This window comes from Photobacterium profundum, from assembly GCF_003026285.1.
Taxonomy (GTDB): domain Bacteria; phylum Pseudomonadota; class Gammaproteobacteria; order Enterobacterales; family Vibrionaceae; genus Photobacterium; species Photobacterium profundum.
Map to the genome: position 1 here is coordinate 57,672 of NZ_PYOD01000001.1, position 461,373 is coordinate 519,044.

Annotated in this window: 402 protein-coding genes, 8 tRNA genes and 2 pseudogenes (2 of these 412 running past the window's edge); 176 read left to right on the forward strand and 236 right to left on the reverse strand. The window is 41.2% G+C overall.

All coding sequences use genetic code 11. From position 1 onward, the window contains the following. The 3 genes from C9J48_RS00215 to ygfM all read right to left on the reverse strand — a co-directional run. Window positions 1-852, reverse strand: the 5' portion of a protein-coding gene (locus tag C9J48_RS00215; protein WP_006231720.1) for a solute carrier family 23 protein. It extends 564 nt beyond the left edge of the window; the window shows 852 of its 1,416 coding nt (coding positions 1-852); it begins with the start codon at window positions 850-852; its stop codon lies off the left edge, out of view. Window positions 853-1,113: 261 nt separating this feature from the next. Next, complete coding sequence (locus C9J48_RS00220) at window positions 1,114-3,984, reverse strand: molybdopterin-dependent oxidoreductase Mo/Fe-S-binding subunit (protein WP_006231719.1); 2,871 nt, start codon at window positions 3,982-3,984, stop codon at window positions 1,114-1,116. 2 nt (window positions 3,985-3,986) lie between these two features. After that, window positions 3,987-4,781: a molybdopterin-dependent oxidoreductase FAD-binding subunit gene (ygfM, locus tag C9J48_RS00225; RefSeq protein ID WP_006231718.1), complete on the reverse strand. Its 795-nt coding sequence runs from the start codon at window positions 4,779-4,781 to the stop codon at window positions 3,987-3,989. Window positions 4,782-5,206: 425 nt separating this feature from the next. Here ygfM and C9J48_RS00230 point away from each other — a divergent pair, with 425 nt between their 5' ends. From C9J48_RS00230 to C9J48_RS00240, 3 genes are all read left to right on the forward strand, one after another. Then, on the forward strand, window positions 5,207-5,788 hold the full coding sequence (locus C9J48_RS00230) for a Crp/Fnr family transcriptional regulator (RefSeq protein ID WP_006231717.1): 582 nt from the start codon (window positions 5,207-5,209) through the stop codon (window positions 5,786-5,788). 90 nt (window positions 5,789-5,878) lie between these two features. After that, on the forward strand, window positions 5,879-6,391 hold the full coding sequence (locus C9J48_RS00235; RefSeq protein ID WP_006231716.1) for a YgjV family protein: 513 nt from the start codon (window positions 5,879-5,881) through the stop codon (window positions 6,389-6,391). Between the two features lie 93 nt (window positions 6,392-6,484). Further along, complete coding sequence (locus C9J48_RS00240) at window positions 6,485-6,865, forward strand: ASCH domain-containing protein (RefSeq protein WP_006231715.1); 381 nt, start codon at window positions 6,485-6,487, stop codon at window positions 6,863-6,865. A 142-nt stretch (window positions 6,866-7,007) separates the two neighbouring features. Here C9J48_RS00240 and C9J48_RS00245 read toward each other — a convergent pair whose 3' ends face one another. The 3 genes from C9J48_RS00245 to C9J48_RS00255 form a co-directional block, all read right to left on the reverse strand. After that, window positions 7,008-8,615, reverse strand: a complete 1,608-nt coding sequence (locus C9J48_RS00245; RefSeq protein ID WP_006231714.1) for a BCCT family transporter — start codon at window positions 8,613-8,615, stop codon at window positions 7,008-7,010. A gap of 492 nt (window positions 8,616-9,107) precedes the next feature. After that, the gene (locus C9J48_RS00250) at window positions 9,108-9,818 is read right to left on the reverse strand and encodes an HAD family hydrolase (RefSeq protein WP_006231713.1); all 711 of its coding nucleotides are present in this window, start codon (window positions 9,816-9,818) and stop codon (window positions 9,108-9,110) included. A gap of 117 nt (window positions 9,819-9,935) precedes the next feature. Then, window positions 9,936-11,510: an ATP-binding cassette domain-containing protein gene (locus tag C9J48_RS00255; protein WP_006231712.1), complete on the reverse strand. Its 1,575-nt coding sequence runs from the start codon at window positions 11,508-11,510 to the stop codon at window positions 9,936-9,938. A 349-nt stretch (window positions 11,511-11,859) separates the two neighbouring features. On the opposite strand from C9J48_RS00255, the gene C9J48_RS27755 reads away from it, so the two are divergent. After that, window positions 11,860-12,000 carry a hypothetical protein gene (locus C9J48_RS27755; RefSeq protein ID WP_006231711.1) on the forward strand — a complete coding sequence of 47 codons (141 nt, stop codon included), beginning with the start codon at window positions 11,860-11,862 and terminating at the stop codon, window positions 11,998-12,000. Window positions 12,001-12,048: 48 nt separating this feature from the next. After that, window positions 12,049-12,714 carry an SDR family NAD(P)-dependent oxidoreductase gene (locus C9J48_RS00260; protein WP_006231710.1) on the forward strand — a complete coding sequence of 222 codons (666 nt, stop codon included), beginning with the start codon at window positions 12,049-12,051 and terminating at the stop codon, window positions 12,712-12,714. A 130-nt stretch (window positions 12,715-12,844) separates the two neighbouring features. Here the strand turns inward: C9J48_RS00260 and C9J48_RS00265 are convergent, their stop codons facing one another. The 7 genes from C9J48_RS00265 to C9J48_RS00300 form a co-directional block, all read right to left on the reverse strand. Next, a complete protein-coding gene (locus C9J48_RS00265) occupies window positions 12,845-13,447 on the reverse strand; it encodes a 2OG-Fe(II) oxygenase (protein WP_006231709.1) in 603 nt (200 codons plus the stop codon). 194 nt (window positions 13,448-13,641) lie between these two features. Further along, window positions 13,642-14,541 carry an FAD binding domain-containing protein gene (locus tag C9J48_RS00270; protein ID WP_006231708.1) on the reverse strand — a complete coding sequence of 300 codons (900 nt, stop codon included), beginning with the start codon at window positions 14,539-14,541 and terminating at the stop codon, window positions 13,642-13,644. Beyond that, a complete protein-coding gene (locus C9J48_RS00275; RefSeq protein ID WP_006231707.1) occupies window positions 14,535-15,017 on the reverse strand; it encodes a (2Fe-2S)-binding protein in 483 nt (160 codons plus the stop codon). The genes C9J48_RS00270 and C9J48_RS00275 overlap by 7 nt, the downstream gene beginning before the upstream one ends. A 17-nt stretch (window positions 15,018-15,034) precedes the next feature. Next, on the reverse strand, window positions 15,035-17,221 hold the full coding sequence (locus C9J48_RS00280) for a xanthine dehydrogenase family protein molybdopterin-binding subunit (RefSeq protein ID WP_006231706.1): 2,187 nt from the start codon (window positions 17,219-17,221) through the stop codon (window positions 15,035-15,037). 14 nt (window positions 17,222-17,235) lie between these two features. Further along, on the reverse strand, window positions 17,236-18,564 hold the full coding sequence (gene ssnA / locus C9J48_RS00285; RefSeq protein ID WP_006231705.1) for a putative aminohydrolase SsnA: 1,329 nt from the start codon (window positions 18,562-18,564) through the stop codon (window positions 17,236-17,238). Window positions 18,565-18,579: 15 nt separating this feature from the next. Then, the gene (gene ygfK, locus C9J48_RS00290; RefSeq protein ID WP_006231704.1) at window positions 18,580-21,723 is read right to left on the reverse strand and encodes a putative selenate reductase subunit YgfK; all 3,144 of its coding nucleotides are present in this window, start codon (window positions 21,721-21,723) and stop codon (window positions 18,580-18,582) included. Between the two features lie 534 nt (window positions 21,724-22,257). After that, a complete protein-coding gene (locus C9J48_RS00300; RefSeq protein ID WP_006231703.1) occupies window positions 22,258-22,506 on the reverse strand; it encodes a DUF3297 family protein in 249 nt (82 codons plus the stop codon). Between the two features lie 265 nt (window positions 22,507-22,771). On the opposite strand from C9J48_RS00300, the gene C9J48_RS00305 reads away from it, so the two are divergent. Then, window positions 22,772-23,533, forward strand: a complete 762-nt coding sequence (locus C9J48_RS00305) for a spermidine synthase (RefSeq protein ID WP_006231702.1) — start codon at window positions 22,772-22,774, stop codon at window positions 23,531-23,533. Between the two features lie 184 nt (window positions 23,534-23,717). On the opposite strand, the gene C9J48_RS00310 is transcribed toward C9J48_RS00305, so the two are convergent. From C9J48_RS00310 to C9J48_RS00325, 4 genes are all read right to left on the reverse strand, one after another. Then, window positions 23,718-25,013 (reverse strand): serine hydrolase domain-containing protein, encoded by a 1,296-nt coding sequence (locus C9J48_RS00310; protein WP_006231701.1) that lies wholly within the window; start codon window positions 25,011-25,013, stop codon window positions 23,718-23,720. An 18-nt stretch (window positions 25,014-25,031) separates the two neighbouring features. Beyond that, complete coding sequence (locus tag C9J48_RS00315; protein WP_006231700.1) at window positions 25,032-25,202, reverse strand: phage tail assembly protein; 171 nt, start codon at window positions 25,200-25,202, stop codon at window positions 25,032-25,034. Window positions 25,203-25,632: 430 nt separating this feature from the next. Then, a complete protein-coding gene (locus C9J48_RS00320) occupies window positions 25,633-26,334 on the reverse strand; it encodes a pseudouridine synthase (protein ID WP_107281012.1) in 702 nt (233 codons plus the stop codon). 491 nt (window positions 26,335-26,825) lie between these two features. Continuing rightward, the gene (locus C9J48_RS00325; protein ID WP_006231681.1) at window positions 26,826-27,218 is read right to left on the reverse strand and encodes a YybH family protein; all 393 of its coding nucleotides are present in this window, start codon (window positions 27,216-27,218) and stop codon (window positions 26,826-26,828) included. Window positions 27,219-27,725: 507 nt separating this feature from the next. Between C9J48_RS00325 and C9J48_RS00330 the strand changes: the two genes are divergently transcribed. The 3 genes from C9J48_RS00330 (at window position 27,726) to C9J48_RS00340 (ending at window position 29,953) form a co-directional block, all read left to right on the forward strand. Next, the gene (locus C9J48_RS00330; protein ID WP_006231682.1) at window positions 27,726-28,460 is read left to right on the forward strand and encodes a DNA/RNA non-specific endonuclease; all 735 of its coding nucleotides are present in this window, start codon (window positions 27,726-27,728) and stop codon (window positions 28,458-28,460) included. A 400-nt stretch (window positions 28,461-28,860) separates the two neighbouring features. After that, entirely contained in the window at window positions 28,861-29,520 is a 660-nt protein-coding gene (locus C9J48_RS00335) for a Bax inhibitor-1 family protein (RefSeq protein WP_006231683.1), read from the forward strand. Between the two features lie 121 nt (window positions 29,521-29,641). Further along, window positions 29,642-29,953: a hypothetical protein gene (locus tag C9J48_RS00340; RefSeq protein WP_006231684.1), complete on the forward strand. Its 312-nt coding sequence runs from the start codon at window positions 29,642-29,644 to the stop codon at window positions 29,951-29,953. Between the two features lie 38 nt (window positions 29,954-29,991). Here the strand turns inward: C9J48_RS00340 and C9J48_RS27760 are convergent, their stop codons facing one another. Beyond that, window positions 29,992-30,153, reverse strand: a complete 162-nt coding sequence (locus C9J48_RS27760; RefSeq protein ID WP_006231685.1) for a hypothetical protein — start codon at window positions 30,151-30,153, stop codon at window positions 29,992-29,994. A 521-nt stretch (window positions 30,154-30,674) separates the two neighbouring features. Here C9J48_RS27760 and sbcB point away from each other — a divergent pair. The 7 genes from sbcB to C9J48_RS00375 all read left to right on the forward strand — a co-directional run bounded on the left by sbcB (window position 30,675) and on the right by C9J48_RS00375 (window position 37,506). Then, complete coding sequence (gene sbcB / locus C9J48_RS00345; RefSeq protein ID WP_006231686.1) at window positions 30,675-32,099, forward strand: exodeoxyribonuclease I; 1,425 nt, start codon at window positions 30,675-30,677, stop codon at window positions 32,097-32,099. 299 nt (window positions 32,100-32,398) lie between these two features. Then, window positions 32,399-32,923 carry a winged helix-turn-helix domain-containing protein gene (locus C9J48_RS00350; RefSeq protein WP_006231687.1) on the forward strand — a complete coding sequence of 175 codons (525 nt, stop codon included), beginning with the start codon at window positions 32,399-32,401 and terminating at the stop codon, window positions 32,921-32,923. A gap of 135 nt (window positions 32,924-33,058) precedes the next feature. Next, window positions 33,059-33,397 (forward strand): CidA/LrgA family protein, encoded by a 339-nt coding sequence (locus C9J48_RS00355; RefSeq protein ID WP_036803637.1) that lies wholly within the window; start codon window positions 33,059-33,061, stop codon window positions 33,395-33,397. Between the two features lie 2 nt (window positions 33,398-33,399). Beyond that, window positions 33,400-34,080 (forward strand): CidB/LrgB family autolysis modulator, encoded by a 681-nt coding sequence (locus C9J48_RS00360; RefSeq protein WP_207383108.1) that lies wholly within the window; start codon window positions 33,400-33,402, stop codon window positions 34,078-34,080. 210 nt (window positions 34,081-34,290) lie between these two features. Then, window positions 34,291-35,178 (forward strand): cytidine deaminase, encoded by an 888-nt coding sequence (gene cdd / locus C9J48_RS00365; RefSeq protein ID WP_006231691.1) that lies wholly within the window; start codon window positions 34,291-34,293, stop codon window positions 35,176-35,178. Window positions 35,179-35,347: 169 nt separating this feature from the next. Beyond that, window positions 35,348-36,226: a DMT family transporter gene (locus C9J48_RS00370; protein ID WP_006231692.1), complete on the forward strand. Its 879-nt coding sequence runs from the start codon at window positions 35,348-35,350 to the stop codon at window positions 36,224-36,226. A gap of 308 nt (window positions 36,227-36,534) precedes the next feature. After that, on the forward strand, window positions 36,535-37,506 hold the full coding sequence (locus C9J48_RS00375) for a TAXI family TRAP transporter solute-binding subunit (RefSeq protein ID WP_006231693.1): 972 nt from the start codon (window positions 36,535-36,537) through the stop codon (window positions 37,504-37,506). A 140-nt stretch (window positions 37,507-37,646) separates the two neighbouring features. Here C9J48_RS00375 and C9J48_RS00380 read toward each other — a convergent pair whose 3' ends face one another. Next, complete coding sequence (locus C9J48_RS00380) at window positions 37,647-38,051, reverse strand: hypothetical protein (RefSeq protein ID WP_006231694.1); 405 nt, start codon at window positions 38,049-38,051, stop codon at window positions 37,647-37,649. Window positions 38,052-38,504: 453 nt separating this feature from the next. On the opposite strand from C9J48_RS00380, the gene purT reads away from it, so the two are divergent. Continuing rightward, window positions 38,505-39,680 (forward strand): formate-dependent phosphoribosylglycinamide formyltransferase, encoded by a 1,176-nt coding sequence (purT, locus tag C9J48_RS00385; RefSeq protein ID WP_006231695.1) that lies wholly within the window; start codon window positions 38,505-38,507, stop codon window positions 39,678-39,680. Between the two features lie 174 nt (window positions 39,681-39,854). Here purT and C9J48_RS00390 read toward each other — a convergent pair whose 3' ends face one another. Both C9J48_RS00390 and C9J48_RS00395 read right to left on the reverse strand, forming a co-directional pair. Then, on the reverse strand, window positions 39,855-40,496 hold the full coding sequence (locus tag C9J48_RS00390; protein WP_006231696.1) for a thiopurine S-methyltransferase: 642 nt from the start codon (window positions 40,494-40,496) through the stop codon (window positions 39,855-39,857). Between the two features lie 236 nt (window positions 40,497-40,732). After that, complete coding sequence (locus C9J48_RS00395) at window positions 40,733-41,026, reverse strand: hypothetical protein (protein ID WP_006231697.1); 294 nt, start codon at window positions 41,024-41,026, stop codon at window positions 40,733-40,735. A gap of 261 nt (window positions 41,027-41,287) precedes the next feature. Here C9J48_RS00395 and C9J48_RS00400 point away from each other — a divergent pair, with 261 nt between their 5' ends. Then, entirely contained in the window at window positions 41,288-41,734 is a 447-nt protein-coding gene (locus tag C9J48_RS00400; protein WP_107281013.1) for a nitrous oxide-stimulated promoter family protein, read from the forward strand. A gap of 23 nt (window positions 41,735-41,757) precedes the next feature. On the opposite strand, the gene C9J48_RS00405 is transcribed toward C9J48_RS00400, so the two are convergent. Continuing rightward, complete coding sequence (locus C9J48_RS00405; RefSeq protein WP_107281014.1) at window positions 41,758-42,129, reverse strand: spore gernimation protein; 372 nt, start codon at window positions 42,127-42,129, stop codon at window positions 41,758-41,760. 275 nt (window positions 42,130-42,404) lie between these two features. Between C9J48_RS00405 and C9J48_RS00410 the strand changes: the two genes are divergently transcribed. Beyond that, on the forward strand, window positions 42,405-43,895 hold the full coding sequence (locus tag C9J48_RS00410; RefSeq protein WP_107281015.1) for a multiheme c-type cytochrome: 1,491 nt from the start codon (window positions 42,405-42,407) through the stop codon (window positions 43,893-43,895). Window positions 43,896-43,989: 94 nt separating this feature from the next. Here the strand turns inward: C9J48_RS00410 and C9J48_RS00415 are convergent, their stop codons facing one another. Next, on the reverse strand, window positions 43,990-45,498 hold the full coding sequence (locus C9J48_RS00415; RefSeq protein ID WP_006231678.1) for a peptide MFS transporter: 1,509 nt from the start codon (window positions 45,496-45,498) through the stop codon (window positions 43,990-43,992). Between the two features lie 270 nt (window positions 45,499-45,768). Between C9J48_RS00415 and C9J48_RS00420 the strand changes: the two genes are divergently transcribed. The 6 genes from C9J48_RS00420 (at window position 45,769) to C9J48_RS00445 (ending at window position 51,911) form a co-directional block, all read left to right on the forward strand. Further along, window positions 45,769-46,398 (forward strand): thermostable hemolysin, encoded by a 630-nt coding sequence (locus C9J48_RS00420; protein WP_006231677.1) that lies wholly within the window; start codon window positions 45,769-45,771, stop codon window positions 46,396-46,398. Next, on the forward strand, window positions 46,398-47,993 hold the full coding sequence (locus C9J48_RS00425) for an AMP-binding protein (RefSeq protein WP_006231676.1): 1,596 nt from the start codon (window positions 46,398-46,400) through the stop codon (window positions 47,991-47,993). The genes C9J48_RS00420 and C9J48_RS00425 overlap by 1 nt, the downstream gene beginning before the upstream one ends. 29 nt (window positions 47,994-48,022) lie before the next feature. Beyond that, window positions 48,023-48,727 carry an iron-containing redox enzyme family protein gene (locus tag C9J48_RS00430; protein WP_006231675.1) on the forward strand — a complete coding sequence of 235 codons (705 nt, stop codon included), beginning with the start codon at window positions 48,023-48,025 and terminating at the stop codon, window positions 48,725-48,727. Window positions 48,728-48,781: 54 nt separating this feature from the next. After that, window positions 48,782-49,582 carry an SDR family oxidoreductase gene (locus tag C9J48_RS00435; RefSeq protein WP_006231674.1) on the forward strand — a complete coding sequence of 267 codons (801 nt, stop codon included), beginning with the start codon at window positions 48,782-48,784 and terminating at the stop codon, window positions 49,580-49,582. Window positions 49,583-49,816: 234 nt separating this feature from the next. After that, on the forward strand, window positions 49,817-50,473 hold the full coding sequence (locus C9J48_RS00440; RefSeq protein WP_006231673.1) for a response regulator: 657 nt from the start codon (window positions 49,817-49,819) through the stop codon (window positions 50,471-50,473). Then, window positions 50,463-51,911: an ATP-binding protein gene (locus C9J48_RS00445; protein WP_006231672.1), complete on the forward strand. Its 1,449-nt coding sequence runs from the start codon at window positions 50,463-50,465 to the stop codon at window positions 51,909-51,911. Before C9J48_RS00440 ends, C9J48_RS00445 begins: the two co-directional genes overlap by 11 nt. A gap of 49 nt (window positions 51,912-51,960) precedes the next feature. On the opposite strand, the gene C9J48_RS00450 is transcribed toward C9J48_RS00445, so the two are convergent. Further along, complete coding sequence (locus C9J48_RS00450) at window positions 51,961-52,434, reverse strand: nuclear transport factor 2 family protein (protein ID WP_006231671.1); 474 nt, start codon at window positions 52,432-52,434, stop codon at window positions 51,961-51,963. 249 nt (window positions 52,435-52,683) lie between these two features. Here C9J48_RS00450 and C9J48_RS00455 point away from each other — a divergent pair. The 4 genes from C9J48_RS00455 (at window position 52,684) to C9J48_RS00470 (ending at window position 53,060) form a co-directional block, all read left to right on the forward strand. Then, a tRNA-Ser gene (locus C9J48_RS00455) sits at window positions 52,684-52,774 on the forward strand. A 45-nt stretch (window positions 52,775-52,819) separates the two neighbouring features. Next, window positions 52,820-52,895 (forward strand) — tRNA-Thr (locus C9J48_RS00460). An 8-nt stretch (window positions 52,896-52,903) separates the two neighbouring features. Further along, a tRNA-Gly gene (locus tag C9J48_RS00465) sits at window positions 52,904-52,978 on the forward strand. 6 nt (window positions 52,979-52,984) lie between these two features. Beyond that, a tRNA-Asn gene (locus C9J48_RS00470) sits at window positions 52,985-53,060 on the forward strand. Window positions 53,061-53,166: 106 nt separating this feature from the next. Here C9J48_RS00470 and C9J48_RS00475 read toward each other — a convergent pair. The 3 genes from C9J48_RS00475 to C9J48_RS00485 all read right to left on the reverse strand — a co-directional run bounded on the left by C9J48_RS00475 (window position 53,167) and on the right by C9J48_RS00485 (window position 56,130). Further along, complete coding sequence (locus C9J48_RS00475) at window positions 53,167-54,693, reverse strand: YfcC family protein (protein ID WP_006231670.1); 1,527 nt, start codon at window positions 54,691-54,693, stop codon at window positions 53,167-53,169. 271 nt (window positions 54,694-54,964) lie between these two features. Next, window positions 54,965-55,303 carry a hypothetical protein gene (locus tag C9J48_RS00480; protein ID WP_006231669.1) on the reverse strand — a complete coding sequence of 113 codons (339 nt, stop codon included), beginning with the start codon at window positions 55,301-55,303 and terminating at the stop codon, window positions 54,965-54,967. 83 nt (window positions 55,304-55,386) lie between these two features. After that, window positions 55,387-56,130 carry a metallophosphoesterase family protein gene (locus C9J48_RS00485; protein ID WP_006231668.1) on the reverse strand — a complete coding sequence of 248 codons (744 nt, stop codon included), beginning with the start codon at window positions 56,128-56,130 and terminating at the stop codon, window positions 55,387-55,389. 354 nt (window positions 56,131-56,484) lie between these two features. Between C9J48_RS00485 and C9J48_RS00490 the strand changes: the two genes are divergently transcribed. Next, window positions 56,485-58,065, forward strand: coding sequence for an ABC-F family ATPase (locus tag C9J48_RS00490; protein WP_081450107.1), 1,581 nt, complete (start codon window positions 56,485-56,487; stop codon window positions 58,063-58,065). Between the two features lie 163 nt (window positions 58,066-58,228). Beyond that, window positions 58,229-58,900 (forward strand): glutathione S-transferase, encoded by a 672-nt coding sequence (locus tag C9J48_RS00495; protein ID WP_036803372.1) that lies wholly within the window; start codon window positions 58,229-58,231, stop codon window positions 58,898-58,900. On the opposite strand, the gene C9J48_RS00500 is transcribed toward C9J48_RS00495, so the two are convergent. Beyond that, window positions 58,895-59,317, reverse strand: coding sequence for a GNAT family N-acetyltransferase (locus C9J48_RS00500; protein ID WP_006231665.1), 423 nt, complete (start codon window positions 59,315-59,317; stop codon window positions 58,895-58,897). The genes C9J48_RS00495 and C9J48_RS00500 overlap by 6 nt on opposite strands. A gap of 43 nt (window positions 59,318-59,360) precedes the next feature. Further along, on the reverse strand, window positions 59,361-59,804 hold the full coding sequence (locus C9J48_RS00505) for a CopD family protein (protein ID WP_006231664.1): 444 nt from the start codon (window positions 59,802-59,804) through the stop codon (window positions 59,361-59,363). Window positions 59,805-60,191: 387 nt separating this feature from the next. Between C9J48_RS00505 and C9J48_RS28125 the strand changes: the two genes are divergently transcribed. Continuing rightward, a complete protein-coding gene (locus C9J48_RS28125) occupies window positions 60,192-60,473 on the forward strand; it encodes a hypothetical protein (RefSeq protein ID WP_006231663.1) in 282 nt (93 codons plus the stop codon). Window positions 60,474-60,494: 21 nt separating this feature from the next. Here C9J48_RS28125 and C9J48_RS00515 read toward each other — a convergent pair whose 3' ends face one another. Beyond that, complete coding sequence (locus tag C9J48_RS00515) at window positions 60,495-61,172, reverse strand: hypothetical protein (protein WP_036803627.1); 678 nt, start codon at window positions 61,170-61,172, stop codon at window positions 60,495-60,497. Window positions 61,173-61,286: 114 nt separating this feature from the next. On the opposite strand from C9J48_RS00515, the gene C9J48_RS00520 reads away from it, so the two are divergent. Beyond that, window positions 61,287-62,162: an EamA family transporter gene (locus C9J48_RS00520; protein WP_006231661.1), complete on the forward strand. Its 876-nt coding sequence runs from the start codon at window positions 61,287-61,289 to the stop codon at window positions 62,160-62,162. 106 nt (window positions 62,163-62,268) lie between these two features. Here C9J48_RS00520 and C9J48_RS00525 read toward each other — a convergent pair whose 3' ends face one another. After that, window positions 62,269-62,754, reverse strand: coding sequence for a group I truncated hemoglobin (locus C9J48_RS00525; RefSeq protein ID WP_006231660.1), 486 nt, complete (start codon window positions 62,752-62,754; stop codon window positions 62,269-62,271). A gap of 377 nt (window positions 62,755-63,131) precedes the next feature. Here C9J48_RS00525 and C9J48_RS00530 point away from each other — a divergent pair, with 377 nt between their 5' ends. Beyond that, window positions 63,132-63,314, forward strand: coding sequence for a hypothetical protein (locus C9J48_RS00530; protein WP_006231659.1), 183 nt, complete (start codon window positions 63,132-63,134; stop codon window positions 63,312-63,314). 60 nt (window positions 63,315-63,374) lie between these two features. Here C9J48_RS00530 and C9J48_RS00535 read toward each other — a convergent pair whose 3' ends face one another. The 19 genes from C9J48_RS00535 to C9J48_RS00630 all read right to left on the reverse strand — a co-directional run bounded on the left by C9J48_RS00535 (window position 63,375) and on the right by C9J48_RS00630 (window position 77,913). Then, on the reverse strand, window positions 63,375-63,650 hold the full coding sequence (locus tag C9J48_RS00535; protein ID WP_006231658.1) for a nitrogenase-stabilizing/protective protein NifW: 276 nt from the start codon (window positions 63,648-63,650) through the stop codon (window positions 63,375-63,377). Between the two features lie 143 nt (window positions 63,651-63,793). Continuing rightward, window positions 63,794-64,429: a hypothetical protein gene (locus tag C9J48_RS00540; RefSeq protein WP_006231657.1), complete on the reverse strand. Its 636-nt coding sequence runs from the start codon at window positions 64,427-64,429 to the stop codon at window positions 63,794-63,796. 12 nt (window positions 64,430-64,441) lie between these two features. After that, window positions 64,442-65,773, reverse strand: coding sequence for a transglycosylase SLT domain-containing protein (locus C9J48_RS00545; RefSeq protein WP_006231656.1), 1,332 nt, complete (start codon window positions 65,771-65,773; stop codon window positions 64,442-64,444). Window positions 65,774-65,798: 25 nt separating this feature from the next. Beyond that, the gene (locus tag C9J48_RS00550; RefSeq protein WP_006231655.1) at window positions 65,799-66,557 is read right to left on the reverse strand and encodes a hypothetical protein; all 759 of its coding nucleotides are present in this window, start codon (window positions 66,555-66,557) and stop codon (window positions 65,799-65,801) included. Then, window positions 66,547-67,848 (reverse strand): hypothetical protein, encoded by a 1,302-nt coding sequence (locus C9J48_RS00555; RefSeq protein ID WP_006231654.1) that lies wholly within the window; start codon window positions 67,846-67,848, stop codon window positions 66,547-66,549. Before C9J48_RS00555 ends, C9J48_RS00550 begins: the two co-directional genes overlap by 11 nt. 14 nt (window positions 67,849-67,862) lie before the next feature. Continuing rightward, window positions 67,863-69,260, reverse strand: a complete 1,398-nt coding sequence (locus tag C9J48_RS00560) for a hypothetical protein (RefSeq protein ID WP_006231653.1) — start codon at window positions 69,258-69,260, stop codon at window positions 67,863-67,865. Then, complete coding sequence (locus C9J48_RS00565; RefSeq protein ID WP_006231652.1) at window positions 69,242-70,420, reverse strand: hypothetical protein; 1,179 nt, start codon at window positions 70,418-70,420, stop codon at window positions 69,242-69,244. The genes C9J48_RS00560 and C9J48_RS00565 overlap by 19 nt, the downstream gene beginning before the upstream one ends. Beyond that, on the reverse strand, window positions 70,420-71,136 hold the full coding sequence (locus C9J48_RS00570; RefSeq protein ID WP_006231651.1) for a hypothetical protein: 717 nt from the start codon (window positions 71,134-71,136) through the stop codon (window positions 70,420-70,422). Before C9J48_RS00570 ends, C9J48_RS00565 begins: the two co-directional genes overlap by 1 nt. An 11-nt stretch (window positions 71,137-71,147) precedes the next feature. After that, the gene (locus tag C9J48_RS00575) at window positions 71,148-71,999 is read right to left on the reverse strand and encodes a hypothetical protein (protein ID WP_006231650.1); all 852 of its coding nucleotides are present in this window, start codon (window positions 71,997-71,999) and stop codon (window positions 71,148-71,150) included. 671 nt (window positions 72,000-72,670) lie between these two features. Then, window positions 72,671-73,006 (reverse strand): TehB family protein, encoded by a 336-nt coding sequence (locus tag C9J48_RS00580; protein ID WP_006231649.1) that lies wholly within the window; start codon window positions 73,004-73,006, stop codon window positions 72,671-72,673. 99 nt (window positions 73,007-73,105) lie between these two features. Next, the gene (locus C9J48_RS00585; RefSeq protein WP_006231648.1) at window positions 73,106-73,342 is read right to left on the reverse strand and encodes a hypothetical protein; all 237 of its coding nucleotides are present in this window, start codon (window positions 73,340-73,342) and stop codon (window positions 73,106-73,108) included. A 433-nt stretch (window positions 73,343-73,775) separates the two neighbouring features. After that, window positions 73,776-73,976, reverse strand: a complete 201-nt coding sequence (locus C9J48_RS00590) for a hypothetical protein (RefSeq protein WP_006231647.1) — start codon at window positions 73,974-73,976, stop codon at window positions 73,776-73,778. A gap of 159 nt (window positions 73,977-74,135) precedes the next feature. Continuing rightward, entirely contained in the window at window positions 74,136-74,546 is a 411-nt protein-coding gene (locus tag C9J48_RS00595; RefSeq protein WP_006231646.1) for a nuclear transport factor 2 family protein, read from the reverse strand. 12 nt (window positions 74,547-74,558) lie between these two features. Continuing rightward, entirely contained in the window at window positions 74,559-74,855 is a 297-nt protein-coding gene (locus tag C9J48_RS00600) for a Dabb family protein (RefSeq protein ID WP_006231645.1), read from the reverse strand. Window positions 74,856-75,068: 213 nt separating this feature from the next. Beyond that, on the reverse strand, window positions 75,069-75,614 hold the full coding sequence (locus C9J48_RS00610) for an AAA family ATPase (protein ID WP_036803367.1): 546 nt from the start codon (window positions 75,612-75,614) through the stop codon (window positions 75,069-75,071). A gap of 55 nt (window positions 75,615-75,669) precedes the next feature. Further along, window positions 75,670-76,203: a GNAT family N-acetyltransferase gene (locus C9J48_RS00615; RefSeq protein ID WP_006231643.1), complete on the reverse strand. Its 534-nt coding sequence runs from the start codon at window positions 76,201-76,203 to the stop codon at window positions 75,670-75,672. 132 nt (window positions 76,204-76,335) lie between these two features. Next, window positions 76,336-76,797: an acyltransferase gene (locus C9J48_RS00620; protein ID WP_006231642.1), complete on the reverse strand. Its 462-nt coding sequence runs from the start codon at window positions 76,795-76,797 to the stop codon at window positions 76,336-76,338. A gap of 110 nt (window positions 76,798-76,907) precedes the next feature. Continuing rightward, a complete protein-coding gene (locus C9J48_RS00625; RefSeq protein WP_006231641.1) occupies window positions 76,908-77,360 on the reverse strand; it encodes an NUDIX hydrolase in 453 nt (150 codons plus the stop codon). 166 nt (window positions 77,361-77,526) lie between these two features. Next, window positions 77,527-77,913, reverse strand: a complete 387-nt coding sequence (locus tag C9J48_RS00630) for a DUF1090 domain-containing protein (protein ID WP_006231640.1) — start codon at window positions 77,911-77,913, stop codon at window positions 77,527-77,529. A gap of 517 nt (window positions 77,914-78,430) precedes the next feature. Between C9J48_RS00630 and C9J48_RS00635 the strand changes: the two genes are divergently transcribed. Beyond that, window positions 78,431-79,642, forward strand: a complete 1,212-nt coding sequence (locus C9J48_RS00635) for a DUF3103 domain-containing protein (RefSeq protein ID WP_373456035.1) — start codon at window positions 78,431-78,433, stop codon at window positions 79,640-79,642. Window positions 79,643-79,752: 110 nt separating this feature from the next. Here the strand turns inward: C9J48_RS00635 and C9J48_RS00640 are convergent, their stop codons facing one another. Further along, a complete protein-coding gene (locus C9J48_RS00640) occupies window positions 79,753-81,168 on the reverse strand; it encodes an aminotransferase-like domain-containing protein (RefSeq protein WP_006231638.1) in 1,416 nt (471 codons plus the stop codon). 201 nt (window positions 81,169-81,369) lie between these two features. On the opposite strand from C9J48_RS00640, the gene deoC reads away from it, so the two are divergent. Continuing rightward, a complete protein-coding gene (gene deoC, locus C9J48_RS00645; protein WP_006231637.1) occupies window positions 81,370-82,143 on the forward strand; it encodes a deoxyribose-phosphate aldolase in 774 nt (257 codons plus the stop codon). 51 nt (window positions 82,144-82,194) lie between these two features. Next, window positions 82,195-82,830: an alternative oxidase gene (locus C9J48_RS00650; RefSeq protein ID WP_006231636.1), complete on the forward strand. Its 636-nt coding sequence runs from the start codon at window positions 82,195-82,197 to the stop codon at window positions 82,828-82,830. 83 nt (window positions 82,831-82,913) lie between these two features. Here the strand turns inward: C9J48_RS00650 and C9J48_RS00655 are convergent, their stop codons facing one another. After that, window positions 82,914-83,852: a bile acid:sodium symporter family protein gene (locus C9J48_RS00655; RefSeq protein ID WP_006231635.1), complete on the reverse strand. Its 939-nt coding sequence runs from the start codon at window positions 83,850-83,852 to the stop codon at window positions 82,914-82,916. A gap of 206 nt (window positions 83,853-84,058) precedes the next feature. On the opposite strand from C9J48_RS00655, the gene C9J48_RS00660 reads away from it, so the two are divergent. After that, a complete protein-coding gene (locus tag C9J48_RS00660) occupies window positions 84,059-84,310 on the forward strand; it encodes a Na+/H+ antiporter NhaC family protein (protein ID WP_006231634.1) in 252 nt (83 codons plus the stop codon). Between the two features lie 118 nt (window positions 84,311-84,428). Beyond that, window positions 84,429-85,370, forward strand: coding sequence for an NmrA family NAD(P)-binding protein (locus tag C9J48_RS00665; protein ID WP_006231633.1), 942 nt, complete (start codon window positions 84,429-84,431; stop codon window positions 85,368-85,370). A gap of 158 nt (window positions 85,371-85,528) precedes the next feature. On the opposite strand, the gene C9J48_RS00670 is transcribed toward C9J48_RS00665, so the two are convergent. Together C9J48_RS00670 and C9J48_RS00675 are read right to left on the reverse strand one after the other, a co-directional pair. Then, window positions 85,529-86,575 carry an NAD(P)H-dependent flavin oxidoreductase gene (locus C9J48_RS00670; RefSeq protein WP_006231632.1) on the reverse strand — a complete coding sequence of 349 codons (1,047 nt, stop codon included), beginning with the start codon at window positions 86,573-86,575 and terminating at the stop codon, window positions 85,529-85,531. A gap of 74 nt (window positions 86,576-86,649) precedes the next feature. After that, window positions 86,650-87,114 (reverse strand): GNAT family N-acetyltransferase, encoded by a 465-nt coding sequence (locus C9J48_RS00675; RefSeq protein WP_006231631.1) that lies wholly within the window; start codon window positions 87,112-87,114, stop codon window positions 86,650-86,652. A 422-nt stretch (window positions 87,115-87,536) separates the two neighbouring features. Between C9J48_RS00675 and C9J48_RS00680 the strand changes: the two genes are divergently transcribed. The 4 genes from C9J48_RS00680 (at window position 87,537) to C9J48_RS00695 (ending at window position 90,530) form a co-directional block, all read left to right on the forward strand. Next, window positions 87,537-88,583: an ethylbenzene dehydrogenase-related protein gene (locus C9J48_RS00680; RefSeq protein WP_006231630.1), complete on the forward strand. Its 1,047-nt coding sequence runs from the start codon at window positions 87,537-87,539 to the stop codon at window positions 88,581-88,583. Between the two features lie 98 nt (window positions 88,584-88,681). Further along, window positions 88,682-89,269, forward strand: a complete 588-nt coding sequence (locus C9J48_RS00685; protein ID WP_006231629.1) for a multiheme c-type cytochrome — start codon at window positions 88,682-88,684, stop codon at window positions 89,267-89,269. After that, window positions 89,269-89,946, forward strand: coding sequence for a 4Fe-4S dicluster domain-containing protein (locus C9J48_RS00690; RefSeq protein WP_006231628.1), 678 nt, complete (start codon window positions 89,269-89,271; stop codon window positions 89,944-89,946). Before C9J48_RS00685 ends, C9J48_RS00690 begins: the two co-directional genes overlap by 1 nt. Window positions 89,947-90,086: 140 nt before the next feature. After that, complete coding sequence (locus tag C9J48_RS00695; protein WP_006231627.1) at window positions 90,087-90,530, forward strand: cytochrome c3 family protein; 444 nt, start codon at window positions 90,087-90,089, stop codon at window positions 90,528-90,530. 226 nt (window positions 90,531-90,756) lie between these two features. Here C9J48_RS00695 and C9J48_RS00700 read toward each other — a convergent pair whose 3' ends face one another. Further along, window positions 90,757-91,389, reverse strand: coding sequence for a response regulator (locus C9J48_RS00700; protein ID WP_006231626.1), 633 nt, complete (start codon window positions 91,387-91,389; stop codon window positions 90,757-90,759). Beyond that, window positions 91,389-92,777 (reverse strand): sensor histidine kinase, encoded by a 1,389-nt coding sequence (locus tag C9J48_RS00705; protein ID WP_006231625.1) that lies wholly within the window; start codon window positions 92,775-92,777, stop codon window positions 91,389-91,391. The genes C9J48_RS00700 and C9J48_RS00705 overlap by 1 nt, the downstream gene beginning before the upstream one ends. A 306-nt stretch (window positions 92,778-93,083) precedes the next feature. On the opposite strand from C9J48_RS00705, the gene C9J48_RS00710 reads away from it, so the two are divergent. The 3 genes from C9J48_RS00710 to dnaK all read left to right on the forward strand — a co-directional run bounded on the left by C9J48_RS00710 (window position 93,084) and on the right by dnaK (window position 97,086). Next, window positions 93,084-94,130: a DUF3080 domain-containing protein gene (locus C9J48_RS00710; protein WP_006231624.1), complete on the forward strand. Its 1,047-nt coding sequence runs from the start codon at window positions 93,084-93,086 to the stop codon at window positions 94,128-94,130. 340 nt (window positions 94,131-94,470) lie between these two features. Next, a complete protein-coding gene (locus C9J48_RS00715) occupies window positions 94,471-94,905 on the forward strand; it encodes an Hsp20 family protein (protein WP_006231623.1) in 435 nt (144 codons plus the stop codon). A 255-nt stretch (window positions 94,906-95,160) separates the two neighbouring features. Beyond that, window positions 95,161-97,086, forward strand: coding sequence for a molecular chaperone DnaK (gene dnaK / locus C9J48_RS00720; RefSeq protein WP_107281016.1), 1,926 nt, complete (start codon window positions 95,161-95,163; stop codon window positions 97,084-97,086). A gap of 390 nt (window positions 97,087-97,476) precedes the next feature. On the opposite strand, the gene C9J48_RS00725 is transcribed toward dnaK, so the two are convergent. Beyond that, window positions 97,477-97,893 carry an Lrp/AsnC family transcriptional regulator gene (locus C9J48_RS00725; protein WP_006231619.1) on the reverse strand — a complete coding sequence of 139 codons (417 nt, stop codon included), beginning with the start codon at window positions 97,891-97,893 and terminating at the stop codon, window positions 97,477-97,479. A 165-nt stretch (window positions 97,894-98,058) separates the two neighbouring features. On the opposite strand from C9J48_RS00725, the gene yjeH reads away from it, so the two are divergent. The 4 genes from yjeH to C9J48_RS00745 all read left to right on the forward strand — a co-directional run bounded on the left by yjeH (window position 98,059) and on the right by C9J48_RS00745 (window position 102,938). Next, window positions 98,059-99,351, forward strand: a complete 1,293-nt coding sequence (yjeH, locus tag C9J48_RS00730) for an L-methionine/branched-chain amino acid transporter (RefSeq protein WP_006231618.1) — start codon at window positions 98,059-98,061, stop codon at window positions 99,349-99,351. Between the two features lie 186 nt (window positions 99,352-99,537). After that, window positions 99,538-100,668 carry an S-(hydroxymethyl)glutathione dehydrogenase/class III alcohol dehydrogenase gene (locus C9J48_RS00735; protein WP_006231617.1) on the forward strand — a complete coding sequence of 377 codons (1,131 nt, stop codon included), beginning with the start codon at window positions 99,538-99,540 and terminating at the stop codon, window positions 100,666-100,668. Between the two features lie 177 nt (window positions 100,669-100,845). After that, on the forward strand, window positions 100,846-102,090 hold the full coding sequence (locus tag C9J48_RS00740; protein ID WP_006231616.1) for a dicarboxylate/amino acid:cation symporter: 1,245 nt from the start codon (window positions 100,846-100,848) through the stop codon (window positions 102,088-102,090). 137 nt (window positions 102,091-102,227) lie between these two features. Then, a complete protein-coding gene (locus C9J48_RS00745; protein WP_006231615.1) occupies window positions 102,228-102,938 on the forward strand; it encodes a DUF445 family protein in 711 nt (236 codons plus the stop codon). 383 nt (window positions 102,939-103,321) lie between these two features. Here C9J48_RS00745 and C9J48_RS00750 read toward each other — a convergent pair whose 3' ends face one another. The 3 genes from C9J48_RS00750 to C9J48_RS00760 form a co-directional block, all read right to left on the reverse strand. Continuing rightward, window positions 103,322-104,047 carry an amino acid ABC transporter ATP-binding protein gene (locus tag C9J48_RS00750; RefSeq protein ID WP_006231614.1) on the reverse strand — a complete coding sequence of 242 codons (726 nt, stop codon included), beginning with the start codon at window positions 104,045-104,047 and terminating at the stop codon, window positions 103,322-103,324. 19 nt (window positions 104,048-104,066) lie between these two features. Next, entirely contained in the window at window positions 104,067-105,014 is a 948-nt protein-coding gene (locus tag C9J48_RS00755; protein ID WP_006231613.1) for an amino acid ABC transporter permease, read from the reverse strand. A gap of 79 nt (window positions 105,015-105,093) precedes the next feature. Continuing rightward, window positions 105,094-105,891, reverse strand: a complete 798-nt coding sequence (locus C9J48_RS00760) for a transporter substrate-binding domain-containing protein (protein ID WP_006231612.1) — start codon at window positions 105,889-105,891, stop codon at window positions 105,094-105,096. Between the two features lie 505 nt (window positions 105,892-106,396). Here C9J48_RS00760 and C9J48_RS00765 point away from each other — a divergent pair. The 4 genes from C9J48_RS00765 (at window position 106,397) to C9J48_RS00785 (ending at window position 112,663) form a co-directional block, all read left to right on the forward strand. Beyond that, window positions 106,397-107,158 carry a metal-dependent hydrolase gene (locus tag C9J48_RS00765; protein WP_006231611.1) on the forward strand — a complete coding sequence of 254 codons (762 nt, stop codon included), beginning with the start codon at window positions 106,397-106,399 and terminating at the stop codon, window positions 107,156-107,158. Between the two features lie 130 nt (window positions 107,159-107,288). After that, window positions 107,289-107,999, forward strand: coding sequence for a hypothetical protein (locus tag C9J48_RS00770; RefSeq protein ID WP_006231610.1), 711 nt, complete (start codon window positions 107,289-107,291; stop codon window positions 107,997-107,999). Window positions 108,000-109,429: 1,430 nt separating this feature from the next. Beyond that, complete coding sequence (locus C9J48_RS00780) at window positions 109,430-111,472, forward strand: FUSC family protein (RefSeq protein ID WP_006231609.1); 2,043 nt, start codon at window positions 109,430-109,432, stop codon at window positions 111,470-111,472. A 696-nt stretch (window positions 111,473-112,168) separates the two neighbouring features. Further along, entirely contained in the window at window positions 112,169-112,663 is a 495-nt protein-coding gene (locus C9J48_RS00785) for a YcxB family protein (protein WP_006231607.1), read from the forward strand. Window positions 112,664-113,009: 346 nt separating this feature from the next. Here the strand turns inward: C9J48_RS00785 and C9J48_RS00790 are convergent, their stop codons facing one another. From C9J48_RS00790 to C9J48_RS00800, 3 genes are all read right to left on the reverse strand, one after another. Then, the gene (locus tag C9J48_RS00790; protein WP_006231606.1) at window positions 113,010-113,402 is read right to left on the reverse strand and encodes a thiol-disulfide oxidoreductase DCC family protein; all 393 of its coding nucleotides are present in this window, start codon (window positions 113,400-113,402) and stop codon (window positions 113,010-113,012) included. Window positions 113,403-114,104: 702 nt separating this feature from the next. Beyond that, window positions 114,105-114,797 (reverse strand): type 1 glutamine amidotransferase domain-containing protein, encoded by a 693-nt coding sequence (locus C9J48_RS00795; RefSeq protein ID WP_006231605.1) that lies wholly within the window; start codon window positions 114,795-114,797, stop codon window positions 114,105-114,107. 35 nt (window positions 114,798-114,832) lie between these two features. Beyond that, on the reverse strand, window positions 114,833-115,543 hold the full coding sequence (locus C9J48_RS00800; RefSeq protein ID WP_006231604.1) for a short chain dehydrogenase: 711 nt from the start codon (window positions 115,541-115,543) through the stop codon (window positions 114,833-114,835). A gap of 163 nt (window positions 115,544-115,706) precedes the next feature. Here C9J48_RS00800 and C9J48_RS00805 point away from each other — a divergent pair, with 163 nt between their 5' ends. Continuing rightward, window positions 115,707-116,630, forward strand: a complete 924-nt coding sequence (locus C9J48_RS00805; protein WP_006231603.1) for a LysR family transcriptional regulator — start codon at window positions 115,707-115,709, stop codon at window positions 116,628-116,630. A gap of 670 nt (window positions 116,631-117,300) precedes the next feature. On the opposite strand, the gene C9J48_RS00815 is transcribed toward C9J48_RS00805, so the two are convergent. From C9J48_RS00815 to dsdX, 5 genes are all read right to left on the reverse strand, one after another. Next, window positions 117,301-118,257 carry a carbon-nitrogen hydrolase family protein gene (locus tag C9J48_RS00815; RefSeq protein WP_006231602.1) on the reverse strand — a complete coding sequence of 319 codons (957 nt, stop codon included), beginning with the start codon at window positions 118,255-118,257 and terminating at the stop codon, window positions 117,301-117,303. Between the two features lie 155 nt (window positions 118,258-118,412). Further along, a complete protein-coding gene (locus C9J48_RS00820; protein ID WP_081450106.1) occupies window positions 118,413-118,988 on the reverse strand; it encodes a class GN sortase in 576 nt (191 codons plus the stop codon). Window positions 118,989-119,008: 20 nt separating this feature from the next. Beyond that, window positions 119,009-121,153 (reverse strand): marine proteobacterial sortase target protein, encoded by a 2,145-nt coding sequence (locus C9J48_RS00825; protein WP_006231600.1) that lies wholly within the window; start codon window positions 121,151-121,153, stop codon window positions 119,009-119,011. A 236-nt stretch (window positions 121,154-121,389) separates the two neighbouring features. After that, complete coding sequence (gene dsdA / locus C9J48_RS00830; RefSeq protein ID WP_006231599.1) at window positions 121,390-122,721, reverse strand: D-serine ammonia-lyase; 1,332 nt, start codon at window positions 122,719-122,721, stop codon at window positions 121,390-121,392. A 15-nt stretch (window positions 122,722-122,736) separates the two neighbouring features. Then, window positions 122,737-124,074: a D-serine transporter DsdX gene (gene dsdX / locus C9J48_RS00835; protein WP_006231598.1), complete on the reverse strand. Its 1,338-nt coding sequence runs from the start codon at window positions 124,072-124,074 to the stop codon at window positions 122,737-122,739. A gap of 223 nt (window positions 124,075-124,297) precedes the next feature. On the opposite strand from dsdX, the gene dsdC reads away from it, so the two are divergent. Both dsdC and C9J48_RS00845 read left to right on the forward strand, forming a co-directional pair. Beyond that, the gene (gene dsdC / locus C9J48_RS00840; protein WP_006231597.1) at window positions 124,298-125,233 is read left to right on the forward strand and encodes a DNA-binding transcriptional regulator DsdC; all 936 of its coding nucleotides are present in this window, start codon (window positions 124,298-124,300) and stop codon (window positions 125,231-125,233) included. Window positions 125,234-125,624: 391 nt separating this feature from the next. Continuing rightward, window positions 125,625-127,301, forward strand: coding sequence for an amidohydrolase (locus C9J48_RS00845; RefSeq protein ID WP_207383107.1), 1,677 nt, complete (start codon window positions 125,625-125,627; stop codon window positions 127,299-127,301). A gap of 93 nt (window positions 127,302-127,394) precedes the next feature. On the opposite strand, the gene C9J48_RS00850 is transcribed toward C9J48_RS00845, so the two are convergent. The 4 genes from C9J48_RS00850 to C9J48_RS00865 all read right to left on the reverse strand — a co-directional run bounded on the left by C9J48_RS00850 (window position 127,395) and on the right by C9J48_RS00865 (window position 132,186). Continuing rightward, window positions 127,395-128,291: a LysR family transcriptional regulator gene (locus C9J48_RS00850; RefSeq protein WP_006231595.1), complete on the reverse strand. Its 897-nt coding sequence runs from the start codon at window positions 128,289-128,291 to the stop codon at window positions 127,395-127,397. Window positions 128,292-128,329: 38 nt separating this feature from the next. Next, window positions 128,330-130,717: an ATP-dependent helicase gene (locus C9J48_RS00855; protein ID WP_006231594.1), complete on the reverse strand. Its 2,388-nt coding sequence runs from the start codon at window positions 130,715-130,717 to the stop codon at window positions 128,330-128,332. A 251-nt stretch (window positions 130,718-130,968) separates the two neighbouring features. Further along, window positions 130,969-131,310, reverse strand: a complete 342-nt coding sequence (locus C9J48_RS00860) for a hypothetical protein (protein WP_107281017.1) — start codon at window positions 131,308-131,310, stop codon at window positions 130,969-130,971. A gap of 312 nt (window positions 131,311-131,622) precedes the next feature. Further along, window positions 131,623-132,186, reverse strand: coding sequence for a hypothetical protein (locus C9J48_RS00865; RefSeq protein WP_006231592.1), 564 nt, complete (start codon window positions 132,184-132,186; stop codon window positions 131,623-131,625). 1,143 nt (window positions 132,187-133,329) lie between these two features. Between C9J48_RS00865 and purC the strand changes: the two genes are divergently transcribed. From purC to C9J48_RS00895, 5 genes are all read left to right on the forward strand, one after another. Then, window positions 133,330-134,433: a phosphoribosylaminoimidazolesuccinocarboxamide synthase gene (gene purC, locus C9J48_RS00870; RefSeq protein WP_006231591.1), complete on the forward strand. Its 1,104-nt coding sequence runs from the start codon at window positions 133,330-133,332 to the stop codon at window positions 134,431-134,433. 586 nt (window positions 134,434-135,019) lie between these two features. Then, window positions 135,020-135,196: a trimethylamine N-oxide reductase system protein TorE gene (torE, locus tag C9J48_RS00875; RefSeq protein ID WP_006231590.1), complete on the forward strand. Its 177-nt coding sequence runs from the start codon at window positions 135,020-135,022 to the stop codon at window positions 135,194-135,196. A 47-nt stretch (window positions 135,197-135,243) separates the two neighbouring features. Next, window positions 135,244-136,422, forward strand: coding sequence for a pentaheme c-type cytochrome TorC (torC, locus tag C9J48_RS00880; RefSeq protein WP_006231589.1), 1,179 nt, complete (start codon window positions 135,244-135,246; stop codon window positions 136,420-136,422). A 23-nt stretch (window positions 136,423-136,445) separates the two neighbouring features. Continuing rightward, window positions 136,446-138,908 (forward strand): trimethylamine-N-oxide reductase TorA, encoded by a 2,463-nt coding sequence (gene torA, locus C9J48_RS00885; RefSeq protein WP_006231588.1) that lies wholly within the window; start codon window positions 136,446-136,448, stop codon window positions 138,906-138,908. Between the two features lie 407 nt (window positions 138,909-139,315). Beyond that, window positions 139,316-141,184, forward strand: a complete 1,869-nt coding sequence (locus C9J48_RS00895; RefSeq protein ID WP_006231586.1) for a methyl-accepting chemotaxis protein — start codon at window positions 139,316-139,318, stop codon at window positions 141,182-141,184. A gap of 101 nt (window positions 141,185-141,285) precedes the next feature. On the opposite strand, the gene oleD is transcribed toward C9J48_RS00895, so the two are convergent. From oleD to C9J48_RS00915, 4 genes are all read right to left on the reverse strand, one after another. Then, window positions 141,286-142,383, reverse strand: a complete 1,098-nt coding sequence (gene oleD, locus C9J48_RS00900) for a 2-alkyl-3-oxoalkanoate reductase (RefSeq protein WP_006231585.1) — start codon at window positions 142,381-142,383, stop codon at window positions 141,286-141,288. Continuing rightward, on the reverse strand, window positions 142,380-144,206 hold the full coding sequence (gene oleC, locus C9J48_RS00905) for an olefin beta-lactone synthetase (protein ID WP_006231584.1): 1,827 nt from the start codon (window positions 144,204-144,206) through the stop codon (window positions 142,380-142,382). Before oleC ends, oleD begins: the two co-directional genes overlap by 4 nt. Continuing rightward, window positions 144,206-145,117 (reverse strand): alpha/beta fold hydrolase, encoded by a 912-nt coding sequence (locus C9J48_RS00910; RefSeq protein WP_006231583.1) that lies wholly within the window; start codon window positions 145,115-145,117, stop codon window positions 144,206-144,208. The genes oleC and C9J48_RS00910 overlap by 1 nt, the downstream gene beginning before the upstream one ends. Before the next feature lie 154 nt (window positions 145,118-145,271). Continuing rightward, entirely contained in the window at window positions 145,272-146,321 is a 1,050-nt protein-coding gene (locus tag C9J48_RS00915) for a 3-oxoacyl-ACP synthase III (protein WP_006231582.1), read from the reverse strand. 425 nt (window positions 146,322-146,746) lie between these two features. Here C9J48_RS00915 and C9J48_RS00920 point away from each other — a divergent pair, with 425 nt between their 5' ends. From C9J48_RS00920 to pfaD, 5 genes and pseudogenes are all read left to right on the forward strand, one after another. Then, entirely contained in the window at window positions 146,747-147,148 is a 402-nt protein-coding gene (locus tag C9J48_RS00920) for a thioesterase family protein (protein WP_036803613.1), read from the forward strand. Window positions 147,149-148,235: 1,087 nt separating this feature from the next. Further along, window positions 148,236-155,897: a type I polyketide synthase gene (locus tag C9J48_RS00925; protein ID WP_036803358.1), complete on the forward strand. Its 7,662-nt coding sequence runs from the start codon at window positions 148,236-148,238 to the stop codon at window positions 155,895-155,897. After that, window positions 155,897-157,981: a PfaB family protein gene (locus C9J48_RS00930; protein ID WP_006231579.1), complete on the forward strand. Its 2,085-nt coding sequence runs from the start codon at window positions 155,897-155,899 to the stop codon at window positions 157,979-157,981. Before C9J48_RS00925 ends, C9J48_RS00930 begins: the two co-directional genes overlap by 1 nt. Window positions 157,982-158,007: 26 nt before the next feature. Beyond that, a pseudogene (locus tag C9J48_RS00935) lies at window positions 158,008-163,797 on the forward strand (beta-ketoacyl synthase N-terminal-like domain-containing protein); the annotation flags it as partial. An 18-nt stretch (window positions 163,798-163,815) separates the two neighbouring features. Beyond that, complete coding sequence (gene pfaD, locus C9J48_RS00940) at window positions 163,816-165,450, forward strand: eicosapentaenoate synthase subunit PfaD (protein WP_006231577.1); 1,635 nt, start codon at window positions 163,816-163,818, stop codon at window positions 165,448-165,450. A gap of 804 nt (window positions 165,451-166,254) precedes the next feature. On the opposite strand, the gene C9J48_RS00945 is transcribed toward pfaD, so the two are convergent. Continuing rightward, entirely contained in the window at window positions 166,255-168,240 is a 1,986-nt protein-coding gene (locus tag C9J48_RS00945; RefSeq protein WP_107281018.1) for an alkyl/aryl-sulfatase, read from the reverse strand. Between the two features lie 182 nt (window positions 168,241-168,422). On the opposite strand from C9J48_RS00945, the gene C9J48_RS00950 reads away from it, so the two are divergent. Further along, a complete protein-coding gene (locus C9J48_RS00950; protein ID WP_006231574.1) occupies window positions 168,423-169,331 on the forward strand; it encodes a LysR family transcriptional regulator in 909 nt (302 codons plus the stop codon). Window positions 169,332-169,535: 204 nt separating this feature from the next. Here C9J48_RS00950 and C9J48_RS00955 read toward each other — a convergent pair whose 3' ends face one another. The 9 genes from C9J48_RS00955 to zwf all read right to left on the reverse strand — a co-directional run bounded on the left by C9J48_RS00955 (window position 169,536) and on the right by zwf (window position 181,435). Then, window positions 169,536-171,083: an alanine/glycine:cation symporter family protein gene (locus tag C9J48_RS00955; protein ID WP_006231573.1), complete on the reverse strand. Its 1,548-nt coding sequence runs from the start codon at window positions 171,081-171,083 to the stop codon at window positions 169,536-169,538. A gap of 965 nt (window positions 171,084-172,048) precedes the next feature. After that, on the reverse strand, window positions 172,049-172,588 hold the full coding sequence (locus C9J48_RS00960) for a 4Fe-4S binding protein (protein ID WP_006231571.1): 540 nt from the start codon (window positions 172,586-172,588) through the stop codon (window positions 172,049-172,051). Then, complete coding sequence (locus C9J48_RS00965; protein ID WP_006231570.1) at window positions 172,588-173,178, reverse strand: TorD/DmsD family molecular chaperone; 591 nt, start codon at window positions 173,176-173,178, stop codon at window positions 172,588-172,590. Before C9J48_RS00965 ends, C9J48_RS00960 begins: the two co-directional genes overlap by 1 nt. A gap of 124 nt (window positions 173,179-173,302) precedes the next feature. Beyond that, entirely contained in the window at window positions 173,303-174,079 is a 777-nt protein-coding gene (locus C9J48_RS00970) for a dimethyl sulfoxide reductase anchor subunit family protein (RefSeq protein WP_006231569.1), read from the reverse strand. A 1-nt stretch (window position 174,080) separates the two neighbouring features. Next, complete coding sequence (locus tag C9J48_RS00975; protein ID WP_006231568.1) at window positions 174,081-174,698, reverse strand: DMSO/selenate family reductase complex B subunit; 618 nt, start codon at window positions 174,696-174,698, stop codon at window positions 174,081-174,083. Between the two features lie 13 nt (window positions 174,699-174,711). Then, window positions 174,712-177,153: a DMSO/selenate family reductase complex A subunit gene (locus C9J48_RS00980; RefSeq protein ID WP_006231567.1), complete on the reverse strand. Its 2,442-nt coding sequence runs from the start codon at window positions 177,151-177,153 to the stop codon at window positions 174,712-174,714. Between the two features lie 603 nt (window positions 177,154-177,756). Further along, a complete protein-coding gene (gene gnd / locus C9J48_RS00985) occupies window positions 177,757-179,205 on the reverse strand; it encodes a decarboxylating NADP(+)-dependent phosphogluconate dehydrogenase (protein WP_006231566.1) in 1,449 nt (482 codons plus the stop codon). A gap of 11 nt (window positions 179,206-179,216) precedes the next feature. After that, window positions 179,217-179,933: a 6-phosphogluconolactonase gene (pgl, locus tag C9J48_RS00990; protein WP_006231565.1), complete on the reverse strand. Its 717-nt coding sequence runs from the start codon at window positions 179,931-179,933 to the stop codon at window positions 179,217-179,219. A gap of 2 nt (window positions 179,934-179,935) precedes the next feature. Beyond that, on the reverse strand, window positions 179,936-181,435 hold the full coding sequence (zwf, locus tag C9J48_RS00995) for a glucose-6-phosphate dehydrogenase (protein WP_006231564.1): 1,500 nt from the start codon (window positions 181,433-181,435) through the stop codon (window positions 179,936-179,938). Window positions 181,436-181,973: 538 nt separating this feature from the next. On the opposite strand from zwf, the gene C9J48_RS01000 reads away from it, so the two are divergent. Continuing rightward, a complete protein-coding gene (locus C9J48_RS01000) occupies window positions 181,974-182,306 on the forward strand; it encodes a PBPRA1643 family SWIM/SEC-C metal-binding motif protein (RefSeq protein WP_006231563.1) in 333 nt (110 codons plus the stop codon). A 159-nt stretch (window positions 182,307-182,465) separates the two neighbouring features. Next, window positions 182,466-182,939, forward strand: a complete 474-nt coding sequence (locus C9J48_RS01005; RefSeq protein ID WP_006231562.1) for an RNA methyltransferase — start codon at window positions 182,466-182,468, stop codon at window positions 182,937-182,939. Window positions 182,940-183,275: 336 nt separating this feature from the next. On the opposite strand, the gene C9J48_RS01010 is transcribed toward C9J48_RS01005, so the two are convergent. Next, the gene (locus C9J48_RS01010; RefSeq protein WP_006231561.1) at window positions 183,276-185,378 is read right to left on the reverse strand and encodes a diguanylate cyclase domain-containing protein; all 2,103 of its coding nucleotides are present in this window, start codon (window positions 185,376-185,378) and stop codon (window positions 183,276-183,278) included. After that, entirely contained in the window at window positions 185,375-186,562 is a 1,188-nt protein-coding gene (locus tag C9J48_RS01015) for a sugar ABC transporter substrate-binding protein (protein ID WP_107281019.1), read from the reverse strand. The genes C9J48_RS01010 and C9J48_RS01015 overlap by 4 nt, the downstream gene beginning before the upstream one ends. A gap of 653 nt (window positions 186,563-187,215) precedes the next feature. On the opposite strand from C9J48_RS01015, the gene C9J48_RS28130 reads away from it, so the two are divergent. Both C9J48_RS28130 and C9J48_RS01025 read left to right on the forward strand, forming a co-directional pair. Further along, window positions 187,216-187,416, forward strand: a complete 201-nt coding sequence (locus C9J48_RS28130) for a C40 family peptidase (protein WP_242610859.1) — start codon at window positions 187,216-187,218, stop codon at window positions 187,414-187,416. Between the two features lie 199 nt (window positions 187,417-187,615). Further along, window positions 187,616-188,782 (forward strand): PcfJ domain-containing protein, encoded by a 1,167-nt coding sequence (locus C9J48_RS01025; RefSeq protein ID WP_006231558.1) that lies wholly within the window; start codon window positions 187,616-187,618, stop codon window positions 188,780-188,782. A gap of 62 nt (window positions 188,783-188,844) precedes the next feature. Here C9J48_RS01025 and C9J48_RS01030 read toward each other — a convergent pair whose 3' ends face one another. The 7 genes from C9J48_RS01030 to C9J48_RS01060 all read right to left on the reverse strand — a co-directional run bounded on the left by C9J48_RS01030 (window position 188,845) and on the right by C9J48_RS01060 (window position 197,583). Continuing rightward, window positions 188,845-189,648 (reverse strand): ATP adenylyltransferase family protein, encoded by an 804-nt coding sequence (locus tag C9J48_RS01030; protein WP_006231557.1) that lies wholly within the window; start codon window positions 189,646-189,648, stop codon window positions 188,845-188,847. An 817-nt stretch (window positions 189,649-190,465) separates the two neighbouring features. Beyond that, window positions 190,466-191,644, reverse strand: coding sequence for an amino acid permease (locus tag C9J48_RS01035; protein ID WP_006231556.1), 1,179 nt, complete (start codon window positions 191,642-191,644; stop codon window positions 190,466-190,468). A gap of 540 nt (window positions 191,645-192,184) precedes the next feature. Continuing rightward, window positions 192,185-192,865 carry a Crp/Fnr family transcriptional regulator gene (locus tag C9J48_RS01040; RefSeq protein WP_006231555.1) on the reverse strand — a complete coding sequence of 227 codons (681 nt, stop codon included), beginning with the start codon at window positions 192,863-192,865 and terminating at the stop codon, window positions 192,185-192,187. 240 nt (window positions 192,866-193,105) lie between these two features. Then, a complete protein-coding gene (locus C9J48_RS01045) occupies window positions 193,106-193,861 on the reverse strand; it encodes a nucleoside phosphorylase (RefSeq protein WP_006231554.1) in 756 nt (251 codons plus the stop codon). Beyond that, window positions 193,861-194,607: a nicotinamide riboside transporter PnuC gene (pnuC, locus tag C9J48_RS01050; protein ID WP_006231553.1), complete on the reverse strand. Its 747-nt coding sequence runs from the start codon at window positions 194,605-194,607 to the stop codon at window positions 193,861-193,863. The genes C9J48_RS01045 and pnuC overlap by 1 nt, the downstream gene beginning before the upstream one ends. Window positions 194,608-194,866: 259 nt before the next feature. Continuing rightward, entirely contained in the window at window positions 194,867-195,109 is a 243-nt protein-coding gene (locus C9J48_RS01055) for a hypothetical protein (RefSeq protein ID WP_006231552.1), read from the reverse strand. Window positions 195,110-195,330: 221 nt separating this feature from the next. Next, complete coding sequence (locus C9J48_RS01060; RefSeq protein WP_006231551.1) at window positions 195,331-197,583, reverse strand: alpha/beta fold hydrolase; 2,253 nt, start codon at window positions 197,581-197,583, stop codon at window positions 195,331-195,333. 441 nt (window positions 197,584-198,024) lie between these two features. On the opposite strand from C9J48_RS01060, the gene nirB reads away from it, so the two are divergent. The 5 genes from nirB (at window position 198,025) to C9J48_RS01085 (ending at window position 203,296) form a co-directional block, all read left to right on the forward strand. After that, entirely contained in the window at window positions 198,025-200,574 is a 2,550-nt protein-coding gene (nirB, locus tag C9J48_RS01065) for a nitrite reductase large subunit NirB (RefSeq protein WP_006231550.1), read from the forward strand. Beyond that, on the forward strand, window positions 200,571-200,897 hold the full coding sequence (gene nirD / locus C9J48_RS01070; protein WP_006231549.1) for a nitrite reductase small subunit NirD: 327 nt from the start codon (window positions 200,571-200,573) through the stop codon (window positions 200,895-200,897). The genes nirB and nirD overlap by 4 nt, the downstream gene beginning before the upstream one ends. 130 nt (window positions 200,898-201,027) lie before the next feature. Next, entirely contained in the window at window positions 201,028-201,849 is an 822-nt protein-coding gene (gene nirC, locus C9J48_RS01075) for a nitrite transporter NirC (protein WP_006231548.1), read from the forward strand. A 44-nt stretch (window positions 201,850-201,893) separates the two neighbouring features. Then, entirely contained in the window at window positions 201,894-202,766 is an 873-nt protein-coding gene (gene cobA, locus C9J48_RS01080) for a uroporphyrinogen-III C-methyltransferase (RefSeq protein ID WP_006231547.1), read from the forward strand. A 164-nt stretch (window positions 202,767-202,930) separates the two neighbouring features. After that, window positions 202,931-203,296, forward strand: coding sequence for a SpoIIAA family protein (locus tag C9J48_RS01085; protein WP_006231546.1), 366 nt, complete (start codon window positions 202,931-202,933; stop codon window positions 203,294-203,296). 123 nt (window positions 203,297-203,419) lie between these two features. On the opposite strand, the gene C9J48_RS01090 is transcribed toward C9J48_RS01085, so the two are convergent. Together C9J48_RS01090 and C9J48_RS01095 are read right to left on the reverse strand one after the other, a co-directional pair. Then, window positions 203,420-203,863: a DUF6691 family protein gene (locus C9J48_RS01090; protein ID WP_036803354.1), complete on the reverse strand. Its 444-nt coding sequence runs from the start codon at window positions 203,861-203,863 to the stop codon at window positions 203,420-203,422. Between the two features lie 7 nt (window positions 203,864-203,870). Then, on the reverse strand, window positions 203,871-204,290 hold the full coding sequence (locus C9J48_RS01095; RefSeq protein WP_006231544.1) for a YeeE/YedE family protein: 420 nt from the start codon (window positions 204,288-204,290) through the stop codon (window positions 203,871-203,873). A gap of 199 nt (window positions 204,291-204,489) precedes the next feature. Here C9J48_RS01095 and C9J48_RS01100 point away from each other — a divergent pair, with 199 nt between their 5' ends. After that, entirely contained in the window at window positions 204,490-206,193 is a 1,704-nt protein-coding gene (locus C9J48_RS01100) for an FAD-dependent oxidoreductase (RefSeq protein ID WP_006231543.1), read from the forward strand. Between the two features lie 134 nt (window positions 206,194-206,327). Here the strand turns inward: C9J48_RS01100 and fadA are convergent, their stop codons facing one another. The 3 genes from fadA to C9J48_RS01115 are packed head-to-tail and all read right to left on the reverse strand — an operon-like array spanning window position 206,328 to window position 210,988. Then, the gene (gene fadA / locus C9J48_RS01105) at window positions 206,328-207,497 is read right to left on the reverse strand and encodes an acetyl-CoA C-acyltransferase FadA (protein ID WP_006231542.1); all 1,170 of its coding nucleotides are present in this window, start codon (window positions 207,495-207,497) and stop codon (window positions 206,328-206,330) included. A 15-nt stretch (window positions 207,498-207,512) separates the two neighbouring features. Then, on the reverse strand, window positions 207,513-209,654 hold the full coding sequence (gene fadB / locus C9J48_RS01110) for a fatty acid oxidation complex subunit alpha FadB (protein WP_006231541.1): 2,142 nt from the start codon (window positions 209,652-209,654) through the stop codon (window positions 207,513-207,515). A gap of 26 nt (window positions 209,655-209,680) precedes the next feature. Further along, window positions 209,681-210,988 (reverse strand): acetyl-CoA hydrolase/transferase family protein, encoded by a 1,308-nt coding sequence (locus C9J48_RS01115; protein WP_006231540.1) that lies wholly within the window; start codon window positions 210,986-210,988, stop codon window positions 209,681-209,683. 480 nt (window positions 210,989-211,468) lie between these two features. On the opposite strand from C9J48_RS01115, the gene C9J48_RS01120 reads away from it, so the two are divergent. The 4 genes from C9J48_RS01120 to C9J48_RS01135 all read left to right on the forward strand — a co-directional run bounded on the left by C9J48_RS01120 (window position 211,469) and on the right by C9J48_RS01135 (window position 216,547). Further along, a complete protein-coding gene (locus tag C9J48_RS01120) occupies window positions 211,469-212,491 on the forward strand; it encodes a linear amide C-N hydrolase (protein ID WP_006231539.1) in 1,023 nt (340 codons plus the stop codon). A gap of 213 nt (window positions 212,492-212,704) precedes the next feature. Further along, window positions 212,705-213,748 (forward strand): helix-turn-helix domain-containing protein, encoded by a 1,044-nt coding sequence (locus C9J48_RS01125; protein ID WP_036803604.1) that lies wholly within the window; start codon window positions 212,705-212,707, stop codon window positions 213,746-213,748. Between the two features lie 205 nt (window positions 213,749-213,953). Continuing rightward, window positions 213,954-215,984 carry an oxidoreductase gene (locus tag C9J48_RS01130; RefSeq protein WP_006231537.1) on the forward strand — a complete coding sequence of 677 codons (2,031 nt, stop codon included), beginning with the start codon at window positions 213,954-213,956 and terminating at the stop codon, window positions 215,982-215,984. Window positions 215,985-216,154: 170 nt separating this feature from the next. After that, complete coding sequence (locus tag C9J48_RS01135; protein WP_006231536.1) at window positions 216,155-216,547, forward strand: ribosome recycling factor family protein; 393 nt, start codon at window positions 216,155-216,157, stop codon at window positions 216,545-216,547. Window positions 216,548-216,602: 55 nt separating this feature from the next. Here C9J48_RS01135 and C9J48_RS01140 read toward each other — a convergent pair whose 3' ends face one another. Further along, window positions 216,603-217,478 (reverse strand): SMP-30/gluconolactonase/LRE family protein, encoded by an 876-nt coding sequence (locus tag C9J48_RS01140; protein WP_006231535.1) that lies wholly within the window; start codon window positions 217,476-217,478, stop codon window positions 216,603-216,605. A 239-nt stretch (window positions 217,479-217,717) separates the two neighbouring features. On the opposite strand from C9J48_RS01140, the gene C9J48_RS01145 reads away from it, so the two are divergent. Genes C9J48_RS01145 through C9J48_RS01155 form a run of 3 tightly spaced genes read left to right on the forward strand, consistent with a single transcriptional unit; the run spans window position 217,718 to window position 223,470 of the window. Further along, window positions 217,718-218,887: an efflux RND transporter periplasmic adaptor subunit gene (locus tag C9J48_RS01145; protein WP_006231534.1), complete on the forward strand. Its 1,170-nt coding sequence runs from the start codon at window positions 217,718-217,720 to the stop codon at window positions 218,885-218,887. Window positions 218,888-218,896: 9 nt separating this feature from the next. Then, window positions 218,897-222,034 carry an efflux RND transporter permease subunit gene (locus tag C9J48_RS01150; RefSeq protein ID WP_006231533.1) on the forward strand — a complete coding sequence of 1,046 codons (3,138 nt, stop codon included), beginning with the start codon at window positions 218,897-218,899 and terminating at the stop codon, window positions 222,032-222,034. Continuing rightward, on the forward strand, window positions 222,031-223,470 hold the full coding sequence (locus tag C9J48_RS01155) for an efflux transporter outer membrane subunit (protein ID WP_006231532.1): 1,440 nt from the start codon (window positions 222,031-222,033) through the stop codon (window positions 223,468-223,470). The genes C9J48_RS01150 and C9J48_RS01155 overlap by 4 nt, the downstream gene beginning before the upstream one ends. Before the next feature lie 149 nt (window positions 223,471-223,619). Here the strand turns inward: C9J48_RS01155 and C9J48_RS01160 are convergent, their stop codons facing one another. Next, window positions 223,620-224,009 carry a DUF805 domain-containing protein gene (locus C9J48_RS01160; RefSeq protein WP_006231531.1) on the reverse strand — a complete coding sequence of 130 codons (390 nt, stop codon included), beginning with the start codon at window positions 224,007-224,009 and terminating at the stop codon, window positions 223,620-223,622. Window positions 224,010-224,279: 270 nt separating this feature from the next. Between C9J48_RS01160 and C9J48_RS01165 the strand changes: the two genes are divergently transcribed. After that, complete coding sequence (locus tag C9J48_RS01165; RefSeq protein WP_006231530.1) at window positions 224,280-224,666, forward strand: YcgJ family protein; 387 nt, start codon at window positions 224,280-224,282, stop codon at window positions 224,664-224,666. A gap of 34 nt (window positions 224,667-224,700) precedes the next feature. On the opposite strand, the gene C9J48_RS01170 is transcribed toward C9J48_RS01165, so the two are convergent. Beyond that, on the reverse strand, window positions 224,701-225,603 hold the full coding sequence (locus C9J48_RS01170; RefSeq protein ID WP_006231529.1) for a LysR family transcriptional regulator: 903 nt from the start codon (window positions 225,601-225,603) through the stop codon (window positions 224,701-224,703). Window positions 225,604-225,846: 243 nt separating this feature from the next. Here C9J48_RS01170 and C9J48_RS01175 point away from each other — a divergent pair, with 243 nt between their 5' ends. From C9J48_RS01175 to C9J48_RS01195, 5 genes are all read left to right on the forward strand, one after another. Then, window positions 225,847-227,550, forward strand: a complete 1,704-nt coding sequence (locus C9J48_RS01175; protein WP_006231528.1) for an L-lactate permease — start codon at window positions 225,847-225,849, stop codon at window positions 227,548-227,550. Window positions 227,551-227,741: 191 nt separating this feature from the next. Next, window positions 227,742-228,494 carry a (Fe-S)-binding protein gene (locus C9J48_RS01180; protein WP_006231527.1) on the forward strand — a complete coding sequence of 251 codons (753 nt, stop codon included), beginning with the start codon at window positions 227,742-227,744 and terminating at the stop codon, window positions 228,492-228,494. 1 nt (window position 228,495) lies between these two features. Next, window positions 228,496-229,956, forward strand: coding sequence for a LutB/LldF family L-lactate oxidation iron-sulfur protein (locus tag C9J48_RS01185; RefSeq protein ID WP_006231526.1), 1,461 nt, complete (start codon window positions 228,496-228,498; stop codon window positions 229,954-229,956). Beyond that, entirely contained in the window at window positions 229,953-230,648 is a 696-nt protein-coding gene (locus C9J48_RS01190) for a LutC/YkgG family protein (protein WP_006231525.1), read from the forward strand. The genes C9J48_RS01185 and C9J48_RS01190 overlap by 4 nt, the downstream gene beginning before the upstream one ends. Window positions 230,649-230,652: 4 nt before the next feature. Beyond that, the gene (locus C9J48_RS01195; protein ID WP_006231524.1) at window positions 230,653-233,466 is read left to right on the forward strand and encodes an FAD-binding and (Fe-S)-binding domain-containing protein; all 2,814 of its coding nucleotides are present in this window, start codon (window positions 230,653-230,655) and stop codon (window positions 233,464-233,466) included. Window positions 233,467-233,631: 165 nt separating this feature from the next. Here C9J48_RS01195 and C9J48_RS01200 read toward each other — a convergent pair whose 3' ends face one another. From C9J48_RS01200 to C9J48_RS01295, 20 genes are all read right to left on the reverse strand, one after another. Then, window positions 233,632-235,008 (reverse strand): nucleobase:cation symporter-2 family protein, encoded by a 1,377-nt coding sequence (locus C9J48_RS01200; protein WP_036803351.1) that lies wholly within the window; start codon window positions 235,006-235,008, stop codon window positions 233,632-233,634. 121 nt (window positions 235,009-235,129) lie between these two features. After that, window positions 235,130-235,648, reverse strand: a complete 519-nt coding sequence (locus tag C9J48_RS01205; protein WP_006231522.1) for a (2Fe-2S)-binding protein — start codon at window positions 235,646-235,648, stop codon at window positions 235,130-235,132. Continuing rightward, window positions 235,645-238,923 carry a molybdopterin cofactor-binding domain-containing protein gene (locus C9J48_RS01210; protein ID WP_006231521.1) on the reverse strand — a complete coding sequence of 1,093 codons (3,279 nt, stop codon included), beginning with the start codon at window positions 238,921-238,923 and terminating at the stop codon, window positions 235,645-235,647. The genes C9J48_RS01205 and C9J48_RS01210 overlap by 4 nt, the downstream gene beginning before the upstream one ends. Window positions 238,924-239,631: 708 nt before the next feature. Continuing rightward, entirely contained in the window at window positions 239,632-240,246 is a 615-nt protein-coding gene (locus tag C9J48_RS01215) for a GNAT family N-acetyltransferase (protein WP_006231520.1), read from the reverse strand. Window positions 240,247-240,333: 87 nt separating this feature from the next. Next, window positions 240,334-241,218, reverse strand: coding sequence for a helix-turn-helix domain-containing protein (locus C9J48_RS01220; protein ID WP_006231519.1), 885 nt, complete (start codon window positions 241,216-241,218; stop codon window positions 240,334-240,336). A 155-nt stretch (window positions 241,219-241,373) separates the two neighbouring features. Next, window positions 241,374-242,753 carry a TRAP transporter large permease gene (locus C9J48_RS01225; RefSeq protein ID WP_006231518.1) on the reverse strand — a complete coding sequence of 460 codons (1,380 nt, stop codon included), beginning with the start codon at window positions 242,751-242,753 and terminating at the stop codon, window positions 241,374-241,376. Beyond that, entirely contained in the window at window positions 242,750-243,316 is a 567-nt protein-coding gene (locus tag C9J48_RS01230) for a TRAP transporter small permease subunit (RefSeq protein ID WP_006231517.1), read from the reverse strand. The genes C9J48_RS01225 and C9J48_RS01230 overlap by 4 nt, the downstream gene beginning before the upstream one ends. 66 nt (window positions 243,317-243,382) lie before the next feature. Then, on the reverse strand, window positions 243,383-244,468 hold the full coding sequence (locus C9J48_RS01235; protein ID WP_006231516.1) for a TRAP transporter substrate-binding protein: 1,086 nt from the start codon (window positions 244,466-244,468) through the stop codon (window positions 243,383-243,385). A gap of 376 nt (window positions 244,469-244,844) precedes the next feature. Then, entirely contained in the window at window positions 244,845-246,122 is a 1,278-nt protein-coding gene (locus C9J48_RS01240; protein ID WP_006231515.1) for a glycosyltransferase, read from the reverse strand. Window positions 246,123-246,311: 189 nt separating this feature from the next. After that, entirely contained in the window at window positions 246,312-247,388 is a 1,077-nt protein-coding gene (locus C9J48_RS01245) for a hypothetical protein (RefSeq protein WP_006231514.1), read from the reverse strand. After that, window positions 247,385-248,767: a DUF3131 domain-containing protein gene (locus C9J48_RS01250; RefSeq protein WP_006231513.1), complete on the reverse strand. Its 1,383-nt coding sequence runs from the start codon at window positions 248,765-248,767 to the stop codon at window positions 247,385-247,387. Before C9J48_RS01250 ends, C9J48_RS01245 begins: the two co-directional genes overlap by 4 nt. A 25-nt stretch (window positions 248,768-248,792) precedes the next feature. Continuing rightward, window positions 248,793-250,190 carry a DUF3131 domain-containing protein gene (locus C9J48_RS01255; protein ID WP_006231512.1) on the reverse strand — a complete coding sequence of 466 codons (1,398 nt, stop codon included), beginning with the start codon at window positions 250,188-250,190 and terminating at the stop codon, window positions 248,793-248,795. A gap of 79 nt (window positions 250,191-250,269) precedes the next feature. Next, window positions 250,270-251,589, reverse strand: coding sequence for a DUF3131 domain-containing protein (locus C9J48_RS01260; protein ID WP_006231511.1), 1,320 nt, complete (start codon window positions 251,587-251,589; stop codon window positions 250,270-250,272). Next, window positions 251,579-253,429 (reverse strand): glycosyltransferase family 2 protein, encoded by a 1,851-nt coding sequence (locus C9J48_RS01265; RefSeq protein ID WP_006231510.1) that lies wholly within the window; start codon window positions 253,427-253,429, stop codon window positions 251,579-251,581. Before C9J48_RS01265 ends, C9J48_RS01260 begins: the two co-directional genes overlap by 11 nt. A 6-nt stretch (window positions 253,430-253,435) precedes the next feature. Next, window positions 253,436-255,139 carry a glycoside hydrolase family 9 protein gene (locus C9J48_RS01270; RefSeq protein WP_107281021.1) on the reverse strand — a complete coding sequence of 568 codons (1,704 nt, stop codon included), beginning with the start codon at window positions 255,137-255,139 and terminating at the stop codon, window positions 253,436-253,438. A gap of 22 nt (window positions 255,140-255,161) precedes the next feature. Further along, window positions 255,162-257,339: a glycoside hydrolase family 2 protein gene (locus C9J48_RS01275; RefSeq protein WP_181320791.1), complete on the reverse strand. Its 2,178-nt coding sequence runs from the start codon at window positions 257,337-257,339 to the stop codon at window positions 255,162-255,164. A gap of 38 nt (window positions 257,340-257,377) precedes the next feature. After that, entirely contained in the window at window positions 257,378-257,830 is a 453-nt protein-coding gene (locus tag C9J48_RS01280; protein WP_006231507.1) for an ATP-binding protein, read from the reverse strand. 40 nt (window positions 257,831-257,870) lie between these two features. Then, window positions 257,871-259,019, reverse strand: coding sequence for a nucleotidyltransferase family protein (locus C9J48_RS01285; RefSeq protein ID WP_006231506.1), 1,149 nt, complete (start codon window positions 259,017-259,019; stop codon window positions 257,871-257,873). Between the two features lie 11 nt (window positions 259,020-259,030). After that, a complete protein-coding gene (locus C9J48_RS01290; protein WP_006231505.1) occupies window positions 259,031-259,363 on the reverse strand; it encodes an STAS domain-containing protein in 333 nt (110 codons plus the stop codon). Next, complete coding sequence (locus tag C9J48_RS01295) at window positions 259,315-260,574, reverse strand: PP2C family protein-serine/threonine phosphatase (protein ID WP_006231504.1); 1,260 nt, start codon at window positions 260,572-260,574, stop codon at window positions 259,315-259,317. The genes C9J48_RS01290 and C9J48_RS01295 overlap by 49 nt, the downstream gene beginning before the upstream one ends. A gap of 237 nt (window positions 260,575-260,811) precedes the next feature. Here C9J48_RS01295 and C9J48_RS01300 point away from each other — a divergent pair, with 237 nt between their 5' ends. Further along, the gene (locus C9J48_RS01300; RefSeq protein ID WP_036803349.1) at window positions 260,812-261,804 is read left to right on the forward strand and encodes a hypothetical protein; all 993 of its coding nucleotides are present in this window, start codon (window positions 260,812-260,814) and stop codon (window positions 261,802-261,804) included. Between the two features lie 347 nt (window positions 261,805-262,151). Beyond that, window positions 262,152-266,873 carry a beta strand repeat-containing protein gene (locus C9J48_RS01305; RefSeq protein WP_006231502.1) on the forward strand — a complete coding sequence of 1,574 codons (4,722 nt, stop codon included), beginning with the start codon at window positions 262,152-262,154 and terminating at the stop codon, window positions 266,871-266,873. Between the two features lie 81 nt (window positions 266,874-266,954). On the opposite strand, the gene C9J48_RS01310 is transcribed toward C9J48_RS01305, so the two are convergent. From C9J48_RS01310 to C9J48_RS01325, 4 genes are all read right to left on the reverse strand, one after another. Continuing rightward, window positions 266,955-267,197, reverse strand: coding sequence for a hypothetical protein (locus C9J48_RS01310; protein WP_006231501.1), 243 nt, complete (start codon window positions 267,195-267,197; stop codon window positions 266,955-266,957). Between the two features lie 122 nt (window positions 267,198-267,319). Further along, window positions 267,320-268,618 (reverse strand): HlyD family type I secretion periplasmic adaptor subunit, encoded by a 1,299-nt coding sequence (locus tag C9J48_RS01315; RefSeq protein ID WP_006231500.1) that lies wholly within the window; start codon window positions 268,616-268,618, stop codon window positions 267,320-267,322. Next, window positions 268,611-270,434: a type I secretion system permease/ATPase gene (locus C9J48_RS01320; RefSeq protein ID WP_006231499.1), complete on the reverse strand. Its 1,824-nt coding sequence runs from the start codon at window positions 270,432-270,434 to the stop codon at window positions 268,611-268,613. The genes C9J48_RS01315 and C9J48_RS01320 overlap by 8 nt, the downstream gene beginning before the upstream one ends. Before the next feature lie 61 nt (window positions 270,435-270,495). Beyond that, on the reverse strand, window positions 270,496-271,164 hold the full coding sequence (locus C9J48_RS01325; protein ID WP_131541644.1) for a hypothetical protein: 669 nt from the start codon (window positions 271,162-271,164) through the stop codon (window positions 270,496-270,498). A 358-nt stretch (window positions 271,165-271,522) separates the two neighbouring features. On the opposite strand from C9J48_RS01325, the gene C9J48_RS01330 reads away from it, so the two are divergent. Both C9J48_RS01330 and C9J48_RS01335 read left to right on the forward strand, forming a co-directional pair. Then, a complete protein-coding gene (locus tag C9J48_RS01330) occupies window positions 271,523-272,890 on the forward strand; it encodes a DUF3131 domain-containing protein (protein WP_165481776.1) in 1,368 nt (455 codons plus the stop codon). 123 nt (window positions 272,891-273,013) lie between these two features. After that, complete coding sequence (locus C9J48_RS01335) at window positions 273,014-273,811, forward strand: glycoside hydrolase family 16 protein (RefSeq protein WP_006231496.1); 798 nt, start codon at window positions 273,014-273,016, stop codon at window positions 273,809-273,811. Between the two features lie 48 nt (window positions 273,812-273,859). Here C9J48_RS01335 and C9J48_RS01340 read toward each other — a convergent pair whose 3' ends face one another. Beyond that, complete coding sequence (locus C9J48_RS01340) at window positions 273,860-274,744, reverse strand: LysR substrate-binding domain-containing protein (RefSeq protein WP_107281023.1); 885 nt, start codon at window positions 274,742-274,744, stop codon at window positions 273,860-273,862. A gap of 182 nt (window positions 274,745-274,926) precedes the next feature. Here C9J48_RS01340 and C9J48_RS01345 point away from each other — a divergent pair, with 182 nt between their 5' ends. Together C9J48_RS01345 and C9J48_RS01350 are read left to right on the forward strand one after the other, a co-directional pair. Next, window positions 274,927-275,232 (forward strand): putative quinol monooxygenase, encoded by a 306-nt coding sequence (locus C9J48_RS01345; RefSeq protein WP_006231494.1) that lies wholly within the window; start codon window positions 274,927-274,929, stop codon window positions 275,230-275,232. Continuing rightward, window positions 275,232-276,227, forward strand: a complete 996-nt coding sequence (locus tag C9J48_RS01350) for a Gfo/Idh/MocA family protein (RefSeq protein WP_006231493.1) — start codon at window positions 275,232-275,234, stop codon at window positions 276,225-276,227. Before C9J48_RS01345 ends, C9J48_RS01350 begins: the two co-directional genes overlap by 1 nt. Window positions 276,228-276,298: 71 nt before the next feature. On the opposite strand, the gene C9J48_RS01355 is transcribed toward C9J48_RS01350, so the two are convergent. From C9J48_RS01355 to C9J48_RS01370, 4 genes are all read right to left on the reverse strand, one after another. Continuing rightward, on the reverse strand, window positions 276,299-276,577 hold the full coding sequence (locus C9J48_RS01355; protein ID WP_006231492.1) for a hypothetical protein: 279 nt from the start codon (window positions 276,575-276,577) through the stop codon (window positions 276,299-276,301). 357 nt (window positions 276,578-276,934) lie between these two features. Continuing rightward, window positions 276,935-278,152: a NupC/NupG family nucleoside CNT transporter gene (locus C9J48_RS01360; protein ID WP_036803348.1), complete on the reverse strand. Its 1,218-nt coding sequence runs from the start codon at window positions 278,150-278,152 to the stop codon at window positions 276,935-276,937. Between the two features lie 266 nt (window positions 278,153-278,418). Next, window positions 278,419-279,339 (reverse strand): LysR family transcriptional regulator, encoded by a 921-nt coding sequence (locus C9J48_RS01365; RefSeq protein WP_006231490.1) that lies wholly within the window; start codon window positions 279,337-279,339, stop codon window positions 278,419-278,421. A gap of 185 nt (window positions 279,340-279,524) precedes the next feature. Further along, window positions 279,525-281,153: a methyl-accepting chemotaxis protein gene (locus C9J48_RS01370; protein WP_006231489.1), complete on the reverse strand. Its 1,629-nt coding sequence runs from the start codon at window positions 281,151-281,153 to the stop codon at window positions 279,525-279,527. 389 nt (window positions 281,154-281,542) lie between these two features. Between C9J48_RS01370 and C9J48_RS01375 the strand changes: the two genes are divergently transcribed. The 8 genes from C9J48_RS01375 (at window position 281,543) to C9J48_RS01410 (ending at window position 288,766) form a co-directional block, all read left to right on the forward strand. Beyond that, a complete protein-coding gene (locus C9J48_RS01375; RefSeq protein ID WP_006231488.1) occupies window positions 281,543-282,367 on the forward strand; it encodes a phosphate ABC transporter substrate-binding protein in 825 nt (274 codons plus the stop codon). A 143-nt stretch (window positions 282,368-282,510) separates the two neighbouring features. Beyond that, window positions 282,511-283,422: a phosphate ABC transporter permease subunit PstC gene (gene pstC, locus C9J48_RS01380; protein ID WP_036803347.1), complete on the forward strand. Its 912-nt coding sequence runs from the start codon at window positions 282,511-282,513 to the stop codon at window positions 283,420-283,422. Window positions 283,423-283,427: 5 nt separating this feature from the next. Beyond that, window positions 283,428-284,318, forward strand: a complete 891-nt coding sequence (pstA, locus tag C9J48_RS01385; protein ID WP_006231486.1) for a phosphate ABC transporter permease PstA — start codon at window positions 283,428-283,430, stop codon at window positions 284,316-284,318. Window positions 284,319-284,336: 18 nt separating this feature from the next. Further along, a complete protein-coding gene (gene pstB / locus C9J48_RS01390; RefSeq protein WP_006231485.1) occupies window positions 284,337-285,086 on the forward strand; it encodes a phosphate ABC transporter ATP-binding protein PstB in 750 nt (249 codons plus the stop codon). A 133-nt stretch (window positions 285,087-285,219) separates the two neighbouring features. Further along, window positions 285,220-285,480, forward strand: a complete 261-nt coding sequence (locus C9J48_RS01395) for a hypothetical protein (protein ID WP_006231484.1) — start codon at window positions 285,220-285,222, stop codon at window positions 285,478-285,480. A gap of 221 nt (window positions 285,481-285,701) precedes the next feature. Further along, on the forward strand, window positions 285,702-286,079 hold the full coding sequence (locus C9J48_RS01400; RefSeq protein WP_006231483.1) for a hypothetical protein: 378 nt from the start codon (window positions 285,702-285,704) through the stop codon (window positions 286,077-286,079). 180 nt (window positions 286,080-286,259) lie between these two features. Beyond that, window positions 286,260-287,882 carry a mechanosensitive ion channel family protein gene (locus C9J48_RS01405; protein WP_006231482.1) on the forward strand — a complete coding sequence of 541 codons (1,623 nt, stop codon included), beginning with the start codon at window positions 286,260-286,262 and terminating at the stop codon, window positions 287,880-287,882. Between the two features lie 446 nt (window positions 287,883-288,328). Further along, window positions 288,329-288,766 carry an META domain-containing protein gene (locus C9J48_RS01410; protein ID WP_006231481.1) on the forward strand — a complete coding sequence of 146 codons (438 nt, stop codon included), beginning with the start codon at window positions 288,329-288,331 and terminating at the stop codon, window positions 288,764-288,766. Between the two features lie 151 nt (window positions 288,767-288,917). On the opposite strand, the gene metE is transcribed toward C9J48_RS01410, so the two are convergent. After that, window positions 288,918-291,221 carry a 5-methyltetrahydropteroyltriglutamate--homocysteine S-methyltransferase gene (metE, locus tag C9J48_RS01415; RefSeq protein WP_006231480.1) on the reverse strand — a complete coding sequence of 768 codons (2,304 nt, stop codon included), beginning with the start codon at window positions 291,219-291,221 and terminating at the stop codon, window positions 288,918-288,920. 253 nt (window positions 291,222-291,474) lie between these two features. On the opposite strand from metE, the gene metR reads away from it, so the two are divergent. Then, window positions 291,475-292,386, forward strand: a complete 912-nt coding sequence (metR, locus tag C9J48_RS01420; RefSeq protein WP_006231479.1) for an HTH-type transcriptional regulator MetR — start codon at window positions 291,475-291,477, stop codon at window positions 292,384-292,386. A gap of 112 nt (window positions 292,387-292,498) precedes the next feature. Here metR and C9J48_RS01425 read toward each other — a convergent pair whose 3' ends face one another. Continuing rightward, window positions 292,499-292,687: a DUF4250 domain-containing protein gene (locus C9J48_RS01425; protein ID WP_036803578.1), complete on the reverse strand. Its 189-nt coding sequence runs from the start codon at window positions 292,685-292,687 to the stop codon at window positions 292,499-292,501. 137 nt (window positions 292,688-292,824) lie between these two features. Further along, entirely contained in the window at window positions 292,825-293,502 is a 678-nt protein-coding gene (locus C9J48_RS01430) for an HI_1241 family integral membrane domain (protein WP_242610841.1), read from the reverse strand. A 617-nt stretch (window positions 293,503-294,119) separates the two neighbouring features. Here C9J48_RS01430 and C9J48_RS01435 point away from each other — a divergent pair. The 5 genes from C9J48_RS01435 (at window position 294,120) to C9J48_RS01455 (ending at window position 301,986) form a co-directional block, all read left to right on the forward strand. Further along, window positions 294,120-294,953, forward strand: coding sequence for a GGDEF domain-containing protein (locus C9J48_RS01435; RefSeq protein ID WP_165481775.1), 834 nt, complete (start codon window positions 294,120-294,122; stop codon window positions 294,951-294,953). A 497-nt stretch (window positions 294,954-295,450) separates the two neighbouring features. After that, complete coding sequence (glpA, locus tag C9J48_RS01440) at window positions 295,451-297,151, forward strand: anaerobic glycerol-3-phosphate dehydrogenase subunit A (protein WP_006231475.1); 1,701 nt, start codon at window positions 295,451-295,453, stop codon at window positions 297,149-297,151. Beyond that, the gene (gene glpB, locus C9J48_RS01445) at window positions 297,148-298,476 is read left to right on the forward strand and encodes a glycerol-3-phosphate dehydrogenase subunit GlpB (RefSeq protein ID WP_006231474.1); all 1,329 of its coding nucleotides are present in this window, start codon (window positions 297,148-297,150) and stop codon (window positions 298,474-298,476) included. Before glpA ends, glpB begins: the two co-directional genes overlap by 4 nt. Beyond that, complete coding sequence (gene glpC, locus C9J48_RS01450) at window positions 298,473-299,684, forward strand: anaerobic glycerol-3-phosphate dehydrogenase subunit GlpC (RefSeq protein ID WP_006231472.1); 1,212 nt, start codon at window positions 298,473-298,475, stop codon at window positions 299,682-299,684. Before glpB ends, glpC begins: the two co-directional genes overlap by 4 nt. A 361-nt stretch (window positions 299,685-300,045) precedes the next feature. After that, window positions 300,046-301,986 carry a methyl-accepting chemotaxis protein gene (locus tag C9J48_RS01455; RefSeq protein WP_006231471.1) on the forward strand — a complete coding sequence of 647 codons (1,941 nt, stop codon included), beginning with the start codon at window positions 300,046-300,048 and terminating at the stop codon, window positions 301,984-301,986. Between the two features lie 22 nt (window positions 301,987-302,008). Here the strand turns inward: C9J48_RS01455 and C9J48_RS01460 are convergent, their stop codons facing one another. Next, window positions 302,009-303,232 (reverse strand): MFS transporter, encoded by a 1,224-nt coding sequence (locus tag C9J48_RS01460; RefSeq protein WP_036803572.1) that lies wholly within the window; start codon window positions 303,230-303,232, stop codon window positions 302,009-302,011. A 125-nt stretch (window positions 303,233-303,357) separates the two neighbouring features. On the opposite strand from C9J48_RS01460, the gene C9J48_RS01465 reads away from it, so the two are divergent. Then, window positions 303,358-304,230: a LysR family transcriptional regulator gene (locus C9J48_RS01465; RefSeq protein ID WP_006231469.1), complete on the forward strand. Its 873-nt coding sequence runs from the start codon at window positions 303,358-303,360 to the stop codon at window positions 304,228-304,230. 619 nt (window positions 304,231-304,849) lie between these two features. Then, window positions 304,850-306,217, forward strand: a complete 1,368-nt coding sequence (gene dcuC / locus C9J48_RS01470; RefSeq protein WP_006231468.1) for an anaerobic C4-dicarboxylate transporter DcuC — start codon at window positions 304,850-304,852, stop codon at window positions 306,215-306,217. 98 nt (window positions 306,218-306,315) lie between these two features. On the opposite strand, the gene C9J48_RS01475 is transcribed toward dcuC, so the two are convergent. The 3 genes from C9J48_RS01475 to C9J48_RS01485 all read right to left on the reverse strand — a co-directional run bounded on the left by C9J48_RS01475 (window position 306,316) and on the right by C9J48_RS01485 (window position 307,684). After that, window positions 306,316-306,603: a CDGSH iron-sulfur domain-containing protein gene (locus C9J48_RS01475; RefSeq protein ID WP_006231467.1), complete on the reverse strand. Its 288-nt coding sequence runs from the start codon at window positions 306,601-306,603 to the stop codon at window positions 306,316-306,318. 53 nt (window positions 306,604-306,656) lie between these two features. Beyond that, window positions 306,657-307,136: an aminoacyl-tRNA deacylase gene (locus C9J48_RS01480; protein ID WP_006231466.1), complete on the reverse strand. Its 480-nt coding sequence runs from the start codon at window positions 307,134-307,136 to the stop codon at window positions 306,657-306,659. A gap of 329 nt (window positions 307,137-307,465) precedes the next feature. Next, window positions 307,466-307,684: a hypothetical protein gene (locus C9J48_RS01485; RefSeq protein ID WP_006231465.1), complete on the reverse strand. Its 219-nt coding sequence runs from the start codon at window positions 307,682-307,684 to the stop codon at window positions 307,466-307,468. A gap of 301 nt (window positions 307,685-307,985) precedes the next feature. On the opposite strand from C9J48_RS01485, the gene C9J48_RS01490 reads away from it, so the two are divergent. The 7 genes from C9J48_RS01490 (at window position 307,986) to C9J48_RS01530 (ending at window position 314,398) form a co-directional block, all read left to right on the forward strand. Continuing rightward, window positions 307,986-308,366: a hypothetical protein gene (locus C9J48_RS01490; protein WP_006231464.1), complete on the forward strand. Its 381-nt coding sequence runs from the start codon at window positions 307,986-307,988 to the stop codon at window positions 308,364-308,366. 216 nt (window positions 308,367-308,582) lie between these two features. Further along, the gene (locus C9J48_RS01495) at window positions 308,583-308,768 is read left to right on the forward strand and encodes a hypothetical protein (protein WP_006231463.1); all 186 of its coding nucleotides are present in this window, start codon (window positions 308,583-308,585) and stop codon (window positions 308,766-308,768) included. Between the two features lie 300 nt (window positions 308,769-309,068). Next, the gene (locus tag C9J48_RS01500; protein WP_006231462.1) at window positions 309,069-309,662 is read left to right on the forward strand and encodes a cyclase family protein; all 594 of its coding nucleotides are present in this window, start codon (window positions 309,069-309,071) and stop codon (window positions 309,660-309,662) included. Continuing rightward, window positions 309,652-310,350: an NAD(P)H-flavin reductase gene (locus tag C9J48_RS01505; RefSeq protein ID WP_006231461.1), complete on the forward strand. Its 699-nt coding sequence runs from the start codon at window positions 309,652-309,654 to the stop codon at window positions 310,348-310,350. Before C9J48_RS01500 ends, C9J48_RS01505 begins: the two co-directional genes overlap by 11 nt. Before the next feature lie 1,814 nt (window positions 310,351-312,164). Then, a complete protein-coding gene (locus C9J48_RS01515; RefSeq protein ID WP_006231459.1) occupies window positions 312,165-312,476 on the forward strand; it encodes a helix-turn-helix transcriptional regulator in 312 nt (103 codons plus the stop codon). 779 nt (window positions 312,477-313,255) lie between these two features. Continuing rightward, window positions 313,256-313,756 (forward strand): outer membrane beta-barrel protein, encoded by a 501-nt coding sequence (locus C9J48_RS01525; protein WP_006231458.1) that lies wholly within the window; start codon window positions 313,256-313,258, stop codon window positions 313,754-313,756. Window positions 313,757-314,077: 321 nt separating this feature from the next. After that, window positions 314,078-314,398, forward strand: a complete 321-nt coding sequence (locus C9J48_RS01530; RefSeq protein WP_006231457.1) for a hypothetical protein — start codon at window positions 314,078-314,080, stop codon at window positions 314,396-314,398. A gap of 332 nt (window positions 314,399-314,730) precedes the next feature. On the opposite strand, the pseudogene C9J48_RS28145 reads toward C9J48_RS01530, so the two are convergent. From C9J48_RS28145 to C9J48_RS01550, 3 genes and pseudogenes are all read right to left on the reverse strand, one after another. Further along, window positions 314,731-315,191 (reverse strand): annotated as a pseudogene (locus tag C9J48_RS28145) (DnaB-like helicase C-terminal domain-containing protein). Between the two features lie 113 nt (window positions 315,192-315,304). After that, window positions 315,305-315,478: a hypothetical protein gene (locus C9J48_RS28150; RefSeq protein ID WP_006231455.1), complete on the reverse strand. Its 174-nt coding sequence runs from the start codon at window positions 315,476-315,478 to the stop codon at window positions 315,305-315,307. A 648-nt stretch (window positions 315,479-316,126) separates the two neighbouring features. Continuing rightward, window positions 316,127-316,618 (reverse strand): hypothetical protein, encoded by a 492-nt coding sequence (locus C9J48_RS01550; protein ID WP_006231453.1) that lies wholly within the window; start codon window positions 316,616-316,618, stop codon window positions 316,127-316,129. 376 nt (window positions 316,619-316,994) lie between these two features. Here C9J48_RS01550 and C9J48_RS01555 point away from each other — a divergent pair, with 376 nt between their 5' ends. Then, a complete protein-coding gene (locus C9J48_RS01555; RefSeq protein ID WP_006231452.1) occupies window positions 316,995-317,369 on the forward strand; it encodes a hypothetical protein in 375 nt (124 codons plus the stop codon). Between the two features lie 71 nt (window positions 317,370-317,440). On the opposite strand, the gene C9J48_RS01560 is transcribed toward C9J48_RS01555, so the two are convergent. The 23 genes from C9J48_RS01560 to C9J48_RS01665 all read right to left on the reverse strand — a co-directional run bounded on the left by C9J48_RS01560 (window position 317,441) and on the right by C9J48_RS01665 (window position 337,495). After that, a complete protein-coding gene (locus C9J48_RS01560) occupies window positions 317,441-319,642 on the reverse strand; it encodes a hypothetical protein (RefSeq protein ID WP_006231451.1) in 2,202 nt (733 codons plus the stop codon). Window positions 319,643-319,680: 38 nt separating this feature from the next. After that, window positions 319,681-320,604, reverse strand: coding sequence for a hypothetical protein (locus C9J48_RS01565; RefSeq protein ID WP_006231450.1), 924 nt, complete (start codon window positions 320,602-320,604; stop codon window positions 319,681-319,683). Then, a complete protein-coding gene (locus C9J48_RS01570; RefSeq protein ID WP_006231449.1) occupies window positions 320,601-321,032 on the reverse strand; it encodes a hypothetical protein in 432 nt (143 codons plus the stop codon). The genes C9J48_RS01565 and C9J48_RS01570 overlap by 4 nt, the downstream gene beginning before the upstream one ends. A gap of 1 nt (window position 321,033) precedes the next feature. Then, complete coding sequence (locus C9J48_RS01575) at window positions 321,034-324,912, reverse strand: TipJ family phage tail tip protein (RefSeq protein ID WP_006231448.1); 3,879 nt, start codon at window positions 324,910-324,912, stop codon at window positions 321,034-321,036. Next, a complete protein-coding gene (locus tag C9J48_RS01580) occupies window positions 324,900-325,292 on the reverse strand; it encodes a hypothetical protein (protein WP_006231447.1) in 393 nt (130 codons plus the stop codon). Before C9J48_RS01580 ends, C9J48_RS01575 begins: the two co-directional genes overlap by 13 nt. Further along, window positions 325,292-325,768, reverse strand: a complete 477-nt coding sequence (locus C9J48_RS01585) for a DUF1833 family protein (protein ID WP_006231446.1) — start codon at window positions 325,766-325,768, stop codon at window positions 325,292-325,294. Before C9J48_RS01585 ends, C9J48_RS01580 begins: the two co-directional genes overlap by 1 nt. After that, window positions 325,768-326,127 carry a hypothetical protein gene (locus C9J48_RS01590; protein WP_006231445.1) on the reverse strand — a complete coding sequence of 120 codons (360 nt, stop codon included), beginning with the start codon at window positions 326,125-326,127 and terminating at the stop codon, window positions 325,768-325,770. Before C9J48_RS01590 ends, C9J48_RS01585 begins: the two co-directional genes overlap by 1 nt. Next, window positions 326,127-328,517, reverse strand: a complete 2,391-nt coding sequence (locus tag C9J48_RS01595; protein WP_242610840.1) for a phage tail tape measure protein — start codon at window positions 328,515-328,517, stop codon at window positions 326,127-326,129. The genes C9J48_RS01590 and C9J48_RS01595 overlap by 1 nt, the downstream gene beginning before the upstream one ends. 2 nt (window positions 328,518-328,519) lie before the next feature. Then, window positions 328,520-328,813 carry a DUF1799 domain-containing protein gene (locus C9J48_RS01600; RefSeq protein ID WP_006231443.1) on the reverse strand — a complete coding sequence of 98 codons (294 nt, stop codon included), beginning with the start codon at window positions 328,811-328,813 and terminating at the stop codon, window positions 328,520-328,522. A 17-nt stretch (window positions 328,814-328,830) separates the two neighbouring features. Next, window positions 328,831-329,205, reverse strand: a complete 375-nt coding sequence (locus C9J48_RS01605) for a phage tail assembly chaperone (protein WP_006231442.1) — start codon at window positions 329,203-329,205, stop codon at window positions 328,831-328,833. A 9-nt stretch (window positions 329,206-329,214) separates the two neighbouring features. Then, on the reverse strand, window positions 329,215-329,853 hold the full coding sequence (locus C9J48_RS01610; protein WP_006231441.1) for a phage tail protein: 639 nt from the start codon (window positions 329,851-329,853) through the stop codon (window positions 329,215-329,217). A gap of 9 nt (window positions 329,854-329,862) precedes the next feature. After that, window positions 329,863-330,222 carry a hypothetical protein gene (locus C9J48_RS01615; RefSeq protein ID WP_006231439.1) on the reverse strand — a complete coding sequence of 120 codons (360 nt, stop codon included), beginning with the start codon at window positions 330,220-330,222 and terminating at the stop codon, window positions 329,863-329,865. Further along, a complete protein-coding gene (locus C9J48_RS01620; RefSeq protein ID WP_006231438.1) occupies window positions 330,219-330,716 on the reverse strand; it encodes a hypothetical protein in 498 nt (165 codons plus the stop codon). The genes C9J48_RS01615 and C9J48_RS01620 overlap by 4 nt, the downstream gene beginning before the upstream one ends. After that, window positions 330,713-331,033 carry a phage head closure protein gene (locus tag C9J48_RS01625; RefSeq protein WP_006231437.1) on the reverse strand — a complete coding sequence of 107 codons (321 nt, stop codon included), beginning with the start codon at window positions 331,031-331,033 and terminating at the stop codon, window positions 330,713-330,715. Before C9J48_RS01625 ends, C9J48_RS01620 begins: the two co-directional genes overlap by 4 nt. Then, window positions 331,033-331,350 (reverse strand): head-tail connector protein, encoded by a 318-nt coding sequence (locus C9J48_RS01630; RefSeq protein WP_006231436.1) that lies wholly within the window; start codon window positions 331,348-331,350, stop codon window positions 331,033-331,035. The genes C9J48_RS01625 and C9J48_RS01630 overlap by 1 nt, the downstream gene beginning before the upstream one ends. A 5-nt stretch (window positions 331,351-331,355) precedes the next feature. Continuing rightward, entirely contained in the window at window positions 331,356-331,559 is a 204-nt protein-coding gene (locus tag C9J48_RS01635) for a hypothetical protein (RefSeq protein WP_006231435.1), read from the reverse strand. 18 nt (window positions 331,560-331,577) lie between these two features. Beyond that, window positions 331,578-332,840 (reverse strand): phage major capsid protein, encoded by a 1,263-nt coding sequence (locus tag C9J48_RS01640; RefSeq protein WP_006231434.1) that lies wholly within the window; start codon window positions 332,838-332,840, stop codon window positions 331,578-331,580. A gap of 13 nt (window positions 332,841-332,853) precedes the next feature. Continuing rightward, window positions 332,854-333,639 (reverse strand): head maturation protease, ClpP-related, encoded by a 786-nt coding sequence (locus C9J48_RS01645; RefSeq protein WP_006231433.1) that lies wholly within the window; start codon window positions 333,637-333,639, stop codon window positions 332,854-332,856. After that, on the reverse strand, window positions 333,626-334,774 hold the full coding sequence (locus tag C9J48_RS01650) for a phage portal protein (protein WP_107281051.1): 1,149 nt from the start codon (window positions 334,772-334,774) through the stop codon (window positions 333,626-333,628). The genes C9J48_RS01645 and C9J48_RS01650 overlap by 14 nt, the downstream gene beginning before the upstream one ends. A gap of 117 nt (window positions 334,775-334,891) precedes the next feature. Beyond that, window positions 334,892-336,562, reverse strand: a complete 1,671-nt coding sequence (locus tag C9J48_RS01655; protein ID WP_006231431.1) for a terminase large subunit — start codon at window positions 336,560-336,562, stop codon at window positions 334,892-334,894. Next, window positions 336,562-336,999 (reverse strand): hypothetical protein, encoded by a 438-nt coding sequence (locus tag C9J48_RS01660; RefSeq protein WP_006231430.1) that lies wholly within the window; start codon window positions 336,997-336,999, stop codon window positions 336,562-336,564. The genes C9J48_RS01655 and C9J48_RS01660 overlap by 1 nt, the downstream gene beginning before the upstream one ends. After that, window positions 336,996-337,130 (reverse strand): hypothetical protein, encoded by a 135-nt coding sequence (locus C9J48_RS28155; protein ID WP_258191549.1) that lies wholly within the window; start codon window positions 337,128-337,130, stop codon window positions 336,996-336,998. The genes C9J48_RS01660 and C9J48_RS28155 overlap by 4 nt, the downstream gene beginning before the upstream one ends. Before the next feature lie 44 nt (window positions 337,131-337,174). Then, window positions 337,175-337,495, reverse strand: a complete 321-nt coding sequence (locus C9J48_RS01665; protein ID WP_006231429.1) for an HNH endonuclease — start codon at window positions 337,493-337,495, stop codon at window positions 337,175-337,177. Window positions 337,496-337,886: 391 nt separating this feature from the next. On the opposite strand from C9J48_RS01665, the gene C9J48_RS01670 reads away from it, so the two are divergent. From C9J48_RS01670 to C9J48_RS01705, 7 genes are all read left to right on the forward strand, one after another. Beyond that, window positions 337,887-338,084, forward strand: coding sequence for a hypothetical protein (locus C9J48_RS01670; RefSeq protein ID WP_006231428.1), 198 nt, complete (start codon window positions 337,887-337,889; stop codon window positions 338,082-338,084). Between the two features lie 361 nt (window positions 338,085-338,445). After that, window positions 338,446-338,760, forward strand: a complete 315-nt coding sequence (locus C9J48_RS01680; protein ID WP_006231426.1) for a hypothetical protein — start codon at window positions 338,446-338,448, stop codon at window positions 338,758-338,760. 150 nt (window positions 338,761-338,910) lie between these two features. Beyond that, window positions 338,911-339,312: an MbcA/ParS/Xre antitoxin family protein gene (locus C9J48_RS01685; RefSeq protein ID WP_006231425.1), complete on the forward strand. Its 402-nt coding sequence runs from the start codon at window positions 338,911-338,913 to the stop codon at window positions 339,310-339,312. Then, window positions 339,303-339,974 carry an RES family NAD+ phosphorylase gene (locus C9J48_RS01690; RefSeq protein WP_006231424.1) on the forward strand — a complete coding sequence of 224 codons (672 nt, stop codon included), beginning with the start codon at window positions 339,303-339,305 and terminating at the stop codon, window positions 339,972-339,974. Before C9J48_RS01685 ends, C9J48_RS01690 begins: the two co-directional genes overlap by 10 nt. Window positions 339,975-340,291: 317 nt before the next feature. Further along, complete coding sequence (locus C9J48_RS01695; RefSeq protein WP_006231423.1) at window positions 340,292-340,495, forward strand: hypothetical protein; 204 nt, start codon at window positions 340,292-340,294, stop codon at window positions 340,493-340,495. 348 nt (window positions 340,496-340,843) lie between these two features. After that, on the forward strand, window positions 340,844-341,245 hold the full coding sequence (locus tag C9J48_RS01700) for a response regulator (RefSeq protein WP_006231422.1): 402 nt from the start codon (window positions 340,844-340,846) through the stop codon (window positions 341,243-341,245). Window positions 341,246-341,264: 19 nt separating this feature from the next. After that, window positions 341,265-342,143, forward strand: a complete 879-nt coding sequence (locus C9J48_RS01705) for a DUF4116 domain-containing protein (RefSeq protein ID WP_006231420.1) — start codon at window positions 341,265-341,267, stop codon at window positions 342,141-342,143. 295 nt (window positions 342,144-342,438) lie between these two features. Here C9J48_RS01705 and C9J48_RS01710 read toward each other — a convergent pair whose 3' ends face one another. The 3 genes from C9J48_RS01710 to C9J48_RS01720 form a co-directional block, all read right to left on the reverse strand. Beyond that, window positions 342,439-342,987 carry a hypothetical protein gene (locus C9J48_RS01710; protein ID WP_107281026.1) on the reverse strand — a complete coding sequence of 183 codons (549 nt, stop codon included), beginning with the start codon at window positions 342,985-342,987 and terminating at the stop codon, window positions 342,439-342,441. A 556-nt stretch (window positions 342,988-343,543) separates the two neighbouring features. Next, entirely contained in the window at window positions 343,544-344,092 is a 549-nt protein-coding gene (locus C9J48_RS01715) for a hypothetical protein (protein ID WP_006231417.1), read from the reverse strand. 8 nt (window positions 344,093-344,100) lie between these two features. After that, window positions 344,101-344,526, reverse strand: a complete 426-nt coding sequence (locus C9J48_RS01720) for a MarR family winged helix-turn-helix transcriptional regulator (protein WP_006231416.1) — start codon at window positions 344,524-344,526, stop codon at window positions 344,101-344,103. A 767-nt stretch (window positions 344,527-345,293) separates the two neighbouring features. On the opposite strand from C9J48_RS01720, the gene C9J48_RS01725 reads away from it, so the two are divergent. Continuing rightward, window positions 345,294-345,569: a hypothetical protein gene (locus C9J48_RS01725; RefSeq protein WP_006231415.1), complete on the forward strand. Its 276-nt coding sequence runs from the start codon at window positions 345,294-345,296 to the stop codon at window positions 345,567-345,569. A 51-nt stretch (window positions 345,570-345,620) separates the two neighbouring features. On the opposite strand, the gene C9J48_RS27765 is transcribed toward C9J48_RS01725, so the two are convergent. The 6 genes from C9J48_RS27765 to C9J48_RS01755 all read right to left on the reverse strand — a co-directional run bounded on the left by C9J48_RS27765 (window position 345,621) and on the right by C9J48_RS01755 (window position 348,859). Further along, window positions 345,621-346,097, reverse strand: coding sequence for a hypothetical protein (locus C9J48_RS27765; protein WP_006231413.1), 477 nt, complete (start codon window positions 346,095-346,097; stop codon window positions 345,621-345,623). After that, on the reverse strand, window positions 346,094-346,654 hold the full coding sequence (locus C9J48_RS01735; RefSeq protein WP_006231412.1) for an N-acetylmuramoyl-L-alanine amidase: 561 nt from the start codon (window positions 346,652-346,654) through the stop codon (window positions 346,094-346,096). Before C9J48_RS01735 ends, C9J48_RS27765 begins: the two co-directional genes overlap by 4 nt. 41 nt (window positions 346,655-346,695) lie before the next feature. Further along, entirely contained in the window at window positions 346,696-346,947 is a 252-nt protein-coding gene (locus C9J48_RS01740) for a hypothetical protein (RefSeq protein ID WP_006231411.1), read from the reverse strand. 159 nt (window positions 346,948-347,106) lie between these two features. Then, window positions 347,107-347,301, reverse strand: a complete 195-nt coding sequence (locus C9J48_RS01745) for a hypothetical protein (protein ID WP_006231410.1) — start codon at window positions 347,299-347,301, stop codon at window positions 347,107-347,109. Between the two features lie 298 nt (window positions 347,302-347,599). Further along, window positions 347,600-348,106, reverse strand: coding sequence for a GNAT family N-acetyltransferase (locus C9J48_RS01750; RefSeq protein ID WP_006231409.1), 507 nt, complete (start codon window positions 348,104-348,106; stop codon window positions 347,600-347,602). 33 nt (window positions 348,107-348,139) lie between these two features. Further along, window positions 348,140-348,859: a TetR/AcrR family transcriptional regulator gene (locus tag C9J48_RS01755; protein ID WP_006231408.1), complete on the reverse strand. Its 720-nt coding sequence runs from the start codon at window positions 348,857-348,859 to the stop codon at window positions 348,140-348,142. 412 nt (window positions 348,860-349,271) lie between these two features. Here C9J48_RS01755 and C9J48_RS01760 point away from each other — a divergent pair, with 412 nt between their 5' ends. The 3 genes from C9J48_RS01760 to C9J48_RS01770 all read left to right on the forward strand — a co-directional run bounded on the left by C9J48_RS01760 (window position 349,272) and on the right by C9J48_RS01770 (window position 351,324). After that, on the forward strand, window positions 349,272-349,685 hold the full coding sequence (locus tag C9J48_RS01760) for an RNHCP domain-containing protein (RefSeq protein ID WP_006231406.1): 414 nt from the start codon (window positions 349,272-349,274) through the stop codon (window positions 349,683-349,685). Beyond that, window positions 349,669-350,703 (forward strand): ribosome small subunit-dependent GTPase A, encoded by a 1,035-nt coding sequence (gene rsgA / locus C9J48_RS01765; RefSeq protein WP_006231405.1) that lies wholly within the window; start codon window positions 349,669-349,671, stop codon window positions 350,701-350,703. The genes C9J48_RS01760 and rsgA overlap by 17 nt, the downstream gene beginning before the upstream one ends. Before the next feature lie 114 nt (window positions 350,704-350,817). Next, the gene (locus C9J48_RS01770) at window positions 350,818-351,324 is read left to right on the forward strand and encodes a GNAT family N-acetyltransferase (protein WP_006231404.1); all 507 of its coding nucleotides are present in this window, start codon (window positions 350,818-350,820) and stop codon (window positions 351,322-351,324) included. Window positions 351,325-351,895: 571 nt separating this feature from the next. On the opposite strand, the gene C9J48_RS01780 is transcribed toward C9J48_RS01770, so the two are convergent. The 5 genes from C9J48_RS01780 to C9J48_RS27770 form a co-directional block, all read right to left on the reverse strand. Continuing rightward, complete coding sequence (locus C9J48_RS01780; RefSeq protein ID WP_006231403.1) at window positions 351,896-353,161, reverse strand: zinc metalloprotease; 1,266 nt, start codon at window positions 353,159-353,161, stop codon at window positions 351,896-351,898. Window positions 353,162-353,727: 566 nt separating this feature from the next. Next, window positions 353,728-355,146, reverse strand: a complete 1,419-nt coding sequence (locus C9J48_RS01785) for a replicative DNA helicase (RefSeq protein WP_006231402.1) — start codon at window positions 355,144-355,146, stop codon at window positions 353,728-353,730. Window positions 355,147-355,148: 2 nt separating this feature from the next. Next, window positions 355,149-356,027 carry a hypothetical protein gene (locus C9J48_RS01790; RefSeq protein ID WP_006231401.1) on the reverse strand — a complete coding sequence of 293 codons (879 nt, stop codon included), beginning with the start codon at window positions 356,025-356,027 and terminating at the stop codon, window positions 355,149-355,151. 6 nt (window positions 356,028-356,033) lie between these two features. Continuing rightward, window positions 356,034-356,210, reverse strand: a complete 177-nt coding sequence (locus tag C9J48_RS28160; RefSeq protein WP_006231400.1) for a hypothetical protein — start codon at window positions 356,208-356,210, stop codon at window positions 356,034-356,036. A 10-nt stretch (window positions 356,211-356,220) separates the two neighbouring features. Then, complete coding sequence (locus C9J48_RS27770) at window positions 356,221-356,433, reverse strand: hypothetical protein (protein ID WP_006231399.1); 213 nt, start codon at window positions 356,431-356,433, stop codon at window positions 356,221-356,223. Window positions 356,434-356,569: 136 nt separating this feature from the next. On the opposite strand from C9J48_RS27770, the gene C9J48_RS01800 reads away from it, so the two are divergent. The 9 genes from C9J48_RS01800 (at window position 356,570) to C9J48_RS01835 (ending at window position 363,730) form a co-directional block, all read left to right on the forward strand. Beyond that, window positions 356,570-356,899 (forward strand): hypothetical protein, encoded by a 330-nt coding sequence (locus tag C9J48_RS01800; RefSeq protein ID WP_107281028.1) that lies wholly within the window; start codon window positions 356,570-356,572, stop codon window positions 356,897-356,899. A 124-nt stretch (window positions 356,900-357,023) separates the two neighbouring features. Continuing rightward, window positions 357,024-357,176, forward strand: coding sequence for a hypothetical protein (locus C9J48_RS27775; RefSeq protein WP_006231397.1), 153 nt, complete (start codon window positions 357,024-357,026; stop codon window positions 357,174-357,176). A gap of 83 nt (window positions 357,177-357,259) precedes the next feature. Continuing rightward, complete coding sequence (locus C9J48_RS01805; protein ID WP_006231395.1) at window positions 357,260-358,045, forward strand: hypothetical protein; 786 nt, start codon at window positions 357,260-357,262, stop codon at window positions 358,043-358,045. Window positions 358,046-358,055: 10 nt separating this feature from the next. Beyond that, window positions 358,056-358,247, forward strand: coding sequence for a helix-turn-helix transcriptional regulator (locus C9J48_RS01810; protein WP_006231393.1), 192 nt, complete (start codon window positions 358,056-358,058; stop codon window positions 358,245-358,247). A gap of 1 nt (window position 358,248) precedes the next feature. Then, complete coding sequence (locus C9J48_RS01815; protein ID WP_006231392.1) at window positions 358,249-358,596, forward strand: helix-turn-helix transcriptional regulator; 348 nt, start codon at window positions 358,249-358,251, stop codon at window positions 358,594-358,596. A 43-nt stretch (window positions 358,597-358,639) separates the two neighbouring features. Further along, window positions 358,640-358,897, forward strand: a complete 258-nt coding sequence (gene xisR / locus C9J48_RS01820) for an excisionase family protein (protein ID WP_006231391.1) — start codon at window positions 358,640-358,642, stop codon at window positions 358,895-358,897. A gap of 11 nt (window positions 358,898-358,908) precedes the next feature. Beyond that, window positions 358,909-360,144: a site-specific integrase gene (locus tag C9J48_RS01825; protein ID WP_036803336.1), complete on the forward strand. Its 1,236-nt coding sequence runs from the start codon at window positions 358,909-358,911 to the stop codon at window positions 360,142-360,144. A gap of 4 nt (window positions 360,145-360,148) precedes the next feature. Beyond that, window positions 360,149-362,542: a YgiQ family radical SAM protein gene (locus C9J48_RS01830; protein ID WP_006231388.1), complete on the forward strand. Its 2,394-nt coding sequence runs from the start codon at window positions 360,149-360,151 to the stop codon at window positions 362,540-362,542. A 192-nt stretch (window positions 362,543-362,734) separates the two neighbouring features. After that, window positions 362,735-363,730, forward strand: a complete 996-nt coding sequence (locus tag C9J48_RS01835) for a phospholipase A (RefSeq protein WP_006231387.1) — start codon at window positions 362,735-362,737, stop codon at window positions 363,728-363,730. A gap of 180 nt (window positions 363,731-363,910) precedes the next feature. Here C9J48_RS01835 and C9J48_RS27780 read toward each other — a convergent pair whose 3' ends face one another. Next, a complete protein-coding gene (locus C9J48_RS27780; RefSeq protein WP_006231385.1) occupies window positions 363,911-364,066 on the reverse strand; it encodes a hypothetical protein in 156 nt (51 codons plus the stop codon). Between the two features lie 149 nt (window positions 364,067-364,215). Continuing rightward, window positions 364,216-364,956, reverse strand: coding sequence for a YggN family protein (locus C9J48_RS01840; RefSeq protein ID WP_006231384.1), 741 nt, complete (start codon window positions 364,954-364,956; stop codon window positions 364,216-364,218). A gap of 190 nt (window positions 364,957-365,146) precedes the next feature. On the opposite strand from C9J48_RS01840, the gene C9J48_RS01845 reads away from it, so the two are divergent. Then, window positions 365,147-365,398 carry a hypothetical protein gene (locus tag C9J48_RS01845; protein ID WP_011218039.1) on the forward strand — a complete coding sequence of 84 codons (252 nt, stop codon included), beginning with the start codon at window positions 365,147-365,149 and terminating at the stop codon, window positions 365,396-365,398. 125 nt (window positions 365,399-365,523) lie between these two features. Then, window positions 365,524-366,003, forward strand: coding sequence for a LabA-like NYN domain-containing protein (locus tag C9J48_RS01850; RefSeq protein ID WP_006231382.1), 480 nt, complete (start codon window positions 365,524-365,526; stop codon window positions 366,001-366,003). A gap of 123 nt (window positions 366,004-366,126) precedes the next feature. On the opposite strand, the gene C9J48_RS01855 is transcribed toward C9J48_RS01850, so the two are convergent. Beyond that, window positions 366,127-366,828: a cation efflux transmembrane domain-containing protein gene (locus C9J48_RS01855; protein ID WP_006231381.1), complete on the reverse strand. Its 702-nt coding sequence runs from the start codon at window positions 366,826-366,828 to the stop codon at window positions 366,127-366,129. Window positions 366,829-367,024: 196 nt separating this feature from the next. Between C9J48_RS01855 and C9J48_RS01860 the strand changes: the two genes are divergently transcribed. Together C9J48_RS01860 and aqpZ are read left to right on the forward strand one after the other, a co-directional pair. Beyond that, window positions 367,025-367,909, forward strand: coding sequence for a LysR family transcriptional regulator (locus tag C9J48_RS01860; protein WP_006231380.1), 885 nt, complete (start codon window positions 367,025-367,027; stop codon window positions 367,907-367,909). Between the two features lie 435 nt (window positions 367,910-368,344). Then, window positions 368,345-369,037: an aquaporin Z gene (gene aqpZ, locus C9J48_RS01865; RefSeq protein ID WP_036803536.1), complete on the forward strand. Its 693-nt coding sequence runs from the start codon at window positions 368,345-368,347 to the stop codon at window positions 369,035-369,037. A 123-nt stretch (window positions 369,038-369,160) separates the two neighbouring features. On the opposite strand, the gene ydiJ is transcribed toward aqpZ, so the two are convergent. Both ydiJ and C9J48_RS01875 read right to left on the reverse strand, forming a co-directional pair. Next, window positions 369,161-372,232 (reverse strand): D-2-hydroxyglutarate dehydrogenase YdiJ, encoded by a 3,072-nt coding sequence (ydiJ, locus tag C9J48_RS01870; RefSeq protein WP_006231378.1) that lies wholly within the window; start codon window positions 372,230-372,232, stop codon window positions 369,161-369,163. A 179-nt stretch (window positions 372,233-372,411) separates the two neighbouring features. Next, window positions 372,412-373,971: a bifunctional NUDIX hydrolase/phosphatase PAP2 family protein gene (locus tag C9J48_RS01875; protein ID WP_081450103.1), complete on the reverse strand. Its 1,560-nt coding sequence runs from the start codon at window positions 373,969-373,971 to the stop codon at window positions 372,412-372,414. A gap of 353 nt (window positions 373,972-374,324) precedes the next feature. Between C9J48_RS01875 and C9J48_RS01880 the strand changes: the two genes are divergently transcribed. From C9J48_RS01880 to C9J48_RS01890, 3 genes are all read left to right on the forward strand, one after another. Beyond that, a complete protein-coding gene (locus tag C9J48_RS01880) occupies window positions 374,325-375,749 on the forward strand; it encodes an alpha-amylase family protein (protein WP_006231376.1) in 1,425 nt (474 codons plus the stop codon). 523 nt (window positions 375,750-376,272) lie between these two features. Next, window positions 376,273-377,475 (forward strand): outer membrane protein transport protein, encoded by a 1,203-nt coding sequence (locus tag C9J48_RS01885; protein ID WP_006231375.1) that lies wholly within the window; start codon window positions 376,273-376,275, stop codon window positions 377,473-377,475. A 292-nt stretch (window positions 377,476-377,767) separates the two neighbouring features. Further along, window positions 377,768-378,598 carry a pirin family protein gene (locus tag C9J48_RS01890; protein ID WP_242610838.1) on the forward strand — a complete coding sequence of 277 codons (831 nt, stop codon included), beginning with the start codon at window positions 377,768-377,770 and terminating at the stop codon, window positions 378,596-378,598. 92 nt (window positions 378,599-378,690) lie between these two features. Here the strand turns inward: C9J48_RS01890 and C9J48_RS01895 are convergent, their stop codons facing one another. Together C9J48_RS01895 and C9J48_RS01900 are read right to left on the reverse strand one after the other, a co-directional pair. Next, window positions 378,691-379,164 (reverse strand): DUF2947 domain-containing protein, encoded by a 474-nt coding sequence (locus C9J48_RS01895; protein WP_006231373.1) that lies wholly within the window; start codon window positions 379,162-379,164, stop codon window positions 378,691-378,693. Between the two features lie 189 nt (window positions 379,165-379,353). Continuing rightward, complete coding sequence (locus tag C9J48_RS01900) at window positions 379,354-379,572, reverse strand: hypothetical protein (RefSeq protein ID WP_006231372.1); 219 nt, start codon at window positions 379,570-379,572, stop codon at window positions 379,354-379,356. A gap of 604 nt (window positions 379,573-380,176) precedes the next feature. On the opposite strand from C9J48_RS01900, the gene C9J48_RS01905 reads away from it, so the two are divergent. Next, entirely contained in the window at window positions 380,177-381,724 is a 1,548-nt protein-coding gene (locus tag C9J48_RS01905; protein ID WP_006231371.1) for a long-chain-fatty-acid--CoA ligase, read from the forward strand. 626 nt (window positions 381,725-382,350) lie between these two features. Further along, the gene (locus C9J48_RS01910; RefSeq protein WP_006231370.1) at window positions 382,351-383,115 is read left to right on the forward strand and encodes a DUF3108 domain-containing protein; all 765 of its coding nucleotides are present in this window, start codon (window positions 382,351-382,353) and stop codon (window positions 383,113-383,115) included. 69 nt (window positions 383,116-383,184) lie between these two features. Here the strand turns inward: C9J48_RS01910 and C9J48_RS01915 are convergent, their stop codons facing one another. From C9J48_RS01915 to C9J48_RS01935, 5 genes are read right to left on the reverse strand one after another with little or no spacing between them, the layout of a single operon-like run. Further along, window positions 383,185-383,436 (reverse strand): hypothetical protein, encoded by a 252-nt coding sequence (locus C9J48_RS01915; protein ID WP_006231369.1) that lies wholly within the window; start codon window positions 383,434-383,436, stop codon window positions 383,185-383,187. A gap of 50 nt (window positions 383,437-383,486) precedes the next feature. Further along, window positions 383,487-384,059, reverse strand: coding sequence for a gamma-glutamylcyclotransferase family protein (locus C9J48_RS01920; protein WP_006231368.1), 573 nt, complete (start codon window positions 384,057-384,059; stop codon window positions 383,487-383,489). A 37-nt stretch (window positions 384,060-384,096) separates the two neighbouring features. Beyond that, entirely contained in the window at window positions 384,097-385,038 is a 942-nt protein-coding gene (locus C9J48_RS01925; RefSeq protein WP_006231367.1) for a 5-oxoprolinase subunit C family protein, read from the reverse strand. After that, the gene (gene pxpB, locus C9J48_RS01930) at window positions 385,020-385,751 is read right to left on the reverse strand and encodes a 5-oxoprolinase subunit PxpB (RefSeq protein ID WP_006231366.1); all 732 of its coding nucleotides are present in this window, start codon (window positions 385,749-385,751) and stop codon (window positions 385,020-385,022) included. Before pxpB ends, C9J48_RS01925 begins: the two co-directional genes overlap by 19 nt. Further along, on the reverse strand, window positions 385,748-386,503 hold the full coding sequence (locus tag C9J48_RS01935) for a 5-oxoprolinase subunit PxpA (RefSeq protein WP_006231365.1): 756 nt from the start codon (window positions 386,501-386,503) through the stop codon (window positions 385,748-385,750). Before C9J48_RS01935 ends, pxpB begins: the two co-directional genes overlap by 4 nt. 220 nt (window positions 386,504-386,723) lie before the next feature. Between C9J48_RS01935 and C9J48_RS01940 the strand changes: the two genes are divergently transcribed. Beyond that, window positions 386,724-386,885, forward strand: a complete 162-nt coding sequence (locus tag C9J48_RS01940; protein ID WP_006231364.1) for a DUF3012 domain-containing protein — start codon at window positions 386,724-386,726, stop codon at window positions 386,883-386,885. Between the two features lie 127 nt (window positions 386,886-387,012). On the opposite strand, the gene C9J48_RS01945 is transcribed toward C9J48_RS01940, so the two are convergent. From C9J48_RS01945 to C9J48_RS01965, 5 genes are all read right to left on the reverse strand, one after another. Then, window positions 387,013-387,336 (reverse strand): hypothetical protein, encoded by a 324-nt coding sequence (locus C9J48_RS01945; protein ID WP_258191550.1) that lies wholly within the window; start codon window positions 387,334-387,336, stop codon window positions 387,013-387,015. A gap of 341 nt (window positions 387,337-387,677) precedes the next feature. Then, a tRNA-Gly gene (locus C9J48_RS01950) sits at window positions 387,678-387,753 on the reverse strand. 32 nt (window positions 387,754-387,785) lie between these two features. Next, window positions 387,786-387,872 (reverse strand) — tRNA-Leu (locus C9J48_RS01955). Window positions 387,873-387,978: 106 nt separating this feature from the next. Continuing rightward, window positions 387,979-388,054, reverse strand: a tRNA-Gly gene (locus C9J48_RS01960). Window positions 388,055-388,074: 20 nt separating this feature from the next. Then, window positions 388,075-388,148: transfer RNA gene (locus tag C9J48_RS01965), tRNA-Cys, on the reverse strand. 407 nt (window positions 388,149-388,555) lie between these two features. Between C9J48_RS01965 and C9J48_RS01970 the strand changes: the two genes are divergently transcribed. Then, window positions 388,556-389,380 (forward strand): metallophosphoesterase family protein, encoded by an 825-nt coding sequence (locus C9J48_RS01970; RefSeq protein WP_006231362.1) that lies wholly within the window; start codon window positions 388,556-388,558, stop codon window positions 389,378-389,380. Window positions 389,381-389,490: 110 nt separating this feature from the next. Here C9J48_RS01970 and C9J48_RS01975 read toward each other — a convergent pair whose 3' ends face one another. The 6 genes from C9J48_RS01975 to C9J48_RS02000 all read right to left on the reverse strand — a co-directional run bounded on the left by C9J48_RS01975 (window position 389,491) and on the right by C9J48_RS02000 (window position 395,849). Continuing rightward, the gene (locus C9J48_RS01975) at window positions 389,491-390,123 is read right to left on the reverse strand and encodes a bifunctional 4-hydroxy-2-oxoglutarate aldolase/2-dehydro-3-deoxy-phosphogluconate aldolase (RefSeq protein ID WP_006231361.1); all 633 of its coding nucleotides are present in this window, start codon (window positions 390,121-390,123) and stop codon (window positions 389,491-389,493) included. Window positions 390,124-390,136: 13 nt separating this feature from the next. After that, window positions 390,137-391,030, reverse strand: a complete 894-nt coding sequence (locus tag C9J48_RS01980) for a PfkB family carbohydrate kinase (RefSeq protein WP_181320795.1) — start codon at window positions 391,028-391,030, stop codon at window positions 390,137-390,139. A 127-nt stretch (window positions 391,031-391,157) separates the two neighbouring features. Next, window positions 391,158-392,648 (reverse strand): sodium:solute symporter family protein, encoded by a 1,491-nt coding sequence (locus C9J48_RS01985; RefSeq protein WP_006231358.1) that lies wholly within the window; start codon window positions 392,646-392,648, stop codon window positions 391,158-391,160. A gap of 307 nt (window positions 392,649-392,955) precedes the next feature. Beyond that, window positions 392,956-393,348 (reverse strand): RidA family protein, encoded by a 393-nt coding sequence (locus tag C9J48_RS01990; RefSeq protein WP_006231357.1) that lies wholly within the window; start codon window positions 393,346-393,348, stop codon window positions 392,956-392,958. Between the two features lie 122 nt (window positions 393,349-393,470). Continuing rightward, window positions 393,471-394,910, reverse strand: a complete 1,440-nt coding sequence (locus C9J48_RS01995; protein WP_006231355.1) for an N-acyl-D-amino-acid deacylase family protein — start codon at window positions 394,908-394,910, stop codon at window positions 393,471-393,473. Window positions 394,911-394,985: 75 nt separating this feature from the next. After that, window positions 394,986-395,849, reverse strand: a complete 864-nt coding sequence (locus tag C9J48_RS02000) for a MurR/RpiR family transcriptional regulator (RefSeq protein WP_006231354.1) — start codon at window positions 395,847-395,849, stop codon at window positions 394,986-394,988. 173 nt (window positions 395,850-396,022) lie between these two features. On the opposite strand from C9J48_RS02000, the gene C9J48_RS02005 reads away from it, so the two are divergent. The 4 genes from C9J48_RS02005 (at window position 396,023) to C9J48_RS02020 (ending at window position 401,579) form a co-directional block, all read left to right on the forward strand. Beyond that, window positions 396,023-397,297: an amino acid deaminase gene (locus C9J48_RS02005; protein ID WP_006231353.1), complete on the forward strand. Its 1,275-nt coding sequence runs from the start codon at window positions 396,023-396,025 to the stop codon at window positions 397,295-397,297. Between the two features lie 567 nt (window positions 397,298-397,864). After that, entirely contained in the window at window positions 397,865-400,285 is a 2,421-nt protein-coding gene (locus tag C9J48_RS02010) for a beta-N-acetylhexosaminidase (RefSeq protein WP_036803329.1), read from the forward strand. Window positions 400,286-400,512: 227 nt separating this feature from the next. Beyond that, window positions 400,513-400,713: a hypothetical protein gene (locus tag C9J48_RS02015; protein ID WP_006231351.1), complete on the forward strand. Its 201-nt coding sequence runs from the start codon at window positions 400,513-400,515 to the stop codon at window positions 400,711-400,713. Between the two features lie 155 nt (window positions 400,714-400,868). Beyond that, window positions 400,869-401,579, forward strand: coding sequence for an RT0821/Lpp0805 family surface protein (locus C9J48_RS02020; protein WP_258191551.1), 711 nt, complete (start codon window positions 400,869-400,871; stop codon window positions 401,577-401,579). A gap of 158 nt (window positions 401,580-401,737) precedes the next feature. Here C9J48_RS02020 and C9J48_RS02025 read toward each other — a convergent pair whose 3' ends face one another. From C9J48_RS02025 to nrfB, 9 genes are all read right to left on the reverse strand, one after another. Continuing rightward, window positions 401,738-402,232: a peptidylprolyl isomerase gene (locus C9J48_RS02025; RefSeq protein ID WP_107281030.1), complete on the reverse strand. Its 495-nt coding sequence runs from the start codon at window positions 402,230-402,232 to the stop codon at window positions 401,738-401,740. A 124-nt stretch (window positions 402,233-402,356) separates the two neighbouring features. Continuing rightward, window positions 402,357-402,878, reverse strand: coding sequence for a MerR family transcriptional regulator (locus tag C9J48_RS02030; RefSeq protein WP_006231348.1), 522 nt, complete (start codon window positions 402,876-402,878; stop codon window positions 402,357-402,359). Between the two features lie 73 nt (window positions 402,879-402,951). After that, window positions 402,952-403,872: a DMT family transporter gene (locus tag C9J48_RS02035; RefSeq protein ID WP_006231346.1), complete on the reverse strand. Its 921-nt coding sequence runs from the start codon at window positions 403,870-403,872 to the stop codon at window positions 402,952-402,954. 153 nt (window positions 403,873-404,025) lie between these two features. Continuing rightward, window positions 404,026-404,514 (reverse strand): heme lyase NrfEFG subunit NrfF, encoded by a 489-nt coding sequence (nrfF, locus tag C9J48_RS02040; RefSeq protein WP_006231344.1) that lies wholly within the window; start codon window positions 404,512-404,514, stop codon window positions 404,026-404,028. 2 nt (window positions 404,515-404,516) lie between these two features. After that, window positions 404,517-405,044, reverse strand: coding sequence for a DsbE family thiol:disulfide interchange protein (locus tag C9J48_RS02045; protein WP_006231343.1), 528 nt, complete (start codon window positions 405,042-405,044; stop codon window positions 404,517-404,519). A 10-nt stretch (window positions 405,045-405,054) separates the two neighbouring features. Continuing rightward, complete coding sequence (gene nrfE / locus C9J48_RS02050) at window positions 405,055-407,103, reverse strand: heme lyase NrfEFG subunit NrfE (protein WP_006231342.1); 2,049 nt, start codon at window positions 407,101-407,103, stop codon at window positions 405,055-405,057. A 158-nt stretch (window positions 407,104-407,261) separates the two neighbouring features. Beyond that, on the reverse strand, window positions 407,262-408,218 hold the full coding sequence (nrfD, locus tag C9J48_RS02055) for a cytochrome c nitrite reductase subunit NrfD (RefSeq protein ID WP_036803520.1): 957 nt from the start codon (window positions 408,216-408,218) through the stop codon (window positions 407,262-407,264). After that, window positions 408,218-408,910 (reverse strand): cytochrome c nitrite reductase Fe-S protein, encoded by a 693-nt coding sequence (gene nrfC, locus C9J48_RS02060; protein WP_006231340.1) that lies wholly within the window; start codon window positions 408,908-408,910, stop codon window positions 408,218-408,220. Before nrfC ends, nrfD begins: the two co-directional genes overlap by 1 nt. An 11-nt stretch (window positions 408,911-408,921) precedes the next feature. After that, window positions 408,922-409,524, reverse strand: coding sequence for a cytochrome c nitrite reductase pentaheme subunit (gene nrfB / locus C9J48_RS02065; RefSeq protein WP_006231339.1), 603 nt, complete (start codon window positions 409,522-409,524; stop codon window positions 408,922-408,924). Window positions 409,525-410,146: 622 nt separating this feature from the next. Between nrfB and nrfA the strand changes: the two genes are divergently transcribed. Beyond that, a complete protein-coding gene (gene nrfA / locus C9J48_RS02070) occupies window positions 410,147-411,610 on the forward strand; it encodes an ammonia-forming nitrite reductase cytochrome c552 subunit (protein WP_036803326.1) in 1,464 nt (487 codons plus the stop codon). Window positions 411,611-411,771: 161 nt separating this feature from the next. Here nrfA and C9J48_RS02075 read toward each other — a convergent pair whose 3' ends face one another. The 5 genes from C9J48_RS02075 to amrS all read right to left on the reverse strand — a co-directional run bounded on the left by C9J48_RS02075 (window position 411,772) and on the right by amrS (window position 415,341). Beyond that, window positions 411,772-411,978 (reverse strand): hypothetical protein, encoded by a 207-nt coding sequence (locus tag C9J48_RS02075; protein ID WP_006231336.1) that lies wholly within the window; start codon window positions 411,976-411,978, stop codon window positions 411,772-411,774. Window positions 411,979-412,235: 257 nt separating this feature from the next. Continuing rightward, window positions 412,236-412,916 carry a TPR domain-containing protein gene (locus C9J48_RS02080; protein ID WP_006231335.1) on the reverse strand — a complete coding sequence of 227 codons (681 nt, stop codon included), beginning with the start codon at window positions 412,914-412,916 and terminating at the stop codon, window positions 412,236-412,238. 157 nt (window positions 412,917-413,073) lie between these two features. After that, the gene (locus C9J48_RS02085) at window positions 413,074-413,745 is read right to left on the reverse strand and encodes an MOSC domain-containing protein (protein WP_006231334.1); all 672 of its coding nucleotides are present in this window, start codon (window positions 413,743-413,745) and stop codon (window positions 413,074-413,076) included. A 102-nt stretch (window positions 413,746-413,847) separates the two neighbouring features. Next, complete coding sequence (locus C9J48_RS02090; RefSeq protein WP_006231333.1) at window positions 413,848-414,156, reverse strand: glutaredoxin domain-containing protein; 309 nt, start codon at window positions 414,154-414,156, stop codon at window positions 413,848-413,850. Between the two features lie 105 nt (window positions 414,157-414,261). Next, window positions 414,262-415,341 (reverse strand): AmmeMemoRadiSam system radical SAM enzyme, encoded by a 1,080-nt coding sequence (gene amrS / locus C9J48_RS02095; protein WP_006231332.1) that lies wholly within the window; start codon window positions 415,339-415,341, stop codon window positions 414,262-414,264. An 86-nt stretch (window positions 415,342-415,427) separates the two neighbouring features. Here amrS and amrB point away from each other — a divergent pair, with 86 nt between their 5' ends. The 3 genes from amrB to C9J48_RS02110 all read left to right on the forward strand — a co-directional run bounded on the left by amrB (window position 415,428) and on the right by C9J48_RS02110 (window position 417,523). Further along, window positions 415,428-416,210, forward strand: a complete 783-nt coding sequence (amrB, locus tag C9J48_RS02100; RefSeq protein ID WP_006231331.1) for an AmmeMemoRadiSam system protein B — start codon at window positions 415,428-415,430, stop codon at window positions 416,208-416,210. Then, window positions 416,179-416,787, forward strand: coding sequence for an AmmeMemoRadiSam system protein A (gene amrA, locus C9J48_RS02105; RefSeq protein ID WP_006231330.1), 609 nt, complete (start codon window positions 416,179-416,181; stop codon window positions 416,785-416,787). Before amrB ends, amrA begins: the two co-directional genes overlap by 32 nt. 268 nt (window positions 416,788-417,055) lie before the next feature. Next, window positions 417,056-417,523: a DUF2541 family protein gene (locus C9J48_RS02110; RefSeq protein WP_006231329.1), complete on the forward strand. Its 468-nt coding sequence runs from the start codon at window positions 417,056-417,058 to the stop codon at window positions 417,521-417,523. Window positions 417,524-417,661: 138 nt separating this feature from the next. Here the strand turns inward: C9J48_RS02110 and C9J48_RS02115 are convergent, their stop codons facing one another. The 5 genes from C9J48_RS02115 to C9J48_RS02135 all read right to left on the reverse strand — a co-directional run bounded on the left by C9J48_RS02115 (window position 417,662) and on the right by C9J48_RS02135 (window position 422,919). After that, window positions 417,662-418,801: a DUF3541 domain-containing protein gene (locus C9J48_RS02115; protein ID WP_006231328.1), complete on the reverse strand. Its 1,140-nt coding sequence runs from the start codon at window positions 418,799-418,801 to the stop codon at window positions 417,662-417,664. Between the two features lie 456 nt (window positions 418,802-419,257). Continuing rightward, complete coding sequence (locus C9J48_RS02120; protein WP_006231327.1) at window positions 419,258-419,884, reverse strand: alpha-ketoglutarate-dependent dioxygenase AlkB family protein; 627 nt, start codon at window positions 419,882-419,884, stop codon at window positions 419,258-419,260. A gap of 88 nt (window positions 419,885-419,972) precedes the next feature. Then, complete coding sequence (gene prpC / locus C9J48_RS02125; RefSeq protein WP_006231326.1) at window positions 419,973-421,100, reverse strand: bifunctional 2-methylcitrate synthase/citrate synthase; 1,128 nt, start codon at window positions 421,098-421,100, stop codon at window positions 419,973-419,975. 104 nt (window positions 421,101-421,204) lie between these two features. Beyond that, complete coding sequence (locus C9J48_RS02130; protein ID WP_006231325.1) at window positions 421,205-422,278, reverse strand: endonuclease/exonuclease/phosphatase family protein; 1,074 nt, start codon at window positions 422,276-422,278, stop codon at window positions 421,205-421,207. Between the two features lie 155 nt (window positions 422,279-422,433). Beyond that, window positions 422,434-422,919 (reverse strand): hypothetical protein, encoded by a 486-nt coding sequence (locus C9J48_RS02135; RefSeq protein WP_006231324.1) that lies wholly within the window; start codon window positions 422,917-422,919, stop codon window positions 422,434-422,436. 308 nt (window positions 422,920-423,227) lie between these two features. On the opposite strand from C9J48_RS02135, the gene mobB reads away from it, so the two are divergent. Together mobB and C9J48_RS27785 are read left to right on the forward strand one after the other, a co-directional pair. Then, on the forward strand, window positions 423,228-424,259 hold the full coding sequence (gene mobB, locus C9J48_RS28385; protein WP_006231323.1) for a molybdopterin-guanine dinucleotide biosynthesis protein B: 1,032 nt from the start codon (window positions 423,228-423,230) through the stop codon (window positions 424,257-424,259). Between the two features lie 171 nt (window positions 424,260-424,430). Further along, on the forward strand, window positions 424,431-424,595 hold the full coding sequence (locus tag C9J48_RS27785; protein WP_006231322.1) for a hypothetical protein: 165 nt from the start codon (window positions 424,431-424,433) through the stop codon (window positions 424,593-424,595). A gap of 104 nt (window positions 424,596-424,699) precedes the next feature. On the opposite strand, the gene C9J48_RS02145 is transcribed toward C9J48_RS27785, so the two are convergent. Next, window positions 424,700-426,232 (reverse strand): META domain-containing protein, encoded by a 1,533-nt coding sequence (locus C9J48_RS02145; protein ID WP_006231321.1) that lies wholly within the window; start codon window positions 426,230-426,232, stop codon window positions 424,700-424,702. A 305-nt stretch (window positions 426,233-426,537) separates the two neighbouring features. On the opposite strand from C9J48_RS02145, the gene C9J48_RS02150 reads away from it, so the two are divergent. After that, window positions 426,538-426,759 (forward strand): hypothetical protein, encoded by a 222-nt coding sequence (locus tag C9J48_RS02150; RefSeq protein WP_006231320.1) that lies wholly within the window; start codon window positions 426,538-426,540, stop codon window positions 426,757-426,759. 81 nt (window positions 426,760-426,840) lie between these two features. On the opposite strand, the gene C9J48_RS02155 is transcribed toward C9J48_RS02150, so the two are convergent. Continuing rightward, entirely contained in the window at window positions 426,841-427,227 is a 387-nt protein-coding gene (locus tag C9J48_RS02155) for a nuclear transport factor 2 family protein (RefSeq protein ID WP_006231319.1), read from the reverse strand. Between the two features lie 137 nt (window positions 427,228-427,364). Here C9J48_RS02155 and C9J48_RS02160 point away from each other — a divergent pair, with 137 nt between their 5' ends. Then, window positions 427,365-428,258, forward strand: a complete 894-nt coding sequence (locus tag C9J48_RS02160; protein ID WP_036803323.1) for a LysR family transcriptional regulator — start codon at window positions 427,365-427,367, stop codon at window positions 428,256-428,258. 14 nt (window positions 428,259-428,272) lie between these two features. On the opposite strand, the gene trhO is transcribed toward C9J48_RS02160, so the two are convergent. Further along, a complete protein-coding gene (gene trhO, locus C9J48_RS02165) occupies window positions 428,273-429,256 on the reverse strand; it encodes an oxygen-dependent tRNA uridine(34) hydroxylase TrhO (protein ID WP_006231317.1) in 984 nt (327 codons plus the stop codon). Window positions 429,257-429,558: 302 nt separating this feature from the next. On the opposite strand from trhO, the gene C9J48_RS02170 reads away from it, so the two are divergent. After that, window positions 429,559-430,872: a rhodanese-like domain-containing protein gene (locus tag C9J48_RS02170; RefSeq protein ID WP_107253008.1), complete on the forward strand. Its 1,314-nt coding sequence runs from the start codon at window positions 429,559-429,561 to the stop codon at window positions 430,870-430,872. A gap of 115 nt (window positions 430,873-430,987) precedes the next feature. Here the strand turns inward: C9J48_RS02170 and C9J48_RS02175 are convergent, their stop codons facing one another. Then, window positions 430,988-431,896, reverse strand: coding sequence for an aldo/keto reductase (locus C9J48_RS02175; protein ID WP_006231315.1), 909 nt, complete (start codon window positions 431,894-431,896; stop codon window positions 430,988-430,990). Between the two features lie 94 nt (window positions 431,897-431,990). Between C9J48_RS02175 and C9J48_RS02180 the strand changes: the two genes are divergently transcribed. Both C9J48_RS02180 and C9J48_RS02185 read left to right on the forward strand, forming a co-directional pair. Further along, window positions 431,991-432,395, forward strand: a complete 405-nt coding sequence (locus C9J48_RS02180; protein ID WP_006231314.1) for a helix-turn-helix transcriptional regulator — start codon at window positions 431,991-431,993, stop codon at window positions 432,393-432,395. Between the two features lie 194 nt (window positions 432,396-432,589). Further along, window positions 432,590-432,817, forward strand: a complete 228-nt coding sequence (locus C9J48_RS02185; RefSeq protein ID WP_006231313.1) for a hypothetical protein — start codon at window positions 432,590-432,592, stop codon at window positions 432,815-432,817. A 51-nt stretch (window positions 432,818-432,868) separates the two neighbouring features. Here C9J48_RS02185 and C9J48_RS02190 read toward each other — a convergent pair whose 3' ends face one another. After that, the gene (locus C9J48_RS02190) at window positions 432,869-433,777 is read right to left on the reverse strand and encodes a M15 family metallopeptidase (RefSeq protein WP_006231312.1); all 909 of its coding nucleotides are present in this window, start codon (window positions 433,775-433,777) and stop codon (window positions 432,869-432,871) included. Window positions 433,778-433,827: 50 nt separating this feature from the next. Continuing rightward, a complete protein-coding gene (locus C9J48_RS02195) occupies window positions 433,828-434,277 on the reverse strand; it encodes an RNA-binding S4 domain-containing protein (RefSeq protein WP_006231311.1) in 450 nt (149 codons plus the stop codon). A gap of 126 nt (window positions 434,278-434,403) precedes the next feature. Between C9J48_RS02195 and C9J48_RS02200 the strand changes: the two genes are divergently transcribed. Beyond that, window positions 434,404-435,261: a PA4780 family RIO1-like protein kinase gene (locus C9J48_RS02200; RefSeq protein ID WP_036803511.1), complete on the forward strand. Its 858-nt coding sequence runs from the start codon at window positions 434,404-434,406 to the stop codon at window positions 435,259-435,261. A gap of 473 nt (window positions 435,262-435,734) precedes the next feature. Beyond that, window positions 435,735-437,822 carry an elongation factor G gene (gene fusA, locus C9J48_RS02205; RefSeq protein ID WP_006231309.1) on the forward strand — a complete coding sequence of 696 codons (2,088 nt, stop codon included), beginning with the start codon at window positions 435,735-435,737 and terminating at the stop codon, window positions 437,820-437,822. 76 nt (window positions 437,823-437,898) lie between these two features. Here the strand turns inward: fusA and C9J48_RS02210 are convergent, their stop codons facing one another. After that, window positions 437,899-439,371 (reverse strand): C69 family dipeptidase, encoded by a 1,473-nt coding sequence (locus tag C9J48_RS02210; protein WP_006231308.1) that lies wholly within the window; start codon window positions 439,369-439,371, stop codon window positions 437,899-437,901. A gap of 255 nt (window positions 439,372-439,626) precedes the next feature. After that, a complete protein-coding gene (gene torS, locus C9J48_RS02215; protein ID WP_006231307.1) occupies window positions 439,627-442,581 on the reverse strand; it encodes a TMAO reductase system sensor histidine kinase/response regulator TorS in 2,955 nt (984 codons plus the stop codon). A 93-nt stretch (window positions 442,582-442,674) separates the two neighbouring features. Between torS and torT the strand changes: the two genes are divergently transcribed. From torT to C9J48_RS02230, 3 genes are all read left to right on the forward strand, one after another. Continuing rightward, window positions 442,675-443,757, forward strand: a complete 1,083-nt coding sequence (torT, locus tag C9J48_RS02220; protein ID WP_006231306.1) for a TMAO reductase system periplasmic protein TorT — start codon at window positions 442,675-442,677, stop codon at window positions 443,755-443,757. Window positions 443,758-443,899: 142 nt separating this feature from the next. Then, window positions 443,900-444,358, forward strand: coding sequence for a methylglyoxal synthase (locus tag C9J48_RS02225; protein WP_006231305.1), 459 nt, complete (start codon window positions 443,900-443,902; stop codon window positions 444,356-444,358). A 237-nt stretch (window positions 444,359-444,595) separates the two neighbouring features. Continuing rightward, window positions 444,596-445,582, forward strand: a complete 987-nt coding sequence (locus C9J48_RS02230; protein WP_006231304.1) for a zinc-binding dehydrogenase — start codon at window positions 444,596-444,598, stop codon at window positions 445,580-445,582. A gap of 102 nt (window positions 445,583-445,684) precedes the next feature. On the opposite strand, the gene C9J48_RS02235 is transcribed toward C9J48_RS02230, so the two are convergent. Together C9J48_RS02235 and helD are read right to left on the reverse strand one after the other, a co-directional pair. After that, the gene (locus C9J48_RS02235; RefSeq protein WP_006231303.1) at window positions 445,685-446,212 is read right to left on the reverse strand and encodes a porin family protein; all 528 of its coding nucleotides are present in this window, start codon (window positions 446,210-446,212) and stop codon (window positions 445,685-445,687) included. A 316-nt stretch (window positions 446,213-446,528) separates the two neighbouring features. Next, window positions 446,529-448,613 carry a DNA helicase IV gene (gene helD / locus C9J48_RS02240; RefSeq protein ID WP_006231302.1) on the reverse strand — a complete coding sequence of 695 codons (2,085 nt, stop codon included), beginning with the start codon at window positions 448,611-448,613 and terminating at the stop codon, window positions 446,529-446,531. Window positions 448,614-448,925: 312 nt separating this feature from the next. Between helD and yccS the strand changes: the two genes are divergently transcribed. From yccS to C9J48_RS02255, 3 genes are all read left to right on the forward strand, one after another. After that, window positions 448,926-451,106, forward strand: a complete 2,181-nt coding sequence (gene yccS / locus C9J48_RS02245) for a YccS family putative transporter (protein WP_006231301.1) — start codon at window positions 448,926-448,928, stop codon at window positions 451,104-451,106. Window positions 451,107-451,367: 261 nt separating this feature from the next. Beyond that, window positions 451,368-451,844, forward strand: a complete 477-nt coding sequence (locus tag C9J48_RS02250) for a DUF302 domain-containing protein (protein ID WP_373456031.1) — start codon at window positions 451,368-451,370, stop codon at window positions 451,842-451,844. A 429-nt stretch (window positions 451,845-452,273) separates the two neighbouring features. Continuing rightward, complete coding sequence (locus C9J48_RS02255; RefSeq protein WP_006231299.1) at window positions 452,274-452,921, forward strand: LysE family translocator; 648 nt, start codon at window positions 452,274-452,276, stop codon at window positions 452,919-452,921. A gap of 143 nt (window positions 452,922-453,064) precedes the next feature. Here C9J48_RS02255 and treC read toward each other — a convergent pair whose 3' ends face one another. The 3 genes from treC to treR form a co-directional block, all read right to left on the reverse strand. Further along, entirely contained in the window at window positions 453,065-454,747 is a 1,683-nt protein-coding gene (gene treC / locus C9J48_RS02260; protein WP_006231298.1) for an alpha,alpha-phosphotrehalase, read from the reverse strand. 75 nt (window positions 454,748-454,822) lie between these two features. Beyond that, window positions 454,823-456,265 carry a PTS trehalose transporter subunit IIBC gene (gene treB, locus C9J48_RS02265; protein ID WP_181320792.1) on the reverse strand — a complete coding sequence of 481 codons (1,443 nt, stop codon included), beginning with the start codon at window positions 456,263-456,265 and terminating at the stop codon, window positions 454,823-454,825. A 230-nt stretch (window positions 456,266-456,495) separates the two neighbouring features. Continuing rightward, the gene (gene treR / locus C9J48_RS02270; protein ID WP_006231296.1) at window positions 456,496-457,446 is read right to left on the reverse strand and encodes a trehalose operon repressor TreR; all 951 of its coding nucleotides are present in this window, start codon (window positions 457,444-457,446) and stop codon (window positions 456,496-456,498) included. A gap of 503 nt (window positions 457,447-457,949) precedes the next feature. Between treR and C9J48_RS02280 the strand changes: the two genes are divergently transcribed. Beyond that, window positions 457,950-459,122 (forward strand): Card1-like endonuclease domain-containing protein, encoded by a 1,173-nt coding sequence (locus C9J48_RS02280; RefSeq protein WP_006231294.1) that lies wholly within the window; start codon window positions 457,950-457,952, stop codon window positions 459,120-459,122. Window positions 459,123-459,316: 194 nt separating this feature from the next. On the opposite strand, the gene udp is transcribed toward C9J48_RS02280, so the two are convergent. Both udp and C9J48_RS02290 read right to left on the reverse strand, forming a co-directional pair. Then, window positions 459,317-460,084, reverse strand: coding sequence for a uridine phosphorylase (gene udp, locus C9J48_RS02285; protein ID WP_006231293.1), 768 nt, complete (start codon window positions 460,082-460,084; stop codon window positions 459,317-459,319). Between the two features lie 393 nt (window positions 460,085-460,477). Then, a protein-coding gene (locus tag C9J48_RS02290; RefSeq protein ID WP_006231292.1) for a zinc/cadmium/mercury/lead-transporting ATPase crosses the window boundary here: on the reverse strand, window positions 460,478-461,373 show its 3' portion. It continues 1,591 nt past the right edge of the window; the window shows 896 of its 2,487 coding nt (coding positions 1,592-2,487); its start codon lies beyond the right edge, outside the window; its stop codon occupies window positions 460,478-460,480.

The following is a 461,373-nucleotide window of genomic DNA, read 5'->3' on the forward strand; positions in this document are numbered from 1 at the left end:
GCCCAAACCGTCACATAAAATTCCTCTAGAAAGCTTTTTACCGGTTAATTTTGTATGGGTAGCGTCACTTAAGGCAAGAAAGTCGCCTGTTGATTCCATAATAGTGACTAAATACGCTATCGACATACCGATAATGCCGCTAACCGTAAACGTTAAACCAAATGGTAATAACTTCGGTAATGCAAAGAACTCTGCATTCTTCACCGGTGAGAAATCAACGATTCCCATGAAAATAGCAGTGATGTAGCCGACAGCCATACCTATTACAATTGCTGCCGCAGAGATAATACCTTTACCTAATTGGGATAAAACAATCACCACCACTAAGACTAATAAGCCCAGCAATAAATTGTTTATCTGACCATATTCTTCTTGTCCTACAAAACCGCCAGCAAACCAATCGACTGAAACGGGTAATATGGTTAAACCAATTAAGACCACTACCGTACCAGATACAACGGGTGGAAATAGCTTTCGAATTTGTGGCATAAATCGGCTGCCTACAATCATGACGACCGAGCCAACAAGGGATGCACCAAAAATACCGGCGATGCCTGCATCTAATCCGACAGAAATCGAAATAGCCACAAAAGTAAAACTTGTGCCCATGACGACAGGTAAACGAATACCAACAGGACCAATACCTTTGCACTGAATAATGGTAACGACACCCGATACCATCAATGCAGCATTAACCAAAGTTACCATTTGATCTGTCGGTAAGCCTATGGCACTTCCAACGACAAGTGGTACTGCAATAATTGCTCCCATCGCCGCAAGCATATGTTGTAACGCCAATAAAATTGACGCTCCGACTGGTGGTTTGTCTTCTACGTTATAAAACAGTTTCATCTCAATACCATCCGTTAATGACTTCCCTGAACGAGTATGGAATCGATAACCTAACCTGAATGACACCAAGGGCCTTACACTTAGCGTGACTATCACGATTGCTATTACTAACCGCTAATCACAAGTGTTGCCTTACCCCAATAATTGCGATCAAATAATTTCGTAATCACTTAATCTATTGGCCAAGCTATGACAGCTCACTCGTAAACTAAAAAAGTGGTCATTTCCCCATCCCCAGAAAAATGACCACTTCAATATTACTTAGAGCTTATTCAAACCTTTTAGCACTTTCTCTGGCGTGAAGTGCCAGTCTCTTAACCACACACCACAAGCATCATGTATTGCCGATGCAATGGCTGGTGCTGCACCATTTACCCCAATCTCCGAGATTGATTTCGCACCATAAGGCCCAACAGGATCATCACTAGGTACGAGTACCGCTTTGAACTCTGTTGGAATATCACCAATCATTGGTGCGCCATAGCTTTTTAAGTCACGGGTTAGCGGAATACCGTTATCATCATAGACAAGTTCTTCCGTCATACTGTGCCCGATAGCGCGCATGCTGGCGCCGTAAATTTGTCCCAATGCTAAATCAGGGTTAACGGGCGTACCGCAATCTAATAAAGCATGGAATTTATCAAGCTTAATTTCACCTGTGCGGGTATTAACTGATACTTCAGCAAAGTTTGCACCATAAGGGAAAGCAAATTCAGACGTTGTGAAACAGCCCGTCGCTAATAGTTGTCCCCATCCTGTGCCACTTTCTGCTTTGTGGGCAATGTCGAAGAAGCTGACTTCACCGGTTTTTCCTTTCACAAGACCCGGCTCCACAACATCGACATCTTCCACTGGCTCTGCCAGCATTTCAGCGCCACATTTTAATATTTTTTCTCGCATAGCTTCGGCTGCACGTTTTGCCGCATTACCTGAGAAACATGTACCCGATGAGGCGTATGCACCCTTATCAAACGGGGCATGGTCAGTATCGCCAGAATGAATAGTGATTTCATCCATAGGACAACGCAACACTTCGGCCGTCAGTTTACTGACAACGGTATCAAGACCAGTGCCAATGTCGGCACCACCTGAGTGAACAATAAAGGTCCCATCAGATGCCATCTTAATACTACAGTTAGCTTGGTCGATATCGGGAATACCCGATTTTTGCTGGATAATCGCAGCACCACGGCCGACCTTCCAATCACCTTTCGCTGGTTTAGCAGAATCCCACTCGATCAACTTTCGACCTTCACGTAAGATTTCTTTCAGTGCACAGCTATGTACTGTCGGGGCACACGTTGGCATTTTACCTTCGCCAATCGCCGCCAATATTTTCAGTTCTTGCCCTTCAACTACACGGTTTGTCTCAATCATGTCGAGGTGGTCAATGCCCAGCTCTTCGGCTAACTCGGCCATTGCCATTGTTAAAGCAAAGTTACCTTTTGGCGCACCATAACCTTGATAAGCACCCGTTGGACAAATATTGGAATAGTACGTTGTCACACGGAAATCGACATTATCACAAGGATACAGAGGTAAAGATAACGCAGGGCCATTACTCGGCACGGTTAAAGCGTGGTTACCATAAGGCCCCGTATTTGCACGGAATTCCATATCAATGGCAGTCAGTTTACCGTCTTTCGTTGCGCCTAATTTAACGGTTACTTTGGCAACGTGGCGGGTAGAGTTACAAATAAATTCTTCTTCACGAGTATGATGGAAATACACAGGACGGCCGGTTGTCCAAGTTGCCCATGCACACACATCTTCTAACAAGATGTCTTGCTTAGAGCCATAACCACCACCCACACGCTCTTTCACGATGTGTACTTTATTTTGCTTAATGCCCAATATTTTTGCTACCTGACGACGCACATGCCATGGCACTTGCGTAGAATCATGCATAACGAGGCGTTCGCCATCCATGTAGCTATAACAAATATGGGTTTCTACGGGTAACTGCTGAACCTGTTTTGATTCGTAAGTACGCTCGATGATCACATCAGCTTCTTCAAAGCCTTTGTTCAAATCACCAATATGTCCGCGTACACTGGCTGCAATATTCTTACGAGGAAAACAGCCAATCGGGAAGTTAACGATCAGCTTACCTTCACGAGGATCTGCGTTGGCATTTTGAGCTTCTAAATCATCAGGGGCACCGACACCATACTCGATAGGTTCATTGTGAATAATTGGCGCTTCTTCTGCCCTTGCTTCATCAATGGTCATAACAGGTTTTAGAACATCAAACTCAACATCAATCAGTGTTAATGCATGCTCGGCAATTGCAGGGCTTTCAGCCACAACAGCGGCAACCCTATCACCAACATGACGCATTTTCTGACCAAACATACGACGATCAAGCGGTGACGGCTCAGGCGCACTTTGTCCACCTGGTGTATAAGGAATATCAGGGCAATTTAAATGAGTAATAACCGATACCACACCCGGTAATGCCTCGGCTTTACTGACATCTAAATGAGTGATCCACGCGTGTGGATGCGGGCTACGTAATACTTTAATAACACATGCATTAGCAGGAATTCTGTCTTCGACATAACAAGGTTTAGCTTGCACCATTTTAGCCGAATCAATCTTAGGGCAGTTTTTACCTACGATGGTTAGATCATCACGAAATTCGGGTGCAAAACTCTGTTTATGCTCAGGATCTTTCAAGCGTTTTACTGCTAATTCAACCACTTCGTAAAACTGCTGATAACCTGCATCTCGGCTAAATAAACCAGATAATGCATCGTCTATTTCTGCACGGTTTGGTTGGGTATTCGTTTCAAGCAATTGCGTAAGGATCAATGCCAACGCAGGATCGTTATACCCCGATTGCACTACGCCTACATCAATCATGGCTTGTTGCACTAGGCTTAATTGGTTCCACTGTCCTAGTGATTCTGCTGTTTGTACTTCCTTGCCTTCAAGCTGTGCTGCCACTAATAGCGAAGCATTCTTTAACACCCCATCAAGCAAAATAACGTCTGAGCCAGCAAAACCAAAACCATCATCACTATTACGCACAGAGTGATACCCCATACCATGCAATAGTGTTTGTACGTTTTCACCCAATTTACATTCTAGCGTTTGCGGTCGACCATTTAAGGTAAATGTAATCGTCATGATTAAGCCTCCTGAGCAAGATGCTGACATTCAGCAAGTAAATCGGTAACCACAACGCCGGCGATATAACGTTTGTATTCCACGCCGCCGCAAAGGTTCGCGACCGGATGAACGGCATCTGCCACGGCTTGCTCTAATAACTCACCTTTTAAGTCTTGCGTTTCAACATCACGTAATCGAACAGGAACGGCATAACCATGATGAAATGGCGACACACCGTCTAAGGCGATAATTTTATTTCCTTGCTGATCAACAGAAACAGCGGCAGTCACAACCGCAAGCCCTGCAGCCGAACGTGTAATGTTGTAACCGATACACATCAAATTTACGTTTGGAATAATGACTTCTATGATTAGTTCACGTTGCTCACTATTGATATAATCTTCAATATCCATCTGACTGGCGTTAGCGAGAATAACCGTTGCCTTTAATGCCATTAAACTTGGCACTAACAACGCTTCTGATTGGAATGCCGCAATTTCACCACCAATTGTCGCTTGATTACGAATATGGCGAGAATAGATGAATGCCGCTGCTTGTTTTAATGCCACAGGCGTTAGCTCGTTATCAATCAAACTTTGAATATGACACATTGCGCCGATATGAAGGGCTTCACCCTGTAGTTCGATTTTATCCAGCGCTAGCTTATCAAGAGAAATAGCCACTGTTTTGTCGGTTTTAGTTGGCGTAGCATTGAGTTTTGTACCACCAGCAAACCATGCTGCAACACCAGTATGTTGCTTCATGAGTTCAAGAGCTTGGATGGTCGACTCTGGCTGTAAATAATGTTCAATCATTGTTCTTACCTTTTTTGAATTCTACTTCTATTTGATAGTCATCAGGCATGTCTCTAAGACGAGAGAATGAGTGATTGTTAATATCTATAGATTCAAAAAGGCAACTATTAAGCCAACCTTATTAAAGTGTTAGATAAGCGACTAGATTCGTGAGCACCGTCAGAATTTGGGGTAAAAATGAGAACTGCATCAATAGAAATGCTTTGATTTAGAAAAGAAATAGCGCGCTTAAAATAGCGCTAGATAAGAGCGTTTCTCACTCTACCTTAACTATCTATCAAAATAATAAGTCCCCTATCAATTTGATAGCTGATAGTAATAAATAATGAGAGATCTCAGCTTAAGCTGGCTATATCTGCTATAACGATATTTTTCGTGACGACACTTAAGGTGATTATGCTAGTCTTGGCACGGATAATTTTTAGATGAAGGCTTATTTGAAAGTGGATACGTTTACTAACGTTATTAATTTTTTCTCTGATTTAGGAGTTCCAAATCAAGTCATTGAATCACACATATCCCAATTAAAACCTATAAACCTAAGTACTGGCGAGACATTACTCGCACAAGGTTCAGAACAACGTTATGGGTATTTTATTACGTCAGGTATTTTGAGAGCCTGCCACTTTAATGAAAGAGGTAGCGAACGCTGCAAAGAGTTTTATTTTTCGGGTGAGCTCTGTTTTTTATATTCAAGCTGGTTACAGGGAATATCGGCTCAATACCAAATTGAAGCCATAAATGAGACTAAAGTAATAAGAGTACCCTTACATATTTTATCTTTACCAGAATATTTACCAGCAAAGGTTTCTCTATTACAACAACAGCTTATATTTAAAGAACAAAAAGAGGCCTTACTTTTACTCAATACTCCCGAACAACGTTATCAGCATCTTGTGCAATATTGGCCACACTGGGTTAAGAAGCTTAACAATATTCAAATAGCCAGCTATATCGGCATTAGTCCTGTTAGTCTATCTCGGTTAAAAACAAGAATTAAGGACTGAATTAACTTAAGTTAATTCCTCTCACAGTATTCACCGTCATAATAATCACTCTATTTTCATTGTTAAACAAAACTTAGAGTGAGGACGTTCATGTCAACATTTGTTTGGTCACAACTTTTAATTGCCATTGCTATCGTGTTCGATCTTGCATCATTTCAATTTAAACAAAGGCAAAAAATTGTCTGTTGTTTATGTTTTTCAGGAGTATTAATTAGTGCCCATTTTATCTTACTTGAACAATGGACTGCTGCGGGTTTAATGCTGCTGGCAAGCATACGCTATTTTTCCAGTATTTTTACGACGTCTAAAATGTTGATGTCATTCTTTTTAATTTGCGCTTTAGCCATCACATCTTCGACCTTCACTGGCTTACTTAGCCTTTTAAGTTTTAGCGGCACAGTACTCCAAACGTCAGCTTCATTTTGCCAAAGCGATCAACGCCTACGGCAATTAATGATCGTTGGAACGACAATTTGGCTAGTACACAATTACCTTGCAGGATCGCCAACGGCTGTGATTATGGAACTACTGTTTATCGGCAGTAACATAGTCGGCTATTACCGATATTATGGGATAAACCTAAGGAGACATGCTCAAGGATAATAGTAAATGTACCGGTGAAACAGTTCATACCAGTTACCACTATTTTTGCTATTCTGCATAGAAACATCCTCTAAAATAAGAGTGAATAGCCACATGGAATACAAACTTGAGATCTACCGTAAAGCCATACAAGCGATTTGCTTAGGTAAGAAAAAAGTCGAAATTAGAACCAATAATTCTTACGAATCTATTCAGTATGACCAGCTTAAGATTGGGGATACGATTCATTTTCAGATCATTGCAGGTCCCCCATTCGTTGGGCTTGAGGTTGTTGAACCAGACGCTTTGAAAGTAAGGGTTGTTGCTGTTCGCCATTATCCAGATGCAAGAGCCCTGCTTGAACAAGAAGGTCTCGACGTACTTTCAACATTATGCAATACCATAGAAGATGGCGTTGTCTTGTTGAACAGCTTTCACGAATACCAAGCAATGATCCCAGTGCACGGTATTTATGCTATTGAAATCACCTTCTAATAACCCTTTAATAATAGCCACAGACGTAAAACAATACTTGGAACGTTTAAGCTTTCATCAAATAAAAAATCGGCCTCAAGCATTCGCTTGAGACCGATTAAATTGTTGTCATCATCGTTCAAATAGAACTAAATGAATGACCTTAAGCTGTTTTAGTCAGCTTTTTATGGTTCGTATATAACGCAAGCTCGCTGTTTAAGCCTTTCACTAAGCTAACGCACATTAATAATAACACAAAGGTGAATGGCAAGGCTGTTGCAACCACACCAGACTGTAACGCCTGAAGTGCTTCTTTACCGCCGATCCAAAGCATAACACCAGCGATAGCACCCTCGACTGTCGCCCAGAAAATTCGCTGTGGAACCGGCGCATCTACCTTACCACCAGAAGTAATGCTATCGATAACCAATGAACCTGAATCAGATGACGTAATAAAGAAAATCAATATCAATATAATCGACAGTACTGAAATTGCGGAACCATATGGTAGTGCATCGTAAACATGGAATAAGGTAAGTGAGATATCATTCATACCATTAATACCCAATTCACCGACTTTATTAACCACTTGATCAATCGCTATACCACCAAAAGTAGCCATCCAAATAATCGTTACCAATGTCGGGATAAAGATCACAGCAAGTAAGAACTCACGCACTGTTCGACCTTTAGAGATACGCGCAATAAACATACCTACAAATGGTGACCATGAAATCCACCACGCCCAATAGAACACAGTCCAGCCGTGCATCCATGTTGTGTCTTCACGACCATAAGGATTACTTAAACCAATGATATTTTCTGCATAAGCTATAAATGTATCTGGAATCGACAGCTTCACAACATCAAAACCAACGTAACCAACAAACAGCAACAGAGCAAATGCAAATAGCATATTGATATTACTCAGTACTTTTACGCCACCATCAATACCGCGAATTACCGAGATAACCGCGATCATGGTAACGAATGCAATAACGATAAGCTGCATACCAATGCCGCCATCAGTACCGAAGACATGGTTAATACCGCTAGTCGCTTGCTGCGCACCTAAACCAAGCGATGTCGCCAAACCAAATAAGGTCGCGAGTACCGCCATAATATCGATCACATGCCCTAACCAACCCCACGCTCTATCACCAAAGATTGGATAGAACACTGAGCGAATAGATAATGGCAAGCCCTTATTATAAGCAAAAAATGCCAGTGATAACGCTACTATTGCATAAATAGCCCAACCATGGATGCCCCAATGGAAGATAGTTGACCCCATTGCCAGTGCTTTGGCTTCTGGCGTATACGGTTCTACGTTAAAGGGTGTGCCCCACCAATCCGTAAAGTAAGCAACCGGTTCTGCTACCCCCCAGAATAGAAGACCAATCCCCATGCCGGCAGCAAATAGCATTGCTAACCATGAAGCTGTTGAGTGCTCAGCCTTAGCTTCTTTGCCACCAATACGAATTTTACCGAACGGCGACAACAACAGCACCAAAGAGAAGATCACGAAAAAGTTTGTTGACCACATAAAGAACGTGTCAAAACCATTAATGATACTGTTCTTAAGACCATTTAGCGCTTCTTTCGCTGTATTTGGATCGACGATCATAAGAGTTGTGAGGAATAAGAGGATAAACCCTGCGCTAATACCAAATACAGGGTTATGAATATCAAAACCCCACTTTTGAATGTTATCTTGACCCACCTGATAGTCGGTCGTATCAATACTGTATTTCTTTACTGTACTATCCATAAATGATACTCAAACGTTCTGTCCGTATATTTTTTTGTTCAAAAAGTAGAAACAAAAATGGTCCACAAAAACCAAGATAATTAGACCACTAAATAAAAAATCCGCGAAATATTAACAATATCGATATAAAAGTTCAATAGGGCTCGGTTTTGTTGGGCTTTTATACTACCAAGGTGGTGGTTTTACTCACTCATTTATTATGTACACTAAACATTAGTCATCATACTAATTTACCCTGAAATACCCGAGACATATGGATTTCAAATAGGGTGTTCTAGAAGGGAAGAGTCGACAAAAAAAGGAATTGATACGGAGAAGAAAAAATATACCCAAGCTATCTCAAAATGCAGGGTTCAGCGAACACTTGAGGTAACTTGGGTATAGAAGTTAGAGGCTTTGAGTGGCTAGCTCCTGAGTAGTATAAGAAGACCAACCAACGGGTTATTAGCGATTAATCAGAATGATAGATATCACTCAATTATCACTTTTTAACTATAGATATTGTTCACAAATAATCGCTAATTCAGACGGTTCTCGAATGATGTAATCAGGTTTAACAGACCAGTCTTCTGGCGCAGCCCCACTGTATGCAGCTGCCACAGAAATAACTGTCAATTTTTTACCAAAGGCCGATTGCACATTACGAGCAAACTGTACATCAGCTTCATGATCGCCGATATACATCACTGTTTTATTCTCTGTGCTATCAAATAATTGCTCTAGACAAATTAAACCACCATCAGCGGCAGGTTTCTGTGCATTACCTTGTACATCGTCATAGCCGATAACTGATTTGAAAAAAGAATCAATTTTCGCCTCAGATAAAACATTGCGTATATTCTTTGAAGCATTCTGCGAGCAAATACCATGCGGAATAGAAGACAAGCGTCGCACCACATCATCTATCCCCGTAAACAATTTAACTGGCGTAGTATTACTTAACTGATGTTCAGCCCATAACGTACCCGCTACCTGCATTTCTGATTCCGTCATGCCGTAGTAATTTACATAGAGTTCTTGCCAGTTTTTAGCCGCATGATTTGCGTGATGATATGCCGCTTCACTGAGTAGGTATTTGGGCAGGTTATCGCCAATTAAACGAGGCGCAACAATGGATAAAATACTTTTGGTAATCTCTATATTTTTAGGAACAGAGTTAACAATTGTTCCATCATAATCCCACAAGACAGCATCTAACTTCATTATTCCTCTCATATTCATATATTGCTAACAGCTAAAAATATATCTGATTCATTCAACAGAATCAGATTTAAAACGTCCATACACAGAAACAATGAGTTGATTATTTTGCGGCAGAATTTATCCTATTGTTACCTGCATATTAACCCCAACGTCTCTGACAAAATCTTTATCATGACTCACCAAAATGAACCCTCCTTTAAAGCCTTTTAGTGCGGTTGCTAGCATCTGTTTTGAGTCGATATCTAAATGATTATCTGGTTCATCAAGCAGTAACAAGGGCGCATCATCAACATGGCTCACCATGAGCATCGATAATTTCATTTTTTCGCCACCACTTAAATGTGCCACTTTGCGGTAAACGGAATCTCGCCTAAAACCAATACCTGCTAATAAGATTCTAGCGTCGCTTTCAATGAGCCCTCTGCAATGGTGCATTAAGCTGTCTAGCATCGAATCATCACATTTCAACAAGCCAAAATTTTGATCCAAATACACCATGTTTGTATACCGTTTAATCACCCCAAAATAACTCGAGTGTTGCTGTTGAATTGCTTTTAGTAACGTAGACTTTCCACATCCATTCGCACCATCGAGGTAGCAGCGATCCGTCTGAGATAAAGAAAAAGAGAATAGACTCCCTACACCATAATGTAACTGGCAATTTTGGACGTCTAATAGCTTTCGTTTCTTTACTTGCGCTGCTTGCTGTAAATACAACGCTTGGGGTTTCAATGCCTCTTTATGAACACCTAAGCTATGCAGTTTGTCTTGATTACGGTCTACTTGATTTTGCTGATTAGTTACCTGTGCTGATTGGGTTCGTCCCGCTTTGTCTTTCATCGCGTCCATTAAGATCTTTGGCTGGCTACCCGATTTTCTTAGGCGGTTGCCTTGAGCTTCACGTTGTTGTGCCTTTTCTTTGTTGGCTTGGGTTTGACGCTCTATCTTTTTTTGTTCTGCTTTCAATTGCACTATTTTTCTATCTAATGCTGCTGACTGAGTCGTCACCAGCTCTTGATATACATCGTAATTTCCGCTGAAAAACGTTAGTCCTAAACCTGTTAGCTGATAAATAGCATCGACATGTTTTAGCAAGCTTCTATCATGGCTAACCAAGAGTATTTGCCCTTCGAATTGTTGTAATCGATTAATGAGCCAACGCTTACCGGCAGAATCTAAATGATTAGACGGTTCATCAAGCAGTAATATTTCAGCATTAGATTCGAACAGTTTATACAACTGCAAAAGGGCTAATTGACCACCGCTTAACGTATGGCAATACGTATTCAATTCCAACTCAATGCGCAATGTCTTTAACACTTGCTGTAATCGAATTTCTATATCCCAATCATCGCCAATTACATCAAAATATTCTTGCTTACAGTCTCCCAGCTCAATGGATCGAAGTGCCAGCAATTTATCGGTAACGCCTAAATAATCAGAGATACGGGTATTACCATCCAGTAGTTCAGAAGGTAATTGAGAGTAATAAGCAACCTGGCCTTGGCAAGTTACAGAACCCTGAGTTGGTGAAAGCTTACTCAATAACAATGAGAGAAAAACAGATTTCCCTACCCCATTACGACCCACCAACCCTGTAATACCATTAGGTAGGGTGAAATTTAAGTTGTGAAATAGCCACTCCCCAGTATCGAGTTGGAATGACAATTGATGTGTGATTAATGCAGGCATAAGAATACCTCCCCTTACGAACGAAATGTAAAAGGGGTCTAAGCCGTTACTTAGGTGTGATTGCCGCAAGAAGAAGCAAGATATAACTGTACTGTGACAAAGTAACGCCCACTAACCCCGAGTGTCCAAATAATGAATAGTCATTGGATGTCGGTAAGTTAGTTGTTCATTATGGCGTTAGCTCCGATAGATATGATGCTGGAATTATAATCAAGACGATGGCTATTTTTCAACTACCTTGATCACAATCCCAATAACAGACAAGTCACCATTAAATCAATTATTCATAAGGTATAATTAATGGGTAATTAGTGTATAACAAGTAACATAGGTACACCTAGGAGGGGTTATGAGTGTTGTATTTGGATTCATTATTTTGGCTATCATTGCCGCCTTAATCAAAAAGAAGACAGGCCTAACTTTAACTAAGTTCTTTGAGCAAAAAATTCAAAACTATTACAAAAAGAATGAAGATAAAGAAAATCATTAAACCGTGGCTTTGTCTTTTTAAACAAAACCCCATTAATAAAGGCATTTTATGATTGTAATTACAGGCGCAAGTAGCGGTTTAGGTGCAGCATTAGCACACTTGTACAGCACAGAAGGAAAACCATTACTGATCACAGGGCGAAATGCACAACGCCTTGAAAACGTAGCTGCCAATATGCCAGAAAAAGTACAGGTTAAACAAGCAGACCTCGGTAAAGCCACAGACGTCGAAGCATTATTGGATTCTTTAGAGTGCGCACCAGATACCGTTATTCATTGTGCTGGCAGTGGTTATTTTGGCCCTATCGAACAGCAAGATCCTGAAGCAATCAGCCAGTTAATTCAAAACAACGTGACCTCAACGATTTTCTTATTGCGCGAATTAGTGAAGCGTTACCGTAATCATAAAGTCAATGTCGTCGTTGTGATGTCGACGGCTGCACAAGCAGCTAAAGCTGAAGAATCAACCTATTGCGCTGCAAAATGGGCGGTACGTGGATTAGTAGAATCGGTTCGCCTAGAATTGAAAGGCTGCCCAATGAAACTTATCGCGGTTTACCCTGGTGGAATGGCGACTGACTTCTGGAAAACGAGTGGTAAAGAATTTGATACCTCTTCGTTTATGACAGCAGAAGAAGCCGCACACATGTTGAAGCAAGCGCTTGTGGGTACTGAACACGGCTTTGTTTCAGATATTACGATTAATCGCCATTAAGCTTGTGATCAATTTAATAGGGTCTCTGTTCATTTTAAAATGAACAGAGACCCCATTTATTTCTTACCACAGCCCGTTTCATACCATTCTGAATTTGGTATAAATGGTCAAATATTTGTCTAGGTTGGTATTACCGCGCGATATCGAGAACATTGTCTTTCACACCGTTAATACGGAACCAACCTGCAATACTAAATCGCTGTTTATTGGTGGGTAATACTTCGTGTGGGAACTGTTCAGATAAAAACACAAACAAGCGACCTGATTTAGGTGGAAGTTTAGCGATGACATTATCATCTAAATCATAAACAACCAGCTCGCCACCATCTTCTTCAGTCCAACTGTCATTCATATAAAAAACAGTAGTTAATCGGCGATTTTCATTGCCACGGAAGCAATCAAGGTGCTTCTTATAGAAATCCCCTTTTTCATACTTCGCAAAGTGTGCTTCATACTCAAATAAACCCAGATAGAAATGTTGATTTACCTTGTGGCGAATATCTTCCATTTGGTTAAGAAATGCTTCAACAGGCTCGCCTTGATTGGGTGCTAGCCAATGAATTTTATCACTACGAATTGATTCAATTCGCGTAACGTCCTCGTTACGCCCAATACAAGCTTGTTTCCAATTTTCAGGCAGACATGATTTGAGCTGTTCAACCTGCGTAGCAGACATAAAATCATCCCAGATGTAGTAACCTTTTTCATCTAGTGCATCAATTAGCTTTTGCATCACATTTTCATTATGGATATTTCAATGATGCGCGTTATATGATCATCTGCACTCACCTACAATTCAGATTACTGATGGTTATGATGAACGTTTTTAATCCTAACTTCTGGCTGCCTTTATACACCTCAAAATAAAAGAGGCTATTGCAATAAGCAACAACCTCTTGAAGATAAAACAGACTAGTAATTCACTACTTAGGCAAGTTGAGTTAACCAGCGCTCTAATAAATTCAATGACGCCCTGTGTCGATATTGCGCTGTCGAACGTTGATCATCGATAGGACAAATTACTTTGCTGTAGCCACTCAGTATATTTTCAATAAATAACGGCTCACGTAGCATCTCAACAGGCTGACCAATAATTTTCTGCTCTAAAACAGTACTGCGCACGACAGTTGGACCCACAGCCCCAAACGCGACTCGCCAATCTACCACTTTACCTTGCTCAACTTTTGCTAACCCAGCAACCGACAGTTTAGTTAAAGCATTCGCCGCCCGTGTGCCGACTTTGTGATAAAACGTAACGGGAAGATCTGCCTTAGGAATTATCACATGAGTCAGTACTTCTCCTTGCTGTAAGCTCGTTCTGCCAGGGCCGGTAATAAAGTTGGTTATCGGTATTTCACGTTGACCATGAATCGACGATAGAACAAGCTTCGCATCAAGCAAATACAAAGCAGGTAACGAATCAGCTGCGGGTGAGGCATTACAAATATTACCCGCCATTGTGGCGCGGTTACGCAATGCTGGCGCGGCAATATTAGCGACACTTTGGCGTAGTACATCAGGCACTAGCGGATTAATTTCAATGTCGTGCAAGCTAACACCAGCACCAATACATAGACCAGATTGATACAAACCAGACTGTAAACCAGCCTCTTCACCCAAATCAGGATCTAGTTCAATCGGCGTTATATGTTGTAACTCTTCAATAGCATCCAGAAAAATAACATCGTGTTTAAAATTGGGGGTTATTCCCGGTCGTGCAGTGTGCCTTACCATTAAATCAGTGCCACCTGAAAATAAGGTATGCTCACCCACGGCTAATTTGTCTAATGCCTGTTCTAAAGTATCTGGACGATATACCGTTACCATAATCCTTCCCCTTTAGTGGCCGCAATATTCGCTGCATCGATAATCATTCCGTAACCCGTGCAACGGCAGAGGTTACCTGAAATAGCAGTACGAATTTCTTTTTCGGTTGGGTGCTGTGTCGGATCGCTTCGGCCATTTAATAATGCGTACAACGCCAATACCATTCCTGGCGTACAAAACCCACATTGCACCCCTTTTGCTTCTAACAACGCATCAATCACGCACTGACCTTTAGCGGTTTGCCTTAAGCCTTCGAGCGTCATAATATCTGCGCCTTCCGCTTGTGCGGTGGGCATCATGCAAGCATTTACTAATTGTCCATTAAATAAAACAGAACACGCCCCACACTCACCTTCACCACAACCTTCTTTCGTTGCTGTCTTTTTCAGGTTACCGCGTAATGTATTCAATAATGATTGCATCGGATCTGCATCCACGGAGACACATTCATTATTAAGGAAAAATTCAATTTTCATCTTGTTCTCCTTGATATTCATACTGCGCTCCCTGATTCATTCGCTTTTATAACAACAGCCTTAACAATCGCTTTATTTTCTGCATATAACGCTTCGCATACTTTTTCGGGCGTAACTGGAATAGATGAAAATGGTTTACCAATCGCTAACTCAACGGCAGCGGCAAATGCAGCGGCTCCGCCATTATGAGTTAGTTCACCGCCCCCTTTGGCACCATTAGGACCATATGGGTATGGATTATCCACCAAATCACTTTCAATGGATGGCACATCCAGTGCGGTTGGAATCACATAATCAGCCATGGTTTTCTGAGCAAACACCCCATCGCTAGTCAGTTCCATTTTTTCACAGCTGCCATAGCCAAGAGCTTGCACTAACCCGCCATCAATTTGGCCTTTAAATACCTGAGCATCAATCGCACGCCCAATATCGTATACCGCCCATGCGCCCGTTATTTGTGTTTCACCAGTTGCCATATCGACATCAACTTCCACGACATTCACACCATAGCTAGTCACTTGGTAGGCATTGCCTTGATACGTATTTTGATCCCATACGTGATAGTCAGGCTTTCGATACACTTCTTCTAGCTCTTGATGTTCACCCTCTACCCAGCAAGATTTCAGCTTTTCAGCTGCTTTTTCGAGTAAATAGCCGACAATAACGATCGATCGCGAAGCAACAGTAGGACCAGAATCAGGCACAACACCGGTATCAGGTGTCGCTAAATGCACCGATTCAAGCGATTTGCAGAGACTATCTGCCACAATTTTACAGAAGGTTAAGCTTAACCCCTGACCAATATCAGTGTTCGATGCCAAAATATAAACATTGCCATCAGATTCTTTAACCAAGCGAACTTTAGCGCGTACCAAGGTATCTTCTAAATCCCCCGCAAAGCCACAGCCATGTTGGAAAATAGCCATACCAATCCCTTTACGGGTTGCTGTATTCGGCGCTTGATCCAAATAAGATCGTGTTTTTTGATAATAGTCAGATAAGTCAGTAATACGTGCCATCATTTGATCGAGTACCAGATCACCAAAGATCTTCGCGCCCGTTAATGTAGTCGAATCTGATTGTAAAAAATGACGTTGCTTAAAGGCAGCAGGATCTTGGCCTAATTGCTTTGCAACGTGATTAAGGTGAGTTTCGATGCAGAAACAAGTCTGCGGTGAGCCAAACCCGCGGAATGCACCTGTAGGCACAGTATTGGTTGCCCAAGCATGCCCTTCGACACGTACATTAGGAATATCGTACACATTGGTGACAGTTGTGATCGAACGCTGAAGCACAATGCCAGAAAGGCTAAGGTAAGCACCGGAATTCACATCGAATGTCACGTCCATCGCGACAATGTTTCCATGCTTATCAATACCTGTACGGTAGTGAAATGCGACAGGGTGTCGCTTGGAGGTAAACGCAATATCTTCACTGCGTTCTAATACAATTCGAATCGGTTGCTGCAGCTTTTCTACCGCAACAGCTAACGGACCGGCAAGTACATCAGGGTAATCTTCCTTACCACCAAAGCCGCCCCCCGTTGGGCATTGAATCGCACGCACATGATCATGACCAAGCACAACAGCCATACAGTGATGCACATACCACGGGCATTGCATCGAACCTTCTATAACCACTTTGCCATCTTGTGGGTAACCAACCACACCTTGTGTTTCTAAGTAAATATGTTCTTGATAACCCGTACTGCATGTTTCTTCAATAATGGTAACTGCTTGTGCAAAGCCCTCGTCGATATCACCTTTCGTCAACGCATGGGAATCAAATACATTGTCTGTTGAATGAATGGCGCCATCGATAAGTGCTTTTGATTGTTCAATAGTATAAGCAGGTGTCAGCGGCGAATATTCTACCTTTATTTGTTGCAGTAATTGCTCGATAACATCAGGAACAAGACCAACTAATAAGAAAATCACTTGGCCAACGTAACGTACTTCTTTATCAGCGAATGCTGGCCAATCGATTTCAACAATTGGCAATACATTGTGTCCCGGAACATCTTTGGCACCAAACAAATGGTAGCCTTCAGGTAATTCCGGTACATAAACCGCTTTAATTACGCCTCTAGAACAAGAAGAGCGGAAAAACCGCCCTTCCAATAGTCCTTCGTAATGGCGGTCGGCAATATACTTCGCTTCTCCAGTGGCTTCTGCCAGCTTGAATCTAGTATTAACCGTATCCATAACGGGATCTCACATTAGTCTAATTGATCCATGGTTTTCCATAAACGCTGTGCCACTTTGCTGGCTTCTGCATAAATAGGTGCGATATCAAACGGGAATGCACGATCTTCGTATACGAAGCGCCCTTCCACCATCACGCTGTTCACATTACCCGCATTCATACCAAAAGCGACATGACCTGCAAGGTTATCAGCAACAAATGGCGTTGGGCTGGTGTAATCCAAGATGGTTAAATCAGCCTTATTATCTGCTTCAAGTCGACCGAACTTAGCACCAAAGTTACGGGCTAAAATCTCGTTACCATTCCAGAGGTTCTTCATGAAACTGTCTGGCCATAACGGACCACCAGCATCACGGTGTTTAAAGAACGAGAACTTCAATTCTTCAAGCATATCCGCCCCTATTCCATCTGTGCCTAAAGCGACATTTTTGAAGCGAGTAAGCTTGTTGTTATAGCCCACATTATTGTTCATGTTTGAACGTGCGTTATGCACCAAGAAACCATCTTTCGCATTTAAAATATCGATATCACGATCGGATAAGAACAAGCCGTGTGCTAGCAAGGTCTTCTCATTAATCAGCCCGAAGCTATCTAAACGCTCTACAATATCTTGACCATAATGGTGGTGACTGTGCGTTACATCGTAGCGATCTTCTGCCACATGCACATGAATACCACGCCCTGTCGCTTGCACAGCTTCGGCCATCATGGCTAAGCCGTCGTTAGTTACCGTAAACGGTGCATGAGCACCAATATGGGCTTCGACTAAATACGGTTCAGTGCCTTCTTCTTTTGCACGATCAATCAGCTGAGCAAAAGCGATATTTTCTTCAACACCCGCCATCATCTCTTTCATGCCACCATTGCGATCTGTGGTCTCAAAACAAGTCATGCCGCGAAGACCAGCTTTGATGAAACCTTTACGCATCGTACTGAGTGAACCACCAATGTAATTTGGTGACGCATGATGGTCGATAACCGATGTACAACCACTTTTAATCGCTTCAAGTGAACAAATTAAACCGCTGTAATACACCGCTTCTTCATCTAAGGCGCGATCCATACGCCACCAGAGATTCTTCAGGATCGAGATGAAATCAGGGCTTGGTTGAATATCTGCCATTACACCACGGGCTAACCCTGAGTAGAAATGGTTATGTGAACACACCAAACCTGGCATAACGAGCTTGCCATGCATCTCTTTTACGATGGCATCTGGATATTTCATTGAAAGATTAGCGCCAACTTCTTTAATTGTGCTGCCATCAATCGCAATATCGACGCCTTCTTTAATAAATGCAGGTTCAAATTGCACAGCAGTTGCGTTTTTAAGTAATAACATTCCCTTACTCCTTACCTATACGTCCACTTTGCCAAGTAGGTAGCTATGATGTGCATGCACGTAGCTAATAATGGTTGCTTCATCGGCTAACGACTCTGGCATATCGAGTTCACTTTGCTCATTGATGCTGAAGGTGTAAATTTCCCCTTCAGAACGTACTAGCACTTCAGTTCCTTCGATATAGAAGCCTGCATTTGTGCTATTGGTAAAATCATCACGTAGGTTAAACAGAGTGAACTTATCTTTGTACGGTTTGCTGTCCCATGGGCAGAACTGGGCACAGTTACCACATTCATTACAGTAAGCATCGAGGTGTATTGTTTGGAACTGATCACGGAAGCCCGGAATAGGCAGAGAAATGTTTGCACGGTTAGGACATACGTCGACACACTTGCTACAAACATACGAGCACTCTAAGCAACGCTGAGATTCTTGTTGGATAAACGCTTCATGGTCATCAATTTCAAGCATATTAGCTTCAATCAGCTTGACTTGAATTTCCCCTTTACGGGCATAAACATCGTCCACTTTCACATCTGATTTCACGGCAATTAAGTCATCATTTTGAGCTTCTCGCGCAAGAATCGTTGTTGCAGCTTTACGTCCACCAGAAATGGCAGAAACAATGGATGATGGGCCTGTACTTGCATCGCCCATTAGGAATACATTCTCGACACTGGTTTCACCTGTTTCACTATTCACGACAGGCCAACCATCTTCGCCCATCGGAATACCAATACGGGTAAGTGCATCGCGATTGCTTTGCTCACCAACAGCGGTAATAAGCGCATCGACATGCAGCTCAACCGTTTCATCGGTTGCAACCGGACGACGGCGCCCTTTTTCATCAGGCTCACCCAACTTCATAACTCGGGCAACTACCGTACCGTCAGCATTAAACTCTTCTGGGTTAGTCAAGAACATGAACTTCACACCATCTTCAACGGCTTCGTCATATTCTTCTTTATAAGCAGGCATCTCAGCCAATGTGCGACGGTACAATACAGTGACAGTTTCAACACCATCGACTTGCAATGCCGCTCTTGCACTATCCATTGCTGTATTGCCTGCACCAACAACGGCAACATGCTTACCCAATGTATGCATTGGAGTGTGTTCAGAGCTAGCTGTAAATTCGCCATCATTAAAACTACGTAAGAACTCTAACGACTTGAACACATTGGTGTTATCACCCGTTAGCGACATAGGGTTGCCTTTATCTGCCCCTATACCCAAACATACATATTTAAAGCCACTCGATTTCAGTGTATCCACCGTCATATGCGGATTACAGCCGTATTCGATATTCACACCATGATCTTGCACAAAGTCGATATCATGTTGAATCACTTCGGCAGGAATACGGAATTGAGGAATGATATTTTTAACCACACCACCTGCATTATGTTCTTTCTCAAAAACCGTTACAGGATGACCCGCACGTGCCATAAAGTAGGCCGCAGATAAACCAGAAGGACCCGCACCAATCACAGCAACTGGGTGCTTTTCATTGTCTAAATCCGGTGCATGCCATTTGGCTTTATAGCCTTCCCAACCTTTTGCAAGGGCAACCTTTTTCATTTCACGAATGTTCAATGCACCTTCGTAATCACGACGGGTACAGTTGTACTGGCACTGGTGATCACAAATATGCCCTGTAATTGCAGGTAGCGCATTACGTGAATAAATCACTTCCAGCGCTTCGGTATACTGACTTAAACCCATCAAACGAATATATTCAGGAATGTCTTGGCTGATAGGACATGCAGTTACACAAGGCGCAACGTAACAGTCGGTTAATGGCAACGCTTTTTTCACACTGATTTCTTCTGGTCCACGCCATTCTTTTTGCGTGTATTCCGCCACTAAGGATTTAGCTGCCAAGGCTTCTAGTTTCACTAAATCAACTTTACCCATGCCCCATTCGCTGCTTGTTTCCAGCTCTTTGGCACAATCGGCTAAACGTAAATAACCACCAGGCTTCAGCAGATCGGTTGCCATCGTGATAGGACGAATACCCGTATCAAAAATCTCTTTGATATTGAATTTACTTGCGCCGCCAGAATATGAGATAGGCAAGGTACCATTAAATTCACGCGACAATTCAAGCGCGACGTTAATAGATAATGGAAATAAAGCACGGCCCGACATGTACATTTCTTTGTCTGGCAAGCGGCCTTTTTTGTTCAGCGTGCCTAAGGTATTAGTTAATTTAACACCAAAGCCAATGCCCTTTTCTTTACCTAAATCAACCAAACGGTGAAGCATGGCTTTCGCAGGTTCAATTTGTAAATCGTGACTAAATGATTCTTCACTTAAGGAAATATAATCAAAGCCAGCGTTATCCATAATGCTACGAACACGCGTATAACCAAGTAATGTTGGGTTTAATTTTACGAAGGTATTGATATTTTTATCAGCAATCATGTAACGACAAATTGCTTCGATTTCATTTGGTGGGCAACCGTGCATGGTCGATAACGTAACACCACGTGTTAGTTGAGTCGAAATACTGGCGGGTAAGCTCTCTAAACGTGAAAGACGGTGCTCAAAGCCGTAAGTTTTAATAAATGCAGGATCGCTAATGAAGGTTTTTAACTCTGCAACATACGCATGGAAATTCTCATGTTGGCTAGAATCGACCATATCATCGATATATTTCTGCATTGGAGCAGTTTCAATACCAGCCAAGTCATAACCAACGCTCATATTGAAAACAAATGACTTATCTTCCCCTTCTGTACGAGGGTCAAAGACTTCTTCCAGCAGGTGTAGCGCAATCCATGCTTTTAAGTATTCATCGTATGCTTTAACTAAAGTGAACTCGGTAGACCATTCCGTATTGAAGCACTCATCTTCTGCATCAATACACGGTTTTGCAATTTCTAACTGATCCAATTTTTGGACAGTTTTAAGCTCCATGAAACGTCCGCCCGCTAACCACGAACAAATAATATTTTGTGCCAACTGCGTGTGTGGACCGGCTGCTGGCCCTACGGGTGTTTCACAATGTTCGCCCCAAACGGATAAGCTTTTGGCATTATCTTTACGATAAAACTGCTTCGATGGGATTCCAAAAATGGACTTGCTCTCTTTGTATTCGCTAAACATACGATTGAGAAGCTCGCCAAATGGAACGGGACGCATGATGTCTCCCATGATAAATCTCCTTGATGCTGTTTCTTTTTGTTATTACAGCCAGCACATTTCGTCGTGCAATGCGTAGGGCTCAGAAAGTGAGATAAATGCATTGATTTACCTCGTAATGCATTCAATTGAGCAACTACTGAGCCAAACTTTTAAAACACGATAAATAAGAAGGAAATTCGTGACGAATGTCGAAAGAAAGGTAAAGAGTGTGATTAAGGTCAATAGACTGAATTTTCGGTTAATTAATAACAAAAACAGCCAATTGAGTATGATTCTTACTACGGGTTTAATTCCTATCAATTTAATAAATCGCTATCACTTTGATAATGGGAAAAATGATAGTGGAATGATTTATCATTGAAACAAGCCCTTGAGATAGAGCATAGCAGTAATGTTTGGTTGGATATCAAGAATACATAGGGCCTAAATTTCTTTAGGCCATTTTTTGGTGCTGATCGTAAGTGGTATTGCAAAACTTCGTAACTATTGCGCCAACTCAAAGGGGGATTACCGCTGGCTAAGTTATCGGTTTTTCAATACGTCTTACTTATAAAACGCTTTAACCGTTCCTTTTACCGTAACAATAAGCGGTTGACCGCGACGGTCTAATGCTTTGTGTGATGCGACTTTTACCCAACCTTCACTGATGCAATATTCTTCAACATCGAAACGCTCTTTACCATTAAGCAGAATACCAATTTCATGCTCGAAAACTTCTGCCACATGGTGCGGGCTACGAGGGTTACCCGCAAGGTGATCCGGTAATTCTGGGCGTGAGTTAGTATCGTTCATGTTTGTGACCTGTCGTAAATAAAAAGTGCGCTATTGTAGAGAATATAGGCCTAACGCTCAAGAGCTGCAGTAATAAATCGTATTAATACATTCATATGTATACGCCATCAGTGACTTGATTTCTTTTATAAAATTATATTTTTCAGTCAGAGCATCAAAACGCAACCAACTCGATGCCGTTTGATACAGGCAAGGTCAAAGGTATTATTTTCCGTTATAATGCCCTACTCGTTATATACCCTTCTTTAAGAGGTATTAAAATACCATGGATATCAATGGAACTTGTATCTCAACAACAATAGATGATCACGGCCCAATTTATGTTTACCAAACAAGAACCAGCCGGATCCTCAGCTTTGATGGGAAAATCTATCAAAGCTGCATGAAGCTAAATAATATTAATAGATTACACCTCAGCTACACCCAAGCCATGATGGCAGGTTTATTTTTTATCCCCACAGTAAAAACAGCCACCGTCATGGGGCTAGGCGCAGGCTCAATAACAAAGAACCTACTTAATAGTTTCTCCGAGTTGAACGTACACGCAATTGAATACCGTGAAGCAGTGGCGAAGATTGCCAAAGAGTATTTTTACTTACCCGATACTGATCGTCTCTTCCTTTATATAGACAATGCTGTGAACTACATGAAGAACAGCAATCTAAAAAGCGATATAATCTTTTCAGATCTATACAATTCAGAAGGCATGGAACCAAAACAAGTACAAGCATCCTACTTGCGTGATTGTAAAAATGCACTCAACAATCAAGGTGTTCTCGTGCTCAACATCTGCCATACGGCACTCAAGTTACGAGAAGGGCTAGATAAATTACTCGCAATCGAATTTAAAAACCGACTACTCAGTTTCGAAGTAGAAGGTGGAAATACGATCGTACTTGCCTTCAAAGACGATATCCCCTCGCTCAACAAAGAAGAACTGCTGACTAAAGGTAAATGGTTACAAGAGGAAATGAACATTCCGATGGAACGTTATGCCCAATTACTCGCGGATACACAAGATTTATGAGGGCAGCCACTTTTACTCGATGAAATATATTCCATAAGTGTTGAAACGTTATATAGATATAGAAGAAAGCAGAGACATTGAGCGATTAGACGCACTAACCAAAGTAAATAGAATCTGCGACTCTACGCTTTAGCGGATAAAAAAGCCTGCTACTTGAGCAGGCTTTTACGCCGTTCGGTTTGTACTATTTAGCGGCCTCTGCACTTACGCCTTTCAGGATTGTCGGGATTACCTGCTTAAGAGTGATGCCAAATGCACGAATTCCTTCCATCTCATCTTGGGCTGAGTTCATTGCGATAACAATACCAGTGCTCGGTTCGCCAACAGTAATCTGACCATGAATGCCAAAGAACGCGATAAACTTATGACCTTCAATGTTGAATACTCGGATCTGATCTTTATACCATGCGTCATTAGTGATCACTGTTTCCTTACCTAGAAGCCACGCTGAACGAACATCGTCATCACCTTCTAGCAAGTTATCGATGAACTTCTTCGGAATGATTTGTTCGCCCTTCAGGTTCTTACCTTCGTTAATAAGAACAAACATCATTCGGTTAACATCACGCGTCGTTATGTTAAGGCCACCAGAAGCTATCACCTCTCCGTCATTGTTCGACATCCACTTCGCATCATGTTCAAAGCCAACCTTAGACCAAATGTTTTCTTCAAACACATCTGACATAGTGTCGCCAGTTACTCGCTCAACAACTTTCGCCAGCATCTCTGTATTAGTACATTGGTAATCGTAATACTCACCAGCGCCATGATCATCTCTTTCGCCGACAAGAGAAGCAAAGTCTATAATGCCTTTAAGTTCAGGGTATTTGTTTTCACCATTCCAGTTTTGTACGTTGCTCATTCGGTCATCCCAAAGCAAGCCTTCAGAGAAGTTAATTTTGATTCCTGACCTCATATCAGCAACTTCCTGAACAGTTGCTCGACTAAATCCTTTTGACGCTTTAAGCTCAGGCAAGTAATCAGTGATTGGTTTACTCATATCAATCATCCCCTTAGCAGCAAAAATACTAGCAGTAAGAGACGTAAATGATTTAGTTACGGACATTTGTAGGTGAGTTGAATCTTTGCTAGTGCCATTCCAGTAATATTCGTCAATGAGCTTTCCGTCCTTCGTAATAACGACGGTTTCCATATTCAGTCTATCGCGCATCAAGATATCAAGACTTAGCGGTCCATCAAAGTCATTGCCTTGATAGCTTGCCAAATCGAATCCAACAGGGTTTTCAAGACGGTGAACATCATTTGAACGCGTAGATACCTCAACATGTGGAGTCATGCGGTATGCGTTCTTCATTATAAGCTTGCTGTTCTTGCCGTTGTCCCAGTTCTCTTGGGTGATACCAGCCTCGGCAATTACGCTAATAAAATTTTGGTCTGGTTTATGTACTTCTTTAGCCGCGAACGCAGAGCCAGAAACAATAGTTAATCCAATAAGTGCCGATAGAATTTGCTTTTTCATGTTGATCCTCCAAAAGGTTTAAAAGTAGTAAGAAACACCGCTAGTGGCCATGCAGTCAGTTGATCCTGCCTCACATGTAACGTAGGTATTAACTTGCGTTAAATCTCCTGGGTTTAGCTGCTTAATTTCGTCAGATGAAACAGAAGAAGACAAAGCAATCATAATGACCAGTGCTAGCTTCTCTTTCATTCGAAATCCCATTCAACTCCGCCTGAAAGTGCATTTCTTTCTTGCTCGATTATAGTTCGACATCGAACCATTGCAATGGATAAGATTAAACATCGTTATAAAATTAAGGTCTCATTCAGTATTATCGGTCGTAATTAAGTTTTTCTGGGAAGGATAAAAAAGATTCGTAGTCTTATCTTTTTATTGTAATTGGTGAAATAGTGATAACGGAGGTTTTTATGACGACTCAGGTTAGAAAGATTGGCAATAGTTTGGGAAACATCTATCTGCTGCTTTCATTCGTCAAATGGAATTATAAGAAGGCTCAGAACTGAATGTGTGATCAGAAGGGAACAAGGTAGTTATCGAGCCTGTTAAACTAAAAACTTAAGTTCTTGTCGCCCTTCCTGTCCTTTTACTTACGAACAGTAATCCATCGTAATCTGCATTATTAACATGTCATCAGCTCCTTTTTTGTGAGCAGCCGACTGTGCCCCTCTTCAAGCCCCTCTAGAGAAATGTTCCCCACAGAAGCTCGATGAAGCTCCAATACTTCGTTTTGAAAAAAACCAAACATTCGTTTAACTTGATGATACTTGCCTTCAACCAGTGAGAGCCTAGCTGTATACTCAGAGAGTATCTCTAAACAAGCAGGCTTAGTTGTAATGTCTTCATAACCAAAATAGATACCCTCTCGAAAAACAGCCACATACTCTTCCGTTAATGGCTTAGACAAAGTAACCTCATACACCTTTGCGAGCTTTGTCTCGGGTAAACTTATCTTGCGAGACCATGCCCCATCATTAGTCAATAACACCAATCCCGTTGTATTAAAATCTAAGCGCCCAACAATATGCAGTTCGTTCTTCTGAGGGTGCTGAATAAGGTCTAACACCGTAGAATGTTTTATGTCTTTCGTCGCGCTAACAACCCCCTTGGGTTTATTCAGCATGATATAAAGCGGATTATTATCTTGTAAGCAGTTACCATCTAATTCGACATAAGTGAATTTCGTCACTTTCTGCTGATTTGAATGTGCAACATGCCCATCCAAAAGGATCCGTTTTTGAGCAATTAAAAGGCGTGTATCTGAAATAGAAAAAGGACTATTCTGGCTAATAAAACGATCGAGTCTGTTGGTAGTAGATTTCATGAAATAACTATAATCACTGTTTGATATAAGATTCACCGATAAGGTAAGTCTGTTTTTTGGAAACTAATAAATTCACGCACAACCGTGTATCTATTTCTCTATTTTTAGTGCTGAAACTAAAGGCCCACTCGCTCTCCTGAAACATAACACCGCAACAACATGTGCGAACGCCTTAATTACCAGACCGATTATACTATGCCGGGTGTAATAAACATCGTATTGATTGCTTTGTATGTGTGTTCTTACTTAACCAATGCACTTTTAAGCACGAAATGATCATAGTGTGTGAAATTGAGGATAAATCGTAACTTGGTGAGAAAGCCCATCGAGCACACTGAAAATGTAAAGAAGTACACCGAGTTTAAGTGAAAAGCCGCCTACAGACGGCTTTATAGATAAAACCATATCTAAATCAAGTTACCGACTAAGCGCACCACACTCCATACCAAAAATGCCAAATAAAACGCATCATATGATGGTTTGTTATGTGATTACTCCGGTGCTGGCATACTTGTATTAATCATGTCGCGGTGCAACTTCCATTGGCCAACCTCTTTCTTCCAAATGACGAGGAACTTGCCCTTGTCCAACACTTTACCTCCCTCACCTTCAAGAATGTATCTACCAACTTCTGAGGCTGTATCACCGTACCCCTCCACTTCCAGAGCTTCTAACTTAATCACTTTTATGCCCATATCCATAAAAGCTTGAAATGTTGCCTGAATAGCCTCTCTACCCATAACAAAATCACCGTTAGGAGGAAGAAATTGCCCTTTTTCGGTATAGAGGGCCGCAATACCTTGCGCATCTCCTTGGCTGAACGTACTCATAAATTTTTCGTCTGCGGCCACGATAGCATCATAAACATCAATTGAATCTGTCATATTTATCGCCTTACTTTGCTCTATATCCATACTAATAATAAATAACTTAGAACAATACGAATTGTAGCTTACAGGCAATAATAGACGTCACCTCGTAATCGATACACGTGGTATTTCTAACTCTCTAGTCGTAAGCGCCGAACATAAGTGAGGAACGACTTAGAGCGTCGTTTCTGCCACCAGCTAACGATGTCGTCTGAAGTGACGAAATCTTGTTCATTTTCTGTCATGACTTCGCAATTCATTACTGATTCTATTAACTCTGGCATGATTTTGTTTTTCAGCCTTGCCTAGAGCCTAATAGATTATCACTGAAACGAGCAGCTTGAGGTAACTTGGAGCCCTAAAAAGAGCCTATCTAACTAATATTGTTGAAAAATGGCTCAAAATCCCATAACGGTAACTCATAAAAAACACCCATCACAATCTATGTATATATCAATACCAACACATACCCACAGCCAATACTATCGCCCGTCTTATACATTTATATAATACGGACAAGACATGAAACACCTCTTAATCGCAATATTTAGTATTACCCTATCGCTATCTACTTCAGCTGCAGTCTGTAATCAGCACCTAGATAAAGGTACACCAAATGATAGTGACCAAATTCTATGTCGAGATGGTTATGCCGCTGGGTATAACTACCAGAATAAAGTCTCTAATTGGGTTTCTTACCACATCACTAAAGAGAGTGTGAATGCTTTCTATAAGCGCTCTAACAGCTTTCGTATTGATAAAGACTTACCAGACGCTTTTCGTGCAACAAGCAGTGACTATTCAAAAACAGGTTATGACCGAGGCCACTTAGCGCCGTCTGGAACAATGGACTTCTCCCAAGTATCGATGCAAGAAAGCTTCTTAATGTCGAACATGGCACCACAACTACCAGGCTTTAACCGCGGGGGATGGAAAGGCCTTGAAGAAAAAGTACGTGAATGGGCCAATACTTACAGCGAGCTTTATGTTGTATCCGGTCCTATTTGGGATGGTAATGAAACGTATATTGGTAACGGTGTCTACATCCCCAATCGTTTCTATAAAGTCATTCTCGATCCAAACTACAATGATGCAATTGCATTCATTCTTCCACACCGAAAAATATCTTCTTCTGAATTACCCTCTTTCATTACAACTGTTGATGAAGTTGAAGAAATTACACAACTCGATTTCTTCAGCGACCTACCAGACGGTGTTGAAAATGAAATTGAAGCTCAAGCTTGGGATATGTGGTAATTCCAACTAACAACACTCTTAAGGCGACAATGCTGCTAACAAACCCACAATAATGGTTGCCCAATCTTGCAGTAAGAACGCCCCAAAGAAAGCCAACCCTTCACAACCAATTAATTTTAAATATATTTACTTGGATTTACATTGATAAGGTTGATAAACAGCAAACATTTAATGCCGGGCATTAAGGCATAATAACCCGTAAATTGTCTGTCATATTGGGCTGCGAGGCTGTTACTCAAGGGCGGTAGCATGCTCATAAAAAGATGCAATATGAATCCCCCCTCTATTCCGCTATGTCTAAAGATATAGCGATCACAGAGCGCATACATCCCAATTCAGGATGGATATGTGATCTAGGATGGTTGAATAATATGTTATGTAATTTAGGAGTATTCAAGAAATGATGGAATCAAACGTTTTTGAGCGTAAAGATCCTTTCGCTACACAAATTAGTTCAAGGCTTTATAACTTAACCATAGGTGCAGTTCTATGCTGGGGTTTTGGTATTAACTGGCTAATGGTATCTAGTATTTCAGTTGACTCGATACTATCGGTATCTCCTTGGGTGTTTCTATTGGGTTATTTCGCAAGTTGTTTTTTTGGAGTTTATTTATTTAGTAAATCAGAAAATCCATTAATCAGCTTTATTGGCTACAACTTTGTTGTTGTACCATTCGGACTAATTATTAATATTGTGGTTTCTAGTTATGATCCCGATTTAGTACTAGAAGCTATAAAAGTAACAGGTTTGGTTACGGCTTGCATGATGCTTCTTGGAACGTTATTTCCAAGATTTTTCGCTCGCATTTCGGGGGCGTTAACCATAGCGTTACTTGTTGTCATATTGGTAGAACTGTTCCAAATTTTTGTATTAGGTATCCACCAAGAATGGATAGACTGGGCTGTTGTTTTAATCTTTTGTGGTTACATTGGTTATGACTGGGGACGTGCAAATCAAATCCCTAAAACGTTAGATAATGCAGTAGATAGTGCGGCAGCACTCTATATGGATATCATCAACTTGTTCCTAAGAATCGTACGTATTATGGGGCGTAAGTAATAATTTACATAAAAGAATCAAGATGATTCATTACATTCTGCAGTTTTGGTATAGATCTTAGTAAAGCATTAAGTATCAATCGAGTTATTAATTTACTATGTTTAATAAAATGAGATTTAAAATGAAAATAAGCTTTATTCTACCTTCATTGATGATTCTTTCTGGATGTACGTCATTACCACCTGATACAAATGAAAGGTTGGGACAGTTCACGGCTGCGTCTTCATACAATATTCGAAATTTAGAATATGAGAAATCAGAAGGTACAGCGTCACATGTTGAAGGCAAAGTTTGTTATAAAGTTAATCTATATACTCTAGCTTACATGGAAGGGCCTAAAGATAATCTATTACAAAGGGCAATGGATAATGCCATTAGAAATGGTCAAGATAATGGCTTAGAAGGTGACCTGTTAGCCAGCCTACTAATTTAGCTAACCCTGGTTAACAGGTATAACGCTCTGACGGATTCTTATCCGACAGATATTTCACAAACAACAAATGAAAACCGACAGGTAATTCCTTCCACGATAGCCAATTGCTCCTCGAGGCTTAGTACAGCCTTGCCACCTTGTGATGGTTTGTAATTAATTCCCTTGAGATTAAACTTGGCCAACAAACGTTCAATATTCATACCCTCCCCCTAATATTTCTTGCTCACTGCAATATTATCCTTAGGCATTTTAGCGGTAGCTTTCCCAGTTGAATTCAACCCAGTGCGCTTAGCTTGTTTTAAGCAGATCGATCAACTAACGAAGTCGTCTGAAGTGACGAAATCTTGTTCATTTTCTGTTATGACTTCGCAATTCATTACTGATTCTATTAACTCTGGCATGATTTTGTCTTTCAGCCTTGCCTCTTCAAGGGTTGCTGCGAGATACTGCACATATTGGGTATCGCAATGATTACAAAACGATTAACGACACCGCTACCCATTTGTTATCAATTGAAGGTTTAGGCACGCTCTCTGAATTAAAAGAGCTGCTTAATACTGCTAAGCTGTTTATGTAAGACGTGTATGTTGTAATGTGCATATAAAAGTATGTACATATACACATGAATATAATTAGTGCTTACAAACAGTACATTATTTGTAAGCCATTCGAATCACACTAAATAGACGTTAAGTGATTCTAATGGCGTCAGGGTATTATGATGAAAAAAGACAATACGCCAACACTCTATTGGATTGATTATGAAACCTTCGGGGCAACACCAGCTACCGATCGCGCATGTCAATTTGCAGGTGTTCGTACAGATATGGATTTCAACATTATCGGTGAGCCACTGGTAATTTACTGTAAGCCTCCTGTTGACTACTTACCGTCACCAGAAGCCTGTTTAATAACAGGTATCACGCCACAAGAGGCACAAGAAAAAGGGCTATCTGAACCAGAGTTTATCGCCCAAATTCATGCAGAGTTATCTAAACCTAATACCTGCGTTATTGGTTATAACAATGTGCGCTTTGATGATGAAGTAACACGCTATACCCTTTACCGTAATTTCTATGACCCATACGCATGGGGCTGGCAGAATGGTAACTCGCGTTGGGATTTGCTTGATATTATGCGTACCTGTTATGCCCTTCGCCCTGAAGGTGTAAACTGGCCGAATAATGATGAAGGTTTGCCAAGCTTTAAGCTAGAACACTTGTCTGTTGCGAATGGCATTGAACATGCGAACGCACACGATGCAATGGCCGATGTGTATGCAACCATTGAGTTAGCTAAAATACTAAAAACGAATCAGCCAAAGTTATTTAACTACCTGTTTGATTTACGTCATAAGCGTAAGCTGCAAGAGTTAGTTGATATTGTGAACTTAACGCCTTTAGTGCATGTTTCTGGCATGTTTGGCGTGGGGTGTGGCAATACAAGCTGGATAGTGCCTATGGCATGGCATCCTGATAACAAAAATGCCGTTATTACGGTTAACCTTGCGCAAGATCCTACGCCGTTGATCGAGCTCGATGCCGATCAAATACGTGAGCGTATGTACACCAAGCGCAGTGAGCTGAAACCAGACGAGTTACCAATACCAGTAAAATTGGTTCACTTAAATAAATGCCCTGTTCTTGCCCCAGCGAAAACATTAAAAGCAGAAGATGCCAATCGTATTGGTATTGATCGCGCTCAATGTTTAAAAAATCTGCAAATTCTAAAAGAGCACCCAGAAATACGAGAAAAACTGGTGGCTATTTTTGCGGTTCAGCGTGAATACAAAGAAAATACCGATGTCGATTCGATGTTATATGATGGTTTTTTCTCTAATTCTGATCGCTCTTCTATCGATATTATTCGCGAATCGACACCTGAAGCACTGGCTGAAATTCAGCTTAACGTTGAAGATAAGCGCATTAAGCCGCTATTGTTCCGTTACCGTGCACGTAATTTCCCGCTGACATTGAATTACGAAGAACAGCAAAAATGGAAGCACCACTGCCAAGACTTCTTTCAAGATAATTTACCCGCTTACATGGAAAATTTTGAAGCCGTGGCGACAGAAAACCAATCAAATGAACATAAAATGAAAATACTGAAAGCGCTGTATGACTATATCAACAACAGTGTTAGCTAAATCAGTTATTTTATTTTGTTAAACAAAAAGATTGAGCTTCATATTAGTCACTGAAATATGAACGATTATCTTCTCAAATAGAATAAGCCTATTAGCCTTTACGGTTAATGGGCTTTTTTTTGAGACAATATCTCACTTGCTAAGTTTGAACTTCACTCAAATAGCAACAACACTTAAGCAGAGGAAAAGCGTTTACACCTAGCAGATTTAATCCAAAATCACTCAATAACATCGTTGCGTTCAATCTTGTGGTAGACAACGTTTATCACATTCCATTTTAATTCTAATAAGTGATGACTATGACAACGAAAGCCCTAACCCGCTGTTACCGTTTTCATGATGTTGATTTTGAGCCGGATCTCAATTTATTAGTATGGCATGATGAAACTGAAACTCGTCTCACACTGCATGAATCGCGCTTGTTAGAAGTCTTATGTTATTTCTCTGGTGAGGTCATAACATCTCAAACCTTGTTTGATAAAACATTTGTACAGTTGGGACCTGATACAGAAAATGTACACGATCAATTTGATTTAAACTCACTCTTTATTGCTCTTAATAAAAAGCTAACACACAATAATGCGATGGCAATCCCTATTCAGGTTGTGCCTAAATACGGTTTTCGAGTACCTCTTCCTGAAAAAACGTGTCGGCTATTTCATACATTTAAAGAACCAAAGCAAGACGTTGATCCGACTCCCCACAAAGAAGAAACACCTGTATCTACGACGGAAAATATTGTTAAAAATAACATTGTTCATAAAGTGTCAGTTATTCTAATGGCAGTTGCTGGCATCATGTTATACCTCGCGTCTGAACTATAACTCTTCCTATTTGGCTCACCTGCATAATTACCGCTAAGATCAACGTAATTGAATAGTAAATCATGGCATTAAATGTGGCGCAGATCACAAATTAATTGTATGATGAATCTGTTATTTGGCGTATTTGAAGGGTTTATGAAATACATTCGCTCATTCGCGATCATCTTTGCTTGTCTTTTTCTCGGTAAAGGCATTCAAGCGTTAACCGGAGTTGCTATTCCCGGCAGTATTATCGGCATGCTTATTCTTTTCGCCGTACTTTCTATGGGGCTTATTCCTTCGCACTGGGCAAAAGAGGGCTGCCATCTGCTTATTCGCCACATGGCGCTGTTGTTCGTGCCTGTCGGTGTCGGGCTTATGGATTATCTCGATCTTATCAGTATGAATACCCTTCCCATTTTGCTTAGTACATTAGGCAGTAGTTTGGTTGTATTAATTGTTATTGGTGTCGCTACGCACCATAAGGAAAAATAATGATCTGGCTTCTTATCACTCTGATCGTTTTTTATCTTGCACGTCTTATATCTAAACGATTACAACACCCTATTGTGAACCCACTTCTTATTTGCCTTGTCATTATTATCCCTTTGCTGTTGTGGCTGAATGTGCCCTATACAGAATATATGGCACAAAATAAGTGGCTGAATTATTTACTAGAGCCTGCTGTCGTTGCGTTGGCATTTCCGCTTTACGAACAACTGTCGCAAATACGCCAAAAGTGGAAAATCATTTTATCTGTCTGTTTAGTTGGTAGTCTTCTGTCGATGATTGTGGGCGCCAGTATTGCCCTATCAATGGGGGCTTCACCTGAATTAACAGCCAGCATTTTACCTAAATCAGTTACAACACCGATTGCGATGGCTGTGGCTGATCAAATTGGTGGTGTGCCTGCGATTGCTGCAATTATGGTGATTATTGCGGGGCTATTTGGTGCTGTATTCGGGTATCCATTATTTAAGCTATTTGGCATACAAGCTCCTATTGCAAAGGGGTTAACAATGGGTACGGTTTCTCACGCATTGGGTACAGCGAAAGCAGCAGAAGAAAACCATCAAGAAGGCGCGTTCAGTTCATTAGCTTTGGTTATTTGCGGTGTCTTCACATCGATATTGGCACCAGTTGTCTACCCAATCATTTTAATGATGTTTGGTTATTGAAAAATGATAGGAAAAAGCAGCAAGATGCATGCAATCGCATACATTTATAAGTTATTGATAATTGGTAGTGTGATTTTTAAAACACGTGTGACGCCACTCGCATTAATGTATGGAGTGAAACAAGAATTACCATAACGTGACTCAGATCACGCATAATTTAAAATTGCTCGCCTACAATGTTTCTCCATCAACTAAACGGAGTAACACCTCATGCATGCTAAGATCATGGATGCTTTAGGTTCCTTACCCTCTGATCTAGCATCAGCGGTAAAGCCTATATTTGAAGATGCTAATTTTGATGCAACAATAAGTCCCGAACAATTCACCACACTGCTTTCAACAACCCACATGACAGACAGTGAATTACGTGTTGCCCTTCTTCCTATCGCTGCTGCTTACTCCGTTGCTCCTATTTCTAATTTCTTTGTCGGTGCCATTGTTCGTGGTGAATCTGGTCGTTTGTATTTCGGTGCAAATATGGAATTTGTCGGCGCATCGCTTTCTCAGACTATTCATGCTGAACAGTCTGCTATTAGCCATGCGTGGATAAAAGGCGAAACGGGCATCACTGATATTACAATTAACTACAGCCCATGTGGCCACTGTCGTCAGTTCATGAACGAACTGACAACAGCAAAGACGTTAATTGTTCAATTACCCGAGCGTGAAGAACAAACGTTACAACAGTATTTACCTGAATCGTTTGGCCCTGCAGATCTGAATATTACCGATGCACTGCTAGGTACAATTGACCACGGTATTACGATTAAAGAAACAGACGAATTTGTTGCTATTGCTTGTAAAGCGGCGAATGGTTCACATGCGCCCTACACCAAGAATTACAGCGGTGTTGCATTGAAAGCGACTGACGGTAAAGTGTTCATTGGTAAGTATGCTGAAAACGCAGCCTTCAACCCTAGCCTTCCACCATTGCAAGTTGCCTTGGTTAATATGAATATGGCAGGTTATGCGTTAACTGATATTGCAGAAGCTGCATTAGTTGAAAAAGCAGACAGCACCATTAGCCATCTTTCAGATACGCAAACAACACTTGAAGCATTGAATCCTGATATTCCTCTTACTTATGTAGCGGCATAATATCTCTACCCACCAGCATCTGATGGATAGCGTTCATTTTAAGTACCACAAAGAAGCCGCTTTTTAGTGGCTTTTTCTTTTAGAATCAGTGCCAATCAACTCACTGCTGTACCAATCAGAAGGAGTTCGGAGTATTATCCGACTTCATTATTCTTATTAGTCTCATTCCATGTCTCACAAACACAATCCAATTCAAGGCGCGAGCTGGATGCTAACCGCTGGCTTAGCATTTGCACTTGTAAATAGCTTGGCACAGTACTTGAGCGTTAAACTGAATTTACCCTCAACAACCGTTGGTTTTATCCAATATTTTATTGCTTTGATTGCAATGCTTCCGTGGTTAAAAAGTTTGGGGTTACGACACGCTTTACGTACCGAGCATTTCGGGCAGCATTGCTTTCGGGTTTTCCTGTCGGTTATTGGTATTCAGTTGTGGCTGTGGGCTCTCGCTTATCCTGTGCCTATTTGGCAAGGTATCGCGTTACTGATGACATCACCGTTGTTCGCCACCATTGGATCTGGTTTATTCCTCAAAGAAAAAGTCGGCACAGCGCGTTGGGTGGCAACATTAGCAGGCTTTATTGGCGCGATGATCATTCTAGAACCTTGGGGAGATTCCTTTAACTGGGCGTCGCTATTACCGATAGGTGCCGCTTTCTTTTGGGCAAGCTATTCACTCATGGTTAAGAAATTATCGGTTTATGATTCACCGACTACCATGGTGGTTTATCTTTTAATTTTGATTACCCCGTTTAATCTATTTTTGGCATTGCCAACATTCACCGTTCCCGATCAAAACCTGACTTGGATATTGCTTGCGGCGGCTGGTTTGTTAACAGCATTGGCACAGTGGGCAATCGCGAAGGCTTATGCAGCCGCTGATGCCTCTTTTGTTCAGCCTTTTGATCACGCCAAATTACCATTAAACGTATTCGCTGGTTGGGTTGTATTTGGTTGGGCTCCTCCTGGTCGCCTATGGTTAGGTGCAGCTATTATTGTCGCGTCTGTAGCCTTTATTACGCATTGGGAAAACCGTAAAAAGCGTTAACCTGACACCCGTTACTACTGATAGCATTTAACGCCACTGTCATACTTTTGTATTTGATTATTTAATGCAGAAATTAATAGCAGTGGCGTTATTCGATCTTGTCTTTAGCCATAACCATTCTGCTTTACCAAACTACTTCACTATTCTGATTATTTCTACGTTCTCTCGTCTTTACTGCTATAACGCCTCATCACTGACACATCGAATTAAACAGTACTGTCTATACTGTTCAGAACACATTTTTACATCCACATTCACAATATTACAGTGAAATGCTTTTCCACACATTTTGATTCAAGGAAAAGAGAATGAAACGTATATCTCTTAGCTCAGTTCTAGTTGGTTTGATCTCATTAGTTGTATCGCTTACCGCGCATGCAGAACAGTTCATTACTATTGGTACAGGCGGCGTTACAGGTGTGTATTACCCAACAGGCGGTGCAATCTGTCGCTTGGTGAATAAAGACCGTAAAACCCACGGTATACGCTGCTCTGTCGAAAGTACGGGGGGCTCTATCTATAACATCAATACTATTCGAGCAGGTGAACTTGATTTAGCCATCGCGCAATCAGATTGGCAACATCATGCGTATAACGGCACAAGCCTATTTGAAGAAAAAGGCCCTTTTAAGTCATTACGCTCCGTATTTTCTCTTCATGCTGAACCTTTTACCGTTGTCGCAAGAGCTGACTCTGGCATTAAGACCTTTGATGATTTGAAAGGAAAGCGCGTCAACATTGGTAACCCAGGCTCAGGGCAACGAGGTACGATGGAAGTCTTAATGAAAGCCAAAGGCTGGACAATGAAAGACTTTAAATTAGTGTCTGAATTGAAAGCATCTGAACAATCCAAAGCATTATGTGATAACAAAATCGATGCCATGATTTACACCGTTGGGCACCCTAGCGGCGCCATTAAAGAAGCCACAACATCTTGCAGTAGTGTGATTGTTGAAGTTGCAGGACCTGTCATCGATAAGTTAGTCGATGAAAATGCGTTCTATCGTATTGTTACCATTCCTGGCGGCATGTACATGGGTTCAGAGAATGGTGTAAAAACATTTGGTGTCGGCGCGACTTTCGTAAGTTCAACTCAAGTCGATAACAATGTGATTTATGCAGTTACACAGTCTGTTTTTGATAATTTTAATGAGTTTAAGAGATTACATCCGGCTTTCAGTGGCTTGAAAAAAGAAGAAATGATTAATGATGGATTAACAGCACCGCTGCACGATGGGGCTAAAAAATACTTTATCGAGGTCGGTTTACTCGCGGAATAGTGAGCTAACTAAATGATTGGTAATAAATGTGTGAATACATTTCAGGACGAGACACATTAAACAAAAAGGGCTAGCCACATATTACTGGTTAGCCCTTTTTTATGCATTTTTATATAGCTGCCACTTCGTTTTAAATTGATTTAAAAACGGACACGAAAACCAAGCGCTGCTTCTAATTCAAGGTCTACATCTTCAACAACATACAGAGTTGGACCTAATTCACCGTAGAACTCAAAACTATTCACTGGTAGCTCAAAACCAACACCTGAACGCACACCCACTTTATCGTGTTTGTTATCGACGTATTGTGCACCAACAAAGGTATATAAATTATTTAAATCCGAATTTTTTGACAAAGAGCCAAGGTTGAACGTTTTATCAACTGCCAGCCCGAAGTCATCAATGCCAAGCGAAAAGCGCAAATCATTATGCTTATATTGAATACCAGACATTGGGCTACCTAAAAAGACGCCAATGGCTTGTGCCGCATGGGCTGAAAATGGAACAACAAAGAATAGTGCTAACCCTAAGAAATACTTTTTCATTTTGTACTGCCTACTTTGTGTTTGATAGAACAACTAAAATCGCAACGCTGTTGTTACAATAAGTAAAACATAACAATTTATATTAGTTACATCGTCACTTAATGTGTAGGTGTATACACCCCTACTGGCCTCTACTGGCCTCTACTGGCCTCTACTGGCCTCTACTGGCCTCTAGTGGGCGGAAGTAATCTAACCAAAAAGTTCCCTAAACACGATGCTTTAAACAAGAACTGACACAACGTTGACAGGAAAATGCGCTTATCAATACGTTAAGTACGCTTTTACTTCACCATTCACACTTAATTCAGACTTACCCAATACAACATTGTATTTTTATTACCCATGCGTTCTAACCGTTCAATATATCAACAAAAACAACAAAGCAAACGTTTGCGTCATTATTGAAATCAGTTATCATTTACCCAGTATCAATACTCATCGTAAGGAAATTCAATGTTTGGTTCAGCAACGCGTTCTGATGCAACCCGTGTGTTACTTCTTGGTTCTGGTGAATTAGGTAAAGAAGTGGCGATTGAATGTCAACGTTTAGGCTTAGAGGTTGTCGCCGTTGATCGTTATGATAATGCACCAGCAATGCAAGTTGCTCATCGTAGCCATGTTATCGACATGCTGGATGGCGATGCACTTAGAAAATTGATTGAATTAGAGCAGCCACACTACGTTGTTCCTGAAATTGAAGCCATTGCAACAGACACTCTCGTCTCGCTTGAAGCTGAGGGAGTGAATATTGTTCCTACAGCAAATGCGACTAAGCTAACCATGAATCGTGAAGGCATTCGTCGTTTAGCGGCTGAAGACTTACAGATTCCTACTTCTCCTTTTGAATTCGCCGATCAATATAATGATTTTGTCGCAGCAGTAGAACACGTAGGCACACCGTGTGTTGTTAAACCTATTATGAGTTCTTCAGGTAAAGGCCAGAGTGTGATTAAAACACCTGCCGATATCGAAGCATCGTGGCAGTACGCACAAGAAGGCGGCCGGGCGGGTACTGGCCGCGTTGTAGTTGAAGGCTTTATAAAGTTCGATTACGAAATTACGTTGCTTACAATTCGCGCTGTTGATGGCGTGCATTTCTGTGCCCCGATTGGTCATCGCCAAGAAGATGGTGATTACCGTGAATCATGGCAGCCACAACAGATGTCAGATGAAGCACTAAAAGCCGCGCAAGATGTTGCTGAAAAAGTAGTTAATGCTCTGGGTGGTTATGGGCTGTTCGGCGTAGAACTGTTTGTGCGTGGAAATGAAGTGCTGTTTAATGAAGTATCACCTCGCCCGCATGATACGGGAATGGTTACGTTGATCTCTCAAGATCTGTCTGAATTTGCATTACACGTTCGTGCGTTTTTAGGCTTACCGATTCAACAAATCATTCAGTATGGCCCAGCGGCTTCTGCTGTTATTTTAGGTAATGGTATTTCAAGCAACATTCGCTTCGATAACTTAACCTCAGCACTATCTCGTCCACAGACTCAGGTGCGCCTGTTTGGCAAGCCAGAAATTAACGGGCGTCGTCGCCTTGGTGTTGCGTTAACGCGTCGTGAGGATACCAACCAGGCTGTTTCTGACGCTATTAATGCAGCAGAAGACGTTAAAGTTATTTATTAATCCCATTTTATTCTCTCTACCACTGAATAGACTGGTGGCAACGCCACTTACATATCTACAGTAGAGTACAAATAAACGGATAATAACAACAGAGGCGAAGCTCTATCATAGTGCTTCGCCTCTTTTCATTCTGCTACTTTTAACTCAATAAACGTCGTACTTGAAAAACCAATGTTAAACGACTTCAATCAACCATGCTTCTTCAGCAAAATGGCTCAATCCATTTTTACGTCGTGGGTGTGTTTCATCTTTTTCATCGCGCGCTAACAGCGTGATGTTACAACCATCAAATAAACGGTGTACCTCATCACTCATCACAGAGAACGGAGGACCATTTAATTGCTCTTGTGGGTAATCTAATGTTACCAACAAAATGCGACCGCCTTTTTTCACTAACGACAATAAACGCTCAACATACATTTCACGCATATTCTTTGGCATCGCAATTAATGCGGCACGATCGTAGACCACATCAACAGGATCAATACGCACTGAAAAGTAATCACCACAATGAATGGTGATCTCATCAAATGCATACACACTTTCATGGCCAATCGAAGTTACCATTGGTGTATACAAGTGTTCAGCAAAAAAAGATCTTACTGCGATATCACTCAGTTCAATACCAATTACGTTATTATGTTTTTGGGCTAACCAAACCAGATCAACAGACTTCCCACACATAGGCACAAGCACACGATCGTCGCGTGTTGCTTTAAGCATTGGCCAATATTGCGTTAATACCGGGTTAGTATCGTCAAGGTGAAAGCCAATACGATTTTCTGCCCAGCGGCTATGCCAAAATTCTGCGTCCATTTTTAATCCTGTTCTAAAGCTGACTTAGCCGTAGTTGACCACAAAACATGTGCTGGATCTACTCTATCTAGAGTAAAACAGTGTCTGATTATTTTTTGTAATTTTAGAACGCAAAAAGGGATGCCGAAGCATCCCTTTTTGTCGATTTAGCTTCCTGTCAGTAAAGCTAAATCCATAATCTATTCTTCAATTTCACTTTGGAGTGATTATTGAATCAACGATCGAAACTATACAGATTAAGAAACTCTGAATAGTTTAATCGAATCACGACGAACAGTTACGCCGCGGAAAGTAACAGGCTCTAGCAATGTCATAAGCTGCTTAGAAACAAAAAACTTACCGCTGTAGCTACGATCGCCACCTCGATTTACCCAATCAGCAAATTCATCTGCAAGATTGAACATAGAGTTCCCAACAAGCAATACAAGTACTTTAGCTACTTCACTGTCATTATGTCGATTGAACTCAGCGTCACGAACTTTTTTACGATATTCGTCGACAATTCTTTCAAGGCACTCAAATCTGCTCATTACACACCACCACAAAAAACGAGGAGCGGATACTACTGCTCAAACCCACTGAGATCAACCCATCAAGCAAGGATTCTTGCTACTAATAGCGTTATTTTTGCATGTTGATAACATGTTACTCAAAATGTGACATATATATCACGTTTTAAGATCAAGTTTTGGGCTGAAAAACCATTTGTTGCATTTTAAATATCACTTTGTTCGAGTAAAATATTCGCTTGATCTTGTATCGGTTCTATCGCTAGAACTAAGGGTAACAATATGCATTCAGACTCTAAAAACATCTTAGTGGGCTCTCTCAGAAGCGAATTTAAAACTGTCCAGCTAATGACAAATATTTACTGCACAGCACACCACCAGTACCACAAGATCGCTCAGCACGCAGTATCTAGTCCAAATGCACTTAAGCCAAACGGCAAACTGTGTGAACAATGTGCCGACTTTCTTGAATATGCACTTCTGCGATTAGATCGCTGTCCTTATGGCGAAAACAAACCAACATGTCGTCAATGCCCTATTCACTGCTATAAGCCAGAATACAAAGCAATGTCGCAAAAAATAATGCGCTACGCAGGACCAAGAATGTTATTCACACACCCTATATTTGCTATTAAGCACCTTTTAGCAGAGAGACGCCCAGTTCCAATGAAACCGACGGCGGGTGCCTCTAATCGACATAAACGAAAGCACGCTAGCCGTAACAAATAGCGACTTACAATTAGCACCAGTAATTAACGATAAAAGTCGACAACTTGAATTTTTGATACGTCGTTATCAGCAGCCAAATCCATGCTGAAGCTGTTTTCACCTAATACTTTTACTGTTGAGCCCATTCTACCCGTCACACTCACGCCTTCAATCTTGCTGAAGGTCTTGTCATCGTTGTAATGCATGGTAACAACAACGTTCGTTTCAATATTCGATGACAAGTCAAAAATACAAATTCCTGTCGGGCAATATACATCTAGTGTCGTTTGATCAGAAGCAACCGACATTTTGTCCACATTTTTAATCTGTGCAGCAGTGAGCTGTAACTCATCACCACAGCCAGATAGCATTAATAGTGAAGCGACAACAACACTGCCTAAAAAAAATTGCTTCATATCTATCCTCTTAGATTTGTATTTATAATTACGACGTCTTTATTATCAATAAAGAAACTCATTGATAACGATGACTAAAACACCCTGCGTATTCTACGGGAATATCAAAATAAATAGTCACAATTGTGTAAATTTTTTCGCGTCTCATTAACCACATATAAAGTATGTCAATAATCTTATTTTTGTGAACTCGATTCCATTTATCACACCTAAACTCATTGAGTGACAGCTTAGCTAGGCAGCAATGTATTCATCATTTTTTAATGGGTAAACCTATGGATATTAGAAATGCTCGATACTTTTTAATTAAAAACGAATTCAAACCAATTCAACATCAGGCTTTATGGTTATTTCCCCTATTCAATTTCATCCGATCTTTTTTTATCTTTATAGTATTACTATCACCCTTCCACATTCATGCACAAGACGGCCTGTATAAATGGCAAAAGCCACATAAGCCACTAACAGAAGAACAAATAACAGAGAGTAGTCCTTTTTATCCATCACGTGCCACCACTGATGGTCGCCAGCTAACACCTGATATGTTTGAAAATCCTGAAGTCTGTAAAGGGTGTCACAGTGAAATATATCAGCAGTGGGAAAAGTCAGCCATGGCCTACTCGTGGGACGATCCAATTTATCAAGCGCTATTTCTACGTGCGAGTAAAGCCACTGATGGCCAAGTTGATAATTTTTGTATTGCTTGCCACAGCCCAATAGGCATGACAAGCATGAACGCTTCTGCGGCAATGCTCGAAACGAACACCGATTTGCCAGGGGTTAACTGCGAAGTGTGCCATAACATTACCGGTATAACGGGTAATGACAACGCAGCGTATATTTTATCGCCAAATAGAGATAAACATGTAAAATTGGGGCCGCGTACCGATGCAAGCTCGCCTTACCATAAAACTGAATATTCAGATCTTCATACTCGCTCAGAATTCTGCTCGACTTGCCATAATGTTTCTCACCCTTTCAACAGTACACCGATAGAGCGTACTTACGATGAATGGCAAGAAAGTGCTTATAACGAACAAGGCATACAATGCCAAGATTGCCATATGACACCAGGACCAGGGCAACACGATAATCCAGGTAAATCAGCCATTATGGGAAAAGAGCGTAAACACATTTATTCCCATGAATTCACTGGGGGCAATTCAACGCTACAGCAATACTTTAATAATCCAGACAGTGCCGAACTTTCGCGTGCCATGCTAAGATCGGCGGCAACCATTGAGTTTATTGATTTACCTGACTCATTCATACCAGGTGAGCTTATTACGATAAAAGTCAAAGTGGCCAATGTGGGTGCCGGTCATAAACTGCCTACCGGTTTTCCTGAAGGCCGTGAGGTGTGGGTTGATTTTAATGTTAAGACAGACATTCAACCCTCAATATACCGTTCTGGTGCCGTTGTCGATGGACACACAGAAAAAGGGACACGTAACTTCAAAGTCACGCTAGGTGATGCCAATGGCAATGTGGTTGATCTCAATGTATGGGAAGTTGATCGGATTTTATCTGATACGCGTATTCAACCAAATGGCTATTCAATCGTCGATTACACTTTTCAAATACCAGAAGATATTTCAGGTATTGTTACCTTATATGCTCAGCTCAATTACTGGCCATTCCCTCAAAAAATTGTGGATGAATTACTGGGTAAAGATAAATTAAAAGTCGATATCGTTAATATGACGTCGGCAAGAGCAGTATTGCCAATTGCTAATGCTGAACAGACAATTGCAATGAAGCCATAATCACAATCAGCGTACATATTAAAGAGCACCCTCTGTTATTTATAATAACAAAGGGTGTTTTTCTATTGCTGCATTAATAATGAGTCACTAATAGTTAGTGGCTTGTTGCTAATTCTTTTTCTGCTTCTAATTTTTCTAACTCTTCGCCTTTGCGAATAAGTTTTGCTATCACTTTAGACAGTACCAAAGTGACGAAAACCATCAAGAATGCAAATACTGCTAATGTATAGAAATAGTTAGTATAAACATTCTCTATAATTTCTTGGGTTAGTACTTGATCTTTTGGTAGTGCTATTTTTGTTGATATTACCGCCGCTACAATACCACTTAACGACAATGCTACAGCTCGCAACCCCATCGAGAATGCAGATAGATAGCGAGGCACCATTTCAAAAATAAACCCAGCACCCAATGCGCCAACAATTAACTCAGCAAACGATTGGAAGAAATTCACCCATAAAATCCAGTCTGCAGAAATTTTTCCGTTTTCATTCACAAAACCAGTTGATAAACCCAACAAGGCAAACGCAATCGCGGTAAAGCCAAAGGCTGCTGCAAACTTAGTTGGAATCGTCGGTGAATACCCCTTTTTATCCATCCAACCATAGATATAAATAGCAGGACCACCCAGTACAAAACACCATAATGGATTAAACGCTACATTGGATTCAGGACGAATAGGTATAAACCCTAAAAGCTGATCACCCATTAAGTTAATCGCATAAATGTTCATCGAAGTGAGCATTTGACCGTAATAGAAATAAAACACCATGAAGATGAAAATCATGATTAATACACAACACATCTTATATCTGTACGCGATAGTCGCCTTGGTAATTTCATAAATAAAATACAAAATAACCAGTACACCTAACCCATAAAGCAAATATTTACCTTCATCTAAGTTCGCAAAGATCCAATACACTAAGCGCAGCATTATGGCTGAACCGACAATAAAACCAGCCCACACTTTCATGCTTACAGGGCGTTTATCGAGATCATTACCCGCTTCAACTAACTCTTTACGAAAAGTGAAAAACAGAACTAATGTGAGCATCATCAAGAACGATGAAATAAAGAAGTTACCTTGATAGGCAAGATACGCAACAAGAAATGGAAATAGATATTGCGATAAAAAAGAGCCCAGATTATTGATTGAATAGTTAATTGTTAAGCCTTGCTGGAAAGACTCACGGTTTGTAGCAGAATATGAATTACCGAACAGTACAGTCGGACAAGTTGCAGACAACCCTCTCGAATAACCAATTAACGCAATAGCAAAAATACTCATTGGTATATTAAGCTGTGATGCACCGATTCCAAGTAAGAAGAAACCAATCGTATAAGTGGTATAACCAATATAGACAGCACGGAACGAACCAATATATCGGTCAGCAACAAAACCACCAACAGCCGAGAATACTGGCCCTACGGCACCAAAAGCACCCAGCATCATAATAGTATCAGCTTCACTGTAGTTCAGCTCAAACAAGAAATATTTTGTTAATAATACATATGTACCGTAGAAAGCAGCCCCCCACAAAAACTGCCTAAGGATTAAAATTCTAGCTGTGTGTGGGAATCTAGCATTTGCATCTTGCATATCATACTCCTTTGAAATTATGCATTGCGAAACTTACCACCAATAGCCTTTAATGTTTCGCAATCAAAATCACAATATTCAACAAATAGCGTATGAGAGGAGTATTTTTTTCTTATTATGATGCATGACGCATAATCAAGGAGTTAGCATTATTACAAGGGTATATTCCCAAAAAGAAGCACCATCTTAATATCGATATCTGCTCTCTTAAGCCTTTCTTAAGTTTCACCCCTTAATGTTAATCATAACGGTAATGATTAGGGGAAAGCGATGAACACAAATGACCTCAACACCCATGCCAATTTACTTATTATTGATAAGCAACATGCTTACCGACAAGACGTAGAGCAATACGTTTCCACACGTTATAACGATGCCTTTAATGCAAAGATTGTCGAATTCATGCCAACCTTTATGGCTATTTATGATGATCGGCAAGTGCTGCTTTCTGTTTGTGGATTTCGCGTTGCAAACCAAGAATCCCTCTTTCTTGAGCAATATCTGTCTCAGCCTGCTGATGAATTAATGACTACAGCGTTTGATCAGAAGATCGACCGCAGCAAGCTCATCGAATTTGGGCAACTGGCATCTTTTTCACACGGTATGTCACCCCTGCATTTTATGCTGATGACCCAAAAACTCGTCGATAGTGGCTTTGAATGGTGTATTTTTACGGCGACCGATCCTCTCTACGTCATGATGTGCCGCCTTGGTTTACAGCTGCATGTGTTATCGGATGCAAATCCAGATGTCATACCTGACGCTGAATCAACATGGGGCACGTATTACCACCACCAACCACGAGTTTCTGTCGTGAATTTACCCTTAGGGCTAAAACAATTAACAGCACGATTCTCACGTATGAACGCAATCAAACAATACCGTGAGGAAAGACGCTAATGGGCACTATTCTCGAGCACAATACCCAGCATGAAAGTGTGCTAACCGCCCTACAAAAATGGGCAACACAATGCCCGACAAAACTGGCTGTAATTGGTGAGCAAAACAGCAGTCTAACATTCAGTGAATTATGGCAAGCTGTACAGCACGCAAAGCATGCATTAATGGCATTACAAGCAGAACGCATCGCCTTAAAAGCAAATAACAGCATTAACTGGGCAATTATCGATCTAGCAGCAATAGCGGCAAACATTGTATTAGTACCTGTACCCATGTTCTTTTCCACCAGTCAGGTGACTCACCTACTAGACACCGCCAATGTAGATACGTTAATAGGCAATTGGGAAGAAACTACAGATACGGTTGGCTATATAACAGCGCTACCGGTGTACCACCGAGCAACACATAATAAGCAACCACAGTTACCAGCAGGTACGGCAAAAGTCACTTTTACATCAGGCTCTACCGGTCAGCCTAAAGGTGTCTGCCTGAGTATGACGCATTTAGATAAAGTGGCTCAAACACTGGCTAATGAGTTGATTCTTTCATCATGCCCAGACAAGCACTTAGTGCTACTACCCCTATCCACCTTACTTGAAAATATAGCAGGATTATATGTACCGATAATACTTGGCATTTCAACCACTATCCTTTCTGGACATCACCTAGGATTAACCGGTTCAAGCCAATTTAATCCTTCGCTGTTTATTCAGGCATTACAAAACCACCAGCCACAAAGCCTTGTGTTAACACCGCAATTATTGATGGCATTAACTGACATTGTTCAAACGGCACCTGAAGCCGTTTCTCATACTATTCAGTCATTAAAATTTGTTGCTGTGGGAGGCGCACGTGTCTCACCTCAACTATTAAGTAAAGCGCATGCTGCAGGTATTCCAGCTTATGAAGGTTATGGATTATCTGAATGTGGTTCAGTTGTTAGTTTAAATCGCCCTGACGTTAATGTTCTAACCCATCAAAAGATCAGCAGTAAAGCCCATCCTCAACGTAACAACTTGCAAGGCAGCAGCGGACGTATATTACCTCACTGCCATGTCACATTTTCTGATGATGGCGAAGTATTAGTTTCTGGCTCAACCATGCTTGGCTATATCGGCGCTTCTACGCAACCCACATTGATCGCAACAGGAGATCTAGGTTACTTAGATGAAGACGGTTTCTTGCACATTACTGGGCGTAAGAAAAACGTTCTAATCACCAGCTATGGTCGTAACATTTCACCAGAATGGATTGAATCAGAAGCACACGCTTATACCGGGCTGCAACAAATGGTTGTATTGGGTGATGGGCAAGTATCGCTCACTGCCATTATTGCCATCCAAAACTCAAATCACTCATCTGTACAACAGAATCGAAAGCAAAGCTTAAAACAAATAGAAGAATCGATTACGCAATTAAATACTTTATTACCTGATTACGCACGTATTGGCTCCATTATTGTTTCTCGTCCATTTAATCAATTACCCGCGTTGATAACCAGCAACGGACGCCCACGTCGAGATGCCTTTCTGCACTATTTTCAACCAGAACTTAGCAAGCTAGATAGCACAAAAAGTGACAATGTAACAATGTAACAATCATTTCAATACCTAAGGATCACACCATGACTACAGTAATACCGTTCTTTGAACAGTTACAACAACACACTAAAGGCGCACAACAAACCATGCGAAACGCGCCCGTTTTTACTGCATGCGCTAAGGGTGAAATGAGCCTTGATGCTTATATCTGCTTTCTTACACAGGCTTACCATCATGTGAAACATACCGTTCCACTGCTAATGGCTTGTGGCTCGCGATTACCCGAACACTACGAATGGCTACGCCAAGCAATCGGCGAATATATCGAAGAAGAAAAAGGCCATCACGAATGGATATTAAATGACATTCAAACATGTGGTGGTAATACCAAAGATGTACGTGCGAATACCCATCAAGGTAAAGTCGGTGCCGATATCGAATTGATGGTCGCTTATCTGTATCACCAGATTGATCGTTGTAACCCAATGGCCTTCTTTGGCATGGTATGGGTGCTGGAAGGCACAAGTGTGAGTGAAGGTGGGCAAGTCGCCACGGCAATTCAAACAACGCTGAAGTTACCCGATAGTGCAATGAGCTACTTAAAATCACACAGTGAATTAGATCAAGAACACATCAAAATGTTTGAAGGCCTGATGAATCAGATCACCGACCCCGACGATCAGCAAGCCATTATCGACGGTGCAAACATGGTGTATCAACTATACGGTCAGATGCTGCATAGCTTACCCATTACTCAATCACTTTCAACGTCAACCGCTGCTGCCTGAATCTCACGAAAAACACGTACAGCCTCATTCCAACGAAAAGAAAAGGAGCAACTGATGGATTTAAAACGAAAACGTATTCTACTCACTGGTGCAACAGGTGGTATCGGGTCCGCCTTAGCGATTCGATTAGCCAAGCAGGGAGCATATTTAATTCTTGTTGGAAGAAAACAAACAAAGCTTGATGCACTCAAAAATAGCCTTGAAAGCGCAAGTGAACATCTTTGCATCAGGGCTGACTTGGCAACTGATGGTATAGAAACCATCAACACAGCTTGTTTAAATTGGAAAAATCAGGGCATCTGTATTGATATCGTGATCAACAATGCAGGCACCAATACGTTTGCTTATCTCGCGCAGCAAACTGCGGTCGACATTACACGAGAAACGCAACTAAATATGCTGGCACCTATTTTGTTAAGTCAACATGCCCTTTCTTGGCTTAAACGTCCGAGCATCATATTAAATATAGGGTCAACATTTAGTGCCATTGGCTACCCCGGATACAGTACGTACTGTGCAACAAAAGCCGCCATTCACCGCTTTAGTGAGGCGTTGCAACGCGAGCTTACCGGCACAGGTATTCAGGTGTTGTACCTTGCCCCGCGCGCAACAGATACCAAGCTGAATGATCAACGGGTTACAGAACTCAATACATTACTCGGTAATAAAACAGACAGCCCTGAATATGTTGCCAGTAAAATTATTTCCACATTGAAGGCTGAGACAAAATACCGCTGGCTTGGCTGGCCTGAAAAATTATTTGTTCGTCTAAACCAATTATTACCCAGTGTGGTGTCGTCATCTATTCGTAAACAACATACGCGTATCACCGAGCTTGCCAGTAAATCATTATAAAAGCAGTACCTATTCACCAGAATTTCGACGCTAAGGAGTGCACAATGAAACGAAATAAACAACAATCACTTAGTCAAGTACCTAACCAAAGTGATCAAAAAAGATCCAGAAGTGCTTGATGGTTCAGCATTTACCCGTTTAGGTTCACTATACTACAAGGTACTAAGCTGGCCGATTGGCAGATAAAGGACGACAGCAAGAGATTACAAATAAATTAAAGGAACTGCAGTAAATATGCGTATTTTACTCGTCGAAGATGATGTGATGTTAGGGAAATCCATGGTGACGTCGTTAAGTCGCCATGGCTATACCGTAGACTGGTTACAGCAAGGTAATGGTGTAGAGGTAAACCTAAATACTGAAACTTTTATGGCGATTATTTTAGATCTCACACTACCCGATACTGATGGTTTAGAAGTACTCCGCCGAGTACGAAAAGCGGGACACTCCCTACCCATCTTAATTTTAACGGCACGTGATGAAATCGATGATCGTGTAAAGGGACTTGATGGCGGTGCAGACGATTACCTTGTTAAACCTTTTGCACTTGAAGAGTTATTGGCTAGGCTTCGTGTATTAATCAGACGTGTTTCTGGGCATACCGACACACAGCTAGAAATTGGTGATTTATCTATTTCACTCAAAACCAATGACGTACATTATCAAGGTAACCCGGTAAAACTCACTAAAAATGAATTTAAAATCTTAGCCACCTTAGTAACACAATCAGGACGCGTACTCAGTAAAGAAAGCCTTCAACAAGTACTTCATGGTTGGGATGATCTGGCAAGTGACAATGCCATCGAAGTACATATTCATAATTTAAGGAAAAAGATTGGTGGTCAGCTAATCAAAAATATCCGCGGAGTGGGCTATATTATTGAACGCTAATATTTTAAGTGATAAAAAGTCATCAAACCCAGATCTTTTTTCCATCAAAAGACGACTAACCCTTACAACAATAACGGTTGCGTCTGCATTGGTACTACTGTCGTGGATTTTAACCTTCTACGAAACCCGACATGAAATTGATGAAGTCTATGATGCACGTCTTGGGCAATCTGCGAAAATTCTAGCCTTAAGCATGCCCCATATGCTGCAAGAACCTGCAGATATACGCACAAAAGCCTATTCTGATTGGTATCACGATATTCAAATATACGCCGACGACGATGATACCGTCACAACCTTTGGTCATCCTTACGAACAAAATTTGATGTTTCAATTTTTCACCCCGACAGAAGTCATACTCAAATCACCAGGGGCACCAGCAACATTAATCGGCGACGTAAACCAACCAGGGTTTAGTTTCGTTACTATAAACAATGAAGAATGGCGTCGCTTTCAAATTCAATTACCCCCTCAGCCCAATATCGACCAAGCTGCCTTTTTAGTCACCGCAGAAAGACAAGCGATTCGCTCTGAGTTAATCAATGAAATAGCCATCTCTACCGGATTACCTCAGTTAGTGTTGATCCCTATTCTTGCACTAACAATTATCTTTTTAGTGAACAAGTTTCTTCAGCCTATCGATGACCTTCGTAAAGCTATCGCTCAACGCAACATCAATAAACTCGATAGTATTCACGTACCACAGCCAACAGTTGAGTTAGCACCACTGGTTAATCAGCTTAACTACTTACTCGCTGAATTAGATAAGGCATGGCAACGTGAACGTCGGCTGACTCGCACCGCTGCACATGAATTAAAAACCCCTCTTGCGGTGCTTAGATTAAATGCCGAAAATGCCCTAAAGAGCTCAAATAAAAATGAATTAAGAAACGACTTAACAAATATTTTACATGGCATCGATCGCACAGATCGCCTGATCCAACAACTACTGATACTTTCTAAAGTGGAAGCAGAACAAGCCTTTCATCCTGAGTCCATAGAGGTAATGGCATGTCTACGTGATGTTATCGCCTCACTTGCACCGATTGCTTTAAAGCAGAAGCAAGAATTATCACTCGATGGGCCCGATATCGTTATGACGCAAGGCAACGCCATGCTACTGAGTATCTTGTTTAGCAATATTATCGATAATGCCATCCGTTATTCTGGCACTCATTCATCAATTGAAATTACCGTAACCTGTAAACACAACAGTAAGGTGTTAGCGCCCGACATGATCGAAGTTATTGTTCATGACAATGGCACTGCGATTCAACATGACGTTCGAGACAAGATTTTTGAGAAATTTTTTCGAGGTAACACAGAGCGAGGCGATGGCGCTGGTTTAGGCATGTCTATTGTGGCAGATATTGCCACAATGCATGGCGGTAATGTCATGTTACTGCCCCAACGGATCAGCAAGGCAATGCATTCTTAATATCATTACCTTGTGACCTCAATTAGCCAAGCATAAGACAATAATACGTTTATTCTGGCATTGCAGAAGAATGGTGGCTGGTAATTAACCATTCAGTGCCATCCCAACGATACGTATAAGTATAACGTCCACTAACAGTCGCACCTGTTTTCGCAAAGGTAAACGTATAAAGACCAGCATCTACCGCAGTATTACACCCCAACTCAATGGTACGTAAATCAATACTCCCTGATGGGCGATCTTCAAGAAAGTGATCGAAATAGTCTTCTTTCTCGTTCGCGGTATAACGTGCCCTATTAGACACTGTCGGTAAAAGCACAGAGCGCACAGCATAGTTAGCAACAACATTTTTGGAGTTGCCTGTTCGCAACGAGTTATTCCAACGATCAAATAAGGATTCGATTTCAGCTTCAGACACCACTTTGCAGCTTTCAGTGTACATTTTAGGAGGGCTGGGTTGATCAGAAGAGCAACCAACAAGAGCAGTAGTCACAAACAACACGCTAGGTAATACAATTTTCATAAACGTTCCAACGACTAATAAGTGAGAATACAAACGTCTAGATCAGTATATGAACGATTCTGGCTCTTAGTCGGAATATTTACCCGTCGATTAATGAGACATACCGAGGTTTTACCATTAAAAATATTACTGAAATCCAAATAAACAGCTTTTTATTTGCGATTTCAACTTAAAAAGACCAAATATTAGTCAGTTAGAATTATAGCGCTTTACATCGACATCAGTATTCATTATTATCTTTCGCACTCAGGAGAGATGGCTGAGTGGTCGAAAGCACCGGTCTTGAAAACCGGCAAGGGTTTATAGCCCTTCTAGGGTTCAAATCCCTATCTCTCCGCCATATTGGTATTTAGGCGTAAGCGTGAATACAAACAGAATAAAGTGTGCCGACTTAGCTCAGTAGGTAGAGCAACTGACTTGTAATCAGTAGGTCACCAGTTCGACTCCGGTAGTCGGCACCATTTATTTTGCGTGCATCGTATAATGGCTATTACCTCAGCCTTCCAAGCTGATGATGCGGGTTCGATTCCCGCTGCACGCTCCATACAATTCCCTCTTAGTTCAGTTGGTAGAACGCCGGACTGTTAATCCGTATGTCACTGGTTCAAGTCCAGTAGAGGGAGCCATACAACAAAAAAGCCGCTCAATGAGCGGCTTTTTTGTGTCCGTTAGTTAGGGTACGATTCTCATTTATTTAAACTACACAGCCCCTCCATTCCTGCTTCAATCAAACTAAAGCATCATGACTTGCGCAACCAAAAGAATAGAACCAAATACAAGTAAAAAGCCAACGATGGGAAGTACGAATTTAACCCATTTGTTAAATGGAATATCGAGCATTTGCAGAGTGACTAAAACTAATCCCGTAGGCGCTAAAAATAGCATTGAATATTGCCCCCAGTTATAGGCTGATACTACAATATCACGAGGTATCATCACTGTATCTGCGAGTGGTGCCATGATTGGCATAGCTAAAACAGCAAGCCCAGATGAAGATGGAACAACTAATCCAAGGAAGAAAAAGACAATCATTTGAGAAACAGCAAATACACTACCATGCATACCCGATACAAGATCAGATGCATAGGCTAATATTGTATCTGAAACCATTCCTTGCTCAAGAACAATATTTACACCACGCGCCATTCCAATAATTAATGATACTGCGACTAACTCAGACGCTCCTTTGGTAAAAGCTTCAACAGCTTCTTTTTCTTTTAGCCCTGAAATGAAGATTATTATTATAGCAATAGTTAAGAAAGATGCCGCCATCTGAGGAAACCACCATCCCCCCATAGAAACACCCCAGATCATTAGTGGGAATGCGATTGCAAATAAAGCAAGAATCACTTTACGGCGTGTTGTGAAAGGTACATTACCTGAGAGGTTGTCACTTTTTAAAAATCGAGCTTTAAATGATTCTCGATCTTCATAGGTATAAGAAAATGAAGGATCAGCTTTAATTTTTTGACAGTACCAATACAAATAACCGATAACCACAGTAGTTCCAACGACAAGCCCAAAGGCCCTAACACCCAACCCTTCAGTAAAAGATATGCCAGCCGCATTAGATGCGATAACAACAGAAAATGGGTTGATGGTTGAAAAAGCTGTACCAATGGATGCTGCAAGGAATATTGCGCCTACGCAAACAATAGAGTCAAACCCTAGCGCTAGAAAAATAGGAACAAGAATCGGGTAAAACGCGACAGCTTCTTCTTCCAAACCACAAGTGGTTCCACCCAATGCCATAACGATACAAACTAAAGCAACAAATAGAAATTCTCGTCCTTTCGTTTTTTCAGATAAACTTATTAAACCTGCATCAAATGCCCCTGTTTTATTTATTACTCCGATCATGCCACCCAATATCAAAATAAAAACAATAATATCTGCACCTTCAATTGTGCCTTCAACTATTGAAACAGCAACATCCAACAACCCTTTTGGCGATTGTTCAACTTGTTGATAAGTATCTGGTATTGCTATTGGCTTTCGTATTACACCGTTAACAAATTGTTCAATATCGATATTGATATTAAGCTTTTTTAACTCATCTTGAGTTGCTGCTACTGTTGTTACATTCCCTGATGGGCTAGCTATCTGTAACGTATTATCATTTTCGCTATACGCTAATTTTGAATATGATCCAGCAGGAACAATCCATGTAAGACCAATGGCAACTAACATAATTACAAACAAGATTGTGAATGCGGTTGGGAATTGAAATGTTCTCTTTGACTCTTTAATAATATCCATTTTATAACCACTACGTTATTTACATATAAGAAAACTACCTACTTAATAGCCACAAAGTATTATGTAACCAAATGTAAAAACGCTATACCTATCACAAAAAAACAAATGCAATAAGTTGGATATTAAAAAGTAGAGAAACACTCACTGTAACAAGACAAGCACAGTGAAGAACCCTATGAATAATTAAGCTCTAAATGAGGTTATGGTAAGTAGATGTTTGTACTAAGGAGAATTGAGTACCAATAAGTAAACATCTTTCGGGTATAATTTGTTATGTATTTGCGTGTTGCTTATTAATTTTGAGCCAAAACGATTCTTGGCAATGGTTTATAAATGTCTTTCTTTTAGGCTGCACTAACGTATTCTCTAATTCTGAAATCACTTCGTACGAAATCCAGCACTCTGGGCACGCCTGTTCATTGGCTTCAAAAAGCTCAGATTCAATGCAATGTTTTATAATCACGCCATTTGAAAATCTAAATAACGACTCTGTACAATCAACCTCGATACCTTGATCTTTATAAGATGTATCAACCGACTCATGGCTAACGAGTTCTAATTCAGTGATTTCACCTTTTGTGGCGGCAATATAAGTGTAAAGATCGTTCATACGATGTATCTCTTTTATGACAAAGACTAGACATTAAATGGATACATAATACAACTTAGCACCATTTAAACTATCGACAAATGCTAACGATTAATCGGCATTATGGACTCTTGTACATCAAACGTTTCTCCAACTCTTTCAATGTCATAATACATAATTCCAATCTCTTCATTCCTTTCATAACAAGGGTTGGCGTGATCAAAGCCGTAGCACGTAGCAGGGCAAACAACTTGGTTAACCCCCTCTTTTACCAGCACCTTGAAGAAAGAGTGTGCATGCCCACTAATAACGGAAAGAGTATGATGATGTATCGCTCTTACTACTGCAGCTTTGTTTTCTATTCCTATTTGAGTGAACCACTCTGTACCAACATCAACCACTGGATGATGTACAACAACGATTGAGGGTGTTTTTCGTGACCATTTCTTCAGCAAACTAAGATCTTTGTTTGAAACTCGACCCGATCCAAGCGGCATATTGGTTAAAGGCGTTTGACTTGAATCGACAAAGATCAACCGACAACCATTCGCCAGTTTTACCGTTTTCTTAACCATAATACGACTGCCGCTAAATACAGCTTTCATCATTTGCGAATCATCGTGATTACCAGCAATAGCATATATTTCACTGTTCGAGACATGAGTCTCTATGATTTCTCTGAAATGCTCATAAACATCCACTGAAGGGTTACAAACCAAGTCCCCCGTTAGCAGTAAAATAGCACCATCGCCATTGCCCTCTATATGCTGTAAAGCACAGACTAGGTTGGCGTTAGCCTCTGTATTACCAACTTGAAGGTGACAATCGCTTACTTGATATATTTTCATTTCACTCAATCATCAACGTTATTATATATTTAAGAAATTTGCATGACAAATAACACACAACAAAGTGTAACAGTAAACCAATGATTAAAAAGGGAAATAGCAGCTTAATCATTACTTACTCATCGTTAATCATAATTCGCTAAATACTTGATATCACCATCTCTTACAAATAAAGCACCTTAATGATGTATTACTTGCCTCTACCACTCGACATCTTGAAGGTAAACTCTGTATAATCCGTGACCCTAATCACACTAATACGTCTCTTACTTTCGCAGTACTTATCCTGAGCTCGTTTATTTATAAACAGTAAGTCAGATAATTAACCTGTTAGTAAACAGCTAGGACACTCTTTTGATCTCGACCGCAAATATCACAATGCAATTTGGCCCTGAGCCATTGTTTGAAAACATTTCTGCCAAATTTGGTAACGGCAACCGCTACGGTTTAATCGGCGCTAACGGTTGTGGTAAATCCACATTTATGAAAATTCTCAGCGGTGAATTAGCACCAACTTCTGGCAATGTGTCAATTTCTCCAGGTCAGAAAGTTGGCACACTAAGCCAAGATCAATTTGCGTTCGAAGAATACAGTGTTATCGACACCGTGATTATGGGCGATGCTAAGCTTTGGGAAATAAAGCAAGAACGTGAGCGCATTTATTCGCTGCCAGAAATGAGCGAAGAAGATGGTATGAAAGTGGGTGAGCTTGAAAGTGAATTCGCAGAGATGGACGGCTACAGTGCTGAAAGTCGTGCGGGTGACATTTTGCTAGAAGCAGGTATTGAAGAAGAATTCCACTTCGGTTCAATGCAGCAGGTTGCCCCTGGCCGAAAATTGCGTGTGCTACTTGCACAATCATTATTCTCTAACCCTGATATCTTGTTACTGGATGAACCAACCAACAACTTGGATATCCACACCATTAACTGGTTGGCTGGTGAACTTAACAAGCGTAAGTGCACCATGATCATCATCTCGCACGACAGACACTTCTTAAACACTGTTTGTACGCATATGGCAGATATTGATTACGGCGAACTGCGCATCTACCCTGGTAACTATGAATATTTCATGGAAGCTGCGGCACTAATCCAAGAGCAATTACTTGCAGGTAATGCGAAGAAAAGTGCTGAAATGGTAGAGTTACAAGACTTCGTTAACCGCTTTGGTGCTAATGCATCTAAAGCAAAACAAGCTAGTTCTCGCGCGAAGAAATTAGACAAGATCAAACTTGATGACGTTAAATCATCAAGCCGCATGACACCATCGCTAAAATTCCAAGATGGTAAAAAAATGCATCGCCAAGCATTAATCCTTGAAGATGTTGGTCACGGTTTTGATGGCGAAGTGTTATTTGAAGGTGGCGACCTTATTCTTGAAGCTGGTGCTAAACTTGCGGTTATCGGTGAAAATGGCGTGGGTAAATCAACCTTTTTACGCTGTTTAGTAAATGAGCTACAACAAAATGAAGGTGTAATTAAGTGGTCTGAAAATGCCACTGTTGGTTACTGCCCACAAGATAGCTCTGCATATTTCGATAACGATCTTAGCCTATTTGATTGGATTTCTCAGTACCGTACTGAGAAGCACAATGACCTTATGATTCGCGGTATGTTAGGTCGCCTTCTGTTTACTGAAGATGACGCAAACAAAAAAGCACGCAGCTGTTCAGGTGGTGAAAAGAACCGTTTGTTATTTGGTATGTTAATGCTGATGGAAACTAACGTGTTAATCATGGATGAACCAACTAACCACATGGATATGGAAGCGATTGAAGCATTAAACAACGCATTAAAAGTGTACCAAGGTACGCTTATTTTCGTTAGCCACGACCGTGAATTCGTTTCATCACTGGCTACACGCATTATCGACATTAAAGATAATAAAATGATTAACTTCCAAGGTACGTTCAACGAGTACCTATCAAATTAAAGCATAATCAGACACAAAAAAGTCGCATAGTGTAATAAAAGAAATAAAGCTGATCGCATAATAACTCGTCAGAGTTCACTATGAGATTGGCTTTTTTTGTTTATTTTTAACAAGAAATAGCGATACTATCGCTCATATAATCTATGCATATCTAGGCAATAACATGACGCTTCCAATACTGTATTCTTTACGACGATGCCCTTATGCGATGCGAGCAAGAATAGGAATACTATTGGCAAAGCAGCCTGTTATGTTACGTGATATTGTGATGAAGAATATTCCTGCCGAAATGATTGCAGTATCACCTAAAGCAACAGTCCCGGTTTTAGTGCTTGCCGATTCGACCGTCATTGATGAAAGTCTTGATATAATGCTTTGGGCATTGCAGCAAAGCGATCCGAGTGATCTACTTGTTAAAGAAAGTACTGATGCTCTACCTACCATGCTTAACCTTATTCACCGCAACGACAATGAGTTTGTCGAGTCGTTAGAAAAATATAAAGTCGCAGCGCGTTATCATGATATTGCAGAGGTGTTTTATCGCAACCAATGCGAGATGTTCATTACCGATCTTGAAGAACGCTTAGCGACCGATGAATTCTTGATGGGTGATAAACCGTGTTTAGCTGACTACGCACTTTTACCTTTTGTACGCCAGTTTTCCCGCGTTGATCGAAAGTGGTATCTACACTCCCCCTATACAAACATTCAACGCTGGCTGAATACACATTATCAAAACCCACTATTTTCTAAAGCAATGAAAAAATACCCTCGATGGCTAGATAACCATGAGTCTGTTTTAATTGGTGTCGACGAAACGAAGAAACCTTTATAGACGATTAGTCATTAAGTAGTAATCACAATAATCATCAGAGCCTTGAGTCGCAATAACAAAACCTTTTGACGTATAGAATTTTAGCGCCATGTCATTTTTGCTCATGCATTTCAACGTTAGCGGTTTGTCGCTTAAATTTTTGGCGGTTTCTAACAGTTGTGTACCCACACCGATTCTGCTGGCACGCTCTGACACATAAAGGTGATGGATGAAATTGTCAGGCTCCCACACAGAGATAAACCCTAAAACATCATCCCCCTCGAGTGCTACGTGAATACGTTCTTCTTCTGTATCTTGATCAAAATCTAATAACTGGTATGGACTGGTCTCTAGCCAGGTAAAAGTAGATTTTCTTGATTCAAGATAGATGCTTCGCAAAGCATTTCGGTATTGTTCAGAAAATGTTTTAATTTCCATATAGATCCTTCAACATTTAATACTACTCTGAATAGATAAATGCTTACATTAACCACCCTGTTCGAAACGATACACCGACTAATACAAACAAGATTGAGAGTATAGTCACGGGAATAATATGCAGCGCCATATCAACAAGGTTTTCTTCTGATAATTTAGGGATCACTCGAAATCTCGCATCTAGTGCAAACATTACAGTTAGCGCAAGTAAACTTAATTTTGCGACAATTCCATGAGCTAACGGATTAGAGAAATCAAACCACAACGACACATCAGGCACTAAGTGATACGCGAGCATTAGCCCACTAATTACCTGAATAATAAGCGCAGGCATTCCTATTTTTTCATATGCCTCTTCAAATTTAAGTAACTCTTGAGGCGACCGATTTTTTAAAACGCTCGGTAAAATAACGCAGGATAAAACGATATGTCCGCCAGTCCAAACAGTGGCAGACAAGATATGAACCGCCAATAGAAAACCATACATTGTTGATACTTCCTTTTATGTGCTAACAGCCTTTATTCAACGATCTTTATCCTACATCTATTCACAGCACCGTATCTGAATACACTACTGAGATACACACAATAACAATCGTCTTAAAACTCATGCTGATGTTTGCAGCAATAAACATGTATAATTAATATATCATTTGATTGAGATGTATGACATCTAAAATGTGTAAACACTGTTTTTTATCAAAAGGTAAGAATATTGAACAAATGGATGCTGTAAGGCTAACTAAGAAAGAACAAAATTGACGAGTGTAGCGACAGGTAAAATTGAATATTCAATTACCACTTTTGCAGAGTTGTCACCACTGTAACTCACTTTATAATACTCACTTCAACTTTTAGAGAAGTCACCGTTAGTATGAGTAAGAAACCCGACAGAATTACCGCTATGCAACAAATCATTGATGCCGTCAAAAAGGAGTTTCCATTATATGACTCCGATACTTTTGTGTGTGGTGTAGATAATAGCTGTATCGGATGCCCTAAAAAACTCATGGAACTGGTAGATACAGACCTCACCTACTGGCAACACGCTATAGACCGAGGTATATCCCCTAGTTTTGATGAGCTATATAGCTTTGGAAAACTCTGCAAAAATGTGCGACGTGGTTTAGTTCGAAACAACAGAATCAAGGCTTAGTGATTAACGTTTTACCAATGGTTATGCAGCATCGTATGCTACCGCTGTAATCCAGCTGCTCAAATTCTTACTATAGCGAGTTATAAAATCTATTTGAATTTTAAAGTCATTTATTCTTTCTAAATCATAGCCACCACCAACATAAAGTTGGCTTGTTGATGGTTTTACTTTTGAATGGATAAGGATATCACTCGCATGGCTGTAACTATTGTAGAAGTTTTTAGCGACTTTTAAGAAGGTAGCATCCTCTTCGTTTAAACCTAGCGCTTCTTTGTTTTTTATTACTAAATTTAATGCTTTATCTGCTCGTGCATTGGATGTTTTTTTCTTAAACTCATCATAAAAGTTAAATACATGTTTGCCATTAGCTATCTGAATTTGAACATCAGTCTTTAACAAGGTTGCCATACATAATGATTCATAAGAAATTCGCATTGAATTCCCTGCGGGTGCAATATGTCCGGTAGATAATAGCTGAACGGCTGTAACTGCAGATTCTACAGCTAAATAAAGATACCTTGAAACAAGATTTGTTCGATGTGAATCTTCTTTTACACAGTCTGAATCATTAAGAAGAGAAAATGCTTCTGAAAAGATATTAGATAAATTACCTAACTCAAACCTAAAGTCATCAGTAAACTGATTTCTGGCTTTTGTATCATCTTTCGTTAATAACTCAAATATTTCGGAACTTTTCAACGTCCCCTCCCAGCCACTTAAGTACTTGTAGCCGATATTTTCAAAGACCATATCATTATTAACAACAACACTTTATGATTTACCTTTATAATCTTTAAAGAACAAGAGACTAAGATGAGTTGGATAGTTTTAACCTGTTTTGCCGCTTTTTGTCAGGCGTGGCGAAATGCCTTTCAGAGTAAATTGAGCAAGCAGTTAAATGTTGTCGGTGTTACCCTCTCTCGTTTTCTTTTGGCAAGTCCATTGGCTTTGTTATATCTATATAGCCTTTATCAATGGCAACCTACAGACCTACCCAGCTTCTCTGCTAAATCTTGGGGATTCATTATTAGTGCAGCTGTCATGCAAATTGTAGCAACAGCACTGATGGTTGTTCTATTTAAGCAAAAAAACTTTGCTGTCGGGGCTGGATTAGCAAAATGTGAGGCTCCTGTAGCGGCATTTCTCGGTGTTTTGTTCTTTGGTACAACATTAACCTATTGGGGCTGGCTTGGTGTCGCAGTTGGTGCTATCGCAGTATTAATTTTAAGCTCGCCAGATAAGATTAGAAATATATCCCTCAAAACCCTCGCCATTGGGCTTGCATGCAGTACTGCATTCGCTCTTACATCACTATGGATTAGAGAAGCAAGTCTGAGCTTATCGTTATCTTTCCCTCATAGCGCGGCATGGGTTTTATTCTTAGTTATCTTTATTCAAACACTAATACTGACTAGTTACTTATGCATACGAGATAGAGAAACACTTGGGCTAATGGTAAAACAAAGAAAACTTGTAACGATGACCAGTATTGCCAGTTTCTTCGGTTCATTAGGCTGGTTCAGTGCAATGTCATTGCAAACGGTTCCTTATGTGAAAACGTTAGGTCAGATTGAAATTTTCTTTATGATGGTCATCTCTGCCTTTTGGCTAAAAGAACAGACCCGTCGAAAAGACATATTTGCATTATTGCTTGTTGCAGTTGCTGCTACTTTGGTGATATTTCAGTAAGAATACTGGATAAGTAAATAGTCAGATAATTGCGCAGAGAAAATTGATAATAACAAGGCAGCAGACGATAGCATCGCCCGACTGCCTTTGCTTGTTTACTTGAATTTTACTTACTGCTTGCAACGACAATATCAGCTTTGGTTGAGCCTATAAGTTCAAGTAGTTCTTGAGACTCTGTTGCCGGAACCTTATGCTTTGTAAGCACCTCTTTGAAAAGTACAACCATGCGATCCCACTCAGACTCAGTGATGTTCAAATTCGCATGCGCTTCTTTCATTCCTTTTCCTTGGTACTCGCAAGGGCCACCAGTCACACTACAAACCATAGACGTTACACGATATTTCAAATATACAGCTGGCACATGTGCCCTTGTGGCTTGAACTGCTGGATTTTTATTAAGGAAAGTATCAGGCACTACGACATCTATAAAGTCACTGACAACTACAGATATCGGCGCTAGCCCTCCCAATCGGCTATATAGCGAAGATGGCTCTGATTTAGTATTGCTTTCAGCAGAAACTGTACCAATTGACAAAAATGATGTTAAAACAAAGATAAGCACTGCTTTTAGATTATCCACACTCTTAATCATAACTATTTCCTCGTGACCAAATTTATAACAGAGTCAAAAAGATCATAGTTCACGTTATGGTTTATTTCAGTGCGTTCAATAAAATTAAGACTCAACGTCTAAGAAATATAACATTAAATTAATGATAATAAATACGATTAATATCAGTATATTAAAACAAAATCACTTTTAAACTAATGTCTATTTATAGGTGATAGCTTTTATACATACCAGTCACAATAAGTTGCACCACATTGAACCAATCAAGCGAAAAAAAGCTAATATTCAGGGTAACTCTATAGGGGTAAATTTCAAAACAATTGACTTGAATCATTTTAATAACAAGTGCCCAACGTTATGTTGATAATTGGTTAACGGTTAATCGGAGAGGTATTCGTATGGAATTAATACAAGACACAAGGTGTTACACAGATGTTTGTGTAAATGGGAAATGGTTTCACCACGATCACTGTACTACTACTGCCTACATGCTAAAAGGTGGAGCTTCATCCAATATTGAACTCGCTAAAATGCCAACAACAGAAAGTGAGCTAGTCGCTCTATTAACTAAAATATTATAATGACAATAGAGCCGCAGATTGCGGCCTAGTTTCCCCATATTCATATCAATACTGCCCTATTCAACGACGCTGACACGAAGTACACCCTCGACAAGCTGAACGGGAGTGAGGATCTAGACGGCTTCGTTGTACTTTACAATACGCACTTTTAAGAGCTCGACGGGCTGAAAACCAATCATCTGGCTTTTCAAGTAACAAATACCCGTTAAAGCGTTTCACTAACACTGTACGGTATTCATTAATAAATCGGCTATCAAAGCCTATATCAAAATACTCTAACGCTTGTTCTATTGAAGTAAAACTAGCGATAATTTGTTTAATATCAGTTTGGGCCATAATCTAGAATAATCGGAATATTTCCGTCAGTTTAGGAGAATGCAGATATTCAATCATTGATATAAGACGTATTTCGCTCAATTTAGCCTCCTCTATCTCACTTTATTCAAAACAAAATAGAAGAGACAAAACATAAGCTATGTTTAAGATTCTTTCGCCACAGGTGCAGTTGCATCTGTAACTTCAGACAACGTATTTACTTGGTTTTCCAGTTCTTTTGTTGTCTTCTGACTCATAAATTCTTTGTATAAAGCTGCTTTATCAGTCGGGTCAATCACAGTGTTAGTTTCAACCATGTTATTGAACAACTTCTCACTTTCCATTTTAGGCATGGTTACCAATGCACACACCTGATCAATACCAGAAATTTGCACTACTGCGATCTGCTCTACTTGGCTTTTTTGCAAAGACACGCTTGTGATCTGTTTCGCTATTTGTTCAAACGACGTACCTGTTGTAGATACACCTGCCGCTGAATCCATCTTCTGGTATGTTTTTTCTAATACGTTAGCTTTCAAATCCATATTCTGAGCCAATGTATTACGTGTTAGAGACACGACGTGATTACGGTCAACCGAGAAATTTCCAGATGCTGTAACACAGTTCGAAGCAGCAAAACCATTTGCGGATGATGGATTAAACACCCACGCAGGCATTGCCTGTGAGCTATTTTCTGACGGTATATTGGTCTCTGGCTGTTGAGTAACCTGAGCTGACTCTGTTGCACAACCTGTTAAAAGCACGGCTAGAACCGCAGCTGATAGTATTTTTTTATTCATTATGTGCCCTTATTAAATCATTGTATAAGTTTGATGCTGCTGATAGCTCTGCATTACTTTATTTACTTTTTTCAAATAATTACGTGTTTCTTTATACGGTAGATTTGCAAGTAAATGTTTATAAACCTGCTCTGAACTCATTGTATTTATTTTCTTCACGGCTGCTCTTACACTTCTTTCACCAAATGCTTTCGCAACATTGCCAGAACCCGTGTTATAAGCTGCGATAATGGCATATATCGCACTCTGTGAATTCTCGATACCGCGTAAATAACGACTTTCCAATATTTTCAGATAAGCCGTTCCCGTTTCAATATTAATTTTAGGGTTATAAAGCTCATTCTCTTTCATTGGCTTATCTTTACCACGGTAAAGTTTATTAACATCATGCCCTGCTGTAGTCGGCACAATTTGCATCAAACCATAAGCAGGTACATGTGATTTTGCTTTCGGGTTAAAGTGCGATTCAGTGTGCATAATTGCTAATACTAGCGGAGCAGGTAATTCACGTTTTTCACTTTCTGCATAAATATAAGGCATGTAATTCTGAGCGCGCTTTGAAACAGCGGTACTTGGGATCTTGGTTTTATATTCGACAATTTGCGCAGAAGAACGCTGGAATTTCACTGCAGATTGATTAAAGTTTTGCTCAAGTTTAGCCAATCGTTTCGCTTCATTCGCCTTCATGATCTGCTTTTGATCTTCTAGCAATTCCGCTTTTCGTTTTTCAGCTAACAATTGCTGTGAGTCTTGATTAACAAATATATCAAGCTGACTCATTTGCCGATCTGTCTGCGCTTTTATTTCTTGTTTAACCTTAGCCAGTTCTTTTTGATCTAATTCTATATCTTTAACTTCAACCTCTTGCGGGGTCGCCTTTACAGGTTCGGTAATGCCGACATCTTGCCAAAGTTGATTATTTTTTTCTATTACTTGATTAATGATTACCAATTCAGCAGCTGTTTGCTGTGATGCTTTTGAGGTCGCTGTCTCTGATTTCGGCAGTTTATAATTAATTGTAATTTCGCCGTTTTCGAGATCAATAACCGTGCGCGATGCATTCTTCGTATCGTAAACAACAATCACATCTTGCGAATCGGTTTTGGCATCTCCCCAATCATTTAAAGCGTCTTCCTTTTGCTTATCCCACTCTTGCAAATAAGCCATTTGCCACTGATTAAATTCTTTAATATGGCTGGCATACCACTGAGTAAACTCTTCTGTATGGTCGGCCGTTAATTGCCCTACTTCTTGATCCAATTCAGCAAAAGGATCATTAGCATGAACATTACCCATTAAAAAAACATTGATAGCGACAGCCAATACACCATGTCTAAATTTCATAAATAGGGATTTCCTTATAGAGAGACTAGAAATATGACGATAAATCACCAGCAGAATCTTGTTCTTGCTCTGCTATCATATCTTCAAGTTGTATTAAGAGTTGTTGGCACGCAGAACTTTGGCACTGTTTAGCAATTGATATACTCAGTGATAGGTCAATATCTTTCTGCCATTGCGCTAGCCACAATTTGATGCTGTCATTCTTCACCGCTGCGACATCAACATAATGCTCGAAATATGCTTGTGCTTTCTTTATGTCTTGTTGACTGAGTAGCAACGTCACGAGTCCCGCCCCATCCATCGCGATAGCAGGCTGTTTCATTACGTAAGGTAGCATCTGTTTTAGCGCATCATATTTCTTGATCGTGTAATACGCGACGGCATAACTTAATGCCGTTGTTTTCAAGTTCGTTGCTTTACCATTATCGGTAAGTGTGGCGGAGCAAGTGGCAGAGGTACGGCTTACATCAAAATAGCGAATATCAGCTAATTCGTACTTCAAGTTGCTAAGAGGCCAGCTAGAAAAACGTTCGTTTATCACACCTTTTTCAATCAACTTATCTTCGTATTCTGCTCGTAACGGTAAACTCAACCCCTTTCTGCATAGAGCCTTTATCTGGTTTGTTGATAACTCCGAGGTTCTTACGGCATCTACCGTATAACTCGATGAATGCCCTTGTACCGTATAGGTGGTACCAGCAAACTCCCAAATTACCACCTCATTTGCCATTACTGGCAGGCTAAATGCGCCTGCCAACAATAATGCTCTGTAATTACAGATCATTAACATTACTTACCTGACCTGATGGGCCTTGAGTATTATTACCACTATCAGTCAAGCCACCCGTAGTTCCTACTTTGTGGTCTGTTCCCGCAGTTTTACCTTCACGTACTCGTTGCTTGTTTTCTGCTGCTGCTTCCTTTGCGGCAGATTCAAGTGATGGCGCATAAACCGCAACAGCAAGCATCCAGTCACCGTCACTACTCTTGAACGTTTTAACCGACACACCCGGTGGCACTTTACCTGCCGCAAATGACTTGTAAGACTCGGCATGTTTCATGTTATTCATGAAAGTATGCTTATCTTCAGCCAATGCAGTTGCATCTGCCGGATCGATACTATCTTCTGGGTAAGAGAACTGTTCGTTCTTCTCTAGCTGGTTTTCGCTAAAGCCCCCCTCCCAGTACACTTCTTCACCCTGCATCACAGAGATCAAACCGTTACGTGCTTTTGCCTGCGCCTGAGACTTGGACATCGACACTAACTTACGCTTAACGCTTTTGTTCTTGTTATCACGAATGATAGATGAGCCAAAACCAAGCACAAATGATTCGCCACTATCAGGGTTCGTGATAACTTTAGCCCCAACAGGCGGCATTACACCCGACTGCAAATCTGCAATAATTTGCTTAAAAATAGCATTGGGTTCAGTTGTTTGCGTTAAAGCACCGACTTTACGCTTAGTCTGCTCTCGTGTCTTTGGTGTAGAGATCAAGCTAACACGAACTAATTTCTCAGCAGGATCATCATATACATCAAACGTAACATAACCAGCCAAAGCACCTTTTACTGACTCAGCACAATTATCGCTTGTCATGGCTGTGGTGTTAGCTACGCTGTCTGTAGCGGTATCAATGGCATCCATTGTTTCATTAATAGCGGTTGCGCACATGTTGCTCATGCCTTCCATGTTTTCGACCAATTGCTTTTTCGCAATCTGGAAGGCTTTCATGTATGCGGCACGTTTTGAAAGTAAGGTTGCATTACGGTTTTCGTACGTTTCATAACTACCAGAGCCGGTTGATAAGATTCCGACGCCAGAACTCACCGCAATCATTTTTACGCCATCACCCTCGTCTTCTATTAAGCTTTGATGAGCGACCAAGACTGCCGCTTTCGGATCATCTGCAATAATAAGACCATCTACTTCTTTTACAGCTGTTGTATCAACAGCTTGAGATTCTTCCGCTGAGGCGGTTGCAGGAACTAGATCATTAAGATCAAAATCAACGCCTGCATGAGCAGCACTAAAGGTTGTTGCTAGCACTAATGCCAACAATGTTTTCTTAAACATGGTAAATCCTATTTTTAAAGTACGTTGATCTGATATTCATTCATAACGTTAAGCTTTGAGGTGTATTTAGGCTGATGAATTCGCAGTGTGGGTTCAATGTATTGAGCAAGATCATTAGCATTATTTAACGACCGTAACTGAACCACGACTTTGTCAGATTTTTTCGTCATTTTGATATCTGACACACCATTAATTGCACTGAGCAAGGTAAATAACTGCCCTTGCTGACCTGCAGCACGTTTAGAGAAAATGATTTCTCTAACTGGCCCACCACGCATTGCCATTTTTTGTGCAGAATCATGCAGCTTAAACTTAATCGCTTGCTGGTTACTCTCGACAGCAAGGTGAACAGCTGCCAGTTGATTCAACATTCCAGCTTTATTAGGCAATGTCATGAATGTCGGATCATTTCGCCACGTACCGTATTGGTTACCAGCGCGATCGTGAACAACAGCAATGAGTTCAAGTTGAAGGCCTGACGGTGTCACTTTTTTGGTTTCTTTCACATCAATAATGATGCTTGATTGCGCAGGGGACTGTGATAAGTCAAACCCCATGTTTGCGAGAGCTTCAGTAAACGAGCTTTTCACCGCTGGCAATTGAGCATTGATATATACCAAGGGTTGTCCAAGACTTTTGATCAATTGAGCGACTTTATCTTCCATTTTCTGTCGCTCGACAGTGATATCCAAAGTGACCGCAAACAGTCCGTTATCTAGTTGTTTATTGGATATCTCATTCCAGCTTGAGATCATTCCTTGAGATTGCAACGATAACGATTGGCGAGTAACTTCTTCTAAATTAAAGTCATCACTGTTCGTGCTCGCCGACATATTGGAATAAGCCTGCTGCAAATAACCTGACTTCACCATTACACCGAGGGCTTGGCTAACTGCACGGCGAAAAGCGTCTTGCTCTGCTGCCTGACGCGCACTTAAGCCTGATTTGCTGTCACCTTTCCCTTCACCGATTACAACCAATGAGATAGTGGGTGAATTTGCCCAATCGATACCATCATCACCATTTGATAATTCTGATGTAGGAGGCTGAAGCCGAACCGTAACACAGGTATCATCACCTTGAATTTCTGGCAGATCAAAATCAGCACGAATATTACCTTGTGCAATGCCAGAAATAAGTAAATCACGCGTTTCTTGATTGAACTGCTCATCGAGTAAAAGAGAGTCATCTGTCGTTAATGAAAACGAGACCTCTCCCTGTAAAAATAGCCGAAGGTTATTTAAACCTTCAGCTTTAGCAGCCTCTATTGCTAGTGCCCCGCGTCCATACGCACAGCCTTGTTCTGAAAGAGCCAGCGTCAGCTGGCTCTTATCAAGTTCCAATGCGGAAGACGACAAGCATACAAATAAGGTACTTAGGGCAATGCCTTGAGTTAACCTTTTTGTGCCCATGTGCTTCGTTCCTTCATGAATTCCATTGGAATACCCACGCTAACAGCAAAGATGCGACGTTGGCGATCAGGACGGTAAATACCATCTTCTGCTTCATCTCTAACTTGATCAGCTAACTGGCTATTTTTCCAACGCACAATTTTACCTTGCGCACTCTGCTGGCTAGGGTTTACCGTTGCGACACCAATTGGCTCCACAAAACCAGCACTGTACTCAAATACCACCATCGTTTCATTCGGCAGTACACCGGCATTTTGGCCACGATCTAATGAAATACGATCACCTTTAATACCCATAACTTGTGCGGTGGCTGGCATTTCTTTCAGCAAACGCGTCAGCATAATATCAAAGCCACGGGAAGACATTTCATTCAACACGGCATCAACGTCTTTACCACTGGTGTAATTAAAACCACGGTAATAATCACCGTTAGCAATCACTGTGGTGTAACTTTCTTTATCGCGCACATCGAAATTGGATACACGGATCTTGCCGATATTTGGGTAACTCAGCTTTTCACGCGTGTATGGGTCTATTACACCCGTAGTCATTTCAATTGATGTTTGAAAAAGCGACTGTGTTGAACCAAACAGCATGTCACCCGTTTTTAATACATCCACTTTCATGATGTAATCGGTAGACAACTTACTACGGCTACCTGCTTTCTTAGCAACGTTAACTGCACCTTCATCTGCCAGAATTTCTTCCATTGCAGCATTCACAGACTGCGTATCACGCGTCAAAATTCGGAATCGGTTTACACCTGCAAACTGGTTTTCAAGCGTGTTTTCCAATGCTTTCGCCTGGAACTTACCAATATTAGAATGCATTGCATTAAAGACATCTGCAGATTGGCCTTTAAGCGTTGAGCTAACGTCGGTTTGCACATCACCAAAATAAAGACGGATAGTCTTTTTAGCTAATGGGCAGCGTTGATCTTTCTCATCCGCCTCATAAGAGCAAAACTGTAGCCCCTGCGTATTAAAATACGCTGGAACTTCAATATCTTCGTTCTTAAAATCATGAGCTGATTTGCCAATAATTAACGAAGAGTTACCAGCATTACTCTCTACAGCATAAGTTTGGTTACTCTTGTTACTCTGACACCCAACGAGAGCCACACTCACTGCCACTAAGCCAGCAATTTGAGATAACTTCATTATGATTTCACTTTCTCTTCTAGCACTTTATCTAGGTTCTCTAACTGTTCAATGGTATTTTTATCCATAGAAATTAGAGTGTTAGCATCATAAGCCAGCAAAGAACGTGCTTCTAATTCGTTGTAAGCTTCAACAACAGGCACTGTTTCTTTCTCTTCGCCTTCTTCTTTTGATTCGTTTGATGCAGCAGCAAGTAAGTTTCCTAGGCCAGCCATTCCTGATTCTTGTGCAATAACGACCGCATTTTGCGATGCAATAAAGGCAATTTCAGCTGCTTGCGTAGCAATATCTGTCGCTAACTTAACGTTCTTCTTGAAAATAGCGTCAGAAGCATTTTTGTATGCTTCAACTTGTGGGCGAATTTTCTTGCTTTCAGGTTTGCCTTCGTCGAATTCATTCATTGCAACAAGCAGCTCTTCATCAGACTTATCTGCATTTACTGCCAAGAATCCAGCAACATCGCCATGCTTAGAAGTTAAAGTACGGTAGTCGCCAAATACAGAACACTGACGTTCCTGAATTGAAACCATCATTTTAGATGCTTTATCAACTGCATAAGAAACAGCAGTGTAATCAGAACCTAATTCCGTACAGTTCTGCGTCAATGACTTGCTCATTTCTGCACGATCAACGGTTGCTGATTCCATACCAGGTATTGATGAACAACCAGCCAATACTGATACTACAAAACCGGCCATAACTGTTTTCTTAAGCATTTTTTTGTCCTTTAATCTAACAATGAATAAATAGAATGAGTTTTTAATATTTTTATTATTTTTTGACGTGCCTTTTTTAAAGCACTATCGATACTGTTCGGGGAACTAGCCATTTCCGACAGCTGCTTCTGAGCCACCACAACGCCTAGATTGTTGGCTTCAAAAATTTGTAACACTACAGTTTGCTTGGCAACAAAGTGATTACCCTGCTTCCCTTTCTGCATACTGGCTTTAATATAAACGGTGATATTTCCACTTGAAGATGCTGCTTTTGAAGCAGATAATAACGTTTTCACTTCCGACGAAAATCGATCTGATGCTGAACGAAAGGAAATCTGAAATTGATTCTCGTATTGAGTCGCTCGACGTAATAATCTTGATTGTTTATTTTCCAGCAGAAACAAATCACTCGCACCTAGTGATGACAATATTATTAATGATTGTTCACTATTGAGTAGATTCGATTTTATTGTGTCTAATTGTTTTAAATCCCGCCACTGCTGCCCTGCAATACTTAAATAATCAGACGCAATGTTATGGTATTCAGCCACGTCTCGTTTGAGAGAAGCGAACCATTTATTTGTATCAATTTTAAATTGATACTGACATGTAAAATATTCACAAGTGACATGGCTTATTTCCATATATTGAATTTCAATCGGTAATGTCGTTATCTCCGATTGCAATTCATAGCTAGTGTTAATATCACCATTCACTTTAGATTGGATGTTTTTTTCTTTCACTTCAACTTTACTATAAATACGTAAAGCTAATTGTTGTTTCGCGTCGATTGTTGCTTGTTGCTCTGTTTCACCATAACCATCGATATAGAGATATGGTTCAGCATTAACCACGTTAGACATGCAAAGTAGGCATAACATCTTGAGAAAATGAGAAAATGACGAATGAACTAACTTCACAAACAATTCACCAATACAAAAGAGAAGCTGAATTTACCGAAGATAATTTATTTGTTCAATCAAGCAATTAGCATACTCCAAGTCACAAATATGAATATACATTCACAGTAATGAATAAATAAATGTGATTTCCTTCCAGGAAATAATTATGCAACATGGTTTGACACCTGCTCTGTAAGAGCATTTAACTGCTTCACCACCCGGCCTTTACTTTCCGTCAATATATTGGCGAAATAATTGTATTCAAAATCAAGAATAAAACAACTTTTTGTATGCAATTACCTTATTTATGATTTTGTGACCTAAGGCATATAATAAAAAGTAGGTGTTTATTTTTATGTATAAAAAATACACGTAAAATTAGTTAACAACATTACAATATCAGTTATTATTAAAAATAAAACGCCGAACAATTATAAACCCCTAATGATATATACCTTAAATAAACACGATATGAAAAGTATAAGCAGAAATCACCTATACCCTTAAGGGGCGCTTACACATTATAGAATTATAAACTTTAGTATTGAAATAGGTCTCTACTTAAATTAGCTAATGTAAATATTGTAATACAGCTATTCTGTAGTAAAGAATATCAAACCTTTAGACAAACGCTATTTGTTACGTTCACTTAGATTTTTCTGCACGATATCTGAGTCTTTCTGGGCGTAAAACTCAACACGGAATTCAGTGGTCGGAGTTAAAAATTCCACCTTATGCCAGTATTCCGGTGGTGAAATTGCATCGTCACCAGCATTAATAATCACTTCTTGTTCGACCTTACCTCGTCGCTCTTTAAAGCCATAAAACTTCAATGATCCCGCTATCACGCAGATCTTTCCAAACACCCCTGCCTTAGTGTTGTGCTCAAACAAAAACATCTTAGGAATATTATCAGGCGTAAATACAGGCGTCGTTTTATAATTAACGAAATCATTAGGTATGGTCATGTGGCATCCATCATCCAGTTAAAGAAAGAAGTATAGTGGTTGAAAGTGCATCTCGATTCAAAAGTGAAGAATACAGGGCTATATAAAGCCTCGTAGTACTTACTGGAATTCATCTCCATGATTCTCAAGTTTTCGATGGTGACATGTTTGGCATTCCACATAACGATCGAGCAAATCTAACGATGCCAATACCGGACTTGCAGTACCTGAAAAGAAACCTTCAAGAAATGCTTTAAACTGCTCTTTCTTGCTTTTACCGTACTTCGACGGCTTTTGTTTCATAATTTCCTTATGTTCAGTGTCTTTATTGCACTTCTCACAATATTGTACAGCCATAACCTAACCCTTTTCACTTCTAATTTAGTGTGTAAAGCTGGCATTAACGCATTGCGTTGAAATATCATATTTCATTCAAAACAATTAAACATTGAATACCACTCATTTGCATCGTGAATTTATCTCACAATGCAATCACAAATTCAAATGATTTGGTTTTTTTGTTTATTTAACAGAATGTTGTAGAGGAAATACATGGAAACATGATGGTAGACGTATGAAGAAGTAACCTTTAGTCAATCGATAACAGGTAATCTAGAATTAGATACCTGTCGCTAGCCTGCATAAGAGAACACATGGTTTTTATGTAACTCCTCATCAAGGTCAAAATTCAATTCACCAATAACTTGGAAGCCTAAGTAAAAATAGAAGTCGATCGCTTTCTGATTATTTACCCAAGTCGATAATCAGAAAGGAGCACCATGAAAGCTTTCTACATGCTTTTCGTAAAGTGCTTGCCAATTTTGGAACAAACGAAATGCAACGGCATATATATTGCGACAAACAGCAATACATCAAACACAAACGATAAGTTGCTCAATTCTTCATAGTTACCGACAAGGTAATTCTTGATAAGCACCGCACCAAACACGGTTAAAAATGTCACTAAATAATAGACATGTTTTTCTTTCATATGATCCTCTATCGCCTTTTAAAATGGCTTAATATAGCGTTACATTCGATGTTTTCCGAAATAACCGCCAGACATCAAACGGAATAAGGCTAATAATGCCATAGGCTTAGAGTACGTAGCAACAGTGGATGCCTAGAACTTATTTCAAGGCACACCATCTTAATGTCGATTAAAAAGACAATCCAGACTATTCTTCGTCCATTTTTTTACCCACTTTTCACGCCATTTTGGTGCACCATAGTCATCAGGCCAAAACTCTATCTGTTTACGAATCAAACCGTTTTCAATAGTGTGAAAAGTGATTGCTCGTGATTTTTGCTCGCCATCAGTTATAGATATGTCGGTAACAACCTGATTTTCTTCACATATAACGGAGTTAATATGAAACTCCCAACGCCCGTGAACAGGATAAAATGAGTTAATTTCTGCAAAATTCTTACGGCCAAGAATAAGCTCTGCTGACTGAGGCCAAATACCTTCAAAATCTTCCGACAACCATTCACTTGCTTTGTAAAAATCATTACTCCTCATTGCTTTCCAAAACGAAAGCACTACTTCTTTTGAATTCATTAAATATCCCTTTTAAATCGTAAAATCGAATACAACTATATCTTCAAGTATCGGTCTAAACAGTTTCTTTAATTCGTCGTGTTCAGGGTGTGGTAAGTAGTTGTCTCTACCTGCATTATCAACAAAGTTCATCACCACCGCATGGGTGTAACCCTTGTTTTTCCCCTCAGGGCTATCATTAAGTCCCCACTCAACAGAGTGTACGCCTTCTACTTTTGATGGCATCGATTTGAAACTTGCTTTGAGCATATTAATGTCATTTGTTTCTGCAGTAGATTTAAACTTAATGAGTAGAATATGTCTGATCATCGGTCATTTCCTATTAAATATTGAAGAATCGGTAACTAGTATTCTGTTAAGCGGCTTTATTATGTGTGTTCTAATTAGACCAATGAACTTTTAAGTACAAAATGATCATCGTGCGTTTCTATTACGTACCAATTCAACTTTGAATACAAAGCTGGAGTATGAGCAAAAAACAATCAAAATATAAAGTGAATAAAAAACGTGGTAATATATTTGTTAACCAAGTTTTAAATTAGCCAATATGAAATCAACTCTTTCATTAACAGTTCCACATGGCACTTCAAGTAATTCATAACCACATTGGATATAAGCTGAAATCATTTCTTTATACGTTTTTACCGCTACGATAAAATCTTGTTTCCGCTCACTATCATTGGTATAAATCGATTCCCATGGTGGAAAGATAAAAGCCTTTTGATGATATTGAAAACTCGATACAGCGTTCAGCAATTGATCGCTCAAACAAATGCTTTCAAGGTTTGAATAACCCAAAATATCAACGACACCTCGGTCAAAAAACACCCATTCAACTTCACACTGATTCTGCTGATATGAATCAACTTCAGCCTTAAGCATTAAATCACGAAAAGATTTTTTATTAGCCCAAGGCAAAGCGTCGCCACCTTGTTCAACTTGAGTGTGGATTACTCTACGACCAACCTCTTCAGAACTTAAGTAACCCCGTTTTTTAAGCTCGTTGATAACTGTCGTTTTTCCTGATCCGGGTCCACCAGTAAACACTATAAAATTATCTTGATACAAACTCTGTCCTAAAATTAAACCAAACTGATAATGCCTAATGTGATCTCTAACCTTTCTACTTACTTGCTAGCCACTCACTTCGTAGTACGCCATATTTAACAGAATCGTAGTACACACCTTGATGATATCGGACTTTACGTAACCTAGCTTCTTGCTTTAAACCCAGATTTTTAGCACACGCCATCATTCGAGGATTACCCGACCAAGTAGTTAAACCAACACGTTCAATTTCCAGCGTATCAAACAAGCAATTAATCCAAGGAATTAAAGCATTGCGACCAATGCCATTTGACCAATAATTAGAATCATATATTACGATCCCGATTTCTAGCCAATGCGTCGATTCACATTCCCAGTAGTAACTGACATTACCGACTAGGTTACCGTCTACTTCGATTGCTAACGTTTTATCTCCTTCGCATAATCGCTTAAAAAGGCCACTTTCAAACTCTAGCTTACTGGGTGTGCTATAAGGGAAATAGGGGCCATTGTATTTGGTCCATTTTTCATCTTGAGTAATAAGCGCATATAACAATTCAAATTCACTTTTTTGAACTTTCCTTAATACAATATTCTTGTGGTTCAACATTCCCGCCTTCCATTACTTGTCGATTTCAAATGTTTGGTCGTAAACAATACCAGCTAGAAGGTATCTTCTATATAAAATCAATCACTTAAAACCAAAAATGAAGCCGGCCTATTTTTTTTAACTTTTAACCTATTAGAATCTACGTAAAATTCGTGCTGGGTTACCGGCATAAACACCTTTTTCGGTAATATCTTTGGTTACCACGCTACCTGCACCAATAACAACACCGTCACAAATACTAACGGGTAAAACAGTTGCATTAGAGCCAATAGTTACATTGTCACCAATTTGGGTTCGACCCCAACTATCTGGATTAGCGTTAGGCTTACCGTCTTTGAATAAATCGTTGGCAAACATAACACCATGCCCAACAAAACAATCAGAACCAATTTTTACGAACTCACAAATAAAAGTGTGCGACTGAATTTTAGTTCGAAACCCAATGGATGTGTTCTTTTGAATTTCGACAAAAGGGCCAACGAAAACATCGTCAGCCAGTGAACAACCATACACATTTGAAGGCTCAACAATCGTAACATTATCACCACAATCGACATCTACAATACGTGCTTTTAAAATTCTAGGGCTACCCATATATCCTCCAAAATATAACGTCTGCTAGAAAGAGTGTCACAACAAACTGACCAAACACGCTGAACTTCAGACCAAAGATACTTAATGAAATTAGCATCGTTCGATTGTTATTAATCGATTTCCACTCGCATTAATTCTGATGGTTTATTGTCTACAAAGTAATGCCAGACATGATCATATAATACCTTTTGACCAGGAAATGCAGCTAGTTCCTTCGCTTCATTTAGAGTGCACCATTTATATTCCGTATGCTCGTGATTAATAATTACGGATTGATTCGGTTTACAGTAAATAACGAATACAGGAATAACTTCTATTGTATTGAGGTTGTTTTCGTAGAATTGTTCTAAATATTGCCCATTGTATAAGTCTCCCACATCAATTTGAGTTTCTTCTTTAAACTCTCTGATGATGGTTTGCCAACCTAGCTCATTACTTTCAACCGTTCCAGCAACATGGCACCAGAAACCACCCTTTGTTCTTTTCATCAAAAGGATCTTCGTCTGATCATTCACCTTAGATAAGGCAATACCCGAAACGACAGCACATCTAACAGGGATCATTTATTATTCCTCATTGTTTATTGAGAATCGGCAAACGCTAGCCAAAATGGGAACAGCGACAAACCAGTGTCAGACAAGATCAACACCTCGCGGTACAGAAGTATGTTAAATCTTTTGGTCTACAAAACAACATTCGAACAAGATGATGTATAAATAACGTTTGTATTTAACGTAGAAGTTCGTTTTGGGCTTCTTTGAGTTCATCCATCGCGTCTTGCAGCTTTCTCTCTTTCTTTTCTATTTTGTTGGTGTTTCCTTTTTCTTTTGCTTCATTTAACTCTTGTTCTCTTTTCGCTACTCTCTCCTTTTTTTCAGCTATTCTCTCCTTCTGCTCTTCTCTTAGCGATTCCTCTGTACAGTTTTCATTTACTCTTTGTAATGCCGTTTCTAAACCTGCTAAACGATGTTTATTTCCATATTCCTTTGCATATTTTATTTGCGTTTTTATCTCCTCTTTTTTAGCTTCACAACCTGTTAGCTGAGCCGCATGCGCTGTGGATGACAAAGCGAGAAGAAATGAGAGTGTTACAGCTGTAATAACTTTATTTTTCATATTCATTATCCTATTTTTGAACTATTCTCGAGTTACTAATGGGGGTAAATCAATTTCACCTTGCTTACGCAACCAAATTAAATGCTCATCGTAGTCCTCTTTATTAGCAGCCCCATGCTGACATAATTTTTTATAAATAGAAGCAACAAAAATATCAGCTATTGAAAATCCTTCCCAACATCAAAGTTTGAGGTTTTCATAGTTTAGAAGACAGTTTATCTAAGCATTGTGTAATCCGTGTTAGGCAAGATCCGTAGACACAGTGATGAACATAAATGAGTGTGACATAGCAACAAACCATACAAAGCCAACCATTTATTGTATGCTTTTCAAGGCAAGCTTGCTCTATTTCATTTCATTCCTACAGGGCATATCTGTTTATCATTGAACGCGCTTCTCAAATAAAAATACATCTATTTTTCATATTGTTCATTAGATGGCATAAATACCATGAATGCATTGTGTTGTACTACACATAAGTAGAATAAAACTCAATAGAAGGATTTATGGTATGAATATAGCGCTACCTTTAGCTATTACTGCTGGCATACTCTCTGCAAGTGTAACTGCAGCGCCGGTGTCTAATACACAATTAGCTCCCACTCTAGATAAATCAAGCTCAGCATCACCAACAATGGTATCGGTTACGGAATCAAAACGTGCGCTGGCATTGAGCTTGAGCCAACAATACACACAACTTGCACCTGTACTTCATGAAGAGATCAGCCAGTACCAATTGAATGCGCCACTCAATGAATTAAAACGTAGTAAGCGTGCTGCCCCTTTTGCACGTTCGATGGTGGCGATGGATGAGACGTTACGAGTAGATAAAGGCATCGAAGATTATACCGATACCATTATGGAATTACGTTTGGCTGATAAAACTATGTTGGCACGCTGGCAAGCGGGACAATCTCCACTGTTTGCATGGGAGCCAGAAGGCAACGATAAAAACTGGAGTTATATCGAAGCCTACGATATCGACGGTAACATTCACTTATTGGATGTATATAATGTGCCTGATCGCCCCGTACTCGTTGTTGATACAAACTCGCGAAAAGAGTTGAAAGCTGGCATTAAAGCGATGAACGATGAAATCCAGCGCTTACAAAGTTTAAACAGTGAAAATATCGCACCAAAACCCATGCCACTTCAATCCCGTTCTATGGCTGAGAGTACGTTTAATACACAAGCAAGCACACCAAGTATATCGACTACTGTACTCAAGAAAATTCGTCTCAAAGATGATCATGAACCTTGGATTTCAGGAAAAGCTGAAATATACGCGATTGTGACAGGCGTGAATCCTAGCCGTGACGAGCCAGTATTAGATATTATTGATATGCCATATTTGGACTACAGCGAAACCGATTATTCACCGAATCAAGTAATGATCTATTGGCAACGTTACCGTTGGTCTGCGGCTGATATGCTATTAATGGAGAAAGATGACGGCACCAATTATAAGGATTTAGCACGTACTTTGTTAGAAGTGGCGACAACTGCCTTAAAAGCGATTCCTGATCCTGAAGTGCAAGCGTATGCGATTATTCCACAACTGACAGGAAAAGTTTTAGAAGCAATTCCAGATAGCTGGGCAACAAATGATGATGACTTTGTCGATGTATTTTACACTTTGCGTCAAGGCACTATGTACAACGACTACTCTGCTGCGGGTAATAATGTCACAGCAACTTTTGCACCATTAACGATTGATCCTACTCAGTAACTCACTGACATCGACTAGCTGTTGGTAATCATTAACGATGCTTACTACGAATGAAGGCCTACATTGGTAGGCTTTCACTCACTCGCTGGCTATCACATGTGTAGTTCATTTTATTCATCCATCATGTTTTGGATTAACTCGGCCAGCCGTTTTATCGCTATTTCTTCTGACTCTGAACATTCAAACGACGAATTAAGCCGAAAACAATGATTAAACTGTTTACTCGCAGAGAACATTTTCCCTGGCGCAATACTAATATTGTCTTTCAACGCGCGCTGGTATAACTCTGTCGCATCTAAATGCTCCGGCAATTCAGCCCATAAAAAATACCCACCTTCTGAGTAATTAACACTCACGTTAGGAGGAAAATAAGAACGTAGCAACTGCCACATTGCGAATTTACGCTGTTCCAGTTTTCTTCTCAGCTGACGTAAATGGTTTTCATAGTTGCGAGTAGATAGGTATTTAGCAAGGGCTAGTTGAATGGGAGCACTGGCAGACAATGTACTCATCAATTGAAGTTTTTGAATGGGCAGTGCCATTTTCCCTGCAGCCACCCAACCAATTCGAAAACCTGCAACCAAAGACTTAGAAAAAGATGAGCAATGCATCGTCATACCTTGCTGATCAAATGCTTTTGCTGGCAATGGCTTTTGTCCACCAAAATACAGTTCACTATATACATCATCTTCAATAAGGAAGACGTTGTACTTTGCCAGCAACTCAATCAAACGCTTCTTTTTATCATTCGACAAAGTGCACCCCAAAGGATTTTGGTGATTTGTCATCAACCAACAGGCTTTTACCGAGTGAGATTGTAACGCCTTTTCAAGTGAATCAAGATCTATCCCATCTTGAGGATGGGTTCTAACTGATAGTGCACGTAAATTAAGCCTTTGGAGCGATTGTAATGCGCCATAAAAGGTAGGCGATTCCACCACAACCCAGTCTCCAGCCTGAGTTACTGCTTGAAGACTCAAATTCAACGCTTCAAGCGCACCTGCAGTGATCACTATCTCTTCTGGATGCACACTTATCCCTTGTGCCGCATACCGTTTGGCAATGAGCTGACGTAACTCTTCATTCCCAGGAGGTAGGTTATCTAACGCACTTGATGTTGGCATGGTACGCGCAGCTGCCATAAGCGATTTATTTACTTGATGTCGAGGATATAGTTTCGGGTCGGGATATACAGAGCCGAAATCGACAATATACGGTGTTCTATTCGCTTGTAAAACCTCAAAAATAAAATCATTAATATCAATGTTTTCAGTTGTCTGAACCGTCACATCTAAAGTTTTAGCACTCAAGTATTGAACTTTGGGGGCGACAAAATACCCCGACCGAGCATGAGAAACGATCCATCCTTGGCTTTCTAGTACCTGATAAGCATGCAGCACCGTCATTAGGCTCATACCTGAAACCTCAGTCTGCTTTCGTAACGAAGGAAGCTTATCTCCTACTTTCCAAATTTCATTTTGGATTTGATCACGAATTTGCTCTACAAGATTTTCATATTTAGCCAACGCAACAACACCTTCTATTCCCGAGTCTCGGCACAATAGCACCAAACATCTCATCTGTTATACATAAAACAGCCATTTCTGTATCTATTATAGTTTTCAGTCTGTTCTTATAATCACCCTACTTTCATTTTGAACCGAAGACTATTTCAGGTCTTGGGTAACACATCAATCTGCTAAAAAATAACTGAATAGGAAATATCTATGAGTAACCTAAAAACAGTAGCACTACGCGCACTTAAATTAATGGATCTGACAACTTTAAACGATGATGACACAGATGAAAAAATAATCGAATTGTGTAAAAACGCTAAAACAGCCGCTGGTAATACGGCGGCAATATGTATCTACCCTCGCTTTATTCCTGCAGCCAAGAAACAGTTACGCTTACAAGGTACACCAGACATTCGTATTGTAACTGTCACTAACTTCCCTCACGGGAATGACGATATCGACATTGCTGTTGCTGAAACTAAAGCCGCAATTATGTACGGTGCTGATGATGTAGACGTCGTATTCCCATACCGTGCTCTAATTGCCGGAAATGAAAACGTCGGCTTTGAACTTGTTAAGCAGTGTAAAGCAGTCTGTGGTGAGACTCTTTTGAAAGTCATTATCGAATCTGGTGAGCTAAAAACTAATGCACTGATCAAAAAAGCGTCTGAGATTTCAATCAAAGCAGGCGCTGACATCATCAAAACATCTACAGGTAAAGTACCCGTTAATGCAACTCCAGAAGCTGCCGAAATTATGTTATCGGTAATCAAAGACATGGGCGTTGAAAAAACGGTTGGCTTCAAGGCATCTGGCGGTGTACAAACCACTGAAGAAGCGAAAATATACTTGGATATGGTTGATGACATTTTTGGGGCTGAATGGGCAGACGAAATGCACTACCGTTTTGGAGCGTCTAGCTTACTAACCAACCTACTTTATACGCTGGGAGAAGGTGAAAAAGTACTAGAAAGCAGTTATTAGTCGCATCTTTTTCGGTGGCATTATTGCCACTTAAAAACAGGAGGATCACACATGTCTGATTTTGAATTAAAACACAGAACCGCCTCTAAACTCTCTGAGCACGTTGCGTATAAAATAACGCAATGCCTCAAGTTTCTTTTAAATATATTCTATGGAACAAAATACGCAAAACGTGCTGTAATTTTGGAAACCATTGCCGCTGTACCGGGGATGGTAGCAGGCATGTTTAATCATCTAAAAGCTTTACGCCGAATGAAAGATGATGAAGGATGGATCCGTGAATTATTGGATGAAGCAGAAAATGAGAGAATGCATCTGATGATATTTTTAAATATTGCTAAACCTAGCTGGGTTGAACGTGCATTAGTACTGATTGGCCAAGGTGCTTTCATTGTGGTGTATAGCCTGATTTATCTGCTGTCGTCTAAAATTGCGCATCGTGTAGTTGGGTATTTTGAAGAAGAAGCCTGTAAAAGCTACACTGAATATCTGAGTAAAATCGATGCAGGTGAAGTAGAAAATGTGGCCGCCCCGAAAATTGCCATCGAGTATTACCAGTTGCCGTTAGATGCCATGTTGCGAGATGTAATCGTAAAAATACGCAATGATGAAGCCAAACACCACGACCAAAACCATTTCTTCGCCGATGCGTACGAAAACTACAACCTACCAGAACATCAGAACTAATTGTTCTTTATTGACACCGAAAAATTTCCCCAGCAATTACGCTGGGGAAATTATCGTTAACTGCAACATTAGCTGTTAATACTTTACGGTTTGATTGTTTTAACAGAGTCGTTAACGTCGCCTTTTTTTGCCCAGTAACCTGCCAGCAAAGAGCCTGAAATATTATGCCATACAGAGAAAATAGTGCCTGGCACAGCTGCAACTGGCGTAAAAAACTTCATCGCTAGCGCAGCGGCTAATCCTGAGTTTTGTAAACCTACTTCAAATGCCACGGTACGACTAATCGTTTCGTTAAACCCACACAGGCGACAACAAAAATAACCCGCAAACAGCCCGATACTATTATGTAAAATAACTGCTATCGCAATCATTGGGCCAAGTGTTTTGAGGTTGCCTACATTCAATGCCACCACAATAGAAATAACAATCACAATCGCAGCCATTGAAATAAGAGGTAAAATTGAAGATATTTTTTCAATATGTTTTCGCGCTACAACATTAATCACCACCCCAAGGCCTACAGGTAGTAATACTATTTTAACTAAACTAATTAGCATTGCCCCTACAGGTACATCAACCGATTGCCCAACATATAACTCAACAAGAAATGGGGTTAACACCACCCCAAGTAAAGTTGAGATCGCTGTCATTGAAATCGATAACGCCACATTACCTTTGGCTAAATAAGCCATAACGTTGGATGAAGTTCCGCCAGCAACACTACCTACCAGCACCATACCAACCGTCAATTCGCTATCAAACCCCATAGCAAGGCTTATCAATAAGGCAACAATGGGCATCACCGAAAATTGCAATAAAACACCAACTCCAATCGCGATCTTATGCTTTGCCACATTAACAAAGTCACTTGGTGTTAAACTGACACCCATCGCCAGCATAATAATGGTCAGTAATGGCACTATTTGTGTTTTTAAACCAACAAATAGTGTTGGCTGTACCATCGCTATAACCGAAAAGAGCAGCGCCCATGCCGGAAACAGTTGTGTGATTCTCCCTATCATCTTTCTTCCTTTTTTTATTTTATCTATTATTTAACGTTGTTAATAATATTCCACACAACAGTAATGAATTATACATGCCAACAGCTATTCCCTACTTACGGCTATCTTAATCATTAAAAGTAAGCATCCTGGCTTTCCTGTATGAAACTTTAGAATTAAAACCCTGCAAATAGCAAAAATAACGACGGAAGATCTTAGCCATTGCTATGCATATCGTAATACCGATTGCATTGCCAATGGCTGCACAAATGGGGTTATCGTTACCACTTATTATTGGCGCTGTTATTTCTGGTGCTGTTTTTGGCGATCAAAGTTCGCCTATTTCCGATTCAATCATTATGGCATCTTCAGCTGCAGGTTGTAGCCCCGAGAGTCACTTTAGAACGCAGCTCCCAATCACGCTCAACATTGCAACAATGGCATTTGTCAGCTACCTATTGGTAACTACCGTAATATAGCCCTTAAGACCCTTACAGGTTCAACATTTACCATTTTTAGATTGACCTGAACCATGTGCAAATAGGCAATTACTTTTAAAATTAAGTCATTATTTACAAAACGAAAGAGATTAAACCCATGTCAACTTTCCAAAAACAAACCATTGCAGTCATCGGTGCCACAGGACAAGTCGGCAGCCCAACGGTGCGAACGCTTTTAAAACTAGGTCACAACGTTATTGCGATCACACGAAATCTACAGAGTGACTTATCCGAAAAACTAAAAGAATTTAAAGGTAATGGCGCGTGTATTGCTGAAGTAACAGACATGCGAGATAAAGCTCAAATAATGGCGGCGATAAAAGGTGCCGATACATTAATTTGTTGTGCGCCAGGCGATCAAACCGTTATTACTGAACTAGAACCCATTTGGCTTGAAGCTGCGATAGAGAGTGGCGTAAAGCGCTTTGTTCCCACAGAGTTTGGTTGTCATACTCGAGGGGTAGATTACGGTGATGGCATTTTGTTTGATTACAAAAAAGACTTGCACGAGAAGATTTTTAAATCAGGTATCGGCTGGACGTTTATTTACACTGGTGGCATTTTTGATTACTTTCTGCCTAATCTTCGCTTTTTCAACAAAATTACCACTTTCGGTAATATGGAACTACCGATCTACGCTCACGAGATAAAAGATATTGGTCAGATTGTCGCGATGGCGATCACTGATGAGCGCACCATTAATCATTGTGTACAAATGGATTTCAATGTTCTTACACAAACTGAAATGCTTGATTTGTTGAAAGAGCACCATCCAAATCATGCTTTTGAATATGAACATTTCTCCTCAGAATATATTACTGAGCAACGACTTATCGCGAATGATGAAGTTACTGCGAAAAAAGGAGCTGAGACAGATCGTGAACGTTGGGGCATTAATTACGTGATTTACGTCATTGGTAAGTTAGCTAATTTTACAGATGAAACCATCAAGGCTTCAGAACTATTCCCAGATTATCACGTTAGCAAAACATCTGAACAAGCAATTGCTAGCCCTGAGTTTATTTTCGACGCTAAGTAGTCATCGATTCACCCTCGTTAATTTCAACTTTCCAGACGTTAGTGAGATTAGAACGTATCAGCATACCTCCGCTGATACGTTTTAGGGGGAGTATTCTTTAATGAACTTAACCTACTGAATAAAAGTGTCTATTTGATATCTTTATTTTGATAGCTTTATTAACACCCAGCAGCAAGAAGTAACGTTAGCTCTTTTGCAGAAATCTCTTTACAGCCAGATATATTTTGCCCACTCCATAACGGTGAGAAGTCATCAGAGCCTAGCCTTTCAAAATGACCACGTAATTGCGCCATTTCAATGGCAGCGTAAGGGAAATTTGGTGCGAATGAACTTATATAACCAAGTTCATTCATAGCTCGGTTAACAATACCGCGTGCCGGCCTACCTGAAAAAACATTCGTAATAGCAGTATGCTGAGATTTAAAATTCTTTAAGGCTAAACGGTGTAATTGAGATGTTTTTGCTTCTGTACACAACAAATAACTCGTACCTATTTGAACAGCATCAGCACCGAGTGATAACGCGGCTTGTACACCTTTGCTATCGCCAATACCACCAGCAGCAATTACAGGTACTCTTACTTTATTAACAATTTGAGGGACTAAAGCTGACATACCTACCTGAGTAGAAATGTCATCAGACAGAAACATTCCTCTATGCCCTCCAGCCTCGAAACCCTGGGCAATAATTCCATCAACACCTTTAGATTCTAACCATAGCGCTTCTTCTATTGTTGTTGCAGAAGAAACAAGTTTAGTTCCCCAGCTTTTTACACGGGCAAGCAACTCCCTATTAGGAAGACCAAAGTGACAGCTAATAAATTCAGGGTTAAATGACTCAATGGCATCCGCAATATCATGATTAAAAGGGATTCGATTTGCACTGTTAGGTAAGCTTTCACACTCAACACCCAATTCTGTAAAATACGGGGTTAATTGCGCTTGCCATTTTGATTGCTGTTTTTCATTATAATCAGGCATATCATGGCAGAAAAAATTAAGATTATAAGGTTTATCTGTTGCTTCTTTAATTACCTTAATTTCACTCACAATCTTATCAATATTCAGCATTCCACAAGGTAATGAACCTAAGCCTCCAGCCTTACACACAGCAACAGTCAAAGTGCTATCTTGAACGCCTGCCATTGGTGACTGAATAATAGGAAAATCAGTTTCAAATAAACGTTTAATACTTTCTCTACGCATAAATAATTCCCTTTAAAAGACTAACGCCGAACTTCAAAGAAAAATCATAGAGTAAAACGCATCACCTTGCTGTTTTAATCAGTGTGTTGCTCAACATTGAGCTCCATAAGAACATAACGAATGCCATTAATACTCAACTCTTCCGACGTAGCCTTAAACCCTACTTTTCCATAGAAACCAAGTGCATAAATTGATGCTTTGACGCTTATTAACGTTGCACCACTAATCATCTTCATTTCCTCAATGAGCCGTTTAGCTACACCAAAGCCATGATATTCAGTTTTAACATAAAGATGGCCAAGGTAGTTTCCGTCACGCCAAGCGATATAACCTATTATTACGTTGCCAATGATTGCTTTAACCGCTGTATAAATTTCAGGGTTAGTTACGTTTGCGACATCAGACATAAACGCAATCCGAATGGCTTTCTGCCCGTCTGCACCAAGTAAAGGTATTACGTGCTCTTCATTAACTGATTCACCTAATTTAACGATTGAATCAAGATCTCTGTGGGTCACTTTTTCAAGAGCAAATTCCATTTTACCTCCTAGCATATAACCTCACCACCACCTATTAAAGTCATCCCGTAACTTACCGCGCTGCTAACATTACCCAATGGTTATCAATTTCCATTTCTATTTCTATTTCTATTTCTATTTCTATTTCCAGCGTCATTAAGGGTGAGAAATAAAAGGCAATTTAATTTATGGTTGCGTAATGATGAACATATTAGAAACACCTACCATCTATAGTATTTAAATAACACCAAACTATGATAAATTTATTTATCAATATTATCTATTCGGTATAACTATGCCTAACATGTTTTATCTGCATGTTCACAAAGCCATCTAACCAAACTAACCTGATTTTTATTTAGTGACATTGATCAAATGAAAAAGTTCCTTTCGTTCTTATTATGATTATGAAAATAAAATTAATAGACCATCAGGAGCTTAATATGAGACCTTCGATCCTTACTATTAGTACCACTATTGCTTTAGCGGCAGTACCCGTAAGTTTTGCTCAGGCAAAAAACACTACATTAGAAAGTACTAAGACATCGTCAGAAATTACTATCGATGGTCAAGTCGACGCTGTTTGGAATGATATAAAAGCAGCCAAAATCAAATTAGGCAAACTGCCCTACAAGCCAAACAATGGCTATGAAGGTATAAAGAAAACAACAGTGGAAATTAAGTCACTCTATGATAAAGAATTTATTTATTTCTTAATCAGTTATAAAGATCCAACAAAAAGTATTGACCGCTTCCCTTGGGTAAAACAAGACGATAATAGCTGGAAGCAAATGGTCAACAAAGACAGTACTGGTCACGATAATACCTATTACGAAGATAAATTCGCAGTATTTTGGGATATCAATGCAGACGGTTTTGCTGAAAAAGGCTGTAACGCCGCATGTCACCGCTCTAAAGACGGTAAAATTGCCGGCAGAGATGACAAAAACCCTGCTCGTAAATTCACCAAGGAAGGCCAATACCTTGATATGTGGCACTGGAAAGGTGTCCGTACCGGCGCGCATGGTCAGCTAGATGACCAATACGTAGACAGCAATACCGACCCTAAAGCAAACAAAGGTTGGGGGCGTAAAGGTGATGATAAAACTGGTGGCGGTTATGTTAATAATATTAAAGATGGCCAACCTGCATTCGTTACACCAGAATTAACAGCAGATACGCTTCTTATCCACGAAGCCGAAAAACAGCCATTTACTGCCGACTTCAATGCATCAAACCGTATTCCAGGCTTAACCGGAGCACCATTCACAGGTTCTCGTGGGGATGTAGATGTTGGTGCTATATGGAAAGATGGTGTTTGGACGCTGGAAATGAAACGTAAGCTTGTTACTACTGGTAGCAACGCTAAAACTCAAGACGTTCAGTTTAACGATATGAATAAAGCTTACCCATTTGGTGTTGCGGTATTCGACAACTCTCAAATCAACCACGTCTTCCACCGTGGAGTAATGAATTTAGAGTTCAAATAAATTAAACAATATTTGAGACGTTAATATTTAGGCCAGCACTATGTTGGCCTTATTAAAGCCTGCTAAATGGCAGAATAAAGATAATAACGAGAATTACTATGGCTAAATTACTCCATTTTTCCAGCTTTATTATTTTAAGCCTATTCGTTCTCTGTTCATCTTCTGCTTCCTACGCACAAGAAGCCATAAATAGTAAAACAGCATTAAATAGAGAAGAAGCCGATCAGATCTTCAGCTCACAGATTAATAATGACGATGAAATGGCTATTCTGATCAAAGAAAATAAGCGTTGTATTCGCTGTCATAAAAAACAACGTTTACTAAAAGACATTAAGCCAATAAAAAGTGTTGGCGCCCACTCGAGCAAAAAGTTTTATAACAATTGCACTGCTTGCCACGAAAATAAGGGCGCTCATCCAAAAGACAAAACTAGCATTATTAGCTTTGCAGAGCATTCAAGTATAAGTGCTCAATCTCAGAACGAGCAATGTATGTCTTGCCATTCTCCAAAAGATCTCAGACAAGCGGATTGGACGCACGATGTGCATTTTAAACCGATTAACTGTGCTTCTTGTCATGATCTCCATACTGATGTTGACCCAATTATAGGTATTGAGAAAAAATCTAGAATACAACGATGTGTAGATTGCCACACAGAAGACCAAGCACTAGAAGGAGCTCAATAATGGATCACCCTAGGCGCAAATTGATTATCGGCTTAGGTGCTGGTGTTATGATTGCAACGACAGGTGTTGTAGGCACATCCATTGTTCAAGCAATTGAAATTGATGGTAAACAATATGCCATGATCCACGATGAATCATTATGTATCGGCTGTGAGGCTTGCGTCAAAGCCTGCAAAGAAACCAATAACGTGCCTGATGGTGTTACTCGCCTTGAAATTATTAGAAGTGAACCTATTGGTGAATTTCCCGATATTCGTTATAGCTTCTTCAGGAAATCTTGTCAGCATTGCGAAAACCCGTCATGTGTCAATGTCTGCCCAACAGGCGCTTCATACATTGATAAAGAAACAGGGATTGTAGACGTTAATCCAGAACGATGTGTTGGCTGTCAATACTGCATTGCTGCTTGTCCTTATAAAGTACGCTACGTTGATCCTGTAACAAAATCTGCAGATAAGTGCGATTTCTGCAGAAAATCAAAACTGGCAGATGGTGAACTTCCGAGTTGCGTTCAAGCTTGTCCAAAACAAGCTCTCATTTTTGGTGATCTCAATGATCCACGAAATGACATTAATATCGAGCTGAAAAATAAAACCGTCTACCGCTACAAAAAGTATTTAGGCACTAAACCTAAAATGCTCCGTATTCCCGATAGATTCAACGAGGTCCGATTATGATAGAACTTCGTTGAATTCTGCCAGTATTTACCCTGCTGGGTGTCATGTCACTTCGAATGTTTATTTTATACGCGGGTCAAATGGTGGTGGCTTAATTTTCCAATTAAGCCACACAATAGAATGATTAAGGAAACACGTTTATGAACATCATTAAATATATGCTGTTTGGCTTGCTCGCTTTCAGTTGCTCTATAAGTTGGGCAGAAGAGTTACCTAATCCAGACGAAGAAAACGTAGCTAACTTCCACTTGCTGGATGAGACTTGTGCAGGTCAATGTCACGAAGGTGAAGAGCCATCAGAGGATCTGGAGTTTGAGTATCGGAGCTGTGTTGAGTGTCACGATACATTGGCCAATCTAGACGGTCGCCAGCATAATATCAAACACCAAGATAGTGAGCAGATGGAATGTGTCGAGTGTCATTTTCCTCACGAAGAGTCTGATCCGAAAGAGATCTGTACCGACTGCCATGAAGAGGAAGATGAGGAGTTAGAGGGTTTCTATTCAATGCGATTAGAAAGCTATCTAAACCTCTATTCAGACTCACCAAAGTTTGTGCATTCGCATATCAATGGAGCTAGATAACGACAATAAATAAGTGGGTGTTATACCAATCTAGACAAGTATCTGATCATCCTTGCTGGTTAAAATTGTTTATAACTACGTTAGAAATTTTATAATTAGAGCCACTAGTTACTTCAATTTCAGCCTTGTTATTATCAATTTATCCTGCGCAATTATCTGACCATTTACTTATCCAGAATGGTATTATTACCCACTTCTCTGCTCGATATTCATTTATATTGAGTTGCTACATTAAAATACGTGATTCAATATCGATTCCCACCTTAGTTAAGAAGTAGGTTTTTTCATCATTTTTAGAAACTAAACCACTTTTTATTAACTGGCGTAGATGAAAATTAAACTTGGTATGATCCTTAATACCCACTAAACGACACAAATCCATAAACTTGAGTCTTTGATGGATATTCAATTGATATATAACATTACGTCGAATCGGGTTTGATAATGCACTAAAGACTAAGTCGCTATCTTTATCGACAGGGGGAGACTTCAATGATTTTTCTGCATGTACTTTTTTCAACGTAACAGAGAGCGTTTGTAAGTTAAAAGGCTTAGTTAAAAATTCATCTGCCCCTTTTTTCATCGCGTCTACCGCAGTGTCAATCGTCCCAAAAGCCGTCACGATCACGACCCCAATATTAGGATCGGTTTGTTTTAGTACTGCGATAGCATCAATGCCACTTATCCCGCCCATCACAAAATCCAATAATGCAATATCGTAACTGTGTCGCATAGCACAGCTAATGGCTTGCTCTGCACTCTCACATGCGGTGACGTCAAAGCCATCAAGTATTAAGGCTTCAGTGATAACTTCTCGTAAATCTAAGTCATCTTCAGCCAAGAGTAATTTAAGGCTCATTAGCTCTCCATTGCTAGTTCAATTTCCACACACAATCCACTTTTTGTATTGCTAAGACTTAGCTTACCTTGATTCTGTTCTAAAACTTTTTGACTAAGTGTTAACCCAAGCCCCGTGCCAGTGCTTTTATCTTTCGTAGTAAAGAAAGGTAATAACACTTTATCCTTAATACTTTCATCAATCCCAGTCCCAAAATCGGTAATTGATAACTTAATCCGTAATCCTCTCTGCTCCGCATTAATAAAAATGACTTTCTTATTAATCGAGGCATCAATAGCGTTATTGACAATATTGATCACCACATCTTCTAGTTGTTCTTTGTCCGCGTAAAAATATAAATCTGTCGGAATATCAATCTCTACTTGGAAATCATTTAATCGATGGGCCATCAACTCAAGCGATTCCTTAATCAATTCAGCAACAGAAAGCCTTTGTTTTATAGGCATACGTTTATGCGAAAATTGAAGTAACTCTTGGCTAATATGAGCCGCTTTCAACAGACCTTTACGAATGTGTTCAAGCTGCCTCTGGGCGTTATCCCGATCGTATTCACTTATTATTATTTGTTTTTCAAGTAAATCACACCGCATCAAAGCGCTACTTAACGGCGTTTTTATTTCGTGAGCAATACCCGAGGCCAACTCACCAATACCTCTCAATTTATCATTATGCAGCACCTGATGAAGTGAACGTTCGATTTGCTGCTGTCTTTCAGCATCAAACAGTTCAAGTGTCTTTCTTAGGTAGATCAACATCACCAGAGCTAAAAAAGTACGAATCATAGGACCAACTACTATATGTTCGATATAAAATAGCCCTGCGAACAATCCATAAATTATGATAGAAATGCCTAAGTACCCTACAGCTCCTGCAGCTTTACGCTCTTCCTGCTTCAGCTTCTTGGAATAATTCATAAGAGCGGCGCCAGCTAACATTCCCGCACCAGAACCAAATAGCCATCGTATTTGAAATGTTGTTTCTCTTACAAAGATATAGAGGTCTTGGGAGAAATAACGATAAACGACACCAACAAAAAATAGCGCTGTAACAACTTGGGTAATCAAAGAAAGCTGTGACCGAAAACGCCATTTGGTCATCGCGAGCATTTGTAGAGCAAAATAGCCCAAAGCAATAAAGGAAGTCCAAAGTTTTACCACTTTTAATATCTTTACTGTCTGGTGCATCATCAACTCTTCTTGATACACGTGCAGATACAATTCAGACCACTCATGAAGTCCATGTATAAAACCAAAGATAGCTAACGTTGGAAGCGCAGAGGCAATAGAGAGATGGCTAAATCGCAAATCACGGAAAAAAATAGTAAAACCAATAGCAATAAAAATTAAGCCATAAAGCATATAGAGACTAAATACGAAAAGTTCTTGCATTGAAGTACTCTAATCTCTGGATAGAGTTGAGCAAGATAGCACTTTAAGAAGATCATTTGTTTGAGCTTTGTCTCTGTAATGGACAATAATATATTACCCAAACTACCTCAGTATGCAGATCACCATAATTACGTTCTTAATATAAATTACGATTCTCCGTAAACATTTTGCAGTATAGATTTTACTGAACAATGGTATTGAAAACTCATCAATTTCGGGGGGCATTCGTTAAGCTTGGGTATATTACTCGCTCTCCTCTAATCATTCGTATAATTAAACAATGCGGATAAGGAGCTATGCCTTTGAATGTCTGAATCGATCTTGCAATATCACATACTTGGGCTGTTCTTCTCGATAGCACTGCTTACAGGGTGTGAACGAAACAGTACTGACGTAGCCTTTCAACGCTATCATGACCGATTGGCAAGCGTTCTAGATGTCGACACTATACCTGCCCCTACAACGTCCATGATTCCCTTTCCTGACGTTCGTGATCTCACGCTACCAAATCCAGATATACGCATAAGTTTGCTGAACGCTTATGAGCTCAGAAAGTGTGATTTATTCCACCTAATAGCCGAGCGCAATTCAATATTGGGAAAGGTTCAAGATAAAACCCACCAGCTACAATATGAACTACTGTTAATTAACGGGCTAAATCGCTGTATTGCAACACTTGATAAACAGTCAACACTTCACACTGAATTAGTATTACTGGAAACACAGAAGCAACGGCAATTATCTCACCACCTATGGAATATGGTAATTAGTGGCAAAGAATGGCGTCAGCAATTCTCCCCCGTTTCAACAACCTTTGAATTAAATCACTTCCCAGGCTTTGTCGAAAACCAAGAAGCCTTTCGCAATATTGCAGGCATTACCACCAACATTCTCACTAAAATTCCGACATCAAAACAATCAATAGATGCTTTGCTGTATCACCAAGAACAAATCCACCTATTTCGCTATTACGGACAATTGTTCTACTCAATGACACGTGCTCGTGATTGGTTACTTGCCACAACAGCCTTGCTTGAAGCACAAGAAAACACGATCAGTTGCGGTCCGAACCGAAATCAACAGAAAGCGACCTATTTACGTAATGTCTTCTTCAAATTCTTTGCTGAACCTATTCAGCCTTACCTGGCAGAGTTAGATTCACAATACCAACAGCTTCAACCTGATCTTATCACTGCATTTTCAATTATCTCTCCGCTACTCGATGCTTTCACGCCCTACCATCGCACCTATATCGAAGGGCAATTACATGCATCATTTCGTGCAGCCACTCTAAAACACGTCAAATTTTGGCAACGTACATTCAAACGTTGTGGCATAAAACTCGGAAATTAAATCTGAGCTTTTTATCTAAAACCAAAAACAACTTAAAATCATTATTTATCAGATGCATATGAAATATTCACAAAATAATTAATTTTAATTATTGACTAAACCCTACCGGAAGCATAAATTAATTACAGAAGTTGCCAAATGGAACTTCAAGCCACTTGTCTCGTTCGCCTCGTTAGAGGGAACAAAGAGAAAGTAAACAACTTGAAATATTAGGCATCACGTCCCTGAACCCAAGGTGGTCTGTGGAGTGTATGTTCTGATCCCCTTAGTGCCTAGTTACGTCTGATACCCTCATGCGTATTTATCACTAAGGCTATTGCTTATTTATGAGGATAGTTTTATGAGAAATGTCGATTTTACTCCCCTATACCGTAGTGCTATTGGTTTCGACCGTCTGTTTGACATGATGGAATCGAACAACGCAAAAAATGCGAAAAGTACATCAAACGGTTACCCTCCGTACAATATCGAGCAGAAAGATGAAAACAATTACCGTATTACCATGGCGGTAGCTGGTTTTTCTGACGATCAGATTAATATCACCCAAAAAGAAAATCTACTTATCATCACTGCTGAAAGTAAAAACAACGAAGACGCAGACAAGAATTACATTTATCAAGGCATTGCTGAGCGCGATTTCGAACGTAAGTTCCAACTAGCTGACTACATCAAAGTGCTAAACGCAACCATGAAAAATGGTCTACTTCATATTGATTTAGAGCGTGAAACACCAGACGTCATGCAACCACGTACGATTGCCATCAGCCATAAATAACAGTGTGTAATAAGGTGAGAAACAACCAATAGAACAACACGATGAAACAGAGCAACACGGTGAATAACATCAAGAGCATGATTTTATTAATATTGCCCTTGCTTAAATACCGCTTTTGTCATGTTAGTTCTCATCTATAAACAATTGATAAATTGATATATCCAACGGCTGATTATTTTTGATAAACGACACAAGACCTTCAAGGTTACTGCGTTTTAACCTTCAGCCGCCTACAAAATTCTTGGAGAAAAGATTATGAGTAAGATTATTGGTATTGACCTAGGCACAACGAATTCTTGTATTGCCCTATTGGATGGCGACAAGCCACGTGTAATTGAAAATGCTGAAGGTGAACGCACCACAGCCTCAGTGATTGCATATACCCAAGATGGCGAAATATTAGTGGGGCAACCCGCAAAACGCCAAGCTGTAACCAACCCAAAAAATACATTATTTGCAATCAAGCGTTTACTTGGCCGTCGTTTTGAAGACGAAGAAGTTCAACGCGACATCGAAATTATGCCATTCAATATTGTGAAAGCCGATAATGGCGATGCATGGGTTGAGGCAAAAGGTAAAAAAATGGCAGCACCGCAAGTCTCGGCTGAAGTATTGAAAAAGATGAAGAAAACCGCCGAAGACTATTTAGGTGAAGAAGTAACGGGTGCTGTTATCACCGTACCAGCGTATTTCAACGATGCACAGCGTCAAGCAACCAAAGATGCAGGCCGCATTGCAGGGCTTGATGTAAAACGTATTATCAATGAACCAACTGCCGCTGCATTAGCTTATGGTTTAGATAAACAAGGTGGCGAACGTACCATCGCGGTATACGACTTGGGTGGGGGTACATTTGATATCTCTATCATCGAGATCGACGAAGTAGACGGTGAGAAAACCTTCGAAGTGTTATCGACCAACGGTGATACCCACCTCGGCGGTGAAGACTTTGATAATCGTATGATTAACTACTTAGTCGGCGAATTTAAAAAAGAACAAGGTATTGATCTGAAATCCGATCCATTAGCGATGCAGCGTGTGAAAGAAGCGGCAGAAAAAGCAAAAATTGAGCTTTCTTCCGCACAGCAAACCGATGTGAACTTACCTTATGTCACTGCTGATGCTAGCGGCCCTAAACACATGAACGTAAAAGTAACTCGTGCGAAATTGGAGTCACTGGTTGAAGACTTAGTACAACGTTCATTAGAGCCACTGAAAACAGCGCTAACAGATGCTAATTTATCCATCACCGATATCACTGACGTTATCTTAGTGGGTGGTCAAACCCGTATGCCTATGGTTCAAGCCAAAGTAACAGAGTTCTTTGGTAAAGAGCCGCGTAAAGACGTGAACCCTGATGAAGCAGTTGCTGTTGGTGCAGCTATTCAAGCTGGTGTATTAGCTGGTGAGGTAAAAGATGTCTTGTTATTAGATGTGACTCCACTGTCTCTTGGTATTGAAACCATGGGCGGCGTGATGACCAAGCTGATTGAGAAAAACACCACGATTCCAACCAAAGCGAATCAAGTATTCTCAACTGCAGAAGATAACCAAAGTGCCGTTACGATTCACGTGTTGCAAGGTGAACGTAAGCAGTCGAACTACAACAAATCGTTAGGGCAGTTTAACCTCGAAGGTATTCAAGCTGGAGCACGTGGAACAGCACAAATTGATGTGACCTTTGACTTAGATGCCGATGGTATTTTACATGTTTCTGCTACGGATAAAGCCACAAACAAAGAGCAGAAGATCACCATCCAAGCTTCTAGCGGGCTAAGTAACGACGACATCGAAAAGATGGTACAAGAAGCAGAAGCTAACAAAGAAGCGGATAAAATGTTCGAAGAGTTAGTGACAGCCAGAAACCAAGCCGATCAACTGGTACACAGTACCCGTAAGCAAGTCGAAGAGCTGGGTGATGCACTTCCTACTGATGAAAAAGCAAAGATTGATACAGCAATAGCCGATGTTGATACTGCACTCAAAGGCGAAGACAAAGCTACGATTGATAATGCCACACAAGCATTAATGACAGCATCTCAAGCCTTGGTACAAATGGCGCAACAACAAGCACAAGCGCAACATGCTCAATCAAGCCAGCAGACGAATAACACAACAGATCAATCTTCAACTGACGATGATGTGTTTGAAGCCGAGTTCGAAGAAGTCAAAGACAAATAACAATGTGTCGTCTTTCTTAATGAAAGCACACAGTCAATAAAATAATAAAGCCCAGCATCAATTCTGATGGTGGGCTTTTTGATGAAAGCAAAACTTTATTAGGTTTTAAATCTTTCATCGTGCCCTTGAGTTTTTACTGCTTAAAAAAATACGAGATAAAGTTAAATATTCTCAATGTTTCATGTATTTCAATCAACGGGTGTTTTTCATCATCCTGCTCATTAGATTCTTCAGGTTGTGATGCACACGCTGCTAACATTAGTGTCATGATTATTATTAATTTCTTCATTTTAAATCTAATTCGGACAAAAGCACGTGACGTTATCCATACATGATGTACTAATCAATACCCACACCTCCTTATTTAGAAATAATTAATATTAATGGTTATTACAACCACTCACTCATCACCACATGGGTTTTGATTTTGACAATATCGACGTGTGCATCCAAAGTTTCACGTATTTGATGTAAACGTTGGATTGAATCGGCTTTTACAAACACGAGTAAATCCATATCACCACTAACTCCATGACACGACTGCACTTCAGGTAAGCTTTTAAATACATCGACCACATCGACACACCGAGCACATTGATGACGTATTTCAAAATATGCCGATACGCCCTCTTTCTGTGATTCTGACAGTAAGACTTGATAACCGCGAATCGTACCAGTTTGCTCTAACTTTTTGATGCGCTCTGTAACTGCAGGACGAGACAGATTCACCGTCTCTGCAATTGCAGACACACTTTGGCGGGCATTTTTTCGTAATTCTGCAATGATTGCCTGATCAAATTTGTCCAAAGGCGTCCTCTGCTCTTTTCTGTGCACTACACATTAGCTGCATAATGCCTGCAAATTGTCGTGAAAAGCTGCATATTTCAGGGTTAATCTGACAGATTGTCAGCACTGAGCCCATTATACTCAACCTATCTACTAGAATATCACCACGAATAGACAGGTTTAGCAATGGATGACAGTTCAACAAAAATGGGGCGATGGCAAGGTGCAGGCTTAATGGCCACCACATTATTAGGTACTGGCGTGTTTATTCTACCGCAAATGACCATTGATATTGCTGGCGATGGTGCAATCTATACGTGGTTATTGTTAACACTGGCTATCATACCTGTCACCGTTGTCTTTGGTGCGCTAACAGCCAAATTCCCGCACGCAGCCGGTCCCGCTTATTTTGTCGAACAAGCCTTTGGTCAAGTGGCTGGACGTTCCATCGGTTTGCTTTTTTTGTTTGTGGTGCCAATTGGTGCACCTGCTGCGATTTTACTGACCTTCCATTTTGTTCATGCGCTAATCCCTCTATCTGCACAAGGTTTACTGGCAGCAGAACTGGGATCATTATTATTGCTGTTTGCACTGAATTACAAAGGCATCCAGATATCCGCTAAGTTGCAGTTCTTACTGACGTTAGCGATTATTATTGTCGTTATAGCGCTCTTTTCAATTATACAGTTCGGGCTGACAGCTGATGAATCGGTATCACAGACTTATTCAACGGTATTATCACAGGAAAAGATCCAACCTAATCTAATTATGACAGCCGCAGGATTAGCATTTTGGAGCTTCCTTGGTGTCGAAGCCATGTCTCACTTAGCTAATGATTTTCGTAACCCCAAAAAAGATATGTTACCCGCAATGATGATTGGTACTGTGTTAGTTGGCAGTATCTATTTCTTATGTACATGGGTGTTATTACGTATGCCAATGCCTACCGACATTGTCGCGAGCAACTTACCAAGCAGCAATTTAGCCATGATTAATGCATTTAACTATGGTTTAGGTGATTTTGGAGCACAAGTCATTGGTATTCTGGGTATTTCTGGCGGGTTAGCCACCGTCAATGTGTATACTGCTAGCTTGTCTCGTTTAGCGTGGAGTTTCAGTAAAGACGGTGTATTGCCGCGTTACTTGTCACCCCTTAATCAACACAATGTACCATCACGTGCTTTGGCTGCTGTATTGATCGTGATGGGCTTAGTGATTGTGTTGGCCTATGCCGCCAACCGAGAGCTGGAAGATTTGATCGCATGGGTTAATGGCGTGTTCGTGGTGATCTATTTTGCCTCAATGATGGCTGCCGCTAAGTTGTTACCTAAGCGCTACCAACCTCTCATTTTTCTAGGCTGTTTGTTCTGTGCTCTTCTCGCCTATGGGTTAGGTTTGAAAATGGTGTATGCCTTATTGTTACTCTGCCTAACCCTCCCCTTTCTAAAATGGCAACAAACTCACCTCGCCCGTGAATAATACGCCATCGCTACCTGCGTAGGCTCCTCTCTATCTTTGCTAGTCACACTATTTCCATATGGTAATAATTATTTACCATTTAATGGGATTATCACCATGTGAGAAATGACTACAATAGCAACCATCGAAACGGGGATGCGAACTTCTTCCCCTTTCTCCCGAATTCTAATAGAGAGACACATCAACATGACTGAACAATTCATCAAATCAAAAGCTGCTATTGCATGGGGTCCAAACCAGCCACTTTCTATTGAAGAAGTGGATGTGATGTTACCGAAAGCAGGTGAAGTACTAGTACGCATCGTTGCAACAGGCGTCTGCCATACAGATGCATTTACGATGTCTGGCGATGATCCAGAAGGTATCTTCCCTGTCATTCTTGGTCATGAAGGCGGTGGTATCGTCGAGATGATTGGCGAAGGCGTAACGAGTGTTGAAGTTGGTGACCACGTTATTCCGCTTTACACCCCTGAATGTGGTGAGTGTAAATACTGTAAGTCTGGCAAAACAAACCTTTGCCAGCAAATTCGTGAAACACAAGGTAAAGGCTTAATGCCTGACGGTACAACACGATTCTACAAAGACGGTCAGCCAATCTTCCATTACATGGGGTGCTCGACATTCTCTGAATACACAGTACTACCTGAAATTTCACTGGCAAAAGTAAACAAAGAAGCACCACTTGAAGAAGTCTGCCTGTTAGGCTGTGGCGTAACAACTGGTATGGGTGCCGTACTTAACACAGCCAAAGTACAAGAAGGCGACACTGTTGCAGTCTTTGGTCTAGGCGGTATTGGTCTATCTGCCATTATCGGTGCTCAAATGGCAAAAGCGAGTCGTATTATTGCAATCGACATTAACGAAAGTAAGTTTGATCTTGCTCGTCAATTAGGTGCTACCGACTGCATTAACCCAACTAAATTCGACAAACCAATTCAAGATGTAATTGTTGAATTAACAGATGGCGGCGTTGATTACTCATTTGAATGTATTGGTAATGTAAACGTAATGCGCTCAGCCCTTGAGTGCTGCCATAAAGGTTGGGGCGAATCAGTGATTATCGGTGTTGCTGGAGCAGGTCAAGAGATCTCCACCCGTCCATTCCAGTTGGTAACTGGTCGTGTATGGCGTGGTTCTGCGTTTGGCGGTGTTAAAGGTCGCTCTGAGCTACCTGAAATTGTTGAACGTTACATGGCTGGTGAATTCAAATTGAATGATTTCATTACACACACCATGGGTTTAGATGACATCAATGAGTCTTTTGAACTGATGCACAAAGGTGAAAGCATTCGTACCGTTATTCACTTCGATAAATAAATACGATTGCAGCAGCGGCTATAAAGCGTAGCCGCATAAAGACCTCATCGAGTGTCGATTAAACAGCCTTCATTCGAAGGCTGTTCTTTTATTAAGCCGTGATGATTACTGCATCCAATATATAGGGTTTGTTTCTTGTCGATATACTTGTAATAACGACAAGGCAAAAGCGCAACAATGAGCAAAAAACATTTTACTTCACTACCTGTTCAGCTATTTCTATCTGCCGTTATTGCTTGGCTTCTCGCCACACTGTTACCACTTCCATCGAATATAACGCAAACGGCGGCTTTTCAATTACTGATGCTGACAAAAACAACCTATATTGGGCTGTTAAAAATGGTGGTCGGTGCGGTTGTGATGTTTTCCCTGCTACAAGGGATCACCAGTTTAGGATCCACATTACGACTGAAAACTCTGGGTTATAAAGCAGTATTGTTTTACAGCTTTACCTCATTAATTGCGATTACATTAGGGTTAGGCTCATCCCTTGCCTTACCTGCTTGGCCACAGCTGATCGATACTGCATCGGTTTCAGTTGGTGAACATGTACAACTAATTGATAATACTGCCGCTTCTGGTGGTGCTATTGCAGAAAAGCTATTCAATATGGCATTGGCTAATCCTTTTTCTGCACTTACTAATACAAATTTGCTCGCTATTGTTGTTTTTTCTCTGCTATTTGGTGTGGCGCTACTAACAAGCTTACCGACTAAACATCCTGTGTTTGAGGTTATCTCTGGCGTTAACAGTGCTTTGAACCGTTTTGTCTCGGGTATTATTCGCTTCGCACCCATAGCTGTTTTTGCCATTGTTTTCGAGTTTACAGCCACCAGCGGTAGCGCTATTTTTGGTCAACTTGCCCAATTCGCTTTATTAGTTTTCGTACTCACACTGATTCACGGCGGTGTCGTGTTACCCGTTATCGCCAAGCTAGCAACCGGCATAAAATTCAGTACGTTATTTAAAGCATTGTCAGCGCCTATGGCCATGGCATTCGCAACATCATCGAGTTCTGCAACCTTGCCGTTATCGATGCAAACAGCAGAAAATGAGTTAGGCGTTTCACAGTCAACCAGCAGCATGGTGCTTCCACTAGGGGCTATCATGAATATGGATGGAACAGCGCTATTTGAAGGTGTAGCCGCTATTTTCTTGGCGCAGCTTTACGGCGTAGATTTGGGAACCAGCGGCTTGATCATGATCTTCATTATGGCGATGGTATCGTCAATTGGTGCACCGGGTATGCCTTCCGGTTCAATGTCTGGCATGCAGTTGGTGCTACTTGCTGCTGGCATACCATTAGAAGCGATTGCTATCTTGCTGATCATTGAACGTCCACTTGATACCTTCCGCACAGCTGTCAATGTTGAAGGTGATATTATCGCTGCCTATGTTGTCGACAAATGGCAACGTTCATAGCGAACAAACAAGATAAATAATTAAGTAACTAGCCAGCATTACACTGCTGGCTTATTCCCCGACGATAAACATGACATTAGTCACACTATTTTGCTAGAATCCCGCGGTTTTCTACTTACTTCCACCCTGAGGATTTTATGAGCAATAAAAGTCTAATAACCAATATTATTTCATTGTTGATTTTGCTTATTGGCTATCTCACAAACCAGCAAATAGTTATGTTCTGCGGTTTGTTTGCATTTTCTGGGGCGCTAACAAACTGGTTAGCCATTCATATGTTGTTTGAAAAGGTACCGGGCTTATACGGTTCAGGGGTTATTCCGGCTCGTTTTGAAGACTTTAAATTGGGCATAAAAACCTTAATGATGGAGCAGTTCTTCACCAAACAAAACGTTGACCGTTTCCTCAGCAATGAAATGGCAAGCCCTGCTCAACTTGATATTAAGCCGGTGATCGAGAAAGTCGACCTAAGCCCAACATTCGATTCTCTAATTGAAGTCATTATGAATTCTTCATTCGGAGGCATGCTGGTAATGATGGGTGGTGCAGAGGCATTACAGCCACTGAAAGAACCTTTTATTGAAAAAATGCAAAATGCAATTTCTGATATCAGTCAGCAAGATAGTTTCAAGCAAGCACTGAAAGATCAGATAGAACAACCTGCGATGTTCGATGAAATTCGGAGCACGATCGAAGATATTATCGATCAACGCTTAAACGAATTAACTCCGCAATTAGTGAAAGAAATGATACAAAAGATGATAGCGGCGCATCTGGGTTGGTTGGTAATTTGGGGCGGTGTGTTCGGTGGCATTATCGGTATTATCTCGGCACTGATTACCGCGTAACATTGAATGTTCTGACTGAAGAATCCGGTACGTAAAATAAAATGTCGCTTTATACTTTCACGAAATAATGACTATCACGTAATAATAAGTATAAAGCGGCATGTATATATACCCAAGCTACCTCAAGATGCAGGATTCAGAGTGATCTCAGCGTGTTTAATTCAAGGAAAATGTGTGCAGGAATGGCATTCCCTTTCAAACACATTTGACGCAGAAGTAGATACGCTGAATCACTCCCGAAGGGCGAGTTTTGTTGGGCTCTATGCGGTGTTACTTATTTTCAACGTAGAACGACTAGGTTTATAAATAAGTGCCTTGCCTAGAGCCCAACAAATTCTCGCTGAAACGAGCATCTTGAGGTAACTTGGGTATAACACTTCGAATTACAATATTTTAGATAAGAACTGCTGTAAACGAGGATGTATTGTCGTATCGAATACATTTTCAGGTGTGTCACTTACCAGTAACTCACCATCTTCCATAAACAACACCCGATCAGCCACTTCTCGCGCAAAACCCATTTCATGGGTTACTACCACCATGGTCATTCCATCAGCAGCAAGTGCTTTCATTACATCCAGCACTTCACCGACCATTTCAGGATCGAGCGCCGACGTAGGTTCATCAAATAACATAACATCGGGCTTCATCGCCAATGCACGAGCAATAGCCACACGTTGTTGCTGCCCGCCAGATAAATGGGATGGATATACATTCATTTTTTCGGCTAAACCAACACGGTAAATTAAATCTTCTGCGTGTTGCTCTATTTCTTTGGCATCACGCTTTGTGACTTTCAATGGCGCAAGCATGACGTTTCCCTTCACTGTTTTGTGAGGAAATAAATTAAACGATTGAAACACCATACCCACGTTTTCACGTAATGCATTAATATTGCTACCACGGGCGTACATGTCCATGCCATCAATCATGATATCGCCTGAATTAATCACCTCTAACTGGTTCAAAGTACGTAAGAACGTTGATTTACCAGAACCAGATGGGCCAATAATAACAACCACTTCCCCACGCTTTATGGTTGCACTGACCTTTTTCAGTGCATGGCATCCATTGGGGTAGATTTTATCGACATTCGTAGCAACAATCATATTGTCGCCTTGGTAATTACTAGTCACTAGACGCTAACCTCTTCTCAATACGTTGCACTACCCATGATAGTGAAATAGTCAGTAATAAATACAAACCAGCGACTACAAACCACACTTCAAATGTTGCAAAGCTGCCACTAATTACCTCTCGCCCAGCTTTGGTTAAATCAGTAATAGAAATAACAGATACTAATGAAGAATCTTTAATTAGCGTAATAAGCTGCCCCGCCATTGGCGGTAATGTGCGCTTAAATGCTTGAGGTAGAATGACGTAAGCCATTGCCTTGGGGTAATTCATCCCTAATGAACGCGCCGCTTCCATTTGCCCAGGGGGAATTGATTGAATACCCGATCGAATGATCTCGGCAATATAGGCGCCAGTAAAAACAGAAAGCGCTACCACACCGGCTGTAAATCGTTCTAAATCGAATATTGTGCCTAAGAAAAAATAGACAATAAAGATTTGGACTAACAGCGGCGTACCACGAATAATTTCAACGTATAGAAACGAAAGATTTTTAGTCACAGGGTTATTTGAAATTCGCATCAAACCTGCAACTAAGCCGATAATCACGGCAAAGAATAAGGATATAACCGATATTTTCAGGGTTACCCACAATCCTACAATTAAAGGACCGACAGACCAATTTTCTGACTGGGCAAGAATATCACCCTCGAAAACAATATCGCTATCAGCAACAAACAGTTCGTCGTACTGAGTCACAACCTGTGGTTGATCATCGTAATCGAAATTAACAACCAATGAGCCATCATCGTTAATAACAACACTACCATCGCCACCCGCTCTCACTTCTAGTGGAGAGGTATCAATCAAGAAAGGCGTCACCCTTTCCCACTGCCAGTTATAGTTAATTTGTTTTGAGGATTGGTAAATACCAAAAATAGACAGCGCGACGATAACTACAAAAATGCCGTGCCACAACCAACGATTAGACGTCCTAAGCATAACTACTTCCATTAGGCGTATTGGAGATTAAAACAAGAAGATAAAAAATTGGCCAGGCACTACGCCTAGCCAATAAAAGTTACTGTACTTGTTTTAACCAGCTGTCATTTTTAAACCACTTATCGTAAACACGATCATAAGTGCCATCGCCTTTAATCTGGCGAAGGAAGTTATTCAAAAAGTTCAACATGTCGCTATCGCCTTGTGCAATAGCCCAACCTAATGGCTCATAAGTAAACGGTTGTTCAAGGTGTATAACTTTGCCATCATTTTGTGACGCATAAATCGCATTAAATGGCATATCGTAAATAAACGCATCCGCTTTACCGTTAGCCACTTCAAGTACAGCATCCGATTGCGTTTCGAAAACATTTAGCTTCGCTTTGCTAATCATGCGCTTAATCGCTTGTTCGCCCGTTGTACCCAACTTGGTTGCAATTGTATATTTACTGTCGTTCAAATCTTTATAGCTAGTGATTTCACCCTCAAGTTCAGGGTTTATCAGAATAGATTGACCAATCACAATGTATGGGTCAGCAAAGTTTACGCGCATATTACGCTGCGCATTGATTGTCATACCGGCATTGATCATGTGGCACTTACCTGTCAACAGTGTTGGAATTATGCCATCCCACGCGGTGTTGATTGGTACATATTTAACACCCATTTGGCGAGCCATCTGCTTGCCAATATCAATATCAAAACCAATGAATGAGCCATTCTTACTCTTCATTTCAAACGGCATATAACCCGCATCAAAACAAACACGTAGCTCGCCTGATTTAGCTATATCGTCAAGAATAGGACCCGCAGTAACAGCTGCAGAAGTACTCATTAAAGCTACAGCGGCAACAATGCCACTCAATAATTTACGCATAAACATCCCTGTTATTTGTCGCTGTTTCAGTAATGAATCAAAACAATCAATTTGTTTTTAACAGCATGTATCAAAAAAGATACTACCGTTTTATAACAAATAAACAGCTAGTAACTCAAACATCTACAACACATAAAACAACAAAAACCTTAACATCTAACATAACCAAAACAAACTAACGGTGGCTTTATAGTATAAAGCCAGTGGTAAGTGCTGCATGAAGATAGAAATGCGTGATCACCTGTCACGGGGGAATAGATATGTGAAACTTTAGAAAATATATTTAATTTATGACTTAATCCTATTTAATGCCTTTTTTAAATGATAATTGCCCCACGCGTGAAGCATATCGTTTAAAAAATCATCCCTTGATGTAATACATATGACAAATTCATGATTTTTCATTGATGTCGTCACAATTTGCACCATAATACTGGATATAAATACAGTTAATATCAGTATAGAGGTGAAGCTGTGAATATAACAATACCCCTTAAGAACACCAGTGGCTAATTTCAATACACATTTGAATTATGCGGCTATCGCCAGTAGTTTAGCGGCCACCGCTTTATTATCGGCAGGAAACATACAGCCTATAACTGCACTATGGTTAACCTTTTTAGGCACTATTGGTGGATTACTGCCTGATATCGATTCAGACAATTCAACCTCTATGCGCACCCTGTTTAGTTTATTTGCTTGTGTATGCAGCTTTGTCTTAATTTGCCACCTCTATGCACAAGTCACGATGCTAGAACTTGTTTTGGCCGCCGTAGCTTTTTATATATTTATTCGACATAGCGCAAAGTCATTTTTTGAAAAACTCACCATCCATAGAGGCTGTTGTCATTCATTGGCTTTTATTGCACTACTGAGTATGTGTATTGTGTGTATGACCCACTATATGGGGTATAGCAATGCAACCAGTTGGCTATCTGGATTATTCGTCGCTTTTGGTGGGGTGCTACATCTCGCATTAGATGAATGCTATAGCGTTGATTTAGCAAACCGAAAATTAAAGTCTTCTTTTGGTACTGCTATGAAGGTAATTTCATTTAAAAACCCTTTCATTAGCACGGCGCAATTGGCTGCGGTTGTAGCCTTATTTCTTATTGCCCCCCCCTTCAGTTCAACAATAGATTTACTCTCTGATTGGCATCGTTTTCAGTTTCGACCTGAGTGGCTCAATCTACAAGTCACTTCAAGTTGGTTAAAAGATATTCTTAGTTCAACGGCGGGGATTTTCCGTGGTGAAGTCCCTTCGTAGTTATGTCAAAACAAGAAAAAGAAAGACGTCATTTCTTAACTGCGGAAACAAGCCCAACCATTTCTTGCCAAGTCTAAGGGGCGTGCTAGCTTTAATAGTAATAGTGTAGCTACATGCCGGAGAAAACAACATGAGTGAAACCAAACAGGCATTATGGGAGCTAGAATACCGACTAGAACATCATCCTGACCTTTTTAAGAATATCAACTATGCCCAGTTAATTGTTCTAAGTCAGAAAATAAAGCTAGGTGCCAGTAAAAAAGCAGACGATCCAGAGCTTACTCCATCAGACATAAAAAGAACTCTAGATGCCTTTAAGGTATGTGTAGAGTTAGCCATTATTGTAAAAGAGTCAGAAATTGCCACCGTTCTACTTGATCAATCAACAAATATTAAGAAAATCCTCGATGGCTACTTCATCCCAGAAATTGATGCGCAAATCATTTCAAAAGATGAACTCAAAAAACTCGTGGAATTTGCGGAATCAAACGATTTAACGAAGATGCTACTCGATATAAATAAAGATAGCCTTAATGAGAAGAAGTTAGAATCATATTTAAAAATTAACTACGATTATCCGGATATAGCTTTGGATAAAGATAAGCTAACTCCTGACGAGCGCGAACGAAGACAGACGGCACTTCTAATAATGAATAAAGCGTTATCAGGTGGCCTGCTGACCTGTGGAAATATGGGTTTAGGGGCACTTTCTGGTATTCTTTCAACCATTCCAACGCTGACAAATCCAACGTTCCCACTTATTCCCGGCTTAATTACTTCCACCTATACAGGTATAACCGGAATCCTGTCAGCCCTTGAAGATCTAAACAATTTGCCATAAGAAATGAAAGCTCTCAACACATGGTCATGATAAAAAAGAGCACGTTCTTTGTGCTCTTTAAAGGCCGCCTCATACTCAGTAAAAAATTAATCGCTCATCACTCAGAGTTTATCGCTTCCTTATCAAATAAATCACCAACGAGCCTTTTAAATTTGATCAAATATTTCTAGCAACAAGCACTAGATTGGCAGTGCCAGCTTATTTAGCTAAAATTCCAAATGGTCATCCTCTGATGCTCGGTTCCTCCCATTCGCAAGCTTTACATAAGGCACTAACTAGCTCGTTCCTGCCCATTGTGTGTTAACACAATTACTCATTCACAGGCTGTTAATATTGTTTTGTGAGACTAAATGTCATGTAGGTACTATTGTTACGATTCCAGAATCGAAAAAGACCGCCAATGGCGGCTTTTGATTTAATGCGCTGTTGTAGATCGCTTTACGGGTGTTATATTCAATGATAAGGAATTCCCTTATCATTGATGTACACGCTAGAACAAACAAAACCAAATCTCAGTCAAATAGATCTTTCTATGGCGCAATGGCTTATCACTAGAATAAACAATGGCATTTTCATCGTAAGCCTTCTTACGAGCCGCATGGCTCACGCCGCTGTATTTTCTCGAACCTTTTACTATGTCGGAAAGGTCTCGCGCGCTATTGTGGCGCCCTAACGTTGCCGAGTATAAATTCATGACTAACGATCCTACTGTATTGGGTTGATTCACCAAATTATACGAAAATGAACGCCGCGTTATACGGGCAATCTTGCGATTTTAGATTTCACTACTAACCTTGAACCTTTCCTGTAAATACCGAATGCACACACTCCATTTGTTTATTGTGATTTTCCCTAAGTAATTTTTTTGTTTTCATTATCAACTTTATGTTCAATAGGTCGCTCAGAGACGATTTTATCCCTAGGCCTAAAAGCCTCTGGATGGTAAATTCAATGAACCACTACAGCTCTTAAATGCACTGTTAGTCCACTAGAAGATAGGTGTTGATTATGCTGCTGGCTTTAGTAGATCAATAGCTAATGGAAAGTCTTTAAATTGCAGTGGTATAACGAATTTGTGCACATGAGCAGAAGTTTACGAGACCTTTTCTAATCTGAGTCAAGATAATTTCTAAACTCATTTTTGTCCAGAGGCGAGTTAAGTCAGTTGATCGGCTAGCAAGGTTTTGCCCCTTTATCACACAGATCAAATACTCATTCACATGCTATTAATGTGCGTTTGTCTTATTAAAAGTTATCTGAATTCAGGGGCGCGATAAGCCACACTGTTTAATGATTGGCTGTTTGCTCAGCTTGGAGAAAACTTCAGTTAGAGGTTTGCAGTGCTTCAATTTATCAATCTGTGATTGAAGCCAGCACAATGAAGAGGTTTGGCGTTACACTAAATAAGATATAACAAGTAAAGAGGGTCTATGACGTTTTCTCCTGCCATTTTGCGTAAAATCTGGTACTCCCCTTCCATTAACCTAGGGCTTCGCGCCACCAGTGCCATTGTGCTATTTCTCGGTTTAGGGGTGTTGTCTAATCAAATCAGTATCGCAATGACCGCTCTCATGACTATGCCAGCAGCTTTAATTAGTGGTCTTGACGCAGCAGGTCCAAGGCGGTGGACACGTTTTGCTATTACAGCAACCGCTTGGGGAGTGACTCTGGCCGTCAGTTACGTTCTGCTGATCAGCGGGCTGCCTTTATGGTTGACCTATGGCGCAATTGGCGCCTTGCTTGCCAGCACTGCGGTAAATGGCCCATTTTGGGGACGGCTAGGGATGTCCAGCCTCCTGATTGCTGTCGTCAGCTTATCACTTCATAATTCCAACTCAGCTCTAAGCTTGTACCCTATGCTGGTGCTTGGACCTCTTGCTTTTGCATTATTTAGCTGGCTTTGGTTTGCCTTATGGAGGCACTATGCGTTGCGCGTGTGTCTATCCGCGATTTACGAAACGTTGGCAGACTACATCCAATATCGTCAAGAATTCTTGTTAGGAAACGAAAATGAAGCGCCAAAAAGGCGCATAAAATACCAACTAATCGAGTTGTTCCAACAGGCTCTTCAATCCGAATCTTTTCGCTCTAAACAAGAAGATGCTAACTCGCTCCGACAAGCTTTGTTTCTCGCTATCGATACGTTTGAAGTGGTACTAAGCAGCCATACAAGTAATCCAGATCTATTAAGCCAATTTCAGTCAAGTAAGCAAAAACGAGACTTGTTATTGGTTTGGAGCCAACATTGTCAGCAAAGATTAAGATACAAAGCCAAACAGCTTTTGCATAACACGCATGAAGAGATGGAGCACTTAAGCTCATTAGAGCAAGAAGCAAATGACTTGATTGAAGCGGTGAAGCTCGAAGACCAACCCCGATTTCGTTATTGGGCATACGCAGTGAAGCACATTTCCCGTCGTATTGAGCTTAATGAACCCGCTTATGAACGTTCTTTTGAAGTGCAGCCGTTCGAGTTGTCTTTTCGTCTGCCAAGCCGAGGCAATCCGATTTGGCGTCATGTTACCCGTGTAGGTTTGATGTTCGCGCTTGGCGCTGGGATTACGGAGTACTATGAATTAATTCGCCCTGATTGGGTGTTGATTTCGATGTTGATGGTGATTCAGCCAAGCTTCTTGGCAACACGCAGTAAAACTTGGCAACGCTGTTTAGGTACTGCACTTGGTGTGCTATTCGCGACTTCTTTGATTCACATTGGCATACCGACAACCGCGATGTTTACGCTAATTGTCATACTCTTGCCCGTCGCGATGCTCAATATCATGCGCCATTACTCGCTAGCAATTGGCTGTATTACGGCGCTATTGATTTTGGTTTATCAAACCATGGCACACCAAGGGCTCGACTTTGCAGCGCCACGTCTGATCGATAACGTGGTCGGTGGCGCAATTGTCCTGCTCGGTTATGGCTTGTTATGGCCGCAATGGCGAGGCAAAGAGATCCACACTCAAGCGTTAAAAGCACTTAATAGTTCAAAAAGCTTATTTGTGTATTGCTATGAACAGCTGCAAGTTGACACCGAACAACGTGATCATATGACATTAACCAAGCAACGTGCTGCCATGCTAACCACAGAAAACGACCTTGAGCTGGTTTACAATGAGATGCAGCAAGAGCCAAGACATACTCGCGCCGACCCACATTATTATGAAGATATGCTGAGTCACTATCGATTATTGAGCCATTACCTCTGCTTGCTGATTCCGCTTGTCAGAACAGGCACGCAATACCAAGGCTCACAACAAGTCGAAAGCTTAATTCATAATGCGATGGATGCGTTGATCAATACCCTTCGTGATAATCGCGTCCATGAACTGCCAGCGCTAAGTAATAAAACCGATGCCAATCACCCAACGTCCACAACAGGTCAACGTTCGGTAGAAGAAATCATCTGGTTGGCACTGATGACAGTAAAACAAATGCACGATTTAGTTAGGCGCAACCTAGAAAGCTAAATACACAGCATTATTATAAAGTTCATGTCAGCACTTATTTACCAATACCCACGCACACTGACCAAGATTACTAACAGGAATATCACTCAGACTTCGCTCTGGTTTTTTTAGAGGAAAGCGTTTGGCACACCTTAATGAATGGGCTTGTTGCAAAATGATCTGAGCCATCGAAAGTGGACACTGCGTTAAGTGTCTTTGCCATACCTGTAGTTATTTATTACTTTCTCATTTAACAAAATCGCTGACGCGTTTTTGTCCAACTGCGAGTCAGCTTATTTTCTGCTGACATTGTGATCACCAAGCAATTTTGCCGTATTCTGTATATGGAATACACGTATTAGCAAAGTGGCGAATCAATTCAAGTGTAAGATGCGTACGTATACTCGGCTTCTTGTTGAGGGAGCTAGCTTTTAGCCTTTGATGTTTGCGCACCAGCTGTCCTCAACGACTTATCAGCTTTATATAGCATTACAGAGCGCCTAGGTTTTCAATTGGTTGGTCTTACCTTTATATGCATCATTTAGTACCAATTTGGATAGAAAATTGGCTATGGTGAGAGTAGACCCCGTCGGTGTTCTTGATTTAAAAAAGAGGATCAAAATAGCTAAAGAAAAGCACCGAGAAGCTGTACAATACTCGAGTTGCGAGATCGCAGCATGGGATACTCATTCAAAGAAAACCTTAAAGTAGCCATATATGTCTAAAGATTTTGGTTTCACCACAGAATACACCCTCGACAAGACCTTTTTTGCAGAGTGTTATGATCAAACTAGCCGTCCTGCTAAATTTCCAAAAGCCTATTTAAAAGGAATACTTTTTCTTCTTTTTGGTGTGGTTTTATTAATATTTGAGCTATTACCCAGCGGTTACGTTGGTTGGTTCTTTATCGTTTTGAGTATTATTGAAGCGTTAAGTGTTTATTTTAAGAGAACCTGGTGGTTATGGCGACAAACACTCAGCATGAGCTCTGGCAGCAGAGTGGTATTTCAGGTTGACTCTAATGGTGTGAGTTATAAAAGCGGTAAAAACACCCGTAGCATCGCCTGGAGTGAAATCGACAAACTTAAACAAAGTGATTTAGGGTTTATCCTTCATATGGGTAAACAGCGCCAATATGTCAGTAAATCTTGCTTAAATGATGAAGTGATCGCGTTCATTGTAGATCAGCACGCAGTATCAAAAATGAACTAACGTCAATGCGCGCAAAATAGAGGTAATAAAACGAATACGGTCAGGTCTTTCATTTTGCTTTTGATAAGAGCGGATTAGTTTCTAGCTAGGGGTGAAATGGCTGAGTAAAATTTGCCATGACTTTGTAGGCGATTGAAAGGTTTTTACAGTAGCTGAGATTATCCGAGTTCACTCTGTAATATGAAGCTCGCAACAAGGTTTTGTCTAACTTTGATGTAGCCAACCATGGCTGAATCATTCTTGCCCCAAAGTTTGTTAGAGCTTTAACTCATTCACAATATGCTCATAGCAATTTTCCATACATTTGCTCAATTGCAGATGGAAAATTTTTAGCTGCAAGCGGTTTTTATTTCCGATTTTGACGCTGCGGGTAGCGGCCGCTCTTCTTCAGCCGTTTAGCCACACTATAGTGATAATAGCGGGCCAGAAGTGGACGAATAAACGGCAGGCCGATAAAAAAAGCCAGCGGTTTAAGGCGACTGACTCGGCTCATTAACAGGATATACGCATCAAGTTCGCTCAAAACTTTCCCACTTGCTGTTTTAACATGCAGTTCGGTCAATGCTTTCAGAGGGTCGATACCTAGCTGCTGCAGCAACTTTTCCTGCCCGGTAATATCAACCCAGCATACCGAATCGCCCTTCTCTCCTGCCAAATTTTGATAATTATTACGATCTTTAATACAACGCGGGCAGCTGCCATCGTAATAAACAGTTACTTTTTCGTCGCCATTTTTCATATTTCGCCCTCCTACATATACTCTATACTTAGCCTCCTTTATTGTAGTGATCGCTGAGGCCTTATGATCTCGGTAAATAAAAAAACGATATTTGCAATTGAACAAAGTGAACTAAAATTACAAAAAAGTATGCCTATCAATGGATTTTTTATTGTCTGGGTTTACTGACATTTCTTGGTTCGCAGAATATGACGACACCTCGCTATGTGGGTATATAGTGCCTTAGAGTGTCTGCTTTAATGTTTGATTATTACACCACCAAATCAGCCTTCCCTATCACGTTTTTGCCTCTTTTATTCTTAGTACTATGACTCATTCATAGCCTGTTAATGTGAATTTGAATTAGATTTATTCATATTCGAGTTTTAAGCGGCAAAAACTTGGTAGGAGAAGAATTAGGACGATAGTAATGTACACTTTCCCCCTGTGACAGGATAAGTTATTGCCTAATTGAAACCCATAAATTATACCATTCTAGCGAATTAACTGGTCAAGTTGATCCAGCTTCTAGTGCACATCTTTGTTACTCTTTGCATGTTACATCTTTTTTACTTACAGCCCTTTTGGGTTATTAAAGAGATGCATTAAAGGTCCCTTGGGCTAATTCTGCTATTGCTTTGTTACGGTAGTAAAACTCATTTACGTTTATTTTTTATAACACCAAGCCAGCTGCTACACGAGCAATAACGCTACCTGTACAATTTATTGGTTTTTAACCAGTGATAACGCTGCTTTCGCTGTATTCATCGCAGAATTAGGGTTCTGCCCGGTAATAAGTTGACCATCAACAACGGTATGACCCATCAGAGGCAGAAATGCTTTGCTATAACTCATTCCTCTTTTCTTTAAGCTCTTTTCCAAGTTATATGGCACCAAACGTTTTACACCCGCGATAGCTTCATCAAAATAGGGAAAACCGGTTCCCTTTTTGCCCTTAAGTAAGTACTCTCCGTTACTTAATTTCACATTTTGCAAAGCAGCAACACCGTGACAGACCGCCGATACAATTTTACCTGCCTCGTATATTTCACGAGTCAGAGCATCAAGCTGCTTATTATCAACGAAATCCCACATCGCACCATGCCCACCCGCAAAGTAGAGTAGATCATAGTCATTGTGATCTACTTCTGAGAGTGATTTAGTGTTGTTTAATAAAGACATAAAGCTTGGATCTTGATAACGTTTTTTGGTGTTTTTATCTAAAACAAATCGCCCTAAACTTCTGCTATCGATTGGAGCCTTTCCGCCTTTAGGGCTAACTATATCCATCGCGATACCCGCTTTTTCAAACTGATCATAGAAATGCGTAAGTTCTGATAGCCAAAGACCTGTCGGTTCTGTATCTGAACCTTTAAAGTACGAATGGTTGGTCACGACAATGAGTGCTTTTTTCATTTTTTATTACCCCAAAGCTGTTAATAAAAACAATATTAATTCTGTTTTGGCATACTAGCTAAAATAACGCCAAATGCTTTCAGTGCAATAGCATCATCTTCAGTACTGACCACTAACTTTTTACCGTTTATTTGTCTATCCATGATCACCGTTTGGTATGCTGCTACCACCTCTTTAATATCAACCCCACCCGTGGTATCTAAACCGGGTATCTGCTGCATGGTTTGTTGGAGCATGCCTGGACTGACGCTATTGATACGTTTGCCATCACCAAGTTCCAGCGCAGCGCCTTGCACAAAAGTGTCTATGGCTGCATTTACCATAGCAGCAGCAGTCATGCCTAAAACGGGAATAGAACTTGTTTGACCACTAGTTAAGGTAATACTGCCGCCTGGTGTTAGGTAGCTCTCAGCCAATTTAGCTAAATTTACCTGCCCCATTAGCTTAGATTGAAAGCCAACATTGTAATCCTCGAAGCTCATCGCCTCACTACCAAAGACCTTACCAAGCGCAGCGCCACCCGCAAAGTTAACAATTGCATCAACGCTGCCTAGTCTTTTTAGCACTGTTTCAATACTTGTCATATCTTCTAAGTCGGCAGTGAAATCTAACTGCACCGTACTATCAGGCTTATTACCTCGTCCCACACTAATAACCTGAATGTCACTTGCATTACTCTGTTCTTTTAATGATGCAACTAATGCAGAGCCGATAGTACCTGTTGCGCCAATAACTAAAATTTTCATGTTATTACCTCTTTGCGTATTGCCCGTTATTTTTAAATGAATAAAAGCAAATCATCTGTCTATTAAGGTGCAGCCAATCATTTGCTCTATTTAACATGAGACTAGATTAATGGTTTCCGAAATGTGACACTAGACAGCAAAATACCAACTCGGAGTTGTCATATTGGAAACCAATGTCAATTTGCGTGATTTACGCGCCTTCTGCGCTGTTGTTGATCAAGGCTCAATCACTGCGGCTGCAACGGCTTTGGCAGAGACCAAAGGCTCTGTCAGTCGACGTATCTCTCGCTTAGAAGAAAAACTAGGTACCGCTTTAATACAGCGTAACTCTGGTCGGGCTCAGGCAACGCCAGATGGAATGGCGTACCGCCTGCGGGCGGTAGAAGCATTAGAAATATTGGATATGGCTCAAAATGAGCTGTTGGATCAACATGTGACACCGCAGGGGCATTTGCGCGTAACTGCCGTACAAGGTATTGCCAATATACTGAATCTCGGTGATTGTTTGGGTCGTTTTGCCGAGGTTTACCCAAAAGTCAGCGTCGATATGATCATGACAACGGATATATTATCACTACAGGAAAATCAGATTGATTTTGCTTTCCGTCTAGCCTCTGGTGATTTACCTGACTCCAGCCATCGCGCACTGCTACTTGCCAAAGTAGGCCTTGGTTTTGCAGCAAGCCCTGACTACCTTGAAAAAAATGGCACACCTCAGCATCCAAGTGAGCTTCAAAATCACCGACTGCTGCTACCGCGAACCTTTGGCTCAGGTATCAGCATTAGTATGCAACCCATAACACAGCCTGAAAAGACGGATACATTTTACCTTAAAGGCCATATTACTTGTCAGGACACGCTATTTTTGGCCGATTCGGCATTAGCAGGTGGAGGTATCGCCTTGATGTCTCCCTCGGTGCAAAAGCCCTATATCAACAGTGGCCAATTAGTCCCTGTACTTGATGGCTGGGAATCCTGCCAATCGGGCAATTTATATCTGGTTTTCTCTGGCGGACCTTTATCCCCAAAAGCTAAGGCATTTAAAGAATTTATTAAAGCGGAGTTCAGTCACACGCCATTGATCTAGAGAGGAGTTTAGACTGAGCTTGCTGTGCGTTTATCCAACATCGCACTATTCGGTAAACAATCATCGTCGATTTAATCAGCATAATCACCTGACGGATCAAAAACCAACATATCCAAGGCTAAGCGATCTAACCCAGGTAAATCCCCACAAAAGATATGAATTAATAATGAGATAGGTAAAAAAGTAAGGAACATTCATGCATTTAGTGCGTGCTACAAGATGAAGTAGTGTTCGCTTTAGCACGGTGCAATTGATTGCGGTTGTTGCCTTATTTCTTATTACCCCCCCCCCCCTTCAGTTCAACAATGGATTTGCTCACTGATTGGCATCGCTTTCAGTTTCGACCTGAATGGCTTAATCTACAAGTCACTTCAAATTGGTTAAAAGATATACTTAGTTCAACGACGGGTATTTTCCGTGGTGAAGTCCCTTCCTAATTATGCCGAAACAAATCCAACGTTCCCACTTATTCCCGACTTAATTACTTCTACCTATACAGGTATAACCGGAATACTGTCAGCCCCTGAAGACCTAAACAATTTGCCATGAGAGAGAAAACCTCTCACACCATGATCGTGATAAAAAAGAGCACGTTCTTTGTGCTCTCTAAGACCGTCCCATACTTACTAAACAAATTAATCGCTCAGATAGTTTATTCAATCATCACCATTTAGTCTGAACCATTTGAGTCATCGATAAACTTAATCGGTGGTTGAGTGCGACGATCTACTTCAAAATGGAAAATATCTGGGCGGTTATAATGGCCTGCAACATCCAGAGCTTTACGGGAGTCTCGTGCTGCGCCTAAATCAATGTCGGAATATAAAATCCCTTTTTCCCTATGCAGCGGTCCTGCGATTATCCCTCCAAAAGGTTTAATTACCACCGCATCCCCTGGGTTTATCCATTCTTCAGCTGGAAATAGATTGTCACGCTCAGGAAATGACTCCGGAATATCTTCTCCTTGCAAGGCTGTTGCTGTGCTAAGAACCCAGCAGCCTCCCTCTCGGGCGATGTGATTCATCGACGCTATCCAGCTATCACCACTGTCCCAAGTTGGTGCGATATAGATATCAATATCCTGAGTAAACAAACTATACCGTGCAAGAGGCATGTAGTTTTCCCAACAGATCAGGCAGCCTATTCGGCCAACAGATGTATCTACAACCCTTAGGCCACTACCATCACCAAACCCCCATACCATTCGTTCAGGGTTTGTCGGCATGATTTTTCGGTGACGATTCACAATTTTTCCATTCGCATCAATCACGACAACGGTATTAAATAGCGTACTGCCACTAAACTCTGAGTCAATCTCATTCATTCCTATGACAACAACAAGATTGAGTTTTGCCGCAGCCTCACAGATAGAATCTAGGCCACCACTCGCAATATCTACCGCATTATTTCTTAATTTCGTATGAATCTTATTGCCGAGCGCCATATCACCGCCAGGGCGAAGACGCCATATCCAAGAGGGATAGCCAGGAAGGAAAGCTTCAGGAAACACGACTAGTTGTGCACCCATATCAGAAACTTCATTCATGATCTCTACCGCCTTGTTAAGGCTGCTTTTTAGATCAAGAAGCACTGGTGGTTTCTGCGTTATTGCTACTTTTACGATCATTTCTCATGTACTTTTAGTAAATAAATATCTCTTAAAATTAGTTCATCAAATAGGCATCGTAAATAAATCGTTATTATTTGGAGTCAATGAATTAGCATTCCATGTTTTATTAATGAATATACCAAAACCATAAGAAGTCCCTTCGTAGCTGGTCATCATGCCGGTATAGCGGTCACCACCCATCGCAAAGGACCATTTACGCTAACAGTCGTAAAGGGATAACACGTAATTAAGGTTAACTGCGACCACGGCGTTTGTGCGGCTACCTTTGTCTCTTGTTGATTCACGACCTGTAATCTTGTGACAATGTAACGTACAATTTTCCCATATTCATCTTGTACTTCAATAGCGTCGCCTATTTTAGCCTTTTCTAACGACCTAAAATGCGTATCGTTATGGCCGTAAATCACCACATTGCCTTGCTCATTAGGCTTTGCAGTGAATAACTGTAAAGTAGGCCCGAACGCCAAATTACGCCCACTAACACCCGCCAGTACTGTCTGTCGTTCACCGTTAGGTAAAATCAATTGCGCAATGGGCGAGGTATCTGCCCACGGCCATGGTTTACTTGGTATACCTGTTGCTGTTTGTTGTTGCCAAGATTGAGCAATCAATACTTGTGCAAGCCACGCCTTTGCTTGGATATAGCCCCCTCGCCCCATCATTAACAAGCCAACACTCAATACAACAACCATCGAAGCTGTGCGAACATTAGAAAGCATTAACATCATTTTGCCCTTTATGTTTTGCACTACGATTTTGTGCGGCGTATCGTGATACGATTCTTAGAAGTACACCCTATCAATAAAGCAAACAGTGACAATAATGCGCCGACAAAAATCATGATTTCGCTATTAGTACTCGTTTGAGCCAATTTGTATGGTGCGGGTTGTAAAGACGCCTGCTTCGACTTCCACCCTTTTGGTAAATGCGGTTTCACGTTGGCATCATTAACCACTTCACCTTCTGCACGCGCTGGGGTTTTGTCTACGGCAATCAAACTGGTATACCGCGTTACAATGTGGTGCTTCATTCCTAATAGCTCGATGTGCTTTTTCTTCTCATCCATAGATATTGCAGGGTTCATTTGTATGCTGCTAATTTGGTTACGCGCCCATATAATGTCTAACCCAATACGCGGTTGCGGTTGTTTTTCGTCTATCGCTAGGCCTTGATGTATATCCACATCTTGACGCCATTCATGATCAACTTGTTGGCCGGTAATTATCAAATTAGCGGCATTATCAGGGATCTTAAATGACACTTGCAGTGGCTCTTGTTGATATAAATCTGGTACAGGATTTGGCCAATAATCCACAGATCGACCATCAGACCATGCCAGTTTAATATCACGCATTACGGGTTGGCTGATTTTAGAAAATAGTAACCGCATTTTCGTATTAACCTCTTTCACATCACCAATGTAGGTATACGTACCTTTCCCTTTCATTGCTGCGCGGGTCATAAAATAACTGTTTGGCGCAGAACCAATACCGACTGTAAATAAACGACGATCAACCAATTGTTGTTCAATCAAATCAAACAATGCGCTTTCGTTACCAACGCTGCCATCAGTAATAAACACAATTTGATTGAGCCAACGTGTACTATTCAGTTGATCATGTGTTTTGATTGAAAACGCAGCCTTTAAAGCAGCTGCCATTTCTGTGCCACCATCGGCATCTAACCCATCAACAAAACGTAATGCGCGAGTGATTGTTGACGATGTAACTGGCAGTAATTGCTCAGAATAGAGCATGGCTTCATGATTAAACGTCACGATATTAAATGAATCTTCAGGCTGTAGTTGCTGCAAACCGTATCTCAATGCTTGCTTCGCCTGCTCGATAGATTCGCCGTACATTGAACCTGAAATATCGAGCACGAAAGTGACAGACTGGTGGAACAAGGCACTGCTCGTCGTACTATTAACTTGATGATTCACTTGGGGCGGCATGGTCAATAACAATCCATAACCTTGCCCTTCAACATGCTGAGTAAATAAGGCTGTAGAAGGTAAATCCGTTGCTTTCGGTCGCCATGACAAAACCACATCGCGATCGGCAATATCAGGCTGTATCAAAGACAAGATGTAATGATCTTCAGATAACTTCTGCTGAGTAAAAGCATGAGATGGCGTATTAATAACTGCGATGGGTAACCCTGCATTCAGATCAATATTGAGTGAAAAAGGTAAGGTTGGATCATCTTGTAAATCACGTAGAAAAGGAGTAATTTCGTTCACATCTGGCACTTTATTTAATGGCACAACGGGAATATAACGAGGTGCAACCACTGTGGGGAAACGCAGGCTGAATTCGCCATCACGGTACAACACTGCTTCTTGGTATTCAATTTCAACAGTGACAGATTCATCAGGCGCAATGTTGGCCACCTGAGTCGAAAAAATGTTTGGTCGATGTTGTTCAACTAAGCTGGCTTTCACGCCTGCCTGTTGCGCCGCTTCATATTGCTTTTTCGCAATAGCTTTAGGCTGAATATCCCCTTCTATAAAGCGTTCACCAATCCACAACCGCAAATGGTCGACAGCCGCTTTATCAGGTAAAGGAAATATGTAGCGACCATGAACCCAATCCGTGCTCGTATTCTTGAACGTTTGACGTACGGTGACCCGATTGACCAAGCCATTCACCGTCATTGTTACATCAGTCGACAATAATGGCGCTGTTTGAGTGCCATGTTCATCACGATATACCAAGCCTAAATCATCCGCTTGCACAGCCAATGAATACAGTGCCAATATACCTGTTAGCCCACCCATCGCTAATTTAGACAACCCTTGTTTGGGAAGCCCTTTTTTTAATAGCTTAGACCTATCCCTAAATGCGCACAAATAGGTGGTAATCACCCACGTTTTCAAACTGACACTGATCATGATATCGCCTTCGCTTCACCCATTAATCACAAAGAATTGTTTCTTGCTAATAAGGGCATTAAAGCAAATAAGCATGGCGAGAACAGGCAAGAAAAATGATTAATCATGGATGAAAAGTGACGAAAAAAGGCAGCCAACATAGAACAAAACTGTTATCTAGAAAACTGGCTGCTATACCATTCTGGATAAGTAAATAATCAGATAAGGCATAGCCTAGGCTATGCCTTAAATAAAAATTAAATTCCAGACTTAGCGAGGTACGATGCCATCTCTTCACTTGGAACCATACCACCACCCGTAGCCCAAACTAAGTGGGTCGCATTTTTGAGTTTTTGCTCATCCATTTGGATTCGCTGAAGATATTCTTCATTGTCAGAAACTACAACAGGACCAAGCATTCCGGCTAAAGCTGAAGGTTCTAGCTGAATATCTTCATACTTGCTCAGCTCTCCGAGGTGGTGGTACATTCTTTCATCACTAATGGTATAAAAGCCATCAAGTAATCTTTCCATTGCTCTTCCCACAAATCCAGAAGCACGACCAACAGCTAGGCCGTCAGCAGCTGTTATATTATCGATACCAATATCCTGAACTGAGATTTCATCATGCAGGCCAGTATGAATACCCAATAACATGCAAGGTGAGTGGGTAGGTTCCGCAAAGATACAATGAACATTATCGCCAAATGCCATTTTCAAACCAAACGCCACACCACCAGGCCCTCCCCCCACGCCACATGGCAAATAAACAAACAGTGGATGCAGCTCATCTACTAGAATATTCATGGCTTCAAACTGGCTCTTTAGTCGCTCTCCAGCAACAGAATAGCCTAGAAAAAGTGTTGGTGAATTTTCATCATCAATAAAGAAGCACGTTGGATCTTTTTCTGCTTCTTTTCGTCCCTGTGCAACCGCTACACCGTAGTCTTCTTTATATTCAACAACAATTACACCATGAGATCGAAGTTTGTCTTTTTTCCATTGGCGGGCATCTGCCGACATATGAACCGATACAGAAAAGCCAAGTTTTGCACTCATAATACCTATAGACATGCCTAGATTACCGGTAGAGCCTACAGCGATACTAAACTGCTTAAAGAAAGCTCTAAATTCATCCGTAAACAATTTGCTGTAATCATCAGACTCAGATAACAAACCAGCTTGGATTGCTAATTTTTCAGCATGAGTTAACACTTCATAGATACCACCACGCGCTTTTATTGAACCAGAAATCGGCAGATGACTATCTTTTTTCAGTAGTAAGGTTCCTTGAATTTCTATGTTGTACTGCTGATCAAGAACTGTTTTCATCGCTGGAATAGCAACAACATCAGATTCTATAATGCCATTTGTTTTGGCTGTTTCAGGAAATGCCTTTGCCAAATAAGGAGCAAATCTTTTTAGTCGGTCACTTGCATCTTTTATATCTGTATTATCAAGCCCTACATAAGGCAAGCCTTCAGCCAGAGTTGTAATATTTGGATTAAACCAACTTACATCGTCTAAGGCGATTAGTTTTTCAACCAGAGGAAAATCAGTAACTAATTGTTGAATATTTAATGTGCTCATTTTAATTCCTTAAACCTAGATGATGTACGACAGTAGGAAGGTGCCACCCAAAGCGACAAAAGAAGCAATAAAAGTAGCTGTCGTATAGTATTTGAACGTTTCTGACATTGACGCGCCGCAGTACTGTTTGACTAACCAAAACAATGAGTCAGTAACGATGGTACAGCCAATAGCACCAGAACCAATTGCAAGAGTAATAATTTCAGGGCTGATATCTGGGTATAACGGAAGCAGAGGTGCAACGATTGCAGTTGCTCCCATCATGGCAACTGTTGCCGAACCTACAGCGGCATGCAATATAATTGCGACTAACCAAGCCAGTAGAATTGGGGGCATATCTAAATTGGAAAGTATCTGTGCTAACACATCAGCTAGACCACTACCTTTAAGCACTCCGTTGAACGCACCACCAGCACCGATGATTAATAGAATATTGGCAATAGATGCAAATGCACCTTCCGTTTTTTCTAGTAATATAGACATTCCCATGTTTTGCTTAATACCTAAAATGTAGTAAGCAACAAATGCAGCAATAAACATTGCAGTTATAGGGTTACCAAGAAACTCAAGAATAGAGTAAACCGTAGTACCATGCTCCATATTAAGTTCAGCTGCTGTTTTAGTCAGCATAAGAATAATAGGAAGAAGAACAGTAAATAGAGTAGCTCCAAGTGATGGTAGTTCGTTTTCATTTTTGACTTCTAGAGAAGTAAATTCTTCTGGCACTTTCTTAAATGGCAAGTTAGCACCAACTACTTTTAAGAATAGTGGTCCACCAACAAGAGAAGCAGTTAAACCAATTAAAAGACCATAAAAAATCACAGTACCAATATCAGCACCAAGTGCATTTGTTACATAAAGAGCTGCCGGATGAGGAGGTACAATACAATGTACAGCCATTAAAGCGGTACATAGTGGTATTGCTAAATTTAACAAAGATGTATTTGTTTTTTTAGCGATAGAAAAGGCAAGAGGAATAAGAAGGACAACACCCACTTCCACAAAAAGTGTAATACCGCAAACAAGCCCAATTAAAACCATGATTACTTCAGGTGATAACCAGCGACATTTTTGAAGTGTTAATCCGATACGCTCTGCTGCACCGGAAACCTCCATCATTTTCCCCAGAATGGTGCCAAGCCCAATTATTGCAGCTAAGAAACCTAGAGTTCCGCCAATACCATTTTCAATAGCGTTAACCATTTCGACTGGACCCATTCCCATCGACGTACCAACATAAAAGCTGGCTAAAAGTAGTGCTAAGAATGGGTGTAGCTTAAATTTAACTATCGCAAAAACGATCATTACAATGCTTGATACGAGGGTTGCTATAACCCAGAGTTGCGACTCCATATTTTACACCTTGTTTTTATTGTTTAATTTCGTCGTATTAGACAAAGGATACAAAGTGCTGACAAGCGATCAAAAATCACCAATACATGAGCTAAATTTAAACAACCACGTGATCTAAGTCGACATTCAGAATAATTTCGCTATTAGCGTCACATTTACTCATGTGAAACCAGTATGGTTAATGAGATATGTAATAAGCAAACCTCATTTAAAAGGCGACTTAATGTATACCAAGGATAATATTCTTGCTAAAAATCAGCGGTTAAATAGCTTTCAGCTCTCAAAACTTCATACATTTGAAGTCGCCGCAAGACACAGTTCTTTTTCTTTAGCTGCAGAAGAACTCTCTATGACACCCAGCGCGATATCACATCGAATAAATGGATTAGAAGATGAACTTGGGATTCAGTTATTTAAACGTTCCCATAGAAAAATAAGCCTAACCACTGAGGGGAAGCGAATCTATCTTTCCTTAAAGCAATCCCTAAACACATTAAATCAAGAAATTTTTGAAGTACGAAATGGCGAGGTTTCGGGAACACTTACTATCTATTCACGACCATCTTTTGCACAGTGCTGGTTAGTGCCTCGCATATATAAGTTCAAAGAACTACATCCCGCTATTGAACTTAAGATTCTGACGGGTAACGAAAATATCAACTTCTGTGGTTACGGTATCGATATCGCTATCTATTTTGATGATAAAACACCTAAAAAACTTTGGTATCAAGAGATAATGTCAGAGACTATTGTCCCGGTATGCACTCCAAATTATGCGAAAAAGCACGATTTGGTGGGTAAAGTTCAAAATTTACACAAATGCACATTACTGCATGATAACCAAGCATGGGATTACGAGTCTAACCTAGATGAATGGGAATCTTGGGCAAAGACATATGACATTGAGTCAATAAAACAGATACCAAGTATAAGTTTTGATAGATCCGACTTGGCGGTCATTGCCGCGATAAATAATGCAGGTGTTGCAATGGGCAGACACAGCTTAGTTCAGAAGAAAATAAAGTCCGGAGAATTAATTCAACCATTTTCGGAAAAAACAGTCTCTTGCCAACAAAGGTACTACGTAACCACGCTTCAAAATCAACACTCAAAACAAATTGAGCTATTTCTCGATTGGCTTAAGCGCGAAGCAGAATAATTCACACATTCTAGACCTCCTAGAGATTCGCCAAACTTAATGAAATAAGTAACTATTCCCAGCGAATGTCAGCCGCCACAATTATCTCTTGTGGCGATTAACTCCCCTCCTTAACCTCCATTTCACTATCACACTTTCATGATACTGAGCATTTTTCATTATCTGAAAAGTGTCGCTATGCTTCTCTCACTTAACAATTACACTGCCTGTTTACCAGTAAACATCGTCATGATGTCTCTAATATTGGCATTATGCAGAAAAAACGTACCAGAATAGAAATACACTATAGTATTCATTCAGTTCGCTTGTGGTTATCGTTCGATTGTTAAGTCTCACACTCTTATAAAAGGAATGCTCGATGAAAAGCATCAAACCAACTCTCTTGGGACTTATGATAATGACAGCACAATCTGGCTTAGCGCCTTCAGCAATAGCAGCACAGCAAACTGCTGAGACGATTCTAACCAATGCTGTTTTTTATACTGGTCAGCCCGTCAAAGCTGTAGCGATTGCTGACGGAAAAATAATTGCGATGGGCAAGCAATCTGACATCAATGCTTACCGCTCACCAAACACTGAGGTTATCGATCTTGAAGGCGCTTTTGTATTACCTGGCTTCGTCGATAACCATAATCACGTTTTTGAAGCGGCATCAGAAGCAGGTGGTAATTGCGAACTGAGTATGGATGCATCACTTGAAGAGCAAATCCCGTACTTACTGCAATGTCGTAAAACCAGTCAAAAAAATGTGTCGTCAAAAAATGATTGGCTAATGGGGTACGGCTTTTCTCTCGATATGACGTTGAGCGATGACAACACTCGTACACCGCTTGAAGTACTGGATGAGATTTTCCCCGATCAACCCGTTGTGTTGATGGAACAAACATCGCACTCCATGTGGGTCAACTCCCAGGCTTTAAAATTGGCAGGCATCACGAAAAACAGCCCAGAACCGCAAGGTGGCAAGATACTCACCGACCATGAAACGGGCGAACTTAATGGCATTTTGTTTGATAATGCGGGTGACGTTGTAATGGAAATGGCGTGGAACAGCTTAGCTGATAAATTTAACCAAAGTTACGACGGGCTCATGAACGGATTAGAAGAAGCCGCGGTACACGGTATCACTACCATTGGTGACGGACGCTTGTATTGGAAGCGCGGCTGGTATGACGTATGGAAAGCGGCAGAAAAAGATGATGCGTTAACAGCGCGTGTGTCGTTACGTCCGTGGATTTACCCATCAGATAGCATGGAAGCCCAACTTCCCTATTTACAACGTATTCAATCTCGGGATCCTGAATCACGCTTGATCGTCGATCAGGTCAAAATGTACAGCGATGGTATCTTGATCAACGGCACAGCTAAAACACTGGCACCGTATCTGTCTACTTACATCGAAGATGAACCATACGGCATTAACTACATTGCCCCAACTGCAATGAAATCGTGGTTAAAAGCACTCGATAAAATTGGTTACGGGGCGCATATTCATGCCATCGGAGACGGTGCGATTAATGAATCCCTGAATGCCATTGAGTCTGTCAGACAAACGCATTCTAACCGTGATTATACGCTGACCCATGTCGAGATGGTGCAAGATGCAGACTTACCGCGTTTCAAAGCCCTTAACGTGACGGCTGATTTTCAAGTCGGTTCCGATTACATCGTGGAACATGACCATGAATGGGCTGTTCCTTTTATTGGCGAGAAGCGTGCCAACAACATGATGCAAGTGAACCGTTTATACCAAACAGGCGCGAATGTTAGTCTAAGCAGCGACTGGAACGTGCACGATATCAACCCATTAGTGGGCATCAGCAATAGCCTCTTAATGGGAGCAACAGGCCTACCGGATATCAAAACAGCCATCGATGCTTACACGATTAATGCAGCGGTCAGTTTAGGTTTAGACGATATAACAGGCAGTATTGAAGTCGGAAAATCGGCAGACTTTGTGGTGTTAGATAAAGACATTCGCACCATGAAACCTAAAAATATTCCGAATGCTCTCGTTATGCTCACTATGCTACAAGGTGAAGTCGTGTTCGATAGTGATGACAAGTAACATAATCAAGAATAATGTAATCAAGAGTAACAAATAGCTTACTACTCGACGAGTAAGGCATGTTCTGTTTTTATCAGTGATAATAACAGCTTACTACTCGACGAGTAAGGCATGTTCTGTTTTTATCAGTGATAATAACAGCTTGCCTTGCTCAGTTTGTGACAACCCATGTTGCCATACTGCTTCAACACGACGGCTCATCGCTGCTTGTTCAAAATCGGTCGATAATACCTGTAAGCGTTTATCTGCCTGATTAGCCGCTAGATATGGCGCGATCTGATCATACGGCAACATTGCATAACCCACGCCGTTTTGAAGTACCGCCACTAAAGAAGCCAACTCGGTAAAGGTTGCATACGTTGGGCTATAACCCACTTCTTCATCGTCAGTCATGGCTTCACGAGTCCAGATCAGCTCTCGATAGGCTGACAAATGATCGGCAGTTACTACAGATTCAGACGCTAACGGGTGCGATATCCCTGCCACTAGCACATCTCGGTAACTGCCCAATCGGCAATAATCAAAATCACTATAATGCAGTGTGGTATGTTCGGTGAGTAAGGTAATGTCTAGCGAACCATCATCTAGCCCCACTAATAACGCTTTACGGCTATTGGTCGACACTTCAAGATTAACGTTCAGTTGCTGCAACGCCTTCACCCATACTGCTTGCAAACACGATTGGGGAATATAATTATCAATACCAATCCGTAACAAGGTGGGTTCTTCAAGTGATAACGCAGATGCACATGCTGTCAGCTTGTCTGCTTGGCTCACGGTATGTACCATCATTGGTAGCAGCTCTTCCCCCGCTGCACTTAGGCGAATACTGTTGCCTGTTCGCTCGAGTAAAGTAACCCCAAAGTCGATCTCTAGCTCTGAAATCCACTGGCTAACCTGCGACTGGCGCTTGCCCATAGTGCGGGCAGCCGCTGAAATAGAACCCAACTGGTGAGCAAGTACAAACGCTTTTAAATGTTGAATATTCATGACACTTTATTCCTACTCACAAACAGAACCATTCACACTCAGTAACGTCGACCTTTAGCACGTGCGATAACGATCAAACGATTCACCAACACCTTTTGCTTGGCATCATCTTCATTCTTGATCGCCGATTTCAAATCCCGTAAAACACGAGCCAATTCGGTTTCAAGGTATTTAATGGTTTTCGTTTTAACCATTGAGCGAATAAGTTTTTCGCCATTAGGTGGAATAGGCTGTTCTATTGCCCATTTATAACTGTACCCATCTTTAACTGAAGGAGCGGTTATTACAGGCTCTGGCGGTGCTTCTGCCATATCATCTAAACGGCCCAAATGTTTACAGTAACCCTGTGCGATCGGCGATTTATGATAGGGGATCGGTTGTGCCTCATACAACATAGGGCCCAAAGCTTGCGCCACTTTCATATTCGCTTCTAACACGAATTGGCTGGCATTTTTATCTGGCCTTACGTATGTGCCTTTTTTAACAGGTTCAACGGTATAGTAAATTTTAGCCTGCTCTTTAGCCCGCGTTATACCGACATAAGCTAAACGGCGTTCTTCTTCAGTATCCGCTGAAATACCTGCCGACGAGCGATTCACATACGGGAAAGCATCTTTATCCCAATACGGTAGATATACATGGTTATACTCGCAACCTTTAGCACGGAAAATGGTGGTAAGCTGAACTGGCTGTACGGCTTCATCTACCCCACCGATTACACCTTGTTGCTGCTGTTGTTGACTTGAATTTGAACTTGGATTTTGATACGAATTACTACGGGAGTTTGACGCCGACTTCTGAGAATAATACTCAAAGTATTGCAGTGCTTTACCACAATCTTGATCCATTGAATCTAAAACGGTTTCGATACTGTCTAAGCGCTCAATAGCTTCTTCAATTTCTGATGCGGTCGATTCTGTTTTCCAAATCCATGCATCTAGTTGGCTTTCAGCACGGTACTGACGGTATACACTAACCGCTTTCACACTACCTTTTTGTTGTAATCGAGCCAACAAGTTCACTCGCTCAATAAGCGTATCTAACTTGCCGTCACCTTTCGCTTTTTCCAACTTCTTAGCGTGTAATTCCCATTGCGTCGCAGGCATGTTTGCCAATTCATCACAAATCGGACGTAACTGCGCATTAGGCACATAGCAATGTGGAAAACACAGCAAGTTAAACAATGATGTGGCACGAAAATGAGGTTCGTTTTCATTGAAGCGACCAGTTGCCAAGCTCATAACGTCTAGCAACAGTTTGACCTCTCTGCTGTGGGCTAACACTGAAGGCACTGGCATTTGATAAGGAATTTGCTTAGTCAAAAAAGCCAATTCAAACAGTAACGTTTGTGACCAACGACGCACTAAAATCGCCACTTCAGAAGGTTTTCCACCTTGCGCTAAATACTGCTGAATTGATTGTACGATTTCGCCCACTTGGCGTTCACTACCAATCACTTCCACCAAGGTATCATCAACATTATCGTGAGATACGGTTAAAAAGTCATGGAAACGTTGTTTATTATTTGAAATCAGATGGCTAGCAGACAAGGCTAAGCTGTGACCAAATCGGAAAGTACGCGATAAGGTGTAGGTTGTCGCAGGCGCAAAATCTTCATCAAAATTAAGCATAAACTGTGGTGCACTGCCACGCCATTTGTAGATGCACTGATCCACATCGCCTACCGCCACTAGCTGGGCATTCGGTGCGAGTAAATGTTTTAACAACCAATATTGCGCTGTGTTGATATCTTGGAACTCATCAACCACAATAAATTTAAAACGTTGATGATAAAAATCGCGGATATTGGTATTCGTTTTCAACACATGTACAGATTCAACCAACCAATCATCAAAGAACAACAATTTCTGCTCTTTTCGTATGGTTTCAAACTGCCAATATGCATCAATAATAAACAAGTATTCGCGATTAGTGTCCGACATCTCGAACACTTCTTTAGGCGGTAACATGTAGGCTTTAACTAAACCAATAAAGCTCATTAAAAGCTCAATGGTTTTGGGATCTTTAATCAACTGCTGACGTTGATAACTTTTTTCACCCGCCGCAACAGTGCGTAAGATGGATTTAGCGATAGTTTTGTCGCGATCGCCTTCATTAAAACTGAGCTGAAAACCAGTTTCATTCAAATAGCCTGTTTGCTTAAGCAATTGCATACAAAAACTGTGAAAGGTATGAACAGGAACAGCACTATTAATACCTTTCGCCTGCAACTTGGCTTGGAAATCGATTCGAATGTCACGGTTGAACATCATCACCAACATTTCGTTGGCAGGTACTGTATCGAGTTTATTTGCAATTAAGCCGACCAATGTGGTGGTTTTACCGGTGCCCGCCCCCGCAACACACAAGGCATTACCTGATTGGTGATTAATGAAGGCTGTTTGTTCTGGGGTAAAACTCGTCATTCTAATATCGGCTCTTATCGGACAAAAAACATTCACTGCGTGGCACGCAAAAACATCGCCGTATTGGAACACGTTATCGTAGTGAAAGCAGCAAGCTATCGTGATTTCAGGCCGAATGACTCGTTGACTGTTCGATATCAATACGAACGAATATATTCTGGGGCTATTTTCATTCGTAATATAAGCAGATCTAATGCTTTGCACTGCATCATTGAAGGGACTAGCTAGCGACTACCTTAACTATTTTCGACCTAATCAAGAGTATCTTGCAAATATTCTTTTATATAATAATCAAGCTCATCTTGTGTTCGAATATCAAACCTAAATCTTCGTTTTCCATCTCTTGTTGAAACAGCTAAAAAGTATGATGATAGATATTTATATACAAGAACTATATTAAGGTTTTCTCGTATCATTTCATCAATATCGTTATTTTTTGAAGTGAGAACAGTTGAAAGTTCAGTTTCTCGTAATGTCAATTTTTCACGAAGTAATGACAACATCATGTCTCGACCATTAACTGCAGCTTTATAGTTTTCACTGTTAAACTCCTTGTCAACTTTTCGTTCAAAAATCAAGGTGAAATCGTTCATATCCTTTCGATACAAGATATGCTCGAAACAAATTAGACTCACTGAGCAAGAAAAAATTTTGTTAAGGTTCTCACGATAGGTCCTGACACTATTTTCCATATCAGAAGCTAGAGTCTGCGATGAAAAAAGCATACAAATAGAGAATATATAAACTCTCTTCATAGTATTAGTACTTGCCATCAAACTTGTGTTTCTCATACGAGCGTCTCGCTATACGGTTGCTTTATGTAAACTGTGTCGTTAACTTACCTCTAGAAAAATAACCAAAAACTCAGACCATCATTGGAAAAAGACAAGACTTGACCCCATTTCCTATTCATAGTTACAGTATTGGTCATTCTGCTCTTTTGTTAAACGTCCCAAAATTAACTTGATATTTTCACAGTCATTAATTAATAAATCTACAGGCTTTGCTGCCTTTTGGTCGATCTTTTCAATTTTTTCAGATAGTACAGTTGTTTGATCACCTTTCACCCATTCACTACCAATATATGCCTCACCTTTATAATTCACAGTTAAACCCAAAATAGCATTTTCAACCGAATATAATGATTCATCGATTAACTTCCTCATTATTGGTTCTATATTATAGAATTTCGCAGCCTTCGGGTTAATCAACCCCAATAAAGGGCCCATACTTTTACTAATATATTGTTCAATTGTCATCCCTTTTAGGTTTATATCTTTGACTTCAGCAATAAAATTAAATATGTATATATTATATTCTGGGTATACCTCAGCATTAGAGAAGCACACGGTTTTAGTTGTATCATTACAACTAAAAACCTCTTTTAGCTTATCTTGATTGACATCAATAGACTCTGCGTATGCCAATGGGCAGAAAACAGCCATTACAATTATTAATAATTTTACCATTATGTAATTCTACCTGTATATTATTGACAATAAGGATATCGAATGGCTTAACATCCCGTACATTTACTATCTGAGCGAAAAAATCATATGCTCTTGCAGTAAGTACATACACCTTATGGATACTTTGTTAAATATTGCTCTAATTTTTTAAACACAGGAATGCCAACTATTGCAATAAAAAGATAGAGCCAAATCCCCTCACTACTTGTATACCCATTTTCATAAAGAATGAAAAAACCAATGCTACGCCATCATTTACCTTTCCAAAATTATCAACAGCTATTGTTGCCATAGCTATCGCTCAAATGGATCACCGCTATTCAAGGTAAATTGCATTAACGTCGCTAAATTATCAGCGTCTTGCAAAAGATCTACGAGTAATAAAACTTGAAGTAATATTAACACTCTTCATAACTAATGACATTGGTGTTTTGAGAGGTAACACGCATTATTCATTGTGTTATCAAGATGATGGCACCTTTCTCGTTCTCAGGATCTAGGTCGCCTTCCTGAATTACCTTAAAAAGCCATCTTCTTTTCCAATTACAAAGGACTACGTTTTGGTATGTCTAGTAAGCTGTTACACCTATTCAACTTTCTGCTATTAAATTCACAGCAAGGCAGTCTGGAATGAAATACACATTCGTGCGCTGAAATCATTACAACTTGGCATAAGGTAGATGTGCTAACGAATTGGTGCTGTGATAACAACCCAAACCGGAAACGGCGACGGTATCTAGCCTCACAATATCGATATAACCGTCTTACTGAATCGCCACCTCTGGCACCGTTACATCGATAACCATCCCAATAACCATCACCGTATTATTGACGACCAATGTTTGGTTGTACTTCAACCAACAAAACGATCACTGCAATGAAATATTCACCACAACATAGGCCTTACCCTACAAGCTTGTTAAATACACCCTACTCTTGTGCAAACTTGAGCAGAATTCACGCACTCAACAATATTGCAATCCTATAACTCACCCACAAAAGGCAAACGTTTGCTTTTTTACTGGCGACCGCTGTGAATTCTGGTATTATTCTCATCAGAATTCGGCTAAAGGGCTTATATCTCAGTCATTAGCCGCGAAGTGCTTTTATCATTATATTGATTATTGAAATAGGAATTTCACCATGAGCCTTGCTGATCAAGTTCTTGCTGTAAATGATGACCTACCAATCCGTACCGACAAACCTGTGCACAGTGGCAAAGTACGCTCTGTTTACTGGTTAACAGAAGCGGATAGTCGTCGCCTGATCGAAGAAAAAGGGTATAACGTTGCACCGGATGCACCGCTTGCCATCATGGTAATCAGTGACCGTATTTCAGCTTTTGATTGCATTTGGCATGGTGAAGGCGGAATGAAGGGCGTACCAGGTAAAGGTGCTGCATTAAACGCTATCTCAAATCATTGGTTTAAGCTTTTCCGCGAAAATGATTTAGCAGAAAGCCATATTCTAGATATTCCGCACCCATTCATCTGGATTGTACAAAAAGCTAAACCAGTAATGATTGAAGCAATTTGCCGTCAATACATTACTGGTTCAATGTGGCGTTCATACAGCAAAGGCGAACGTGATTTCTGTGGTATTGAAGTACCAGAAGGTCTAAATAAAGATCAGAAATTACCAGAGCTATTAATTACACCGTCAACGAAAGGTATTCTGGAAGGTATTCCGGGTGTTCCAGCAGTTGATGACGTAAATATTACGCGTGCAAATATTGAAGGAAACTTCAAAGCGTTCAATTTCCGTAATACGGATGATATAAATCATTACGAGAAACTGCTAAAAGAAGGCTTCGATGTTATTAGCTCTGAGCTAGAAAAACTTGATCAAATCTTCGTTGATACCAAATTTGAATTTGGCTACGTGACAGATGCGAGCGGTAAAGAAAAGCTTATTTACATGGATGAAGTCGGTACGCCAGATTCGTCTCGTATTTGGGATGCCGCAGCTTACCGTGATGGTAAAGTTGTAGAAAATTCGAAAGAAGATTTCCGCCAATTACTGCTTAACCACTTCCCTGATCCAGATATTCTTTTGAATAAAGATCGTATGGAAGAGCGTTCAGCTTTAGCGCGCGATAATGCATTGCCTGAAGAAGTTTTGATGCAAGTATCTAAAATTTACACTGACATTGCAGAAAAAATCACAGGTGAAAAAATCGTTCTGAGCAAAAATCCTAAAGCAGAAATTACAGCGATTCTACGTGACCAATATGGCTTAGTTGATTAATCGACGTAGCTAAACTTAGTTACAATTACATCAGAGGGTAGCATTGCGCTACCCTTTTTTGTTCAGCATTCATTCAGGTAGACATGCTATTAATAATGAAGACTTATAAAAAAGTTCAGGCGTCACCAGAACAGCTATTCATTACTTTTCTAAATAGCTCTTAATATCTGTACTTCCGTAGATTGTTACCGTATTTCTAAGATAGAAATGACTATCTTGTTAATCACTGTGTTTCATATTTTATTTAAGCTCCACAATAACCTTTTATTTATTGTGGGTAGCAACATCTCGATACATTCCAGCTACAAATCAAACAAACTGAATACATTCACCCTCAAAAAATCACCCTTCATATATTTTCACATTTGCTCTTAGTTTTTCTTATTTTTATACAAAACAGCACATTAGATCGCATCGTATTAATAACTCTGTACAGCATCAAAAAACTTATTAAATATAAGGTTAACCCCTAAGTATTAATTGAACTATAGGGAGTGACTACTTTATGATCTGCGTATAAATAGTTTGTTACATTTTGAAATGCATTCTATTTAAATAAAAACATAAAAAATAGCAGGTGGTGTTTATGAGTAGTGTAACTAATAACGGTGATGGGGAAACCCGCTCTCGCGAGTGGAAAGCCTTCCTTTTTATCACTGTCTTTTTATTTCCAATTCTTAGTGTGATGTTTGTAGGTGGGTACGGTTTTATTATTTGGATGCTGCAAGTGTTCCTTTTAGGTCCTCCTGGCCATGGCGGCTAAGCAACTTACCAATAAATATAACTGAATTTGTTTAGAAAGAGCACATTATGAAATCATTCTTATTAAAAGCTTGGAAGACGTTTGCTCGTCCAAGTGTACATATCAGCCTAGGTGTCCTAACCCTAGGTGGATTTTTAGCTGGCATTATCTTCTGGGGTGGGTTTAACACGGCACTAGAAGCAACTAACACTGAAGAATTCTGTGTTGGCTGTCATGCTGATAACATCGCACCAGAATACGCTGGCACTATTCACGATAAAAACCGTTCAGGTGTTCGTGCTACTTGTCCTGATTGTCACGTTCCTCACGATTGGACATCAAAGATTTCTCGTAAGATTCAAGCAAGTAAAGAAGTGTTCGCTCACTTTGCTGGCTTTATCGATACACCAGAAAAATTTGAAGAACGTCGAATAACACTTGCCCAGCATGAATGGGATCGCTTTAGCGCTAATAAATCCTTGGAATGCCGTAATTGTCACGATTACGATGGTATGGACTTTACTAAAATGTCCCCTACTGCTCGCATTCAAATGAAGCAAGCGAAAGAACGTGACCAAAGCTGTATTGATTGCCATAAAGGTATTGCACACCACCTTCCTGAAAATATGGATTCAAGTGGCGGCATGATCTCTGAACTAGAGCAATTGGCATCAAACACTAAATATGAAAAAGATGAAAACTACACCAGCGTTCGTCATTTACCTATTTATGAAGATAAAGCATTAACTGTTGAAGCTGGCCTTCTAAACCCTGCGTCTTCAGTAAAAGTTGTTGCGGAATCTGGCGATGTTATGCAAGTTGAAATTGCTGGCTGGCGTAAAGACAAAGGTTACGGTCGCGTAATTCAAGAAGACTTTGGTATGAACATCGCTGTTGCTTCTTTACTAAAAGAGAGTGCACAAAACGATGCAATTGTTGATAAATTCGAAATTAAAGAAGACGACTTAACTGGTCTACCATGGCAGCGTGTAAACGTGAAAGTGTGGATGCAGAAAGATGCAATGCTTGCTGATGTTCAACCTATTTGGGATAAAGCGAAGCAATCTTACCAAACTAACTGTTCTGTTTGTCACACTCAACCAGCTGAAGATCACTTCGATGCCAACACATGGCCAGGTATGTTTAACGGTATGATGGCATTTGTAAACTTCGACACAGACAGTAAAGCGCTGGTATTGAAGTACCTACAAAAACACTCTTCAGATTTTTCTGATAACAAACACTAAGCGATTGATGGAGTAATTTGAATATGTCTGTTAGCAGAAGAAGTTTTCTTAAAGGCTTAGCGACAACAAGTGCAGTATCTGTAATTGGTCCTAGCCTACTAGCATCATCAAAAGCGATGGCAGCTGAAACAACAGGAACATGGAAAACATCCGGTTCTCACTGGGGTGCATTCCGTGCCCACGTTTATGCAGGTAAAGTACAAGAAATTAAACCACTAGAAATGGATAAATACCCTACTGACATGCTGAACGGCATCAAGGGAATTATCTACAGCCCATCACGTGTTCGTTACCCAATGGTGCGTCTAGATTGGTTGAAGAAACACAAATACAGTGGCGAAACTCGTGGTAACAACCGCTTTATCCGTATGACGTGGGATGATGCGCTTGATTTGTTCTACCGCGAACTAGAGCGCGTTCAAAAAGACTACGGTCCATGGGCATTACACGCAGGTCAAACTGGCTGGCGTCAAACAGGTCAGTTCCACAGCTGTACTAGCCACATGCAACGTGCTGTCGGCATGCACGGTAACTTCATCACAAAAGTAGGCGACTACTCGACAGGTGCAGGCCAAACTATTCTGCCTTACGTATTAGGTTCGACAGAAGTTTACGCGCAAGGTACATCTTGGTCTGAAATTCTTGATCACAGTAAGAACATCGTACTGTGGGCAACAGATCCAGTGAAAAACCTGCAAGTTGGCTGGAACTGTGAAACACATGAATCGTTCGCATACCTTGAACAACTGAAAGAGAAAGTTGCAAAAGGCGAGATCAACGTACTGTCTGTTGACCCAGTGAAAAACAAGACACAACGTTTCTTGGGCAACGACCACATGTATATCAACCCGCAAACTGACGTAGCATTCATGCTGGCAGTTGCGCATACCTTGTACACTGAAGATCTTTACGACAAAGAATTCATCAAGATGTACTGCTTAGGTTTCGACGAATTTGTGCCTTACTTCATGGGTAAGAGCAAAGACAACATCGAAAAAACACCTGAGTGGGCAGCGGAAATTTGTGGTTTACCTGCTGATGAAATCCGTGACTTTGCACGTATGTTGGTTTCTGAGCGTACTCAGATTCTATTTGGTTGGTGTATTCAACGCCAAGAGCACGGTGAACAGCCTTACTGGATGGGTGCTGTAATCGCAGCCATGGTAGGTCAAATTGGTTTACCTGGTGGCGGTGTTTCTTACGGTCACCATTACAGTTCAATTGGTGTTCCATCAACAGGTTTCGCGGCACCAGGTGGCTTCCCTCGTAATGTTGACGAAGGTCAGAAGCCTAAATGGGATAACAACGACTTTAACGGTTACAGCCGTACTATTCCTGTAGCTCGTTGGGTTGATTGTTTGCTTGAACCAGGTAAAGAAATCAAATACAACGGTTCTAAAGTTACCTTGCCTGATTACAAAATGATGATAATCAGTGGTAATAACCCGTGGCATCACCACCAAGACCGTAACCGTATGAAGCAAGCTTTCCAGAAGCTTCAAACGGTTGTGACCGTCGATTTCGCTTGGACGGCAACCTGTCGTTTCTCTGACATAGTGCTGCCAGCTTGTACACAATTTGAACGTAACGATATTGATGTTTACGGTTCATACAGTGGTCGTGGTTTGGTTGCGATGCATAAGTTAGTTGACCCGTTATACCAATCGAAAACTGACTTCGACATCTTTACTGAATTGTCTCGTCGTTTTGGTCGTCATAAAGAATATACCCGTGGCATGGATGAGATGGAGTGGGTTCGCTCATTGTACTCTGACTGTCGTGACGCAAACAAAGCCAAGTTCGATATGCCTGAGTTTGACGAATTCTGGTCAAAAGGTGTACTTGATTTTGGTGAAGGTAAACCATGGGTTCGCCATGCTGATTTCCGTGAAGATCCTGAAATCAATGCACTAGGCACGCCATCAGGTTTCATTGAAATTTCAAGCCGTAAGATCGACCGTTTCGGTTACGAACACTGCCAAGGCCACCCTATGTGGTTCGAGAAGAGTGAACGTTCTCACGGTGGCCCTGGTTCGAAGAAACACCCATTCTGGATGCAGTCTTGTCACCCTGATAAGCGTCTGCACTCTCAAATGTGTGAATCTGAAGAAATGCGTGCAACTTACGCGGTGAAAGGCCGTGAGCCTGTATACATCAACCCGAAAGATGCTGCAGAAAAAGGCATCAAAGACGGTGATATCGTACGTGTATTCAATGACCGTGGTCAGCTACTTGCTGGTGCTGTTCTTAGCGATAGCTACTCTCGTGGTGTTATCCGTATCGAAGAAGGTGCATGGTACGGTCCGCTAAACGAAAAAGTAGGTGCTATTGATACCTATGGCGATCCAAATACCCTGACTCAGGATATTCCGTCATCAGAACTTGCTCAGGCAACAAGTGCAAACACCTGCTTGGTTAACTTTGAGAAGTTTAAAGGTGAAGTGCCACCTGTTACTTCATTCGGTGGTCCGATCGAAGTAAGCTAATTAGTATTACTGCGTTGAGCTATATCACTGCATATAGCTAATCAGTCAATAAGGGGTATTCATGGCATTACTTATTCAAGTAAAACATGGGTGCCCTTTTCTTTTTCATACCGGTAACGATTCTCTACCCCCTTTAATTTCATTCTTACCAATCTATAGCCCTTCATTCATTGGCGACCACATTCATCTTGATACATATCGTCATTTGGCGCTTATCATTAAAAAGATCAATTACCCCACAGACCAAGTCTGAAGCGGCATCACACTCCTTGGCACTAAATACAAATTACATATTCTTTTTTCACATATCCCTTACATTTAACCTGCAGAAAATGGGCACATTGCCGATAAAAAGAACATAAAAATAGAAACACACTGTATTTGACATCTGTAAAAGGAATAACCCGATGAAATTCAATCACAAAATTGTGGCGACCTCTTCCGCCATTCTCTTAGTTGCGCTGTCTGCGCTCTCTGCTAATCAATATTTTAATATAAAATCGCAGATCCACTCACTGGTTACTAAAAGTGTGGAAGAGATTGTATCGGGTATAGGGAGTACCGTTAACGCCGAATTAAACAGTCGTAAAGCGCTAGCCACCTATGCCACCAGCATGGCAGAAAAAAATCTAACGCTTGCTGAAATTGAAACTGTGATCAGTCAACCTATCGTAAAGAGTACTTTCTTACTTGCAGGGTTTGGTTTTGAATCAGATGGTAGTTTTGTGGGTAATGATCCAAGTTGGAATCCAGGTGCATCATGGGACCCCCGCTCTCGCCCTTGGTACAAAGACACCAAACAGGCAAATAGCATTGTAATAACTGCACCGTATGCCGATTCAGTCAGTAATGAAATATTAGTATCAATCGCGACACCGGTGATGCAAAACAATCAGTTTAAAGGGGCAATATTCTTTGATGTCAGCTTATCTGGTTTAGCTGAGTTAGCGAACAAGGTTTCTTTGCTTGATGCAGGGTACATCTTCCTCGTTTCGGCTGATGGCACCATCATTTCACATCCAAATGCCAAATTAAATGGCAAACCAATGTCGAGTTTCTTGGGTAACACGTCAATATCTGATCAACCACAGAGCTTTGTAGCTGATGGCAAAGATCTAGAGGTATCATTCGACAAAATTGATGGTCAAGATTGGTACGTAGGTGTTGTACTCGATGAAAGCATCGCCTTCGCTGCCGTTGATGAGCTGAAAAACGATTCTATCATCTATTCGTTGGTCGCATTGTTCGCTGGCATCATCGCCTTATTATTGGTATTTAAAGTTTTAATGCGCCCACTGCGCGAATTGAACGAAGCAATTCAAGACGTCGCATCCGGTCAGGGAGACTTAACCCGTCGTCTCGATACCAACACTGACGAAGAGTTCGCAGAATTAGCAAAAGGCTTTAATGCCTTCACTGAAAAACTACAGCACTTAATTATCGAAAGTAAGTCGCTAGGTGAAGATATTATGGCAGGTACCGAGCAAACGGCAGAAGGTGCAAAGCAATCAGCTAGCGCAATGTCGACCCAGCTGCAAGAATTAGAGCAACTTGCGACAGCAATGAACGAGATGGCATCAACCTCATCTGATGTAGCGGGCAACGCCCAAGGTGCAGCCGCTTCAGCCCAAGAAGCCGATAACGCTGTTATTGAAGGAGCAAGTATTGTCTCTCATACCTCTTCAGCTATTAACGAGCTTTCAGAACAAATTGATCAGGCCGTAAACGTAGTTCGCGAACTGGAACATGCGACAGGCAATATTGAAACCATCTTAAAAGTCATTAATGAAATCGCAGACCAAACCAACTTGCTTGCGTTAAATGCAGCAATTGAAGCCGCGCGTGCTGGTGATTCAGGCCGAGGTTTTGCCGTGGTCGCCGATGAAGTGCGCACACTGGCACAACGTACTCAGCAATCAACGACAGAAATTCGCCAGATGATCGAGCAGTTACAATCTGGATCAAGCTCTGCCGTGACTGTTATGAGTCAAAGTAAAGAAACAGCAACCAATACGGTTATCAAAGCCCAAGAAGCAGATGGTGCGCTAGAGCGTATACGTGTTGCCATTCAGCAAATCAGCGATATGAATATGCAAATTGCCTCTGCAGCAGAAGAGCAAAGCTTAGTGGCAGAAGAAATCAACAGCAATACCATTAAGATAAAAGACTTATCTGAACAGGTTGCAAGCGCGGCGAATGGAGCCAACGACGCGATGGCAATTCAAATTAATACCGTACGTGCCCAAGATGACATCATGAACAAGTTTGTGGTGTAAGTTAGCTTAAAGTAAAAGACCGAACTGCATATACAGTTCGGTCTTTTTTATCTTTTCAATGGACAGTGTTATATACCGTATTGAACCCCTACTCGCACCACCTAGGCGTTCAAAGTATGCTTTAACCGTTTCATACCGTCATCAATACTTACCAGTGGTGTATAGCCCAAATCACGCTTAGCAGCACTAATATCAAAGTAATGACAGGTTGATAGCTGACGTGCAACAAAGCGAGTCATTATCGGTTCTTCTTTCTTATTCAATACGCCATATAGCCATTCTAATAATGCACCTACCTGATATGCTAACCCCGCGGGTACACGCTTTGTCACCTTGGGTAAATCAACACACGATAAGATTTTATTGAGCATAGATGCCATAGTTATGGGTTCATCATTACTCAAAAAGTAAGCCTTTCCTGCACAAGTACTGCTTGGCTCGGTTAAACGTAATGCCGCTAAAATATGGGCATAGGCTGCATTATCGACATAAATGGTATCAACCAATTTATCTTCATGCCCCACAAGCTTTAAACGCCCTACTCTTGCACGTTCAATCACTCTAGGCACAAGGTGTGGATCGTTCGGGCCCCAAATAAGGTGGGGACGCAATGCGACCGTTTTTACTGATTTTCCATTGGCTGCCAGTACCATTTGTTCGGCAATGGCTTTAGATTCTGCATAGAAATTAAGGTAGCTATTGGCATACGGTGCCGATTCATCAATGCCTGTTTCATCACTACCTGCAAAGGTAACACTTGGCGTGCTGGTATAAACCAACTTATCGATACTCAGTTCTTGGCATGCCTCTATAATATTACGCGCACCATCTACATTTGGGCGGTAGTAATCGCTTTTAGAACCCCACACCCCTGCCTTTGATGCGACATGAAACACAAGATCACAACCTTGCATCGCTTGTAATAAATCAGACTTAGTACTGATATCACCTTTCACCATGGTGACACCCATTTGCTCTAAATCAGGGTAACTGCCACGGGCAAAACCCGTGACTTGAATACCCGCAATACGTAGGTATCGACAAATTGCTTTACCGAGAAAACCACCCGCCCCCGTAACAAATACATGTTTTACATTTGATGATAGCGAGAGCAGTGCCGTTTCTTCAGCAGGCAGCAGTTCACAGCAGGGTAACAGTTCACGGTTAAGCGGGCTTTTTAAGTGGGATGAAATACTCATGATGCTTTCCCTTCTTTTTGCGCCCATACAGCCAGTTTTTCTCTGAAGATCTTGGCGTTATGGCGTATATCAACCGGGAAATCGGGATGAATAAGAAAATCGACAATACCTACAGTTTGCTGATGATTAGCGCCAATCGTTTTAAGCTCGGCAAAAAACGTATTGCGGGCAGTATCATCCGTCAAGGTTGTGCCTTTATTAAGCTCAACACACAGCAGTGGCACAGTTTCACCATTACGCTCAATGCCTACCAATGCGGTACGCTTGACTGAAGAATGAGTATTAAATATACGTTCACAAGGAATAGAGAAATACGGCAGCTTGTCTGACGCAACAGCCGCGCGATTGGCTTCAACACGATGAGCTTTACGACCACACATCCACAGTTGCCCGTTTTTGTCTAAGTAGCCCAAATCCCCCATGCGGTGACGTACAGTATCAGCCCCATCGGTAATTTTAGCCTGAACGGTTGCATGATCACGGTGATAATACGCACAGCTCACCATAGGGCCTTTTACAACGATTTCACCAATTTGGTTTACAGGCAAACGTAACGTTTCGTCCCATATAGTAATTGGATCATCGGTGATTGCAATGATCGCAATATCGACACCATCAACCGCTTGGCCAACACAAATACCGCCACCATTATCAGTGATATCCGTGGTTTGCATTAATCGGTCACTACCAATCATAGTAAGAGGTAATGATTCTGTCGCACCATAAGAATTCAGAACTTCGACCCCATCCTTTAGCATTTTACTAAAGCGAGAAATAGACGAAATAGTGGCAGGTGCGCCAGCGGAAATAACACGTTTGATACTGGGTAATGTATGAGGTTTATGACGCTGTGTACCCGCTTGTCCCAAACGCTCTATCAACGCAGGGTTCACAAACATATTGGTACATTGGTATTGTTCAATCGCAGCAAACAAACTGTCGGGATTAGCTGTTATTGGTTTACTGGCATCCATATCAGGCACAATCGATGTCATACCTAAAGCTGGACCAAAAAGAGAGAATAACGGGAATGTAGCAAGATCACGCTCTCCGTGGGCGATACCATAATCATTTTTCAATACACTGATTTGTGCTTCAAACATTGCATGGGTATACACAACACCTTTCGGCGTACCTGTACTGCCACTTGTAAATAGAATGGCAGCCATTTCATCATTTTTGAGCTTGGCAATATCGTAATCAACCGCTTGATGCATTTTACTACGCGGCTTAATAACAGTATTTCGCTTAAGCAATGCTTTTAGTGTTGTGCCACCAAAAATATTGGCAAACACATCATTTCCACCAACGGTGAGTAAACGTCTAACACTCGGTTTACCCCAACCAAATAAACAACGGGCAATATGTGCTTTAGGAATACCAATAAACGCATCGGGCTTAGCTTCATCAAAGCATTGCTTTAGGTTTTTAACCCCCATTCCGGGATCCACCAAAATAGGAACAATACCCGCTTTGAATAACGCAAATGTAAGGGCAAAAAAATCAAGACTAGGCGTTACCATCAGTACCGCTTTCATGCCTCGTTTAATACCGTGATCATTCAGCGCTTGCGCAATCGCATTACTGTCAGTATTTAACTGTTCGAACGTTAACTCTTCGTAGCGTAGTTTGCCGAATAATGATTTTATTTGAACAGCAACAGCGAGTGAATCAGGCGTTTCTTTTGCTGCACGTGTTAAGTGGCGGCAAATATTGGCTTTATTAGCTTTATTAGCTTTATTAGCTTTATTAGCTTTCAAAGATGCTAACGTCGACGCCTCATCTGAATCGAAAGAGGCATCAGTCTCATGCCCTTTATCCATCACAAATCTGCCTCGCTTGGCTTGTTATCAGTTTCTAATGGCGTCTTCATAAAATCTGAAATAAGCGGTACAACCTCATCGCAGGCATCTTCTAATATGTAGTGTCCGCAATCTTCAAACTCATGCACTGTCGCATGTGGCATTTTTTCACGCCATACAGCTAAGAAGTGCTTATCAAATACAAAATCTTTCAAGCCAAAACAAATAAGCGTTGGAACGTGCGAGAACTTCGGCAAACTTGCAGCGATCTCAGAGACAAACTCGTAGTTTCGGTCCCCTTTTCTTAATGGAATATCTTGCACAAAACGTAACGTAGAAATACGATTTGCCCAAGAATTGAAAGGAGAAACATACGCTTTACGCACTTCAGGGCTCATTGGCTTACGCTTAACGCCAATATAAGAAGCAATGGACGAAAATGCATTAAAACCACGTACTAAGCCTGTGCCTAATAACGTATTACGGCAAATCCATAATGCCCACGGAAAAGGTTTAGTATCAGGTAAATGGAAAGCACCTGTATTGAGTATCACTAAACGTTTAATGCGGTCAGGATAACGAGCCGCATAACCCATGCCGATCATTCCCCCCCAGTCATGTACGACAAGGGTAATATTTTCACGTATTTCAAGGTGTTCAAGTAACGCTTCGAGATCATCGATACGGTTCTTTAACGTATAGTCATAACCCGTGTCATCGGGTTTATCCGATAAACCACAACCGATATGGTCAGGTACGATACATTGGTGGTTCTGGCTTAATTCCGTCACCAAATTACGGTAATAGAAAGACCAGCTCGGGTTACCATGAACCATAACGACAGGTTCACCCTGCCCTTCATTTACGTAATGGAGTTTGTGCCCATTGCGGCTAAGAAAATTACGTTTAAAGGGAAACAACGTGTCTAACATGACCAATCCTTGACTATTCTCAGCATGGAATTACCCATCCTGTTTTTGTAACTATTTCGGTATTTGCACTAAGCATTTATCAGTAACCATCTCTGCTGTTTCATTTTCATGCACTTTTAATATGAATTAAAAATGAAACAACGATAAGGTTTGATTACCACTTTAGCCCTAACATCATACAGTTAAGTCCACTACCTATACCTAGAAAACTCACATTATCGCCTGATTTTAAGAAACCATGGTCGTGAGCCATTGCAGCGGTAGCAGGTAAAGAAACACTGCCCATATTGCCCATTAGCTTATAGGTAGGAAATTCTTTATTTACTGGAATATTGAGGGCATTAAGGACTTGTCGACGATTCGAAGCGCCAACTTGGTGACAAATAACTTTATCTACATTTTCAACAACCCAGTCACGCTGTGCTAAGAAATGTGACCATGTATCACGCGCCAGTTGCACACCTTCTTTCAGAAGGGTTACGCCATCTGTTCGCATAAATTCACGGTACAGCTGAGGTCCTACTTCTTGTAAACCCCACTGACACAGATCATGATGCTCTGGTGCTGATAAGTGGCTAGCACCTAAGAGCTGATGCTGGCGCTCATTGTGAAGAGGAAGGCTACCATCTGTTAATATCACAGCAACAGCACCTGAACCACCCGTCAAGGTCGCTAAAGATTGTGCAAAATTCTGCATTGTCGGTTCGGCAAGCATGTGGTCAATAGTAATATCAACAATATGACGGGCAGATTCACATGAAACCACTAATCCAGCTTTGATTTGCCCTAGTTCGATACGATTTGCGATATCAAGAATGCCCGAAAGTACGCCTAAACACGCATTGCTGATGTCATAGATAGCCGTATTTTTTGATACACCTAATTCAGCTGCAATACGGCAAGCTGTTGCGGGTTCATGCTGATCTCGGCATACACCGGTGTACACAACAGCACCTAAATCTCCAACATTGATACCCGTTTCATCGATCGCTTTACGGGCTGCTAATAATGCGCCATCAGATAAAACGTGACCTTTCGGCCACCATCGACGCTCTTCTATTCCAGTAAGTGCTGCCAGTTGGCCCATAGGAATGCGGAATTTTTGATATAAAGGGGCTAAACGGGATTCTAACTCAGAACTCGAAACCACTTGTGGTGCTAGCTCGTAAGCTAGACTATTGATAAACACGCTAGAATATTTCATTAAGCTATATAACTTGCTCACTATCTCGGCGAAAAGTGCCGATCATCGTTATTATGGGTTTATACCAAAACAACCTCAATTCATCATAAGAACTTGGCTGGAGACCCAGTAAAAAGCAAATAAATGGCATTCAACCACCGATTTTAATCTCACAGATCCCTACGACTTGAGGTAACTTGGGTATAGTAACGCGCCATTTGAGCAAGAAAACTCGCATGATTCAATAAAAACTGTCATATAACGAGATGTGGCTAGCTTGTACGACCAGTTTTAAATCATTTGAATTTACAGACTGTAACCATCAAGGTAGGCACGTTCATATTGAGTTACACCACTTGGGTTATTCCGCCTAACAATGGGCACCAATTAGCATAATGATATTATTATGCTTGTACATTCAGACCTTCATGAGAGTTGTTGCAGCAATGAGTAAAATTTATCACCACCCAGTGCAAATCTATTACGAAGATACTGATCATTCTGGTGTGGTTTATCACCCAAATTTTTTAAAGTATTTTGAACGTGCACGCGAACACGTTATTGATAGTGATAAACTCGCCACATTGTGGAACGATCACGGATTAGGCTTTGCCGTATACAAAGCGAATATGATTTTTCAAGATGGTGTGGAATTTGCTGAAATCTGCGATATTCGCACATCGTTCACATTAGATGGCAAGTACAAAACACTGTGGCGTCAAGAAGTCTGGCGACCAGGTGCAAGTCGTGCTGCCGTTATTGGTGATATTGAAATGGTATGTTTAGATAAAGAAAAACGCTTACAACCTGTACCTGCTGATATTCTCGCTTCGATGATGGCTGATTAAATACGTATCGCCCCCTGCACTGTCTGTCATTTTCATGTTTACCTACATGCGAATGACAGTACCATCTTATCACTGGCTTTTAGAGCGTTTTCCCTCTCGAAATTAAAGTTATCAAATTATATAGTCACCGCTGTTATTAGCGATAAATTTCCTACCCCAGTTGTTCGCCTTACTTAACCCGTACAAAAAATGCACAATCCATTTCGTCAACTTTACGATAACAAGTCACTTTAATTAACTCGTTATGGCTCAGCCTTCTCCTGCTTTTTTCTAACAACTCACTTAATTCAGAAGCTTCAACAACACCAATTTTGGTCATATCACCGATACGTTAATGCTGAAGACAGAGCTCTAGCTAAATAGTCCTTGAAGATGACAAAAAAATATCCTTTCGAGTAATCAGGTATATCTTTTATATCCGCTCATATCCTACCAACAAGTTACCTGTTTATGGCGTAAAAATAGTGTAATCATCTACTACATTGCCTAAGAACTTTTTTTTGCAACTAAGCTCACAAACCCGTTGGTATCAGCTGTTACATCACACTTATTTACAAAAGTGCGGTATAGGTCATGTTTTCAATTACATTTGAGTATTTACACTAATTTTATGGAATTATAGGTATACAATCAATAACTTAATAACCTAAACATTACAAATGCTCGGGAATTGTTTTTTAAAACTGGTCTGAAGTGATCCAACCTCTTGCTCCAGTGATTGTAACGAAAAGCGTCCTCGGGTAGTCTGCTCAACCATTAACTGATTAAGCATGCTTTCATTACGGATGGTAAGTACCTCCTTATTTGATAATCGCAGCAGTAGTACAGCAGGATTATGATGGATATTACCGTTACGGATGAAAGCACAACTGTGCATCGTCGAATGTCAAAAAAATGCAGTCATAAATATGCATAATCTTTCTACTCGTACATTCCGAAGCCATGACGCTTCCAATCAATTTTTAGCGCCTGTACTCACACATGCGCTATGTCATTTTTTCACTCTTATTTTTCAACAGTTGCCTAATCGCAACGCCCACACCGAATATATGACACCCAGCTCTTGGGTGTTAAGCGGAGACTCATGATGAGCCAAACCCCGAAAACCACGTCTGAATCGCAGGAAGATACGCGACTCAATAAACGTCTTAAAGACATGCCAATTGCGATTGTTGGTATGGCGAGTATGTTTGCGAATTCCCGTTACTTGAATAAGTTCTGGGATCTTATCAGCGAGAAAATTGATGCTATTACAGATGTGCCTGAAACTCACTGGCGCCCAGAAGATTATTACGATGCAAACAAAAGCACACCGGATAAGTCTTACTGTAAGCGTGGCGGCTTTATGCCGGAAGTTGATTTCAACCCAATGGAATTCGGGCTTCCGCCTAACATTCTTGAACTAACTGACACATCGCAGCTACTTTCACTGATCGTAGCAAAAGAAGTATTGGCTGATGCCAACCTGCCTGAAACATACGACCGCGACAAAATAGGTATTACCCTTGGTGTGGGTGGTGGTCAGAAGATCAGTCAAAGCCTTAACGCTCGTCTTCAATACCCTGTTCTCAAAAAAGTATTTAAAAACAGCGGTATCACTGACGAAGACAGTGAAATGTTGATTAAGAAATTCCAAGATCAATACATTCACTGGGAAGAAAACTCATTCCCAGGTTCTTTGGGTAACGTTATTTCCGGTCGTATTGCTAACCGTTTCGACCTTGGTGGCATGAACTGTGTCGTTGATGCAGCATGTGCGGGCTCTCTTGCTGCATTACGTATGGCATTAAGCGAGCTTGTTGAAGGCCGCAGTGAAATGATGATTACAGGTGGTGTGTGTACCGATAACTCACCAACCATGTACATGAGCTTCTCTAAAACACCTGCATTTACAACCAACGAAACAATTCAACCATTCGATATTGACTCGAAAGGTATGATGATTGGTGAAGGTATCGGCATGATTGCACTTAAGCGTCTTGAAGACGCAGAGCGCGATGGCGACCGTATCTATTCCGTTATTAAAGGTGTTGGTGCATCTTCAGACGGTAAGTTTAAGAGTATTTATGCGCCTCGCCCTGAAGGTCAGGCTAAAGCACTTAAGCGAGCTTACGACGATGCCGGTTTTGCTCCGCACACACTTGGTTTACTTGAAGCCCACGGCACAGGTACAGCAGCAGGTGATGTGGCAGAGTTCAGTGGTCTTAATTCGGTATTCAGTGAAGGTAATGACGAGAAGCAACACATCGCATTAGGTTCAGTGAAATCACAGATTGGCCACACCAAATCAACAGCGGGTACTGCGGGTCTAATCAAAGCGTCTTTAGCACTGCACCATAAAGTACTGCCGCCAACAATCAATGTAACCAGCCCTAACCCTAAACTGAACATTGAGGACTCACCTTTCTACCTCAATACCCAGACGCGTCCATGGATGCAACGTGTAGATGGTACGCCACGTCGTGCTGGTATCAGTTCATTTGGTTTCGGTGGTACAAACTTCCACATTGTATTGGAAGAATACACCCCAGAACATGCACGCGGTGATAAATACCGTCAGCGCCAAGTAGCACAAACGTTATTGTTTAGCGCAGCGTCTCGCGAAGCACTGCTTGCTAGCCTAAAAGAAACGTCAGCAAACCTTGCTAACGATAGCGTGAATCTTGAAACACTGGCTGAAAGCCATGGTTTACGCAGCATCGAAGTATCACATGCACGTTTAGGTCTAGTTGTAAAAACAAGCGAAGAGCTAAACACTCAGCTTGCTCAAGCAATTTCAAACCTAGAAAGCCAAACTAAAACGCATTGGCAGCTCCCTAGTGGTACAAGCTATCGCGAATCAGCGCTTGTAAACGCTAATGATTCAGCAAAAATTGCAGCATTATTTGCGGGTCAAGGTTCACAATACCTGAACATGGGCCGTGAGCTAGCATGTCATTACCCTGAAATGCGTCAGCAGTTAGCGAAAGCCGATCAAGTATTCGGTCAGAATAAGAAAACAGCACTATCACAAGTTCTGTTCCCTATTCCAACGTTCAATAAAGAAAATACACAAGCACAAGAGGCTTTACTGACTAATACCGCCAATGCACAAAGTGCAATCGGTGTAATGTCGATGGGTCAATTTGAACTGCTAACGCAAGCAGGCTTTAAAGCCGACATGGTTGCAGGCCACAGCTTTGGTGAGTTAAGTGCCCTATGCGCTTCTGGTGTTATCTCTCAAGATGATTACTACCAGCTTGCTTTTGCACGCGGTAACGCAATGGCAGCAACACCAGCAGAAGGTGATAGCGGTACAATGTACGCTGTTATTCTTGACGCTGATAAGCTGGCAGATGTTGAAAAATGCATTAGTGCATTTGAAGGCGTAAGCATTGCTAATTACAACGCACCAACACAGCTAGTTATTGCGGGTCCTACAGACAACGCTCAACTTGCTGCCAAAGCACTAACAGAGCAAGGCTTCAAAGCGATTCCTCTTCCGGTTTCTGGTGCTTTCCACACGCCACTCGTTGCTCACGCACAAAAGCCTTTTGCAACAGCTATTGATAAAGCAACGTTCAGCACACCAACATTACCGCTTTATTCTAATGCGACTGGTGAACTGCATAAGAACGATGGCAAGGTCATTAAGAAGGCGTTCAAGCAACATATGTTGCAATCTGTTCGTTTCAGCACACAGCTTGAAGCTATGTATGATGCTGGCGCACGTGTATTTGTCGAGTTCGGACCAAAAAACATTCTACAAAAGCTGGTTGAAAAGACGTTAACGAATAAAACCGATGAGCTTTGCACGATCAGTCTTAACCCGAACCCTAAGGGTGATAGTGATCAGCAATTACGCTTAGCCGCTGTTCAGCTTGCTGTTGTGGGTATCTCGCTAGACAATATCGACCCATATCAAGCAGAGATCGCGCCACCAGCAGCAACATCACCAATGAACATCAAACTAAACGCAACGAATTACATTAGCCCTTCTACCCGCGCGAAAATGGCAAAGTCATTAGCAACCGGCGAAGTAAGCACAAAAACTGAAATCGTTGAAAAAGTCGTTGAGAAGATTGTGGAAAAAGAAGTGATTAAAACGGAAATTCGCGAAGTACCTGTTGCTGCAGCGCCAACGCAGGCTGTAACAGTACAAGCAGCGGCGCCAGCAGTCGCAACAACAGCGCCAGCTCAAATTGTTACACAAGCAACGGCACAACTACCAGTTGGTGATGCGTCACTGCATGCATTCTTCAGTGCACAACAGCAGGCCGCTGAACTTCACCAGCAATTCTTAGCGATTCCTCAGCAATACGGTGACACATTCACAGCATTGATGACAGAACAAGCTAAAATGGCAACGGCTGGTATTGCGGTACCTGAAAGCCTACAGCGTTCGATGGAGCTATTCCATCAGCACCAGGCTGAAACGTTAAAAGCACATGCCCACTACCTTGAGTTACAAGCAAACAGCAATAACTCTGCATTAGGTATGTTGACTTCACAAGCGCCTGCTCATCAGATTCCTGTTTATCAGACGCAAGTTCAGCAAGCATCAGTGGCTCCTGCTGCTCCAGTAGTTGCTACGCCAGTCGCGACACCTGCGCCGGTTAAGGCTGTTGTTCCAACTCAACAATCAGCACCTATCGCTTCAGCGCCAATCGCGGCACCTGTTGCACAAACGGTTAAACCAACACCTGTTGTTCAAGTAGCTGTAGCACCACAAGTTGCTGTTCAAACCGCAAATCCAGAACAAGTTATGCTGGAAGTGGTTGCAGAGAAAACTGGCTACCCTACCGAGATGTTAGATCTCGATATGGATATGGAAGCAGATCTAGGTATCGACTCTATTAAACGTGTTGAGATTCTAGGTACAGTGCAAGACCAAATGCCAAACCTGCCTGAGCTAAGCCCTGAAGATCTTGCTGAGTGCCGTACACTGCGCGAAATCGTGACTTACATGAACAGCAAAATGCCTGCAGCCTCTTCTGCTGCTGCAACGGTTACTTCTGCTCCTGTAGCATCAAACGGCTTAGACGCAACACAAGTTCAAAGCACAATGCTTGAAGTGGTTGCTGAAAAAACTGGCTACCCAACTGAAATGCTTGATCTAGAAATGGATATGGAAGCAGATTTGGGTATCGACTCTATTAAGCGTGTTGAAATTCTAGGTACGGTTCAAGACCAGCTACCAACGCTTCCTGAGTTAAATCCTGAAGACTTAGCTGAATGCCGTACGTTAGGCGAAATCGTAAGCTACATGAACAGCAAGCTTCCTGCAGCTTCTGCTGTAGCAGCGACAGTTGCTTCTGCTCCTGCATCAAATGGCTTAGACGCAACACAAGTTCAAAGCACAATGCTAGACGTTGTTGCAGATAAGACTGGCTACCCAACTGAAATGCTAGACCTTGCAATGGACATGGAAGCAGATTTGGGTATCGACTCTATCAAACGTGTTGAAATTCTAGGTACAGTGCAAGACCAACTACCGGGCTTACCTGAGCTGAACCCTGAAGATTTAGCTGAGTGTCGTACGCTAGGCGAAATCGTTGATTACATGAACAGTAAATTACCTGCTGCTCCTGTACAAAATGTAGCGGTTCAAACAGCAGCTCCTGCATCACACGGTTTAGATGCCGCACAAGTTCAAGGCACAATGCTTGAAGTGGTTGCCGATAAAACTGGCTACCCAGCAGAAATGCTAGACCTTGCAATGGACATGGAAGCTGACCTTGGTATCGACTCTATCAAGCGTGTTGAAATTCTTGGTACTGTGCAAGACCAACTACCGGGTTTGCCTGAACTGAACCCTGAAGATTTAGCTGAGTGCCGTACACTGGGCGAAATCGTTGACTACATGAACAGCAAACTACCAGCCGTCTCTACACAAAATGTAGCAGTACAAACAGCAGCGGTATCAGCACCAGTAGCAGCTCCTGCATCACACGGTTTAGACGCAGCACATGTTCAAAACACGATGATGAATGTGGTTGCCGACAAAACAGGTTACCCAGCAGAAATGCTAGACCTTGCAATGGACATGGAAGCTGACCTTGGTATCGACTCTATCAAACGTGTTGAAATTCTAGGTACAGTGCAAGACCAACTACCGGGCTTGCCTGAACTGAACCCTGAAGATTTAGCTGAGTGTCGTACACTGGGCGAAATCGTTGTTTACATGCAAAGCAAGCTTTCTAACACTTCAGCAGTAGCAGCACCTTCTGCACCCGTTGTAGAAGCGATTGCAGAAACAAGCAATGTAGAGCTTCCTCCTCACAGCGAGGTGGCGCTAAAAAAGTTACCAGCGGTAGATAAATTAGTAGACTGTTTTTCCAAAGAAGCTTGTATCGTGATTACCGATGATGGTCACAATGCTGGTGTTCTAGCAGAAAAGTTAAGTGCAAACGGCCTTCAAGTTGCTGTTGTACGTAGTCCTCTATCTGCCGCGTCACCGTTAAATAGCGAAATCGCGAGCTACACATTAGCAAGCATTGATGACGCTAGTATCAAAACTGTCATTTCAGACATTGAGAGCAAGCAAAAAGCAATTGGTGGATTCATTCACTTACAGCCTCTTGCTGCCGATGTTAAAACAGATAAAACAACAGCTGTAACATTGCATGCTGCGGCAAAAGAAAGTATCTCGATTGCTTTCCTATTCGCTAAATTGCTTAAAACTCAGCTAAACGCAGCAACAAACCGCAGTGCCTTCTTTACGGTAAGTCGTATTGATGGTGGCTTTGGTTACTTGAATGCAGAACAACTTATCAATGCAGAATTAAACCAAGCGGCATTATCTGGTTTAACGAAAACATTGAGCCACGAATGGTCAACAGTATTCTGTCGCGCACTGGATGTTGCGCCAACGCTTGATGCTCGTCATCTTGCAGAAGCAGTAACAGCTGAATTATTCGATATTGATACTCACACTGTTGAAGTGGGCCTTGCTGATGGCAGCCGAGCAACACTGGTTGCGACTGATGCTGGTACTGCTCTAACAAAAAACACCTCAGCAAAACTAGACAAAAACGATAAAGTGCTTGTGACTGGTGGTGCTAAAGGCGTTACGTTTGAATGTGCATTAACACTGGCTAAACAGTGTAAATCACACTTCATTCTTGCAGGTCGTAGTAAGCATATTACGACAACCGAACTGCCAGAATGGGCACAAGGTAAACAAGCAAACGAGCTAAAGCCGGCAGCCATTCGCCATATTCAAACATCTGGCGATAAGCCAACACCAAAGAAAGTAGACGCGTTACTCAAACCTGTATTAAGCAGCCTTGAAATTAACACTGCTCTTTCTGCATTTGCTAACGTGGGTGCGAGTGCTGAATACATAAGTCTTGACGTATCAAACAGTGACTCTGTTGCTAAAACATTGTCTCAGTTCAATGATATTACGGGTCTGATTCACGGCGCAGGCGTGCTAGCTGATAAACATATTCAAGATAAAACGCTTGATGAATTAAACCTTGTTTATGGCACTAAAGTAGGCGGCCTTGAAGCTGTGCTTAACGCATTAAACAGCGACAAGCTAAAACTGGTTGCAATGTTCTCATCAGCAGCTGGCTTCTACGGCAACACTGGTCAAAGCGATTACGCGATGTCCAATGAAATCTTGAATAAAGCAGCATTACAGCTGTCTGCACGTAACCCTGAAGCTAAAGTAATGAGCTTCAACTGGGGACCGTGGGACGGTGGCATGGTAAACGCAGCATTGAAGAAAATGTTTACTGAACGTGGTGTATACGTGATTCCTCTTCAGGCGGGTGCTGAGCTATTTAGCTCTCAGCTGCTAAGTGAAACAGGTATTCAACTGCTTGTGGGTACAAGCATGCAAGGTTCAGACAACAAGGAAGCCGCTGTAAAAAAGCTTGATGCGGAGTCTGTGCTAGTAGCAAAGAGTCCGCTGAATTCAAGCATCACTGTAACACGCGATCTTGACCCGAAGACAATGCCTTTCATCAATGATCACTGCATTGCCGGTAACCCAGTGTTACCGACAGTGTGTGCCATTCAATGGATGCGTGAAGCAGCAGAGCAAGTGTTAGAGGCGAACGTTACTGTTCGCAACTACAAACTGCTTAAAGGCGTGATCTTTGATACTAATGAAGTACAAACACTCACATTGACACTGACGCCAGACGCAAAAGCAACGGATCAAATTAAAGCTTTGATCAGCTGCCAAGGCCGTCCTCAGTATCAAGCGATGTTGGTTGTCGAATCCGTATCAGTTGCACAGGCTAAAACCTTTACCGCGGATTCAAATGAACCCGTGACAACGGCTGAAACCTTATACAGTAATGGTACCTTATTCCATGGTCCACGACTGCAAGGCATCACAACGGTTGAACGTTTTGATGATGCTGGTTTGCTAGCACAGTGTCAGCTACCAACAGTTGCTGATACAGACTGTGGCGTATTTGTACCAACACAACACCTTGGTGGTTGCCAGCCTTTCGCTGAAGACTACTTGCTACAAGCAATGTTGGTGTGGGCACGCTTGAAATACGGTGCTGCTAGCCTACCTTCAGCAATCGGCAAATTTGTTTCTTATGAACCAATGCAAGCCAGTGATAAAGGTTGGTTAGAGCTCGACGTAATTAAAAATACGTCGCGCTCACTACAGGCTAACATCTCGCTTTACCATCAAGATGGTCGTTTAAGTGCTGTTATGAAAGGCGCAAAAGTAACGATCAGCAAAAGCCTGAACGAGGCATTTTTGGTGAAGTCTGAGCCAGAGAAGGAGCTTCTGTCATAGTGGCTGATACTTCTAATAAAGCGATGCCATTGCGCATCGCTCTTTTAGCCCAAGCAGCAGACGCTGCTGGGCTTTCTGCCGATATTTTAGTGTCATTACCAGCAATTCAACATATTGCGGTTGATGGCAATTTCAATGCCGCGCTTCAAACTGCGATTCAAGCTGTAAACCAAGGTCAGTTGGTTCAACTTACCCTTCAATGTAAGCCAAACGAACCACAACACCGTTTAGTAATGCTTAGCGGTTTAGCTGCAGCTAAAAACAAAATCCACCCCCACGCATATCTTGCAGGTTTTGCTGAAGGCTCTGTTAATAGTCTAGAAATAGCCCTCAACCAGTCTCGTCGCCAGAGTGCCGATCTCAGTCATCAACAAACATCTGAAATATTAGCTGCCGATCAGCAGTTTTTGACTTTCTTTAAGATGGTTGATGATATTGCCAGTCGAACAGTAAAAACAGCTGGTAATACAAACCATTACTGGTTCACTGAACCGCATAAAGCACGCGTGGCAAGTTTAACGTTTAATGCCAATTCTGACTCAGAAAGCAGCTTGGTATTAACACAAGCAACAGGCTTACAAAAAGCGCAATCATTACTGAACGCCTCTCGCCTTTTCTTCATCGTGGCAGGGCAAAATGAAATAGACTTATCAGTACAATTAGAGCAGCTAAAGCAACGCTTAATAGGCTTCTCTGATAACTTGACTGCAAATGACAACGCCACGCTTATTGCTTTAATGGTAGAAAACTTAACCCAGTTTCAAACTGACGTTTCGTCTGCCACTTCATCGATATCACTACCGACTATCGTATTGCAAGGTGCTTCTGTTACCGCTGTTTTGCAGGAAATATCTGCAATCAGTAATGCTTTACCAAAAGTAATAGCAGAGAAAAGTCATTACAAAACACCAGCCGGAAGTTGCTTCTCACCAGCCCCCAATAGCAAAGGCGGTGTTACTTTTGTCTATCCAGGCGTTGGTACTGTATACCCTGGCATGTTCCGCGAATTTCATCAGTATTTCCCCGCACTTTTCGCACAACTAGAGCGCGAAGGAAACCTGAAAGAAATGCTGCAAGCCGAAAAAATATACGGTGAAAATCCAGCCGAAATGACACTCGGTGAATTAGCCATCGCTGGTGTGGGTAGCAGCTACTTGTTAACTCAGTTACTCTGCGAAGAATTTGCCGTTAAGCCTGATTTCGCTTTAGGTTACTCTAAAGGTGAAGCCTCAATGTGGGCGAGCTTAGGTGTGTGGAAAAACCCACATGCATTGATCGAGCTAACCCAAACGAGCCCAATTTTCACCACTGCTATTTCCGGTAAGCTAACCGCAGTTCGTGAAGCATGGCAATTAACTGATGCAGACGAAATCACATGGAATAGCTTTGTTGTTCGCTGTGATTCGGCGTCTATTGAAGCATTATTACCTGAATTCCCGCGCGCCTACCTTGCGATTATTCAAGGTGACACTTGTGTATTAGCAGGTTGTGAAGCGACATGTCGTGCCTTACTCAAAAAGCTTGGCAAACGCGGTATTGCAGCGAATCGTGTAACCGCTATGCACACCACACCAGCATTAAGCCAGCATTCACAAGTCTCCGAGTTTTATACTCAGCCATTATGTGATCAGCTGCCGACTGATATTAAATTCATCAGCGCGGCTGGGTTGTTACCTCAAAATCAAAATGTGCCTGTAAATATCGATAGCCAAAGTATTGCCAATTCGATTGCTGATACCTTTTGCACTACGCTCGATTTTACCGCTTTAATTCGTACCGCCCGTGAACAAGGCGCACGTTTGTTTGTTGAAATTGGTGCCGACAGGCAAACCAGTACGCTTATCGATAAAATAAACCGCACAGATAACGTAACAACTGAGAGTTGTACTATCGCAGCAAATGCAAAAGGCGGCGAAGATATTGTTACTTTGCTTAAATGCATTGCCCAGTTAATTACGCATCAAATACCGCTGTCACTTTCCCCCCTGCTTCAAGGGTTAGAAGAACAAGTGAATACACTGGAATTACGCAGTGCATCTTCAGCGAATACCACACCGAACACTACACAAGGAGAGCCAGTGTGAGTTCTCAACACAGTACTGCTTCCCAAAGCAATAAAATTGCCATTGTCGGTTTAGCGAATCAATATCCTGATGCGGATACGCCAAAGGATTTCTGGCAAAATCTACTCGCTAAAAAAGATTCTCGCACCACCTTGAGCCCTGAAAAATTAGGGGCAAACCCTGATGCTTATCAAGGGATACAAGGAGAGTCAGATCGCTTTTATTGTGATAAAGGCGGCTACATTCAAAATTTCTCTTTTGATAGCAACGGATACCGTTTGCCAGCAGAGACATTTGAAGGTTTAGATGAAAGCTTTCTTTGGGCACTCGATACCAGCCGCAAAGCACTGGCTGATGCTGGCATTTCATTAGATAACGCGGTACTTGAACGTACGGGTGTTATTATGGGGGCCCTATCGTTCCCGACTAAGCGTTCAAATGACTTATTCCTACCGATTTATCACTCTGCGGTAGAGAAAGCATTACAAACCAAACTGGGAAATGAACACTTTTCATTAACCCCATCAAACGCAAATATTACTAGCCTTAATCCTGCAAACGGTTCTGCGGCACACAATGCCTCTAAGCTCGTTGCCGATGCTCTGGGTTTAGGTAGCGCACAACTTAGCCTAGATGCGGCCTGTGCAAGTTCAGTCTATTCACTGAAATTAGCCTGTGATTACCTAAGTACAGGTAAAGCAGACATGATGTTAGCAGGCGCAGTATCTGGCGCTGACCCATTCTTCATCAATATGGGTTTCTCTATTTTCCACGCTTACCCTGACCATGGTGTATCGGTTCCATTCGATACCAATAGTAAAGGGCTTTTTGCAGGCGAAGGCGCTGGTGTTTTAGTACTAAAACGCCTAGAAGATGCAGAGCGTGATGGCGATAATATTTATGCCGTTGTTAGTGGTATTGGTTTATCTAATGATGGTCGTGGTCAGTTTGTACTAAGCCCGAACAGCAAAGGACAAATCCAAGCATTCGAACGTGCTTATGAAGCGACAAATTTATCACCAGAAAGTATTGAAGTCATAGAGTGCCATGCAACAGGTACACCTTTGGGTGACAAAGTTGAGATGACGTCAATGGAACGTTTCTTTGCAGACAAACTAAACGGCTCTCAAGCGCCGCTTATTGGTTCTGCAAAATCGAATTTAGGCCACCTATTAACGGCAGCCGGTATGCCTGGGATCATGAAGATGATCTTTGCAATGAAAGAAGGTGTTCTACCACCAAGCATTAACCTTTCAACGCCATTGTCATCACCTGAAGGTTTGTTCGGTTCGCATACGTTACCAACTCAAGTTCAAGCTTGGCCAGACAAAGCTGGCAATACTGAACGATGTGCTGGTGTGTCTGTATTTGGTTTTGGTGGCTGTAATGCCCACCTATTACTTGAAGCACATTCAGCAAATCACCCTACAACAAATCGTCCTGCAAAGTCAGCTGTTTCAGCACCATTGAAAGTAACAGGCCTAGCGTCACATTTCGGTTCGTTAAAAACCATTAATGCGCTACATAACGCCATTACAACAAATACTGATGCTTTTATTGCTTTGCCAAAGAAACGTTGGAAAGGTTTAGATCAACATCCTGAGCTATTAAGCCAGTTCGGATTAGATGCCGTTCCACATGGCGCATACATTGATCAGTTTGAATTAGATTTCTTACGCTTTAAAGTGCCACCGAATGAAGATGATCGCCTAATTTCACAACAACTTCTGTTGATGAAAGTTGCCGATGAAGCCATTCGTGATGCAAAACTTGAGGCGGGTCAAAAAGTCGCGGTACTGGTAGCAATGGAAACGGAACTCGAAATGCATCAGTTCCGTGGCCGTGTAAATTTACATACCCAACTTGCTGACAGCCTACAGAACATGGGCGTTGAGCTTACAGGTAGCGAATACCAAGCGCTTGAAACCATTGCGATGGATAGTGTTCTGGATGCAGCAAAGCTAAACCAGTACACCAGTTTCATTGGGAACATAATGGCGTCGCGTATTGCCTCATTGTGGGACTTTAATGGTCCAGCCTTCACTATTTCAGCCGCGGAACAATCTGTTGCACGTTGTATTGATGTTGCACAAAACCTCATGTCGCAAGAGTCATTAGATGCAGTGGTTATTGCCGCTGTTGATTTAAGTGGCAGTGCTGAACAAATCATCCTTAAAAACAGCGTAACGCCTGTTGCATTACATGCGCAAGACAGTGGCTGGAATGTGGGTGAAGGTGCGGGGGCTATCGTTCTTGTCGATAATGACAATACGCAGACTCAAAACAGCTACGGTGAAATCGCTGCGCTTGATTTTGGCTCTGCCGCTCAGAGCAATATCATTAGCGATCGTCTGTTAACCACTGCGGGAATTACAGCAAACAACGTCAACCTACTGGAGCTAAACCAAGCACCAGAAAACATTGATGTCGTGCAGTTCCCACTGCCATCAGCAATACAAACTCAAGCTAACCAACGCTTAGGGCATTGCTATGCGGCATCTGGTATGGCGAGTATTCTTCATGGCTTGTTAAGCCTGAATACAACACCAAACTTCGACTCAACGGTATCTAAAGCGGCAATCGTGGCTAACGTCAGCGAAAACCAATGCTCTCAACTGCTGTTAACGCAAACCAGTACTGAAACTCAGTCATTAACTGCTCGTCTAAATAGCGAACTGACTAACGACTCGAAACGTCAATTAATTAAGCAAGTTACCCTTGGTGGACGCGATATTTATCAACATATCGTGACAACCGAACTTTCTGACATTCAACAAATTCAGCAGAAAGTCGCGAATACGAAGCCGAAGATTCAGAAGCCTCGCATTCAAGCTATTGCAAAACCCGTTGCTCAACCACAGAGCATCGAACAGCCAGCAGCAGCTCCATCAGTATCCCCGATTCTGACAACACCACGTCAGACGCCGATTACAGGTATTCAAAGCAATATGACCAATGTCCTATCCGCTAAAAACAAGCATGATTTAACTGCATTCCAAAGCTCTGCGTTTGTTGAAAACCAACAACTCGCACAACAAGTGCATCAAGCATTCCTTCAAAACCGTGAACAAGGTTTGAAGATGGCTGACGCTTTATTAAAAGCACAATTGAACGAAGTAACGGCTCAAATGAATGCCGCTACAAGTCCGGTGTTTGACCACCAGCTAGCACCATCTCCAGTACAAACAGAAGCTTCAACATCAGTACCTGTGAATGTGGCTGCTACACCAGCTGTTGTGAATCCTATTCGCAAACCTTGTATCTGGGATTACGAAGATTTAGTGGAATACGCTGAAGGCGATATCGCTAATGTGTTTGGTCCTGACTATGCAGTGATCGATAACTATTCTCGCCGTGTAAGACTGCCAACCACAGATTACCTGTTGGTATCTCGAGTAACAAAGCTTGATGCAACTATGCTTGAGTACAAGCCAAGCACAATGACGACAGAATACGATATTCCTGTTGATGCACCGTATTTGGTTGATGGTCAAATCCCTTGGGCTGTTGCAGTAGAATCAGGTCAGTGTGACTTGATGCTAATAAGCTACTTAGGTATCGATTTTGAAAACAAAGGCGAGCGTGTATACCGTCTATTAGATTGTACGCTGACCTTCCTTGGTGACTTGCCTCGTGGTGGTGATACACTTCGCTACGATATCTCGATTAATAACTTTGCCCGTAATGGCGATACCTTGCTGTTCTTCTTCTCTTACGAATGTTTCGTAGGCGACAAGATGATCCTGAAAATGGATAACGGCTGTGCAGGTTTCTTCACTGATGAAGAGCTGGCAGATGGTAAAGGTGTTATTCGCACTGAAGACGAAATCAAATCAAGAAACCTAGCGGTTAAGCAGCGTTTCAACCCGCTTCTGCATTGCCAGAAAACGCAATTTGATTACCAAACACTGCATAACTTGCTAAACGCCAATATTGCAGGTTGTTTCGGTGAAAGCCATATTTCAGACCGTCATCAACCATCGCTGTGTTTCAGCTCTGATAAGTTCATGATGATTGAACAAGTTAGCCATGTTGATCCACAAGGTGGCACATGGGGACTGGGCCTAATCGAAGGTCATAAACAGCTTGAAGCTGATCACTGGTACTTCCCTTGTCATTTTAAAGATGATTCCGTTATGGCGGGTTCATTAATGGCAGAAGGTTGTGGTCAGTTACTACAGTTCTTCATGATGTACTTAGGCATGCACACGCAAGTGGAAAATGGCCGTTTCCAACCGCTTGAGAATGCACCGCAGCAAGTACGTTGTCGTGGTCAGGTTCTACCTCAATCAGCAGTATTAACTTACCGCATGGAAGTGACTGAGATTGGCTTAAGCCCTCGCCCATATGCAAAAGCAAACATCGATATCTTGCTTGATGGCAAAGTTGTGGTTGATTTCCAAAACTTGGGTGTGATGATCAAAGAAGAGTCAGAATGTACTCGCTACATCGGTTCATCAGACTTTGATTCAGCAAGCTTAGCTTCATCAAGCTATGTAGCAGAAAGTGCACCAGCTCAAGCAAACGTTGTTACGCCAGTTGAAGCACCTATCAGCCAACAAGCATCAGCGAATGCGCCGTTAATGGCCCAAATACCAGATTTGGATACAGCGCCAAACAAAGGTGTTATTCCTCTTCAACACGTTGAAGCACCTATCGTTCCTGATTACCAAAACCGTACACCAGACACAGTACCGTTCACGCCGTACCATATGTTTGAATTCGCAACGGGTGATATTGAAAAATGTTTCGGTCCTGATTTCTCTATCTATCGCGGCATGATCCCACCACGTACTCCTTGTGGCGATCTGCAGCTAACGACTCGTGTTATCGAAGTTAACGGTACACGTGGCGATTTTAAAACGCCGTCATCATGTATTGCTGAATATGAAGTACCAGAAAACGCATGGTACTTTGATGAAAACAGCCACAGCAGCTTGATGCCATATTCGGTACTAATGGAAATCTCATTACAACCTAATGGCTTCATCTCTGGTTACATGGGCACAACATTAGGCTTCCCAGGCTTAGAGCTGTTCTTCCGTAACCTTGATGGTAGCGGTAAGATGCTACGCAATGTTGACCTACGCGGTAAAACTATCGTCAACGATTCGCGTCTACTGTCTACGGTAATGATGGGTACCAACATCGTTCAAAGCTTCAGCTTCGAACTGAGTACCGATGGTGTTCCTTTCTATGAAGGCACAGCAGTCTTTGGTTACTTCAAAGGTGCGGCACTGAAAGATCAGCTGGGGCTAGATAACGGTAAAGTTACCTACCCATGGCATGTTGATAATAACCGTACGCCTGACGTAAGTATTAACTTGCTTGATAAAGAAAGCCGTTACTTCAACGCGCCACTTTCAGCAACAGGTGAAGCACAACCGCACTACCAATTAGCTGGCGGCCGTTTAAACTTCATCGATAAAGTAGATATTACCAGTGATGGCGGTAAAGCAGGCTTAGGTTACTTATATGCCGAGCGTACTATCGACCCAAGTGACTGGTTCTTCCAGTTCCACTTCCACCAAGATCCTGTAATGCCAGGCTCACTAGGTGTAGAGGCCATTATTGAACTTATGCAAACTTATGCCCTAAACAAAGATTTAGGTGCAGGTTTCCGTTCGCCGAAGTTTGGTCAAATTCAATCTGAAGTAAAATGGAAATACCGTGGTCAAATTAACCCACTAAACAAGCAAATGTCATTAGATGTACACATCACCGCGATTAAAGATGAAGACGGTAAACGTATCATCGTGGGTGATGCCAACTTAAGTAAAGACGGTCTGCGTATTTACGAAGTGAAAGACATTGCAATCTGTATTGAAGAAGCCTGAAGTAAGGGTAAATAGAATATGACAACGCAAACAATGAATAATGAAAAGCTGTCGCCATGGCCGTGGCAGGTTGAAGAAAATGCAACTCACTTTGATAACGCTGCAATGGCTAAAATTTTAAAAGATCTGAGCCTAGGTTGTTACGTAGTGAATCACCCTGAAAAAGGGGTTGGCATTAGCCAGCAGGCTGAAATCACATCTAGTGATAGCGCAAGTGCAAGCCATGTACACCCAGTAAGTGCTTTCGCACCAGCATTAGGCACCCAAAGCTTAGGCGACAATGATTTCCGTCGTGTACACGGTGTTAAATATGCTTACTACGCAGGTGCAATGGCTAACGGTATCTCTTCTGAAGAGTTAGTGATTGCATTAGGTCAGGCGGGCATTTTATGTTCGTTTGGTGCCGCAGGTCTTATTCCTTCTCGTGTAGAGCAGGCAATCAACCGTATTCAAGCAGCACTGCCTAATGGCCCTTACGCGTTTAACTTGATCCACAGCCCAAGTGAGCCCGCTCTAGAACGTGGTAGCGTTGAGCTGTTTTTAAAACACAAAGTACGTACCGTTGAAGCGTCGGCATTCTTAGGTCTAACACCACAAATTGTTCAGTACCGTGCGGCAGGCTTAAGTCGTGATGCACAAGGCGAGATCGTTATCGCAAACAAAGTGATTGCGAAAGTAAGCCGTACTGAAGTAGCGGTTAAGTTCATGGAGCCGGCACCTGCGAAGATGCTTCAAGGCTTAGTTGATGAAGGACGTATCACAGCAGAGCAAATGCAATTAGCACTGCTTGTACCAATGGCTGATGATATTACGGCAGAAGCTGATTCTGGTGGTCACACAGATAACCGCCCTCTTGTTACGCTATTGCCTACTATTTTAGCGTTAAAAGAAACGATCCAAGCTAAGCACCAATTCAAAACACCACTACGTGTAGGGTCTGGTGGTGGTATCGGTACCCCTGATGCTGCACTCGCAGCCTTCAACATGGGTGCTGCTTATATTGTGACAGGGTCAATCAACCAAGCTTGTATTGAAGCGGGAGCAAGTGAACATACTCGTAAACTGCTTGCGACTACCGAGATGGCTGATGTCGCAATGGCTCCTGCGGCTGACATGTTCGAAATGGGTGTAAAACTACAAGTTGTGAAACGCGGTACATTGTTCCCAATGCGTGCTAACAAGCTGTACGAAATTTACACACGTTACGATTCAATTGAAGCGATTCCAGCTGACGAACGTCAAAAGCTTGAAACTCAGGTTTTCCGTTCAACGCTAGATGCTATTTGGGAAGGCACCGTTGCTCACTTTAACGAACGTGATCCTAAGCAAATTGAACGTGCGCAAGGCAACCCTAAGCGTAAAATGGCACTGATTTTCCGCTGGTATCTTGGTCTTTCAAGTCGTTGGTCAAACACTGGCGAAGCTGGCCGTGAGATGGATTACCAAATTTGGGCTGGTCCTGCTCTGGGTGCATTCAATGCATGGGCAAAAGGCAGTTACTTAGATAACTACCAAGACCGTCGTGCTGTTGATTTAACTAAGCACCTAATGCACGGTGCAGCTTATCTCGCACGCGTTAACCTGCTTGCAGCTCAAGGTATTCGCTTACCCGCAGAGCTTGCACGTTGGAAGCCTGTTGAGAAAATGATTTAAAGCTAAATACTAGAAACGCTTATGAGCCCCTGTTGTTATGACAGGGGCTTTTTTATTTTAACGTTATTCCTGCTTCAACGACTATACCCTCTCATACCAAGCGGCTTCAGGCTAAGACCACTGGTTGTACACGTCGTATTTGTGACCACTGCGAAAGAACAACTACCGAACATCCAGTACCGTATAAAAAACGATCACACTTTTGACCCTATCGAGCTAACTAACGTTTATACCTAGCGGAAAAGACAGCTGGAAAGAAATTGTACGTGGAAAAGCCGTTGCTTCACCAATGTCTAGTGATCTAATTACTTATCGCTACGACGAAAGCTTTCTAACATCAGATTGGAAATATTTCCATGACGCGCTCAAATCATACAGGTTAGATATCATAAGAGATGTACTTCCCAAGTATGGTATTTGTGTTGCGTAGAAAAGCATAAACCACGGTAATAAGCCAAATCGGGTCAGCACTAATTTTGATGACTCGATAATAGACAAAAGTGTTTTATATGATTTGCTAAATTAGTAATTTATGAATTAACTGAAGTATGGCACAGTCGTTTAGTTAATTAATCTTACAGGTGCAGTATCAGTGTCTAGGGTTTCGGGGGTACCTCTGTACTTCAATTGCGAATATGCTCACAACAAGAAGTACGAGAAAATCCCCTTTAAGGATCTTAAAAAACTGTTGTTTGATTTTATCGATATTTCATTTGACTAACATCAAAAAAGGTCAAGTTTTGACTAAGAATTAAGAAGCTACGACGTATCGTAGCTTCCTTTTATTCCAATCTAGTAGTGACGTTATTTACTAACAGGCATTGGTACTATGTCGAAGTCGGGAGTGAACTTCTCAACAGTTGAAGCTAACTTCATAAACGACTCATTGTCTCCTTTTAGCGAGGCCTTTTGAGTCTCTAAAAGGTTAGCTAATGTGAGTTCCGTCACCAAGATCTGAGACATATCACTCTTGTTGATCGTTAACGTAGCATCAGCTTTTATTGGCTTATCGGTCTGGATTGCCGTTAAGTTGCCATTACTGATCTCTGCATAGTAATACTCACCAAGATCCGGATGGCTAATTGTCAGACTGAAATCTAACCCAAGCTCAATCGCTTTATTTCCATCAATAGATACAGCTAAGAAGTCTAAGAACCCTGATGTCGGCGTATTAGCGATAATATCGACCGACGACATTTTTATAGAGTCCGCAATATGGCCCGTTCGTAATTCGTAAGCCCCTTGAAGGTACGAGTTACGCCATGCCATTGTTTCAGATTGATACCCTTGCTGTTCAAATGAATCCGCTAATAATTGTCGTGCCATATCATTTGATGGGTTACATTGCAGTACATCATTAAGTAATTGGGATGCTTCTTGATATTCCCCTTTTGCGTAATGGGTTTTACCTGCCTTAATCAGTGTTTTTTCACCAGCGGCGTTGACGTATACGCACGATTTATCAATTGTTTGTAATGGGTTTATGTTTACAGGGTTTAAGTCCAAGTAGCCTAAATAGAGGTTTACTATGGCACGTGCGTTATGGCTATATGAGCCGTGATAGCCATTGGTATACCAAGTATCAAGTTGCGCTTGAGGAATGATTTTCTCAATTTCTCGACCAATATCATTTACAGTAACGCCTTGGTTTGCCAAACGCATGGTTTGGTTATGAAGGAAACCATAGTTATCACGTTGAAGCGTCAGGTACTCGGCTATTTCACCATTACCATCATTCCAAACAGGAGCAGAGTGCGCTTGGTGTAGAACCGCAGCTTCAGAAGCAAAGCGTAGCTTTAATTCGTGTAAATATTTAGACCAAATCAGGGCGTCACGCGTCTTAGCGCCTCGGAAAGTATAGATATTGTGTTGACCGTCATACGTAAGCTCTGCGGTGTGAAGCGCTTTGTATTTCGGGATCCAATGAACATGTTCGCTCGGCGCTTCCGCATCTGGCATATTGATAAATAATATCTCTAAACCATCAACGTTCACCCACTCTTCACGTTCATTAATCTCTTTGTTATGTGGTACTAATGTCACATCACCTTGGCTTGGTGCTAACCCTAATGCGTTGTCGACAATGCCCTTTGTGGTGGTTGGAAGTGTCGTACCATACTGATACTGAGATCGTCGGCTCATCGCGTTGCCGCCAACCATTGCCTCTGCAGCTATTGATTCCATAAACTTATCAGGTGCTATGATTAAGCCATCAAAAGACTCGTCAATTACACCACGTGAACCACCAAAGTGATCTTGATGGGAGTGCGAGTAAATCACGCCAGTAATTTTGTGTTCACCATTCACCTTTGGTAAGTGCTTTTTAGCAAACTCCCACGCCGCTCTGCCTGCGCTCTCAGTTAACAGCGGATCATGTATAATATAGCCGTTGTCTGAGCGGTAGATGGTCATATTGGTAATGTCAGCGCCACGAACCTGCCATACTCCTTCTGTCACTTCATACAAACCATTCGCAGCATAGTTGAGCATACCTTGACGATATAAAGACGGATTAACGGAGTTTGGTAGCTCATCCAAATTCATTTCTGAGTAATGAGGAAAACGTGTACGAACGCTAGTTGCATCACCCTCAAGCTCTGCGACGAGCCCACGGTTAGTACGTTCAAAGGCTGTTTTATCCTCCCAAGGAAGGTGTTTTGCAAATGCTTTATTTGCTTCAATAGTATGATCAGTAGCAGGTTTTCCCTGATAGTTATCAATCGAATTATAGTCTGCTAGTGCCATGTGTGGTACTAACCCAATCGCTATTGCCAATACACTTTTATTCATAGCTGCTCCTCAAAGTCTCAAATGGATATTCAAATTGGGTCCCCCATCTGCCGACTAAAGCTAACTTTTTTGCTATCTAGATGAGTGCCGTTGATGAGTGAACTTTAGCAACTTGTTGAGATAATCAACATTGACTAAAATATATTCCGAAGATTAATAATATTTATCTCCAAGGAGGGCTGATGAATTTTTCCAAGTTCGATCTCAATCTATTCAAAGTGTTTGTTAAGGTGATGGAGACAGGCAGCTACGCTGAAGCGAGTGAGGCGTTAAGCGTCTCTCCTCCAGCTGTAAGTTTGGCCATGAGTCGTTTACAAAAATCACTTGGGGCAGAGCTGTTTACCCGAGGCAACAGTAAAATATGTCCAACTTCTGCAGCGTTGGCGCTCTACGATAATGTGCGCGATGAATTACTCGCATTCGAAAGGGTGATCAATTCATTCGATACGTTTAATCCGCTTACATCAACCAAGCAGTTTTTTATTTCAACACCAGAAGAGTTTCACACTCAGCTGTTACGAGAGTTGCCAAGTGAGGCAAATGAAAAGATAACCTATTCACTGCAAGAGCAGATCTATGATGAAGAGCGCGGTATTGCGGAACTTCGAAATCGAAAAATCGATCTCATTGTTGATAGCTATCTTATGAAAGACAAAAGCTTAGCGCATGAATTGTTGTTTGAAGACGATATCGTTATTGTGGTCGCCAATTCACACTCGCATAGTGAGATTGGAATTGGCCTTCACGACTATCAAACCCTACCCCAGTCGGTATTAAGCTTAAGACGGAATAATAAACTTGCTTTAAACTTGTTTTTTGACGAGCCAATAGATATCAAGCGCCGTATAGTTAATGAAGCTAGTTCTATGCTTGCGAATATGCTCATTGTCAGTAGAACTCAGCTCTTTTGCCACACAACAAGAAGCCTTGCCATGCAGTATTATGAAACGCTAGGTTTAACAATCATAGAGCCACCAATCCCCCTCAAGCGTATCCCATTTTATATGCAATGGCACAAACCAAATTCTTCTTCCTCTACTCACCAATGGCTGCGAGAAAGAGTAAGAAACTTGATTAAACAGCGACTATAAAAGAGTCGTGCTCCCCCAACGAAGTTGCATCAGCCTTCATAAATTAGTCCGACACTTTCTAGATCTCTTTTTTCGAGGAGTGACGTATTTTAGCCCCTTGTGAATATAGATTTACTCAATTAGGGCGATAGCTGATTGAATTAAACAGCACAAAAAGGGCTAGCACAATGGCTAGCCCTTTTTCACGTTATAAGTTAACCGTTATTAAGCAACAGGCTTAATTGGCTCGCCATCAGCAACGTCTTCAACTGCCTTTGGTTTACCCTGAGATTTAAGTTTCTTCTCCCAGAAGTCCGCATTTTTAATACCTAACTTGACAGGGTCAAAGGTAAATTTAGTAACACCCGCTTTCTGTTGCGCTTCATAATCTTTAAGAGCCTTAAGCGCAGGTCTACCTAAGAAGAAGACAATCAGAATACCGACAATGTTCAACCATGCCATCAAACCTACACCCACATCGCCCAGAGCCCATGCTAAGTTCGCTGTTTTCACCGTGCCGTAGAAAGTAGCCACAACAAGTACACCTTTCAAGATGAACATCAAGCCTGGTACTTTGAACGTACGACGAATGTATGCAACGTTAGTTTCAGCAATATAGTAGTAAGCAAGAATCGTAGTGAATGCGAAGAAGAACAACGCAAAGGCAATAAATGGCTTACCAATACCCGGCATTGCACTTTCAATTGCCATCTGTGTAAAGACTGGACCATTCGCACCAATATTTGTCGCTAGATTCTGAACAAGGAATACACCTTCTGCACCACCGTGTACGTTATATGCACCAGTGATGATGATCATGAACGCCGTAGCTGAACAAACAAGCAATGTATCAATGTAGATTGAAAATGCTTGAACAAGACCTTGCTGGGCTGGGTGCTCAACATCTGCTGCAGCTGCAGCATGAGGACCGGTACCTTGACCCGCTTCGTTCGAGTAAACACCTCGCTTAACACCCCAACCAATCGCCGCACCAAAGCCAGCCATCGGTGTAAAGGCATCACCCACAATCATTGCAAACACAGTTGGTACTTGACCGATGTTTAGAAGAATGATGATGAAAGCAACAACAATGTATGCCAATGCCATAAATGGCACAACAATCTGTGTGAAGTTAGCAATACGCTTAACGCCACCAAAGATGATGAAAGAAAGAATGATAGAAATTATTGTGCCCGTCACAATCTTAGCAAAGCTGATTGTTCCGATAGCCGTTTCAATCATTTCGCCAGGACCAAATGCAGCTTCTACCGCATTACCGATACTGTTTGATTGAACGCCAGGAAGTAAAATACCACATGCAAAGATAGTTGCGATGGCAAAAACCCATGCGTACCATTTTTGTCCCATTGCTTTTTCAATGTAGTAAGCTGGGCCACCACGGAACTGACCGTCTTCATCTTCTTCTTTATAAATCTGTGCTAACGCTGATTCAGTGTATGCTGTTGCTGCACCAAGAAATGCCACAACCCACATCCAGAATACTGCCCCAGGACCACCAAAACCGATAGCCGCTGCAACACCTGCTATGTTACCTGTACCTACACGCCCCGATAACGAAACTGCTAATGCTTGAAAAGAGGAAATACCCTGATCGGAACTTTTGCCAGAAAGAAGCAGTCTCCACATTTCGCGGAAGTGCCTTAACTGTACAAAGCGTGTTGCGATGGAATAGAACAAACCAGCACCCAAGCACAAATAAATGAGGATTGGGCTCCAAATAATACCGTTTAGAAAATCTACAAACTCCTGCATAAAACTCCCTGTTATATAGTTTGGTAAATAATGTTCAGCAGCATAATAAACAGATTGTAAGCAGATTGTTAAGTTTTTTATTTTGTAACACCAGTTCGTGTGACACCAAGCACAAAAGGGTAGTTTTCGCACAAAGATATATAATCAACTTAATGGCTAAATATAACTATTTATTCATGGCAATCAACTGATATGCAACAGGTATTCAAAGATTGATCTTTCGCGATAGAATAAAAAGACTAGTCGTACCCTATAATTAGTCGTTCCTAGGTGCACCAATTTAATGCAAATGCGCACCATGCCAGTGCGGTATATTCATTTTTTATTCAAATATATAAAGATATACAGACGATAGAAAAATAGCATGCGGAATAAATGACATGTTAAAAACATTTAACATAGTGACAAGTTTCATTTCAAATATTCAGACAAAAACAAGAAAACAAGCCAATGAAGGAAGCGTCTTATACCATTCTGGATAAGTAAATGGTCAGATAATTACGCAGGAAAAATTGATAATAACAAGACAGAAATTGAAGTAACTAGTTATTCTAATTATAAAATTGCTAACGTAGTTATAACCAATTTAAACCAGCAAGAATGATCAGATACTTGTCTAGATTGGTCTTAATACCTAGTGGAATCATTAAGGCCGCTTCATTCGATGTGACAAATAATACCAAATCCATTAATTATCTGATCAGTCAGCGAGAGTTAAAATACTTTTAGGCAAGGAGATAAATTGAGAATCTAGTGGCTCTAAATTAAATTTATTAACGCAGTATAAAAGTATTTTAAACTCACCCAAAGGAAACACCATTGGAAGCCAACTTCTGTGTCTAGCGATTTCAAAAGAGAACCTCTCTTCTATCAAACACTATCCTTAAACTCGACTCCCAGTGGTATTCTGAATGGTCAGATAATTAATGGAATTGATATAACAGGTGTATAGTTGCGATACTACCTTAAGACAGTTCAACCATTGTGATCGCGTTGCTCTGGCATTCAAAAGCACACTCCCCACAGCCATCACACTTATTGATATCTATTACGGGAATTTTCTTATTCTTCCACTCTATTGCCGATCGCTCACAGCTATCAGCACAACTGGCGCAATAAGAAAAAGTATTACCACACCTGACTGCAACCTGAGGACGAGATTGGATATTAAACGCTTTTTGTTCAAGTGCGCCAACTTGGCAGGCCATCACGCAAGCTTCACAGCGGGAACAATAACTCACGATAAAGTCGATCTCAGGTCGTTGACCGTCCATCTTAATAAGCCCTTCAGGGCAGGCTTTTTCGCATTCCCCACACCCTGTACATAAGTTATCAAACAACAAATGATCAACAGCACCGGGTGGGCGCAATTTAAACACCAGCGGCAAGCTTTGTTCGACTGCCTGAGCACTATGACTGACTGCCTTAAACAAACCACGGAATAATCCGCGTCTGCTGATGGTGTTATGTTCTAAATATGCTTGGTAATACTTTTCTGTTTTCATTAGCGATATAGCTGGACTGTTGGAGGTGACAATTCAAGAAGCTGTTGCATATCATTAATATAATGACGTGTGATTTTTGCAATAAGTGGGTAAAAAGATGTATTTAACGATGTTTTCTCAACGAGCTCAAGATAGCGGAATGCCCAAGGTAAAAGATGGATCTCTAGTAATTCAGCTGCCGCTTCATCTTTTTCAGCTTCAAGCAACGCAGCTAAGGCTAATAACATCAAGCCAAATTGATCTTCTGGCTCATTCATCCCTGTATCTATTGCCATTGATTCACGAGCTAAAAATGCACGATATGCCTGCGTCGATTGTCCAATAACGAGATTCTCAGGATCTCGATATACAGCTCCCCACGGTGCTGCTGGCATCTCACCAAGGCCTTCAAATAATACTGTGTAATCGTGACGTAGCCCATCTTTATTACTATATACAACTGTTTGGCAAAGTTCCCTGACCTGTTGAATATCTTGCCAATTTAAATACTCCGGCAACTCAGCAATTGCAGGTAATATATCCGTAGTTGGTTGATGGTCTGGGGTGTAATAAAATAGCGTACCTAAAATTCGAGGAACAACGGCTATCATTCGGTTTCTCACTTACAAATTAATACTCTGACTACGACTATTTTTCGTAAAATTCAATAATCAGGTAATATAAAGGCAGACAAAAATTGCCCAGCCACTTACGTGACTAGGCAAAATAAAGCGGTTACATAGGGATTGCCCACAAGTTGTAGAAAGCAATTCTACCCAGTAACTCACTGACTAATACCACCGCAGCACCACCAATAATAAGCGGTTTCATCGTCTCTTTACGCATTAAGGTAACAAGACAAACGGCAGCAGCAATCACTAACATTACTGCCTGTATTCCCCACAATGTATACTGTTGTACTGCAAGTTCAGGTGCCTGTTGGGTCACAAAGCCGATGTAATCAGGTTTTGTCACTAACGATACCAGTACACCACCAATGATCGCGACTGTTCCCACTTTATGGGCCCCCGTCATCACCGCGAATGCACCGCCAACAAGAACGACAGTCAACCACATTTGTAATGATGTATGTAGGGTATTCCAGCTAGCAACGGTTTCAAGTTGATACACCTGAGTAATAGACCACGCAAACAACAAACCACTCACGACAGCAAATACATTGCATAGCTTGCGCAATGATTCTTTGCTACCGATCAGGCTCAATAGTGCTGTAGCACCTGCAAAAGCCATGAAAATACCACTTAAGATTATTTCATTGCTCATTGGTGAACGACCAAGACCTGCCAACAAATTCAATGCGCGTAACGGTTGCCCCATATGCAGACCACCAATCGCAGACCCTATCGCCAGCAGTGCTGTCGCAATAATGTTCGCCAGCTTCAATTGTTCAGAAGAAATCTGCTTTGCACTAAACGCAAGCAAAGACAGCAGAAAAATACCGACCGCAGCCTGACCAAAAACGGTGAAGAAGACTAATGGTAACTCGTGCATTTTACACTTCCTCCGGATTCTGGATAGCACCGGTAGTATCACCAGTAGATCGTGCATTTGAATGCGGTTTTACAATTAAGTTTGGCTGAGTGAAACCTGGATCTGGCAACGGTGCAATGGCATTCTGTGTGCCATGTCGCTCTCTAAGCACTTGAATATCATCAAAATCTAACGCTCGTTGAGGGCAAGAATCCACACATACTGGCTTTTTACCTTCAGCAACGCGTTCATAACAACCGTCACACTTTGACATCACTTTCTTTTCAGCATCATACTGAGGCGCGCCATACGGACAACGCATTTCACAGTAACGACAACCGACACAAGTTTCCTGATTAACGACTACCAAGCCATCTTCTTTGCGTTTATGCATCGCACCTGTTGGGCAACCTGATACACAAGCTGGCTCGGTGCAGTGGTTACAAGAAATAGATAAGTAGTAATTAAAGACATCTTGTACCCAGGTTTTACCCTGCTTTTGCCAAATCCCTCCACCATATTCGTACACGCGGCGAAATTTAGGCCCAACATTTTGATCTTTCTCGTCTTTACAGCTTACCTGACAGGTTTTACAACCAGTGCACTTTGAAGAGTCTACAAAAAAACCGTACTGCTTCATTTATTTAATCTCCTTAGACACTCTGAATTTCAACCAAATTAGTATGTTGTGGGTTACCTTTCGCTAACGCAGTTGCACGCTGTGTTGTTAGGCGATTAATACAGCCACCAACATCGACACCCTTTTTATTGGTCTTCGCCCATGCGCCTTCAGGAACAGCAGCCGTGCCCGGCATTATGCGAGCTGTCACTTTAGCAGGTAAGTGAATACGACCACGGTCGTTAAAGATCTCAACAATATCGCCATTTTTAATCTGACGGCTTTGTGCATCTAAAGTGTTCATCCAAACAGCATCAGGAGCGACTTCTTTTAGTTGAGCAACTGACGAGTAAGTAGAATGACAGTGGCCTTTCGTGTGAAAGCCTGTTAACTGTAACGGGTATTTCTTAAGCATCTCATGATCTTCACAACCCTCAACAGCAGGCTGGTATTCAGGAATTGCAGTGATTCTATCGCCCGGTAAGATTTCTCTTTCTTTCGCGACTTGAGCCAATGCTTCTGAATAAATTTCAATTTTACCAGACGGTGTTTTCAGCGGGTGAGCCTGAGGATTATCACGGAAATCTTTCAGAGCAATATGTTTGCTACTATCAGCAATACGGCGATCAATGATTCCCATACCATCAGTTTCTGCAAACGTTGGCAGATGGGTTTCTTTCTTACGTACTTCGTTATAAGCGTGCTCGATCCATTCCTGATAAGTACGGCCTTCAGTGAACTTGTCTTTGAAGCCCATTTTCTCAGCAATTTCTGCTAATACATCATAGGTTGCACGGTTTTCCCACATTGGTTCAACCGCTTGCTGTAAACGTACCAGATAGTGGTAAGAACCAGACTGATAAGAGTTATTGATAAGATCATCTGACTCAAGCGTTGATACATCGGGTAGTAACAAATCAGCGTATTTAGCTGATGCTGTCATGTGGTTATCCCATACCAGATTGAATTCACACAATGACTCGTCAGTTAGGATTTCATGGGTACGGTTCAGATCTGAATGCTGATTACCAGAGATATTACTCGCGTAATTCCACAAAAATTTAACGTTAGTACTCAGGCGATCTTTACCCTTGATGTAATCTTTCGCAGCAGTCATTTCAGTACCGCGAACAATCGCATCTGTCCATAAGAAACAAGGAATAGACACTTTAACTGGGTTTGGTAACGCTAATCCAGATAAGGTATAACCAACACTTCCGCCCCATGTTCCAATATTGGTACCTGGACGACCAAACTGACCCGTCATAATTGGTAACATCATGATTGCACGTGCTGCATGTTCACCCGTTTGAGTACGCTGAACACCCCAACCCTGTGAAACCCAAGCTGCTTTTGCATTGGCTATTTCGCGCGCTAACTGCTTGATGCGATCAGCTGGAATTCCTGTTAACTCACTTGCCCATTCAGGTGTCTTAGGTGTTTTATCTTCACCAAGGCCAAGAATGTATGATTTATAAGATGCGTTGCTAGATGCAGTTGCTGGTAGAGTATCGTCACTCCAGCCTACAGTATACTGCTTGAGCATTTCCTCATTGATTAAATCTTCTTTGATCAATACATAACCCATAGCAGCAACAAGTGCAGCATCCGTACCAGGACGGATCGGAAGCCATTCACTATCAAATGCAGTTACGCTATCAGTACGACGTGGATCGATAATGATCACTTTCGCCTTACTTTGCTCTAAAGCATGATATATCTCAGCAATCTGACCACCGCCCGACATACGGGTTTCAGCCAAGTTCTGCCCAAACATAACAACAAGATCTGAATTCTTAATTTCAGAAAATAGTGTTTGCTGTTCAGTACCATAGATATTTCCAGCCTGACCAAAGACATACGGCTGAATACAGTTAAGCTGCGCTTCTGAATAAGTATTGTGCATATCCAAGAAACCACCTGCAATGTTTAGCAGACGCTTACAAGTATTACGACCTTGAAGGTTGGCACCAGTTAGACCTGAACCATATTGGTAGTAGATCGCTTCATTACCATGAGTATCAATCACACGACGTAGCTCTTTTGCTACAATTGTTGTAGCTTCATCCCAGCTGATACGTTTGAATTTACCTTCTCCTCGCTTACCTACGCGTAGCATCGGGTACTTCAAGCGATCTGGATTATAAGTACGCCAGCGGGCAGAACGACCACGCAGACACGGACGAATCTGATGCTGACCAAAAATAGCCTCGTCAACGCCATCTTCCGGTGAAATTTTCACCGCTACGCCTTCTTTCACGTGGACTTTAAATGGGCAGCGACTGCCGCAGTTCACTAAACAGGCACTGTATTTAATGGTTTCTTCTGCCAGATCGACAGTTGGGGAAATCGCCTGAGCTTTAAATGGTAATGCCATTGAGCTCGCAGCGGCTACCGCCCCCGTAACAGCTGCCGAAGTGTGTATAAATTTTCGACGACTTAATAGGTGAGATTTAATTTTATTGCTTATAGTCATGAATATTGCCTCTTGATTGCTGCTAGGCAATATTACCCACAAAGAAGTATATCCATATGATCATGATCAACTGCAAATATATGTTTAAATAAAATTTGTAACTATTGGTAAATAATGAAAACAACTCAATCAAATAGATTGATTTTGAAGCGGATTTTATATATTGACATATCCACCTACATTACTTAAATAATATTAACACCGGTAAGCACATGAATAGTAGATGATTTTTATCAAGAAAATATATAACTAGAATTCGGTTACTACCCGTATAGGTTCGTAATAACACGTCACTCGTAACCCTATTACTTACAACAAAACTACACTGTAATCTGTACAGGTATTAATATAAATCCGTTATGGATATATTATAAATATCAACCCAAGAATATGCAATTTACATAGCATAGTTAACATTAGTGCAGGTTTCATTATTTTATTCATTTTCTAGAGTTTGTTAAGGTCACTAAGTTGGGTTTATTAGCTAATACAGATAACGCTAGCACGAAGTAAGTAATCGCTGTGAATCTGAAAAAAAAATCACCATTCAGATTACTGAACGGTGATTTTGGCATTATAAATTTAAGAATAAATTATACGAGATTACACATCGTACGTGGTAGATGCCGTATCACCACCGGTACCTGTCCAGTTCGTATGGAAGAACTGACCACGAGGTTGATCTAAGCGCTCATACGTGTGCGCACCGAAGTAGTCTCGTTGTGCTTGAATCATGTTGGCAGGTAGACGGCCTGTTGTGTAACCATCAAGGAAAGTTAATGCTGATGTCATTGTTGGCATAGGCAAACCCACTTCCATTGCTTTCGCAGCCACTTTACGCCATGCCGGTAAGCTATCGACCAAGATATCTTTAAAGTATTGATCAGTACCCAAGAACTTAATATCAGGTGTCGCCTCGTATGCATCACGAATGTTGCCCAAGAAAGCACTTCGAATAATACAACCGCCACGCCACATAAGTGCTACGTTACCGTAGTTCAGTGACCAATTATTTTCTTCTGAGGCTTCACGAATCAACATGAAACCTTGTGCGTAAGAAATGATTTTTGATGCAAGCAGTGCCTGACGCAATGCATCAACCCACTCTTTCTTATCGCCATCAATTGGTTGAATGGTTTTACCAAATAACGCTTCAGCTTCAACACGCTGATCTTTAATTGAAGACAGACAACGCGCAAACACAGATTCAGTGATTAGCGTTAACGGTATACCAAGGTCGAGTGCGTTGATACCCGTCCATTTACCAGTACCCTTTTGACCTGCCGTATCAAGAATTTTCTCTAGCAGCGGCTCGCCATCTTCATCACGGTAACCTAAAATATCTGCTGTAATTTCAACTAAGTAACTATTGAGTTCAGTGTCATTCCACTCTTTAAAGATTGCTTGCATCTCATCATAAGATAGCCCTAAGCCTTCTTTCATGAAGTGGTATGCTTCACTGATTAACTGCATATCACCGTATTCGATACCATTGTGTACCATTTTAACAAAGTGACCTGAACCATCTTTGCCGACCCAATCACAACACGCCTCACCTTGATCGGTTTTTGCAGAGATTGCTTGAAAAATAGGCTTAACATGTGGCCAAGCTTCAGGAGAACCGCCTGGCATAATGGAAGGCCCAAATCGAGCACCTTCTTCACCACCCGATACACCCGTACCGACGAAGTAAATACCTTTTGCTTCTAAATCCGCGACGCGACGGTTAGTGTCTGGGTAATTAGAATTACCACCATCAATAATGATGTCGCCTTTATCTAATAAAGGCACCAGACGATCAATGAAATGATCAACCACATCACCAGCACGTACCATCAGCATTACTTTACGGGGTGCTTCTAACTTTGCTACAAGGTCTTCTAACGACGTTGCACCAATAATGTTTGTGTCTTTCGCTGGACCGGCTAAAAATTCATCCACTTTCGCGACGGTTCGATTAAACGCTACGACTTTAAAGCCGTGATCGTTCATGTTTAAAATCAGATTCTGACCCATTACAGCCAAACCGATTACACCAATATCACCTTTCATCATACTCTCCTTTACACTAGCGCTTTGGCTGCGTCTGAATCTAAAAACCATTCTGTTTGACCGTGTACGGCCTTAACTTTTGCTGCAGGATATGGCAATGCTTCTGCTGGTTGATCATTAATTTCTTTGATGACACCAGCTTTACTTGTACCCAATACTAAATACGTAATGCGATCGGCATTTTTAAGCAAACGTGCCGTTTTTGAAATACGCAACTGACCACTTTCAGGATGTGCTGCAATCACTGTCAGTGCTGTGTCATTGAAGTTTGTTTGGTTCGGGAATAATGATGCAGTATGCCCATCGGTTCCCATTCCAAGTAAAATCCAATCAAACGCAGGTAAACCATTTTTATGCGAAATCACAGCATCCATCTCAGCAGCTAAACGTGCCGATTCTTGCTCTGGTTCATCTTCACCACGAATGCGATGAATATTCGCACTTGGCAATGCTATATGTTTAAACAACAGTTCGTTTGCTTCACCAAAGTTACTTTCGGCATCAGTCGGTTCAACACAACGCTCATCACCCCACCAAAAATGCAGGTTATTCCATACAATCTGTTCAGCAAATGGAGATTGCGTTAATGTCTTGAATAATAATTTCGGCGTACTACCACCAGATAGTGAAATATGAACTGGTCGTCCTTCTTGGCTTAATGCCAACATTGTTTTAGCTAACGATTGTACTACCTGAACGGGGGTTTCAAATACGTTATAATTCATCATGGCTATAACTCGCAATAGTCAGTATTAGTCAAGTTTTTGCACGGAAAGCGCCATTGACGTTCGTCACCATCTAATAACTCATCCGCTTCTTTCGGCCCCCACGTACCCGCCGCATAACCGAATAAATGTTCAGGATTTTCTTTATACTCAAGAATAGGTTGAACAAATTTCCAACATGCTTTTACAGCGTCAGTACGAGCAAATAACGTCGCGTCACCCTTCATACAATCAAGTAATAAACGCTCATATGCAGTAAGCATGTTCGTTTCTTCTAAATCACCGTAATGGAAATCCATCGAAACTTCTTCTGCTTCAAAACCAGCTCCTGGTTTTTTCAAACCGAAGCTCATTAGAATACCTTCATCGGGTTGAATGCGAATAATCAGCTTATTCTCTGGCGCATTGGTGCCGAATACTGGATGTGGTGTTTTCTTAAAGTGAATGACCACTTCCGTCACACGAGTGGGTAAACGCTTACCAGTACGAACGTAAAATGGTACGCCATTCCAACGCCAGTTCTGGATAAACATCTTCATACCGACATACGTTTCCGTTCGAGAATCATCAGCTACACCATGCTCTTCTCGGTATCCTGGTAAATGATCGCCTCTTATCGTAGAATCGGTGTATTGCCCTAGCACGAGGTTTTCTTTCAAATCTTTGTCTGACAAAGGCTGAAAGCTTTGCATAACCTTTACAACTTCATCACGAATAGAATCTGCATTGATTGCCGCTGGCGATTCCATTCCAACCATAGCAAGTACTTGAAGTAAATGATTTTGAAACATATCACGTACAGCACCTGCGCCATCGTAATAACCACCTCGCTCTTCTACACCTAAAGATTCAGCTGCCGTGATCTCAACGTATTCAATGAAATTACGGTTCCATAGTGGTTCAAACATCCCGTTAGCAAAACGAAATACAAGAAGGTTTTGTACCGTTTCTTTGCCCAAGTAGTGGTCAATACGGTAAATTTGCTGCTCTTTGAAATGCGCATGAATACGTTCATCAAGCTCGTTGGCTGATGCTAAATCGTAACCAAATGGCTTTTCAACAATAAGGTTTTTCCAACCTTGCGTTTCGTCATTTAAGCCATGTGCGCCCAAACACTCAGGAATAACACCATACAAGCTTGGTGGGGTTGCCAAGTAATAAACAGTGTTACCTTGGGTATGATGCTTATTATTCAAATCACCCAAACGTTGCTTTAGCAGCGCATATTCAGCCACTTCTGATGTATTCAATGCTTGGTAATATAAATGTTCACAAAACGTAGTCAGCGTTTCTTCGCTTACCTTTTCTGTTTCCGTTAATGATTTTTTGAGTTTTTCACGGAATTCTTGGTCACTGTACGCAGTGCGACTTACGCCTAAAATTGCAAAATCTTCTGGTAATAACCCATTAGCATAAAGATGATAAAATGCTGGAATCAATTTTCGGTGAGTCAAATCGCCTGACGCACCAAAAATAACAATCGCGTTATTTTCTGGCTTAACCATATAATTTTCCCATTTAACACAGATCGACGATCTGAGGTAGCAATCAGTTTTGCTGGCTGTTCAAGATGTTAGCATTTATGCTTTTCAGTGATATTCGGTATTACCTATCGTATTAATAGGCAAAACCTTAAACTGTATGAAGCTTAGTCAAAAACGGTTGCAACCACATGTTTTCCAAACCCACCGATTAAAGTCATTTATCAGCGCAGTGCTTTATCTTTTATAAAGTAACGATGGTAACAACAAGCAATTAATTGATCGCAATCTTAAATAGCCTACTTATGATCAATTAATAGTGAGAATATATAGACTCAAAACGTCTGAAAACTTGCTTGAAAGCTGTGATCCCGTTAACATTATCGTCAACTGATGGCGACGAGGCATAAAACTGCTGAATTTTCAGCGTTACTCGTAATATAAACGCCCAATATTTTGAAAAGCCTGCTTGTTAAGCAGGCTTTTTCTATTAACACCTTACTCAAATTTCCCATCTGCTTTTAAGATCAAATGGGCAAATGCGTGTATACAGGAAATCGTAATGTCTAAATTTTTCTTTAAAGGCCGCATTGAAAAAAAACCTAAGCACTCAAGCTGTGGTTACAACACTAAGCGTGAAGCTAAGCCTGGTACAGAAGAGAACCCAATTTCTGTTATCGTACAAACTGCAGCACGTAAACTAGAAGTTGAAGCAATTCTAGAAGAGAACACGTTATTCGCAACAATCGAAGTAAACGCTGACGTTGAAGAAAACATTGTTGATTTAAACGGCTTACTGAATAAGCCTAAAACAACAACCTTCGAAAAAACACCTAACCGTAATGACCCTTGTTCATGCGGCAGTGGTAAAAAATTCAAGAAGTGTTGCGGTTAATATTAGACCTGCAACTTCGCTGTTCAAAGCGTAATAAATACAAATCTATTATGTTTTTTTATCAGTATCCATATTATACGCGCTAGGGATTCACACACTTTGTCAGTTGTAATCCCCTGCGTATAATCCCGCTTCAATTTTTCGGTTAAGATGTACATTATGAGCAAAAAAAGTAAAGGTTACACTTGCATAGGTCTGTTTAATCCAAAGACACCAGAAAATGTTGGCTCTGTTCTACGCGCGTCTGGCTGTTATGGTGTTAACTCTGTTTTTTATACTGGCACACGCTATGACCTTGCTAAGCAATTTTGTACCGATACGAAAAATGTCATCAATAATATTCCACTGATTGGTGTTAAAGAGTTAAAAGACATCATTCCTGTTGGTTGTACGCCAGTTGCTGTTGATCTGATAGAAGGCGCAAAGCCACTACCAGAATATAAGCACCCTGAGCGTGCATTCTATATTTTTGGACCTGAAGACGGTACGTTAAAAAAAGAGATTACAGATTTTTGTCGCGATACGATTTATGTACCCACCAAAGGTTGCATGAATTTAGCTGCTGCAGTAAATGTTATCCTTTATGACCGCATGGCTAAAATTGAAAGAGGTGAAGAGTTTTCTAACCACTAGAAGGCTTTTAAAAACCACCTTGTATCTGAATTGATTATAAATTTCATATACCCAAGCCACCTCAATATGCAGGATTCAGAGTGACATCAGCGTATTTAATTCAAGGTAAATGTGTGTAGGAATGGCATTCCCTTTCAAGCACATTTGACACAGAAGTAGATATGCTGAATCGCTCCCGAAGGGCGAGTTTTGCTGTGCTCTATGCGGTGTTACTTATTTTCAACGTAGAATGACTAGGTCTATAAATAAGTGCCTTGCCTAAAGCTCAGCAAATTCTCGCTGAAACGAGCATCTTGAGGTAACTTGGGTATACAAGGTGGTTTTGTTGTATTAAGGCTAATCACTGCCATTGCTACGATAGGCTTGTTTATCTTTGTACATCGCTTTATCAGCTGCTTGGAACATCTTTTCAGGGAGCATCTCTTCACTGCTCAGCCAGCCTTGCGCAAAATGAATTGGCAATAACTCGCCCGTTTCTATCTGCGTAAAGGAATTTCCTCGAATACTTTCTAGACGAGCTGCCAAGTGACGACAAGCTTGATCACTACCTTCTTCTAACAGAATTGCGAATTCATCACCACCTAAACGGTAGACTCTATCTGTTTGACGACAAGCCCCGATCAATAATTCTGATACTGCTTTTAGTAATTCATCACCCACATAATGACCAAATTCATCATTAACTTGTTTAAGTTTATTTACATCAATAATAAATAAACCAAATTGTCGTTCAGGGTAACGCTTTAATCGATCTGTATAATTATTAAAATCGTTATCAAATGCTTTTCTATTGGGTAACTCAGTTAGTGCGTCGGTTACGGCAATACGTTCAAGTTCAGCGTTCAACATTCGTCCTTCAATTACTGAGGAAAGTTGACGTGCAAACAGTGAAACAATTTCGAAGTCAGTTCTTGCTAACTTCTTATTTTTCATTACAAGGCATCCTAGCAATTGGCCTGAAGAGTCAATTAAATTAAAACAGTGCAATAATTTAATCTCAGGAACAAAAAAGTACTCTGTTTTATTTTGAACTGCATCCACTTTAGCTAACGCAGACTCAATAATACCGTCTGATTGCCACTGGTCATTATCGAGCTTATTCAATTTCAGCGCCCAGTCAGCTTCAGGGTACAGGCTTGAAACCTGAAACAATACAACTGATTTAATATCATCTTGTTGCATCTTGGAGCTAAACGCCAATAAGGATTTCAATATGTCACGGCGTCTTTCTTCTCGCTCAAGCGATAGCGTTAGCTCTTCTGTTTTCTCTTCTACTTTTTTTTCTAATTTGTCATTAAAGTTGATCAGCTGACGATTATATTTTTCTTTCTGGTTATTAGCCTGTTTTAGCTCTGTATTTTTTGAGGCTAAATCTTCAAGCTGCTCTTCAATCGTTGTTGCCATTTCATGAAATAGCTCCCCGACTTGATAGAATTCTGAAAAGCGCAACTTACGCTCACGCTGATCATAATCACCACGAGAGTACGACCTTACCATTACCATCAAAGCAGCCAGTGGGCGCGTTACCCAACGGTAGGTTATCGCTGCACCAAATATGCCAACAATAACCATACAGATACCCACAATAGAAATAATCTGAAGCGAATGGGTAAACTTATCCTCTTCCGGTTTTTTATCCATCGAGATCTTAATCTCGTATTCAAGCGGATTCGAAATTAAATCACTGTCTATTTTAATTTTTTGGTTTAACGTTAGTAGCCCGTTGCTCCCCAAAGACCCATCTGATTTAATATTCAATATTTCTCTTTCATTACGTAAAAACGTAACCTTTTCATCGCCAGTCAAATACATTCTCAACATTTGACTAATATTTTCAGTCGGAATGACTACAATTAAATACCCAACAGGTTTTCTTTTCAGCCCACTAGATAATACTGAAGAGTAAATAGGGTCAACAACAATAAGCCCATCATCAGAGGGGTTCTCTTCATCTAAAACGAGATCTTTATCTACATAAGTAAATAGCCATTGATAGCCGTTTTCTAACAATTTTTTTTCGTACTGATCATCGAGATAGCGCTTTATCTTACTGAAGCTATTTTGACCTGAAATTCCGTTGTAATTCTCAACCTCTTCCCAGTCGCTATCAATCAAATAAGCAGCCTCAACTAACGGCACCTTTCTCACTAACGAATCTAATGTTTCACGTACGTGGCTAGTGAGAAAAAAGTCATCCATCGCTTGAACTAACAAGCGATCTCTAGAGAGTACATCTAAGCTGGTTGATAAAACATAAAAACGATAATTGAATTCCTGCTTTAGTGTATTGCTTAAGCGCTCAAGTTTTTCTCGCTGATAATTGGTTTCAATTTCAGTCTGCTGTTTAAGTAGTAGCCCACCAACAATCACCGCAGGTATCACTGCGATAAGTATCATTAATGATGCAAGAGAATACTTCAGGCGTAATTTCATTTTCATCGTAACCGCTTGCTCTGTTTATTAGCGACCTTCTGCATGTACTGTGCTGATTCTTTCGCTGATAAACCATTTCTAAACCGTTGATAACCTTTTTCCATTGCAGCCCAAACAATAGCCATGTTTGTTTCCGATGACATCGGCTTAGCAAATTGTAATTGCTGTAATAACACTAATTCATCACCCTTTGCTTGAGAAACAACCTGTTGAAATAAAGCTTGATGAACAGGTAATAAATGATAATTTTGGTAGACCCACTTTTGATTATCTTCACGCTGAACAAAAGTTAGGAAAGCTGCAATTCTATTTTCCCTCTCACTGTTTTTTGTCAATTTACCAGGAAGGGTAAAGACAAACGTACTTTTCATTGAATACATAGGTTTGCTGTTAAGTGTTGGTAACAATGCAACACCTAAATCATCACCCATTTCATCTTTTAAGTCTTGATATGCCCAATCACCATTAATTGCATAAGCTTCTTCACCTTTAATCAAGCGTTGCTGGGAGCAATTATAATTGCATTTTTTATCAACAACTTGCTGAACAGATAGCTGTTGATAGTAATCAAGTGCTTCAACCATTTCAGGTGTATCTAAAGTAATCATATCACCATCTAGTGGTTGCCCATTAAAAGCGAATAGAAATGGCATGAAAAAGTACATATCAGTATAATTCCAGCCAATTGGCATAAGATTATCATCTCGATATTGCTGAGATGTTTTTATAAGTTCTTGCCAACTAGCTACGGGTTCTTCGACAAACTTTTTATTATAAAACAACATTAGGTGGTTACCTTGTATAACAGGCACCCCCCAATAAGCATCATCGACTTTAGCCGTTTTTAATGCATCTTCGCTAAGGTCAGTACTCAACCACGGTTTCAAAACTGGCTCTAATCGCATTTGCTGGTAAAGCCCCAAAAAATCAGACGGTACTAAAGCAAGATCCGGCACGCCACCGTATTGAGCCCCTAGCAAAAGTTCTGCTTTAATTTTACTCGGCTTAAACTGGACTAACGACACTTGAATGCCAGTTTCTTGTTCAAAACGCTGCACTAAACCTTCAACAAATCGTGATGACTGATGTGAATACCAAATAGTAATATCTGCCGCAAAAGCGGATTGTGAGGAAAGAGTGCCTAGTATTAAGGCGACTAACATCAATATAAAACGGCGAAAAACGATCAACTCACACGCCTCTAAAAAGGAACCATCGGTCAAATGACCATAAAAACGGCATAAACGCCTATTTATTTAAACACTTAGACTACCATTTTTTATACAGTATCACTCTAAGTTATAGACGAAAAGTACAGAAACACGTGTACCACATAGTTAACATTACCACTATCAAGATTATCCTCTACCATTTTATAAATTATCATGTAGAAGATGAAACTAATCACATAAGGAACAGTCTTTATACCCAAGTCACGATAATGAATTAAGTACGACTCTTTCGTTAAATAGTCTACTTTCAATGCTATTTATGCATTGAACTAATACCACGTTTTTACATTTTTAAATGGATTTAAGAGATACCATTTATTTCACACTTAAATCATGATTTCTATAAAACAAAGAAAGTAATAAAATGAACACCTCACACTATTTTAAGTTTTCATCTTGTATCATCACACTTGTTTTTATAACTGCTTGTCAAAGCCCTAATGCATCTTCAATTTCAGTAGCCAAAAGCTTAACGGTAAATAGCCCTACAAAAAATGATCAGTTATGCGCGTAGTTTTATCAGTACTAAATATGTGTGGGACGGGTCTACCCCAAAAGGCTTTGATTATTAGGGTTTCATTCAATACATATATAATAGTTACAATATTAAAATTCCAAGAACGACGTCAGAGTACCCTCAACTTTTCACAAAATCTGTGACGTTAAAGGATGCACAAGTCGGCGATTTGATTTTATTTACAGGAACAAACCCTAATGTACAGAAACCTGGTTACGCTGGTATTATTTCAAAGATAAATAATGACTCAATAACGCTTGTACGTAGTTCATCGTCGAAAAGCACTTCGGCGTAACGGGAACGAATCATTATAAAAGTAGCTACCCCAAACGTTTTTAACTGTCATTAGAATATAACGATAAAAATAACAATACACTGACAGAAATGCTTATTAAATTTGTAGAAATACGCTTAGTTTTTGTTAGTATCGATAAACGCCCCAGTTATTATTCTTGCTGGGATTTAATTCAGACAAATAACATAATGATAGAACAATGCAATTAGCTGAAGACACGCAAAAAATCAATGATAAAAGCCAAGTTCTGGTTCTCGATTTAACACCGTTTGGTTTTAAATTTAGCCTAAAATTATGGCCGTGGGATCAGCAGTTACTTTTAAAGCGCGAATACACGAATGGCGATATTGAATCCTTAGAAGGAAATATTGGTTTTTCTATCGATCAAATAGCTTTTACACCTGGGGGCGATGAATGGATTGCTTCTATTCCCCCGCGACTTGTAGACCGAGTAAAACCATTCCCTGAAACTTCGATTTATATGTTGAGCTTGGCTGCTTCCAATAGAAATGCTCGTCAGCTTCTTGAATTACGCCCTGCTCTATTGTATTTAATCTGTAATGAATACCCTCTAGATCGCGAAAAATCATTAGAACTTTGCCAATACGGTCAACGTGAGATCTTGCGCATACTCGGTTTTTCACACAGTAAAGCAGCATTGCGCTTTTTAGATCGTCTAGATATTACGTTTGATACGCGTTCAAGCCATACCTTAGTTACACGCCTATTGCATCCAATTGCTGAGCGTTACCGTCTATTTGGTCATTACCCTATTATTACTCATCAGTCATTACAGCTTGATATGGTATTACCGGGATTAACCGGCTCAAACCTTGCGATTAATTTATCTGAAAGCAAACTAAAAAGTAGAATTAAACTGCCAACGTTACTCAATGACACATTAATGATGGGAGTTAATTTAGGTTTAGCTGAACCTATGCGTTATTTACGTAAGTTACGCACCGTAGAAGATATTTCAGCACTACACGATAGTTGGATTCGAGCTCAAAACCGTAAGCACTATGTACCGTGTCCGACCCATAAAAAGCCGTATCAGATCGTTTTTAGTGGTACTGAATATATTCAGCCGTTAACAAGCTATTTTGAATTACGTGATGAAGGGGAAGAGCAACGCCACTGTGTAGGTGCTTACCATGCACGAGTATTAAACGATGAATATCAAGTATTCAAAGTCACTGCGCCAGAGCGTGTCACGATGGGCGTAAGAATGATAAAGCGCCCTGATGGGCGTAAGTATTACGAAATAGATCAAGTGCAAGCAAAGTGTAATCGACGCCCTCTTGAAGAAACACTGCAAACTCTTTATGCATGGCTAGAAGGTGAAAAGCAACGCATGAATTTATAGTCTTTAATAGTCGCTCTAAAGACCACAACCGTATCGGAGTGGTCTTTACTATATATATCAATCTACCCCTGACTACAGTCTTTCAAAAACTGCATCATGCCGTATTCCTTTAGCCAAGTCAGTTGCTCTGGTTCTTTCACTAAAAAACGGCCACTGTAGTTAATGCCATTCGCAAACACATCGTTTACCTGATTCGCAGATCGTGGAATCATTAACATCCAGTGCTTAGTTAGTAGCAAGTTGTATGGCTTACACTCTTGTTCGCTTGCTAAGCTATTGTCATTGGTTAAGCCATTCTTATCCAGTATACCGAGCTCTCTTAACCCCGCTAAATAACACAAATACAATCGCTCACCACTTAGTGAATCAAACTGATACAGGTGGTGTTTAAACGGTAGTTCATGATTAATAATAGCGTGCTCTAAAGGAATAGAGGATTGTACAAGCTGCATGTGTCGGTGGGCCTGGCTCGCGCCTGCAATCGTTCCGCTATTATAAAAACCTAACACATTGTCACTATCGAAACCCATTACCCACGCGCAAAAATCCTGTAGCTCTAAAGGCGATGTTTGAGGAACAAATTCACGAGAACAAATTAACAGGTGGGGAGATATAACCGGGAACTTATTCAGTAAACAAACATGGCTTTCGCCAGCATTATCTACAAACATGTCTTCTTCGTAAGGTAAAAAAGGATTGTCTTGTTTCGTACCTGACTGAAATTTACGTTCCGCGTTTTGCGTAACGACATGCCCAAAGTAATCAATACCAGCTTCGTTGATCACACAAGCTTCGGTTGTTATGGGTAGAAGACTATTATTGACTAGTGCTTGCTCAACAACCTTTTCAGCTTTTTTCCAAAACATGCCCTTATCCTTCTAATTTACCGATAATATATATCCAAGCTACCTCAAGATGCAAGATTCAGAGTGACCTCAGCGTGTTAAATTCAAGGAAAGTGTGTGTAGGAATAGCATTCCCTTTCAAACACATTTGACACAGAAGTAGATACGCTGAGCCACTCCCAAAGGGCGAGTTTCGTTGGGCTCTGCCGTGTTACTTATTTTCAACGTAGAACCACTAGACCTATAAATAGATGCCTTGCCTAGAGCCTAACAAATTCTCGCTGAAACGAGCACCTTGAGATAACTTGGGTATAAAATAAAGCATGTTTGCTCTGCTGTCATGTCGCCAAAACGACAACCTAAGATTCCGTGCTTGATCGGTGCATTCAAACTGAAGTGTATTGTTTAGTTTACACTTACATCAAAAATAGCAATGACAAAACTCAGGCCTTTTGTAGCAGGTTTGGATGAAAATTTGTATGATTCCCGCATCAAGTTAAGTAGTGCTGTTTTCCAACGAACCCGTTTTCGTACTCCATGGAAAAGAGCAATATTTAGCGGTAAACCTTTATTTTTCGGTCACTTAAAGGTTTACCATTAGATAGGGGTATTTTCAGTTCGGTCAAACTGATTACCCCTATTTTCCCTCTCTGCTCCGTAAATCTTCGCGTTACTACATCCATTCTAATTTCTACTTGTTTGCTAAATATCTCTGCCTTCTTCGCATCCCATTTTCCAAATTTACACTTTAAGAGTACAAAAAAAGACGCTTACCTTTCGATAAACGCCTTCTTCATCTAAATCACATTCTATTTCTACAATCAGTAATCAACAGCTCTTATACCAACTGAGCACCAATTAAGAAGCAACCAAATACGAAACTAAGCCCCATAGCAACCGAGCCGCCACCAGCTTGGTAAGCTTCTGCCAGAGCTTCATGCCCTGATGACTTTTGCTTTTCAAAACTACGTAACTTCATTGTCATCGCCATTGGTACAAAGATAGCCAAGAACACAAGAATAAAGCCAGCATAACCCAATACAGATAAGAACTGATCAGCGGCCCAAAGTGCACCAACTAATGGGAAAATAAAGGTAAGTACATAGGTAACGGCTTTATTTTGCTTAAATGTATCCGCATTTTGATCGAACAGTGCCATGGCCACGCCCAAGAATGACGTCAGTAGCGCCAGGCCTGTGAAAGTAGACAGAATTACTTGAATGCCGCTGAAACGCTCGCCCAATGCGGCAATCAATTCAGACACATTTGAAAACTTCACCAATTGTTCTGGGGTTAAGTTACCCACAACGGCATATAACCACAATAAGTAACAAGCTAATGGGATAACAGAGCCTACAATAACCATGTTACGCAAATCACGGTGTGACGCGCCTTTGTTGTAGGTTACAAGTGATGGAATCACGACCATAAAACCAAAGCTAGTAAATAGTACTGAGCTGGTTTTTATTAGCTCAACCTTATCATTGCTTGCCGCATCTAAAAGGTGTTCAAAAGACATAGTCGGCACGAGCGAGAATAGCGTGATACCTAATACGACAACCATTACAGCAAACAACAGGCGGTTAATCTTATCGATGGCAGCAGTACCAGAGGCAACGACGACACCAGCAACCAGTGTAAACAAGACTTGTGTCTGCATCATCGACATTTCAATGCCAACACCGTGCAGCATCTTCTTCACTAAGTCACCGGCTCCAATGATGTAAGCCATCAATAAACATACTAACAACGCGTAAAGCAACCCGTTGGTGACCAGTTGGCCGCCTTTACCCAAGGTTTTACGCGCAATGGTGTTCATGCCTAAGCCACCACCGGCTTTAATACTGGCTTCAAGTAATAACAATGCGGCGTAGGTTGTACCTAACCAAATCACCCCCATCAAAAGAGTGCCCCATAATAGGCCAAACTGCGCCAGTACCATCGGAATGGCTAACATACCTGCGCCCAGCGCGGTACCTGCAATGATTAACGAACTACCCACTAATTTTAAATTCACAATATTTACCTATACCTAATTGTTACTTGTTTACACCCCATTGCTTGCAGAGAAGGTACGCAATACTCGGTCAGTTGTGCGGATTCCGGACATGATAGACTTTGATATAAAAGAGTATTCATCATGTACTACAATCAAATTGAAAAAGGTGTAACGAATAAAGATGTCTTAATCGATTGAAATTTCAGGATTAAAATCGAAAAGCACTAAAACCTGAAAAAGCAAAAAAGCCCATAAATCGGCTTGAGGTATAGGAAAGATAGACGTGGGTGCGTGAAGCAATACGGGTCGACCCCGAACGTATAGCGGCGGATATTGCATGTAGTATGCTTACTGGCATTAACTGCAGCACAGCAGAAATGTGTTTCATTTATCGTACTCCAAAAACGATGTAATCCCTATTTTCCAATGACAGGTCTTCTGCCATCGACACTGCTCCGGTCAGAACAGTAAATCGGTCACTGAGCAAAATAATAAACTTCGCACTAAAGCACAATGATTATTTTACAATAATTTGTTACAAATACGTAAAATTTACTGCTAATCATAATGGTCGATAAAGGTTTTTAATGCTGAAAGACTGACTATTGAAATTTCCGCCCCCTCTTTTTCTATTAATCCTTTCTCTATCAGTTCTTTTACTGCGCGACGATAAACGCGGCTAGAAGTGCCAAACCGTTCAGCTTCCAACGTCACTTTATCGAAGTTGCCAAGCATCACATTCACTTGACTACGATGCCATAAATCGTAAGCGATATTATAAGTAATCGGATGCAATAACCTATGGGTATAGATATCTAACGAGTCTTGGTAATCCGCAGCCAGCGCGCTAGAAAAAAACACTTGAAACTCAGGTCGCTCAATCAGCAATGTCGTCAATGCTTGTAAACAGATAATATCAACATCGAGATCTTCTTCTGCCACCACACTCCATTGGCAAGGGGTGTCACTGAAAAATTCCATTTCACCAAAGATATGATGATCACAGTCGATCTCTCCCAATTGAAAACGACGACCATTCATTGCGGCAATATTCATTGAAACACGCCCAACCGACACCACATACAAGTACTCTAACGTTTGTCCCTGACGTAAAATTTCATCGCCAGCACATAGCAACTGCTGATGCGTTTGGCATTGATAAAACGCAGCTTTAAAAGCGGGATAAAGTGTTTCAAGGTGACGCGTGAAACGTCCTTGCTGATAGGGCTTAATCTGCATAGCGTTGGGCTTCTAACATATTCACGAGCAATTATTAGCTCACATGATATACCTAAATAACAGGATTTTCTAAATACAAGATTTTCTAAATACAGGGTTATTTAAAAATAGGGTTATCTAAAATAGAAAGCCCTGCACATGTTGATAGAAACATATGCTGGGCTCTCAGGTTGTACACTGTATTCATATCAATCAAATACAGCCCTCAATACAGCAGCCATAGTAATGTTACTTGTTCGCTTAATCGTTACATAGGGCATGCAACGCCGCCAAGGCAGCACGCTGTTCACCATTCATCATCACGGCCTCAGCATTCACATAGTAACCAACACCTTCTTGTACATCTTGCTTGAACAACACGACATTATTCAATATCGACGCAACCTGCATCCCCCTCAACTTACCGACGGTCAGCAACGCTGATGTTTCCATATCTGCGCCCAGTACGCCTTTTTCATGCCAATGCTGGCAAAGCTGCGCTTCGTTATCTGTATAAAAACTATCGTGTGAACGTACCACACCGTAATGCACCTGACCGACATATTGCTCAGTATTTGGCATTGTCAGAGAGCGATTCAAATAAGCTTCTATCTTGGCTATCAGATGACGATCTGCATATGCAGGAAAAGTACTCGAAACATACGCTTTCGATCCACCATCATCTCTTACAGCAGCCTCGGCAACAATCAAATCACCCAGAGCAATATTAACTTGCAGTGCACCCGATGATCCCACGCGGATCACTTGCTTCACACCACACAAGTTAAGCTCTTCGAGTGCGATAATAGCTGACGGTGCACCAATGCCAGTACTGCAAATCGTGATGAGTTGATCATTGAATCGTCCATTCATCAAACGGTATTCACGGTTTTCAGCAATGATTTCGACACCATCCAGTAGGGCAGCAATGCGATTAACTCTATCAGGCTCACCACATACAATCACACGCTTGGCAATTTGTTCTGCCGAAACACAAAGGTGAGGTTGCTTACTCATTATGCTTTTACCTCAGCTGCCAGATCGTGTTGCTTACTTTGCTGATTTTGCTTCGCTGTATTCATCCACTGACGTGTACCATTCGCCGCAATAAATAGTAAAATCGCATATTCAATAGAAAGAGCATATACACCTTGTGCTGCATAGATGCACACGCTGATCATGTTAATTACGACCCACAACATCCAGTTTTCAACGTATTTACGCGTCATTAGGATTTGCGCCACAATCGACAAGACTGTCATTACTGAATCCCAGAATGGGAATGCATCTGGCGACAATTCTGGACGTGCTAAATCAGCACCAAAAGTATTCAGTACATCCACGCTGATATTAGCTAAAGCAAAGAAAATAGGATCGATAAACACCGTCATAATAGCGATAGCAGCAACACTGACCGCTGCAGTAAACGCCATTTTTTGTTTATTAAGCCAACGGACTTCCAGCATCTCGCCAGCTTCTGAGGAAGGACGTGTCCACGCATACCAACCATAGATGTTGGCGCAGAAGAAAAACAATTGCAGCATCAAAATGCCGTAGAGTTGGATCTGAAAGAAAATGATCGCGAAAAGGGAAACGTTAATCAGACCAAACACGTAATTAATGGTTTTTTCTTGGCTGGCGTACCAAATACACAGCAAGCCAAAAACGGTACCAACAGCTTCAATCCATGACATGGCATACCCACCACCAATTGGAATATTCACCAAAGTATTATTGATATCAAACCACGCAAGTATATTCATGTTCTATCCCTTCTAATGTTGTTGTATTTATTATTTAGCGGTATTGCTGTTGTGGTTATCAGTGTAATGAATGTACAAAAACAGCAAGAGGACATTTGTCCCCTCGTACTCGACGTATATCAAAGATTGAAACAAGAAAGCCCCGACAACAGTGTTTTAACACCATCATCAGGGCTTCAGAATAAGAATTATCATGTTTATCACTAAGCATATCTGCCATTACACGATACAACTTAGCAAATCAGCTTACACCAAAAGGCTACCCCAGCATACTTTCGTGCTCAACCGATACCAACGTTAACCGATTAAAAGCACCGGGCTTCACTGCAATTAAACTGCCGTCGCCAAATTGGATACCGTCGAAAATACGGCCTCCCCAATTAACTTTTTTGAATCTGGCGTAACGGGCTTTTACATACACCGCTTCTAGCGCGTTCAGTGCCCCTTCCTTTTTTGCTTGGGCTTCAATGGCAGGGCTAAGTAATTTATTGGCAATCGTCATATTGGACACCTGCTTCCTTGAGGTCATACTTTGTTTTACCAAATCGAGACGCAGATGCAAGCCTTAATTTCTCTTTGTAATACTATGAAACCGGTATCTGTCTATTAATTCACCTTTTAGCTGCATGAGCAAACTAACCCACCCTCTATTTTTGTGGTACTGCAACCACGCAAGAGGATGGGTTTATTAATGTAACTAAGAACCGATCATTTTCAGAAGCATCAATTTACAGGTAGTGGCACTTCACCCTCAACATGCACTGGATTAATAATATTCACGTATTCACCATCACTATTAATAAAGGATGCTACTGCTTCTTGTTGCATTGCCATCGACTCATTCAGGTAACCCATGTGACCATTCACTGACCCTGGCACTCCGTCTTCGTTAACAGGACCTTCATAAGGGAAGAGGTAAGTTCCATGACCGCCCGACTTCACTCGAATAACCCCTTTTATGACATCTGTGCTCATTGTTATATCTGCAGTAATAGCATCTAACCCTAAATGCGTAATTAAAGGTTCAGTTCCTGTTAACGGAATACCCTCAACAGAGTTAACAGCCACATTGTCTGATATATACTCAACCCCCACTTCACATTCAGGGGTTAAACCATCACCACAGTTACCTACTGCTTCCAATAACAAAATCGGTTGGGCACTGTTTGCTTGCTCTGTCGTAAAGTTAGCGGGATCGCCACCATCTACAGTTGTTTGCGTTGCCTGCAACAGAGCAGGAGCAACCATGTTGTAAACAATATTTTCAAATTTAACGACCTTTTCCTCATCTTCAAGACGGTACGCATCAATCGCTGCTAACCCTTCCTGCGGAGTATCAGTACTCTCATCATAAAGACCCAACATGCTTGCCACCGCTAATTGCACATCTGTTGAGGCTTTAATTTCACTAACAACCTCACCGCTCAATAATGGCGAGTTCAACATTATATCGGTTAAGCCCATACCCGGAACAGCAAGATTGACAGTGGTAAACTTGAATTCATCACCAGCTTTCGAGCTATCATTTTGTGACATTTCGCTTACCATAGTTGATACAATCCCACCTAGAGAATGACCAATCAAGCTAACTTCTGCGTTATCAGTTCCCACTCTTTTCTCAATAAAACTCGTATTATTAAGCGCTTTACGTAAGGCTAACTGATCAAGCACCGCTTGGCGTTGGTTATCACGTAAAGTTAAGGGGCTTGATAGATTGAGGTAAACAGATTTGTTTTCAAATTCGTCCGTGCTGGTAGCGGTAATGTCTAGGATACCGTCACCATCGAGATCGATACCTCGACCACCGTCTGTTTTACTTGAACCATGAAGCGGCTGATCAATGGCAATAATTAGCCTCTCCGTATCTGTAATACTAGCTGCCATGGTTGCTGCTGATTCCTTCCACCCCGTAATGCCATGCACAAAAATAACTGCCGGTAATGGTGTACCATCCCAATCTTTAGGTGCATAAATTACCACAGGTACAGTTTGGTCTGATTTCTTTGTTAGCTCGGTATTACCACCATGAAGAAACCCTTCTGTACTGTCTTCCCACCAGCTGTAAAGTGAAGGACAGCTACCAATAGGATCAGCTCGAACAGCCAACTGTTCATCTTCGGTCAGTTGAGTGGCAGATAACGTCAACACTTTGCAATCATCCACCGAAGTCGGTGATTCTAGATAATATGGTAGAGTTACCGTCGTACCGTATGTGTCATATTTTGAGAACGTACTACCAACAGCAATTTCCGTTAGGTCTCCAAAACCATCATTTAAAGCTATATTATCAGGAATCAACGCCCGACCCGCTTCCATTACAGGCATGATACTTTGCGTCGTAAAAGCGGCGCTATATACAATCTCGTTCGATACTCCAGCCTGTTTTAATAGACTTTCATTCTGCGTTATCTGAGAAATGGCATTATTGCTATTGGCATCATCAAGCATTTTACCTTGCACGAGCTGCTCATAGTTATAATCTTGCCTTAACGGCACACCATCAATATCTTGTACACCAGCGGTAACCGCTAGAATGTAAGCTGATGATTCCGGTAGTACTTCGGTGGGTAGAATTTCAATTTCATGTTCAGCGGAGATACGGCTTATGTATTTGTCTTCACCCAATAATTTCCCTGCAGCAACATCATAGACAACCACGTTGTCAGCTAAAGTGCTTTCATCAATCTCTGTCTCGACACCTGAAAGCGGTAAACGAATTTTGTACCCCGTAGACCAACCATCAAGTGCCCCATAAACATTTTCATAATTATGATAATCCGTCTTTTCAGTGGCTTCAGACGATAGTTCAATCGTGCCATCACTCCCTGTTAGATAAAGATCATTCGGATAATACAGTGCTTTTAAATCGTATGTAATGTATTGCCGAGTATCTACCTCTAGCTCAGTATCATCGAAACAACCCGATAACAAAGTCGCAAATGGTAGCAAGCAGTAATGCAGTTTTTTTATATTCATTATTATATTTCCCATATAGGTGTATAGACGCATATGCACCCTACAAAGCAACCCACAGAGAAATGTTAGAGGAATGTAAAAACTTTAATAATTGTGAAACCAATTAACCACTTGATTTTAAATACAAAAGATTAGTATATGATTGCATTTAAATGCATGCACATAGTAAATAATTACTCGTAAATAAATACGAAATGATTTTGTATTAATACCATCTTCTTTCAGTAATTTCTTACTCATAATTCATCATAAATCATTCATATTTAATGTAATTAACTTACAAACTGTACATTTTAATTTAAACGATCACACTTAAAGCACTGATAAATAAGGAGTACCACTTTAGGGTTATTTTAAAGTGTGGTTGATTTACATCATATTTATTCACAAGCTGACTTATTATTATGCGAACAGATTTAACGCCTTTGTTAAGAGGATATTATGAGCAAAGTCAGATTGGCAATTATCGGTAACGGTATGGTCGGCCATCGCTATATCGAAGAACTTGTCGATAAAGCAGACATGGAAAATTTTGAAGTTACCGTTTTCTGTGAAGAACCACGCATTGCATATGACAGGGTTCACCTGTCTTCTTACTTCTCGCACCACACCGCAGATGAACTTTCTTTAGTTAAAGAAGGTTTCTATGAGAAACACGGCATCAATGTCCTTATTGGTGAACGTGCTATCACAATCAACCGCGCTCAAAAAGTCATCCACTCAAATACTGGGCGTGAAATTAAATACGACAAATTGATTATGGCGACAGGTTCTTATCCTTGGGTGCCACCGATCAAAGGTAACGAAGGAAAAGACTGTTTCGTTTACCGTACAATCGAAGATTTAAAGACCATTGAAGCAACAGCCAAACGCAGTAAAAGTGGCGTTGTTGTTGGTGGCGGTTTGCTCGGGCTTGAAGCCGCTGGTGCATTGAAAGCACTGGGTGTTGAAACACACGTTATCGAATTTGCACCAGTATTGATGGCTGAACAGCTCGATCGCCAAGGTGGTGAGCAGCTTCGTAACAAGATTGAAAAACTGGGTGTAAAAGTACACACAGGGAAAAATACCAAAGAAATCGTCGCCGAAGGCACTGACGCTCGTAACACCATGAACTTCGCCGATGGCACATCGCTAGAAGTCGATTTCATCGTGTTCTCTACTGGTATTCGTCCTCAAGATAAGCTGGCAATGCAATGTGGCTTGGCAACTGGTCGTCGTGGCGGTGTTGCAATCAATAATAATTGCCTTACATCAGACGAAGATGTTTACGCAATTGGTGAATGTGCATCGTGGAATGAAATGTTCTACGGCTTAGTTGCACCAGGCTACAAAATGGCACAAGTTGCTGTTAGCCATCTTATTGGTGAAGAAAAAACATTCGAAGGCGCAGACATGAGCGCGAAGCTGAAATTGCTTGGCGTAAAAGTAGGCAGTATTGGCGATGCGAATGGTCGTACACCTAACTGTAAGAGCTACGTTTACCTTGATGAAAACGAGGAAGTGTATAAGCGCATCATCGTTTCTGAAGATGGTAAAAAATTATTAGGCGCGGTATTAGTAGGCGATACATCCGATTACGGCAACCTACTGCAACTAAAACTTAATGACATGGATCTTCCTAAGCATCCAGACTCATTGATTTTACCTGCTCACGCTGGTGCAGAAAAGCCATCAATGGGCGCTGACTCATTACCTGAAACAGCCGTTATTTGTTCATGCTTCGATGTAACTAAAGGCAAGATTGCAACAGCTGTTGCAGATGGCCATACAACATTAGGTGAAATCAAAGCTGTAACGGGTGCGGGTACGGGGTGTGGTGGTTGTATTCCACTGATTACACAAGTACTGAACGCAGAGCTAGCAAAAGCCGGTATCGAAGTTAAAAATCACTTATGTGAACACTTCGAATATTCTCGCCAAGAGCTATTCCACCTAATTCGTGTTGAAGAGATCAAATCATTCGACGAATTATTAAAGAAATACGGTAAAGGTTACGGCTGTGAGGTTTGTAAGCCAACCGTCGGTTCTATTCTTGCGTCTAGCTGGAACGATTACGTTCTAACCCAAGACAATACACAACTGCAAGATACTCACGACATCTTCCTTGGCAACATGCAAAAAGATGGTACGTATTCTGTCATTCCCCGTATGGCGGGTGGCGAAGTCACACCAGCAGCATTGCTTGCCGTTGCTCAAGTGGCTAATGAATACAACTTATACACCAAGATTACAGGTGCACAGCGTATTGGCTTATTCGGTGTACACAAAGATGACCTTCCTGCTATTTGGAAAAAGTTAATTGCTGCTGGTTTTGAAACAGGTCAAGCGTATGCAAAAGCCCTTCGCATGGCAAAAACATGCGTGGGTAGCACTTGGTGCCGCTTTGGTGTTCAAGACAGCACAGGTCTAGGTGTTGAGCTAGAAAACCGCTACAAAGGTATTCGTACACCACACAAAATAAAATTCGGTGTATCAGGCTGTACCCGTGAATGTGCTGAAGCGCAGGGTAAAGATCTTGGCATTATTGCAACAGATGCAGGTTGGAATATGTATGTAGGTGGTAACGGGGGCATGAAACCTCGCCATGCTGATTTATTAGCAACCGACCTTGATAAAGACACGCTAATTAAATACATCGACCGCTACATGATGTTCTATATCCGTACTGCCGATAAGGCACAGCGTACATCGGTATGGTTAGAAAACTTAGAAGGCGGTATCGAATACCTGCGCGATGTGATCATCAACGACAAGTTAGGCATCAATGCTCAACTTGAAGCCGATGTTGAGAAACTGATTGCTAGCTTCCAGTGTGAATGGACAACAACACTTGAAGATGACAACCAATTGAAGCGTTTCAATCATTTCATTAACTCTTCAGAGCGTGACAGCAATGTCGCTTTCGTTCCCGAACGTGAACAACATCGCCCTGCAACTGAAAATGAAAAAGCGCCAATCTACACTATTTCATTGGAGGAAAAAGTATGAGCCAGTGGATTTCAGTCTGTGCAATTGACGATTTGATGCCAGGTACTGGGGTATGTGCCCTTGTTGAAGGAGAGCAAGTTGCTATTTTTCGTCCCTACGCATCAGAAGAGCTTTTTGCCATCGACAACATGGACCCATTTGCGCGCTCAAACGTGCTATCTCGCGGTCTAATTTGCGAACACGAAGGCGAGCTATGGGTTGCTAGCCCATTGAAAAAACAACGGTTTGCTTTAAAAGATGGGCGTTGTTTAGAAAACGGCGACGTTTCAGTAAAAAGTTTTCAAATACAAGTAGAAAACGGCGACGTTCAAATCGCTGCATAGAATAGTTAGAAACATCATTCAGGGAATTCAGCATCTCCAGTTGTTTTGAATTCCCTGCTTTTTGGAATGAGTATGGATACTTCTTTTATCTATTCCAAAAAGATTTCGATTTAACTTAAGGAAGAACTACATGTACGCAGATACAATCAAGAAATGTTCAGCTACCGCTGCACGTATCGTCGATTTTGCAGATAAAGAAAGATTTGGATTCTGGCTAAGCTCTGCCATGGCAGGTGCTTATGTTGGTTTAGGCATTATTTTGATATTCACACTGGGGAACATGGTTGATCCATCAATCCGTTCACTGGTAATGGGTAGTACATTTGGTCTTGCTTTAACACTCGTTATTATCGCTGGCTCTGAGCTATACACCGGACACACTATGTTCCTTACTTTTGGTGTAAAAACAGGTCAAATCACTGTTGCAGATACCTTACGCGTGCTCCCTCAAACGTGGATGGGTAATTTAATTGGCTCTGTCGGTGTTGCCCTACTGTTCTTCTATGCTGGCGGCGGTAAATTATTACCTGATAGCAACAGCTTATTAAACAACGTAGCGATGGCAAAAACAGCCGCCCCAGCGTCGGTACTTTTGTTTAAAGGAATTCTATGTAATTGGCTGGTTTGTCTGGCTATTTGGATGTGCCAGCGTGTTGAAGGTTCATCAAAATTCATCGCTATCTGGTGGTGTTTGCTTGCCTTCATCGCATCGGGTTTCGAGCACTCAGTCGCTAACATGACTATTTTTGCTTTATCTTACCTTGGCGAGCATAAAGAAGCCTTCACGCTAGCTGGAATTGGTCACAATCTACTTTGGGTTACTGTGGGGAACACAATTTCAGGCGTTATTTTCATGGGCTTGGGTTACTGGTTTTCTACACCCAAAGCACAGCGACCTTTAGTTGCGTCCGCAGCAGAAGACCGCACTAACAGCGTGACACAAACAGCTTAATACCAGATTAAACATACCGAATAATGACGCGGAGTAAGCATACAATGGCAATCCTCAATACAGTAAGTCAGCTAAGCCAAGCGGTGAATCAGAAACGTGATAACACTCAACTCGGTAAAGTAGTACTTGTTGGTGCTGGACCGGGAGATCCTGATTTGCTAACCATAAAAGCCCTGCGTCTTATTCAACAAGCCGATGTCATCGTGTATGACCGACTTGTCTCTAACGACATTGTGGCACTCGCACCAGCAAGCACTGAATTAGTCTTTGTGGGAAAACGTGCAGGACACCACTGTGTACCGCAAGAGGGTATTAACCAAATATTGGTAGAGCAAGCATTAAAAGGTAAATTGGTGATTCGCCTAAAAGGCGGTGACCCTTTTATATTTGGTCGTGGTGGTGAAGAATTAGAAGCTTTACTGCCATACCAGATTCCATTTGAAGTAGTACCAGGTATTACGGCTGCGGCTGGCTGTGCAGCTTATGCTGGTATTCCTTTGACTCACCGTGATCATGCGCAAAGTGTGCAATTTATTACAGGTCATCTGAAATCAGAAAAAGAGCAGATTGATTGGGCATCATTAGCCAGTTCAAACCATACCTTAGTGTTCTATATGGGGTTAACTCAAAGCGGTGAAATTCGTCGTCGATTAGAAGCTAACGGTATGGCACCTTCTACCCCAGTTGCTATTGTTGAACGTGGTACAAGCAAGCAACAACGTGTACTGCCTTGCTCACTTGAAACATTAGACATAATTGCTGAACATGCACAAAGCCCAGCCTTAATTATTATTGGCAGTGTTACGCAGCTTACTCATAAGTTGTCATGGTTTACACCGGAAAAAAGTGCTCATGACGAATACTCTGAAATGCGAGTAACGCCAATAGCCAAAGTAGCCAAAGTAGCCAGTTTATAAACTCTTTTTTAAATAAAACATAAAAGCGGAGAACCGTATCTTAGATACTTATTTAGATTAGTATTTAAGATACGGTTCTCGGCTTTTTCGTCGTTTATTACCTAATATCTGCAAACGTGCACTAAAATGAGTACAGTTGGTTAAGAACTGTCGTTGAGGTTCGTATGTTTGAAATAACGCAATGTGCTAATAATCGTATTGATATGTCATTTGGTGGCAAAATTGATCGCGAAGAAATGAAAATACTATTAGACGAATTCGTGGATAAAACGAAAGATGTAGAAGATGGTATTATGCTATATACCATCCATGACTTTGATTTCCCGACACTCAGTGCCATCGGTGAAGAACTCACACGCTTACCTGAGCTTTTTCGTCACACGCGTAAATTTAAAAAAGTAGCAGTGCTGGCCGAACAACAATGGTTACGAAAAGTCAGTGAAATAGAAGGTATGTTATTTCCAGGGTTAGACATTAAAGGCTTTTCACCCAATGACACTGAAAATGCTGAAGCATGGCTCGCTCAATAACATAATCAAGCGCTACTAATTACTTATTAAATTACTGATCGAATAGCCTAACATAGTGAAACATCGTAATTAGCAGCGCTCTCTTCGTACAGGCTTAATCTGTCTAAATCTAAGCAAGAAAAGTTATGCCAACACAGAACGTTTTTCATCAATTTTGATACCCAACCACATACCCACCAGCATAAAAGCAATAAATAACAACATCGAACTATTCAACGCAGAAACCGATGTAACGACAGGTCCAGGGCAAATACCTGCTATACCCCACCCTAAACCAAACAATGCCGCGCCACTGATTAAACGTTTATCAACCGTGTTATTTGAACTGATTTGAAACTTACTGCTATACACCGGCTTTTCACGCTTTTTAATCACTAACAAGTAAATTGGCGTAAACACTAACAATGCCCCACCCATCACGAATGCTAAGCTAGAATCCCAATCACCCGCAATATCAAGAAAGCCAATCACTTTATTGGGATCAACCATTCCAGACATCATCATGCCTAACCCAAACAGCAACCCAGCGATCAATGCAATTGCTTTAGATAATAGATTCATATTCATCATGCTCTTATAAAAGGTGCAAACGGGCAAATACCGTCACAAACGCAACTGCCATAAAGACACAAGTCGCTACAATCGAACGTTTAGATAAACGTCCCATTCCGCAAATACCATGCCCACTCGTACAACCGTTACCCAGCTTCGTGCCGATACCTACAAGAAAACCAGCCAACGCAACCCAAAATACAGATGTAACAGGTAGTGATTCCGGTACACTAAAGCCAAGTAAAGGTGCAAGAGCCCCACTAATCACCATGCCTAAAACAAAAAGAAACCGCCACGATACTTCACCTTTAACGGGTTTAAGTAACCCAGAAACAATGCCACTTATGCCTGCGATTCTTCCATTCATGATTAATAACAACGCTGCGGCTAGCCCAAGTAACATACCGCCACGTAATGCATCCCATGGAATTTCAAATACCATATTTTTATTCCTAATCGAACATGACTTTCGTTAATTAGAGATTACTAAATTATGAAAATTAGTCAATATTAATTTAGCTTTAACTAATAAAGCATATATTTTATTAGCTTTTACTAATTGATTGTTTATAGTATCTTACAATACAGATGGAATAGCTTATACCCAAGCTACCTCAAGATGCATTGAAAGGAAGTAATAGATGACTAAAATTCTTATCGTCGGAGGCGTTGCAGGTGGTGCTTCAGCAGCAGCTAGAGCACGTCGTTTGAGTGAAGATGCCGAAATCATCATGTTCGAACGAGGCGAGTTCGTATCGTTTGCTAACTGTGGTTTACCGTATCATATTGGCGGCGACATTCAGGATCGCAGCAAACTATTACTACAGACACCTGAAAGTTTCTTGGCGCGTTTTAATGTTGATGTTCGCGTGATGAACGAAGTCGTGAACATTAACCGTAATGAAAAAACAGTGACCGTTAAGAATCTATTAGACGGAAACGAATACACTGAACGTTACAATTTTTTATTGATAAGCCCTGGTGCTGGCCCTATCGTTCCACCTATTCCTGGCGTGAAAAATCCGTTAACGTATTCTCTGCGTAATATTCCTGATATGGATCGCATCCTTCAGACGATTGAAACCAATAACGTTGAACACGCTACGGTTGTAGGTGGTGGGTTCATCGGTTTAGAAATAATGGAAGCGTTCCACCAGCGTGGTATTAAAACCACATTGTTAGAGCTTGCCGACCAAGTAATGACACCAGTTGATAAAGAAATGGCTGGCTTTGTGCATGCCGAAATCCGTGATCACGGCATTGATCTGCGCCTTGGTATTGCTCTCTCTGGCGTTGAATATGTACCAGAGACGCACATTGCCAGTTTTGAGTCTGGCGAAAGCACCGAGCATCAACACATTAATGGGCATTTGAACTTATCGCTCAGCAACAGTGAATCACTAGAAACTGACCTTCTTATTATGGCGATTGGCGTTCGTCCTGAAACGACACTTGCTTCAGAAGCTGGGCTTAAAATTGGCGAGTTAGGGGGCATTTGGACCACGCCAAGCATGCAGACCAGCGATCCAGCAATCTATGCTGTAGGCGATGCAATTGAAGAAGCCGATTTCGTTACGGGCAACCAAACAATTGTGCCTCTTGCGGGCCCAGCGAATCGACAAGGTAGGATGGCGGCAGACAACATGCTTGGTCGTAATGAAAGCTACCAAGGCACACAAGGCACTGCGATTTGTAAGATTTTCGATTTAGCTATCGCAGCTACAGGCAAGAACGAGAAGCAGCTTAAACGTGATGGCGTTGATTATGAAAAAGTCTACGTACACACCGCGAGCCACGCCAGCTATTACCCTGGAGCAGAAATTGTTTCGTTCAAGATGTTGTTTGACCCTAAATCAGGCAAGATTTTCGGTGCGCAAGCAGCAGGTAAAGATGGTGTCGATAAACGTATTGATATCATGGCCGTTGCGCAGCGTGCAGGTATGACGGTTGAACAACTTCAACACCTCGAACTTACTTACGCTCCACCGTATGGCAGTGCAAAAGATGTCATCAACCAAGCAGCCTTTGTTGCCAATAACATCATCAAGGGTGACGCAACACCTATCCACTTTGATGAGATAGACAACCTAACGGATGACCAACTATTGCTTGATGTGCGTAACCCAGGGGAATTAGAGAACGGTGGCTACATTGAAGGCACGCTCAATATTCCTGTCGATGAACTTCGTCAGCGCATGCACGAACTACCAAAAGATAAAGAAATCGTTATTTACTGCCAGGTTGGGTTACGCGGTAACGTTGCTTATCGTCAATTGGTCAACAATGGCTTTAAAGCACGAAACCTTATCGGTGGGTACCGCACTTATAAATTTGCAAAAATGTAATCAACCTCAACATCCCAGCTAGAACGATTAATGTCTGGCTTATGATGTACCGTTCAAGTTTCAAATAAATAAAGGGGCTCATAGAGCCCCATATAAGAAAAACAAACGATGTATTTACATCTTCACATTATCTATTAAGCATCGATTCGCTCAATAATAGTGGCTATCCCTTGCCCCATACCAATGCACATCGTGGCGAGACCATAACGACCGTCACGCTGTTCCATCACATTAAGTAAAGTGCCAACAATACGTGCACCCGAGCAGCCTAACGGATGACCAAGCGAAATAGCACCACCATGTAGATTTACTTTCTCTTCACGGTTTCCCCACAGACCGAGCTCACGCAAACATGGAATAGCTTGAGCAGCAAACGCTTCATTTACCTCAGCAAAATCAATATCAGCCATTGTTAGGTTGACTTTTGTTAGTGCTTTTTTCGTTGCAGGAACTGGCCCATAACCCATGATTGCAGCAGGTACACCAGCCGTTGTAGCAGCAAGAATACGAGCACGGGGGATCACACCCAGCTCTTTCGCTTTTTCTTCGCTCATCACCAATATGCATGACGCACCATCAGACAACGCTGATGATGTACCCGCCGTCACTGTACCATTGACGGGATCAAATACTGGACGCAGTTTACCCAAAGATTCTACAGTCGTTTCCGAGCGGATCACTTCATCACGTTTAACCAACACAGGACAGCCGTTCTCATCATGCCCCATGATAGGGATTATTTCATTATCGAAGCGGCCTTCATCTGTCGCTTTCTGAGCCAAGCGATGAGAACGCGCACCTAACGCATCTTGATCAGCACGGCTAATCTTATGCATTTTACCAAGAGCTTCAGCGGTTAGCCCCATCATTGCGGATGCCTGAGCCATTTGCTTATCGTTAGCTGGATTAAAATTAAGTCCTGTAGTCATTGGAACATGACCCATATGCTCAACACCGCCCACTAACACAATATCAGCATCATCAGCTTTGATAGCACGAGTGGCAATATGAAGCGCATCCATTGAAGAACCACATAAACGGTTCACTGTGGTTGCTGGCACTTCAACCGGAAGACCAGCGAGCAAAGCGGCGTTACGTGCTAAATTAACGCCTTGTTCTTCAGTTTGTTGAACACACCCCCAAATAACATCATCAACCATTGAAGGCTTTACATTCGGCTGACGTTGGAACATTGCCTTCATCAAATGTGCTGATAGGTCATCCGCACGAGTATGGCGAAATACACCATTTTTTGAACGTCCCATAGGGGTACGGATTGCATCAACAATTACGACATTTTTCATCTTAGTTACCCCTAATTACGCGTAAAACTTCTGGTTATTCTGTACTCGGTCAAGCAAGCCTTTCGGTGCTTCGTAAAGTGTGCCAAGGTGTTTGTATTGCTCTGCAATCTCTAGCAACTTATCAAGGCCAAGTTGATCCATGTAGTAGAACAGGCCACCACGGAATGGCGGGAAGCCTGTGCCATAAATCATTGCAATATCCGCTTCAGCAGGGGAAGCAACCACGCCTTCATCAAGACAACGAATTGCCTCAAACATCATTGGTAGCATCATCCGCATCGTAATGGTGTCATGATCAAAGTCTTTAACCGCTTCACGCTTCGAGGCAATCAATTGAGTTGCATCTGCATTTACTGATGGCTTTAAACGCCCTTTACGATCAGGCTGGTACGCATAGAAGCCCAAACTGTTTTTCTGACCATATTGCTGCAAGTCAACAAATGCTTGAATCACGTTATTTGCAGGCTTACTCATTCGTTCAGGGAAGGCTAAATCCATCACATCGATACAGTGTGCGGCCGTATCAAGGCCAATTACGTCCAGTAAGTATGCGGGACCCATCGGCCAGCCAAAGCCTTTACTCATGACTTTATCGATAGTTGGTATATCACCACCATCAACCACTAGCTGATTAAAAGCGTGGAAGTACGGCGTTAAGCAGCGGTTAACCAAGAAGCCAGCACAGTCGTTCACCACAATCGGTGTTTTACCCAATTGGCTTACATATTTAACAGCTTGCGTAATCGTCTGGTCGCTGGTTTGCTCACCGCGAATCACTTCAACCAATGGCATTTTATGAACTGGGTTGAAAAAGTGGATACCGCAGAAATTCTCAGGCTTTTTCAATGCCTGCGCTAAACCGCTGATCATCAAAGTCGAGGTATTCGACGCAAGAGTCGCATTAGGGGAAACTTGCTCTAGCTCAGCTAATACCGCTTCTTTAATTTTAGGGTTTTCAACAACCGCTTCAATAATAAGATCATTCGATGTGAGGGGTTGGTTATATAACGTAGATTGAATACGGTTGAGTGTTTCGCCCATTGCCAGTGGCTTTTTACGCCCACGTTCAACTTGTGCCGCTAGTAGTTTGTTTGCTTCGGTCAACCCTAATGCTAAGCCCGCTTTATTGATATCTTTCATTACGACATCAGCACCTTTGTCTGCTGTCACATAGGCAATACCGCCCCCCATAATACCAGCCCCAATAACACCAACTTCAGTGACAGGAACGGCCCCTTTTATAATGGATTTCGTTTTGGCTTTTACCGCCATGTCACTTAAAAAAACAGAAACTAAAGCATCTGCGACACCAGTATTAACACACTTCGCAATACCACGACGTTCAATCGCTAACGCCTCGTCTCGGCTTAGCTTCGCGGCCTTTTCAATGGTATCGAGCATAATGGCTGGTGCTGGGTAATGCTTACCTGCAACCTTCGCAACCATGCCACGTGCAACATTAATAGACATTGCAAGCTCATAGTCACTCAGTAGTAACGGTACTTGCTTCTCTTTTTGACGTTGAAGCCAATCAATATCACCATCAATACATGATTGAAGTAGTGCCTCAGCTTGAGCAATCGAGTCTACATCTTTCGCAATAACGCCATCAACTACATGATGCTCTAATGCTTTATCAGCACGGAAGTTTTTTCCTGTTGTTAGCCATTGCAGCGCCGTATCAACCCCTGTTATACGAGGAAGACGAGTCATCCCCCCCCAGCCCGGCATGATACCTAGCTTAACTTCTGGCAGGCTAATTTTTGCATCTATCGTTGCAAGACGATATTCCGCTAACAGCGACAATTCAACACCACCACCAGCTGCAACACCATTAATGATAGCGACTTTAGGCATTGAAAGATCTTCAATACTGTTATAAATGCCGTGTACCCACTCAAGGTATTCGAGGACGGCACTATCACCTTCTTTAAACAGCTTACGGAATGCTTTTACATCAGCACCAGCACTAAACAATGCCTTGCCAGAACGGATGATCAACCCACGCGTTTGGGTGTTTTTAATAAGCTCAATACTTACTTGAAGTTCTTCTAACGCTTTTTTACTTAAAGTATTAACACCGTCAGCCTTGGCATTAAAAATCAGTTCGGCAAACTGGCCACGCTCGGTAACCTGAAAATATTGTCCTTGGTACATATTTAGATCCTTAATAGATTGTCAGGTTACTTACACAGACCGTTAGTAATAGCTTCATCACGTAGCGCATTGCGGAAATCTGGGTGGGCAATATTGATGAGTGCTTCTGCTCGCTGTTTAGTTGTTAAGCCTCGTAAATCAACAATGCCGTATTCCGTCGCAATAAGGTGCACATCATTGCGTAACGTCGTCACTGGTGTACCTGCCGGTAACGCCGAGCAAATAGTTGACTCCACGCCGTTCGGCCCCTTATAGGTCGAAGACAAAGCAATAACCGATAGGCCACCGTTAGAGAACGTTGCCCCTCGAACGAAATCTACCTGGCCACCAGAACCTGAAATTTGCGTATGACCAACCCCTTCCGAAGCAATCTGTCCTGTAAGATCTGTCATGATGCAGGTGTTGATCGAAACAAAATTGTTATTTTTAGCAATTTCATTCGGGTGATTTACCACCACCACATTTCCAATTTCAATATCAGGGTTATTGTCGATATAGTCGATCAACTCTTGAGAACCCGCAGCGAAGGCTGCCACAATTTTATTTGGCTTGTAGTTCTTTTCGGCTCCAGAAATTACCCCCGATTTACACAGTTCCATCATGGATTCAGTAAACATTTCAGTATGAATACCTAGGTTCTTACGGCCTTTTAAGCCCATCCCAAGCGCATTGGAAATTGTCCCAATACCAATCTGAATTGTTGCGCCATCATGGATATAGGGCAAAACATGCTCAGCAATAGAGATTTCTAAATCCGATGGCTCAACAGGTTTTGGCCCTGCAATTGGATGGTGACCTTCAGCAAAGAAAGTAACATCATCTATATGTAATAAATTTTCGGGGTTGCCAATAAATGGTTGTGACTCATTAACTACTGCAATAACAAGGTCAACATTAGGTAATAAGTGCTTATTACCCATGCCACCACAAGCTCCCATACTGACAAAACCGTCTTTATTAGGTGGCGTTACTTCAACAACCATGACATTGCAGCCAACAGCATCCAATACTTGGCCGACATTGGATAAGTGATAAGGAATAATTTCAACATTCCCTTTATGTTGAAACTTTTTCTCCAATGGTCCCATAAATAAACTGCGATAAGTTAAGTGGCCACGGTATTCTGGCTTAAGAAATTCATACGGATAAGTCAGTAGGCCGGAATATAATTCAGTTCCTTTTAACATCATTGCTATTTTTTCTAATTCTTTAAGAAATAAAACAGGTACAGATAAATAACCACCAGCCCAAATCTTATCGCCAGAATCAATTTTACTTGCAGCATCAGCCAAAGATATTAATTTACTTTCATAGTTATTTTTCCAAAGTGTCATAGCGACCTCTCTGATATATAGAAATTTATTACTAGCTCCCTGAACGTTAAATAAATCCTTTTTTAATATTAGGGAGTAAATAAATTACTGGTGTAGGTTTCAGAAGTTATTCCTTTTCTGTGCCCTCAATATATTCCGAGGAGTAACACTAAACTTGGCATTTTAGGACAAGGGTATGACTTGATGCGTCAGCCCTCATAAGCTTGACTCGGCTCACAAATTTAGAACAAGTCGTACAACAGGTGAGAACGGTCGCAAAAAGTATCCAAAACATTTACTTAAAAAATTCACTTTGCATTTTAAGCCAATGATTTGATGCGTTAGGTCATTAGATTAAAAGGCCGATCTTGGTCAAAAATGCCTACAAATAAAATGGTTAATATAAAAATAAGTAAATAGTGAAGTGAATATAAATCTATTTACAAAAAAAAACAAATCTCTTAATCGCTTAATTTAATTACCTTTATGGAATATTTTACGATGAAAAGAATCCTTATTGCGACCGCTATTGCTGCGGCAACTTTCACTACCGCATCACATGCCTGTACCTCAATTGCATGGAATACCGATTTCGGTACATTAACAACGCGCACTAATGATTGGGTAGAAGCAACCTCTCCAATATTAGGGACGATTAAAGCAGGAACAGTGCGCTTCACCCACGGTGTCGAAGGTCAGGGTGCTATCTATAAAACCCAATATAATATTCTGGCTATTCTGGCCTACGACGGATTGGTTCACGACGGTGTTAATAGTGAAGGGATGCAAGTCAATACTCTGTATTACGCGCCAATGACAATGAAAGACTCTGGCAGTAAAACTATTTCACAGTTAGCCTTCGGTGAATTCTTAATTGCCAATTACGCCACTGTTGAAGAGGTTGTTCAGAACATCGCAACCATTAAAACAGAATTAGCCTCTCACCCTTTAATTCCCAATGCTCCCACTTTCCACTGGTCGCTAACCGATAAAAGCGGAGATCGCTTGGTGATTGAGCATGATGAAGATGGTATATCAATCTATCGTGGTGACGATGCAATGGTAATGACCAATCAACCAAGCCAACAAACCCACCTTGATGCGTGGAGTACCGCCTCAGGAAAAATCAGTAAAACATGGAGTGAAGCAGACTTCGGTTCCACCGGTAACACTAACCCAAGAGACCGCTTCCTTCACGCCTCTTACTTTAGTGAGCAGCTAACACAGCCTAGCTCATCGGTTAACGGGATGATGAAACTTGCCACAACCGCTTTCCGTATCCCACACGATGCTGCAAACCGCGAGGTTAACGGCGTGATGGCTGGTTATGCCACAGAGTGGTCGTTAACCCAAAATCTTGATACTGGTGAGGCTGTATGGGAATACCTATGGGGCGATACTTGGACCAATGTGAAATTTAATTTCTACGATATTTTAAAATCAAACAAAGACATTCGCTTCAAGATGGATGATCCAAAACTTGCAGGTAACATTACCCAGAAAATCATTGCTTCTGGTCGATAACCTCAACTAACCGCAATAACAATTACAGCGAGCCGTTGGTTATCATCAGCGGCTATTTTTGCGTCGACTATTCTGTTATCGATACAAATAATTTACCTATATAGCCAAACCACTGCCAAGCTCACAAAACGCTTGATGAAAAATGACGTCAATGAAATGTTTCACGATAATATGTCACACGGTACTGATAGCAGCCCTATGGGAGTCGAATCAATGAGTAGCACAAACCCTCCCCCTGTCACCTCAATGTCTATTCATAAAGGCTGGCTAAATTTATTAAAGCAAACCGCACAACAATACCAGTTAGACAGCCAATACTATTTCGATCAACTCGATACCTCCCGCTCTCAGATCGACGTTAGAGAAGTCAGAAAGATCCACCACCAAATGTTTCAAGACAGTGGCGATCCACTCTTTTCTGCACATGCAGCCCAACGAGTGAACCCTCTGACTTTTGGTTGCTTTTCATTAACATTGTGGACGGCACCGACTGTATTACAGCTTCTGAAAGATGCCAGTAAGTACTGTGTCGCCATTGGCTCCCCTATTCGGTTACGTTTTCATGAAACTCCACAAGGTGATGCAGAACTCTGGATCATTAACCATGAGCCTCTCAATAAAGAATCCCATATAACCTATGTAGGCGTAACGCTCTATATATCAACAATTTTGCAAATCATTCATCAAACCACTGAATACAGCTTGCCTAATGTTGCTGTAAAAGTAATAAAGTGGCCCTTTCCAGAAAACGAAAAACTTGAATTCGAAAAGCTAATGCACTGCAATATTTCAACAGGTTCACCTATCAGGAAAATATGCGTACAACGTCAACACCTTTTTCACCCGCTAGCAACAAGCGATCCTGTTCTTTATCCCGTAACACAAACCTTACTGCGTCAGCACACTATTGAATTAGAAAATAGCGACATCGTATTAAAGGTGTACAAAACACTTGATGATATGCCAACTCTTGCTGATCTTTCTGGTGATAAAGTCGCTGCCAATATGCTAATTAGTATTCGTACCCTGAATCGCCGCCTGTCAGAGGTTGGGACTTGCTACCGTGGTGTACTTGAAAAATATAAGCTAGAAAAAGCATTACAATTATTAAATCAGCCTAGTGTTAATATGACTGAAATTGCCTTTCAACTCGGTTTCTCTGATCTCAGCACCTTTTCACGAGCCTTTAAACGCTGGACTGGCACCAGTCCCTCTCATTCCAGCAATCGCCTAAACCCTGTCCAAGAAATACTCTAACTCATCTTTATCGCTGCATAATTAATACATTAAAAGGAGCACACAACCCTTTTAGATGATCAAAATCAAAGCTCTTTATAATGGCAGTAAATGCCATATTCTTGTCCTAAAATGCCAAGTTAAGTTTCACTAATATTGCTTTAATTATTGCCAGTTAATGCAGCATCTTTTGAGCGTTGCTATAAAAATACTGGAGCTTAAAGCTATGATGGATAAATCACATAGAGTGTTATTTGAACCAATGAAAATTGGCTCATTAATGCTCAAAAACCGCTACTCTATGGCCCCTATGGGTACGCTTGGCTGCGTCGACAATGATGGCGCATATAATCAACGTGGTATTGAATATTACATTGCCCGCGCTAAAGGTGGTGTCGGGCTGATCATCACTGGTGTACAAATGGTAGAAAATGAACTCGAGCAGTTCCCTATGCCGTCCTTGCCTTGCCCGAGTTATCAGCCAACTGCTTATATCCGCAGTGCTAAAGAAATGACCGAACGAGTGCATGCTTATGGCACAAAAATTTTCGCTCAACTGACTGCAGGCTGGGGACGTTCATGTATTCCGGGCTTCTCACCAGAAGATAAATCTATCGCACCATCTGAAGCACCAAACCGCTTCAACCCCGAACAAATCCACCGAGAGCTCACGACCGAAGAAGTGCAATACTTCATCGGTAAGTTCATTGAATCTGCCGTTATCGCGCAAAAATCAGGGTACGACGGCGTTGAAATTCACGCAGTACACGAAGGCTACTTGCTTGATCAATTTACCATGAGCTTTTTCAACAAACGAACAGACCAATATGGGGGCAGTTTTGAAAACCGCTACCGCTTTGCGGTCGAAATGGTTGAAGGTATTAAAGCTATTTGTGGCGAAGACTTCCCGGTATCACTGCGCTACTCCGTCAAAGGCAACATGAAAGGTTTCGGCCAAGGTATTTTACCGGGTGAGCAAGCACAAGAAGTCGGACGCGATATGGAAGAAGGCTTAAAAGCCGCTAAATACCTACAAGAAGCTGGCTATGACGCCCTCAATGTAGATGCTGGTACCTACGATGCCTGGTATTGGAACCACCCACCTAATTACTTCAAACCGGGCATGTACCAACCTTACTGTAAAGCAGTCTCAGAAGTGGTTGATATTCCAGTGCTTATGGCAGGGCGAATGGAAGATCCTGAGCTTGCCAGTCATGCTATCAATGAAGGCATTGCTGATGGTATTTCCATGGGGCGCCCGCTTCTTGCCGATCCTGACGTGGTGAATAAAATCCGCCGAGGGCGCTTCAATGAAGTTCGACCTTGCTTGTCGTGTCACTTAGGTTGTTTGGGACGCATGGCTGAAGTGGGTAACTTATCGTGTGCTGTAAACCCAAGCTGTGGTCGCGAAGAAGAGTACAAACTAACGGCTGCTTATCAAAAGAAAAAAATTGTCGTCATTGGTGGTGGTGTTGCAGGTATGGAAGCGGCACGTATCGCTTCAGACCGAGGTCATGATGTGGTGTTATTTGAAAAATCATCGGTACTAGGGGGCAATGTAATTCCAGGTAGCCAACCTCCCTTTAAACACGATGACCGTTTATTAATTGATTGGTTTAGTGGTGAAATGGCGCGTAAGCATGTTGATGTTCGATTAAATACCGTAGCAACAAAAATCACTATAGAAGACGAGCAGCCTGACAGTGTCATTTTTGCCACGGGCTCTCGCCCAGCACAACCAAGCTGGTTAACTGGCTTTAATAAACCACACGTGATGATGGCTGAAACAATGCTGATGAATCCAGAATTCATTACTGGTGGACACATCGCCGTTATAGGTGCGGGGCTTGTTGGGGCCGAAGCCGCTTTATGGATGGCGCAACGAGGAAAACAAGTTACCTTAATTGAAGCAAGCGACGATATTATTGGTGGTCCACATAGTACCTGCTTTGCCAACTATCAAATGCTGAAAGAATTACTGATAGCTGAAAAAGTCGATATTAAGACCAGTACCTACCTCAAAGCGATTACAGACAACGGTATTACTGTTCGCCCAGCGTCCGAACCTGAAGCTAACATTAAACTAAAGTGTGATCATGTCATTGTCGCTATGGGTTATAAAGCCGAAGATTCATTATTTAGCCAGCTTGCCAATGAACTGGATGTTGATGAAATATATAACATTGGTGACAGTCAAGCTGCGCGTACCATCATGACTGCCATTTGGGATGGTTATGAAGTAGGTCGCTCTATTTAACTTCAGCGTTGACCATGCTGTTTTGCTGCTCTTCCTAAAGAGCAGCCTTTTTCTATCTACCCGAATTTTCCTTTCACGAACCAGTTTTTTAATAACTGTCATTGAATCAATCGCTGGTTTAGTAAAGTATTTATTGGCTTTCTCACTCTATAAAATGCAATATTGGACAAATGACAGATAAAACGATAACTACCCACCTACCCTCGTTAATTCACCGAATGGGCTCAGATAATACAAAGAAGGCAAAGCTCATTGCCCTCGAGTACAGTTGTGAAATCAAAAGGATTCGACGTTCTAGAAATTGGCAAATCACTGGCGATGAAAATTCGTTTAAAAAGTTGTCTGAAAGACTGCAACTCTCTGAGCCTGAAGCAATGCAATTTCTGATACGGAAAATTGATGAAAAGCTTACGGCGTACAATGACAAGCTAGAACGAATTGAAGATAAATTAAAAAGACTCGTGCTACAAAACCCAAACATCACGCTTGCCGAGCTCATGCTGATGACTAACTGCTCTATCACCGAAGCGAGATATGCTCGGTTCGATGCTGATTCATTTTAATGGCGACAATTGAGATACTATCGCCATTCCTTTGCTTTTATCGATGACTGGATAACTAAATAACAGTAACCAGTGGTTCTTCAATACCGTGCCAGCTAACTTCAGCACTTAGCTCTGTACTCAGGACTTGCCCTGCTCCTGTCGACTCTTCCGCGGTTGTCACTATCATCTGTTGTCCGCTCTCGCCACCAAAAGCCACCATCGTTGGATTTTCAGCGGGCACCGCTAGTTTATGTGTCACTCTGCCTTCTGTATTTATACGTAGCACTGAACGGCCACCGTACATTGCAACCCAGTAGCCTCCTTCACTATCGACGCTCGCACCGTCAGGACGACCATTAAAACCATTCAAATCACAGAAAATATCAGACTGTCCATATGCTCCCGTTATAGGATCATAATCTGCACGATATACCAAACTGCTGCCAGTATCAGCCCAATATAAATAAAGTCCACAAGGTGAAAATGCGAGGCCATTGCATGTCCAAGCGTACATTGGCATCGGGTTTGTCTGACCATTTTCAGTCAATTGATAAAACTGCCCTTGATCTCCTAACTTGGCACCATTACGAGTACCTGCAACAAAATGCCCACTCGGTGCAGCTCTACCGTCATTAAAACGCATGCGTGGATACTCAGAAATAAGGGGGACAATAAGTTCACGGTTACTTTCCCAGCTATCTAAACGGTATATTCCTGACTTAGCCGCCAGTATAAAACCTTCATCACGCCACATAGCAAAACAGCCTAAAGGCTCATCCCAGCGACGAACATCTGACACCTGCTGGCTATAACGCCACAGCTCACCATTTGCAATATCAACCCATAACCATGTTTTACTGCGCCAATCCCAGCGAGGGCACTCCGCCAATGAAAATGATTTGTCAATCAAAGGCGTAAATTCTAGTGATAGCTGCTGAATAAGTTCCATTTGTTAAGCCTCTTCTTTATAGGATCCCCTTTCGTTTAAGGGAATGCTTTATAACAACATTTAACCAAAAGTTACTCATAATATCCACCTTATAAAAGTAACCAATAAATAATAGAAGAGAAGAATAGGCTCACCTTAATAAGCACCTTATTCCTCAATTACTGACATTTAAAAATATTCATTTATTTCTTAGCTATACTTTTTGCTTATTAGCAGGCTTGTTTTTTTCGGGGGCTTTAGTGCTTAAAAAAAATAATAAATTCAATGTAATTACGCGTAGTCACATCTTAATTTTATTAAGTATTGTTCTTACGGGCTGTGATAGCAAAGACCCCGCAACGCAGCAACAACCGCAATATGATATTGGTTACACCACTATAGAACCCCAAAATATAGAGCTTAAAGATGAAATGCCTGGCCGCACCGTCGCCTCATACCAATCTGAAGTGAGGCCACAAGTTGGTGGGATCATTTTAGAGCAGCTTTTCTCTGAAGGATCGTTAATTAAGAAAGGGCAGCCACTCTATCAAATTGATCCCGCACCCTTTAAGTTAAATTTAAAAAGTGCCGAATCTGATCTCAGAAAAACGAAAGCTAACTTAACCACCGCCCGTAATAAAGCCAATCGATATGCGCGTTTAGTGAAAGAGCAGGCCGTTTCACGACAAGATTATGATGATGCAACATCGGTGTACCAACAGGCACAATCTGATGTAGCCAGTGCAGAAGCAGCAGTTGCAAACTCGAAAATTGATTTGAATTATACCCGTGTTACATCCCCTATTGCAGGTAGGGTTGGTAGGTCAACCGTTACAGCTGGAGCATTGGTTACCGCAAACCAAACAGATCCCCTTGTAACAGTGCAAACCTATGATCCCATGTACGTTGACTTAACGGCTTCTAGTGGTGAGTTATTACAGTTTCGTCGTGATTTAGCCAGCGGTGCGTATTCGCGTAACGAAGGTGAACTCAGCGATATTACGCTAACACTGGAAGACGGGAGCTTATATGACAGGAAAGGAAAGATTCTCTTTTCAGACATTAATATAAATCAAACCACTGGCTCTTTTGTACTTCGACTCTCTTTCCCTAATCCTGACCGTATTTTATTACCAGGGATGTTTATTCGTGCCTCATTGCCACGCGGTATCGTACATGGTGCTTTATTAGTGCCAGCGAAAGCATTAACCCGTACACCAAAAGGAGCAGCCCAACTACATGTAATTGGCGATAAAGACATTGTTGAGCTTCGCACTGTCACGACAGAAACCCTTATTAATAACCAATGGTTAATCACCAAAGGGCTACAAGCAGGCGAAAAGGTTATCGTGGAAGGCATTCAATTTGTACGGCCAAAATCCCCCGTTACAAAGTCTCATGAAATTACTGATACCCCACCAGAAGAATAGGGAAAAGATATGGCTCAGTTTTTCATTAATCGCCCTGTTTTTGCATGGGTGTTAGCAATTATGGTAATGTTGGCAGGTATTATTGCCCTCATCACACTCCCTATCGCGCAGTACCCAACTATTGCTCCTCCATCCATTCAAATATCGGCGATTTATCCTGGAGCATCAGCGAAAACGGCAGAAGACTCTGTTACTCAAGTTATCGAACAGCAAATGAATGGGTTAGATAACCTGCTCTATATGTCTTCTACATCAGATTCGTTCGGTAATGTAACCATCACCCTTACATTTGCATCAGGTACAGACCCTGATATTGCGCAGGTACAGGTACAGAACAAACTCTCGGCCGCGACCCCTCTATTACCGTTAGACGTACAAAACCAAGGAGTACAAGTAGAAAAAGCCAGTAATTCGATCTTAATGGTTATCGGCTTCGTTTCTGAAGACGGCTCAATGACAAATGAAGATCTGTCTGATTACATTTCCAGTAATTTGCTTGATACCATCAGCCGCGTGAACGGCGTAGGTCAAACCCAGTTATTCGGTGCAGAATATGCGATGCGCATCTGGCTAAACCCTCATAAATTAGAAAGCTACAACTTAATGCCTTCTGATGTTGTGGCTGCGATTCAAGAACAGAATGCGCAAGTATCTGCAGGGCAATTAGGAGCAGTACCTGCTGTTAAAGGACAAGAAATTTCAGCTACCATAACAGCGCAATCTCGTTTACAAACGGTCGACCAATTTAAAAAAATCTTACTAAAAGTGAATACCGATGGCTCACAAGTACTATTAAAAGACGTGTCTAACGTTGAGCTCGGGTCAGCATCGTATCAAACGGCATCCAACTACAACCAGCAGCCAGCCTCTGGGATTTCCATTGCGCTAGCGACAGGGAAAAATGCGCTAGAAACGGCTGACGGTATACGTGCAAAACTGGACGAACTAAAACCTTTTTTCCCTCCTGGTATCAAAATAGTTTACCCGTATGACACCACCCCATTTATCAAGATCTCTATCGAAGAAGTGGTTAAAACGTTACTCGAAGCAATTTTCTTGGTTTTCCTCGTCATGTTATTGTTCTTACAGAGCCTACGTGCAACCCTTATTCCGACCATTGCGGTTCCTGTGGTGGTTTTAGGCACATTTGCTATGTTGTCGGTCTTTGGTTATTCCATTAATACCCTAACAATGTTCGCCTTAGTGCTCGCCATTGGCTTGTTGGTTGATGATGCAATCGTAGTAGTCGAAAACGTCGAACGTCTAATGGAAGAAGAAGGGCTTGAGCCGCGCGAGGCCACTGAAAAATCCATGACAGAGATCACCAGTGCCTTAGTTGGTATCGGAATGGTGCTGTGTGCGGTATTCATTCCTATGGCATTCTTTTCAGGATCGACAGGTGCCATTTATCGTCAGTTTTCAATCACCATTGTCACGGCTGTTGCCTTATCCGTGATGGTCGCGATTATCCTTACCCCTACGTTATGTATCAGCTTACTGAAAACCACCGATGGGCATAAAGAAACAGGTTTTCCCGGTTGGTTTAACCGCAACTTCAGCAAAGCCACTGAAAAGTATAAAAACGCAGTCACCTTTATTACTCACCGCTCAACGCGTTTTATGCTTATTTATTTGGGCATCGCAGCCATAATGGCATTACTATTCTTACGTCTGCCAACTGGATTTTTACCCGATGAAGATCAAGGTATAATGATGAGTATGGTGCAGTTGCCTAGTGGTTCGACTCAAGAACAAACGTTAGATGTACTAAACAAAGTGGAGAATCATTTCTTAGTCGATGAAAAGGACAATGTAAGATCAGTATTCTCTGTTGCAGGGTTCAGTTTCGCAGGTTCAGGATCGAACACTGGCATGATGTTTGTCAGCCTAAATGATTGGGATGAACGGACGGAAAAAGAAGACAAAGTCAATGCTATTGTGCAACGATCCATGATGGCCTTTACCGAAATACCTGAAGCGCAAGTGTTCGCCTTTGCCCCACCCGCCATCATGGAGCTGGGTAACGCCACCGGTTTTGATATGTACTTGCAAGACCGTGCTGGCTTAGGGCATGCAAAGCTAACCGATATTCGAAACCAATTGTTAGGCGCTGCGGCACAAAATCCAAAGTTAGTTGCCGTACGTCCGAACGGCTTAAACGATACGCCAGAATACCACATTGAAATCGACCAGCTCAAAGCGCGAGCGCTTGGCATATCAATCAACGATATCAATGACACCTTAGGTACAGCGCTCGGTAGTCGGTACGTCAATGACTTTGTCGATCGAGGGCGAGTGAAGCAAGTATATGTGCAAGCAGACACCCCTTACAGAATGAACCCAGTAGACATTATGGAATGGAAGGTACGTAATGCGAACGGTGATATGGTTGCGATGCGCGTGTTCAGTAAAGGTTCTTGGCAATACGGATCTCCCCGATTAGAACGTTTCAACGGTATTGCCGCAATGGAAATCCTCGGAGCACCCGCACCAGGAGTCAGTACCGGTGATGCGATGGCACAGATGGAAAAAATTGTCAGTGAATTGCCATCCGGAGTCAGCCTAGAATGGACTGGCATGTCGTATCAAGAACGTATATCTGGCGGTCAGGCACCTTTGTTGTATGCCCTTTCCATCTTAATCGTCTTCTTGTGCCTCGCTGCATTGTACGAGAGCTGGGCAGTACCATTCTCGGTTATCTTGATTATCCCACTTGGGATATTAGGTGCAGTGTCAGCAACAGGGCTCTTGGGCTTAAATAACGATGTTTATTTCCAAGTTGGGCTGTTGACTACTATAGGGTTAGGCTCGAAAAATGCCATCATGATCGTCGAATTCGCCAAGTCATACCATGAATCTGGTGAAGAGCTGTTTAAAGCGACCATTCATGCTGCAAAAATTCGTTTACGTCCAATCTTAATGACCTCACTCGCCTTCGGGATGGGGGTGCTGCCTCTTGCCATTTCTAACGGCGCTGGCTCTGGTGCTCAGAATGCCGTAGGTACAGGCGTATTAGGTGGCGTATTAGCGGCAACCTTCCTCGGTATATTCTTTGTTCCTCTCTTCTTCGTTGTAGTAATGAAGATTTTCAATGGTGAGACAGAAGCCGATAAAGCAGAAGCCAAAGCACAGGAGCAATCATCATGAATAAAACGCTTTCTTTGCTTATAGGGGCATCATTATCGTTAGGGGGCTGCGCCAGTTTCATTCCCGATTATGAACGTCCTATAGCCCCAGTAGAAACCCTATGGCCGGTTGATGAAAGTAAAATGAACATCACAGGCGCACAGGTTTCACCCTACAGTGATTGGCGACAATTTGTGCAGAGCAACAACATTCAGCAAGTGGTCAATTTAGCCCTCACCAATAACCGCGATGTACGTATTGCGGTACTGAATATTCTGAAAGCAGAAGCCCAATACGGTATTCAACGTTCACAATTGTTCCCTAACATTGATTTATCAGCCGGTGCTTCTAATCAACGGTTATCGGAAAACGTTAACGGCGGCAATTCCACCATTGACCGTCAATACAGTGTTAATTTAGGTATCACCAGTTACGAGATTGATTTTTGGGGGCAAATTTCCAGCCTCGAAAAGCAAGCATTAGAACAATACTTATCAACCATTGAAGGACGTCGAAATACCCAACTCACTTTAATCAGCAGCGTAATAGAAGCGTATTTGAATTTAACCACAACCAAAAGCCTATTACAGCTGGCAAAAGAAACTTTGGTTAGCCAACAAAGCTCGCTGACATTAACCCAGAAAAGCTTCCAAAATGGCGTTTCATCGGGGCTAGATGTCGCACAAGCTAAAACAACCGTTGCAACTGCATTGAAAGATGTCGCCCTCTTTACTAGCCAAGTCAACGTCAATATCAACGCCTTGAATGTGTTAGTCGGCTCTCCCGTGCCGGATCACCTATTACCGCGTACTGGTGATCTAAATACCCTTTCACCTGTTGCTGTAGGTTTACCGTCACAGGTGTTATTACAACGTCCTGACATTATCGCCGCAGAGCACAGCTTAATTGCTGCAAACGCCAATATTGGCGCAGCACGAGCCGCGTATTTCCCGACAATTTCATTAACGGCAACAGGTGGGATATTAAGCTCGGCAGCCGATGATTTATTTTCTGGTGATAGCCGAAGTTGGGTATTTTCACCCGCATTAAGCCTACCGATATTTAACTGGGGAGAATTAGATTCTCAATTAGATGTGGCTATTGCCGATCAACAGATTGCCTTGAATCAATACGAAAAAACAATTCAAACCGCTTTTCAAGAAGTGGCCGATGCCCTTGCTAATCAAGCTACATTAGACGATCAACTTTCAGCGCAACAAATGCTGGTGGATGCCTCAGGCGACAGTTTCCGATTATCAAATCTACGCTTTAATGAAGGGGTTGATGACTATTTCACGGTGCTCGATTCACAGCGGTCTTATTACACGGCGCAACAAGATCTGATCACTACAAAGCTCAGTAAGCAACTTAACCTATTAACACTGTACAAAGTACTTGGTGGCGGTTGGGTCGAAACGGATGTTCCATTACCAGAAAAGCTAACATTACCGGAATAAGCCCGCTAGCTAGGTTTATAAATAGTTAAGTTATAGAAAACTAGGCTATCAATAAACAAAACCCGAATATACTTTTTCAAGGTATTCGGGCTTTATGTATCTGTCAGTTTAATTACATCACGTAAACCAACAGTCTTATATCAGCTTATCTACATGCTAATTTGACCACTGTCATTATTATTTTCTTTAGGGTTTTCGCCATATTCATTAGAACCTGGCTGGCTATCTTGGATGAAGAAATACAACAAAACCAATGCGCCGATTAAAGGTATTAAACCAATTAACATCCACCAGCCTTTGCGACCAGAATCATGTAATCGACGAACCCCAACAGAGATACTTGGTACTAAAATAGCCAAAGAATACAGAGTACTAAGAAGTCCCGACTCAGGAGTGCCGGGGGTATCTAAAACGCCATCAAGAATACCTAAGGCAATTGCAATCACAATGTTAAATAGAAAGAAGTACCAATATTCTTGTCTTCTTGCTCGTCCTTGAAACACAGCATATTTCTTTAAAACAGCTAAATACCAATTCATTCTTTCACCTATTGATTCATCATAAAAAACACATAATCACTAACTGAAGTTCATAACAATGAATGACATTCAATGGATCGCTTCGTTCACTAATTGTGTGTTATATCAGTGTATACCCAAGCCGCCTCAAGATGCTTGGGTATAGTACCAATAAAACGTCATATAAATGATTTTTACACTTAACATTGATGCCACACTATCGATACATGAAAATTATCATCAACTGCTACGCTTAATTTATGTCCATTTACTATCTAAAAGCGAAGTACCATGAATACCATCCATTTGCATTCAATCCGAATTAAGCAGCTTGTTACCTTAATCCTATTCGCCATATTGTCTGGTTCAGCTTCGGCTGCAATGACTGAATTAGCACCTAATATCTACTCGCCAGACAAAGGCGTAATATGCGATAAAAAAGCAGGGTTTTGTGTTGATTCATTCGGTATATCAATGGCATTCACCCAAGAATACTTAGGCGATGATGCCCAAAAAGAGATGATGAAAGTGATCGAGACTGTCGGCACTAAAAACTTCGACACAACGCGTTATTCACTCAGTAATGGCGTTTATTGTGATGCTCTTAAACAAGGCTGTTTCAAATCCCGCTTTAATGACACGCCAGAAGTCAAATTCTCTAATGTATTATTTAAGTAAGTATTTTTACTTTAAGTTTATGTAATGAAAATAATTAAAAACATTCACCCATAGCTAAATATCGCGCTCTTATGTGTTCGATAAGCAAACGAATTTTCCGAGGTGGCTGGCGTGTAAACGGATAAACCGCATATATACCGAGCTTTTTACCCACCCGTTTAGGGAACACATCAATAAGATCGCCTTTTAAATAATCTTGATAGACCAAACAGCGAGGAACATAAGCTAAGCCATAACCACCTAATGCCGCTTTTCGTAACGCCGCGGCATTATCGGTTGAAAAATTGCCTGCGACTTTGACGATATAGTTACCATTGTCCCCTTTGAATTCCCATTCAGATGCCCCTGTTGTTTGATAAGCGTATTGCAGGCAATTATGGTTAACCAGATCTTCTGGTGCCATTGGTTTACCCACACGAGCGATATAAGCAGGCGCTGCGCAAATCACCCATTGTGAATCAAGGATATGGCGTGCAATCAAACTTGAATCTTCTAGGTATCCTGTTCTTATCACCAAGTCATAACCATCTTCAACAAGATCAACAAATAAATTCTCAAGCGACATATCAACAGTTAATCCAGGATGCATACTGCAAAATTCAGCAACCGCATCAGCTAACAATAAATCACCAGAGATAGTAGGCACCGACATTTTCACGTGCCCTGTAACGCTTTCGCCATATCCATACACCGCATCAATAGCTTCTACCGCTGCCTGCTTCACATTTTTCGCACCTTGATAAAGTACTTTCCCTGCTTCACTGACCGTTAATTTACGTGTCGTTCGATACAAAAGCTGCACACCAAGGTCTGCTTCCAACCGCGCAATACGCTTGCTAACCACGGAGTTTGTAAGGGAATTAAGATCTGCAACTTTACTAAAAGAACCATGCTCTACCACTTGAGCAAACAAGATAAGGTCGTCTGTTTTTGCCATCATTAGTCAACTTTTGGAAATAATCTTTTTCATTATTTCTCTATATTGAAAAAAAAGAAAGGAGTATTGTCACAATAAGTTAACAAATGAATCACAAGAGGCATCACAACTAGCTGCACATACACATACACATACACATACACATACAAAATAATAATTAAAAATAACGATAAATGAATTTCACTCTATTTGAAACATAACCTATTACGACACAACAGCTGTACGAAGGAAGGAAATACAATCATGAATGATACCCTACTCGCGTTAATCGCATTTTCACCAATAATGGTCTCAGCCGTGTTGCTGGTCGGCCTGAACTGGCCAGCAAAACGTGCCATGCCTGTCGCTTTTGCGCTGACAGTTGTTGTGGCACTATTTTGTTGGGATATGTCTCCCACTCGTGTTATTGCCTCATCCCTACAAGGATTAGCAATAACCGTTGCGGTTCTATGGATCGTCTTCGGCGCTATTTTCCTACTCAATACGCTGAAACATACTGGTGCTATCAGTGTTATCCGAAATGGATTCACCGATATCTCTGCCGACCGCCGAGTGCAAGCCATCATCATTGCTTGGTGTTTTGGTTCGTTCATTGAAGGTGCGTCTGGTTTTGGTACACCTGCTGCTATTGCTGCCCCACTTTTAGTTGCCATCGGTTTTCCCGCATTAGCTGCAGTCTTAATGGGGATGATGATTCAATCTACCCCTGTATCGTTCGGTGCCGTCGGTACACCCATCATTGTTGGTGTTAACAAAGGCCTTGATACCCACAATATTTCCGAAATACTGGTTTCTGGCGGTTCAACGTGGGAATTCTACCTACAGCAAATCACAACCAATGTGGCCATCATTCATGCAACTGTTGGTACGTTTATTCCAGTACTAATGGCAATGATGCTGACTCGCTTCTTTGGCAAGAACAAAAGCTGGACTGAAGGGCTAGATATACTGCCTTTCGCTATTTTTGCCGGTTTAGCATTCACAGTACCTTACGCATTAACCGGTGTTTTCCTTGGCGCTGAGTTCCCATCATTGATTGGTGGTTTAGTGAGCCTAGCAATCGTAGTAACAGCAGCTAAAAAAGGATTTCTTGTACCTAAAACAAAGTGGGATTTTGAAAGCGAAAACAAGTGGCCTCAAGAATGGTTGGGCTCACTGAAGATGGATTTAAAAGACGATAACAAAAAACCAATGAGCCTTGCGCTTGCTTGGACACCTTACGTGTTATTGGCTGTAGTACTTGTGGCTAGCCGTGTTAGTGCGGATTTCAAAGGCTTCTTAACAGATATTAGCTTATCGTTCAGCAACATCTTGGGCGAAACAGGCGTTAATGCTGCGATTCAACCGCTATACCTACCGGGTGGTATTTTGGTTTTCGTTGCATTACTTGCTGTTTTATTACAATCACGCAGTGTTAAGCCTTTAGCCAATGCACTTCACGAATCAAGTAAAACACTGGTTGGCGCAGGTTTTGTATTAGTGTTTACCATTCCGATGGTACGTATCTTTATAAACTCAGGTGTTAACGCGGCTGATTTAGCCAGTATGCCTGTAACCACAGCGCACTTTGCCTCAGGTTTGGTCGGTGAGTTCTTTCCCGCGCTTAGTGCCACTATTGGTGCGCTAGGTGCATTCATTGCAGGTTCTAATACCGTTTCAAATATGATGTTTAGTCAATTTCAGTTCGAAGTGGCACAAACATTAACCATATCAAGTGCCGCGGTTGTTTCTCTTCAAGCTGTCGGAGCAGCAGCCGGCAATATGGTGGCCATTCACAACGTTGTTGCGGCATCAGCCACTGTTGGGTTACTCGGCCGTGAAGGTGCAACACTGCGTAAAACAGTGATCCCTACCTTCTACTACCTTGTTGCAACAGGTGTTATTGGTTTAGTGATCATCTATGGTTTTAATATTACCGATGCCCTGATGCTTGCTCAACAAGGTTAAACACAGCATCACGTTTACAAAGACCATATTTTTCAGCATAGGCTTAGGGAATAAAACTAAGCCTATTTCTACACTGAAATCGTAAAAAGAAGCCCAAACTATTTCACTATTCAGATCATATAAATGCCCATAGTCACTGACTAAAAGAGCGCACCAGAACACAGACTGAATAGCGATAAAGGAGAACACTAATGCGTATCTACCCTGCAAAGCCGACAAAAGTCTACTTCTATGCCACGTGTTTAGTTGACATGTTTGATCCTGAAGCCGGTCTTGATGCCATTACATTATTAGAACAACAAGGGCTCGAAGTGATCTTCATTGAAAAACAAACTTGTTGCGGTCAACCGGCTTATAGCTCGGGTTACGATAAAGAAGCTAAACAAGTCGCACAAAGCCAAATGGATCTCTTTACTGAAAACTGGCCTGTTGTCGTATTATCAGGCTCTTGTGGTGGCATGATGCATCATCACTACCGTCGTTTATTTAAAGACGATGAAAACCAAGTGCACGTGGATGCTTTCTGCGATCGTGTATTTGAGCTGACTGAATTTTTGGTTAACGTCTGTCGAGTAAAGCTCAACGATAAAGGAGAAAGCACGTCAGTTGTTATGCATACCTCATGCGCTGCTCGTCGTGAAATGAACGTGCACGTTACTGCAACTCAGCTGCTTACTCAACTCGATAATGTAGAAATTCGTGAGCAATCCTATGAGACAGAATGTTGTGGCTTTGGTGGTACTTTCGCAGTACGTCATCCTAATATAAGCCAAGCCATGGTCGAAGATAAAACTCGCCATTTATCAGATACCCGAGCCAGTGAATTTGTCAGTGCTGATTGGGGCTGTTTGCTCAATATTAACGGTGCGCTGGAATACCAAGGTAAACCTATGCGTGGCCGTCACCTTGCGAGCTTTTTATTAGAGCGAACGGGAGGAAAATAAGATGAGCCAATCAAATAACGGCGTTCATATACAAGAACAGGCACCAGAACATTTTCATGACCAAGCCAAAGCGGCACTCGCCGATCCACAACTACGTCAAAACTTTCGTGGCGCAATGGACTACTTGCAAGACAAACGCAAAACAGCTTTTTCTAATCCTGTAGAAGAAAAACACATTCGCGATTTATCTGAAGCGATTCGTCAACGTTGCCTTAGCAAGCTGCCTGATTTACTCGAACAACTTGAAACCAATTGTATGAACAATGGCATTCAGGTGCATTGGGCACAAAATGCTGAAGAAGCTAACTCGATTATTGCCACTATTTCTCAAAACCATAATGCAAAAAGCATTGTAAAAGGCAAATCGATGGTGAGTGAAGAAATTGAACTCAACCACGAAATGGCAAAACTGGGTATCGAGTGTTTAGAAAGTGATATGGGCGAATACATCGTTCAACTCGATGGTGATAAGCCCTCACATATTATCATGCCTGCGATTCATAAAAACAAACAAGAAGTCAGTGATACGTTTGAGAAGAACCTCGATAATTTCACACCAACAGTTGATGTTGATGAGCTGATCCAAACAGGACGTAGCCGTTTACGTCAAAAATTTCATGATGCTGATATTGGCTTATCTGGGGTTAACTTTGCTGTCGCAGAAACAGGCACGTTATGTCTCGTCGAAAACGAAGGTAACGGCCGCATGTGTACAACAGTGCCGAATGTACATATCGCGATTACTGGTATCGAAAAAGTGGTGGAGTTCTTAACCGATGTACCACCGCTTTATAGTGCATTAACTCGCTCTGCTACCGGACAAGCGATTACCACCTACTTCAATATGATCAGTTCACCTCGTCGTGATGGTGAATTAGATGGTCCTGAAGAAGTGCATCTTGTATTGCTTGATAACGGTCGTTCACAGGCGTTTCGCGATGAAGAAATGCGAAAAACACTGCAATGTATTCGTTGTGGTGCCTGCATGAACCACTGCCCTGTTTATACCCGCATTGGTGGGCATGCTTATGGCACCGTTTACCCCGGGCCGATTGGCAAAATCATTTCTCCCCATATGATGGGTCTGGAGAAAACCAAAGATCTGGTCACAGCATCGAGTTTATGTGGGGCATGCGGCGAAGTATGCCCTGTTCGGATCCCTATTCCTGAAATGCTACAACGCTTACGCAATGAAGCTAAAAACCCGCCAAAACCCGGTATACCAGCGATTAAAGGGCAAGAAGCCGTAGCCAGTAAAGCTGAATCTTTGGCCATGAAAGGGTTTGCATTTGCAGCATCACATCCGTCGATTTATCACATGGGTACATGGTCAGCCACCAAGATGAAAGCTTTGATGCCCAGTAACCTAGGGCCATGGACGCAATGCCGAACAGCGCCTAAACCCGCCAGTAAAACCTTGCACCAATTAATCAAAGATCGGAAACAGGGAGAAAAATCATGAGTACAGCAAGAAATGCGATTCTATCCCGTCTTCGTGACGCCGAGCCTGAAGCAAAAGCAATGGAGGCCATCACCTATCAACCGTGGGTAAGCAACGATGCTCAACTCACAAGACAACGCTTTATTGATGGTTTATCTGCCAGCCATGCTGAAATTATTTCAACAGAGCGTGATGCATTAAATAACGTCATTAAAAACATCGTTGTAAGTAAGCAGTTTTCGCGCATCGCATTAGGCACCGCAGGTGAATTTCATTCCGATATAGTGCAAGCGACTCAATCTTTGGCAAAAGGTTCATTAGACACAAAGTCATTAGAAACACCAGCAATAGAAACAATGCCGTTTGATTGTGACATCAGTGATTTGAAGTCAGCGCTATTTAATGATGTCGATGCTGGTATTACCCATTGCCGTGCGGGTATTGCAGATACAGGTACATTAGTGTTGTGGCCAGACATTTCAGAACCAAGAACTCTTTCATTAGTCCCACCATGTCACATTGCCTTGATAAAACGCTCGACCATTGTGAGCAACTTTGCTGAACTCATGGTAACGCAAGCATGGCAGAACAATATGCCAACCAATATCGTCTTAGTTTCTGGTCCATCTAAAACCGCCGATATACAGCAAACACTGGCTTATGGTGCACATGGCCCAAGCCAGTTGGTAGTGATTTTGATTGAGGATATGTAATGTAATGGAATATAACTACCAGCAACTCAAAAATATGTTGGCGACTCGTCTTGCTCCAGACAGAATTTTCACCGAAGAAGCCCAGCTTCTTGCCTACGGTACGGATGCTAGCTTTTACCGTTTACTTCCCAAAATGGTTGTACGGTTAAAAGATCTTGATGAAGTTATTTTCACCATTCAAGCTTGTGATCAACTCAATATTCCTTGTACATTTCGTGCAGCAGGCACCAGCCTATCTGGGCAGGCTGTATCAGACTCTGTATTAATTACATTGACTGATGATTGGCGTGAGCACAAAATTTACGATGACGGACATAAAATCACCCTACAGCCGGGTGTTATTGGGGCTGACGCGAACAAATACCTCGAGTCGTTCGGTCGTAAAATAGGGCCAGATCCTGCCTCTATCAACACCTGTAAAATTGGGGGCATCGCAGCAAACAATGCCAGTGGCATGTGCTGCGGTACGGCACAAAATTCTTACCGTACTGTTGACAGCATGAAGCTAGTCTTTGCCGACGGTACGCTACTCGATACAGCCAGTGAAGAAAGTATTGTCGCTTTTGAAAATAAACAGCCCAAATTAATATCAGGTATTAAAAACCTGTGCACCGATGTCAGAAATAATGTCGAATTAGCCCAGCGTATTCGTCATAAATATCGCCTGAAAAATACCACTGGCTACTCACTCAATGCGTTAGTCGACTATTCCGATCCGATCGACGTGATCAAGCATTTAATGATCGGATCCGAAGGCACATTAGGCTTCATTGCTGAGATTACCTACAACACAGTGATCGAACACCCGTATAAAGCCTCAGCATTGATCGTTTTTAACAGCATTGAAGAAGCTAGCCAAGCGGTTACCGCTTTAGCCAAAGATCCCGTATCAGCCGTCGAGATGATGGATGGTCGCGCGATGCGTTCAGTGGCAGACAAACCGGGAATGCCTGATTTTATTCAGCACTTAAATTTAGAAGCCGGTACGCTGTTAATTGAATCACGCGCCAGTAACCAAACAACGTTAGATCAACAGTGTGACGTTATCATGCAAACAGTCGCGCAATTTAATGTGATTGAATCAATCTCTTTCACTACCGATGCCCACACTGTTGCCACCTTATGGGGCATCCGTAAAGGTATGTTCCCCGCAGTTGGCGCTGTACGCGAAGTTGGCACTAGCGTTATTATTGAAGACGTCGCTTTTCCCGTTGAAAATTTGGCAGCAGGTGTACGTGACTTACAACAGCTCTTTGACCAATTCCATTACGACGAAGCCATTATTTTTGGTCATGCACTTGAAGGTAACTTACATTTTGTTTTCACTCAGGGTTTTGAATCACCCGATGAAATACAACGTTATGGTGATTTCATGGATTCCGTGGCTGAATTAGTTGCGGTCAAATATCAAGGGTCATTAAAAGCAGAACACGGCACAGGGCGTAACATGGCACCGTATGTCGAACTGGAATGGGGTAAAGATGGCTATGCCTTAATACAGCAGATCAAAGCATTGTTTGATCCCCGTGGCATATTAAACCCTGGAGTAATTATTAATGATGATCCTCAATCACACATTAAAAACCTGAAACCTATGCCGAAAGCTGACGATCTGATTGATCGTTGTATTGAGTGTGGTTTCTGTGAACCCGTATGCCCTTCTCGTACGCTTACTTTATCGCCACGCCAACGTATTGTGCTATACCGCGAGATTCAACGTCGAGAAGCCGCTGGCGAAACCGCCAATTCAGCAGCATTACGTGACGTATTTGAATACCAAGGACTAGACACTTGTGCGGCGACAGGATTATGTGCTGATCGCTGCCCTGTAGGTATCAATACAGGCGATCTGGTGAAAAAATTGCGTACTGCCAAGTACCAGAAATTTACCCCTATTGCCCGCTGGACAGCAGATCATTTCACTGCAACGACCAAAATGGTGAATGTCGGGCTTAAAGCCAATGAACTCGCTCAGAAAGTGCTGGGTGAAAAAGCAGTCGGCAAAGTGACCAACGGTATCCGTAATCTAACCGGTGGTAAAACACCTATTTGGATGCCGGAAATACCAACCTCAAATCGCCACCAGCCCAAAAACACAAAAGCACACACTGGAGTCAATAAAAAGGTGGTGTATTTGCCCTCATGTGCCAGCCGCACTATGGGCCAGCAAGCGGGTAATACCGATAGTCGATCACTTACTGAAGTAACCACATCGCTGATTAAAAAAGCAGGTTTTGACATCATCATTCCTAAATCTTTAGCTGATCAATGTTGTGGCATGCCTTACGACAGCAAAGGCATGACTGCACTGGCAAAGCAAAAATCACAACAATTAGAAGATGTGCTATGGCAAGCAAGCGAGCAAGGAAAGTGGCCTGTGTTAATGGATACCAGCCCTTGTGCCAAGCGCAGTATTGAGCAATTTACGCAGCCAATGGAAGTATTAGAGCCCACAGGTTTCGTACTCAAATATTTGCTCAACTATTTAAGTATTTCACCGATTGAAGAAACGGTAATGTTACATGTTACTTGTAGTTCACGACGAATGGGCTTAGAAAACAGTATGCTTGAATTAGCCAATGCCTGTGCATCTGAAGTAATTATTCCCGAACATATTCAATGCTGTGGATGGGCGGGTGATAAAGGCTTTACCACGCCAGAACTTAACGCTGCAGCTGTACACCCACTAAAAGAACAAGTACCCAATAACTGTACACGTGGATTCAGTAACAGCCGTACCTGTGAAATAGGATTATCCCACCATAGTGGCATTCCCTATCAATCAATCTTGTATTTAGTCGATGAAGCGACAGCTTAATATATAGACTTATATTCAAAATGACATGAACCATTGCCACCTCGAGATACCATCATCTACTGTGGCAACGGTTTTGCCTTATTCTTTTTTTATTCTATTCTGCCTGTAGCGTAATAAAGCCACGCCACACATGAAACGCGGCTTCATAGCACTCCGTATTACCAATTAATTAGCGATCTTTTTTGTACGTTTATCTGGCTTCGTCAGAATCGATTTCGCTGTAATGTTCTTTTCAGGTTCTTCATCTTCAAGCTCACTCTTCTTCGATTTCGGCAGCAACATATTCAATACCACGGTCGCTAATGTCCCGGTCGTTATTCCCGAATGAAACAGCATTTTCAGATCTTCTGGGAAGTGTTGCAGCAAATTAGGCTCCAAAGTTACTGCCATGCCTGATGCCAAACCGACACAAACCACCAACGCATTACGACGTGAATCTGCCGCTTTCAATAACATGCGAATACCGGCATACGCAATCATGCCAAACATTACAAAGCCGACCCCGCCCAATACCGGTTTAGGCACAGTAACCGCCAATGCGGCGACTTTAGGAAACAAACCGCCAAGGATCAGTAGCCCCCCAGTGACACCAACAACAAAACGGCTGGCAACGCCACTAATACCGACAATACCAACGTTCTGGCTAAAGCTCGCAACTGGCATCGCGGTTAGCAATGCACCAAAGGTACTGCCTAAACCATCACCAAGTAGCCCCCGTTTTAGATCTTTCCCTGACACTTCCACATGACAATTACTGCCTAGTGCCATGAAGTCACCGGTTGCTTCTGCCACCACCACGATATAGACCAAGGTCATGCTAATAATGGCAGGCAGTGAGAATGTCATGCCGTATTTCAACGGCTCAGGCATCGCAAACCATGATGCGTCAGACAATTGTTGCAGGTCGACCATACCCATTGGTAGAGCGATGAGATAACCAACAGCCAAGCCGACCACTATCGCCGATGCGGCTACTGCGCCTTTACAAAAAACGGAAACACCAATCACTACCGCCAATGAAACTGCGGCCAAAAAGATTTTGGGTAACGAGGCAAATTCAGGGCTTCCGGCTGGCGCATCACCAATCCAGCTCATGGCGACAGGCAAAATAGTCAAGCCAATCAGGGTCACCACGACACCACTCACCAAGGTAGGAAAGAGCTTCCGGATATATTCCATATAGAAACTGGCAATAATCACCATAAAGGAACCGACAAACGCTGCGCCGATAATACCGGACATACCTTGGTTCGTTCCGATCGCAATACACGTACCCAAGAACGCAAAACTGGATCCCATCACAACGGGTAAACGAATCCCAACCGGCCCGACACCGATACATTGCACGATGGTCGCAATACCAGATACAAACAACGATGCACTGATGAGCGTCACTATTTCATCCGGTGGTAATCCTATCGATCCACCCACGATCAGGGGGACCGCCACTATCCCGCCGATTGATGCCAACATGTGTTGTAGCGCGAGAAAGAAGGTCACTCCCTGGGGAGGCTTTTCGTTCAGCTTGTACAGTAACTTCATTGTTGTATCCTCAATGGTAAAACGCATCCGTGCCCCCCCGGGCTTGTGCATAGGCTACCTGCCTCTCACTCAACCGCAGGGGGAAACTCGTTATGAACGGTAGTTATTGAGCTTATAATGGCTATTGCTTATCCTTGTCGTGATTACGCGCGATTACGGCTTTGACGGAGTTCATGATCGGTTGGTACCCCGTACAACGGCATAAGTTGCCTTCCAGCGCGTCCATGATTTCGTCGTCAGATGGGGTGGGCTTTTTATCTAATAATGCTTTAGTACTCATCAACACACCCGGCGTACAAAATCCACATTGCACTCCTCCTTCTTCAATGAAAGATTGTTGCAGTTGATTGGCTAACGGATCCTCAGCCACGCCTTCAATCGTGGTGATTTCGGCACCATTACATTGCGCCGCCAACACCATACAAGAACACACAGCTTCTTGGTTCATGATGACAGTACATGCCCCGCACTCACCCACCGAACAGCCCTCTTTGGTGCCGGTGTGTCCTAAATCATTGCGCACCAAATCCAATAGTCGGGTGTTACCGTCAACATCCAACAAATGCAGTTTGCCGTTCACCGTTAGACGAATACGCGTAGCTTCGCGTTGATCAATCGCTGTCGCTTGTAATTCATTCATTGCGAAACTCCTTCTGCTTGCTCTGCACGAATCTCATTCATCAAATCACGGAACATATTGGTGAAGACTGGTTGCTTGTATTTCGCCGACCAACGCCCGCCAATTGCAGTATCAATAGCATCCATCAGTACCGCTTCTGCACGTAATAACCGTTCTTCGTCGAGTGGATAGCCTAGTAATTCATCTTCAACCGCAGTTAAGCGTTGTGGTTTACTGAACAATGCCCCATCAACCAAGCGGCAAGTCGACACATGCCCTTCTTCATCAAATGCCATCAAGCAGCTTAGGCTCAAGCGGGTAATGTTGAGCGCATTGCGTCGCCCCAGTTGGCTGTACTTCTGGATATAACCACAAGAGCGGGATGATATTTGAGTAGGCAGCTTAGGTAAGATCACTTTGGTGAGCAGTTCGCCAGTCTGTAATTCTGTGCGATACCCTCCTGTGATGAACGCAGATAGCGGCATACGGCGAGCAATGACGCCTTCGCACGCACCCTCTGATAGGGAGGAGCTCGCCATACGAAGCTCAACTTCGGCGCCGTAGATCATCAGTGGAGGAACAGAATCAGCACACGGTGCCGCATTAACGATGTTACCGCCGACTGTAGCGCGGTTGCGGATCTGGTGGGAACCAATGGTGTGGCAGGCAGTTGCCAATAACGGGAAGTTCTCCGCTATGGCCGGATGCTCTACCAAGCAATTAAAGTGCACACCACCACCGATAGTGACATGGGTATCGTCTTCGATAATTTCGCACAAGCCTTGCAAGTCAGCAATATTGACCAACTTACGCTCGCCACTTTGCATACGACCTTGCACCAACACATCGGTGCCGCCAGCAATCGCGGTGGCCTTACCATCTTGCAACAACGACAATGCTTGAGTAAGTGATGCGGGATTTACCACCGAAAAGCCCGTTAAGCGGTGGGTATGTTTCTTCTCTTCCGATTTGAGCATCTGCTCACTTTGACGCGCAGGTTTCTTGAGATTATAGCCCAACACTAATTGCTCAAGGGTCAGTGGTAATTGGCGCATACGTTTATTGAGTGCAAAACTGACTGCATTATTGATTGCTGCCGCCGCAAGCTCCGTTGCGGGTTCACCAATGCTCTTGGCGCCAAAAGGCCCACCCGCATCCGCATTTTCGACCGCCATAATGGTCATAGGTGGCATATCTTTGATGGTCGGTAAGAGGTAGCTATCAAAGTTTTCAGACTTTAGTTCACCATGCTCAATGTTGTAATCTTCCAGTACACCTAAACCAAAACCTTGTGCTATACCGCCAGCAACTTGACCTTCAAAGCCCACTTGGCTGATCACCTGCCCCACATCATGAACCGCTGTAATATCAAGCAATTCTAATTTACCCGTGCTGGTATCGACTTTGAGATCAACGACTTGGCACGCATAGACCCAAGTAAAATACGGGCTACCACAGCCTTGTTCCTCATCCCAACTAATATCTGGCTGATCGAACCAGCCGTACGCAGCCAGATTCACGCCAGCCCATTTCGCCTTGTTTGCCGCTTCAGCAAACGTGATATGCAAATGAGGTTGTTTGTTATTGCTAATGACACCGTCTTTCCAAATCGTATCTTCTAGCTCTGCGACCTGAAGAGTTTCGGCAATCACCGAAAAAATACGGGCTTTGATGATGTCAGCGCCATTTTTGACGGCATTGCCGCCAGTGATCGTGGCGCGCGAGGCAACAGTTGGACCGCCGTCAGAAATCATAGACGTCGGTGGCTCAGTGAAATTCACAGCATCAACAGGCAGACCTAAGACTTCAGCCGTTATCAACGACATAGTGGTTTGCAATCCTTGACCGTTTTCACATACGCCTGTCGAGATATTCACACTACCATCGGTATTGACTGACACCAATGCGGATGAGGTATCGGCGCCTTCCGCTCCCATTGAACAGCCTCGGTAGCTAATCGCTAAGCCAATACCATACTTGACCGTGTTATCGGACGCATTCAACGCCTTGTACTGTTCCACTTTACTGAGGTATTCTGCTTGCGTTGTTGCCTTTTCCATCACTTCCAGCGCAGACACCGCGTGGTTATCGAATTTCTGCCCTGTAATGCTATGGCCACCCTGTTTAATCGCGTTTATTTCACGGACAGCTATCGCACTGATGCCACAATGTTCAGCAATTTCATCCATCAAGGATTCATTGGCGAACACAATTTGTGGCGAACCAAATCCACGCATCGCACCTGTGTATGTGTTGTTGGTGTACACACCTTGAATATCAACACGAACATTCTCAATATCATATGGTCCAGCTGCTTGTACAACAGAACGCCAAGTTACAAACGGCGTGCATGCCGCATATGCCCCACTGTCAGCCAGAATATCAACCTTCATTCCATGAATTTTTCCATCACCATCAAAGCCAACTTTATAAGTCATGTGATACGGATGACGCTTGCTGCTCTCGACCATGGACTGTTCACGGGTATAGGTAAACTTCACCGGACGCTTCGTGAGCATGGCCATCAAACCTGCACGGCATGACAAATGATCTATGGTGTCATCTTTGCCGCCAAACGAACCGCCCATAACAGCTCGGCGCACATCGACTTTCGCTTGTGGTAGACCAACATACGACGACACAAAGCCGCGAACACGGTGTGGGTTTTGAATTGACCCTGTCAGAATAAGGTCAGAAGAGGTAGGATCGAGATAAGCGGTAATAGATTCAGGCTCAATATACGCGTGTTCTTGGAAGCCAATTTGAAACGTTCGCTCAATCACGTGGCTCGATCGTGCAAACCCCGCTTCGTAATCACCACGCTGAGTATGATGTGTCGCCACCACATTCGAAGGCTTATCGGGATGAATACGACGCACATCAGGTTTGAGCGCATCATGTACATCCGAAATCGGCGAATATGGCGTGTATTCCACTTTGATTTTATCTGCCGCCAGACACGCCGCTTCATAGGTTTCAGCGACCACCACAGCCACTACGTCGCCCATAAAGCAGACTTCATCTTTTACTATGGGGTAATAATCACGAATGATCACCCCTGCTGTAGGATCTCCCGGTATATCGTCAAAACGCGCGATACGTATTACACCTGCAATTTTCTCAGCGTCTTCTGTATCTATCTTATTGACTTTACCTGCCGGAATATCAGCGTAGCGGCATACTCCATAAAGCATGCCAGGAATCTGAATGTCATTACCGTAAATCGCCTTTCCCGTCACTTTAGCAAGTCCATCGACCCGAGGGGTGCGCTTGCCAAGCTGATTAAAGCTAGTCATTGAAATATCCTTCTCAATTGGGTTCTGACTCAACAAGGTATTCACAGCGGAATTGCATGTGAGATAGGGATACCCTGCAGGCCAACCCAGAGCGCAACAATCTTTGTTTACGATTATCCCTACCCGTCTTGCCTGGGCGCTCTATCCATTAGAAGGAACAATAAAAGACTGAATCCACTACTCTGGGGCTAATCTGTTTACCCACGAAACGATGAAGACGCATGGGTTATCCAATTACCCCTTGTCGCCATACTTTCACCGAGATACTTCCATAAAAACAGAAATGATAAACAGGTAATCTTGTTAAGCAGAAATTAGACCGACTTGGGGCAAGAATAGAAAACAAGAAGGAGATATGTGATCTTGCAGGGGTTGATTCTTAATCAAAGATACTAGATTAAGGATCAAGCTAATCACACCTGTAAATTACAACTGCGCACTTACGCAATGAGAGTGCGTAAATATCAGTTTGATAGTCATTTTTACTATCAAAACAATAAACAATATCAAAATGATAAAAGTGAACATTGAGGCTAGATTGACTAAAGGTAGGGTTAGTTGAGAAGGGCAAAACTATCTATCAAGTTGCTCATCCACTGTGGGGATGAGCATTGGCAAACGTATTGTCTTTCAGCAGGAAACAATTTTAATACTCGAAAAGCAGCCTTCTAATGTCTGTACACCGCCATTATTTATTCTATCGATTTTCTATACAGCTTGACCCATTTTCTTAGCCAAGTACTGGCTTGCCGTCATACCAAATAACAAACGATCATCGGTTAATTCTTCGGTATGAAAATATCCTGCTTGGTTACCTTCAAGTGCATAACCTGACTTACGTAATACACCTGCAGAACCTAAATTTTGGCTATAACAATCAGCAGCAACCTTATGTGCATTAAGCTGTTCAAATGCCACTTTAGTTAAGTACTCACATGTTAATGTACCGATACCTAGGCCCCAAGCATGCTCAGGTAACTGGAAACCAACTTCAAAATTACCCGCTAACAGCATAACTTGCGTTAAACCCGCCATGCCCATGTATTGATGGTTCTGATCACGAATGATGATAGTTAGATGTTCTGGCCACTCACCGCTTGCTATCGCTTTTTCTGTATTTTCAATGATTGGCAAGAAGAACGCTTCATACAGCTCAATGGGGGCTGGTGCGAAAAATAAAAATTTAGTCACATTCGGGTTTTCTAGCATCACTCGAATATTGGTAAAATCTTCTTGGCGAATAAGTTGGATAGTAAATGCATTTGATAGGGGAACAGGTTTCCCTTGTTTTAAATCTTCAAGTTGCAAAACGTTACTCTTCATTAATATAGATCCTGCATCAGAGCATAACCTCTAAAGCAAAATGGTGATTGAACAAAAGCGACAATGTGTGGTGAGATAAATCGCGACTTATTCAAAATCACCATACACATCAATAATCAGGTTACGTGTATTCAGGTATTTGTTTGGGGTATGTCCAATCGCTTGCTTTAACTGACGAATAAGATGTGGTTGATCACTAAAACCAAAGTGTTGTGCGATATCAGCCCAATCAGGCTCTGTTATTCTCGTATCATTCTTGGGGTCAGTTAAATTCTTAAAGATATACATCAGAACGGCATCTAACCGCATCATCATTTCGTACTGCTTTATTGATACACCCGTTACACGCAAAAATGCCCTTTCAAGAGTTCTACGTGAGCAAAATAGTTTAGCTTCGATCCCAACCGATGAATTATCAGCAAGTAGACTCAACGTATCACGCACCAATATACTATGGCGATCTTCTTTTGCTAATTGAATAACTTGCGAGAACAAGTTATCCAATCGCTCAATAACATTATCCACGCTGTATTTGTTCTGATTCACCTCTTTATTTGAAGCATAGTCAGTATCAATGAGCTGCCGTATATTGGCGAGAGTGAACGATGGATGCAACAGCGACAAATCAGAGATAACCGTATTCTGTGTTTCATTGCCTTCAATACCAAATAACGCATACAGCGCACCTGCTTTAAACTTTACGCCAAGCCGAATAATACTGCCTTGGTCATTAATGCTAATTACTTTGCTGCATAGGTGAAGTAAATGGCTACCCTGCCCGACTAATTCTTGCTGATCTTGCTGGTAAGAATACTGCTGAGTCGGCAATGTAAAAATGAGGTTAGCATTCGGATTGGGAATTAATAGCGCGGGTTCATAACCACTATCGCTTTCACCAACCTCTAACCACCAGTATCGATCTACGTAGTGTGAAACATCAATATTGCGTGGCTGGTGCATCCAAGTTTTCATGAGATCCAATCATTTAATAAACGTCGCATGAATATTCTCATAAATCCCCTTTGTACCCAAACTTCATAACCCTCTCAGGAAAACGAATATATGCGTACATGACTAACTATAAGCATAGTTAGCCATGCATAGCACTAAACGATGAAAGCACCTACCTAACCATAAACAGCATTTGGTAACCAAGTTGCAAGAGCTGGCCAATACGCTAACAAACCAAGTACGAACAATTGAATACCAATAAACGGAATCACTCCCCGATAGATTTGTGGTGTTGAGACTGAATCGGGTGCAACCCCCCGAAGATAAAACAGTGAAAAGCCAAAGGGTGGTGTTAAAAACGATGTTTGAAGGTTTAACGCAATCATTATTCCCAACCAGATTGGATCTAGCCCCATAGTCAGTAGTATTGGTGCAACAATTGGAATCACAACAAACGTAATTTCAATAAAATCTAAAAAGAAACCCAATAAAAACATGACAATCATAACTAATAGTACAGCGCCAAAAACGCCACCAGGCAGATCAATCAGAAAATCCCTAACAAGATCATCACCACCAAAACCACGGAACACTAACGAAAATACCGATGCGCCAATTAATATCATGAACACCATCGCAGTCACTTCCGTCGTGCTTCGCATAACTTGTCGAAGAATATTCAAGTTGAAGGTTCGTTTAAAACACGACAGTATTATCGCCCCTACAGAGCCAACCGATGCAGCTTCTGTCGGTGTCGCAATCCCCCCTAAAATTGAACCCAGTACTAATACGATCAATAAAATCGGCGGTATTAAAACGGTGAGCACTTGCATCCACAGTTCTTTGCTGACTTTACGTTCATCTTCAGGAATAGGGGGGACTTTTTCTGGCGAGATAATCGCAATGGCAATAATGTAAAGCGCGTACAGAGTCACAAGAATCAAACCTGGAATAAGCGCGCCAAAAAACAAATCACCCACGGTGACACTGTCTGGTGCGAAGATCCCCTGATCGAGCTGAGCTTGTTGATAAGAGGATGAAATCACATCCCCCAATAGCACCAATACAATCGACGGCGGAATAATTTGCCCTAACGTACCAGATGCACAAATGATCCCTGTAGATATTTCAGGTGAGTAGCCCCGACGTAACATAGTCGGCAGCGACAGTAACCCCATGGTAACGACAGTTGCTCCGACAATACCGGTACTTGCGGCTAATAACATGCCGACTAAGGTGACGGATAAACCTAAACCCCCCGCCATACCACCAAATACTTGCCCCATGGTATCGAGTAATTCTTCAGCTATTTTAGATTTTTCTAGCATTACGCCCATAAACACAAATAGCGGAATCGCGATTAACAGCTCGTTCGATAATATGCCTTGAATTCGATTGGGTATGGCTTCAAGAAATACAGGATCAAATGTCTCAGTTACATAACCAATTGCGGCAAATAATAAAGCTGAACCTGCTAACGAAAACGCTACGGGGTAGCCAAACAACAACACAATAAATACAACAACAAAAAGTAAAAGAGGAAGAAGCTCAATCATAATGCGTGCTCCTCGTCATGTTCATCGAGCGCTTTCACTGCATCTTCATAACCCGCAATGGTTAAAAGTGCCTTCATACTTTCTGCCAAGCCTTGCACAATCATTAATATAGGCATTAATAGAATCGTGGTTTTAAAAAGATAGCGGGCATCAACTCCCCCAGCTTCTTGCGAACCTTCAAATATTTTCCACGACAAGGCGACATATTCCCAAGCAATGATAAAAATGAATAAGCAGGTCGGTAACAAAAGAAAAAGAAAACCGAATAAATCAATCCACGCTTTCTTTTTATTCGACATAGGGCGATAGAATATGTCGACTCTGACATGCGCACCTTTGAGCAGTGCATAAGCAGCACCCAACATGATGACATAATTATGAAAATATGTGATTAATTCCTGTAGAAAAACCGAACCCGTATTAAACACATAACGCATAACAACAACGACAAAGGTGATTAATACTATGGCTAAAACAAACCATGAAACAAACCGACCAGTAATATCACTGAAGCGATTAATACGCCGTATAAAACTGATAACAGCGGGAGATGGTGCGTCCATACACAATACTCATTACAACATACAAATTGATGGGGTAAGCCTTCTACCCCACCGTATTACGACTCTTTATTCAGGGTTTCTCGCATTCAAGTAAGCTTGCTCTGAAACAGCATGCCAATCGACCGCTTGATCACGGAAAGCAATATAAGAGGCATACACCTTCTTACTCATTTCATCTTTCTGAGCTTCTTCTGCTACCACTTCATCTGATAAGGTTTTCAGCTGGCTTAACACTTCTGCAGGGTAAGGTAATAACTTAACCTTGTGATCAGTAATCAGGCTTTGCAACGCGGCATTATTTCGTGCGGTGTATTCAGCCAACATGTTCGAGTTAGCCACTTTTGTCGCGTTTAATACAATCGCTTGTAAGTCTTTCGGTAGCTTATCGAAGGCTTTTTTATTGATCAGCGCTTCAAGTGTTGTACCTGGCTCATGCCAACCTGGGTAATAGTAATATTTCGCAGCTTTATAAAGACCAAATGCCATATCGTTGTACGGGCCTACCCATTCAGTGGCATCAATCGCACCCGACTGAAGCGCTGGGAATATTTCACCACCCGGTAGCAATACAGGCGTGCCTCCTGCACGTTTTAATACCTCGCCCCCAAGACCTGGGATTCGCATTTTCAAGCCTTTAAGATCATCAAGGGTTTTGATTTCTTTATTAAACCACCCCCCCATTTGCACACCTGTATTACCACCAGGCATCGGAATAATCCCAAACGGTGCATAGGCTTCTTGCCACAGTTCTAAACCACCACCACTATAAATCCAACCGTTCATCTCTTGCGCGGTTAAGCCAAAAGGTACAGCCGCAAAAAACTGACCTGCAGGTACTTTTCCTTTCCAATAATACCCTGCACCATGCCCCATTTCAGCAGTACCACGCGACACTGCATCAAAAACTTCAAGCGCACCGACAAGCTCTTTTGCACCGTATACTTTGACTTGAATACGGCCATTACTCATTTCATTAATTTGGTTGGCTAAATCATTTGCACCTGTACCTAAACCAGGGAAATTCTTAGGCCATGTGGTCACCATTTTCCACTTATATTCAGCGCTTGCTGCCTGCACAATAAGTGGGGTAAAAAGCACACTGGCGACTGTTGTAATCAGTGCTAACTTTTTAATTACTTCTTTCAACTGCATCCTGCTCTCCTTGTTGTTCTCGCACTTGTATTCCAATACTGAAGCTCGTAAAAGTCGTTACCAACGCATTATTAAGCTTGCGAAGTGGTACAGATCCTTCACCCTATAGATTAACGTTTATATCGCCCACTATTAGGTTACAAATTTGTTAATACAACTGTAGACATAACTGACACTTATAAAAATTTAATTGGTCTATGTTTGAAGCTGATCAAACATTCATTTGCTCTATATGAATAAAAGTTCACTTGAAATTGGAAGAAAAAACACCCCAATCCTTCCGCTAGAGTTAGCATTAGGTATTGAGGTGGTATGCAAATGCACAATGATTAGGAAGCGGTTTAACTTATAACCAAGTAACCTAAGTATATAAGGTTCAAGTAACGCTCTGCGTCTGAGGCGATTTCATAGTAATCAACCACTGCTCAATGGCTTTAGGAGACATAACATTGGGATCGCCTAAATCAGAGTCTTGAGCATTGATCAGTTCAGGCGGTACATTATTGATGATCAACTCTAGATCTTCATGAGATAAAATTTCGCGTTCAAATACATCTGCCATCTCTGTACTGTGCGCTGCATGTCTTGCGCGAACCGCCTTTACTAAACCATCAAGCAGGGTATACCACGTCGTCATTGGCCCTTGCACAATAGAAGCGGATTCGGCAGCAGAATCAATGAAAGCAAAAGGTACTGTTGTTATAGACTGATTCATCTCCATCGCAGCAAGAATCCAGTCGGTATCAAATGAGAAATCATACACTGTCGGTGTTTTGACAATTTTTCTTAAAGCTACATTACCGTATAGTTTAAATGCCGCTTGAGTGTCTTTAATACCTTTAGTAAAAATTTCTTGCCCTATCATTCGCTGTATATGACGTAATGTTTTGATACCCACACCCCAGCGTTCTTCCTGCTTGACCAAAATTGAATTAGGATGCTTACGATTACCCAACACAACTTGATAATCATTTTTGATATAAGGCTCAATAAGCAAACCCAACTGCCCTAAGTGAACAGAATTATCTGCATCGGTATACACAACACAATCGACATTATCTTTTAAGGCAACCTCACAGCCATAAATAATCGCGCCACCTTTACGCGAATCATCAACATGATGAAGGTTCTGCAAAGGGCCAGAGCCAGTGGGTATCACATCTTGAAGCGCTAGCACGGTCACTTTATTCTTATCAGCATGTGAAGCCAGTATATTCTTCGCTATACCGACACTATTATGCGGACACCCATCATCAACGGGGTATAAATGCCAATCAACCGATGTACCTTTTGTTATCCAATTTAGCTGATTTATTTTTGTTCGCAGTGAGTCTTCACCGTGAGGGTTAGTTACACTCTTTACATTTAATCGATTATGTTCACCCCACATGGCAAATATGACGCCAATCGTTAGTGGTTTGTTCAGTGATAATAAATAACGACGCGACTCGACCAATTTAATCGCGAGGCGGAATTCTAGAGGGCACATAACCTCTTTGACCATTTTTTTATAAAATTCAGTTGATACATCTGTAAGACAATATAGTGTATTTGAAAGAGTCATTAGTTTTTTTTGATGTGCTTCTTCTGTAAGATCAAAAAAATCACTGGAGGATTCTAATTCTTTATAAACAATGCTTTCTGCTGGCGTCATTATAAACCCCTTCGTCCATGAGTTATGTGAGACTAATTAGTCACCCACCGAAGACAACAGGGCTTGTAAATAATACTAGTAGGGAGAACGGAATAAACAAATAATAATGACAAATTTGAAACGAACAATTACAAAGTAAAACAGATATAATTTACCCATACTTATAATTGATTCTGTTAATAATAACAACTATTCACTTGTTGACGAAATAGGAGCAAAACTTCTGCGTTGTAATGCCTCTACATGATTATCTTCAATAGTAGCAAGATTACCTTTCCCTAACGGACTACCATCATTACCACCTGAATTAGCAACAGTTTTCTCTTCATTCAAAGTCACTTCACTCTCGTTAAACTTAATTTCATCAACAGGAGAGGCTACAACATTCTCTTCTTTGTTACTTTCTGTGACACTGTCTATAGCAACCGAATCAATGGCTACCTTGTCTTTTATTTTATTTATATCAACCGAAGTTTCTATTTTATGTTCAGACTCATTATTAACAGAAACATTATTATCAGCGACAGCAGTATTATTAGTATTTACACTGCTATTAACTACTTTGTTACTATCTATATCACTCTTAACTGGCACAACATTTTTTTCATGGTTAAATTGCGTTTTAATTCCACTCAATTTTTTTCCAGTTCCCGAAGGAGGTTGATAAACAGCTTGCGGCATAGCAGCAATTGTAGGTTTTACCTGTTTACTGACGTTCTCTTGCAACCCTAGTTTAGGAGCATTAAAAGAAAATATACTTAACTTATCATCCCATACTTGCAGCATTGTTAACTCTTGTTGCCATTTTTCATCAATACCAACAGACAAGTCATTAACCTGTAATTGAGAAGATAACTGAGTATTTGAGCGTTCATAACGCCGATGCAAATTTTTCCGCATTTTTTCCCAATTTATTCCTCCCGTCATTAAATATCGAGTACTGTCTGCCCAATATTGATACGCCTCAGCATTGTTATTTTTATCTGCAGAAATAGCCGCTAATGCTTCTGAAAGACCAGCATATTGCCACATTTTTTTGCGACCTAATTTTGCCTCAGAGCTTAATATAATAATGGTTAGTTGATGCCATTGTTCTGATGCTTGCTTATATTTCCCCTGGCTGACAAGATACGTAGCCTTACTGTATGGAGGCAATTCAACATCTTCCACCGCTGCTTTTACGGGTGTTATTTGTACAAAAAAAACAATCAGCCCGATAAATAACATCAATTTTATTTTATACTTTAATATAAATGTTCGGCTCATCGAAAAGTCTCCACATTGCATTTACCTGGGTGATAGAACCGCGAATTAAATTGTACATCACGATACTCTTTATCACCTTGTGGCTTATAGAGTTTGCCATTCGATTTATATAACAGCGCTTCTAAAACACCCGCATTGGTTTTTAGCGTAATACTTTTTTCATAAGAACTGGTTAACTCATAACGCCCTTCATACCAACCTCGTTCTGGGTCATATAATTCTTTCACCAATATAAGTAACCGGTTGGTATAATCTGTTTTCCACAATGTCCACATTTGAAATGCAACCCGTGTGGATACTAGCGCTAATTCATCATGCGAACTTCCATCTTCAGCGACAGTTATCCAAGGTGTACCTAATGCATAAATACTGTCATAAACAAAATAGGGGGCACCGCTCACGACGTGTTCACCACGAGCGGTATAGATACGATCAACATCCCAGCGTGATTCTTGTACACGGTAGATTGAATCTGCCATTGCAGATAACACTTGATTACTATGTGTCGCATCATTTGACGATGTATCCTTAATATCATCCCAATTAAACTCAAGGCCTAACCATAAATACGGGGTGCTATAAACAGGACGAAGTACATCGTAGTGGCGAGGATCTCGCCCATCAAATAGCAGATCGATACCATTTATTGTGGCAACATCGTACGGGTCTAATCGCATGGCTTTTTCTGGCACAATATGCCAATCTACATACCCGTAAGATGTATATTCCTCGACACCTAACCGACCTTCTTTGTAACGAAAGATCTGTCCATCATTAATTACCCCGCCGTATAACTCTCCATCTTGGCTAACTAGCTCACAAAAATTCCAACGTAAAACAGCTTTATCAACGTATTCTGAAAATTCTGGATTACGCTGTTTAATAATGGCTAGAACGATTAATAGCCGTCCAACATCAATCGATGACCAACCTATATCACTAGGTTGATTGCCATAATCTACTTTTTGACCGGTATTTGTACTGTAAACCTTATTAGGAACCCCTGTCGGTCCAAGATTCATTTTGGCAAGAAAGCTAATGGCTAGCGATAGACGTTCATCATGTTCTTTACTGGTAATAAATTCAAATTCACGCGCAGCAGTTAAGGCCAGTAAATAATCCGCCAGACCTGCCATGTTGGTTGTCGGATAATTATCGATAGTATTCACTAACCCGGTACTAAGCTGCGTATTATTTTCAACATATTTCCACGCGACCCTAGCCCATTCAATTTCAAGTTCTGTAAGCTCGCCAAAGCGCCCCTGACGAATCACTTGTGACTCGTTAATAGAGGAAACTCCATCTTGCACACCTTTATACACCACCCCACAAGCAGATAATGATAAAGCTAGACTAACGGCAACAGCTACTCTCAACATCGACATCCCTTTAAAACAACCACAACTACGGACGTGCTGTTGGCTTACGAGGTAAACACTGGCCTTCGTAACCAAACGGTGTTTCTAATGTTTTCTCCCATAAACTTGGGGCCACATTATCTTTGTAAGTGAGTAGTTTCCCTTGCTGTTTATACAAGAGTATTTCCATCGTTATACCGTTGTTATTCGATGTAAATGTGTTGATTAATCCCGTGCCGTTCTCAAAAATGCCTTCGTAAAATCCTTTTTCTCGGTCATAAAGGTGTGAAATATGATCAAATAACAAATCTGTGTATTCGGTATCCCATAACGCCCACATTCCCATTGCGCCTTTTACCGCAACAGCTGAATATTGGGGTAAAAACTCGCCGGTTTCTGAAATAGTATTCCAAGCAAAACCATCGGTATAAATAGTGTCATACACAAAATACGGAGGACCCGCTAGCTGGTGCTCAGTTCTTGCTGTGATAATACCCGTTTGCTTATAGCGCTCCTCTTGTACACGATATATTTGTAACGCAAATTCAGCCATCCAATCGTGTGAATAACTTTTATTGTGCGCCGAGCGATCTGAGACTAAATCCCAACCAAGCTCAATACCATCTAACACATAACTTTCAGTTACAACGTAACTATGCGCTTTCAGTTTACGCGGGTCACGCGTATCGTAAGGAATATCATACCCATAAAGATTTATCGTACTGTAGGGTTCTGGCATTGCAGCTTGCGTTGTATTGAATCCCCATAACTCAAACCCCTTTGCTGCATACTCTTCGTAACCTAAACGCCCTTCTTGCAGGTACTGCACAGGTTTGTCTTTCTCGAGTAATGCGCCAAACATGGTGCCGTTCTCATCAACGACATTACAGTAGTTCCATCGTAATAAAGCAGAATCAATACCCGTCGCATACTCTGGATATCTATTTTTAATGATATAGAGCCAAATAAGTAATCGACCTAAATCGAGTGCAGAGTACCCTATTTCACCAGGCTGGTTACCGTAGTCCACTTTTGCAGCAGTTTGTGTGTTATAGGCTTTATTGGGTAGCTCACCTCTGAAAAGGTCTAACGTATTTAATGTAGTAACAAAGCGAAGAAAGCGATGATCAAACTCTTCCTTTTCAATTATGCCAAGTTCTAGTGCACTCACCATGCCAGCCAAATACGATGAAGCATCCCACCACGTTACTGATGGGTAATTATTTACAGCATTGACTAGCCCGGTCGATTCTTGGTAGTTATTTTCAAAATACTTCCAAGCAATTCGAGCCATATCCATTTCTTTTTCAGTCAAGTTACCTGTACGAGGCTGCGGTGTTGACCAATGGCTTTTCTTTTCCACAATATCGCTAGAAAAACTGTTGTATTTATTCCCACACCCCACTGTCATTAAACCTAGTAGGCAAACCGTGATATAACGCATAAACACTCCCTATCTATACAACAGCTACATATACGCAGCTCAACACCGCTTTATTATCCTATCAGTCACGACAGGTTTATTATTTCACACCCACACTTAGCAGTGAGCCATTTTGAATATATGCCAACGACTCTAATACAATGCCGTTTGTATTGGCTGTTATTGCTTTATTGGTTCGCCCATCATCTTCATAACGTCCTGAATACCAACCTTTTTTATCATCAAATAGATCTTTCGCTTCATCAACTAACAAAGATGTATAAGGAGTATCGTATAAAGCGTACCAGCCAAAGGCTGCTTTCGTTGATAACGTTTTTAGGTGAGACATGTCTTCACCTGCGTCACTTATCGCATTCCACTCTTTACCATCAGAAAATACAGTGTTGTAAACAAAATACGGGGCTTCATCCACGTTGTCTTCGCTCACTGCAGTTAGGATGCCGGTGCGGTCATAACGGTTTTGTTGTGCTTTATACACGCGGAATGCGAAGATTTTAGATACACTATCGGAGCCAAATTCAAGCGCATCCAAAATGTAAGATTCACTCACCACATAGTTATGTGCATGGAATTTTGCAGGATCTCGTCTATCTGTTGGAATCTCGACGCCATCAATGTTTTTTAATTCCAAGTAATCGATATACTTCATTGCATTAAAGACATCACGCCCCATTAACGATAAGGCTTTCGAGGCATATTCTTCATAACCAATACGCCCTTCTTGTACAAGTTCAAAGCCATCACCTTTACTCGCAGGACGGGAGCCATAGAGATAACCTTGGTCTATCATTTCACTGACATTCCAATGTGTTAGTACATCATTAACATGCTTATTAAATTTCGGGTATTGCCAAATCATGATATTAAGTGGAACTAAAATTCGACCAATATCGATAGCAGACCAACCGATCCCTTTTGGTGTTGGTGTATTGCTGTAATCCACCATTTCTAAGGTTTGAGTGTTATAAGCTTTATTCGGTAGCTTGCCTTCGATTAACGGTAACTGCGCCAAAGTATGAAGTGCTTTTTGCATTCTTAATGAAAATTCAGCATCACTAATAACATTCAACTTTTCAGCTGAAATTAGCCCCATTAAATACGATGCAGTATCCCACATTGTGGTTGAAGGATAACCATCAACTGAATTGACCAGCCCCGTATTCTGCTGATAGTTATTATCAAAATATTCCCAGGCAGTCGTTGCCCATACGTACTCTTCTTCCGTTAGAATACGGCTTTCGCGAAGTGGAATAGGTTCTGATGTTTCAAATGTTAAATTACCTAAAACTTGATTAAAATCGCGCGTTTCAATTGTAAACGCAATCACAAGTGCCGTAGCTAACCCCCCGATAAATACAAAATGGTGGCGGGCATTAACCATCGCTTTTTTAAATTCCATATTCTAATTCCTCTGATTCCTGTTCTTGCTTTTTATCAGATGGTGGCGTCCAAAATGCCGCCGCAATCATGCCCCACATAGCCATCATATTGTTGATAATCCAAAAACTGTTTAAGACTAAACCGCCAAACGAATAACTACCGAAAGCCCCTGTCGAATAACTAAACCAAGCAAACAACATACTAAATAGACTTAATGAAAATACGATAATTTGCGGTATAACTAACTTAAAAAAAGTACCCGTTTGTCGCTCTTTAGGCGTGGTTGGAAAACTAATTTTTCGCCCTCTGAGCACAGTCCATAGTGCACGGAAATTCACAGGGAAAAAGGATAAGAAATTCGTTTTACCCTTATAACCAGCAACCCCCCATGTACCGACCATCATTGCCAGTTCAGCCGTTAATACAAAGGGTAAAAAGTGCAAATAGAACGTGGTGTCATACGCACTAACAGGCGCAATACTTGTTAAGAAGTAAATGATGGGGCACGCTAAGAAAATGATATTCCATATAGCCGATAAATTTGACCAAAAACTGGCGCCATACATCAACTTCTGTTTAATATCCATGCCTTTACGGAATATTGGATTATCGTTCATAAAAATATCAATCGAGCCACCAGAATACTTAAAACGTTGAACCGTCCACGTTTGTAAATCTTGTGGCGACAGCATTTTACTTTCCACTTCGGGGTGCTGAACCGAACGCCAAGTTCTTTCGGTATCTGAATGCAAAACAATCGATGTATATATATCTTCTGACACGTGAAATTTATATGGCGTAAATTCCGTATCAAATAAAATTTCTTGGCGTAGGTTATTCGATATTTCTTTATCGACTGTTTTTTCTTTTGTCAGCTTTCGAATCTGCTTTTCAACAGCATCATGTTCTTTACTGATTTGTTCACTGTAGCTACGAAGCGCAGCTTCCATTACCGCTTCACGACGGTGGATAGAACCCGCACCGCAACAAAAAGACGCATTAACCCAATTACGACGACGTTGGATTACGTCGTAAAACATCTGAGGATCGTTAACGAAAGGATCTTCTCCTAACGTCACGGGGCCATACAATCGCTCAACCCCTCTACCAATGAATGCCCCCGCGCGACCGACTTTTCTATCTAACCAAGCGGGAAGTCGTTCACCTTCAGGTAAATCAAAGAACCATTGTGGGGTTTGCACCCATGCAACATCCGGGTCTCGAAAATACCCTAGGGTATGCTCTAAAATCGTAGGGAAAGGGCGTGTATCTGCATCACAAATGACGATGAAATCACCATACGTCTGCTCTAATGCGTTTCGTAGGTTACCCGCTTTAAAACCTTCATTCCCTTCACGTGTAATATATTCAATGCCTAGCTCTTGAGCTAAAGCGGCCATTGACGGACGCTTTCCATCATCAAGAATATAAATTTTCATCTCGATATTATGAGGATACGTTATTTTTTGTGCGTCTAAGATACTTAAGCGAACCAGATCTGGCTCTTCATCGTAAGACGGAAAAAAAACATCTACGCTAATTGGTCTATCTTCTTCGCTACCATTTTCACATTCTGCAATTTTATGCGGTGGCTCTTTTTTGGGCTCATCTTTTGTCTTCCAAAGATTGAACGTAAAGAGTAATGAGCCAATAAAAGCACACGATTCTGCAAATGCCAAAGGCAAAGAAAACCATAACGCATCATAGTTAAGTGCAAAAGACCATCGCCACCATAAATACCAAACCCCCAGAGTGAGATTACACGTCGCCAAGTACTGATACAGTAATTCACGGGGAACGCTGTGCGGCACAGGTTCTGGTGGCTTCCGATGTTCAAACTCCTTAAAATAAAAGTCCATCTTCTATCACTCCGGTTGTTTTTGTCTAAAATAGGCATGATTTACAGCCAATAAACCAATCAAGCTCGCGTTATAGTCAATAGCGAATTCATTTACCGCATAAGATTTTTCGCTATCGATGTAACTCAGCATTCCCATGTTTTTAGGAGCCACACCTGCCTGAGCTTTCTCATTTGGGCCACCAACTAAATACCCCGGCAAGCTAACCCCTGTTGCAATACGGTACAGATGGTGAAGATTTCTTACTGAATATGTCCCCGCTTGTGTAACAAAACTAAGGTTAAAAGCGTTTGCTCCTAACAGATAATCAATTTGAGACTGAACGGTTGAATGATTGCTTGGTTTACCTTGAGCAAAGTCAGACCACGCGACAAGTATTCCCGCTTCTGCTGTCATCTTATTGGAACCCCAAATAAAACGTTGGTTAGCAACGCCAAAGGGTGAATGTTGAGATTGTTCTACATATTTATCAGCAACCAACTTTAAGTCTTTTACTAAACGTTCTTTCTGTTCGTCTTCAAGCGCCAAAATAAGGTGCCAGACTCCCATCGCCATGGGATTTTTCCATTCAAAAACATCGATAAAGCTTGCGTCATAGAGCGAGAAAAAATGAGCCAAATAATTCTCTTTTGATGTTGCTAAATAAAGCTCTGCAAGCGCCCAAAGTCGGTCGTCAGCATCAGTTTCTAACGATTCTTCTTTATCTTCATCATTCTTAATGTATGGGCCTGAACCACTATCATCATCTTCATGCCAATCAATATATTGCTCAGGGTTTTGTTCCAAATAATGCCAAGCGAGCAGTGCTGCCTTCAAATAACGGCGAGAATCTTCTGGTTTATAAGGTTTAAATACTCGAGAAGCAAACGCCATCGTTGCTGCAAACTTAGCGGTTTCTGGTGTACTAATACCGTAGACATAACGTTCTTGTGCATCTTGCCAAGGAGCTATTTTTGCTGGCCACTCCTTGCCTGATACCTTACGATAAACAGCACCATCTCCACGTTGCATTTTCACAAGCCATTCCAAACCAAAAGTAGCTTCTGCTAATACCGATGGAAGTTGCTCATTGTTTAACTGCACACTGACTAATTTATTATCTAGTGTTTGCGCATTAAAATATTCAGGAGCTTGCCGGTATGCTTCTAATAAGCGGGCAACAGTAATCGTTGTTGTTGCAACATACTTACCAAAATCACCTGCGTCATACCAACCACCCGTCATATCCAATGGCTGTCCAGCATTATAGAAATCATCTTTTCGAAGCACTAGGCCGTCTTTTTCATGGCTTTTAGGTCTTTGCATGCCTGTAATTGGGTCATTCACTACAACACCAGAGCGTTGTAAATACAAAGCATGCACAAGACGCCCACTTAGCTCTTGGTAAGGTGACGAAGTTATTTGAAAAGGAGCCGATTGACTTACATTCGATTTAAGCACATACCAACCAGTTTGATTTATCTTGGAAAAATCAATTTTAGTCACGCTTCTATTATCAGGTAGTGATGTCACCGCCCCTAACGGTAGTTCAATCTCTTTTTTGTCACGATCTAGCGATATGAGTGATACTGTTTTGGTATTAGAAGCAGTAATCCAATAAGCAGCTTTAGCACCATCAGAGTGGTAACCGAGTTGATTCACAACTAAGTCATTAGCATGTAGCGTGTAGCTCATGCTAATTAATAATAGTAAAGCGACAATCCTTGTCATATTTAGCCCTATTGATTTTTCTTCATTTTAAATCTTGCGACAAATAGCTATTTTCACTAATCTCGTTACCACTTTGGTCTATTAAGGTCAAAGTGAAGTATTCTGACAATCCTATCAATTCAGAAGCTGTTATTATTGATGACTGCGCGTTACTCTTAATATCAATATCATCAATTATCCAACGTCGATCATCATATATATTCTTAACCACTAAACTCGTATTACGGTACTCTTCTAGCGTGTCATTAATAACGGTTACTGTAATAGTTGGCAGCATGGCATCATTATTAACAGAGGCCACAATAAGCACAGGTTGATAAGCTTGTTGCAGTGCGAAATATCCAGGCTTTATTCTCCTTTCATTATCAAGCACTGACCATGTAATTGCAGGCCAGCTATCTACAAACATAAATTGATAAATAGCAGCAAGCCCTTCACCTTTATACAATCTTAGGTGTTCCGTTGCATATTTTGTAACTAATCTTTGATATTCTTGAGAATTTTTAACGAAGTGTGATAAGGATTCACCTTCAGAAACTTTCGCGATATTTAACGTTTCATGTGGTTGATAATTATGATAACTCAACGTTTCTATGGCTTTTTCTGTTAACGGCCAACTGTACTCATCTTCAAGTATGTTTCTCATTGCCAAATAGTCTGGCATTGCTTGAGCACCAAACTCGCTAACAATCGGGGTTGCAGGCTTATTTTTATAATCTTTATAAGTACCAGAATACCAGCCTAACCAAGGGTGTTCTTTGGTATACGATGCTTTTCTTACGACTCTTTTATCGTTAGCCAGTAGCAGTTGTTTATATATAGATTCTGTCAGCTGTACATTTTTCGAGGGATTGTACGTTTCATATTTATATTTCATCCAATTAGCATCCCAGGGTGGTTCATTTTGCCCACACCAAAAGGCGATTGATGGATGGTTATACAGCATATCTGTCATTGCTTTTGCTTGAATGGTTGCTTGTTCAATAAATTCAGGGGAATCGCTGTAGCCCCATTGCAATGGGAAGTCTTGCCAAATAATAAAACCAAATTCATCAGCAACCTTATACAAGGCTTGACCAGCAACATGCGCATGAACTCGAATGCTATTAATGTTAGCTTGCTGCATTAATTCCAAGTCATTACGATAATCTTGCTCTGCCATTTCACCTAACCATTGGCTACCAATATAGTTAGTACCACGGATAAAATAGGGTTGGTTATTGACATAGAAAGCCCCCGCTTCTTGATCATATCTAATTTGACGAAATCCAATATTAGTTAACTTTGAATCAGACGTTTTTAGCTTTGATATACTCAAGCCACCTGTTTTATCATTCTGATTTTTAGGGATTCGAACTGAAACACCAAGGCTGTATTGAGTCGGGTTCCCCCAGTCCCATGGCCACCATAGTTCACGTTTTTCTATGGGTAATAGCCAAGAAATATTTTGTCGCCCTTTATGAACGTATTGATCTATTTCATAGCGTTGAGGGATCGCATTAGGAGAAGCAAGAGGAGATAATTCTATTTCAATAATAGCGCTACCTTGATAAGCACTATCAAGTTCTATTTTTACGGTACCTGTTGTGAGTGCTTGCTCAACATCAAGAACGATTGGCACTATTTTTATGTTATCTATGGCTATAGGACCAGTCTGACGTAATTCTACTGAGCCCCATATACCACCAGAATTATAATCTTGTCCTTGATCAGACCATGCTCCTCCTGGACGTGTATCATGATGATTAAGCACGCCTTTAATTAAGGTTTTATTTAATGACCAATCTTTTATTATTTCTTCATTTGGGCTATTAACCTGAACTGTTAATTGATTACTACCAACCACAACATCATTTGTGACTTCAACTTTAAAAGGGGAAAAGTACCCTTCATGACTTCCAACCAATTTATTGTTTAAGCTAACCTCAGTAAAGTAATCTACAGCATTAAAATCTATCCAATATCGTGCCTCTTTATTAATAGACCTCATAGAAAATGCTCGACGATAATAGGCAACACCAGCATGCTCTATTCCAACTGAATGCCAATTATTGGGAACATAAACATTCTCAATGCTGCTGTTATTTTGCTTTTCATCAATTATCTCAAGCTGCCATGTTCCATCTAAAGTTTGCGTATTCACGTGCCAGTTATAATTAGAATCATTTATAGCGCAAGATGATAATGAGAATAAAGCCATTACTAGCCATAATATTCTCATACTTCCCCTTTAAAATATTATCTATTCGTATTTTTATATAACTTGAATGTATTCTTATCACCTAAATTTATATACTCAAGGCTATCAGTTAACTGCACGACAATAATAAAACCACGTCCTGATGTTGCCCATGTTTCAGGGTCATCAGGATCAGGCTCTATAAATTCATTATTAATTGCTTTTGTAAACTCATCCTTAGACATTGATTGCCCATAATCAGATATCTCCGTCACTAACTCATTCTTGTCATTAAGATAAGAAGTAAGCTCTATAGGACAACCATCTTCAGAATGATAAGCGTGCTCGTACGCATTATTGACCATTTCTACTAAGCATAATTCGATTTGGTCTATAACATCAGGGCCTAAACCAATACCAGCCCAATACGCCTTAACATCATTTGCAATATTTCTAGATACTTCAAGGGAACTCTTATATTGCTGCTTGAATTCGTTTTTAACCGTTTTCATCAGGCAGTTCCTTACAAATAAATGAATATAAATTCTAGTTTTATGGTGTCAAAGCAGGAATATTTGTTCTGTTCACAACAACAGATTGCGTTACGCGCCTATCTTTAAGTATATGAATTGCATCCATTTCCATTAAAGATTGAGTAAAACCATCATGACTAATAAAGTAATCGCCAAAAACAGTTTTATTATCAATATATGCAGAGCCAGATATATGAATATAGTCGCACACTAAGCTCTGACTGATCACCGCTTCAGATTCAATCTTGCAGTTTGAACCGATTAAGGCTGGACCGACAATGGTCGCACCATTTTGAATTTCACAGCCACTACTAATAATGACAGGAGGGGTAATGTTGCATTTATCGAAATCAAATACCGTATTTATGCCTACCCACACTCCAGGTTTAATTTGGGTGCCAGGAATAGGATAACCAGGTACTTTACCGTGCAATATTTCGCTGGTAACACCCCAAATATCACTAATATTGCCGACATCTAACCACTGAAACGTCATTTTAGTCGCATAGAAACTGATATTTTTCTCAACCAATAAGGGGAATAATTGGCTACCAATATCGAACTCTTCTTCCTTTGGAATAAAATCAAAGATCGCGGGCTCAAAAATATAAATACCACTGTTAATCTGCGTCGACAACGCTTCTTCCGCACTTGGCTTTTCTTGAAAAGAAGTGATTCGACCATAATCATCAGTAACAACTACGCCATATTTGCTGACCTCGCTTAATTCGACCTCTTTTGAAATAATCGTCGCAATACCACCTAACTCTTTATGGCGTCTGATTGCTTCCGTTAAATCCAGATCTATCCAAGCATCACCACATACAACAACAAATGTTTCATCAAAAAAACCGGAAAAGTCTTGAATTTTTCTCATACCACCAGCAGAACCTAACGCTTTACTGATAAATTTTCCGTCTTTCATTTCCCCTTCGTAAGAATAGGAAAGCTGAACATTAAAATGGTGCCCATCACTAAAGTAATTTTCTATCACTTCAGCCAGATGGCTGGTATTTACAACGATCTTATCAATCCCATGCGAGGCAAAGAGTTGGATCATAGATTCCATCACAGGCTTTCCAAGGATTGGAATCATTGGTTTAGGTATCGTGTGTGTTATTGGCTTTACTCGCGTTCCTTTGCCCGCAGCCAGAATCATCCCTTTCATAAAGCTATTCCTTATACAGTAGTCTCAACAGCGTCTTCAACGGTTTCATAACTCGAAATCAATTTGTCCATTCGAGTCAACTTCAAGAGCTCTTTTACTGCTCGCTGCGGATTAACAACACTAATTTTTTTGCCCTTTAACCTTTTATATACGCCCATAACAGCACCAAGACCGCTGCTATCCATAAAACGAACATTCGTCAAGTCCAGCACAAGATGTGAATCAATGCAGCCTGCTAAAGATTCGATTTCTTGACGAAAACTCGGTGCCAATTTAGCATCAAATCTATCTTCATTTATTTGAAGAACTGTGCATTGACCCTTGTTGATAACTTCGTATTGCATGTTTGATCCCCTTCTGAATAACCTGTCCACTCTATTACCAGTACGCTGACATCATCATCAAATTGCTCTGACTTTTGCCAATCTCTGACTCGATTAACCAATAAATCTGTTTGAACGGCAGTGGAGTGATGATTTAAATCGATAACAGCCTGTCTCAACCCTTCTTCTGAAAATTGTCTCTTTCCATTCTCTGCTTCTGTAAGCCCATCTGAATATATCCAAACTTTATCACCCGGTTCTAATTGAATTTGTGCTGTCTGGTATTCAACAAAATCAAATGCGCCGACAACAAAACTTTCTTGACCAATAAATTCAGCATCATTCGTTACGGCATGTAGCCAAACCAAAGGTGGGTGCCCTGCACTCGAAAACGATAAAATTCCCGTTTTCACATTTAGGACAGAATAAACCATGGTGAAATACAATAGATTTTCATCATCGCTTAAATAAACATCATTGAGTTGCTTAAGTACATCTTTTGGTGAAGTGATTGCATAATACGGTGGCTCTGAGATCTGCGTTTTTACGATTGAGCCTTTATCCGAATTTGTTGAAATACTTTGTTGAACAGAAAATGACATCAAGGCAGACGACACACCATGCCCTGCAACATCAAGCAAATAAAACGCCACATGTTCTTCATCAAGCTGCATATAGCCCAACATATCACCACCAATCTGAGCACTGGGTATAGATACATAACTGAGCTCGACACCTGTCAGCTTCTTTTGGGATGGTAACAAACGACGAACAAGCTCACCGGCAGACTCTAGATCTTTCTTAATGGTCGCATAAGCTCCATCAAGCTCACTATTTTTTTCTGTGATTTGATTGTGTAGCGCTAATGTTCTAAACCCTGCTCGAATACGTGCATCAAGTTCATCGACATGGGTATCTTTTACAACAAAATCATCAGCCCCTGCATTAATACCATTGATTATCGAAGCTTGATCATCTTTTCCTGATAGCAAAACGAAGAATATATATCTCGAGTAATCACCTGATTTTAAACGTGCGCACAATTCTATGCCGTCCATCTCAGGCATCATCCAATCACTGAGTACAAACTGTATATGAGCATTGACTTTCAACACTTCCAAAGCTTGCAAACCATCACTTGCTGTAATGACATTGAAACCACGCTTTGTCAGCATTTTTTCCATAAACATAAGCATTGTTCGATTGTCATCAACCAATAAAATGTCTCTCATAAATGTCGTACCTTCTTTTCATTCTTACTCTGCATGAAAAACGACTGCATTAGCTAAGATTAAATTCAACTTATCAGAAACATATGGCATATATAACAGAGTCTAGTAATCTTTATGACGTTAGCCAAAAAATTAGACAAAAAAATCACTTGATGATTAAGTTAGGTGTAACTTATTAATTACTTGTAAGTTCATATCACTCTATTGTCTGTAAATTTAGCCACTATAAGCAAGCTTATGCACAAAGGATTATATCTCTATTTATTTTGTTTACTATGCTCATCTGATGTGATGTCGAGTGAATATATGGCTGAAACGGCTAAACAAGCCCCCAAACCGATATCACCCAACCTCACAAAAGCCATTAGCTTAGATGAAGAGCCTGAGCCCGCTGAATCTGACTTAATTTGGAAAGGTGTATCCAGTTCTTTTGATTTACCGTTTGAGGAATGGGATACCGATGGTGAAGATCGTTCATGGTTACACGGTTTAAGCGGTAACATTGCGCTTGGTTATCCTATGCTTCAAACATCCGCAGCTAACCTACCCGCCAATGCCACGACTGGGCCAACTAACAATAACGCAACCGCAACGTTATCGCTAAAATACACAATTCTAGGTAACTGGTTTATCTCTAGCACACTGTATTACTATATAGACGGTGATCAACAACAAGCATGGAACCCTGATTTTACGTATGTTTTTGGCTACAGTGATTGGCGTCCTTATACCTTCAGTTTGATGTACGCCAACTACGGTGGTAATCGCTTTAAAGCAACAGAAGAGCAACCCGTCACGCACTTTGATCAAGGAACATGGTCTTTGGGTTGGAAGTTCCCTATCACTAAACCCTTTATCGATTGGCTGTCTTTTACAGATGAAGGGGCGATAGGCTGTCAAACAGATTTTAACTTCACGCCTGAATACTTCGATCTTGCATCAACAACCTACAAAAAAGGTCATAAGACGCTGAGCTTAGGGTGTAAATATGCAATATTTGGAAATTGGTATGTAAATGCGACTGCATTTTATTATTTTGATAGCAGCCAAAAGCAGCCTTGGAATCCTGATTTTACCTATGGATTTGGGTATTTCGATTGGCACCCCGGAACAATTACCATTCAATATAACAACTACTCAGGTAACCGCTGGCATCCATCAGACCGAGGAAAAGATACAGGGCGATTTATAGATGGTGCTTTTACCATAGCCTACTCTTTTACCTTCTGATTTCGCATTTTAAAAATACCCTACAGTCTTCTTTTTTCAATTTATCCTCTCAAAATGAAAGTAAGCATAGAATTGCATACACACTCAGTGGCAATACCCAGAAAAAACACTACCCTTCATTGAGTGCCTTTAATATGCAGCACATACAATAGCGCAAACAAAAAACATTAATAAACAAAAACTTAATCACTAAGTACTTTGTTTTAGTGATGTTTAATTTGATGATTATTTGGTTTTAAAAAAAACGTTAATTTTTGGCATTATTAATGCCTAAATTTACACACATGATTATCACATATCGACTGCCATCACATAGACGGCGTATTAACCAATATCGAGAGGTTCAAATGGAAGGAACAAAGTTCAACGATAAAGTCGAAGGGACAGCTCAAGACGATAACATCAACGTACGTTCTGGTAGTGATGAAGTAGATGCAAAAGCAGGCGATGATTTTGTTGCAGGTGGTGAAGGTAGTGACCTTTTATCTGGAGGTGATGGTGCTGATACCATTTTTGGCGATGTCGAATATGGCACTGAGCCCCCCGCAGAACCAGCTACGAATGACAATTGGGGGAATGCACAAACCGTATATGAATACACAGCTTCCCCTGATGAAGAACAAGTTTCTCATAGTGTTCGCCTAGGTAATTATGTCGTTGATCAATCTGGTTCAATAACAACCAAATTTTCCGTTAATACTGCATTCACGACAATCATCGTCGAGTTAACAGATCAAGACGGTAATGTTATAAAAACAGTACCTGCAACGGTTGATGAAAATGGTGATGTTATTGTTGATATAACTTTCACTGCTACCGAAGTTGGTACTGAACAACTAATTGCATTCACGCTGGTTGATCCCGACGGCAATGCAATTACTGATATTGAATCAGTAGAATTCATCGCTAACAATATATACGACGACACCATTTCTGGTGGTTCGGGTAACGATAGTCTATTTGGGCAACAAGGTTCAGATACGATTTACGGTGGTACAGGCAATGACTTCATCGACGGCGATATCAACGACGATACCCTTTATGGAGATGAAGGCGATGATGTGCTCGTGGGTGGTAATGGCGACGACACACTTTATGGCGGTTCAGACAACGATACACTTTTAGGCAGTGATGGTAACGATACATTATTCGGCGAAGATGGGGATGACACACTTTTAGGTGAATTGGGTGACGATATTATCGACGGTGGCGCTGGTAACGATATCTTACTGGGTGATGATGGTAATGACACGCTAATCGGGGGCACAGGTAACGACAGTTTATTCGGAGGCTTAGGCACTGACACCCTATCTGGCGGCGAAGGAAATGATGAAATTCACGGTGATACTGGTGACGATATCATTACGGGTGGTGCTGGCGATGACTTTGTTTTAGGCGGCGATGGCGCTGATGTTATTGAAGGTGGAGCAGGTAATGACTTGCTACTCGGCGGAGATGGTAGCGATAACCTGTCGGGTGATGAAGGGAATGATCAATTATTCGGGGAAGTTGGCGACGATATCATTACGGGTGGTGCTGGCGACGACATGGTCTACGGTGGACTCGGCAACGACCAACTAGTCGGTGGCGCTGATAATGATCAACTATTCGGTGGTGAAGGTAATGACGTATTAGATGGCGGAGAAGGCTCCGATATACTTCACGCTAACGAAGGGCACGACATCATTAACGCAGGTGCAGGTGATGATTTCATCTACGCAGGTACAGGTGATGACATCATTGATGGCGGTACAGGTAACGATACCATTTATGGTGAAACTGGCAATAATACTGTAACCGCAGGTGATGGCGACGATACGGTTTATACCGACACAGGCAACGATACTATCAATACGGGCTCAGGACACGATACCATTTTTGCTGGTGCTGGCGATAACATCATTAATACAGGTATTGATAACGACACAATTTACAGTGCCGAAGGTAATGACACCATTGATGCTGGTGACGGTGATGATGTTGTTTATGCAGGTGACGGAAATAATACAATCACATCAGGCCTGGGTGATGATGAGGTATTCACCGGTAGTGGAAATGATTCCATTCACTCTGGTACAGGTAACGATGAAGTATTCGCCGGAGCAGGTACAGATACAATCTATGCAGGTGAAGGGGCCGATACTGTTTATGCTGGCGCGGGTGACGATACTCTTTATGGAGAGCAAGGAAATAACGCACTTTATGGCGAAGATGGTGACGATACCATTACCGCTGGTACTAACAGCAGCTCACTCTTTGGTGGACAAGGCGACGATACACTAACGGGTTCTATTGAAAGCGATGCCCTTTATGGTGGCAGCGATAACGATACCCTATTTGCAGGACAAGGTGATGACTTACTCGAAGGTAATAGCGGTGATGACAACCTGCAAGGCGCTGAAGGGGAAGATACCTTACTTGGCGGCTCTGGTAACGATAGTTTAGACGGCGGTGATGGTAATGATATCTTAGTCGGAGGTGTAGGTAACGATACCTTGCTCGGTGGAGAAGGTAATGACCTTTTAGCCGGAGGCGACGGTAATGACAGCCTTGACGGCGGTTTAGGTGTAAGCCAGCTTTATGGCGATGCCGGTAACGATACCCTTGTGAGTGCCGACGAAAGCGACATTCTTGGCGGCGGTTCAGGCAACGATACGATTACGTCGAACGCAGGTAATGACACCATTTATGCCGGTAGCGGTGATGACATCATCAATGCGGGTGATGGCGACGATACGATTTATGGCGAAGCGGGTAGCAATCAAATCACAGCAGGATCAGGTGCTGATAACATTTATGGTGGTATTAACAGCGATACCATTGATGCAGGCGACGGCAACGACCAAATCTTTGCCGGTGATGGTGATGACACCATTAACGCAGGGCTTGGCGATGATCACATTGATGCTGGCTCAGGTGACGATTTACTTAAAGGTGGTGACGGTGACGATGCATTATTTGGTGGTGCCGGTGCAGATACATTAATCGGTGGTGATGGGTATGACTTCCTCGCAGGTGGTGATGGTAACGATACGATTACAGATGATGGTCAAGATACGGTTCTTGGTGAAGGGGGGGATGATACGCTAACCGCAGCAGCAACAGGTAGTCATCAGATATTTGGCGGTACGGGTGATGATACATTGATCGGTAGCGACCAAAACGATACGTTATACGGCGGTGCAGACCAAGATACGATTCAAGGTGGCGCGGGTGATGATTCCCTCTATGCGGGTGAAGGTAACGATACAATTACCGCTGGTGACGGTAACGATACGGTTTATGGCGAAGCCGGTAATAACACCATCGACCTTGGTGAAGGTGACAATATCCTCTATGGCGGTAGCGGTAATGACACGGCTATTGCTGGTTCAGGAGCTGACCATCTGAGCGGTGCCGAAGGCAATGATAATCTTTCAGGCGGAGCAGGCATAGATACTATTGAAGGAGGAGCTGGCAGTGACACTCTTTCTGGTGGACTAGGCGACGATATTCTACTTGGTGGTGATGGCAACGACGTTTTACTGGGTGGCGATGGCGAAGACAAACTCTTTGCCGGGGACGGGGACGATCAACTTTTTGGCGGTACCGGAAACGATGAGCTACATGCAAATAGCGGCAATAATACTCTTGAAGGTGGTGACGACGATGACACGCTTTACGGCGCTGCTGGCGATGACATTTTGCGGGGCGATGCAGGCGATGACCGTTTAGAAGGCTTTGACGGTAATGACACCCTCGAAGGTGGTGATGGCGATGATACCCTAACCGCTGGTTCTGGAAATGACACCTTAAGTGGTGGTGAGGGTGACGATATACTCAGTGCCGATTCTGGTAACAATATATTAGATGGCGACGCTGGTAATGATACCTTAACAACAGGCGCTGGAAACGACAGCCTAAGTGGTGGGTTAGGTAACGATACGCTTAGTGCCAGTTCTGGCGACAACACGTTAGACGGTGGCGAAGGTAACGATAAACTCACATCGGGTTCCGGTTCAGACTTACTATCTGGTGGTCAAGGTGCAGATACACTGAGTGCGGGTTCCGGTAATGATACACTTTCAGGTGGCGCTGACAACGACAAGTTATACGGCGGCAGTGGTAACGATGTGCTCACTGGCGACGACGGTGATGACAAGCTTTATGGGCAAAATAACGACGATCAGCTAGATGGTGGGAGTGGTAATGATATCCTCTCTGGTGGCTCAGGAAACGATACCTTAAAAGGTGATATTGGTAACGATACGCTTAAAGGTGATTCAGGTACTGACACATTGTGGGCAGGCGAAGGAAATGACACCTTAAAAGGTGGTTCAGGTGATGATGTTCTTTATGGTGAAACAGGGAACGACTCTCTATCTGGAGATACTGGAGCAGATACCTTATACGGCGGTTCTGGGAGTGACACATTAACCGGTGGTAGTGGCGCAGATACATTATCTGGTGGGGATGATAACGACACATTAGCTGGCGGTGATAACGACGATAATCTTGATGGAGGCATCGGTAACGATACTCTTTATGGTGATTCAGGTAATGACTTACTCTTTGGCCAAAGTGGCGATGATGTACTAGATGGTGGTGCTGGTATTGACCAATTATTTGCGGGTAGCGGTAACGATACATTAATCTTCGATAAGAACGACACCAACATTAATGGTGGCGATGGGTTCGACCTATTATCGGTTGGTAGCGACAACAACGGGCAGGTTATTGACATGACACAACCTGCACTTCAACAAATTGAAGGGGTTGTCGTCAATGCAAATGATGCTCAACTGAAAGTTACTTTAGATAAAGTACTGTTAAACGAAACCGACAGTGCAACCAACGGACAATTCGTATGCTCAGGAGCAGATTCACTGCAACTAGAAGGATTTGGTTGGGAGCTATCAGATAACAACGCTGACTTATCCAGTGAGCTGCGCGAGGCCTACGAAGCCAGCAATATTGATGCAGATGGATTGTTTGGCTACACGTTCAGTAATGGTGACGGTAATGAGGTTACGATCTGGAGTGATAGCGACGCCGACAAGATTAACTTTAATGGCTCGGAAATAAGCTAACTCATTAGTCTCTTATACACAAAAGCCACTTCATCTTCGAGTGGCTTTTTGTTTTCTCAAAATGCTCGTTAAAGTGAGTTTTTAAACCGTAGCATTCATCACTTTATTTCGACACTCGGGACAAAAATAAGAGCTCTTATGGATATTCGCATGACACGAAGGACATTCAATATGCTTACGATCTTTACTTAAATACATCAATATAGCCCCAATAGGACCAAGAACATAACCTAATAACACACCCGCGATTAGATTACCTTTGCGATATCCAATACACACAGATACAACAAAAAAGAACACATAAAAGCTTAACCAAAAAACCATGAGAAACTCTCCTATCCCTTTATGAGCTAACCTATATTACCCAAACTAAATAACCACTTGTAATAGCCAATAGTGAGCCTCTATAAAAAGGCATGACTTAAGCTAATATCAATTCCCTTAAATCATGACTCTCTAAATGCTCGATAATAAGAGCTAAATAACGGTGCCGTTAAATAGTCCCATAATGTTTTATCTTCCAATAGTATAAAGACTTCAGTAGGCATACCCGGGTACAGTTCAATATTACCTAATATCTTAATTTCATCTGAGTCTAGCTTCACTTTGACAACATAACCTGTAGGGCTATTGTCCGTTCGAGGTTGAAGCCTGTCTGCTGCAACATAAATGACCTCCCCTTGAACAGGTGGCGTACGACGAATATTGTAAGCACTCAATCGCACTTTTGCTGTCAAGCCTTGACGGACCACATCAATGTCTTCCGGTTTAACTACAGCTTCAACAATCAACGCATCACTATCTGGCACTATTTCCATAATGACATCACCCGCATTAACCACACCACCTACACTGTGCACGTTTAGTCCAACCACAGTACCTGTGTGTTCACTACGAATTTTGACTCTTTCACGTACATCTCTTGCTGACTTAAGCGCTTGCTTAACATCACGCAGTTCTTTTTCTGATTGCTCAAGTTGAGCTGTAAGCCCCTGCTTAAATTCAATAATTTCAGATTTATGGCCTTGTTTTAAAGACAATAACTGTTGTGTTAATACTTCACTTTCGCCTTCTAGTTCTGCTTTTTGAGCGTCAATACCCGCATGATAACGCTTAATTTCAAGTACGCGTGTTTTTGAAACAAAGCCTTTTTTAAGTAAACTCATCGTCATCTGTATTTCTTCGTTAGCCAAATCTAACTGACGTTGAATCGCACTAAGCTGAAAACCTGTACCTCTGATTTGTTCTTGTAATAACACTTTTCGTTGTTGGTATTGACCTTCTCGAAGCTCTTCATGAAGCACCGATTGTTGATATTGCAGCTGTTGGCTATTAATAATATTGGCCAACTGCCCTTCTTCCACTTCATCAAAAAAAAGATTGCTCCATACAAGATCTTTTCGGTTACTCAATTCAGTCGATAAACGATCGTGCTGTGCTTGCAGAGAAACAGCGCGTAATATTAAGCGACGAAAATCAGATTCAGCTCGACTGTTTGCAAGCTCAACCAATACGTCACCCACTTTCACTTTTTGACCTTCCGACACATATATTGCTTTTACCCAACCACCCTCAAGGTGCTGCACCTTCTTACGCTGTGACTCTACAACTAACGTACCAGAAGCAACCGATGCAGAACTAAGCTTTGCGGTTGTTGCCCATAAAATAAAGCCACCTACAGCGAGAATAATGAAAATACATCCAACCCAGATTAATCGATTCGTATCAAATTCTGATTTATCCACGGTTATCTCCCATTACTTCTGCTTGTTTTGCTACTGTCTTTTTTAATGATGATTGATCAGAGCTTAATATTCGAGGAGTAGATTGATTTGAATTAGTCGTTTTAGGATTATTATTAGCGGCGGTTTGTAACGGCTCTTTTTCTACTTCAGACATTGCGCCTAAGAACTTATCGCATGTGCCCGCTTTTTCAATCTTGCCGTCTTTTAATACAATAACCCAATCCATTTGACGTAAAAAACCAGGGCGATGGCTAATCATCACCACTGTAATTGCATTTTCTTTGCAGTATTGAAGGACAATCGCTAATGCGACCTCCCCTTCAGGATCTAAATTTGAATTCGGCTCATCTAAAATAAGTAAGCTTGGATTTGAGAAAATAGCACGCGCCAAACCGATACGTTGCTTCTGACCACCCGATAGCTGCAGCCCCCCTTCTCCTAGGTAAGTGTCATACCCGTTCGGTAAAGAAATGATCAATTCATGGATACAAGCTAGGCGTGCAGCGTGAATAATTTTCTCTGCTGGAGCCTGACTAAATCGACAAATATTCTCAGCTACCGTACCCGTTAGTAACCCCACCTCTTGAGGTAAAAAACCGATATGGCGACCAAATTGCTCTTCAGGCCATAGCTCAATTGCAGCGCCATCGATCTTGATTGACCCCATCGACGGTCGATGAATCCCCATAATCATTGATGCTAATGTTGATTTACCTGAACCACTATTGCCCATAATAGCCAACGCATTACCCGCCCCCAATTTAAAGCTAATATTCTGTAATACGGGTTCTTTTTGACTATCAAACCGCAGACCAACATTCTTTAGCAGTAGCTCACCTTTTGGCTCTGGTAGTGCTGTTTTCATTTCACTCGACACTTCGCCTTCATAATGACTTAAGCGTTTATAAGCTAAATACGCGCTATACCATGATTTCCAACCCGCAACAGCTTGCTCAAAAGGTGATAATACTCTTGCCATAATAATGGAACTAGCAATGATAGCCCCCGTACCAAGCTGCTGTTCTAACGCTAACATTACACCAACCGTTAAAATAACCACTTGTAATAGCGTTCTAAAATAACGACTAATGGCGAGTAATTGCCCTGTTCTTGAATTGACTAACCACTGCAGTTTTAACAGCTCTCTATTACGCTGATTCCAAATTAAACCAATACTATCCGCCATACCCATTGCTCTTAATGTTGGGGCATTTCGTAGGTAATCGTTCAACTCCATACTGGTTTTCATACCTAAGCTTTTAGAATGCTCACTCGGCTTTCTTGCCGCATACATCATTAAGATAGCCAGAATAGAAAAAATAATACTGCCAACTAATGCTATTGCGCCAATATAGGGATGAAGCATAAATAAGATGATTAAAAAAATGGGGATCCAAGGGATATCAAAAATAGCGGAGGTAGAAGGTGATACTAAAAAATTACGTAATTCAGCAAGATCTTGCAAGCCTTGCTTGCTCACACGATTCTGCTTAGACGATTGACGAATACTGTCTGCTAATAAAGAGGGGCTCAGTGATACATCAAGTTTTAAACCCGATTTTTGAAGCAGCTGCGTACGAAGATGTTCAATAATAGCTTGTGCTGTTAGCAATACGACAGCGATGGTCAGTAAAGCAAACAGTGTATCTAAACTTGAACTGCTCAATACGCGATCAAATAGTTGCAAGCTGTACAGCGGCAGCGTTAAAACAAGGAAGTTAATGGCTAGGCTAAATAGCCCAACAAAAGCCATATCTTTCTTACTCGCTGTAAAAGCCAGCTTCAATTGATCTATTAGCAAAATCCCTTGCTCCATATTCCATCAGTGTAGTATGAAGTATAGGCACAAATGCCGAAATTTGAGACAATAAAGTAAACTAAATCAGTTGAAATTGCTCACTAATTTCATGGCCAGCCGCTTGTTCTCTGTGGCTCTCTTTTATCACCCAATTTAGAGGGTGACGTACCCATGGTTGAGGGTCATCTTTGGGAAATAAATTAGAGCATCGTAAGCCTATAACGTCCCAACCTAACGATTTACACGTATCGATACAGCGCTGAGCATGCCACGCCTGTGCAACTATCATCACTTTTCGTTTTGGTGTAAGGGATAAAGCTGCTACTGCAACATCTGTGGTTGTCTGATATTCCGTAGCCTTGATGTGGTATATATCACGGTTATTTAATACCATACCGTCAGCGATTTCTTGTTGTAATAACAAGGGTAATAACGGCTTATCCTTTCGACAACTTAATGCGATTTGTTGTAGATGTTGATTTACCGTTGGTGCGTCACCAAACGAAAATGCAAGCACTACATCCGCTTCATCCAACATTCCGAAGGGCTTTAGAAATAGCTTAGTTTCATCTAGATATGCTTTTAGTCGTAATGCCGATGAGCGAGGCAGTAAATAGGAGCGAGAAGTAAACACTTGATTTGACAATGGTAAATCAGCACGCTTGAAATGTAACGAATCAGCACCTATCTGCAGCTTTAAGGGATGTGATTGAGTAAAAACAATCTTATTGGGTCTGGTCACTTTCAACAAATCTCACTCATTCTCAATAGTTAATCGAACCATCCCTAGCACAATAAATGGACACTTATTTTTATATTAATTTAATAATAACGAATCACACTCAGTTCAAACAATCCCAAAGACAACATTCCAACACTTTCTTTATGCAGTCTCAATTACGAAACACTATTCTCATGATAAGAAATGTACGAAGAGCATAAATTCACATATTTACTCATAACCTTACTAACATCACGACATTAATCTTGAATAATCAGATATTTACCATATATTAATTATATCAAAGGATTGAGACTTCATTATGCTAAGCCATAAAACACAACTAACAATATGCCGAATTTATGTTACAAGCTTATTGTTTGTTATGAGTTTTTTCGCCTATAGCAATGAGGAGAGCAAAGAACCAGAACAACCCAGCTTCTATGGTGGGCGAAGTGTATCTCAACAAAGTAACCAACAACTACCAGAAAAAATCACATTCCAAAGGCGTGCTATTGCTCCTGCTATCCCTATCGATGACAACACTCAATTAAATATTCGCAGTAATCTTCTTCAAGATAAAGTAAACGCGTCAACAGTAAAGACTAAAATAGTATTGTCTCTCGACAATATATCGAGGCAAGAATGGCTACTTGCTAAAAAAGCAAGTTACTATTTCGAACGAAATGAAAACAAAAAAACAGGGTTAACTGATTCTGTCCAAGGCTACCACCATACGACGATGTGGGATATCGCCAGCGACATCGGTGCAACCCTTGCACTAGAAGCACTCGAATTGATCACCACTGTGCAAGCAGATGCTAAACTGAACCGTATTTTAACCACCTTATCAACAATACCGCTTTATAATGATCAATTACCGAACCGTGAATACAGCACCGAAACGGGACTTCCATCGGGTAAAAATAATAATAGAAATGGCAACGGATGGTCTGCACTTGATATTGGTCGGCTACTTATCTGGCTGGAAATTACCATTCAACAAAAACCACATTTTCATAAACAGGTAAATATAATAACCGAACGTTGGTTACTCACTCGCGCTGTGCACAAAAAAACGCTTTATGGTACGCGGTATCAAAAGAATGATGAGCTTTACCGTCAGGAAGGGCGATTAGGCTATTTACAATACGCAGCACAAGGTTATCAACTAGCAGGATTAGATGTGGCCAGCAGTTTTAATCGCGATCATACTAAAATCATAAATATTAATGATATCCCACTATATATAGATACTCGTAATGTCCCTTTTTTCACCACTGATCCATATGTATTACAAGCCATTGAACTCGGTGAGAATGCAGCCTGGTGGAATCAACTTGAACCTATTTACCAATTACATAAGCAACAATATAATCAATCAAAAAAATTATGGATGTTCTCTGAAGATGCGATAAGTAAAAGCCCATGGTTTTCTTATAACAATATCTATTTCTACGGCAAAAGCTGGTTAAGCACCTCACCGGGGGGGAAACCCATCGAAAACCCACAAGTATTTAGCAACAAAATAGCATTTGGTCTGAGTGTTATTTTTGAAGATGCGTTTAGTGATGTTTTAAGACAAGCTGTTATTCAGAACAGTCGAAGTTCTCGTGTTATTCCTACAGGTATTTATAAAAATAACGCACCAAATGCATCGTACAACATCAATACAAATTCTCTGATTTTAGTGTCACTTTGGTACAAATCGCGTGGCAATAAGGCTATTTTAACCCCCACTACAACTAACTAGTCTTCATTCTCAGATAAATACCATTTAATGCACTTTTGTCTTATGTTTGGCACACAGTTCAACCTTCATCGTTTAATCTCACTGCTACACTTTTGTACTTCACTCATTAAAAAGTATGACTCTATGACCTCATCTTCTTCATTTCGCACAATGCCTTTATTTATAGCTCTTTTAGTTGCTACACCGTCATTTTCAGCAACTAGCTTTGATGATCCGCTAACGAATATGAATGATCAGTTATGGTGGCTAGCTGATGGCTGGAGTAATGGTTTTCCTTTTATTAATCGCTGGGAATCTGAAGCTATTTCTTTTTCAACAAACGGAATGGCAATTACACTTTCTAATACGCCAGATTCAACAGATCCGCAAAATCTTACTTTTCAATCAGGGGAATTACGTAGCAATGATTTTTATAGCTACGGATGCTTTGAAGCAGAAATTAAGCCCGCTGCTGCAGATGGCGTGATTACGTCCTTTTTCTTATTTGCAGGGCCGTACGATAGAACGGAGACAAGCAATGGTAAACATAACGAAATCGATATTGAATTTTTAGGTAATAATACCGACCTGCTACAAATTAATTATTGGACAAACGATGATAATTACACCAGTGATCATGCAAGAATCATCTTCTTAGATTTTGATGCTTCTGAAGATTTTCACCGTTATGGGATTAAATGGACTAAACATGCTATTCAATGGTTTATTGATGGAAAACTTGTATTCAAAGTTAAAAATACATCATCAGATCCCATACCAAAGAGTACAGATAGCCCACTGCGCATAATGGCGAATATATGGGCAACAGACAGTGAAATATCGGGATGGGCTGGCGAGTTTGATCAGAACAGTGTGCCTATCACAGCTGAATATCGCAATATTCGTTACATTAAAGGCGGCAGGTGTAACCTTAAAGGCTAAACAGATAGCCTTTATAGTTGGACTGTTCTTTCATAGCCACGGCTTGTCTTACTTCGTACGGTGTATTGCCGCTAATAAAAAATCAACAAAGGCGCGTGTTTTTAACGGCAATGCTTTGTGCTTATATAAAAGATGTACAGGCATTGGTTTTGGTGTATCGCTACTTAGAATTTCAACTAATTGCCCACTACTGAGTTCATCATTTAGCAGTAAACGGGGTTGAAGTAAGATACCCGCACCTTTTAAAGCTGCCACCTTCAATGCTTGCCCGCTGTTAGATATAAGCCGTGTATGCTGCTTATCAAACGCTAACGTGTCTAGTCGCAAGGCAAGGTTGGCGTTAACGTCTCCGTAGCTAAATCCTAAACACTGGTGCCTTAACAACTCATCGAGTGATGTTGGGGTTCCACATTCCGATAGATAGTTTGCTGATGCGCAAAATACCATTTCATACCGTGCTATTTCACGGGCAATTAATGATGAGTTCGCCAGTTCACCAATACGGATCACAAGATCAAAAGGATCATGTAATGGGTCAATCAAACTATTGTCTAATGTAAAATCGATATTAATCTCAGGATAGTCTTGTAAAAAATCAGCAACGATTGGTGCCAAAACAATATTGCCAAACGTAACAGGCGAATTAATACGTACCGTGCCTTTTGGCTTGTTTTCCAACGTTTGTAAACTGTTCTCGGCCTCTGCTATATCATCTAATATTCGCTTACATTCCAAGTAGTAAATCTGCCCAGCTTCCGTTAAAGATTGCTTGCGCGTCGTTCGGTTTAATAGCTTAGTACCAAGGTGTACTTCCAGAAACTTGATGTGTTTACCTATCATGGTTGGGGTAACAGAGCAGTCAGCAGTAGCCCCTGAAAAACTGCCGTGTTGAACAACAGAAACAAATGCTTGCATACTTTTTAACCGATCCACATTAACAACCTATAGTTTATAAATAACAAACCAAATGATGGTTTATCAACTACGGAGAGTCAATTAAATTAACCCTCTTACTTTTTATATCACTGTTTTTTGTGCAGTGTTTTTCGCACTGCTACATTTTTCACAATGATACTTTTTTCATATTGCTACTTTTGATAGATTTGGAAAACATTATGTTTAAGCAAGGCTTGTTCATTACTGCAGAACTACGCATTAAACCCGAGAGCGACCTCAATGTTGCTATCGCGGCTATTCAAGATTTTTGTGACGGTATGAACAGCGAAGAAGGATGCTCAATGGCAATTCCTCTTCAAGATCAGAAAGACCCCCGTCGATTTATCTTTTGGGAGCGCTATGACAACCAAGAAGCTTTTGATACACACTTTCATGCAGAGCACACCCAACGTTTTATTCAGGCAGGGCTAACCGATCTCGTCCAAGCATTTGAAACCCAACTACTTACCGCGGACATAAAATAATGGAAAATACACTTAATTGGGGCATTCTAGGCACCAGCTTTATTTCTGGTGTAATGGCAGATGCAATTGTAGAAGAAGGCAATACAACGCTGTACTCTGTTGCTGGACGTTCGCAAGCACCTTTAGCTTCCTTTGCAGAAAAGTATGGCATTACGCATATATACAACGATTACGATGCCCTGATTAACGATGATAATGTTGATATTATTTATATCGCCCTGCCCAACCACCTGCATCATGACTTTATAATTAAAGCGGCCAATGCGGGTAAAGCGATCCTTTGTGAGAAATCACTCTCTGTTGATATGGCTAAAACCGACGAAGCATTAGCAGCAGTCGCAAAAAATAATGTTTTCTTTGCTGAAGGTTTAATGTACCTCACGCACCCACTTGCAAAAAAAATCAGTGACGTGATTAATAATGATGTCATTGGCGATATTCGCTCAATCAACGGTCAATATTGTGCCTCTATCGCCCAGTTCGTTAACCCTGAAAGCAAAGGTGCACTGTATAACTTAGGTTGCTACCCTGCATCGCTTGCCCATTTGATCATGCAGCAAGCGTTTGGCGATATTATTTTTGATAACTATACGGTTACTGCATCAGGGCGACGTGGTGAAGATGGGAACATTTGTGAATCGGCGGCAACTATTCAATTTTCAAACGGAACACTTTGTCAGCTTCATACCGCTGAAGATTATGGCTTACATGCTGAATTTACAGTACTGGGCAGTAAAGGCAGTTTACAGCTAATCTCTAACCCTTGGTTGCCAGAAGCAGAGGGTAATCAACTGGTGATCACCACTTACGAGCAACAAGGTGAAATAATTACCGTACCCGCACAAGGTAACGGGTTCTTGTATCAAGTAAGGTTGATTCGTGCAGCCTTAGAAAAGAAACAATCATCGCTTCAACGACCAGCAGCAACACCGAAAGATTCACGCCAGATAATGAAACTACTTACAGATTGGGAAAACGCAACCAAGACCCAATAAACATCCAGTCAACCCCCCAATTAAAAACAAGAGTACTGCATTAACATACGTTGGTGCAGTATAGTGCTTACCTAATGCAATTTGATTCTAACCACTCGCATAGTTTCAATCTCGAAACCTGCAACGATATCGTAATCAACGTAATAGGTCATATTAACAAGCTTCCCTTTCAGGTTTTTGTATCTCTTTTTTCGCTTAAATTTGAACGGCGCATCGCAACCTTCAATCATCAACGTATGTAAAAACCAATTTTCATTATCTTCTCGATGAGTATGAGATGTTACTTTCATTCCATCGGTATGAATCAAATCTTGATGCTTACCTAATAATTTATCAACAGGTGATTTCATAATACGTATCTACTATTTAATGAATCGGCTTAAATGATAACAACTTAAAATATATTCTTTGTTCATAAACATGAGAAAAAGCATCAACAAAGCACTATTCGTTCATGTTGTATACTCTATATTATCATATTTGAGACACGGAGAAGAGCCGCTGTGACTAGTATTATGTTGTCCTTAGGTCTTGCACAAAGAAAGTATTAAGCCCGCATTCAGTGCGGGCTTTCTTATTGCCGGAATAATACCCCAGCCTCTTCCATTGTATTCATCAGATACACAAACAGAGGGCCTAAGCCCTCTGTTCTTTCTATCGTATATCGTTATTGCAATATCTATCTAGACACGTACTTAAGCATCGCATTAAAACGATAAGAAGATACCCGCAACGGTTGCACTCATTAAGTTTGATAATGTAGCAGCAAAAATAGCTTTAATGCCTAAACGAGCAATATCAGGACGACGGCTTGGTACAACGCCACCTAGCCCACCCATTAGCATTGCAATCGAGGTTAAATTAGCAAAGCCACACAGTGCAAAAGTAACAATCGCTTGTGAATGAGCACTTAGCTGATCTTTAACTTCCATTAAGTCTGCAAAGGCAACAAATTCATTCACCGCAATTTTCTTACCAATCAAACTTGCAGCAACCATTGCTTCAGACCAAGGCACACCAATCAACCAAGCAACAGGGGCGAATAAGTAACCAAAGATAAGTTCTAGGCTAAAGTTATCAATGCCAACCCAGTTGCCAATGTGGCCTAAACCACCGTTGATTAATGCGATTAAACTAATAATTGCCAGTAAACTTGCACCTACCGCCGCAGCAATTTGCAAACCACTCAGGGCACCACGTGAAGCGGCATCGATGATATTAACAGGCTCATCATCTTCTTCATCTGCCATTTGTGACTCTTCAGTAACAACTTCAGTTTGTGGCACTAAAATTTTTGCCATCATCAAACCAGCAGGGGCAGACATGAAGCTTGCAGCAATCAAATAGCTAATATCAACACCTAAGCCAGCGTAGCCAACCATTGTGCCACCTGCAACAGAGGCTAAACCACCTACCATCACTGCAAATAATTCAGAGCGGCTCATTTTCAATAAATAAGGACGAACAACAAGAGGGGCTTCAACAGAACCTACAAAAATATTAGCAGTAGCAGACATTGACTCAGTGCGGCTTGTGCCAAGGAAACGCTGAAGTAACCCACCTAAACCACTTATAACCCATCCCATTACACCTAAGTAATAAAGTACAGAGATAAGCGCAGAAAAGAACACAATAGTTGGCAGTACGTTAACAGCGAAGATAAAGCCCAATTTAAACTGTGCTAGTTCACCAAATAGAAACTCAGTACCCACTCGACCGTAGCCAATAATACCCGATACCGCATCAGACACGCTGTTTAATACTTCACGGCCAACCGGTACATATAAGATGAAGCCTGCAAAAATAAGCTGGATGGAAAAAGCACCACCGACAGTCCGCAAGTTAATTGCTCGGCGATTTTCTGAAAATAATACGGCAACCGCAAATAGCGTAATGATACCTAATACACTGACCAAGTAATTCACGGTCATTCTCCACTGTTATTGTTTTAGTAAACGATTGCGGACGCATTTTAGTGAAGTAACGAAATGTGACAAGGATCAAATTGTTATGCAAAATTACATGCAATTAACATTGACAGGGGGATTTGATGGCTATTTGAGCAAAGCAAACGAAATCGGCAGGATTAGTTCTGTAGCGGGATACTATTGTCTTCACCAGTGACAATTGAGGGTGTTTTGAGAGTTTGATCACACAACCGTCCCTTTAAGAACGGTTGTTTTTACAGCGATTAAAAGATACTTCGATCCCAGTAAGCTGGCCTTCCAATGTGGCTTCGTATGAAATCGATAAATACTTGCACCTTTTGTGGCAGGTATTTATGCCGAGGATAAACGGCATATAGCGGCATATATTGGGTCAAATCCCAATCAGGCATAAGGCGTATTAATTGCCCTTTCTGCAATTCATCCTTCAGTAAGTACGTGGCAAGGTAGCCAATACCGTTACCCGTTAATGTTGCATCACGAATCGAATCTGCCGAGTCGACACGATAGTTCCCTTTTACTTTGATCTGATGGCTCTCTTCTTCTTTACGAAAGCTCCATACATTGTCTTTACGCTCTCGGCTAAAGTACGTAATGCAATTATGATCCTTCAGATCATTAGGGTGATAAGGCACGCCATGTTTTGCAAGGTAAGCAGGGCTCGCTGCTAATACAAAATTACAATCGATAAGATGACGCGCAACAAAACCTTCAGGCGGTGAATCCATGAAACCAATCCATAGATCGAGTTGTTCTGCGATTAAATCGACACGGTAATCAAACAGACTCATTTCTAAATCGAGCTGTGGGTATAAATCATGGAACTCAGAAATAAAAGGGGCAATATGGTTAGAAGCAAAAGATTGAGCAATACCGACCCGTAATGCACCTTGCAAAGAGTCTGTTTCCGACAGGAGCTCACTTTCCGCTTCATTTATTTCACCCACCACATTGGCACAATGAACTGAAAAAGATCGGCCCGCTTCTGTTAACGCAAATGAGCGCGTAGTACGCTGAACAAGTTGTACACCTAGCCTTTCTTCTAGCTGTTGTATCTGCTTACTCACCTGAGTACGTGAAATATCGAGTAATTGCGCAGCTCGCGTAAAACTTTGTTGCTTCGTTAATGCGTTAAACACGACCATTTGTTGCGCTTTCTTTAGCATAAGAGCCCCATACGCTATTTATTTATGAAGATACTTTTTCATGAAGAGCTGTTTCATTAATAAAAAAGACCTACATAAGCAGGCCTCTTTATAGTAACTATTGTAAGTCAGATTATACTCATCTGGATAAGTTAATAGTCATCCATTTATTCAGAAAAATGACCAAATACTCATTTACGATAGTATTACAGCTTGAAGAAAGAAAGCTGCTGTTTCTGTTTTTCAGCTAATTCAGATAACTCATGGCTTGCAGCTGCACTTTGGCTAATACCGGCTACATTTTGATTCACAATTTCAGACATATTAGTGACGTTACGGTTAATATCTTGCGTTACCTGCGACTGTTGCTCTGCCGCTGTCGCTACTTGCGTATTCATATCGCTAATCTGAATAACAGACTCGGTGATACCAACAAGGGCATCATTCGCTTGATGCGCAAAACGCTGGTTTCGTTCTAGCATTTCCAAGCTTGATTGCATGCTTTCATTCGCATTGCTTGACTGCGATTGTAACTCTTCAATAATCACTTGAATTTCTTGTGTCGACGTTTGTGTACGTGCAGCAAGCATACGTACTTCATCAGCAACAACTGCAAAACCTCGTCCAGATTCACCCGCACGCGCGGCTTCAATGGCAGCATTCAGTGCCAATAGGTTAGTTTGCTCTGAAATACTGCGAATCACTTCTACTACATTGCTGATTTGCTCAGATTGTTCTTTTAAGCGCGTTACAACACCGGCAGCTTCCGACAAAGTTTGCGTCATTTGCGCACTCGCCGCATTGCTTTGCTCAAAGATGTTCATACCTTCTTTGGCTAGTTCATCGGTTTGCTTTGCCGTTGCATCAGCTGCTGTCGCATTATCGCTTACGTTATCTGCAGTACTTGATAATTCATTAACCGCAGAAGCAACCTGATCGATCTCGTTCAGCTCAAGCTGCGCATTGGCTTCAGATTGAGTCATTACAGCTGCAAGCTCTGTCGATGCAGAGGCTACATCCTCACTGATACGAATTAATGAATCGACTGTTGTATGAAGCTGAATAACCGTTTTATTTATATCGCCACTGAGTTCGGCAAGCTCATTGGTACCATCTTGTTCAGCACGAACTTGAAGGTTACCTTGAGCCACATTACGCATAATCTCTTGAAGCTTTACAATTGGGTTAACAATTAAGCCTGATAACCACCACGCTATTATTGTCGCCAATACAAACGCCAACATAATTGCAATCGTTGCCGTATTCATTAGGCTTTTATTATTCTTAGCACTTTCTTCCATACTCGCCGTAGCGTATGCATTCACACGCTGTGACAAAGTATTGATCGTCGACACCATTTTGTTGCCCACTGTGCGGTACTGCGCAATAAAATTCGACTTCTCTTGTTCAGTTACGTTGCCATTGTCATATTCATTGAACAGCGTTACTGCTCGATTTGAATAATTAATATAATCAGTGATTGCCGATCTAACAGCATCAGTATCCGATTGAAATTCAGGCTGCTTATTAAGAGGTTGAAGATCATTGATAATGTCTGCAACGGCTGCACGTAATTCATTTTGGAAAATACTGCGGCGCGAAGCATCATAAATCGCATAAACAGCATTAATTCGTAGCGGATAAACTTGGTCATCAACTTTTGCGAGTACATCTTTATACTCAACCAATGAATTAGTATTGGCCATTATTACTTGCTGCTCACCTTCCAATTCACTTTTCGTCACCCAAAGCGATGTAAACAGAACAACAATGATTAAGAATACAGGTAATAGAACCTGATAACGGATAGATACATTCTTTAAGGAAAAAGACATTGGAACCTCAAAACAATTTTTTGCGCACCTATTCTTAAATAGATACTTATAATTATGTGACGTGCATTATCGCCACATGATTGCCAAAAAGATAGATATTGCTCGCAAAAACACCGTAAATATTTCATTGTATTTCAAAGAGTAAGTACGAAATCATTGCCATTATTTTGACTTGAACGTCATTTATTTAACGAAAGTAATCAATACACCTTTTATATCAAGTATTTCCATTCGTTTAGCAATATCAACATGCATTCCCCTAAGGTATTTATGGCAATCGTCATATATGGTTCAAACTTCTGAAACATAACTGTCATAAAGATCTCCTAATCTAAGCGTGTTCATTCAAACCTATTGGCAATTAAGCCAGCATGTAAAGGATTAGGAAAATGAAAACAAAGGTTATCGGTGCACTAGCTCTTGCAGGTTCAATGGCATTCAGTGTTGCTGCTGTTGCAAACGAAACTATCTCTGTTGTAGGTTCAAGTTCAGTTACACCATTAATGGAAGTATTTGGTGAAACTTACAGCCAAGCAAATTCTAACATTTTTGTTGAAGTTCAAGGTCCAGGCTCATCTGCTGGTGTTCGTGCCGCAACCGATGGTTCTGCTGATTTAGGTATGAGTTCTCGTAATCTTAAAGATTCTGAGAAATCAGATGATTTAAAAGAAATCGTCGTAGCACGTGATGGTATCGCTGTTGTTGTTAACAACAAGAACCCAATCACTGATTTATCAAAAGAAGACGTAACGAAGATTTACAAAGGTGAAATCACCAACTGGAACCAAGTTGGCGGTGAAGACAAGCCAATCGTAGTGGTAACGCGTGACACAGCATCTGGAACACGTGGTGCTTTCGAAGACATCATGTCGCTGAAGAAAAAAATCAACGACATCAAAGTATCAGCTATCTCTCAGCGCGCTCAGGTTACAAGTGGTAACGGCCAGCTTAAAACAACTGTCGCTAACAACCCGTTTGCAATTGGTTATATCTCTCTTGGTACTGTTGATGATTCACTAAAAGCGCTATCAATCGACGGCCACGTACCTTCAGTTGCTGCTATCAAGTCTGGTGAATACCAAGTTCAACGTCCTTTCCTTGTTCTTTACAAGGCAAGCAAAATTAACCCAACAACTCAATCTTTCTTAGATTGGTCGCTAACCACTGAAGCACAGAAACTTGTTTCAGCTAAAGGCTACATTGCAGTTAACTAAACCACTTTAATAGCGCTTGGTGATTGCCAAGCGTTATTTTCTACCACAACGAGATAGGTTTTTCCCTACAACTATTTAGCTTTCTGTAACTTTTAATGAGTTTGAGAAATAGTGACGTTGTTGGTATTTGGAGTTATGAAATTATGACCATCGCAAACAGTATTGAGAAGACAGTTAAAGCTTCATCACTAAAATCAAAAAAAGTGATCGATTGGCGCGAATTGTTCTTCAAAAACCTTTTTATGCTAAGTGCCGCTATCGGTATTTTGTCTTTAATAACTATCGGTTATTTTATTTTTAGAGAAGGTTATGCAGCATTTGCACATGCTGGTGTAACAAACATTGTTCTAGGGACAGATTGGCTACCACCAGCATTGTTCGGTATTGCCCCAATGATCGTTGCATCATTAGTCTCTACCGCCGGCGCTGTTATTTTGGGTGTACCAGTTGGTGTGTTAACGGCAATTTTCATTGCTGAAGTGGCACCTAAGCGCCTTGCTAACATTGTTCGCCCTTTAATTGAATTACTTGCAGGTATTCCATCGGTTGTTTATGGCTTCTTTGGTTTAGTTATTATTGTTCCGCTTATCCAAAGTGTCTTTAATGTACCAGCGGGTAACACTGTACTAGCGGGTATTATCGTACTTGCAGTAATGATTTTACCGACCGTTATCACCGTATCTGAAACCTCGATTCGAGCCGTACCCCGCGTATATAAAGAAGGTTCTTTAGCACTTGGGGCATCTCATATGTTCACTATCTTCAAGCTTTTATTACCAGCAGCGCGCTCAGGTATCATGACTGGCGTGATTTTGGGTATAGCCCGTGCTTTAGGTGAAACGATGGCCATAATTATGGTTATGGGTAACTCACCAGCCATGCCTGAAGGTCTTCTCGATTCGGCGCGTACTCTTACAGCCAACATTGCGATTGAAATGTCTTACGCAACAGGCATTCACGCAAGTGCTTTATACGCGACTGGTATTGTTCTTCTTGTTTTCATCATGACGTTGAACGCCGCTTTACTGTACTTAAACCGTGAGCGTGCGAGGTAATTATTATGTCAGATACAATTAAACGCACTGTGTCTCTGAACACGAAAAACAAAGCTTCACAATTATTAAAAGATAAAATTTCACTCGGTGTTATTTGGTTATCTGCTGGTATTACAGTGGGTTTCCTTATGTGGGTTGTTTGGTACATTTTAAGCAATGGCTTAGCATTTGTAGACTGGTCATTCATTTCAAGTAACTACACAACAATTGGTGAAGAATCTGGCATTTGGCCAATGATTGTTGCCACGCTATACATGGTTGCAGCGTCGATTGCTGTTGCCGCACCACTGGGTATCATGACGGCAATTTACCTGACTGAATACGCTGCTGTGGGCAGTAAATGGGTAAAGGTTATTCGCTTCTGTACTGAATCATTAGCGGGTATTCCATCGATTATCTACGGCCTGTTCGGTATGACATTCTTTGTTGTCGTGCTTGGCTTTGGTTATTCGATTCTATCAGGGGCACTCACCCTTAGTATTTTGATTCTTCCTGTTATTATTCGTACAACAGAAGAAGCATTAATGGCAGTACCGCAAACTTACCGCGAAGGTTCGTATGCACTAGGTTCATCTAAAATTTACACCATCTGGAGACTTATCTTACCAAGCGCTATGCCTGGTATCGTAACCTCTATCATCCTCAGCGTGGGTCGTGTTATCGGTGAATCAGCACCTGTATTCATGACCGCAGGTATGGTTGCACGTATTCCCGAGAGTGTTTTTGACTCGGGTCGTACGTTGACTGTTCACTTGTATAAATTAACGCAAGAGCTATACACCATTCATGAATGGCAACAAGCCTACGCAACGGCAACCGTTCTAATTGTGATAGTTCTGATGATTAACATGCTAACGAAACTGATTGCTAGCCGCTTCAATACTGCGACTTACTAATTTTTGAGGAAGATGAAGATGAACAAATTTAATATTGATAACCTAAACCTATTCTACGGCGAAAATCAGGCTCTTAAGCAAATCTGTCTACCTATTCCAAACCGTCAGGTTACGGCATTAATTGGTCCATCAGGTTGTGGTAAATCGACCCTACTTCGCTGCCTTAATCGTATGAACGACCTTATTGAAGGCGTTAAAATCGACGGTTTACTGTCAATCGATGGTGAAGATGTATACGGCAACATTGATGTAGCGCAGCTTCGTATTAAAGTTGGTATGGTTTTTCAGAAGCCAAACCCATTCCCAATGAGCATCTACGAGAACGTGGCTTATGGTTTGCGCGCTCAAGGTATTAAAGATAAAAAAGTATTAGATGGCGTAGTAGAAAAATCACTACGCGGTGCAGCACTGTGGGATGAAGTTAAAGATCGTCTTAAGTCGCATGCGTTCGGCCTTTCTGGTGGTCAGCAGCAACGTTTATGTATTGCTCGCACAATTGCCATGGAGCCAGAAGTTATCCTTATGGATGAACCTACGTCAGCGCTTGATCCAATTGCAACCAAGAAGATTGAAGATTTGATGGAATCTCTTAAGAAAGATTTCACCATTGTTATCGTTACGCACTCTATGCAGCAAGCACGTCGTATTTCAGACCGTACTGCATTCTTCCTAATGGGTGAATTGGTTGAACACGACGATACACATGCCCTATTTAGCAACCCACGCGACGATCGTACTCGTGGTTACGTAAACGGTGATTTCGGTTAATCCGACTTGTAAAGAATAATAAAAAGCGATGGTACTTATTGCCCCCTTCTTGTAAGGGGGCTTTTTTCATTTATTGCCAATAGATTAAGGCAAATTCAAGAAGATTAATAACGTTTCAGCTCAATAGGTATTAGTGCCCTACTACCAGCAGAAAAACGGTGATTTGAGCAATAAAGGTAAAATGTTCTTTGACACACAGTTTTTGGAAGTAATGCCAGAAGCTGAATATTTGATGCTGGTTGAGCATGGAGGTCAGAAGCAGTTTGTAGATACGAGCAATATGAAAATGATTAGTAGGAAAGAGTTAGTTTCTTTTGCGACCAAAGGGGAAGCCCTCGCCTTTAAACTGCATATAATGAAAAAGTGGACGATAAGCCTTGTGCTGCATAATTGATAATAATAAGTCGATCAATAGTGCAATTTATTAATAACCACTCATTAAGATTTTTCTTATTTTTACGACAGATTAGATGATTCCCTCTCTCTTTTTACGCATTCCTGACATTTAATATTTTTTATTTATCTAGACTGTTTACAATAGTAAAAAACACTGTTGTTATACATCGACAGCTATATCTAAATATATAGCCAAGTTTGTGAGGGAGACATCAAGATATGCCGAAATCTAAAGAAATCACCCAAGTACAGGCTTGGATAACGTTGTTGAATACACTTGAAACAACCCCACGGTTAATCGGTGTGCTCACATCACCGCTATCATTAACGAAACGTTTTATGGCGAAATTACAAAAAAATGACTTAATGTCATTTTCTCACACCTCTCACTTAGATATACAGTTGCTAGCAGAAACGATCGCAGCTTCCGCCTGTGATACGCTTATATGCGATCGTGCAAATTATCCATTATTACAACCGATTTTATTACTTCAACGCCAACCTATGACGATCATTCTAAACCAAGAATGCTGGTCTCCGGATTGGTGCTGGCAATATCCGCAACATCACTTCTTATGCCAACAAGATTTGGTGTAATTTATATAGCCAAGCCACTGCACACATTTTAAAAATGCATCGTTTTACCCGTTAAAAATTATTACTAAAGTCGCTAATTTGGCGGCTATAGTTGTTTATAAGAAAAAATGAGCGATCATTGGCGTTCAATTTAAATTCTTTCTTTTTTAATCAACCTCAGTTTGCAGGAGTATCATTGAAATGCGTGTATTGGCTTTCTTATGCGTTTTTATATCATCGTTCTGTTTCGCACAAGCCGAAACCCCGTCGCCTCAAATCGAAAAGCTCAATAAATTAGATAGCGAAATTTTACAGCTTGTTACCGAAGCCTCAACCATGACGGGATCGGCAAAAGATGTCGTTAACTTGCAGCTTTTAAATAAAAATAACGATCTTCGAGACGTAATAGAAAGCTTAATATCAAATAGAACAGAAGAAACTCAACCACTTCTACTAAAGCATGTTCACCAACAGGTTACTTTCATTTCTGAAGCGTCAGCTTTCTTTTTAAAGAAAATCGAAGAAGGCGAAGCAACATTAGATAAAGCCAGTAATGAAGAGAAACTCATTGCACAAAAAAAGCTTGATGAAGCTCGACGATTTTCAACCCGCTTATTAGGTGAGCAATGGGTTAACTATCAATGGCTAAAACTACTGGGCGAAGAATCACCTGAAAAAGTACAAGCATTAATCGATGATATCGATCATCGCTTAGAATTTATGTCTGCATCTTTAACGTTCGATAGCCAACAAGAAGAAGTTTTAGCCAAGCAGTTAAAATCGGCATCTGAAGGTGAAAAATCTTCGGTACAGTTATTACATTTACTCGCCCAACGAAAAGTAGCGAGTGATACCGATAGCTTGCAATTTTTAGTTCAGCTAGCAGATAAAATGAAGCTTGATACTGCAAAATATAAGCAACAACTATTTGAATCTACAGGTAATCTAACCAATGATTTGTTGAATGCAAAAGTCATCATGTCGATTATAGCAACATGGACTAGCGGCATTACATTGTGGATTTATCAAAATGCACCACAGATATTATTTAAGATCCTTATTTTTGTCGCCATTATTTTTGTGTTCCGTTTACTAAAAAAGCTCACCCGTAAAATGGTTAAACGTGCAGTATCGTCTCCCAATTTAAAATTATCTCAACTCATGCAAGAGTTCTTTATCTCGATGTCTGGTAAAGGCGTATTCTTCATTGGTTTACTTATTGCTTTATCTCAAGTCGGCTTGAACCTTGCCCCGATTCTTACTGGTTTCGGTGTTGCGGGTGTGATTATTGGTTTCGCGTTGCAAGATACCCTATCAAATTTCGCGTCAGGCATGATGCTACTTATCTATCGTCCATTTGATGTCGGTGATTTTGTAGAAGCTGGTAGTGTATCGGGTAAGGTTAGCCATATGAGCCTGGTTAATACCACAATCAAAACCTTTGATAACCAAATTATTATTGTACCTAACAGCAAAATCTGGGGCGATATTATCAAGAACGTCACCCATGAGCGTGTTCGTCGGGTTGATATGGTTTTCGGTATTGGTTATGGCGACGATGTTGAACTCGCAGAAAAGGTATTAAATGACATTATCGATGATCACCCGATGGTGCTACGTCAACCAGAGAAAACAATTAAGCTACATACGTTAAATACATCGTCTGTTGATTTTATTGTTCGCCCTTGGGTAAAAACAGAAGATTACTGGGATGTATATTGGGATGTAACCCGTGAAGTGAAAATGCGATTCGACCGTGAAGGCTTGTCGATTCCATTCCCGCAACAAGATGTACATTTGCACATGGTCGACAAAAAAGCGTAGTTATACCCAAGTAACCTTTAACCAAGGGCGAATCTAACTGTTCGCCCTTATTATATCCAACACTGCAATTATCCTGCTTTAAATATAACAATTATCTATCATTCTTCCGTTCAAAAAATAAATATAGAAATAACGCCATTTATTTTCAATTCATGACCATTCTTTAAATAGTTATAAAAAAGCATTTAAGATATGACACCGTTCTAACACTGCTCATTATTTTCTTTGTGATAATAGTTTTAAGCATTAGAATTATATGAATTTTAAAGCACACACTGTAAAGAAATGTAAAACGCTTTACAGTTTTGAACTCTTTCAATACTGTAGCGTCTGACTTAAAAGAACAACGTTTAATTACAGGGCAACTTACCTTATTTTTGTTCTCGTTAGTGTATGTTCAGCATTTAGCCAATATAATGACGATAATTATTTCTAGGATACATACAATGAAAAAGCGTTTACTAGCAGTTTTAGCACTACCTATCATTCTTGCTGCATGTGCAAGCAACGACTCTGAGGCAACGAAAGTGGCATCTGAAGGTGATCTTGTTAATAACAACTGGGTGCTAACTCAAGTAGATAGTAAAGCACTTGATCTTCCTGAACCGTTCAAGGCACCAAACCTTGAATTAACTGATGGTTTAGGCGCTAACGGTCACTCTGGTTGTAATCGTTACTTCGGTCAAGCTGAGCTTAAAGATGGCAAACTACGCATCGAAAAGATGGGGATGACGATGATGGCCTGTCCTGAACCTGCAATGGCGATGGAACAAACAATGACTAAAGCATTAAGTGACTGGAGCGACGTAAACGTTTCTGGCAATCTAATGACGTTAACTAATGCTGGCCACACGCTAACGTTTGAACGTAACAGCATTAAATAAACCCTTCATTCAGGCTCAAACAAGTGATTTGAGAAAAACTGAACGAATGATAAAAAAAGACGAGTACTGCTATTTATATTAAGCAGCCTCGTCTTTTTTATACCTGATATTTACGGTTTAAAAGCTAGAAATATCTTTTCAATGTTTGGCTTTAAACCGCTTTTGCCTGCCACTGTTCACGTAATTTCTTCGTCGCTTCTACCATGCTGCGCAGTGCAGCTTCTGTTTCTTCCCAGTTACGTGTTTTTAGTCCGCAATCAGGGTTTATCCATAGGCGTTCAATTGGGATAAGTGTTTCAGCTTTTTCTACTAAGTGAACAATTTGCTCAATCGATGGGATGTTTGGCGAGTGAATATCGTAAACGCCGGGTCCAATTTCGTTCGGGTAATCAAATTCTTCAAAGGCTTTTAGCAATTCCATATCTGAACGTGATGTTTCGATAGTAATCACATCGGCATCCAGTGCGGCGACTGATTTGATGATGTGATTAAATTCGCTGTAACACATGTGAGTATGAATTTGTGTTTGTGGCTCTGCACTTGCTGCTGAAATCTTGAACGCATTCACCGCCCAATCAAGGTACGCCTGCCACTGGCTTTCTTTTAGTGGTAAACCTTCACGAATTGCTGGCTCATCAATCTGAATAATCTTTATGCCTGCCGCTTGCAGATCTGACACTTCATCACGCAATGCCAGAGCAATTTGATTCGCGATACCTTCACGAGGCAGATCTTCACGTGGGAATGTCCAACCCAGAATGGTGACAGGGCCTGTAAGCATACCTTTTACTAACTTGTCAGTTAACGATTGTGCGTATGTCGCCCACTCTACTGTCATTGGTTTTGCACGATAAATATCAGAAACAATAACCGCAGGCTTAACACAACGAGAGCCATAGCTCTGTACCCAACCAAATCGAGTTACCGCAAAGCCTTCCAGCAATTCTGCAAAGTATTCCACCATGTCGTTACGTTCTGCTTCACCGTGTACAAACACATCGAGATCTAAATCTTCTTGGCGCTGAATGGCATCAGCGATGTGCCCTTTTAACGCAGTGTTGTAGTCAGACTCACTAAGAAGACCAGCTTTAAAATCGCGACGTTGGGTACGAATTTCATTGGTTTGAGGGAAAGAACCAATGGTCGTTGTCGGTAATAGCGGTAAATTAAGCGCAGCACGTTGCTGGCGAGTACGTTCTGCATACGGTGCTTTACGCTCGGCTAACGCGGCTGTTATTGCATTGGTGCGCTGGCGAACATCTGGATTATTAACTAATGCGCTGGTTACACGTGCTTTGATCGGCGCACTGTATTTTGCACATTCTTGTATCGCGATATCATTACCGTCTAACGCTTGTGCCACTAAAGAAATTTCACGGCATTTTTGCTTCGCAAAAGACAACCACTGGCGAACTTCTGGTGATAAATCGGTTTCAAGGTCTAAATCGATTGGGCTATGAAGCAATGAACATGAACTACCAACCCATAATCGCTGCCCTAGCTTCGCTTTCACTGGCTGCAATACGTCAAGAACATGCGATAAATCAGCACGCCACACGTTGCGGCCATTCACTACACCCGCCGACAATACCCAGTTTTCTGGCAGTGCATCTACCACTGCATTTAGCTGTTCTGGTGCTGCAGATAAGTCGATATGCAAACCGTCGATGTTCAACTCTACAATCTTATCAAGGTGATGCGTTATATTATCGAAGTACGTGGTTAGCAATAGCTTGGTATTACCATTCAGTACTTGGTAAGCCAACTTAAATGATTCAGCCCATGGCTTAGGCAATTCTAGCGCAAGTACTGGTTCATCTATCTGAACCCACTCCACTCCTAATGCTTCTAATTTACTTAAAATTTGTTGATAGGCTGCCAATAAACGCGGAAGAAGAGATAAACGGTCAAAGCCTTCTTCTTTTTCTTTACCTAGCCATAAGTAAGATACAGGCCCTAGAAGAACAGGCTTAACCTTGTGCCCTGCTTTTTTAGCTTCCGCAACTTCTTCAAACAGCTGCTGCCAACTAACATTGAACTGATCATCTTCCGTGAACTCTGGAACGATATAGTGGTAGTTAGTATTGAACCATTTAGTCATATCAGATGCTGCACACGAGCAACCTGTTGGTGCTTTACCACGGGCAATGCGGAATAATGTATCTAAATCAGGAAAGCCATTATCATGACGCTTAGGGATGTGACCTAACAGCATGCTGGTATTGAGTACGTGATCGTACCAAGCAAAATCACCAACAGACACATAATCTAGCCCGGCACCCACTTGATCGCCCCAGTGACGATGACGCAGTAAGCTGCCCACTTCTTTTAATTCACTTTGTTCAATCTCACCGCGCCAATACTTTTCTTGTGCAAATTTTAATTCACGTTGTGAGCCTACTCGTGGATAACCGAGGATGTGCGTTACTGTTTTGTTCTCTGTTGTTATTGTCATAGTCTTTTCCTGCTGATAATTTAGCGGTATGGATGGCTAAACAATGACGTAAGAAATCATTATGAACAACATCGAATCATTCAAAATCATTATGAAGAAAATTAATAATCAATACTTTAGCGAAATGTTAGGTGTTTTATGCGTCACTATTAATGAATCCAACGCATGAATAGACGTCTAGATGTTTACACATCTATATTTAACAGGTACATTAAATATATTCATGTAATACACAGGGACGTTAGTAAACTTCATGATAGAAATTAAGCACCTAAGAACCCTATCCGTTCTTCGTGATACAGGTTCGCTAACAGCGACAGCAAATACCTTGTGCCTTACACAATCGGCATTGTCACACCAATTGAAAGATTTAGAACAGCGGATCGGTGGTCAGCTGTTTCTACGTAAAACGCGCCCTGTTAAATTCACCTCTGAAGGTGAAATATTACTTCGACTCGCCAATGATATATTACCGCGCTTAGCCAAAGCAGAGCATGAGTTAGCCAGTCTTAAAGAGGATATAAACGGACGTTTGCACATGGCGATTGAATGCCATTCTTGCTTTCAGTGGTTAATGCCTGCATTGAAAGAGTATCAAGTACATTGGCCATCTGTGACTTTGGATTTTTCTTCTGGTTTTGGTTTTGAGCCTATTCCTGCGTTAGCTTCTGGTGAATTAGATTTAGTTATCACGTCTGATATTCAGCATCGTAACGAAGTGCATTACGAACCTTTATTTGATTTTGAGATGCGTTTAGTGGTATCGCCACAGTCACCACTTGCAGATAAAGCAGTGATTGAGCCTGAAGACTTACTCGAACATACAATGTTGAGTTATCCGGTACAAAAGAATCGATTAGATGTGGTGAAGCACTTTCTACAGCCCGCGGGCATTGAACCCAAAGCTTGGAAGCAAGCCGATAACACATTAATGCTGGTGCAAATGGTCTCGGCAGGTCTAGGTGTCGCAGCCCTACCGAACTGGGCGATTCATGATTTCGCTCGCCAAGGGTTAATTGTTAGCAAGCCTCTAGGTAAAGGGCTATGGCGCCGTTTATTTGCGGCTGTTCGCGCTTCAGAGCATGATCGCCATTATCTAAAAGCTTTTTTTGCCACAGCCAGGCAGCAGTGTCAAACACACTTAGAAGGCATTAAAGCAGCTTAAAAATAGCCTCAACAACCGGCTCTCTCATACAAAAAAACGACCTAATAATGGTCGTTTTTTGTGGTAATACCATTCCGGATAAATAAATAGCATACTCTGCTTAGCAGCCTGCTTATCGAAATTGATTAGAAAGCGGATCATAGTGAAAGCCATGCTCATCCATTTTTTCAATGAGTTCAGCTTCATCTAATTCATAACGGCTTACAAGCTCTGAAACACTGCCACACTCTAACCTAAGCTTTTCATTTATAATACTAAAAACAATATTACCGTCCATTCTAAGCAAGTTATTGATTTCCATACCGCCTCCCACTTTAAGCACTATATATTAGGTTCCTTTTACAATAATAGACCTAGCACTGAAGGCTGATACAAAAAAAGCGCCTTTATATAAGAGGCGCTTTTCGAGCTGTACAATTTTCAATCAGCAGTAATGTATCAAAAGATAGCCAATTGCATCGAACCAGATAACACCAATAATGCCGATGCACCCAGCAACTGCCAACGATTAACCGTACGACTTAATAACAGATGACCAGCCCACACTAACAAAGCAACCAGCATAAGTACTAAAGCGCCCACTATACTTGATGTCAGTCCATTTATCGTCGCTTCATCAATACGGCCTAATTGCCAAAGCATAAACAGAATCGAGGCAATTGCACTGCCAAAACCCGCAAAGGGTAAAATACGGTGAAATGCTTGAAGGCGAGTTCTCGCTTGAGTCAGTAATAAGTGTGCGAATAGGCTACCAAATAACGCTATCGCCATAAAACTCATACCCACTTGAGGCAGTGTCATTGTAGGTAGCAGCATTAACCAGCTAATTGCAGCCAACATGTTCGAGGCCATCAAAATCTTAATAGGACCCGCATCACGCGTTTTACCGGTTTTCACTTTAAAAGTGAAAAAAGCCAAAGTTAGCAATGGCAATACTGCTAACGGTTGAGTTGCTATACATAAAAGCCAGCCAGCAAGAATGATCGGAAGTGTTTTATGCACTCGCCCACGCTGACCAGGGCAAATATTACCTTTAGTCAACACCAGTGTCAGAATACATTGTGCCCCTAGTAAAGCAGGGATAAGAAACATTAAGTAGCCAGTGAACATGATCATTCTGTCTCAGAAAAATGGAGGTTGATTATACCAACTTGTGTCGGTATGTGAATGCATCAATATTTTCTGTCGTTACCAAACTTTTTTATTCTTCAGATACAAATTTTAGCGTATGTTTATCTTTAACTTGATTTTTTTGAACGGAGATCACAGTTTGAGAGGGGTGTTAATACAATAATGACCAATCTATTAATAATTCAGTTAGTCCATCTTTCTTTTTCAATGCTTTAAATTCAGTGACTAATCAATAATGAGCATGGCTAATGCGAGAAAACATCAGCAAAACCATTAAATCTAAGGTGCCATATTTCTATGACCTATGGAGTTCTCAAGCACACTCTTTAAGCTTTAGAAATACACGAAGTGATTATCTTCGCAGTCGTATAATGATGCTTTCAAGCGTATTGGCCGTACTGCTTATTCTATGGATACCCTTCGACATTCTCTTTTTAACATCAGATCAAAGTATAAAAATCACGTTTGCTCGCTTATTTCTGAGTTGCTTTTTTTTCTCTCTAGCCCTAAAAAATCATCAATATAACTCATTAACACAAATACAGTTCTGTATTACATTATTCCCTATTTCATTAAATATTTTTTATCTCTATTGTTCAGTTGTGTTAGATTTCCCCGATAGCAATCTTAACTACGGGTACATTTATACTCTATTGCCTATTATTCATGTTGCGATACTCACGATCTTGCCTATCACGTTTAAAGAAAGCCTATCTTTACTTTCTATTACCGCTATAACTCAAATCTGCACCGATTATTATGCAGGTCGTTTATTTGCACCAGAATACTTAGCGATCTATTGGCTGCAAAGTGTTTTAGCATTAATGGTTATTTGGTCGCAAGTATCAAAGTTACACATGCTGATGAGGCTGTACCGCCAAGCCATTTTAGATCCATTAACAGGTATTTATAATCGCCGGATGCTATTACAGCTCGGGAAAAAAAACATGCTAGAATGCGAGCTTAAAGGTGAACCCTTTTCAGTATTACTCTTTGATATTGATAAATTTAAGCGCATTAACGATACTTGGGGTCACAGTGTTGGTGATAAAGTTCTAACAGGCTTTACCTCTTTCGTGCAAAGTAAAATTCGTAAAACAGATTTGTTTGGTCGCTACGGTGGTGAAGAATTTGTTTTATTCTTACCCGACTGCCCACCTGATACGGCAATAAAAATTTCAAACCGAATGTTAATAGCTATTCGTGATCTAAAACTGCCTATTAATATAGATAATCAATCACTTAGTATTACTACTTGTATTGGTATTTCAACCTATTCTGAAAACGATACTTTAGCTTCAATGCTCGAACGGGCAGATCTTGCGCTTTATAAGTGCAAACACTCCGGACGAGATTGCAGCCACTTCCATCCTATTGATCTTCATCATGAAAATGACGAACGCCTTAAAATAGCAGAAAAGATATCGATAAACTAATATGTTATACCTAAGTTACCTCAAGATACAGGATTCAGAGTGAACTCAACGTGTTTAATTCAAGGAAAATATGTGTAGGAATGGCACTCCCTTTCAATCATATTTGACATAGAAGTAGACTCGTTGAGTCACTCCCGAAGGGCGAGTTTTGTTGGGCTCTATGCGCCGTTGCTCATTTTCAACGTAGAAACACTAGGCCTATAAATGAGCGCCTTGCCTAGAGCCCAGCAAATTCTCGCTGAAACGAGCATCTTGAGGTGACTTGGGTATAAGCCTCATCATGTATCAAAAAAAAGAACCTAATGGTTCTTTTTTTTGTTTATATCGCTCAAAAATACGCACAACCACACATAAATGCGCGAACGAAAGCTCGATCACGCATTAGTGTGGTTCAGATCAATTAATATCCTTACATAAAGTGGCATATTTATGCCTATATGATAGGGAATCAAACAGATTCTGTATGAACTGGTTAAAAACTATAAGCGAAAACGAACATGACTAGTTGGCTTGAAACAGATGTAGTTATTATTGGTGGTGGTGCAACCGGTACAGGCATAATGCGTGACTGTGCACTGCGAGGCATCAAATGTATATTGGTCGAAAGAGATGATCTAGCATCGGGCACGACGGGTCGTAATCATGGATTACTGCACTCAGGTGCACGTTATGCAGTTACGGATGAAGAATCTGCACGCGAGTGTATTCAAGAAAACCGTATACTTAAAAATATCGCTCGTCATTGTGTTGAAGACACGCAAGGTTTATTCATCTCCCTACCCGATGATGACCTTGATTTTCAAAAGTCCTTCCTTACAGCATGTGGCCGAGCAGACATTGATGTTGAGCAATTAAGCCCAGAAGAAGCCCTTCGCTTAGAGCCAAACTGTAACCCAAATTTAATTGGTGCGGTAAAAGTACCCGACGGTACTATCGACCCATTTCGTCTCGCATCTTCTAATGTATTAGATGCTGTAGAGCATGGTGCACGCTTATTTAATCACACACATGTCACTGGGCTTATCCGTGAAGGGCATGCTGTACGTGGTGTGCGTTGCTTGAACATGAAAACTGGTGAACATTTCGATATTCGCTCAAAGCAAGTAATCAATGCAGCAGGAATATGGGGACAACAAATCTGCGAATACGGTGATTTGAATATCAAAATGTTCCCTGCAAAAGGATCGCTACTGATCCTTGATTACCGTATCAATAATTTAGTGATTAACCGTTGCCGTAAACCCTCTGATGCCGACATTTTAGTACCGGGCGATACCATTTCACTGATAGGAACAACATCTGAACGCATTGATTACGACAAGATCGATGACTTACATGTTACCAGCCGCGAAATCGATATTTTGCTTGAAGAAGGGGCAAAGCTCGCGCCTATTATGGCAAATACTCGCGTATTACGTGCGTATGCTGGCGTTCGCCCTCTTGTTGCTGTTGATGGCGATACCAGTGGCCGAAACATTAGCCGTGGCATTGTGCTGTTAGATCATGCTGAACGCGATGGCATGGACGGCTTTATAACGATTACAGGCGGTAAGTTAATGACTTATCGCATGATGGCTGAATGGGCAACAGACTTAGTCGCTAAAAAGCTGGGTAACACGCAACCTTGTATCACTCACACCAAACCTTTACCCGGTTCAGAGCAAGCACAGAAAAAAGTCAAACATACCGCAAGTATTGCTAAGCCTGTTTATCAATCAGCTTATTATCGCCATGGTGAACGTGCAGAAAAATTCTTGAAGAATGATAAGAAAAGCCAAGCCGTAATTTGCGAATGTGAAATGGTAACCAGTGGCGAAGTAGAATACGCCATTAAAGAATTAGACGTACATAACCTTGTCGATTTGCGCCGCCGTACCCGTGTAGGTATGGGCCCTTGCCAAGGTGAGCTTTGTTCTTACCGCGCAGCAGGGTTGTTTTCAGAATACGGTAAGAGTTCAGGTACAGAAGCGAGCCATTTACTGAGTGATTTCTTAGAAGAACGCTGGAAAGGCATTAAACCCGTTTTTTGGGGAGATGCATTACGTGAGGCGGAATTCACCTATTGGATTTATGAAGGTTTATTTGGTGTGAGTGATATACCAGATTCTGATCTGCCATCATTACCAATGCCGAACCTAGATACTAACAATTCAACCGCTACACAAACAAATAAGAACAAGAGTGAGGTCACATCATGAAATTCGATAGCTTAATTATAGGTGGCGGTGTAGCAGGATTAAGTTGTGCGATTCGTTGTGCAGAAGCTGGCATGAAAACAGCGGTGATCGCTGCTGGCCAAAGTGCTCTTCATTTCTCATCAGGTTCTATTGATTTCTTAAGTCGACTTCCAAATGGACAACCCGTTTATCACCCAATGGCTGCATTTGATGAGTTACAGCAACAAAATCCAGAACACCCCTACTGCAAACTGGGCAAAAGAAAAGTACAAGAAGCATTAGATTGGTATCAAGAAATGATCAAAGCGCGTGGTATCTATCTTTCTTCACAAGAAGATGAAGCGAACCATCTGCGCTTAACACCAATGGGAACCTTTCGTTCAACCTGGTTATCGCAGCAAACTGTACATCAATTTCCACTGACCAACACGGCTGGTGAATTAAATCATATTGCATTGGTAACAATCGATGGCTTCCGTGATTTCCAACCTAAATTAGCGGCTGATAATCTTTCAAAATTAGCGCAATTTAAAGATGTAAAAATTACCACGGCAGCAGTTGAACTACCTGACTTTGAAGAGATGCAGCGTAACCCTTGTGAGTTCCGCTCTATTGATATTTCACGAGTATTACGTGATGAGCGCAAGTTACACGCTTTTGCTAAATCAATGATTCAAGCCGTTGGTAAAGCAGACCTTGTGGTATTGCCTGCGGTATTTGGCAACGGTGATGGTGCTGCAGTAATCAAATTACTTGAAGGCTTAACAGGTTTTACAATTTGTGAATTACCGACCATGCCACCCTCGTTGCTGGGTATCCGTTTAGAAGAAGCCATGAAGTCCCATTTAAAAATGCTAGGTGGGATCATTCTTGTTGGGGATGAAGTTCAACGTGGTGATATTGAAGATGGCGAATTGAAACGTATATTTACTCGTAATCATCGTGATATGCCATTAACCGCTGATAATTATTTAATCGCAACTGGCAGTTTCTTCAGCCGTGGTATGGCTGCACAACGCTTAAATATTGATGAACCCATTTTCAACCTTGATACTGTTGCTATTCCAGATCGAGACCAGTGGTACCAACCTGAATTTTTCACATCAAAAGCGCATCCATTTTTGAAGATGGGCGTGATCTGCAATGATCAACTCCAAGCTTCTGCTAATAGTCAAACCATTGATAATCTATTCTGTGCAGGTGCGCTATTGGCACACTACGATCCCGTGTTCGAAGGATGTGGCAGTGGCGTTGCAATTAGCACCGGATTCCACGTTGCAGAACAAATGATCAGTAAACATACCGCACACCAAAATCAGAATAATAAAGAAAGGACTGTCGCATGAGCCTTCTGCAGAAAGACACCAGCTTTGACCAATGCATTAAGTGCACTGTGTGTACCGTTTATTGCCCTGTTGCCAAAGCAAACCCTGAGTACCCAGGCCCTAAACAATGCGGACCTGATGGCGAACGTTTACGCATCAAAAGCCCTGAATTTTATGACGAAACCTTAAAACTGTGTACTAACTGTAAGCGCTGCGAAACGGCGTGTCCTTCAGGCGTGAAGATTGGCGACATGATTGCGGTTGCACGCGACGAACATGCAAAAATGCCGTTAAACATTAAAACCATTCGTGATTTTGTACTGAGTCATACTGATTTAATGGGATCGATTGCGACACCGTTCGCACCGATAGTCAACACGATGACCAGCATTAAACCTGTTAAAAAGATCATGCATAAAACCATTGGTGTGCATGACCATAAATCATTACCGAAATATTCACACGGCACGTTCCGTCGCTGGTATAAACAAAACTGTACCAGTCAGGCATTGTACCCGCAACAAGTGCACTACTTTCACGGGTGCTTTGTGAATTACAATCACCCACAGCTGGGGAAAGATTTTGTAAAAGTAATGAACGCAATGAGTATTGGTGTCCAGTTATTGGATAAAGAAAAATGCTGTGGTGTGCCATTAATTGCGAACGGTTTTTTCGACAAAGCCAAGAAAAATGCCAAGCTAAATGTGCGCAATTTTGAAGCCGCGATTGAGAAGTATAATTCTTCTATTGTCTCAACGTCTTCAACCTGTTCTTTTACATTACGCGAAGAATATCCGCATGTATTGAAAGTCGACAATGCCAATGTGGCCGATAAAATTGAATATGTAACCCGTTTTTTACTTAAACAATTCATGAACGGTAATACACCGAAAATGAAGCCAATTAACAAGAAAATCGTCTATCACACACCATGTCACCTTGAACGTACTGGCGGTAATTTATACACCATCGAACTATTAAAGATGATCCCTGGTTTAGAGGTTGTCGTGTTAGATAGTCAATGTTGTGGACTGGCAGGTACCTATGGTTTCAAAACTGAAAACTACGATACCTCGATAGCAATAGGTGAAAATCTATTTAAGACAATTCGTCAATCAAATGCAGATTTTGCAATCACAGACTGTGAAACCTGTAAGTGGCAAATTGAAGAAAATACGCAGTTAGAAACCATTCACCCTATTTCATTACTTGCGATGGCAATTCAATAATAACCTCATCTTCACACCTAGGGCACTTTCGTGCCCTCTTCCATTAATCAGCACAATATATTCAAGCTGCCTCGCAAAGCAATAAATTGCATATAATCATTTTATTAGCAAATTTTCACTCTGATATAAGCATTCCTAAAATATACGCCTATAGTTGAATATTGTTACTCATGAATATACACGATGAAGCACTTTTTCAGCCTTCATGAGCAACACAAATATGGCATGGGAAAATTCGAAATACTTTATTAGCTGAAATTGATAGTAGCTAATGTGTTTATCTCTATAGTGCTTCATGTGATCAATATAGAAATAAACGCTATAGATCCCATCGCGTTCACACATCTCTGAGAGTATATGTATGCATGATTCTGTTGCTATTGATAAAACAAAACACACAAAAACTCGTCGCTTATTCTCGTATTTGTCAGTCAAGACAATTAAAGCGAAGCTCTACTTCATAACGAGCCTATTAATCTTAGGCATGCTGCTATACGGCACACTTGAAACGATATCATTTCGAAAATTAGATCATCTACAGTTTGCCATGCAAGAAATCACTCGTAGTAGTACAAATTTATTGACACTTCGTCGCTATGAGAAAGATTTTCTTACGCGATTAGATACGCAGTACATTGAACGTTTCAACAATGAAGCAACCACTTTAAATCAAAGAGTTAAAGACATTAAATCCATTATTGAACAATACCAGCCTGAACATGGTAATGACCTTCGCGTATTACTTTCAGAACTCGAACAATATGAAATACAATTTAATGTCATCGCCGACCAGAGCCAAATCATCGGGTTAACCACCGATGAAGGGTTAAGAGGCAACATCACAACATTTGCTAATTCTGCGGAAGAGCAACTCTTAATATCGGGAAATGATCACCTCTATCGTATGCTGCTCACTTTACGGTTGAATGAAAAAGATTTTATGCTTTCAATGAATATTGACCATTTCACGGCGTTTCAAAATAATGTCGACTCTCTTATGGTCGCCATAAAAAATACCGACCTTAGTACTAAACAACAGAATAAGTTAATTCGCAGCTTAAATCGTTATCATTTAGTGTTTGATGAACTTGTTGAAGGTTATAGCGTCATTGGTCTTACGCCGAATACTGGGCTCTATGGTGATTTACGAAACATTGTCCATACCGTTGAAAGTCAACTATTAGTGATTGAAACAGATTTATTGACCGATATTAATACCATTCAAAAACAAGAAAAATTAACACTCGCGATTATTGGTATAACGACAACACTTATCATGGCAACCTTACTCATCACGATTAGCTTTCACATATCAAAACGGCTTGCCAGCGTTAATCAAGTAATGCGTGATATTGCCGAGGGAAATGGTGATTTGACCGTTCGTATGAATGATCATGGTCATGATGAATTAGCGCAACTTAGCGGCTCATTCGATCTCTTTATATCAAAGTTGCAGGCTATCATTTCTAATGTCAGCGAAATTTCTACAAAACTCTCTTCCATTTCAGTGCAATCAGAATCGGCAGTCAGCCACAGTTTAGAAAATGCTCAGCAGCAACAAGCAGAATCATCTTCTGTCGCTACAGCAGTCAACGAATTACTCGCAACCAGTAACGAAATAGCAACCAACATTAATGATGCAGCACTCACCGCAGAAAAAGTTAAAGCCGATGCTCAAGAGAGCCTAAAAACCAATCAACAAGCGGAAAGCTCTATTAAAGGGCTCGTATCAGATATTTCACAGTCTCAAGTATTGATTGAAAAATTAGCGCAAGAAAGCGTTAATATAAACAGCGTGGTTTCAGTCATTCGCGATATTACCGGACAAACCAACCTACTGGCGTTGAATGCAGCCATAGAAGCAGCACGAGCAGGTGAGCATGGTAGAGGATTCGCGGTTGTAGCAAATGAAGTGCGTGAGTTAGCAGAAAAAACCCACAGTTCAACCAAAGAGATTGAACAAACGATTGAAATATTGCATTCCGGTATCGAGCAAAGTGTTGCCATTATGCAAAAAAGCCAATCACAAACAGACAGTACCGTTCATCAAACCGAAGAAGCTATTGATGCAATGAACCGTATTGTGTCTTCAATTTCAGATATCTTTGATAAGAACCTACAGATTGCCACAGCCTCAGAACAGCAAGCGATGGTATCAGCCGAGATAGACCGAAATATTACCCGTATATCCGATCTTGCTATCGACACCGTTGCGGCCGTTAATCAATCATCTAAGTCTAATAGGGAAGTGTCTTTAATGTCTGAACAACTCAACAAGGTTGTAGGGCAATTTAAGTATTAATTACCCACTCAGCTAAACCCAACTACACCGCAGTGTGCGTACCTTTTAGCACTGCGGCTATATCTTCTTTTGATTGAGCACGACAATGTAAGCGCCAACATAACAGATAAATCAAACCATACAGCACCATGCCACCAGCAAGAACACCATGCCAGGCACCATATTGCCAACACGCGATTAAATAGAAGCCACCGACGCTGCCACCAACATAATAATGAACAAGGTATAATGCAGTTGCTGTCGCTTTTGCTGTTTTCGCTTTTTGACTGACCCATGCATACGCCAGTGAGTGTGTGAAAAATGCCCCAGAACTAATAAACAATAAACCAGTAAGCATTGCGTACAGTGAATCATAAGCCGCAATCCACATACCAACCGCACTTACCGTTGTACCTAATACCATTCCACTTATCGGGCTATTAACTTGGCTCCAACGGCCACTCAGCTTAGCCGTAATAGTACCGCTGAGATAACAAAGAAAAATCATCGACGCTAAACTGATGGGCAATGAGTACGGGGGGGCAACAAGGCGAAAACCCATTACCGTATAAAGGTTAACAAACAACGCAAAGTTCAACCCTCCAATGAGCATAGCCAACCATAATTCTCGTTGTCTTAAATGACCAATTACACTGCGATTATGTGTACGGAGCTGCCCTTTCTGTGGGGTAAAATATTGCTGTTCCGGTAATAGTCGATTAACGGCTAATGCACCCAATAGACTAAAAATAGCCATACCAATCACAGCCACTTCCCAACCCCAATATTCAGTGACAAAACCACCGTATAAACGCCCAGTAATCCCCCCTAATGAATTCGCACTAATATAGCCACCTACAGCCAACATCAACGCCTTTGGGGTAAACTCTTCAGCCATATAAGCCACAGCAACAGCAGCAAAACCCGCCAAGGATATACCCATAGCACCGCGTGCTAACGTTAGCATTAACAAAGAGTCAGCTAACAGCATTGCCATACCAACAAACGGTAATAAGAAAAGGCTCAGCAGCATTACTTTACGACGACCAATGATCTCTGAACCTACTGCCCATGGCACCAAAGTAATCGCTAACGTCAATGTGCCTGCCGCCAATAACCAATTAACCTGAATAGCACTCGCGTTAAACTTGTCAGCCATTAATGGCAACATAGGTTGAAAAAGGTATAAGTTACAAAATACGAGAAAAGAGCCTAATGCTAATGCAAAACTCGCACGACGGTAGGCAGATGTTTTTATTTCAATCATGGCAATAGTACTCAAAATATAACGATTAATAGCCATCTATAATGGTATTAACCAAACAGTAGCAATATACTCATAATAAATAAAATATATAAAAACTATCATCTCGATAATCAAAGGTTATAGCTATGAACACTCGCCTGCTCACTTACTTTGTAACACTTGCAGAAACAGAGAACTTCACCCGCGCCGCGAAACGATTACACATCGCACAGCCAGCATTAAGTGTTGCCATCAAAAAGTTAGAGCAGCAATTAGAATTTCCTTTGTTTCATCGAAATGAACGTAAAATATCACTCTCTCATGAAGGTGAAGTTTTACTCAAACATGCTCGACTTATTTTGCAGCAAATTGACGATGCAAATATTGCAATGGCTGAGCTGAAAGGGCTTGAAAAAGGCGAAGTAAAGTTAGGGGTGCCAAGCATGTTGGGATCATATTTTTTCCCTGAAATATTAATGGGCTTTAAAAGTCAGTATCCCAACCTGAAACTCACCATTATTGAAGCTGGCACCCAATCAATTCGTCAAATGCTGTTAGACGGGGAATTAGACCTTGGCGTTATTCATAACGAAGATGTACCTGAGCGCCTTGAAACTGAACATTTAATTACATCGCAGATGGTTGCAGTGGTCAGTGAAGATCATCACCTTGCTTCACGACAATATATCGACTTTGAAGACTTCTTTAAGGAAGAGTTGGTCATGTTTAAACCGGGATATTTCCACCGAGAATTCATTGATGAGGTGTGTCATAACTATCATTTCACTCCCAAGATATCTTTCGAAACAAACTTATTACCGATGATTTTGAATATAGTTCGACATAACTTTTCAATTTCAGCATTACTTGAACTTGTTACAGAGCATGAAAAAGGCGTTATTCCAATCCCATTTAAAAAACCTGTGTACCTTAACATTGCAATGGCTTGGCGAAAAAATGGGTACCTATCACTGGCTGATAGAGCTTTTATCGATTTTGTTAAGAAACAGTGTAAATAAATCATATAATTTACATCTTGCCACGTTTATTCTTACTGCACCAATAACAGTTCCCTTAGTTTATAACGGCTTAATGAGCATTTGAACACTTAACAACCACAAGTGATAATTAATCATTTCATTACAGTAAGATAGGCGTATTTTTTCATACTTGTAGCACAAAATTAACACCCTTATTTAAACCCTGCTTTAGATCATAACTTATGATGTTAACTGTCGTCTCTCTCCCCCTTTTTAGGTAAATTACTCACAAACAATATGTAAGAAAATGTTTTTATAAAAAATACATTTTTGTTTTTATTTGTGATTGAAATGAACATTTCCATGTTGTTATTTCATCGCTATTTGTATGACTTAAACATCACTATATACAGTAATAATGCGGTTAAATATTCAACACGATCTCGGTTCTAAAAGTGCAGGCACGCAGACAAATTCCCTTTTAGCTTAATCACTAAAAGTCTGTGTGCTTATCGCTAATACCAATATGGATAAGAAAATGGTCATAACTTTGCATTGATTTAAAGGATTGAATCAACGACTCACAAGACAGCTAACTTACATACCAAAATTTGATTCATCCAATTTTAAAATTTCATTTTAGTTAGAGAGAAAAGCTATGTTAGAACTATTGATTGGCCTGGTGGTTACCATCGCGGTAGGCTATTTCATTGTAAAAAACTATAAACCTGCTGGCGTATTATTAACCGCTGGTTTGGTGCTTCTTATTACTGCAGGTGCTATAGGCCATACGGTACTACCATCATCTATTGCATCAACAGGTAACATACTGACAGATTCACTTGAATTCGTGAAATACATGCTTAAGTACCGTGGCGGCGGTTTAGGTATGCAAATCATGCTTTTATGTGGTTTCGCTTCTTACATGACACACATTGGCGCAAACAATGTTGTGGTTAAGCAGTTTTCTAAGCCGCTTTCGTTCATAAAATCGCCTTATATTCTTTTAGTCGCTGCTTATATCGTAGCTTGTCTAATGTCTTTAGCTGTTAGCTCAGCGACTGGCCTTGGTGTACTACTAATGGCAACACTATTCCCAATGATGACGGCAATGGGTATTTCCCGCCCTGCCGCAGTGGCAGTGTGTGCGTCACCAGCAGCAATCATTCTTTCACCAACATCTGGTGACGTTGTTGTTGCGGCTGAAAAAGCGGGTATGCCATTACACGTATTTGCTGTTGAAACCGTTCTTCCTGTATCAATTTGTGCAATCATCGTCATGGCTGCCGCGGCTTATTTCTGGAATAAATACCTCGATAAAAAAGAAAATACGCCAATGGAAAAGGTCAACATTTCTGAAATGGAAGTGAAAGCCCCTGCGTATTACGCAATCTTGCCTTTCTTACCTATCGTGGGTGTTTTCTTATTTAATGGCGAAACAATCAAAGGTCTATCATTAGACATTTACACCATTGTTGTTGCTTCTATCTTTTTAGGTGCAATGGTTGATTTCGTTGCCAAGCGTTTCAAAGGTAAAGAAACACTGGAAGATCTAGAATCTTGTTATGCAGGTATGGCTGATGCATTCAAAGGCGTGGTAATGCTGTTGGTTGCTGCCGGCGTATTTGCACAAGGTCTTATGTCTATCGGTGCTATCGATAATCTAATTGGCCTTGCAGAAGCTGCTGGTGCGGGTGGTTTCGCATTGATGGTTCTTCTAACAGGTCTAACTGTTGCTGCTGCGATTGCGACAGGTTCCGGTAATGCACCTTTTTACGCATTCGTAGAACTAGCGCCAACACTAGCTGCGAAAATGGGTTTAAACCCTGCATTCTTGATTATCCCTATGCTACAGGCTTCTAACCTTGGTCGTACTATTTCACCGGTTTCTGGTGTTATCGTTGCAACATCTGGTATGGGTAAAATCAGCCCATTTGAAGTTGTTAAACGTACGTCGGTTCCTGTTATTTGTGGCTTAATTACCGTTATTATTGGCACCATGGTTCTAGTACCAATGTATACATAAACATTATTTGCATAAGCAAGAACCAAAGTAACAATCTAAGCCCACGTTCTTGTGGGCTTTTTTAATCTTAAATAAACGTACCATAATTACAAAAAAGGTTACTGTGAATCATCTTTATTAGGGGCTTCTAAACCAATATCATCTTCAGAGTACGCCTTATGGCTTCCATCACAATACGGTTGATTACCGCTTTGTTTACACTGGCATAGCCAACGTTGTTCTGTTTTTTCTGCCGTAAAGTACATAGGTTCAAATTCAGTACCTAGGTGTGAATCGTCACAAAATGGCTGTGTGTGCGAATAACCACACACACAAAATTGGTATGTTTTACCTTTTTCTAATTGGACAAGCACTGGCTGATTATCTGCAATAATATTATTCGACATACTCCTCCCCTTTACGATAAAGATAGAATATCAATGCTACTGCTTAAACATCCCTAATGAAGCATATCTTCACTAAAGCGTGTATGTTTCGCATTAGCCATAATGCTTTTAAAAGCCTCGTGATCTACCTGCAATAGCGTCTGATGATCCCCTGCTTCAATATAGACACCTTCTAAGGTATCAAGAAGGTCATCACACACAACCGTCATATTAAATGCACCGCCAACAGGGGGAATTGCACCGTCTTCACAATCAGCAAACAAATTATATATATCCTTCTCTTTAATCAATTGATAAGACGCATTAAATTTTTCATTCAATGTGGATATACATATCTTTTTATCTGCGGGTAATACAGCCATGACCTTGTGCCCATCATGATCGACAAGCAAGACTGCTTTTGCAATATTCTTAGGGTGAATGCTTGATGCCACAGCGGTGCTTATTGAACCTGTGCTATGAAAGTGAGGAACCGTTTTATACGCAATATTATTTTTGTCTAAGTACTCATTCAATCTAGTAGAAATAGTCATAATGACCTCCAACATTACTCATACACAATAACGTCAATTTAATGTGTAGTAGTAAGGTAAGAATCATGGTTATCTTTTATATCACTACGACACAAAATATATCTGCCAGTCCGTCCTAGTTGAGTATAGTTCTGCGTCGATTGTTTAACTAGCTAAGCGGCTTCCCAACTCACTAGTCGCATAATGATTAAAACAGAAATACAAGATTGCTATACCCAAGCAGCCCTAAGATGAAGGATTCAGAGTAATATCAGCGTATTTAATTCAAGGAAAGAGATATCATTAATCTTGATCCAACAGATTAATGAAATAGGAAAGGTACAGAGATATTAAATAATGCGTCGGTGGATATAACCATCAGTTATTTCACCGCCAATAAAATCAACAGAGTCAACAACATGTACAATCATTGACGCATGTAATACAACCATTGATATTACGGCTAAACTAAACTTCTTGAACTTAATTAGAGTTGATTCAGAGATTCGACCAGTTTTTACAAGGTAAATTAACACGACCCACTTAAGTAAAGAAAAGATTGCGTACATAAAGCCCTTATTTGTATTGTAGATAGCACCCGCACATTTTACATGATTTCATAAACGAGACAAATCAACGACCAACTCAACATATAGAGTGTAAATCACACTTAACATGGCCATTTACTGAACGACTATAATTCCCGCCTCCAAAATTTATCTAAAGTAGAAACCCTAAAACAGCATTCAAGATGCACATTTTGTACACTCAACTATTACGCAATAAAACACCATCCACCATGCTGATTCATTATTATTTTCAATGAATAATACAAAAGCGCACAATGAAACGCATATATGGAATGTAAACATGAAGAAGAAGACGCTAATTGTATTGATTGTCGGCCTATTTCCAATGCTCAGCATGGCAGAATGCGTCCCAAGTGGAGTGATGGAAAACACCGTATGCGTCGATTCTAACGGGACGGTTCGTACAACATACCAACATGATGAAGAATTCCGTTCGCGTAACAACCTTGACCAACCACGAAAAAATGACCCTCGTGGTAACCCATTAGACCAGTCAGGTGATAGTGTCGGTTTTACGTTTTGGACGGATGAACCAGAGAACGAATTTGAACTAAATCTTACACCTAAGCATCAAGAAACAATCACTAAAGCGAATGACCCAACACGATCAGTGATGTTATCTGCTGAAACGTGTGATGGATATGCATGCCCTTACCCGTGATGCCTGCTGTACACCGCCCCAATAGGCATCGTCTATTGGCAACGCTTATATTCAGGTTAACTTCAGTTATATAGTTTAACATGATCAATATATTGCATATGGTGACTATTCAAAAGCCTCTATGCAATCTTAATCTGCTAGTTAAGCACCTATAGAGGCCACTAATTAACCAGTAGATTTTATAAATATGTATGCTGATATAATGGAGAAGTCGCAATGAAAAAGTCCCTCATATTACTGTGTTTCTTTTTTTCTAGTTTTACTTATGCAAACTTCAGTGGTGGAAGTACTGTAAGTGTTCCCCATATCGTCTGTATGCAAGATGGCAAAATGCTTGGCACGACAGCTATGCCTATAACCGAGTGCAACGAACTCAAAGCCGAACAAGCCAATAAAAAATAATCAACATTTTGCCGTTCACTATAACAAGGCCAGCACCTCACTGGCCTGATTAATCACCTTTTATCATGCCCTATTTATTCTTGTCAGACCACGTATTGCTTGATGCCTTTCTTATGCTTATTTAATCACTCGATAAATGAATTACAATTAATTCACTATTATGTTGTAACTAAATGGCATACGAGCAGCGTGAATTCAGTATTTAATGTCCTTATCTTGATGTTTATTGTCTCAATATTTGTAATAGAGCATACATATTGTCTCTAGAATACTTCCTATCAACTTTGAAGAGGAAGAAACATGAACCGAAAAAATATTAGTATTGAAATTTCAAAAGACCATCCTGCTTATCAGTGGGCGAAGCGCCAGTCTGATTCTGTAAATGCAATGGGCCATATCGGCACCCACATTGATTGTTATACCAAAATACCACTGGAGGCAACATATACGACACCAGTTCACATTATTAACTGTTCGGAAGCAATGCCAACGTTAGCTCAGGTTGAAACGCTTAACCTATCGGGAAAATCACTAGTTCTATATACAGGAAACTTTGAAAAGAATGGTTACGGGAATTCAAATTATGGTGCGAAATCTACAGTGCTGAATAGTGATGTACTAGATTCGATCCTGAATAGTTCACCAATGTTTATAGCGATTGATAGCTATGGGATTGGTGCGCATGGAGATGAACATATTTCGTTTGATAAGCGCTGTGAAGAGAATAATTGTTTCGTTATAGAAAACATCTGTCTGACTAAAGTAATGCTTGGCACCTTAGATTCACTGGAGATTAGTTTCGATCCAACCTCTGCCTCAACGGGTAAGCGCTGTGACGTTATTGCGGTTAGCGATGAGCAGCTAGGTAAGGAGGGGGCGGCCTGTGAATTGTAAGATCCTTAATTTGACATACCTTAACACAAAAACGTTAAGCGTCATTTTAGAAGCCGAAGGTGACTTCGATTTTCTTGCGGGTCAATATGTAGTAGTTGAGTTAGGGGAGAGTGAAAAATTACCATTTTCAATTGCCAGCTCACCAGAGGGGAACCGCAAGTTTGAACTACATTTAGGCGGCATTTCAAAAGATAGCACGTTAGCTAAAAGTGCAGTGTACCTGCAACAATGCTTTCAAAATAAAGAAAGCGTGATTGTTGAAAGCGCGAAGGGGCATGCTTGGTTGCGTCCTGCTGATGGGAAAATTGTACTGGTTGCAGGAGGTTCAGGTTACACCTATACCCGCAGCCTATTAAAGGAAGTCCTAAAACGTAACCCCGAGAGTGATATTACTCTCTATTGGGGGTGCCATAGTGAGGCTGATCTTTATGAGCATGGTTATCTTGCTGAATTAGAAGCAGCATACTCTGGCTTTACTTATATCCCTGTGACTGAAGTTACTCCAAAGAGTGTAGTGGCACGTCAAGGAGGATTACTCGCTATCGTTTATGAAGATTGCGACTTCAACACTCTGCCAGATATTTATATCTGCGGGCGCTATGAAATGGTTCAGGTTGCATATTTACACCTTAAAAATAAATGTAAAGGTCGACTAAATATTTATTCAGATGCGTTACCCGCAGCATAAATTTGTTCAGGCACAGTTTAGTGCCTGATTCAATCAACCCATAGCGCAGATGCGAAACAAAGCAACGCAGATCCTAATAACACCAATCCCAGATTTTGGATAACACCAGCGCTCCCTAAACCTGCAGCAGCATAAGATAATAAACCCTTTTGAAAATAATGAAATTGTACTTAGCAGGGACGTGACAATAGAAAACCGCTCTCTCTACGTCCAATTTTTCAGCATAACTCGCTGGTCGAAAACGCTACTGACTCAAAAGTCCACATTAACCGCCCTTCATGCAGCCAAGTCGCTTTTGCTCTTAATTAGATGACTAACACTATGATTTTGATTTGTTTACCATCAAGTCATGCCGAAGCTGAATTGATAACATGATCAACATCATATGCATTGATATAGGCAGTAAACTTCCAGATACATTTTGTATTATTTTGCGTACATAACGAGCTAAAATAGCAGGCGGTAAGCGTTAAGGAGCTTAGTGTGGTGTTCTACCCTACCAAATCGACTATTTAACATAATACGCACTTGGCAGACATTGTTTTTCGTCAATGGATTGTCGCAAATGTTTTTTAATTATGCTGATAAGTCATGTGATTGCTATTTACAATTAAATGTAATCTAAGAGATCACATGCTTAATGTTAAAAAGTCGTTATTCAGTAACATCTGATTAAATTGAGAATTTAATGATTCACTCTGTATGAACGATTATTTCATATCAAACCATTTTTTTGGTAAAGGCCTTTTAAAGTCACGTCTATGCCATAAATCATATTCATTCATGGCTACTTTATGATTTTCATAATAGTAAATGTTACCAATACCATCATCTTTTATATCATAAAAGATTGCCGTCGAATTTAAAAGAGGATATATACCACAGGTTATTTTTTTGTTTTTACTTTGTCTTAAACTTATTATGTTTTCGATTTCAAACTCTCCACTTCGAATGAAATATATTTACGCTTTGTTTTTAACAACAACCCATTCGCTTTATCTTTTATTTTTTTGTTAAGCAAAGCATTTCTTTCTTTTAAAGTACTCATTTTTGAACTCATCATACGTTATTACTAAACTAGACTGTAAGAATTCGTGATATGACTCCATAACAAGGTGAACCGATGATAAAAGATCATTTCTCTTTGAGATTTTTGTTGCGACAAATCCGTTAGTACATTCATCATAAAAACAAAAATACACATAATCAATTTTATCTATAACAATCAAATCACCAAATTCAGACTTCAATTCTTTTATAAAACATTCATAATTCATAGTTAAACTCTTAATTACAGTTTAACAACAAAAATACATTATCGGGGTGTATTGTAAATTAGGCACATTCAATACTTAGAGGAAAATCAACCCATGAGAATACTACTTAACAAGTATTGATAGGAAACATACACATGAAAAATCACATGAATCGAGTGGAGCACTGTGTAGTTAGTGTACCTTGCTTCGATCAGCTTTATTCTCATTGAGTGATCAACACAACACCAAAAGCCTTTACTAGTATAAAAAAAACATTGTTAATGTAAGTATTTATAGACAATAAGGTTAAGCGAGGTGTGTTATGTATTACATTTTAAACAAGTGCGATAAATGTAAATCAAATAGAATTCACTATATATTAAAACGTAGCTATTTTGAGGTAGTAACACATCGAAAACATAAAATGTTCAGGCTGTAACGCTGTAATGTTTTTCAAACAAAGTAAAAGCCAATCGTAATATCGCTCACTGCAAAAGACAAAAACAACGCTCAATTTCATCGAAAACATTGAATCGAACAGATCAATAAGGCAAGAACATGCATCAGTATAATAAAGACGCCATAACATATAGAATTAAAGAATGCAGAGAACGGAATAATTTAACTCAAGAGTACATAGCTAGAAAAATAAAAGTATCAAGGAAAACTTACATTGACATTGAAGCTGGAAAAACAGCTCTCAAAGTATCAACCTTATTTGACATTTCAGACTGCCTAGGCTGTAAAATTTCTTATTTACTTGGAACTGATGAGTGTGAGCCATCGGTTGGGGAAGTTTTAAATAGTCTATTGAAAATAAATGGGTATAAAATAGTAAAGGATAATAGTAATTACATTAATCCCACATAGCTTATATTTAAATTATTAACCTTTCGATGAAATTGAACATGTGCAATCACTCCCTACCTATTAACAATTCAATAACTCCCCCTACTGTCAGTTTCAAAATATACTCTGCAAAATTACTAATATTTACTCTAAGTAACACCCTATAATATTAGTCTCATTATTTCTTTGCGTACTTGGCTGACATTGTTTTTCTTGTAGATGAATTATCAAAAACGACATTACTGAGGAAGTCACAAACATACCCGTTGATAAGTTCAAGGTAAGCGGTCCCAATACCGCCATCTCGATTGTATCAAACAATGGCTTCCATCAATTCAGGTGGGTTTGGTGAGTCAGCGTGATATATCGAGTCTCGGTAAAGCCCAATCCAAATATCACAACCTTGCTCAAGCTGACCAGTATCTCGTGAGTCAGAAGGTATTGCCTTTTATCTGCACGTTCTTCCTGTTTACGGTTGAGCTGGGTAACTAGGAACACAACGCAATTTTTCATCATCAAGCATTTTTTATGCCCCCATTTTGCCCCCAAACGCCCTTTTTCGATCAGTTTTGCCCCAAAAAAAACAAGAGATATGACCCCTCCACAACCTACATTTTTAGACGATCAAGAATAAGCTCAAAAGGATCCTAACGAGCACTGATAATGTGGTTGAAATCAAGACGAGAAAATAAGCGCTTCTTCATCGCCTATCAAAAAATCAATCTTATTTATCTCAAATGGCACTTTAAATGTACAGTGTTTTAAATAAGATAGAGAGATTAGCCAATAGGAGCTCAATAATGAATAAAATCAAATTGCTTGCCTTTACTATGTTCGCCGTACTACCTGCTGCATCACAAGCTCAAGATGTGCAGACGTATTTTGGTGCTAACTACCAGCATAGTAATGTTAAAGTTGGAAGCCACCGTACGAATGTTGACGGCATTCAATTCCAAGCAGCCAGTGAATTGGGATGGGGAAATGTAAAAGGTTCGGCAGCGACACTTACTGGTAACGGTGCTGATTTAGACAATTACACCCTCTCCGTCGAAAAGCCATATAGCATTAAGCAATCAGATTTCTTTGTCGCACCAGAAACAGGTGTAACCTATGCCCGTTATAAGGATAATCAACTAAAAGAGTCTGATATGGGTCTGATGGTTGGTGCATCGTTAGGATACAATATCAACAAGCAGTTCCAGCTTGTAAGTAATTACAATCACTCATTCGGATTAACATCAAGTCATAATAATATTGATGAAGACAACTTGAGTGCCGGTATTAACTATCGATTCAACTGATAAAAATAAGACACTAGAAATACTTCCAAGAATAATATCCTTCTAGCCTAACTAACACAGTTAGGCTTTTCCCCTGTTAGTCCTTCACCTTGATAAACGTGTACTTCTTAATGTTCGGTGCTATATCAGCAACAGGAATATTGGGATAATTACCACTAGGAAACATCTGCTTTAATCCATAATAAAACGGCGGGATCGTTGAACCATCACATTGGTGATAACGTCCACCAGCAGGGATACCTACCTGCTGCCCATCTTCGATAACAACCTCAATCTAGATGAGATATCAAATGTCAGAGAACGTGTTGGATTTATACAAGGATGATTAACAAGCGAATTTGGTTACGGCTCGAGTTTAATTGTGAATCTCTTGATTGTTCACGACCAATTGCATCAATCATATTTATTTCACTGAACCTTCCTGATGTGACCTATTGTTATGTGGCATTAGTAAGTGGAGATTGCGATTCTATCGAAGGTAACCGCTATCAGGTGACGACTAATAATGTGAACTTGATAGATAGCTTTATCATCAGAGAGGAGTCGATCACCATTGAAAAGTTAGTTCCCTTGCTGGATAATTACGAACAAGCTTACAAGGATAGCCATTTTGTTGTTCGTCAAGACCAAGTTTTATTTTAGCAAGCAGGTCTAGATCTCCGAGCAACCCTTGCTTTGCGGATCAATACTTAACTCAGCGTAATCTTTGCTGGCACAAATCAGCGTCTTTACTGCTTAGAGTTAAAACTTATACATATTCTGTCATTAATGTGTCAGCGAGAATGGATGACATGATGTGAACACCAAGGGTCCCTTGAGGAGACCCCATACCAACATCATTTTCTTGCGTACTTAGCAAACATTGTTTTTCTCATCGCTGGACTGTCAAAAACGACATTACTGAGGAAGTCATCAACATGTCCGTTGATGAGTTCAAGGTACGCAGTTCCTGTACCACCATGGAATAGCTTCCATCAATTCAGGTGGGTTTGGTGAGTCAGCGTGATATATCGAGTCTCGGTAAAGCCCAATCCAAATATCACAACCTTGCTCAAGCTGACCAGTACCTCGTGAGTCAGAAGGTATTGCCTTTTATCTGCACGTTCTTCCTGTTTACGGTTGAGCTGGGTAACTAGGAACACAACGCAATTTAACTCCTTGGCCAGCTGCTTGAGTAGCTGGGTGAACCATCGATATAACACTTGGTATTGTTGTATTCGCTAATGGCCTGGCTGGCTTTGGCAAACTCAGTATCGAAGTTATACACATCCTCTGAGCTCTGATAGAACAAACCTGAATCGATACGAGATCGAGAAGAAACCATACGCTCATAAATTTGCTCTTTTGGAATTTCCAGTGAGAACGTTGCAATCCCCTTCCCTTCTTCGATAGCAACATATTCAGCAATCTTTAAAGTAAAAGCGGTTTTCCCCATCTTATGTCGAGCCCCAATGGCCACCAACACTCAATCCAACAGCAGAATTTCTAGCACGCTCAAGAGATGAAATCACAAGGCCAAGACGTTCAGTCGGTGTCCCTTCCGATGAATCAGACATCAACGTTTATCAAGTCGATGCGAGAGCCTGTTTGAGCGACGTTATTAATTGCTCGATAAATATCACGATGCATGACCTCATCAAAACTACCCATTTTTAGCGAGTAGAATATTTTACTGACTGTAGGTGCTTTCGGATCGCCAATTAAAAACAATGCACCCAACACGAATAGCTCTACAGCATTGGCTTGCGATTAAGGCGTACATGGTTAATCACTCCGTGTCGGTATCTTGCTGCTTCTAAGCCATCACACTGGATTAACACGGTTTATTTAAAGCAAAAAATGTTTTATTCCCTCCATTTATTTACAACTATGCTTAACCACATAAAAATCATGCGTAATAGTGCCAAAAAGTCAGTAAATATAAGGGCTAGCCAGCCATTTACTGAACGGCTATAATTCCCGCCTCCAAAGATTGAGGTCAACACATGCACACGAAAGCAACACCAATAAATAGCTATCCAAAGTACTGGGCAGGATGTTGGCACTAAAATATTAACTAATTGTTAATTATCAAAAAATCATTATATATCAACAAACTAAAATACACTTTGATAATATTTTTTCCATTTCCAAGCGTTTTTTTTTGCCCCCATTTTGCCCCCAAACACCATTTTTCGATCAGTTTTGCCCCCAGTATGCCCCCAAAATTGAGCTAAAAAAGAAGTCTTAAAACATCGTTCAAGATGCACGTTTTCGTCCACTCGATTATTGCGAATACTGAAATATTATTGAAAACAAAAAAGGGAGATGTATGACTACATCCCCCCTTATATTTAGTGCTTGATAAGCATTACGTTGAAAGAAATATAATTAGAAAATGTAATCCATTGTTAGGTATGCTTCGTCATTGTACGATTCACTTTCTTGACTACTTGCATTAAGTAAACGATACCCAATTTCAGTGCTGATATTCTTCGTTATGCGATAATTAAAGCCAGCTTGTCCGCCATATACATAATGCCCTTTATTATCCAATGCTTTTGTATCCTGGTATTTATAACCAACAGTGACACCTGTAACCAAATTGAATCTCTTTGCATCATCTAAGCTATATAGGTAGTCATATGACCCCATATACTTTGATAATTTGCTATTATTTGAAAAAGTATATGTCCCTAGAAAACGATGAGACTCATCTGCAATCACACCAGCTCGAAAAATATAAGTTTCGTTACTACTACCAACAAGATGATTGTTATCAGCACTTAGGCCAAGACCAGCACTGTATTCTAAATCTGAAGCCTGAACTTGAGTCGCTGCTGCTGCTGATAACATAATAAGTACGATAGCTGTTTTTTTCATAAATCACCCCAAAAAATAAAACACTGTTTTCTTTCTGAGGTCAAGATAACAAATGAAGCTGAACAAATGCTGAATTTTAAAAATCAAAAATGCAAGCAATCGTTGCATAATTTACCCCTTAAAAACAATAACTTAATATCACACCTATTAATTACGCAATACGTTCATTAACCCTACTGTGATTATTGATAATGCGATGGATTAAAGAAGGTCTGACCTAAACTCAATCGTACATACCAGTAAGTATTCAAGGATTAATATTTTTTGAAAGGCTTCATTTACCATTGCACAATAAAACACCATCCATTATGCTCGAATATCATTGATATCAATAAATAATGCAAACACATAATAAAAAGAGCATATGGAATTTAACATGAAAAAGAACGCGCTAATTGTATTACTTGTAGGCCTATTTCCAATGCTCAGCATGGCTAAATGCGTTCCAAGTGGATCAATGGAAAATACTGTCTGCGTCGATTCTGACGGGACGGTTCGTACAACATACCAACATGATGATGAATTCCGTACGCGTAACAATCTTGACCAGCCACGGAAAAATGACCCACGTGGTAATCCATTAGGCCAGTCTGATGATAGCGTAGGTTTTACAATTTGGACGGATGAGCCAGATAACGACGTTGAACTGAATCTTATACCTGAACATAAAAAAACAGCCGCTAAAGTAAATGATCCAACACGATCAGTAATGCTACCAGCTGAAAATTGTGATGGGTATGCCTGCCCTTAACCCATGATGCTACAAACGGTTTATTGGTAATAATCTCAAAGCCTAACTAACACCGTTAGGCTTTTCCCCTGCTAATCCTTCACCTTAATAAATGTGTACTTCTTAATGTTTGGTGCAATATCAACGACAGGGATATTTGGGTACTTCCCTGTAGGAAACATCTGCTTTAATCCATAATAAAATGGCGGGATCGTTGAACCATCACATTGGTGATAACGTCCACCAGCAGGCACACCTACCTGCTGCCCATCTTCGATAACAACCTCAATCAGACACCCAACCCAGATACCACCAATTTGAGAGGATTGTGGCGGATTAGCTTTTGTGAAAAAGTCATAAGTATGGCGGCTATCCCTTCTCCATTTTGGAACCAGTTTACTAACCACCTCCATCTGCATGTCTTGATCGCCTAATATGAGCTTGCCATTACTCACAACGAGGATATAGCTTCGGTTGTATTTAATCCCATGTACACCAAGCTCAAGGTCAGAATCCAACTTCCCCCCTAGGCTCGCAATGCCACCGCCCCCTGATGCTGGTTCTATCCACGTCGACCAGCCACTCATAAGTTCAAACAATTCATACACGCCATCAACCGTGTGGTACTCAATCAGGCTCCCATTGGTATCATTAAAGCCCTTTTTGATTTCCATTAAGCCAACGTAATTGTTACTCGGTAATGTTGGCGCACCGGTAAACTTACCATTGACGTAATAGAGCCCCGCTTTTTTAGTCTTTGGATCATCGCCAACACTAATAAGCCCACCACCTTCCAACAGCCGTCTTGTCAGTTCATACAACTGAGAGAGTAAAACGAGCGAATCATCTTTTCCATTGACCTCGATACTGGGTGCTTCTTTGGCCGCTAAGTGAAGCGACATATCAGCATCACCCACATTAACAGTTTGCTCTCCATCTAATGCATGGACACCAAAGACTTCTTTTATACCAGTACTGGTTCTATATTGAAGTAATGCCCCACCAGACCCAAACCAGGTAAAGGGGCCTGTCATGGTTCCGCCGTTCGGATCTAGAAAGTTCAAAGAGGATAAATCAACCGTCTTGTCATCACCGATTGAGTAGAACTTCGCCGTGACAGCGTCATAATGTATTTCACTGCCATTCTCGACCGTAGCGTAATCAGTCCCGACTAAATCACCGTCCGTATAGGTAAATTTCAATCCTTTTGGTAACAGTACCCACCAGATGGTTGATAGTACCGGTGTATCTGGATAAGGCTTTTCAGCTGTAGGCGTAAACACCCCGCCGTCTTGTATTGCCCCAGCAGCGGCAGATTGTGCACTCACGGCAGCTTTTTCCGCTTTATTTTTCGCGACGTCAGTATCTTGCTTCAATGCAATGACAGCTTGACGATCTGCACGCACCGCGACTTTATCTCCGTATACCTGAGAGGCAGCAGCCTGCACATCCACTCCTACTTGCGGAATGTTTATCGCATCAATAGCGGTTTTATCTACTGCCATTTGACGAGCAATATCCGCGGCTTTTTGTGCGTAGTGATACGACGAATACTTGCCAGGCTCTACAGCCACATTTTCAGGGTTTATCGCCCATTTTTTGGCTTTGGGTATTTCAATCGCCAGCGCGGCCAAATCCGGTAGGTTCGTAATCTGTGATGCGTCAGGTGGGTTATCTTCTGTGAAGATCTTTACTGCGGCCTCGGTACCTTTAGCATGCCATAAAAATCCTTCGCCAATTAAAAAGGATTCCTGACTATTCGGTAGACTGGTGTGGTGAGAAATAACCGTTTTAGTGCCATCTGATGTGAGTGACATTTCCCCCGCGCCCCAAGCGTAAGGTTGGTTAATCACTGCTTTCTTTATTCCATAAGACTGAACCGCACTCGATCGCTCACTACCAATCATCATCGCGTTATTAGGTAACGCAATATCACCATTAGGGTCGAGGATACTTAAACGATGAGTCGGTTTGATATTTGAAATATCAGAGACCAGCTCATAGAGATTCGATTTGTCGACGTTCCTGACTTTGATATTGAGCCGGCTATATTCTTGATTGGGTGTGACAATCGTTACCTGGTAAAAGGTCTCGGGAATGGTTTGCAGTTCATTGGGCCATAAGTCGAGTAATGCGATGCCTGCAGCATCGGTATTCTTAACGATAACTTCAGGAATAATGATCCCGTTATAAATGACCACATCATTCAATTGCGCCATCACCGTCGCATTTGCGATTGGGGTTCCATCCGCAGTGGTTACCGTTGCCTTTACTTCACACGTTGTAATCGCCATATACCCACACCTATTCGCAAGACGCTAAACCCTATAAATCAAACGACGCTACCGTTAATCGTACCGTGGTTATTTACAGATACTGTGTGGCCATGTTTATTTATAGCGTAGCCACCTCGCCCACCAGAATTACCTCCAGCATGGCCCCACGTACCACCATTGGTCGCTTTTGATGTGCCATAACCCTGCCCTCTACCACCAACAACAACCTTTGATCTCCAAATGGCATTATTTAAAGTGTGAGGTTTAACATTAACTAAATGGCTTGTCCCTTTGTGATACGTCCATCCACTTTTATACCAAGAACTACTGCTTGAAAATGGGCCGGAATAACTCGTGCTATTTGTCTTATAAAATAAACGTGAACCTTTCCACCAAACCTCTATTTGATATCTCTTATTTTGAGTGAATTGTTTAGTGTAAATACCTGTTCTATAACTTGATGACGCATAGCTTGCAGTGTATTCCTCACCACTCGATGGCTCGCGAGAGGTCGTTGACCCACCACCTCCACCTCCTCCACGAATCGCACCATAATTATTAATAGTTACATTAGCGTTGGCCACAACAGCATCACCACCAGCTTTGCTTGGTGCTCCACTCGCACCTTGAATTTCACCGTGGTTATCAACCGTCAAGCTGCCTCTTAATCCCGTTCCTATTTCAAGTAATCTCCGTGTGACACCTTTATTAATCACTGCTCTTTTAGGTATATTTGCCGTCCAAAAAGAGCCGAATGAGTCTTTTAGCCCTCCGGTCGTCACTGTTATTACCATTTCATTCACGGCGCCATAAAAGTCAGTAATGCTTATGTCACCAGATGTTGGTATTTTGTTGTTCTGCGGAATATCAGGAACCCGTCCTGCACCACGATAATACTCAGTTAATGAGTGCGGGACGTTACCCCCAAATTCATTAACAATATCTTGGATGCTAATCGTTCCTGCAGTCTTAATCGTCATAATGTCTTCTTAGCAGACACATCCTGCTCTGCACTGACATTACCCGCAGCATCAAGCTGCCATATTATGTTTTGGCCATTGAGTATTTGTAACTTTCCTCCACTCTCTCTCATCGTAAACGCACCAAACGTACCCCGCTTATCAAGCTCTCCTTGCAAGCCAGGAATATCTTCAATACCAGAGGGAAGTAGTGATAGTGAGTCGAATATTTTCTCTTCACTGCCATTAGCTAATCGGTTATAAATTTCTAGATGCTTTTTTGTCTTTACCGTTTTAAAGACATGCCTTTTCATTCCAGTCACTAGCCCACCCATACCTCGAAAATCAGCGGTCCATAGACGAGAAATATGCGCTCTAATCGTTTGTAATACCTCAGTTGAATAATTACTGTTTATATCTGGCTTTGATAAATTATTTTGATCAGACATGCTAATAACCTCCAAGTAATATTGATACGGTTCCGCCTATACGAACATTATGTGTATCCCAAGCCATGACTTTAACGACTGGTGTACTTCCGCTATCGTCAATGATGACGTTAGTTCTCGCTATGGCAGGACTGTTCTGAGGGGTAACAATGGCACTTACGATATCGAGCCATTTTTTTGTCGGCGTAAAAATTGTTCCATTCGTATCCGTCGATTTCAAAACGAAGCGACCTGATTCAGTTTTATCTTCAACACGGATATCAACATCAATGGATGTTATGACAATGAGATCATCACGATCTTGGCCTGTAGCAAAAATACTGATTCGGATATAACGCACATTATTAGCCTGAACTTCTATTGCACCTTCTGGTGCAGAGGTCCAACTTGCATTATTACTGCTCCATTCAATTTTGATTTTTGCTGAAACATTCCCAATATGGTGAGATTGAGCAATTCTGACAGAGATTGTTGCGGCAGATAAAATCTTACCTAAGTCTTTGGTACTCACAAGAGAGGCACTTTCAGTGCCTGGTTCAAAGTAAATTGGGAAGTTGGCATTAATCTGATCTTGTACCGTATTCCAATGACGAAATTTAAAATGTTGGTCCCATGTTTCCGTTGTATTTAACGGCATCAATAACTCACCATCGATATACTCTGCATTGCTTAACACCGCACCTCTCGATGCGTCATAGTTAAGCGCAATAGCAAAGTTAGCGGGTAATGCAGCAGTTACATCGATGTGCCTTATATTACTGATATTCCCAGCAACATCTTCCACCGACATGAACACTCTAAAATCACCGCCAGAAGTAAATATTATTACGTCTGAACGAGAATCTGCACCTGCTTTTCCATAGAAAGTTGCTGTTGTTATATCACCCGTTATTGAACCGATATTTATCGTATAACTTTTTATTGGCTGGCTTGTTTTTGCGTCTTCCCACGATAATGACAACGCGTTAACTTGCATCGATGAGCGAGATATTTTCACATCTGATGGGGGCGCAACATTCAAATTCACAGATGCCGCGGTTGCACTTGGTAATGATGGATTCCAATGTCTAGCCCAGAACCGGTTATTACCTGCAGGTAGCCATTTGCTTAGGAATGTATTTCCCTTTACCTCGGTAATGACCTCGGCAGTTTCAAAGGTTGCACCAAATCTTAGCTCTGTCTTCACATAGTCAGGGTCAAGCGAATCATCCCATGAAATTATTACACCATTATTTGAAATATCGGCCTTTAGACCAAAGACGTCTGATGCTTTAAAGGCAGCATCTTCAATCGTGAATGAAATAGGACTTGGCTGAGTTAACCTTCCACCTTTAAGGACAGCGGTAACATTGGCATCATATATTCCCTTAGGAGCATCAAATGATACATCTTGATATTCAGTTCTTATTTCACGCCATGTTCCACCATCATTATTTTTATATTTAAATAGATATATTTCAGCATTAAGAAGGGCCATCCAGGATGCATTCGCAGTCGGTAACCTTACGTTCTCTCTGGTAAGCCTACGCCCTTCAATAACATTAAGGCCGACAACGTGTTCCGTCACTGTCGAACCAAGATCTACCGTTGTTGATGAGAAACCACGGTGGTATATATATGGATTAGATTCAGCAAGAAAATAATCGTTTGTATAATCAATGGCAGTAAATTTGAACCCTTCACTTCCCATCGATACAACATCTACAATTTTAACCTTTCGACCAGGGCTCGCCGCTGAATCATAAAACCACATGTACTCACACGCCGGATATGTACCGCTACCGGGTAACGGATTGTCTGCTGATGAAGGTATGGGGGCTTTAAGAGATACCTTATTACCGTCTACTGCTGAAACCATGTATGTTTCATAGTGTCCATTAGGGTAGCGAATGCCAAGGACTGCTGAGTTTGCTGATGCTGGTTGAGGAACATCAGCATCAAGATAAATAGTAAAGTGATCACCACCATCAATCATTCGGCCTGAATTTGACCAACTGACCATGTCATGGCTTAACAGAACAACATCACCTTTAGATGCCACCAGCCCTTCAATATCGGTTTCCCAATGGGTTCGACGTTTAAAAAATTCCTGTGATGCTGCAAGCAATGAGGCTTCACGTCCCGCTTGGTCTTTATTAGTACAACCAATGAAATCTATTTCCACAGGGTTATCTGGATCGCTAATACCGCCAACGGTAGCCCTGACACTTTCAGCTGCCCAATTACTGTCAGCATTCTTAAAATTGACGATAAATTCATCAGCAAGCTTCCCTGAAACATAATCAATCGAAAATGTTCTCGACTTGATATTTGACGGACTAAAAACTGCAATATGTGATAAATCGTCGGCATCCCATATGACGCCATATTTACCGGTTTGCCATGTCGTTTGCCCTCGCCCACATCGAGATATAATTTCAGCCACATTTTTAACTGACTGACTTGAATTGATTACAGCATTACACTCCAGATTTTTTCTGTTACACCATGCTGCAAATGCTTTTATCGAATCCATGTCAATTCGTGAGTCAGGTAATCCAGCGCCATATTGACGCCTACCAGCCGAATCTTTACTCCCCCTGAACCACCACAATAGCCACCATGCAGGGTTTGATGTGAATTGTTTTACCCATGTTGAACCTGTCCAAACGGGAATAGTCGACTGACAAATAGCATTAAACTGATCGACCTGTCCTGATAGCTGACCACTCGCCTTTATTGATACGCCAACACGCCTTTGCCCAGAGTAATCAGCATTATCTTCTTGGAACGCTTTTAGGCTTACCCACGATAGTCGTCTTGTTTTTTTTGTGCTTTCAACATCAATGGATGTCTTTCTCACCTTGACTAAATACTCACCACTATCATTGATATGAATTCGATGCGTTGTTCTTACCGAACTGATTTTCATACCAGTTAGACTTAACGTTAACGTGTCGTATCGTGTTTGAGTTCCATCCGTCGCTATTGTGTAAACCTCGATAGAAACAGCGATTGATTTAGAATCAACACCACCCTCATCAAGCGTATCAAAGGCAATAACCTGAAAATCTAGCTCAAGACCAACCGTATGCCCTTTTGTTGATCGAGAAACCCAGCCATCGCTCTTTTTTATTTCAACACCCTGAATGGTATCGATATTGCCAAATTTTTCCGATAAAACACCATCTGCACCAGCGGTTTGAATATTGATATTGTTATAATTGCTAATATCTGCAGTACCAATTCTAAAATCAGTTAATGTCAGATCGGATTGAATACCAAAGTTAAATGCTTGATATAGGTACTGCTCACTATTAATAAATTCGGTATAAAAATTTGAGGCGACATCAGGAAAGACGCGCATTTTTCCTATGACAATCATCATTGGCTCAAAAAGACGAATGCTATTTTTTAGGCCAGAAATAACATAACGCTTCTGCTCATTCACCTCTTGAGCATTCCCGCCACCTCCTGCTGACGGTGGTGGTACTAATGAATTGATTACAAGGCTAGCGCCAACCAATACAGCTGCAGTAACAAGAGCACTACCAACGGTACCAACGGCAAACCCACCAGCAGCCGCTAGCGCCGGTGGAAAATAAATAGAAATTGCCACTAATGCAATCATGCCTATAATTTGACCGGCTTTCCCACGAACTGCAGCCCTGACATTGATGACATCGTTATTTTTTATAACGTAATCTTCCCACCCCGAAACAAGCTTTTCATCGTTAATGAATACAACGACAGGGTGGCCATCATAAATTTCAATCCCAGCGCGAGATAAATAAGATGAAAGCGTCTCACCTTCAATAAAGGATAGGTTGTACTCCTTTCTATTATCAGTCAGTAGCGGATTGGGCAGATACGTAAGCATTGCATCTTTTAACTCAGCCATTTGTAGAATCCCTCTACACCACCATGAGCATCTATCCGCATTCTGCTCATGCGTTCCATCACAACACCCATTCCGGTCAAATTATGTAAGCATTGCCATTGCCCATTGACGAACGTCGCCACACCAATGTGAGATGGCACACCACGGTCATATAAAATAACCGGATGCCCTTCTATTGGCTCATCAACACGAATAGCAAAATCATGCTTCATTGTATTAATTGCAGCCCCTTGCTCCTGATTCTCTATGGGTCTGTCAGCGTGCTCTGGCGAGATGATTTTCAACTTCAACTCATCTCGAGCGACATCAACCGCAAGATCCAGACAGTCATATGTCAGCGGATCAAAGTTCCTACCTATATATTTTTCTGACCAATGCATTAGAACAATCCAGGTGATCTTTCTGGTGTGAATTTAATGGTAACGGCTGGCTTGTTTAGCAAATCAACGTAGCCAAGCGTTGCGGTTATTTTTTTAGGGTCAATGGACACATCCATGATGTCTAGCTCAATCCCCCACTCAACACGCTCTGGGTTGGAGCGTAAAATTTGCATGATCATGCAACTTCCACCTTCAAACCCTCGAGAGTTATCAAGTTCATCGGTTAAGACTCGTCCAACGTTATCTATAGATAGTTGTGCTTGTGGCGTTTTCCCTTCACCCTCGTCAGGTAATGAGATTTCAATAGGAAGTGCGGTATATTGATTACCACCGTGAGTGATATCTTGCGTGTCTGCCACTATTCGTGCGGGTTCATTAAAGCTCTGATGATGAATTTCAATTAAAATTAACATCGGCTCATCAGCAGATGTAGAATTAATATTAACCTTGGCTTTATTCGTATAATAACGAGGCATTATGTTAGTCCGATCGATTCAATCACTACATTCGCTTCCCAAATATTTCGAGCAACCATGTGCCATGAGAGCTTACCCTCTTGGAATCTTGCCGTAAGCGTACCTGAGCTACGAATAGGGTCTTTATAGGTAAACCAACAGGCACCTTTAATATCGTTGATATACCAATGATCAAACTTAACTTTGTCATCAAACGTAGTGGCGACTACCTTTGCTCGTCTGGTCATGATTGGCATTGAAAACTTAGGGCGTTGTTTGGGTATTCCACCTTCCATTTCTGTTCGATCAATACCAAGGTCAAGATCCTCTCCATAATCCATTGCAAGCTTTATCCCATCAGGAAAAATTGGAAGTGCCACTATCTACCTCCTAATGCGCCTTTTAACTGACCACCACGATGAATATCTTCTAAAATGACATTCACCACCATTCGCTTAAGCGTGTTGTCATATTTGGGCTGAGACTGCCTAGCCGTTACTTCATTGCTCGTCTGATTAATAACATTAACCTCAACACTGCTCATGCCATCGCCACCACTAGATGAATTACGTACACCCAGTCTTCCCTGTGCATCGCGGGTTAATGGCATAACCGCTTCTGGACCCGCTTCACCCATTAACCCAGCACCTTTGGCCATCGGGAAAAATGTTGGTTTCGTAACGACACCGCCATTAGCAAACTTCTGAATACCACCGTCAAAAACCCCACCGTTAGCAAATAACCCAACAGCAGAACTAGCAAGAGGGCCCGTAATATTTTTTTGGATTGCGATCCGAATAAGATCACTAATAATGCTTGAGGCTAGGCTCTTAAAGTCCGCTTTCCCCGTCACGACAAAATCTGTCAGTGCATCAGTGGCACCACTCATCGCATCTTGAATAGCTGCTTTTGCTTTATCACTCGACTTCTTGGCTTCTTCGGCAAACGTCTTAAACCCTGACCGCGCACCATCGAGTGCACCCATGATGTTATCTTTGTCGGGAATTTTCTCGATACTGATATCAGTACTCAATTTAAGCCGATCATTTTGCATTTTAGATAGCAATTCATTAAGAGCATTTTCCTGGCTAACCACATCATCTTCATGGCCCCTTCTTATGCTAATTTCATTCTTCATTGCTGCTATTAGTGCATTATTGTATGTATTGGTAATAGCCAGCTTTTGGTCTAATACCGATTGCTTAGCTTCTTTAAAATCAGCATCTGAAATTTGTTCTTTTTCATTCAAAGCCGTTTGCCGAGACAAGAAACTATCAAGATCAGTCAGTGAATTATCATAAGATATTCTGGCTGCACTTCGGATTCGTTTAATGCCATCAAGACTTTTCTTATAAGCCTTTTCAATGGCTTCAGTCCGACGTTTATCCGGCTTATCATTTAACGTTTTATTGAGGATGGTTATCTGCTCGCTAAGGTCTTTTGCCTTGGCTTTTAGGTTGGCAATCGATTCAGCCTGCCCAGCAAACGGCTTCATCTCTTTAATCAGTTTCAGGTTTCCCTCTGTCACTTTAAGCTCACTCTGAAGCTCGAGTAATGCATTAGATGGTCGACCAAGGTTCTTTAAATCATCCCATAGGTTGGTGAACACTGTCCCTACACTACTGGCCGCACGTTCAAGAAAACCCAAATCTTCTACCGCCTTTTTTGAAGCGTTGCTGATTTCCTCGATATACGCTTTTTGAGCCAGTGACGCAGCAGCAGCGTTGTTACCCATCGATGTAAAGGTGACGAGTTGTTTGTAGGTGGTTTTATCAAGAAAATTGAACTGCTTGTTTAATGCCAGAGCCGCTTTTAATGGTTTATCAGACAGGGATGAGATGCCCTTGGCGTACTCATCCAGCGTCGATATTCCCGCTTTCTGGGCCTTAATCCCCATAGCTATCACTTCACCAGTAACAGCCGATGCCTTTACATTCGCCCTCTCAAACACTGTAATGGCTTGTGCAGCTGCTCCTCGTGTTACACCTGCAAACTCACTCGCTGCGAGTGTTGCGTCTATCATTCCTTCCTTTGTATAACCCAGGGCTTCACCTGTTTTGTACATCTGTACTGTGGCTTCATGTAATTCACTCTGACCTTTATAAAACGCATAAAACAAACCACCCGCAATAGCGGCAGTAACCGTTATAGGATTAATCATTGCGCCAATAGCTTTTGTCACCCCTCGGATAGCGGGTTTAATGCCCCCGAACATATCTTTGATCTGTCCACCTTGCTGGAAGAGCACTTGCAACGGTCTTTGGCCACCCTGAAGTGACACAAAAATATCTGTAAATTGTGCTGGCAGCCCCTGCATAGCGAATCTCATTTGCTTAGCGGATCGACCGGCTTTTACTTCAGCGTCTGATAGCCCGTTAAAGCCAACAGCGTTTTTCTTAATTTGGTTATTGGTATGTGACAGAGTATTGCCAAGCTTGCGATTGGCTTTCTCTGTTCTATAAATCTGATTGGTGATGCCGTCATATTTACCTTGGAGATCTTCAGGTAAGACTGAGATCCCTTTAAGGATCTCTTTGGTACGTTGGTACTGTGATGACAGTTTTGGCGTATCAAGGGTTAATGCCTTATTGAGGTTAGCGGTACCTAGACCTTTTAAGCGACGTTCGAGCTTTTTAACCTGCTCGCCAGTTAAATTCACTTCACGCTGAGCAGTTTGCCCAAACTCTTTAAATTCAGACTTTATATTCTCTAGCGTTTTATCAAGGCTAGATGCATCGCCAGTAATGGGGATATTTAAAGAATCAGACATCATTAATCCTCGTTAATATTTTCCAATGCGTTTTTTTCAATCACTTGCAGGCTAAAGAAAGCATCCCGTTTAACGTCTACACCCCAGCCCTCGATATCCATCCATGAAAAAATGACGTTATAATCAAGCCCGATAACCCCATTTTGTCCACATCGCCATTGCGTCGACATTCGGCTGAATAGTTGAACAGCAGGCCAATTTTCAGGCCATACCTCTTTATCACCATCACCTGGCTCAAAATCATCCAATGACATACCCAGCATTTTTAAAGCTGCATCAATATTTTTCCCTACCAATACCGATGCAGCCTTTGTTAGTTTCCCAGTCGGCGCTCAAGCAACGTACTGCGATGCTCATCAACAATCGCAGTGAATGCATCTGGATACTCATCACACAACTTAACGATATTCGCTTTAGTAAATTCAGCATCAATGTCCCATCCCACTAAAATTTGTTGCAAGACTTTGGCGTATTGATCAAATGTTTTCTTAACAACAGCTTCATTGGTTTCAGCCAACGTGGTTGTTTTCGTGTCATTATCCCCCCAGCCATCTGATAGTTTTGCATACTCCAAGCTAGTGAAATATTTGAACGTGAGTGGCAGTTCTTGGCTTGAACCGCTAGCATCAATCAGCTCAACCTTCCCCTCAAATGAATCGGGTGTTTTACCTAGCACTAATAAAGACATCTCTTTCTCCTAAGCTTTTGTATAACGAGTGGGACGAACGATAAGACTAATGGTGACGCCGATGGCCATTACCTGATCTTTAGTCATGCTGGGTGTTTCATTCACCGAGATATAAGCGTGGTAATAGAGTGTGGCGCCATTCGGTAACGTCGCTCGGATAACCTGAGTCTCTTTTCCATCAGCCGCTTTTTTTAACGCTATATAACCAGGTAAGGTATCGTCATCAGCAATGCTCAAGGTCAGAACAACAGGGGATGTTCGCGTTGGGATCTGTGTTTCAAAGTCATTTTCAAGGAACGAATAAGTGGCGAACTGCTGATCACCTCCTGACGTCTCGGATGAGATAACCTGCGTAACCTGCTGCCAATCAGATACTTTTATCAACTTCCCTGAACTCATACCGCTAGGGAATTGAGTCGTATCTGAGGTATCAATGCCCAACAGTTTTAATGTCGCCCCCACCTTTGCGACCCGCTCATTGATATTGCTCCACCCACTTTGAACAATAACAATGTCGTTGGTCGCAACCGTACTTCCGGCAACGGTTGCGACAGCATCCGTTGCATTAGTCAGTGCAGACATGACTGCAGGTGCAGCCTTCGTTTTAGCTATCGCAAACACGACGCCATTAGGTAGTGAAACGGCCATGAAGCCTCCTCAATTAGTGGTAAACCACACGTTGAAATCTTGAGCTAAGATGTAAAACCCATCAGGATTTTCATCTGCTATCGTTACAGGTTCGGTGCGTGGTGATGATAAAAATACATCGGTACTCACCATGGCTTTCTCGATCTCTTTCATTGTTGTTGCGGCTTTTATTGCCGTCGTTTCAAAGAATATGACCCTTACGATCACGTGCGACTTATCAGCTGCAGTGTTATCCATAAAGTAAATAGGAGTACCACCGAGCCTTTCCCAAATCGCGACCGGTGCGTGAATCGCAAACGGACCTTTTACGGGGAAGCATTGATGCACCACCGATGACACAACGGCATACATCTTTTCTTCAAGCGTCATGTTGCCCGCCTTGCATTCAGTACCTTAAAAAACCGCTCTTCAAAATTCAGTCGAGCCTGCGTTTGGCCTTTATGGACCGCAGGGAAAAAGAACGGAACGGATTTTCTTTTGTATTCCGCTACCGTCACCTTGGTATTCGTTTTCCACTCGCCCGTCTTTCTATCCAGATACACCGGGTGATGCCTCACCTGGCCATACTCGATAAAGTTAAGAAAGTTAGCATTCGACGTTCCCTGTACGGCATTTTCTGACACCGTTTTGTTCCACTGGGGCATCACGTTATACACAGCGAAACCCACCTCATTAACAGAAAAACTACTGCGCCCTGAAATGATGAAATCACTGCGACCAAACCGTTTCTTTCCTTCAGCATCGAGCGACGCTTTAATCGTTTGAGCGGCCTCTTTCGTACCGGAGAACACAGCATCAACAACGTCTTCTTTGAGGCAGTCGACATAAGCATCAATGCGACTCACATCCACATGCATTTTCATGAACGTTTCTCGATCAAGAGATCCATAAATTCCATCGTTTCTTCATCAGGTAATACGTTGGTAATGGCATAGGTCATCCCTCTATGAATAAGACGCATGTCCTCATCGATGTCCTCTCTATACCGAATACGTACGCTGCCACGCCGCACAGCCGTGTCGATACCATTTCTCATGGCCTCTATTCCACGCTCAAAACGCACATTGCCCCAGACAGAACAGATCTCTGCATACTCTGTAATCGGCTGACCAGCAGCATCAACATGCGATCGGTCTGTACCTTCAATCGTAATTCGATGATTCATTCGCCCAACGTCCATTACACCCCCTTAGAGTAATCAATGTACTTATCAAGCAGGTGCTCGGAAAAAGGGCTCATCGTTAATGGCTTCTCGGTTGCCAGCCGACGCTGGGCATACATTTCCAGCGTGGCCAGCTTGACCCATGAAACCAATGGCGCCGGTAAATAGCCATACTCAGTCCTCACCTCAGTAAAAGACCGAAACAGACGCCCTTCACACAGTGCAATGGCAGCAGCCGTTAATGACTCGATATACAAATCTTCATGGTCATGATCCACGCGCAGGTGCAATTTCATGTCTTTCAAACTGATGGGTGAGGTCGCTGAATCCAACACGGCGTTTACTCCAACACGTCTTGTTCTAAATTAACGGCATCTTCCTGACCCGTTGCTTTAAGCTCATGGTCAATCGCGGCTTTTGCTGTATCAACAAAGCCCAGCTCCTCTAACTCATTAATCGTTTTCTCAGGGCCGGTGATAACAATGCCTGGGCCAATATCAAATACACGCAGGCGTTTAAGTACGAGTGCTTTTTTGTTAGCCATTGGGATACTCCATAACAGTTAAGTGGCTGAGTTTTGGTAGTACTTCACAGCCCCACCCACATCGATTAATGCACCATCAGCACGTTGATAACCAATAAAGCCTGTTTGTGCTTTTTCGGTGTACTTACTATCAGTCATGCGGAACAAGCGAAGATCCATCACTAAACGGATACGATATTTATTCAGCGCACCAAACAGAATGGATTTGGCGTCTGCAGCCATTTCTGCCATGTGTTGATTGATGGTGATAGGACGGTTCAAAATACGATCGGGGGCACCGCCAGGGTTCCCCGTCTCATAGCCAGGTACGAAGATAGGACGGTCATTTTTGTCTTTGATAACACGCAGAGCTTCAAGGGTCGTATCATGGAACATATAACCGACACCCGGTGAATTGCGGTAAGCGGGATCCACACTGTGTTCAAGAGATACAAGATCTTCATAGGTAACAAGTGCGGTTTGACCCGTTTTTCCCTTCTTACCCAATGCTGCCCCAGTAACAATACCTGCAGGCTGATTTGTACCGGTTCCCACCGTGAAGTGACGATTGGTGATACGACCGATACGCATACCCAGTAAATCTTGGATATAACCGTCAATATCAAAAAAGCTGTCTTGCAGCAGTTCCCAAGGAATGGCAATGGACTTTGATGAGTACATATATGAACCGATAGATTTATTGCCAAAGGTGGTATCTTTGGTACCAGCAGGTGCATTTTGACCAACAATTTCACCTTCCTCTGACGTCGCATCGGTTGTCGGGAAATTGATCGTGTTACCCGTAGCTGTACGCATCACCGTCGATACGCTATACATGCCGCCATACGCTTTCATCGCTTGTTCAACCTGACGGATCCATTCCGGTGCGGTGGTATATCCCCCTTCAGTAGGTACCGTGGTGCTCATGGCATTATTGATATCCGAAGGGCTACGCGCCGTCATTAACTGATACTGCTCAGGTGTCAGGGCACTGATCCCACCCAGCATATAAGCACGCATAGCGGCTGCCACATCTGACTGTTTATTGGGTTCTTTGGTATGTTTGTCACGCAAGGTGTTATTCACACCGCCGTCATCGACATCGTTTTCCAACGCTAAATCAGCAACCTGCTGCTCACGGCGAATATCCCCATCAATCGCTTGGATCTCAGCTAAAATGCCATCCAGCTTTTGGCCATCTTCCGCGCTCATGCGTTTGTCTGCAGGGTATTTATCGTTTAGTGCATTAGCTTCTTTCGCTAATTTGTCGCGCGACTCGCGCAATGCTTTAAGTTTGGACATAAAGCCCTCCTAGTTAATTAACTGCGAGTGCGCAGCGGGTTAAAACGTTCAATCGTTGCATTTGTCTGTCACGATGCTCATCACTGACATATTCCTGAGTGTCAGGCCGATTAACTGCATTAAGGAAGGCATTACAATTCCAATTCGGACGTATTGCGTTATTGGTGCTACCTTCTTTTTTCGGTGCTGGCTCTGCGTCATAAACCGTATCGGCAATCCCTGCCGCTACCGCTTCATCAGCCGTAAACCACGTTTCATTTCTCATATAATCGGAAAAGGTTTTTTCATCCCCGCCCGCACGTTTTGCATAGGTCTTAGCCAATGTGCCATCGAGTTTTTCTAGTAATGCGGCTTCAGCCAATAGATCGTCGGCATTTCCCCATGAGACTGTCCATGCCTTGTGGATCATCATCATCGCGCCTTCACCAATAATGATTTCGTCACCGGCCATCGCAAGGAACGACGCTGCAGAAGCTGCCAATCCATCAATGTGTACCGTCACGGTCGCTTTGTGCTCACGCAATGCCTGCTCCATCGTTCGAGCGGCAAAAACCGAACCACCTGGTGAGTTAATTCGAAGGTGAATATTTTTGGCCTCGATTCCACGCACAGCATTCACGAACGTCTCGGGATCAACGCCACCCCACCACTCAGCCTCGTCTTTGTCTGAAACAATGGCGTCATAAAGAAAGATTTCAGCGTCATCACTGCCCTCTGCACTTTCAATGGCAAACTTACGATCGGCCACATGACGATTTTCAAAGAGCATCTGAAAATATGTATTTTTAGGCATCGGCATTAGACTGCTCTCCATTGTTTGCCTCAGTAATTTCCGGCTTAAAGAGTTCATCCCCATCGGCAGCCGGTGCCATGTTTTCACGCTTTCTCACTTCATTAACGCTTATCCAACCAGGTTCGCCTGCTCGCCCCAATGCACTGCGATAAGCATCAAAGCGGGACTTCATATCACCCCGCTCAAGTTGTGAGGTATTGTGATCGAGAAACCGTTTACTTCTGGCTGGCCATAACTTGTAATTGAATTCCTGCTCAATCTGGGTGAGGTGACTGAGCAAGGTATAGCGAACAAACGTAGAGCCCATGGACTCGAGTCCCGACTGCCAGGATGTCGACTTGTTCGTATGCCCAACCATGAAAGGAAACACACCAAAAATTCGGCAAATTTCCTCTATAGTAAAAAGCCGCGAAGCCAGTATCTCTGCATCACGTGGGTTAATAGTGAGTTGAGCGGGTTTCAAACCACCCGACAATACCAAGGGCATTCGTGAATTCTTTTCTCTGGCTATCACCGTGTCTTTAACGTCTTTCAATTGGGTGCGCGACATCTTGGCATCAGTACTCAAGGCATAATCAAACGTTGCCCCTTCATCAAAGAATTTCCCTGACCATTTCTGACCCGCAATAGCTGTACCTATTGCTTCAGATGCCGCATAAGTGATTGGACTTGGGCTTCTCAGTCCGTCATAACCCAGCGAAGTCAGCTGAATAACATCAGCCTGATCCAACACTTCTTGCTCACCATTCTCCCGAGTGACGCGGTAATATTTGATACCCGTTAATCGGTCTCTGAACGGGTCAACTTTGTCAGGATGTAATGGGTTCCAACCAATCACTTTCGAACTTCGGTAACTGGCTCGAATAAGCTCAGCGAAACCATCACCATGGGTAAATTTTGAGGTGATCAAAAACTGCCAGGCATCCGAACTGGTCATGTCGATATTGGCGCGACAGTTAAACAGCCAGTTGTAGTCGTGATCGATAGGTTGATGCGCATCCCCATTTCTTTCATGCACATTAAAAGGCAGTACTTTAATGCTGCTACCAATGAGTTCAATACAGCGGTAAACCGTCGTTACCTTTAAGGCCGTCGTCTCAGTCACCGGCTCACCGGACGCTGTCACTCCGACGCCCAACATATCGACCAGCTCGTTAATGCTCATAGCTTGAGGATCAAGTGACGTTTCCGCTTCAGGGCTCTTGTCGGTCACCTCTTTATCCGGCGCACCAAAAAAGAATCGGGCTATCTTCCCCATCTACACGTCCTCCAAGTTGTACACTTGTGGCGTGGTTACACCTTCAGGGTTTTGCGCCATTATCGATGCGGCATCAAATAACGCCATGAGTGGGTCAATTTTTGCGGGGCCAGATTCTTGCTTGGTGATCATGACGGCATTACCAACAGGTCTTGTTCGGGCGTTCCCGACACACCACTTCATCATCATCGAGCCATCATGCTCGGCACTTTTGTCGGCCAGGCGTCGCTCAACAGTCTTAATCGCACTCATCATCTTCCAGCCCTGGGAGATACCGATGATTTTATCTTCATCAATTTGTGCATCGATAAGGGCTTCCACCAGCGATGCCAAGCCATGTTGGTCAATCCCTATTTGAACAAGCAGACCGCTATCATCCACTTCACTAACCGTTGCAACGATGTCATCCATGTCATCGCCAATTTCTTTGACCAGTGTTAAATCCCCATCCTTCTCAAATCCCTTGAAGCGTGGCGCTTGTGCTTTACGTCGCTTCAGGACAATGGGATGCGCCCAGGCATGCGTCCAAAACATCCATCGTTGTGTTTCGGCATGGCGTCCAATCACGGCCAAACCATATAAGTCATCCAAACCGCCACCATCAATGCCAATTGAAATGGCATCTGACTCCTCAAGAATGCGTGCGAGTGTCACGTCCGTTGCACAGTCAGACCAAAAATCAGCCCCAACCCATCGGTCATTACGCAGGTTCATGTCAATTTCAATATTGAGGTGTTTAGCCAGGAAGCCGATGAGGCTTTCATCCCCATCTTCCTGGGCTTTTGCCAACTCACGAATTAGAAAGCTTTCAGAAACGCTGAGTCCCATATTCGGGTTCGTTAACTTGAAATACTTCTGCTCGAGATAAGATTTATCCTTAATCATGCTTTGGGGAAATTCGTAAAGCACAGGGAGGAAATAAGGATCATTCGTTTTACCGTCACGCACTTTCCGCGCGTACTCGAGCTTGGTTCTAAACACACCAGCCGGTGGTTTATCTGATTGTGTGGTGAGATAAATCACGAACCCTTCAGGGCGTGATGCCAAACCACCGGTTGCTTCACGCAGCATGTTTTCAGCATTAGGCTTTGAACCAAATAACCAAAGCTCGTCCACCAGCACGACGGAGGCTTTCTTACCTGACACAGAATCTGATTCAGCCGCCACCACCTTGAGAGTCGAGCCGGTTTCAATATCCGTAATCGTTCTGACGTGATCTTGTACTTTAAGAATGCGCTCAAGTTCAGGGTCCGCTTTTATCATGTCCCGAGCAGGTTGATAGGAGTTGTTGGCCACCTCGATAGTCGGCGCCAAAATCAAAAACTCGGCAGACGCCCGCGTATTAAGAATCAACAGAGTCAGCATGATGCCGGCTGCAGTCGATGATTTAGAATTCTTCTTGGAGATAAGCAGCAAGATCTCTTTGATGATCTGCTCTTCTGCTTCAATGTCATAAGAGCCAAAGATGGCATCACAGAACTGGCGTAACCATGGCAGGTGAGACTCACCAATCGTTGGCTGTCTCAGGGCATCAACAACCTTCAATTCCTTCAAAATTTCCCAGGCTTCATCAGCAAGGGACTGGTTATACGTCTCAAAGGGAATAATGCTTTCACCTGCAAGGATCCTTTTTTCCCAATCCAGGTTGGCTGTAGACTGCAGTGGCATCATCACTTAACACTCCGTAATCCAGACTTTCTGAACTTGCCCGTTTTACCGGCTCTCGCCGCATCTTCTTTCTCAAATTCTTTCTTGGTTTTGGTCTTTTTCGACGGTGGCCGTTGATCAACCTCATCATAAAAAGGCATGGTCTTCAGGAACGTGGTCATGACCGGTGCCCCTTTACCAATGGCGAATAAATGCATTATTTTTGCGTCGAAAGTGAGCTTACAATTCACCTTTGTGAGCCCAATTGCAGTCATATCTTTCACCTTTACACCTAGCCAGTTGGCTATCTTTGCCGAGGTATAACCCGCCACAAAAAGGTATTCGGCGCGAAGATAATCTGTTTCAGAAACAGCAACTTCACCGATCATAATGACTTTTACTTCTGGCTCATCGCCGTCATTATTTTCGTGAGCCTTGCCATTTTTATCGTGATTATTCATACGACCCCCATTACCTGTGCTTTTTTTTCTCTACGTGAGAGCAAGGTGAGGTTACCGACCCAACCCGTACCACTATGACCGCCCCCCCCCTTGCCTATCCACACGCATTGTGCAGGATTATCTGGAGACAAAAACTATACAGTCGAGCATGGATATCACTGACTTATTGCACCTCTCAGTCGCGTTTATGGTCACGATTACGTAAGGTGTTTTCGGTTTTCGTTTTGAATTGGTGACAAAGAAAACATAACGGTTGTAAGTTTGACTTCTCATCAGTACCACCCAAGTAAAGCGGGATAATGTGGTCAACCTCCATTGCTTGCTGTGTGATCCCTGCAGCTAGGCATAACCTGCACAGTGGTTCATCCGTTAATACCGCCTTGCGTATCCGTTGCCATTTGCCACCATAAGTACGGACTGTCGCTGAACGGTTTCCATTCTTTCGTGTGACTGACGGATCTAGCGTCTTCGTGATCCTCGGCTTAAGCGTTTTCATTATTACCCCTTAGTTGCATTAATCGCAATCACTACCTTATCAGATGTATAAAATGCAACACTGAGAAACAAAAAAGCTCAGTGATTAGGCTGGGCAAGTGACCGGAGAGTACGCATCTCTGCACACTGTTATCGATAAGCTTCTTTCGGGTTATCACATGAGGGGGAATTATTAACGATAGATGTCGAATAATGCTCATATATGAAATGTAACTTTTCACGTCACTATTGTACGATGTTTTATACATATGTGTTATTTTCGCCGATGGTTAAACACAAAGAAGCAAAGGTTTAATAACAACCTGTTTTCATATAGACACCATCCACCAAACGTATCGCAAGGTATTAGCATACGTTTCAAGCCGTGCTGATTAAACATAAGGAATAATGAAATGGGTAAATTAATTCTGATTGGATTCATCTTTGCGTTAGCAGGTTGTGCGGGGGGACATGGTGATTCCTCTCCTGCCAAACAACCGACCAATGATGATGAACCTTATCATGGTCACTACGAATCAGGTGGCGGATTAAACGTTGATGTACATCAAGAGGGGGAAGCTCAAGGGATCAGTGTCGAACAAACGTTTTAACAGGGATCAAATAATGAAGCACTTCTTTATAGATAGGGACCTTAGCTTTCGTGTACTTACTGGTGATTCAGCATTAAAGGAGCTCTCACGCCTTAAGCATGGTTACCGAGCCGTCTACACTCGATGCCCAATGAACTACAAGGATCAAACCTTTATTGTCTTTGTAGACTCTGAGGTTTTTGTAACAGATGCTTATGCCACGTTCACTGAAATGATGAATACCGCAATACCTCCCCCTCCAAGCTTCCGACTTTCCATTAAAAAAATATCGAGGAAGAAATAATAGCTATAAGAAACTATTTGAGAAATGCATGGGAGACTTAACGGTCAGCATTCAGCATAAAATTAATAGGGTCACATTATGATTTTGGATATGAATTCGAGAGTTACCTCCTTTAAGAAGACAGCTGTCTTTTTAGATGCTGTTTTCACGATTACTTTAACGTTAATCACTATTGGCGCTATTGCAATTATCATTTTAAATCCAGCTAACAGTCACACCACCACTAAAATTGATGTCGCTATCGCTCTGCTAATTTCGTTTTCAGCATATGTAATAAAGGTTCTAGCTTTTGGGATCTCATATTCGCTAATAGAAATGGCTGAAAACGTAGCATATCTAGCCGACAGAGAAACAGAACGTGAGAGTCGAGAGATAAATAACAATATACATTGAAGAAAGGATTCAGACAGAGTCAGCATGTCTATGACGTAAAACGAAGTGGCGAACGATTTCATTATTCGTAACCCGTTACTTCGTGGAATGTTTTACTACAGTCCCAACATGGACTATAGTAATAAAACACTCCAAATGAGGACTTTTATTATGAGCCTGGCGAAAAACAGTGACTTTACCTCTAAAGCTCTGGCTATAGCTGGATTTAAAGCGGCTGATAACATCCTTTCATCATGGGGGTGCACCGCACAGCAAAGCCAGAAAATACTAAAGCTTTCTAAATCGTCATACCATAAGTTCAAAGCGAATCCTGAGATGACTAAATTGAGTGATGACCAGCTTGAGAGAGTAAGCTACATACTCAACATGCACCAAGCACTGCGTATTGTGTTCAGCAATCCAGCTAACATCAGTGGCTTTATGAGTATGAAGAACAACAATGACTATTTTGCAGGCCATACACCACTTGAGATTATCGAGTCAGGTAAATTTGGCGATTTGTATGAGGTCGCTCGACGTGTTGACGCATTAAGAGGTGGATTATGGGGCTAGATGTAATCAAAGGGCATCGTCTGACCAATACCAAGTATCCTGCCATTACTTTATTTGATGACGTAGCCAGTCCTGAAGAATTTGAGATTCTCTATGCAATCCAAGCGATAACCAATCCCCGATTACGTGATGAAGTCGGGGATATTTCTTTAATTAGCCAGTCAGAAATCCCTTTCCACTGTGAACGCGGTAGGAGTTATGCGATTGCCCCGTTTACACATATTAATCCAGATGGGGGTCGATTCAATGACGGCTTGTTTGGCGCATTATATATTGCCTCAAATGACCAGACAGCCGCATTAGAAGTTAAATACCACCAGCAAAAATATTGGTCAAACATTGAGGGATTAGAATATGACCGCTTCTTATTTCGTGGACTTATCATTACTCATCACCCCACTCCAATCCATATAGTAGAGCCAGACAATACAACCATCCTGGATCTTAATTGCTATACGGCATCTCAGCAGCTCGCCCGTCATTTAAAGAAAGATGGTTATCAAGCCGTACAGTATCCATCAGTACGTTCACCTGACGGTGTATGCTGGGCACTATTCACTCCTAAGCCTGTTTATGACGTAGTACAAACTTATCTTCTTGAAATGATTTGGGATGGTAAACAAATAGCGGAAGTCAACAAGGTCAAAAATATAGCCACCTAAGTTACAATGAGACCGTAATCAATATATCAAGTATAAATACGACTATTAATTTCAACGTACACGAAACAAAGACTGGTAATCGAAGTTTCCATCCACCAGCTTTCTATTGTAAAACTCTAGTATCAAGCCATATGCCCTATTGGGTTTTGAGAGCATGGATGTGGACTTTACTCAATATTTCAACCGCTATCTTGGGAACATAGATCTCGTCAGATCAGAAACAAAAAGCCTTGTAAGGTTTATTCAACCTTTTAAATTTCATATGAAAGTGTATGCTTACAGTGTGTGAGATCACCTTTTATTTGATAAGGATCTGAATGAATAACGTAAATTTACAAGCGATTCCCCCCAATCATTTATCAATAATATGTCATTTCTGTGGGAAACCACTTAATTATATTTATTTGAGAGGTGCTACAGTTGCTTTTTGCCCAAATAGTGAAGAAGAAGACATAGATAAAATGATTGATTCGATTAAACCAGAAGAGCTTGCAGAAAGAGTGAATGTCTACTGCAAATGACATGATGACTATATGCTCATTATTTTCTTTGTTTTTTAGTAAATCTGGGTAACTAACTCGATAGAGTGTGATTACCGCTCTTTCTCGTATCTGTACATTACATAATTGCGTTATTTCAAGTAAAACTGTCACTTTTTCGTATCAAATACCTCAACAACTGCAATTAAGCCTATAAGGCAAAGACAATACATCAAAGAATATTTCTTACATCGATATTAATAGCATATGAATTAATTTGCGATACACCCCAAAGAAAAACACTTTCCACTTGTTAAGTTACCACTATTGATCTATTTATAAATAATGGGCACTAAGTTGCAGTGCGCCAATACGCTTATTGAGGTGTAAATGAGCAAACTATTGATAATAGAAGATAATAAGGTAATGGCAGAGGTGCTAGCTCAAATTATTCGAAAATGCATTACTCCTAAGGAGATTCTGAAATGTTCAACTATTGAGTCTGCGCATAAGGTACTCTTGAATTCAAAAGATAACATAACAGGCATTTTTTTAGACCTAAACATAGAAAAGCGTCTTGATGGATTAGAACTTTTAGCCTTCATTCGAAATAATCACCCTACAATACCCGTTTCTATAATTACATCTGAAAGTGATACTGAAATAGTAAAGCGCACTCTTTTATGCAAGCCTCAAGATTATTTAATAAAGCCACTATCTGTGGCTAAAGTTAAACGAAGTATATTAAAGTTTGAGGAAAACAAAGAATACAAATTAAATATAACTTCATAGCCAATCACAAAGGAATTGTATGTTTAACGCAAAAGAAATAATCCATGAGTTGATTTGCGATACTGTTTTACCAATAAAACCTGACACAGTTGGCAATGATATAATTAAAGGTTTAATTGAAATTGACTCAAGTTCATTACAATATGTTCCAGTTGAATGGCAATGTAATGATCTTTGCATGCTAGCCGTAAGTAAAAATGGAATCTCTTTACAGTTCATAGCCATGATGCTAAGGAGTGATGATGTCTGCAGAGTAGCCGTTGGAAATAATGGATTATCTTTGCAGTATGTGCCGGAAGAAATTAAGAATTTTCATATTTGTGAGTTAGCACTTGATAATAATCCAGATGCAATTCAATTTGTATCTGATAAATACATTACAGAGTTACTTTTATTAACATTAGTAAAGAGGAAAGGAAGAGTATTAGCACATATTAATAACTCTTATAAAACGTCAGAACTGTGCAAGGAAGCAGTCAAGAATGACATATGGGCTTTATCTTCCGTGCCTATAGAGTTGAGATGCTATGACGTTTGTTTTGATGCAGTCAGTCGTTATGGTTTAGCTATACAATTTGTGCCCGATAATGTAGTTGATATATATATTGCGATTGCAGCTGTAGAACAAGACCAACGTGCAATAGAATACATTTCAGATGAATTAAAAACATTAAGTCTATGCGTAACCGCTGTACAACAAGATGGCGACTTGCTTGAATTTATACCCTTTAAGAACAAATCATTTGAATTATGTCTTATTGCCCTAAAAAACAAGCCATCTGCAATCAAATTTGTGCCAGATATGGTACGAAAAGCAATTTTTCATAAATATGAAATAGATGAAAACGATTCACCTGAATTAATTAAAATTGCACTCATTGCTCAGAATGATGAGTAACAAATGATGAGTAATAACTTTTACTCACTATTGGACAAAAACGAGTCAGCAACATTGCTAATTTAGCAGGTCATAAATTACTTTAGGTATCGGGTACCTCCATCTTCGTGACCAGCTTTGCCATTCCACTACAATTACAACCCACTCGCCGTATAGGCTTTCGCAATGTCTCGATCACAACATCTGCAAATAGTATCCATACACTTAGCCAAACAGAGTTAAGCCCATAAAATTACAACACCCGCCAAATGGCAGGTGTTGTTTAATCACTAATCCCAGCAAAAATCATTCGAGATCAGGCAACTTTGTACTTGCCAAGCAGGCGGTTCATCCATGGAGCATTGGTCAACCAGGTCGGAAATACCTCTGTATCATAGAAAAAAGCCCCTGCCCATAGCAGCGTGATGACGGAACCCGATGGAATAGCCCAAGCCGCGCCATCAGAGTGAATCGGTAAATGCGACGTGATCGCTCCTGCTAGTAGTGCGGTGCCAAACAGGAACCCAAGGCGGAAAGTAGAAGGAATGAGGATCATTGTTCCAAAAACCACTTCGCTGAAGCCAACAAACTTAAACAGGTGAACCAGTCCCATATGTGTAAACTTGAGTACCATAGGTTCTAGGCCAATCAGCTTACCAAACCCACTCATGACAAGCGTTAGTCCCGCCAAAATAGACAACATACGCCCCAACTGCTTTGCTTTGCTGGTTTGCTGGCGAACGTCACGAAATAGGCCACACGCGTATAAACCCACGCCGACAAGACTAGCGGCTAAGGCAAAAATGAAAAATCCAGCAGTCGCATTGAGAATCTGGTTGTCGCCAAAAAGATGAAAAAAGTCCATATTGAAAACCGTTATAAAAATTTGCACATATCAGGAGCTTAGAAGCTTAAATCCCCCCTCCCGATAATAGCAGGTGGATGGAAAACCGATGTTGGTTAGCCTATAAAATGTAACTTACAGGGATAAACTCACATCAGTCATATAGGTAATACTGTCAATAACATAGTTGACACACTCAACAATATAGTTACCAGTGTCAATTATATTGTTGGTAATGTCAACTACATGGTAATTAGCGTCAAGTATAAACTTGGTATTCTGTAAGCGAGTTTATAAATTGATAAGGCAAAAATTTAGAGAAAAGTAATAACTAGAGAGTTAATGAAGAGCAAATCAATTTAGATCTTTACTAAGTTTTTACGATGTCACATTAAATAAAAATCTTTTTAGATGTTAAATGGTTGAGAGTCTTTTTTTGCCGTAAATGTATCTGTTTAACAAAATTAAAGGCGGTAAAAACATTTTAGTAAATATGCTTTGCTCGTAGTAATGGAAGCCGATAAGCAAGGCAAGGAGTGAAGTCGATTACAAAGTGTTTGGGTCAAATCTCTGCCAACTATTCTAGCGACAATACCTGTTCATAAGGTATTATTTTACCGAAGAGCCGAAATTCAATACCTGGTTTATCTGCACTGATTTTCAGGTGAATACGGTCACTTTTTAGAGCAATATGTAGGCGGCGTTGAAAGTACAAGTAATCTTCCACCTCACGACGGAGACAACACACTGCCTCATCAACAATTGAGTTCAATGTATTGAGTTTATTAACTTTTACTAACATTCCGTCAGAAGACATGTTCTCCAGTTTTCCCCACGAGCACTGCTGTTCAGTTCTATAACACTCTCTTTCTAATTCATCTTCAGGAATGAATTTCGAGCATCGAGTATAAGGAAAATATACCTTGTAGATTATATCATCTCTTTGATGTTTTCGATAAACACCTTTGACGACGCCTTTATGGACAGATTGATTTTTGATCCAATCTGGCTGTAATTTATGGCAATCAAAAAAGTAAAGTTTTTCTCCAATAGCGTATTTTGAGTCAATTTGATTTACTGTTTCAAGTTTCCCGCATTGGATCTGTGGCCTTCGAATAATTGACAAGTTCTTTCCTATCGGTTCTTTAGGTTAGATTTCATAATTAAAACAACTTTATTGAATAGTTCAATCTCTTCTGCACTTAATCTTTGTTTCATTTTTTCACCAACCAAACTTTCTTCTATTTCAACTTTTGCTAGCAGATTTCCCCCAAGGGAAGTCACCTCTATCAACCTACTTCTTTTATCTTGTGGGTTAGGTAGCAACTCAATCCAACCCTTCTTAACCATATCTTTTATCACCAGGGAGACTTGTGATTTATCTCTATCTAAACCTTGCTCGATAGCCTTTGCTGTACAATGATCAGTTTCTTGAATAAACCGCATACATAGAATATGCATGGCGTTCAAATTTAACTCTTTTGCCCCTACCGCTTTTTTCATTTCATGCCGATAGAGTTGCATTAAATCGAATAAATTTGTTGCATTTGCATTAACCACAGTAGAACCTCAACTAATTACACAAGATTGATGTACATTTTAAAAACATACTTGACAATGTCAAGCATGTAACCAGATCTAATATTGGTTTTCGACTATGCTCTGTCTCTTACTCGACTAAGAAGTATTATCCGGTGCCCGATAGCCTGTTCTGCGGCCTTTTTACCGAGGCTGTGTGCGTTGGGACAAGCAACCACAAATCAGTCAGGTATAGGCTAGATCAACAGCAAAAAACTCACTTGGCTCGACTGATTCAGCCTCAATTTCATTTAATCCCATTTGGTAATTTATATTCTTCTTTCTCGTAAAGCAGTGCAATTTACAAGATACTCCTTTTTTAAAGAAAACTTGCTAGACACTTGTTTAAAGAATATTCACTATGTCAAAGTAGATATAATGAACAATAAAAAATCGCTGTTAACTGGTCAAATATCCGTGTTCGTTAAAAAGCATTAGCTCTGGTAGGGTAAAATCAGATAAATAGATTGTGAATGAACCTTTGCTCTAACTAACAAAGGGGCAGAATCAAGTTAGACTTTGTACTAAGATCCCAAAACGCTCCTATGGCTTATTATATCGAAAAAATGCGGAACTTTGTGATCAAACTAACTGATTTACCATAATGAGTACTTCGCGAATCTATCGATTGATATATAAAATGTAAATGTAAATGTAAATGCAAGAGCATAAATGAAAACTTCGGTCATAGCCGTTACATTACGCTCGTTCGACATTAATTCGTGTGTGACTAATTAGCCGAGGTAAGTATGGATAACATTTCAGAATTAAGAATGAAGGTGAGCCAAACTTATCTCTCTGAGCTTAAAAATGATCATGAATCTAATCCTGATGTTTATCAGTTTTTAAGAGATGTTATTGAACCAGAAGTGTATCGTTTAGGTCGTCAAAAATTAATCCCATCCGATGTTTTATTACGGTTGATAAATTCTGAATACAAACAATATATTGAAAAACCTCTTAATTCCCACTTCTCTACCTTTCTAAAAGAGACTTTGGAAATTAATAGAGAACCATATTTATAGATATCTAGCTCAAGAAGTAGTGACTAGAAAATGCTAATCCATTGCACCAACTCACCTACCCCTACCGAATACTTCCACAATCAACGGCTTTAAATTGGTTATCGTCCTCTCTCCAAATAAGAATCCAAGAACCAACAAATTAATAACGATTAAAGCGGATTGCTGTTGTTCGGTATATGTTGGCGCCTTCGTGAACCATTCAAAATCAATGTACATGACAAAGAATCCCCACATAGGACGCTGCAGGCCACGTAGAAAAAGGACTATCCGGCCTACAATTGGCAATTGCTTCAAATCACTTGCTGTCCCCTCCTGCTCAGCGATACGCTGGTTAAGCGTTTTCTCAGCATCAGCAGCAGCTTCAAGAATGGCTATCTGTTTCTTAAATTCCATTTCATCTATTTTTCGCTGTAGCTCTGCTTTCTTTTCAGGGGACATATCCGGTGGGAAATAATCCGTTATCAGCTCCTTGACCGAGCCAAATAATGAACCACCAACAACATCCGTGATTTTTGTTAATAGGCTCATATCTCACTTCCCAAAAAGTTTTTTATTCCTAAGGCGTATGCTTTAGCCAAGTCATCAAACCTTTCTTGTGCCAGTTCAAGCGAACTATCACTATCAATAAAGAACGGCTCAACAATCACACATGGCATTGAGGTTTTCTGAAGAAGTAAGCCACCACGGTCGCCCGCTTTACCTTTATAAGACGCCACGCAAGGTTTAAGGCCACGATCTTTTAATCCAAGGCAGTGAACCACTTCTTTCTGTATTGCAGAGGCAAGAAGAATACCTTTTACACTATGTTTATAGTAAAGCGTCTCAGAGCCATTAGATTTATCATTGAAGGCATTACAGTGGAAAGATACCGCGATGTCTGCACCCGTTTGATTCACCTTCTTGGGCAGTTTTGAATAAGAACAATCACGATAAATAATAATCGGATCGAATTCATACAGCATCAGCTTTTTAGCAACACAATGAGCAAGCGGCCCATTAAATTGAAATTCATTGATACCGTGAGCTCTATTTGCTGCTCCACCACTTTTCGCAGAGTGGCCAATAATTAAAGCAATTGTCTTCATTACATGCTCCAAAGTGCATGAGATTAATCCATGACTCACCTTTATGGTTTTGCGGCATTGTCATAGAGCCATTCGGCCTTCTCCCTGGATACAGCGGTATCAATTTCAATTTTATGCAGTGTTGTTGCGATGTCTTTAGTGTTTAACTCGAGCTGGTGGATGTGCTCAGCGTTAACTTTAATCTGACGGCTGTTCTCTCCATCGTGAAATGATGAATATGACACGCTACCAAGAAGTGCTACACCAGCGCTGATGGCCCCGACTAAAACGGTTACTCCTGCATGAATAGTCATGATCTACCCCTGTATGTATACACAGTAAAAATAACAGCAAAGATAAATCACTACAAGAAGGTGGTTGTGGTTTTATGGAAAGCTTTTAATCATTTTTGAAAATTAGGTGCGCATTAATCAAAGGAGAAAGCTCACCTATAATTAGCAGAATTGATTTGACTATTTAATGCATTGCTCAATAATCTGGGCAACGATAAGTTGATTGTTTTTTATGTGGCTAATGTACGTACCAATAGTTTCAACATCGACGTAATCTATCAGCAATCCCTCAAGTACCAAGATCTCTAACACTTCTAGCATTGCTACTGATGAACTCAGCATCTCATCAACATTTCTTATGTTATGTTCCGGCATGATGCAGCCTCTCCATAATATTAAACGTTGTTTGATTATGCTTAACAAAACAATTAGAGCCACCAGCACTGATTGTTTTCGTAATATTTAAGATTGTGGCCTGCATTAGTCTTAAAGCAATCACAATTACTCTAAACCATATATGGACAAATGTGAGTTACGAAGCCCTGAAACCTTTGAAATTTCGATTAACTTATATTGAGGGTTTCATTCGAATTATCTACCAACTATTAGTCAATTTCTTTCACACACTAAAAATTAGTAACCCCAAAATTAAGGGGCAAATCGTCTTTAAATTTTACACTTGCTCGCTAGGGTGGCTCCATATATGCGGTTCAGCGTAAGGGCCTGTCATGCTTGATGTCGATTCACCCACGCCGTCTAGTGCACTTTCGGTTAACGCTAGCGCGAACCAATTCTCTAGTGGTGCTAATGATTCCACAGGAAGCCCTACCTTGTGAGGTGTATTGTAACGTTTAGCATAGTGGTGGATTTCACCCATAATAAACACCACGTCTGGATCTAACTGCTTTTCAGCCTCTTCCATTAAGCGCGTTGCGTAGCCTTGTCGTTGATAGCCAGGTAATACTGCTAAAGGAGCCACCACGTAGCATTTTAGGTGTGGCGCTGCATCTATAGTAATGGGGGTGTAACACGCATGAGCCACGCCTTCATAAACGATAGAGTAGCTGCCGTCTGCAATTAGATCGTCAGCGAATTCAGCATACAGCTTTGCGTGTCGCTCATCATAAAGGCCGCCTGCTGCTGCGAAGGTTTCATACTGAATTTGGTAAGGTGTTTTCATTTTTCTTCTCTTAATATATTTTTGAACTAGAGACTAAAGCCCTAGCAATAAAAGCTGTTTTTGGATGAATCGATCTTTGATTTCCATCAGTGGGTAATCCTCTTTAGCGAACAAATAGTTCAGAGCAATCCCGTCTATTTCTGCAATGATCATATGACTGTCAACCAGAGGCGTAGCCGCAGGAATACCACATAAAATGTCTTGGAATGAGGTCATCATTAACTGGTATCGCTCATCGAATAAATCTTTCAAAAGCGCTCTTGTTGAAGGTTGACACAAAATTTGAAAATCGAATTGGTAGTACAGCTTATGTTCAGGAGAAGCCATCGATAGAAAAATTTCTTCCAGATAGTTCACCAGATTTTCTTTAGGGCTTAGCTCTTTATTAACACTAGCGCTCTTGTCGCCGACCTCATTAATAATCTCAGCCATACGCGTAAAGACTTCTTTGAGTAATCCCTCTTTATTTTTAAAGTGATGAAAAACTAAGCCTTTTGAGACGCTTGAATGTTCGCAAATAGCGGCAATGGAAGTTTTCTCATAGCCTGTAGTTGCAAACAACTCTATCGCCGATTCAATGATTTGTTTTTTTTTGTCCATTTTACTTATCTGTACCCATGTATTAATTTTCGACTGATGACTGACCGTTCGGTCAATGATGTTGAGTGAACTATATATAGGAAATTTTTTTTTTGCAAGTGGATACCCACGAATTGCTGCTAGAGAAGTAAGAGTCGCTGACTTGGTCGCCATTCCATTAGTACCACCTCGCTTAAAACACAGAGTTCTTATGACAGAAGATTCACAAGGAAAAAGACGCAACGATGCTTTAATGATCTTCTAACTAATTTGAAAAAATAATTGACAGTTCATTTGGTCCTCCCTAATATACCCAAACTGACTGCACGGTCAGTCTGGATAAGCGCGAACAAGTACTTGCTGTAGCGTCTCAGTTTTTAAAGCAATGACTGTCCCTGAACATCTGTTCATTTATTAATTTAAAAATGAACTCATAAAGAAGTACGTCTAAAAATATTCAAGTCACGCATGATGTAGTGCGTGATTTTTTTAAACTTAACCACCGACTGCACGGTCGGTCAGTTGCAACTTATGCTTAATAGGAGCAACACACTCAAACATAGATACGTAGTAGAGGAATAACATTATGTCTAGAAACAAAACATTACGAGCAAACCCTCAGGAATCATTCATCTGTGCTTTTTGTGGCACTGGTGTCGCACCTATTCAATTTGGCGGCCAACATAGAAACCACTGCCCACATTGTTTAAGTAGCGTTCATATGGATATCAAAGCTGGGGACAGAAGATCAAGTTGTCGAGGCGTAATGGAACCGATCAGTATCTTCGTTCAGAAAGATAAAGAGTGGTCACTGATTCACAAATGCTCGAAGTGCAACACGATCAGAACGAACAGAATTGCAGCAGACGATAACGAGTTACTACTCGTGACTATGGCCGCAGAGCCTCTGATGTCACTGCCTTTCCCTTCGAAAACCGTGCTATCAAACTTAAAAGAACTCAGTATTAATAGTGGTGGTGAAGATGTATTCACAGAGTAAAGTTGTTTGTCGTGTTGTTGAAAAACACGTCAACACTTATAAAGTTCAAACTAATAGTGGCGTGAAAGTAGCGCGCCTAAAAGGCAGTTATTCTTATTCAATCAATAGTAAAGAAGAGTCTCCTTGTGTGGGGGACTGGGTGGAAGCCATCGACGACGGCAATATCATACTTATTGAGCGTATTCAAAGCAGAAAAAGCTTAGTCAGTCGACGCGCCTCTGGCAGCACAACAGTACAACAGGCGATCGCAGCTAACGTTGACTACGTGATTATCGTTTTGGGGGTTGATGGCGGAAGAAATTATTCTGATCGCTTACTAGAGAGACTATTAACGGTCGCATGGAACAGCGGTGCGACACCTTTAGTGGCTTTGAACAAATCAGATCTTAATGAGACGGCTGATCTAATCAAAAGGCAGGCTGAAACGATCGCTCTTGGTGTCGATATTATCAATTGCAGCGCTACCGATGGGACCGGCATTGAAGAACTACTTTCGTATGTAAGTAACGGTAAGGTTGGTGTGTTTATTGGCCCATCTGGCGTAGGTAAATCAACGTTGACCAATACACTTTTGAAACATGAAGTTCAGACAACCAATAGCCTTCGAGTGAAGGACATGAGAGGGCGTCATACAACGTCTGGTTCGTATCTGTTTGAACTACAAAACGGCGGGGTTATTGTTGACTCTTCTGGTATCAAAGAAGTTCAAGCATGGGCGAATAATGAAGACGTCGAGTCAGTATTTGAAGAAATTTCCAGTATTTCACATGAGTGTAAATACAGAGATTGTCAGCATCAGGGGGAGCCTGGGTGCGCCGTTCAAGAAGAGTTAGAAACAGGCAACATTACGCCTGAACGATACGATAGTTACTTGCATTTAAAACAAGAAATCGCGTATTTGGACAGAAAGAAAAGTGAAAAAAGTACCCATGTCGAACGACAGCACGATAAAGAATTCGGCAGGCTTGTTAAAGCAAATTCAAGTCAAAAAAACCTAGTACGACAGGCCATGCAATAAATAGCCAATGGCTGTTTATTGCACCGAGTGAGTTTACGTTTTTCCTAACCTATTAAGTGGATGATGAACGCATTCGGCCTAACAAATTAATCGAGATACATAAGGAATTTTCCAATGAAAACACCTCACGAAATACAGTATCAGGCCTTCGCCGCTGCTGGAGGTCTTTACGACGAACGCCACGCGAAACTGTATGCTAACTTTGCAGATGATTTAATCAAAGATGGTAGCTTTTCTATCGTTCACGAAGGCGTAGCTCATGCATGCTATACCCCAATTACAGTCGATGCTGCACCACACCTTAAATGTTTTGTGCTAGCGCCTTTGGCTGTATTGCCTGAATATCAAGGAAAAGGTTACGCAACGCGCTTAATGGAAGAAGCAGAAAAGCAGTTAGATGCAGACGTGATTTTTGTGATGGGCGACCCGTGTCACTACGGTAACCGTTACAACACACCACACAATGTTTTACCACCAGTAGAAACCTTGGCACCTCTAGAGTGTTGGTTTGCCCGTGAACTCACAGCTGGCGCGTTAAACGGCGTTGGTGAGTCGGCTTCAAGCTTAACGGGGCCATACGCATCTAAATTGATGTGGAGCCATCCGAGCGAACAAGTTTAATAAGAGGGGGGCATTGCGCCCCTTTCTGAACATAACGGTAACGGTTTAATGTGGTAAGCATACACTAATATAGATTAGAAAATGTATTGCTATTTTGAGCTAATAGATGAGTTTTAAGTTTAAATGATTTTGGGGCAAAGGCGAGTTACGTTGGACTGTTTTGAAACGTCTCTAGAGGGAAATGAGTTAGATCTTATCGTCGGATAACTTAACGTATAGAAAATGAGTTGTTCTGAGTGGCTAAAAGCAACGTTACAGGCTTCATGTGTCTCAAAGTTGAACTAACCCGCTGATTTACCATAATGCGCACAATCATCATTTCCTGCGTACTTGGCAGACATTGTTTTTCTTGTCGATGGATTATCAAAAACGACGTTACTGAGGAAGTCGCCAGCATGCCCGCTGATTAATTCGAGGCACGTAGTTCCTGTACCACCATGGCGATTGTCTCGAACAATGACTACTAATGAGGGTTACACTCAATAGTACCGTCTACACTTTATACCTCAAAACAAACTAAAATAAAGGCACCGACTATAAGTGCCTTTTATTTGAATTATTGTATGTCTTATTATTGTGCTGCTATTTCAGCAGCGCGATTAGCCAAGACTTTAGCATCAACTACTGAGAATACAGTATTATGTAAACCAAAAACCTTAGAAGCTGCCAGTTTATGAGGGAAATTACCATCATTTTCATAATTCATAATACTATAAACATCACCACTTTGATGTGGAAGTCCAAACGCATGGCCGAGCTCATGAGTTATAATCGCATTCCGAACGCCGTGGAGAAGTAAAAAGTCATAATTTGATCTTATCTTTAATAAATTAAACTTATGGACTTTAGCGTTAAACGAACAACAAGATGCAAGAGGTCTATCAACGTTACCATCTTGACTTATAATTAAATCAGCAGCATTGCTGTCATGTGTTTCTTCGAAAGTTACAGCATATTTAAAAGCATTCAAAGATTGTTTCATATCTTCTAACGTATTAACTACGGCATCTTTTTCACTTGCTTTTTTATAGTAATCACTTACATCACTAATCGTGGAATCAAGAAAATATTTTATATTACCTTGAAGAGGCAAGAATGGAGAGGAGGTAACACCAACTTGTTTAGATGTATAACCAGACCACACTACATATTCATTTAGTTTTTTTGTAATGTTATTTTCAACATTATATTTTGCAAACAAATAATTATCTTCTTCACCAGGGAACATCCAACTTATCACGTTTCTACTTGATTCCTCAGCTTTCACAGGAGAATTTAATTTAAATGCTATTTTATAGTTTTTGTTAGCATGAATATCAGCTACACACGTGAATTGTAAAAGGTACTTATGGTTATGAGCAATATGTTTCGTATTGCTACCACTTAGCATATCAGTATTACCTTCAGAATCTAATAGTTTGAAACTATTACAATTACTTCCAGCCAAACTTAAGTATGGTCTAAAGGAATACTTAAAAAAACTATCAAAGTCAGTGACTCCAGCTAAGTTTGAAAATGAATTTTTATCAAAATCAATATATAAGTCCTGTGATATTGTTAGATTAGTTTTATCTACGCTTTCAATTACACTTACTGCTGGGGTAAGGCCATATTGCTCTCGTTCCGTCCCTAGCTCATGCGAACGTAAACTAATTTTCAGACTATCTACTTTCTCTGCATTAATATATTTTTCATGGTTAGGGTTACCTGCTGTCGCTGTTTCACTTGAACTTGCACTTGCACTTGCTGAATAACAAAAGCTAGCGACGGAAAGGCCAGCTAAAATCAACATATACCTGCATGATAAAACATTACTTCCAATTATTTTATTGTTCATTATTTTTCCCTTTTAAATTTGAAACCTCATTATGTTTCTCTTTTCACCAACATGACGCAATAAAAGTCCAGACAAGAAAACTCCACTTGTCATAATCAACTTATAACTCAAAGATTCAATCAAGATATCTAACCTAATTTACTCTTGTATATATAAGATAATCATAAGTGTTAATTTAATATTTATATTCTACCACCTTAGAGAAAATGAATAACATGGAGAAGAATATACCCTCAATTGCATAAGCTGGGCAGTTGTTAATATTGAAAGATAAGAAACACAAAATGAACGCTGTTTTATTGATAGGAGTAGCAATAGATAAAAACATGAAGAAATCTATAATGTTATTATAAGTAAATCATACTGATCGTTTTTATGACTACCATTCTTTGATGTGACTCCGCTTCCAATACTTTATTTCACCATTTGTAAAACTCATAAATCCCTTATCCATCTAATAGCAAAAAAATTGCAGATCAACAAAATAAAACTTCAACTGTAAATTCACTAATAAAATCGATGAGTTTATTACAAATAATATCTTATCCTCATAATATTAATCCTTATCATTTCCTCGCATACTTGGCAGACATTGTTTTTCTTGCCGATGGATTATCGAAAACGACATTACAGAGAAAGTCACCAACATACCCATTGATGAGTTCAAGGTACGCAGTTCCTGTACCGCCATGTCTGTTGTACCGAACAATGGCTTCCATCAATTCCGGTGGGTTTGGTGAGTCAGCGTGATATACCGAGTCTCGGTACAGCCCAATCCAAATATCACAATCCTGCTCAATCTGACCGGTATCTCGTGAATCAGATGGCAGTGGTCTTTTATCTGCGCGCTCTTCCAATTTGCGGTTAAGTTGAGTAACCAGGAATACAACGCAATTTAACTCCTTGGCCAGCTGCTTGAGTCGCTTGGTGATATCGCCGTAAGCTAAGTCATTACGCTCGGCTTTCTCGGTAGTCATTAGTGTTAAGTAATCCACCATGATTGCAGCCAATGGAACCTCACGGTGCAACCTGCGCGATTCAGCTTCGATATACGTAATCGTGACGCTGGGTGAATCATCGATATAACACTTGGTATTGTTGTATTCGCTAATGGCTTGGCTAGCTTTGGCAAACTCAGTATCGAAGTTATATACATCTTCGGGGCTCTGATAGAACAAACCTGAATCGATACGGGCTCGGGAAGAAACCATACGCTCATAAATTTGCTCTTTTGGCATTTCCAGTGAGAACGTTGCAATCCCCTTCCCTTCTTCGATCGCAACATATTCAGCAATCTTTAATGTGAATGCAGTTTTCCCCATCTTAGGTCGTGCACCAATGGCCACCAGCGAACCAGGTAAGATGTCTTTCGGGGCTAAGATTTTATCGAGGTTAGCCAGCCCTGTTTTTAACCCAATAGCCGCCTCTCCGTTAAACCTCGCTTCGACCCCCTTAAGCCACTCTTTTCCGATATCAGACATACGGGATAGACCACCAGCACTCACTCCAACAGCAGAATTTCTAGCACGCTCAAGGGACGAGATCACAAGACCAAGACGTTCGGTTGGTGTCCCTTCCGATGGGTCAGACATCAACACCAAACCTGACTCAAGCAAACTTAACGTCTCACGCTCGACAGCTGCATTTTTCACAATGGTCACATAAGCCATTACGTTACGAGGCGATGGTGTGTTATTGACGAGATCAACAAGGTACGACAGATGGAAATCAATCTGGTTGCTACCAATGCCTAGCAGGTTACGTAATTCAGCTTCAACGGTTATCAAGTCGATACGAGAGCCTGTTTGAGCAACGTTGTTAATTGATCGATAAATATCACGATGCATGGCCTCACCAAAACTACCTATTTTTAGCGAGTAGAATATTTTACTGACTGCAGGTGCTTTCGGGTCGCCAATTAAAAACAATGCTCCCAACACGGATTGCTCAGCAGCATTGGCTTGGGATTGATAATTGATATCCATGTCTAATCCTTAATTGATGTCACTTCGTCGTAGGTTGATGGCCGTAATGCATATTCTAAATTTGCTATCCAGCCACGGTCATTCAGACCACGATGATGATCGGTGATGTAATTACTAAACCCCTGAACCAGGTAAACACACACCCACATGGTGATCCCCTTGGGTACCTTGCCTCGTTTTTTGCACTCGTTGCCATATTTCGTATAACCGACCTTGATGTGCTTCATGCATTTGTCGGTGATCTTCCGGTGCTGTTTGAGATCCATTTCATTCCAGACTGCAAGAATTTCTTCCTCGTCGATTTTGCTAATCGACAAAGGGATCTTTTGATCTTTTCTTTCTTTCTTACATTCTTTGTTAGTCGTCACCCGCTCGTCGCCTACCTGTCTTTGGTCTGTCGCTTGCCTGTCAGCTTGTCCGTCACCTTCATCAGAATCATCACTGTAACCAACTGTATTGTCATCACTTTCGCCTGTCTCTTTGTCCGTCACCTTGTTCGACTCTGGACTGACGCCGTGTGACACTGATCTGTCACAAGTGCCCGTCTCTTGTCTGTCCCCTTGTCCGTCACCCTCTCCATGATTTATATCGTAAACCTTTGAATTAGAAATAGTTCCGACTGTCCCTTTGTTCGTCCCTTTAAAATCAGCCACCCCCCAATCTTGTAACTGTTTTTTAGCCGTTCGATACGCCCTTTCTGTTAATCCAAGGCTTCTAAAATCCCCCAAAAAACACTGGCCCGCTTTCAAGCCATTCATCGGATGATCTGTTCTTCTAGCCCTATACGCCATGACCATCAGTAAGTGATTGGCATGCGGATGACCCAACAGAAACTCTGCTTCTTCAGTACGCATATATTTAATAAAACCAGCTTCGGCCATGCTTACCTACTTAGCCTTTATGGCTGTCATATAAATGAGCTCGTAAGCCAGCTTTGGATCACGAGAAGCCAGCTCTTTAATCTGCTGTAGACCTAAGAAAATAGCGACATCAATAATCATTGAGTCATTGCAACCAAGTACATTCGCTAAGTCAGAGACCTGCTGTTTATCAAGAGTCAACATAACCAGTTCCTCAAGATTTATACTCACCAAAGATATCGGGACGTAACATCTCTTTTGGGTAACCACATGCGAGCTCAATTTTAATAGCCAAAGTAGGGCTAGCACGCTTTCCATCAAAGCCAATATTCCTAAGGTGCCATATAGAACAACCACTTAAATCAGCAATAATATTTCTTTGCTCTAGAGTTAATGACCTCCAATAAAGTTCCCACTTAGCCCACATAGATTAACCCTCATAAAAACTTACCCAATATGGATGAATAAAAAATACACCCATACAGGGTTAAGTGTCAATCCTGCAGATTCCCTCTTAAAATAGAGTTAAACCCAAAAGGGGTTATTAAGAAGTGGGAGATAAAATGCAGTCAATTTATGACAACAGAGCAATGCACCTGAGAGAGCTAAGAAAAAAGTGCAATACAAACAGAGAATTATCTGAAGTAATTGAAGTTAAAGAACAAGTGATCGGGCAACTTCTGAAGGGCGAGACGGGAAAAAAAATAGGCACTGCATTAGCGAGAAGGATTGAAGAAAAATTCGACTTACCACAAAATGCTTTAGATCAGAGTCACTTTAGCCTTGAGCAAGAAGCACCAGATAATGAAACATTAGAAATTGCTCGTAAATTGAAAGAGTTAGGAGTAAACCCTGAAAAATTAGTAAAGTTAGTCGAACTTCTTAAAAATTAACTCTCAAACTCCTACCTTTTTAAAAAAGTGCATTTTGCACTTTTTTTTTGCTTGACAGCCAACCCAAAAAGGGTAAACCTAACAATGCACACCCAAAATGGGTAAGCATCTGGAGGGATAAATCATGCAAGCAGAATTGAACTCAACCATCCAAAAACGCCGTGAACGTCGAGATGCAATTCTCGCAGGTATCGCACTCTTTTTGCTCACTGCGTTCCTTACGCTTGCTGATTTGGACGCATTGCTGGTGGCTCTAATTCATGACACCCATTTTTAATTTGTCCTACGTGGGACATGGCTAGTGCGTGAACGGCAAGTGTAACTAGCCATACTTTCTTCAAAATTAGTGAGGCGTGAACAATGAAACTCTTCTCATGTAAATTTATCACTCTCAAGTGTCACCCTGACCATGTGATGCTAGGTACTGAACAACAGATCACCGTGTTCGTTACGTGCAAGTATCAAAAAGAGGTTCGAGAGCTTGCAGAGAGAGAGTTGTCATTTTGGGATCGTGAACATCACCAAGACTACAAAATATCGAAAATTGGTACCGCCACAACCACTCAATATAAAAACTACCTATCGGAACGAGAACAGGCTGGTTATAAAAACTATACCGCACAGACTGAAATGGATGATCCCGTCTTGTTCTCTTACATAGGGTTGGTACAAGACACGCTTTATCGTCTCGATAATGATTTCGCTGATACCTGCCCTATTGGTATTCGCCAAGAGATGGCTGAAAAGCTGGAGTGTGCTTTCAATGAACATATCGAGAACACGCCTGATTTTAATATCGATGCAACCAAACGCGAATATCTTGAAATCGAATGGGATGATTATGAAGCCGTCCGGCAGACTCTTCTCAACCAACGCTGCTTGCGCGTTCTTCTCCGCGAAGTCGCCCACATCAATACCAAGGGCAGCCAACCAGCACTCACGGAACCCGCTAAGCATAAACACACTGACCATCTTGATTATGGCCACTTTGCTGATATTAAGAAGCAACCTAGCCAATACACCACAGATGTCGCTGCAAATAAGATCCACTTTCTAATGGGTGGCACCGTTGAAATGGATGACATCCGCATGATCGTCAGTTTTATCAAAGACTATCAAGTGCCATACATCATGTTCACAAAATAGAAGGTGTCGCATGGGAAAAGGATACATGACGAATGCTCAGATATGCCGTTACTTCCGTATTGAACGAACAACGTTATGGCGCTGGTGCCGCAGTGGTTACTTCCCAAAACCTGATACCTACGGAACAGTAAAACGTTGGAAGATAGAAACCGTTGAACAGTTTGAGCAAAACAACAAACGCCGCACTGATTCGAGGGGCTGATATGACCACCAGCAATAAAATTGAAGGGACGAACATGCAACGATTTATCACTGATAGAAAAGCGCTGGCGCAACGTATTCGTGTAGCAAGAGAGTGCCGAGAGTTAACTCAAGTCAAAATAGCCAAATATTTAGGGCTTGCTCGTCAGACCTACTTGGATATTGAAACCGGCAAAACTGAACCGAAAGCGGGCACCCTACTCGCTATCGCTCAGATATTAAAAACGGATTATCGGTTTCTATTAACGGGTGAAAAATATAACGGTGGGATCCCGTTAACCGCCGATGATGTTAATCAATACTTCGCGAGGAATTGCGGGGATATACATTTGCAGGTAAACCTGAATTAACCCGACTTTGGCCAACATATAAAAAGACTCCATGAGGTGAGATATGAATAAGGACATAAAGGAAAGCGACCCACGTGTGATCATTACCCTCCCACAAAGCAAATGGGTAGGCGAAAACATCATTCAAGCCGTTTATGGACTCACTAGCACGGCCATCACGAATTACCGGTTAAAAGCATGGCAACAAGGTGTCCACTATCGAAAAGTTGGCATTACAGGGGTACCATCAGGCAGCAAAGCAAAAGTCCTCTACAACATCCATTCGATTAATGAGTGGATAGACGCTTATCCCCAAATGTAAGAGTAGGATCGATGAAGAAGCTACCTACCGGTGTCGAGATCCATTCAGGAAAGCTGAGGATCTGGTTCATGTTCAGAGGCAAGCGCTGCAGAGAAAGCCTATATTCTCCGCCAACGCCAAGAAACATCAAAATTGCCTTTGAGAAAAGAACCTCGGTTTGTCACGCGATCCGACTGGGTACTTTTGACTATCTGGAATGGTTTCCTCATTCAACCAATCACCAAGATATGGTCAACATCAACACGCTTACAGTAAAGGGGCTATTCGAGCGATGGTTAACACTCAAAAGAATTGAAGTCACAGAAGCGACGTTAACGAACTACCATAACCGACTCAAACAAACGCTGGCTTACCTTGATCCAGAGCTGCTTGTCAGCCACCTGACTCAAGAGCACATCTTAGATCTACGTATGGCCTTATTAAGTACGTGTTCGGCCTCAACGGTAAACACCTACATGCGAACAATAAAAGGGGTGCTGAGCTTTGCCATTACAAATGAATACTGCAGCCCTCGAGTAATAAGCGGTATCAAAGATTTAAAGCAATCCAAGTCGCCCCCTACGCCCCTTAGCCGTGATGAATTTTTTCGGCTTATCGAGGCCTGTAAAAATGAGCAGGATAAACACTTATGGGCATTAGCCGTTTACACAGGGTTACGACACGGCGAATTAATGGCGCTTGCGTGGGAAGATATTGATCTCAATAAAGGCCTTATTTATGTAAAACGTAATTTAACGTTAAAAGGTATTTTTAAATTACCTAAAACCACAGCGGGTGAAAGGGTAATTAATTTATTAGATCCCGCGATTAAAGCGTTAATAAAACAAAAACCTTTAACTTATATGATGTTGCCGGAAAGTATTACGGTTCAACAACGAGAGCATGGGAAAATAGAAATAGAAACCGTGCACTTTATTTTCTCTCCCCGTGTTACTGCTACAAAAGAAACGAAAAGTTATTACTTTCATACTAGTATTCATGATAAGTGGACGGCAGCGATAAGACGTGCAAGAATCGCCTACCGAAAACCCTATCAGACCCGACATACGTTTGCTTGTTGGATGTTATCTGCGGGTGCGAACCCTACATTTATAGCAAAACAAATGGGACATTCTAGTGCTAAAGAAATATATCAAACGTACGGAGATTGGGTTAGCGAGCATACCCAAAATCAGCTTGATGTACTGAACAAAAAATACGGCGAGAATGCCCCCAATATGCCCCTAAAAACTAACAAGTTAATGTAACCCAATGAATTTAATGAAGATAAACGAATACCCTAAATACTGGGCAGAGTGCTACGGAATTGCACCCTTCTTGCCGACCACACGTAAAGAAATGGATGCACTCGGCTGGGATAGCTGCGACATTATTATCGTGACTGGTGATGCGTACGTAGACCACCCAAGTTTCGGCATGGCGGTTATCGGCCGCTTGCTCGAATCTCAGGGTTTTCGTGTCGGTATTATTTCTCAGCCTAAATGGGATAATAAAGATGCCTTCATGGAACTTGGTCAACCGAATCTATTCTTTGGTCTGACTGCTGGTAACATGGATTCCATGATCAACCGTTACACAGCTGATCGTAAATTACGTCATGATGACGCCTACACACCGAACAACGAAGGCGGTAAACGCCCTGATCGTGCGGTTCTTGTGTATTCTCAACGTTGTCGTGAAGCGTATAAAGAAACACCGATTGTACTTGGTGGTATTGAAGCGAGCCTACGTCGCTTAACACACTACGACTATTGGTCTGATAAAGTGCGTCGCTCTGTTATTGTCGATGCAAAAGCTGACATTCTTCTTTTTGGTAATGCTGAACGCGCCTTGGTAGAGGTCGCTCACCGTATTGCTAAAGGCGAACAACTAGAAGATATGAAGAATATCCCTGGTACCGCCGTTATCATTAAAGAAATTCCTGAGCGCTTTAGAGAAATAGATTCTTCTCGTATAGAAAAACCTGGCAAAGCAATGCCAATGATCAATCCTTACGCGACAGAAGAAGAATGTAAAACCAAGCAAGAAGATGAAGTAAAAGTAGAACCCGTTGCCAAGCCTATCGTTGTAACGGCTTCTCGCCATGATCCAAAAAATACTTATATACGTTTACCTTCGTATGAAAAGTTATGTAATGACCGTATTCTGTATGCACACGCAAGCCGAGTAATGCACCTAGAAGCCAACCCGTATTCATCTCGTGCTTTGGCTCAAAAACACGGCGATCGTGAACTATGGATAAATACCCCCCCTATTCCGTTAACCACTGAAGAAATGGACTTTGTGTTTGGCTTGCCTTTCGCACGTGTACCTCACCCTTCATACGGTAAAGCGAAAATTCCAGCTTACGACATGATCAAGACGTCTGTGAATATCATGCGTGGTTGTTTTGGTGGTTGTAGCTTCTGTTCAATTACCGAGCATGAAGGGCGTATTATTCAAAACCGCTCTCAAGAATCGATTATTGATGAGCTAAAAGACATACGCGATAAAGTACCTGGTTTCACTGGTACTATTTCAGATCTTGGTGGCCCAACAGCAAACATGTACCGTTTAGGCTGTTCAGATCCTAAAGCGGAAATTAACTGCCGTCGTCCATCTTGTATCTTCCCTAAGATCTGTGAAAAGCTGAATACTGATCATAAACATACTATCGATCTTTATCGTGAAGCTCGCAAAGTTGATGGCATTAAAAAGGTATTGATTGCATCGGGTGTGCGTTACGACTTAGCGGTTGAATCGCCTGAGTACGTGCGTGAACTTGTAACTCACCACGTAGGTGGTTACTTAAAGATTGCGCCTGAACACACAGAGAAAGGCACCCTCGACCTGATGATGAAACCAGGTATGGGCACATACGATCGTTTTAAGAATATGTTCGAGAAGTACAGTAAAGATGCAGGTAAGAAACAATACCTAATCCCTTACTTTATTTCAGCGCACCCAGGTTCAACTAACGAAGATATGTTGAACTTAGCATTGTGGCTAAAAAAATATGAATATGAGTGTGATCAGGTTCAGAACTTCTATCCGTCACCGATGTGTAATGCAACCTCTATGTATCACTCTGAAACTAACCCGCTAAAGCGTGTTAAGTATAAGAAACGTGAGGAATTATTCGTTGCAAAAGGTGAACGTGAACGTCGTGTGCATAAAGCCCTATTACGTTACCACGATCCACTTAACTGGCCGCTTATTCGTGAAACGCTAATTTCTATGGGTAAGAAATACCTTATTGGTGATCGCGCCAATTGTTTAGTACCTGAAGAAGGTTCTGAGCAAGAAACGCAGCTAACACCAGCGCAACGCCGCCAATCAGGTCGTCATGGTGCAAAACGCTTTGCAACCAAGCACCCGAATCAGCCAGATATCCGTAAAGATGGTAAACGTCCGTCAGGCAACCGCCCGACCACGGGTAACCGACCAAATGGGAATACCCAGTCAAACGGTAAGCCTGCAGGTAAAGCTGGCACTAAACCTGGAAATAAGCCAGGTTCAAGAAGCCAAGGAAGTGATGCTGGTAATTACTCTGCATCTGCTAATGGTAAACCTTCAGGTAACCGCCCAAGCAAACCAGGGAAGCCAACCTCGACTCGTCAAGGTCAAGGTGGAAAACCTAACCGAAGCAGAGTAAAAGCAAAATAACTGTTTAAGTGGGCGCTGAAAATTCAGCGCCTTTTTTGTACCGTTATTTATAAGCTTTCGTTTTTACTAATTAATTTGACATTATTCGAACAACACTTAACTCACTGTTATATTAAGATGCTATAAATAAAATACTGACTATCAACGCCCTCTCTTTTTGTTGTTAGTTAACTGACATCGAAAGGACTCTCTGTGACTCATTACTACATTTTATGCCTGCTCAGCCTTCTTTTTGCCCTCTCTTTCAATGCATTTGCAGAACAACCTATCAGTTACAATGAGTGCCTCCTCAATGCTGTAAAATATCACGATCATGAATTAACACTGGGTGAAGTAAGATCAAAATGTAAAACAGAGGCGGAGCTCGCTAAAAACGAACAAGATTTACTGTCTGAACGGATGGCAAATGAACGTAAAAACGCATTCAACCCCTATGTAATTACGCCTCATAGAATGAATTACATCTTACCTGTAACGTATACCAACGATGTAAACAAAGACGCTTATGCAAAAACAGGTTGGGAGGACAGCCTTAAAGATGTCGAAGCTAAATTTCAGATCAGCTTTAAAGTACCATTGAATTACGACAGCATGTTTATCGAAGGCGACGGGTTGTTTTTTGGCATTACATTAAAATCTTGGTGGCAGGTATACGCCGATGATATTTCTAGCCCATTCAGAGAAACAAACTATCGACCTGAAATGTTCTACTTTGCACCAACGCCATGGACACCATTAGAAGGTAATACATGGGTCGCATTTGGTATTGAACATGAATCTAACGGCCGCAGCCAAGAGTTATCGCGTAGTTGGAATCGTATTTACACCGATTTTGTTTTTGAAAAGAATAATTTTGCTTTATCTTTGCGCCCTTGGTGGCGTATACCTGAAGATGAAAAAGAAACACCAGAAAGTGCAGATGGTGATGATAACCCTGATATCGAAGATTATATGGGACACTTTGAATTATCCTCAGCCTATCGCTGGGATGATTACGAATTCACCTTCTTAGGCCGTCAGAATTTCAGTGAACACAAGGGCTATGCTGAGCTCGGTTTAACATTTCCATTATGGGGACGTTTACGTGGATATGCACAATACACAACGGGGTACGGGGAAAGTCTAATAGACTATAACCACAACCAACAACGCATTGGTGTGGGAATTGCGTTAACTGATATGTTATAAAACATGATGCTATAACACAGAATAATTTACAGGGTCTCGTCCTAAAATACGTTGACGATTTTAATGAAAGGCTAAGCAATCTCGAGACACCCTTTTTACGAAAGTTACGAGGAGCTTAGCCATATACCCAAGCTACCGGGCTGGAAACCGTGTACCTGTTTTGTAAATAATATAAAGATATTATCGGAACAGCTCTGCACCCATGAATAAAACAATCGCACCAGCTGCAATAGCAGCTAACCCGATAAAGATTTTTTTCTGAATCTTTTCATCAAGGTACTTAGTCGCTAACAAGGCGAGAGCAAGTAACCCAATAATCACGCCGATCTTCAACATAGTATCAGCCCCCTAAAAACGGATAAGTCATCTTAGCACAGTACTAACTTATTCATTTAAGGGTATATTTATTATGAGTGACGAAGCAGGTTAATGATTAAAAAGTGCCACCATTAAGCAATAAGTAGCACTATATCCAAGCGAATAAATTAAATCTCAAACATCTGGTAATCTTTCAATTCAGGAATAGCTTTATGCAGTTCTTGCTCTTCTTGAGCCAGCCCTTTAATCGAACCACACAGGTCATCAGCTTTCACTGCCATTTCACCTGACCTTGCTTTTATACGCTCTTCAATACGTTGTTTTAGATCGGAGAATTTAGTTTGAAGCTCAGTGAAGTTAATTTCGCCATCTTTCATCTCATCAGATAACGCAGCAAATAAGCTCGACATGGATTCAACACTGACGTGTTTCATCGCTTCATCAAATTCTGTTTTCCAACTTTCATCTACATCAGCAAACATATCGGCTGGCATCACAAATTCATCGTTTTTGTAAAATTTATCTTGTGCTTTTTGACCATATTCATCAATCAATGCTTCAACATTGGCAAATGACTCTTTTGAATCAAAACTCGATGAAACTTCATCAAGAACATCAGTGGCAATACTCACACCATCACTGGCAATGTCAGCCATTTTCGGGAGGTACTCTTTAACGCCATTGCTGTAAGCTTCCAGAGCCTGACGCTGCATGGCATTTAAATCCAATTGCTTACCATTGATAAATACATTGTTATCTTCATCAATCATGACTTTCGGTTGGCCACTCTGATAGACAGATACGTCGCCATTCTTGATGTGAATTTCATTGGTTACATCGACAGGACAGCTTTGCGCAAATACGGCCGTTGAGCTCAATAACAACCCACCAATCAAAATACTTTTCATGATTCTTCTCTCTTATTATCTCTGCCGCTTAAGACAATTAAATACAAATTTGTACCCACTTTATTTCACCTTGAGCATGAATGCATATAAATAAACATTCTCTGGCTACTTTTCAGCACTATTCAGCAACGGTTTACATAAACAAGGCTACTATACATACAATCATATTATTCACCATGGTAATACAAACATGCTCAAAAAATTATTACTCATTGCCTTTACTCTACTGCCTATATCATACGCTCAAGCGGATGTTTCAATCTCAGGTGATGGTTTTGAATTGAGTAAAGACTGCCTAAAACTGGAATCGGATAATATTAAAATTAACTCTGAAGATTGTTCTGATGGGAAAGGAAAAAGCAAGGGTGACAAGAAAAATAGCAGTGTCCACGGTGATAACAACCCAGGGAAAGGCAATAAAGACAAAAAAGAAAAGAAGTAATCATAGTCGCAAGCTAACTCTTGGAACCTTATGTAGCAGAGCAGCTAAGAGTTCGCTTGAATTTTTATGTAATTCACGTCAACATGGTACAGCATATTCTTAATTAACCTAAAATCAGGATTATTGTGGAAAAAGTTGCCATTTTCGTTGATGTTCAAAACATCTATTACACCGTAAAAGATAAGTATAAGTGTAATTTTGATTACAATGCCTTTTGGGCTGAAGCGACACAAGGTCGTGAAGTAGTTGCAGCTTATGCTTATGCTATTCATCGAGGTGATGAAAAGCAGGGTCAATTCCAAAATATTCTTCGTGGTATCGGTTTTGAAGTAAAACTTAAACCCTTTATTCAGCGTAGCGATGGTTCAGCTAAAGGTGATTGGGATGTTGGTATCACACTTGATGTGATTGAGCATGCTGGCGATGTTGATCGTGTGATTTTACTTTCTGGCGACGGCGATTTTGATCTACTCGTCGATAAAGTACAAACCAAGTATGGGGTTGATGTTGAAGTTTACGGCGTGCCTGGACTAACAGCGACGTCACTGATTAACACTGCACATTATTACCGTGAGATCGAAAGCACACTATTGCTAGGTCGCTAATTTTCGTTCAATGTGCATTAGCATTCAAAACTAGTGTTAAAATGATGATTCAACTGTGTATCTTGGTTGAATCATCATCATTTAATAGCCAACGAACCCCATAAACTACTCGTTTATTTACCATCAGCTGGTTGAACTGATAGAAGCATCGTGATTATTGTCATCCGGCATTGGTTGCTTATCTAAGACTAGTTGTTGAATAGCTTCATAAGTCATTTTCAATGGCACAATAATAAAATATATAGAAACAATAATAACCATTACAGGGTCAGCATACACTGCATACGATTGATATTCCGTTAGCGATAAAACCTTCGCAAAAACAAAACCAATCATTACTGCGATACTTATCACAGTGTCCATTAACCATTGCTTTGCTTCTGCATCCACTAAACCTGAATTCGCACGCTTACCCTTTTTGATCAAAAGCCAATAAGCACCAATACAACCTAGAACATTAATAACACCAAAAATAAGTGCCACACCAGTATTCACATCGCGACCCCCATTCAATATTGCTTCAACGGCTGATGCAAAAGAAATACAGCACATTAGCGTTATCACTCCCCCTTTGAAAGCGATAACCATTGGCTCTACTTTGGTAATATTGATAGCTGAAGGATTCTTTCTCGGCTTATGTATATAAGATGCCGCAGCAACCGATACTAAGGTAAGAAAAAGGCTAACCAACGAGTAAGCCCCGTCAAATATGATGACTAAAGAGCCAATCCATGCCCCTAAACTAATTCCCATAACCGCAAATAACAGCGCAAAAAGAGTCGAAAAGTGAAGAAGCTTACGTTCAAGCTGAATATTACGGGTCATAAATCCTCCTTTATCGACAATTTTTTCGTCAATAAAGTGTTTTTTTAGAATATATTCATAGTATCTGTTTGACGTAGAATGTAATAATCCCTCAGCGACAACTTTTTCGTCGCTAAAGGTGGTACTTATCTAGATTGGCATAAGCACTACTCTGTGATCGGTTAAATAACATTTGTTTGTCAGCAGGAGCATTAAATTGAAAATAGCTCAGATTGAAATATTTCTTCATGCCAGTAAAACAGGATCGATAACGGAAGCGGCGCGTAAATTAAATAAGAGCCGAACAACAGTGAGTGCTTCTCTCAGCGCACTTGAAGATGATCTCGGCGTCAAATTACTCGCGCGAACAGGGAATCGTATTCAATTAACGAACATTGGTGAAAGCATTGCCAATGATTGCACTCGCCTCTTACAAATTGCTAACGATATTAAACGAAAATGCACTCTGCATATTGATGGTGTTGAATCTGTTGTTCGTATCGCCCGTGATGATGCTTTACCTGAAACATTTTGGCGCGACACACTCAACCGCTTGAAGGAAAAGTTTCCCAATACCAGCATCTCTATCTATGCAGCTACACCACCAGAATTAGAAAATTTAGTAGAACAAGATGCCGTAGACGTTGCTTATGGTTTATTGCCAACAGAATATCGTATTCCACGTTTGCTTCATTTCGACTTAGGGCAAATTCGCATGATGTCTGTTGCTCATAAAGACCACCCTCTTAGCCAATTACGAAAAGTAACCAGTGAAGATTTCGCTCGCTATACCGAAATCATTCTTGCTTACATTGAAGATGATAATTTAAAGACGGATATACCCAATTCGACCAACTACATCGCCCTAGCTTTTTATGAATACCTAAGCCATGCGGTTTTAGATGGGACGGGATGGTCTAATGTTCCTGCACTGCTAATTAATGACCACTTACGTCAAGGTACAATCAAGGTTATTAAACATAACAAAGCTATGAGCTGGCAGCCTTACGGTGAAATAGTAGAAAGTGAATCACGACGCGGATTAGTTATTCAGTGGCTATCTGAACAATTAGAAGACTATTTACTTGATGTGACAGATTAATACGCTATATATCCAATTTAGCGTGGAAATAGCCCCCATCATCTTCATTATGTGGGCTTAAAATCTACAATATTAATGAGATATCATCACTTTTCTATTAATAACGATAGTCTTATTATTAGAACACCTGTACCAAAAAAGATATTTGATCATGTAGTGTAGTCCATTAATGCAAAACCTAAAATTAGTCTTAATAAAATGTATTGTGTAAGTATGTCTTTTAAAATTACGTTGCTACACTTTTTACATCGTAAATTATAAAATGGTTGAATAGTATTGAATCTTTGATTAATCATTACCCAGCAAATAAATAGAGATGAAATACTATAAAACTTACATAAAATATACTCTGCCTCTCTAGTTAATTTATGTCAGTTATCACACCATATCTAATTAAACTTTCGTTATACGAAATTGTGGACAGGAAGACTAATGATGATAAAAAAACTTGTTGCTGAATTCATTGGCACATTTTGGCTAGTATTAGGTGGTTGTGGTAGCGCTGTGTTAGCAGCAGCATTTCCTGACGTAGGGATTGGCCTACTTGGTGTTGCACTTGCCTTTGGTTTAACCGTGGTGACGATGGCTTACGCTATTGGTCATATTTCAGGTTGCCACCTAAACCCTGCTGTAACTGTTGGTTTATGGTCTGGCGGTCGCTTTCCAGCAAATGAAATTATCCCTTATATTGTCTTCCAAGTTTTAGGTGCTATTGCTGGCGCATTTGTACTGTACATTATCGCAAGTGGTCAGGCTGGATTTGATCTTGCTGGCGGGCTAGCATCCAACGGATATGGTGAGCATTCACCTGGTGGTTACACCATGTTGTCGGGCTTTGTAACCGAGTTTGTAATGACCTTTATGTTCTTGTTCATCATTCTAGGTGTTACACACAAATTAGCCACCCCTGGTATGGCAGGGTTAGCCATTGGTTTAGCGTTAACGTTAATCCACTTAATCAGTATTCCAGTTACTAATACATCGGTTAACCCTGCTCGTAGTACTGGCCCTGCAATTTTTGTGGGTGATTGGGCTATGTCTCAATTATGGCTATTCTGGGTTGCACCTATACTTGGTGCTATCGTCGCGGGTATTATCTATCGCTGGTTGTGTCCAAACGAAGATTAATTAGATTTAAGCTAACTCAGACACTCTTTGACCGTAAAAAAAGCGAGCATTCATTGCTCGCTTTTTTATTGCTTAATTCACTGCCGCTTTTAGATGCCAGCTCTTAAAGACTAGAGGTTACGACTACGACAGTAATTGCAACAACGCCTGAACAGGGTGTCTCATTTTGATATGTTCAAAACGTTTCACCTGACTACGGCATGAATAACCTGTCACCAAACAGCGCTCGGGATCCAACTTATCAATGTTTGGCTTCCAACTCAGATTGTAAACGCCCTTAGAGATTTCAAGTTTGTCTTTCTCATGCCCAAACGTACCTGCCATGCCACAACAACCGACAGCAACAGGCTTTAGCCCTGCCCCTAATTGATTGAAGATTGCCATCCATTCTTTTTCTGCATTAGGCATTTTGGTTTTTTCAGTACAATGCGCAAACAAGTACCAATCGTCGTTGTTATTTGCAGCATCACGTAATACATCATTCGCCTGCTCAGCCAGAAGTGGTGTTAACCATTCATGAGCCGTTAGTACATGAAAATCACCACGTGTTTCTTTCAGTACCTCTTCATACTCATCGCGATAACACAGTACAAGTGCGGGATCGACACCAACTAATGGAATACCCAAAGACGCCAATTGATTCAAAAAATCAGCCGTATTACGTGCTGTTTTTGCAAACTGACGTAAAAAGCCTTTCACATGTTGTGCTTTACCGTTGGGTTTAAATGGAACCAACATGGGTTTTTTACCTAATTTTTCAATTAAGTATACAAAATCACGGATCACTTCCGCATCGTAATAGCTGGTAAACGGGTCTTGAACAATAAGTACGTACTGACTACGCTCTGCTTGTGACAGCGCTTGTAACCACGATAAATCAAAATGGGTAGCGTGATGGCCATCTAAGCCTTCCATCAATGTTGGCACCGACAGTGCTGGCATATCAACATAACCGATCGCTTTTTCTGTTAGCTTTTTCGACCATCCTGGTCGCATTATCGCGTTAAACGTAACAGGGGCTTTGGCCATAATCGGCAGATAGTTTTCGACATACGCCACCAAGTAATCTTTGGCCGGACGTTGATAGCGACTGTAGTAGATATTCATGAAACGAGAACGGAAACTAGGTACATCTACTTTAATCGGACATTGGCTTGCACACGCTTTACATGCAAGGCAACCGTTCATTGCTTCCATCACTTCATGAGAATAATCATACTCATTCTTGTTTGGGCCATAGGTATTTTTCAGACGATCTATAATCTGCTTTACCGTGGGCGTCGTCGTGAGCAGCTTCTGCTCCAACTCATCGGCATTAATACCTTGTTCGGCTAACTGGCGTAACCATTCACGTACTAACCCCGCACGACCTTTTGGCGAATGACGACGATCAGCTGTAATTTTCATTGATGGACACATAGGAGAGCTGGTGTCGTAATTAAAACACAAACCGTTACCATTGCATTCCATCGCTTGTTTAAAGCTATCACGCGTTGTTACTGGAATCTGACGGTCGTAGAAACCCCGTTTAACACCATCAACTTTGACTAACTCATCGCTGCTGTTTAACGGCGTACAAATTTTACCTGGATTCATGCGATTATCAGGGTCAAATGCCGCTTTAATCCGACGTAATTCAGTAAATAGCTCGTCGCCAAAAAATGCAGGACCATACTCAGAGCGGAAACCTTTACCGTGTTCCCCCCACATTAAGCCACCATATTTCGCGACTAAAGCAACAACTTGGTCTGAAATTTCTTTCATGGTGCGTTCTTGCTCAGGATCGCACATATCTAATGCTGGTCGAACGTGTAACACACCAGCATCAACGTGACCAAACATGCCGTAATCAAGTTTTTTATCGTCTAAAAGTTGACGAAATTCAACAATGAAATCGGCTAAATTTTCAGGTGGCACGCAAGTATCTTCGGCGAAAGCAATCGGCTTTTTATTGCCTTGTACTGCCCCCAATAAACCCACCGCTTTTTTACGCATGGTGTAAATTTTTTGAATACTTGCCAGCTCATCACATACTTGATATCCGATTAAACCATCTTTTTGCTGTTCGATGAGAATATCTAGCTTTACGCATAAATCGATAACTTGGCGTTGGTTTTCTTGAGGGTCATTATTGGCAAACTCCACCATATTAATACCCAGCATATCTTTACCCGGTACATCGGTGAGTAAATCACTAACGGTATTCCAAACAATATCTTGCTTAGCAAAATTCAAAACGCGTGAATCGACAGTCTCTACCGATAACGCTTGAGCCTCTACCATCATAGGCGCACTACGTAACGCAGAATCGAAGCTGTCGTACTTTATGTTGACTAAAGTACGAGACTTAGGAATAGAGGTAATATTGAGCTTGGCTTCAGCAACAAAGGCTAACGACCCTTCAGCACCACATAAAAGACGGGCGATATCGAATGTTTCAACGTTCTCATCAAACACATTTTTAAGATCATAACCCGTTAAAAAGCGATTTAACGGAGGAAACTTATCAACAATCTGTTGGCGTTTTTCGCGACATACCGTGGATGAAGTGTTAATAGCATTACCGACAAAGCTGACATCATTCGCATAACGAGCAACACCGTTACTGTCTAGCGGCTCGGTTTCTAATATTGAGCCATCGACCAATACGGCTTTCAGGGCTAATACATGATCCGATGTTTTACCGTACTTTAACGACCCCTGACCTGATGCATCGGTACTAATCATACCGCCAATAGTTGCCCGGTTACTGGTTGATAAATCGGGCGAAAAGAAGAAACCATAAGGACGTAGAGCATCATTCAATTGGTCTTTAATTGTACCGGTTTGAACTCTTACCCACCCCTCCTCAGCATTCACTTCTAGGATTTGGTTCATATGCCGAGATAAGTCAACAATGATGCCCGGTGTTAATGATTGGCCATTAGTACCCGTACCACCACCACGCGGTGAAAACGTTACTTTTTTATACGCCTCTTTTTGACCAAGTTGACCTATTAGGGATAAGTCATTCACTGAACGAGGAAGCACAACGGCTTGTGGCAAGAGTTGATAAACACTATTGTCGGTAGCGACAGCAAGACGGCTCGCGTAACTTTTTTCAATATCGCCGGTGAATCCAGCAGATTCTAATTCAGTCAGATAACACAGTACGACGTCGTCGATACTACTCTGATATGTCAATACAGGTAACATTGCTCTCCCTCTCCAGTGTCTTTATCGTATCCTACGAAGACTGGCTTGTTATATTTGTCAAAATAGAAATAATTTATCTATAGCCACTTTACCTCACTCTTTATCTTAAACAAAGTGTGATCAAGCTCAATGCTGTTCAATAAAATTACGCATTATCAATATATGCTTTTAAAAAACAATCATTCTTTTGCTAACTTTTTATATAGCACCGAGGGAACAATTACCGCCCAGCCAATTGTCACAACAGACCCTATAGAGTTTATCACCACAACAATCAAGCTAACCGTAGAGCGGTGTGCAAGAGATGAAACAAAGTAACCAATCACAACAATACCAATCAACGTTATTAATGCAGTTACAAAACGGTTAAACACAGATAATGTAATCGAGTATTTAGGCACAAATTCAATACTTAAGAAAATGGCTAATAGTGCAGAGAATAAATAAACATGATCTGGCAGCTGAGTAACGCTAGCAATAACACCAACCAAGATCATTGTCCCCAACCAAAACCATTTACTTGCAATACTATCTTTTAATGGTATTTCATTGGAATGGCGCCATTTACGCCATAGAATGACAATCACAATACCCAGAATAATACTGGCAATCGTATCACTCATATAATGTACGCCATACCATACTCTAGCAATAGCTTGACCAATGATCATAAGTACAATGAAGAGTGTAAATAATGAGATACTCTTTGGCCTTTTTGCAATACTGTTCTTCTCACGTACAAAGCACCACAACATACCCCACAACACAGTCGCCATTAGTGTATGTCCACTAGGAAAGCTAAAGCCATAAGCATTTGTTTGCTGTAATTCCGGCACAATGTAAAAAGGTCTTGGGGAGGCAACACCATTCTTTAATAAAGAAGATATAAATATAACGCCTACTAATATCACTAATAGCTGCAATAAGGCCATTGGTCCATAAAGAGCAATTACGACTATGGTGACGAATAAAAGGAAATACGCTTCACCGGGTAAATTAACGACTGTCATCGTTACATCAAACAATGATTTAATAATATTTGACTGTGATTTAACCCATTGCTGAAAATCATTCATTAGCGTTAATTCAAAGCGATGTAAGGCATTCACTTTATCACTCAAATCAGAATAAACTGTTATCTCACTATTTGGCGTATTCTTAATCCACTTAGCCAGTAGATTCGTGTCATCAGGGTATCGATACTCATCACTACTCACGTTGTCAGGGTCGATTAAATAAACTCGCTTTACTTCTTTGCCGAAGTGCTCTGCAAACCACGAGGCTACAACCGTATAATTTCGATGATCATCCCGTGAAGACACTAAAATGGGTGTATCAGTCACACAGCTGTATATAGCAGCACGTCCACGGTATTGCAGTAATTTATCAATGGAAACCACCAGCCCAGTTTCTTCAAGCGCTTCACGAACAGCGGCTTCTTTTGCCGTATTTTCGGGATCAATATATCCACCTGGTAACGATAGCTTTTTGGTAATAACTTCCGACAACATCACAATTTTATCGTCATGGCGAATGACACAAACCGCCCCTACAATCCCTTCAGGAACTATATTTTTTTGTACGATCTCTTTATCTACAACACTGTCTAACAAAAACTCTCCATCCCGAGAAAGGCTGTTATTACTTACTGATGTTGCATAACTTAAAGAGGAAAAAAGCAAAAAGAAAAAGCTGAGTAGCCATACAGAGAAAATAGATGTCTTGGTGTTATAAAACACGGGATAGCCTTATCGATAAGTCATTGATCTTATACCATCTTACCTATCTTTATAGTAATCGTCATTCTGATTACAGCAAGAAATGCTTTCGTAAAACATCTATTGCCACATTCGCCGTTGAATCGTAGAAGATTATATAACCGCAATTGACGCACTCCATCACCTTATAAATTGTTTGCTCAATCACATTCTTAAAAAAGTCAGCACTACAATCAACGACATTGATTCCAAAGAATAAACCCATTAGGAACTATTGATAATATTTATAGGTAACCTGTTAAACATACCTATAACAATAAATCTAACTCCACTTCCCTTATGTAGATTCTATTTATTAATAAGGCATACCAATAATGACAATAACGTTAGGAACATCCTTTGCACGCGCCTCTGTGCTTACCACCGCAATCATAGGTAGCAGTTTCTTTGCCACTTCAGTGCAAGCCGATACCATTTTGCATGCATTTAACTGGTCATACAGCGACATTACACTACAAGCCAAGAGCATCGCACAGGCTGGCTATAAAAAAGTGCTTATTTCCCCCCCGCTGAAATCATCTGGCGATGAATGGTGGGCACGCTACCAGCCGCAAGACATTCGCTTAATCGACTCACCAGTCGGTAACAAAGAAGACTTACAAAAACTGATTGCCGCCTTTAAAGCTGAAGGTGTTGAAGTCTATGCCGACATCGTGCTCAATCACATGGCGAATGAAAGCTGGAAACGTAACGACCTTAATTACCCTGGCAGTGATCTGTTGACGCAATACAGCCAAAATATGGATTACATGAACAAACAGAAATTATTTGGGGATCTGACCCAAGGCAATTTCTCTGCCAATGACTTCCACCCTGCTGGATGTATTACCGACTGGGGCAATCCGGGACACGTGCAGTATTGGCGCTTATGCGGCGGTAACGGTGACACTGGTTTACCAGATTTAGACCCTAATAATTGGGTGGTGAGCCAACAGCGTTTATACCTGCAAGCATTGAAAACCATGGGTATTAAAGGGTTTCGTGTTGATGCTGTAAAACACATGAGCGAATACCAAATAAATCAAGTGTTCACTCCTGAAATCACAGCCGGTATGCATGTATTTGGTGAGGTGATCACCAGTGGTGGAAAAGGCACTAACGATTACGATGTTTTCTTACAGCCTTATCTGAATAATACAGATCATGGCGCTTATGATTTCCCGCTATTTTCTTCTATTCGAAATGCTTTTTCTTACAATGGCAGCATGAGCCAGTTACATGATCCGCAAGCATACGGACAAGCGCTAGCAAATGATCGTGCCATCACTTTTACCATTACTCACGATATTCCAACCAATGATGGTTTCCGCTATCAGATAATGGATAAGACTAACGAAAAACTCGCTTACGCCTATATTCTGGGTAAAAACGGCGGTACCCCTCTCATCTATAGCGATGCGCTTAAGCCTGAAGAAGATAAAGACAACGGCCGTTGGCGTGATGTGTGGAATAACGCTGATATGGTAAGCATGATTCGCTTTCACAACGTGATGCAGGGCAAGTCGATGGAAACCTTGTACAGCGATAAATGCCTGCTTATCTTTAAACGTGATAAAGCAGGGCTAGTAGCCATCAACAAATGTAGCGAAGCTCGCAGTTACACAATCGACACCTATCGCTACGAATTTAACTGGTATCAACCTTACATTGATGTGCTCAGTGGCAGCAGTGAAACCATTACTTCACAAAACCACAGCTTAACCATCCCAGCGCAAACCGCTCGGATGTGGATGCAATAACCGATTTGAGTTTGTTTGATTTGCCTCATTAAGTGATTACACACCCTTGATGAGGCGAACCATAACCAACTAGAAACAGTTTATTTTTCAGAAAACATCATCAGTATATTTTAGGTTTATGTCGGCATTTTACAGCTGGTTCTATTTTTTTATTTTAAATATTAAACTAACTGTAACAAATGGTGACTAATATAATGGAAGATGATTAAGGAAATCAGATCAACAAATGAAAATGAATATATCACTTTTCATTTAACAAAAATAAAGTTAAAGTAATTACTCTATTTTACGGAATGGTACTATATTCAATTAAACTCATTTGAAGATTACATGCGAAAACCGTCAAGCATACTCACCACCATTATTACGCCCACTAATAACAACAAAATAAAAACGATTAATTTTCATTTCGAATTTTTTATTCCATTATTAAACTGGTCTGATTTGTTTTAATATATTCAACTTTTAAAATCCTATCCAAATTTGGCATTCGCCAAAAAATAAATATAAGAATTATTAAATAATGAACAAGAAGCGTCTGTTAACTCAAGCTATCGTTGCGGCGATCGCTCTTTCTTCTACACAAGCAATGGCAGCAGGTTTTCAACTTAATAGTCAATCTGCAACAGGTCTCGGTCGTGCATTTGCGGGCGATGCGGTAATCGCTGATAACGCATCTGTGATTTCACGTAACGCAGCTGCAATGACAATGTTTAAAGAAACAAGCATGTCTATCGGCTTCACGGTTATTGATACTGATGTATCAGTAAAAGATGCATCGTATAAACACTTACCTAATCACACTTTTGGGGCTGACGACATTGGCAGCACGAGTGTTGTACCCAATTTTTACATAGTGTCACCAATCAACGATAAAATGGCTTGGGGTATTTCTGCATACTCTAATTTCGGCACTGGTACTGAATTTTCAAGCGATTTCAAAGCACCTTTATTGGGCGGTACTACCGAAGTAATGAGTATGAACTTCGGAGCAAGCCTTGCTTACCGCTTAAATGAACAGTGGAGTATTGGTGGTGGTCTCGATCTAATTTATGGTCAAGGTAAACTGAAACGTGACCTAGGGCCAATCAACGCGCTTGATGCTGAAGCCGATGGTTTTGCTCTTGGTTTCAACCTAGGAACAGTTTACGAATTAAACGAGAATAACCGATTTGGCTTAAGCTATCGTTACAGCCCAACACTTGAAGCTGAAGGTGATATTCATTACGCGGGTAATGATACAGACAAATTAAGCGTACCTTTACCAGATATGGTGGAGTTCTCTGGTTACCACCTGCTGACTGAAAAATTTGCTGCACACTACAGCCTACAGTGGGTCGGTTGGGGTGCTTTCGATAAAGTCGAGACTAATGGCACCACAATTAAAGATTACAACTGGAAAGATGCTGGCCACGCCTCTATTGGTGGTACTTACTACCTAAACAACGACTGGGCGCTACGTGCAGGTTACATGTACGATATCTCAGCTGCTGATGAAGACAAATCACTATCAATTCCTGATTCAGACCGCCAGTGGTTCTCAGCTGGTTTCACATACAACATCAACAGTAAGTCGAATATTGATTTCGGTGCAACTTATTTACTGGGTCAAGATGTTGATGTAACCGAACAAGTAATCGCAGGCCAACCTCTTGCTGGCACAGTATCAGCAACAACGCGCGCAAATGCGATACTTGTTGGTCTTCAGTACAGCCGCTCTTTCTAAATAAAAATAAGAAAGATACAAACAACAGAGCCCTTCGCTTTTTTAAAAAATATGCGTCAGGGCTTTGTTAATCAAACAAGATTTTATCACTCACACCTACAATATACTTTGTTGTATTAGTATAATTACATCAACGTCAAACTTTCTTGTAATATATTGATATAAAATATATTAAATCATCTAGCTATATTTTCCTTAATACCGTCTCTAGCTTAAAATTACCTGTAAATTTTTGGTTTCTTTCGGACTCAAGGTCTATGATTTAACTATTGAACCTTATTTGGGTTTAGATATGAGTAAAACAAGAAAGATAATAACAATCCGATACGGATTAAAAGCAGGGGCAATGACTGCATTTATCGATGCAGGTAATATCGCAGAAGTCGATCCATTTGTGCTGTGGGATCATTTTACCGCCAAAAATAAAATGAAACCTGTTGGGCTAGATTTTCATGGGCACTCTGGCGTCGATACGATAAGTTACTCTGTTGTAGGCAAAGTAAAACATGTCGATTCTTCTGGCTGTCATGCGACGCTAGAAGGAGGTGACGTGCATGTTATGACCACCGGAAGCGGTATCGTACACAAAGATACATTAACCCCAGTAAATGGCGTAGTGGAAACATTTCAGCTATGGACGGCATTACCCGCAGGCAATGTGGAAATGGAAGCAGCCTATAGCACCAATTACAAAACCGCAATACTCCCCCTTGTCGAAGAAGCCGACTCAACCACCAAAGTACTTGTTGGAAGTTACAAAGGAATTAATAGCCCCGTTAGCTATAGTATTGATATCGTTTACCTTGATATTATTATTTCTCCTTACGGTACGTGGACATTCCAACCAAAGAGTAACCTCACTGCTGGCTTTATCTATTTACGTTCGGGTAAAGCTTATATTAGTGGGAATCAGCTACAACCCAATCAAATGGCAATATTAGATTTGAGTTCACACGCTCTAGAAATAAAAACAAGTGATATTGGCACACGTTTATTCGTTGTGCTTGGTGAACCGCTAAATCAGCCACTCATTAGTTCTGGTGCCTCTATCCATTCATCACATAAGAATCTAAAAAGCGGAGGGGAAAAAATTGAAGAACTAATGGGAAATATAGAGATATGAAAACATAAATAAAGCCGATTTCAGATTATTTCGATTAATAATCTGAAAATCTGCTTATAAACACGATATAACGAATACTAAATAGAAGCTATCTACTCGCGGTGAGCAGATTTAAACGTACCATTCGAGTTAAACCATAGTACTTGTTTTTTCTTGCGACCAATCAATATAGGGCCGTCATCAAAGAATAAGAAATTCTTCCAATTACGTTTAAACACGCCCCATTTGGTCTCAATCACATTGTATTTCTCATAACAAAAGAAGACCGTTGTATTATCTTCCCAGTCGATGAATTCTAACACTCCGTTTGGCAAAGTGGCATCATCACTATCCCACTCAGTTTGCCAATCAGTATTTTCACTCCAAATTTGTTCATTCGAGGCCCAATCACCTTTCTCAAAGTGATCAGCATCAGGGCTGTGTTTACTAATATGCTCCGACCAAATTTGAGAAGAGCGCGCTTGGGTAAACGGCTTAATTTCTTCCAAATCAGCAGCTGCGACTGGCATAGATGCGTGGGTAAAAATCCACTTGCGAGAATACTTATCTAACTCTACGTAGTTCATTCATCGACCTAACAAAACATTGACGGAAGCAATTTACATCAGTCACCGATATTGTGCCAGTTCTCTGTTAAAAAACGCTCATATAATGACAACCTAGTTTCAGCATCATTACGAATACTAATAAGGGCGTTTAGCGTATACCGCTATCGCCCCTATCTCTACTTAGCCAACCAGATACATTGAATAATTTTATTTTAAATCCCACGCATTACTGATCCAGCCACCAACATCCTCATCAAAATGACTTCCGCTATACTGAGGAACGTCTTTGACTACTTCATCATGTGCATGAGAATCTAGCAACTGAGAGATATGATTAGCCATAGGATCATTTTGTTCAGTAAGCCGTCGCCGTGTCATTACTTCTTTTATTACCTGTAAACGATACGACGAGTTCATTCTTTTCATTTTTTGATTCCTCCTCTCAGTTAAACCCCAATAAAAATAGAACCCTCACCCTAAATCGTCAAATTTGTGACTTCAATTTGTCATGTCCATTTGATATGGCAATATTTTATGTTCTGCAATAAAAACAACGCCTTATTGAGGCCTAAGGATCTCGAGAAAAAAGTAAGATAAAAATGAAGGAAATAACCACATGATTTAAATGAAATAATAAATTTTAGCTCTTTAATTAACTTTTTATTTCAGCACTATGATTACATCTTACTTATAGACTTTACTGGCCACTTTTCTATACATCAATGCTAAAAATGCATCTGCAACTTCAGTTTACAGCGACTATAAACGTTCTAATTTTTCATCACTTTTTTGTACTTTTACACTTTTTAATGCGCAAAAAATCACAAGCGATACATACCAAATTAGTCTCAAGATGTAGAGTTACTCCTCAAAGACGAGTTGGAACGAGCATCTTGAGGGGATTTGAGTATAAAATACTAAACATAATCAAATAACACGCTTGCTTACTCGTTAACATTTGCGCTTATCAATACTCTTTAATGCCACATGATTAAACGAAAGGCAGCCTCATAAAAAGATAAATACAATCATGTATAATTTAGCGACTAATTTAGAGCGCAATGCGACCTTTTGCCCTACAAACACTGCGTTGATTTTTCAAGAACAGAAATTTAACTATCAAGAACTTAATCGCATGGTTAACCAAGTGGCTAATCAGCTAGTACAATTAGGTATTAAGCCTGATGATAAAGTGGCGCTATCTTGCCCAAACATGCCAGCTTTTGTCGTTAGCTATTATGCAATTCAAAAAGTAGGTGCAGTAACAGTACCTTTAAATATTATGCTGAAGGGAGCGGAGGTTGCCTACCACCTTAATGATTCAGATGCTATCGCACTGATTTGTTACCAAGGAAATAGTGCATTACCAACAGGTCAATTTGGTCATGCCGGGTTCCTTCAAGCTAGCTGCTGTAAACACTTCATCATGATTGAAGCAGAAAATAATCAAGAAGCCTTGCCAGAAGGCACTCATGCTTTTAATGCATGGTTAGCATCATCAGAGGTCCATTTTGATGCGGTGTACCGTAAAGCAGAAGATAGCTGTGTCATCTTATACACCTCAGGTACAACAGGCCATGCAAAAGGGGCTGAATTAAGCCAAAGTAACATGCTGTGTAATGCGCAAGCCTGCCAAGCGTTAACCAACCAAAAAGGCACCGATGTGAGTATTGCGGTTCTCCCTCTGTTTCATACATTTGGTCAATCTCTAATACTTAATACCTCAGTGCTTGCTGGCAGCGCTTTAGTCTTAATTCCACGCTTTGTACCTAAAACGGTCATGCAACAGATGTACACGCATAAGGTCACGCATTTTGCTGGTGTACCAACGATGTATATCGGCTTACTCGCGTTTACTGAAAAACACGGCAATGAATATATCAATGAAATTGCAAAGAATATGAAAGTTGCTATTTCGGGTGGAGCCTCAATGCCAGTTGAAATATTAAAACGCTTTGAAGAAATATTAAATGTTCCAGTTATTGAAGGTTATGGTTTATCGGAATCATCACCTGTTGCCGCATTCAACTTACTTGAATATAAGCGTAAACCCGGAAGCATTGGACAGCCATTGCCAGGCGTAACTATGAAGGCGGTTGATAAAGATGGCGTAGAGGTCGCTCAAGGTAGAGAAGGTGAGCTTCTTATTCGCGGGCATAACGTAATGAAGGGCTATTATAAGAAGCCTGAGGAAACGGCTAAAACCATTGTGAATGGTTGGCTTCATACGGGTGACATTGTACGTATTGATAACGAAGGTTATGTATTTGTTGTCGATCGCTTAAAAGAAGTTATTATTCGTGGTGGTTTCAATATCTATCCTCGAGATATTGAAGAAACCTTCATGACACATCCAGACGTACATCTGGTTGCTGTTATTGGTGTACCTCATAAAACATACGGTGAAGAAGTTAAAGCATTTGTGGTGCTAAAAGAGGATAGAAAAATAACATCGAAAGAATTTGTTCATTGGGGTAAAGAGCGTTTAGCTGATTACAAGTACCCTCGCCAGGTTGAAATATTAGAATCGTTGCCAATGACTGCAACAGGGAAAATTCTTAAGCGAATGCTGAAATAAATAAGCATAATAAAACGTAATAACGGCTCAATTTGTGAGCCGTTGCTTTATACCTTCACCAAGATACTAAATACAGTAGACCAGTAATAAAATTAGCTTCAATCGTATGTTTATACTAATTTCTGGTTCTACTCATGCTAATAAATTAAAATCTAACTTATTTTATTTGAACTTAATCCGCAGCTTATTTAACATCTCTTTCATTCACACACTACGAATTTCTTCAGCTAAATCACGACTGATAGCCTTAAGGCGTTGAATTCATAATTTATCACTATCCACTAGGTGTATTGTATATGTTGTTTGGTAAAAAATGTCCTTCATGCACTATAGGAACACGTTTTCATCGAGTACAACGAAGTTTTGTTGAGCGTAATCTAACAAGAATTCATTACTTCAAATATACTTGCCAATCATGTCGTCACCATATTTTCTTTCATACTAAAAAGACAAACAAGTCCATTGTTGGTACATAGAATAGAGTTATTTAACTACTCCTACTGACAGCTTGATTTCTTTAATACCTCTTACTATTCTAACTTGATTTTGCGATAACCGACGCTAAATGCTAACGTTTACTATGATGAGTTATTCTTAATTAGAATATCAATAAGACAAGAGGCAGTATGAAAAGCGTTTACTTATCGATAACAGCTATACTGATGGGCTTTTCATCATCGCTATTTGCTACAGAATTACCTAAAAAATACCACCAATGTAAAAAAATACTGACGTATAACGTTTTTTTTCATGGTGCCAAAATCGGTACATTTGAACGACAGATCAATTGGAATAACAACAACGTCAATGTATATACCTATAGCAATATAGATGTATTAGTAACAAAGTCATCTCTAAAACAACATTCATCTTACAAATGGTCACCCGACAAAAATAGCTTTATTTCTCAATCATTTGATCGAGACGTAAAAGGTCTTATTTCTGGAAAATTCACGGCTAAGTTTAGCGATAATGCCAGTAAATCATCCGTAGATTCTAACGGTGTAACAATGACATTTTCAGATGACTCAATGCCACTACTGGACGCTGATGCACTGGCTAGCCAAATGCGTTTAAATGTTATCAATGGTGAGAAGACGTTTGATTTTTTATTGCAAGATGCCGATGAAGTAAATCATTATTATTTTGAAGTAAAAGGACAAGAAACGATTAATACGAACTTTGGCAAACTGAAGGCAATTCGGGTTGAGCAAACAAGAAAAAGCGACCGAAAACTATACCTATGGTTTGCACCAGATTTAGATTATCAATTAGTACTCGGTACATATAAGCGTAAAATTCTCGACTTAAAAACGACATTAAACTCAAAGAAAATAATCTGTCCACCAGTGAAAGTTGTCTCTAAGCCATTCATACCACAAACACAATAAACCTCTAAATGCGGTCTTACTGCACAAAAGAAAATCGCCTTAATTAACATCGGTTTTAACAGCTGGCCGTTATTTGGCGGTTACTTTACCACCAATAATTTTATATGCCGGCGTTCCTCGTACTAAAGTATCACGGGCAAATTGCACCTTACAGTTAGGGCAAATACACGGTTCATTCGTAAAATCTTTCGTTATTCGTTCTTTAAAACATTTCACTAATGCGCCTTTGCCGCCTTTACGGTATTTAAATAATTGTGTTTTACAACCAGCACACAATACATCAACGGTTTTGATTGGACCTTTTTTGTTCGGCTTTGCCATTTACTTTCTACACTATGTACTAAATGAAGATATTGCCCAGTAACTGCGTTCTATTTTAACGGCAGCCTCACTTGTTGAATCAAGCTGTCTATTATGTATAAATGCTCATCAAGCACGCCTGCTAAATTGCCATACTTAGGCTTATGACGATCGTTTTCCAACGGATGATGCCAGCCATGAGTTGTTTCTACAAATGTATTAGCAAACGACTCCGAAATCGATAAGCACCCAGCCAATACGGTATCAACATACGTTTGTACTATTGGCTGATGCTCGCACGGTGCTTCAGTGTTATCTTTAACGTAAACCCAAACTGTCTCATTCTCTTCAAAGGTAAAATCGTCGATAACACTGGTAATACTATCAAGATTTACGCGAACGCGGTGATAGCCTTTTTCTCTACGATCAAATTCTTTCAAAGCAATGTCATCAACAGCAACTAATACGCCATTACATCGTCCTTCACCGATTCTTGCCACTAACGGCGCTATTTTATAACTACCGTCAACTTTCCCCCAACAACGCTGTAAACCCTGTATCACAGCAGGAATCGCTTTACCCGTTTGTCCCGTTAATTGACGTGAATGACTGTTAATCAAACTTCCATAACCAAAAATATACATAAAGCTCATACCCCAATGTTGTATACCCAAGTTACCTCTAATACGGTAATCCAAAGTAGTGCGAAAACTGTATCCATTCTTGTTGCAGCTCTTCTATATTTCCACGCAAGAACTGTACCTCTTTACCGGGAGCTGCTTGGGCAAGCTTCGCCATATCAACCCGTGCAACGCATCCCATTTTAGGGTATCCGCCCAATGTTTGACGATCATTGAACAAAATTATAGGCAATCCATTCGGTGGAACTTGTATCGCTCCATACGCAATCCCTTCAGAAATAATACCACCGACTACCGTATTCAAACTTGATCCATCAAGGCGACATCCCATACGGTCGCACTGTGGGCTTACTTGGTAAGTATTAGAATAAAACATTGCCTTATCGTGTTCAGAAAACAATGCATGTTGATACGATTCAATCACTCTTAACGTTAATGGTGCTTCATAATCAGGGATGAAACGCGGTGCTACGTATAACGCTTTGTGCGTATACTTCACACGAAACTCACGCTTTAACATTGGCAGCTTATCACCCACAAGTAATGCTCGACCACCATCAATCCCCCCCACTTTATTTCGCACAATGGTAGAAACACTGCCCATCAACGGTTCACATTGAAAGCCTCCCTCTACAGCTAAATACGTACGTAGGCCTTTTCTTGGGTAATTAAACGCTAACAACGATCCTTTACGTAGACAAAACGTTTGCCAAGGCTTAACGGGGATACCATCAATAGTGGCAGCAGCATCAGCCCCTGTAATCGCGCATACAATATCAAGATCTGATTTAAAACTGGCTTGTCCTAACGTCATTTCCAGTTGTGAGCAAGACATGTCATTACCCAATAAATAGTTAGCCCAGCAATACGCATGCATATCTAATGCACCACCTTGACTTAAACCTAACTGCGCAACACCTAATCTTCCCGAATCTTGCAGTAGAGTTAACGAACCAGCACGTACTACTTCCAATTCGGCCATATTTCCCCTCCGAGATCTAAGAATGTTTGACGGTCAATTGCTTCAAAGGCCACTTTATCCCCGACTTCAAATGGTGAAATAGGGTCAGTATTTGGTGAGAATAATTGCTGAGGGCAGTTACCAATAATTTGCCAACCTCCGGGGGAATCATTTGGGTATACTGCAGTCTGTTGATCAGCAATGCCAACACTGCCTGCAGGTATTTTCAGACGAGGTTCGGCATGCCTAGAAGTGGCTATCGTATTGTCTACAGATGCAAGAAAAGCAAAGCCAGGGGCAAAACCGATAGCGCATACTGTATATATTTTCTGCTGATGTAAGGTAATAACTTGTTCTATCGAAAGTTTTTTTTCTTTGGCTAACGACGATAAATCAGGTCCTACGCTCATATCATAATACACGGGAAGCGTAATGGTTTTACCACGAATAATTGTGTATTGATCGTTACTGCTTAGCTTACGATCCTCCCCCTGCTTGAGCTCTTTACTTGCCCACGCCAACACATTTACTTGAATAGACTTAAAGTTGATCTTTAAAGGGTGGTACTGGATTAAAATTGACGTGTAAGAAGGTGTTATATCAATCAACTGTTCGGCAAAATGCAGCTCTAGATAACGGGTTAACTGTGCGATCACCTGCGTTAATTGAAGATCAATTTGATCGCCTAAATAAATAATCAGACTGGTTTCAGATACAGGCTCAATCTTTATCATGGATTAAGTACCTTATGTAATTCTGCAATGCTCACAATTGATGTTTCATTATCGCCATGTACACACACTGTATCGGCATTAAGTGCCAATCGTTTCCCATCAAGCGTAACAACATAGCCTTGAGATAATTGAATTACTTGAAGTTTAATTCTTTCAGGGTTGTGATGAACAGCACCAATTTGTGACCGAGAAACCAAAGAGCCATCAGAATCATATGCACGATCAGCAAAGGCTTCTTCCAGAAGTTCTACATGATATTGCTTGGCTATTGCTTGATAAGCCGAATTGTCGGTTCGCGCTAAAATCATCAATTTAAGTGCATTAGACGGTGCATTTTTGATTCGTTCAACATTCAAACCGGAGATAGCTTTTACTATTGATTCGAAAATATCACGGTTTACCATCATGTCATTATATAAAGCGCCATGAGGCTTAACATAAGACACTTTGTTATTATGCAATCGACAAATGGCATCTAAAGCGCCCACCTGATAGGCGATTAAATGGGTTATTGATGATAAAGCGTGAGGGATGCTACGTCGTCCAAAACCAAGCTTGTCATCATAACCGGGGTGAGCGCCTATTTGTACTTGGTAGGTAGCTGCCCATTCAACAGTTTGCGCCATAATATCAGGATCCGAAGCATGAAAACCGCAGGCAATATTTGCCATATCGATAAATGGCATAACCTTTTCGTCATTACCCATTTGCCACGGACCATAACTTTCACCCATATCGCAGTTCAATTTCATCGCGAATCCTTGCTTATAAAATTAACAACACAGCGTATAAACACGTTATAACAATAGATTAAAGCACAACTTTCTAAAAAGACTTTATAACAAGCCTATTGTTAATCAAGTCATATAATAAAAAAACTTTTATCTACATTAATAATTTATCATTTGAATACACGGATAATCAATGAGACGCTTACAAGCAAGTTTCTACTAATGAATTGAAGGGAAAACAATGAAAAAATTTCTAGTACTAATAACAGCTGTTTTTATATTATCGGCTTGTGCACCGGAAGTAGGCAGCGAAGATTGGTGTAAAGAAATGAAAGACAAGCCAAAAGGTGACTGGACGGCAAATGAAGCGACTGAGTATGCAAAAAGTTGCTTCATGAAATAATCGCCTTCAAATTCGTAAACGAGGGAAGCCAACCTTTTCTTCCCTCGTCTATGTCACTTTTATGATGCAATTCGTTTTATTTTGATGTTCTACAGATAAACGATGAATACCCCATTAAAACTAAACCTCAACAGCTTGTTTTATCAACAAGGTATTCCTCTCCATTTTGATCTCTAAATACATACTGCAGCCCTTGATCAAGCAATCGCTTTATTTTCGGTTGCTGACAGAATGTTGGCCGTATCCAGCTCTTTAAGCCATCAAGATCAGTACCCTTAAGGGTAACAACAACGGTTGGACCAATAGCATAAGCTTCTACTATTTCAACGCCCTCTTTCATTGCGACATGTTTCGCTTCATTAATCGTTTTAGCATGCTGTTTAGCAAGACGGTTCATTGCCATTAAATCGTCTGGTTTCGACGCGCTACACCCTGCTAATAGTATGCTCACTACACCAATAGCGATTATTCTTTTATAGTTCAACGCTCGTTCTTCCCAGTCTTAAGTAATACCGAAGTTACCTTAATTTACTCTCTGTATGAGATAACTAAGACAATAGACTCGTATAGAACATTTCAGTTCACAAAAATAATTAGAGGGTAATGAAAAGGGCTTCGTATTTGGAGCGACACACGAGACCCCTGATCTTCAAGGCTTAGGCGTGACCTCAACCTTGGCAAGGCTGCGATCAACCAGCTGAGCTAGTGATTGTAGAGATAACGCGTCGAGACTCTTTTTAATATGCTACAAACGTCAAAAAGCCCAATCATTTCTGATTGGGCTTTTCAATTTGGAGCGACACACGAGGCTCGAACTCGTGACCTCAACCTTGGCAAGGTTGCGCTCTACCAGCTGAGCTAGTGTCGCATGCTATATCTTTCGATACAGACTTTAATAGATGGTGCCCCGGGCCGGACTTGAACCGGCACAGCGCGAACGCCGAGGGATTTTAAATCCCTTGTGTCTACCAATTCCACCACCAGGGCACGCAATTCTTTATTGCGATGCTCCAACCAATGTGCTTTATAAAAAGCGGTTAGACACCATCTTAATAACGGTCTGCCAATGTAACGTGACCGTTAGTACAAAATTTGGAGCGACACACGAGGCTCGAACTCGTGACCTCAACCTTGGCAAGGTTGCGCTCTACCAGCTGAGCTAGTGTCGCATATTATTCTCAAGGAATAATGGAGGCGCGTCCCGGAGTCGAACCGAGGTACACGGATTTGCAATCCGCTGCATAGCCACTCTGCCAACGCGCCATATTCTTTAATGCCAAAACATCTTAAAGAATTAAGCAATCTTTCAATCGCTAACCGTTAATGAGTTGCCCCGTTGCGGTATGGGCTGCATTCTACGGATTGCTCAGTATGAGTCAACATCAAAATCATATTATTTCGATCGTTTGATTACTTTATATCCAAAACGCAATAAATAACAATCAACCGCCTATTAATCAAACAGTAACTAGTTCTCACACGATTATTTTCAAACAAATCTAAACACATACAGAAATCAAAAACCTTTATCTTTTGTTTACAAATAGTTGTTTCAAAATAACCCTGGTCTTTTTGGTATAAATATTAACGCTTCAAATATTGTTACTTTTCATCAAATAGCGCAAAATAGAGATCTACATCACACTTTCTTTTGTTGTCTAGGTTTATTAATGAAAAAGCTAACCTTTGGTCTGATCACCATGGCTGTTATTGCACTTTCAGCATGCGCACCGCAAAACCATCACCAACCAGTATCAGTTACTATTAGCTTTTTGACTCAAGTACCTTCATTGCCGTCTTTAAAATCAAAGAATGACAATTTTTATTCATCTGATGAAAAACAAGCAGAAAAGATAGAAACATGGCTATCGAAGCAAATACAAAATGCCGAAAAAGTGGCTGATAATAACAATGCCGACTTCATCGCATTCTACTCAGATCAAGATATCAAAAAAACAAAGTTAGCACCTAACTTTTCTTATATTACAGCTCTAGTACTTACACCTGAAAGCATTAAAAAGTATGGCAACACGCTGGCGAAAACCAAGCCTATTCTAGCCAGTAATATTGATTTTGGATTATCGCAATCAGGTAATAATATCTATGCATATAACCCAAATAAAACCCGTGCAGATACTTATACCCAGTCATTTAACGGTGAAGATATCGCCTATTTATCTCTGATTAATCAAAGTAAGATTGTGGGTGCAGAACCTGACTCAAAAGATCTAGCGATTATTCGTCATACGGTGGATCGCCTACAAATTAACGGTATCAATAAAATCATCTTAATTAGTCAATTTTCTGAAACGGCAACTCGACAGTTAACATCAACGATTAGAGGGTTAGACGTTATTGTGGCTCATGGTGAGAAGAACAATGCGAATATCGACAAGAGTACCTGCATCGCAACGTTTACCAGTGTATCCCCTTTATTTCAGACCTTAGATGTTACGTTTAGCGCTGATGGTAAAATAACTCAATGTACGTTTTAGCGATTATCTGAATTCACAATCATTCAATGTTAAAAAGCCTCTAACTGTTTAATGGAAAGAGGCTTTTTATATTCGTACTCAATAACGCACGTCACTTTACACTGAACGTCTTAATCTTGTACGAGTGTTACTGCATCACGTACAAGTTTGCCAATTTCATCCCATTGACCAGCTTCAATCATCTTAGGTGAAACCATCCATGTGCCGCCACAGCAAAGAATACGATCAACTGCTAAGTAATCACGGATATTTGCTTCGCCAATACCACCTGTTGGCATAAAAGACACATCTACATACGGTGCAAGCAACGACTTAACCATATTGATACCACCAGACGCTTCTGCTGGGAAAAACTTCAAGAATGTTAATCCCAGCTCTAACGCTTGCTCTACTTGGCTTGGGCTATTAACACCCGGTACCATCGGAATATTAATTTCTTGGCAATAACGTACTGTATTCGGGTTTAGGCCAGGTGCAACAACAAACTCAGCACCCGCTTCAACTGCACAATCAACTTGTTCTGCATTCAGCACTGTTCCCGCACCAATGCACATTTGTGGGTATGCTTCACGCATTAAACGAATAGCTTCAGCGGCGGATTCTGTTCTAAACGTCACTTCAGCAACGGGTAAACCGTTTTCTACTAGTGTTTTAGCTAAAGGTACGGCTTGCTCAATACTGTTGATTTGAATAACCGGAATAACTTTAAATGCTTTCAATTTTTCAATGAGTTGCTGAGACATTAACTTCTGTTCCTTACAAAATATCTTTCATTGCGTCGAGCGGAATAATCGCTCCTGGATATTGAATGACTGTTGAAGCCAAGCGATGACCAAGCGTGGCTGATGACGACGCTGATTCACCATTGAGTCGCCCTGCTAAGTACCCTGCAGCAAAGGAATCACCTGCGGCACAAGTATCAACAACATGCTCAACCCTGTTGGCTGCCACATAGCTTGTTTCTGTTACGTCTGATTGTAAATTGGTGACAATTTTACAAGGCTCACAGCCACGTTTTATAACGACTTCGTTACAACCATATTGCTTACAACGCTCAACAATATTAGTTTTACCCCATACGCGAAGATCATCGTCTTCTGTAATTAATGCAATATCGACAAAAGGAAGTACTTGCGCATACCAGTATTGAGCTTGTTTTTCTGTCCATAACTGCGGGCGGTAGTTATTATCGAACAACACTTTTCCCCCAGCCGCTTTGTGTTTTTCTAGTAACGTAATTAATACCGTTTTGGCATCTTCAGCTAAAATCGCAAGGCTGATACCACTGATGTATAGTGCATCAAATTGATGCGAGTCAATCGCCAGCTCTAGTGGCGACAACTGTTCAGAAAAATAAAACTTTGCAGCACTATCATTACGCCAATAATGAAAATGGCGTTCGCCATTCGGTTCCGTTTCAACCAAATACAAGCCAGGTAGCTTGCCTTCAATTTTGCGAACTAAATCCGTCCCTATGTTTTCTTCTTGCCAAGATGCCAACATATCCTGACTGATCTTATCAACACCTAAGGCTGTCGCATAGCTAACAGAATGATGACGAGAAGTACCCAGCCTAGAAAGATAAAGTGCTGTATTTAAGGTATCACCACCAAAGGTACGCTGCAGAGGCTGACCACTTAACTCAACCATACATTCGCCGAAAAATGCAATTTTCACACTATTACCTTTATTTTTATTTGAGTGGTACTAAAAGAGTAATTTATATTGCGGGTCTCGGCTCATCACAAAGACCCGCATTTCATCTAGTTTTAGTGAATTATTTTGCCATTACAGGCTTTGTCGATACTGTTTCTGCAGCATCTTGTTCCATAGCTTGACGCTCTGCATCTAGAATGGCTTTTGCTTCAGCTTTAGTCACTGTATTTGCTGGTGTTGCAAGGCTTACCACAACACCCGCAGCTAATGCTGTAAGCACAGAAGGGATAACGGGGTTACCCCAGAATGTCGTCCAATCTGCATTAAACATGATAGCGAATGATGCAACAGATGCTCCTGCTAGCGTTGCAAGTGCACCCTGCCAGTTATAACGAGTCCAGAAACGTCCTAACATGCCACATACAAACATGCCTGACATAACCGTTGAAATCATTTTGGTGATATAGCTAATAATGTCATTCGATGTCAGTGCGAACAGTAGTGCAAAACCAATTACAACCACCAGCGAAATACGAGAGTAAGCAACCATCTTGTCTTTCGCTGGTACTTTACCCGTGAACATAATGTAGATATCACGCATCAAGATAGAGACACCTGCAATAGCATCAGAGCTTGCACTCGACATTGTTGCCGACAAACCTGCTATCAATACAATCATGCCAACACCAACAGGTAATACCGTTGCTGCAACATAAGGGAATGAGAAGTTAGGGTTATTCAAGTCAGGATTAATTGCATGGGCAGCCATACCAATAATCGCTGGAATGATAGAGAAGAATAAGTACAGCACACCCGAGATAACAAACGAACGACGGATGGTCGATACATCTTTACCCGAGTAGATACGCTGACGGAATGACGGTGTTGCAAGTACACCTACACCCACAACCATAGCGAGTGATACAGCAGGAATAATACCTAATTTATCAATTGCTAAGAAGCTTGTTGCAGCAGGTTCCATCGCAGCATAAAGGTTATCCATGCCACCAATGTAGTCTACCGACATCACAGCCATAAGAATGAAACCAGCAAACAAAATGATAGCTTGAATGGTGTCAGTCCATACCACAGCAGTGTAACCACCGATAACAACATAGATAGTAAATGCAGCAGCAATGATCAGCTTTGCTGTATTTAGGTCTATATCTGCAATCCACGCTAAGTACATGCCGCCACCAAGAATGTGTGCGCCTAACCAACCGATTGAAGCCACAAAGATCAAAACACCAACAACGTTCTTAACAATCTTATTTGCACCAACATAGTAAGCCAGTTCTTCGCTCATGGTCATAAAGTTAAGTTCACGAACAGGCGCAAACCATTTAGCCAACAGTAAAATACCAAGAGCACCACCGATACCATACAATGCACCAGCCCAACCATTGGCATAACCAAAGCCAACTGCACCCATACTTGAACCAGTACCCACCATCGTTGCGACAGTTGTACCTAATACAAGGAATAAAGGAAGGCTACGCCCGCCAAGTAGAAAATCTTCACCTGATTTCTGGTTGCGTGATACAAACCACCCTAGCCAGATTAAAAAAACCACATACACACCGAAACCGGTGAGAAAAAGTGTACTGTTCATCTCACACCTCTTATAATCCGTCATTGCTTTTATTTAATTGGGGATAGCCGTTAACTACCCCATGATTTACTGATTCCGTCAGTATTTATTTTTTCAAGCTGGTACTTTGCCAGCTTTTTTTCTTGCTTGTATTTCATAGCAGTACGGCAATATTTAACTAAACGCTATTACCCTCAGTACCCTTTCACTTGCCAGTATGCCCTTCACGCTCGCTTCATGAGTCTTTGCTCAACGAATATCTTGGCTTCATCACACACTGGCTAGCTTCTATTTTTTACAGTGTTACTTTGAATCTAGCTGTTATTAATTAACGGCGATCATCGCGATAGCACGTCACATCAACCTCAACTTTCACATCAACAACAAGATCACACACCATACAAATACGTGCAGGTGGGTTCTCGCCGAAAAATTCTTTAAACACTTTATTGAACGATTGGAAGTAACGTGAATCCGTCAGTACTACTTTTACGTGTACAACGTCTTTCAGGGCGTAACCTGCTTCTTCCATAATGTCGACACAGTTTTGAATCGCTAAACGAGACTGGTCAACAATACCGCCTTCAATCACTTCGCCATCTGTCATTGGTGTTTGACCAGATACGTAAAGGAAACCACCCGCTTCCGTTGCACGTGCAAATGGAAGATGTTGACCGCCTGTACCCGTTCCGCCTTCGATGCCGTAGCGTTTGATTGTCATAATATTTCTCCAACTTCTTTCTATTAAAATTTACATGAATTGATGGCAGTGAAATCTATGCTTTATTTCAAATCTCTATTTGATAGCAATTTCTCGACGGCCTTGTTAATACGTCATAAACGTTAGCGTTGATGACGGTAAAGAAAGCGACCATAACGCTGCGCGTCTACTTCGCCTTTTTGATAACTGATGCAGCCATTCACCATAACGGCGTCGATTCCTTTCGCTTTTGCAATTGGGTTTTCAAAAGTAGCTGCATCTTTAATTTCTGTTGGATTAAATAAAACAAGGTCAGCGTAGGCACCTTCTTTTATTTCTCCTCGGTCAGTGAGGCAATAGCGTTTTGCCGACATGCCCGTCATCTTATGAACGGCTTCAGCCAAAGAAAATAGCTGGCGTTCGCGGCTGTAATACCCCAAGACTTTCGGGAATGTGCCCCATAAACGCGGATGCGGATGCGGGTCATTCGGTAGTCCATCTGATCCCACCATGGTTAAACGGTATTTCAATACGCGCTCTACATCGGCTTCATCCATGCAGTGATAAACAGCACCTGCAGGTTGCAGTTTTTTCGCAGCGTCCATTAAGGGAAGTGCCATTTCTATTGCAATTTGCTTTAGCATCTTGCCGGCATGCTCTGGGTATGCTTCAGACCAAGTAATAAAAATATCTATTTCATCGGTCACTTGCTTTAAATCTAAAGTCGATGAACTCGCGGAATACGGGTAACAATCACATGAGACATCTTGATGCTTTGCCGTTTTTTCCATTACATCTAAAACTTCTACGGTACGTCCCCAGTTACCGGCCCCTGCACATTTAAGGTGAGAGATAACGACGGGTACTTTACCGTGTTTACCTGTGCGGAATGCTTCATCCATCGCACCTAAAATTTGTTCAAATTCAGTGCGCATATGCGTGGTATAAATACCGTCAAATGCAGCTAACTCTTCTACCAATGCCATTACTTCTTCAGTCGGTGCTTTCTGAGCACTGGCATACGCTAAACCCGAACTTAACCCCAATGCCCCTTGCGACATTGCGTCGTGTAGTTTACTTTTCATCAGTGCAATTTCAGAGGATGTTGCAGAGCGGTGCAAGTCATCCATTTCGTTGTTACGCAATGTGGTATGCCCTACTAATGCAGCCACATTCACGGCAGGTTGAGCGTGTTGAACGGCTTCTGCATAACTCTTAAAACTTGGGTATTTAAAATCGTCTTTCTGACCCAACAAGTTCATAGGATCTGGCGGATCGTTCGCTAATATTGCTGGTGAAGCACTGATCCCACAGTTGCCTACGATTACTGTTGTTACACCTTGGCTGATCTTAGGTAAACATTCTGGATAACGAATAACGTTAGTATCATCATGCGTATGCACATCAATAAAACCAGGCGCTAACGTTTGGCCTTCTCCATCGATTAGGCATTGCGTATCGCAGCCAGCGAGATCACCAATAGCTACAATACGATCCCCTTTAATTGCAACATCAGCGTTGTATGCATCGGCACCAGTCCCGTCTACAACTTGAACATTCCGGAATACGGTATCGAACTGCATGTGTTTTCCTTTACTTAAAATGGTTAACATTTACAGTTCGAATAATGTCGCCAAAACGGTTACTTCAAACTGCGTTTAATCGCCTAAAGGCTGTCTATCCAAACCACCGCGATGACTATCAAGTGCCAACTTCAAACGACGTAATCGGTCTCGAGAACGACGCTTATGACTTAATGCCAGTTCTGTTGATATCACATCAATCAGCGCCATCATTGCGTAACGTGAAGCCGATGGTTTGTAGATAAAATCTGTTTCTTGAATCACAACAGGCAATACCACATCACTTATTTCAGCCAATGGTGAGTTTGGCGCTGTAATGGCTATCACTTTCAATCCATATTGCTTTGCAATAGAGGCTGGCTCGACCACTTCGGGGGTAAAACCCGTTGCCGAAATCACCACCATTACATCGCTACTGTCTGCGGTTGATGCAACCATTCGAGCAAGTAAGCCATCGTTATAAGCCGTCACTGCGTACCCTAAACGGAATAAACGAAACTGCAGTTCTTGCGATAACATAGTGGAGCCTCCACCCATGCCAATCGACAGCACTTGTCTTGCCCCTTGCAGCATTTCCACAACCGTTGCAATGTCTTCTTCGTTGACCACTTTACGGTTTATGTTGATCACATTTTTGATCGACTCATAAACCCCTTGAATGCCTGACTGGTCAGGGCTTTCATGAATAAAGCGCTGACCTATTGCAATCGACTGCGCTAATTTCATTTTTAAATCACGTACATTTTTACATCCAACCGCTTTTGCAAACCGCGTAATGGTTGCCTCACTTACGCCTGCTTCATCAGCCAATTGGCTAATACTGGCATTCGCTGCTGACGCTAAATCGTCTATTACTAGCTTCGCCACTTTCTTCTCTGCATCTCGCAATTGCGAGAAACGTTCTGTAATTCTTGAAACAATATCGACTTCGATAGTCACGGTTATCACCTTCCTCTCGACACCACAAATCTTATTCACATCACCTTGCCAAAACAGTGAGAAACAGCACAAAAAGCAATTCAATGTTTGATAGTTTCTAACATACCAAATATCATCAACTCGCCAAAGAGCAATAACAGCAAGGCCTGAGAGCCATGTTAGGAGAATAAAGAATGAACCAATTAAATAAAAAGCATGTTAGTAAATACCAAGACACTCATCACAAAAAATTCTCGCCGGGCACCAAAGGTGTGTGGTCAAGCGAAAAACCTGATGGGAAATACAGCTTAATTAACGAAGATATCAGTCTTCCAGCAGCTGTAATTAAACAAAGTGCCCTCACCAATAACATGGAGTGGATGCAAACGTTCGCCAATCATCATCAAGTAAAGTTGTCGCCACATGGTAAAACCACCATGACGCCAGCATTTTTCGAACAACAGCTACAAGCTGGCGCATGGGGATTAACGGTCGCCACTGCACCACATGTACAAGCTGCTGCCGAAGGTGGTGCTGAAAACATCATGATGGCGAATCAATTAGTGGGCAAAGCCAACATGGGAATGGTGGCAAATGTTATTCAACAGAATGGTGTTAACTTCTACTGTTGTGTCGATTCAACTGATAACGTCGATCAGCTAAATCAGTTCTTTGTTGATGTAGAAATAACCTTAAACGTATTGATCGAAGCAGGTGTTGAAGGTGGTCGATGTGGTTGTCGTACCCCAGAAGAAGTCATTACTTTAGCCCATCATATAAATAATCTACCCGCATTAAACTTAGCGGGTATTGAAGTCTATGAAGGAGTAATACACGGCGATAACGCAGAGCAAGATATTCGCCAATTTTTAGCTCAAACAATTCAAACCGTTGAATTATTGATTGAAGAAAAATTAATTACAGATACCAATCCGATCATTACCGGCGCAGGTTCAGCATGGTATGACGTAGTCGCTGAAAGTTTTGCAGCCTGCCTGCACTTAACAGCCATTATTCGACCTGGCTGCTACGTTATTCATGACACAGGCATTTATGAAGATGCACAGAACCTTGTAATGGGCCGCGCAGAACAAAATCACGGCTACGCATGTGAACTAGGTGGTAACTTAGAATCTGCATTGGAAGTATGGGCGTATGTTTTATCGCGTCCAGAAACCAATAAAGCGGTGATTGGACTAGGTAAACGGGATGTCGCATTCGATGCAGGCTTACCTATTCCGGAACGAGGTTACCGTAACGGTGAAGCTATTTCAGTTAAAGGCTTAGTCGCGACGGCAATCATGGATCAACATATCTTTGTTACTGTACCCGATGGTGTAGATTTGAAAGTGGGCGACATGATTGCATTTTCAACCTCTCACCCTTGCTTAACCTTTGATAAGTGGAAGTATCTCTGCGTATCAGATGATGAGCATTCCGTGACTCAGTTTGTTGAGACGTGTTTTTAATCAGCACGTTTATAAGAAGTGTGCCTTTATAAATTGATATTAACGGCTCGGTTTTTAGGCTTACTTTATCAAAAGTAATATAACAATAAGCCCTAACATTTTAATGCTAGGGCTTTTTATTGAGCAATTTAATGAAAACTAACATCACAAAAAAATAAAACAAATAGTGTCATTAAAAAAAGTCTCGTCATAACATCGTAATGAATGAATTAAGATCACACCTTTTAGCTTTAAATACCTATTTCCCGATACATTTAGACATATTTAAACCCGCTATAAATTTGATTACTTTTAAAATGTATTTATTTATTGAAGATGATCACATCGCGCTAAAAATACCGAGTTAGAAACTATCAAACAACACACCATAACCAAGGTAACCAACTGATAATAAATGATTATATCGATGTTACTTTTTCACGAGTGACAATTTGATAAATATTACAACAAGAAGATATGATAGTTACTAACACGTAGTAACTGACTGTCTCAGTTATTAATTCCTTTTAAGTATGCATTCAATTTTGTTAGCCATTACTGCTAACCTTATATATTCCGAGGCTACACATGAAGATGAAACCTTTGGCACTTTCTTTATCGTTAATTATATCGGCATTTCCTGCATTAGCTGATAAACCTAATACTGATCTTCACCTTATGCCCTACCCTCAGCAAGTTACATTGAGTGATTCAAATGGGCTAGTTGTTGACCGTAATTTTTCGGCTAAATTAACCGGATTCACATCAGAGCGATTAGAGTCTGCCGTACAACGTTTAAATAATCGTATTGAACGCCAAACAGGTTTCTTCTTAACCACGCCCATTCAAGCAGCTAATAAAACACCCCAGTTAATTATCAATGTTAAAGCTGGCGCTCCTACAGATGTTCAACAAGAAAAAGAAGATGAAAGTTACAGCCTAGATGTCAGCAGTACCCAAGCAGTTCTTAATGCCAACACACCTTATGGAGCATTGCATGGCATCGAAACATTCTTACAGCTATTACAAAACACACCTAATGGTGCTGAAGTACCGGCAGTTAGCATCGAAGACTCACCTCGCTTTCCATGGCGTGGTGCGTTAATTGATACATCACGCCACTTCATTCCGGTTAATGATATTAAACGTCAAATTGATGGTTTAGCTTCTGCAAAATTTAATACCTTCCATTGGCACCTAACTGACGATCAAGGCTGGCGTATTGAATCTTTGGCCTACCCCAACCTACACGAAAAAGGGTCTGACGGTCTTTACTATACTCGCGAACAAATTAAAGACGTTGTAGCTTATGCTAAAAATCTTGGCATACGTGTGATCCCAGAAGTCGACTTGCCTGGCCATGCATCAGCAATTGCTGCGGCTTACCCAGAGCTAATGACCGAAATAAAAGAGTATAAAATCGAACGTAAATGGGGTGTACATGAACCCTTACTCGATCCAACAAAACCTGAGGTATATACCTTCATTGATAAAATTATTGGTGAAGTCACTGAATTATTCCCAGATAAATACATTCACATTGGTGGCGATGAAGTAAATCCAAAGCAATGGAATAACAGCAAGGCCATACAAGTATTTATGGCCGAGAAAGGACTAAAGGATGCACTCGAGCTACACGCGTACTTTAACCAAGAAGTGGAAGAGATTCTTAAAAAACACGATCGTAAAATGATTGGTTGGGATGAAACTTACCACCCTGACCTACCAAAAAGTATCGTGATCCAATCTTGGCGTGGACACGATTCATTAGGTGAGTCCGCCAATGATGGCTATCAAGGTATTCTATCTACGGGATATTACATCGATCAAGCACAACCCGCAGCCATGCATTACCGTAACGATCCAATGCCTAAACCTTTACAGGTTGATGATAAAGTACACACAGATGAAAGCTGGGAAACGTGGCAATTTGAAGCACCACGTAAACGAGGCAGTGCCGTAACAGGCACATTTACGCTAATCACAGCTAAAGATGGTACTCGCCGTGGCTTTATTGATTACAAAGGCCGTTCACGTCGTGCTGTCTTTGATATTGAAACCACCCAGGGTATTACCTCTTTCTGGATGGATTCCTGGATGGGGCAAACCAAACCGCGTGTTGAGTTACAAGATGGGAAACTCACCGGGCATATGGTTGTAGGTAACGCACAATACACAATGACTGGTCAGAAAATTGCTGGCACTGATATTGAGAACAGCAAATACCCAACAGCACCCTATCCTGTCGCATTAAAGAAAGAGCAAGAACACCTGATCCTAGGCGGCGAAGTTACTCTATGGGCAGAAAATGTTAAGTATGACACCATTGATCTTCGCATGTGGCCGCGATCTTACGTTATTGCTGAACGCTTGTGGTCTGCTGAAAATATTACTGATGTAGACAGCATGTATGAACGCATGGAAACGATGGGTAACTGGGCCACCGTTTCTGTCGGCTTACAGCATGAATGGAATGCTTTAGTTGGCATGAAACGCCTCGCTAATGGTAAAGATATTCGACCACTGCAAGTATTGGCAGAAGCCGTTGAACAAGCACAGTACTATCACCGTCACCACGAAAAATCGACATATGAAAATTATGACCGATTTGATCCCTTAAACCGTTTTGCAGATGCACTTCCACCAGAAAGCCTTGAAGTTCGCCAATTGAATAAGAACGTAACGGCATTTATTGTGAATCCGAAAGATTCCACTGCGAAAATACAAATAGTTGAACAACTGCAAAGCTGGATCGATAACAATGACGCGTTGGTAACAATGATCGACGGTAACTATTTATTAAAAGACATAAAGCCAGTTGTTAAGCATGTTACTCAAGTTTCGCAACTGGGGCTTGATCTTATTAAGCAAATTGAAACTGGGAAACCCTTAACAGCCAACGAGCTGGAGTCAGCTAAAAAACTACTTAACGACGCACAGCAAATTCAAGATGAAGTGGTGGTATCAGCGGCTTACCCTGTCGAAATGCTACTACATGCAGCGTACTAACCAAGATTGCTAAATGAGCCATAAAGCCCTTGACCGATTTGTTCCTCAACGCTCAGGGGCTTTTTATTACCCACCAGATCCCATCCTACCTTTCAGTCATTGCGCCCAACTATTTAACGTGTATTATCGATGCCACTCAACATAATAGACGTGCCACAAAGCCCATAAAAAGTATAGGGTTAACAATTAGGTACGCATTAGTAAATTGTCAGAAAGGAAAAATAGCCATGGAACTTATCGATTTTTTACAAGCCGGATTATTCAGTATAGGCGTACTGCTTTTTGCACTGGCAGGCGGTTGTTTATTTATGATGCTTACAGTAAAAAAAGAACACGTTAAATGCGTTATAGAAAAGCGTATTGAGTTTGGTTTCTTCGGTGGTGCTTGCTTAACATTTTTAGGGTTGATTGCTTACGTATTAGCGTAGAGTATTCATAGCCTCACTCAGTTTCTATACTCTATCTCTGAGCGTTTATACCTCGCTCAGAGCACCTTCAAAGAATCGTTTATCGTCTAATTCAAATAAAATTCAAACACTTCACTATACTTAAAACTTAAGATTTAACTTGAGGATAAAAAGTAATGAAAAAGGCTATATTTCAAATGGTTAAATGCATTTTTTTGCGTGCCATAATATTAAGTTCTATTGTCTCCATGACCTTTATACCTCAAATAGCGTCTGCTAATGAAGGAAGATTTGCAGATAAAAAAGGCGACCTTAAAAATCGTCCACTTCACAGGCAAGATTCGGCACGGGTGAATAAGAACATACAAAACAACGTTAAAAGCAATGACATAAAGATTAAAAATAAAGATGTGAATATTAATCACGTCAATAAAAACAATAACGTTGTCATCAATAATAATCGGCATAATACCGTTGTTGTTCCCTCAAACCGACACCGCACTTACCGTAATGTCGTTGTAGTGCGCCCGCATGGTCATGTCTATTATGGTTATGGAAATTACTACAATGATAACGATGCATGGAAATGGTTAGCATTCACCGCAATAACGTTAAAACTGCTTGATAACCTTAATGAACAACAAGAAAGAGAACACGAAGCAGCGCAGGTGAAAGCCACAACAGCTCCTATTAATGAACAAATTAACTGGAGTGACGGCGGCGCATCAGGTTCAGTCACGGCGACACGTGAAGGTACAACAACCAGCGGTCGTTATTGCCGTGAATTCCAGCAAAAGATCACCGTTGGTGGCGAAAATGAAAATGCTTACGGTACGGCTTGTCAAAATCAGGATGGATCGTGGGAAATAGTATCGACGGGTAGTTAACTGTTCATAGCTAAGTGACGCTTTATTGGACGAATACATATTAAAAAAGAGGCATAATTAATATAATGCCTCCTTTTACATTTTTAATTTAATGTCTAACGTTCCGTTTACCACCAGCAGTCGCTAATGGTTTAAATTATATATTAGACACAGCAACGTTATTCTGTAATCGTTACTTTTTCAACAATGATAGCTTCACACGGTACATCATCATGACCGTATTTAGAGGTTGTTTTCGCATTAGCAATCGCATTAACAACATCCATACCTGCGCTAACCTTTCCAAATACCGCATAACCCCATCCAGCATTGGACGTGGCTGTGTAATCAAGAAAGTCGTTATCATCTAGGTTAATAAAAAATTGCCCAGTCGCCGAATGTGGTGCATCTGTTCGCGCCATTGCTAGGCTACCAACGACATTTTTAAGTCCACGATTCGCTTCATTCACAATAGCATCACGTGTCGGCTTCTCTTGCATGTCGACAGTAAATCCACCACCTTGGATCATGAAACCTTTTATAACTCGGTGGAAAATAGTGCCATCATAAAAACCATCTTGGCAATACTTTAAAAAGTTTCTTGAGCTAACTGGCGTTTGCTTCATATCAAGTTCAATCTCAATATCGCCAAAATTGGTGGTGAAAACAATCATATTTGCTGCACTATGTGGGTATAAATTCAGTATTGTCAGTATACGCAATCACAGCTTACAACTGTAGTGCCTAATTAGAGTCAATGCGTTTACTTTAACGTTACGCTTCAATTGATGAATTGAATTAGCCCTTTGACCAGTGCCTTATGCGATTAATTTCTTCGGTATCGATACTGAGTGACTCTAAAAACTCTTGATGAGCCTCTGGCTCCATTTTTTCAAACTGTATATGCCAATTTTTCATGTCTTGCTCATTAAGGCCTGCTGATTTCATAATTTCAACCCAAGCCGCTTTTGTTAGTTTATTCTGTTCTAATAATGTGGGTTGTTCTAGTAATGTGACGATCGCTTTTTTCTGCTGGCGTAACCTTTGTATTTCTTGTTCCAGAGAATTAAATTGCTCGCACAAAATATGCTCTTGAGGCATATCATCTTGGCGTTCAAGAAGAGGGGCAATGTTGGTAATAGACACCCCATAAGATCGGTAAGCAATAATCGCTTCCAACCTTTTCATCTCATTTTTGCCATACCATCTGTAACCATTATCTGAACGACTCGTTGGCAATAGCAAACCAGCTCTTTCATAATAAAGAATAGTCGTACGTGATATTTGGTACATTTTCGCCAATTGGCTAACCGTTAACATGGCCTGCTCACTTCTTAAATTAACTTTTAAAATCTACAATCAATACGAGTTACGATCATCACTATTCTCCTCTTTATCGGATCTGTTTTTCCCAATATTTTAAAGCGTAAGGTATTAATGCACTTGCGACAATAATCGACACTCCGACTATTGCTAGGCTATTAGGGATTTCTGTAAATAACCAATAACCGAGAGCCAAAGAATAAATCATCTGACTATATTCGACATTAGCAATAATGTTTGCTTCCCCCCATTTATAGGCCGTTACTCCAAGCCACTGAGCTATTGAAGAAATAACCCCCACCAGAATAAGAAGAGTAAATTCGTACATCGTTGGCCACTGCCAAGAAAGCAAACTCGGTATTAAAGCAATAATACCGACAAAAATAGCTTGATAAGTCAGCACTGCCACCCTAGGTTCAGTAGCTGCCATTTTTCTCACACAAATAACAGCAACTGCAGCCCCTAGTGCACCTGTAAGGCCAATCAAGATATAACCTTCCGATGCTTGGCTCATCGAAGGTTGCACAACAAGCATTACACCTACAAAGCCAACAGCTACCATAACGAAACGTGATAAACCCACAGACTCAGTAAGAAATAACCGAGAAATAATTGCAACAAATATCACCTTGGTAAAACCGATTGCTGTTGCATCTGCGAAAGGAATATTACTGACCGTAAGATAACCAAAATACAATGCAACGAATGCCCCGGCTACTCTTAATAAGTGCAATTTAACCATCTTCGGTTTCATCAACACATCGAGATTAACAAGGATTGAAGGTAACAACAGGATCACGAATACCAATTGTCGAAAAAATAAAATTTGAAAAACATCAATGCTTTCACTTAATACTCGAACTAAAGCCCCAACAGTGACAAATAATGCATTGGAGGCCAAAGCCAATGCTATACCTTTGATGGGTGCAGGTAACGTTTTGAAATATGAAAGTAAAGGCTGTGGAATAAATTGCCGTTTAGAAAGTAGCATTGCAGACCTCATAATGAACTGAGGTGCGATGATAAAGCCTACACTTATAGACGGGTCAACGAATAAGGGAGACGTTATTTATCTAATACCTTTCTAGTTTCACTTTATCTACTTCAAGGTCAAGAGAAAATATGATCGCTGTTGTATATATGGCTAATTTTTATCTTCACGCATATTCGACCGGATAGATCGAATGCCTAAGAAGCCAAATAAAAGTAAGATGAAAAAAGGAGCAAGCCATAGTACATACGTTTGAGGGGTAAACTTAGGTTGATACAAAACGAAATCACCAAAGCGGCTCGTCATAAATTCAATGACCTCTTGATCCGTGCTGCCAGAATTGATCATTTGATACACTTTCAAACGTAAATCTTTTGCGACTGGTGAGTTTGATTCAATCAGGTTTTGATTCTGGCATTGTGGGCAGCGTAAGGTTTTGGCTAATTCTAGTGCCCTTTTATGTTCAAGCGGAGAACGAAATTGAAAGGTTTCAACCGATTCGATTAACTGGCTATCAGCGGCAATAAAAATTTGCTCCCCACTGGCTTGAACAGGCGATACCACACTTAATATCAATGTTACAAAACCAAATAAAAAACCTAAATAAGGCACTTGGCGTGGTTTCAAATAGGGACGTATCATGCTTATTCCTTTAATTGGGCAACTAACGGCGCAAATTGTTGCTCCCAAATAGTCGGTGTTAATGCCCCTACATAGCGGTGTCGTATAATACCATTTTCATCAATCAGGTATGTTTCTGGTGTGCCGTACACCCCTAGATCTAATGCTAGCGATCCTTTAGGATCATAAATCACTTTCTTATAAGGGTTACCTGTTTGGGCTAATTCATTTAATGCTGCTTTACGTTCATCACGATAATTTAATCCAATAATGCTTAAAGACTGCTCTGTTACCAATTGCTGTAAATAAGCATGCTCCGACTTACAAATACTGCACCAAGACGCCCAAACATTCAGCAGTTGTACCTCGCCTTTCAAGCTAACTTGAGTAATGTTACCCAACTCTTGTTGCAAGCTAGGCAGAGCAAAATCAGGGACAGGGCGATCCGCTAAAGGAGACACCGTAGGAGCAGATTTACTGTTCATTCCTATTACTAACAAGATGCCAGCTAATGAAGCAAGTACCAATGGAATAAATCGTGTCTTTTTCATTACAGTTACTCTACTTCCACATGATAATTGTTGATGTGAGTTTTGCCTCTTGGCTAAGGCGCTGCAGCTTCTTAGTCATTACCATGATTCTAATACGAGCAAGCACAGCCATAGCACCACCCAACATCATCAACAAACTACCGATCCATAACCAACGAACATAAGGCTTATATTGAATACGCACGGCGTAATCTGTCTTATTGATTTTGTCACCCAACGTTATATAAATATCACCTTTCCAAAACCAATGAATACCCGGCTCACTCATGTTCATTGTTCGCACCGTGTAATGCCGACGCTGTGGCTTAATAAAACCAATACGTTCAACATCATTATCAACGCCATTAATCCGTGTTACTGCAATATTGGCTTGTTCAGCGGTGTAATTCGGACCAATTAATAACTCCGTTTCTTGGTATTCAAACTGATAATCACCCAGAATTAATTGGCTACCCGGCCCCATTCTATTATTAGTTTCTTCAACGTAATAACTGACTAACGTTGCCCCCACAAGCGCAACAGCCACACCAATATGCGCGGTCACCATCGCGAGCTGGCGGCAGCATTGGCTATCAAATTTCCAATGCTTACGTGATTTTTGATCGAAATAAAGCGCCTGTAAGGACGTTAACGTAACCCACAATGCCATGATAAAGGCGACGCAGACTACAAGGTTAATGCCTCGTTCAAACATCACAGATAGTGCAACACCAATGACCACAGAAGCAGAAAGTGGGGCAATAATACGCATGATGAAATTATCTGATGTCGCATTCTTCCATTTTATCAGTGGTGCTAAACCCATGACTGCGAAAACCACGAAACTTAATGGCACGAACAAGCTATTAAAATACGGGGCTCCTACTGAAATATTTCCCAACCCAAACGCTTGGAATATCATTGGATAAAACGTGCCAAGTAAAATAGTAAGCGTCGCAACGGCAAATAAACTGTTACCCGCCAAGAACGCTGCTTCACGCGATAAGAATCCAAACCGGACGGGCTTAATATATTGACCGCCCCTTAAAGCAAACAACGCCAAAGAACTCAACAGCACCACGCCTAGAATACTTAACAACGCCACACCACGGGTTGGATCAACAGCAAATGCGTGCACAGACGTTAGTACACCAGAACGAACAATAAATGTGCCGAGTAAACTTAACGAAAAGGTAAAGATCGACAGCAATAATGTCCAACTGGTTAACGCATTTCGTCTTTCAGTCATTATCAAAGAATGCAGTAAAGCGGTACCCGTTAGCCAAGGCATTAAAGAGGCATTTTCGACAGGATCCCAAAACCACCAACCTCCCCAACCCAGTTCATAGTATGCCCACCAAGAACCCAGTGAAATACCACCGGTTAGAAACACCCACGCAGCTAATGCCCAAGGGCGACTCCAGCCCGCCCAAGGCAGTTCGGATGATGCCGACGTTGTTAACGCAGCAATGGCAAATGCGAAGCTCACCGCAAAACCGACATAACCTAGATACAACATAGGTGGATGAAAAATCAGCCCCACATCTTGCAACATTGGATTTAAATCTCGCCCTTCCATCGGTATTGGCAATAAACGTAAAAAAGGATTCGAGGTAAATAAAGTAAACAAACTAAATGCGGCAATTAACAAAGAAAGAACAACCAACACCCGCCCGATAAAAGCTTCATGCTGCACTTGTTTTTCTGGTTGATTAACGCCTGAAGGGGCTTTGTACTGATAGACAAATGCAACAGCAGCGCTCCAACCTGCAAGTGAAAATAGCCAAAATAGAAATGACCCTTCATGTCCGCCCCATACGGCGGCAATTTTAAACACTTGAGGAAGTTGCGAATTAGAATGATGCGCGATATACGCAACCGAAAAATCATCAACCGCAAAGCTGTAGCCAAGTAATACGATAGAAGATGAGATAGCGAAAAAAGCACCATAGCTTAACGGCCACGCATAGCGGATAAGATATGGGTCTTTCTTAATAAGGCCATACAAAGGGATTGTTCCGCCTAATACAGCGAAAACACACCCAAGTATTAATGCATAATGTCCAACTTCTGGGATCATTAAATTTCCTTTTTTATGCTCTAGAAGTAGTAGGAATATTTATTCTCCATCTTCCAGTAACACACTGTCGCCCGCCTTGCATTTGATCAATAACTGCGGAATTTAAACGAAAAATCGCCACAAATTTCGTGGCGATTTAGATTTCATAGCGCTTAATATTAAACCAGTGTCATTTGTCCAGCGTATAAAATAAAGGTACGTAACATCAACACACCGATAAGGCTAAGGCTAGTTACTAACATGATAAAGGCTTTATTGTGTTTAACACCGTCCGAACTAACGGCATTCAACCCCAATGGCACCAACATGCCTAACCCTATTACCCCATACCAAAACCACGATGCCCAAAAGCCTCCACCAATCGCAGCCATAACCGCCGCTTCTCTTTGTCCACCACCGAAGTAAAGACCAGAAAAGAATGCAAAAAGAACAAACAATTCGAACACCACAACCGGACGTTCAAACTTGTGAATCCATTTTACACTGGCGCTATGCGCTGATTCTTTGAAGCCAATGATACCGAATAGCAAACAAGCAGCCGCTCCCGACGATAAACTCGAGAACAAAAAGAGTATTGGCAATACAGGGTTGTTCAACAATGGGTAGGTTTTTAGTGCTGATAATAAGAAGCCAGTATAAGCCGCTAACATTACCGCTAAGAAGCCTAAGAATAGCTCAATACTATTTTCATATTTGCTAATGATCCCCATTACTTTATCAACAATCGGTAAACGACCGTTCAACAGTTTAAGTAAATCATCTTTAAAAATAATAGCTATCCAAGCAAACAACACCACCATGTAAATTTGGAACAGCATTACCCCCATCGACATGACTGACGATGTATTATAGAAAATCATGATTTTCCAAAATGACCATGGTTTAGTCAGGTGGAAAATTAGAATTACTAAACCAGCAATAATACCAAATGGTGCAAGAATAGCTGTCGCTTTAATGATGCCATTAGTGCTTGGGTGGCCTTGAATAACTTTACGTTTCAAGTATATCGAAATCATTACAGCCCCAGCAGACATGCCCGCTAGAAACAAATAGATTGCGATAATCCAATCCCACACTAAGGAATCAAAATAAAAGGCATCGGCAAAAGTAGTCATCATCCTTTTATCTCCCCTTTTCCGTAAGGCACTTTATATAACTTCGGTGATGTACCTAATTCCACCTTTTGTCGATAAACGGGTTTCTGCTCTAATAACTTCGACACTTCACTGTTTGGATCATTAAGATCGCCAAACGTCAGTGACTTAGTTGGACAAGATTCAACACAGGCCGGCAGTTTGCCTTCCTTCAGATTGGTCTTACGACAAAAATCACATTTATCTGCAGATTTTGTTTCTGGATTAAAGAAACGAACCTTATACGGACACGCAGCAAGGCAATAACCACAACCTACGCATTTGAAAGGATCAACATCGACAATGCCAGTATCAGGATCTTTGAAAGAAGCCCCTGTCGGACAAACATGCACACAAGGTGCATTATCACAATGCTGACAAGAAATCCGAGTGAACTGATAGCTCACATCCGGGTATTCTCCCTGAGGTTCACTGCGCACTATTTCTAGTCGAGAAACACCTTCAGGTACTTTGTTTACTTCACGACAAGCATCAGTACACGCAGTACAGCCAATACACAATGTTTCATCATGTACCATGCCATAGCGTTTAACGCCGTCTTCCATGGTCGCAACTAACGATTGGCGACCAAGTACACCGCTACCAGCGCTAACTCCGGTGGTAAAAATCACCGCGCCAGCACCCGCTAAAAAATTTCGTCTTGAACACGTCATACCATCATCTCCTACTTCTCTTTTTTCTGGTCTGAGTGGCAGTCGACGCACATCTTAATTTTCGACTTTCGATCAATACCTTTCATCGGATCAGTATCTGGGTGCACGGTATGGCAAGAAGCACACGATAAATCCAGCGCATGCACATCATGCGTCCAGTTAACTTCGCGTAAGTCTTTCGGCTCGTGACAGTTTACACATGTATTGTTTTGCTGTTTAATCCACGCAACATCAGCAGCAGGTTTTTCTGAACCGGCAACCGACTGAGCTGGTGCGAATTTTGTCACTACTTTTGCACCATCGCGGTGGTCTTCACCCACATTACTGTGGCAATCAACACACGTTATATCTCGACCCGTTTGTGCATGAATGGCATCACCATGCGCACCTTTTAGTACATCTTTTTCATCTTTATGACACTGCGTACAAGCGTAATCCCTGTCCCTTATAAATTTGACAACATGTTGACCTGACTCTTGATTAATCACGGCAGGGGTCGCGGTTGTGGCGTCCTGTGTGTTCGAGTCCGCGGCAACGTTTATAGAAAAACCAAAAATACACATGGCCACAAAAAATGTAATCATTGTATTCATGGCAACTTTATAATTGCCCATTATTCACCTTTTCTTCTCCATAACTGCTACTCATATACGAATAACAATCGGTGCTTAAATGTAATTTCTGTTTAAACTCTTGATTAAAATCCTGCAAAACGTTTTTCTTTTATTATTTTTCGAATCACTGCTGCTACGAAATAAACACTTTTAAACAAGTGCAACAAAAAGAAATAAAAACTATTTGCAATTGAAATCCATTCTCATTAATCTGATACCATTAGCCACAACGCTTAACATGTTTATTAAATAATATTTTTAAATGTAATAAATTGCGTCAGCCTGCAAATACCCCTTAAGTAGCATTAGAAATGACCTTTTAATGATTAAGATCAAGAAAAACCACAGCCAACCTGCTGATTTTTAAGATTTAAAGGGCAAAGAAAACCGACGATGGCCAACAGGAAAGTAAATACCCAATAAGGGGTATATGCATATTTTTACTGGTTAGATCCCACCAACAAATAAACAGATTTGATCCAAAACAAATATATATTCATTTCCATTAATAACCTTTAATAATTTGCTACTATTGGTTTGAACTCCATCTTTTGTTATTTGAGTTAGCCGCATTCACAACGCTTGGCCTTATTTAATAATTAGAAAACTGGAGTGACACATCGTGAGTAAGAAATGGACGCGAAATACTGCCGCCATGGCAGCTATATTGTCAGCGTTATGCTTATCGACTAATGCGCTGGCAACTTCTGAACAAGCAGTGGCTGATGAAAATCAGACAACTATTCAACAAGAAGGGATGCGCTTTGAGCCTCGCAACGAAAAGTTTGCTGAAGCTCACGCTGAGCAATATAAAAGCTGGAAAGCAACACAAGAGAGCGAAGAGATAGAAGATGCCCTAGTAGGCGATCCTAATATGGTCGTTCTATGGGCTGGATATGGCTTCTCTAAAGACTATAACAAAGCGCGTGGACACTTTTACGCGATTACCGATGTACGTGAAACATTACGTACTGGCGGACCAACAGATGACAAATCTGGTCCAATGCCAATGGCATGTTGGAGCTGTAAAAGCCCTGATGTGGCACGCGTAATCGATGACCGTGGTGAAGATGGCTACTTTGAAGGCAAATGGGCTCGTTTAGGCGCTGAGATCAACAACGCGATTGGTTGTTCAGATTGTCATAACACGGGCAGCGAAGAATTTGCCAAAGGTGGCCCTGCATTGCAGATGTCACGCCCATACGCTGAACGCGCAATGGAAACCATAGGCAAGAAGTTTGAAGATCAATCTCGCTTTGATCAACAAGCGCAAGTCTGTGGTCAATGTCACGTTGAATACTACTTCACCGGTCCAAACAAATCGGTCAAATTCCCTTGGGATAAAGGCACATCAGTTGACGACATGGAAGTGTACTACGACGAGATTGGCTTTAAAGATTGGACGCATGGCGTTTCAAAAGCACCGATGCTAAAAGCACAGCATCCTGGCTATGAAACATGGCGTGAAGGTATTCACGGCAAAAACAATGTGACTTGTATTGACTGTCACATGCCTAAAGTACAAAACGAAGACGGCACAGTATATACCGACCACAAAGTGGGGAACCCATTTGACCGCTTCGACGATACTTGTGCCCAGTGTCATACGCAAACTAAGGCAGCACTTAAAAGTGTCGTAGCATCGCGTAAAGCTAGCGTACTTGAAATGAAGTTACGTGCTGAGAAGCAAATTATTGCTGCACACTTCGAAGCGAAAGCGGCGTGGGATGCAGGCGCAACTGAAGCAGAGATGGAACCTATCTTAATGGATATCCGTCATGCACAGTGGCGTTGGGATTACGCAATCGCGTCTCATGGTGTCCATATGCATGCACCAGAGGTTGCATTACGTATTCTAGGTACTGCGCTTGATAAAGCTGGTGATGCTCGCGCTAAAGTTATTCGCTTATTAGCCACCAAAGGTATTACTGAAGAAATTCAGATTCCTGATATCTCAACCAAAGTGAAGGCACAACAAGCACTTGGTATGGATATGGATAAGATGAATGCTGAGAAAGATGAGTTCTTAAAGACCATCGTGCCAGAGTGGGACAAGCAAGCTGAAGCACGTGAAGCAAAGTACTAATCGTTAGTAACCTATCGAGAGGTAGCTAAAACGTTAATGCTTATCACATATAAAACAAAAGCCAGCATTCGATGCTGGCTTTTTTCGTTTTGGTCAACGTGTATTACACCTAAGTTACCTCAAAGTGATCGTGTCACATCGCTGTTGCATCAATATAGACGTTATGCAAAGTCTAGCTCAATATTAGTACAGCCTTTTTTGCAGCTAATACCAGGTTTGTCACTGGCTTCTGGCGTCACCAATAATAACTGTTGCTTACACTCTTCGCACAATACCTGCTTGCCCTGCATTACCCGTTTAATGATCGCACGTTGATCACCAAAAGATTTCTGTGTTTGCTTGTTTAAACCTGAGAAGTCGAGTTTCATAAAATCGCTGTATCGTTAAGGTACTGAATGATTAACATCCTAAGAATTATCGGGATTTTATGTTGTCTATTACACGCCCGTCATCCTTCAAATATTACCAATACCAATCAAGATAAGTAAATAATCAGATACTTGTCTCTGTTGATATAAGGTGATTGCTCTTAGTATACGGCATAAAGCCTCTCTGTTGGCTCAAAAACCAGAGATAAGAAAGTTGAATAGCTTTTAATAATAGGTTGTACTGGAAAATAAACGTGTTAACGAACTAAAATTTTAGCGCGATTAATCGCAGAAATGAGCGCGACGCGATCTAAATCGGATCGTTCACTGTCTAAGGCTTGCTGCCATGTATCAATGGCTTTTTGGTAGCGGGCATTAAGGAAGTAATCTGATGCTAATAGCATTAAAGCCGGCAGGTTATCGTTATCTAACTGCAAAGCGTAATCTAATAGTTGCTGTATATTTTCAGTCAGTTGTTGACCATTTTGGTAATACTCAGCAGTAGCTTGTGCTGAAAAAACATTGGCTTGAGGGCTATCGGCTAATCGCGCAGAATAACTAAAAGCAAGTGCTGCTTTATCGAATTCACTCACGTACATATACGCATTGCCCAACAAATACCACGCTTCACTGTTTTGCTTATCTTCACGTAGCGTATTTTGAATTTCTTCTATACGCCGTTGGTTAATTTCATTGGCAGTCATACCCGCGAATTCATCATTCGCACTATCAACAGCTAATTCTGCATGGTATGTCGGCGAACCTAACGTGGCATATAAGCAGCCAGAGCCACCAATCAAAACCAAGCTGATAGCAACAGGGATCCATAGGCGTTTATCAGATGAGCGCGACTGTTTCCACCAAATCAACATCAAACTCACGGCGATAAGTAAAACGACACCTGCAAACATCTCTAATCCCGTCCCGAATTCACTCATTTAAAAAGTACTTATCATCCAATGAATTGATGCGTTTATTTTACCTGTTTTCAATGCTAGCAGTAAGAGAATTACCGCTCTAACAGCTTATCCATTAATCTGGATCAACACTTATAAACACCACCAGCATACCTATTATACCAAGAGCGGCCCTAGATTACGCATGACCTAATAAACGGAAATTCCAGTTCTCTACCGTACCGGTTTCGATACGTAACGTTACCTTGTCACGCCAACTGGTCGACAATGCTTCACATTGGTCTAATGCAGCCAAGTATTCAGGGTTCAGCGGCTCACCGAAAAACATGTCGCATACCTGTTTTACGGTAAATGGCTTCTCTGTTTGTTGAATTAACACCAGCTGATCATCATTGCGCACGAAACCCGGTTGAATAACACGATATAACCAGCCACATCGGCTAATGTTTTGCATTTCGACAGATAGCTTGTCGACCTGCCATATTTTATTCAATTTATAACATGGCGAACGTGGTTGGCTTACTTCAACAATGGCTTCACCCCACTGGTAACGGTCACCAATACATACAGTATCTTCGGTCATTCCAAGGGTGCTTATATTCTCGCCCATACCCGGTGCTTGCCAATCACGTTCAGGGTACTGCTGCATCCAATACGCATAATGTTCAGCAGGATAATGATGTACTGCTCTTTCAACACCACCGTGGTGCTTAGGGTCAGCACACTCGTCCCCTTCAAAACCTAATACAGTAAGAAAAACGCTCTCTACAATAAGTGTTTTATCAATAGCGGTATTAAAGTCGTATTGTTGCTTCACTTTACCGAAAAATAATTGATGATTACGTTGCATGGTTACTCTTCCTGTCCTTTTGGGTTAATGCGTACATCACACAACAATGTATTCGCCATATAGTAAAAAGGCTCCCTAAGGAGCCTTTGAAGTCATTCAAACTTATAGCTCGAAATCACCTAATTCTTCGGTATTCACTTGGCGCTCAAGAAAAGCGACTAAATCATCATGACCACCAATGAATTTACCATCAAGCATAATCTGAGGCACGGTGCGAACTGTCGTATTCGCAACTTGCTCGATGAAAGCAACCATCTCTGTTTTTTCAAGATCAGTACCGAGTACTAGTGTTGTGTACTCAGTACCGCGATCATCTAAAAGCGCCTTTGCTTTTACACAAAATGGGCAATGTGGCTGAGTAATTACAAGGTTTTTGTATTCTGATAACTGTTCAATGGTCATTGTAGACATGGTGTTCCATTTGGGCTGATTAACTTTGTAGCTGTACGATAATGGAAAGCGTGGGTCAAACACAATGGTCGAATACAATATTTCAATAAAAAACTTAGTAAAAAATCAGTTTATACGAATTGGAATACGCTGCCGTCCAAACGCTTTTTTCTTTGCAGCAAACCGTCCTGCTAGCTGATAACCACAATATGAGCACTTACCTGTGTTATCGACAGCATATTCCCCAAGTTGAAACCAGTTACGTGAAATCACTTTTTCGCTGCAATTAGGACAATAGGTACTATCCCCAGCTTCATCATAAATATTACCCACATAGGCATAATGTAATCCGTTCTTAATCGCAATTTCTCTAGCTCGCTGCACAATATAAGGCGCAGTTCTGGGCTTATCATTCATTTTAAAATCAGGATGAAAGGCACTAAAATGAATGGGAATATCGGGCCCTAAATTATCAAATACCCAACGGCTTAATGCTTCGATTTCTGCAATGCTGTCGTTTTCATCAGGGATCAATAACGTCGTTATTTCAAACCACACATCGGTTTCATGACGAAGGTACAACAAGGTATCAAGTACTGGCGCAAGGTGACCGCTACAAATCTTGTGATAGAAGTGCTCTGTAAAGGCTTTTAAATCAATATTGGCCGCATCCATATAACGGAAAAAATCGATTCTGGGCGTATCACATATATAACCTGCACTCACCGCAACACTATTGATTCCCTCTTCATGGCAAGCCTGAGCAACATCGACGGCATACTCCAAAAAAATCACTGGGTCGTTATAAGTAAAAGCGATACTGCCACAATCCTGTGATTTTGCTGCTTTGGCAATTTGTTCTGGCATGGCTTGCTGCCCTAAAGTATCAATCTTACGAGATTTACTGATACTCCAGTTTTGGCAAAATTTGCAGCCTAAATTACACCCTGCGGTACCGAAAGAAAGAACAGAACTACCTGGATAAAAATGATTGAGCGGTTTTTTCTCTATAGGGTCGATACAAAACCCACTTGAACGCCCGTAACTCGTTAATACAATCTCCCCATTATGTGCTTGCCGAACAAAACACGCTCCAAGCTTTCCATCGCGCAACCGGCAATGACGTGGACACAAGTCACACACAACACGACCATCATCTAAGCGGTGCCAGTACTGTGTTTTAAAAAAGTCTGGAGGTGATTGCATGTTTATGACTCACAAAGGAAATTCATTACCTATACTAAATATAGTTCTGTACAGAATATCTGGGTGATTTCTATGGAAATAGGCCGATGACAACTCGCCCCCCTGCAATGGCTGGTCGATTTTATGAAAAGTCAGCATCACTATTGCAACAGCAGCTTAATGATTGGTGTTCGCCACCAGTGACACATCGCGGTGTAATTCGCGCGTTAATAGTGCCGCATGCTGGTTATATCTATTCAGGTGAAGTGGCTGCAAAAGCATATTGCCAACTTCAAGCAAAAAACATTAAAAAGGTCATCTTGATAGGACCAAGTCATAGATACGCATTTCATGGTTGTGCAGTGCCTAATTCACGGTATTTTTCGACACCATTAGGAAACGTATCAATCGATACACAATCTATTGATAATTTAATTAAAATAGATGATATTAAAGTGTCAGATCAAGTTCATGCGCAAGAACACTGCCTTGAAGTACAACTGCCTTTTTTACAAACATGCTTACATCATTTTACTGTGTTGCCACTGCTTACTAGTGATATTTCCTCTATCAATGTAGCAAGGATCATTAATGACCTATGGCAACAAGAAGATACATTGCTCGTAATAAGTAGCGATTTAAGCCATTTTCATCCCTATGTGGATGCACAATGTATTGATCAAAACACCTGCTCTACCATCGAACGTTTTGAACCATCATTAACTGCAGAGCAAGCGTGTGGCTCAACAGGAATTAATGCGTTGCTACTACTGGCAAAAAAACGGGGATACCAATTAACACGAATGGAATTAAAAAACTCTGGTGATACCGCTGGAGATAAGGAGAGAGTCGTTGGATATGTCAGTTACCTCATATCAGAAATTCAATAAAGGGGAATTAACTCAACTTTTAGATATTGCTCGTGAAGCTATTCGAGGGCATTTATCAACAGGCGTCATTAAATCCCCACAACTTGATTTATACCATAAGAAATTGTTGGCGCCTTCCGCCTGCTTCGTCACATTAGAAGTTAACGGACAGCTACAAGGTTGCCTTGGTTCAACTGTTGCGTACTCGCCATTGGTACTCGAAGTACACAATAAAGCCAGAGCAAGTGCGTATGAAGATCGACGCTTTATGCCTCTCACAGAAGATCAACTCGATGATTTAACCATTGAAATTTCTGTTTTATCAGAGCCTCAAATAGTCGATATAGAGTCTGAAGAAGCGTTAATAGAATTATTAAGTTCGCATAAAGTGGGTGTGATTTTATCGAATGCCAATGAACAAGCACTGTTCTTACCACAAGTCTGGAAACAACTGCCAAAGCCACAACAGTTTGTTCGTCAACTAAAACTAAAAGCAGGTTGGAACGCCGCTTACTGGTCACCTAACATTACCGTTAAAACATTCACGGTCAGTAGTTTAAAAGGTAAATACAACACGATAAAAGGCAAATACTTCTAAATAGTGGCTATCGCCATAGTGCTAATTACGCTATGGCGAGTCTTCTGTTCCATATCAGAACACTTCATTATTATACTTTTTTATTATCCTAATTTACGTTACTTCCTCATTCACACCAGTATGATTCTCGCTCAACTGATACCAATCTACACAAGTATCTGATCATTCTTGCTGGTTAATATTGTCAATTTTTCCTGAGCAATTACCTGACCATTTACTTATCTAAAATGGTATTACCTTCCCTTTTTTACTGAGTGAGTCCTTTTCGATGAAGAAACTTCTTTCTTTTTTTGCCGTCCTTTTTTTAGCACTATCAACATTGGTAGGCTGCGCATCAACCAATACAAATAACCAACCGACAGTGACGAATGGCGATGGTGAGTGGGTTAAGATTTCAGAGAAAACCGTTAACTTTAAAACCGAAACAGACACGGTATCACCTACCCCACTTATAGGTCATCGTGCGTATTCCAAAATAAAACTGACTTGTACGCAAGGCACAGTAAACATCAAAAACATCACCGTTAATATGACTGACGGTTCATCTCAAAAATTAGATACTTTGGGTACACTGACGAACGGCATGTCAACACGCGCAATGACGCTGGCTGGTGATGACCTAAAACTAAAGTCAATCGACTTGGAATACAGTAGTGTTGGCAATGTGACACTGAATGCAGTGGGTATAACTAAAAAAGCAAAAGTGGAAATCTGGGGTAAGAAAAGCGTTAAATAATAGCATTATGCTATCAATAGGATATGACCATAGAAATGGTGCTAACTGTTTTTTCTCGTTACGTTAGCACCATTTTGAATATGTTATTTCAGCATCAACACAATATTGTCAGCATAAATACTATGATTCAGAGTCCGTTTACTTCGCTTCTAAACCATAGGGCATCGACGAGAAAACATCAGGTTGCTGTTTATAGGTAGGCGCAACATGAGCTCCTTTCCAATCTAACAACATAATGGCTAAGGTATTACGGTGCTCTCCATCGAGTAGACCCACACCACCGCTAACCGATGGTACTATGCCATGTTCACGGTTTATCGCATTTTGAATTACTTTTCGGGTTTTTAGCACAACAGGATCATTGTCTAAACCAGCCAATAAGAAATTAATACCCACCTCTGCAATCACATCCTCTTTGGCTCTTTCAATAATGGTATCGATATTTTGTCGGTAATAATCAAAAACCCATTGGTAATCTTGTTCTTTAATCGGGTGTTGGTAATATTCTGAAGCAGCAAAAATAATATGGGTTAAGCCATAGATTTTATTACCAAACAGATAAGCTGAAAGCTGGCTATCTTGATTGTCTGGATAGGCTTTTTTAAAAGCCATAATAAAATCATCTACCACATCCTGTTCACCTAGCTGACGTAACCAATATACTTGATTGGCTATTTGGGCTGCCCATGCTTTGATCATAGCTTCATTGGTCGCATACTTTTTAAAGTCGTAGCGTTCTATTACATTACGCAGCTTTTCATCTTCACGATGTTTGAGACCATATTCATTTGCACGTGCCATCGAACCTAATAGATCAACACCAAGATATAAGTATTCAGGCATATTCTTGGTTGCAGCATAACGTAATTTGCTACGCTCATCTTTTTCATCAAGATAACCATCTATGCGTTGTTTTGAGTACACAGCAATCTGTTCCGGTGTATGCACTTCAGTGGCAAATTTATTTAAGCGACTTGCAACCCGCGCCATGTCTGACCATACCGCTGCGTTATATTTCGAGTCGAGTGTTTGGCGATACATTCTTAGCCCATAATGACCAGATTTAAACGCGGGTAATGTGTAGAGTTGCGATTCGTAAGTATCACGAATCATATTGGCATCTTGCTGAAAAGTACTTGTTACCACAGACGATTCAACGCTACTTGATGTCGCTTTCACTGCTGTCGATACAATCAATCCTGTTAACAATATCGACGATATAACCGGAATAATTCGTAACTTAATGTTAGATAGAGACTTTAAGACTGAAGGTTTCATACAATTCCTTGAACATTAGCCTATTCAATAACACGATGATCTGTTGTTCTTCAACAGCTCTCTAATATTAGATGCACAAAAATGCTACCAACCAAACGTCAGGGTACGGTTAAAATGATGCCAAAAGGGAAAATGGTGTTAAAAAATGAGACATCGAACTGCTTTACCCTTAGGTATGAAAAAATGACCGCTCACTCAGCGCAATACCCAAGTTACCTCAAGGTGCTCGTTTTGGGCTCTAGGCAAGGCGCTTATTTATAGACCTAGTCGTTCTACGTTGAAAATAAGTAACACCGCATAGAGCCCAATAAAACTCGCCCTTCGGGAGTGATTCAGCGTATCTACTTCTGTGTCAAATGTGCTTGAAAGGGAATGCCATTCCTACACACATTTTCCTTGAATTAAATACGCTGATATCACTCTGAATCCTGCATCTTGAGGTAACTTGGGGATAGGTTATCTGTAAATATGTCGAAACGTAAGATTAATTCGAGGTAGCATCGGTTTGACGGTTTTAGGTACGGAATGCGCCCAGTATTGCTGAGTATCACCCGCCATGATCAATAATGAGCCTGAATGCATTGTGAACTCAATTTTTTGTTTGGTGTGCAAGTGTTTTAATACAAAACGCCGCTCTTCCCCAAAACTCACCGAAGCAATGACAGGCTGAACACCTAGCTCTCTTTCATTATCTTGATGAAACCCCATATAATCACTCCCATCACGGTACTGATTGGCGAGCACCGAATTAAACGATGTATTGGTGATCGCTTGGCAGCTTTCTTTAATCGATTGCAATGTAGTTGTCCAAGGATCGGGGTTCATAGTTAAACCCGAATAGGTATAAGGTACATCTCCACACCAAGCCTGTAAGCGGGGCTGCAGAACTTGCTTACCAAAAATACGGATGGATTCTTGCCGCCAATTTAACTCGGATAATAAACACTGAAAATAATGTTCAGCTTGCGGTTGCGCAAAGTGCTGAGGTGACCAATACAATAAGCCCTGAGGAATGGTTATCCACTCCCCTTTTGAACGACTATCGTCGGCCTCTAGCGCCGTAAATAGATCATGATTCACCATTGCCCCTCAGCCAGATGTCTTCTCGTTTACCTTGTATATCCAAGTTACCTCAAGATACTCATTTCAGCGAGAATTCATTGAACATCTGCTAATGCCGTTTATCAATGGGTAACCAGTCTTGATGTTCAGGGCCAATATAATCGGCACTTGGGCGAATAATACGATTATGATCGCGTTGTTCGAACACATGCGCTGCCCACCCAGTTAAGCGGCTTATTACAAAAATAGGGGTAAACAGTTTGGTTGGTATTTTCAAAAAATGGTACGCCGAGGCATGAAAGAAATCTGCATTACAAAACAAACCTTTTTCCCTTTTCATCACAGCTTCTATACGTTCTGAGATCGCATATAACACCGCATCATCAGCTTCTTCTGATAACAATTTCGACCAATGTTTAATTAACACATTACGCGGATCAGATTCGGTATAAACCGCGTGCCCGAACCCCATTATTTTCTCTTTCTTCGACAACATAGCCAAAATGCCCGCTTCAGCTTCATCAGCAGTTTGCCATTGTCCAATCATTGACATAGCCGCTTCATTTGCACCACCATGTAATGGACCTCGTAACGTACCAATAGCGGTGGCAATACAAGAATGTAAATCAGACAATGTCGAAGCACAAACACGCGCGGCAAATGTTGATGCGTTAAATTCATGCTCGGCATAAAGAATTAACGAACAGTGCATAACTCGTTTATGTAATTCAGACGGTGATTTATCAGTCAGCATTTTTAAAAAGTAACCACCTAAGCTATCTTGATCGCAGTACGTTTCAATACGAATCCCATGATGGCTATAACGATACCAATAACAAATAATGGCAGGAAATAATGCAAGTAAACGGTCAGCTTTGTCGTACTCTTCACCAAATTCATGTTCTTGCTCTAGATTGCCTAGCATAGAACACCCTGTTCGCATCACGTCCATTGGGTGAGCATCGGCGGGTATTTGTTCTAATACCACCTTCAATGCCAGCGGTAAGCCACGATAAGAAATCAGTACCGTTTTATAAGCATCCAATTGTGCCTGAGTGGGCAACTTTCCTTTTAACAGTAAATAAGCCACTTCTTCGAAATCAGCACTCTCTGCCAAATCAGAAATATCATAGCCCCGATAAGTAAGCCCTGTTCCCGTTTTACCCACGGTACAAATCGCGGTTGAGCCTGCGCTTTGTCCCCTAAGCCCTTCACCACTTAATACTTTATCTGGCATAACCCACTCCTTGTCGTTAAAACGCATCTCTTACATGACTAGAGATTAATAGCTCTCATTAAAGATAGGTCACATTAATATATTGAGGGTTAGCACTTTGTTTTTTATTGAGAACACAACTGTAAATCGATCCATACTAAGCGGTGATCAGAACCATCTTGTGCTCGCTCTTTACCCTTTTCATTGGTAATTAAATGGCGCAAAGGGTCTTTTTTATCTGGCCAGAACACCCCTGTTTGTTTAACGCTGAGATCCACAGACGGTAATACATAATCCAATCGTAAACCGCTTAAATGCGTCCACTCATTTGAACGACCAGAACGAGGTTGCCAAGGTCGATGAAAACGACCACCTAGGCTCTTCGGTGTAAGTGTACCCGCGCTAACTGAACGATTAATCCTGCTATGGTAAATCAAGCTTTGGATCGTGCCCTTAATACCGTCTCCATCCGCTGAGTCTGCATTTAAGTCACCCAGCACCACAAACGAATCACCCTTTGATAACCCACCATTTTTACCGTTGTCATCCACTAAATAATCAGCGTTATTGATAATATCGGTTACTAAACGTAATTCATCATGATTACGACACGCATTACGCTTTTCTTCACCATCAAAAACAGGCGGAGTTGGATGGCAACACAATAAATGAATAACCTGATTATTCACTTCTATAGGTACAACAACATGATTCTTTGACGACAAACGCAATACACTTTGTGCTTGTTCACTGTAGAAGCCTTCTGGCATACAATGCGCGGGCATGTCTCTCCATAATAGATGCTGCCAGCTGCGAATTTGATCGACTTGAATGGGGTAGCGAGACAAAATCACAAAGCTAAAATGACCATGATGTTCACCAAAACCCACCCCATCTTCCGGCAGGCTAATTACGCCATCGCCATTTAAATCAAACGGACTTAATAACCCAGTATTACTTGGCGGGCAGTATTGGTAAGGGTAGTCGATTTCGTCTTGTCCATGCTGAGGTACAGCCAAATAATGACGACGAAAATTGGCTACTGCACCGTCATCACCTCCATCGCCTGGGTGATCAAATTCGCACAGTAACAACACATCAGAACGAACAGATTGAATAATGGCTGCGAGTTTAGAGAAGCGTTTATTTTCAGCGTTGGCGGTTTGTTTAAGAATTTGTCCTGATACAGGTTCAGACATAGAGACATTAAACATGGCAACACGTAGAGTTTGGGTTAACAAGAGCCACTCAAGAAGAAAGGGATAATGGTGTGATTGTAGCGATTTAACAAACGACTGTAACCACTTTACCAGTAGCTACAGTGTCATGATTTAATCTGCCTTACTATACTCTTTCATTCCACTAAACGTGTTATTGCGAGTCGAATTTGTTTAGCGTCTTCCATGGCTCGGTGCTTTATCGGACCTTGCTCTTCCAATGCCAATTGAAAACGTGATCGCTCAATACCATTTTCTTGCATTAGCCAGTGCCCAATTTCTGTCAACATAAATGAGGGTCGCATGTGCGCCGCATGATAAAGCCGGCCTAACCAAAAAAGATCCCATTGGCTATCGCAAAAAACATGTTCAAATTTACCAAGAACAGCATTTAAATGTTGGCACACTTCAACCACTTGATTTCCTTTAATTTCAAGTTCTTTTCGTGAAATTCGATGTATTTCATGTTCAGCATAATCGTCCCAATGCTGCCATACATCGCTTGCTGTTAAAGGGTTGATGAGTAAACTTTCTCCATTACCGTCTGGTAAAGAATAACCTACTTCAATTGGGTAAGATTGATCTGATAATCCAGAAGCTTCAAAATCCAACGTCGCCCACATTGCACTCTCCCTGATGCCATTATTATTAATTATTCGATGTGAAAGACACCATCCTGTTTATCTTTCACTTTTCTCGTTGTTACTTTATCGCTCAAGCCGTCAGACAATTGAATAATCTAGCTACAAAATAACTTTAGACCGAATATGCATTGCAGGAGTAAAAATTCATCAATTACTCAGCTTCAATACAATAATTAAATAACTATGCCGTTTATGTAGCAAAAAATATGCGGTTAACTGGCAATGACGTGACGTCTTATTTCCTCTAAAATGCCTCTCTATTTTTACAATGACGTATTGAGACGAAGATGACCCCAATCATTGGTTTTGCTGGCTACAGTGGTTCAGGTAAAACAACCTTACTTGAGAAGCTGATTCCGTTGTTAAAACAGCAAGGGTTACGTATTGGTTTAGTCAAACACAGTCACCATAACATCGACCCCGATAAGCCAGGGAAAGATAGTTATCGCCTTCGTCATGCTGGTTGCGACCAAACTCTTTTAGCCACAAAATCACGCCACATGTTGTATTTCGAATATTCCGCCCCCGAACGTGACGAACCGGCATTAGCAGAATGTTTGACTCAACTAGATCACGACCAATTGGACCTTGTGTTAGTAGAAGGGTTTCGGGATGAGACATTCCCAAAAATCGAAATTCATCGCCCTGCTTATGAGAAACCTGTGTTGTACTCGAATGATGAACATATCATTGCATTCACAACCGATGAAATCGTACAAGCCAAACAGCATTGCAAACTACCAATACTCGATCTTAACCAACCACAAGACATTGCCGATTTTATTCTAACTTGGCTAGGTACCTCTAAAACAAAACAACACTATTGTCCATCTTGTGGTGAAGCTAGTTTAGCCTTTCAACCACCAAAAGTGTTTTGTTGCGATACCTGTGATTTCACGTATTTTCACAATGCAGCTGCGGCTGTTCTAGCCGGTATCTGCTATAAAGATGAAATATTGGTTGCGACTAGAGCAAGAGAGCCAGGTAAAGGGATGTTAGATCTTCCTGGAGGGTTTGTTGACCCTGATGAATCGCTTGAGCAAGCCTTAACAAGAGAGTTAGAAGAAGAACTCGATTTTATCGTGCATGATGCAAAATATATCGCGTCATACCCAAATACATACCATTACAAAAGTATTGAATATAAAACCTGTGATACTTTTTTCGTTGTTACCTTAGACGAAAAACCAGCACTAAAAGCCAGGGATGATGTAGAAAAAGTCGAATGGATCAGGCTGCAAGACATTGAACTGAATAACTTTGCATTTAATTCTGCAAAACAAGCGGTCCAACAATTAAAAGACCACGCTAGCAAGTGATTTGTTGAAGGTAGCAAGCATGTTTAATCAAAAAAATGATAACTACACCGTCATTGATTCAATCTACGCCTGCTACCTCATCTACTAAAAAAAAGAATAGGGATGATGCTTTATTAACCAGCAGACGACAACATATTATGCATAAGTACACACAGCACAGAGCCATTACACATGTTAACGTTTAATAAAAATTATATTTTCACTCAGCATTTAGATACAGCAGACAGCATCCCAGCGCCTGATTTATCTAACGATATACAGTCTGAATCAGACATTCAGCGCCTTGCTTTACTTAAAAAAGCGCAAACAAAGGGTGGCATTCAACTTCAAGAATAATGGATTACAATTCAATTTTTGATGTTAGAGCTACCATTAAAAACGCAGCCAATATTCATAAATGGCATTGTTATGAACGAATATTGGCTGCGCTTTAATTTTCTTTACTCAGATTTTAACGATGAATCAAGCGAGAAAATCATCACTCCATAATGATTGCCCTGCCCATAGCTTAACGCTAGTTTACCCGCAAAGAATGAGAACTGATGAACGTCTTTAAGCTGTTTTAAAAAGCGATTTTCGTTTTTTGATAGCTTTGGATCTTTGCAAGCTTTACGCGTTGAGCCCGGTGGCGATACTGAAATATCACCCGGCATTATCCCCGCTTTCACTGTAGTGAAATAACGGTTACAGCCCGATTGCCCAACGAATTTATTATCTTGGAAAGACAACGTAATAGGTTTTGATTGATATGCAGATTCACCGTAGCGCCAACTCTCGAGTACCCAAGAACTTCCAGCTAATGTTTTAGGACTTAGCCGTGACGTTTGCTTATTCGACTCTAATTCTTGTAACGTCGTACCATTTAATTGCCATACTCGTTCTGCCACTTCTCCTGGGCAACAAATGGAATCTTTAGGACCAACTTGCACAACATCTAAAACAATCTTGCCATTTTTAATCTTAAGATCGCGAACACGTACCCGATCACCGACAAATATGGTTGCTACATTGTCAGCTTTACCTGATGCTTGAGTTCCCGACTTTGACATAACCGCTAAATTCAAAAACTGCCCTGTTCCACCTGGAGCATAATTTAATAGCACAACAGCTTCATCTTCACCGTCACCGTTTAAATCCCCGGTCGCTTTTATACCATCAATAAGCATAACTTGCGGTGCAACTACGCCCCCAGGTTGATAGGGTTCGCCTACCCATAATCCATTATTCAAAACGACTCGACGATAAGCGCCACTTTCAAAGCCCTGATAGGCTGTATTTTTTAATGCTGAAAATGAAAATGCATCATTGCTCGCATTCATAGCCACTGGATTGATTGGATCTTGAGCCTCATTATTAAGGCAATTCAATTGCAAGCTACCCTCTGTTTGCTTTATGGCTTGGCATTGCATTTTTGTACCAAACCATTCGAGAGAGGCCTCACCTTGGTGTTCCCATAAACTGACATTTTGACCGTCATATCGAGCACCACTCGCTGTTTGAGTCGAGAAGGCTAACGCTTGATCATCACCGACGGTGATCAGTGCACTGGCAGGGTCAGTTTGATTATAAAAAACGACGGTAACGGGCTTATCAGTCATATTTTGACAATCAAAATCAACAGGCGAAGGTACTTCGATCAACCCGCCAGCAACTTGTAACGCTACTATTCGACTTTTATAGGCATATTCAACACAAGCTCGCTCGTCTTGTCCTTTCCAACACTCATTACGGCCTTTAATCCAGCCCCTTTGCATCGCTTTCATTGTTGAACGTTCTGAATCAGGAATATTCTGGAGCGCTTGCTCATAAACCTTTTTCATCTTTATGTCTAATACAGCAAGGGCATCATCCGTACAAATACGCTCTTCAACCTGACTACTTGCTTTATCACAATCAAAGCTAGGAGACGTAGCCCACAAGAACGGGCTGAAAATACTTAAGACCGTTGCCAACATTGTTAATTTTAATTGCATCAGCTTATCCTGAAAATATCTGTCTTACATAAAAGGCCCCACTAATTTGATACAGCATAGAGCACTATTGGTTCAATTTATCGTCATCGTGTCTGTTAAAATAAAGAAATTCATAATTCAACTATGCGCCTCATCACACTACATACAGAATCACTACCTAACTGTTATACCCTTCTAATTCACTGATTGTGTTACCTTGTTTTGTCACTCATGCAGTTTAATAAAGGCTGGTATACCCAAACTCCCTCAATATGCAGGATTCAGAGTTAATTGAGATTACTGGGTAAAATAAGGAGATAAAAAGAATGAAAATATCGTCTATTGGCAGTGAAGGCAGGTTGATGATGGTGGCATTACTTTGTGCTGCATTATTAATTCTAGGGCATTTACTTCTGGCAAAAAGCATTGCATATCAAGCATGGGCAGAATACACCGTCGCTACCATTCCTTTTTTGTTAATTATGATTTGTGGGGCTGCAATTCGGTATGCAGTGAAACATGACGGGGATAATTCTGAGGGCTCGTAAACAAAGAGAAAAGCCTTCACATTTATTCACTAAAGCGAGTGAAAACATGAGGGCTTTTAGATGATCTGTTATGAGGGTAAATTAACGCTCACCTTGTACCTCAAAGTCATCTGAATGTAACTTCGCAGTACCGTCTGCTTGCAATAACCAATGCTCACGATGCACAACACCAAATGCTTTATTCATTGTCCAAGATGACGTTAGAATAAAACCGTTATCACCCTTGGCTTCCCATTTCGTATCTTGATAATCAACATCGCAAAAACCATCACTCATGATTTTTTGCCAAAAAGCCTGAATTTCTTCACGTCCCGTAAATACACCAAATGGTCGAGCATGCATAACACAATCAGCTTCATATTCAGCAGCACACCCTGCAGCATTTTGGGTATTAAAAGCGATTTTCCAACGTTCAATGCCTTGCTTGCAGGCGTCTAGTACAAGAGTCTTTTGTGTGTTCATTGTCATTATTATTTCCACCATTAGTAAGATTTCTAATGACAAATATAGTGAAATAATTAACACTTAAAAACCAAACAATAAGAAATGACTGTTCTATTTTCACGAACAATATATTAGAGCAAATATAAATACGGACAATTAAAGTGAATTATCTTCGTCATATGTCAGTTTTTGCGAAAGTTGTTGAATCGGGTTCGATCAGCGCAGCGGCCGAATCACTTAACTTGTCAAAGTCTGTTGTTAGCCAACACCTTAAAGTACTTGAAGATGAGCTAGGCGTAGGGTTATTAAAACGCACAACCCGCCGACAAACATTAACACCAGCCGGAAAAGATTTTTTTGAAAAATGCCAACAAATGAATCAATTGGCGACACAAGCATGGGATAACGCCAGAGAAAGTCAAATAACTCCCAAAGGGCATATTCATATTACTGCACCTCATGCATTAATGGGAACGATCGTCGCGCCAGCGGTTGGCAAGCTCGTCGCTCAGTACCCAGAAATACAACCAACGCTATCTGCCAATGACCAACGGGTAGATTTACTCCAAACCGGAATCGATCTTGCGATACGGGTAGGCGAATCACCTGCTAGTAATCTAAAGCAACGACGTATCGGGCAGTTTCGAGATGTGCTTTGCTGCGCACCACATTTCAAAATAGGAAAAAACATAGAATTTGAAAAGTGCTTATACGTGGCAAATAGTTGGCAAAAACAAAAAGTTGTTCATCATTTTGAACGTATTAGCCAAAACACTGTAATACCGGAGTCAATTTTAACCACATTTACAGCAACCCGCTTCACGGATTCGATTCATACAGCATTAGCTTTGATTGAATCAGGGGCTGGTGTCGGTATTGTGCCTGAATTTTTATTTAGGGAGGGAGCAAAGAAAGGAACATTAAAGTCAGCAATGGTTGGATACCAGCTACCGCAAGTGACGGTTTATGCGATGCATGCGTTTAATCAAACACCGCCACTCTTGGTTAAGCTATGTTCAGATGCTATTGAAGAAGTCCTTCAACAGCAATCATAATTTTTGTAGCCTTTTTATTTCTTTGTCGCACGTTGTTGCTCTTTACGCTGTAGTTTTTCTTTACGTCGTGCTTCAATAATTTTGTCAGCTTCACCACCAACATGCTGCTCACCACGTAGGTTCGCTAGCTGAACTTGCTTTTCACGTTCACGGAAACGTCCTTTTTGCTCTTCAGTATGTTTATCAATACAGCGAGGACAACTCACACCTTTTTCAAAATGCTCATGCTGCATATCTGCATCAGTAATGGGTAAACGGCAGGCATTACAAACTGAATACTGACCTTTCTCTAACTGATGATCGACCGCTACGCGACCGTCAAAGACATAACATTCACCTTCCCACAAACTTTCTTCGGCAGGCACTTCTTCTAGGTATTTAAGAATGCCACCTTCTAAGTGATACACTTCGTCAAAACCTTGCTCTTTCAAATATGCTGTCGATTTTTCACAACGAATACCACCCGTACAGAACATGGCCACTTTCTTGTGCTTCTCGGGGTCTAGGTTCTTTTCAACGTATTCTGGAAATTCACGGAACGACTCTGTTTCAGGGTTAACAGCATGCTTGAATGTGCCAATTTCAATTTCGTAGTCATTACGAGTATCGACAACAAAGACATCAGGATCAGCAATTAATGCATTCCAATCTTTAGGCTTTACATACGTACCCACAACATGACGAGGATCGATACCTTCGACTCCCATTGTCACGATTTCTTTTTTTAATTTTACTTTGGTGCGATTAAACGGTTGGTTTTCATCAAATGACTCTTTATAAACCACATCTGCTAAGCGCTGATCTTGTTTAAACCACGCCAACAATGCATCGATACCTTCGCGAGTAGATGCAACCGTACCGTTAATGCCTTCACTTGCCAGCAATAATGTACCGCGGATTTTGTTCTTTTCCATCACGTCTGTCAGTGGTTGACGGATCGCTTCGAAATTTTCAAGTGCAACAAATTTATACAATGCACATACTACATATTGAGCCATTTTATTTCCTTTTGCGGACTGGATCGTAAATCCAGAGCAGATTGCAGACTGGTTATTACTAAAAGGAAGCCAAATACCACGCCAGATAACAAGTCGTTAGTTTCAGCTTTTAATTATATTTTATATTGAGCGGATGGATTATAGCTGAGGGAACGCACGGCAAATACTCACAGTTTAAGTGGGATTAGCTGAGATCTATTTACACAAAATATTTATGATTGATTTAGAATGTCATGATCCAGCGCTTCTTATGCTGCAATGAATTTCTTTATAATATTTTTCTTCTTTATTTTTAGGGTTTTATGATGTATTTCATTCCCAAGGCGGTTTTCCCTGCCATTGTCTTTGCCAGTTTTTCGGCACAAGCTACGACGATTAGCTTTAATGATCTTTCAGTTATGCCAGCCTCTGATATTCAAATAATTGATTGTCGTTCAAGTAATCATTACAACGGTTGGCCAGAAGACGGTGCCACTCAAGGTGGCCATATTCCAGGTGCAATCAATATTGACGCCAACTGGATCAACGATCTTTCACCGGAATCGTTACAAACTTTACTCACAGAAAAACAGATCGATACGAGAAAGCCGACGTATTTATATTGCAATGAGACGGGCAGCCAACTACTCAGTTCAGCACTTAACACGCAGGGCTTAAAAAATGTCAGTATCATCGATGAACCCCTTCAGAATTACACCGGGGAACTAGAGGCTTTACCTAAATTCCAATATCTTGTTTCACCTCAATGGGTAAAAGATGTTGTAGAAGGTAAGCAGTCAGCATTTGCACCTAAAAAAGGGTATAAATTGGTCGAGGTTGCTTGGGGCCCCCCAGGTAAATACCTTGCATCACATATCCCAACGGCTCTGTACCTTAATACCAATAGAATTGAATCTGAACCATGGTGGAATCGTGTGAGTGACGAAAAACTGACTGAGATTATTCGTGATCTTGGTATTCGTTATGACACCACCGTGATTCTTTATGGACGCGATAACACAGCAGCAGCACGTGCAGCAAGTATGATGATGTATGCGGGTGTCGATGATGTACGTTTACTCAATGGCGGTTGGACCTCGTGGGTTAACGCAGGGTTCACTACTGAACCGTTACTCAATACCAACAAGGATAAAGTCGATTTTGGTAAGACTATTCCAGCTAACCCCGAATTAATCATCGATATTCCTGAAGCAAAAGAAATGCTAACCAAACCAGAAGATGAACAATCTTTAGTGAGCATTCGTACTTGGGATGAATATATCGGTGTGACTAGTGGTTACCGATACATCAAGCCCAAAGGACGTATTGAAGGTTCAAAGTGGGGACATGCAGGTAGTGATGCAAACCATCTTGAAGATTTTCGTAACCCCGATTTAACCATGAAAAGTGCTACAGATATCACTCGTATTTGGCAGGAATGGAACATTACACCCGCACAGGATGTTTCTTTCTATTGCGGTACAGGTTGGCGTGCCTCTTCAACGTTTTTCTACGCTTACGTAATGGGCTGGGAAAATATCAGCGTATTTGACGGCGGCTGGTATGAATGGAGTGGCGATAAATCGAATCCGACCAACACCGGTGATATAAAACCACCTCAAATGATGACGCTCTAACTTAGTTAATAGACAGCGCGTTTTAGGTGATGCAAAAACGGTAGCTTATATCTCTAAGCTACCGTTTTTTTCATTGAATAACGTTTAAATTACTTACGCTGAAATATAGTAACGTCTATGGCACACCGTGCCCTTTAGACGCCGCCCATACACGGAACCACTGTTCACGTGTTAGCTCAATATTCAATGATTCAACAGCGGCTTGAACACGTTCAATTTTACCTGAACCAACAATCGCTATTGGATTAGATGGCAAGCGTTTTACCCAAGCATAAATCACTTGATCAATACTTACAGCTCCCACTTCTTGACGAATCAGCTCTAATTCATCACGCACACGAATTTGCTGTTCAGATTGACCAGAAAAAATATCGCCACCAGCAAGGCAAGACCACGCCATAGGCTTAGTGCGTTTCATTTGTAAATGATCGAGTGTACCGTCATGAACAACATCAAAATTGAGCGGATTAATCTCTACTTGATTAGTAACCAATGGTGCATCAAGGCGCGATTGCAACAAATCAAATTGTGCCGCTGAGAAATTAGAAACACCAAAATGATTCACTTTTCCTTGCTGTTTCAATTGGGCAAAGGCTTCAGCGACTTCATCAGCATCCATTAGCGCATCAGGACGGTGGATAAGAAGCACATCAATATTTTCAATATTCAAACGAGACAATGAATTATTCACAGAGCCTAAAATGTGCTCTTTACTCGTATCGTAGTGATTAATTTTTCGATCAGGGAAAGAATCGGTGCATAAATTGATATCGCACTTAGTCACGATTTCAATTTGATCACGCATGCTTGGTTCCAATGCAATGGCTTCACCGAAAAGCTGCTCGCAGCTATATCCACCATAAATATCAGCGTGATCAACCGTGGTAATACCCATTTCAACGTGCTGTTTTAGGAATGAAAGACGCTCTTGAGCGCTCATACCCCAATCGCCTAAGCGCCAATAACCTTGAACAAGCTCAGAAAACTGTGGACCTTGTGGTACTAACTCAACCTTGTTAACCATCATCATTCTCCATAAAAAACTGCCCTCATCCTATGCTGGTTTCTCAATGGCAGCAATGCTATAACAATGAAACCTCGAACTAGAGTACGAAATTATGACATTTGCCGACCGCCTAAAAACCTTAATCGGAGAAGAGAGTGTGAGTGGTTTTGCACGCCGCGTAGATATCAGCGAAGCGCTTATCCGTAAGTATTTAAAAGGCAGTGAGCCAAGTTTCACCAAAGCAAACCAAATCGCAATACGGGCAAACTGCTCTTTAGAATGGTTAGCGACAGGCTGTGGTTATTTATATCGCCATGCTGAAGTGGTTGATCAAGATGCTTTAATAGCGGCATACACAGCAGTAACAGGCCAAACACTCACCAATGAACAAACCATCGAATTAGTAAAAGTGATTTCTGGCTATCAGTTTTTACGAAAACACAAAAAAGCAGATGGTTATCTAGATATTGAGGAAATGACAACATTCTTGTCTGTAGCCAAAATGGAAAGGAAATAATAGCCTGTTTTAAAAGTAATTAATTATCAGAATGAGTATAAGAAAGCACTAAAACTAAAGGCTATGACATCACACTGACCGTAAATTGACAATAAATTGACAATAATTGTACGCCGTTCTATTGATCAATATAACAACACCTTGATAGGATAAAGACATCGTTACTGACGTTATCTTTGAACTAAGGTGGTTATATGGCGAATATTGCTCTCGCAAATGTATATGGTGCTCAGCATCAATACTGGCAAGCTCAGAATGCGTTCAACGCGAATAATTCCACCAAAGAAATCGCTATACCACCAGTGGTCGCTCAACCTAGAAGTGCTTCAAGTATTCCTAACTTTACTGGGTATTCAAAAATGGGCGATGCACCACCAAAGAACCCAACAAACACAGGAAGTCGAATAAATATAACGGTATAAAATTAATTCTTAAGCAATAAATGCTAAGCATTGATTAATAAAGAATAAACATTATCGCTTTACACAAATAGCAGATCGTACAGAATCAACCTGTATGGCTTGAATAATTCGTGAAGGTGAACGAGCGTACGCTTGACTTAATGATGATACCTCTAACTTATCTTTCAGGTATTCGACATAATCATTAAATTTATGCTGTGAATGCGCTTGAGGATAAAAGCGACTACATGATTGATACCAATCGACATAATGCTTAAAGAACATGCTCGCTTGCTGGCTATTCATTGCAATCATCAGATTGGCCATATCTCGGCTCACTTGAAAGTGCTGATAATCAATAGGGGTATCCCAAAAACCGCCCCAATATTGAAAACCATTTTTAGCAAATAGCTCGATAACCTCTTCTGCCATACCCTCTCTTTCTGTTTTACCAAATCGGTATTTCATCCGGTTCGCATATTTAATACCAGCCTGCGGCTTAAATGTCGCGGTATTTGCTTTACTAAATTCAACAAATGGATTCTGTACGGGATTAATATCAATCGCTAGACCATACGCATGTAAAGACAACGAGCGTTGTCCACTGATCGATCGGTAATTAAAAGCTGAGGTATTATTATCTGTCATCGAACGATCATCATCACCTTGATAATGTTCAATGGTAACCGCTTTGTTGATCGGAAATTTGGCAGAAAATAAAGAATCAAAAATATGGCCAACATAAGGTGCAACGGCATCCAACACAACAAGATGTCCATTGTTATACCGCTTGCCATCAAAATCGACATAGTTAAATGTCACTTGCCTCAAACGTTGGCATTGAACAGGAGCAGTGTTGTCCATCACCCCTGCTTGCGTCATATTCCGACATAACACATCTGAAATAGGTGACACCGTTGCAGACGATGCTTGCCATGATATACAAAGAAGGATACTCGCAATGAAACCACCTATTTTCATCTCTATGCCTTTTGTCTTTTTCTTTTGTTACAAGAGCATCAACCGTACAATCAAAAACTCATCAACTTTCGACCCGTTGATTGATCTGCATTATTAACGGCTTTAGGTTCTGAGGGTTTATTCTGGCTACCCTTATTTGCCTTTTTCGATGCACTCTTCTTAAGTTTGCTGCCTTTATTAGCATTTTTGGACTGAGGTTTCTTAGCTGCGGGCTTTTCCGTCTTCTTTTTTACTGGCTCATCAGAAGGCTCTTGTACTGGTTGATCACACAGCACAACATAATATTCTTCGTTAAATTCAACTAAATCACCGTCATACATTTTACGGCGCTTACGTTGTTCCAACTCACCGTTAACAGCAACATAACCTTCAGATATGGCCATTTTTGCTTCACCACCGCCACTTACTGCGTTGGCAATTTTTAATACTTTATAAAGCTCAATCGGTTGAGAGGATACTTCAATACCAATCGCTTCTACTTCAATTTCTTCTTGAGACATTGTATGTCGCTCATTTGATAACTTACGTCTTAAATTGTACCGCACAATCGATACTTAGGGTAAACAAAGCAAAAAGATCTATTTTCCTGTATTCCATCCGACACATAACTCATGTATAACGGCGCTATGAAGATACCAAAACGAATCCAACCTCTGGTTGATGATGGGTTAGTAGACGACGTTCTACACCAATTAATGAGTGGCAAAGAAGCCTCTGTCTACGTTGTACGTTGTGGTGACGACATTCGTTGCGCGAAAGTGTACAAAGAAGCAGATAAACGTAGCTTTAAACAAGCTGCGCAATACCGTGAAGGCCGAAAAGTAAAAAATAGCCGACGCGCACGTGCAATGGAAAAAGGCTCCAAATTCGGTCGAGACCAACAAGAACAAGTATGGCAAAGCGCAGAAGTTGACGCGTTATACACTCTTGCTAATGCGGGGGTTCGCGTACCTCAGCCTTACGGATGCTTTGATGGCGTACTGTTAATGGAGCTTGTTACTGATGACGAAGGCTTAGTTGCCCCACGTTTAAATGACGTCTCTATTACTAAAGAGCAGGCACTTATCGACCATGCTTCTGTAATGCGAAGTGTCGTGCGTATGTTATGTGCTGGTATTGTGCATGGTGATTTATCTGAATTTAACGTATTAGTTGATCAATACGGACCGGTAATCATCGATCTTCCTCAAGCCGTTGATGCATCAGCTAACAACAATGCCAAATGGATGCTAGAACGTGATGTTAATAACATGACGGCCTATTACGGACAATACGCACCTGAATTACTTGATACTCAGTTTGCTAAAGAAATCTGGGCTCTTTATGAAGAAGGTAATCTACAGCCTGATGTAGAATTAACTGGCTGCTTTGAAGAAAGCACCGAGCTTGCAGATGTTGATGCTGTATTAGAAGAAATCAATGCCGTTATGCTTGAAGAGCAGATGCGCAAAGAACGCATTCAAGAAGTAGAAGAAAGTAATTAACTTCTGACTGCTTAAATCAACGTCTAACGCTACAAGTTAATAAAACTTGTAGCGTATTCTCAAAAAATATAAAGAAGTTATACCAAATATCGAAATGTTAGGTTTAACTTTGGCACTAAAGTCTTCATAATCACGCACTATTCTCATCCTAGTTTATTTAGTTATTAGGTTAGGAGATCATCGAAAACGATGCTGATGTTGCCAACAATAGTTGTGCGACTTCATGAAAACATATTCTTTTGTGACGTTATCTGTACAAGCTAGTCATTCTGAACGAGTCGATTTCATCGTCAAATGGGCAAACAGCTCAGCAATTACCCTCTATAATTGCTAGCTAGATGCCGACATTTCATCGTTTAATGAAAAAAGCGGTACAAATGGTCACTTAATAACCCTGAACCTATGTTCTGTTTGCGGTAATAAGTGGTATACTCCCGCCGAATTAAGAACATCATTATCTATAGAGAAAGACAATGTCAGATTTATCGAAATACAGAAACATTGGTATTTTCGCGCACGTTGATGCGGGTAAAACCACGACGACTGAACGTATCCTGAAACTTACTGGTCAGATCCACAAAACTGGTGAAGTTCACGATGGCGAATCAACAACTGACTTCATGGAACAGGAAGCTGAGCGCGGGATAACTATCCAGTCTGCAGCAGTAAGCTGTTTCTGGAAAGACCACCGTTTTAACGTTATCGATACTCCTGGACACGTTGACTTTACTGTTGAAGTATACCGTTCACTTAAAGTACTTGATGGCGGCATCGGTGTATTCTGTGGTTCTGGTGGTGTTGAGCCTCAGTCAGAAACTAACTGGCGTTACGCGAACGACTCAGAAGTTGCACGTATTATTTTCGTTAACAAACTGGACCGTATGGGTGCAGATTTCCTAACTGTTGTTGATCAGATCAAGAAAGTTCTTGGTGCTGTGCCACTAGTTATGACTCTACCAATCGGCCGTGAAGACGACTTCGTTGGTGTTGTTGACGTACTAAGCCGTCAAGCATTCATTTGGGATGACACTGGTCTTCCTGAAAACTACGAAATCACTGATGTTCCTGCGGACATGGTTGACGATGTAGAAGCTTACCGTGAAGAACTAATCGAAACTGCTCTAGAGCAAGACGATGACCTTCTAGAAGCGTACATGGAAGGCGAAATGCCTACGATTGAACAAGTTAAGAAGTGTATCCGTACAGGTACTCGTGACTGTTCATTCTTCCCTACGTACTGTGGTTCTGCGTTCAAGAACAAAGGTATGCAACTTATTCTTGATGCTGTTATCGATTACCTACCGTCTCCAACGGAAGTTGATCCACAGCCGCTAACTGATCCAGAAACTGGCGAGCCAACTGGCGAAGTAGCGACTGTATCTGTTGACGAGCCACTAAAAGCGCTTGCGTTCAAAATTATGGACGACCGTTTCGGTGCTCTTACTTTCATCCGTATTTACTCAGGTAAACTGAATAAAGGCGATACTATTCTTAACAGTGCAACTGGTAAGACTGAACGTATCGGCCGTATGGTTGAAATGCAAGCAGATGAGCGTAACGAACTTACTTCAGCACAAGCTGGTGATATCATCGCCGTTGTGGGTATGAAGAACGTTCAAACTGGTCACACTCTTTGTGATATTAAGCACGAGTGTACGCTTGAAGCGATGATCTTCCCTACTCCAGTAATCTCGATTGCTGTAACGCCTAAAGATAAAGGCGGTTCTGAGAAAATGGGTATCGCGATCGGTAAAATGGTTGCAGAAGATCCGTCTTTCCTAGTTCACACTGACGAAGAAACTGGCGAAACTATCCTTAAAGGTATGGGTGAACTTCACCTAGATATCAAAGTTGATATTCTTAAGCGTACTTACGGCGTTGACCTTATTGTTGGTGCTCCTCAAGTTGCTTACCGTGAAACTATCACGAAGCCAGTTGAAGATAGCTACACGCACAAGAAACAATCTGGTGGTTCTGGTCAGTTCGGTAAGATCGACTACATCATGAAGCCAGGCGAAGTAGGTTCAGGCTTTACGTTCACATCATCTGTTGTTGGTGGTAACGTTCCTAAAGAATTCTGGCCTGCAATCGAAAAAGGCTTCAAGGGCATGATGGATACTGGTGTTCTAGCTGGTTTCCCTGTTCTTGACGTTGAAATTGAACTTCTAGACGGTGGCTTCCACGCAGTCGATTCATCTGCAGTAGCATTTGAAATCGCAGCGAAAGGCGCATTCCGTCAGTCTATGCCTAAAGCTGGTGCTCAACTTCTTGAGCCTATCATGGCTGTTGACGTGTTCACTCCAGAAGATCACGTTGGTGATGTTATCGGTGACCTTAACCGTCGTCGTGGCATGATCAAAGACCAACAAGCTGGTCTAACTGGTTCACGTATTAAAGCTGACGTACCTCTTTCAGAAATGTTTGGTTACATCGGTCACCTACGTACAATGACTTCTGGTCGTGGTCAGTTCTCTATGGAGTTCTCACACTACGCACCATGTCCTGCAAACGTTGCAGCGACAGTAATCGAAGAAGTTAAAGCAGCTAACGAGAAGAAGTAATTCTTCCCTTTAAGCGCTAGCTGATTAAAGCCCCGATAGTGAAAACTATCGGGGCTTTTTATTATCCAGAATGGTATTACAAGCTCATTATTTTCTTAAACTCTTCTTCTGAATACTTTTTCTCGGTACTTTTAGTCATATCTGTCATCATCTTATAACGTGTTTCAGTCGCCATGCTTAATGTGCGTTGAAGCTGACCGTAAGAATAATCTGATGCCATATCTAACGCTGCTTGCTTATCTGTTTTATAGAGCGTTTTCAGTGTTTTATCCATGCTATTAACTTGCTTATATAGCTTGGTTTCTTCTTTATTCCATACCTCATTTAACATAGGTAAGTACTTGTCGGGGTTCGCGGTAGCCAAAGCGGTTAGGCTGCGGAATTGCCAATAAGCAGAGTCATCAGAATAGCTATCATCCCCTATGGTATAAGGGGTCGGATAATCTTGTAAGCTGCTATATAGCGGCACTAAAACCGATTCAGCCAATACGCCGTAACTTTGCCAGATCAAACCTTGCAGTTCTTTAGGCATATCTTTACGTAGCTGGATAATATGGGACTCTAACTGACGTTCAACACGTATTGGACGCTCACCTTTATCGGCTAAAGCCGTACCTTCATAGGTTGCACTGAGTACTTCAGCAACATCTTTTACCGACAATTTATTATCGGGCTTCATGAACAAAGGATACTGCTGCAATCGTGTATTCTGCTTATTGGATGCCGACAGCATATGTTGCCCTAACCATTCACGGTCAACATTATAAACATCACCAATAACTCCAAATGCTTTGGCAAAATTAAATGACTTAGCATCAGGCTTATCTAACAGTTCGTTTGACTTAACAAAATCCAATAATCCTTTAGAATGCAGTACATCGTTAGCATTAAGATTAACCCCATGCACTCTCAATCCATTGGCTATCATGGCATAGCTATCATCAGGTACTTTTACTGCAATCCAATGATGGCCAGAGCCGATTTCAACTAACCACGCTTCATTTACATCGGCGATATATAGGCTATTTCCCTCACCAGCACCATATTTTTCGATATATTGACCGAGTAATTCAACCCCTTGTTTAGCAGTTTTAACTTGAGGCAATATCAAAGTAGGAATAACGGCTTCAATGATGCCATTTTCAATCAGAGGATCAGCAGCCGCAGCTTTCTCATTCACTTCAGCACTGGTTGTCGCCGAAACTGCGACATTAAATTCATTAATACCACGTTCTTCGTAATATTTACCGTCGCTGTTTACCGTATTAGCATCCCAATCAGGAATCGCCGAATACGCATAAAACTGCGTAGGCATAGGTACAACAAGCCCATTACCTAATGCCCAGTCCCCTTCTTTATTTAACTGAGCTGGGCGGTACGCCAAGTGTTTATTCCAGTTATTAATGCCAAAATCTTCATTTCTAGCAATCATAATACTGCCATCTGAAGAGGCATTTTTACCAACGATAAGACCTGTACACGCATTAGCACTTAGACTGATTGCCGATAAAATAGCAGCAGAAAGCAAAGTTAAAGTCATCTTCTTCATCGTATCTCTCTATTGTTTTTTATAATGGAATAATATTCACTAATCTTGCAATATTTCTAATTTGATAAATATAAACCTTATAATTATCAATTTAATAGCTTATATCACCACAAAGATGCGTTTTGTACAGATGATCACGCTAGAAGAAATTGACTAGGATTAAATACAAATAAGGCATGATGTTTATATAACTAAACATCATGCCTCTAATATTATGATTAATTCAAACGTAAGAATGAATGCAGTACCCCAAAGCTAACTTGAGTGTATAAACGTACTTTCTAATGCGTGTTTTGATGCTTCAAAAGCCTGACAAACCGTTTTAATATCCAATCCATCAAGCGAGCCTGATTTACCTGCTTTTTCAAAAAGTAAGCACTCTTGATGTAATCGAATTAAGCCCATCGTTCCTGCTGCACCTTTTAAAGTATGTGCATGATTAGAAACCTCAGCCATGTCTAAAGCTTCAACGGCTTGCTGCAGTTTACCCAAGGTTTCACTTGAAGAAGTTGCAAACAACATGATCAATTTCTGAACTTGTTCGACACCTAATACTTGTAAATCATCACCCAATACAGATTCTTTTAATACAGGAAAAACTGAGTCAGGCTCACTCTTTTCGCCATTGTTATCGTCTTGTATATCAAGCTCAATAGTAGATACATTGTCAAATGGAATATTCTCTACAACCACCCGCTTATCTCCTTTTAGAATACTGCCAATTGTTTCTATTAATTGCTTTTCAGTAACAGGTTTAGGTAAGAAGCCAGCAAAACCAGCGGTTAAATATTGCTCTACTTCCTCCCTAAATACGTGAGCTGAAAATGCAACCATTGGCGTCGGTTCTTCCCATGATTCACCGTTAGCCTCTTCGATACGACGTAAACGATGCAATAAGGTTACACCGTCTGTATCAGGTAAATTGATATCAAGTAACGCCATATCAAATACATTCCGATTAAATTCACGCTCGGCACTTTCGCCGTCTTCTGCAGTAATCACACTATGTCCTAACCGTCGTAGAAACCCCTCTGCAACCATGCTGTTTACGGGGTTATCTTCTACCAATAAGATATGAGCTGGCGGTATTGTTATCGTAGAGCCTTCAATTCCTGTCGACAATTTCCCTCGTTCTAACGGAATGGAGAACCAGAAACAGCTACCAACATTAATGATTGAGTCGACACCAATTTCACCGTCCATTGCAGCAACAATATGTCGGCTTATCGCTAAACCTAAACCAGTACCACCAATCGTTTTCCGCCCTTCTTCTGCTTGCTTGAAGGCGTTAAATAGGATGTCTTGTTCCGCCTCTTCGATACCAATGCCACTGTCAGTGACTTCAAACAGTAACTCATCAGGCATATCTGGATTCATACTGACCGCAATCGTCACTTGACCATGGTCGGTGAATTTAATCGCATTACCCACCAAATTAATCAATATCTGACGAATACGCGTCACATCCCCCAACCAAACATTGTTCATGGTGTCATCAATGTGGTTCACTAATTGAATATGTTTAGCTAGCGCGCGACTTTCCAACATATTGTGTACGTCCAACACTAATTCTGACAGTGAGAAATCAACAGGTCGTATATCCAAATGACCAGCTTCAATTTTTGAATAATCCAAAATGTCGTTGAGAATATCTAATAACGTTTCTCCGCTGCGGTTGATCACACGCAGATAACGCGCTTGCTGGTCATTAAGCCCTGTGTCTGCTAACAGTGAAGCGGTGCCAAGCACACCATTCATTGGCGTGCGAATTTCATGGCTCATAGTCGCGAGGAAAGCTGATTTGGCGCGGTTAGCCTTTTCTGCTTCATTACGTGCTTTATCGTGATTCACCACTTCTTCGTTTAAGCGGCTATTGGTCTTTTCTAATTCAGACGTGCGTTGTGCAACTAATCGTTCTAGACTTTCTTTATGCAGTTGCAGTTCATGGCGGATTTTTCGCTCAACTTGTATTAAACGATACCGTTCAGATGCGGTATCACGGGCGACCATGATGGCACGTCCCATGTGTGCTAATTCATCATCACCTTTAATATCCAATTGAATACCAAGATCACCGCGGGCTAACGACAATAATGCTTGGCTATAATCATTAAAACGGCAGATAACGCTCGCATACACAAAGCGCCACATAATTAATACCAAGGCAGCTAAACCAATAACAGAAATACTGATAAGCGTCGTTCTTGCAACGGTAAGGGTTTCATCAACTTTTGTAACCGCTTCTTGGGTACCCTCATTTGCCGCAGTTATAATACCGTCGACAGTGCTATTTAACTGCTGAAATAAAACGAGGTTTTGTTGGTCTAGACGCTCAACATCTTTTTTGGCATACAGTAATTGCTCTAAAGCTCCAAATAATACTCCGCCACGATTTAAATTAGACGTTAATTCTGTCAGTTGCGCTGAACGACTAGGGTCTTCCACAGACTTAACACGGTAGCTCATCACATTAACGGCATGAATAAACCGTTCTTTTAAGCGGATTAAATTACCTATATCACCTAACCGTTTAGAATCATCGAGCATGTTAATGACTTGAAGAGCTAAAAACCTCAGCTCAAAAAGACGCTCAGACAAATCCATATCGACTTCAACTAAGCTATCTAACGCGTTATATACCGCCTGATTATCACCAGACTCAACTAAATCATAAATACGTGAAACGTTTGCAACCGCAATAGTGCTCGCATTCGAGACCTGGGATTGTGAAAGCGAATCAACCTGCTGTGTTGCAACGAGCATATCACTGATAAGTTCATCGGATTGAGCTTGCAGGCGGATCTGCCGCCCGACCAATAATCCCATTAAAGCGAGATTATCGATAATGCTCTTAACATCGTCGTCTAATTGAGACATTAAGTCTTCATTAAATGGGTAGCTTTTTAGTGCCGTTAAGCTATCTTTCAACCCTTCAATATAAATGGTTAACGCACGACCTTGTCGTTGACGCTCATGTTCTGTTTTTGACGTTGCTAGAACCTGAGCGGTAAAAATAATTCTGGAGCTCAAATCAGACAGGTGACGAGCTTCTACCAAAGCGGGGACTGCCGAATTAATGACTGTTTTTTCTGTTTTTGCAACCAACGAAAAGCCAGCAACACCAATCACAACAGCTAAAATCATTAGCGCAGCCATGGCTGAGAATGCTAAAAGTAGCTTGCCACCAATACCATTTCGGTTAAATGTCATAGACTAGAACCATATATATGAAAAATGGGGTTTAACCCTACCAAATAAAACATTACTATTTTGCCAGCGATATCAGTACAGATGCTAATAATCATGCTCAAAAAATCTATTATTTCGTTTTTATTACTCTTTTTTACCCTTAATTCTGCGTTTGCGCGTGAGATAAACACGTATAAGCCGCCTTTTAAACATGAAAAGCAACCGCAGAATATTCCATTTAAACCGCTTCTATCTGTATCGAAGCCATGGAAAGTTTGTGCCGTCTATCCACATCTCAAAGACTCCTATTGGCTTTCAATCAACTATGGCATGGTTGAACAAGCTAAAACCCTGGGCATTACATTAAAAGTATTAGAGGCAGGCGGTTACCCTGAACTTAAAAAACAAAAACGTCAATTACAATACTGTAAGCAATGGGGTGCTGATGCCATTATCTTAGGGACTGTCGATAGAACGGCTTATAACGGAATTTTATCGCAATTTACTGGCGATATACCTGTCTTTTCGATGACCAATGATATCGATATGACTGACCCAGATATTAAAATGAACATTAAAGCCAAAGTGGGTGTTGATTGGTATTACATGGGAAAACAAGCCGGTGTTTTTCTCGCACAGCGTCACCCTAAAGGTAGCGGAAAAGTGAAAGTGGCATGGTTACCAGGGCCTAAACAGCGTGGTGGTACAAAGCCTGTCAACTCTGGATTTTTAGATGCCATACAAAACAGTGATATCGAAGTGGTGAGCACACTGTGGGCTGATAACAGTAAAGAACTGCAGCGTAACCTTATACAGCAGCTTTTTATTGAACACCCCGATATTAATTATATTGTCGGTGGAGCTGTTGCTGCAGAAGTTGCGATCAGTGAACTTCGCACCAACCACAGAACAGACGATGTGAAAATTATATCGACCTACCTGAGTCATGGTGTCTATCGTGGATTACGCCGAGGAAAGATACTCTTTTCTCCTACAGATAAAATGGCTCAGCAAGCACAAATGTCTATCGATCAAGCTGTACGTTATCTTGAGAATAAGCCGATGGAATTCGATTTAGCACCAAAAATTCAGCCATTAACACCAGAGTACCTTCCCAAAGAGGTCATTACAGACTCTTTATCACCAGCAGAATATAGACCTGTATTTAATGTTGAAAACCATGATGTTGCCCACTAAAAATAAGTCTTTGCGCTAGCTTATACTTTCGGCCTATGTCGTTGTACATCAATAGATAGCTTTGTTATTAATGAGCGCAGATATCATTATAATTATACCCAAGCAACCTCTCGTATTTTGTACGAATAAATTGGAGTTCTACATGCAAGTCACAACACGTACAATGAACAAGAGCAAGCATATTGCCTTAGTTGCACATGACAACTGTAAACAAGATCTTTTACGCTGGGTGAAAGAGTTTGAAGAAAAACTTGAAGGACACACTCTGTATGCAACGGGCACTACAGGTCACCTTCTTTCCAAAGAAACAGGTCTTAAAATCAACTGCATGATTAGTGGTCCTATGGGAGGAGATCAACAGCTAGGCGCTTTAATTTCAGAAAGTAAGATTGATATGATGATTTTTTTCTGGGATCCGCTAAATGCCGTTCCTCATGATCCTGATGTGAAAGCACTATTACGTATTTCTGCCGTCTGGAATGTACCTGTTGCGACCAACCGAGCAAGCGCAAAGTTTATGATAACATCACCACTATTAGCAGAAGAAATTTCTATCGAAATTCCAGATTATGAAGCTTACCTTGCTGAACGTATTGGCTAAAGTCTTTCGCTAATTCGTCTTTGACTCATTGAGCCTTTTGTTTATCAGAAGGCTTTTTTATTTATTAAAAATACTTTATTCCTCACTATCCCATCTTGAAAAAGTTAATTACGCTTCTTTTTATACCTCATTGCAGACATTTTTTTATTCAGATTAAGCAAGATCGTGCAATTAGTTATAAGGTTATAAAACAGAATAGTAGTAAGAATTATTATTATAATGCAGAGGCAGTGGTGTATGAATGCATGGAGACTCACCAAACCGGAAGGATTAACACACCTAGAATTAGAGGATACAGAAAAGCCAACACCCAACTCTGATGAGATTTGCATTCAAGTCGCAGCCGTTAGCTTAAACCCTATGGACTACAAACTTGCAAGCTGGGGGTATGCAACATGGAATTATCCTCAAGTGATCGGCCTTGATGTATCTGGAACCGTCACAGAAGTGGGTAAAAATGTTGTACAGTTTAAAGCTGGCGACAGAGTACTTTTTTTTGCCGACCCACGTACTGCCGGTGGTTTTGCTGAATTCGTAACGTCTAAAGCAAATGCCGTTAGCCGCATTCCGGATTCTTTAGACTTTCAACAAGCAGCTGCACTACCCTGCGCAGGATACAGCGCATGGATGGCGGTATACGATAAACTCCAGGCTAAACCTGGTCAGCATATTGCGATTACGGGAGCAGGTGGTGGTGTCGGCGGGTTCGCTGTTCAATTAGCCAAGCTTGCAGGCGCTCATGTCTATGCGATTGCCGACCAACAGCACCATGAGCGTTTATTGCAATATGGAGCCGATGCCGTTATCGACCCTCATAAAGATAATGTCGCAATGCGGATTATCGAGCTTACCGAAGATCATCTTCTTCATTCTGTGATCGACTGTATATCTGCAAAATCAGGCAGCATGATGAGTGCATTAATCCGTTATAACGGACATATTGTGATGGTGGCAGATCAATTTAATCAAGTGCCTTTGTTGGCAACAACAAAAGCGCTTAGTTTGCACGAAGTCGCGTTACACGGCACATTCGCACACGGTTCACCTGAGCATATTTACCATCTTGCTGATATTGGTAATAACTTAAGTAACCTTGTCGCAGAAGGAAAACTTGACGCAATGGTGACTGAAGTTTTAACTTTTAAACAATTAGTCAAAGGCTTGGAAAAATTAAAAACAATGAGTCACTGTGGAAAAATAGTTGTCATCACAGATTCAGTATAGGCAGTTTCAGCTGCCACCTCCTTTTACATCGCATATCTCGCCTTCTCAAAAACTCGATAAGAAGGCTGAGTATAGCGTTATCACTATCCAGTGATAGCGACGCTAGAAGTTATACTGTACACCCAAATTAAAACTATCAGGCTTCACATCATTACCATTAATCTTCACATCAGCAATCTTAGTGTAGCCAACGTTCATCCCCCAATTCTCATTAAAATTGTAGGCCGCATTAAAGCCATACGCATACCCCGTATCAGTGTCTTCTTTATCTATGCCATCAACAGTCATCGCGACTAAGGCAACACGAGGCGTTAATGAGAATTTACCCATATCAAAACGATGGCTTACACCCACACTCGCTTCGCTAGCAGTTATTGTCTTGCTACTGATCACGGAATCATTAAGAGTCGTTTCATATTTATCTCCTGATGTAGCACTCAATTTGCCATCAACAGCAATCATGCCAAAGTCATAGCCACCTTGCGCATACACACCGTATGTTTCTGCATCTCCAGCAGGCGTACTCAATCGATAAACTTGCGTACCGCCGCCAACAAATGCGCCAGCACTGGCTGCGCTTGATACTGACAAAACCGTAATTGCAACGAGGCTTAATGTGATTTTTTTCATGTTGTGTTTCTCCAAGCTGTCTGCAAATTTGCAGAGGGAAGTATCCGATTCCTCATGCCTCTAGCGGGCATCCTTCGTGAAACACAACTATAAAACACCGTACATTAAAAATAACAGGCATAAATATGCAATGATAGTTCCTAATTATGGCTAGTTGCCATAACAACATGAAATTTAATGATATTTAACTAATGAATATAAATTAAATAGTTAAAGGCAATCGTTTTCATACCACTAAAAGCTGAGTGTTATGAATAAAAAAGCCCCAACCACATCTCGGTTGAGGCTTCTAATTCAATATTAAGCACCATGGATGTTATTTTACTTTCATACGCTTAATTTTATTCATAACCGCGTATTTATCATCAATCAGCTCATTAACAAACGATGATGTTTTTTCAGGATCAGCACAAACCCAAACATGCTTTTTCGCACGTGTGAGCGCAACATAAAACAATCTACGTTCTTCTGCATCGGCATACCCTTCATTTTTAGATTGTAAACATGCGGCTAAGCCTGTTTCACGCTCTGGAGCAGGAAATACACCACGGTTCACATCCAATATGAAAACAAAGTCAGCTTCACGCCCTTTACTACCATGACACGTCATAAACGTCATATTGAGTTGAGGCCACTGGGTTTGCCAAGCTTTTAGTTTTTCAGGACGTTGCTTATTATTTCGACCTAACAGCAACACCGTAACAGGTTTTTCATTCTGAGAAGCAAGCTGTACCAACTCTTGTTCAAGTAAATCCTGACATAATAACGTTACCGCTTTACGCTTTTGTTTTTTATGGCTTGTCAGGTCTTTTCTGAGTTGCTGCGGGTTTTGTTGAATGAAGGTATTTGCTACTTCACCGATCATGCTGTTAAAACGATAAGTGATATCTAACTCAGTGATATGACTTGAGCCAAATCGTTCAGCAAAGCCAGTCGTTAAATTAACATCGGCTCCCGCAAAACGGTAAATAGCTTGCCAATCATCGCCAACGGCAAACAAAGTAGGACGCGGTTTTGTTTCTTCTTCGCTATGACATAAAGCTTCAATTAATGTCAGGCGCTGTGGCGAAATATCTTGGTATTCATCAACCATAATAAAACGCCATTCTGGTACAAATTTCCCATCATTAACGTATTCAACCGCTTTTTGAATCATGGTATTGAAATCGATTTGTTTATTTGATTTCAAATGCTGTCCATAAGCACGAAAACAGGGCCACAATAACCCTAATTCACTTTTCATTCGTTGCTTAGCTGCAGGGTTATTGCTTTTATCAATGATCGCTAAAAGGTCACTTTTACTTAAACCACTTTGCCCTATCAATTCAATATGACGCCAAACCCAATTCGCTAGCTGCTCATTCTTCGCTTGCTGTTCCATAGAGTTATCAGCTTTAAACCCTGGAATACGCCATTGCGTTAAATGTTTCTGCCAGCGTTTTGCTGATGCAGCACTTCCCCATTGCTCTTTTAAAATAGAAGTAATCCACTGCGCTTTTGCTTTGTCATCCAATGCTAATGGGGAGACATTCGGGCGTTCATCTTCAACAGATTGAATGATCTGCGTGCCCAGTGCATGAAATGTCGCCACCTTAATTCTATCGTTTACCTTCAACGCTAAACGTTCACGCATTTCTTCTGCCGCTTTGCGACCAAAAGCTAACATCAGAATTTCTTCAGGCTGTGCTGATTGATTGGCAACAAGGTAGCCTGCACGTGCCACCAGCACACTCGTTTTACCTGTACCCGCACCTGCTAAAACCAAATTATGATCTTGATTGATTAATACGGCTTCACGCTGAGAGGGGTTAAGAGGTGATGTTTCAAATTTATCAAACCATGAGGACCATTTTTCAGATTCTGACGTTAACCACTCACGGTTATTTTCTTCGACCCAATCACTATTACCTTCTAGCCAAGGTTCTATTCTCTCGAATGCCATAGGGCGAAAAGACGCAGCAAGCTCTTGAGTTAGACCCGTTGTATTCAATGAATCATCAAGAAATTTACACAAGTTATCGTGTTCTGATTCGCGTAAGTAACCTTGCTGTGTCACAAAGCTATCAATACGATTAAGGACCTCTGGTAAGGCTTTATCAAGCCGATCAACTCGACCATGCGCCCAATCACGATATGATTCAAGAAGGCGTGCAGCAAAAGGCTTACATTGTTTCCAAGGTAAACCATGAATAGTCCAACAATATTGTTGATCAGCAGAGGTGATTTCTAATGAACCCCACACCACCCCACGATGCACTTCAATCGCACCATCCCAATCATCAAAAGAAATCGTGCTTGTTTCTGTCTGGCTATCAAGAGTTAAACTATGCTCATTCAGCTCAATACTGAAATAGTCACCTTGCACAAACCACTGTGCTAATACACTGGCACTTAAATGCATTTTTTCACCAAAATCTTCCTAATTTTCATTCAGGTTGCTTATACCTAAGTTACCTCAACATATTCATTTCAACATTTTGAGGTAACTTGAGTATATATTACCAATAGCGGTTGATTACCAACAACCCGTATTTCACCATAGCACGGCAATAAGCTGTTGATTAAAATTTCGTCTTACAGCTTGATTAGCCATTATTTTTTATGTGGTTTAACCTCAACTTTGTTATCTTATACACATTGTCATTTTTTCGTTACTCACATACGATTGTAACGGTTCATTTGCCGCTTTTTATCAGAAGATTGTTAATCATACATGCAAAAAAACCGCTTTAGATTGAATTTACGCCGCTATTGGGCCAATGACCGGATTAACTACAGTATAAGGGTACTAATTGCGCTAGTCGGTGTTGCATTACCTTGTTGGCACTTAGGCTTAACTACCGAAATCACACCACTTGTACTGGGGATTATCGCCGCTGCGCTCGCAGAAACTGATGATAACCTAACAGGACGAATTAAAGGACTGGCGATGACACTGACGTGTTTTCTTATCGCGTCTTTTTCTATCGAAATTTTATTTGATACCCCTCTATTTTTTGCGATTGGTTTATTCGTCTCTACATTCGGCTTTATAATGCTGGGGGCAATTGGTGCTCGTTACGCCAGTATCGCGTTTGCCTCGCTCTTACTCGCTGTCTATACCATGCTAGGGGCAGATACGAGCCCTAACCTATGGTATCAGCCAGTTATTCTATTAGCTGGTGCGGCATGGTATGGCTCTTTATCATTACTTTGGCATATCTTTTGGCCTAACCAACCCGTGCAACAAAGCTTAGCCCGTGTTTTTACTGAATTCTCACGCTATTTAGACAGTAAAAGTAAACTGTTTGACCCGGTTTCTAATCTTATTCCACAACCCTTACGTATTGAAGCTGCACAAAAAAATGCCCAAGTGGTTGCTGCACTCAATTCAGCCAAAGCAACACTACTGCACCGTGCGCGTCGCGGACACCCTAATGCAACAGGTGATCGCTTCTTGAAAATCTATTTTCTCGCACAAGATATTCATGAACGTGCCAGTTCTTCACATTATCGCTACCAAGATTTAGCAGCAACCTTCCAACGTAGTGATGTGCTATTTCGTTTTCAACGCTTATTGACGTCACAAGCTAATGAATGTCGCGCGGTTTCGCATGCTCTCGCGATGGGTAAACCTTATCATCACAGTGTTGAAAGTATTCGTGCGTTAGATGAACTACAAGAATCGTTAATCCACTTAAAAAATCAGAATAACCCTGAGTGGCGTTCATATTTAATTCAGTTAGATTATCTGTTCAATAACCTCGCAACCGTTGAACGCCAACTGTCTAATGTAAGCAACCCAGATGCCGCGCCTACCGATCCAGATATTGAATTGGCAGACACTGAAGCACGTGGTGCTAAAGAAATGTGGAAACGGGTTATTAGCCAGTTTAAGCCAGATTCGATGTTATTTCGTCATGCGCTACGCATGGCAATTGCGCTAACCGTTGGCTACGGCTGTATTCAATTTTTAGAGCTTGAAAGAGGATATTGGATTCTGCTTACAACCCTCTTTGTTTGTCAGCCAAACTATAGTGCGACACGCCAAAAATTGGTTCAAAGAGTCATTGGTACTTTGGGGGGATTGTTAGTTGGTATTCCATTGTTATACCTGTTTCCAGGCCAAGAAGGTCAATTAGTACTCATGGTATTGGCTGGTGTATTATTCTTCGCCTTTAGAACCGTGCAGTATGGGTTAGCAACTGCATTTATCACGCTATTAGTCTTATTCTGTTTCAATCAATTAGGCGAAGGGTTTGCGGTTATTTTGCCGCGACTTGGCGACACTCTACTTGGATGTTTATTAGCAGTACTTGCTGTCAGCTTTATTTTGCCTGATTGGCAAGCAAACCGTTTACATACAGTAATGGCATCGGCGATTAAAACCAATTGTAATTACCTTGCTCAGATCATTGGTCAGTACCGTATAGGTAAAAAAGACAGCTTAAACTACCGTATTGCACGTCGAGATGCCCATAATACCGATGCTCAACTCAGTACCGCGATAAGCAATATGCTCGCAGAACCTGGGCGCTATCGTATGTGTACCGACGAGAGTTTCCGCTTTTTAACGCTTAATCATGCCATGCTGAGCTATATTTCAGCACTCGGGGCACACCGTACGCGATTGGAGGATGAGCATACACACCAATTAGTGGCACAATCACACCGTTTGATTCACGCTCATCTTGATTGCTTGGCTGAACAATTATCAAATAATCAGGTAGTAGCAACGCCTGTTATTGATACTGAAATAGAACAACGCCTTGCTCAGTGGCGAGATGAAGACTGCACATCAGGTCGTATGGTGTTACAGCAGCTTCACTTGATTCACCGCATGTTGCCAGAATTGCATTCATTAGCGAATAAATTAGCGGCAAGAACCAATAAAAAAGCGGTGGAAGTAGCATAACCCTACTCACTATCGTCATATGCCCTTTGATACTATTCTTATATATTATCTGAGGGCATAATCCTTTGTTTCATTCCTATTCACCCCCACTTTTTTCATGTCAATTCTCTGCTCATTTAATAAACAATCGTTTATTTATCGGTCTACTGAAATATTTACTACAGTAATACCATTCTGGTTCAGTAAATGGGCAAGCATTTACGCTGGGAAATTGATTAGATAGTTATTTAGATAAATAACATTGAACAGGATGGTTTGACGATGAAAAGCAGAATGGAAAAAATAATAAAACAAACACTATTGAGCGCAGCGTTATTCACTCTCACGATTACCATGGCTTTTGCTAACAATGGATTAATCAGTGTAAAAAGCTCACACAATGTAAAAGTCACTGCAGATAAGCTCGAACAGATATTGAATGATAAAGGCATGACGGTTTTCGTTAGAATTGATCATTCAGCGGGGGCTAAACATGTTGGTGAGGTATTACGCCCTACAGAGCTCATTATTTTTGGCAACCCTAAAGTGGGAACACCTTTAATGCAGTGTAGTCAAAGTGCTGCAATAGATTTGCCTCAAAAAGCCTTGATCAGCCAAGACGAAAAAGGGCAAGTTTGGTTAACCTATAATAGTCCTGACTATTTAGTTAAAAGACACAATATTAAAGGCTGTAATGAAATAGTTACCAAAATAGAGACGGCCTTAGCCAACTTTTCAAAAGCGGCGACTATGCCCTAAAGTCCTCGTTCTGTTGTAGGGATGGTTGTGATGATAAATGCACCACAGCCCATCTACTTCATCAGCAATTAAACGCAGCATACACGATAACGTCATCAACCAACATGAAGTGACCTACTTCAATTCTATTCATAAGCCACCAACTACAACGACCTTAGTTTAAGGGGTCTGTTATGTATATACGATATTCAAAATTTTTCTTTATACCGATAGGGATCACAATGAAAACAGTAATGATTCCACCTCTTCATTGCTGACAGGCATACAACAATTAGATCAAAATACTTACACACTAACCTCCCACTAGTAACAAAAACCAAAAATAAGAAGATATATAGTAATTAACGCCAGTTATCCTAAACAATAGCTTTAAATATATCCCTATAGCTGTAAAATTCAGCCCTTCACTCTGAAACTGACTCGCGAACTATGATTGATTTATCTATTCTTCCTGTGTATTTAACCGCTGTTGTTGCTCTACTACTGATCCCTGGGCCCGACATGTTACTTATCGCCAGCTCTAGCTTAAGCTACGGAAAAAAAGTAGGGATCTTTGCAAGCCTTGGGAATGCGACAGCAGGTTTAGTGCTGACTTTACTGGCTGCAATGGGTGTATCTGCGTTAATCGCCATGAACCCAATCGCATTACAAGTATTACGCCTATTAGGCGGCGCTTATTTATTAAAAATGGGCTGGGACTGCATGCGTACTAACCCAGCCGATGCACCAGAGATAGAACAGCAAACAGGTTTAGCAAAAACACTGTATCGCCGAGCTGTTATCAGTAACTTGCTTAACCCCAAAGCCTTGATCTTCTTTGTCTTGTTTCTACCGCAGTTTGTATCAACGCACTCAACAGCAACCTCTGGCGAACAAATGCTGGTTCTCGGTTTACTATTGAATGTACTGGGCTTAATCTTCAATTTATTCTTAGTATCTATGGTTGGAAGCCTTGGTAAATCTTTGTTAAAAAATGAAAAATTCCGCACTAATCAACATAAAGTGATGGGCTTAGTCTTTTTCATTCTGGCAATATGGCTATTAGCATCGCAGGTACCAACACCCGCAATAAGCTGACTGTATTGAAAATAGAGCTTAAGATCTGAACCTCCACAAAAAAAGGCTTTAACTGCACTCTATATTAGAGCAAATTAAAGCCTTTTTTATATATACCCCAGTCAGATACATATTTAGATACAGTGAATCACTCGAATAAAGATTTACGCTTTATCTATCAACAGCACCAAGCATTCATACGGTTTTAGTCGTATCGTTTGGCTTGCTGTTCGATCTTGATACCCTTCATAGTTACCTAAGATATAACGCCCCTGAATAGCATCAATATCAGACGGTAGATCACACTCAATATCAGTACCATAGTAATTGTTAATACAAACAAGCAGTTGTTGTTCTGACTCACGGCGATAACAAAACAGCTGCATGTTATCTGGCATTAAATCGCTGTAATCTCCCGTTGTTATCACTGCAATCTCTTTACGTAATTCAATCAATTTACGGTAGAAATAGAAAACAGAATTAGGGTCATCAACAGCTTGCTGCGCGTTTATTTCATGGTAGTTTTCTGCAACAGCTAACCACGGTTTACCTTGGGTAAATCCTGCTTGCTCGGAAGCATCCCATTGCATAGGGGTACGAGAATTATCTCGGGATTTTTGCGCCAAAATAGCAAGCATATCCGCTTCACTTACACCTTGCTGATTTACCATAATGTCGTACATATTTGTACTTTCTACATCACGGTATTGTTCAATCGAGGTATAAGCGGGATTGGTCATACCAATCTCTTCACCTTGATAAATATACGGCGTGCCCTGCATCATATGAATAGACGTCGCGAGCATTTTGGCTGACTCGACTCGGTATTGCTGGTCATCACCCAAGCGACTCACTACACGGGGTTGATCATGGTTACACCAGAATAAAGCGCCCCACCCTTTGCCATTTAAGCCTTGTTGCCAATGATTAAAAATCTGCTTAAGTTGCAGGAAATCAAACGGTGCTTTGGTCCACTTTTCACCATTTTCATAATCCGCTTTTAGATGGTGAAAATTAAACACCATAGACAACTCTTTACCGTCATTCGCTGAATACTGCTGACAATGCTCTAAAGTTGTCGACGACATTTCACCCACGGTTACTGAACCGTATTTTTGAAAAACACTTTCGCTGATTTCTCTGAGGTATTCATGTACACGCGGGCCATCTGTATAGAAACAGCGCCCATCACCAACGAGATCATTTTGATAATCTTGTTGTTTAGAGATTAAATTAATCACATCTAAACGAAAGCCATCAACCCCTTTTTCAGCCCAGAAACTAATGACCTCTTTTACTTCATTACGAACTTTTGGGTTTTCCCAATTTAAATCGGCTTGTTCTTTCGCAAAAAGATGCAGGTAGTATTGATTGGTTGCTTCATCTAGTGCCCATGCATTACCACCAAACTTAGATGCCCAATTCGTTGGCTCTGCACCATTAACCGGATCTTTCCAAATATAGTAATCACGATATGGACTTAGTTTATTACCTAGTGCTGATTTAAACCACGCATGTTCAGTCGAGGTATGATTGACCACAATATCCATAACTATACGGATACCTTTTTGATGCGCTTCATCTAATAACTGATCGAAATCGCTCATGGTGCCAAAATCTGGATTCACATTATAGTAATCAGATATGTCGTAGCCATTGTCGATCATCGGTGAACAATAAATCGGGGTTAACCAAATCGCATCAACACCTAGCTTTTGAAGATAATCGAGCTTTGAAATAATCCCTTGAATATCGCCCGTACCCTGACATCCGCTGTCACAAAAACTTTTAGGATAAATCTGGTAAATAGTCGCTGTGCGCCACCATTCATTATGCTCTGTTATCATGCTTATTTACTCGGAGAGTATTGAGCAGCAGAACGCTGCCCAACAATTTACATAGTTATAGAAAAGTACGGTGTATTAGTTAGCCACAGCCTGTAACTTATCATCTGGCTCTATATCGCCCTTGGCTTGGGCACGCTTATAAAGCAATAACGTTAAGGTCATTGGCACAGCCATGGCCACTAGCATAGCGATAAGATAGACAGTCCAATATTGTGGCTGGATAGATAAAATACCCGGTAAACCGCCCACACCGATGCCGTTCGCCATCACGCCCGCGCTGCCACAAATACCCGCAGCTAAAGCTGCACCTATCATTGCGCTTAACATTGGAAATTTGTATTTCAAGTTGATGCCGTACATCGCAGGCTCAGTCACACCTAAGAAAGCAGAAATAGCGGCAGGCACTGAAATTTCACGTTCATTGTGTTTTTTGCTGATCCAAATAATACCGACAACCGCAGAGGCTTGAGCAATATTTGATAATGCAATAAGAGGCCAAATCGGTGTACCGCCCATATCTTGCATCAACTGTAAATCCACTGCGTTGGTTGTATGGTGGATCCCCGTAATAACTAATGGTGCGTAGAAAAAGGCAAAAACCATTGAACCAAGAACGGCAAAGTCACCTGTCATTGCAACTTTAGCGGCATAACCTACAGCATCGCCAATAGCACGACCGAATGGACCAATAAATGCGTGCGCTAAAATAACGGAAAGAATCAAAGAGATAAACGGCACAATCACTAAGTACAAATAAGAAGGAATAATACGTTTAAGATTAGTTTCTATGAACGCCAATGCCATACCGGCGAAAATTGCCGGAATAACCTGTGCTTGGTAGCCCACTTTCTCTATCACAAACCAGCCGAAATCCCATACTTCTGGTACTTCTTTACCAATCATATAAGCATTCATTAACTGAGGCGAAACCAGAGTGACACCCAGCACAATACCCAGAATAGGCGTCCCCCCAAGCTTTTTCACCGTAGCCCAACACACACCAACAGGTAGGAAGAAGAAAATCGCTTCACCAATCAGCCACAAGAATGAATGAACGGTTGACCAGAATTGACTGATTTCGACTAAGGTTTTGCCATCGAACATGCGAATATCGCCGATGACGTTACGGAAACCAAGAATCAAACCACCAGTAATGATTGCCGGTAATAGAGGAACAAAAATTTCAGCAAGGTGAGAAATACTTCTTTCAAGCAGACTCATGTTCTGACGAGCGGCAACCTTAGCTTCTTCTTTTGATGCTCCTGCATTTCCGGTTATGTCGGATAGCACTTTATAGGCTTCATCAACTTCAGTGCCGATAACCACTTGGAACTGTCCCGCATTGGTGAAACACCCTTTCACAGCAGGAATTTTCTCGATCTCTTTAACGTTTGCTCGCTCTGTATCGTTAAGAACAAAACGCAATCTGGTTAAACAGTGGCTAACGCTGGCAATATTGCCTGCACCGCCAATCAGTTCAACCAAACGCTCAATATGCTGTCGATTTATTTTACTCATGCCAATGTCCATTATGTTGTGAGGGTACGCTTAGCTTATTTTTATCTTTGGTTTTAACTTAATGGGAACATTCCCATTAACCGGTCATTATAATGGCAAAACACTCGCGAACATGAAATGGGAACATTCCCACAACGTGAAGGAGTTCACAAAGAGAAAGCGATTTTTCACTCTTCGTATTTATATAATTATGGCTTAACGTCGCCTTAGGAAGAAGCTCAATACAAAATCTATTGAGCAATCATGGCTTTTTGCGTGAGGTGTGTAACTTCATGGCAACCAGCGAGTTGCTTGATAAGTAAGGAGGCAGACGCTTTACCCGCTGCATAATAACCAGGATCAATACTGAAGGTATTAGGAAATATAAATGACAATAAATCCGTTGCACCCACACCAGAAACCAATACATCACTGCGGTCTAATTCTTGTAAACGCTTCGCCACTCCCATCGCTAACGTGTCACTTGCACACACAATCGCTTCGGTTTCAGGCTTAAGCACATGATCTGTCAGTTCATAAGCGCTTTCATGACTAAGTTGGCCAGTCTGATAACTCGGTTCAATGTTGGCAGATTCACAATATTCAATATACGCATTTAGCCGCATTAAACCTGTCGTCTTATCGCTAGGATCAACACCGATAAAACCAATGTTCTGCTTACCCTGCTGTTGAAGGTTCGCCATTGCCAGCTCAATAATGCCATAGTTGTCGTAACCCACAGATGAGATCCGCCCGGTGTCCACCGCAATAACAACGGCTTTGTGATTCAAACTTTCAACAACTGATAAATCACAACCGCTAAAACCAAATAAAATCACCCCATCTACATTGCGCTTTTGCAGTACTGACAAATGTTCATTGGTTTTTTCAGTACTAAATTGGCTTTCCATAATAACGGCATCATAACCCGCCGCATAAATCACATCCAAAATGCCACTCACCGCTTTGTTCTCTGAGGGAGAATCAAGCCGCGAGATAATAACTCCCACCACTTTCGCACTGCCCCCTCGCATCGCTTGGGCTGATTTAGACGGCACAAAACCTGATTCTTGAATGACTTGTTCAACTCTTTCTCGGGTTTCAATCTTCACTTTGGGATCATTGGTTAACACACGCGAAACGGTGGATTTCCCAACCCCTGCTAACTTTGCAATATCTAAAATGGTGAGTTTTCTAGTCATAAATTCATTCTGGCTTATAAGAACAGTTTCATTGTCACCGTCGGCATCGATAATTCAATTCTTTTTGTTATCAACGATGAAAAACGCTTCATCCATCCACTTTTTTCGTTAAAAGTGCTTTTTTTATCGACACTCATACCTACGGTAACGCAACTATTACGAAAAGGTATAGTCTTATAAAAGTACCGTAAAATAACAATATTACTTTGATAGTATGTGCTTAGGCTAAATATGAGTAAAAACGTTTAAGTAGGCGTTATCGATGTATGCCACCAATTTTTGTTCGGCGTTGCAAAAAACTGACAATATCCAAACAAAAAAGGAAGCAACATCAGATAAGTTGTATTTTGTACGATAAATTAGGCTTAAGATCTGCGATAGCTTGAAAAGCTCTAGCGCTATACCCATATCTTTTAGTGATAATAAATAAAAACAACTTTGTGCAGCATTTTTCTCTTCCATTTTTCTCTTAATGCACACAGGGTACAAAACCAAGGATTATTATGAATACTCACGTTGGCATTATCGATCAAGACCCCGTTAGGTTGATCACCCCTTTGCTTGATCACGGCATTCCCGCCGATAGAATGATCTTTATTGGCACTCCCAGCCAAAAAGCACAATATGAACGCCTCGCATCCATACTGACGCCACGTAATATTGATGCTGAATTTTTTGAAATACCAGATTCAATTAATATTACTTGCCTTCGCGAACGACTAAATGCTTTAGCTGATGATCTAAAAAAGAATCATCAAGAAGTATGGTTTAACGCGAGCTGTGGATTACGTCACCGTTTACTGTCTGCTTATGAAGTGTTCCGTACGTTTCATTGGCCGATCTATGTTATCGAACCTTATAGTGACGAGATGTGCTGGTTATACCCATCTGATCGCGAACAGCAGCAGGTTGAGGATCGCATTCAATTAAGCGATTACTTAACAATATTTGGTGCGCGTTGTGAGCTACCAGAAACAACAGTAACCGATGAACTCAATGACCAACTATGGGATTTGGGGCAGCGTTGGGCGGGTTCGGCGTTAGAATTAGGGCCAGGACTGGCCACACTGAATTACCTCGCGACAACATGCCGTAAAGAACAAAAATTGGATGTTGCTTTAAGCGAAAAACAACAAGGCTACAAAGAATTGGGCATGCTAATTAATGATTTGCATGAAACTGGTTTAGCGACTTACGAAAATGGTATTCTTACTTTTAAACACGAAGAAGCCCGTCGTTTTGCAAATGGTGAGTGGTTAGAAAACCTGGTTCATAGTACGGTTCGTGCAATACAAAATGAACTACCAACTATTCAAGACCATTCATTAGGTGTACAAGTTTACCGTAAGATTGGGGATCGTGAAGTACGTAACGAACTCGATGTGGCAACACTGGTTAATAACAAACTGCATATTATTGAATGTAAAACGAAAGGCATGCGTGACGACGGTGATGATACGCTCTATAAACTGGAATCATTACGTGACCTACTTGGCGGCTTACAAGCTCGAGCAATGCTGGTGAGTTTCCGCCCATTACGTCATCACGATTTAGTTCGTGCACAAGATTTAGGTTTAGCGATTATTGGCCCTGATCAGTTAAGTGAATTACAAACTCACCTGCACAACTGGTTAAAAGGTGCAGGTGGCCAGCCGCACGACCACAATATAGCCTAATTCTTTATTTCACTAGCACTTAATTTTACTAACAGCTCAATGTTCAAAAAGCCACTGCCAGTGGCTTTTTTATACTTCTAATACGAACTTCTAAAGATAACAAACATAAAAAAACCGATGCGCTAGCATCGGTTTTTAAAATCGTGTCGTACTCATTAACTATTAAATTACGCGTACAACACTCAAGTAATCACTTACTCAGCTAACATGCGACGAGCAGCATCTACAACCACTTTAATTGAACGCATTTCAGTTGCTTTTAATAACGCGTGATCAGGGATTTCTTTCTGAGTGCGATTTACAATAACACCCGCAACACAGCCTGCACGTAGACCTGAACTTGCACACATAGTTAATAGCGTTGCTGATTCCATCTCGAAGTTCAACACGCCCATGTCTTGCCATTCTTGCATTGAACCTTGGAAACGCTTAACAACACGACCACTGAATGTATCGTAACGCTCTTGACCTGGGTAGAACGTATCACTTGAAGCCGTTACGCCCGTGTGTACTGTTGCGCCTTCTTCTATAACAGCTTGCTTCATTGCAGTTGCTACATCAAAGTCAGCTACTGCTGGGAATTCCATAGGTGCAAAGTGTAGGCTTGCGCCATCTAAACGTACTGAACCTGTTGTTACAATCATATCGCCAACATTGATATGTGGCTGAATCGCACCTGTTGTACCAACACGTAGGAATGTGCGAATACCAAGCTGTGCTAGCTCTTCTACTGCAATAGAAGTAGACGGACCACCAATACCTGTAGAACAAACAATTACAGTTTTACCGTCAAGCACACCACGGAACAATGTGTACTCACGTGAACTTGCTAAAAATTCAGGGTTATCCATTAGATTTGCGATTTTTTCTACACGCGCTGGATCACCAGGAATAATTGCTAATTCTGCGCCATTGAGATCTGCTTTTGTCACACCTAAATGGAAAACTGTAATATCAGACATAATCATATCCTTGTTATTGTTTATGGCTCTGCATAGGGGAATCAGAGGTTTATTAATAATATTGTAATGTTTAGGCAGTATTCAAATCTGTTACAACAATTTGAACACTCTCAAAACACGAAGTAACGATAGCCTATAGAACCGTACTTTTGAGTGACCAAGGTCACAACTAATAAAAGACACCTAATTACATATCTCACCAAAGAGCGACACAGATCACACCAAATCGATTGCACGTGCTAAATATCACAAAAATAAAACATCACAAAAAGTAGGTAATACATTTTATCGGCACAATAAATAAGAAAAGCCCTCTACCTTTTTCAAGATAGAGGGCTTAATTATATTAATTAGTTACTTCGATAGCGGTTACTGAATTTTCACTCAGTTTACTTAGACTTTGTTTTTTGGTTCAAAGCGAAGCAATCTTAATGCATTCAACGTCACTAATGCAGTCGCACCACTGTCAGCTAAAACAGCCACCCACAATCCAGTTAAACCGAATAACGTTGTCACTAAGAAAATGGCTTTCAGACCTAATGCCAACCCAATATTTTGACGAATGTTATTTAATGTCGCTTTAGATAGCTCAATCATCACCGGTAATTCTGATAAACGGTTATGGGTAAGCGCTGCATCTGCAGTTTCTAAAGCCACATCTGTTCCGCCGCCCATGGCAATACCAATCGAAGCCGTTTTCATTGCTGGCGCATCATTAATACCATCACCGACCATGGCAACATGCGATTTTTCATTCGCAAGTTGTACTTCCGTCACTTTATCAGCAGGCAACAAGCCAGCACGGTACTCAATACCAATCTCGCCCGCAATGGCGGCAGCCGCACGTGGGTTATCCCCCGTTAACATTACTGTCTTTATACCCATAGCCTTCAGTGCCGATACCGCTTGAGCGGCATCATCACGTAAGTTGTCACGCCATGCGATAATACCAACAGCAATGCCATCTCGTACCGCTACAACTAATGTTTTGCCCTGTGCCTCTAGTGCTAATACTTGATCGTTTTGCCCGTTAGTCAATACAACGGATTCGGTTAATCTGTCTGCAGCACAGAGCAATACCGTCTCACCATTTATAATGCCTTGAATGCCACGTCCAGGTAATGCTTCACGTTCTGCCGCTTCAATAACCGTTAAACCACGATCTTGTGCTGCTTTTACCACAGCCATTGCTAGAGGGTGTAATGAACCCATTTCAACCGCAGCAGATTGCGCCAACAGTTTATCGTCGTTGCCATCCCAACTTACAAGGTCTGTCATTACAGGTTTAC

Bases quoted from the DNA above. Each gene is read 5' to 3' on its own strand.
- C9J48_RS01920 (WP_006231368.1), bottom strand. From the start codon at position 384,059: ATGTATATTTTTGGTTATGGAAGTTTGATTAACAGTCATTCACGTCAA.
- C9J48_RS00525 (WP_006231660.1), bottom strand. From the start codon at position 62,754: ATGATTAAGAGTGTGGATAATCTAAAAGCAGTGCTTATCTTTGTTTTA.
- C9J48_RS00795 (WP_006231605.1), bottom strand. From the start codon at position 114,797: ATGAAAAAAGCACTCATTGTCGTGACCAACCATTCGTACTTTAAAGGT.
- C9J48_RS00255 (WP_006231712.1), bottom strand. From the start codon at position 11,510: ATGCCTGCATTAATCACACATCAATTGTCATTCCAACTCGATACTGGG.
- C9J48_RS01365 (WP_006231490.1), bottom strand. From the start codon at position 279,339: ATGCTAAAGAAAGCGCAACAAATGGTCGTGTTTAACGCATTAACGAAG.
- C9J48_RS01280 (WP_006231507.1), bottom strand. From the start codon at position 257,830: ATGAAAACGGTTAAAAACGAATTCAAGCAGCAATATAAGAGTTCCCTT.
- pstA (WP_006231486.1), top strand. From the start codon at position 283,428: ATGTCAGATACAATTAAACGCACTGTGTCTCTGAACACGAAAAACAAA.
- C9J48_RS00860 (WP_107281017.1), bottom strand. From the start codon at position 131,310: ATGAACGATTTCACCTTGATTTTTGAACGAAAAGTTGACAAGGAGTTT.
- mobB (WP_006231323.1), top strand. From the start codon at position 423,228: ATGACCCCAATCATTGGTTTTGCTGGCTACAGTGGTTCAGGTAAAACA.
- C9J48_RS00980 (WP_006231567.1), bottom strand. From the start codon at position 177,153: ATGACTATAAGCAATAAAATTAAATCTCACCTATTAAGTCGTCGAAAA.
- C9J48_RS00670 (WP_006231632.1), bottom strand. From the start codon at position 86,575: ATGCGTAGAGAAAGTATTAAACGTTTATTTGAAACTGATTTTCCTATT.
- C9J48_RS01295 (WP_006231504.1), bottom strand. From the start codon at position 260,574: ATGAGAGACATTTTATTGGTTGATGACAATCGAACAATGCTTATGTTT.
- C9J48_RS28125 (WP_006231663.1), top strand. From the start codon at position 60,192: ATGAGTAAGAAACCCGACAGAATTACCGCTATGCAACAAATCATTGAT.
- dsdX (WP_006231598.1), bottom strand. From the start codon at position 124,074: ATGGAGTCGCAACTCTGGGTTATAGCAACCCTCGTATCAAGCATTGTA.
- C9J48_RS01430 (WP_242610841.1), bottom strand. From the start codon at position 293,502: ATGATCATGTTCACTGGCTACTTAATGTTTCTTATCCCTGCTTTACTA.
- C9J48_RS01195 (WP_006231524.1), top strand. From the start codon at position 230,653: ATGGAATATAACTACCAGCAACTCAAAAATATGTTGGCGACTCGTCTT.
- C9J48_RS00415 (WP_006231678.1), bottom strand. From the start codon at position 45,498: ATGCAAGATGCAAATGCTAGATTCCCACACACAGCTAGAATTTTAATC.
- xisR (WP_006231391.1), top strand. From the start codon at position 358,640: ATGAATAAGGACATAAAGGAAAGCGACCCACGTGTGATCATTACCCTC.
- C9J48_RS27785 (WP_006231322.1), top strand. From the start codon at position 424,431: ATGTTAACGTTTAATAAAAATTATATTTTCACTCAGCATTTAGATACA.
- C9J48_RS00315 (WP_006231700.1), bottom strand. From the start codon at position 25,202: ATGAAAGAGAAGCTAGCACTGGTCATTATGATTGCTTTGTCTTCTTCT.
- C9J48_RS01330 (WP_165481776.1), top strand. From the start codon at position 271,523: ATGAGTTTTTTCGCCTATAGCAATGAGGAGAGCAAAGAACCAGAACAA.
- C9J48_RS00275 (WP_006231707.1), bottom strand. From the start codon at position 15,017: ATGAAAATTGAATTTTTCCTTAATAATGAATGTGTCTCCGTGGATGCA.
- C9J48_RS01245 (WP_006231514.1), bottom strand. From the start codon at position 247,388: ATGAGCCGAACATTTATATTAAAGTATAAAATAAAATTGATGTTATTT.
- C9J48_RS00425 (WP_006231676.1), top strand. From the start codon at position 46,398: ATGGGCACTATTCTCGAGCACAATACCCAGCATGAAAGTGTGCTAACC.
- C9J48_RS00755 (WP_006231613.1), bottom strand. From the start codon at position 105,014: ATGCTTAGGACGTCTAATCGTTGGTTGTGGCACGGCATTTTTGTAGTT.
- C9J48_RS00550 (WP_006231655.1), bottom strand. From the start codon at position 66,557: ATGATCTGTAATTACAGAGCATTATTGTTGGCAGGCGCATTTAGCCTG.
- C9J48_RS01460 (WP_036803572.1), bottom strand. From the start codon at position 303,232: ATGATTGAAATAAAAACATCTGCCTACCGTCGTGCGAGTTTTGCATTA.
- C9J48_RS01890 (WP_242610838.1), top strand. From the start codon at position 377,768: ATGAGTAAAACAAGAAAGATAATAACAATCCGATACGGATTAAAAGCA.
- C9J48_RS00945 (WP_107281018.1), bottom strand. From the start codon at position 168,240: ATGAATAAAAGTGTATTGGCAATAGCGATTGGGTTAGTACCACACATG.
- C9J48_RS00955 (WP_006231573.1), bottom strand. From the start codon at position 171,083: ATGCAGGAGTTTGTAGATTTTCTAAACGGTATTATTTGGAGCCCAATC.
- amrB (WP_006231331.1), top strand. From the start codon at position 415,428: ATGACAACTCGCCCCCCTGCAATGGCTGGTCGATTTTATGAAAAGTCA.
- C9J48_RS00800 (WP_006231604.1), bottom strand. From the start codon at position 115,543: ATGAAAATTTTAGTTATTGGCGCAACAGGTACTATCGGCTCTGCATTA.
- C9J48_RS01900 (WP_006231372.1), bottom strand. From the start codon at position 379,572: ATGAAAAGAATGAACTCGTCGTATCGTTTACAGGTAATAAAAGAAGTA.
- C9J48_RS01660 (WP_006231430.1), bottom strand. From the start codon at position 336,999: ATGAATAATCACGATAAAAATGGCAAGGCTCACGAAAATAATGACGGC.
- C9J48_RS00495 (WP_036803372.1), top strand. From the start codon at position 58,229: ATGACGCTTCCAATACTGTATTCTTTACGACGATGCCCTTATGCGATG.
- torS (WP_006231307.1), bottom strand. From the start codon at position 442,581: ATGACATTTAACCGAAATGGTATTGGTGGCAAGCTACTTTTAGCATTC.
- C9J48_RS00850 (WP_006231595.1), bottom strand. From the start codon at position 128,291: ATGAATATTCAACATTTAAAAGCGTTTGTACTTGCTCACCAGTTGGGT.
- C9J48_RS00355 (WP_036803637.1), top strand. From the start codon at position 33,059: ATGAAATACATTCGCTCATTCGCGATCATCTTTGCTTGTCTTTTTCTC.
- C9J48_RS01480 (WP_006231466.1), bottom strand. From the start codon at position 307,136: ATGACTATTTCTACTAGATTGAATGAGTACTTAGACAAAAATAATATT.
- C9J48_RS02115 (WP_006231328.1), bottom strand. From the start codon at position 418,801: ATGAAACCTTCAGTCTTAAAGTCTCTATCTAACATTAAGTTACGAATT.
- nrfE (WP_006231342.1), bottom strand. From the start codon at position 407,103: ATGATCCCAGAAGTTGGACATTATGCATTAATACTTGGGTGTGTTTTC.
- C9J48_RS01690 (WP_006231424.1), top strand. From the start codon at position 339,303: ATGGGGCTAGATGTAATCAAAGGGCATCGTCTGACCAATACCAAGTAT.
- torT (WP_006231306.1), top strand. From the start codon at position 442,675: ATGCTCAAAAAATCTATTATTTCGTTTTTATTACTCTTTTTTACCCTT.
- C9J48_RS00585 (WP_006231648.1), bottom strand. From the start codon at position 73,342: ATGGCTGTACAATATTGTGAGAAGTGCAATAAAGACACTGAACATAAG.
- C9J48_RS01320 (WP_006231499.1), bottom strand. From the start codon at position 270,434: ATGGAGCAAGGGATTTTGCTAATAGATCAATTGAAGCTGGCTTTTACA.
- C9J48_RS00970 (WP_006231569.1), bottom strand. From the start codon at position 174,079: ATGCACGAGTTACCATTAGTCTTCTTCACCGTTTTTGGTCAGGCTGCG.
- C9J48_RS01305 (WP_006231502.1), top strand. From the start codon at position 262,152: ATGGAAGGAACAAAGTTCAACGATAAAGTCGAAGGGACAGCTCAAGAC.
- C9J48_RS01975 (WP_006231361.1), bottom strand. From the start codon at position 390,123: ATGTCTCAGCAACTCATTGAAAAATTGAAAGCATTTAAAGTTATTCCG.
- oleC (WP_006231584.1), bottom strand. From the start codon at position 144,206: ATGGATAAAGGGCATGAGACTGATGCCTCTTTCGATTCAGATGAGGCG.
- C9J48_RS27775 (WP_006231397.1), top strand. From the start codon at position 357,024: ATGCAAGCAGAATTGAACTCAACCATCCAAAAACGCCGTGAACGTCGA.
- metE (WP_006231480.1), bottom strand. From the start codon at position 291,221: ATGACAATAACAACAGAGAACAAAACAGTAACGCACATCCTCGGTTAT.
- C9J48_RS00965 (WP_006231570.1), bottom strand. From the start codon at position 173,178: ATGATAGCCGTTGTTCCTCGAATTTTAGGTACGCTATTTTATTACACC.
- C9J48_RS00485 (WP_006231668.1), bottom strand. From the start codon at position 56,130: ATGAAAATATATCAAGTAAGCGATTGTCACCTTCAAGTTGGTAATACA.
- C9J48_RS00700 (WP_006231626.1), bottom strand. From the start codon at position 91,389: ATGAGCCTTAAATTACTCTTGGCTGAAGATGACTTAGATTTACGAGAA.
- dsdC (WP_006231597.1), top strand. From the start codon at position 124,298: ATGTATACCAAGGATAATATTCTTGCTAAAAATCAGCGGTTAAATAGC.
- pnuC (WP_006231553.1), bottom strand. From the start codon at position 194,607: ATGAATATACTTGCGTGGTTTGATATCAATAATACTTTGGTGAATATT.
- C9J48_RS00680 (WP_006231630.1), top strand. From the start codon at position 87,537: ATGAGACCTTCGATCCTTACTATTAGTACCACTATTGCTTTAGCGGCA.
- C9J48_RS01155 (WP_006231532.1), top strand. From the start codon at position 222,031: ATGAATAAAACGCTTTCTTTGCTTATAGGGGCATCATTATCGTTAGGG.
- C9J48_RS00270 (WP_006231708.1), bottom strand. From the start codon at position 14,541: ATGGTAACGGTATATCGTCCAGATACTTTAGAACAGGCATTAGACAAA.
- C9J48_RS00300 (WP_006231703.1), bottom strand. From the start codon at position 22,506: ATGAACGATACTAACTCACGCCCAGAATTACCGGATCACCTTGCGGGT.
- C9J48_RS00705 (WP_006231625.1), bottom strand. From the start codon at position 92,777: ATGCAAGAACTTTTCGTATTTAGTCTCTATATGCTTTATGGCTTAATT.
- oleD (WP_006231585.1), bottom strand. From the start codon at position 142,383: ATGAGTATTTCATCCCACTTAAAAAGCCCGCTTAACCGTGAACTGTTA.
- C9J48_RS01085 (WP_006231546.1), top strand. From the start codon at position 202,931: ATGTTTGAAATAACGCAATGTGCTAATAATCGTATTGATATGTCATTT.
- glpA (WP_006231475.1), top strand. From the start codon at position 295,451: ATGACTAGTTGGCTTGAAACAGATGTAGTTATTATTGGTGGTGGTGCA.
- C9J48_RS00555 (WP_006231654.1), bottom strand. From the start codon at position 67,848: ATGTTTAAGAAAACATTGTTGGCATTAGTGCTAGCAACAACCTTTAGT.
- C9J48_RS01300 (WP_036803349.1), top strand. From the start codon at position 260,812: ATGCACAAAGGATTATATCTCTATTTATTTTGTTTACTATGCTCATCT.
- C9J48_RS01695 (WP_006231423.1), top strand. From the start codon at position 340,292: ATGAATAACGTAAATTTACAAGCGATTCCCCCCAATCATTTATCAATA.
- C9J48_RS01370 (WP_006231489.1), bottom strand. From the start codon at position 281,153: ATGTCTTTTTCCTTAAAGAATGTATCTATCCGTTATCAGGTTCTATTA.
- C9J48_RS01115 (WP_006231540.1), bottom strand. From the start codon at position 210,988: ATGACACTTTGGAAAAATAACTATGAAAGTAAATTAATATCTTTGGCT.
- C9J48_RS00595 (WP_006231646.1), bottom strand. From the start codon at position 74,546: ATGAATTCAAAAGAAGTAGTGCTTTCGTTTTGGAAAGCAATGAGGAGT.
- C9J48_RS01355 (WP_006231492.1), bottom strand. From the start codon at position 276,577: ATGAAATCACCTGTTGATAAATTATTAGGTAAGCATCAAGATTTGATT.
- C9J48_RS01160 (WP_006231531.1), bottom strand. From the start codon at position 224,009: ATGAATTGGTATTTAGCTGTTTTAAAGAAATATGCTGTGTTTCAAGGA.
- C9J48_RS01670 (WP_006231428.1), top strand. From the start codon at position 337,887: ATGGGTAAATTAATTCTGATTGGATTCATCTTTGCGTTAGCAGGTTGT.
- C9J48_RS01745 (WP_006231410.1), bottom strand. From the start codon at position 347,301: ATGCCGGAACATAACATAAGAAATGTTGATGAGATGCTGAGTTCATCA.
- C9J48_RS02190 (WP_006231312.1), bottom strand. From the start codon at position 433,777: ATGAAAATAGGTGGTTTCATTGCGAGTATCCTTCTTTGTATATCATGG.
- C9J48_RS01475 (WP_006231467.1), bottom strand. From the start codon at position 306,603: ATGTCGAATAATATTATTGCAGATAATCAGCCAGTGCTTGTCCAATTA.
- C9J48_RS01190 (WP_006231525.1), top strand. From the start codon at position 229,953: ATGAGTACAGCAAGAAATGCGATTCTATCCCGTCTTCGTGACGCCGAG.
- C9J48_RS01750 (WP_006231409.1), bottom strand. From the start codon at position 348,106: ATGAAAACACCTTACCAAATTCAGTATGAAACCTTCGCAGCAGCAGGC.
- C9J48_RS28160 (WP_006231400.1), bottom strand. From the start codon at position 356,210: ATGTTGACTCTTGATAAACAGCAGGTCTCTGACTTAGCGAATGTACTT.
- C9J48_RS00250 (WP_006231713.1), bottom strand. From the start codon at position 9,818: ATGAAGTTAGATGCTGTCTTGTGGGATTATGATGGAACAATTGTTAAC.
- C9J48_RS02110 (WP_006231329.1), top strand. From the start codon at position 417,056: ATGAAGAAACTTCTTTCTTTTTTTGCCGTCCTTTTTTTAGCACTATCA.
- C9J48_RS02280 (WP_006231294.1), top strand. From the start codon at position 457,950: ATGAATACTCACGTTGGCATTATCGATCAAGACCCCGTTAGGTTGATC.
- C9J48_RS01150 (WP_006231533.1), top strand. From the start codon at position 218,897: ATGGCTCAGTTTTTCATTAATCGCCCTGTTTTTGCATGGGTGTTAGCA.
- C9J48_RS00735 (WP_006231617.1), top strand. From the start codon at position 99,538: ATGACTGAACAATTCATCAAATCAAAAGCTGCTATTGCATGGGGTCCA.
- C9J48_RS01740 (WP_006231411.1), bottom strand. From the start codon at position 346,947: ATGACTATTCATGCAGGAGTAACCGTTTTAGTCGGGGCCATCAGCGCT.
- C9J48_RS00245 (WP_006231714.1), bottom strand. From the start codon at position 8,615: ATGGATAGTACAGTAAAGAAATACAGTATTGATACGACCGACTATCAG.
- C9J48_RS00535 (WP_006231658.1), bottom strand. From the start codon at position 63,650: ATGGCCCAAACTGATATTAAACAAATTATCGCTAGTTTTACTTCAATA.
- C9J48_RS02090 (WP_006231333.1), bottom strand. From the start codon at position 414,156: ATGTCTACAATGACCATTGAACAGTTATCAGAATACAAAAACCTTGTA.
- C9J48_RS01705 (WP_006231420.1), top strand. From the start codon at position 341,265: ATGTTTAACGCAAAAGAAATAATCCATGAGTTGATTTGCGATACTGTT.
- C9J48_RS00280 (WP_006231706.1), bottom strand. From the start codon at position 17,221: ATGGATACGGTTAATACTAGATTCAAGCTGGCAGAAGCCACTGGAGAA.
- amrS (WP_006231332.1), bottom strand. From the start codon at position 415,341: ATGCAATCACCTCCAGACTTTTTTAAAACACAGTACTGGCACCGCTTA.
- C9J48_RS00620 (WP_006231642.1), bottom strand. From the start codon at position 76,797: ATGGGTAGCCCTAGAATTTTAAAAGCACGTATTGTAGATGTCGATTGT.
- C9J48_RS00390 (WP_006231696.1), bottom strand. From the start codon at position 40,496: ATGGACGCAGAATTTTGGCATAGCCGCTGGGCAGAAAATCGTATTGGC.
- C9J48_RS00530 (WP_006231659.1), top strand. From the start codon at position 63,132: ATGGAATTAATACAAGACACAAGGTGTTACACAGATGTTTGTGTAAAT.
- C9J48_RS00575 (WP_006231650.1), bottom strand. From the start codon at position 71,999: ATGTCTAACGTGGTTAATGCTGAACCATATCTCTATATCGATGGTTAT.
- C9J48_RS01650 (WP_107281051.1), bottom strand. From the start codon at position 334,774: ATGTTGGGCGTCGGAGTGACAGCGTCCGGTGAGCCGGTGACTGAGACG.
- glpB (WP_006231474.1), top strand. From the start codon at position 297,148: ATGAAATTCGATAGCTTAATTATAGGTGGCGGTGTAGCAGGATTAAGT.
- C9J48_RS01770 (WP_006231404.1), top strand. From the start codon at position 350,818: ATGAAAACACCTCACGAAATACAGTATCAGGCCTTCGCCGCTGCTGGA.
- amrA (WP_006231330.1), top strand. From the start codon at position 416,179: ATGTCAGTTACCTCATATCAGAAATTCAATAAAGGGGAATTAACTCAA.
- C9J48_RS01665 (WP_006231429.1), bottom strand. From the start codon at position 337,495: ATGAAAACGCTTAAGCCGAGGATCACGAAGACGCTAGATCCGTCAGTC.
- fadA (WP_006231542.1), bottom strand. From the start codon at position 207,497: ATGAAAAATGTCGTAATTGTTGATGCAATCCGTACCCCTATGGGACGT.
- C9J48_RS00825 (WP_006231600.1), bottom strand. From the start codon at position 121,153: ATGATCAGTGTCAGTTTGAAAACGTGGGTGATTACCACCTATTTGTGC.
- C9J48_RS00220 (WP_006231719.1), bottom strand. From the start codon at position 3,984: ATGACGATTACATTTACCTTAAATGGTCGACCGCAAACGCTAGAATGT.
- C9J48_RS00675 (WP_006231631.1), bottom strand. From the start codon at position 87,114: ATGGAATTTGCTCTTGAAAAAGTGACCCACAGAGATCTTGATTCAATC.
- C9J48_RS00265 (WP_006231709.1), bottom strand. From the start codon at position 13,447: ATGCAAAAGCTAATTGATGCACTAGATGAAAAAGGTTACTACATCTGG.
- C9J48_RS01905 (WP_006231371.1), top strand. From the start codon at position 380,177: ATGTATAATTTAGCGACTAATTTAGAGCGCAATGCGACCTTTTGCCCT.
- C9J48_RS00350 (WP_006231687.1), top strand. From the start codon at position 32,399: ATGACAACGAAAGCCCTAACCCGCTGTTACCGTTTTCATGATGTTGAT.
- C9J48_RS00230 (WP_006231717.1), top strand. From the start codon at position 5,207: ATGAAGGCTTATTTGAAAGTGGATACGTTTACTAACGTTATTAATTTT.
- C9J48_RS01165 (WP_006231530.1), top strand. From the start codon at position 224,280: ATGAATACCATCCATTTGCATTCAATCCGAATTAAGCAGCTTGTTACC.
- prpC (WP_006231326.1), bottom strand. From the start codon at position 421,100: ATGCCAGATAAAGTATTAAGTGGTGAAGGGCTTAGGGGACAAAGCGCA.
- C9J48_RS01100 (WP_006231543.1), top strand. From the start codon at position 204,490: ATGACTAAAATTCTTATCGTCGGAGGCGTTGCAGGTGGTGCTTCAGCA.
- C9J48_RS01915 (WP_006231369.1), bottom strand. From the start codon at position 383,436: ATGGCAAAGCCGAACAAAAAAGGTCCAATCAAAACCGTTGATGTATTG.
- C9J48_RS00690 (WP_006231628.1), top strand. From the start codon at position 89,269: ATGGATCACCCTAGGCGCAAATTGATTATCGGCTTAGGTGCTGGTGTT.
- C9J48_RS01620 (WP_006231438.1), bottom strand. From the start codon at position 330,716: ATGAAAATGCATGTGGATGTGAGTCGCATTGATGCTTATGTCGACTGC.
- C9J48_RS01565 (WP_006231450.1), bottom strand. From the start codon at position 320,604: ATGACGATTAAGACTGCAGGAACGATTAGCATCCAAGATATTGTTAAT.
- C9J48_RS02155 (WP_006231319.1), bottom strand. From the start codon at position 427,227: ATGACAATGAACACACAAAAGACTCTTGTACTAGACGCCTGCAAGCAA.
- C9J48_RS01495 (WP_006231463.1), top strand. From the start codon at position 308,583: ATGAAAAAGTCCCTCATATTACTGTGTTTCTTTTTTTCTAGTTTTACT.
- C9J48_RS01040 (WP_006231555.1), bottom strand. From the start codon at position 192,865: ATGCAGATTAAGCCCTATCAGCAAGGACGTTTCACGCGTCACCTTGAA.
- C9J48_RS00405 (WP_107281014.1), bottom strand. From the start codon at position 42,129: ATGAAGCAATTTTTTTTAGGCAGTGTTGTTGTCGCTTCACTATTAATG.
- C9J48_RS00500 (WP_006231665.1), bottom strand. From the start codon at position 59,317: ATGGAAATTAAAACATTTTCTGAACAATACCGAAATGCTTTGCGAAGC.
- C9J48_RS00560 (WP_006231653.1), bottom strand. From the start codon at position 69,260: ATGGGCACAAAAAGGTTAACTCAAGGCATTGCCCTAAGTACCTTATTT.
- C9J48_RS01140 (WP_006231535.1), bottom strand. From the start codon at position 217,478: ATGGAACTTATTCAGCAGCTATCACTAGAATTTACGCCTTTGATTGAC.
- C9J48_RS01225 (WP_006231518.1), bottom strand. From the start codon at position 242,753: ATGATTGAGCTTCTTCCTCTTTTACTTTTTGTTGTTGTATTTATTGTG.
- C9J48_RS01375 (WP_006231488.1), top strand. From the start codon at position 281,543: ATGAAAACAAAGGTTATCGGTGCACTAGCTCTTGCAGGTTCAATGGCA.
- C9J48_RS01240 (WP_006231515.1), bottom strand. From the start codon at position 246,122: ATGACGCCAGCAGAAAGCATTGTTTATAAAGAATTAGAATCCTCCAGT.
- C9J48_RS01830 (WP_006231388.1), top strand. From the start codon at position 360,149: ATGAATTTAATGAAGATAAACGAATACCCTAAATACTGGGCAGAGTGC.
- C9J48_RS01805 (WP_006231395.1), top strand. From the start codon at position 357,260: ATGAAACTCTTCTCATGTAAATTTATCACTCTCAAGTGTCACCCTGAC.
- C9J48_RS01755 (WP_006231408.1), bottom strand. From the start codon at position 348,859: ATGGCGACCAAGTCAGCGACTCTTACTTCTCTAGCAGCAATTCGTGGG.
- C9J48_RS01265 (WP_006231510.1), bottom strand. From the start codon at position 253,429: ATGGACTTTTATTTTAAGGAGTTTGAACATCGGAAGCCACCAGAACCT.
- C9J48_RS01935 (WP_006231365.1), bottom strand. From the start codon at position 386,503: ATGAAATTGAACTGCGATATGGGTGAAAGTTATGGTCCGTGGCAAATG.
- C9J48_RS00430 (WP_006231675.1), top strand. From the start codon at position 48,023: ATGACTACAGTAATACCGTTCTTTGAACAGTTACAACAACACACTAAA.
- C9J48_RS02210 (WP_006231308.1), bottom strand. From the start codon at position 439,371: ATGAAGAAGATGACTTTAACTTTGCTTTCTGCTGCTATTTTATCGGCA.
- C9J48_RS00820 (WP_081450106.1), bottom strand. From the start codon at position 118,988: ATGATGTTAATGCTTTCTAATGTTCGCACAGCTTCGATGGTTGTTGTA.
- C9J48_RS00865 (WP_006231592.1), bottom strand. From the start codon at position 132,186: ATGGTAAAATTATTAATAATTGTAATGGCTGTTTTCTGCCCATTGGCA.
- dsdA (WP_006231599.1), bottom strand. From the start codon at position 122,721: ATGAGCACATTAAATATTCAACAATTAGTTACTGATTTTCCTCTGGTT.
- C9J48_RS01250 (WP_006231513.1), bottom strand. From the start codon at position 248,767: ATGTTGAGAGTAGCTGTTGCCGTTAGTCTAGCTTTATCATTATCTGCT.
- C9J48_RS00920 (WP_036803613.1), top strand. From the start codon at position 146,747: ATGAGTAAAATTTATCACCACCCAGTGCAAATCTATTACGAAGATACT.
- C9J48_RS01910 (WP_006231370.1), top strand. From the start codon at position 382,351: ATGAAAAGCGTTTACTTATCGATAACAGCTATACTGATGGGCTTTTCA.
- glpC (WP_006231472.1), top strand. From the start codon at position 298,473: ATGAGCCTTCTGCAGAAAGACACCAGCTTTGACCAATGCATTAAGTGC.
- C9J48_RS02080 (WP_006231335.1), bottom strand. From the start codon at position 412,916: ATGAGTGAATTCGGGACGGGATTAGAGATGTTTGCAGGTGTCGTTTTA.
- C9J48_RS01255 (WP_006231512.1), bottom strand. From the start codon at position 250,190: ATGCGTTATATCACGGTTTGCCTACTAGGTTTAATGACAGTGGGGTGT.
- C9J48_RS01125 (WP_036803604.1), top strand. From the start codon at position 212,705: ATGAGTAGCACAAACCCTCCCCCTGTCACCTCAATGTCTATTCATAAA.
- C9J48_RS00950 (WP_006231574.1), top strand. From the start codon at position 168,423: ATGAATTTTTCCAAGTTCGATCTCAATCTATTCAAAGTGTTTGTTAAG.
- treR (WP_006231296.1), bottom strand. From the start codon at position 457,446: ATGACTAGAAAACTCACCATTTTAGATATTGCAAAGTTAGCAGGGGTT.
- C9J48_RS02135 (WP_006231324.1), bottom strand. From the start codon at position 422,919: ATGTGGGCGACGTTGGATTTTGAAGCTTCTGGATTATCAGATCAATCT.
- C9J48_RS00440 (WP_006231673.1), top strand. From the start codon at position 49,817: ATGCGTATTTTACTCGTCGAAGATGATGTGATGTTAGGGAAATCCATG.
- C9J48_RS02250 (WP_373456031.1), top strand. From the start codon at position 451,368: ATGAAAAGCAGAATGGAAAAAATAATAAAACAAACACTATTGAGCGCA.
- yccS (WP_006231301.1), top strand. From the start codon at position 448,926: ATGCAAAAAAACCGCTTTAGATTGAATTTACGCCGCTATTGGGCCAAT.
- C9J48_RS01120 (WP_006231539.1), top strand. From the start codon at position 211,469: ATGAAAAGAATCCTTATTGCGACCGCTATTGCTGCGGCAACTTTCACT.
- C9J48_RS00665 (WP_006231633.1), top strand. From the start codon at position 84,429: ATGTCAACTTTCCAAAAACAAACCATTGCAGTCATCGGTGCCACAGGA.
- cobA (WP_006231547.1), top strand. From the start codon at position 201,894: ATGGCAATCCTCAATACAGTAAGTCAGCTAAGCCAAGCGGTGAATCAG.
- aqpZ (WP_036803536.1), top strand. From the start codon at position 368,345: ATGATAAAAAAACTTGTTGCTGAATTCATTGGCACATTTTGGCTAGTA.
- C9J48_RS00745 (WP_006231615.1), top strand. From the start codon at position 102,228: ATGAGCAATAAAAGTCTAATAACCAATATTATTTCATTGTTGATTTTG.
- C9J48_RS00395 (WP_006231697.1), bottom strand. From the start codon at position 41,026: ATGAGCAGATTTGAGTGCCTTGAAAGAATTGTCGACGAATATCGTAAA.
- C9J48_RS01030 (WP_006231557.1), bottom strand. From the start codon at position 189,648: ATGTTTTGGAAAAAAGCTGAAAAGGTTGTTGAGCAAGCACTAGTCAAT.
- C9J48_RS01895 (WP_006231373.1), bottom strand. From the start codon at position 379,164: ATGAACTACGTAGAGTTAGATAAGTATTCTCGCAAGTGGATTTTTACC.
- C9J48_RS00710 (WP_006231624.1), top strand. From the start codon at position 93,084: ATGTCTGAATCGATCTTGCAATATCACATACTTGGGCTGTTCTTCTCG.
- C9J48_RS00330 (WP_006231682.1), top strand. From the start codon at position 27,726: ATGAAACACCTCTTAATCGCAATATTTAGTATTACCCTATCGCTATCT.
- C9J48_RS00400 (WP_107281013.1), top strand. From the start codon at position 41,288: ATGCATTCAGACTCTAAAAACATCTTAGTGGGCTCTCTCAGAAGCGAA.
- C9J48_RS02230 (WP_006231304.1), top strand. From the start codon at position 444,596: ATGAATGCATGGAGACTCACCAAACCGGAAGGATTAACACACCTAGAA.
- C9J48_RS01000 (WP_006231563.1), top strand. From the start codon at position 181,974: ATGTCTAAATTTTTCTTTAAAGGCCGCATTGAAAAAAAACCTAAGCAC.
- C9J48_RS00335 (WP_006231683.1), top strand. From the start codon at position 28,861: ATGATGGAATCAAACGTTTTTGAGCGTAAAGATCCTTTCGCTACACAA.
- torA (WP_006231588.1), top strand. From the start codon at position 136,446: ATGTCTGTTAGCAGAAGAAGTTTTCTTAAAGGCTTAGCGACAACAAGT.
- C9J48_RS01785 (WP_006231402.1), bottom strand. From the start codon at position 355,146: ATGGATATCAATTATCAATCCCAAGCCAATGCTGCTGAGCAATCCGTG.
- C9J48_RS01095 (WP_006231544.1), bottom strand. From the start codon at position 204,290: ATGGTATTTGAAATTCCATGGGATGCATTACGTGGCGGTATGTTACTT.
- C9J48_RS01655 (WP_006231431.1), bottom strand. From the start codon at position 336,562: ATGATGCCACTGCAGTCTACAGCCAACCTGGATTGGGAAAAAAGGATC.
- pfaD (WP_006231577.1), top strand. From the start codon at position 163,816: ATGACAACGCAAACAATGAATAATGAAAAGCTGTCGCCATGGCCGTGG.
- C9J48_RS00615 (WP_006231643.1), bottom strand. From the start codon at position 76,203: ATGTTGAACCACAAGAATATTGTATTAAGGAAAGTTCAAAAAAGTGAA.
- C9J48_RS00845 (WP_207383107.1), top strand. From the start codon at position 125,625: ATGATAATGACAGCACAATCTGGCTTAGCGCCTTCAGCAATAGCAGCA.
- C9J48_RS01885 (WP_006231375.1), top strand. From the start codon at position 376,273: ATGAACAAGAAGCGTCTGTTAACTCAAGCTATCGTTGCGGCGATCGCT.
- treB (WP_181320792.1), bottom strand. From the start codon at position 456,265: ATGAGTAAAATAAATCGACAGCATATTGAGCGTTTGGTTGAACTGATT.
- C9J48_RS02075 (WP_006231336.1), bottom strand. From the start codon at position 411,978: ATGAAACTCGACTTCTCAGGTTTAAACAAGCAAACACAGAAATCTTTT.
- C9J48_RS01725 (WP_006231415.1), top strand. From the start codon at position 345,294: ATGGATAACATTTCAGAATTAAGAATGAAGGTGAGCCAAACTTATCTC.
- C9J48_RS01855 (WP_006231381.1), bottom strand. From the start codon at position 366,828: ATGACCCGTAATATTCAGCTTGAACGTAAGCTTCTTCACTTTTCGACT.
- C9J48_RS01205 (WP_006231522.1), bottom strand. From the start codon at position 235,648: ATGAATGAATTACAAGCGACAGCGATTGATCAACGCGAAGCTACGCGT.
- C9J48_RS00565 (WP_006231652.1), bottom strand. From the start codon at position 70,420: ATGAAGTTATCTCAAATTGCTGGCTTAGTGGCAGTGAGTGTGGCTCTC.
- C9J48_RS01560 (WP_006231451.1), bottom strand. From the start codon at position 319,642: ATGGCGATTACAACGTGTGAAGTAAAGGCAACGGTAACCACTGCGGAT.
- C9J48_RS00740 (WP_006231616.1), top strand. From the start codon at position 100,846: ATGAGCAAAAAACATTTTACTTCACTACCTGTTCAGCTATTTCTATCT.
- C9J48_RS00630 (WP_006231640.1), bottom strand. From the start codon at position 77,913: ATGAAAAATAAAGTTATTACAGCTGTAACACTCTCATTTCTTCTCGCT.
- C9J48_RS00790 (WP_006231606.1), bottom strand. From the start codon at position 113,402: ATGAAAAATGGCGACGAAAAAGTAACTGTTTATTACGATGGCAGCTGC.
- C9J48_RS01610 (WP_006231441.1), bottom strand. From the start codon at position 329,853: ATGGCCGTTTCACTACCTAATGGCGTCGTGTTTGCGATAGCTAAAACG.
- C9J48_RS01575 (WP_006231448.1), bottom strand. From the start codon at position 324,912: ATGGCTGAGTTAAAAGATGCAATGCTTACGTATCTGCCCAATCCGCTA.
- C9J48_RS00685 (WP_006231629.1), top strand. From the start codon at position 88,682: ATGGCTAAATTACTCCATTTTTCCAGCTTTATTATTTTAAGCCTATTC.
- C9J48_RS01485 (WP_006231465.1), bottom strand. From the start codon at position 307,684: ATGTACGCAATCTTTTCTTTACTTAAGTGGGTCGTGTTAATTTACCTT.
- nirC (WP_006231548.1), top strand. From the start codon at position 201,028: ATGTACGCAGATACAATCAAGAAATGTTCAGCTACCGCTGCACGTATC.
- C9J48_RS02175 (WP_006231315.1), bottom strand. From the start codon at position 431,896: ATGGTTAACAAGGTTGAGTTAGTACCACAAGGTCCACAGTTTTCTGAG.
- C9J48_RS00475 (WP_006231670.1), bottom strand. From the start codon at position 54,693: ATGGATATTATTAAAGAGTCAAAGAGAACATTTCAATTCCCAACCGCA.
- C9J48_RS02030 (WP_006231348.1), bottom strand. From the start codon at position 402,878: ATGTTAACGGTTAGCCAATTGGCGAAAATGTACCAAATATCACGTACG.
- C9J48_RS01800 (WP_107281028.1), top strand. From the start codon at position 356,570: ATGCAGTCAATTTATGACAACAGAGCAATGCACCTGAGAGAGCTAAGA.
- rsgA (WP_006231405.1), top strand. From the start codon at position 349,669: ATGTATTCACAGAGTAAAGTTGTTTGTCGTGTTGTTGAAAAACACGTC.
- C9J48_RS01680 (WP_006231426.1), top strand. From the start codon at position 338,446: ATGATTTTGGATATGAATTCGAGAGTTACCTCCTTTAAGAAGACAGCT.
- C9J48_RS01185 (WP_006231526.1), top strand. From the start codon at position 228,496: ATGAGCCAATCAAATAACGGCGTTCATATACAAGAACAGGCACCAGAA.
- C9J48_RS01045 (WP_006231554.1), bottom strand. From the start codon at position 193,861: ATGAGTAAGCAACCTCACCTTTGTGTTTCGGCAGAACAAATTGCCAAG.
- C9J48_RS00650 (WP_006231636.1), top strand. From the start codon at position 82,195: ATGTCTGATTTTGAATTAAAACACAGAACCGCCTCTAAACTCTCTGAG.
- C9J48_RS27780 (WP_006231385.1), bottom strand. From the start codon at position 364,066: ATGTTGAAGATCGGCGTGATTATTGGGTTACTTGCTCTCGCCTTGTTA.
- C9J48_RS01580 (WP_006231447.1), bottom strand. From the start codon at position 325,292: ATGCATTGGTCAGAAAAATATATAGGTAGGAACTTTGATCCGCTGACA.
- C9J48_RS01710 (WP_107281026.1), bottom strand. From the start codon at position 342,987: ATGGACTTTTTTCATCTTTTTGGCGACAACCAGATTCTCAATGCGACT.
- C9J48_RS01760 (WP_006231406.1), top strand. From the start codon at position 349,272: ATGTCTAGAAACAAAACATTACGAGCAAACCCTCAGGAATCATTCATC.
- C9J48_RS01500 (WP_006231462.1), top strand. From the start codon at position 309,069: ATGAACCGAAAAAATATTAGTATTGAAATTTCAAAAGACCATCCTGCT.
- C9J48_RS00960 (WP_006231571.1), bottom strand. From the start codon at position 172,588: ATGAAAACAGAAAAGTATTACCAAGCATATTTAGAACATAACACCATC.
- purC (WP_006231591.1), top strand. From the start codon at position 133,330: ATGAGCCTTGCTGATCAAGTTCTTGCTGTAAATGATGACCTACCAATC.
- C9J48_RS00895 (WP_006231586.1), top strand. From the start codon at position 139,316: ATGAAATTCAATCACAAAATTGTGGCGACCTCTTCCGCCATTCTCTTA.
- C9J48_RS01970 (WP_006231362.1), top strand. From the start codon at position 388,556: ATGAAAAAGCTAACCTTTGGTCTGATCACCATGGCTGTTATTGCACTT.
- C9J48_RS01735 (WP_006231412.1), bottom strand. From the start codon at position 346,654: ATGAAGACAATTGCTTTAATTATTGGCCACTCTGCGAAAAGTGGTGGA.
- C9J48_RS02255 (WP_006231299.1), top strand. From the start codon at position 452,274: ATGATTGATTTATCTATTCTTCCTGTGTATTTAACCGCTGTTGTTGCT.
- C9J48_RS01940 (WP_006231364.1), top strand. From the start codon at position 386,724: ATGAAAAAATTTCTAGTACTAATAACAGCTGTTTTTATATTATCGGCT.
- C9J48_RS01215 (WP_006231520.1), bottom strand. From the start codon at position 240,246: ATGAAGAGTAACGTTTTGCAACTTGAAGATTTAAAACAAGGGAAACCT.
- C9J48_RS01290 (WP_006231505.1), bottom strand. From the start codon at position 259,363: ATGCAATACGAAGTTATCAACAAGGGTCAATGCACAGTTCTTCAAATA.
- C9J48_RS02180 (WP_006231314.1), top strand. From the start codon at position 431,991: ATGACATTTGCCGACCGCCTAAAAACCTTAATCGGAGAAGAGAGTGTG.
- C9J48_RS00975 (WP_006231568.1), bottom strand. From the start codon at position 174,698: ATGAAGCAGTACGGTTTTTTTGTAGACTCTTCAAAGTGCACTGGTTGT.
- C9J48_RS00780 (WP_006231609.1), top strand. From the start codon at position 109,430: ATGACGTTTTCTCCTGCCATTTTGCGTAAAATCTGGTACTCCCCTTCC.
- C9J48_RS01685 (WP_006231425.1), top strand. From the start codon at position 338,911: ATGAGCCTGGCGAAAAACAGTGACTTTACCTCTAAAGCTCTGGCTATA.
- C9J48_RS02225 (WP_006231305.1), top strand. From the start codon at position 443,900: ATGCAAGTCACAACACGTACAATGAACAAGAGCAAGCATATTGCCTTA.
- C9J48_RS27760 (WP_006231685.1), bottom strand. From the start codon at position 30,153: ATGAATATTGAACGTTTGTTGGCCAAGTTTAATCTCAAGGGAATTAAT.
- cdd (WP_006231691.1), top strand. From the start codon at position 34,291: ATGCATGCTAAGATCATGGATGCTTTAGGTTCCTTACCCTCTGATCTA.
- C9J48_RS00600 (WP_006231645.1), bottom strand. From the start codon at position 74,855: ATGATCAGACATATTCTACTCATTAAGTTTAAATCTACTGCAGAAACA.
- C9J48_RS01985 (WP_006231358.1), bottom strand. From the start codon at position 392,648: ATGAACAGTACACTTTTTCTCACCGGTTTCGGTGTGTATGTGGTTTTT.
- C9J48_RS00325 (WP_006231681.1), bottom strand. From the start codon at position 27,218: ATGACAGATTCAATTGATGTTTATGATGCTATCGTGGCCGCAGACGAA.
- C9J48_RS02235 (WP_006231303.1), bottom strand. From the start codon at position 446,212: ATGAAAAAAATCACATTAAGCCTCGTTGCAATTACGGTTTTGTCAGTA.
- C9J48_RS27765 (WP_006231413.1), bottom strand. From the start codon at position 346,097: ATGAGCCTATTAACAAAAATCACGGATGTTGTTGGTGGTTCATTATTT.
- C9J48_RS00750 (WP_006231614.1), bottom strand. From the start codon at position 104,047: ATGATTGTTGCTACGAATGTCGATAAAATCTACCCCAATGGATGCCAT.
- C9J48_RS01605 (WP_006231442.1), bottom strand. From the start codon at position 329,205: ATGTCTTTATTAGTGCTAGGTAAAACACCCGATTCATTTGAGGGGAAG.
- C9J48_RS00380 (WP_006231694.1), bottom strand. From the start codon at position 38,051: ATGAAAAAGTATTTCTTAGGGTTAGCACTATTCTTTGTTGTTCCATTT.
- dcuC (WP_006231468.1), top strand. From the start codon at position 304,850: ATGTTAGAACTATTGATTGGCCTGGTGGTTACCATCGCGGTAGGCTAT.
- C9J48_RS00370 (WP_006231692.1), top strand. From the start codon at position 35,348: ATGTCTCACAAACACAATCCAATTCAAGGCGCGAGCTGGATGCTAACC.
- C9J48_RS01635 (WP_006231435.1), bottom strand. From the start codon at position 331,559: ATGGCTAACAAAAAAGCACTCGTACTTAAACGCCTGCGTGTATTTGAT.
- C9J48_RS00925 (WP_036803358.1), top strand. From the start codon at position 148,236: ATGAGCCAAACCCCGAAAACCACGTCTGAATCGCAGGAAGATACGCGA.
- C9J48_RS01515 (WP_006231459.1), top strand. From the start codon at position 312,165: ATGCATCAGTATAATAAAGACGCCATAACATATAGAATTAAAGAATGC.
- C9J48_RS01455 (WP_006231471.1), top strand. From the start codon at position 300,046: ATGCATGATTCTGTTGCTATTGATAAAACAAAACACACAAAAACTCGT.
- C9J48_RS02025 (WP_107281030.1), bottom strand. From the start codon at position 402,232: ATGATTGTTTTCACCACCAATTTTGGCGATATTGAGATTGAACTTGAT.
- C9J48_RS02195 (WP_006231311.1), bottom strand. From the start codon at position 434,277: ATGTCTCAAGAAGAAATTGAAGTAGAAGCGATTGGTATTGAAGTATCC.
- C9J48_RS01980 (WP_181320795.1), bottom strand. From the start codon at position 391,030: ATGGTTGAGTTAAGTGGTCAGCCTCTGCAGCGTACCTTTGGTGGTGAT.
- C9J48_RS01640 (WP_006231434.1), bottom strand. From the start codon at position 332,840: ATGTCCAAACTTAAAGCATTGCGCGAGTCGCGCGACAAATTAGCGAAA.
- C9J48_RS01990 (WP_006231357.1), bottom strand. From the start codon at position 393,348: ATGACAATCAAACGCTACGGCATCGAAGGCGGAACGGGTACAGGCGGT.
- trhO (WP_006231317.1), bottom strand. From the start codon at position 429,256: ATGGCTCAATATGTAGTATGTGCATTGTATAAATTTGTTGCACTTGAA.
- C9J48_RS00695 (WP_006231627.1), top strand. From the start codon at position 90,087: ATGAACATCATTAAATATATGCTGTTTGGCTTGCTCGCTTTCAGTTGC.
- C9J48_RS01060 (WP_006231551.1), bottom strand. From the start codon at position 197,583: ATGAATATAAAAAAACTGCATTACTGCTTGCTACCATTTGCGACTTTG.
- C9J48_RS01570 (WP_006231449.1), bottom strand. From the start codon at position 321,032: ATGTCTGATCAAAATAATTTATCAAAGCCAGATATAAACAGTAATTAT.
- C9J48_RS00480 (WP_006231669.1), bottom strand. From the start codon at position 55,303: ATGAACGATCTTTACACTTATATTGCCGCCACAAAAGGTGAAATCACT.
- C9J48_RS01810 (WP_006231393.1), top strand. From the start codon at position 358,056: ATGGGAAAAGGATACATGACGAATGCTCAGATATGCCGTTACTTCCGT.
- metR (WP_006231479.1), top strand. From the start codon at position 291,475: ATGATAGAAATTAAGCACCTAAGAACCCTATCCGTTCTTCGTGATACA.
- fadB (WP_006231541.1), bottom strand. From the start codon at position 209,654: ATGTACCAAGGACAATATTTTCAGGTTACCGAGCGTGGCCAGTTTGCC.
- C9J48_RS02170 (WP_107253008.1), top strand. From the start codon at position 429,559: ATGATGTATTTCATTCCCAAGGCGGTTTTCCCTGCCATTGTCTTTGCC.
- nirD (WP_006231549.1), top strand. From the start codon at position 200,571: ATGAGCCAGTGGATTTCAGTCTGTGCAATTGACGATTTGATGCCAGGT.
- C9J48_RS02045 (WP_006231343.1), bottom strand. From the start codon at position 405,044: ATGAAAAAGACACGATTTATTCCATTGGTACTTGCTTCATTAGCTGGC.
- C9J48_RS01585 (WP_006231446.1), bottom strand. From the start codon at position 325,768: ATGCCTCGTTATTATACGAATAAAGCCAAGGTTAATATTAATTCTACA.
- treC (WP_006231298.1), bottom strand. From the start codon at position 454,747: ATGATAACAGAGCATAATGAATGGTGGCGCACAGCGACTATTTACCAG.
- C9J48_RS01525 (WP_006231458.1), top strand. From the start codon at position 313,256: ATGAATAAAATCAAATTGCTTGCCTTTACTATGTTCGCCGTACTACCT.
- C9J48_RS00715 (WP_006231623.1), top strand. From the start codon at position 94,471: ATGAGAAATGTCGATTTTACTCCCCTATACCGTAGTGCTATTGGTTTC.
- C9J48_RS01285 (WP_006231506.1), bottom strand. From the start codon at position 259,019: ATGAAAGGGATGATTCTGGCTGCGGGCAAAGGAACGCGAGTAAAGCCA.
- deoC (WP_006231637.1), top strand. From the start codon at position 81,370: ATGAGTAACCTAAAAACAGTAGCACTACGCGCACTTAAATTAATGGAT.
- C9J48_RS00915 (WP_006231582.1), bottom strand. From the start codon at position 146,321: ATGAAATATTCTAGCGTGTTTATCAATAGTCTAGCTTACGAGCTAGCA.
- C9J48_RS01270 (WP_107281021.1), bottom strand. From the start codon at position 255,139: ATGACAAGGATTGTCGCTTTACTATTATTAATTAGCATGAGCTACACG.
- C9J48_RS01010 (WP_006231561.1), bottom strand. From the start codon at position 185,378: ATGAAAATGAAATTACGCCTGAAGTATTCTCTTGCATCATTAATGATA.
- C9J48_RS01550 (WP_006231453.1), bottom strand. From the start codon at position 316,618: ATGAAAAAAACAGCTATCGTACTTATTATGTTATCAGCAGCAGCAGCG.
- udp (WP_006231293.1), bottom strand. From the start codon at position 460,084: ATGTCTGATATTACAGTTTTCCATTTAGGTGTGACAAAAGCAGATCTC.
- C9J48_RS00815 (WP_006231602.1), bottom strand. From the start codon at position 118,257: ATGATCGTAAAAGTAGCAATAACGCAGAAACCACCAGTGCTTCTTGAT.
- C9J48_RS02005 (WP_006231353.1), top strand. From the start codon at position 396,023: ATGAACCAATTAAATAAAAAGCATGTTAGTAAATACCAAGACACTCAT.
- C9J48_RS00340 (WP_006231684.1), top strand. From the start codon at position 29,642: ATGAAAATAAGCTTTATTCTACCTTCATTGATGATTCTTTCTGGATGT.
- nrfF (WP_006231344.1), bottom strand. From the start codon at position 404,514: ATGATACGTCCCTATTTGAAACCACGCCAAGTGCCTTATTTAGGTTTT.
- C9J48_RS00320 (WP_107281012.1), bottom strand. From the start codon at position 26,334: ATGAAATCTACTACCAACAGACTCGATCGTTTTATTAGCCAGAATAGT.
- C9J48_RS00625 (WP_006231641.1), bottom strand. From the start codon at position 77,360: ATGATCCCTGTTAGATGTGCTGTCGTTTCGGGTATTGCCTTATCTAAG.
- C9J48_RS01840 (WP_006231384.1), bottom strand. From the start codon at position 364,956: ATGAAAAGTATTTTGATTGGTGGGTTGTTATTGAGCTCAACGGCCGTA.
- dnaK (WP_107281016.1), top strand. From the start codon at position 95,161: ATGAGTAAGATTATTGGTATTGACCTAGGCACAACGAATTCTTGTATT.
- ssnA (WP_006231705.1), bottom strand. From the start codon at position 18,564: ATGTTATTACTTAAAAACGCAACTGCTGTGCAATTTGAACCTGCATTT.
- C9J48_RS01425 (WP_036803578.1), bottom strand. From the start codon at position 292,687: ATGGAAATCAATAACTTGCTTAGAATGGACGGTAATATTGTTTTTAGT.
- C9J48_RS00855 (WP_006231594.1), bottom strand. From the start codon at position 130,717: ATGACGAGTTTTACCCCAGAACAAACAGCCTTCATTAATCACCAATCA.
- C9J48_RS01180 (WP_006231527.1), top strand. From the start codon at position 227,742: ATGCGTATCTACCCTGCAAAGCCGACAAAAGTCTACTTCTATGCCACG.
- ydiJ (WP_006231378.1), bottom strand. From the start codon at position 372,232: ATGTTACCTGTATTGACATATCAGAGTAGTATCGACGACGTCGTACTG.
- C9J48_RS02085 (WP_006231334.1), bottom strand. From the start codon at position 413,745: ATGCAACGTAATCATCAATTATTTTTCGGTAAAGTGAAGCAACAATAC.
- C9J48_RS27755 (WP_006231711.1), top strand. From the start codon at position 11,860: ATGAGTGTTGTATTTGGATTCATTATTTTGGCTATCATTGCCGCCTTA.
- C9J48_RS01345 (WP_006231494.1), top strand. From the start codon at position 274,927: ATGTTTAAGCAAGGCTTGTTCATTACTGCAGAACTACGCATTAAACCC.
- C9J48_RS01135 (WP_006231536.1), top strand. From the start codon at position 216,155: ATGACAGATAAAACGATAACTACCCACCTACCCTCGTTAATTCACCGA.
- C9J48_RS00910 (WP_006231583.1), bottom strand. From the start codon at position 145,117: ATGTTAGACACGTTGTTTCCCTTTAAACGTAATTTTCTTAGCCGCAAT.
- C9J48_RS01825 (WP_036803336.1), top strand. From the start codon at position 358,909: ATGAAGAAGCTACCTACCGGTGTCGAGATCCATTCAGGAAAGCTGAGG.
- C9J48_RS01220 (WP_006231519.1), bottom strand. From the start codon at position 241,218: ATGAAAACTTGGATGCACCAGCCACGCAATATTGATGTTTCACACTAC.
- C9J48_RS01260 (WP_006231511.1), bottom strand. From the start codon at position 251,589: ATGGAATTTAAAAAAGCGATGGTTAATGCCCGCCACCATTTTGTATTT.
- C9J48_RS01400 (WP_006231483.1), top strand. From the start codon at position 285,702: ATGCCGAAATCTAAAGAAATCACCCAAGTACAGGCTTGGATAACGTTG.
- C9J48_RS01645 (WP_006231433.1), bottom strand. From the start codon at position 333,639: ATGCCGATGCCTAAAAATACATATTTTCAGATGCTCTTTGAAAATCGT.
- nrfB (WP_006231339.1), bottom strand. From the start codon at position 409,524: ATGGGCAATTATAAAGTTGCCATGAATACAATGATTACATTTTTTGTG.
- C9J48_RS02130 (WP_006231325.1), bottom strand. From the start codon at position 422,278: ATGTCTGAACCTGTATCAGGACAAATTCTTAAACAAACCGCCAACGCT.
- C9J48_RS00420 (WP_006231677.1), top strand. From the start codon at position 45,769: ATGAACACAAATGACCTCAACACCCATGCCAATTTACTTATTATTGAT.
- C9J48_RS01350 (WP_006231493.1), top strand. From the start codon at position 275,232: ATGGAAAATACACTTAATTGGGGCATTCTAGGCACCAGCTTTATTTCT.
- C9J48_RS02150 (WP_006231320.1), top strand. From the start codon at position 426,538: ATGAAAATATCGTCTATTGGCAGTGAAGGCAGGTTGATGATGGTGGCA.
- nirB (WP_006231550.1), top strand. From the start codon at position 198,025: ATGAGCAAAGTCAGATTGGCAATTATCGGTAACGGTATGGTCGGCCAT.
- ygfK (WP_006231704.1), bottom strand. From the start codon at position 21,723: ATGGGAGACATCATGCGTCCCGTTCCATTTGGCGAGCTTCTCAATCGT.
- C9J48_RS00235 (WP_006231716.1), top strand. From the start codon at position 5,879: ATGTCAACATTTGTTTGGTCACAACTTTTAATTGCCATTGCTATCGTG.
- C9J48_RS01090 (WP_036803354.1), bottom strand. From the start codon at position 203,863: ATGAATATGAATCTATTATCTAAAGCAATTGCATTGATCGCTGGGTTG.
- C9J48_RS00545 (WP_006231656.1), bottom strand. From the start codon at position 65,773: ATGAAATTTAGACATGGTGTATTGGCTGTCGCTATCAATGTTTTTTTA.
- pxpB (WP_006231366.1), bottom strand. From the start codon at position 385,751: ATGATAAAGATTGAGCCTGTATCTGAAACCAGTCTGATTATTTATTTA.
- zwf (WP_006231564.1), bottom strand. From the start codon at position 181,435: ATGGTTAAGCCAGAAAATAACGCGATTGTTATTTTTGGTGCGTCAGGC.
- C9J48_RS27770 (WP_006231399.1), bottom strand. From the start codon at position 356,433: ATGTGGGCTAAGTGGGAACTTTATTGGAGGTCATTAACTCTAGAGCAA.
- purT (WP_006231695.1), top strand. From the start codon at position 38,505: ATGTTTGGTTCAGCAACGCGTTCTGATGCAACCCGTGTGTTACTTCTT.
- C9J48_RS01465 (WP_006231469.1), top strand. From the start codon at position 303,358: ATGAACACTCGCCTGCTCACTTACTTTGTAACACTTGCAGAAACAGAG.
- sbcB (WP_006231686.1), top strand. From the start codon at position 30,675: ATGAAAAAAGACAATACGCCAACACTCTATTGGATTGATTATGAAACC.
- C9J48_RS01615 (WP_006231439.1), bottom strand. From the start codon at position 330,222: ATGACGCTTGAAGAAAAGATGTATGCCGTTGTGTCATCGGTGGTGCAT.
- C9J48_RS00580 (WP_006231649.1), bottom strand. From the start codon at position 73,006: ATGACCATACCTAATGATTTCGTTAATTATAAAACGACGCCTGTATTT.
- C9J48_RS01025 (WP_006231558.1), top strand. From the start codon at position 187,616: ATGCAATTAGCTGAAGACACGCAAAAAATCAATGATAAAAGCCAAGTT.
- gnd (WP_006231566.1), bottom strand. From the start codon at position 179,205: ATGAAAGGTGATATTGGTGTAATCGGTTTGGCTGTAATGGGTCAGAAT.
- C9J48_RS00540 (WP_006231657.1), bottom strand. From the start codon at position 64,429: ATGAATAAAAAAATACTATCAGCTGCGGTTCTAGCCGTGCTTTTAACA.
- C9J48_RS00260 (WP_006231710.1), top strand. From the start codon at position 12,049: ATGATTGTAATTACAGGCGCAAGTAGCGGTTTAGGTGCAGCATTAGCA.
- C9J48_RS01005 (WP_006231562.1), top strand. From the start codon at position 182,466: ATGAGCAAAAAAAGTAAAGGTTACACTTGCATAGGTCTGTTTAATCCA.
- C9J48_RS01275 (WP_181320791.1), bottom strand. From the start codon at position 257,339: ATGGCTTTATTCTCATTATCATCTTGCGCTATAAATGATTCTAATTAT.
- C9J48_RS02200 (WP_036803511.1), top strand. From the start codon at position 434,404: ATGAAGATACCAAAACGAATCCAACCTCTGGTTGATGATGGGTTAGTA.
- C9J48_RS00310 (WP_006231701.1), bottom strand. From the start codon at position 25,013: ATGAAAAAGCAAATTCTATCGGCACTTATTGGATTAACTATTGTTTCT.
- C9J48_RS01815 (WP_006231392.1), top strand. From the start codon at position 358,249: ATGACCACCAGCAATAAAATTGAAGGGACGAACATGCAACGATTTATC.
- C9J48_RS01230 (WP_006231517.1), bottom strand. From the start codon at position 243,316: ATGGACGCACCATCTCCCGCTGTTATCAGTTTTATACGGCGTATTAAT.
- C9J48_RS02020 (WP_258191551.1), top strand. From the start codon at position 400,869: ATGAAAAAGGCTATATTTCAAATGGTTAAATGCATTTTTTTGCGTGCC.
- C9J48_RS00305 (WP_006231702.1), top strand. From the start codon at position 22,772: ATGGATATCAATGGAACTTGTATCTCAACAACAATAGATGATCACGGC.
- C9J48_RS00770 (WP_006231610.1), top strand. From the start codon at position 107,289: ATGAGTGAAACCAAACAGGCATTATGGGAGCTAGAATACCGACTAGAA.
- C9J48_RS01555 (WP_006231452.1), top strand. From the start codon at position 316,995: ATGAAAAAGAACGCGCTAATTGTATTACTTGTAGGCCTATTTCCAATG.
- C9J48_RS00375 (WP_006231693.1), top strand. From the start codon at position 36,535: ATGAAACGTATATCTCTTAGCTCAGTTCTAGTTGGTTTGATCTCATTA.
- C9J48_RS01595 (WP_242610840.1), bottom strand. From the start codon at position 328,517: ATGTCTGATTCTTTAAATATCCCCATTACTGGCGATGCATCTAGCCTT.
- C9J48_RS02185 (WP_006231313.1), top strand. From the start codon at position 432,590: ATGGCGAATATTGCTCTCGCAAATGTATATGGTGCTCAGCATCAATAC.
- nrfC (WP_006231340.1), bottom strand. From the start codon at position 408,910: ATGACGTGTTCAAGACGAAATTTTTTAGCGGGTGCTGGCGCGGTGATT.
- C9J48_RS01130 (WP_006231537.1), top strand. From the start codon at position 213,954: ATGATGGATAAATCACATAGAGTGTTATTTGAACCAATGAAAATTGGC.
- C9J48_RS01055 (WP_006231552.1), bottom strand. From the start codon at position 195,109: ATGACGATTGCCAATAAATTACTTAGCCCTGCCATTGAAGCCCAAGCA.
- C9J48_RS01925 (WP_006231367.1), bottom strand. From the start codon at position 385,038: ATGGCCGAATTGGAAGTAGTACGTGCTGGTTCGTTAACTCTACTGCAA.
- C9J48_RS00410 (WP_107281015.1), top strand. From the start codon at position 42,405: ATGGATATTAGAAATGCTCGATACTTTTTAATTAAAAACGAATTCAAA.
- C9J48_RS02145 (WP_006231321.1), bottom strand. From the start codon at position 426,232: ATGCAATTAAAATTAACAATGTTGGCAACGGTCTTAAGTATTTTCAGC.
- pstB (WP_006231485.1), top strand. From the start codon at position 284,337: ATGAACAAATTTAATATTGATAACCTAAACCTATTCTACGGCGAAAAT.
- C9J48_RS00590 (WP_006231647.1), bottom strand. From the start codon at position 73,976: ATGAAAGAAAAACATGTCTATTATTTAGTGACATTTTTAACCGTGTTT.
- C9J48_RS00520 (WP_006231661.1), top strand. From the start codon at position 61,287: ATGAGTTGGATAGTTTTAACCTGTTTTGCCGCTTTTTGTCAGGCGTGG.
- C9J48_RS02010 (WP_036803329.1), top strand. From the start codon at position 397,865: ATGAAGATGAAACCTTTGGCACTTTCTTTATCGTTAATTATATCGGCA.
- C9J48_RS01335 (WP_006231496.1), top strand. From the start codon at position 273,014: ATGACCTCATCTTCTTCATTTCGCACAATGCCTTTATTTATAGCTCTT.
- C9J48_RS01490 (WP_006231464.1), top strand. From the start codon at position 307,986: ATGAAGAAGAAGACGCTAATTGTATTGATTGTCGGCCTATTTCCAATG.
- C9J48_RS00450 (WP_006231671.1), bottom strand. From the start codon at position 52,434: ATGAAAATTGTATTACCTAGCGTGTTGTTTGTGACTACTGCTCTTGTT.
- nrfD (WP_036803520.1), bottom strand. From the start codon at position 408,218: ATGACTACTTTTGCCGATGCCTTTTATTTTGATTCCTTAGTGTGGGAT.
- torE (WP_006231590.1), top strand. From the start codon at position 135,020: ATGAGTAGTGTAACTAATAACGGTGATGGGGAAACCCGCTCTCGCGAG.
- C9J48_RS01405 (WP_006231482.1), top strand. From the start codon at position 286,260: ATGCGTGTATTGGCTTTCTTATGCGTTTTTATATCATCGTTCTGTTTC.
- C9J48_RS00785 (WP_006231607.1), top strand. From the start codon at position 112,169: ATGTCTAAAGATTTTGGTTTCACCACAGAATACACCCTCGACAAGACC.
- C9J48_RS00240 (WP_006231715.1), top strand. From the start codon at position 6,485: ATGGAATACAAACTTGAGATCTACCGTAAAGCCATACAAGCGATTTGC.
- ygfM (WP_006231718.1), bottom strand. From the start codon at position 4,781: ATGATTGAACATTATTTACAGCCAGAGTCGACCATCCAAGCTCTTGAA.
- C9J48_RS01995 (WP_006231355.1), bottom strand. From the start codon at position 394,910: ATGCAGTTCGATACCGTATTCCGGAATGTTCAAGTTGTAGACGGGACT.
- C9J48_RS02015 (WP_006231351.1), top strand. From the start codon at position 400,513: ATGGAACTTATCGATTTTTTACAAGCCGGATTATTCAGTATAGGCGTA.
- C9J48_RS01700 (WP_006231422.1), top strand. From the start codon at position 340,844: ATGAGCAAACTATTGATAATAGAAGATAATAAGGTAATGGCAGAGGTG.
- C9J48_RS01410 (WP_006231481.1), top strand. From the start codon at position 288,329: ATGAAAAAGCGTTTACTAGCAGTTTTAGCACTACCTATCATTCTTGCT.
- C9J48_RS01790 (WP_006231401.1), bottom strand. From the start codon at position 356,027: ATGGCCGAAGCTGGTTTTATTAAATATATGCGTACTGAAGAAGCAGAG.
- C9J48_RS01625 (WP_006231437.1), bottom strand. From the start codon at position 331,033: ATGGACGTTGGGCGAATGAATCATCGAATTACGATTGAAGGTACAGAC.
- C9J48_RS00570 (WP_006231651.1), bottom strand. From the start codon at position 71,136: ATGCTTAAGAAAACAGTTATGGCCGGTTTTGTAGTATCAGTATTGGCT.
- C9J48_RS01310 (WP_006231501.1), bottom strand. From the start codon at position 267,197: ATGGTTTTTTGGTTAAGCTTTTATGTGTTCTTTTTTGTTGTATCTGTG.
- C9J48_RS01200 (WP_036803351.1), bottom strand. From the start codon at position 235,008: ATGAAGTTACTGTACAAGCTGAACGAAAAGCCTCCCCAGGGAGTGACC.
- pstC (WP_036803347.1), top strand. From the start codon at position 282,511: ATGACCATCGCAAACAGTATTGAGAAGACAGTTAAAGCTTCATCACTA.
- C9J48_RS00655 (WP_006231635.1), bottom strand. From the start codon at position 83,852: ATGATAGGGAGAATCACACAACTGTTTCCGGCATGGGCGCTGCTCTTT.
- C9J48_RS01530 (WP_006231457.1), top strand. From the start codon at position 314,078: ATGATTAACAAGCGAATTTGGTTACGGCTCGAGTTTAATTGTGAATCT.
- torC (WP_006231589.1), top strand. From the start codon at position 135,244: ATGAAATCATTCTTATTAAAAGCTTGGAAGACGTTTGCTCGTCCAAGT.
- helD (WP_006231302.1), bottom strand. From the start codon at position 448,613: ATGCATTTAAGTGCCAGTGTATTAGCACAGTGGTTTGTGCAAGGTGAC.
- C9J48_RS00660 (WP_006231634.1), top strand. From the start codon at position 84,059: ATGCATATCGTAATACCGATTGCATTGCCAATGGCTGCACAAATGGGG.
- C9J48_RS02120 (WP_006231327.1), bottom strand. From the start codon at position 419,884: ATGGTGAATCATGATCTATTTACGGCGCTAGAGGCCGACGATAGTCGT.
- C9J48_RS01845 (WP_011218039.1), top strand. From the start codon at position 365,147: ATGCTCAAAAAATTATTACTCATTGCCTTTACTCTACTGCCTATATCA.
- C9J48_RS01210 (WP_006231521.1), bottom strand. From the start codon at position 238,923: ATGACTAGCTTTAATCAGCTTGGCAAGCGCACCCCTCGGGTCGATGGA.
- C9J48_RS01780 (WP_006231403.1), bottom strand. From the start codon at position 353,161: ATGAACAATAAAATAATTGGAAGTAATGTTTTATCATGCAGGTATATG.
- C9J48_RS02035 (WP_006231346.1), bottom strand. From the start codon at position 403,872: ATGCTACTTTCTAAACGGCAATTTATTCCACAGCCTTTACTTTCATAT.
- C9J48_RS00435 (WP_006231674.1), top strand. From the start codon at position 48,782: ATGGATTTAAAACGAAAACGTATTCTACTCACTGGTGCAACAGGTGGT.
- C9J48_RS01235 (WP_006231516.1), bottom strand. From the start codon at position 244,468: ATGCAGTTGAAAGAAGTAATTAAAAAGTTAGCACTGATTACAACAGTC.
- C9J48_RS01880 (WP_006231376.1), top strand. From the start codon at position 374,325: ATGACAATAACGTTAGGAACATCCTTTGCACGCGCCTCTGTGCTTACC.
- fusA (WP_006231309.1), top strand. From the start codon at position 435,735: ATGTCAGATTTATCGAAATACAGAAACATTGGTATTTTCGCGCACGTT.
- C9J48_RS01175 (WP_006231528.1), top strand. From the start codon at position 225,847: ATGAATGATACCCTACTCGCGTTAATCGCATTTTCACCAATAATGGTC.
- pgl (WP_006231565.1), bottom strand. From the start codon at position 179,933: ATGATGAATTATAACGTATTTGAAACCCCCGTTCAGGTAGTACAATCG.
- yjeH (WP_006231618.1), top strand. From the start codon at position 98,059: ATGGATGACAGTTCAACAAAAATGGGGCGATGGCAAGGTGCAGGCTTA.
- C9J48_RS01170 (WP_006231529.1), bottom strand. From the start codon at position 225,603: ATGGCAAAAACAGACGACCTTATCTTGTTTGCTCAAGTGGTAGAGCAT.
- C9J48_RS00760 (WP_006231612.1), bottom strand. From the start codon at position 105,891: ATGCGTAAATTATTGAGTGGCATTGTTGCCGCTGTAGCTTTAATGAGT.
- C9J48_RS00505 (WP_006231664.1), bottom strand. From the start codon at position 59,804: ATGTATGGTTTTCTATTGGCGGTTCATATCTTGTCTGCCACTGTTTGG.